This window comes from Microvirga rosea (assembly GCF_020595095.1).
Classification (GTDB): Bacteria; Pseudomonadota; Alphaproteobacteria; order Rhizobiales; family Beijerinckiaceae; genus Microvirga; species Microvirga rosea.
The window spans coordinates 1-451,430 of sequence record NZ_JAJDOP010000001.1; the positions used below are offsets into that span (position 1 = coordinate 1).

Genomic DNA, 451,430 nt, shown 5'->3' on the forward strand with positions numbered 1-451,430 from the left:
GACGCATCTTTACGCCAATGCCGGCAACTTCACGACCCATGTGGATCTCGTCGGCACCAAGCTCGCGCTCGCCGCAACCGACTTCATCCTGTAAGGCAATGACTCAAGGCAAGGGCCAAGCACTCGATAATTCCGCTTGGCCCTTGCCTGCACGACCGACATTGATTTCGCGGCGTACTACTGTCTTCGAAGTATGAACAGGGTTAGTTGCCTGCTGACAAAAAGCCCGAAAATGAGCGAAAAGCTCTTTACGCTAAAGTCCAAAAGCCTCCCATGCCTCCCTGGGATATAGTTTTGCAGAAGCTCCAATGCGGCTATAAGAACGACCAGCATTGTGAGGAACTGCAGCCAGTGCTTCGGATAGGCGAAATAGAACATACATCCGATAATTGAGAAGGCGGCACATCGTTCCAGAACGGCCGGGAGACCACTGACAGGTCGCGCCGAAATAGGCACAAGTGTACTTAGACAAACAACGACGATAAATACCCAAGCCAAGCTGCGCAGAATGCGCAGTTTCCTAAGCCCGGCGTAAGAACCAATCATGATTTGTGCTCGTCGGCCTTTAACATGCGGTAAACAAATTAAACTTCCAGTATACGGAACGTTATTGTTGAAACCTCAGAGCATCGACCGCCTCTAAGTCTGTTCGGACGAATCTTCCTTGTACACGAATGTCACAATGCTTGTGGCATACTCGCTCACATTGATGGCGCGACGTGCGCGAAGAAGTCCCCCTCCTGTATCCTCGTTATGTGTCGCGTAATCTACGTGTCCCATGACGAACTTTGCTTTCCCGTCCGTCCTGTTCCAGGCGCGCTGAAGCATCACCTTCTGCAGGTACCAAGCGATCCCGTTGTTGTTCGATTGAGAACCACCCGCAAGATAATAGGTATGGCTTCCAAACTCACATCCGGTAAAAGCTGCGAGCGGCCGTGTCCCGTCCGACGCAATCGCAGTGATACGATAGTCGGCTGCTATAAGGTGATCTACGACATAGCTCATCAGCGCGCGGAATTGGTGGAACTTGATCCCCTTCCGCTCATACATTGATGCTCGCAGACGAACGACCGCACCAAGGTGCAGGAGCCCTCTCGAGTTCGCACGTGTCACGATCTTGAAGCTGCCTGCCTCGGCGCGTTTAGCGTTTCGTCTTGTGTTGTTGCTCGTGTCCGCCCAATATTCCTCAAAACTCCGCCATTTCTGAAAGTCTACGGCATGAACCGTTATGGGCCGAGCGGTCTTGATCGTCACACCTGAGATCGCGCCAAGGATGTCTTCACGCGGGATCTCTAAATTCAGATTCCAGCCGTACTCATAGATACCTGGGCCTAGGTGCTTCAAAACTGCATGCATGCATGCGCCCCACAAGGCATCCGCCTCCGGAATCAGGATGAGCTTATCTAAAAAAACATTCTTATGATTTACGACGCCGACAGCGCATTGACCGATCTTCCTGCCGGAATGGTGAATTTGAAAGATATGAAGTCGGCCTCGGAATAGCGACTTCAAGTACCAAGCTCGCAGCCAGCCATACGAGGACCGAAATGACCCTCCGCATGCCTGAGCGAAGGCGTCCCACTCATGTCGAGCGCTTTCACGCAGTTTTACGGGAGTGATATCGATGGCGAGTAACTCGCTTCGGCCTGTCGGTGATGCGTCCAATCGATGAATGTTCGTGGGCTCCTTGGCTTGTCCTGAGGCCGAAATCGGTGAGGGTGTCGATTTCTGCAAGACGAACTCTGGTTCTTGGGGGCGCTCTTCAGACCTGTGTTTGATAGAAAGGAACATCTCGCATCACCATCAGGTTAAGCTGCAGTCAGATTTCGACGTGCCTGTGACGCGATAGGCTCCTCGCGAAGATACGCTCCGTCAGTTCAGACAAGCTTTCACCAATGAGCTACATGAGAGTTGATTCGCCTATCCTGCTCTATTTCATGAGGTCGGGACATCAAACCTGTCGCATCGACGACCACTTTATGCAGAAAGCGGTTGAACTCGAGCCGTTTGAACTGCTTATGAGCCACCAGGAAGGCGACAATATCCCCTTCCCGCCTTGCGGCGTCAGCGTCGACTAGGCTGATGTCCGAGCAAGTCGCTATTTCGGAAGGCAAACTCTTAACAAGAGGATCACAGACAAGAACGCGTATTCCTCCGCGCTCTATGAGTTTCTTTACGATCCGAAGTGAAGGGCTCTCCCGAAGGTCGCCGACATCCGCTTTGTAGGTAATTCCGAAGCAGGAAATCACGGGATTCTTAAATCGATCAGCGAGATCGATTAAGCGGTCGTATATATAATCAGGCTTGTGGTCGTTCACCTCTCGTGCGACGCGAATGAGCCGTGCTTCTTCTGGTGCGGAATCTACGATGAACCAAGGGTCGACCGCAATACAATGACCTCCGACTCCCGTACCGGGCTGCAGGATTGACACGCGTGGGTGCTTATTAGCGAGCTCAATGGCGTGCCAAACATCGACCCCGATGCGATCACACACCACAGACAGCTCATTTGCGAAGGCGATGTTAACATCGCGATATGCGTTTTCGATCAGCTTTACGAACTCCGCTGTGCGGCAATCTGTTGTAAAAATGCGGCCGGTAACAAAAGTTTCGTAGAGTTTACGCGCCCGCTCAGAACATGTTTCGGTCATACCGCCAATTATGCGATCATTTGATACCAACTCACGGAGCATATTGCCCGGCAGAATCCGCTCGGGGCAATGCGCGACAGCGATCTGTGCGTCCATGGACTCCTTATATTGAGGAAAAGTGAGATCGGGACGAGCAGACGCGAGTCTTGCCGTAATGATTTCGGTACTTCCGACGGGCGACGTTGACTCGAGAATAACTGTCGTTCCTGGCCGCAAGTATGGAGCAATGATGTCGCAAGCAGATTCGACATGCGACATGTCAGGCTTCTTACCGTCGTGAAACGGCGTGGGCACCGCTATAATAATGTAGTCCGCTTCCTCTGGGCTTGTCTGCGCAGTTAGTCGACCCGTATTGATCGCGGCGGAAAGCAGCATTTGGAGGTCCGGCTCGTGAAAGTGAGCCTTACCGGAATTGATGGATGCGACTGCTGCTTCGTTGATGTCGTACCCTACGACTTCAAAGCCACGGCTTGCCATCATGGCCGCGGTTGGCAGACCAATATATCCAAGCCCGACAATGCATACCTTCGTCATGATGCAAACGACTCCGCAATGATATTAGCGATCTGTATCGAGGCCGTTCCATCCCCATAAGGAAAGACTGGTTTTGCCCGCTCATTGTAACAAACTTCGTCGTCAAGAAGAGCTGAAACCTCGTTGTAGATACGATCTGGATCTGTTCCGATCAGACGGACGGTCCCTGTCGCGATCGCCTCTGGCCGCTCTGTCGTATTTCGCATAACAAGAACCGGCCGGCCCAACGCGGGCCCCTCCTCCTGTATCCCCCCGGAATCCGTGAGAATGACCTTCGCACGCTTCATCAACTTGACCATATCGAGGTAGGATACAGGATCAGTAAGATGAATGTTCGAGATGCTACCTAGCCTGGCTCGGACAACATCTCTCACAGCGGGATTGAGGTGCACGGGGTAGACGATTTGAACGTCGTCACGCTCTGCCAATTTCCTCAGTCCCTTGCAGATATCTTCAAATCCAGCTCCGAAGCTCTCACGGCGATGACCTGTGACGAGAATGAGCGATCGCTCGGAATCCAGTTCGATGACAGTTTCTGAGAGATTTGCGCCCATTGCCGTACTGGCATCGATCTGCTGCGCGACGTGAAGAAGAGCATCGATTCCGGTGTTACCCGTTACATAGATACGGCCTCGCCGGTTATACTCGCGATCAAGGTTTTCGGCTGCGCCCAATGTCGGAGCAAAGAGATAGTCGGCGAGAGAGTCTATCGCGACGCGATTGAACTCCTCTGGCCAGGGATGAGACAGATCATAGGACCGGAGACCTGCCTCGACGTGACCGATGGGAATCCGGCTGTAGAATGCCGCAATGGCTGTCGCCATGGCAGTCGTTGTATCACCGTGGACAAGCACCAGATCCGGACGCAGCTTGTCTAGAAGATCTGTCATTTGGCTGATGATCAAGCCCGTGATGTCTGACAGCTTTTGGTTGTGGGTCATAAGGTTCAGATCGATATCGGGCTTTTCTCCAAAGACCTCGAATACTTGATCGAGCATCTGGCGATGCTGCCCTGTAATCGCGACACTGACGCGGACGCCGCCGCATTTTCGCAGTGCCCTAACAACAGGAAGCATCTTGATTGCTTCAGGGCGAGTTCCGAACGCGAGAAGGACGTGCTGCATGCGTTAGTACCTACGGGCTGATGCTCATTCACCGGCACCAGAGAATTCATGCAGCCACAGTACACGACTTAAGTAATTGTCGACGTGCTCTTATGGAGTATTATTCAGACGAGGGTAGATCGATCCGTAGTTTTTACGGCGCGAATGATCTGCGATACTTGCAGATTTCACGCGTCGGCTATCGTTTGAGATCGAGAATTTCTTCTTTTAGAAGGTCATAAGCCAAGTGACCTTTCTCAAGAAGCTCCCAACGTCGCTCGCCTTTGATAGCCTTTTCGAGATGACGTCTTGCAGAGGCGCCGGTAAGTGCAGGCTCATGAATGAACGCACCAACACGCAAGAGATGCTGGTCTACATCGAGCAACTCATCTTGATATACGGAAATTGTAGGGATCCCAAGAACAGCCATCTCTCGCGTCATGGTTCCGCCGGCGCCGATAAAAAGATCGCAATCCTGAGCGATACTCTGGATACTTATCGCGCCTTCAATGACCTTAACCACAGAGAATCTGGCACTCCTATAATGGGCAGCTTGCGCTTCCCCACGGGGAAGCACGATAACGTTCGCGATACTGCTCAACTCCAGTATGACTTCGTCCAGAAATTTTGTGCGCCCATGGTAATATTGAGCCGTCCACGGCTCGGGACGGATGTATATAGATGGAAGTGATTTGCTCTCTTTCGACTGGAAGAGATCTAGCTGCTCCGACACCTTCCAGAGATATATCCCTTCTTTCACGCCAGGATATTGTCTGATCTTTTTTGGACTGGCCCCCTGCCTTATTACTTTCTCTACCGCGAGATACTCAGGGATCAGAATCTTCTTGGCCGCGAGGAAGGCCGGCATATTGCCAAGGGCATACTCATTGTCATTCATATAGATCGACGGAACCCGCAGGAGACGTGAGGTCACGGGGGAATGGAATGAGCTCTGCGAGATTGCGGCGTCGATCTCAAGCGACGCGAGGTATTTGTAGAGCTGCAGCACCCTGATGGGGAATCCCATTGACTTGCGGATCAGATTCTTTCCGTAGTGATTCCCAACAACTGTAAAATCTATCTGCTCAAGTTTCAGAAGATCGATAGTGTTCGCCAGTGGCCTACAAGTGATCACAGGCTGATGTCCGGAGCTATGTAGATCAGCCAAGAGGCCCGAGAACATATTAATATGCGGCGAATTCGAAATATCGAACCAAATTTTCATGCCGCCAATCCCCACGCTGCAGATAATTATTCGCTTCCCTCTTCATCCCTTCCGTCAGGAGCTGAACGCATCGATAAGACGCTTTGTCTCGAAGATGTTTTGACGAGTAGAAGCGCCGAAGACGATCGACTCGACTTTTGGGAGCCCGCAGACGTATTCAATAGCTTCCTTAGGCGAGATTGCTCCTGATGCAAGAACCGACATGGCAACCGGCCTGAACTCATGTTCTTTTAGAGCATTCTCATAGGCCGACAGACCGCCTGGCATTCGAAAGCCTGCCTTATTAATCGTGCTACAGATGATCGGATTTATAATCCCGACCTCTTTCAGTGCGACAAGCAACGCCGGCAGATTCATCGTTATGAAGCCAGCCTCTGCGTTGTACTTCGTCCTCACATGATCCGCGAACGTCCTGAACGCTTCATGGAAGCCTATCCCTAACAGAAGGTCGGTCACGACGTTCTGAAGGAATATAACCGGCGTTCTCAATCCATGGAACATATTCATCTCGGCGTCGATAAGAAGTTCCGCCAGGCCTTTGACATTCAGACCTGCCAGCGAGATGCCACCTTTTACGATCGCGCCCATCATACTCCCGTTGTTCGGAAGCAGCTGTCGCAATGCATCAACCGGTCCGTGCTCGGCCATCGCGTTCGCGTATTTGTGCGCATATGGCATACAGGGATAGAACTCGAGCTGTTTGTACTTTGCCGGGTTTTTACGAACGTGGTCCGTAATCTCGCCGATCTTCGTATGCGTGGTGCACATAAAAACTTTGATATCTGCCTCCATGGCGATATCCAGAACTCTTATGATCGACTCTGCATCTCTGAAATGAATTGACTGTGCTCTTGCCTTCTCCTCCGATGCATGATTGACGCCAAAAAACTGATTGTCCCCAAAAAGCACACGTTCCACGGCTGATTAGCTCCTCGCTGAAATTCGGTTGCTCAGAGCATGGAAGAAGGTACGGCTTGCCGCCGGAACTGCGGTCGTCTGTAGCTCGTCAGCGTGGCAGTTTCCCTGGGCATCTTCCACGATCATGTTGATGACGCTATCAGCGCTGGACGCCGTCATAAACGAAGACCGGCATTCAGCTTTCCCAGCTATGCACTGCACAAAGTGATCGATTTGAGCACTGTATTCCTCTCCTCTCAAGTAATAGCTCGTTGGCTCCGTGAGTTGAGTTATATTTTCAACGTGCCAACCCTCTCGGTACGTTCCGCAAGGGCTTTTCAAATGAAGCTGCAATTCTTGCCGATCTACCGATAGACGCCCATTACTACCCCATATCGTCAGACGCACCGACATCTTTCGGTGGCTGTCGTCGCTCCAGTTTGCTGCGAGTTGTCCTGTTGCTCCGGATGGGAATAGCAGTGTCGAATAGACCTCGTCTTCCACATCTCTTGAGAAGATGGATCGTTTGACTGTCCCGGATACTCTATCGGGAGTGTCATAGATGAAATTGACGAGATCAATCGCGTGCGAGGCATAGTCGTAGAGGCAGCCTCCGCCTTCGTGGCGTTGTGTTCGCCAGGTTTTCCCACGGGGCCTGAGAACAACAGGACCGTAAGCTTCCGCACGGATATGATTAATTCTCCCGAGGTGATTTGAACGCACAAGCTCGCGCGCCTTTTGAAAGGTCCCAACAAATCGAAAGTGGTACCCCACTTGGCCGACGAGGGACCGTGAGGCCATCTCTTTCGTCAGCGACATGCTGTCGGTTGGATCCAGGCAAAAAGGCTTCTCGCAGAAGACGTGAAGATTGTGATTGAGCGCTAGCTTCACGAGTTCGGCGTGTGAGCGAGATGGGGTTGCGATAATTATCGCCTCAAGACGCTCTGATGAAAGCATCTCCGAAAGGTTCTGATAGCAATGCAGGTCGGTATTCTTACGAAGAGCGCCGAGAAGAATGGGATTGCTGTCGCAAACGCCCGATATCTCGATCTCTGGATGACTGTTCGCAATCGCTAAATGAGATATCCCCATTTTTCCGAGACCGAGGAGTCCGGTGCGAATTTTCATGGAAAGTGTGTTCCTTCGCTTAGTATAGAAATTCATTACGCAATACTAGGGACACTTCTTGCATCTACTCAATGCTGAATTGGGGTTGCCTTTGACCCAAACGGATTAGAAGCCTGAAAGTAGAAACGCCGCATAAAAGTAGATCGGCACCTGCGGCGGAGGGAGAGATCGTGAGAAAGATCACATTCAAGGGCTACGTAGATGATCAATCTATCTCTCTGGAACGGAGCGCTCTCCGAGTTTTCTTCTATCAGTGCATTTAGTAGACATGAGCTTGATTCTTCAGAACGGTGATAGCGGTCAGGACGAGGATTTTGACATCCAACAGAAGAGACGCTTTGCGAATATACTCCAGATCCAACTGAAGACGCCTCTCCATGTGGGCTAGAGTTGGTGTCTCTCCCCGTGCGCCGTTAACTTGCGCAAGGCCGGTAATGCCTGGCAGTGCTGCGAAGCGTGATGCATATGTCGGTAGGACCGCCAGATATTTTTCGTCATGAACCAGGGCATGCGGCCGTGGGCCGACCAAGGACATCTCGCCCTTCAGGACGTTGATGAGCTGTGGCAGCTCGTCGATGCTTGTTTTCCGGAGGAAGCGTCCGATAGGAGTAACGCGCGGATCCTGCTGAGTAACCTGGCGAACTGAGGCATCCATGCAGCTCTCGACAGTCATGGATCGCAGTTTCAGGATCATGAAAGGAGTCTGCCGTACACCGTGACGCCTCTGCCGAAATATGATGCTGCCCGGGCTCGAGCATTTGATTGCTATTGCTGCCGTGATGACCAACGGCAGGAGCGCGATCAACATGATGAATGCAAGCACCAAATCAAGAATTCGCTTTGTCGAGGACGTGAGATATGGACTTACGTTCGAATTTACTCTAGCGACATCCCATTTACGCGGCAGCTTGTCGAGGATTAGCGCACTGCGTGTCGAGCGGATATCTACCGGCTCCGTTAGGAAATCTCGAGCGGCCATCGGCACCCCTTTCCAGACCTGAATAAGGTACTGTTAGGGTGGCGTTCTCATAGTCATGAATGCAACGAATTAAACAGATTATATACTCGCTGGCATATGCAGCCGTGCGCACTTAGACATATTCTCAATCATTGGTATCTTTTGTTTATGGCGTCTATAATGGGAATGCACCTACGCGCCTTGGGACATATTGGGAAAAAGATAGCTAGTCCCATGGAGGCACTTCGGAAGAGCTTTTTGAACCGCGGTAGCGCTGATACGAGGCTCGCGTTGAGGCAATCGCTTGGCTGTGGCGCCCGCGATAGCGCAACGAGTTTTCCTAGCCCAGGGCCGGCAAGTCAGCGTTCAGCGCTTTACCCAGTCACATATTCTCGAATGATGTCTAATAGCCGAACTCTTCCGGGCTAAAGTGGCATTTATTCAGAACCACGCCTAAGACATCGGTCTGTTGGGACAAACTCCTTTCGCAAATGTCGACTTCGTTAAATGTGCTTGATTCCGCCGCTGCCACGAGAATGACGCAATCGACGTTTGGCAGGAACGCCAGGACGTCGTCATTCACCAGCATGGGGGGAAGGTCGAATATCAGTACGTTTGGCCTGAGCTTGTCCTTCAGGTTCTTTATCGCAGTGGCGGCCTCTGAGCTTTGCAATAGCTCCGCCGCATAGGGGACAACACATGCATTGGCGCCAACTGCGAGATTTTCTCCGTAGCGAAGGAACACTTCCTCTATGGAGTTGTCGCCTTTCAAAAAGCCTTCCATAGACGAAGGCTTTTCGATCCCCAGTACGTTTCCCACTTGAGGGCGCCTGAGGTCGAGATCAACGAGTGCTGTCCGACACTCTTTAAGATTTGCGAAACTGAAAGCGAGATTCAATGCCAGGAGGGTCTTCCCACAGCCGGGCGTTGGAGATGTGATCGCGATGGAGGTCCAGTTCTTTTGGCGCAGAGTTCTGAGGATCTTTGTTCGGAGAATATCAAAGCGAAAGGTCGCGCCTTCCAGACGGTCAAGTGTCACGATGCGCCGTTGCGCAGCCCGCTTCTTGTCCAAACTGGCGCTTGCTAGTCTTCTCCATACGAGTTCGCTTGGTTGAGCTCCCGGTAGATTTGACACTCTGTCTTCGCGAAAGGCCACTAGCGCAATTTCGCGCTCCATTTTTTCAATGGTGGACTGGATGCTTTCCATCTTTGACTCTCTATACCCCAGCTGCGCGACGGATCATACCCGGGACAAGCTTCAGTCTAGTCGAATGCGCTTCGTCCTTCGATGGGATAAAAGGTATTGTCTCAAGCGGTTCGATCTCCAGCCTGGCGACAAGCTCAGAGGGCCGGCGAATCGTCTTGTTCATCAGCTCGAGCACTAGGATCAATCCAAAACCTGCCAGGATCGATGCAAGAACGCTCGCCACTGCGATTGCAAGACGCTTCGGCCCGATTGGGTATTGTGGTGGCATTGCGTAGTCGAGCACGGACAACCTTTCCCCCTTGGACCGCTGCTCAATGCGATCGCCGGTAGACGCCTCTGCTAAGCGCGAGGTGGCGGCATTATATTGGCTCTGTACACTTTGGTATTGTCGCTCCATAGCGCTGAGCGCAGCTTCGTTTCCAGGAGTTGCGGCGATCGCTTTATTCAGATTCGACAAAGTGCTTTCTGCGGCCGCCTTATCGTCTGCAATGAGACTTAGCCGCCGATCGAAGTCGGTTAGCTGCAGGTCGAGCTCGGGTGGGATCGTCTTGCCGTCGCGGGCTTTCGCGCTTTTCTCCCGCATGTCTTTAGTCAGCTTCTCGAGGGCCGCAATCTGAGTCTGCAAAGCCGTTATGGCAGGGCTTTTGTCCGAGAAGATCGTGCGCTGCTCGGCTAGGGTCTTGCGGAGATGATCTAACGTCTGCTGCTCCGGCGTCGAAGCAGCGTCGTTAGAAGCGCGGTCAGCGTTTTCATATGCCTGCAGCAGGCGAGCACGCCCATCACGCAGAGATGTCTCTTCTCGGCTTAGCTGCATAAGTCTCTCTTGGAGACTGAGCTGTTGGTTGTAGCGAAATCCTAAGCCGTCCGGCAACGCCTCTCGGTTCTCCCTCTTGAAATTCGATATTTGGCTTTCGATCTCGATCAGCTTCTTGCTAAGCTTCTCTGTCTCTTGCTGGAAAAACTCGAGGGTCTCGCCAGCCTGCACCGCACGCAGCTGCATGTTCTTTTGAATTAGTAATTTGACGAACTCGTTGACGATGTTTGCAGCCGATACGGGGTCCCTGGCCTTGTAAGATACATTGAAGGCGAGCGCAGCATCCCTACCGCGAGGTGTATCAAACTGGATTTGCTCGACGCTCATCCGGGACCGAATATCATCAGCAACGTCGCTTTCCGAGATATTCGGAATGTCCCGGTATAGTCCCAACCTATCAGCGAGCGCGATAAGATTTGCTCGGGTTGTCATTTGCAGTTCGACTGTCTGAATTTGTTTCAGAATTTCCGCGGGCACAGTCGAGCGCACAAGATCTGTTGAGATCTGCGGAGATTCGACCAATATCTTGGCGTTTGCTTGATATGTTGGGGGCAAAAGGCGCGCGATTGTTATCCCGACTCCCGATATCACCACCACAACGACGATGAAGTAATGAATTCTACGTAGGAAAAGCGATGCGTAAAAACGAAAATCGACATTATTCATTGCTCATCTACTCTGCTCAAGTTCTGAATAATTTTCTATTTTGAACTATCCTGTATACACGTTCGCATTTGTGATCGGATTGCATTCAGGACTTTATTTGACGCAATCTACCTGATCACCGAGATATGTCTTTGTCATTGTCAAAAAATCTACACTTATTTGGGTTTATAAGTCTAGTACAGCGATTGGCCCGAAAGTATTACCCGATACTTGCACGCCTCGCGCCCTTCCTACAAAACTGAAATATTGCCATGTATATGCGGTCAAAACATCCTTTAGGATTGCTGATAGATATGGCTCGAAAATACCAGATCGACAAGAAACTAAGAACTTCCATGTTGACGGTGTGGACCTTCGTCGTCGCCATTCTGTTGGTTGTCCCTGCCTTTGCAGAAACCCGCTCGCTTGTTCCTCAGACACGGCTTCGGGTGACGGTTATCCAATGGGTCCCTTCGAAAGGCGAGTATCAGCAATGGGGACCTGTCGGCGGAGAATTCACAGTGTCGGCAACCGGAACGATCTCCATGCCGATCGTCGGCACGGTCTCGGTTGACGAGATGGACAATGTTGAGCTGGCGGCAAAGATTGCCGAGCTGCTCAAGGAAAAGACGGGCCTTATTTCAGCCCCTACTACGAACGTCGAGATTCTGGATTACCCACCAATATACATTGTCGGAAGCGTCACCACGCCAGGTGAATATAAATTCAAGCCGGGAATGACGGTCCTCCAAGCGCTGGCCTTAAGCGGCGGCCGCTTTCGTACAAGCACTGAGGAAGGAGGAAAGGGCCAGATAAGCATGCTGGGAGAACTTCAAAGCTATCGGGAGGATATCCTACGCATGTTGGGACGAATCGCGCGGCTGCAGGCGGAGAGCAACGGCGCGAAGGATATCCAATTTCCCGCAGAGCTAACCTCCATCTCGAACGACAAAATCGCTTTTGATGTTATGTCCCAAGAGCGGATCGTTTTTGAGGCACGTAAGAACGAACTGAAACGTCAGCTTGAGAGCCTTGAGGAGCTCAAGAATCTCTTTGTCTCCGAGATCAGTCTACTGGAGAAGAAAACAGAAACGCTTGACAATCGAATCAAGCTCGTAAGCGATGAGCTTGCCGGCGTGAGGTCGCTGGTTGAGCGTGGCATTGCGACAGTCTCGAGGCGGTCTGAGCTTGAGCTCGCCGTATCCAACTTACAATCAAATCGTCTCGACGAGATAACTGCTACGATGCGAGCGCGGCAGAGCCTCAGCGAAACCACGCGCAATGCCCTGAGCCTGCGTGACAAACACCAGACTGATGTCTCTGTTGAGCTACAGGAAGCGCAAGCCAACTTGGAGAGGCTCAAAATCAAGGAAGACGTTGTGCGGAAGATCCTCGTCGTGAGTGACGCGCCTGCTTTTGGGAAGCGCTCCACAGACAACACATTAGAGCCGGAGATGAACTTCACAATTGTTCGTCATATCGACGACTCCATTCAAGAGTTGAGCGCATCTGAGCAGACTCTCCTGGAGCCTCGGGACGTGTTGAAGGTAGCGATCAGCGAACCAGTAAAGAGGCGCTCTGCGGACGCATCGGGGACCGGACGCGCTCCTTGATAGATAATACAGTCCCCGGAGTTAATTCAGATCTTCGCATCATCTGCCGAAAAAACTCCGGATATTGGGATAGGGCTTGTCGAAAAGGCGTACTTATAGAGCATGAATTCCTGGCCCAGTGGTGCGGAGCGCCACGATTCGCTGATGAGGACCGAAATCTACAGATGGATGCTCGATCTTATTTGGCTGGTGAATGTAGCAAAGATATGAGCGCTGAAGATAGCCAACCTGAAAAGACAAGTTATATCCAAGCCCTCAAAGCGACGGCGCAGATCGGCGGATCGTCGATTGTAAACATTGTCTTCGGCATCATACGAACGAAGGTCGTCGCAATTCTGCTTGGCCCATCAGGCGTTGGACTGATGAGCTTGTACAACATGATCATCGATCTCACACAGAGCTTTGCGTGTCTCGGTGTCCCGAACAGCGGAGTGCGCCAGATCGCGGAGGCAGCTGGGACCGGCGATGCGCGGAAAATTGCGTCGACGACGATCATTCTCCGCCGGATGTCTTTTGTTCTGGGGCTCTTAGGCGCTTTCCTGCTTGTCGTTCTGTCTCTGCCGATTTCCGAATTTACGTTCTCCGACGACCAGCAGGCACTTGGCGTCGCGTTGCTGGCGATCGCGGTCTTTTTTAGGATCGTGTCGGCTGGCCAAGCCACGCTGATACAGGGCATGCGACGGATTTCAGATCTCGCCCTCATGAACGTAATCTCAGCGTTTCTGGCAACAATCGTCAGCATTGCCATTATTATTTACTTTGGTGAGGCCGGTATCGTATTCGCATTGATAGGAATGGCTTTGGTATCGTGCCTCGTTTCCTGGTACTTCAGCCGCAAAGTCCTTCTGACGGAGTGCTCTTTGCCTCTGCGCGACATGCAGTCCGAGGCCGTGAAGCTACTCAGGTTGGGCTTGGCTTTCATGGCGAGCGGGCTCCTGACGCTCGGGGCAGCCTACGTCATTCGGATTATTATCGTGCGTACCTCGGGGGTCGACGCTGCAGGCCTTTATCAGGCGGCATGGGTTTTGGGCGGGTTATATACCGGCGTCGTCCTGCAAGCGATGGGAACGGACTTTTACCCGCGGCTGACCGCTGTCGCGGACGACAATGGGCAATGCAACCGCTTGGTTAATGATCAAGCACAAGTTAGCGTTCTGCTTGCAGGTCCGGGCGTGATTGCCACATTGACATTCGCGCCCCTTATCATGCGATTGTTCTATTCGGCCGAATTTTACCCTGCTGTCGACCTCCTACGCTGGATCTGTCTGGGTATGATGCTGAGAATCGTCGCTTGGCCGATGGGCTTTGTCGTCCTGGCGAAGAATGCTCAGAAAATATTCTTGTGGACTGAAGTGGCAGCAACAGCTGTGCATATTGGCGGCGCATGGCTGTTTATTGGTTACTTTGGCGTCGATGGCGCCGGTATCGCGTTTTTCGCCCTCTATGGATGGCACAGCGTTCTCATCTATTTCGTAACGCGCCGGCTGAGCGGCTTCCGTTGGTCGAGGCTGAACCTCAAGATCGGTTCGTGTTATCTCGCTATCGTAGCGATCGTATTTGGGGGCTTCGTCATCCTTCCGACCATAATTGCCACAACGCTCGGCGCACTCGCGATGATTTGTACGGGCCTCTTCTCGCTACGAGCTTTTCTAACTCTCTGTCCGCCCAAGCTCATTCCTGCTGTGATCCGCCCTTGGATACCCCGCTCCGTCTGATTGGGAGCCGACTGGAATTCCTAGACATTAGGGTTGCTGGCTGATCCTACCGAGAGCTGGCACATTCTTATGATGTCCAGAATAGCTAACTTTGCGGCACGTCAGTCGCTTGCGGGCGCTTTTTATTCAACGGATATTGGGAGGCCGTGGGGATAAAGCAAATGCCTGCTAGAAGCGTAGGCGAGCCATTACGAAAAGGACTTGCCGCACTTCCAACAGCAATGGGAGTGCTTTCACGATTGGTTGCTGAGCGCGTGATTGAAGCCGGTAGGGATGTTGAGTCTTTACTGAGAAGAGCTGGTCTATCGCCGGCGCTCCTAGACGACCCGAATTTGCGCGTTGGAGCTCGCAACCAACTTGAGTTTCTCAACATGGCTGCTACGGAACTGGGAGATGACCTTCTTGGGTTCCATATCGCACAGGCCTTTGACCTGCGCGAGCTTGGTTCATTTTACTATGTCATGGCTTCGTCAGAGAAGCTGGGTGACGCAATTTTACGTGAATCTCACTATAGCTCGGTCGTAAACGAAGGTCTTCGGATCTCCTGCCAAAAGGCTAGTATGTTTTCGGTTGATTTCGAGTATGTGGGCGTGGAGCGGCATCTTGATAGACATGAAATGGAGTTCTGGATTACCTGTAATCTTCGAAAGAGCCGTTTCTTCACGAACCGCTCTTTGGTTCCCACTTATGTCGGCTTTATACATCGACATGAGGGCGATCTGTCGGAAATGGAGCGCTACTTTGCTTGTAATATCAACTTTGGCGCATCGGCTGATAGAATCTCGTTCGAACTTCAGGCAGCCGATCTGCCGCTCATTACGGCCGACCCATACCTCAATAGGTTTTTAGTCGACGATTACGAAAGGGCGTTCGCGAGTCGCCAGTTTAGCCGGAATCCTCTCAGAACACGGGTTGAAAATGCAATTACGCCCCGCCTGCCGCATGGCGACGCGAACATCGGAAATATTGCCAGTGACCTGGGCATGAGCCCTCGAACCCTTTCGCGTCGCCTCGCGGAAGAAGGACATACCTTCAGCTCCATACTGGATGAGTTGAGAGAGGTGCTTGCAAAAAACTATCTAAAACATACGGAGCTTTCCATATCGCAAATCACCTGGCTTCTCGGCTATGCGGAAGCGAGTTCTTTCGTACATGCATTCCAGCGCTGGACAGGAATGTCTCCCAGCGACGCCCGCAGGCGGATCAGCCGAGCTGATCTAGACGAGTCTCATTCTGGCAAACACATTTCATAGAATGAGAGGCAAATATGTCGCGTTTCTATTATTCGATTAAAGATGACAGCAGTCTTGGCGACGCACCCTCATAGCCGGCCTGGATAGCACGACGTATTGCGCTATTCACCTTGATACCTGCCTGCTCCCAGTCTGCGGAACTGACGCTGAGAGCCGCTTGCTGCCTTAACTGTTGGGCATTTTGGGCGTTGATGAGAATCTCCAGCTCCGCCGCCAGCGCTTGGGGCGTCGGCTCAGCATAGCGGACAAATGGATTGTCCAATACGAGACGGTTTTGCTCGGCTTCATTGATTACAGGAATGCAACCGGCCGCTAGCATTTCATAGGGGACGAGCGAGACATTCGTTAGTGACAAGCTCAATCCTGCAAAACAGCGATTATAGATCTCGTTCAAACGCTCAGGAGTCGCCCATCCGTGATCTACATAGTCGAATGGCAAAGGTCCCGCTTTGTCTCCATAAAGATGGATTTCGACATTCGGACAGTGTTTTGAAAAGATCTCAAGAGCCATGATGCCGAGCTCGAAACCTCTGCGCGCATCGGAACGCCCGTAGTATACAACTCCCTTTCGCTCTACCCGTTCGTCATAGACGTATCGGGAGGTGTCGCATCCGAAGTCGAAGAAATCCGCGGTCATGCCGTACTCGGCCTGGAGTTTCGTGGCGAGCCAACGACCAGCGGTAATGCCATGGAAATTCATCCTATAGGTATTCTCAGCCAGGACGCTCGCGGTACTGACGGGATGAAAGAACGGCTCGTAGTCCTGCACAAAGTAAAAACGTTTACCCGTGCATGCGGAATTATACGCGGCGTAAGCTGTGGGCCAGCTTGTTGCCACAACACCATGTGCATCCCGCATCCCGTTGTCGACATTGTCGACAGGTCCTTGAAACTCATAGTAACGCCGCACGATATTTTCGTAGTATGAGTGATCGCTCTGGTGCGGGTCATAGAAATAGACGCGGTTACTGTATCCATTCTTCTCAAGATGCCGGATGATCCTGAATATTGTTGTATGACCGCCGGAGCCTGGCGCGGGGGGCGACATAATCCAATTCAGGACGATCAGCTTATCCGGAGCTGGCAAGCGCTTAAGATGGAATGTCGGTCGCGCCAAGTCCGCGGCGAGAACATCTGAACGTCGGACAGGCAAAGCAGCGCTCTTTGGCCTTATCTGTTCGGCCAGTCTGGATCGGATGCGATTACTTACGCCTCCTGCTCCCTCCGATTGAAAGATACGCTGAACCTGACGAAGGCGTCTCATAACGAGTGGGAATGTGTGCGCGGCCATGCCTTGCGTCTTCTCCGGTTTCGACGCACCTCAGCGTGGTGGCCCTCTATAAAGCCAATCATGCCTTTGGAAGATCAAGTTCTGATATTATGCATCATGTAAGCTTTCAGTAAACTGGTTTGACGATCTACAAAGCTGTATATTGCGTCTACCTTTCAGACTAAATGTATCCTCTTCCGAAGGGGCTATCGCTAGGCTTGTTTCTGTGTCCCGAGGTTGATCGCGTACAGATCAGGGCTGTTAATCGGTTATCGCCGGGGGCCTGCTGGCCTTTTTTGCCGGAGCGGAGATTGGTGTGCCACCGCTGTATTTATCAGGGGCCTGCGCCGGAGGAACACCATTGGCCACCATTATGTTGTTGCTTGAGGCCGGCTTGTGCCCCTGGCTGTCGGCGCGGATATACTCATACCCGTAGCCGCCCTTGACCACATAGTTGTCGTGCCAGCTCACACCCGTGATCGCCGCGCTGCTCTTGGTGCCGTCGAAGTACAGCGGAAAGCCGCCGCCCGAGAAGTAGTTGTCATGGATGTTGACGTTGCTGACCGCCCCGAAGGTGTTCGCCACGAAGATCGCCGAAACGCCGTTGGGCGATCCATCGTTGATGATGGTGTTGTGCACGACCTCGACATTGGCGTTGTCGCCGAAGATCTGAATGCCGTCGAAGTGCCCGCCTTCGTTGTTCAAGAAGTTATGGATGTAGTTTCCTTCGATTTTGGTGGCGACGTTGCCTTCGATGTTGATGCCGTTCTCGCAGCCGTAGATGTTGTTGCCGACAAAGGTGCCGGCGCCGCCGATGCCGTTGAGCACCTGGCCCTGGCCATCGATCTCGCAGTTCTTCACCGTCACGCCCTTCAGGCCGTGATCGATGCGCACCCCATAATAGTTGTCCGACGTGATCTTGCAGTTCTGGATCGTTACGTTCTCGGCCCGGACCCAGATCTGGCCGCGCACGTCGAGATTGCTAAGAACCGTACCGGCTTTGGTGACGATGATGTCCCCGGACGGCGTCAGCGTGACACCAGACGGCAAGCCCGTCGTCGATGCAGTGGGAAAAGCTCTGGGCCCCGGGCTTGATAGCGGGCCTGTCCCGACTTCACCGGCACCACTTGCTTCTCCTATGAGTCCGGCCGCCAGGAAGAGACATAGGACTACGGCAGCGACCCCATGGCCTCCGCCTGATATCGCCGCGCTTGGCACCGTACGTGACTTTGGCGACCAGAGGCAGCATGCGTACAGTCGCTTCAGTGTTGTTACCATACCTGCCTCTCGTGCTCAGACCGGATCGCATAGCTTTGCCTAAATCCAGTTCAGGGAGCTCCATGCGGTTCAGATGATTCCGAAACTTGTATTGGCTCTTGAGCGCCAACCGTGGCTAGGCTCTTGGAAATATATCTTCTCTGGAAGCAATATAAATTCGAGGTCCGAAGACCAAGTATTATCTGGCGCCGATATACAGATCACCGCAGGTTCAGCGCACAGAATTTATATCATAGGTCTGGACGACTTATGACGACCCGCATTCGTCAGTTGGCTTTAGGTATATCGCCCGGCGCACAAGAGAGGTACGCCCTAGTCGCAGATTTGATGCGTATCAGATTACGATATCGTCAGTTCATATAATTTTTATCTATATGCGGGGTGTGACCGGAAACGATAAAAAGCTCTATCAGGCATAGGCGTTCCGAATGGAAAAGATATCTATCATTATCGTAAACTATAGAACGGCAGATCTTACGGCAGAGTGCATCAAATCTGTACTGGCTGCAGACACCTCAACCGTGAACGTAGAAATCATCGTCTTGGACAACGCCTCGGGCGATGGATCATATGAAAAGCTTTTGACGCAATATCCAAATCTTCAGATTGTAAAACTGGAGAAAAACATTGGTTTTGCCGCGGCCAATAACCGTGGCGTCGATCTGGCGACGGGAGACTACATTCTCTTCCTAAATCCGGACACGGTTGTTCAAGAGGATTCCATCGAAGCCATTTATGCATTCGCGAAGCGTGCTCCTGCTGCTGGTGCTTGGGGTGGACAGACGCTCTTTGCCGATGGAACCCTGAATCCCACATCTGTCAGTTCTTTCATTACCCTGAAGAGCGTGTTTTATCGTGCTGTAGGTCTGTCCGCCGCATTCAGCAGGAGCCGGATCTTCAACCCTGAAACCTACCCCGATTGGAAGAGGAATACGGAGCGTAAAGTCGACGTGCTATTTTTTTGCTTCGTGCTGGTAAAGGCAGAAGTCTGGCGTCGCTTGGGAGGGTTTGACGAGAGATTCTTCATGTTCTGCGAGGATGACGATATCTGCTGGCGTATGCAAAAAGCAGGTTTGGATCGCCTCTTTACTCCCTCCGCACGTATTATTCATTATGGAGGCGCTTCAACTCCCCATCGTGCGAACCGCATTGCGATGCTCTTAGCCGCGCGCATGATGTGGTTGCAGCTCCATTGGAAGCCGCTTCCGGCACGCATGGCGAGGAGCATCATCCAGGCGGGCGTTTTCGGGCGAATGGTAGCCGGTAAGATAACAAAGTGGCGAGCCGACCCTGCTCAAGTCTGGAAACAGGTCTGGTCGGAGAGAGCCGTATGGGCGCGCTTTTCCGGTTACTGACCATGAGACCTTACGAGGCTGGAAATCATATGATCACGAGTTCGAATCTGAAGTCGGCCGTTTCCAAACACGTTCCTTACCCGCTCATCGAAATGTCGCGGCGCGTCGCGTACTTCGGGCTGACACATCAGTGTTATGTCTGCGGGGCGCGTGTTCGCAGATTGCTGCCACAAGGATACGGCTATCCGGTTCTGGAGCGTTTGCAAGTCGTCGGAGGAATGTACAAATCCGATGATCGCTGCCCTGTCTGCCACGCCGGGGAGCGGGATCGCCTCGTAAAATTCTATCTTGATCGTCATGTCCTGAACAGTCCAGATCGAAACTTCACTGTTGTTCATATTGCGCCCGAAAAAGGCCTTACGAAGTATTTTCGCAGCAAGCCTGGCATTCGGTACCGCCTCGGAGACATCGAGCCGCAGCGCTACCGCCATTCGACAGAAGTTCAGAAAATGAACCTTCTTGAGATTCCGCTTGAGAGCGGGTCCGTCGACGTCTTCATTTGCAATCATGTTCTGGAGCATATCGTTGATGATCTATCTGCCATGCGTGAGATCAACCGTGTGCTTGCTCCGAAGGGGATCGCCATCCTCCAGGTCCCGATTTCCTTGAGGCTCGAGGAAACAGCCGAAGGAGACGGTACGGAATCAGAGGATGAGAAGCTTCGCCGTTTCGGCCAACGCGATCATGTTCGTATCTATAATGAGGATGGTTATAGAGCTCGGCTCGAAACCGCTGGCTTTCAGATAGAGTACTATAATCCTTTCCTCGATGACGAGGTCGCTGCCGCGCAATGTCGACTGAATCCATTTGAGCTTCTCCATGTCTGCAGACGAGACGAAGGGCGCAAGCGGTGAGAGCGGGAACGGTAGTGCCTGAGGTTGCCATCATCATTCCGCATTACAAAGATGTGCTCCGACTGGAAAAGTGCCTTCAGGCCCTCGCGTTAATCTCTGAGCTTCAAAGATGCGAGGTGGTTGTTGTCGACAACAACTCGGAAATTGATTTGTCGCTCCTGCAACTGCGGCACCCGGCGGTCCGTTTTATCAACGAAGCAACACAAGGGGCGGCCGCGTCACGCAATCGTGGAGTTCGCGAGACGACCGCACCTCTCCTGTTCTTTTTGGACTCGGACTGCATCCCACGTGTCGACTGGATCCCTGCTGGGATAGTCGCCCTGACAAAAGCCGATATCGTCGGAGGAAGCATCGATCTGTTCGACGAGACGGACCCACCGCGAAACGGTACGCAGGTGTTTGAAAGCGTCTTCGCTTTCAAACAGAAGCAATACATCGAAAAGCAGCATTTCTCCGTAACGGCCAATCTGCTGACATGGCGCCGGGTCTTTGACGATGTCGGAGGATTTCGGAGCGGCGTATCCGAAGATGTGGATTGGTGCCACCGCGCAGTCCGAGAGGGATACACGCTCGTCTACGACGAGAATGTTCGGGTGGGGCACCCTACTCGCAACAACATGGGCGAACTAACGAGAAAATGGAAGAGAATGGTTCAGGAGAGGTTTGAGCTGCAGTCTCAGGAACCTTACGCTCGGGCCCGTTGGGCGCTTCGAGCCTTACTGGTACTTTTCTCTCCGATCGTTGATATACGCCGTATCGTTCTGAGCGATCGCGTCAATGGCCATCAGGAAATCTTGAGAGGTATTGGGGTCCTCTGTCATCTTCGCTTTCTGCGCTTCGTGTGGATGATGAAGCAGGTCTTTTCCATGGCTGCCATGAAACAACAGCTTCCCAGGGCGGAGGTACCTGTTTCAAGTCATGGCGCGAGCCTGAGTAGAAAATAGTGACATCAGAGATATGAGATCACGTGCCTCTGCAAGCGCCCTGTCACAGTCTCATCCTCGATCGGATGAGCAGCACGCCGTCCGCGGCCGACCTCATGGCCCCCAGTCATTGAGGCGGACTTCCAGACGCGAAGATGATCCTCAGGCAACGCCCGAGAGCTCTCCTAAAAAGAAACTGCCCTGGCCTGTCGTTCTGTTCCTGGTTTCCCTCATAATCCCGTGGATCATCACCGTCGGCACTGCCCGTTTGTCGGTTTATCGGCTGATCTTGCTGGCTATGCTGATTCCGAGCCTGTTCATGTGGATTACGGGCAAGGCCGGCAAGATCCGGACGCCCGATATCGCTCTGCTGTCGTATGCCATATGGTGTGCTTTGAGCCTGTTTGTCGTTCATGGATCCCAACTCGGAATCCAGTCGAACGCCGTTATATTTCTTGAGGCGACGACACCCTATTTTCTCGCCAGGTGTTACATCAGGAGCGCCGACGACTTTTACGCCTTAACCGCTCTCCTGTTCAAAATCTTCATTTTCATATTGCCCTTTGGGCTGATCGAAACAGTCACAGGGCACAACGTGTTCCTCGAACTGTTCAGAAAGGTCTATCCCTCTATTGCCGATAATTACTATGCTCCCCGGTGGGGATTGCGAAGGGTTCAGGCATTCGCAGAGCATCCCATCCTTTATGGAATCTGCGCCGGTAGTTTTTTTTCGCTGGTCTTTTTTGTCTTGGGTTATGGGAAAAGTGCGCTTCGTCGATACACTCAGTCTGCTCTTGCTCTCCTGACAGTATTTATTTCCTTGTCGGCAGGTCCCATTATGGCTGTCATGTTGCAGGTCCTGCTCATCGTCTGGGGCCGCACTTTCGGCGGCAGCAACTGGCATTGGAAGCTTGTGATAGGAACTATCCTTGGCGCCAATCTCGTTATTGCCCTCTTTCCCAATCAATCATTTGTCGCATTCTTTATCTCCAACTTCACATTCGATCAGTCGGCCGCATTCTTCCGAATTCTCATCTGGACATACGGGCTGGGATCAACCTTCAATCATCCGTTGTTTGGAGTTGGGTTTGGGGAATGGGATCGCCCCTCCTGGATGCCATCGAGCATCGATCTATTCTGGCTGGTTCCCGCTGTTCAATATGGAATTCCAGCGGCCTTATTGCTCCTGATCACTGTCTTTTCGGCCTTCTTCTCTGTCGCCCTCAAAAAGAATCTGAGTCCGAAGCTGGTCGAATATCGTACGGCGTACCTGCTGTGCCTGGCTGGCTACTACGTCGCAGGGTGGACCGTACATTACTGGAATGCGACTTACGTAATGTTTCTCTTCTTGCTGGGAAGCGGCATCTGGTTGCTCGATGCCGATGCCAGCACAACGTCCTCCGCCACAACATCAGGGCGTCCGCGTCTTCGTACATCGCCTCGCCATTTAGACGAAGCGGACACTAACGTCTCAAAACTGCCCGCTCGGAAAAGAAGAGCACATGTCTCTTAGGCTGCGACATCGGCACGGTCGCGTACCGGGACCCAGGTTGGCTCCGGTATTCAAATCACTGGTTAGGAAGCGCAGACAGTTCAGCTAAAGGTAACGCTTCGCATGTCGGCGTGGCAATGACCGCCAGAACGGGCTTCTTTTGCACATCGAGGCCGAAGCTCCGCTTCAACTTCCCCCAGTAATGATAGAAACGCGTTCTCAGGATAGGCTGGCCCGGATACGAGGCCCCGTCAAAAGTGTAATAAAGCCGGTTATCTTCTGCGATTTGCGTTATCAAGGACTGGTGCCAGCCTTGAGGTGAAACTTCGGAAACGCGGACGGTGCAGTCGCGTAAGTGACCGACAACCCAAGCCATGTCATCAGGAGGAGCAACGAGGTCTGCCCGATAGCCATGGCGCTCGAGCAAACTAGCGATCGAGGTAAGATTCGAATCGAGCTGAAGGCCCGCTTTCGCGCTGAGATGCGGGAGCTTGAAGAACAAGCTTAACGCTAGAAAAGCACCACAAGCCGCGCTATATACGGGCCGCGTCGCGATGACCATATCGTGTTCCCAGCAGGCAGATTCCCAGTGTGGCGCCAAGAATGAGCCAGCTGGCAACCGTCGCGCCAATCGGCCCATGCAAGATATCAAAGTATTGCGGGTAGAAGCCAATGAGGCTTATTCTCGTGACATTGATCCCAATGACTGACAAGCACGCGGCGAAAACCCAGAACAAGTCCCGCCGTGAAGCAGGATATCCAATGGTCTTCGTAACGGTGATCCAACAGAGAATTGCCAACGATACGTTGGCAAGCGATGAGCACCCGGGCGCGATCCATAGGTAACCGGAACCGTCCGCGAACTCGATCGCATTTCCAACGCGGGGCGTTCCCAAAAACCATCCAACGAGTGCAGCATCTCCTTGGAGAAGGGTGTCGCTCATGAGAGCGAAAAGCAGCTTCGACCAAAACATCGGCACCGTGAGCGCGAGAAGGATCCAGGCACCGCGATTTAAGAACTTTGCGTCGGGCGATGTCATGATGACGTATATGGCCAAGCCCGATAGCGCGAGCCAGCTGAGTTGGATGCTTGGCATGAGAAAAGCGATGGCTGCCAAAGTGGCCACCCACCAGTCATAGCGACGAAGAGGCTGCGCGGGTGAGCGTAAGACGAACCTGATGCTGAGAACGAGGGCCACCCAGACGATGGCGCTGATGTTGAACGTGTTCAGGAGCGCAACGACAGTCCCGCCTTCATGAAGCGCCGCGGCAATTTTTTCGCTTATGCCGTTGACGAAGCCAACAACGACGAGTCCCACAATCATCTCGCCGCGTGAAACAGGGACCTTTTTAACGTACGACCGGTTCGCGAGTGTCAGGACTTCGCCGTTGGAAGAGCCGCTGGTAGCTCTATTTTGCGACCAAGAAGAAGACCCTTTGTTGATGAATTCTGTCGTCACGGTTATTCCGCCTCACCACAGTTGCGGTAGCGTGGTAAGTATTTTCCTGCTCGGGCAGGGCTAGCTCGAAGACAGCCGTTTCCGGCAAGGCGACCTAGGACGGTCCTGTACAAGCCTGCACTGTCAAAAGCATGCTGCATTTCGGTTTATATGCTCAACTCCAATTCGGAGCGTCCAAAGTATGGCCAGCAAGTTGTTCCGCAGGAGCGCCCCAATCGGCTGAAAGAAAAACAAGAGCCGCCGACAGGGTGATTTTGCCACGATCCCATGAGATCCTCTGAAGAACTAAGAGCGGCCAGTGCCAGTTAAACCGAAACTCGGAGCCAAGAGCACCCCACCTACCCGAATGCACATATGTTTGCTTGTGGGGGTTACTCACTCCGAGACTGAAGCACGATACATTTCCCAATATGTTCTCAGATTATTCATCTTTCGTTGCAACAACAACACTTCCTGCGACTGCAAAGGCTATTTTGATCACGAGAGGTACTTATAGTAAGACGCCATCGCCGCCGTACGGCTCCTCTTTGATGTTTAAAACACGTCTATACTTGAATATGTATGTGCATCATCGTAAAACTGCTTGTCCGTCGCCGGTTAACTTCGCATCATTCATAAATGCCTCGCCGAAGCCAGCCTTGCCGTCTTTCACTTCTCGTGGCATCGCTAGCGCGACATGGAGGACCATAGCGCCGTGATTGAGGTTGAGCCCACTGAACTGCAGGATGTGAAGATCATATCAACAAAGACCTTCGCGGACGCGCGCGGCGTTTTTATTGAGACTTATAATCATAGCTCTTTTGCTGCAGCCGGTATTGGCGAGACCTTTGTCCAGGACAACTTTTCTCTGTCTATTCATAAGGGGACGGTCCGAGGATTGCATTTTCAGCTTCCACCGTTCGGCCAAGCCAAGCTTGTGAGGGTCGGACGCGGGCGCATTCTGGATGTCGTCGTCGATCTCAGACGTGGATCATCCACCTTTGGCAAGCACGTCGCGGTCGAGCTGTCGGCAGCCAATCGGTTGCAGATTTTCGTTCCCGTCGGGTTCGCCCATGGGTTTTGCACGTTGGAGCCTGACACGGAGGTTCACTATAAGGTGAGCGCCCCCTACTCGCCTGCCCATGATCGTGGCCTTGCTTGGGACGACCCGGCCCTCGCCATCGCGTGGCCGGTCGCGGCTGAACAGGCCATTCTTTCGGACAAGGATACCCGACATCCTCGACTTGCCGATCTTGCAACCACGGGCTTTGAGGTCTGAGCGTGCGCATTGTCGTTGTTGGCCAAGAGGGGCAGGTTGCCAAGTCATTGGGTGAACGCGCACCTCTTCATGGCATCGCAGTCACGCTGGTTGGACGTCCCATGCTTGATCTTGCGTCTCCGTCCAACGCCGCTGAGGTACTGGCCGAAGCGGGCGGCGATGTGATCGTCAATGCCGCAGCTTATACGGCTGTCGATCAGGCGGAGCGCGAGCCGGAGTTGGCAAATGCCATCAACGGGGATGGCGCCGGAGCAATCGCCAGAGCAGCGGCGGCGATGAACGTCCCGGTCGTCCAGCTTTCGACCGACTATGTTTTTGATGGGGCGGCTCCTGAGCCTTACCGAGAAGATTCACGTCCCCAGCCACTGAGCGTCTATGGGTCGTCCAAACTGCTGGGTGAGCAAGCGGTCGCCGATGCCACGGATAATCATGCCATCCTGCGCACGGCGTGGATCTACAGCCCCTTTGGAAAGAACTTCGTCAAGACGATGCTGCGGCTCGCGCATGATCGTGATGAGGTCGCCGTTGTCGCCGATCAGATCGGATCTCCCACAAGCGCGCTCGATCTTGCCGATGGCATCATCACGGTTTGTCGTCATCTCGTGCTCCATCCTGAAGATCCCGCGTTACGTGGAACCTTTCACATGACCGGGACCGGAAAAGCGAGCTGGGCGGACTTCGCCGCTGCGATTTTCGAACATTCGGCGCGCCTTGGTGGCCCTAGCGCCCGTGTGCGCCCGATCCCGACTTCCGAATACCCGACTCCGGCCCGCCGTCCTGCACAGTCACAATTGGATGGAAGCCGCCTTGCGGCCGTTCATGGCGTCACCCTGCCTTTCTGGCGCACATCTCTGGAGACCTGCGTGACCCGTCTCCTTACAGAAAATTTCGACAAGGAGCGTTCTTCATGAAGGGAATCATTCTGGCTGGAGGCTCAGGGACCCGGCTGCATCCGATGACCTACGTCACGTCGAAGCAGCTCCTGCCGATCTACGATAAACCGATGATCTATTATCCTCTCACGACGCTCATGCTGGCGGGTGTGCGTGACATTCTCATCATCTCGACGCCGGACGATCTGCCGAAGTTCAAACAGCTTCTGGGCGATGGCACTCGTTGGGGATTGCAGTTGTCCTATGAGGTGCAACCCAAACCGGAAGGTTTGGCGCAAGCCTACGTCATCGGCGCGGAATTCGTGGCCGGTGAGCCATCCGTTCTCATTCTCGGCGACAACCTGTATTTCGGCCACGGCCTGCCGGAGCTTCTTGCGGCTGCAAGACGACGCTCCACCGGCGCGTCCGTCTTCGCCTACCACGTCACCGACCCTGAACGGTATGGTGTGGTGGAATTCGACCGGGACGGGAAAGCGCTTTCAATCGAGGAAAAACCCAAGCAGCCGAAATCGAATTGGGCGGTCACCGGCCTCTATTTTTATGATGCCCAGGTCGTGGATATCGCCGCTGGCCTCAAACCCTCGGCGCGGGGGGAGCTGGAGATTACCGACGTCAACAGGGCCTATCTGGAAATGGGCCAACTGCAAGTGGAGCGCATGGGACGTGGCTTTGCATGGTTGGATACGGGTACGCCCGACGCTCTCGTGGAGGCGACGGAGTTCGTCAGGGCACTCAGCAACCGGCAGGGTTTCCGCATTGCATGTCCTGAGGAAATCGCCTTCAATCTCGGCTGGATCGATCGTGAGCAGCTGATGCGCTTGGGACGGGAACTCTCCAAGAGCAGCTATGGTCAGTACCTTCTCGGACTGGCGGCTGCCGACGCCTGACAATCGGCAGGTCGTCATCAAGACAACCCATTTCAGTCATGAAATAGAGGTTGCGTTCGTTATCCGAGAACGGAGGATCCGCCGATGGATCACCATCCAGCCATCACTCCCGGTCGAATTGCCGTCATCACGGGTGCGGCGAGCGGAATTGGTCTCGCGGCCGCCAAGCGCTTCGCTCGTCTCGGCATGAAGGTCTGCCTGGCGGATCTGGACAGCGACGCACTAGGACAGAGCGCGGCCGAAGTGGCCGCAATGGTCGAAGATCCGGACCAGGTGAGGACTGTTCCGGTGGATGTGAGTCGCAGGGAAGATATCGAGCAGCTCCGGCACCAAGCTTTCGCATGGGGCGACGTCGCCGTTCTGATGAATAATGCCGGAACTGAAGGTGGAGGTCAGATCTTCGGCGATGCCGAACGATGGAGAACGATTATCGAGACCAACCTTTGGGGCGTCATCAACGGCATACAGGTTTTCACCCCTGCAATGATGACCCAAGGCGTCCCTTGCGCCATCATCAATACCGGCTCGAAGCAAGGAATCACGACGCCGCCCGGCGATGCGGCCTACAATGTCTCCAAAGCTGGCGTACGCGTCGTGACCGAAGCCCTTGCTCATGAGCTGCGCGGCATAGCAGGATGTCAGACTACCGCTCACCTGCTGATCCCCGGTTTCGTCTTTACAGGTTTCACAAAAGCGCGCGGGGTGACCGAGAAGCCCGCGGGAGCATGGGAGCCTGACCAGGTCATAGAGTTCATGCTCCCGTCATTGGCCAGGGGTGATTTTTATATCCTGTGCCCGGACAACGAAACCACACGGGTTATGGATGAGAAGCGTATCCGTTGGTCGGCCGAAGATATCGTGCACGGTCGCCCTGCCCTTTCGCGCTGGCATCCTGATTTCAAGGAGGCTTTTGCGCACTTCATGACCGAGGATCAGTCTTGAGTTCGAATGCTTTGGAGCGATCCCGGGGACTGAGGAGCCCAAAACAAGATGGCGATGCCGGGGAGGCTCAAGCCTTGGATCAGCCCGTCGTCTAACTCCGCCAGAGAAAGTGCTCGCAGAGAGACGACGGATTTCGGCTCAAGGAACACCGACCGGGGCTTGGCGATTCACCACACAAGGAGGAGCCGCCACACATGCCCAACTTGCGCAGGAATCCCATCGAGATATTGGCCCGGCTGGGATACGGCGCGCGGGGCGTGGTCTATAGCCTCGTAGGTGGCCTCGCCCTTCTGGCGGCCATTGGCTCGGGCGGGCAGACGGGCGGCAGCCGCAGCGCCCTTCAGACGCTCTTGTCTCAGCCATTTGGTAAGATCTGGCTTGGGCTGATCGCCCTGGGCCTTCTCGGCTTCTGCCTCTGGCGGGCCATCGAGGCACTAACCGATGCAGATCATCATGGGACTGACGTGAAGGGCTGGGGCGTGAGAATCGCGCATCTTGTCAGCAGCGGCATCTATGCCGGTCTGGCGATTTCGGCCTTGAGGCTTGCCGCAGGCCGGGGCTCCGGAGGAGGCGGTGAAGATCGGGCCGCCCGGGATTGGACGGCCTGGCTCCTGGCGCAGCCTTTTGGGCAATGGCTCGTTGGGCTCATCGGGGTTGTGATTGTTGGCACCGGCCTTGCATTCGTGTGGAAGGCGTGGCGCGGCGACGTAATCCGACATCTCGCGCTTCCCGCCGACAAACGCGCTTGGATCGTCACCCTCGGACGCGCTGGCTTTGCGGCGCGGGGCGTCGTTTTCGTCCTGATCGGCGGCTTCTTGATCCTGGCAGCTGTGCACAGCAGTTCGTCGGAAGCGCATGGCCTTGGCGGCGCGTTGCAGTCGCTGCAGCGCCAACCCTACGGCTGGGCGCTCCTGGCGCTCACCGCGATCGGCCTCTTCGCCTTTGGCCTGTTCGGCTTCGTGCAAGCCTATTACCGGCACATCGACGCACCGGATCTCGATGATGCCAAAGCGGCGGTCGCCCGAATGGGTCAATAGGGAAATGTCGTTTGCGAAGTGGGGTGCCGAAACGTCTGGACTTTACGGCGAACAGGTTACCGCCAATGACGCGACACCAGCGGTCTCCTATGTGTCTGGTGGCGTGAGTGAGCGCCGCAGACCCATCGATATGATGCTCGGCAGAGGGAGACGCTAAGCTTGAAAGGGCAATCTTGCCGGCTGTCATCACGCGGCAACCGCAGCCTGACTTGCCCTTTGGAAAGGCTGGCGATCCCGGGAGGACTCGAACCTCCGACCAACGGTTTAGGAAACCGCTGCTCTGTCCTGCTGAGCTACGGGACCGCTTGGGGGATGAGTAGCACAATTCGCCCACAGGTAAACGGGGTGTTTGAGGCCTCATGGCAAGCCGAGGGATACCAGCCCGCCAGGTGAGGACTATGATCCTCTTGGATACAGTGAGATCCCATGCCTCGGTTCATCGTTCGGCTCAGCCTTACATCCATCCTCCTGGGGAGCGCTGTCGCCTCTCAGGCCCAGGCCGGTCCTTCGGACGCCGCGCCGAGGGCGGACGCTTGCCGGATCGCATGGGAACGGGATCGCCTCGTCAACTTGACCCCGGAAGGCGATCTCCTGCTCGCGTCCGGAACCCTCGCCAAGGTTGCGGAGATTCGTCTGCCCACGACATCCGCCGCTCGCAGCACGGCGCTTGCTCGAATGCGCACCCTGGTGGATCAGCCGGTTCTGGTTGCGAAGGGTGCAGACAGTGACCGTTGGGGCAGGCGGTCGGCCCGTATCCGCATAGATCGGACAGGAGGAGTGGATCTGGCGGAAAGCCTTGTCGAGGAGGGGCTTGGTCTGGTCGATCCAGGCACTGCGGAACAGCTCTGCCGGCCTGAATTATTGGCCTTCGAGGAAACGGCTCGCGAACGGAACCTTGGCCTTTGGGCAGATGATCTCTATAAACCCCTCGACGCGAGCAAGATGAACAGCCTGCAGGAGCGATTCGGCACTTTCGTCCTGGTCGAAGGACAGGTGAAAAGCATTGGCGAGCGCAAGCAGAGCGTCTACTTGAATTTCGGAGGACACTGGGCGGAGGATTTCACGATCATCATCCCGAGGCGGATTTGGCGGGTCATGGCGGAAAAAGGCGTGACGGCAACCACCCTGAAGGGACAGCGGATCAGAGCCCGAGGCATTTTGGAGCCTTGGCAAGGAGCCGCTCTTACCGTTGTAGTACCGCAGATGATCGAGCGCCTTGAAGGCAAGCCCCCGTCACGCTGAGCGAGCATGAACCGGACACTTCAAAGAACAGGAACGCGGGTCGCCGGGAGCATTCTGCTCATGGGATGGCTTGCAGGCTGCGCGGGGTTCGACAGCAATGTGTCGCTTCCCGCCGATGCACCGCGTGTCGTCGGGGCCGAGCGCCCGCGCGATCGTGATCACGAGCGTTTGGTCGCCGCCTTTGGCGGCGAGCTCCGGGCACCCGAGGCACAAAGGCTCCTGAACGACATCACGAAACGTCTGGTCGCGGCCAGCGACAGGCCTGATGAAGCGTATCAGGTCACGATCCTGAACTCTCCCGTCGTCAACGCATTCGCTTTGCCGAATGGGCGGCTGTACGTGACTCGCGGCCTTCTGGCTCTCGCGAACGACGAAGCGGAGATCGCAGCGGTCCTGTCCCATGAAATCGCCCATGTGACCTTGCGGCATGCGTCGCAGCGCAACGAGTTGCAGGCGCGCTCCACCTTGATCAAGCGTGTCACGGAAAATGTTCTGAACAATGCCGAAGAAGCGGCGCTCGTGCAGAATCAGGCCCGTTCGACCCTTGCGAGCTTCTCTCGTGCCCAGGAATTGGAAGCCGATCAGGCGGGTGTGAAGGTTCTGGCCCGTGCTGGGTTCGATCCTTATGGGGCTCCCCGGTTCCTCACGGCCCTCGGGCGCTCGGCGACCGGCGGCTCCGATGCCAGCGCCGACATGATGGCGAGCCATCCCAATACCCGGGATAGAATTGCTCTCGCGCTTCAGGCCGCCCGGCGGGCGAGCGCGCCCGGAATCGGCGATTCGGGGCGCCCGGACTACCTCTCCGCCATTGATGGTATTTCCTATGGGGACGATCCGGCGGATGGTGTCGTCCGGGGCCGGCGTTTCATCCATTCACGCTTGGGCGTTGCGTTCGAGGCTCCCGAGGGCTTCACGCTCGAAAATACCTCTCAGGCCGTTCTCGGTGCCTCGGCGGATGGCACCAGGCGCTTGTTGTTCGATGCGGCCGATACGCCCGCGGGCCAGAGCCTGGAAGAGGTCCTGCGCTCGACGTGGAACGACACCATCGAGCCGGGAAGCCTCTCGACGACCACCATCAATGGCCTTCCGGTCGCAACGGCGCTCTCCGTCGGCAAGGAATGGACCTTCCGTCTCTCGGCGATCCGGATCGGCAATACGACCTATCGCCTGATTATGGCATCGCGCAGCGGCAACAACGGCCTCGATGCGCAGTTCCAACGGACCTTGGACAGCGTCAGACAGGTACAACCGGATGAGGCGCGGATGATCAGACCGCTTCGGCTCAAGATCATCACCGCGCAGCCCGGAGATACGGCGCAGAGTCTTGCCGATCGCATGCCGGTCGACCGCCCGCTGGACCGTTTTCTTCAGCTCAATGGCCTGGACCGGAACGAAGCTCTGCGCGCGGGAGAGCGGTACAAGATCGCGGTCGAGTGAGACGCGGTTCCCGTCGGCTTTAGACAAAAGCTCCGGACGCCTGCGGATACTTCTCCATGAGAGCCCGCTTGAGCTTCTCCAAGGCCCGGTTTTCGATCTGGCGGACGCGCTCCTTGGAAATGCCGAGGCGGTCTCCCAGGAACTCGAGGGTCACCTGCTCGTCGTCGAGGCGCCTGGCGCGGAGGATACGCAGCTCCCGCTCGTTGAGAACTTCGAGCGCCTGCCGAAGCCAACGGACACGCCGCTCGCTGTCGATCACATCGCTGACGCTCTCGTCCGGTAGCGGACTTCCATCGACAAGAAACTCGACCCGCTCGGCCGAGTTCGACGCATCGGCATCGAGGACCGGTGCGTTCAAGGACGTATCGGGAGCCGAAAGCCTGGCATCCATAAGCGCGACATCGGCGCGCGAGACACCGATGGCTTCGGCGATCTTCTCGTGGATGTCGGAGGCAATGCGCTCCTCCCCGCCGCGGGTGAGACGGGCGCGGAGCCGGCGGAGATTGAAGAAAAGGGCTTTCTGGGCGGAACTTGTGCCACCGCGGACGATTGACCAGTTGCGAAGGATATAGTCCTGGATCGAGGCTCTGATCCACCAGGTTGCGTAAGTGGAAAAGCGAACCTCACGCTCCGGCTCAAAGCGCGCTGCGGCCTCGAGAAGACCCACATGCCCTTCCTGGACAAGATCCGCCATGGGAAGACCATAGTGGCGGAAGCGGGCGGCGAGAGCGATCACGAGCCGCATATGGGCCGCTGTCAGCTGATGAAGCGCAGTTTCATCGCGCTGGTCTTTCCAACGCACGGCAAGCAGATGCTCCTCCTCCCGTTCGAGGAATGGAGCATTCATAGCCGCACGGACGAACCGGCGACGAACCCCAGAGATTTCTCCCATTACGTCCTCCCTTGGCAAGGACACAACGAGCGAAGCTGGAAAAAGTTCAGCTCAAAACGGCTTAGTTTGTTGAAATAGGCAAAGAGGGCTCAAAGACAAGCACCGTGCCTAAGAAAAAGCCCGGCGCTTCGGCCGGGCTTTCGCAATAAATTAGGCAAAACCGAAAGGCGTTTAAGCGGCCTCTTCCTGAAGGTCGTCCCCTTCCGCCTCTCCTTCGGCCTCGGCTCCCTTGGCCGGACGGCGCGGCGACTTGGCGAGGCTTTGCTCGATGAGCTTCAGAGCTTCCGTATCGGTAATCTTGTTGACGGCGGCGATTTCCCGGACAACCCGGTCGAGAGCGGATTCATAGAGCTGGCGCTCGCTGTAGGATTGCTCGGGCTGCGCCTCGGAGCGATAAAGATCCCGCACGACTTCCGTGACGGCGATCAGATCGCCGGAATTGATCTTGGCTTCGTACTCCTGCGCACGGCGCGACCACATGGTCCGCTTGATACGCGCGCGGCCCGTCAGCACGTCCAGAGCCTTCTGGACCAGAGCCGGTTCCGCAAGCTTGCGCATGCCGACGCTCGCAGCCTTTGCTGTTGGGACGCGAAGGACCATCTTGTCCTTGTCGAAGGAGACCACGAACAGCTCCAGCTTGAAACCTGCGATTTCTTGCTCCTCAACAGCCGTGATGCGGCCGACGCCATGGGCGGGATAAACGATCGCTTCCCCGGTCTTGAAACCGAGACGCTGGGCGGACTTCTTGGCGGTGGTCATGCGAGAGAGGCCTCCTTGCATGCTTCCTCGCAAAGTTGCGAGGGCGCTGTCGTTTCGTCGGACAGGGCTCCGGCGGAACAAAAAATGACGAGCTGCGGAACTTGACTATTCCGCCCGTCTCCCTGAAGTACGTCAGTAGTCAGAACACGCCCGAACCCCTGAACCCAAGGCAGCAAGCTCCCTCAAGTCACGGGGTGTGCATTCCATCATTGCTTCATCTAGTGAGCCGCCGAACTGCGGAGTTGGCACACAATCGGGCGCAAGCGACTGCATTGACGAGACCCTATCACAGCCGCATCAAAAAAGCAAAAATATTTCATAAACTGCGTAAAGAGAATGCGAATATGCCTTAGCTTCCTCAATCCCCTTCGCCAGGATTGGGGGAGAAGAACTGTTCATATTTACCCGCAACGCCATCAAATTCCTTGGCATCAGAAGGAGGATCCTTCTTCTGGGTGATGTTGGGCCAGCTCTTTGCCAGGTCAGCGTTAAGCTTGAGCCATTGCTCGAGGCCCGGCTCGGCATCGCTCTTGATGGCTTCCGCCGGACATTCCGGCTCACAGACGCCACAATCGATACACTCGTCCGGATGAATGACGAGCATGTTTTCACCCTCGTAGAAACAATCGACCGGACAAACCTCCACGCAGTCCATGTATTTGCACTTGATGCAATTTTCAGTGACGACGTAGGTCATGAACGGTCCTCTGCGGGGTCGGCTCGAAGGTTGACGCAGGCGCTGATGCCGCTCTACCCGCTGTCGCCTTCGCTGACAAGCGTTCCGTTGTCAGGGCTGATATCCGCGTAAAGCTGCCTTGCCTCAGGAGCAGGCCCACGCCGCTGGCCGAGGCTTTCGACCCTGAGAACCAAAGTCGAACGGGCCAGTGCCAAGGTGACCACGTCTCCCACAGCGAGCGGCTTCGCCACATTCTCGACCCGCTGTCCATTGACCCGCACGAATCCGCTGGTCACGAGCTTCGCCGCGAGGGTCCGGGTTTTCGCAAAGCGGGCGAACCACAACCATTTATCGATCCGCTGCCGATCCTCACGCATGAACCGGGACGCCAAGGCGGACCAAAAGCCTCACTCCTCGCCGCCCAGGGCCGCGAGGCCCCGGGCGAAGATCAGGAGTGAAGCGCGGATAACTCACTTCTTGCTGTCCTCGAGCTGCGCTTTGAGCGCCATGAGCTTGGCAAAAGGCGAGTTCGGGTCGGGCTGCTTCTCGCGGCGCTCGGGGGCACCCTCCCGGCGTCCCTCGAACCGCTTATCGGGACGGGGTCCCGAACGACGCTCATCGGGACGGCCTGGGCCGCGAGGCGGACGGTTCTGCGGCCGTCCGCCTTCGGCAGCCTCACGACGTTCCGGACGGTGATCCGGCCTGCGGTCCGGGCGCGCCGGGCGTTCACCCGAGCGCTGCTCGCCGGAGCGCTCGCCCTGACGGGGGCGGCGGTCTCCGCGCTCCGGACGGCCGCGTCCTTGGCGGGCGTGGGATCCCTCATGGTGACGCCGGTGCTGGCGCCACACCTCGATCATCTCCGGCTCGGCCGGCGCTTCGACGACCACGGCGTCCTGAGATGCCGGAGGCTCGGAGGCTTCCGACGCGGCAGGGACGGTCTCCGGCACGAAGGCGGAGGCCTCGATGCTCTCAAGAGCAGCCGGTGTCGGCTCGCCGGCGTCGGCCTGAGCCTCCGCGGCGGCTTCCGCGGGTATCTCCGCTTCCGCCGTCTGGGGAGGCGCCTCACCCGTCACCACCTGCAGCGGTTCGGTCGGCTGAGCCGCGACCAGCGGAACGGTGATGGCCGGTCCAGGACGACGCTCCACCACGTAGCCCAGCGACTTGAGGATCGTGGCGAAATCCTCGCCGGCACACCCCACCAGCGACGTCATGGCGACGGTCGGGACGAACCCCTCGCCGTCTGCGGTCCCCGCCGGCGGCTCGCCGGGCGTGATTCCCGGCCGATAGGCGATAGCCGGCCTGATCAGGTCGGCCAAACGCTCCAGGATGTCGACGCGCACGGCCCGGTCGGCGCAAACGCGGAAGCCTGCGGCGCGATACAGCCCGGCGGCGATTTCCTTGTCCACGGGAATGGAGGTGCGGCCCGATTGGGCCAAGTGTGCGATCTCGTCGATGCCCTTTTGATCGAGGCCGCCGTTCTGCAAGGCCCAAAGCTGAGCCGCCAGGATACGGGGCGCCGGCTTCAAGAGGGCCGGCAGATAAAGATGATAGGCGCCGAACCGCACCCCTGCCTTGCGCAAGGCGCTGCGGGCGTCCTGGTCGAGGCTGCGAACCTCGTTGAGCACCTTGGCCCGTTCCAGCACACCGAGAGCCTCGACGATCTGGAAGGCGATGCCGCGGGCAAGACCGGCCAGCTCCTGAGACGCCTCGAGCTCCATGAGCGGGCCGAGGAGCCGGACGACATAAGCCTTCAGCCAGGCTTTCAGCCGATTGTCGACCTTATCCCGGGCAGGACCCGTCAGCTGCTCGTCCGACAGGATTCGCAGACGCGGCTCGAAGAGCTTGTCTCCCGTCTCCAGCTTCGCGACGGGATCGCCCATCCAGCGGATCGTACCGTCATTGGACAGGACGAGGGTGGTGTCCGGGGCCTCGGCAAACCGGTCCGCCCTGGCCTCGATCTCCCCGGCCAGCGCCTTGCTGGCCGCGTTGCGCAGGGTCTTGGCCTCCGATGTGTCGGCCTGGGGGTCCGGCACGAAATGAAAGCCGTGCAGGTGACCGATATGCTGACCCTCGACAGTGACATCGCCGGTGGTCGTGATTTCCGCTTCGAGCATCGTGTTCTCTCTCAAGCGCCGCATGAGAACGCTCGTGCGCCTGTCGATAAAGCGCTGGGCGAGACGTTCATGAAGCGCGTCCGATAGCTTGTCCTCTACCTGACGCGCAACACCCTGCCAATGCTCCGGATCCTTTAACCAGTCCGGACGGTTGGCGACGAAGGACCAGGTCCGGACCTGAGCGATGCGGTTTGAGAGGGTGTCAATATCGCCGTCGGTCCGATCCATTGCCAGAAGATGGCGGGAAAACCAATCCGCCGGCACGGATCCTTCCTTCATCAAAAATCGGTAGAGCTGCCCCACGAGATCCGCATGGGTCTGAGGAGAAACTTTCCGGTAATCAGGAACTTGGCACACCTGCCAGAGACGTTCCACTGCCACTTTCGACCGACCGAAGCTCTGGATGTCATCGTCTCGGGCCAAGATCTCGAGCGTCGCGACGTCTTCGCCGATTGGTGCCCGCACGAGACCGTGCTCCCGCGGCTGATCCGAAAGGCTGTCCCGCAGCCGCCCGAGAGAGGAAAAATCGAGATCCGGGTTCCGCCATTGAACGATTCGCACCGGATCGAAGGTATGATTCTCCAGGGCCTCGACCGTTTCCGCGTCGAACGGCGGACAACGTCCCGCCGTCCCGAAGGTGCCGTCCCGCATATGGCGACCGGCCCGGCCGGCGATCTGGGCCAGTTCCGCGGGATAGAGCTTACGGAAGCGGAAACCGTCGAACTTCCGGTCGGCCGCGAAGGCCACATGGTCTACATCGAGGTTGAGGCCCATGCCCACCGCGTCGGTGGCGACCAGATATTCCACATCCCCGGATTGATAGAGTTCGACCTGGGCATTCCGGGTCCGGGGAGAAAGGGCCCCCAGCACTACGGCGGCTCCGCCCCGCTGCCGGCGGATCAATTCCGCGATGGCGTAAACTTCCTCGGCGGAAAACGCCACGATGGCGGTGCGCCTGGGCAGGCGGGAAACCTTCTTCTCGCCCGCGAAGGTCAGCTGCGACAGGCGTGGACGACTGACCACGTGAACACCGGGGATCAGCGTCTCGATCAGCGGCCGCATGGTATTGGAGCCGATCAACAGCGTTTCTTCCCGCCCCCGCTGATTCAGGAGGCGGTCCGTGAACACATGGCCTCGGTCGAGGTCGGCCGCGAGCTGGATCTCGTCCACCGCCACGAAATCGAGATCAAGGTCCCGCGGCATCGCCTCGACGGTCGAGATCCAGTAGCGGGGACGGTCCGGCTTGATCTTTTCCTCACCCGTCACGAGGGCAACGTTATGAACGCCGGCCTTTTCCACGACGCGCTGATAAACCTCCCGTGCCAGAAGCCGCAGCGGGAGGCCGATCATGCCCGTGTTGTGGCCGAGCATCCGCTCGATGGCCAGATGGGTTTTGCCGGTATTGGTCGGCCCGAGCACGGCGGTCACGCCACGCGCGCGCACTTGCGGGGGAAGAGAACGGCGGGTCATGCCTGAAAGTGAGGTGATGGGGCTCGATCCCAAGTGAGATGATGAAGAAAGCCCCGGCTCGTTTCGGTCTGGCGCGGGGATCCTTCGCGATGCGCCCGGGTTCGGTCCCAGCCGCAGGTTCACCGTTCAATATGGGGGCGACTTCCGGATTTTGCCACTCCGTAACGCGTGGAAAGATAGGGCAAATTACGAGTCCCTGCCCTATCGGAAAGCCCCGGCCTTTGTGGCGCCGTCGGCCGAAATCGGCACAGCCTTGGCCGTATCCTCGAAATTCCAGCGGGATGCCTCTACGACGCTGACGCCGATCATCGTCCGGACCGAGACCCGCAGCGGGACAAGGAGCTTCTGCCGGTCCAGCGGAACGAGCCAAACCGACATGTCCTTGTTATCCTGCATGAATTTGGTCGATGGGCGAAGAGCGCGGTGCCCTGATATCGGCACATACCGGGCCTTGCAGACCAGAACGGGGCCCTGGTAGCCGGGCACATCCGCCTGCTTGGTCTCGCTGTAGCTGAGAACGATGTTGAACCGGGCCGCGCCGTCGAAGACGGGAATCGTGCGATTGCAATTCGCCGCGTCGGTCAGGTTGGCCGACCCGGCGGCCGGCATGAGAAGCGCGCTGATGGGATCCACGACACCCTTCTTGTCGGCATCCTTGACGGGCACCCGATCGGCCTTTTCCTCCAGGGGCGGATCGATCTCGACGGCATCGACATTGCCGGATGTCAGCCCCATGCGGACCGTGCGCTGATCGTCGGAGGACCGGGACGTGATGGCGAAGCTCGCGGGCTGCGGCTGGGCGCCTACGATGGCGCCGGTCGCCGTGGCCGCTCCCTTGCCGCCCGTCAGGAGCTTGGCAAGCCCGGACAGCTTGACGCCCGCCTGCATCTTGTATTTGGAGCCCTCGAAGGTGGAGGTGAGATCGGCTTTTCCGAGGGGTAGCCCGGCCAGGGTCACCTGATACTCGACCTGAAGGGTCTGAGCCTTTCCGGGCAAGGCCCATCCGGCAAAAACGAGGGCCAAGACAGCTGGCATGATCAAGCGCATAGGGAGTTTCCTGGCAGAATCCTCGAGGGCCATGATGTCCCCTCTCATGAAATTCAGAATAAATCGTGACCACGATATTACAAAAAATCTGCCTGCGGCACTGTGCTATTCTTGACGCGGGGAGCCGTTTCGGCCTATAGGCTCGCATCTTCCAAGGACTTTTGGCGTCCGGCAGCCGCGGGATCTGCGTTGAAGCAAACCCGCAGCGGATGAAGCCGTGACCCTCGTGAACGATAGGATTGAACCCATGTCGCGCCGTTGCGAACTGACCGGCAAGGCCGTGCTGAGTGGCCACCTGGTGAGCCACTCGAACCGCAAGACGAAGCGGAAGTTCCTGCCGAACCTCTGCAACGTCACGCTGCAATCCGACACGCTTCAGCGCTCCGTGCGCCTGCGCGTCTCCGCGAACGCTCTTCGCTCGGTCGAGCATCGTGGCGGCCTCGATGCCTTCCTCGCCAAGGCGAAGGAAGACGAGCTGTCGACGACCGCTCGCACCATCAAGCGCGAGATCGAGAAGAAGCTCGCCGCCGCGAGCTGATCTTCCGATCGTCAGCGCTCTTGCAGCGGGCGGCCTCCAGCCGCCCGTTTTGCGTTTCCTGACGCTGGAATGGATACCATGACCCGACTTGATCGCCGCGATTTCGGAATCGCCCTCGCTGCCATGACCGTGGTGGTGCTGTCGTCGAACATTCTCGTCCAGTATCCGTTCCATGCCTGGGGGCTGCAGGATTATTTCACCTGGGGCGCCTTCACCTACCCGTTCTCCTTCCTGGTAACCGAGCTCGCGAACCGGCGCTTCGGCCCCAAAGGCGCGCGGCGGGTGGTCTATGTGGGCTTTGCCTTCGCGGTCGGCCTGTCCGTGATCCTGGCGACGCCGCGAATTGCGATCGCATCGGGGAGCGCCTTCCTGACGGCGCAGCTTCTCGACATCTCCATCTTTTCGCGTCTACGCAACCGCGCCTGGTGGCTGCCGCCCTTCGCCTCGTCGACGATCTCGGCCGCCGTCGACACGATCATCTTCTTCTCCGTGGCATTCTATTGCGGCCCCATTCCGGGCACGACGCAGACGATCGACGGCCTGCTCGCCCATGCGGGCATCGCCAGCGAATGCTTCGCGCTTCCCTGGGTTACCCTCGCGATCGCCGATTACGGGGTGAAGCTGGCGCTTTCGGTCTTCTCGATCCTGCCCTACGGGCTCGTGTTGAAACTGATGCGGCCTGCTCTGATGCAAAGAAGCGCGGCTTAAGCGCTCTTCCCAGCCGCCAGGGAAAACTCCAGCAGAAGCGTCCGTTGCAGCGGGCTGAAATTGTTGTCCGAGATCAGGCTCAGAACGGTATCGCCCGCATCCTGATGGACGGCGAGCCCCTCCATGTTGTCGATCTCATGGGAGGCCTCGCTCTCGAAGATGACCGCGCCGTCAATCTCCGCATCGGGCCGCAGCACGTCCGCGGCCACCCTGCGCAGGCGGACGCGAAATCCCCGGAACAGGGAGAATTGGCGCTCCAGCAGCAGCATCTCCCCTGACGGCAGAAATGCCAGGTCGCTGATGTCGTAATCATCCGAGCGGCGCACGGAGAACTCTCCCACACGGGATCCGGTGACGATAAAGCCACGGGTGGGCTTGTCGTGCTTGCGCGCCCGTTCGGCAATCGCCACGAGAGCACCCGCCAGGGGGGAGCGGGGCGGCGCGACGCCGATCGCCTCGAGGCCCTGGTTATTGGGAAGATCCTTGATGTGCTCCCGGATGTCTTCCGGCAGCTTCACAGGGCTCGCCTTTGCCGCAACCCCGTCCGCCCCCCAGTCGAAGCGCATGATCGCGTGCTTGCGTTCGACGCCCACATAGGCGACGCCGTTGGCGATGGTCAGACTTTCCGTATCGTAATAGCGGGTTTCCCCAAGGGGCTTGCCGCTCCAGGCGAGGAGAGGCGCGAGCTTGGCGTCCGACAGGCCGGAGAGACGGCCATCCGCCGTCTCGACCCGGGCCGTCAACCATTGCGCATTATCGGCGACGGACACCAGACGCTGCCCATTGGCGGAGCGCCACAGGCTCGAAAATCCCCCGAAGCGGCTTTCCGACGAGCGCAGATCCAGCCCACCGCGAAACAGGAGATCTCCGAACCGGCTTTGCCCCTGCTCCGTCACGGACAGATGATCGATAGGCCTGGCCGTCAGGTCGATGGGGAGAACATTCGCCGCGGCGCGAGGCCGCGCGAAGGTCCGCTCGGCCAGGATCGTCGCAGCAGCGGTTGCGCCGCCCCCGATCAGGAAAAGACGGCGACTCAACCTCATGACCGCTCCCTCACGGCGATCACGCGAAGGCCCGGCGAGGGGCGCGCATCTGGGAAGATGAGTTCTCCTCGAACAACTCCGCCAGTTTCTCGGTCATGACGCCCCCGAGTTCCTCCGCATCGACGATGGTCACGGCCCGTCGATAATAGCGTGTGACGTCGTGGCCGATGCCGATGGCGATCAGCTCCACGGGCGAGCGGGTTTCGATATCCTCGATGATATAGCGCAGGTGCCGCTCCAGATAGTTCCCCGGATTGACGGACAGGGTCGAGTCGTCGACCGGAGCGCCATCCGAGATCACCATGAGGATACGGCGCTGCTCCGGGCGTCCGAGCAGACGCTTATGGGCCCAATCCAAGGCCTCGCCGTCGATGTTCTCCTTCAGGAGGCCCTCGCGCATCATGAGCCCGAGATTCTTGCGGGCCCGCCGCCAGGGCGCGTCCGCGGACTTGTAGATGATGTGCCTCAGGTCATTGAGCCGTCCGGGATTGGCGGGCTTGCCGCTTTGCAGCCAAGCCTCGCGGGATTGACCGCCTTTCCAGGCCCGGGTGGTGAAGCCCAGGATCTCGACCTTGACGCCGCAGCGCTCCAGCGTCCGCGCCAGGATATCGGCGCAGGTGGCCGCGACCGTGATCGGCCTTCCGCGCATGGAGCCCGAATTGTCCAGCAAGAGGGTCACGACCGTGTCGCGAAAGTTGGTGTCCTGCTCCTGCTTGAAGGTCAGAGGCTGGAACGGATCCATGACGACCCGCGGCAGCCGGGCCGGATCGAGAGTGCCCTCCTCCAGATCGAACTCCCAAGCTCTGTTCTGCTGCGCCAGAAGGCGCCGCTGCAGACGGTTCGCGAGGCGTCCGACAACCCCCTGGAGATGAGCCAACTGCTTGTCGAGATAGGCCCGCAGCCGGGTGAGCTCATCCGAGTCGCAGAGCTCTTCCGCATGAATGACCTCGTCGAAGCGGGCCATAAAAGCCTTGTAGTCAGGCCCCCGCGCCTCGTTGTGGCGGGATGGTGGCCGCCAGGACTCGGACGCGTTCTCGGAATCCGCCTCGTCGGCCTCGTCAGGCAGCTCGCCTGAAGGGCCGTCGGCGTCTTCGGCGGCGCCTTCCTCCATCTCGTCGCTGGAATCTTCGCTGACCTCGGCCTCGGCCCGGTCGCCCTGAGCTTCCTGTTCGCTTTCGCCCTCGCCCTGCTGCTGCTCCTGCTCGGACTCGTTTTCCTCCTCGTTCTCCTCATCCTCGGAATCGAGGGCAGCCTCGTCGGCCATGTCGAGGGAGGACAGAAGATCCCGGATGCCGCGGGCAAAGTCCCGCTGGCTCTCGATGTTCTTGAGCAATCCGTCGAGGTTGCGGCCGGCGCGATCCTCGATGAAATCGCGCCACAGATCGACGAGCTTCGCGGCGGAGGCGGGGGGGCGCTGTCCCGTGAGCCGCTCGCGCACCAGAAGGGCGACGGCATCCTCGAGCGGCGCGTCGGCGCGGTCCGTTATCTCTTCGTATTTGCCGCCGCGATGATACCGGTCCTCCAGCATCGCGGTAATGTTCGAGGCGACCCCGGACATACGCCGCGATCCGATCGATTCGACACGGGCCTGCTCGACCGCGTCGAACACAGCGCGCGCCGCCTGGCCTTCGGGGGCCAGCTTCCGGTGGAGAGCGGTGTCATGGCACGCAAGCCGGAGAGCCATGGAGTCCGAATAGCCTCGCAGGATGGAGACATCCTGCTGGGTGAGCCGCCGGGGAGGCTCGGGGAGGCGAACCTTGTCGCCCATCATGGCCGGGCGGTCGGACGCGAAGGTGACCTCCAGGTCCTGCTTGCGCGCGATGGCCTTCATGCATCCGGCAATGGAGCGCTTCAACGGCTCCGCCGGCGCTTCCTTCTTTTCACCAGGCTTGCGGTTCGAGATGGACATGGACTTCCCTTGCTCGTCGTCCCGGCTCCAACCTTCACGAAGAGCCGGGATCGTCGGAACCAGCAGGCTCCTGTTCACTCCGGGCCGCGCCGCGAGGGCGCAGGTCCGAACCGACGGCGACAGCCTATGATAGCGCCACGTTCACGGCGCTTTCCGGCAGTTCCTTGCCGAAGGAGCGCTGATAGAATTCCGCCACCAGGGGACGCTCGAGTTCATCGCACTTGTTGAGGAAGGTCACCCGGAAGGCAAATCCCGTATCGCCGAAAATATCGGCATTCTCGGCCCAGGTGATCACCGTGCGCGGGCTCATGACGGTGGAGAGATCGCCATTCATGAAGGCGCTGCGAGTGAGATCGGCGACGCGCACCATCTTGTTGACGATGTCACGGCCCTCCGAATTCTCCTGATAATGCTTTGCCTTAGAGAGGACGATGTCCACTTCCTTGTCGTGCGGCAGGTAGTTCAGGGTCGTGACGATCGACCAGCGGTCCATCTGACCCTGGTTGATCTGCTGCGTGCCATGGTAGAGGCCCGAGGTATCCCCCAGGCCGACCGTGTTGGCCGTGGCAAAGAGACGAAAGGCCGGATGGGGACGGATCACGCGCTTCTGGTCGAGCAGCGTGAGCTTGCCGGACTGCTCCAGCACGCGCTGGATGACGAACATCACGTCAGGGCGGCCAGCGTCGTATTCGTCGAACACCAGCGCCACGTTGTTCTGCAATGCCCAGGGCAGGATGCCGTCCTGGAAGGCCGTGACCTGCTTGCCCTCCTGGAGGACGATCGCGTCCTTTCCGACCAAATCGATGCGGGAGACGTGGCTGTCCAGGTTCACGCGCACGCAAGGCCAATTGAGGCGGGCCGCCACCTGCTCGATGTGGGTCGACTTGCCCGTGCCGTGATAGCCGGTGATCATCACGCGCCGATTGCGCGCAAAGCCAGCCAGAATGGCCAGAGTCGTCTCCCGATCGAAAAGGTAGTCCGGATCGAGATCCGGCACATGCTCCTCACCTTGGGAAAAAGCCGGGACCTCCAGATCGGAGTCGATACCGAAGACCTGACGAACGGAAACCTTCATGTCCGGCAAGAGGGGCGTTGTTTCGGTTGTCGCCATTATCAAGGGCCTTTCGGTCGGAAATGATCAAATCGTCACATGGGTCATGGGTTACTTAACAATCATGACCACAGGGCGCAAACGAGTTCGTTGCATGCAAGGGCTGTGCCGGGCGGCTTTTCCTCAGCACATTCCGGCGCTTTTGAGCGTGTCATGCGCCTTGATGATATCGCGCAGCCGCTCTTCGAAGGACCGGTCGCCGCCATTGGCATCGGGATGGAAGCGCTTCACGAGCGCCTTGTACTGAGCCTTGATGGCCGGACCATCGGCATTCTCGTCAAGGCCCAGCACATCCAGAGCGCGCCGGACCGGGCCCGTGCGGCGGGGCGGCTTCGGCTCGGCGGGAGCGCGGCTTTTGCGCCCCTGGCGGAAATCCTCGCCGCGAAGAATTCCAAGGGGATCCACATAGGCCCATTCACGGTCCTGGCTGCTTTGGGCCTTGGAATTGACCCCCATGGCCCAGGTCGGCCGATGGCCGATCACCGCATCCTTCTGGTAGGCGGCCACGGCATTGTCCGACATGCCCGCAAAGTAATTGTAGGAGGCGTTATATTCCCGCACATGGTTGAGGCAGAACCGCCAGTACTGCCCTTCATGGTCCCGCCCTTTGGGCGCACGGTACTCGCCCAGCGCCTTGCAGCCGGGATGCTCGCAGGAAGGCCCTTCAGCCTCGCGCGGCTCCTCGCTGGTCGCCTTGATGCGGATGCGGTCGAAAAGAGGTGAGTTGAGATCCATGACACAGTGATTATGAGTGGCTTCCGTTCAGGAGCCAAGGCCTCGACGCTTTTCGCCGCAGACCCGTTCAAAAAAGGTTGACCAAGAAGCATGACCCTCACCGACTGGATCACGCAGGAATTGCGGGAGCACCTGCATCCGACAGACCTCGTCGTCACGGACGAATCGGAGCAGCATCACGGTCACGCCGGCTGGCGCGAAGGCGGTGAGACGCATTTCCGTCTTTATATCGTGTCGGAAGCGTTCACGGGCAAGTCCCGGGTGGACCGCCACAGGATCGTCAACACAGTGCTCAAGGAGGCCTTCGCCCGAGGGCTGCACGCCCTTGCCGTCGAAGCCCGCGCGCCGGGGGAACCTGATCCGCGCGCGAGCCGCAAGGCTTGAGGTTTGCCCCTTACTTGATCCGTTCCAGGATGCTGACGTAATTCGCGACGGCCGCGCCGCCCATGTTGAAGATGCCTCCCAGCACGGGATTCTTCACCTGGATTCCGCCAGCTTCGCCGCAGAGCTGCATGGCGGACAGGGCATGCATGGACACGCCGGTCGCGCCGATCGGGTGTCCCTTGGCCTTGAGGCCGCCGGAGGGATTGACCGGCAGCTTGCCGTCCCGGTGGGTCCAGCCTTCCTTCACGGCTATCGCCCCCTGCCCCGGAGGTGTCAGCCCCATGGCCTCGTACTCGATGAGCTCCGCGATGGTGAAGCAGTCATGGGTCTCGACGAAGGACAGATCGGAGAGCTCGATGCCGGCCTGATCGAGCGCACGACGCCAAGCTTCCGCGCAGCCTTCGAACTGGATGATGTCCCGCTTCGACATGGGCAGGAAGTCCTGGGCATGGGCCGTGGCCCGGAAAGCCACCGCTCGCTTCATACGAAGAGCCGTCTCCGTATCGGCGATCACGAGAGCCGCCGCCCCATCCGACACAAGCGAGCAATCGGTGCGCTTCAGCGGGCCCGCCACGAAAGGATTCTTCTCGCTTTCCGTCCGGCAGAACTCATAGCCGAGGTCCTTGCGCATCTGGGCATAGGGATTGTCGACGCCGTTCTTGTGATTCTTCGCGGCAATCAGCGCCAGCGCATCGGATTGGTCGCCGTGGCGCTGAAAGTAAACGCCGGCGATTTTTCCGAACACCCCGGCAAAGCCACCCGGAGTTCCCCCGTCCTCGGGCAGGTAGGACGCCTTGAGCAGAATGTTCCCGATCTCGGGACCCGGCGTTGTGGTCATCTGCTCGACACCGACCACGAGCACCGTCTTGGCGCGCTTCGCCTCGATCGTCTTGATGGCCTGATGCACGGCGGCGGAACCGGTCGCACAGGCGTTCTCGATCCGGGTGGCGGGCTTGAACCGGAACCGATCGCTTGCCTGAAACACCAGGGACGCCGTGAATTCCTGCGGGGAGAAGCCGCCGTTGAAATGGCCGAGCACGACCTCGTCCACATCCTCGGGGCCGATCCCGGCATGGTCGAGGGCCTCGTTCACGACGCGGACGATCAGGCTTTCCACGGTTTCGGTATCGTGCTTGCCGAACGGGGTATGAGCCCAGCCAACGATGCAGGCTGTCATAGGGCGGTCTCCTCAAGAATGGTTGTCCTGAGAATGGGCTCCATCCGCCCGGACGGCAAGATCGTTATCAGCAGGAGACCTATGCCTTGTACGCCCCCACACCGTCGCCCAGGTGCGCATTGTTCTCCTCGCGGATTCGCGCCGCCGCCTCGTCATAGAGGAACGGAAGGAAAGCGAAGCGACGCCCTTGCGTGACGCGGGATACGGCATGGAGAAGCGAGCAGGAGAAGACGACGGCTCCACCGACCGGCGCCTTGTATCCGCGGGGGCCATATTCGGGAAAGCTGACCTCGCCCCCCTCAAATGCGTCATTGAGGTTGATCGATACGGCAAAACGCCGATGGGCCGTCCCGCGGGTCGTATTGTCCCGATGGGCCCTGAAATGTCCGCCGTCCTCGGCCGCATAGCAGGACACGATATAGCGCTCCATGCGTGTCGGCCGGAAATAGTGAACTTTCGCGATCTCGGGGTTGATCCGGCGAATCACCCGCTCCTGCAGCTGCCGGATCAGCGCCTCATCCTCGATCGTGTAATCCTTGCGGCGTTTGTGATTGGGGTTGTGGATCGCGACGGTTTTCCCCTCGATCTCGCGCATGAACCCCGATTCTTCTCCCCCGTGGTCCTCATAAAGGCCGATCAGGCGACGACAAAGAGCAGGCTCGAGGACGTCCGGCACCACAAGTACCGGAGCCGGAATTTCGAACCCTGAGAAGAGGGGTACCGGCGGGAGAGCCTTCAGATAGGCCAAGATATCCTGACGGTCGCTTCCATCCGCTTTGAAGGGAAAGATGGCCCGGACGCGCAAGGTGGGGTTGAGCACCATCCAGAACCGGCGCAGGGGAACGGAGGACGAAGGCTGAGCATCATGAGGCATCGCCCCGAACAGCCGGCTGACCTGACCATCGTAGTCCCAGAAGTGACGAATTCCCGGCAGGTTCTCCTGCGCCCGCCCCTCGGACGCGTCGGTCGGATCCACGCTGACCCCGAAGAAGGCGATCCGATCGTCGTCGAATAGGGATCGAAGCGGACCTTCAACCGCCGCAAGAGCTTGGAGTCCGGCCTCGTCGGAGGCGGTTCCGTAGAAGCACAGGACGATGTAGCGGCCCGCCGCCGTGTCGAACGCGTATGCCGGATTGCTGGTCGAGCTCTGGCGGAACCATGGGACTGGATCCCCGACCTGGGGAGTATGAAAGTGATGGGGCGTGGCCGTGTCGGTCATCGAAAACACTCAATGTCTCGATGTATCGTTATTTCGTTTGAGTCCTGCTCGCAAGTCAGTGCTGAGAAACGAGAAGAAGTCCGACCCCGACCAAGATCAGCGCCATGCCGGCAAGCTCGCGCCGGGTGGTCACCTGAGACAGGAGCCGGTGAGCGACCGCCTGCGCCATGAGCACTTCCACGAGGGCAAGCGTTCGGACGTTCGCTGCTGTCGTCAACGCAAATCCGATGAACCAGAACTGCGAGGCCAAGGCGCCGAGAAAGCCCGCGCCGAGGGATGGCCGCCACGCCCTGAAGCTCGACATCAGCGCCTTCCTGTCGAAGATCCCCATCCAGGCCAAGAGAATCGCGGTCTGCGTGCCCAGCCCCCAAACCAGGGTGGTGGTCGACCGCATCACGGAGGACCCTTCCGGCAATGCCAGGATGGCGCCCCGAAAGCCGATGGCCGCAAGGGCGAAGAAGGCGCCGGAGGAGATGCCGTAGATAACGGGGCGGAGGCCCGAGGATGCCAGATCCGCCCCTCGCTTCAGCGACATGAGGACGACGCCCAGCGTCGCGATGACGATGGCGATGGCCATGCCGGGAGTCAGAGGATCGCCAAGGATGATCAGGCCGAACAAAGCGACCTGGACCGGCTCGGTCTTGGTGTAGGCGGTGACAACAGACAGCGAGCGCTCCCGCATGGCCGAAAGCATCAGGGCCGTGGCGAGAATCTGGGTGGTGGCGCCGCCCAGCACATAGGCAAGGAATCCGGCGTTCGGTAGCGGCACCGGCTCCCCAAGGACAAGGCGAACGAGCCCCAGGGCCAGGAGGGCGAAGGGAAAACCGTAAAGGAACCGGACCTGGGTGGCCCCGACGGTTCCGATGGTCTTGGTAAGTTGGCGCTGGGTCGCATTACGGCCGGTTTGGGCCGCGGCCGCGGCGAGGGTCGCGGGAATCCAGAGGAGAGAAACGGTCATGTCGATCTTGAATCCGCGCGGCTCTTGCCATGCTCTTGCCACGGAATCCCTTAGAAAGGGTGGAGAGAAAAGGACTAATTGCCGGGCGGCCTAGCCAAAGCCGGGCTTCAGGCCTAAAAATAGTCCTCAATAATCATGTTTGGCACAACTCCCTTCTCGCGTCAGTTTCTCGGTGTTCGTTTTCTTCTGGAGCCGTTGCGTATGAACGTCAGCCGTGTTCTCCGTACGACAGCCCTTGCCATTGCGACATGTGTGAGCGGATCGGCCTTGGCGGGCGGCCCCGCCCTTGTCGTCGATGCCGACACGGGGCGCGTTCTTCATGCCGAGCGCGCGACCGATCCGTGGTTTCCGGCTTCGATCACCAAACTGATGACCACCTATGTGGCGCTTGACGCCGTTCGGTCCGGCCATGTGAAGATGGACACGCTGCTGACTGTCTCGGCGGATGCCGCAGCCCTTCCGCCGTCGAAGATGGGGTTCAAGCCCGGAACCCAGATCCGCCTCGACAACGCCCTGAAGATCATCATGGTCAAGTCGGCGAACGATATCGCCGCGACCATTGCGGAAAATCTGGGCGGATCCATCGAGAATTTTGCGGAACTCATGAACCAGAAGGCGCAGGCGCTCGGCATGCACGAGAGCCGTTTCGCCAATCCTCACGGGCTGCCCGACGAGCGGAACCAGACCTCGGCACGGGATATGGCGATCCTCGCGCGAGCCTTGTTTAACCAATTTCCCGAGTATCAGGGCCTGTTCGATATCGGTGCCATCCAGTACGGCCGCCGGATCATGCGCAATACGAACGGCCTCATCGGCCGGTATCCCGGCGCCGATGGCATGAAGACCGGTTTCATCTGCTCGGCCGGATTCAATGTGGTGGCGAGCGCCACCCGGAACGGCCGGCACTTGATCACCGTCATTCTCGGTGCACCTTCCGCCAACGAGCGGACCATGAAAGCCGCCGAGCTGTTCGATCGCGGTTTCAACAGTATGGCCGGCTCTTCCAATCCGACCCTGGCGGCTCTTCCGGCTGCCTCGACCCAGTCGCCCCCGGATATGCGCTCCGTGATCTGCGACCGCCGTGGCCCGATGCCGGGCGAAGAAGACAGCCAGACCACCATCGCCAATGGCGAGAATACGGGCGTTCCGAATTTCTTCTCGTCGGGTGTGATGGCTTTTGCCGGCGCGACACAGCCGACCCGGACGTCTCTCGGACCCCGCTCCGCCGTTCAACCGGAGCGGATCTGGATCGGCCTCAATCCTCCCTCTGAGGCGGAATTGGCTGCTCAGGCCGCGCAGGAAGATGCAGCGGACAAGGCCAAGAAAGCCACGAAGAAGACCGCCAAGAAGAACGGTGGATCGAAGACCGCGAAAGAGAAGAATAGCCAGGACACGGATACAGATACCGCTGCCGTTTCTCCGAAGGAAACGGCGAAGGACAAGGCGCGTGAGAGCATCAGCGTCAAGCCGGTGAGCGACCAAAAAAGCAAAGCGAAGCCTGCAAAAGGCAAGGACCAGGCGGCTGCGGAGACATCCGCAAAAGCAAAGAACTCCAAGAACTGACCGATCCCACGGTCACATGAGCCACAGCCGCTGCGAACCTGGTTCGCAGCGGCTTTTTTCTTTGAGGGCCGGCGCCTCGCGTCTGTGAGAAGAGTCCTTGCAATCCCGCACGAAGCAGGCGAACGGTATCGTCGAACCGTGATCGCCCCATGACTCCTCTCTCTTCCGCCAGTGGGCTTCTCCTCGCCCTCGGCTCGGCCGGCCTGTATGGCCTCAACATTGTCTATGCCCGTGTCGCCGCTCTGGAAGGGGTCTCGGGCCCGGCCGTCGTGGTTTATCGGGTGCTGCTCATGCTCGCCCTGGTTGGAGCGACGGCATTCCTGATGAGGCGGTCCTTGGCCATTGCGCGGGATGAACGCCTGACCATGGGCGTCTTAGGGATCTCCACCGCTCTCGTGGGGCTCTGTTATGTTTCTTGCGTGACGTTTATTCCCGTCACCGTTGCGGCAGTGTTGTTCTACGCCTACCCGACCTTCATCGTCCTGGCCTCTCCGTTCGTGGAAGGCACGAAGCTGACACCCGACCTCATCGGCGTCGTCATCGTCGCCCTTATCGGGATTTCCTTGGTAGTGGGTCCGGCCTTCGGAGATCTGGACTGGCGTGGGCTCGTGCTGGCCCTCGGGGCAGCGGCCGCCACGGCGACCCAGTTCTTCGCCGCAGCCCGCTGCCGCAAGACGACCCTGCCGGCGAAAATGTTCTGGATTCACGTGATCGTGCTGCCGACCGCAATCCTCGTCGGTTTTGCAACCGGGCAACTGACGTCACCGGCGGCCTTGACGCTGGCCCCCTTCGCCGTGGCGATGACAGTCGGCGGCTATGTTCTGGGTTTTTTGCTGCAGATCGTTGCCCTCGGGCGCATCTCGGCCGTTGCGGCAGGCATCGTCTACTGTGTCGAGCCCGTTGTCTCGACGGTGACGTCCACCCTTGTCCTCGGAGAGAGGGTCGGCCCGTTGCAGGCACTTGGAGGCGCTCTGGTGCTCGGAGCCATCGTCACCAATATTCTGCTGGAGCGGTCACGCACCGCGCCTGTCGTACCCACGGACTGATGTCATGACGGATCTCAACGCCGCTCGCCCCCTGCCGCCGATTCCCCTGACGGTCCTTACGGGCTTTCTCGGTTCAGGCAAGACGACCCTCCTGAACCGGCTCCTTCAGCATGAGGCGCTGCGGGATAGCGTCGTCATCATCAACGAGTTCGGCGAGATCGGCCTCGATCACCTCCTGGTCGAGAAGATCGACGACAACATGGTTCTCCTCTCCGCGGGCTGTCTGTGCTGCACGGTTCGCGGAGACCTCATCGCGACGCTCGAGGATCTGCTGCGCAAGCGCGACAACAACAGGATTGCCCCCTTTCAGCGCGTGATCATCGAGACAACGGGCTTGGCCGACCCTGCGCCAATTCTCCACGCGGTTCTTTATCACCCTTATCTGTCAATGCGTTACGGGGTCGAGGGCGTCGTCACGGTGATCGATGCCGTCAATGGCGCCGCCACTCTCGACAGGCACGTGGAAGCCGTCAAGCAAGCCGCCGTTGCAGAACGGCTCGTCATCAGCAAAGCCGATCTGGTGCAGGATCAAGGCATGCTGGATCGGCTTCGGGAGCGCCTTCGTCACCTCAATCCCGGCGCGTCGATTCTCCCTGCGGACGCTCCGGCCGAAGCCATCATCGCCGGAGGCTTGTTCGACCTGCAGGGCAAGATCGCCGATGTCGGCGAATGGTTGCAGACGGAGGCCGTGGAAGACGCCGAACGGCGCAGTCACGGTCATCAGCATGCTCATCATCACCATGACGCGAGCCACGACGGGCATAAACAGACCCACGGTCATCATGCCCACCACCACGACGTCAATCGGCACGACGAACGCATTCGGGCCTTTAGTCTGGTCAGCGATCAGCCGATCCGGCAAGGCACGCTCGACATGTTCCTCGATCTGCTTCGCTCAACGCAGGGAGCAAAGCTTCTGCGGGTGAAAGGTCTTGTTGGCTTAGCGGAGGATCCCGAGCATCCTGTCGTCATTCACGGTGTGCAACATGTGATCCATGTGCCGGCCGTGCTTCCCCGCTGGCCAAGCGACGACCGTCGAAGCAGGATCGTCTTCATCGTCGATGATTTGGAAAAGAGCGCCGTTGAAGCTTTGTGGAACGCCTTCCTCGGAAAACCCCAGATCGACCAGCCGGATGCGACGGCCCTCGCCGATAATCCGCTGTCGCTGAGGCGATAGGGCTCAGCGTTCGATCTTACGCTGATCGGCTGGAGGCAGGAAAGCGTCCGTAAAGACGGTCTCCGACTTGGGCTTTTCTTTATATTCCAAACTCGAGGAGATTTGATCGAGCGCTCTTACGAAGCGTTCCTGATCGATTCCGCCGACTCCGTGTTCCCGAACCCATGGGGTGAGGATGTTCTGTTCGAGGGCCATGCGAAGACGGTCGAGCTCCACATCCTTTTTGGCCAGGTCGTTGCGCGCCAGAACCGCATCGACGGCATTCGACGGATCTTTCGCCGCATCCTGCAATCCGCGCACGACGGCACGCAGCAGCCCCCTCACGGCATCGGGGTTCTCCTGAGCGAATTTCTTCGAAACGAGAATTGCGCTGCCATAAGCATCCAAGCCATGGTCGCTCATGAGGATCGTCACGATGTCCTCTGTCGGAACGCCTCGCGACTTGAGATTGATGAAGGAGGTTGTTGAAAGACCGAACACGGCATCGACTTCGCCCTGGGCAAGCATCGGCTCACGAACCGGGAGGCCCACGTTCTCGAACTTCATGCTCGAGTCGTCGATCTTGTTCACCGCCCTGAAGACAGGCCACATGGCGTAGGCGACGTCAGCCTGAGGTGCGCCGAAGGTTTTGCCTTGCAGACTTGAGAGATCCGTCGAAAGACCCCGGCTTTTGCGGCCGACAATGGCGAAGGCAGGCCGGTCATGAAGCATCATCACGGCGATCGCGTCCGCATCCGGTTTATCGTTCTGCAGGCGGACCAGACCATTCACATCCGCGATTCCGGCCTCGACAGCACCGGAAGCGATCCGCATCAGCGCTTCGCGCGACCCGGCCGCAGGCTCGATCGTCACGTCCAGCCCCTCGGCTTTGAAATACCCCTTCTCCTGGGCAACGGCGAAAGGTGCTGCCGTTCCCTCCCAGCGCCCATCGAGGCTGAAGCGCACGGCCGTTTGAGCCTGACCCTCAACCGAGGCGAGCAGCACGGCCATTCCGGAGAGAAGCGCTGCCGTGACTTGCCTCATCTTCGCGGACGGGATCCGTAACATTTCAGGTCTTCCTCCGGTCTTGCGGTTTTGCAGCAGAGCCTGGGGCCTTCGAGGCGCTCTCGCTCCAGCAATTTCTTTTAACGATTGCCTGATCATGCAAGCAGATCGGCTTATGGCGTCAAGCACTTCAGCGCTCTTTGGTTTCATATCCGATCATTTGCCGGGCCTTGATCCGGCGGAAGAGACTTCCCACCTATGGTGCGTCGGTGACCGGGCCCCTCTGGCGAGTGCGCGACGCGCTCGTGATGTCGGAACCGATAGGTTCAATACACGGGTTCGGTCATGCTTGAAGTCCTCCTTATCAGCTGGCTCGGCACGCCTCTTTGGCTGTGGCTTGCCTTCCTTGGCATTGTTGTTTTGCTCCTCGTGCTCGATCTGGGCGTGCTCCACCGCACGAACCGGGAAATCGGCGTGCGCGAGAGCCTGCTCATGAGCGCCTTCTATATCGCGCTCGGGCTCCTGTTCGGTGGCTTCGTCTGGTGGTATCTCGGGCCGGAGCCCGGCTTGAACTACCTGACGGGTTTCGCGGTGGAGAAAGCTCTGGCGATGGACAATGTGTTTGTCATCGCCATGATCTTCGGCTTCTTTGCCGTGCCGCGGCTTTACCAGCATCGGGTGCTCTTCTGGGGCATCCTCGGCGTTATCGTGCTGCGCGCCATCATGATCGGTTTCGGCGCCGCCGTGATCTCACAGTTCTCCTGGGTTCTTTACCTCTTCGCCCTGTTCCTGATCGCAACCGGCGTGAAGATGCTGATCTTCTCGGACACGGACTATGACATCGCGCGAAATCCGGTCCTGCGGTTCATGCGCAGACGGTTCAACGTCACGGACGAGCATCACGATGAACACTTCTTCGTGAGGAAGCCTCATCCGGTCAGCGGCAAGCTCGCCTGGTTCATGACGCCGCTGTTCCTGGCGCTCGTTCTGATCGAAATCGCCGACATCGTGTTCGCGGTCGACTCGGTGCCGGCCATCTTCGCCATCACCACCGATCCCTTTATCGTCTACACGTCGAACATCTTTGCCATTCTGGGCTTGCGGGCGCTTTACTTCGCACTGGCCGCCATGGTGCATCGCTTCCACTACCTGAAATACGCGCTGGCTTTCGTGCTGATCTTCATCGGCGCCAAGATTTTCCTTGCGGACGCCTTTGGCCTTGAGAAAATCCCGGCCGTCATCTCGCTCGGGATTACCTTCGGCATCCTGTCCCTTGGCGTTCTCTGGAGCCTCTGGAAAACCCGGAACGATCCGCCGGCCGTTGGGGGAAGCGCATAGCAAGGAGCGCGAGCCGGGACATGGTCTCACGCGAGTGAGCCCATCAAACGGGCAGCAATCCGTCGCTTTTGACTTCTTCCATCACCGCGTAGGTGCGGGTTTCCTTCACACCTGGGAGGGCCAAGAGGATTTCTCCCAGGAAGTGGCGATAAGCGGCCATGTCGGCAACGCGTGTCTTCACAAGATAGTCGAAGCCCCCGGCCACCATATGACACTCTAGAACTTCGGGGGCCCGGCGAACCGCTGCGGCGAATTTTTCAAAGACATCCGGAGTCGTCTTATCGAGAGAGACCTCGACGAAGACCAGCAGCTCGAGCCCAAGCCGATGCGGGTCGAGCCGCGCTCCGAACCCGGCGATGTAGCCGTCCCGCTGGAGGCGCTTCATACGCTCGCTCGTCGAAGTCGGCGAAAGACCAATCTTTTCCGCAAGCTCGACGGTCGCGATGCGGCCATCATCCTGCAGGTACTTCAAGATCTTTCGATCGATACGATCAATGTCCGTCATTTTCACGCCGAATGCTGCCTATTGCCGCATATTATAAGGCTCAACTTTCTAAATTGCTATCGAACCACGGCGCGGCGCCTCCTATGATCCGCCGTCTTCAGGGAGAACGCCATGACCCAAGCCTCAATCGCCCCTCTGCCTTTCAATCCACCCTACGCGGAGGATGACAAGGCGGTCGCCACCCGTCTCCTGGCGGATGCCCGGCTTGCACCGGAGCGCGAACGGCAGATCGATCGGAGGGCAACGCGCCTGATCGAGGCGATCCGCGCGAAGGGTGGTGGCCTCGGCGGCGTCGAGGAGATGCTGCGGGAATATGCGTTGTCCACGAAGGAGGGCCTCGCCCTGATGGTTCTCGCGGAGGCCCTGCTGCGGGTTCCCGATGCGGCAACGGCCGACCGGCTCATCGAGGACAAGCTTGGTCAGGCGGATTTCGCCGGTCATGAGGCAAAGTCGGACGCCTTTCTCGTTTCGGCTTCTGCCTGGGCGCTCGGAATCACGGCACGCATTATTCAGCCAGGAGAAACGCCGGAGGGCATCCTGCGTCAATTGACGAAACGTCTCGGGCTTCCAGCCGTCCGGACGGCGACCCGGCAGGCCATGCGGGTCATGGGCAGCCACTTCGTTCTTGGACAGACGATTGACGAAGCCTTGAAACGTGCCAGCTCCAGCAAGGGCAGGCTTTATCGCTATTCCTTCGACATGCTCGGCGAAGGCGCTCGCACGGCGGAGGATGCACGGCGGTATTTCGAGTCGTATGCGTCAGCCATCGAGGCGATCGGGCGTTCCGCCGGCAACGAGCCCCTGCCTAACCGGCCCGGCATCTCCGTGAAGCTCTCCGCCCTGCATCCTCGCTATGAGGCGACAAGCCGCGAGCGCGTCATGCGCGAACTCGTCCCTCTCGTGGTTGAGCTCGCCCAGAAAGCGAAATCCTATGAGCTCAACTTCACGGTCGACGCGGAGGAGGCGGACCGGCTCGAACTCTCGCTGGAAGTGATCGAGGCGGTTCTTGCCGATTCTTCCCTTGCGGGATGGAGCGGATTTGGGCTTGCGATCCAGGGATACCAGAAGCGTGCCGGGGCCGTTATCGACGCCATTGCGGCGATGGCCGAACGCCACGACCGGAGACTGATGGTACGCCTCGTCAAAGGCGCGTACTGGGACACGGAGGTGAAACGGGCGCAGGAGCGTGGCCTGGACGACTACCCTGTCTTCACCCGCAAGGCGATGACCGATCTCAATTACATAGCTTGTGCCGAAAAGCTCTTGCAGCTGCGGCCTCGCATCTATCCTCAGTTCGCGACGCATAATGCGTTGACAGTGGCGTCGATCATCGAACGGGCGGGTGGAAGGGACGGTTATGAGTTCCAGCGTCTTCACGGCATGGGAGAAGCGCTCTACGCGCGGCTTCTCGAGGATGAGCCCGGCCTCGCCTGCAGAACCTATGCGCCGGTCGGTGGCCACCGCGACCTTCTCGCCTATCTCGTTCGCCGCCTTCTGGAGAATGGAGCAAACTCCTCCTTCGTGTCCGTCGCGGCCGACGAGAACATTCCGGTTGAGGCGCTGCTGAAGCGCCCGGCGGACATCATCGTTTCGCCCGACAAGGCACGGCATCCGAAGCTTCCTCTGCCTCGTGATCTTTACGGTCCCGGTCGTGCCAATTCGAAAGGTGTCGAATTCGGCCATCGCGCTTCCCTGGACAGGCTCCTCGCGGAAATCGCCAAGGATGCTCGGACGTCCTTTGCGGCGGCGCCGATTATCGACGGACAGGTTGGCGGCGGAGAGAAACGGCCTGTCGTCAGTCCGATCGACGGCAAGACTGTTGTGGGAGAGGTCGCAGAGGCTTCGACCGAAGCCGCCGATAGAGCCATGACGGCTGCCGCCGCAGGCTTTGCATCCTGGAGCCGCACCAGTGCCGATATGCGTGCAAAAGCACTGATGCGCGCGGCCGATCTGCTTGAGGAGAGGCGAGGCGCGCTGTTGCATCTGCTCCAAGTCGAGGCCGGAAAGACCCTCGACGATGCGCTCTCGGAAGTCCGGGAAGCGGTCGATTTCTGCCGCTATTATGCAGTCCAGGGACAGGATCTCTTCGGCACTGGGGAAGGAATGCCGGGCCCCACGGGCGAGAGCAATGTGCTGCGCCTTCGCGGACGTGGCGTCTTCGTGGCGATTTCTCCCTGGAATTTCCCGCTCGCGATTTTCCTCGGCCAGGTAACCGCCGCCTTGATGGCAGGTAATGCCGTGGTGGCGAAACCCGCCGAGCAAACTCCCCTTATTGCCGGCATCGCGGTGCGGATCCTACATGAGGCCGGCACTCCCGTCTCCGCCCTACATCTCGTTCCCGGCGACGGACGCGTCGGGGCCCGGCTCGTGGAGCATCGACAGGTCGCAGGTGTCGTTTTCACCGGCTCGACCGATGTTGCTCGCATTATCAACCGGTCCCTCGCCGCCAAGGATGGCCCTATCGTTCCTCTGATCGCGGAGACAGGTGGCATCAACGCCATGATCGTCGATGCGACGGCTCTTCCGGAGCAGGTCGCGGACGACGTTGTCATGTCGGCCTTCCGCTCGGCTGGTCAGCGATGCTCGGCACTTCGCCTACTGTTCGTGCAGGAGGATGTGGCGAACAAGATGGTGGAAATGATCGCCGGAAGCGCGCGTGAATTGAAGGTCGGCGACCCCCGCGATGTTTCAACTCACATTGGTCCTGTGATCGACCAGGAGGCGAAAGACCGCCTTGATGCTCATGTTGCGGCGATGTCCCGCTCTGCGAAAGTTCGGTATGCGGGCGCAGCGGCCGGCGACGGAACCTACGTGGCTCCCCATATCTTCGAGCTCGACCGGCCTGAGGCCTTGGCCGAGGAGGTCTTCGGTCCAATCCTGCATGTCGTCCGCTATCGTTCGGGGCGTCTGGAGGACACGCTGCGAGCCATCGATGCGACAGGATACGGTTTGACCCTCGGTGTCCACTCGCGGATCGACGCGACCGTGAGCCGTGTCGTGGATCGACTGTCCGTCGGGAACGTCTATGTCAACCGCAACATGATTGGCGCGGTCGTCGGAGTTCAGCCCTTTGGTGGTCATGGGCTATCCGGAACGGGGCCAAAGGCGGGCGGACCGCATTATCTTCTGCGCTTTGCGACCGAGCAGACGGTCACGATCAACACCGCGGCCGCGGGTGGAAACGCCAATCTGATCGCGATGGGTGAATGACGGATGTGACCGGGGAGATGGATCTGAGGCATCTGGTAGCCACAATGACGCCGGAATTGCAGCCCGGCCGCTTTGTGTTTGCCACCGTCTCTGATCCTCACCCTGAGGTGTGGCGCCATGCTCTCATGACGTTCCGGGAGTCGGAAGGATTGACGGCGATCGTTGACGAGACGATCTCGGAGCGGTTGCGATTGACGACCACCTTCCGCTGCCGGTGCATCACGCTTTCCGTTCATTCGTCCTTGGATGCGGTCGGTTTTCTAGCCGTCGTGACGCGTGCTCTGGCGAGAGCGGGAATCGGCGTCAACCCGGTTTCCGCCTGTTTTCACGATCACTTGTTCGTTGCGGACGACAAGGCCGAGGCGGCCTTGTCGGTACTGCAGGGGCTTGCGGATTCAGGCAGCGATGGGGAGTCGCTGGAGTGCCTGTGGCCACCCGTCCCGTAGCGCTTACCTTGCGCTGAAGGGGAATTGGCGCAGTCGATCCCACGGCCCGCCGAGATACTTCCAGAGATTCAAGCCTGTGGCGGTGGCGGTGAAGGGCTGAAAATCGGCGGAGAGGTGTGCGAGCAGGTCTTTGGCAGTGTCCGGATCGACTTTGTTTTGAATGGTGATATGCGGCCGATGCCTTTGCCGATCTTGGGGCTGAAGCCAGGCGGCCCATCGGTGCGCGAGATATCCGCGGAGCCCGTCGAGTTCCGTTGAGGTCAGCTGATAGGCCACACCGCGCCCAAGGGATCGAAGGCCGGTGACGTCGAGGGAAAACGGCGCTTGGTTCTCGACCAGGTCCGCCAGGTCCCGTGAGATGGATCCGGTGTGATCCGCTGGGAGGCGGTGGAACAGCGTAAGATGGGCGGGGATGAAATTCCGATGCGCGGGGAAGTGGCGCTTGCGCTGGCTTTCGAAGAATGCGGAAGAGCGCTCGTCCAAGGCGAGCGTCAGGATCAGGGGCGCGTCCGATTCCACAATCAACAAAAAAACCCGGCCTGGAGCCGGGTTCCTGCGCTTAGTAGTTGAGGGCGGCCTTTGCTTCCCGGAGCTGTGCAACCGCCGCTTCGGCGGTGTGCTTCATCGTCAGGTCGTTGGTTGCGTCATATTGCATTTCGGCCTGGAGGATCTCTTGGTCGAGAATCTCCTGCGTCAACTCTTCGGCAGGCAGGGCGCGCTCGGCCAAAACCGTGAGCCCGGTCTGGCTGACGTCCGCAAAACCGCCGCGGATCAGGATGCGCTTACCGTTGCCGGGAGTGTCCGTCACCACGAGGAAACCTGTCTTGAGGGAGGTCATCATCGGCGCGTGGCCTGCCAGGACGGTCATGTCGCCTTCGGTTGCAGGCAACACAACGGCATCGACGGCGCCGGAAAACAGCACACGCTCGGGAGAGACGAGTTCGAAGGTGAAAGTCGCCATGTCTGCCCCTCGTCATCCGGCCGCAGCACGCGGAATTCCGGGAACGCTCTGGTAGTGAATGGTGGATGTCGCCCGGGCCGCGTGGACCGCAGCCCGGGCGCTGTAACGGTAACTTATGCCGCTTCGGCGGCGAGGCGCTGGGCCTTCTCGATGGCTTCGTCGATCGTGCCGACCATGTAGAACGCCGCCTCGGGGAGGTGGTCGTAGTCGCCGTTCACGAGGCCTTTGAAGCCCTTGATCGTGTCTTCAAGGGACACGAGCTTGCCGGGTGAGCCGGTGAAGACTTCCGCGACGTGGAAGGGCTGCGACAGGAAACGCTCGATCTTGCGGGCGCGGGCCACGGTGAGCTTGTCCTCTTCGGAAAGCTCGTCCATGCCCAGGATCGCGATGATGTCCTGAAGCGACTTGTAGCGCTGGAGAACCTGCTGGACCTGACGCGCCACGCTGTAGTGCTCCTCGCCGACGATGGCGGCCGAGAGCATACGCGAGGTCGAGTCGAGCGGGTCCACGGCCGGATAGATGCCCTTTTCGGCGATCGAACGCGACAGAACGGTCGTGGCGTCGAGGTGGGCGAAGGAGGTCGCGGGGGCCGGATCGGTCAGGTCGTCGGCGGGCACGTAGATGGCCTGCACCGAGGTGATCGAGCCCTTGGTGGTGGTGGTGATGCGCTCCTGGAGAGCACCCATGTCGGTGGCGAGCGTCGGCTGATAGCCCACCGCCGAAGGAATACGGCCGAGAAGCGCCGACACCTCGGAGCCCGCCTGGGTGAAGCGGAAGATGTTGTCCACGAAGAACAGCACGTCCTGGCCCTGGTCGCGGAAGTTCTCGGCGACGGTCAGGCCGGTGAGGGCGACGCGGGCGCGGGCTCCCGGAGGCTCGTTCATCTGGCCGTAGACGAGGGCGCACTTGGAGCCGGCAGCGGATCCGGCTTCGCGGGGATCCACGTTCACCTTCGACTCGATCATCTCGTGATAAAGGTCGTTGCCTTCACGGGTGCGCTCGCCGACGCCCGCGAACACGGAATAGCCGCCGTGTGCCTTCGCGACGTTGTTGATCAGCTCCATGATGAGCACGGTCTTGCCGACGCCTGCGCCGCCGAAGAGGCCGATCTTGCCGCCCTTGGCGTAGGGAGCCAGGAGGTCGACGACCTTGATGCCGGTGACGAGGATCTGCGCTTCCGTGGCCTGTTCGGCGTAGGAAGGCGCGGGCTGGTGGATGGCGCGGGAACCTTCACCAACGATCGGTCCGGCTTCGTCCACGGGCTCGCCGATCACGTTCATGATACGGCCGAGGGTCGCAGCGCCCACCGGCACCGAGATCGGAGCGCCGGTATCGACGACCGGCTGGCCGCGAACGAGGCCTTCGGAGGTGTCCATAGCAATGCAACGGACGGTGCTTTCACCGAGCTGCTGCGCCACCTCGAGGACGAGACGGTTGCCCTGGTTTTCGGTTTCGAGGGCATTCAGAATTTCCGGCAGGTGACCGTCGAACTGCACGTCGACGACGGCGCCGATGACCTGCGTGATCTGGCCGGTCGGCTTGCCGGCGGTGTTGGCGGTATTGGCCATGATTGGCTCCTCTCGGATGTCGTCAGAGCGCCTCGGCGCCCGAAATGATTTCGATCAGTTCCTTGGTGATCATTGCCTGGCGCGACCTGTTGTAGGTCATCGTCTGCTTCTTGATCATCTCGCCCGCGTTGCGGGTTGCGTTGTCCATGGCGCTCATCCGGGCACCTTGCTCGGAAGCGGCATTTTCCAGAAGCGCGCGGAAGATCTGAACGGTCAGATTGCGCGGCAGGAGCGTCGTCAGGATCTCGCCTTCATCGGGCTCGTAATCGTAGACGGCGTCCGTGGAGCTCGCCCCGGCTTCGATCTGGGCCGGGATGATCTGCTGTGCCGTAGGGACCTGAGCGATCACCGAGCGGAACTGCGAGTAGAACAATGTCGCCACGTCAAACTCGCCCTGATCGAACAGGCCGAGCACCTTCTGGGCGATCTGCTCGCCATGCTCGAAGCCGATCTGACGAACGGAACGCAGGTCGATCAGGTCGATGATCTGCTGGGCGAACTGACGACGCAGAATGTCGTAGCCCTTCTTGCCGACGCAGATGATCTTGACCGTCTTCCCTTCCGCCATGAGCCGATTGGCGTGATCACGCGCCAATCGGGCGATGGAGGAGTTGAACGCGCCGCAAAGGCCACGCTCGGCGGTGCAGACGATCAGGAGATGGACGCGATCGGAGCCGGTTCCGGCCAGAAGGCGCGGCGTCTCGGGCCCAACGGTAATGCCGGACGCAAGATTGCCGAGAACCACGGACATGCGCTCCGCGTAGGGGCGTGCGGCCTCCGCCGCGCTCTGCGCACGGCGGAGCTTGGCGGCGGCCACCATCTGCATGGCCTTGGTGATCTTCTGCGTCGCCTTCACGGAGGCGATGCGGTTACGAAGGTCTTTCAAGCTCGGCATCGAGCAGCCCTATCCTCTCCGGAGATCCTGTCGAACTTACGAGAACGACTTGGCGAAGGCCTGGACGACGTCCTTAAGCTTCGCTTCGGTGTCGCTCGACAGGTCCCTGCTGGCGCGGATCGATTCCAGGATGTCAGCATGCTTGCTGCGCAGCGTTCCCAGCAGACCGTCCTCGAAAGCCCGGACGCGGTTCAGCGGCAGGGCGTCGAGATAACCGTTCACGCCGGCGTAGATCACCGCCACCTGTTCTTCCATCTTCAGCGGCGAGAACTGCGGCTGCTTCAGGAGTTCGGTGAGGCGCGAGCCGCGGTTCAGGAGACGCTGGGTCGTGGCATCGAGGTCGGAGCCGAACTGCGCGAAGGCCGCCATTTCGCGGTACTGCGCCAGCTCGCCCTTGATCTTGCCGGCGACCTTCTTCATCGCCTTCGTCTGGGCCGAGGAACCGACGCGCGACACGGACAGACCGACGTTCACGGCAGGGCGGATACCCTGATAGAACAGATCCGTCTCGAGGAAGATCTGACCGTCCGTGATCGAGATCACGTTCGTCGGAATGTAGGCCGACACGTCGTTGGCCTGGGTCTCGATGACCGGCAGAGCCGTCAGCGAACCAGCACCCTGGGAGTCGTTGAGCTTCGCAGCGCGCTCCAGCAGACGGGAGTGGAGATAGAACACGTCGCCCGGATAAGCCTCGCGGCCCGGCGGGCGACGGAGCAGAAGGGACATCTGGCGGTACGCGACGGCCTGCTTGGACAGGTCGTCATAGGTGATCACCGCATGCATGCCGTTGTCACGGAAGAACTCGCCCATGGCGCAGCCGGCGAAAGGCGCCAGGAACTGCATCGGGGCCGGATCGGACGCGGTCGCCGCGACCACGATGGAATATTCCAGCGCGCCGTTCTCTTCCAGAACCTTCACGAACTGGGCGACGGTCGAGCGCTTCTGGCCGATCGCGACGTATACGCAGTACAGCTTCTGCGACTCGTCATTGCCCTGGTTGAGAGGCTTCTGGTTCAGGATCGTATCGAGGGCGATAGCGGTCTTGCCCGTCTGACGGTCGCCGATGATGAGCTCGCGCTGACCGCGACCGACGGGGATAAGGGCGTCGATGGCCTTGAGGCCCGTCGCCATCGGCTCGTGCACCGACTTGCGCGGAATGATGCCGGGAGCCTTCACGTCCACCCGGCGGCGCTCGGTCGCCTGGATCGGCCCCTTGCCGTCGATCGGGTTGCCGAGAGCATCGACAACGCGGCCCAGCAGGCCCTTGCCGACCGGCACGTCCACGATGGCGCCGGTGCGCTTCACGGTCTGGCCCTCGGCGATCTCGCGGTCGGAACCGAAGATCACGACGCCGACGTTGTCGGTTTCGAGATTGAGGGCCATGCCACGCACGCCGCTCTCGAATTCGACCATTTCGCCGGCCTGAACCTTGTCGAGACCATAGCAGCGGGCGATACCGTCACCGACGGACAGGACCTGACCGACTTCGGTAACTTCCGCTTCAGTGCCGAAGTTCTTGATCTGCTCTTTGAGGATCGCGGAGATCTCAGCGGCTCGAATGTCCATCAGCGGACCTCTTTCATCGCTAGACGAATGGAATTGAGTTTGGTGCGCACCGAGGCATCCACCATGCGGGAGCCGATCTTGACGATCAGTCCGCCGATGAGGCTCGGGTCGATTTTGACGTCGAGGGCAACGTCAGCCTTGGCGACGTCGCGCAGCGCCGCCTTGATATCGTTCATTACCTTGTCGGAAGGCGTCTCGGCCAAAGTCACCTGAGCCCGGACGATTCCCTTGGCATCAGCCACAAGGTCCCCATAGGCACGGATCATGTCCGGCAGGGCGAAGAGTCGCCGCTTGGCGGCAACGAGGCGAATAAAGTTTCCCGCAAGGCCGGACATGCCGGCCTTATCGAGAATGGCGCCGATGGCCCCGGCCTGCTCTTCTGCGGTGAAGACGGGGTTACGGATCAGGCGCTGCAAATCCGCGCTCTCTTGGATCAGCTGTCCGAAGCGGCCGAGGTCGCCGGAAACGGCATCCACGGCATTCGCCTCCTGAGCGAGTTCGAACAGCGCCGAGGCGTAGCGCAGTGCCACACCCGACAGGAGGGGTCCTTCATGCGAACCGCTTTGCGCCACGTAATCGTCTCTCTCAAGTCTTACGGGTTTCGAACCGGCCGAGCCTTTGAAGGCTCTCTCGGGAAACCCGTCAGGTCGGTGGAAATGAGCCCGCGGGGAAGTCACTCCGCCCATCAGGCAGCGGTGCACTAGCATGGGTTTTTCGCAGGCGCAAGGCGAGGCTCTGCAACAGCCCGGCATGAACGCGCCCCGGACCCAAGATGGGCCTTCGCCCCTTAGAGCTCAAGGGTCGCCACCTCACAGTTCCGAAGCTGCTGACCGGTGAGGTGATAAAAGAACGTTCCATGACCGACAACGGCAATGAGCTGCTCGGGCCGGGCGGCGAGCCAATCGCGGAACTGCTGAACCCGCGCGGTCAGGGTCGTGGCCGGCTCGACGACGAAACCCCGCTCATCCGGTTCGCCGTCATTATGCCACCAAACCTCGTCCAGGTGATCGAAGGTCAGATGGGGAAAATCCTGCGACAGAAGAGCCGGCATGCGACCAACGTCACAACTGCTCTCAAGAAACTCCCGGTGCAGGCACTCCACCAGAATCGGAGGTGCCGCCGGGTGCTCCCCGAAGAGGCAGAGCGTTGTTTGAATGGCCCGGGTCAAAGGGGATGTCACCACGAGCTCATAGGGATGCTGCCGCAGCTCGAGCGCGCGCTCCGTGGCCTGAGTGAGCCCGAGTTCGGTGAGACGTGCGTCAGGATGCATCGGATCGCATCCGGTCTCGGCAAAGTGGGCATTGAAGGTCGATTGACCGTGGCGGATACAGTGAACGACTTTAGGCATGTTGTCCTTGATTGATCATAAGAAGCTCTGAGGATCGACATCGATGGTGACGCGGGTGTTGCCCCTTACCTTTGGGCAACGGGTCATCCAGGCGCGCAGATACCCCTGAAGATCCACATCCCGTTCGGTCTTTACAAGCAGGCGGAACCGATACCGCCCTCTGATCAGGGCGAGGGGTGCTTCGGCAGGTCCCAGCACCGCGACTCCGGCAGGAGGATCCGCGACCTTGGCCATTTCCCGTGCATGCGCCTCGGCGGCATCTCGCTCGGTTGCAGAGATGATCAGGGACGCCAAGCGCCCGAAGGGGGGCAGCCCCGCCATCTCGCGAACCCTCGTCTCCTCCCGGTAGAATCTCTCCGCATCGCCCGAGACGAGGGCGGCGATCACCGGGTGATCAGGCTGCCAGGTCTGCACAAGGGCCCGGCCGGGCTTCTCGCCACGGCCTGCGCGGCCCGTCACCTGTTGGAGAAGCTGGAACGTGCGCTCGGCGGCCCGGGGGTCGCCGGAGGTCAGGCCGATATCCGCATCGAGCACGCCAACCAATGTCATAAGCGGAAAATTATGGCCCTTGGCGACGAGCTGGGTGCCGATGACGATATCGAACTCACCGGCCGCGATGGCCGCCAGCTCCCGGCGCAGCCGCTCCGTTCCCCCTGGAAAATCGCTGGACAGCACAATGCCCCGCTTGTCGGGAAACAGCTCCGCCACCTCTTCGGCGATCCGCTCCACACCGGGCCCGCAAGAGACCAGCGAATCGATGCTTCCGCAGGAAATGCAAGCCTGGGGGGTCCGCTCCACATGGCCGCAATGGTGGCATACGAGGGAGCGCCTGAACCGGTGCTCCACAAGCCAGGCAGAGCAATTGGGACACTCATAACGATGGGCGCAGGCGCGGCAGAGCGTCAGCGGGGCATATCCCCGGCGATTGAGGAAAAGCAGGACCTGCTCACCCCGCCCGAGGTTTTCCTCCATGGCCGCCATAAGGGTCGGCGAGAGCCACCGCCCCCGGGGAATCTGCTCCCGCCGGAGGTCGACGGCCCGGATCTGAGGCATCTGCCGCCCGCCGAAACGCTCCGGCAGATGGACGTGGCGATAGCGTCCGCGCTCCACGTTCACGCGGCTTTCGATGGACGGCGTCGCCGAAGCGAGGACAACCGGAGCGTTTTCGATCCGCCCTCTCACGACGGCCATGTCGCGAGCGTGATAATGGACGCCGTCGTCCTGCTTGTAGGCGGTTTCATGCTCCTCATCGATCACGATGAGGCCAAGCTGGGCATAGGGAAGGAAAAGGGCGGAGCGTGCCCCGGCGACCACTTTCACTTCGCCGGACGCAATGCCGGCATAAAGGCGCTCGCGCTTACGCCCGGAAACTCCCGAGTGCCAAGTGGCGGGTTTGACGCCGAAGCGGGCGGCGAAACGATCCAGGAACTGAGCCGTGAGGGCGATTTCCGGCATCAGGATCAGCGCTTGCCTTCCCTGTCGGACCGCTTCGGCGACGGCCTCGAAATAAACCTCTGTCTTGCCCGAGCCGGTCACGCCCTCAAGAAGGGTCACAGGCGCCGGATTCTCGGATAGAGAGGCGACGAGAGCCTCGGCAGCTTCCCGCTGAGCCGTGGAGAGCCGGGCCTCGATAAAACTTGGGTTGGGGACATCGGCAACGGGCTCGGCCAGCAGGGCCACTGCCTCCAGAATTCCCTCATCGATGAGGCCGTCGACGACTCCGACGCTGACCCCCGCTTCCTGAGCCAGATCACGCTTGAGGCGGACAAGCCCATCTTTTGCCACATCGATGAGGCGCTGACGCGCAGGCGTCAGCCGCTTGGGCAGGCCTCCCGCGAAACGGACGCCGATCCTCACGACCTCCGTTCGTTCCCCGTCGACAAGCTTGAGCCCCATGGCAAGCGCCGAGCCTTTGGGAGCAAGGGTGTACCAGGCGATCCAGTCGAGAAACTTGCGCATCTTCAGCGACAGGGCCGGAGCATCGATCACCCCTGTGACCGGCTTGAAATTGGCCCCTGACCCGTCACGCAAGCTCCAGACGACTCCGGCGACCTCACGGGTCGCGAGCGGAACCTGCACGACGTCCCCCTCCTTCAGGGAGAGCCCCTCGGGAACCGCGTAGCTATAGGCGGTATCCAGGGCAAGCGGGATGAGGACGTCGGCGATATGGCTCGTCATTCGGATCGGATTAACCTGTCCTTGCTAATTTGTCTGCCCTTGCACAAAGCATGACCATGTCAAGCAGCGATTCCAAGACGGCCCTCGACCTCGTTCTTCCAGGCGCGGCGGATACGCGCCGGGAAGCGATGCAGTGGCTTGCCGCCCTGGCGAAGGAAAGACGGCTCTCGGCGAAGACCGTCGAGGCCTATGCTCGCGATCTGAGGCAGTTTCTGACCTTCCTGACCGCTCACCTGGGCGAGCCCCCGACCGTCAAAGCGATTCTCGGTTTGAAGCCTCTGGACATCCGGTCGTTTCTGGCGGCGCGGCGGATGGCGACGGTTCAAAGCCGTTCCCTCATGCGCCAGCTGGCGGCCCTGCGCTCCTTCGCCCGCTATCTCGAACGGGAGGGGCACGGCACGGCCTCGGCTTTTGCGGCGATTCGCACCCCAAGGGTCGACAAGAATCTGCCTCGCCCTCTTTCTGCCGCTTCCGCCGTTGCCGTGACCGACACCGAATCCCGGGCCGGAGAGAATCGAAAACCCTGGATTTTGGCCCGGGATGCGGCCGTGCTGTCCCTGCTCTACGGGGCTGGTCTTCGCATCTCGGAAGCGCTCGGCCTCCAGCGGCGCGATGCCCCGATCCTTGGAATTGACGCCATCACGGTGACCGGCAAGGGCGGAAAGATGCGGAGCGTACCCATCATCCCGCCCATTCAGAAGGCGGTTGCGGAATATCTGCACCTTTGCCCCTACGCGATACCGCCGGAGGGTCCTCTCTTCGTTGGCGCGCGGGGAGGTCCCCTGTCTCCCCGGATCATCCAGATGGCCGTCGAGGAGCTTCGCGGCGCCTTAGGGCTTCCGGCGAGCGCGACACCGCATGCCCTCCGTCACTCATTCGCCACCCACCTCCTCGCGAAGGGGGGAGATCTGCGCGGGATCCAGGAGCTCCTGGGTCATGCGTCGCTGTCCACCACGCAACTTTACACCAAGGTCGACGCGACGCGCCTGCTCGATGCCTTTGACTCGGCCCATCCGCGGGCCAGAGTCAGGAACGGCTCCGAAAAAGTGTAACCCCCTCGACGAAGCGCCTGAGACAAGCAGCCTCAGGAACCTTGGCTTCAAGCGGAGAGTTGGTGTTCGGTCCAGCTGACCGGCTCGTCCCTGTCTTCGTCAGGCCAACATCGCGTAAGACAAAGCACCTGTCATCCTCAGACCCGTTTGGAAGGCGGCTTTCCTTCTTCTTGCCGGGAGACGCCATATGGCAAAAGATGATGCAACCGTCTCTTATGATGGACCCGCCGGCGGGTGGGGATCGGTCCGAGGAATCGCCAGCATCTTCGGGAAAGAATGGGCAACGCCCGCTGCTCTCGAAACGCTCGCGCAGCAGAACAAGCCCGGCGGCTTCGCCTGCGTCTCCTGCGCCTGGACCAAGCCGGCCCACTACCATCCGTTCGAATTCTGCGAGAACGGTGCGAAAGCGACCCTGTGGGAGCTGACCTCCCGGCGCTGCACGCCCGACTTCTTTGCCCGGCACACCGTCAAGGAACTGCGAACCTGGCGCGACCATGACCTCGAACAGCAGGGACGGCTCACGCATCCCATGCGCTACGATCCTGCTTTGGATCGCTATGTACCCTGCACATGGGAGGAAGCCTTCGCGGCGATCGGAGCAGAGCTCAAGGCCATCGATCCAAAGACAGCCGTCTTCTATGCATCGGGCCGCGCCAGTCTCGAAACGTCCTATTGCTATGCACTGTTCGCCCGTCTTTACGGACACAATAATCTGCCCGACAGCTCCAATATGTGCCACGAGACCACCTCGGTGGCCTTGAAATCGGTCATCGGAGCGCCAGTGGGCACGGTTGTGCTTGAAGATTTTTCCAAGTGCGACGCCATTTTCTTCTTCGGACAGAACACCGGCTCGAACAGTCCCCGCTTTCTGCACGACCTGCAGGATGCCGTGCGTCGGGGCTGCAGAATCGTGACGTTCAATCCCATTCGGGAAAAGGGGCTTCTGGCGTTCGTGAACCCGCAGAATCCGTCGGAGATGTTGACCGGCCGGGAAACGCAGATCTCCTGCCAGTATCATCAGGTTAAGGCGGGAGGCGACATCGCCGTGATGATGGGCCTGTGCAAGTATATTCTTGCACAGGACGACGAAGCACGGGCCCGCGGAGGCCATGTGCTCGACCGCGACTTCATTGAACAGCATACCGCCGGTTTTGAAGCTTTCGAGGCGCAGGTCCGTGCGTTGTCGTGGCAGGAGATCGAGCTGGCGTCAGGATTGCCGCGATCATCCATCGAGGAGGCCGGGCAGGTCTATGTCCAGGCGAAGAGCGTGATCGGCATCTACGGCATGGGTTTGACCCAGCACGTGCACGGCTTCGAGAACGTCGCGACTTACGTCAACCTGTTGCTCCTCAAGGGAAACATAGGACGCGAAGGCGCCGGAATTTCGCCGATCCGTGGCCATTCGAACGTTCAGGGACAGCGCACCGTAGGAATCTCCGAGAAGCCCGAACTCGTGCCCCTGGATAAGCTCGCTGAGCTTTTCGGCTTCGATCCTCCCCGCGACAAAGGAATGAACACCGTGGAGGCCTGCGAGGGTATCCTTGCAGGCCAAGTTCGGGCTTTCATCGGGCTCGGGGGCAATTTCCTCCGCGCCATTCCGGAACAGGCCCTTATGGAGGCGGCCTGGACGAAGATGCGTCTGACGGTGCAGATCGCCACGAAGCTCAACCGTTCCCACCTTTTCAACGGCGAGGTTGCGTACCTGCTCCCCTGCCTTGGCCGCAGCGAACAGGACGTCCAAACCGGCGGACCACAAGTCGTCACGATCGAGGATACCTTCAGCCGTATTCACGGTTCCGTCGGGAGGCGCCAGCCGGCAAGCGGAGAGCTGCGCTCCGAAATGGCGATCGTCGCCGGCATGGCCAAGGCCACGCTGGATCCTCGCCCGACGGTCGACTGGGACGCGTGGGTCGGAAATTATGGTCTGGTCAGGGACCTCATCGAGCAGACCTACCCGGACATGTTTACGGATTTCAACCAGCGCCTGTTCACCCCGGGCGGCTTTTACCGCGGGAACAGCGCCCGCGAACGCATCTGGAAGACCAAAAGCGGCAAGGCGGAATTCACGACACCGAAAACCTTGTCCGCGCACGGTTTCAAGGATGCCTCCGGACGTTATCGCCTGATCACCCTGCGCAGCAACGATCAGTTCAACACCACGATCTACGGCTACAGCGACAGGCTGCGCGGGATCGAAGGCACCCGGGACGTCGTCCTGATGAATCCTGACGAAATCCGACGGGCAGGTCTGGAACCCGGGCAGGTCGTTGCCCTGACAAGCGACGCGGACGACGGAGTGGAGCGCGAAGTCCGCGGCCTTGTCGTGACCCCCTTCGATTTACCCGATGGATGCATCGGAGCTTACTATCCCGAAGCCAACCCGTTGATCGCTCTTTCCCATCACGACGAGATGTCGAAGACGCCCGCAGCAAAAGCAGTGCCGGTTCGGATCCGTGCGTGAGGCGACAGAGCCGGCGATGGCGGCTCTGTGCAGCGGGCCGAAATCCTAAGTCATCCCTGGCGGGAACAGGAGCTTTCGGGCGGCGGCGCCGATCTCGCCCGCGAACCAATGAGGGCGGCAGACGGAGACGTATCGGCCTTCGCCTCCGATCTCCACGACTTCGCCCACCCGAACGGGTTCTCCGTTGCGGTCATACTTCAGGATCATCGTTGCTTTGCGGCCGCAATGGCAGAGTTGCTTGATCTCCTGGAAGTCGTCGGCCAATGCCATCAGCACAGCAATCGCTTCGCTGAACAGCGTGCCATAGACATTGTTCTTCAGCCCGTAGGCCATGACGGGAATCTTGAGGCTGTCGACGATCCAGGCAAGTTGCCGAACCTGATCGGCTTCCATGAACTGCACTTCGTCGATCAGGACGGCGGTGACGGGCCGCTCGGCGTTCTCCGCCGCCACGATCTTGCCGATGTCGTCCATTTTTCGCAAAGGCACCGCATCAGCCTCGAGGCCGATGCGTGACTTCACCTTTCCGATTCCGAACCTGTCGTCGATCAGGCTCGTGAACAGCAGGATGTGCCCGCCGTTCTCGATATAGTTGTGCCGGACCTGCAGGAGATGCGTGGTCTTCCCGGCGTTCATCACCGAGTAGAGAAAGTGCAGCTTCGCCATCGGCGCTTACATGTGAATAGCGCGTTTTTCGACAGCGAGGGCAGCTTCCTTGACAGCTTCCGCGAGGGTCGGGTGAGCGTGGCACGAGCGGGCGATGTCTTCCGACGATGCACCGAACTCCATGGCGATGACGGCCTCGTGGATCAGGTTACCGGCTTCCGCGCCGATAATGTGCACACCTAGGACTTTGTCGGTGGTTGCGTCGGCAAGGATTTTCACGAAACCGTCGGTGGTGCGGTTGACCTTAGCGCGTCCATTCGCCGTGAAGGGAAACTTGCCCACATTGTACGCGACACCGGCGGCCTTCAGCTCCTCTTCGGTCTTTCCAACGGAAGCGACCTCGGGCGACGTGTAAACGACGCTTGGGATCACGTCATAGTTCACATGCCCTGCTTTTCCGGCAAGGATTTCAGCAACAGCCACACCTTCATCCTCTGCCTTGTGGGCAAGCATGGGGCCAGCGATCACGTCGCCGATGGCGTAAATGCCGGTGACGTTTGTCGAGAAATGCGCATCCGTCAGAATGCGTCCACGGTTGTCCTTCTGGACGCCGAGCTCATCGAGCCCGAGGCCCTGCGTATAAGGGATACGCCCGACCGCGACGAGAACGACATCCGCCTCAAGACTCTCGGAACTGCCGCCGGCAGCGGGCTCGAACATGAGAGTCACGCCACTTTTGGTCTTTTCAGCTTTCGTGACCTTGGCGCCGAGCTTGAACTGGAACCCTTGCTTCGAGAGGATTCGCTGGAAGTTCTTCGCAACCTCGCCGTCCATGCCGGGCAGGATCCGGTCGAGATATTCCACCACGGTCACTTCCGAGCCCAGGCGACGCCAAACGGAGCCGAGTTCAAGACCGATGACTCCAGCGCCGATCACGACAAGGCGCTTGGGCACGGTATCCAGATCGAGGGCGCCGGTCGAGGATACGATCGTTTTTTCGTCGATTTCGATGCCGGGAAGGCGTGTGACGTCCGAACCCGTGGCGATGACGATGTTCTTCGTTTCGAGAATCTGATTCGAGCCGTCTTCGCCCGTCACTTCCACCTGGCCGGCGGCCGCGATCCGCGCTGTTCCCAGGAACGCATCGATCTTGTTCTTCTTGAGAAGAAACTCGACCCCCTTCGTGTTGCCGTCGACGCCCTCCTGCTTGAAAACCTGCATTTGCTTGAGGTCGAGGGTGGGAGGCGTGACGCCGATGCCGAGATGCGCGAAGTGCTCGCGAGTGTCCTCGAACATATGGGAGGCGTGCAGAAGAGCCTTGGACGGGATGCAGCCGACGTTGAGGCAGGTGCCGCCATGCGTTTTGCGCTTTTCGACGACTGCTGTCTTAAGGCCAAGCTGAGCCGCCCGAATAGCGCACACATAGCCCCCGGGGCCGGTTCCGATGACGACGAGATCGTAGGACATGATATTCGCCCCTTGGACGCGAAAGCCAGGAACGCTTTAAAGGATTGGCGCTCCGGCGAAGAATTTAAGGAAGCCCGGCTCTTGAGCCGGGCTGAAGGCTGGGAAATTCTCAGAGATCCAGAACGAGACGCGCCGGATCTTCCAGGGCCTCTTTCACGCGCACCAGGAAGGTCACGGCTTCCTTGCCGTCGACGATCCGGTGATCATAGGAAAGAGCGAGATACATCATCGGGCGGGCCACGATCTGTCCGTTGCGCACCACCGGCCGCTCTTCGATGCGGTGCATTCCGAGAATGCCGGATTGCGGGGCGTTGAGAATCGGGGTCGACATGAGCGAGCCATAAATGCCGCCGTTGGTGATCGTGAACGTGCCGCCCTGCATCTCGTCGATGGACAGCTTGCCGTCGCGGGCGCGCTTGCCGAAATCGGTGATCTTCTTCTCGATGCCGGCAACCGAGAGCAGATCGGCGTCGCGCACGACCGGAACCACAAGGCCCTTATCGGTGCCGACTGCGATACCGATGTGGTAGTAGTTCTTGTAGACGAGATCCTGACCGTCGATTTCCGCATTGACGGCCGGAACGTCCTTGAGCGCCTGAATAACGGCCTTCGTAAAGAAGCCCATGAAGCCCAGCTTCGTGCCGTGCTTCTTCTCGAAAACGTCCTTGTACTGGCTGCGCAGCTGCATCACGGCGCTCATATCCACGTCATTGAACGTGGTCAGCATGGCGGCGGTGTTCTGGGCGTCCTTGAGGCGGCGCGCGATCGTCTGGCGCAGCTTGGTCATGCGCACGCGCTCTTCACGGGTGGCATCATCCGGAGCGGATGGCGCACGCACCTGAACAGGAGCAGGCGCGGGGGCTGCGGCTCCGGCACCGCCTGTGGCGATGGCAGCCAACATGTCACCCTTGGTGACGCGGCCATCTTTTCCGGAACCGGCGACCTGCGAGGGATTGATTCCGCTCTCTGCCGCAATGCGGCCAACCGCGGGCCCCGATTCCTTGGCCGCTACGGACGCGGCCGGAGTCGCGGGTGCCGCCGCCGGCGCCGGGGCGGCCTTGGGGGCTTCGGCCTTCGGGGCGTCGGACTTGGCTGCGGGAGCGGTCGCAGCCGCTCCTCCTTCGACGATGGAGCCGAGCACGGCGCCCGGAGAGACCGTTTCGCCGTCTTTGGCGATGATGTCGCCGAGGGTGCCGCTTGCGGGCGCGTTAACCTCGAGCGTCACCTTGTCCGTCTCGAGTTCGAGAACGGGCTCGTCGGCCTTGACCGGATCGCCGGGCTTCTTGAACCAGCGGCCGATGGTGGCCTCTGAGACGGATTCACCGAGAGTGGGTACGCGGATTTCGGTTGCCATGTTCGTCTTGTCGCTTCAGGGCCAACGCCCGTTGGAAAGGGTTTGAGGTTCCTTCGCGGCATTAAGCCGCGAAAGCCTCGTCGAGGAAAGCCTGCAATTGTGCCAAGTGCTTGGACATGAGGCCGGTGGCGGTCGCGGCGGAAGCGGCGCGTCCGACGTAGCGGGGACGGTCGACCTTGGAACCTGCGGTCTTGAGGACCCACTCGAGGTAAGGTTCGACGAAGGTCCATGAACCCATGTTTTTGGGCTCTTCCTGGCACCAGACCACATCGGCCTTCTTGAAGCGGGCGAGTTCCGCCGCCAACGATTTGGCCGGGAACGGATAAAGCTGCTCGACACGCATCAGATACACGTCGTCGATACCACGCTTCTCCCGCTCTTCGAAGAGGTCATAATAGACCTTGCCGGTGCAGACCACGACGCGGCGGATCTTGTCGTCCTTGACGAGCTTGATCCCGTCGGAGGCGCGCTGCGCATCGTCCGCAAGAACCCGGTGGAAGGATGTTCCCTCCGCAATCGCGTCGAGCGATGAAACCGCACGCTTGTGCCGAAGCAGGGATTTCGGCGTCATCAGGATCAGCGGCTTGCGGAATTCGCGCTTCAGCTGGCGGCGCAGAATATGGAAGTAGTTGGAGGGGGTGGAGCAATAGGCGACTTGCATGTTGTCTTCGGCGCACATCTGGAGCCAACGCTCCAAGCGGGCGGAAGAGTGCTCCGGGCCCTGACCTTCGTAGCCGTGAGGCAGGAGGCAGACGAGACCGGACATGCGCAGCCATTTGCGCTCGCCCGAAGAGATGAACTGATCGAACACCACCTGCGCGCCGTTGGCGAAGTCGCCGAACTGTGCTTCCCAGAGGGTCAGAGCGTTCGGCTCGGACAGCGTGTAGCCATACTCGAACCCGAGAACAGCTTCCTCGGAGAGCATCGAGTTGATGACTTCGTACCGGGCCTGGCTCTCGCTGATGTGGTTGAGGGGGGTGTAACGCTCCTCGTTCTCCTGATCGACGAGCACGGAATGGCGCTGGGAGAAGGTGCCGCGTTCCACGTCCTGTCCTGACAGGCGGACCCGGTGGTTCTCCAGCAGGAGCGATCCGAACGCCAAGGCTTCGCCCATGGCCCAGTCGATGCCCTGCCCCGTCTCCATCATCTTCTTGCGGTTGTCGAGGAAGCGCTGGATCGTGCGATGGACCTGGAAACCTTCCGGCACCTTCGTGAGTGCGCTGGCGATTTCCTTCAGGGTTTCAACCGGAACACCGGTCTGACCGCGGCGGGGATCGTCCTGATCCTCGCGGACGGCCTTGAGGCCCGCCCAACGTCCGTCGAGCCAATCGGCTTTGTTCGGCTTATAGTTCTGGGCGATGTCGAACTCCGCCTCCAGCTTGGAGCGCCAGGTGTTCTTCATCTCGTCGATGTCGGCTTCGGTCACGGTGCCTTCAGCCAGAAGCTTCTTGGAATAGAGTTCCAGAATGCCCGGATGCGACCGGATCTTGCGGTACATCAGGGGCTGGGTGAAGGAGGGCTCGTCGCCTTCGTTGTGGCCGAAGCGGCGATAGCAGAACATGTCGATGACGACAGGCTTCTGGAATTTCTGCCGGTACTCGGTCGCAACCTTCGCGGCGAAAACCACGGCCTCCGGATCGTCGCCATTCACATGGAAGATCGGCGCTTCCACCATCTTGGCCACGTCCGACGGGTACGGCGAAGAGCGGGAGAAACGTGGATCGGTCGTGAAACCGATCTGGTTGTTGATGATGAAATGGATGGAGCCGCCGGTGCGATGGCCACGAAGGCCTGACAATCCGAGGCATTCCGCCACCACGCCCTGCCCGGCGAAAGCCGCGTCGCCATGGATCAGCAGCGGCATGACAGCGGTGCGGTTTTCAGGAGTGCAGCCGTGCTGGTCCTGCTTGGCGCGCACTTTGCCCAGGACAACCGGGTCGACGATCTCGAGATGCGACGGATTGGCGGTCAGGGACAGGTGGACGTTGTTGCCGTCGAAGGAACGATCGGAGGACGCTCCCAGGTGGTACTTCACGTCACCCGAGCCTTCCACGTCGTCGGGGGCGAAAGACCCCCCCTTGAACTCGTGGAACAGGGCCCGGTGGGGCTTGCCCATGACCTGGGTGAGCACGTTCAGGCGACCGCGATGGGCCATGCCGAACACGATTTCCTGCGTGCCGAGATTGCCGCCACGCTTGATGATCTGCTCCAGCGCCGGGATCAGCGACTCGCCGCCGTCGAGGCCAAAGCGTTTGGTGCCGGTGTACTTCAGGTCGAGGAACTTCTCGAAACCCTCAGCTTCGACGAGCTTGTTCAGGATGGCGCGCTTGCCTTCCCGGGTAAAAGTGATCTCTTTGTCCGGACCTTCGATGCGCTCCTGGATCCAGGCCTTTTCCGCCGGATCAGAGATGTGCATGAATTCGACGCCGAGGGTTTGGCAGTAGGTACGCTCCAGGATCGCGACGATTTCGCGGATCGTTGCGAATTCGAGCCCGAGCACATTGTCGAGGAAGATCTTGCGGTCCCAGTCGGCGTCCGTGAAGCCGTAGTGCGAGGGATGCAACTCCTGATCGTTCGGGCGCGGGTTGATCCCAAGGGGATCCAGGTTGGCGTGCAGGTGCCCGCGCACACGGTAGGCACGGATCAACATGATGGCGCGAACGGAGTCGCGTGTCGCCTGGAGCACTTGCTCCTGGCTCATCTCGCCGCCCTTCGCTTCCGCTTTCGCCTTGATCTTGTCGCCGACCGCTTTCTCGACCTGGGCCCAATTGCCGTCGAGAGCGGAAATCAGTTCGCCATTTGCGGCAAGCGGCCAGTTCGGCTTTTTCCAGGATGCGCCGCGCGCATTCTGAACGACGGCCTGCTTGTCGTCCTTCAAGGCTCCGAAGAACGCTTGCCACTCCGGATCGACCGATGCCGGATCGTTTTGGAAACGAGCATAAAGCTCTTCAATGTAGGGCGCATTGGCGCCGTAGAGAAAAGCGGTGTTGAGGAAAGTTTCGTTAGCGTCCTGGCGGGACATGATGGTTATTCCTTAAGCAACAGAGGATCGGCGGTCCTCGGAGCGGCGCCGGTAGAAACCTGTCATCACAGGCATCCAAGTGGCGCCGCCATCCCATGAATTTGCGATGGCGAGCTCGTATTCGTGAGCATTGCGGATAGCGAAGGTGTGACGCGCGAGGGCTCGAGGCGAACGCCGCAGGACCGTAAGCGTGTCTCCGTCCCAGGTCCCGCCAGCCGGCTCGGCAGGCGGAAACCCGAGATTGTCGAACCAAAAGAGCCTATACTCGTCGCGATCTGCATCGAACGTGAACAGGCCTTTCGCCCGGAAGGTTTCCTGCCCTTGTCGTTCTTGGCGATACTCCTGTTCCAGGACAAAGCCATCGAGCACCGCACGAGCCTCGACATGACCGACCGCAGTTCCGCCCTTCATCCAGGGGGTCTCCAAGAGCACTTCCTCACCGATCCAGAGCCCTGCCAGGGCTTGGAGGCGGAGATTTTCTGCTCCCGGTTGTCGCGTCATGTTCGTTCTCTTCGCCTCAGCGACCCTTCAGCACGTCGACAAGGGTCTTGCCGAGACGCGCAGGAGACGGAGAAACGCGGATGCCTGCAGCTTCCATGGCTGCGATCTTGTCTTCAGCGCCGCCTTTTCCGCCCGAAATGATGGCGCCCGCATGGCCCATGCGACGGCCGGGAGGAGCCGTGCGCCCCGCAATGAACCCGACCATCGGTTTCTTGCGGCCCTTTTTGGCTTCGCGCGCGATGAACTCTGCCGCCTCTTCCTCGGCCGAGCCGCCGATCTCGCCGATCATGACGATCGACTCGGTCTTCGGGTCGGAAAGGAACATGTCGAGGATTTCGATGAACTCGGTGCCTTTCACCGGATCGCCGCCGATCCCGACCGCCGTGGTCTGGCCGAGGCCTTCATTGGTGGTCTGGAACACGGCCTCATAGGTGAGCGTGCCGGAGCGGGACACGATACCGACGGAACCCGGCTTGAAGATGTTGGCGGGCATGATGCCGATCTTCGACTCGCCAGCGGTCACGATACCGGGGCAATTGGGCCCGATGAGACGCGACTTGGAGCCTTCGAGAGCACGCTTCACGCGCACCATGTCGAGCACCGGGATACCCTCGGTGATGCAAACGATCAGCGGGATCTCCGCGTCGATCGCCTCGCAGATCGCGTCCGCCGCGCCCGGGGGCGGCACATAGACAACCGACGCTTCGGCGCCGGTCTTCTCGCGCGCTTCCATGACCGTGTCGAACACGGGCAGGTTCAGGTGCGTGGATCCGCCTTTGCCGGGCGAGGTGCCGCCCACCATCTTGGTGCCGTAGGCGATGGCCTGCTCGGAATGGAAGGTCCCGTTCTTGCCGGTGAAGCCCTGGCAGATGACCTTGGTGTTCTTGTCGATGAGGATGGACATCAGCGCGTAACCTTACTTCCCGCCGCGCACGGCGTTCACGATTTTCTGGGCGGCATCGTCCAAGTCATCCGCCGGGATGACGTTGAGGCCGGACCCGCGAATGATCTGCTTGCCTTCCTCGACATTGGTCCCTTCGAGACGCACCACCAGCGGAACCTGCAGGCCAACCGCCTTTACGGCGGCAAGAACGCCGCGAGCGATGACGTCGCATTTCATGATGCCGCCGAAGATGTTGACGAGAATGCCCTTCACGTTCGGGTCGGCGGTGATGATCTTGAACGCGGCCGTGACCTTCTCTTCCGAGGCGCCGCCGCCCACATCGAGGAAGTTCGCCGGCTCTTCGCCGTAGAGCTTGATGATGTCCAGCGTCGCCATGGCAAGACCCGCGCCGTTCACCATGCAGCCGATGGTGCCGTCGAGGGCGATATAGGCAAGATCGTACTTGGACGCTTCGATCTCCTTCTCGTCCTCTTCCGTGAGGTCGCGGAGTTCCAGCACTTCCGGGTGGCGATAGAGAGCATTCGAATCGAAGGAAATCTTCGCGTCGAGGCACTTGAGGTGACCGTCCTTCGTGACGATCAGCGGATTGATCTCAAGCATCGACATGTCCTTCGCGACAAACCCCGCGTAGAGCTTTGTCACGAGGTCCGCGGCTTCCTTCGCGAGGGAGCCGGTCAAGCCGAGCGCCTTGGCGACCTTGCGGCCGTGAAAGGCCTGGACGCCTGTCGCCGGATCCACCGAGAAGGTGAGGATCTTCTCGGGCGTGTCATGAGCGACCTGTTCGATATCCATGCCGCCTTCCGTCGAGACGACGAAAGCCACACGTCCCGTGGCCCGATCGACCAGCATGGACAGATAGAACTCGGTTTCGATATCCGAGCCGTCCTCGATATAGAGGCGATTGACCTGCTTGCCGGCTTCGCCCGTCTGCACGGTCACGAGAGTGTTGCCGAGCATCTGCTTGGCGAATTCCTTCACCTCGTCGATGGACTTGGCAAGGCGCACGCCGCCTTTTTCGCCAGCGGCGGCTTCCTTGAATTTGCCCTTGCCGCGTCCACCGGCGTGAATCTGGGATTTCACCACCCAGAGCGGTCCGCCGAGCGCCTTGGCGGCGGCCTCGGCTTCGTCGGCGGAGAAAATGGCCCGGCCGTTGGAAACAGGCAGGCCGAATTCCTTCAGAATGGCTTTGCCTTGGTATTCATGGATATTCATACGATTCTCTCCGCATCATCCCCGGGCCGCGCCCGGGGACGGCATGTCGGTTCAGGTTTAGGCGAGAGCCGGATTGATCTGCTTGCAGGCATCCACCAAGCCCTGCACCGAGGCGACGGACTTCTCGAACATGCCCTTTTCATCGCCCGAGAATTCGACCTCGACGATACGCTCAACGCCGTTGGCCCCGATCACGATCGGAACGCCCACGAACATATCCTTCACGCCATACTGCCCATTCAGGTAGGCGGCGCAGGGCAGAACGCGCTTCTTGTCCTTGAGGTAGCTCTCGGCCATCGCGATCGCCGAGGCGGCCGGAGCATAGAAGGCGGAGCCGGTCTTGAGCAGGTTGACGATTTCACCGCCGCCCTTGCGGGTGCGCTCGACCATGGCGTCAAGCTTGGCCTGCGTCGTCCAGCCCATCTTCACGAGGTCGGGAAGCGGAACGCCGGCGACCGTCGAGTAGCGCACCAGCGGAACCATGTCGTCGCCGTGGCCGCCGAGCACGAAGGCCGTCACGTCCTTGACCGACACGTTGAACTCTTCGGCCAGGAAGTGGCGGAACCGAGCCGAGTCGAGAACGCCGGCCATGCCGACGATCTTCTCGGGCTTGAGGCCCGAGAATTTCTGCAATGCCCAGACCATGGCGTCGAGCGGGTTGGTGATGCAGATCACGAAGGCGTTCGGGGCATACTGCTTGATGCCGTTTCCGACGGCTTCCATGACCTTGAGGTTGATGCCCAGGAGGTCGTCACGGCTCATGCCGGGCTTGCGCGGAACGCCAGCCGTCACGATCACGACGTCGGCTCCTTCGATCGCCGCGTAGTCGTTGGCACCGAGGTACTTTGCGTCGAATCCATCCACAGGGGCCGATTCCGCGATATCGAGGCCTTTACCCTGAGGAACACCTTCTGCGATGTCGAACAGGACGACGTCGCCGAGTTCCTTCAAGCCGACCAGATGGGCGAGAGTGCCGCCGATCTGGCCAGCGCCGATAAGCGCGATCTTGGAGCGGGCCATGAAGAGATCCTTGGATGATAGAGAGGCGCGAGCCTTTTGAGGGTGGCGCTGTTTGACTCAGAAATAAGTCTTCTTCAAGCCAACAAAAGGTTAAACCGTAAGGGTTTGCGCGTTAACGTGCCGGCTAAGTAAATGTTTGGATGACAATATCTCAGTTATTTCAACGGATTGGCGCCTGATCTCGCGACCCGTTTTTCGTGTTACAAAAATTGAAATTTGTAACTGACCCTAGACGATGCTGAAGGATAGGGCCCGTAGGACGACCTTGGTGACGGCGGCCAGACGCTGGTCGAGGATCTCTTGCGGGATGTCGGCGTCCAACCTTACCGTCAGAGGATTGATGAATCGATAAGACGCGTCCGTAATGAGTCCCAGAGCGCGTTCCCGGTCCCGAGGATCGAATTTCCCCGTGGCGATCCCCTCGTCCAAGACCCGTTCCATGAGTTGGCGCATTCTCGTCCGATGCCGGCGGATGAGAGGCCGGGAGGTCTCGGTCGCCGCACAATAGACATCGAAGAGATGCCGATTTTCCTGAAGAAGCTTCCGATGGGTTCGGGCGGAGGCTTGGATCAGCCGTTCGAGTTTGTCGTCGGCCGGATCCGGCGCATCCGCAATATCGGCGATAAGGGTTTCAAGGGACCGCAGCCACTGCCCGGCAACCGCGTCGATGAGCGCGGCCTTCGAGGGGAAGTAGCGATACACGTTGGCGTGGGTCATTCCCGCTGCGTCGGCGATTTCAACCACGGTGATCTGGCGGGGTCCGAAGCGCTTCAGGTGGTCGGCTGCGATGGCGAGAAGGCGCGTATCGGCCGGAGCGGCGATCTCCATCGCGCGCGGGGATCCGCTCCGGGGGCGCCTCATGTCTCGACCAACCCGGTGGTCTGGCCGGAATCGACCGAGTCCGCGCGCCCATGCGGCAAGGACAGATATTCCTCCGAGCGCATTTCAATGAGCCGTGAGACGGTTCTGTCGAACTCGAAAGCCTCGCGCCCCGTGTCGGCCTGATAAAGCTCCGGCGCCTCGGCTTCCGCAGAGGCCAGGAGCTTCACATGGGCATCATAGAGGGCATCGATGAGCAGGATGAAGCGCTTGGCCTCGTTCCGACGCTCGAAGGTCATCCGCGGAATGTCTTCGAGGATCAGCGTGTGGAATTTTTCCGCGATCGCCAAGTAATCGGCCGCTGCGAGGGGCTGAGAGCATAGATCCGCGAATCTGGCTCTGGCCACACCTCCCGCCGCCTCCGGAATTTCGACCGGATGTCCTTTGACGGTCAGCGTGACGGGCGCACCTTTCTCCCGCCCGGAGAGACGCCGGAATGCCTGAGTCAGGGCCGTGTGGGATCCATCGTCGGCCGGCGCATAGAAAACCGGACTGCCGGCCAGCTTTTCCAAGCGAAAATCCGTCCGGGCCTCAAGCTTCAGAACGGTCATCCGCTCCTTGAGAAGCCCGATGAAGGGAAGAAACAGGGTGCGGTTAAGTCCCCCTTCGTAAAGGCGGTCGGGTTCGACATTGGACGTGGCGACCACGACCACCCCTTGTGCGAAAAGGGCCGTGAACAGACGCCCGAGAAGCATTGCGTCGGCGATGTCCGTAACGGCGAACTCGTCGAAACACAGAACCCACGCCTCCTTGGCCAAGTCTGCCGCCACGGGCGCAATCGGGTCGTCCCCCCTCGCCTCCCCCGTTTTCAGTTTCTGGCGGAAGGCATGGATGCGTTCGTGCACATCGGCCATGAAGGCATGGAAATGGACCCGGCGTTTGCGCCGAACCGCAACCGCCTCGAAGAAAAGGTCCATCAGCATCGTCTTGCCGCGTCCGACGGATCCCCAGACATAGAGACCTTTGGGCGGGGCGGGGTTCCGCTTGCCGAACAGCCAGCCGAGGGCGCTGTTCTTGCGCGCCAGCCGAAAGCCGCTCAGCTCCTCGGCCAAAGCGTCGAGGCGCCCGATGAGCTGGATTTGGGCAGGATCGCGCTCGATGGCCCCCGATCGGACGAGAGCATCGTAGCGGCTTGCCATGACTTTATGCGGGGAAGAACGATGGTCGGTCACGCGGGAGCGATATCCTCACGGTTCTTCAGGAGCAAAGATCTTATCGGGATAACGTCAGCGGAGCGCCGGACTTGGCCAGGACACCGCTCAAGCCCCCCGAAGACCCGCGAAGGCGAGCAGCGACGGCCCCACCGGTTTGGTAGAGATAAACCTCCCCATCACGGAAGTCCCAAGCATAAACCTTCGAAAGATCCTGGTTCGGGCACCCCGAGGCGGAGGCACGGTAAAGGTCGAGGGACGGCGAACTGCTCAGCTGAACGCGGCAGGTCCCGCCAGCGACGCTCGCGGTCCAGTTCCCGACCATGGCGGTCCGATTGCCGGGAGCCGGCGCCGGGGTTGCGGCAGGTGCGGGTGCAGAAGTGGGCGGAAGGCCCGCCACGTCCGTCCCCTCCGGGGGAACGCCTCCCGGCATGCCGGACATGGGCGCTCCGGCGACGGGAGGCAAAGGGGAACCTTCAAGCGGGGGCAGCGGCTCGGCCGTCACGGGCCCCGATGGCACAGCCTCGACCGGGGCCGGATTGACAGCGGGCGCTGCCGTGGCGCTGCGGATCGGCGACCCGCCAAGGCGCGCCGACGAACAGGCGCTCAGGGACAATGCGGAGCACAATGCCGCTGTCACAATCCAGAGGGAGCTCTTCATCATCGTCCTCATCATGCTTGGCCGTATCCGACAATGCGTACGGCCTCAGCCCGTTCCAGTCCATTCAAAGCCTTGGTGCCGACAGTATGGCGTCCCTTCTCGCGAAAAAAGGCGCTCTCGGCGCCTTTTTGAGAAAGTGTTGCAACTGCGCGTCACACCGCCCGGGCAATCATCATCTTCTTGACCTCGGCGATGGCCTTGGCGGGATTCAGACCCTTGGGGCAGGTATTGGCGCAGTTCATGATCGTGTGGCAGCGATAGAGTCGGAACGGATCGTGGAGATTGTTGAGACGATCCCCCGTGTTCTCGTCCCGGCTGTCGATCAGCCAGCGATAGGCCTGCAGGAGAGCGGCAGGCCCCAGGAACCGGTCGCCGTTCCACCAATAGCTTGGGCAGGATGTGGTGCAGCAGGCGCACAGGATGCACTCATAGAGCCCGTCGAGCTTCGAGCGCTCCTCGGGGGTCTGTCGCCACTCGGTTTCCGGCTCGGGCGTCTCGGTCTGAAGCCACGGCTCGATGGAAGCATGCTGGGCGAAGAAGCTCGTCAGATCCGGGACCAGGTCCTTCAGCACCGGCATGTGAGGCAGCGGATAGATCTTGATGCTGTCGGACTTGCAATCCTCGATGCCGAGCGTGCAGGCGAGCGTATTCTGCCCCATGATGTTCATGGCGCAGGAACCGCAGATGCCTTCGCGGCAGGATCGACGGAAGGTCAGGGTCGGATCGACCTTGTTCTTGATCCACAGCAGCGCGTCGAGCACCATCGGGCCGCAATCGTCGCGATCGACGTAATAGGTGTCGATCCGCGGATTCGCACCGTCATCCGGATTCCAGCGATAGATACGGAACTCCTGGACCTGGTTCGAATTGGCCGGCTTCGGCCACTGCTTGCCTTCGGTATATTGGGAGTTCTTGGGGAGAGAGAACTGGGCCATGGGCGACTTTCTCACTGATCCTTTCGATCACTCACAGGCGGATCGCATCAACGTCCGACAGGTGCGTGTCATAAACTTCGACCGATTGCGCGCCGGTCAGAAAACCCGTGGCGACAATCTTTGAAACCGTGTTCCGATAGCTGGGCGACGAATCGAGGGCGGCGATCGCCTCATCGCTGTCCCAAAACGTGATGACGAGGCGTTCCGGTCCGTCGCCCGCCATGATCACGCCGCGATACCCGGTTTGGGACTGGAACATGGGCAGGGACGTTTCCCGGGCGAACCGTTCATAGTCCTCGAACCGTCCGGGGATGACCTGAGTACGCCAGATTCGACACTTCATCCGACTTCTTCCGTGCGGGTCAGTACACCCGAGCCTTCGGCTCGATGTACTGGATCTCGTTTGACATGGTGTAGGTGTGGACCGGCCGGTAATCGATCGTCACCTTGTGCGAGGTGTCGTCAAGCCAGCTTAAGGTGTGCTTCATCCAGTCCTTGTCATTCCGATCCGGGAAATCCTCGCGAGCGTGCGCGCCACGGGATTCCGGCCGGTTGGCGGCGCTTTCCATCGTCACCACGGCCTGGCCGATCAGGTTGTCGAACTCGAGGGTCTCGATCAGGTCCGTATTCCAGATCAGCGACCGGTCGGTGACCTTGATGTCGGATGCGCCGTTCCAGACCTTGTGAATAAGCTGCTTGCCTTCTTCCAGCACCTCGCCGGTGCGGAACACCGCACAGTTGTTCTGCATGGTCTTCTGCATCTCGAGGCGCAGTTCGGCGGTGGGTGTCGAGCCGTTGGCGTAACGGAAACGGTCGAGGCGCGAAAGCGCCAGAGCGTCCGCATCCTTCGGCAGATCCGAGTGTTTCTCGTTGGGGGTGAGGATCTCGGCGCAACGCAAGCCCGCCGCGCGACCGAAGACCACGAGATCGATGAGGGAGTTGGAGCCGAGCCGGTTCGCCCCATGGACGGACACGCAGGCGGCTTCGCCCAGCGCCATGAGGCCCGGCACCACCGTGTCCGGGTTGCCGTTCTTCAGGGTGAGCACTTCCCCATGGTAGTTCGTCGGGATGCCGCCCATGTTGTAGTGGACGGTCGGGAGCACCGGGATCGGCTCCTTGGTCACATCGACGCCCGCGAAGATCTTGGCGCTTTCCGAGATGCCCGGCAGGCGCTCGTGCAGGATCTTCGGATCGAGATGATCGAGATGAAGATAGATGTGATCCTTGTTCTTGCCGACACCACGACCGGCGCGGATCTCCATGGTCATCGCACGGGAGACCACGTCGCGGGACGCGAGATCCTTCGCGGACGGGGCATAGCGCTCCATGAAGCGCTCGCCTTCGGAGTTGGTCAGGTACCCGCCCTCGCCGCGCGCACCCTCGGTAATGAGGCAGCCCGCGCCATAGATCCCGGTCGGATGGAACTGAACGAATTCCATGTCCTGTAGCGGAAGGCCCGCCCGGAGGACCATGGCGTTGCCGTCACCCGTGCAGGTATGGGCCGAGGTTGCGGAGAAATAGGCGCGTCCATAGCCGCCCGTGGCCAGGATCGTCATGTGCGCCCGGAACCGGTGGATCTCGCCGGTCGACTGATTCAGAGCCACGACGCCGATGCAGCGCCCCTCATCGTTCATCATCAGATCGAGAGCGAAATACTCGATGAAGAAGTTCGTCTGGTTCCTCACCGCCTGCCCGTAGAGAGTATGGAGGATGGCGTGCCCGGTGCGGTCCGCGGCCGCGCAGGTGCGCTGGGCGGTGCCTTTGCCGTAATTCGTCGTCATGCCGCCGAAGGGGCGCTGGTAGATCTTGCCTTCGTCGGTGCGGGAAAACGGCACGCCCCAGTGCTCGAGCTCGTAAACGGCGGCAGGCGCGTTCCGGCAAAGGTACTCGATGGCGTCCTGGTCGCCGAGCCAGTCCGATCCTTTGACGGTATCGTACATATGCCAGCGCCAGTCGTCCGGCCCCATATTGCCGAGCGAGGCGGAAATACCGCCCTGAGCCGCAACCGTATGGGAACGCGTCGGAAACACCTTGGTGATGCAGGCGGTCCGCAGGCCCGCCTGGGAACAGCCGACGGTCGCGCGAAGACCGGCACCGCCGGCGCCGACGATCACCACGTCGAAGGTATGGTCGACGATCGTGTAGGCGTTGCCGTTGATATTGGCTGCTTGGGCCATGGATGATCTCCTTAAATCAGGATCCGGCCGAGGCTGACCTTCAGGATCGCGTAAAGACATGCGACCGCGATGATCACGGCGTAGAAATTGTTCGCAATCACGGCGATGATCTTCAGACCTTTGTCGTGGACATAGTCTTCGATGACGATCTGCATCCCCAGCCGCATGTGGTTCGTCACCGAGATGACGGCGAGGATCAGGATGATCGCGATCAGCGGATGCGAGATGATGGCGATGGCCTCGTCATAGGTGCTGCCCGCCAGGGCCGCCACGATGATGACGAAGGAAATGATGAGCGGAATGTTCGACACCGCCGTCACGCGATGGATCCACCAATGCTCGACCCCATGCCCGGAGGCGCCGAGGCCCTTCACGCGGGCGAGAGGGGTCCGCATGGAAACGCGGGTGTCAGCCCTGTTATCGGCCATTGGTCCGGTCTCCTCGATTAGAATGCCAGAAAAGCGACGGCCCAGATCAGGACCGTCAGAACGATGGAGCCGATAAGGGTGAAGCGCGCCATGTTGATGCGCACGCCGGGCTCCATGCCATGACCAAAGTCCCACACCAGATGGCGGACGCCGCCGAGCATGTGGTGCATCAGCACCCAGGTATAGCCGAAAAGAACGAGAAGCCCGATGGGGGAGCCGAAGAACCATTGCACGGCATCGAAAGCGCGGGGTCCGGATGCCAAGGCAACGAGCCAGACCGCGAACAGCGCGATGCCGCCATAAAGGGCGACACCGGTAATGCGATGGAAGACGGACATGGCCATGGTCCAGGTCCAGCGATAGATCTGCAGATGCGGGGACAAGGGCCGCGGGGCCACCTTCACCTCAGCCATGCTTTCGCTCCTGATCGACGAAATGTCGGATTAGTTTGGAATGGTTCGTATCTGAAGCGCAGAACCATCGCAATGCATCTTCCCTACGATGGATAACTATTTACACACTTCGTCAGTCGCGAAGTTTGCTTTAAGCTCGCTCTTTGCACAATTTGTCATTATTCTAATCTACCTTCGCGAAACACGAAGGATCCCATGCAATTCGATCTGATCGATCTGAGTCTTTTCCGGCATGTCGTGGAAGCCGGGAGCATCACTCACGGAGCCGAGCGGGCCCATTTGGCCCTGGCGGCGGCAAGCACCCGTATCCGCAACATGGAAAAGTCCCTTGGTGCTCCCTTGCTGCTGCGCAACCGCCAAGGCGTGGTGCCGACGCCCGCCGGCCGGACACTGCTTCAGCATGCCCGTACCCTCCTGGCTCAGGCGGAGCGCCTCCGCGAGGACCTGGGCGTCTACATGGGCGGACTGACCGGGCAGATCCGGATCCTTTCCAACACCAATGCCCTGACGGAGTTCCTGCCGGAGGCGCTGAGCGCCTTTCTGGCCGAGCACCCGCAGGTCTCCATCGACCTGCAAGAGCGCCTCTCGGACGAGATCGTCGGGATGATCGCGGAGGGAGTGGGCGATATCGGAATCGTGGCCGGAACGGTCGACACGGGAAGGCTTGAGACCTTTCCGTTTCGAAGCGACCGCTTTGTGCTGGTCGTGGCCAATGGTCATGTGCTGGCCGGCAGCCGAAATCTCGCATTCGCCGAGGTCCTGGGTTTCGATTTCGTCGGCCTCGATCGCGCCAGCGCCCTTCAACGGTTCCTGGCCGACAAGGCCAGCCGGATCGGGCGGCCCCTGCGTCTGCGGGTTCAGCTGCGCAGCTTCGATGCCGTATGCCGCATGGTCGAGGCCGGTGTCGGCCTCGGCATCGTCCCGGAGACGACAGCCCAACGGGCTGCCCGCACCATGGGAATTGCGATCGTGGCTCTTGACGACCTCTGGGCAGCGCGTGACCTGACCTTGTGCATCCGCGCGATGGACGACCTCGCACCTTCGGCCCGGCAGCTGGCCGAGCATCTCAGAAAGAAGGCGTAGAAAAGGGCGCGGCTGCTCGAAGCCGGTCTTCACGGAGTTTTCAATCTGCCCGCCACAAGGTTCCGTGATAACATTTGGACGATCGTTCGCTTGCGGTGGCGAAGCGGGATCAATGAGAGGAAGAAGGAGGAAATGATGCGTGAAATTGGCGGCATTGGACTTGTGGTCTGCCTTGGCCTGATGATTCCGGCTCCCTTGAGTTCCGCCCAGGCACAAAGTCCGGGCAGTCCGGCGAACATGACATTCTTCGTCACCAGCATCGGATCGGGAAAGGGGGCCGATCTCGGCGGTCTCGAGGGCGCCGACCGCCATTGCCAGACCCTCGCTCAAGCTGCCGGAGCGGGCGGCAAGACGTGGCATGCCTATCTGTCGACCCAGGCCGCCGGGAGCGCTCCGGCCGTCAACGCGCGGGACCGGATCGGTCGCGGTCCATGGCAGAATGCCAAGGGCGTCGTCATCGCCAAGGATGTGGCAGAACTGCACGCCACCAACAACCTGACGAAGGAAACGGCGCTGACCGAGAAGGGCGAAGTCGTCAAAGGCCGGGGCGACACACCCAATACGCACGATATGCTGACCGGATCGCAGCCCGACGGCACGGCCTTCCCGGCAGGGGAAGACCGGACCTGCGGCAACTGGACGAAGAACGGCACGGAAGGAGCCGCGATGCTGGGCCATCACGACCGCATGGGCCTCGATGAACAGCCCCCCGCGAAATCCTGGAACTCGTCCCATTCTTCCCGTGGCGGCTGCAGCCAGGACGCCCTGAAGAGCACAGGGGGCGGCGGCCTCTTCTATTGCTTCGCGACGAACTGATCATCCCCGCACCAGCTGGCGACGCCCCTCCTCCGGTCAGTGAAGAGCCGGCATCGCCAGCCCGCGCCTCAGGCAGGCAGCCTCCAGGGTGTTGCGCAGGAGGCAGGCGATCGTCATGGGCCCGACCCCACCGGGCACCGGCGTGATGGCGGAGGCTACCTTGAAGGCCTCATCATAGGCGACATCGCCGACGACCTTGGTCTTGCCTTCACCCGCGGCCGGATTCGGCACTCTGTTGATGCCGACATCGATGACGATGGCTCCGGGCTTGATCCAGTCGCCTCGGACCATTTCCGGCCGACCGACCGCCGCCACCAGAATATCCGCCCGACGGCAAACTTCCCGAAGATCCCGGGTTTTGGAGTGCGCTGTCGTCACCGTGCAGCTCTGGGACAGCAGGAGCTGCGCCATCGGCTTCCCGACGATGTTCGAGCGCCCGACCACGACCGCGTCGAGACCGGCGAGGTCCCGGCGCACGGAACGGACCAGGAGCAGGCACCCAAGGGGTGTACAGGAGACGAAGCCCGGCACCCCTGTCATCAGGCGGCCGGCATTGATGGGATGGAAGCCATCGACATCCTTGGCGGGATCGATCGCCTCGATCACCTTTTGAGCATCGATCTGCCGCGGCAGGGGCAGCTGCACCAATATGCCGTCGACGGTCGGATCGCCGTTGAGCTTTGCGACCAACGCCAGGAGCTCGGCCTCGGTGGTGGAGGCAGGCAGCACGTGCTCGAAGGACGCCATGCCGACCTCGACTGTGAGCTTGGCCTTGTTGCGCACATAGATCTGGCTTGCCGGATCTTCACCGACGAGGATGACGGCGAGGCCCGGACGCACCCCGCGCTGTCCAAGATCTCTCACGGCATCGGTGATGCGGGACCGCAGGCCGGCCGCGTAGGCTTTTCCGTCGATGATCGTCGCACTCATCTCTTCTGTCCTGTCAAAGCAAAGAGGCGGGCAGCCAAAAGTTGGGCCTCGCCTTCTATGAAAAATGTCTTCAGCCGCGCCGTCGCGCCGGCCAGGATGCTGACGGATGACCCCGAAGCACCGAGGGCCTTGGCGAGGAGCTTTCGGACGGCTTCGTTCGCCGCCCCGCCCTCCGGAACCGCCCGGACGCGGACCTTCAGGACCTCGGTCCCGTCGGAAAGGGATTCGATTCCCTCGATGGCGTCCCTCCCACCGCGCGGCGTGACCCGGACCCGAACCTCGATTCCATCCTGACGGATCCGGCAGGGCATCGGTGGCCGCCTAGAGGAAGGTCGGCGGGATATATTGCTGCATCACCCGGGCGATGAGGTTTTGGAGGAAGATGATGAGAAGAATGAGGATGATCGGAGAAATATCGATCCCGCCCAGATTGGGGAGGATGCGGCGGATGGGCCTCAGAGCAGGCTCCGTCACCGCATCCAGAAAGCTCCAGATCGATCGCACCACATTGTTGCGGGTATTGACGACGTTGAAGGCTACCAGCCAGCTCAGGATCGCCGAAGCGATAATGAGGTAGGTATACAGCTGGAGGGCCAGAAGAATGACTTCAAGCAGGGATCGCATGGAATACTCGTCAAGGTCGGGCGATCGTCATGTAGCGTTCCTGGCTACGCTGAACAACCCAGGCAGTCGTTCTTGTCCAGATTTCCGCTCTCAAAAAGGCCCCTGTGAGGCCGCCGACCCCGATTGACAGAAGGAAGCCGTCGGGCCTAAAAGTCCGCCGCTTGGTCTGCCGACCGGACCGGGGCTGTAGCTCAGATGGGAGAGCGCTGCAATCGCACTGCAGAGGTCAGGGGTTCGAATCCCCTCAGCTCCACCAAGCCCTCGATGGTCCTTGGATATCCGTAAAACGACATGACGCCTTGAGGCGTATCCGGGTCCCCGAAGGACCGCCAGCGCAGCGTTGCCGTACGAGATCCGAATGACGGGCCAATGATCCGGCATCGGAAGGCGCCGTTCGTCGGTTCTTCAGCCCAATAGAAAGCGGTAGCCCGCGCCGATCGGTCAACGGACTACCGCTCATTACTTCGTGCACGAAATTAGCCGCAGCGACGAATACGCCGGGTAACCGTGTCACCCGCGTCGTTTTCTTCGCGGATCACGACAGTCCGGCAGCCTCGAACGCTGCCTGTCGAGAGACGATCTTCATCATAAACACGGCGACGCTCGATATAGCGCCGTTCATGGCGGTGTTCATCGGGCCCTACGCGAATACTTGGGCCGTCCGGGCTGATTCCAAGTTGAACTTGAGCCGACGAAGGCGTCGCAACAGCACTTGCGCCAATCAACGCAACCGCAGCAATCCAAATCGCCTTTCTCATCATGATACTCCTTGGCAATGACGTGTGGAGGCAACGGTTTACTTGAGTATAGGTTTCGCCAGTTATTGAAATTATCCTGCCGATTCAGGATGCGCAGGTCGAAGATTTGGACTGATCTGGGCAACTTGGTGAGTCGGAGGCCGGATTCCTTGGGATCGTGCGGACCGGGCCGCTCCACCTGAAACCGCAAAGGGTCGTGCCCGCGAGAATCTGTGATAAGCTCGAACGGAGCATGGAGGCTGTGCCTATGGTCGACGTCATTACCCTCCTCTTGGCCCCCGTTGCAGGCTTCTTCACGGCGCTGTGGCTCCTCCTGCTCTGGGTCGGCGATGGAGGGTCTGTCTCCGCGGGAGAAGACGACCTTGCCATGTTCTTGAGACATCCTGATCGGCTCGGCGCGGATGAGCCCGCGAGCGGTTTCGTGACGATGCCGAATCATCTGAGCACTGCGGACGAAATGGTCGATTGGCTGACGAAGGACCTTCCCAAGCTGACGGCGGGGATGTCCGGCTCCCGGGCATAGGCTTGCGGGAAAGGGCCTCGGATCGAGGCCGCTCGTCGTTATGGAACGGTCACGCTCCGAGCATTCCATCAACGATCGGGAGAAGTTCCGGCATCGTGTCGATCAAAGCGTCGGCTCCCAGCTCGGACGGGGGCTTGTGGCTATATCCGTAGGTCACGGCGACAACCGGAACGCCCGCAGCACGGGCCGCCTGCACGTCATGGTAATTATCCCCGACCATGAGCGCCTCCGATGGCTGGACCTGCAACTGCCGCAAAGCGAGCTGCAAGGGGGCCGGATGAGGCTTTCGCTGAGACAGGCTGTCGCCTCCGATGATGGACCGGAAAAGGTCAGCAAGCCCGAGGGCCTTGAGAATGTCGGTTGTTGCGACAAGCGGTTTGTTGGTCACGACACCAAGGCGCACGCCCTGCCGATGCAGGGTTCCGAGCACCTCCCCCACGTCGGAGTAAGCCTGGGTGTGACGGGTGGGATTAAGTTCGTAGATTTCCAGGAAACGGCCGACCAGGCTGTCCAGCCGTGAGACGTTTCCACCCGTCGCCAGCAAGGCGCGCTCCACCAGCTTGGCAACCCCGTCGCCGACCATGGCCTTGGTTTCGACGAGACTGACAGGCCTCAGTCCCTCCTCGCCGAGGAGAGCGTTGAGCGCATCCTGGAGGTCGCGGGCGCTGTCGACCAGCGTACCGTCGAGATCGAACAGAACGGCCTTCAGGGTCATTGGCAAAGCCACCATTGAACGAGCCGCAGCGGAACTGCGGCTCTCATTTCAATGAGCGTACTTGGTTTTCAAATACGAAAGATAGGGGAGTGGATCGAGCCCTCGGCCGGTTTCCCGAACAAGGAGCTCCTGACGGGAGAAGCGGCGGCCGTGCTCCCAGATCCCGGCTTGCAGCTTGTTCGCGAGGGCGGAATAGTCGCCGGCCTCGATGGCCCCTTTGAGAGTAGGGTCATTCGTAAGGAACGTGTCCATGAGCTGGGCGGCCATGACGTTGCCGATCGTGTAGGTCGGAAACGAGCCGATATAGCCGGTTGACCAATGGACGTCTTGCAGCACGCCCTGCGCATCGGAAGGAACGTCCAGATCGAGGTCTCGTTTGACGGCTGCGTTCCATGTCGACGGCAGGTCGGACACGGCGAGGGAGCCGTCCATGAGCGCGCATTCGATCTCGGTGCGCAGCATGATGTGAAAATCATAGGTCAGTTCATCCGCCTCGACGCGGATGAAACCGGGCTCGACCCGGGTGACGCCCTGATAGAACTCCTCCGCGGTCACGTCGCCCAATTGATCGGGGAATTGCGCCTGAAGCTCCGGGAAATGAAGGCGCCAGAAAGTCCGGCTCCGGACAATGTGGTTTTCCAGAAGGCGTGATTGAGATTCATGAGCGCCGAAGCTCGTGCCGCCGACCGCATAAAGCCCGATCAGGTCCGTCGCGAGCGTCGTTCGGGTATAGGCCGGATCAACGCCTTGCTCGTAGAGCCCGTGTCCCGTCTCATGGGCTGTGCCGAAGATGGAGGCAGGAAGATAGTTGCGATGATAACGGGTGGTGATGCGGACATCATTGCGCGTGAAGGAAACTTCGAACGGGTGAACGGTGGTATCGAGCCGGCCGCGACGGAGATCATAGCCGAGCTTTTGCGCCATGCTCAAACCGAAGGCCTTTTGCGCCTCTTCGGAAAAATCCCTGAACAGGAAATCCGACCTCGGAGCCGGCCGTGATCTGGCTGCTGCGAGGATCGGCAAGAGGCCCGAGCGAAGCGTTCCAAACAGGCTCTTGAGACTTTTTGCAGTCTCACCGGGTTCGTAGATCGACACCATGGCGTCGTAGGGATGCTCGCTCCAGCCGATGCAGTCCGCATAGGAGCGCGAGAGGGCGAGGGTTCTTTCAAGATAGGGTGAGAAAATCGAGAACTCGCTCTTGGCGCGCGCTTCTATCCATGCGGCTTGAGCCATGGTGCGCAAAGCGGCCCGATCCTGAATGAGGGAGGCGGGAACGCGGCGATGATGATCGACGGCCCGGCGGGTTTGCGTCACGAGGCGCCGTTCGGCGGATTCCTCGGGAAGGTCGTCGGTCGCTCTTTCCGCCGCCTCGAGAGCTTTCTCGGTTTCCGGAGCAAGCAATAGGTCCCGGGCGATCCCCGTGAGGGTGGCGATCTGATGGCCACGGGTCTCCGCGCCTCCCGCCGGCATCATCGTTCGCGAGTCCCAGGTCAGAACGGAGACCGCGTTCAATACGTCGTTGACGGCAGCGATGCGCTCGTTGAGCGCGGCGAGGGAGGCGTTGTGGTTCATGACAAACTTCTCAGTTCAGGCAGTGCCGCCTGTATTCAGATGACAAGCGGAAAACCGGCCGGAGCCGATAGCGGTAAGGGGAGGAGCTTCGGCCCTGCACCGCGGCCCGGCGAATGGGCATCGCGGATGGAAATGACACCCGTTCGGCGGATTCAACGGAGAGGGAATCTCACCCGCGATGGGATGAAAGTTCCTGCGCCCTACTCCTATGCGCGGTACGCTTTCAAACAGCGCTTTCGTATAAGGATGGTTAGGTGCCGCATAAAGATCCGCTGTCGGCGACAGCTCTACGATACGGCCGAGATACATGATCGCGACCCGGTCGGAGACGTGACGAACGACACCGAGATCGTGACTGATGAAGATCGCCGTCAGGTCGAGATCCCGCCGAAGGTCCATGAACAGATTGAGGACCTGAGCCTGGATGGACACGTCGAGCGACGCGACCGGCTCGTCCAGAACCAGAAGATCGGGTTTCATGGCGAGTGCGCGCGCAATGGCGATGCGTTGCCGCTGCCCGCCCGAGAACTGATGCGGGAAACGCCTGCGATAGCTCGGATCCAGCCCGACGCGCGCCAGCAGGTCGGCCACATACCCGTCCGCTTCCCGGGCCTTGACGATCCTGTGCGTGACAGGACCTTCCGCCACCGTATCGCCGATGCGCATCCGGGGATTCAAACTGGCGAAGGGATCCTGATGAACCATCTGGATCCGTGTCGTCAGCTTGCTGGTCCGCCGGCCCTGCTGCTTGGCGACGGGCTTCTGGTCAAACAGCACGTTGCCATCGCTCGGCGTATAGATGCCCGCTATGATGCGTCCCAGGGTCGACTTGCCACAGCCGGATTCACCCACAAGGCCGATGACCTCGCCCTTGTGGACGGAGAGGCTGACATCGCTCACGGCGCGCACGATCTCGGACTTGCGTCCCGCCCCAAGAACACTCGCGATGCGTTCTCCGAGACTTTTTTGCTTTACGAAGCGCTTCGATACGTGGTCGACGTCGAGGAGAGCGGCTGACATGAATTGGACTCGATCGGATAATGGCAAAGAGCAGTTCGCCCGTCCTCGAATTTCTGGATGGGCGGCGTGGTCGTGCAGGCGGGCCCTGCCTTGAAACAGCGTGGCGCAAAGGCACAACCGGGCGGCAGGTCGGAAAGCGACGGCGTTGATCCCGGGACCTGCGGCAAGCGCTCGCCTGGCTCGTGCTCGGCGGGAACGGAGGCCAAAAGGCCTGCCGTATAAGGATGCCGCGGAGACGCGATCACGTCTGCGGCCGCCCCCGTTTCCACAATTCGCCCGGCATACATGACGCAGATATCATCGGCGAGACTGGAGACGACCGCGAGATCGTGCGTCACCCATACGAACGCTGTCCCGGTTTCATCCGCCAGTCGCCGCACCTCGGCCAGGATTTGCCCCTGAATCGAGACGTCGAGGGCCGTTGTCGGTTCGTCTGCGATAATGACCGCAGGGCGGTGCAGAAGCGCAATGGCGATGGCGACACGCTGGCGCATGCCACCGGAAAGCTGATGCGGATAGGCATCGAGGCGTTCTTCAGGACTCGGTATCCCGACCTTCGCAAGGGCGTCCCGCGCCCGTTCCCAGGCCGTTCTCCGGGAAACCCTGTCGTGCGCACGAACCGCGGCGATCATCTGCGTTCCGATCTTGAGGACCGGATTGAGGGTCATCATCGGATCCTGGAAGACCATCGCGATCTGTGCGCCACGGACACGGCGGAGTTCGTCTCCCTTCAAACGCGTAATGTCACGCCCGTTGAGAAGGACTTCACCGCCGGCAATGAGGCCTGGGGGCTCGATCAATCCGAGAATCGAGTAACCGGTGACACTTTTGCCGGATCCCGATTCTCCGACGAGCCCGAGGATACGGCCCCGTCCGACCTCGAAGCTGACCCCATCCACGGCATTGAGCATGCCGGTGCGGGTCTTGAACTGGGTCCGCAGATCTTGGACGCTGAGAACAGCTTCACTCATCGGCTGCGCCTCGGATTGAGAATGGTGCGGACCTGATCCCCCACGAGGTTGATGGCAACCACTGTCAGCATGAGGGCGATGCCGGGATAGATCGAGATCCAGTAGCGGCCCGACAGCAGGAATTGGAACCCGTTGGAAATCAGGGAGCCGAGCGAGGGCTGCGTCAGAGGAAGACCGAGGCCGAGGAACGACAGGGTTGCCTCGAGAGCGATCGAGTTTGCGACCTGCACTGTCGCAACGACGATCAGGGGCGGCAACGCATTCGGCAGAAGATGGCGGAAGAGCACCTGCCGCGCCGGGATCGGGGTCGACAGGGCCGCCTCGATATAGTCCTTGCGGCGTTCGGCACTTGCCGCGCCGTGGGTCGTTCGCGCGAAATAGGCATACTGGGCCGTCACGAGAGCCGCCACGAGCTGCGGAAGACCCTGCCCGAGCATCGCCACGAGAACAAGCGCGAGCAGAATGGCCGGAAGCGACAGCTGAAGATCGATGACACGCATGATCAACGCCTCGATACGTCCTCCATAATAGGCGGCGATCAGCCCGACGACGCCTCCCAGCACCAGAGCAAAGGTTCCGGCCAGAACGCCCACGATGAGGCTCGTGCGCAATCCATAGAGGATGGCGGAAAACACGTCCCGTCCGGCCGCATCCGTTCCAAGCCAGTGAACATAGCCGCCGGAGCCGATCTCGCCCGGCTCCAATCGGGCGTCGAAGAGTTCGAGCGCTTCCTGATTATAAGGATCCTGGGGCGCCACGAGGGGAGCGAGGATCGCCATGAGGACAATGGTCGCAATGATGATGAGAGCCGCGACGGCAACAGGGCTTTGCCTGAAGTCCGACCAGAACTGAGACAGGCGGCTCCAACGGGTTTCGGCGGGAGCGCTCATGAGGATGCCTTGACGCGAATACGGGGGTCGAGCTGTCCGTAAATGAGATCGACCGCGAGGTTGATCAGGACGAAGAGGAACACGACCAGGATCAGGTATGCCACCATCACCGGCCGGTCGAGAACGGTAATGGAATCGATAATGAGCTTGCCCATGCCCGGCCAGTTGAAGACTGTTTCCGTGACGACGGCGAAAGCCAGGGTCGATCCAAGCTCGAGGCCGAAAACCGTCACGATGGGGATCGAGATGTTCTTGAGCACGTGCAATCCGACGACTTTGCCTTCCGAGAGACCTTGAGCACGGGCAAAGCGCACATAGTCGGAACTCATCACTTCGACCGTCCCGGCTCGGGTGAGCCGGATTAGAAGACCCAGCTTGAACAAGGCGAGATTCAAGGCCGGCAGAATGATGTAACTCAGGCCTTCGAGCGAGGTGACCGACAGGTTCATTCCAAGAACGTTCGCTGTCGGCCCGCGCCCGCCCGACGGCAGCCAGCCGAGCTCGACCGCAAAGGTCATGATCAGCAGCAAGCCGACCCAGAAGGTCGGCACGCTGAACCCGAGCACCGAAAACGCCATGATGGCCTTGGACGACAGGGCGTCCGGCTTGTAGCCGGCCCAAAGTCCAAGCGGAATGCCGAGGCATGTGGCGATCAACATGGCGCACAGAGCCAGTTCCAGCGTTGCCGGAAAACGGGAGAAGATCAGGCTCAGGACCGGCAGGCGATAGATGAACGACTCCCCCAAATCCCCATGCAGCATGTTGTTCATGAACACGAAGTACTGCTGGATGAGGGGCAGATCGAGACCGTAGCGATGGATCAAGGCTTCGCGCAATGCCTGATCCGACGCCGGATCGATCATCACGTCGATCGGATTTCCAATGGCGTACACGCCAAGGAACACGATGACCGACATCGCGACGATAACAAGAAGCGCTTGCAGAATACGCTGGATGAGAAAACCGATCATGCGGACTCGGACATCGGTGGAAAACGGTTCCGTAACAGGAAAGCGAAGCGGGTCTGGAAAAACCAGATCCGCCTCGAAGGTAAGCCGGCCGGTTGCACGGCCGGACGGTCCGGATCAGCTCTTAGGCTTGATCTCGTAAGCAAGCGTTTCCTGATCGACCCGCGGCGGAACGGTCATCATACCCTTCTTGGCGGCCCAGACCGTCTGGAGCTGCACCGTCGGGATCAGAGCGCGATCGTTCATCGAGATGTCCGTGACCTTTTCAAAGAGGGCGCGGCGCTTCGTGTCGTCCATCGTGCGCGCACCCTCTTCGAGGAGAGCGTCGACCTCAGGATTGGAGTAGCTCTGCTTGTTGAACGCGCCAAGGCCGGTCTTGGGGTCGGCCGTATGCACGAGCGAGCCATAGGTATAGCTGGCCTCGCCGGTCAGGGTGCCCCAACCGCTCATCCACATGGGAAACTCGCCCTTCTGCTGAGCCGGGAAGAACACGGTGCCGTTGAGGGCATTGGCGTTGATCTTCAGGCCGGCGCGAGCCCACATCTGGGACAGGGCCTCACAGACGGCGGCGTCACCCGGCAAGCGGTTGTTGGTGCAGAAGAAATCGAGCTCGAAACCCTTGGGATAGCCCGCAGCGGCCAGAAGCTCCTTGGCCTTCTGGACGTTATAGGGCCGCTCCGGCAGATTCTTGCTGCCGCCGAAGAAATTGGTCGGCATCAGCTGATTGGCAGGACGGCCGAGACCTTCCAGCACCACGCGCACCAGCGTCTTACGGTCGATCGCCAGGTCCAAAGCCTCACGGACCTTCGCATCACGCAACGGATTTTCGGTGATTTCCTTACCGTCGACCTTTGCGGGTTTCGGCAGGGCTTCCTTCACGTTGGGCGTGATGTTCATGAAGTAGACGGTATCGGCGATGAAAGTATCGACCGCCTTGTCCTTCTGCATGGCGGCGTAATCCGTCGCCGGGACATAGTTGACGAGATCGACCTGTCCGGACTTCAGCGCCGCCATACGGGCCGGATCGTTCGGGATTTCCTTGCGGACGACCTTCTGCCAATGGGGCTTCTCACCCCAATAGCCGTCGAAACGCTCGAGCACGAGATCGCCCTTGGGCTCCCAGGACACGAACTTGTAAGGTCCGGTGCCGATGGCTGCCTTACCGGAGTTGAACTGCTCGTTGCGAGCTTCCATTCCGACCGACTTCGACACGACGAAGAGGCGAACGAAATCGTTCGGTAGCGTCGGCGCTGGAGCCTTGGTGATCACATGCAGGGTGTACTTGTCGACGGCCTTCGTCTCTTTCACCTGCTTGGTGTAGATCGTCATGCTCATCGGGCCGGTTACGACCGGAATACGATCGATGGAGAACTTGACGTCTTCAGCCGTCAGCTCCGATCCATCGTGAAATTTGACGCCTTCACGGATCTTGAACTCCCAGGTGGTGTCGTCGACCGGCTTCCAGGACGTGGCCAGGCCCGGCTTCAGCTGAAGGTTCTCGTCAGCCATCACGACCGTATCGAAGATGTGGCGCAGCGCTTCGGCTTGGCTTCCCAGAGTCGACCAGTGCGGGTCGATCGAATCCGGACCGGCGCGCAGGCCCATCGTGAGTGTCTGGGCTGAAGCGGAATGGCCGAGCATTGTTCCCGCGAGGAGAGCTACCGCCAATGCCCCGCCAAGCTTGAAATTAAGTTTCACGTGATGTCCCCTCTTGCTAAGAACCCGACTTTTCGTCCAAGGTGTACTTATCGATTATGACGGTAGGTCGCCAACCTGCCCCAAGTCAACTAGAACGTATAAATGAGCCAGAATAGTTCCATTGTTGCACTTGGCGACCGTACCAGCCAGATAGAACGAAGCGCTCAGGAGCGTGTTCTGTCGGACCTTGCCAACGCCCTTGATCGGACCTTGCCTGTCCCTCTCGGAATTCAGCTGAGGGGACTGATCGAATTCGGCATCGGCCTCGGTGAATTGCTGCCGGGGCAAAAGCTCCCTTCCGTCCGTGAGCTGGCGGAACGGGCGGGAATCGCGCCGATGACCGTGGCGAACGTTTATCAGGAGCTTCGCAAGACCGGACTGATCGAAGCAAAGCCCGGCGCCGGAACCTATGTGAGCGATGGCCGCACCCGCGACGGTCTCCGATCCGACGCGATGCGGAGGATCCAACGCCGGATCGATGCTTTATTCAACGAGGCGGAAGAGTTGGGCCTTGCGCCGACGGTCGTTGCCTCACTGGTCAACGCGCGCGCGGCACGAGGGCGATCGCCGGTTCGATCCATGCAGATCGTGATCGTCGGCCATTTCCTCGATACCACGCAACAATATGCGGACCGCATTCGCGAGTTATTGGGTCCCCACGATTCTATCGCCGTCACGACACTTTCCGCCCTTCAGGCAGGGGAGGCCCTGCCGCAGCCGTGCGATCTGTGCGTCACGTTCCCCCATCGTCGCAACGATGTGGAAAGCCTTGTTCCGGCGAGTACTCCTATCGTCAACCTGAGCTTCATCCCGGCGGAGGAAACACGGGCGAAGCTTGCGATCATCGACCCGATGGCTCGGATTGGAATCGTCTCGATCTTTCCGGAATTCATGGCCTTGATGAAGCCGGGTGTTCTGCGCTTCACGCCGCATGTATCGGACGTCGAGGTTCGCCTGATTACCGAACCCGATCTTACCGAGTTCCTGAAGACGGTCGATGTTCTTGTCTACGCGAGCGGTGCCGAACCCATCCTGAAGGATTTTCCATCAGGCCGCCAAGCCATCGAATTCCGCTATGTTCCCGATCCCCATGCCGTCCGGCAGATCCTGATCCCCGAGATCGAGCGCTTGCGCTCCGCAGCCCTTGCGAAAGAGGAAAAGACCTTATGAAAATCAGCGAGATGAATTGGCTTCAGGTCGAACAGTACCTGAAGGCCGATGACCGCGCCATCGTACCGCTTGGCTGCACGGAGCAGCACGCCTACCTGAGCCTTTCCGTAGACAGCATCCTTGCGGAACGTGTGGCCGTCGACGCGGCAGAACCTCTTGGCGTACCGGTCTTTCCCGTTCAAGCCTATGGCATTACCCCGTATTTCATGGCCTATCCGGGAACGGTGTCGCTGAAGGCCGAAACCTACCTGCGGCTCATCACCGATGTGCTCGATTCTCTTCATCGCACCGGCTTCCGGCGCATTCTGTTCGTCAACGGTCACGGCGGCAACAGCCCGGCTCAGACGGCGTGCATCGAATGGATGAACCATCATTCCGATTGCCGCGTGCGCTTCCACAATTGGTGGAACGCGCCAAAGACCTTCGAGAAGGTGAAGGAAATCGATCCCGTTGCCTCGCACGCCTCCTGGATGGAGAACTTTCCCTGGACCCGGCTGCCCAACATTGCGCAGCCCGATCATCAGAAACCCATGGTCGACCTCGAGCGGATGCGCACCTTCGGGCCTGAAGGAGTCCGTGAGATCCTGGGCGACGGCAATTTCGGCGGGCGGTATCAACGCTCCGACGACGAAATGAATGCGATCTGGTCCATTGCGGTCGCCGAAACCCGCGCTTTGATCGAGACCTGGTAATGAGCCAAGACACCATTCTCATCTGGGGCGCCGGGGCCATCGGCGGTACGCTTGGCGCTTACCTTGCCCGTGCGGGCGAGGACGTCCTGCTCGTCGATATCGTCGAGCCTCACGTCCAGGCCATGAATCACGACGGCCTCGCGATCGAAGGTCCCGTGGAAACATTCCGGCAGCCGGTGCGAGCCGTGACGCCTGAGAACGTCCGTGGGCAGTTCAACCGCATCATCCTGGCGGTGAAGGCGCATCACACGCGCGATGCCGTGAAAGCCCTGAAGCCTCATCTTGCGGCCGCCGGCTCCGTTCTTTCCGCTCAGAACGGACTCAACGAGCTGATCATCGCGGAAGAGATCGGAGCCGAGCGCACGGTCGGCTGCTTCGTCAACTTCGGAGCAGATTGGCTCGAGCCGGGACGAATTCTGTTCGGCAACCGTGCGACCGTCGCCGTTGGCGAACTCGACGGCGGCAAGACACCCCGCGTCGAGGACTTCCATCGCCTCCTGTCGATTTTCGAGCCGAATGCCATCCTGACGGACAACATCTGGGGCTACCTGTGGGGAAAGCTGGGATATGGGGCGATGCTGTTCGCCACGGCCCTTACCCCCGCCTCCATGTCCGAAAACCTCGCTTCGGAGAAGCATTTTCCCGTGTTCCATCAGCTCGGCCGCGAGGTGATGGCCGTGGCTCTCGCACGCGGCGTAAAACCCCTGGGGTTCAATGGTTTCGATCCGGCCGCCTTCATGCGGGACGCATCTGAAGCCGCTGCGCGCACCTCGGTCGCCGCCATGGCCGAATTCAATCGCCACACCGCGAAAACCCATTCCGGAATTTGGCGGGACCTCGCGGTGCGCAGGCGCAAGACGGAGGTCGATGCTCAGATTGCGATCATTTCCCAGCTTGGAGCCGAAGCCGGCATTGCGACACCGACAATCGATAAGCTTGTTTCCCTGATCCACGATATCGAGGAGAATCGGCGAGAACAGTCCTGGGCAACGCTTGATCGGCTGCTTGCATCATGAAGCTTGATTTCACGAACCGCCGCGTTGTTGTGACCGGGGCCGCACAAGGCATCGGCCGCAGCATTGTTCAATCCTTTGCGGCGGAAGGAGCCACGGTTTGGGCCCTCGATCTGGATGAAGCGGGCCTTCAGGTGGCAGCAGAAACGGGAGCCGCGGCCACGCGCACGCTCGACCTGTCGGATCGTGCCGCCGTCGCAACGGTCATGCAGGAGATGGGAGAGCGCCTCGGCGGAATCGACATTCTCGTCAACTGCGCAGGCGGCGTCAGGGGGCAGATCGCGAAGCCCCTGGAAGAAGTAAGCGAGAAGGATTGGCTCGTTCTGTTCGAGGCCAATGTTCATGGCGCATTCTGGTGCTCGCAGAACGCAGCACCCTATATGAAACGGAACAAGTTCGGCCGGATCATCAATATCTCGTCCGGTGCCGGCCTCCGCCCCAGCCTGACGGGCATTCAGGGCTACACGGCCGCCAAGCACGCGCTCGTCGGTTTGACCAAGCAGCTCAGCTTCGAGCTTGGACCCTTTGGCGTAACCGTGAACAGCGTGGCCCCGGGCTTTGTCCTGTCCAATCCTGCGACCCAGCGCCAATGGGAAAGCTATGGCCCGGATGGACAGGCACGGCTCGTCGAGAGCATTCACACCCGCCGCCTCGGACGCCCTCAAGACATTGCGGACACGGTGCTGTTCCTGGCATCGGATACGGCAGAGTGGATTTCCGGCCAGATCATTTCCGTTGATGGCGGACGGTCCTGAAAACATAGAACAGCATCAGATCCGGAAGCCCTGGAACGAGGGCTTCCCCAATAAACGCTAAGCGAGGAAACTCATGGACGACATCACCACTCAACCCTGGGCTTGGCCCGAGGAAACCTGGCGCGGGAAGGTAGAGCATGTGCGCGCCGGCCGATCCATGAAGCCGGACCGGTGGAAGAACAGTGCCCGTTGCGCGGTAGCCTTCTCGTTCGATTCGGATCACGAAACGAACGAATTGCGCGATGGCGGAAAATCCATCGGGCGAATGTCGCAAGGGCAATATGGCAATCGCCAAGGCATTCCCCGCATTCTCAATGCCTTGAGAAAGTATGACGCCAAGGCCACCTTCTTCGTACCGGCCGTAGCCGCTCTCCTTTATGAGGACGAGCAGCGCCGCATCGTTGCAGAAGGCCATGAGATCGGGATCCATGGGTGGATTCACGAACTCAACAGCCAGCTTCCCTACGAAATCGAGAGAGATCTGGTTTTCCGTGCGGCCGATACTCTGGAGCGGATTACCGGAACACGGCCCGTCGGCCTGCGGACATGCTCCTGGGACTTTAGCCCTGATACCTTACGCATCGAGCGGGAACTCGGTCTCCTATACGATTCTTCCCTCATGGCTGACGACGATCCGTACGAGCTTGTCGAAAAGGGAGAACCGACGGGCATTGTCGAGCTGCCGGTCGAGTGGATTCGAGACGATGCCGTCTACTTCAATATGCATCGCTTCAACGGCCTTAGGCCCCATACCCCCCCTACGGCCGTCTATGACATTTTCTTCCGCGAATTCGAGCGCGCCTACGAGGAAGGCGGCCTCTTCCTGCTGACCATGCATCCGCACGTGACCGGCTACCGCTCGCGCATCTGGATCCTGGAGAGGCTCCTGGCCGAAATCGCGCAGCGTTCGGACGTTTGGATTGCCACCCACGCCGAGATCGCGGCCTATGTCAAAGCGGAATGCTCCGCATGAGCAAGCCAGTGCGGGCGCGCGACTTCGGCCTATCCTGCGGAAACCTCCAGCCAGGGTCCCGCAACAGCATCTGCGATGTGCCCGGCGTCCAGGTGGGCCATAAGACCCTTGTGACCGGCGATATCCGGACAGGCGTGACGGCGATCCTTCCGCATCCGGGCAATCTCTATCGTGATAAGCCTGTCGCCGCCGTGCATGTCATCAATGGCTTCGGCAAGAGCATCGGGTTCGTGCAGGTCGAGGAGCTGGGCGTCATCGAAACGCCCATCCTTCTTACGAATACTCTCTCTGTCGGCACGTGTGCCACCGCGCTGGTGCGGCATGCCATCACCGGAAACCCCGATATCGGCCGGGAAACGGCAACCGTGAATCCGGTGGTGCTGGAATGCAATGACGGTTGGTTGAACGACATTCAAGCCTTGGCGGTCTCAGAGGACGACGCTCGTGAGGCCCTGAAAAGTGCCGCGCCCGACTTTGCCGTCGGTGCCGTCGGCGCTGGATGCGGCATGAGTACTTTCGGCTTCAAAGGAGGCATCGGCACATCCTCCCGGCGGATCATGCTTGACGGCACAGAGTTCCATCTTGGAGCGCTCGTGCTGTCGAACTTTGGGCGCTCGGGTGATCTGCGCCTGCCCGACGGCCGTGTTGTCGAATCTCTGACACCTATCTCAACGCATCCTGAGAAGGGCTCGATTATCATCGTTGTCGCGACCGACATTCCCCTGAACGATCGTCAGCTCAAGCGCGTGATCAGGCGATCCGGAGTCGGATTGGCACGCCTTGGAGCATTTTGGGGACACGGAAGCGGCGATATCGCTCTTGGTTTCACGACGGCCAATAGGGTTCGCCACGACGAGGGGGCGAGCTTGATTAGTCAGCGTGCATTGAACGAGAACCGGATCGATGCCCTGTTTGAGCCGATGGCGGACATCACCCAGGAAGCGGTTCTCGATGCTCTCATCGCGGCGGACCCGACGACGGGCCGCGACGGACATTTCCGCCCAAGCCTGCGCGACGCGATCGACCGTTCCCCTCTTTCTTGAAGGCACGACATCATGAGCTCATCATCCCACAACGACTTCGTTCTTGCGGTTCATGGAGGCGCAGGAACAATCCTTCGCAACAAAATGACGCCCGAAAGGGAGGCCGCCTACCACCGAGGGCTGCGGGCAGCCCTGGAAGCTGGCCGCTCGGTGCTTGCTGACGGCGGGACCGCGCTCGACGCGGTCACGGCCGCCGTAATGGCGCTGGAAAACGAGCCCCTGTTCAACGCCGGACGCGGCGCCGTCTATACGTCCGCCGGCAAGCAGGAGATGGATGCCGCCGTCATGGACGGGCGAGATCGTGCTGCGGGAGCGGTGGCAGGCTTGTGCGGTCCTCGCAACCCCATCCTCGCCGCACGGGCCGTCATGGAGAAATCCGACCACGTCTTCTTGATCGGAGAAAGTGCTTTGGAGTTTTGCCGCGCGCAGGGGCTTGCATTCGAGGATCCGTCCTATTTTTTCACGGAGCAGCGTTGGAATGCTCTGCAGGAAACTTTGGCGATGCGAAAGGCAGGCGCCGACGATCAGGACGAATCGCGCAAGCACGGCACGGTCGGAGCTGTCGCACGCGACCGCCATGGCAGTCTGGCGGCAGCAACGTCCACGGGCGGCATGACGGCAAAATCGCCGGGCCGTGTGGGCGACAGTCCTGTGATCGGCGCCGGCACCTGGGCGGACAACGAGACGTGTGCGGTATCCGGAACCGGGCACGGCGAAATTTTCATCCGCTATGCGGCAGGTCATGAGATTGCGTCTCTCATGCGCTATGCAGGCCGCAGCCTCGATGAGGCTGCGAGAGCTGTCGTGATGGACATGCTGGCTCCAGCTGGCGGATCGGGTGGAGTCATCGCCGTGGGTCACGACGGCTCCGTCGCTTTGCCGTTCAACTGTTCTGGCATGTATCGCGGTGTCGTGCGGGGCGATGGGGTCCTCAGAACGGCGATCTACGATGAGCCGCTGATAGAATATAGAGCGAAGGCACAATCGGCCTGATCTCTTTGACTTCAGACACGGGATCAGGATGCGACACGCTCCTGGTCCCGATTGCCGCTGAGCTCCTCAAGTTCAGCCACGACACCAACGACCGGAAATGTGATGACGCATCGCACGCCGGTTGGCGCGAAGATGAGCTTGATATCGCCCCCGAGTTGCTGAGCCAGTCCTCGCTGAATGAGTTTTGACCCAAATCCTTGCCGTTTCGGTGGGACGACCGGTGGTCCGCCGGTTTCCACCCATTCCACGAGTAGGGACCTCGGACTATCGCCCTTTGTGACGGCCCACGTCACACGAATACGCCCTTCAGGGTGGGAGAGGCTGCCATACTTGGCGGCGTTCGTGGCAAGCTCATGCACGGCCAACCCCAATGCGAGCACCGCGCTGGCCTGGAGGCTGACCCGCGGTCCACGTAACCTGACGCGTCGCCCCAGCACATCCTGATAGGGGTCAAGCTCGTTGCTGAGCACATCTCTCAGATCGGCGCCGTTCCAGTTCGTCGCGGTCAGAAGATCATTCGTTTTGGCAAGGCCCTGGAGGCGTCCGAGAAAGGCGTCCCATATGGCCGGATCCTCGGCTTCGGCGGAGCGCCGGGTGAGCGAAGCGATCGACTGGACGGTCGCAAGGGTGTTCTTGACGCGATGATTGAGCTCGTGAAGCAGTAAGGCCTGACGCTCATCCGCCAATTTCCGGGCGGTAATATCCTGGCAAACGCCCACGAGGGTAACCTTGTCGCCGGCCTCTGTCCGAATGCGCCCGCTGACGCGCACCCAGTGAATGCTCAGGTCGGGCCAGATGATCCGATATTCGACGTGAAGGTCCTGGTGATGGGTCAGAGTCTCGCGAACAGCGGCTGCCTGCTTGGCGCGGTCATCCGGATAAATTGCGTCGAGAAGGTCCTGGTAAGTGAAAGGCTCGTCGACATCCCGACCGAAGACGACCCGGCATGTGCTCGAAGCATTGAACTCGTTGGTTCCGGGACTGTACTCCCACGAGCCGAGATCTCCGGCATTCAACGCAAGACGCAGGCGAACTTCGCTTTCCGCAATCGCCTCAAGAGCTTTCTGCCTATCGTTTTCCTGGCGCTCGATCGCCGAAGCCGCCTCGGCAAGAGCTTTCTGAATGGTATCGAACTCAAGCACGTGGGTGGGCGGCCCCACAACGCGTTCTCCTCTCCCCAGATTCCGGGCCGCGATAGCAAGACGGTCCACGGGACGGGCGATGGATCGTGAAAGCCAGGCCGCAAGGAGAAGCCCGGCCACGATGACGGCGCCGAGCGCCAGGAGCCATCCCAACGGCCGCCGCAGGGCGGCAGATACTTCGGCGGCCGGATAGCCGATGACGAAGGACCAGCCATAGCTCGAGGAGCGGGTGAAGTATGTCCGGACCGGAACCTCATCGAGAGACGTCGTCTCGATATTTCCCTCCGGCGCCTCGGCAATCGCGCGATAAAGCTCCGGCCGGATACTCTGTCCGATATAGACTTCCGGCGACCTCGAACGGGCGACGATCTTCCCGCCGCGATCGATGATCGCGGCGCGCCAGTTTTCTTGGATACGCTGATCGTTGATCAGTTCCTGAAACACCGCCGGGTCGATGGCCATCCCAAGAACATACGCGACCTTGTTGTCGATGATGATCGGCACATCGAGGGTCACGATCGATTGCCGGGTGAGTGGCCCGTACGTGAGATCCGACAACTCAGCTTTTCCGGTCCTGGCGACCCGCTGAAGGATTTCCGGACGCAAGCTGTCGGGAAGTTTCTCGCCATAAGGCGCGCGGCTCGTGACAAGAATGCGCCCACTCGGCTCGAATAAGGCAATCCATATGGCATTTTGCAGCGGCGCCTGGGCGAGCTGCTCATGGAATGACTCGAAATCGCCTTTCCTGATGAAAGGAGAATAGGCGAGGGTCCGAAGGGCCGACTCGGCCTTCTCGATTTCGAGGGTGAGCGACAAGGCCAAGGCGCGGGTTGTCTCACGCAGCCGCAGATCGGTGGCCTCCTGTTCGGCCCGATAAACAGAATAGAGGCCGGCACCTGCAACCGCGATCGTGGGAAGCGCGAGGGCGAGAACCAGCCCCCACAGCAACTGCCGCAGCGATGTCCCTGCTGCCCGGGTTGGCCTATCGTCATCGATCGGCGAGACTGATTTCTCCCGACTCATGGCCTTGGCGCCGGTTCATCGAGCGGCATGGCCACGCTCACGAGGATTTTGGGATCCTTCTCCGGCCAGGTCACGACGGCCTCGAGCTGCCGTCCAAGAGCTCTCAGGATCGTCCCGGCGCTGCTCATACGGGCAGCGCTCTTCTCCCGTGGTGAGAACGCATCATCGGCGATTGCAAAGGTGAGCTGCCCCGGATGCTTTCGAATTTCGAGCTTCAACTTACCTTTGCGGTGATCATAGGCATGAGCAAGGGCGTTGACGACAAGTTCGTTAAAGAGAAGTGCGATAGGCGCAGCTTTTGCGGCCTCGACTTCGACAGGGTCGAGATCGAACTCCGGCCTGATATCCATCGTCTCGTCCGTGGATGTCAGCTCCTCGCACAGATTCCGAGCGAAGGTCGTGACATCGAACAGTCGCATGCCCTTTCCGTCATAGAGATCGCGGTGAGCCGTCCCGAGCGCCTGCAACCGTGCTTTCGTCCGGCACAAAGTGCTTCGCACCTCCTCGGTTTCAGCTTCTCGAACTTCAATGCTCACGAGGGAAAGAAGCAATTGCAGATTGTTCTTCACGCGATGGTCGAGCTCATGCAGAAGAGCGGTTCTTTCTTCGAGAAGCCGGTGAAGAGCGGCTTGCGCCTGCCGCCTTTGTCTGCGTTCATAAGCCTCCGCCAGCGCACGAAGGACCGTTGCCGGCAGTCGTTCGAGACGCTGCTTGATCACGTAGTCGGTCGCACCATGCTTCATTGCCTCGACGGCAATCTCTTCACCGAGAGTCCCGGAGACGAAGATGAAGGGGGTGTCCGCACTGCGTTGGCGCGCAAGCGACAGGGCGCTCAGACCGTCGAATCCGGGCACGACATAGTCTGCCAGTATGACATCCCATTCGTCGCCGACCAGCGCCTCCCGAAATTCCGCCGCAGATACGGCCCGCGTGATGTCGGTTCTGCGCTCGATACCCGATAATGCCTCGATAACGAGCTCGGCATCGAGCGCGCTGTCCTCCAGAAGGAGGATGCGCAACGTGTGCTCCGATGGCGAGACCCGCGTGGTCGGCATTGTTATGGCCTCGTTCTATCGTTCCGCGGCGGGGGCTCGTTGAGGATTCCCCAGAAAACTCCCAGATCCTGAATGGCATCGAAGAACTCGCGAAAGCCGACCGGCTTGACGACGAACGCATTGACGCCGAGCTCATAGCTTTTGACCAGATCGCTTTCCTCTCGTGACGATGTGAGCATGACGATCGGCGTATGGCGCAGCTCAGGGTCTGCCTTGACCTTCGCCAGAACCTCAAGGCCGTCGACCTTAGGCAGCTTCAGATCCAGCAGCACGACGGCGGGGTCGCTGGTGTTCCGGCTTTCGTGAAAACCGCGGCGATAAAGGAAATCGAGAGCTTCGGCGCCATCGCGCACCACGACCACTTCGTTGGCGAGCTGGCTCTGCTCCAGCGCCGTCAATGTCAGCTCGACATCCTTGGGGTTATCCTCGACAAGAAGGATAGGCTTCAGTTCCGGCATTCACGCCGCTCCTTTGATATCTGGCAGTGAGAAATAGAAGGTGGCGCCTTGGTCGATGGCGCCCTCGGCCCAGGTCTGGCCCCCGTGTCGCTCCACGATGCGGCGGACATTGGCCAATCCGATTCCAGTTCCTTCAAACTCTTCCATGCGGTGTAGACGCTGGAAAACGCCGAAGAGCTTTCCAACATAGGCCATATCGAAACCGACGCCGTTGTCGCGCACGAAAAAGACCACATGGTCGTTTTCTTTGTACGAACCCAGTTCGATGACAGCTTCGTCTCGCGTGCGGGTGTACTTTACCGCATTTGCGAGAAGATTCTCAAACACAAGCCTGATCATGAAGGGGTCGGCGTGAATCGACGGGAGATCGCCGATCTTCCATCGAAGATGCCGATCCCCCACTTCAAGGGCGAGCCGCTGTCTGATCTCGCGGACGAGAGGCTCCGTCGGAATTTGGCGAGGCTTGAGCGAAGTCCTGCCCATTTGAGAAAAGTTCAGAAGGTTGTCGACCAATGTTCCGGCCGTAAAGGCGGACTCGATGATCGTGTCGACGTATCGCCTTCCGCGCTCCGTAATGTGCTCGCTTTCCTGCTTCTTCAAGAGTTCGGCGTAACCGACGATATGGCGGAAGGGAGCCCGCAGATCGTGAGAAACCGAATAGGAGAACGCTTCCAGCTCCTTGTTGCTGCGGCGGAGCTCCTCAGTCAGCGAGGCGAGCTCCTCAGCCCTGCGAAGCACAATCCCCACAATGGTATTGCGTAGTTCCTTGACGGCGTCGATCTCCCCCGGATCCCAAGGAAGTGAGCGTCCCCGAACCGTCTCCTTCCAGATCTCGAATGAAATGCGAGGATGCAGACGCGTCTCGCCCGGCGCGCCTTGAACAGGCTTTTGGGGATCCCCGCCCCAGTTGACCGTCTGGACGACCTCGGGGCGAAACCAGATGATATAGCTGGAGTGCACCTTCGAGATCGAAATGGACAGGAGCCCGCTCGCGATGGCCGCGTAGGCTTTCGCCGGAGGGTAATGCTCCGACAGCTTCTCCGTGACGAAGACATCCTCCGTCTGCTGGCCTGATAGCCATTCGAATAAGTCCTGCACCTGTGGCTTGTCCGGGGTTTGCCCAAGGCAATAGCACCGGTCACGGTCGATAATCGCGACCCCTTGTGCGCCCGCCAGATCCATGAGCTCGAAAGGATTGTTCACGAGACCATCGATGAACACATCCTCTGCCGCCATATGCCCGAGGAGCCGTGCCTGGATGGAACCGAGGCGCATCCGATTTTCGGCAGCGGAGGCCCGCTCGCGCGCTTCGAGTTGAAGCGAGAAAATTTGGGTGAGGAAATCACAGGCATTGCGAACCTGCAGCGGGACACGCCGTGGCTCCTTGCTGTGGCACGAGATCAGCCCCCACAAGACGCCGTTTCTCAGGATCGAGATCGACATCGACGCCATGGTTCCCATGTTGCGCATGTACTCCAGGTGCACGGGGGAAACGCTGCGCAAGATGGAATCGCTGAGATCGAGAGGATCCGCGCTTAAGGACTCGATGGGAATGGGCGCGTAATCGGCGTTGGAGATGATGCGAAGCCGGTTGCGGCGATAAAGCTCGCGAGCCTGAGCCGGAATATCGGAAGCAGGGAACCGTAAGCCCAGATACGAAGGCAGGACCTCGTTGCGATCTTCAGCGATGACATTGCCGTTCCAATCCGGATCGAAGCGATAGACCAGGACACGGTCGAAAGAGGTAATCCGGCGCACATCCTCCGCGGCGAGCCGGCATAATTCGTCCACCGATGTCGCAGCCTGCAACTGCTCGACGAACCGTCGCAAGGTCGGGTGCAGGGCGTCGAAGGTGGTTGCGGTGCCTTGCTGGATTTCCTCGAGTTCAAGGATCGCCTGCCCGGCCGTGTTGTGCACCACGGCGTCGAAGGTCTTCCGGCCATGCGCGGTGTCGAGGGTAATCGTCCGAAGAAAGCGCGTGTTGCCGCGCTCCTCGGGGGGAACGAGATCGGCTTCCAGCAATCCTGCCATCTCGGGCAGCGTCTCGCGGAAGACCCGCCCGAGGATCGAACTGTTTGTCAGGCCGAAAGTCGGAGCCGTGTTGGCGCTCGCATAGGTGACGGTCTGGTCCGATAAGTTCAGCGCCAGAAGCATCCCATACGGCTGAATGCTCCCGGGAATGTGGATCGGTTCCCGGTCACAGGCTGTCAGGTCAGGTTCACGCTCGTTTCTTTGAATGCTCATGGCGCCTCGCCCAACCAAACCCGCATGACATCGAATGTCCGTTGAGCCGACGCGACGATGAGATCGTCCGCGGTCGCGGACGATATCTCAAGGAGGCGCGCTCCAAACGACTTCCACATGAGCGACGTCTCCCGGCCATAGCTCCGAAAGTAGGCGCAGCCCGTCTCCGGGTTAAGGCCGAGACGCCGTTCGACCGTCTTGGCGATGATGGCGCCTCCCAACGTAGAGCCTTCGATCACATACATGCTTCCCAGCGCCGCAGCTTCTCCCGCAAGGGGCATCAAAGGGTGGCATCGTGGCAATTGCGCGATCTCGTCCCTCGTCATCCCAAGCTGTTGCAGATCCCTGGCGAGCAGGGCTGTTTTGCGGCGTTGGCGAAAGAACTCCCTGTCGGAAATCAGGGGCCCTGCGGCCTCCTCCCAAACGCTGTGGAACCCATAAAATCGTTTCAGAAGATGACGATAATCGGCAAGCGTAGCCGTATGTCGATCGAGATCGACGACCTTTTCGATTCGATCATGCGCCGATCGAGTTTCCACTTTCAGACGTTCGAGAAGATTCATGAATAATGTAACAAATTAGGGGGAAATGTTTGTTTTCTTTGCCTTGCCGACCGGATGCGGCCGCAGATACGTTACATGGATCAGCCCAAGCGGGCGGCAATGGTGCGTTCCAAAGCCATCAACCCATCGTGAAGCAGGATAGCCAGGACCGCAACCACCAACCCGCCTTGGAGGATGAAGGCCACGTTGTTGGACTGGAGACCGGCGATGATAACCTCGCCGAGCCCTTTGGCCGCAACGGTCGAGCCGATGGTGGCCGTGCCGAGACTGATGATGGCGGAGAGGCGGATCCCTGCCAGGATAACCGGCATCGCAAGCGGAAGCTCCACATTCAGGAGGCGCTGGCGCGGCGTCATGCCCATGCCTTTGGCTGCATCGAGAACCAGTGGCGGAACCTGAGTGAGGCCACTGATCGTGTTCTCGAAGATCGGGAGCAGTCCATAAAGAAACAAGGCGATCAGCGTTGGGGCCTGACCAAAGCCCACGAGCGGTACCGCAACAGCCAAGACGGCGACCGGAGGAAAAGTCTGGCCAATATTGACGATGCTCCGGGACAGGGGGAGGAACTCCAAACCCGAGGGCCGCGTGACGAAGATTCCGAGCAAGACGGCAACGACCGTACTGGCACTGACCGCTCCGAACACGGTTTGCAGATGGGCTATGGTCAGGGACAGAAGACTGCCCTGATCGTAAATGGCCGGGGCGCCATTTTCCGTGAACGGCTCAAACGCGAAGGCGAAGACGTGCGGCGCCGTGATGAACGTGACGAGCAGCGCAAAGGCTGCGATCCGCAGAAACACAGCCGGTCGTATCATGGGGCCTGCCGTCCATGGGCGAGAATGCCCCCGATGCTGACCCGGCCGAGCATCGCTCCCGACGAATCGAGAACCGGAAGCGCGTCGCGTCCCACCCAGACCATTCTGGCCAGGGCCTCGCGAAGGTCGATGGACGCATCGAGGGGTTCCCCATCCGCCGTGCCTGGTTCAACCACATCGCGGACTCTCGTGAGCGACAGGAGCCGGAACGGCCGCTCGGCGGTGCCGACCAGCCGCTCGACGAATCCTTCCGCGGGATGGGTCAGCAACTCGGCGGCCGTCCCATACTGCACCAGCCGAGCCTCATCCATGACGGCGATCTTGTCGCCAAGGCGAAAGGCTTCCTCCATATCGTGTGTCACGAGAACGACGGTCGTGCCCAGGCGGCGCTGAATGGCAAGGAGATCGTCCTGCGCCTTGCTCCGAATAACCGGATCAAGAGCTCCGAACGGCTCGTCCATCAGAAGGAGCGCGGGCCGGGCCGCCAAGGCCCGCGCGACGCCAACCCGCTGCTGTTGCCCACCTGACAGTTCGTGCGGGTACTTTCCGGCGAATTCGGCCGGATCGAGCTGGAACAATTGCAGCAGCTCGTCGACCCGCTGACCGATCCGCTTAGCCTCCCATCCCAGCAGACGAGGCACCGTGGCAATATTCCCGGCGACCGTTCGGTGAGGGAAAAGCCCATTTCCCTGAATCACGTAGCCGATCCGATGGCGCAGTTCGTCCTCGGGAACCGCCATCGTGTCCTGGCCGTCGATCAGAACCCGGCCGGAGCTCGGCTCGACAAGCCGGTTGATCATGCGCAGCAGGGTCGACTTGCCGGCGCCGGACGTGCCGACGATCACCGTGATGGATCCTTCCTCCATCCGCATGCTGACGTCGTCGACGACGATCGTATCGTCATAGCGCTTTGAAAGGTTCTGGATCTCGATCATGAGTGGGCTCTCCCGGCAAGTTCGATGATCGCATCGAGAATAACCGCCGCGGCGAACGACAGACCGACGGTCGGAATGGCGCCCAGCAGCACCAGATCCATGGCCGTCTGTCCTATTCCCTGGAACACGAAAGTGCCCAGGCCCCCTCCCCCGATGAGCGCCGCGACCGTCGCAAGACCCAGATTCTGAACCAGCACGATGCGGATGCCCGTCAGGATGACGGGCAGCGCCAGCGGAAACTTGACCTGGAACAGCCGCTGCCTGCGCGACATTCCCATGCCGCGCGCCGCATCCACGACGCTCGCCGGAACCTGATCAAGTCCCACGACCGTGTTGGCGACGATCGGGAGAAGCGCATAGAGAACAAGCGCCAAGAAGGCCGGGGCCGTGCCGATGCCGCGTATCCCGATCGCCGCCGCGAGAGGCACGTTCGCCGCAAGGTACCCCAGAGGGACCATCAGCATGCCGAACAGGGCGATGCTGGGGATCGTCTGCAGGATGTTGAGGACTTGGAGCATCGGGACGCGGACCACCCGCACCCGGTGGCACAGGATGCCGAGCGGCAAACCGATGATGACCGCAGCCAGGACCGATCCGAGGCTGAGAAGAACGTGATGTCGGGCCTCACGCCAGAAACTGTCTGTGCGAGTCGCATATTCCTTCAGGAGCGAAAGATCGTGCCAGGCGCCGGACAACAGGAGCAACGCGATGGCCCCGGCTGCGACCGCAAGAGCCGCGAGACGCGCCCAGGGGCCGAAGCGCAGGCGTGTCAGAGAATCGGCTGCCAGAAGACCGAATGCGAGGACCAGGAGCCAGAATCCGGAAGCGGGCGATACGCGGGCGAAGCTGTTGCCGGCCGGCGTCACGAACCCTGCCGACAGACCAACGGCTGGAGCGACGACGACGAGACCGACCGCGGCGGCGATCAATCGCACTGAAGGCCGGCGAATCAGAACAGCGACCCATGCGGCGCCGATCACCGCCGCCAGGACGATCACGATCATCGTCGTCGGAAGCGCGTGAAGCAGCAGGCGAGGTTCGCCGGACACGATCCGGTTGGCCCGATATGTCACAAACGGCAGAACGAATGCCGCAAAAAGCGCCAGAGCCGCAACGAGGCTCCCGAGGCGGTCGAATGCGATGCCCAGACGAGGCATGGATGCATCCCATCGGCTCGCCCGCGTGGAAGATGCGGTCACAGCGGGCTTTGTCCCCCTCGCATGAGAGCCTCGCTCCACAATCGCCCCATCCTGATCGCCTACTTTATGAAGCCCTTGGACTTCAGGTAGTCGGCCGCGACCGCCTTGGCCGCCTCGCCGCCGATCTGCACCCGCGCATTGAGCGTCTGCAAGGTGTTGAGATCAAGCGATTCGAAGACCGGCTTTAGCATGTCGGCGATCTTGGGGTTGTCCTTCAGGACGGCCTCGCGAATGATCGGCGCGGGCGCATAAACCGGTTGCACGCTCTTGTCGTCCGCCATGACCACGAGCCCGGACGGCACAATGCCCCCGTCCGTTCCATAGACCATGGCGGCGTTGGCCTTGTTCGTCTGCTCCGCTGCCGCCTTGATGGTCGCGGCCGTGTCGCCTCCGGACAGAACGATCAGCTGCTCCGGCTTCATCTTGAAGTCGTAAGCCTTCTGGAAGGCCGGAAGGGCCGCGGCGGAATTGACGAACTCGGCCGATGCGGCGAGCACCACGCTCCCTCCGCCGGCGACCCATTTCCCGAAATCCGACATGCTGGCCAACTTGTTGGAGCCCGCAACATCCTTACGGAGAGCGATCGCCCACGTGTTGTTGGCGGGAGACGGGGTGAGCCAGACGATCTTGTTGGCATCATAATCGAGCTGCTTGGCGGTCTCGTATCCCTTGGCCGCGTCCTTCCAGACCGGGTCATCGGCCTTGTTGAAGAAGAATCCCGCATTTCCCGTGTATTCCGGGTAGATGTCGATCTCGCCGGCCGTAATGGCTTTCCGCACCACGGGCGTGGCGCCGAGCTGAATGCGGTCCTGCGTCTTGATGCCGTTGGCGTTGAGCACCTGAAGGATAATATTGCCGAGGACCGAACCTTCGGTGTCGATCTTCGACGAAACCACCACGTCTGCGGCCTGCGCGGCCAGGGTGGACAGGCTCATGACGGCAGCCGAAGCCAGAGATATCAAAACGTTTTTCATCAGACGACCCCTGCGGAGGATCCGGTAATCCGGACCCCTGATGTAGGGCCTATTCTACACGCCGACAGATCTCTTGCTAAGATTCCGTCGCGTCTCTTCCGGTATGGTTGACGGCGAGATCCCGCATCCGGGGGGCGTGCGGATGCGGGATCGGGGCGCCTTCCGTTGCGGTATCAAGAACCGTCACGCGAAAAACGCGCCCTGCGGCTCCTGCGCGATGGTGAAGCGCACCTGCGCCTGGGGCCGGTGGTCCTCGGACAGGTATCGCCAGGTCCGCTCCGCATCGCTGCGGTGTTCAAAGGGGCCGACGACACGCTCCGTACCCTGAATCAGAGTTTCGAAATCCGTGGACGTGTATTCACCGCCCACGACCCAGTAGCGATTCTTCTGCATGGTCGTTCTCCATTGTTGGGGTTGAATTCGGGCTATTCGGCCGCCTGGAGCTTCGCCGATGGGCGGAACTGCGCCGTTTCCGTGGACTCGCTCATGGCGGTCGTCGACGACTGCCCACCGGTAATGGCGAGAGACACCTGGTCGAAGTAGCCGGTGCCGACCTCGCGCTGGTGGCGGGTTGCCGTATAGCCGTTCGCTTCGGCCGCGAATTCCTGGGTCTGAAGCTCCGAATAGGCGCCCATCCCGCGCTCCCGATACCCTCGCGCCAGATCGAACATCCCGAAATTGAGCTGATGGAAACCGGCGAGCGTGACGAACTGGAACTTGTAGCCCATGGCGCCCAATTCACGCTGGAAGGTCGCGATGGTCGCGTCGTCGAGCTTCTTCCTCCAGTTGAACGAGGGCGAGCAGTTATAGGCCAGGAGCTTACCCGGGAAACGCTTGTGTATCGCGTCCGCGAAGGTCCGTGCATCGTCCAGATCCGGGTGCGATGTCTCCCACCACAGAAGATCCGCATATTCCGCATAGGCAAGGCCGCGGGCGATGCAGTGATCGAGGCCCGTTCCTTCCTTCAGGCGATAGAAGCCTTCGGGAGTTCGGCTCTCGGGCTCGATGAACGGCCGGTCCCTTTCGTCCACGTCGGAGGTGATGAGCCGGGCGGATTCCGCGTCGGTTCGCGCCACCACGAGGGTCGTGGTGCCCATGACGTCCGCCGCGAGGCGCGCCGCGACGAGATTGCGCTCATGGGCCGAGGTCGGGATCAGCACCTTGCCGCCGAGGTGGCCGCATTTCTTCTCCGAAGCCAGCTGATCCTCGAAATGCACACCCGCAGCGCCGGCCTCGATATACGCCTTCATGATCTCGAAGGCATTGAGAGGACCACCGAAACCCGCTTCCGCATCCGCCACGATGGGCAGAAACCAATCCCGCTGCGCGCCGCCTTCCGCATGCTCGATCTGGTCGGCCCGCTGGAGCGTCCGGTTGATCCGCCGGCAGAGCTCGGGCCCGGAATTGGCCGGATAGAGCGATTGATCGGGATACATGGCGCCGGCCACATTGGCATCCGCCGCAACCTGCCAGCCGGAAAGATAGATCGCCTCGAGCCCCGCGCGAGCCATCTGCATCGCTTGGTTGCCGGTCATCGCTCCGAGCGAATGAACATAGGGGCGCTCCTGCAGGAGCTGCCAGAGGCGTTGGGCGCCGCGCTCGGCCAGCGTATGGGCAATCGGCAGGGAGCCGCGCAGACGCCGCACATCGTCAAGCGCATAAGGGCGGCGAATGCCGTCGAAGCGCCCGGCGGGCACGGCGGCGAAGAGCTCGTCGAAAGAACCCGGTTCGGCTGAGGCGTTCATTGTGCATCCTTCCGTTTACATTCATTGACAAATCCATCCTGCAATCCACAATCACGCGGAGAAACAGGCGGCTCTTCATCAGTAACGGCTAAGGAGGAGTTTCTTTCAACGCTTGATTTCCAAAGAAAAGTGACCGTGTAAATTCACGACAGGCCAACCTGCGTAAAGCTGTAAAGAAATTTACAATGGATGATGCCAAGAAGCTGTTCGTCGGCCCCCGTCTCAAGCGTCTGCGACGCGATCTCAACCTGAGCCAGGTCGGCATGGCGGAGGAGCTCGGCCTCTCGCCGAGCTACCTCAACCTGATGGAGCGCAACCAGCGTCCGATCACGGCGCAGGTCCTGATCCGCCTCGCCCATGCCTATTCCCTCGACCCGCGGGAATTCGCCACCGACGATACAGAGCGCGCGGCTTCCGAGCTGGAGGAGATCTTCACGGACCCCCTCTTCCGCAGCACACCGGTCCCACGCCTCGAATTGCGTGAGGCGATCGAAACGGCCCCGGGGCTGATCGATGCGGTGAGCCGCCTCTACCGGGCCTACGTGTCCTTACGCAGCGCGCGGGAGGCGCAGACGCCCGAGGTGAGCGATCGGGATCGGGCCGAGGACGCGCCGCAGGACAACCCCGTCGATCGCGTCCGGCAGCTGATCCAGAATGCCCGCAACTATTTCCCGGAGCTCGACGAGGCCGCCGAGGCGCTCGCATCCGACCTGCAGGTCACCGGGCACGAGCCCTTCTTCGCCATCGCCGAGCGCCTCAGAATCCATCATGGGATCCGAGTCAGAGTCATGCCGGTGGACATCATGTCCGACTCGCTTCGCCGCTATGACCACCATCGCCGTCAGCTGCTGATTTCCGAGATGGTGGATCCGCCGGGCAGGACCTTCCAGGCCGCCTACCAGCTGGCATTCGCGGAAATGCGGCAGGTGATCGACGACCTTTCGGTCCGTCTCGAACCCGCAGAAGGACCGGCCAGGCGCCTGCTGCGCGTGTCGCTCGCGAACTATTTCGCCGGCGCCCTCATGATGCCGTACGGAAAGTTTCACACGGCGGCGGAAAGCCTCGGCTACGACGTGGATGTGCTCGGTGCCCGCTTCGGGGCGAGTTTCGAGCAGGTCGCCCATCGCCTCACCACCCTCGCCCGGCCCGGAGCGCGCGGTATTCCGTTTTTCCTGGTCCGGGTCGATTCCGCCGGGAATGTTTCCAAGCGCTTCTCGTCGGGGCGCTTTCCGTTCTCGCAATACGGCGGCACCTGCCCGCTCTGGAACGTCCACGCCACCTTCAAGACGCCGGGGCAGATCGTCACCCAGATCATCGAGCTTCCCGACATGTCGCGCTGGTTCTCGGTGGCGCGCGCGGTCAAACGCGCCTCGACGGTCTGGGGAATGCCGGATCCGCATTTCGTGGTCGGCCTCGGCTGCGAGCTGAAATACGCGCACCGGCTGGTTTATGCCCGCGGTCTCGACCTCACCACCCCGGACCCGACTCCCATCGGCATCAATTGCCGCCTGTGCGAGCGGCCCGCCTGCCCTCAGCGCGCCGCGCCGCCTCTCATGCATGCGCTGATCGTGGATGAGATGAAGCGGGGAGTTTCGCCGTTCGAATTCGACCCGGCGTGAATTCCCGTCAGGCTGCGAGGTCCGCCTTGCCGGGCGCTTCGAGCCAATGATCGAGAAATTGATCGAGCCACAGCGATACCTGGGGGTCGTAGAGAAAACGTCCCTCGATCTGGCGGGCGCGATCCTGCGCGCCCGGCATGGCAAGCCGCTCCGCCGCCCGGACGGTCCAACGGCAGATCATGGCGTGCGTCACCTCGGGGTGGAATTGAAGGCCGTAGGCGGCTTGGCCCGCACGGATCGCCTGGGTCGGGAAATCGTCGCCGGTCGCAAGGATGTCGGCGCCGGACGGGCAGTCGAACCCCTCTCGATGCCAGTGATAAACGTGGGTCGGCCAGGGAACGCCCCAAAGACGGCTCAAGGCGGTGCCGGTTTCCGTCGGAACGAGGGGATAGTAACCGATTTCAGCCCGCCCTTCCGGATGCTCCCATACCTGGGCCCCAAGATGCTTGGCCAACATCTGCGCACCGAGGCAAAGGCCGAGATAGGGCTTGTTTTCCCGCAGCGGAACGCCGATCCAGTCGATCTCCGCCTTGACGAAATCGTCCGTGTCGTTGGCGCTCATGGGACCGCCGAAAATGATCGCGCCGGCATGGCCGGACAGCGTTTCCGGCAAGGGATCGCCATAGCGCGGTCGGCGAATGTCGAGGGAATATCCGCGCTCCTGCAGAAGACGGCCGACCCGGCCGGGAGTGGAATGCTCCTGGTGCAGGACGATCAAGATCGGCGCCCGAGCAATCCTCTCAGCCATGATCCGGGCCCGCTGCGCGAGGGTTCAGGGAATCCTGCTTGATGGCATGCAGCTCCGCATCCGATAGGCCCAGGAGCCGTCCCGTTCGCCAAATAAGATCGTCCTCGAACTCGTGAACGACCCCGTCCACCGCCGCCACCTGATAGGCCAGCGCCAGAAGGCGGGGCCGATCGGACGGGGGAATATCCTGCGCGATACGGTCGATCAGCGTCGTCGCTGGATCGAGCATATCCTTCTTGTCGCGGACGCGGGTGATCAGGCGCTCCGCCTGCCCTTCCGTCAATCCGAACCGGGATTGCATCAGGGACAGAAGAGCCTCCTCCTCGACTTTGAGGATGCGCCCGTCGGCGTGAGTCACAAGGGTCAGGAGGGCGGCGACGGTGAGCTGCTCACCATGATCGACCACACCTTCAGGTGCGGTCTCGGCACCGAGGATATCGCGGAAATAGGACACAAACGACATGCGCCGATTATTCAGGCGAGTTCTTCTGTTTCGCAAGAGGCCACGTTCGCCCGGTTGCCCGAGAGCGGCCTAGGTCCATCTGTCACACATGTTCCTTTACGTAACCCGCCGGCCTCACGAATTCATCCCGTCGAAGCACGGGGAAATGTGAACAAAGGTCTTGAAAAATCTATCGAATCCGCCATGACTTTAGGCACACGGCCAAGCTACCGGCGCGATGTGTCGGACCGACTCGCAGCCTCTCGCACGGGCTGAGGTCATCATGGTGCGACCTATGCGTCGGAAGCATGCTTTGGAGCTGACCGGGACGATGGTACATGTTACTGATTCCCGTTAATGCTTCAGGCATTCCGGCGGCAGGTTCTGGCACCATGCCTTTTGGGCACGGACCAATTTGTAAGAGAAAGTGAAGTTGTGACCGAAAGCTTGATGGGCAGCGGCGATCTGAACGGCTTACGCATCCTGGTTGTAGAGGACGAAGCCGCTATCTCCCTGTTGCTGGAGGACATGCTTCTCGACTTCGGCTGCGAGGTCATCGGCCCGGCAGCCCGTTTGTCCGCCGCCCTCGATGCGGTCGCACGGGAGCAGGTCGATCTGGCCATCCTTGACGTGAACGTCGCTGGCGAGCCGATCTATCCGGTCGCGGAAGCCCTGGCTCAACGCTCCATTCCGTTCGTGTTCTCGACCGGTTATGGCAGCGCGGGCATTCGGGATACGTTCCGGGATCGGCCGGTTCTCCAAAAGCCGTTCGCACAAAACGATCTCAAGCAAAAGCTGCTGATCGCGCGCGCCAACCGCACCTAAAAGATACACATTTCGCTATATTGTCACCGCATATTCATCATGTGCGGGAAAACACCGTCGGAGTGTTCTAAATCCGCTTTCAAGTTACGTTATCCCAGATTAAGCTCCGGCCTGAATCTGGGATATGTTGTAACCTTGTCAGCGAGCGCAGATGCCGCCTTCTTTACTTCGCCTTCTGACCGCAACAAGTGCCGTGGCACTTGGATTGACCGGTGCTTTTGCGCAGGTCCCCGTGCCGCGTCCGACGCCGGTGGCCGGATCCATCGTGGCCGCCAAGGGCGGCGAGGAATTACGATTCGTTCGCGAGAATCAGTGGCGCGCCGCCGAGATCCGCCAGGATGTGGTCGGAGGCGACGTCCTGCGCACCAACGCCATCGGCAATCTGGCGATTCTGTTCGCGGACCAAACGCAGATCCGCGTCGGCAAGAATTCCACCCTGATCGTCAATGACGTTGCCAGCAGCGCCAACGACAAGACGGATCTGACCCTTCAGGCCGGGACGATCTGGGCCCGCGCCGCCCGCGGCGGATCAGGCGTCGACGTGAAAACGCCGGCCGCGGTGGCGGCCATCCGAGGGACCGACTGGTCCCTTTCGGTGGATGGCTCGGGAAAGACGGCTCTGGTCGTCCTGGAAGGCGTGGTCGAACTGCGCAACGCGCAGGGATCCGTCACCGTTCGGCAGGGCGAGGGCGCCGTCGCGGCCCTCGGGCAGGCGCCGACCAAATACGTTCTGGTGAATTCCAACGATCGTGAGCAGATGCTCTTCTACATGACGCTGCGCGATGCGTTTTCGTCTCAAACGACCTCGGTCCTGACCGGGCCGGCCATGCGGGCGGAGCGCGCCCGGATCGAGGCGATCCCGCCGCAGGCCCGCCGGGCAGAGGACTGGCTCAGCTTTGCGGAAATCGCCCTTTATCTCGATGGGCGGGCTGCTGCGGAGCAGGCCCTTGCGGAAGCACGGAACCGCGGCCTGAACCAGTCGCAGCGCGCACGCGCCGACCTTGTCGAGGGCGTTCTCGCAAGTCTTCAGCGGCGGTGGCAGGATGCCGCCGTTCTCTACGGCCGGGCCGAGCGGGGCGTTGATGCCAAGCGCCGGGTGATCGCCTCGTATGGTCGCTACATCGCCCTGTCGCTCGCCAATCCGAAACAGGTCTACACGGAGCCCAAGGGTTCCCCGAACGATCCGCTTGCAGCCCTCGCCCATGCCTATGTGGTGGCATTCCGGCAGGATCTGACCGCCGCGGCCGAGGTCATCAAGGAAGCGGAGAAGCGCTTCCCCAACGATACACGCATTGCCGTGACGTCGGCGCAGATCGCCTTCGCGCTCAATCGCCGCGAGGAGATGCGCGCTTCGATCGCCAGGGCCAAGGCCATGGATCCGGATGATCCGGATGTGATCATCGCCGACAGCAGCATTCGCGGTCAGATCGACGGGGAATACAAGTCCGCCGTCGAGAATTTGCGCCGCGCCACGACCATCGCGCCGGGCCATTCCGATCTTTGGAACACGATCGGCCTGTTCGAATCCACCGGGGATTCCCCGATCGCGGCGGAACAAGCCCTTCGCCGGGCCATCGCGACCGATCCGGACAGCCCGGTCGCCTATGCCAATCTGGCCATCCTGCTGCTCGATCAGAGCAGGGTCGAGGAAGCCCGGGTCCTCATCGACAAGGCGCTCGCGATCGATCCGGCCTTCAGCACGGGCTATATCGCCCTTGGGCGTTACCTGCTCCAGACCGGGGAAACCGCGAAGGGCCTCGAGGCCATCCTGGCCGGTTCCACGGCCAATCCCGCCTATTCCCAAGGATTGCTCGCCACGGCGATCGCCTATTACCAGAATGGGGACGACGAGCTGGCCATCCAGGCCCTGGACAATGCCGACAGGCTCGATCCCAATGATCCGATCGTGTCGATCGCCCGCACGGCGGTCGCCCTCGATCAATACCGCGCCGACGAAGCCGTTCTGGCCGCGCGGGAATCCGTGCGCCGATTCCGCCAAAGAGGCGGCGACTTTGCCGGACTTGCGGTCAACAAGCAGGCGGGTTCGTACCCGGCCGCGGCCTATCGCTTTATCGACCTGAACGAGTGGGCGCGCTTTTATGGCGACCGGGTCTTCGACCCCTTCACCGCATCGAGCTATTTCGATCAGGCGGCCGCACGCCGACCCAATATTCTCACGACCCGGCCGAGCATCTCCTCCCTGGAGAACGACAGCACGGATCTGACCGCCTTCAACCTGACGGTCCAGGGGCTGTTCTTCGACCCGCTCGCGGTCTCGAGCCGCGTGCGCCGACAGGATCTGCTGCGTCGCCCGTTCGTGGATGCGGAAGTGGGCGGCAGCCTGTTCGTCAAGGACAACCGGGTAGGCTGGGGGGCGGACGCGACCGTCCAGGGTTTCTCGAACGAGCCTCTCCCGACCTCCTTCTCGCTCTCGGCCGGGCGAACCAAGATCGACGCGCGTGAAGCCATCGACAGGGAAGCCGCCGATACCGCGTCCCTCTTCCTCGGCATCGCTCCTTCCGCAGCGGATCGATTCCTGATCTTTGGTTCGGCGGCGAAAGTCGAGCCTCCGCTGATCCGCGTGGATCGGCCGACGCGCTTTTACACCAGCGATCAGGAGCTCACCTCCATGCAGGCTGGTGCCGGCTGGAGCCACAACTTCGCCGACCGGAATGTGCTGACGGCGGCCGTTTACGCCAATCGGGGCCTCGACCGGCGCAACTTCGAGTCCGTGAACGCCGAGATTCCTCCTCTGATCCTCGCCGAGCGGCAGTGGTCCAGCACCCGGACCGAGGGAGTCGTGGCAGCCGTCAACCATTCGGTCGCGTTCAACGACTTTACCCTCCGGTACGGCTATGAGGGCCAATTCGGGCGTACCTTCGCGGGCGTATTCGGACGCGGCGTGGTGATGAGCGCTCTCTCGCGAGAAAGCCAATCGGCCGATACCGCGGACCGGACCGAAGCCGATTTCAACGCCAACCGTCTCTACGCGGACCTGTTCTGGAGACCGTCCGACAAGTTCGAGGCGCAGGCCGGCGTGCAACGATCCTTCGTGGACGTGGAGCGGCAGCGCTCCGACACGCTGGTGTCCCCGCGCGTCGGTGTCGCTTTCTCGCCCGTGGAAGGACATTGGCTGCGTGCGGCCTACCGGCAGGACGGTATCCTTCCCCTGGCCTTTACCCTCTCGCCGATCACGACGGTCGGCCTCGTGCCGAATGCCCTGCCCCTTGGTATCAGCGGCCGGATGGACACCCTGGCGCTTCGGTGGGACGCGGAATGGTCGCCGCATGTCTTCACGGCGCTCGAGTATCAACGCCAGGACATACGCAACCTCGATCTTCCCTTGTCGAACACCTTCGACACCGTATCCGTCGGGAAGGCGCGAGTCGAGAGGCTCGCTGCGACCACCAACCTCTGGCTCGGGAATGGCATCGGCGTTTTCGGAACGGTCGGCGTGACCACGACCCAGGTCCGCTCGGAAGAGGCTCCCGGCCTCGACGTTCCGTTCATTGCCGGGCACTTCGCCCGCGCCGGCATCACATTCGTGCATCCGAGCCGGTTGAGGCTGACCTTGTCCGAGACCTTCGTGGGGGACCGCACCGGCGACCTGGTGGGTACGAAGCTGGACGATTACTGGAGCACGGATGCGTCCGTATCGTGGGAAACGCCGGACCGCCGCCTCCTGCTCGGTCTGACGGTGGTCAATCTGTTCGACCGCGACTACGAGGTCGCCCCGGGCGTCCCGGGTCTGGGACGGACCTTCGCGGCCACCATGAAGGCACGCTTCTAGGGTGAACAACGGCAAAGCGGCTCCGGCGGAGCAGGACTCGCAGACGACAGGGACATGGCGTCACTATGCCATCGCGCTCATCGTCGCCGCTTTGCTGATTCCATTTTCCTTCTTTTCGCCCTTCCGCCTCGTGGAGGATCGTCTCTTCGATCTTTTCTCCACTGTCGCCCCTCCCGTTCCGCCCCAGCCGGGGGTCGTCATCGTCGCCATCGACGAGCCTTCCTTCTCGGAGGTGGGCCAGCGCTGGCCCTGGCCCCGGGACCTGCATGGCCGCCTTATCGACAAGCTCCGGGCTGCCGGGGCCAAGGTCATCGGGCTCGACATCATCTTTGCCGAGCCGTCAACGGAAGAGGCCGATCGCAAACTTGCCGCCTCCCTCGGGCCGGACGTGGTTCTCGCCGCCGACGATGTGACGACGCCCCTGGAGCAAGGCACGCAGACGACCCGGGTCAATCCCATCGAGGATTTTCTCGATGCAGGGGCCCATGCGGGCGTGACGTCCGTTGATCTCGATGGCGATGCCTACCTGCGCCGCATGCCTCATGTCGAAGATGGATTTGCCGCAGCGGCTCTGAAGATGAGCGGGCACACGGTCGAAGCCCCTCCGGAAGGCGCGCTGATCCAGTACTTCGGACCGGCCCGGACATATCCGACCGTGTCTTATTATCAGGCTCTCGATCCGGACGAATTCCTGCCGCCGGGTCGCTTCAAGGATAAGGTCGTTTTCATCGGCCTGAGCCTCAAGGCCTCCACCTCGCCCGACAGTGGCGCGCCGGACGCCTTTGCAACGCCCTACACCCTTTTGAGCCAGGGGCTGACCGCCGGCGTGGAAGCCCAGGCGACCGTTCTGGATAACCTTCAGCACCGTCTCTACGTGGTGCCGGTATCGCGCCTCGTCATGGCGGGTCTTCTGTTGGCCGCCGCTGTTCTGGCAGCATTTCTTTGCCGAAACGGGGTCTCGTGGAGAACGGGGCTCCTGGCGCTCCTGACGCTGGCCCTGCTCATCGCTGGCGCCTGGGGCCTTTTGAAATGGGGACGGATTTGGGCTCCCCCGGCCCTGCCCGTTGCGGCCGCGCTGGGAGTGTTCGGCGCGCGTTTCGGTCTCGACTACGCCCGCGAGCGGCAAATGCGGCATGCGGTGTCAGAGGCTTTCTCGCGCTACCTTTCTCCCGATCTCGTGGCTCAGCTCGCCCGCAATCCCGGAGCGCTCAAACTCGGCGGGGAGCGGCGCAATCTGTCGATCCTGTTCTGCGACGTGCGCGGCTTCACAAGCCTTTCCGAACGCCTGAAGGACGAGCCCGAGCGGCTGACCGGCCTCATCAATCGTCTGCTCGATCCGCTCTCGGAGGCCGTGCTGGCCGAGAAAGGCACCATTGACAAGTACATGGGCGACTGCGTGATGGCCTTCTGGAATGCGCCGCTCCCGAGCCCGGATCATCCCTTGCAGGCCGTGAAGGCCGCGACACGCATGCTGGAAGCCGTCGGCCGGCTCAACGCCCAGCTGCGGGACGAGCAGGGGGACAATGCCCCTGTTTTCGCCATCGGCGTCGGCATCAACACGGGCGATTGCGTGGTCGGCAATGTCGGGTCCCGTTGGCGCTACGACTATTCCGTTCTTGGCGACACCGTCAATCTGGCCTCGCGGCTGGAAGGCCTGTCGAAGGAATATGGAGTGTCGCTGATCCTGGGGCCCGCCACGGCGAAGGCCGTCAAGGACCACTTCGCGCTGATCGAGCTGGACCGCATCGCCGTGCGAGGCCGCAGCACGGAATCGGCCATCTTCACGATCGTCAATCCGGACGCTCCCGTCTCCAGCATGGTGGACCTTCAGGAGCAGCATGAGCGCTTTCTGGTGGAGTTGAGAGCAGGACATCGCACACAGGCCATCGCGCTCGCGCATGCCTGCGCGGCCATCGCGCCTTCCCTGGCCCGATATTACGCCCGGATGAAAACGCGCCTGCCGGTTGAAGAATAAGGGTCAGGCTTTCGCATCCGAAGCATAGTGCAAGACGTGGCGCAAGACGTGCTCTTGCAAGCGATTTGCAAAGAGGAACAATGACTTGCGCCGGATGCCGGCCCGTCTATAAGACGTTCTGAAAATCCACCCTCTCCTGGTCTTTTGGCGCGATGGACAAGATTCAGAAACTTGCCATTGGCAGCATTTTTATCGGCGCAATCGTTTTCGCCTTGAAATTTGCTGCCTATTATCTCACCGGCAGCATCGCGCTTTATTCGGATGCTCTCGAGAGCATCATCAACGTGGTCACGGCAGTGGCGGCGCTGATGGCCATCCGCGTCAGTGCGCAGCCGGCCGACAAGAATCACCCCTATGGCCACCACAAGGTGGAATATTTCTCAGCCGTGCTCGAAGGCGTCCTGATCATCGTCGCCGCCCTGATGATCCTGCGGGAATCCTATTTTGGACTTCTCCATCCCCGGAACCTCGACATTCCGCTGGAAGGACTCGGAGTCAACGCCATCGCGAGTTTCATCAATGCGGGATGGTCCTGGCTTCTGATTCGCGAAGGTCGACGGATGCGTTCACCGGCTCTCGCCGCGGATGGGCGCCATCTCCTCACGGATGTCTATACATCCGTCGGCGTCCTGGCCGGGCTCCTCTTCGTGCCCTTGACCGGCTGGCATTGGCTCGATCCGGCCATGGCGGCATTGGTCGCCGTCAATATTCTTTGGTCGGGCTGGGGGCTGATGAAGGAAAGCATCGGCGGATTGATGGACGAGGCCGTGCCGGAGGAAACCCTCAGACGCGTCCGCGAGGTCATCGCCATCAATGCCGAGGGCGCCATCGAAGCCCACGACCTGCGGACCCGACATGCCGGCCGGATGACCTTCATCGACTTCCATCTGGTGGTACCCGGCGGCATGAGCGTGACGGATGCGCACGACATTTGCGACCGAATCGAGCGATCCCTCAAAGCTGAGATCGAAGACGCTCTCATCACGATCCACGTGGAGCCGGACGACAAGGCAAAGCACGCAGGCATCGTCGTTCTGTCCTGAGACCGATCCCCACTGAAATCAGCACGCGAGAGAGTGCTTGAACGGCGCATCACCGCGCGGAATCCAGGCCCACGTCCATGGACAGGGGCCTTCCATAACCGCAGGATCTAGAGAACGAACCAAGCCTTTGAAAGGGCCTTCACGTTCTTCAAGTGAAGAACAGCTTCGGCTGCCGCATCCTGATCGGTATTGAGATAGACATAGCTGTCCTTGCCGATCTTCTCGTACCGTGCCTGACCAGCCTTGGTGAACGCATGCGTGCCGATAAAAGCGAAGGCTTGATCACCCTTGATCTTGGTATTCGCATCGATGGCCTTCAGGTTGATCCTGTCACCCCGTACGCCCGAGAAATCGATGATGTGATCGGCCGCCTTTCGGGTGACACCTGTATCTTTGTTGTGGAACACGAAGATATCTCGCCCGCTGCCGCCGATAAGGATGTCCTGGCCCAAGCCGCCTTCGAGGCGATCATCTCCGCCTCCGCCGTTCAGGATGTCCTTGCCAACGCCGCCGGTGAGAACGTCATTGCCGCCCCCGCCCGAGAGCTTGTCCGAACCGACACCGCCAGAGATGATATCACCTCGATCCGTTCCTGAGATGATTTCGCTGGCGATGTCCTGAATGGCAACCTTGACGACTTTTTCGAGGCTGAGCCCAGTCTGATCGGTTGCACGAAGGATAATGCTCTCGCTGGAACTTTGCTCGTAATCGAGTAAGGCGCCCTTCGCAACGACGATCTTGTCGCCACTGAGGGCGAAACGGCCGTTTGCTCCATCAACCAGTTCATACTTGAACTTGCTGTCGGCATCCTCGTCTATGGCAGACACGGTGCCGACAACCGTTCCGTTCTGGCTGTTTTCAGCAATAGTTGCAGGAGATAGAAAGATATCGTTCGGACGCTCGCTTACATCTGTGACAGTGATTGTAAACTTCTTGTCGAACGTATGCCCGACAGCATCCCGTGTACGCACGACAACGTCATAGGATCCATTGGGCTCATGATTGAGCAGTGCGCTATTCCCGACAACGAGATGCTGGCCGGAGAGGGCGAAGCGCCCTCCGGCGCTATCGACGAGAGAATATGTGAAAGTGTCGCCCGTATCGGCATCTGTTGTGTCGAACGCCCCGATGACCACATCCTTCTGCGTGTTCTCCTCGACGGCCTTGTTATCGAGTGAGATATCCGTGGGAGCCTCACCCAGAAGCTCCGAGAGGGTGAAGGTTCCATCTTCAAACTTCAGGGATTCGATATTTGTGATCGCGTCGGAGCCGTCTATATCGCGGTTATCGGAAACAAGAATCACATGATTGTCTTCATCGCCGATGGTGATTTTGTAGTCCGAAAGCTTGCCGCTCCACTCTGCCAGATCCGCATTCCCGTCGCTGCCATCGATCAGATCATCTCCGGCGCCGCCAATCAGAATATCGTTTGTTTCGCTTCCATAGAGCACATCTTCGCCTGAGCCTCCGATTGCCTTCTCAATGATCGTTCCCACGTCGATGGCGAGATTATTTGTCATGCCTGCAACGCTACTGAACGTTCCAGGCTGAAGACTGATGAAGGAACCCTCGGAATAACCCGATAGGTCCAGCGTGTTATCAGTCCCTTGATCATAGAGAGTGACAACCGGATGCTGGTTGAGCGAAAAGTCGAAGAAACTTTTCAACGGGCCTGTGATGTTGCTGTTGAAGCCGAAGACTTGACCACCTGATAAAGGTGTGTCGACGGGAGCGCCATAGAGTTGCTGAATGGCTATGATGTCCAGCATCATGGGAGTGAGGGCCGCTTGCCGGGGAAAACCTTCGGCATCTGTCCCCCAATCCGTCCCCGGAGTCGGATAGCTGTCGTAGTATTTCGCATCGTCCCGCGACCAATCAATATACGACATGATCGTATATTGGCGGTTGTCATAGGCACTGAATTGCTGGGTCTGTGGATCGACGTCGCCGTTGTATGCGCCTCCATGCCCCAAGCCGAGCAAATGACCGACTTCGTGAATGACGGTTCCCATGCCATATCCGCCAAGCAGGTTCAGGTCGCCCGACAGATCGAAACCCATTTTGGTTGTATCGATCGAGATATAAGCCTGATCGATCGGAGTGCCCGGTGTCGTGCCCGAGCCCTCGGAGACGGGGCCGTCCTCGTAGGCGCTACCGTCCTGTCCGCGCACAAGGACGAAATCCGCATCGGGGCTGCCATCCTCCACGAACTGCACGTTGGCGACAGCGGACCACAACGCAAAGGCCTTTAGATAAGTGTTCTTTTCCGTCGGCGTAAAATCGGAGACTGGCTCGAAGCTGTACGAAATAACCGCTCCAGTGCCCGTGACGGGGTCGCCCCACTTTCGAGCGGTTTGATCGACGCTCCCCCAGTAACTCGTATTCGTAAGTACGCCATCCGCGTCCATCCCGTTGATGAATGCTATCTCGTCGTATGCGGACGGGCTGGTGGGACCGGCAAGGTGCGGAGCACTGGGAGTTTGTGGGGCCTTATGCGTCGGATCGAACGGCAGCATCCCGCCTTGGGAGTTTTCATGATCCGTTTGCCGCATCAGATTAGCGTGTTGGAATGAACCCCAAGCTTGATGCTGACCGGTCTGACCGCAGAAGAAACACATAACCTGATCCCCCTTGCCTACGCATTTAGGTAGGTCTTTTCATCAAGATAAGCACAGGTTCTTGATGATCCGATGGAGGGGTACCATGTGCAGTAATAAAGACAATGATATAATGTTATGAAAAACGTCTGACTTGTGCGGAATCGCACAGGCATCGAATCCCTCGTCATCGAGAAGGATTATTCTTATCTAACGGGAAGTCGAAAATGGTGCCGCAAGAGGGATTCGAACCCCCGACCCCCTCATTACGAATGAGGTGCTCTACCAGCTGAGCTATTGCGGCGTCGCGATCGCATGATCGAAGAGCGCGACCTCATACCCTCACCACGAACGCTTGGCAAGGGATGATGAGCGACGAAAAGCGAACCGGTCCTCGCTACCAGATGGAGAAGACGCTGCGGCGCGCCGGCGGCGCTTCCTCGGCGGGACGCGGGACATCCGGAGGCGTCGCTGGAAAGACGACCGGTTCAGGCTTCGGCGAATGAGTCTCAGCGTGCGCTGGCTCCGGGATCGGCAAAGCCGGTTCCGGCTCTCCGGTGGAAACCGTGACGCTCTGATCCTCGGAAGCCTCAGGCAGAACGGGCTCCTCCTCCCGGACCGGCAGCGCTTTCGGCGTATCGTCCAGATCGGCGGTCACATCGTCGCTCATTGCGATCTCCGGGGCGACGAGCACATCCGGAGGCGCTTCCCAGACAAATCCGTCAAGGCGTCCGGTCACGGGCGAAATCGGCGCCCAACGGTCCGAGACGACGCCGTCGGCGATCCAAGCCGGGTCTCGCGGGGCACGGGTGGCGCGCGCGAGCCATTCCCGGCCACGCCCGGTCGAGCCGTGTTCCGCCTGCTCGAGGTCCGACATGAACAGGCAGACGCGCATAGTGGGGCGATCGGCCAGAAGCGGCTCCAGAACGTCGCGGGCGCGGTCGAACTCGCGCGCTTCCAGGGCCGCCCGGGCGACCGCGAGCCGCCCTTCCGGAGCACCGCCCGAGAGCTTCACGAGCGTCTCCGCGCGCTTGAGGCGGTCCAGGGCGGAATCGCCCGGCCGCAGATTCAAGTAAACCTCCGCCAGATCCGGATGCGGCTGGCTGCGCCAAGCATTTTCCACCACCTTGGCGGCGCGGCGCAGGTCCCCGCGCTGGGACAGGATACGCCCAGCCAGAACGGCGGCCGGAATCAGCGTGGGGGCAAGTTTCAGGGCATCCTGGGCACTTCTCAGGGCGCCTTCCCGGTCATGCTCATCCCGGTCCAGGGCATCGGCGGTCAGGAGCACGGCCTTGTGACGCTTTGCGGTCGACTTATCGACAAGGCCAAGGGACGCCCGGCGCTCCACCGCCTCCAGGGCTCCACGCCAGTTTCGCTCGGCGCATCGGGCTTCCAAAATCGCATCGCTGGCCCAGGTCGCGGCGGGTGCAAGACGCACCGCCTCGGCCGCATATTCATGCGCGGCCGGAATATCGCCGCGCCGACGGGCCTCCACGAACAATCCACGCAGCCCGAGGACGCGCGTCTCGTCTTCCTCCATCATCTGGGTGAAAGCGGCCTCCGCGGCGTTGCGATTGCCGGAGACCTGAGCGGATTGGGCCTTCAGCAGCAGCGTCAGGGGCTCGCGGCCGAGAAGGCGCTCGGCTTCTCCCGCATAGCGCCTCGCCGCGATCGGATCACCGGCTCCGACGGCAACCATCCCCCGTGACACGGCCTGATAACCCCTCGCCCGGCGCCGGGCCCGCGACGCGAACGTGAGGCGGGATGGGAGCCGGAGAAGCGTTGTGATCGCCGCCCATAGGAGAGCCAGCCCCAATCCCAACCCCGCCAGGGCAACGGCGGCAACCGCCACCGAGGTCTGCATCTCGTAGCCGCCGAAGGTGACCAGGACGGTGCCGGGGCGATCCGCCAGCCAGACCGCGCCGAATGCCGCGACACAGAGAAGACCGATAAAGACAAGTGCACGCCACATGCTGGCCTGATCCTATTGTTGCGTCGCCGGAAGGGCGGAAAGAGCGCTGTCGGCGGCGGCCTGGGCAGCAGCTTCCGCCTCCGCGCGGGCCTGTGCTTGGCGCCCCCATTCGTCGGAGAGGCGGCGCGACGGTTCCGGCAGGCTCTGCCATGCCGCGGCCGCCTCCCTGACATTTCCTTGCTCAAGAGCCTGATCGATCCGGGCGACGAGGCCCGGCACGCCGGCGGAACCGGAATCGTTGACGGGTCGAATGGTCACGATCCGGTCGGTCATTCGCCAGAGCCGGTCGGTCCAGCTTCCTCCGGACGAAGCGCGATCGTCCCGCAGGATCGCGGTTCGAAGCGGCGCGAAGGATCGGGACAGGTCCGCGGCGGTGGGCGCGCCCTGCTGGGCGAAGGGCTCCATAGGTTTCAGGCGGCTGGAATCCTTTGAAACCTTCTGGAGGGCCGAAAGGGTTTCCGCGTAAGGCACCCCGCGCCGGAGGGCGTCGTTCAGACGCGCCGTCAGGGAAAGCCGAAGCGCCGCGAGGGTCGCCTCGTCGGGGCCTTGGGTGACCTTTTGAGACAAGGCGGCGAGCTGCTGGCCGTTCTCGTTCACCCGGTTGTCGAGGGACTGAACCGATTGCTGAAGCGCCTCCGCCGAGCCTCCGGCCTGCTGCGTGGCCTGGGCCTGCGCCTGCAGCTGGCTTTCAAGGGCGGCCAGGCGCTCTGTCACGCCCTGCAGGGCAGCCCTGTCCTGCGGACTTTGGGCTTCGGCGGCTGGCCGGTTCAAGGCTTCCCCGGCGCGGGCATCCGCCTGGCGCGCCGCGGCCTCGGCGGCCTGAAGGCGCCGGTCGAGGGCCGAGCGCGCGTCCTCCAGGGTCTTGAGGCGCGCTTCCAGGCTCTGGGTATTGGCTGGCTGCCCCAATGCGGCAACCCGTTGCTCCAGCTGGGTGAGCCGCTGCGGATCCTGCGAAACGGGCTCGCTCTTCAGAACCTGCAATCCGTAAACGAGCCCGGCTCCGACGAGGCCCCCGATGAGGCCGGCCCCCACGAGGGCGCCGGGCGACGTCCGTCGCTCCGGCGCGGGTGACGGCGCACCTGACGGGGGCGGGGGCAACGGATCGCTCGGGCCGGCCGGGTCCGGGTCGGCGAGAGCGTCGGGACCGGCTGCGGCTGCGATCGAATCGGTCCCGCTTCCGGAATCGAGGCTTGCCTCGGCCTCCGCCATGGCCTCGCTGACCAGCCGTTCGGTCTCGACATCGGAGATCGTGTCGTCCACGGGCCGGCGGTCATCGACGACCTTGGCCTCAAGGTCGATCGTTGCCGGTTCGCGCCGGGGCTTCTTGGAGGACGATTTGGGGGCCTTGGGGTCAAAAGAATCGGTCACGGGTCACTCTTGATGAACAAATAAGGCAAGCTTGAGCACGGCCTTTCGTTCCCTTTTCGCGAAGCAGGATCCTAAAGGAAGATGTCGCAGGCGTCACCGGAGCGTAGCCAGGAGCGCTTCCTCCTCAGGCCGCGCGGCGATGCGGACCGGCAATCCCAACGCTTCCAGGGACGCCGCCACATCCGCCGAAAGGCAGGCATGGTGAACGGACGACAGGGTCGGCAAGAGGTCAGCCTCCTTGGTCAGGCGCAGAAAAAGGTCGGCGCTCCGCCTGGAATAATGGAGCACGGCCTGCGCCTGACCAGACCGAAGAGCGTCAGCCGCGGGCGACGGCAAGGTCTCAAGGGCTCGGGCCTCATAGGCTTCCCACAGGGTGACATGCAGGCCCTGCGCCCGGAGCGAGGCGGCCGGCTCCTCCTTGTGATGCCGTGCCGTGACATGAAGAAGGCTCTGTCCGGAGGCGAATCGCTCCCGGACGAGCCTCGACAAGGACACGGCGTCCCCTTCCGCCACAAAGACGGACTCGAAGCCTGCCGCCCGCACGATGGTCGCCGTTCTGTCGCCGACGGCGAAAACGGGGATGGATTTGCCCATGACGGTCCGCAGGGCGCCTTCCGCATGGGCGCTGGTGACGATCAGCCCATCCCAGGCCCCTTTGGGCTGCGGCTCGTCCGTGGAGACGATTCGGGTGATCGGCGCCAGGATCGTCTCGTGGCCCAGGCTCTCGAGGCGGCTTGCCGTGCGCGCCGCGTCCTCCGCGGCGCGGGTGACGAGAACCCGCATTCAGAGCTCGAGGAAATCGAGCGGCATGCGTGAGCGCAGATCGAGTCCGGCTTCACGGCCGAGCGCCGCCGCATCGGCCGGCGCGCCGTGGCGCCGGACATCGAGACTTTCCGAGCCGTCCGGGCGCAGCACGAGGCCGCGCATGTCGAGCTCTCCGCCGACAATCCGGGCATGCCCGGCGATCGGTGTCCGGCAGGATCCGTCCATCACCGTCAGAAAGGCGCGCTCCGCCGCAAGGGCATAACCGGTCTCGGGATCGAGGATCGGCCGGATCGCCTGCTCCACCCGGTTATCGCCGGTCCGGATCGTGATCGCGATGGCGCCTTGGCCTACGGCGGGGAGAAAATCGTCCACGTCGAGAACGTCCGTCACGTGCTCGGTCAGGCCGAGGCGGCGCAGGCCGGCCATGGCCAGGAGCGTCGCATCCACTTCCCCGCGTTCGAGCTTTGCGAGCCGCGTTTCCACGTTTCCGCGCAGCAGCGTGACTTTCAGATCGGGCCGCAGACGGCGGATCTCGGCCTGGCGGCGCAAGGACGCGGAGCCGACGACGGCGCCTTCCGGCAGATCCTTCAGGCTCTTGGCCCGCAGGCTGATGAAGGCATCGCGCACATCTTCCCGGGGCAGATAGCCGGCAATCGCGATCCCTTCCGGCAGCGCCGTCGGCAGGTCCTTGGCCGAATGCACGGCCAGATCGATGGACCCTTCGAGAAGGGCGACGTCGAGTTCCTTGGTGAACAACCCTTTTCCGCCCGCCTCGGACAGCGCGCGGTCCTGAATGCGGTCACCCGTCGTCTTGATGATCTGCAAAAGCAACTGCTCGGGAGCAAGGCCATGCGCGTCCCCGAGCCGCCTCTGCGTCTCGTGGGCCTGAGCCAGCGCCAGCGGAGAGCCGCGCGTGCCGATGACGAAGGCGGATGAGGCGGGCATTCTGGGTGTCTTCTCCTCTAAGGTGAGATCGGTGTTTGATCTTGGATGGCGCGGCGGACTATAGGGGGAGGACAGGCGGGCCGTGAAGCCCGAAAGATCAGCTCCAACGAACCATAGCTTGCACGATCATGCGCATTCTCGGGATTGAGACGACCTGCGACGAAACAGCCGCCGCCGTGGTTGGCATCGGCTTCGACGGACGTGGGGAAATTCTCTCCAACGAGGTCCTGAGCCAAATCGCCGAGCATGCCCGCTACGGAGGCGTGGTTCCTGAAATCGCGGCGCGGGCCCATGTGGAAGTCATCGACCGGCTCGTGGCGCGCGCGCTCAAGAACGCCAATTGCACCATCAATGACATCGATGGGATCGCGGCGGCGGCGGGGCCGGGCCTGATCGGCGGCGTGCTGGTGGGCCTCACGACGGCCAAAGCCATTTCGCTCGTGACGCGCAAGCCCCTGATGGCGGTGAATCATCTGGAAGCTCACGCGCTCACCGCGCGGCTGACGGACGGCATCGGTTTCCCGTTCCTGCTTCTCCTGGCGTCCGGCGGGCACACGCAGCTCGTCGCCGTGCGGGGAATCGGCGATTACGTGCGGCTCGGAACCACGATCGACGATGCCATCGGCGAAGCCTTCGACAAGGTGGCGAAGCTCCTGGGCCTTCCCTATCCCGGCGGCCCTCATGTGGAGCAGGAAGCCACCCGCGGCAATCCGGAGCGTTTTGCGCTTCCCCGGCCCATGATGGGGCGGCCGGAACCGAACTTTTCCCTTTCCGGCCTCAAGACCGCCGTGCGAGTGGAGGCCGAGCGCATCGCCCCCCTGACGCAGAGCGATGTGGCCGATCTTTGCGCCAGCTTCCAGGCTGCGATCGTCGACACGGTGGTGGACCGCACCCGCACGGGTCTTCGGGCGTTCCGGGATATCGCCGGTCATCCGACCGCCCTCGTGGTGGCCGGAGGCGTCGCGGCGAACCAGGCGATGCGCCAGGCGTTGCAGCGGCTTGCGGTGGAAACGGGTCTGCGCCTCATCGCACCGCCTTTGTCCTTGTGCGGAGACAACGGCGCGATGATCGCCTGGGCCGGCCTGGAGCGCATGCGGCTCGGTCTCATCGACGACATCTCGGCCCCGGCCCGCGCGCGCTGGCCCCTCGATTCGAGCCGCGACGAGGCGGGAGCCAAAGCCTGATGCCGCCTTGCCCGGGGAAACTCGCGTCCGAGCGCCTGATCCTGCGCCGCTGGCGCCGGGAGGATTTTGCGCCCTACGCCGCCATGTGCGCCGATCCGGACGTCATGCGCTATTTTCCAAGCCTTCGCACGGCCGAGGAAAGCACCGTTGAGGCACGCAGCCATGACGCCTCCTTCGATGCGGAAGGATTTGGCCTTTGGGCGCTGGAGATCCCGGGAGAAGCCCGCTTCATCGGCTATACGGGCCTTCGGCGGATCCTGCGGCCGATGCCCTTCACGCCCTCCATCGAGATCGGCTGGAGATTGGGCAGCGCATGGTGGGGCAATGGATATGCCACGGAAGCCGCCCGCACGGCTCTGCGCGATTTCTTCGACCGCACCGAACATCCGGAAATCGTGTCGTTCACATCACGTCCTAACACTCCCTCCCGGCGGGTGATGGAACGTCTCGGCATGGTGCGAGATCTCGACGGGGATTTCGATCACCCGGCTCTCGCCGAGGGACATCCGCTTCGCCCTCACGTGCTGTATCGGCTGTCCCGCGAGCAATTCGAAAAAGCCGCGACGGCAGGACGCGCCGCATGAGTTCTGTACGGCGAATCGGGGTCGCGGGCGCCGGAGCCTGGGGAACGGCGCTCGCCAACGCAGCCGCCCTTGCGGGCAGCGAGGTCGTGCTGTGGATGCGAAATCCCGAACAGGCGGCGGCTCTTGCGGCAACGCGCACGAATGAGCGTTTCCTCCCCGGTATTCGCCTTCACGACCGGATCCGTCCGACCGCTGCCCTCGCCGATCTGGCGCGCATGTCGGCCGTTCTCCTGGTGACACCGGCGCAGACAACCCGGGACATGGGCGCGGCCCTTGCCGCCGTGCTGCCGTCCGATACGCCCCTGGTGCTCTGCGCCAAGGGGATCGAGCGCGAAACGGGCGCCTTCCTGTGCGATGTCGTCGAGGCCGTCCGGCCCGGCGGCCCCTTGGCGGTCCTGTCCGGTCCGAGCTTTGCGGACGACGTCGCCCGGGGCCTGCCGACCGCCGTGACCCTGGCCTGCCGGGATGCCGTGCTCGCGGAGGATATGGCGACCGCCCTGTCCGGCCCGACCTTCCGGGTTTACCACCGCACCGATATCCGCGGGGTCGAGATCGGCGGAGCGGCCAAGAACGTTCTGGCGATCGCCTGCGGAGCGGTGGCGGGCCGTGGCCTTGGCGAGAGCGCGAAGGCGGCTCTCATCGCACGCGGCTTCGCCGAACTCCTGCGCTTCGCCCGGGCTTACGGAGGCGAGGCGGAAACGCTGATGGGCCTTTCCGGCCTGGGAGATCTGGTTCTCACCTGCTCCACGGCGCATTCGCGCAACTTCGCCTTCGGCCAGCGTCTCGGTCAGGGTCTTTCACCGGAGGAAGCCGCCGGGGGCAAGCTGGTCGAGGGAGCCACCACGGCGCGCGCCCTTGTGGCCCTCGCCCGCGCCAAGGGGATCGACATGCCCATCGCGGAAGCCGTGGACCAGATCCTCAGCGGCGCCTGCACCATCGACCGGGCCGTCGACCTGCTGATGAACCGCCCGATCAAGTCCGAGCATTGAGGAAGCCCGCCATGGCCCATTGGCTCTACAAGTCCGAACCCTCCGTCTGGTCCTGGGACAGCCAGGTCGCACAAGGTGCCAAGGGCACCTTCTGGAACGGAGTAAGGAACCACGTCGCCAAGCAGAACCTGATGGCGATGCGCCTCGGCGAGCAGGGCTTCTTCTACCATTCCAACGAAGGCAAGGCGATTGTCGGCATCGTCGAGGTGATCAAGGAATACTACCCCGATCACACGGACCAGACGGGCAAGTTCGGCATGGTCGACATCAAGGCCCTGAAGCCGCTCAAGCGGCCGGTCACGCTCGAGGACATCAAGGCCGAACCGAAGCTCAAGGACATGATCCTGGTGAACAACTCCCGTTTATCCGTCCAGCCGGTGACCGACGCGGAATGGGCCTTGATCTGCAAGATGGGCGGGTTGTGAGAGCGCGGCTCAGTCGCCGTCCCATCGTTTCATGACAACGGAAGCATTGACGCCGCCAAAGCCGAAGCCATTGGAAAGCGCATACTCGATCGGCATGTGCCGCGCCTGCGGGCCGACAAGATCGAGCCCTTCCGCCGCCTCGTCCGGTTCGTGAAGATTGAGCGTCGGCGGCAGAATACCGTCGCGGAGGGCCAGCAGGGTGAAGATCGCCTCCAGGCCGCCCGCGGCGCCCAGAAGATGCCCCGTTGCCGACTTGGTCGCCGAAATGGCGGGTGACGTCTTGCCGAAGAGAGTCCGGATGGCGGCAAGCTCTCCACGATCGCCCACAGGCGTCGAGGTGGAATGGGCGTTGAGATGGCCGATCCGGTCCGGGCTCAACCCGGCATCCTGGAGAGCAAGGGCCATGGCCCGGCGGGCTCCATCCCCGTCCTCGGGCCCGGCGGTCATATGGTAGGCATCCGCCGAGGTGCCGTAGCCGACGATTTCCGCAAGGGGCACCGCGCCCCGTGCGAGGGCATGGCCGAGCTCCTCCAGAACCATGATGCCGGCCCCCTCTCCCATGACGAAGCCGTCCCGTGCCGTATCGAAGGGGCGCGAGGCTTCCTCAGGACGATCGTTGAACCCGGTGGAGAGCGCGCGCGCCGCCGCGAAGCCCGCCAGGCTGACGCGATCGATGCAGGCCTCGGCCCCACCGGCGATGGCCGCATCGGCCTCGCCCGTGCGGATCAGCCGCGCAGCGTCTCCCAGGGCCTGGACGCTCGCCGCGCAGGCGGTCGTCGGAGCGCCGAGCGGTCCCTTCAGGCCGTGTCGGATGGAGACCTGCCCGGCCGCAAGATTGGCGAGAAACGACGGGACCGTGAACGGAGAGAGCCGTCGCGGGCCTTTTTCACGCACGGTTGTGGCTGCATCCATCATGGCCGGAAAGCCTCCGACGCCGGATGCGATGATCGTGGCGGTCCGCTCGCCGCGTTGCTCGTCGGTCTCCCAGCCGGCCTGGAGAAGCGCCTCGTCGGCCGCCGCGAGGGCGAACTGGATGAAGCGATCCATTTTTTTCTGGTCCTTGGGCGGCAACACGCGGTTCGGATCAAACCCTGCTTCCGCATCCTCGTCCGATCCCGGCACCTGTCCGGCGATCTTCACCGGCAGGTCTCTCGCGGTTTCCTCGGGCAAGGCGCGAATGCCCGATCTGCCGGCCAGAAGACGCTTCCAGGCGGTCTCCGCTCCGACGCCCAACGGGGACACAACGCCCATCCCGGTGACCACAACCCGACGACGAATCATCTGCTACTCCTAAATAATGTATATACACTATTAGGAACACGAGTCTTTTGCTAGACTCGCCCGATGAACGACGAACGCCTCTTCACAGTCGCACGATCCTGCCTCGGCCGCCGCACCCGAAAGACGGCGGCGCTCTTGTCCCGGCACTATGCTGCCCAGCTGCGTCACACGGGCCTGTCGGGCACGGAATTCGTCCTTCTCGTCACCATCGCCCAGGAGCCCGATATCTCGGTGGTCGCCCTTGCGGACAAACTCGGCCTCGATCCGACGACCCTCGTCCGAAACGTGAAGCACGCCAGCGACCGCAGGCTCATCGCCGCCGCAGGCGGGCGCGGACGGGCCGGAAAGCGCCTGCGTCTCACCCTGGAGGGAGAAGAAGCGCTCAAGCGGGCGCTCGATGCCTGGGAAGAGGTCAACTCCGCTCTCGTCGCAAAGCTCGGTCCGGAGAAAGTCTCCGAAGGTTTGCGCTTCCTGCAAGCCTTGGAAGACCTCGTGAGGGCTTGAGGCCGGAAGCAGGGAAGCTGCTTCCCGGTGGGCCGCGACCAAAGTCCGAAGGAAGCGCCCTTGCGGGCCGCCGCGCTCTTTCCGTAAAGCTAGGATAAGAAGGTAGGAAGTTTGGGAGAAGCGCCATGCAAGAGAAGATCTACGACGTATCGCCTGAATGGAGCCGCCGCGCCTATCTGGACGATGCCGGCTACCAGGCCAAATACGCCGCCTCCATCAAGGACCCGACCGCCTTCTGGGCGGAAGAAGCCAAGCGCATCCATTGGTTCCGGGAACCGACCAGGATCAAGAACGTCAATTTCGGCCCCGGCGATGTTTCGATCCGCTGGTTCGAAGACGGCATCACCAATGTCGCCTACAACTGCGTCGACCGGCATCTCGACACCCGCGGCGACCAGATCGCGATCATCTGGGAAGGCGACGATCCGTCCGAATCGAAGACGATCACCTATCGCCAGCTGCATGACGAAGTCTGCCGGATGGCCAACGTCATGCGCAACCGGGGCGTCTCGAAGGGCGACCGGGTCACGATCTACATGCCGATGATCCCCGAGGCCGCCTATGCGATGCTGGCCTGCGCGCGGCTCGGCGCGGTTCACTCCGTGGTGTTCGGCGGCTTCTCCCCCGACTCGCTCGCCGGGCGCATCGAAGATGCGAAATCCGTCTTCGTGGTCACCGCGGACGAGGGCCTGCGCGGCGGCCGGAAGGTGCCGCTGAAGGAGAACGTGGACGCCGCCATCGCCCGCGTCGGCGGCGTCGAGCATGTGCTCGTGGTGCGCCGCACCGGCTCGCCCGTGAACATGGTCCCGGGCCGGGACGTCTATTACGACGAGGCGGCCCAGATGGTCACGGCCGATTGCCCCGTCGCGGAGATGAACGCGGAAGATCCGCTGTTCATCCTCTATACGTCCGGCTCCACCGGAAAGCCGAAGGGCGTGCTTCATACGACCGGCGGCTATCTGGTGTGGGCGGGGCTCACGCATCAATACGTGTTCGATTACCATGACGGCGACATCTACTGGTGCACGGCGGATGTGGGCTGGGTGACGGGCCACACCTACATCGTCTACGGGCCTCTTTCGAACGGGGCGACGACGCTCATGTTCGAGGGCGTGCCCACCTATCCGTCGATCTCCCGCTTCTGGGACGTGATCGACAAGCACAACGTCAACATCTTCTACACGGCGCCGACCGCCATCCGCGCCCTGATGCAAGCGGGCGAGGAGCCCGTGCGGAAGACCTCGCGCAAATCCCTGCGCCTTCTCGGCTCGGTGGGCGAGCCGATCAATCCGGAAGCCTGGGAATGGTATCACCGGGTGGTCGGAGACGGCCGCTGCCCGATCGTCGACACCTGGTGGCAGACCGAAACCGGCGGCATTCTCATCACGCCGCTTCCGGGCGCGACGAAACTCAAGCCCGGTTCCGCGACGCTTCCGTTCTTCGGCGTCGTGCCGCAGGTCGTCGATTCCGAAGGCAAGGTGCTGGAGGGCGCGACGGAAGGCAATCTGGTGATCGCCGAATCCTGGCCGGGCCAGATGCGTACGGTCTACGGCGACCATGAGCGCTTCGTGCAGACCTACTTCTCCACCTATCCGGGCAAGTACTTCACGGGCGACGGCTGCCGCCGCGACCAGGACGGCTATTACTGGATCACGGGACGCGTCGACGACGTGATCAACGTTTCCGGACATCGCATGGGAACGGCTGAAGTCGAATCCGCGCTCGTCGCTCATCCCAAGGTGTCGGAGGCGGCCGTGGTCGGTTATCCGCACGATATCAAGGGCCAGGGCATCTATGCCTATGTGACCCTCATGGCGGGCGAGCAGCCGTCGGAGGAGCTGCGCAAGGAGCTGGTCGCCTGGGTCCGCAAGGAGATCGGTCCCATCGCGTCGCCGGACCTGATCCAGTTCGCCCCGGGCCTGCCCAAGACCCGCTCGGGCAAGATCATGCGCCGGATCCTGCGCAAGATCGCCGAGGACGAATACGGCAACCTCGGCGACACCTCGACCCTCGCCGATCCGACCGTGGTCGACGATCTGGTGACGAACCGCCAGAACAAGCGCACGCAGGCCGCATAGCGCCGTGGTCGACGCCCTCTTCCCCCGGGGGAGAGGGCGTGGCGCTCGGTGTCATTCCGGGGCCGCGCAGCGGCGCCCGGAACCCATAACCACGACGAACTCCAAAAAGACGCAACGGCTGCCGTTGCTCCTTATCTCGAACCGTTAGCGGTTCTGGGTTCCGGACTTGCCTTGCGGCAATCCGGAATGACGGTGGTGCTCTGTCATTCCGGGGCGAGCATCAGCGAGAGCCCGGAACCCAGAACCGCTAACGTCCTCGGATGAAGAGCCATGGCAGCCGTTGCGTTCTCTTCTGGCACCCTCACCGTTTATGGATTCCGGGCCCGGCCTTCTGGGCCGCCCCCGAATGACGGTGTGGTGCGCGGTGCGCCTCAGTGCCGGAAATGCCGGTAGCCGGTGAAGACCATGGCGAGGCCGGCCTCGTCGGCGGCCCGGATGACCTCCTCATCGCGCATGGACCCGCCCGGCTGGATCACCGCGGTGGCTCCGGCCTCCGCGGCGGCCAGCAGGCCGTCGGCGAAGGGGAAGAACGCGTCCGACGCCACCACGGAACCCTTCGCGAGAGTTTCGGGCAGACCCGCGGCCTTCGCGGCCTCGGCGGCCTTCCACGCGGCGATACGGGAGGAATCGACCCGGCTCATCTGGCCCGCGCCGATGCCGACGGTCGCGCCGTCCTTGGCATACACGATGGCGTTCGACTTCACGTGCTTCGCGACCCGGAAGGCAAAGCGCATATCGGCGAGCTCGCGCTCCGTCGGCGCCCGCTTCGTCACCACCTTCAGGTCCATGGCCTCGACGACGGCGTTGTCCCGGTTCTGGGCCAGAAAGCCGCCCGCGACGGTACGCAGGGTCAAGCCTTCCTGGCGCGGATCGGGAAGGCTGCCGGCCAGCAGAAGCCGGAGATTTTTCTTGGCCGCCACGATGGCGATGGCCTCGTCCGAGGCATCCGGCGCAATGATGACCTCGGTGAAGATCTCGACGATGGCCTTGGCGGCGTCCGCATCGAGCGGCCGGTTCATGGCAACGATGCCGCCGAAAGCCGAGACCGGATCGCACCGCAGGGCCTTCTCGTAGGCGTCCCGCAGGGTCGTTCCCTCGGCAACGCCGCACGGATTGGCGTGCTTGACGATGACGATGGCGGCCGAGCGTTCGGGAGCGAACTCGGCGACGGCCTCATAGGCCGCGTCCGTATCGTTGATGTTGTTGTAGGAAAGCTGCTTGCCCTGAACCTGGCGAGCGGTGGCGACGCCCGGACGCGCCTCGGGCGTGCGGTAGAACGCCGCCGACTGATGCGGGTTCTCACCATAGCGCAGAACTTCCGCGATCGTGCCGCCCAGTGCCCGGTAGGGCGGCGTCTCCTCCGCCAGTTCGGTGGCGAACCAGTTGGAGATCGCCGCATCATAGGCTGCCGTCCTGGCATAGGCTTTCTGGGCGAGCCGGCGGCGCAGGGTGAGGGTCACCGTGCCGTCATGGGCCGCAAGATCGTCGAGCACGGCCTGATAATCGGCGCCATCGACCACCACGGCCACGTCCCCGTGATTCTTCGCGGCGGCGCGGATCATGGCCGGTCCGCCGATATCGATGTTCTCGATGCAATCGTCGTAAGGCTTGCCTGCCGCGACCGTCGCCTCGAACGGGTAGAGATTCACGACCAAGAGGTCGATGGGCTCGATGCCGTGAGCCAGCATGGCGGCCTGGTGCTCCGGGTTCTCACGGATCCCGAGAAGCCCGCCATGAACCGCCGGATGGAGGGTCTTCACGCGACCATCCATCATTTCCGGAAAGCCCGTGAGATCGCTCACGTCCTGAACCGCCAGGCCTGCTTCCTGCAGCGCCTTTTTCGTCCCGCCGGTGGAAACAAGCGCGATTCCGCGCGCCGCGAGAGCGCGGGCGAAATCCACAAGGCCGGTCTTGTCGGAAACGGACAGAAGTGCGCGGGTCACGCGCTTGAGATCGCTCGGCATGGACGGCCGCTCCATTCAGGCATTTTCGGGCGGCCGAGGCCTGGCTCACCGTATGAAAATGCGACCACGAAAAGGCGAGAGCCGGCTCCGCCCGGGGCAAGGCCAGCTCTGCCGGATTGTGCGGGCGCGATAGCACGAGCGGACCATGATGGAAACCGCAGGGCTGCTCGAATTTCAGGCCTGATCCGAGACAGGCTCGACCGTCGGCGGCGGTGCGGGATTGAAACTGCGGGCCAGACGCTCGAACCGCCAGCGGACGGACGGCGTCTCGCTCGGGCGGAAAGCCAGAACGATCTGCTCCGTCCGGCGCATGCCGTCGGGGACCGCGAGGAAAATGCTGTCCTCGACGAAGGCCTCTCCCGGACTGGCGGAAAACTGCCAGGCCTCCCGATTGGGGAGCACAAGCATGACCACCCGTCCGCCCTGGGCGCGGCTGGCCCTGATGCCGGGGGCGAGATGAAAGCGGATGATCGCCTCGCGGGATGCGGAACTTCCCTCTCCCCAGAACAGATCCTCGCCTTCCAACCGGTCGCCGGCAGGAAAAAGCTGCATCCTGCGTTCGTGGGTGAGCCCGAAACGGCGCAGGAAACCGTCATGGCTCGCGCTCAGCGTTTGCACGTGATCCCGCTCGCCGCGCTCGGCCACCACCCGCTGGGGACCGGTCACCACCACCGGGCCGATCCGGCGCAGGAGGAAGCTCGCGGCCGCCCGGTCGAGCCAGTTCCCACGAATGCCGGCGATCTGGCAGGACGAGGCATCGTCGATGGACGCGGTCGAATGGGCGACCGTTGAACGGGACGCCTGGAGGATCGCGTCATTGGCGATGCGCGGCGTTCCGCAATTGACCACGATGCGCTGCGAGCCGCTGGAGAACTCGAAGGACAGGCAGCCTGCGCAGGCCTGCGTCGACAAGGCCGGCGCCGGCGGTGCGCCTACGTCGGCGACGAGGAGGGTATGACCGGCCTCGAAGCGCTCGTAGCCGGACCGTGCCGCATGGTGGATCGGCTGGCTGCGCATGTCGTCATAGGTCAGAAGGGTCGCGAGATGGTCGGCGGCCGTCACGCCCATGCCGTTGAAATGGGACAGGGTGCCGTCGCCGTGCCGGAACAGGCGAACCATCGGCAGCATGCGATCGATGGCATGGAGCAGCGCTTCCGGCGTGTCCACCTCGCGGCTTGCGAACATCTGGCGCAGAGGCAGCAGGTCGAACAGGAGATCGACGAGGACGCGCGGATTGCGGCTGGCATGTCCCCCGTCCGCCAGCACCTGCCGGTCGAGTTCCCGCACGAGAAGGCGGGTTGCCCGGCGCAGGGTCTTGTCGAGACCCTCGCAACAGAGGCCCGCATAGCAAAGCGCGATGGCCGCCATGAGCTGCTGTTGCGGTAGAGCCCCGGCGCGCACATGACGCTCCAGGTCCCGCACGGCGGCGCCGATGATTTTGAGGAAGCGGTGATAGAAGCTGTGATCCGCCCCTTCGAGAATGAGCGGCGACTGGCTGATCAGGGAAATCAGCCGCCGGGCCATGACCTGGGTATCGCAGGCCACGCGCCTGTCTCCGACCCGGGACGACACGAACTCGTCCACCAGCGAACGGGCATTGGCCTGGGCGAGGGCAGTTCCGGCCGCCCGCAGATGCCGAAGCCAGCCGAAGCCGTAGAGGGCCTCGGCCCAGGCACGGCTCGGCGGCACGAAGCCGAAAGGCGAGCGTCCGCTCGTGGTGATGGCGCGCCCGGCAAACGCGAAGAAGCCGGAATAGATGTCCGTTGCGATCGTCGGATCGGCCGTGCGCAGGTCCTGGGGGGCGAAAAGAAGCCGCGTGGGCGTCGGCGCTCCGACCAGGATCTTGGATGTGCTCCAAACGAAGGCTTCGCGCATGGCGCGGCCTGCCTCGCGGACGGCAAGACCATAAAGACGCCAGCGGTCTGGCCCCCAATCCACGCGCGCCGCTCCTCTTGTTTAGGTCACGTTAACGATCGCCCAGGGAAGAAATGCTCGCCGTTAGGTTAATATCGAGTAACCAGCCACCATCGAATCGGTGGGTCTTTGGAGAGTGCGGGCGAATTTGAACGGCCGGCGGCCGGTTCCGTGACAATATCCTCAACGGCCCCTTAATAGGGACCGCCGAAACAGCCAGGGCTGTCGTTACGTCAGATTTGCCCCTGCTTCATGAAGCGCGCGGCGAAGAATCCGTCGAGACCGCCGCGGTCGCCGCCGGGATTCGCCAAATGGTACGGCAGGGTCCTCAGGTCGCCTTGTTCGGTCAGGCACTCGGCGAGGTTGCCGATTTCGGTGGCCTCGATCGGAACGCGAACGAAGTCCGGATGGCGGGCCAGGAACTCTTCCGCCTGCCGCTCTCCTTCCTCCGCTTCAAGGGAACAGGTGCAATACACCAGCCGCCCTTTTTCCTTCAGCAGCAAGGCCGCCTTGTCGAGAAGCCGCGTCTGCAGCCCGGTGAGCTTCGCAATGTCCTGTTCGGTCTTGGTCCAGGGAACATCCGGATGGCGGCGAATGGTGCCTGTCGCCGAGCAGGGAGCATCGAGCAGGATGGCATCGAAGGGGGGTGCTTCGAGCTTTTCGGCGTCCACGGCCAGAGTCTGCGCCCGCAGGCCGAGACGTTCGAGATTCTCCTCAAGCCGTTTCAGGCGCCGGGCCGAGCGGTCGACGGCCAGAACGTCCGCGCCGGCGGCGGCAAGCTGCGCCGTCTTGCCGCCGGGCGCGGCGCACAGATCAGCCACCCGCTCGCCGGGGGCGACCCGGAGCAGGCGAGCCGGCAGGGCCGCGGCCGCGTCCTGCACCCACCATTCCCCTTCCCCATAGCCAGGAAGGTCACGGATCGCGGTGCGATCCGTCAGCCGGACGCTCCCGGTGGGCAGAACCAGGCCTTCGACCTTTTCGGCCCACAGGGCTGGATCGCTCTTCACGGTCAGATCGACCGATGCGGTTGAGCGATGGGCTTCGGCGATGCGGGCCGCCGTCTCCTCGCCGTACTGGGCGGTCCATCGCCGTTCGAGCCAATCGGGCGTGTCGAGCCAGGGATCCTGTGCCGCCAGGATTGCGTCACGCTCGCGCGCCACCCGCCGCAGCACCGCATTGATCAGGCCACCGGCGTGCCGGAGACGGTGGTCGTCCTGGGCCAGTTGCACGGCCGTATCGACGGCCGCATGGTCCGGAACGTCGAGAAACAGGATCTGGGCAGCCCCGATCGCCAGAAGATGCAGCAGGCGCTCGTCCCGGGTGCCCTTCGCGAGCCTTTCGCGCAGGGCCCAGCCAAGGGTGCCGAGTCGCCGGAACGTCACGATGGCAATTGCGCGGGCAAGGGCCTCGTCCCGGGCCGAAAGACGCTCCTCCGGGGCCAGTTCCTCCAGGACGTCATCCAGGGGAACCCGGCGCTTCAAGGTCTCGGTCACGGCTTTCCAGGCGAGGCGACGGGAGCCCAGGCCCGATTGTTGGGTATCGGTCGAATCCACGTCGCTCATCCCCACGGCCCCCGGCGCGCGCCGGTATTCCATGGGCTCGACGAAGCCGTACGGGTGAAGCCTCCGGGCGTCGGTGCCGCGGTCGGCGGCACCGGTCCCATCTCCTGGGCGAGCGCCTGGAGAGCGGCGATGCGGTTCTCGGTTGCGGGGTGGGTCGAAAAGAGATTGTCCATGCCTCGGCCTGACAAGGGGTTGATGATGAAGAGGGGCGCGGTCGCCGGATGGCGCTCCGCATCCATGTTGGGAACCTGGGCGACGCCGCCGGCGATCTTCGCCAAGGCGGAAGCGAGCGCCATCGGCTGACCGACGATCAGTGCGCCCATGCGGTCGGCATCGTATTCGCGGGAGCGGCTGATGGCCATCTGCAGGATCATGGCCGCAAGGGGGGCGATCAGCGCCGTCAGCAGCATGACGATCGCGTTCGGCCGCTCATCTCCCCGCCCGCCGAACAGAAAGCCGAATTGCGCCAGGCTCGCGATGGCGCCCGCGACGGTGGCGCTCACGGTCATGATGAGCGTGTCGCGGTTCTTGATGTGGGCCAGCTCATGGGCGATCACGCCGGCCACCTCGTTCGGGGTCAGCATGTCGAGAAGGCCCGTGGTGGCGGCGACCGCCGCATTCTGCGGGTTGCGCCCGGTCGCGAAGGCGTTGGGCTGCGGATTCTGGATAACGTAGACCCGCGGCATGGGAAGCTCCGCCCGCTGGGCGAGATCACGGACCATGCGAACGAGATCGGGCGCCGTGCGCTCGTCGACCTCGATCGCCTGATGGGCCGACAGAGCAAGCCGGTCCGAATTCCAGTACGCGTAAAGATTCGTCGCCACCGCCAGCCCCAGAGCGATCAGCATGCCGGTCCCGCCGCCGAGCAGATAGCCGACGACGCCGAACAGGGCGGTCAACGCCGCCAGCAGCATTCCGGTCTTGACGGTATTCATCGCAGTCTCCACGTCCTCTGGAATGGGGCAAACCCCGGCGCATCTCCCTCACGGGTGCTATGTGGGGATGCGAGGAACCACACCCAAGGTCTCGCCGATCTTCCGCCGAACAGGTAAGAGCCTTCCATGAGCACGAATGACATCCCCGATACAAGCCGTGACGATCGTCCTGCAGGTGCGGCTCCCGGCAAACCCCTGTCCCCCGCGGCCGAACGGGCCCTTCGGGAGGCCGAGGAGCGGCGGCGGGAGATCGACGCGAAGGCGGCCGATCTGGCGAAGCAGAAGGAGCATCGCGGCCGTGGCGGTCTCGAGCCCGTTCGCTACGAGGATTGGGAAGTGAAGGGTCTCGCGACCGATTTTTAAAAAATTTTCGGTGGCCATGTCACATTCGGGGATGGTGTCTCGTCTTTGCTCCGTAAGCTTGAACTTCCAAGGAGAAGACGACGATGAAACCCCGGTTGAATCTCTTCAAGGTCGGCGCAGCCCCCATGAAGGCCATGCTCGATCTCTCGGACTATGTGCAGAATTGCGGCCTTGAGAAGAGCCTCATGGAGCTCGTGAAGATCCGCGCCTCCCAGATCAACGGCTGCGCCTTCTGCCTCCACATGCATACCCGGGATGCCCGCGCCAACGGAGAAACCGAGGAGCGCATCTATCTCCTCGATGCATGGCGGGAATCGCCCCTCTACAGCGACCGTGAGCGGGCGGCCCTGGCCTGGACCGAAGCCCTGACCTCGGTCGCCCAGTCCCGCGCGCCGGATGCGGATTACGGACGCCTCGCCGCTCATTTCACCGAGGAAGAGCAGGTCAAGCTGACCCTGGCCATCGCCACCATCAATGCCTGGAACCAGATCAATGTCGGTTTCAGGTCGATCCATCCGGTTCGGTCGAGCCGTGCCGCAGCATAACCCATCCCACGACGCGCAGGCGGATCCGTTCGAGGCCCAGCGGCCTCGGCTGATCCGCCTCGCCTATCGGATGCTCGGCTCCATGAGCGAGGCCGAGGACATCGTTCAGGAAGCCTATCTGCGCTGGCACGGCACCGACCGTACGGCCATCCGCGAGCCGGCCGCGTTCCTGTCCCGGATGGTGACGCGGCTTTGCCTCGATTTCCTGAAATCGGCACGGGTTCGGCGCGAGACCTATATCGGTCCGTGGCTTCCGGAGCCGGTGGTCGAGACGTCCGCCGACGAGACCGAGCAGGAGGACCTGTCCCTCACCCTGATGATGGCACTCGAACGGCTTTCTCCCCTCGAACGGGCCGCCTTTCTCCTGCACGACGTTTTCGGGATGGAGTTCGAGCAGATCGCCGCGACCCTCGACCGCGATCCGGCGGCCTGCCGTCAGCTGGCGGCGAGGGCCCGCAAGCACGTGCGCGATGCACGGCCGCGTTTTGCCGTCTCCCCCGATGAGGGCAGGCGCATGACGGATGCGTTCTTCATGGCATCGCGGACGGGCGATCTCGCATCGCTCCAGAACCTTCTGGCCGAAAACGTCATCGCCTATGCGGACGGGGGCGGCATCCGCAGAGCGGCTCTCAATCCTCTGGCCGGAGCTCGCAGGGTCGTAAATTTCTTCGCCGGCGTTTCGCGCAAGCTCGGCGGCGAGGTCCCGACCGTTGTCTATCGCGGCCTTATCGACGGCCTGCCCGGTCTCGTGACGCGAGAAAGCGACGGAGAATTGCAAAGCCTCGCCCTGCAGATCGAGAACGGCCGCATCACCGCCATCTATATCGTGCGCAATCCGGAAAAGCTCCGCCACCTGGCTGCAACCGCCAACCTCGCCTGAGAGCCTGGCACGCCGAAGGAACGATTGTCCGGCTCTTTCTCCCCCGTTACGGTGCAGGCTAAAACCGGGGAAGACAATGAGCGCAACCAAGCGGCTGGAGACGATCAGAAGCCTTCTGGCGGACGCACATCGGGCGCTTGGCCTGACGTTCGGATTCGAATTATGGGACGGTTCGACGGTGCCGTCGGACTTGCCCTCGTATGCCATGCGCCTCGTGATCGGCCATGAGAACGTGGTGGCCGCCCTGGTGCGCCGCCCGACCCTCGACACCCTCGTCAATGCTCATGTGGCGGGCCTTCTCGATCTGAAGAACGGCACGATCTTCGATCTGGCGGACCAGCGCCCCCAGGGCAAGCTGGGACGCCGGCTGAAGGGGATCAGCAAGATCAAGGCCCTTACGGCCGCCTATCGGTTCTGGCGCGCTCCGGCCGACATGCCCCGCCCTCTCGACGGCGTGAAGGAACAACCCAGCGCCCGCGACGGCCGCCCGGAAACGAACAAGGGCAACATCGCCTATCATTACGACGTGTCCAACGACTTCTACCGGCTCTTTCTCGATCCGGAGATGGTTTACACCTGCGCCTACTTCCAGCCGGACTGGCACGACGACCTTGCGAAAGCCCAGATCGACAAGCTCGACATGATCTGTCGCAAGCTGCGCCTGAAACCCGGCGAGCGCCTGCTCGATATCGGCTGCGGCTGGGGCGCCCTGATCTGCCATGCGGCGCAGCATTACGGCGTCAAGGCGACGGGCGTCACCCTGGCGGAAGAGCAGGCCGCTCTCGCACGGGAGAAGATCGCACGGCTCGGCCTCCAGGACCGCGTGGAGGTGATCCTCAAGGACTTCACCCAGATGGAAGGCGAGTTCGACAAGATCTCGTCGATCGGGATGTTCGAGCACGTGGGGATCGCCAACCATCCTGCCTATTATCGGACCGTGCACCGGCTGCTGAAGCCGCGCGGGCTCTATCTGCATCACTGCATCGCCCGCCGGGCCAAGCGCTCCGACCGCGCCTTCGGGCGCCTGAAGCCGGAAGCCAAGGCGATCATGCGTTACATCTTTCCCGGTGCCGAGCTCGATCATCTCGGCATGTCGGTCGCGAACCTCGAACGCTTCGGGTTCGAGGTCCACGACGTCGAGGCCTGGCGGGAGCACTACCAACGGACGACCCGCCTCTGGTGGGAAAACCTCAATGCCCGCCGGGCGGAAGCGGAAGCGGAAGTGGGCCCGGAGAAGACCCGCACCTGGCTGCTCTACTTAGCCGGCGTTTCCCTCGGATTCGGACGCGGCGTGATCGGCATCAACCAGACACTCGCCTCGAAACGGACCCGAGGACCGGCGGGCCTGCCGCCGACACGGGCCGATCTCTACGTGTCCTGAGGCATAAGCCAGCCGGTATAGCGAACGAGAGGGCCCACCAGAGGGAGCGTGATTGCCACGTCGAATCGATACCGGTCTTGCGAATCAACGGATGTCAGCGCGGACGCTTTAGGTGCAAAACTCAACGGCAGGCTCAAAAATCCCATGTGCCAGCCGGTAACGGTCAGCCCGAATCCATCGGGACAAGGCTCGATAGCGAGTTCGAAACGGAATGGGCCAAATCGTTCATAAAGGCAGCGCGGCTGCCCCTCTGACCAGAGCTTGCTGTGAAAGATGGTCTGCCCGAAGCGGCGGGTCCAGATTTCGAAGGAGCCTTTGGGCTTGAGACAAACTTCGGCAGGGAGATCGGAGCTCGTCCGAGGAAATCCGAACGCTCGTGCAAGGATACGCGCGATGGGATTGCGGGCTGCTTCAACCGAGGCTCGGCCTATCAGGCGGATCGGCTGGGATCCGTGGATCCGACGGATCAAGGCGGGCAGATGTTTCGTATCCGATCCGAGAGTCCTCCCCAGAAGAGAGGGCGCACAAGGCCAGCTTTCTGCCCGCAGCGTTCGAATTCGGAAACGTCGAAATTCCCTTTCGATCATGTCCAGGGTCACAAGGTCGCTCGCAATTCTTGCGCCCTCCTGCGTGACGGGCGTCTCAAGCCAGTGACGTATCAGGGCGAGGGCCGGCAGGACCGGAACATGAGGACCGTCGCCGGCCTCTGCGACCAAAGACCATTGCGCGGACACCGCTTGTCCGTCACGGTTCAGTCCCTGCGCGGCAACGAGCATGCCGCCCCGATCAGTGCCGAAACGCTCGAGCCATGAAGCAACCCGTTGCAGGAAAGGTGCGAGCGGACGAAGGGAGCGGATAAGCCCCCAGCGCACGGGCAGAGACAGGAACCAAAGTCCAAGGTGAAGGATGGGCAGTTCCAATCCAGCCCTGAATGTCACGGAACGCGCGAGGGGATAGCGAGTCGGGAGCAGGTCGAGATCCGGCGTCTCGCAGAGAGAAAGCCATCGGCGGCCGAGCCCCGGCATCTCTCGTCTAACGAGATCGCCCCAGCCCGGTTTTCGCGTCCAGCAAGCGTCTTTCCAAAGCCTGACGGGCTGACCCACATAGGCCAGGATCGCCTCGATCACGGACCGCCCCCGTGGAGCACGATTCCCGGGTGAAATGGCAATCTCGATGTCGTCGACCTGCGCCCATCCAGCCACCATGGCGGCCAGCGCCGCGCCGGACAAGGCTGGCGTCGAGCTCGCTCCCGTTACGGCAAGAACGCCGGACTTTCGGGCCAGTTCGTCCAATGCTGCAAAGGAAGCCACGAAATCGCGCGCGTCGGCGAGATCGAGGTAGCGGCATCCTGCAGCAATGGCTGCGCGAGCCAGACGGGGCTCGCCGCCCTGGAAAGGTCCCGCCGCATCGACGACGCAGAACGGCACAAGGCGGCGCAAAGTCTCGTCGGCGGCTTCCCGATCGACAATCGCCACCGAAACGCGCCTCATCCCGTATCGGCTTTGCCACTCCCGCACCAGCGGGTCGTTTGCGTCGACGGTGCGCCCGCCGACGATAACCTCAACGTCGGTTGTTGCGAGCAGACCCTCCACAAGCCTGCGTCCGAAGACACCTTTTCCGCCGACCACCAGAATTCGCGAGATCACGACATGGAACTCTCAGTCGGCTCGTCCATGATACGTCCGGCCAGAGCTGGCGACGGAAGAAGACAACGCTCGTCTTTTCCAAACAATGCATAGCGATTGCGTGCGACGCGATCGTAAAGCCAGTTCCGCACCGGTCGTGGGATGGCGCCGAGACATCTCGTCCATCCATAACCCTTGAGATGATGCAAGACTGCCAATGCGGCATCAGCCTTGAAATAGGCATTGCCGCCGACGATGACGACGTTGGTCTCCGGCTCGTCCGAATCGATCCCGAGCGCTGTCGCGAGCGCACGTCCCGAGGCGGATTGAATCCGCATGAAGCGGAAACGCGGTGATGTCTCATGCTCAAGGATGAAACGAACCCATGACGAGCACAGAATGCAGACGCCATCGAAAAGAATCAGGGAATCCGGCAACCCGGAGACGGGCCGAGGTGCCCAAGAGCCTGATCCCGCGCGCATACGAAGTTTCATTTCCAGTACTCTAGCGCAGGCTGAAGCACCGGCCAATGGCCAAGTCTACCGCTCGACGATGACCCTCGTTCCAACCGAGACGTGCTCGTAGAGATCGACGATATCCTCGTTGAGCATGCGGATGCAGCCATAGGAGGCGTAGGTCCCGATGGAGGACGGGCGGTTGGTGCCGTGAATGGCGTATTCGTCCCTGTCGAGGGTCAGGGCACGGGCGCCCATGGGGTTGCTGGGCGAACCGCCCGGAATGACTTGGGGCAGGCGAGGATTGTCGCGCTTCACCTCGTCCGGTGGCGACCAGGCGGGCTTGACGTATTTCCCGTCGATCCACGCCTCGCCGAACCATTGCTTGCCGGGCTTGCCGACCGCCACCCGGTAGCGCAGCGCCGTGCCGTCGCCGCGCACGTAGTAGAGCTGACGCTCGCCGGTCCGGATCAGGATGGTGCCGGGCGACACCGACCCGGGAAACGGCACGACGTCACGGGCGCTGGCGGTCGACCCGATACCCAGCGCTCCCACCATGGCGGCCACGATGGCCATGCTCCTTCCCATATCCCGATCCTCCCGCCGCAAGCTGCGCAGGAGTGAGACGCGGAAAGAACCGTGGCGGTTCCAGAATCGGAGCCGCGGCGCCCGTCAGATCACCGGGTCCCAGGCGAGCATGCGATCCCCGGCTCCATGCTGCGCCGGTCGGGGCGTGCGGTTCGTCATGCGGGCGTAGAGCTGCTTGACGACGCGGCTGGCCGTGGTCACGCACAGGAAGGGCAGAAAGGCGTGAACGAGGGCCGCCAGACCCGCTCCGAGAAGCGGCCAGGCGAAGCTGAGAGCAACGCCCATATGCTCGAAATAGGTTTCGCCGACCGAGTCGGGGTGCTCGGTGAACAGAGTCTTCAAGGACATGGATCGCCTCCTTCAACGGCCCCTATCGTAATGGCATGCATCCGCCGGCTCAAGCTTTCGAGGATTGCCGCTAAAGGACTACTCAGGCCCGCTTCACGCCGGCGACGAGGATTCCGCCGGCAAGGAAGAACAGGATCAGCACGGCGGGCCCCGCCGCCTGGGTCTGGAAGAGGCCCGTTGCGATCGCGACCATCAGAGGGGCCAGGAAGGACGTGACCTTCCCGGACAGCGCCAGCAGGCCGAAATAGCGGCCGGCTTCATGGGCCGGGACCAGACGGGCCAGAAGGCTGCGGGAGGATGCCTGAAGCGGGCCCGCGACGGCGCCGATCATCAGGCCGAGCGCCAGGAAGGCCTTTTCAGGGGCGCTGCCGTAAAGACCGTCATCGGGCTGCGCCGGGGCCGTCGCGATCACGAACAGCACGTGATCGGGACCGAGCGACAGCACACCGAGGCAGACGAGGCACAGAACCGCGATGGCGCCCAGGATCACCGGCTTTGCTCCGAACCGGTCGTCCAGGCGGCCGCCGATCAGCGCCCCCAGCGTCCCGGTGACGGTCAGCATGATGCCGAAGATGCCGAGCTCCGTCGCCTGCCAGCCGAACACGCCCGCTCCATAGATTCCCCCAAAGGCGAAAAGGGCTACGAGCGCGTCCTGGTACACCATGTTGGCAAGGAGAAAACGCCCGACGCTCTCGTGCCGTCGCGCATCGGCGATGGTGGTGCGGACCTGGGCGAGCCCCTTGGCGACCGCATCCTTCACGCTGAGGGACGAGCGGGCGATGTCGGGAGTGAAGAAGAAGAGCGGGAGGATGAACACCAGAAACCATAAGGCCGAGAACGGCCCCGTGATGCGGTCCCCCTCACGGGTCGCAGGATCCAGCCCGAACAGCGGCGCGGCGCCGATGATGGTTCTGCCCGTTTCCCCATTGGCCGCGAGGAAACCCAGCACGATGAGGAGGGAAACGAGCCCGCCCAGATAGCCGATGGCCCAACCGGTGCCCGACAGGCGCCCGAAACGCTCCGGCGGGACCAGATGGGGAATCATGGCATTGTTGAAGACGGCGGCCACCTCCACGGCGACCGTTCCGATCCCGAAGCCGACAAGGGCGATGGGGATCGCGTAGGATGCGCCCGGAACGGCGAACCAGAGAGCGAAAGACGACGCGAACAACACGCCGCCGCAGGCCGCGATCCAGGGTTTCTTCGGTCCCGTGGCATCGGCGATGGATCCGAGCACCGGCGACAACACCGCCAAGATGAGGCCCGCGCACGCGGTCGCGTAGCCCCAGAGGCTTTGTCCCGTGACGGGATCCGGCGCCAGAGCGGCGGCGAAAAAGGGTGCGAAGACGAACGTGGTGACGAGGGTGAAGAAGGGCTGGCACGCCCAATCGAACAGGAGCCAGCCGATGATGGCGGGTCGGGAAGCGAATCCGCCGGGCCTTTCGGCCTTGCTGGCCACGGGTGGCGGGCTCGCCGGCGGAAGGGATTCCAGGACATCGTGATGATCGGTCATGGAATCTCCTTAGAGCCTCTTGCCCCCGCCGCGCGAGGGCTTTCGCGCCAAGATCGGCCCTAGGCTCGCGCCAGATCGCCCAGAAGGCTTGCCGCCACGGTGACCTTCGACAGGGTCAGGCCCGACAGGACGATACTATCCACCGCATTGCGGATCCGCGTGACGTCGGCGCCCCGCTTCTCGCTCCAGACCTGAACCGCCTCCGGTCCCGAGATATCCTGCGCCGCCACCTCGGCCGTGAGATTGCGATGGGCCGACGCGATGCTGTCGACGGCCCGGTCCAGGGCCAGGCGATCGAAGTAATCGCTGACGCCGATCTCGCGCGCGGCGCCGATGAGCGAACCCAGACGAAACACGCCTTCGAGAGCAAAATGGGTCTTGGCGATATCCGTGACGGATTTCCCGGTCTTCTGAGCGGTCAGCACGATATCGGGCGCCGCAACCAGATCCGGCAGAGCCCCGAGGCGGCGCGCCAGATCCTCCGGGGTTCCCTGCTCCACGAGCGCCTGCGTGCGGGCATCCCACACATCCAGCGCTTCCTGGGAGAGGGTTTCGCGAAGGCCGCGCTCGATCTCGGCAATGCCGTCCGCATAGGTCCCGATCACGGCATCGAGGGAGGTGCTCGTGAAATCCACATTGCGGATGAACCACACGATCCGGCTCATGAGCAGGTCCTGCAATTCACCGTAAAGCCGCAGCTGCAGCGCGCCGGGAACCACCCCATCGAGAGCATCGATGGCCGCGTTGAGTTCGGTGAGGCCGAACGAGTCCCGCGTTGCCGCGTAGGCGGCCGCAATGGTCGGGGCGTCGGCGCCGGTCTGATCGACCAGGCGGGCGACCATGGTCGGACCGCCGCGGTTGATGATGGCGTTGGCGAGCTGCGTGGCAATGATTTCGCGGCGCAGGCGATGGGTTTCGATCGCATCGGGGAAACGCTCGCGCATCTCCACGGGGAAGTAGCGCTCGAGCTCCTTCCCCAGATACGGATCGTCCGGCACCGTGCTTTCGAGAAGCTCGTCGTGAAGCGAGAGTTTCGCATAGGCGAGAAGCACCGCGATCTCGGGCCGCGTGAGCCCTTCCCCGCGCCGTGCACGCTCCGTCAGCGTATTGTCGTCGGGAAGATACTCGACGTTGCGGTCGAGGCGGCCTTGCGCTTCGAGCATGTGCATGAGACGGCGCGCAAAACCCATGTCGCCGGCGCTGCGGCGCTCCGAAAGGGACAACGCCAGGGTCTGCAGGTAATTGTTGCGCAGCACCAGCTTGGCGACCTCGTCCGTCATATCGACGAGCAGCTCGTTGCGCGCCTCCGCGCTCAGGCGTCCGTCGCGCTCCGGAACGGTGAGCGCGATCTTGATGTTCACCTCCACGTCGGACGTGTTGACGCCCGCGGAATTGTCGATCGCATCCGTGTTGAGGCGAACGCCCGAGCGGGCCGCCTCGATGCGCCCGCGCTGGGTCATGCCGAGATTGGCGCCCTCCCCGATCACCTGCGCTCTGACTTCCGGGCCGGTGATGCGGATCGCGTCGTTGGCGCGGTCGCCCACCTGCTCGTCCGTTTCGGTCGAAGCGCGGATATAGGTGCCGATGCCGCCGAACCAGAGCAAGCCGACCGGAGCCCTCAGGATGGCGCTCATCACCTCGCTCGGGGCCGCCTGCGCCTTGTCGATGCCCAAAACGGCGCGGATCTCCTCCGACAGCGGAATCGACTTCGCGCTGCGCGGGAACACGCCGCCGCCCTTGGAGATCAGGCTCTTGTCGTAATCCTGCCAGCTCGACCGGGGCAGATTGAACAGGCGCTCGCGCTCCTTGAAGGAAACCTCCGGATCCGGGTCCGGATCGAGGAAGATGTCCCGGTGATCGAAGGCGGCAACCAGCTTGAGAGCCCGCGACAACAGCATCCCGTTGCCGAACACGTCACCCGACATGTCGCCGACGCCAGCCACCGTGACCGGCTGGGACTGGATGTCCACGTCCATCTCGCGGAAGTGGCGCTTGACCGCTTCCCAGGCGCCGCGCGCCGTAATGCCCATCTTCTTGTGGTCGTAGCCCTGGCTGCCGCCGGACGCGAAGGCATCGCCGAGCCAGTGATGCTTCTCGGCCGAAAGCTCGTTGGCCGTATCCGAGAAGGTCGCGGTGCCCTTGTCGGCGGCCACCACGAGATAGGGATCGTTCCCGTCATGCCGCACGGTCTCGGCCGGTGGGACCACGTGGTCGCCTTCGATGTTGTCGGTCAGCTGAAGCAGGGTGCGCACGAAGATGCGGTAGCTTTCCGTGCCTTCGGCGATCCAGGCCTGCCGGTCGCTCGCCGGCGGCAATTGCTTCGGCACGAAGCCGCCCTTCGCGCCGACCGGAACGATGACCGCATTCTTGACCTGCTGCGCCTTGACGAGGCCGAGGACTTCCGTCCGGAAATCCTGGGGCCGGTCCGACCAGCGAAGTCCGCCGCGCGCCACCTTGCCGAAGCGCAGATGCACGCCCTCGACCCGTGGCGAGTAAACGAAGATCTCGTAAAGCGGCTTGGGCAGGGGCAAGCCCTCGACCTTCGCGCACTCGAACTTGAGCGCGATGGTCTGCCGCGGAAGTCCGTTGCCTTCGAGCTGGAAGAAGTTGGTCCGAACCGCCGCCTCGACGAGATTGATGAAGCGACGCAGGATCCGGTCGTCGTCCAGGCTCGTGACGTTCTTGAGCAGCTCCTCGATTTCGGCGCGGAGATTCGTCTCGGCCGCGGCGCGTTCTTCCACACCCTCGATGCGCGGATCGAAGCGGGCATAGAACAGCTCGACCAGCTTCACGGCGATGGCGCTATGGCGCGCCAGGGTTTCGGCGAGATAATCCTGCGCATAGGGAATGCGGATCTGGCGCAGATACCGGCCGAGGGCCCGCACCATGGCGACATCGCGCCAGCCGAGCCCGGCCTCGAGCACGAGGCGGTTGAAAGCGTCGGATTCCGCAAGTCCGCGGAACAGGGCCAGCAGCGCCGCCTCGATGAGATCCTGGATCTCGTCGATGGCAATGGGGCCGCCGGACGCGCGCTCCAGGGTCATGTCATGGAGCCAGACGCGGTCCATGCCGCTGACGCCCGAGGCGATGACCCGGTAGGTCCTCTCGTTCACGACCCGGAAGCCGAGATTTTCGAGGAGCGGCACGCGTTCCGAGAGCGGCAGCGCGGTTGCCCGCGAAAAGACCTTGAGATGGACCCGGGTCTCCTCGTCACCCTCGCGGCGATAAAGATCGACCGCGCGCGGGCGTGCTTCCGAGAGCTGTTCCAGGATCGCGATGTCGGCAATGGCCTGTTCGGCCCCGAACGCCTCGCGGTACGCGGCGCTGAACGCATGGGCATAGCGTCCCGCAAGCCCGCGTGCCCGCGCGCCGCCGATCGTGTCGTCGAGCTGGTCGCGCAGCGCGTCGCTCCAGGTCCGCACGATCCCGGCAATGCCGGATTCGAGGATTTCACGGGAGACCTTCGGCGTCTCGCCCTCGTCACGGCCGATGATGTAGTGGGTGCGGGCGAGCGGACCTTCCGGATAGGCCGGATAGGAGGCGGACAGGCGCCCTTCGTAAACGCCGGCCAGGAACTCGCCGATGCGACGCCGGATATCCGTGTCGTAACGGTCCTTGGGAACATAGACCAGGACGGACACGAAGCGGTCGAACTGGTCGGGTCTCGCGAGGGCGCGAATGCGCGGCCGCTCGGACAGGCTCATGATGTCGAGGGCGAAGCGGTAGAGCGTGTCCTCGTCGATCTGGAAGAGCTCGTCGCGCGGATAGTTTTCCAAGACGTTCAGGAGCGAACGGCCCGAATAGCTCGACGGATCGAAACCGGCGCGCGCCGCGATCTTCGCCACCTTGTGGCGCAGATACGGCACTTCCCCTGTCGTGTTCGTGTAGGCGCTCGCGGTGAAGAGGCCGACGATCCGCAACTCGCCCTGCAGGCGCCCTGCTCCGTCGAAGAGCTTCACGCCGATGTAATCGAGATGCGCCCGGCGGTGGACGCGCGACTTGACGTTCGCCTTGGTGATGATGAGGGCCTTCGGCAGCGCCAGAAAGTCACGGATCTCGGGCGTCATGACCACGAGCTCCCGCCCCCGGCGCAACACCTTCACGGTCGGATCGCGCAGGAGACCGAGGCCGGATCCTTCAACGGGATCCGCCGCCGTATCGCCGGACGGCAGGCGGTACTCGCGTAGTCCCAGGAACGTGAAATTGTCTTGTGCGATCCAGTCCAGAAAAGCGACGGCTTCCTTCAGCTCGTCCTCGGGCAGCGGCGGCGGATGGAGCCGGTAGTTCTGAACGATCTCCGTCACCCGGGCACGCATGCCCGGCCAATCGTGAACCGCCAGGGCGACGTCCTTGAAGACCCGCCGCATGGCCTCGACCAGCCGCTCGCGCTCCTCCGCGCTGTCGATCCGGGGCAGGTGGATATGGATGAAGCTTTCCCGCTTCACGCCGAGTTGCGCCTGGGACGTCGCCTCGCCGAGAAGGCGAACGAGGGCTCCGTTCGCATCGCGCTCCACGGCCAGGATCGGATGGGCGACCAGGAGGGGCTCGTAGCCCTCGTCCACGAGGTCTGCCAAAGCCGAATCGAGCAGGAACGGCATGTTGTCGTTGACGATCTCGAGAATCGTCACGTCGCGGCGGCGTCCCTCGCGCTCGACCTCCAGGTCGATCAGCCGGACATCCGCCCCGGTTTCCGGACGAGGATCCTTGAGGTGCTCATAGGCCTCCACGGCCAGCTCGGCGAGCGCCTGGGGCGAATAGGACGCAAGGTCTTCCGGCGGCACCCGACCGAACAGCACATGCAGGAAAGTGGGGGGCACGTCCCTGTGCCCGGTCTCGAGCACGGCGACGGCTTGAGCCGTCAGGTCGCCTCCGCTGGTGGATGGATCCAGCTTCATGCGCGCATCCTCGCTTATGATCGTTGCGGCAGCGTTGCCACAGTCGCGCAGGGCGCGCAACTAAAGCCTGCCCTTCTGCACACGCAACCCGGCTCTTGCCGGCACAAACGACCGTTTAGGCTGCCTCGGCCGCCGGCAACGACCGATTCAGATTCGCATCGCCCCAGGCTTTCATCGCCATCAGAATCGGCTCAAGGCTGCGGCCGAGCTCCGAGAGATTGTACTCCACCCGGGGCGGGACCTGCGCATAGACCGTGCGGGTGATGAGACCGTCCGCCTCGAGCTCCCGCAACTGGTTCGTCAGCATCCTCTGCGTCACGCCCGGAAGCAGGCGCCGGATCTCGTTGAACCGCAGCGTTCCCTTCAGCAGCTTGTAAAGGATCACGATCTTCCATTTGCCGTCGATCAGGTTGAGCGTGGCTTCGACCGAACAGGGCATGCACGGAGCGTCCTTATGGGCGGGATCGGCCATCACGGTATCCTTTTCGACACTATGTGCACGGAATGTGCGTTCTTGCGCCAATGATGCGTATGGCACACCTTGGCTTATGCAAGCCAGGAGATCAACCATGCGTGCCGTTGCCTATCGTGAACCCCTTCCCATCGACGCCGAATCCTCCCTGATCGACCTCGACCTCCCGAAGCCGCAGGCGCAGGGCCGCGACCTCCTGGTGGAGATCAAGGCGGTATCGGTCAATCCCGTCGACATGAAGGTCCGCTCCAAGGTCGCGCCGGAGCCCGGCACGGCGCGGGTTCTCGGCTTCGACGCGGCGGGCATCGTGCGCGAAGTCGGATCGCACGTGAGCCACTTCAAGCCGGGGGACGAGGTGTTCTATGCCGGATCGATCGCCCGCCCCGGCACCAATTCCGAGTTCCATGTGGTGGATGAGAGACTGGTCGGCCATAAGCCGAAGACCGTCGGCTTTGCCCAGGCGGCCGCCCTTCCCCTCACCTCGCTGACGGCGTGGGAAACCCTCTTCGACCGGATCGACATCACGAAGCCCGTACCGGGCTCAGCCCCCGCCCTTCTGATCATCGGTGCTGCGGGCGGGGTCGGGTCCATCGCCATCCAGCTCGCGCGGCGGCTGACGGACGTGACCGTGATCGCCACCGCCTCACGGCCGGAAACCCAGGCCTGGGCCAAGGAGCTGGGGGCCCATCACGTGATCGATCACGCGCGCCCGCTTCCCGAGCAGATTCGCGACCTTGGGACGGGGGCCCCGGCTTTTGTGTTCGCGATTACCCAGACTGATCGTCATTTCCCGGCGATCGCCGACCTGATCGCCCCCCAGGGCCGGCTCGGCCTCATCGACGATCCGGAGCGGATCGACGTGACCCTGCTCAAGCGCAAGAGCGTGTCGCTGCACTGGGAATCCATGTTCACCCGTTCGGTGTTCCAGACGGCCGACATGGACCGCCAGCACACGATCCTCAACGAGGTGGCGCGGCTGGTGGACGCAGGCACGATCCGCACGACTCTCGCCGAGACCTTCGGGCCGATCAATGCGGCCAATCTCAAGCGCGCCCATGCGTTCATCGAAAGCGGCAAGGCGCGGGGCAAGATCGTTCTGGAAGGGTTCTGAGATCACGGCAGCAGGACGGCGCCGTCCCGCAAAAGAAAGCCGCCCTGAGCAGGCGGCTTTTTGCTCTCGATGTAAATGAGGCCCGGTCCACCGACTTCCCCGGGGGCTGGGGGGCTGACGTGTCCAGGGCGGCCGACGGACCGGGCCATCGAGGCAACAGCCTAGTTATCGTCCCCTACTAGGGCTGAGGCGCGGCACGAATGCGGCAAAAATAAGATTAGGTTGACGAAGCCGTGAGAGAAGCGGTCGCACCGGGGTTGCGCCTGCCGCCGGACGGACCCATCATCTGGCTAACGAACATCGTTTACCGGAGGATGTATGAGCGAGGGTGATTTCGCAGAGCCGCTTCGGGGCGGCCTGGCCTCTCCTTCGGGCCATGTACTGCCCTTTCCTGCCGCTTCCAAGAAAGTCTCGTTCGATCGCCGCGAATTACAGACCATTCTCAATCTCTACGGCCGCAAGGTCGCCGAGGGGGAGTGGCGCGACTATGCGATCGACTTTCTGAGCGACAAGGCCGTGTTTTCGGTCTTCCGCCGCACGTCCGAAATGCCTCTGTACCGGATCGAGAAGGCGCCGAAGCTGGCCCGCAAGCAGGGAGCCTATTCGGTGATCGTCTCCTCCGGCCTGATCCTGAAACGCGGGCATGAGCTTGCCGCGGTCCTGCGTGTTCTCGACAAGCCCCTCAAAATCGTCTCGTAGCGGCCCCCGCCGCGATCCCATCGCGCTAGAGTTCGTCGTCCCTCGGCAGGGCCAGGAGCCAGAGGCTCGACGCGATGACGCCGGCCACCGCGAAGCCGAGCACGGGCCTGATCCCGATCCGATCCGCCGCCAGTCCCGCGACCAGAGCCGCCACGAGCCCGAGTCCGCCTGTCAGGAGATGGAAGGTTCCACCCTCCCGTCCGCGCAAGGCATCCGGCGTGACTTTCTGGCGCAGAGCCGTGACGGTGGTGAAGAACACGACCGACAAACCGTCGCCGAGCAACTGCGGAATGCAGAGCAGCAGGACGGCCAGCCAGACAGGTCCCTGCGCCAGGGGAATGAAAGCAAGCACGAGGCCGTAGCCGAGAAGCGTCCCGATCAGAAGGCGGCGCAGGGGAATTCGCCTGGCCGCCGCCGATGCCATGTGTGCGCCCACGAGGGCGCTCATTCCCCCGAGGGCGACGACAAGGCCGAGAAGCCCCGGCGGCAGGCCGAGTTCCTGCACCGCATAAAGCACGTAGAGCGGAGCAAAGAACGACAGGAAGAACATCAGCGTCGCGAGGCATAAGGTGACGGGCCGAAGCACCGGATGGGCGAAAACGAAGCGCAGCCCCTCGGATGTCTCGCGCCAGAGATCAGGGGGCCTGTCTCCCGTCACGAGCGGTGGCTCCTTCCGGCGGATCGAGCCCAGAAGCGCAGCCGACCAAAGATAGGACACGGCATCGAAGAGCACGGCGATGGGAGCGGTCAGGAGCTGAATGAAGACACCCGCCATCGCAGGCCCGGCGATTTCCGCCACCGCGTCGGTGGTCGCGAGCTTCGCGTTCCCCTCAAGCAGATGTTCCTGATCGACCACTGTGGGCAGGTAGGCGTTGTCCGCCGTCTGGAAGAGCATCGAGAACAGGGCCACGACGGTCGCCACGGCGATGACCTGTCCGATCGTAACAGCGCCGAACCAGGCCGCCAGGGGCAGGGTTGCGAGGGCGACGGCGCGCACCAGATCCGCGAGGATGAGCACCCGCCGGCGGCGTGTCCGGTCGATCCAGGCTCCGGCGAAGGGACTGAGCAGAACGCCGGGCAGCATGCTCAAGGCGACCAGCAGGCCAAGGTCGAGTGCCGTCGCATGAAGAAGCAGGGCGGCGATCATCGGAAGCCCCTCCCGGGAAAACCGGGTGCCCACCGCGGAGAGGCTTTGGGCCGCCCACAGCTTCATGAAGTCGGGATTGTGGCGCAGTGGGCCGCCAAAGGCTCTCAGAAGACGGATCATGACGGCACTTAAGGAAGCGGGCGCGTCGGCGGCTCCGCCATGCCGGGGCCGAGCCTCCTCTGCATGAGCACGGTCGAGAGCCATCGCCCATGCTTGTATCCGATGCCCTTGAAGATGCCGGCCGGCTCGAAGCCGAGACTTGCATGGAGCCGGATCGACCCGTGCGACTCCTCATCCCCGATCACCGCCACCATGAGCCGGAAATCACGGGTCTCGCTCTCCGCGATCAAAGCCGACAGAAGCCGCCGACCGACGCCGATCCCCTGTGCGGCGGGCGCCACGTAGATCGAGTCTTCAACGGTGGAGCGATAGGCCGGCCGGGGACGGTAGGGGCCCGCATAGGCATAGCCGAGAATGTCTCCGTCCCGTTCGGCCACGAGATACGGATAATCATCCCCGACCAGCGCGGCACGCCGCCGCGTCATCTCCCGCTCGTCCGGCGGCGTCAGCTCGAAGGAGGCCGTGCCGTGCGTCACCGCATGAGCATAGATGGCCGTGATGGCCGGAAGATCCAGGGACAGGGAGGGACGGACCAGAATGCTCATCCATGCTGCGTATGACATTCGCGGCTCGTGGGGAACCGACTCGGCGCGGGAATCACGCTCATTTTCGGAGCATTTCGCCTCCCAAGGCGGCAAAAGCCTGCTCGAGATCGGCAATCAGATCGGACGGATCCTCGAGGCCGATGTTGAAGCGCACGAGGCGCCCGCCATAGGACCGGACCTGGCGCACCGCGTCGAAGTACGGGACCGCCAGGCTCGTGACGCCGCCCCAGCTGTAGCCGATCTTGAAGAGCCGGAGCCGGTCGATAAGGCCGATCAGGCTGTCCTTCGAAAGATGAGAAGCGAAAACAACCGAGAAGACGCTGGCCGATCCGGTGAAATCCCGCGCCCAGTTCTCATGGCCCGGACAGGACGGAAGCGCGGGATGCAGCACGGTCTGGATGTGCCGCTGCTCGCCGAGCCAGCGTGCGACGGCCAGGGTCCCGCGCTCGAGCTGGTCCAGCCGGACACCCAGGGTCTGAAGGCCCCGGAGAGCAAGGCTGCCATCGTCGGGGGAGACGGCCATCCCAAGGAGTTGATGGATCTTGCCGAGGGCCGTGTAGTGGCTTTCCTCCCGCACGCTGACCGAGCCCAGCAGCAGGTCGCTGTGCCCACCCACGTATTTCGTCAAAGCCTGCATCGATACGTCGACGCCATGAGCGAAGGCGTCAAACAGAATGCCCGCCGCATAGGTGTTGTCGAGCGCCACGACGATGCCGTGGCGACGCGCGACGGCCGCGATGGCCGGAACATCCTGCACCTCCATGGTGACGGATCCCGGACTTTCGCACCAGATGAGCCGCGTGTTCGGCCGCAGCAGCGCTTCGACGTCCTGGCCGATCAGGGGATCATAATAAGTGACATCGATTCCGAGCGAGGCGAGAAGCCCGTCCGCGAGGGCGCGGTTGGGCCCATAGATGCTGTCCGGCACCAGGACGTGATCGCCGCTCCGGGCGAACGCGAGATAGATCAGCGCGATGGCGGCCTGCCCGCCGGGTGTCAGCAGGGTATGACGGGCCCGCTCAAGTTCTCCGATGCGCGCGGCAAGCTCAAGAGTGGTCGGTGTCCCGTAGAGCCCATAGCTGTAGGCCAGTTCTTCCTGGCGCCATGTGTCCTGCACATCCGCAGCCGACCGGAACAGGGTCGTCGAGCCCCGATAGGTCGGGCTGACAAGCGAGTGAAAGCCCTCGGGCGCGGCGACCCCCGGGTGGATGAGCGTTGTTCTCCAGCTTGTCATGAAATCTCCCGCACGCGATGAAGGCGAGAAACGGACATAGATCCGAGGAGACGGAAGACGAGCCTAGTGCTGGCCTGCCCCGTGTCCTAGCATGCGGTCGAACGGGATGGGCGCGGGTGGAACAGACGGTTTCCGGCACGATCAGATCATCGAAGTCGTTCGTCGTGTGGAGCGCGATCCTCGCTTCCAGCATGGTGTTCGCCGACGGCGCGATCGTCACCGTCGCGATTCCGCGGATGCGCGAGAGCCTGCACGCGTCGCTGGCCGAGATGCAGTGGGTGACGAACGCCTATGCGCTGACCCTCTCGGCCTTTCTCCTGCTGGGCGGTGCGGCCGGGGATACGTACGGGCTGAAACGCATTTTCATGATCGGCATCGCGGTCTTCGGCGCTGCTTCGCTGGCGTGCGGCCTGTCGGGAACCGTCGAGATCCTGATCGTCGCGAGAGCAGTCCAGGGGATCGGCGGCGCGCTCCTCGTTCCGGGATCCCTTGCGTTGATCAGCGCTCATTTCTCGCAGGGCGAGCGCGGCCGGGCCATCGGCACCTGGGCGGCCGCTTCCGGCATCGCGGCTGCGCTGGGGCCGATCCTGGGAGGATGGCTCATCGATATCGGCCCCTGGCAGGCGATTTTCTGGATCAACCTGCCCCTGGCGGCGCTGGCGTTCTGGCTCTGCGCGACACGCGTTCCGGAGAGCCTTTCGGGGATCGATGCGCCCATGGATGTCGTGGGCTCGGTTCTGGCGGTGGCGGGCCTGGGTTGCCTGGCCTACGGCCTGACGGCGCTCGGCGAGGCGGGAGCCGACCGCGGCATCGCCGTCGCGAGCAGTCTCGCAGGGTTGGGCCTGCTGGCCGCTTTCATCATCCACGAATCCCGCGCCGCCGCCCCGATGATGCCCCTTGATCTGTTCCACGTGCGCGCCTTCGCGGGAGTGAACGTCCTGACCTTGCTGCTGTACTTCGCCATGAGCGGCGCCCTGTTCTTCTTGCCGACCGTCCTGATCGAGGCTCATGGCTATTCGGCCGCGAAGGCCGGATCGGTGTTTCTGCCGTTCACGATCGTCATGGCGGTTCTGTCCCGGCTTGGCGGCATGCTGGCCGACCGCTTCGGCGTCAGGATGCTTTTGACTGCGGGACCGGCAGTCACCGGCCTGAGCTTCGGACTCCTGGCGCCGGCGATGGCGAGTGGAGATTACTGGCTCGCCATCGTGCCGGTGATGATCCTGATGGGAACCGGCATGGGGATCACGGTGGCTCCCCTCTCGACCACGGTGATGAACGCCGTACCGGACGACCGCGTCGGCGTTGCCTCCGGCATCAACAATGCCGTCTCGCGCGTGGCCGGCCTGCTGGCGGTCGCGGGCCTGGGTGTCGTGGCGACCCTCGGCTTCCGGCAGAGCGCCGCCTCCGCCGGGCCTGCGGCGGCAGACCTCTTTGCCCAGGCGACCTTCGGAGCGCCGCCTTCCGGGCTCGATGACGTGGCCCCCGGTCTTTATGCCGAGGCCATGATCGGCGGCTTCAGGGCCGTGACGCTGATTTGTGCCGGCGCGGCCGTCCTGAGCGCCTGGTTCGGCTACCGGGCCACGGCGGCGAGCGGCCCACGGCGGACCCGATAAAGAAAAGCCCCGGCCTTTACGGGCCGGGGCTCCAAAGAACAGTTGTTCCGGGTGCTTAGTTGTTGCGGTTGCCCAGCAGCGCCAGCAGGAACTGGAACATGTTGATGAAGTCCAGGTAGAGCTGCAGCGCGCCGAACACCGAAACCTTCGCAGCCGCCTCGCTGTCGTAGTTGCCGTAGAGATACATCTCCTTCAGCTTCTGCGTATCGTAGGCGGTGAGGCCTGCGAAGATCAGGACGCCGATGAGGGAAATGCCGAACTGCAGCGCGCTCGATGCGAGAAACAGGTTCACCAGCGATGCGAGGAGCAGTCCGACCAGGCCCATGATCAGGAACGATCCCATGCCGGACAGGCTGCGGTTCGTGGTGTAGCCCCACAGGGACAGCGCGCCGAAGGCGGCCGCCGTGATGAAGAACACCTGCACGACGCTCGCCCCGGTGTACACGATGAGCAGCGTCGAGAGCGAAGCGCCCATCACCGCCGCGAAGGCGAAGAAGGTGCCGCGCGCGGCAGCTGCCGACATCCGGTCCATGCGGAACGAGAACAGGAAGATGAATGCCAGAGGCGCCAGCGCCACAACCCACTTGAGCGGCGAGCCGTACAGCACGCGGCCGAACTCGGTCACATAGACGCTGCCCATCCGGGCGGCAGCCATGGACGGGTCGCTCGTGGTGGCGAGCATGTTGATCCCAAGCGCGACCAGGGCCGAGATGGCAAGGCCCAGAATCATGTTGTTGTAGACGCCGAGCATGAAGGCGCGCAGGCCTTGGTCGACCTGTGCGGCCGTCCGGGCAAAGCCGGTGCCAGAGGCGTATTGGTTTTGCTCATACGGTTGCATCGGAGCCCTTTCTCACGGTGTCCCGTTGATGTTCCCTCGAAAGGCTGGGAAGTCAGCCCTCGGTCGCCGCATTCTCCGGCGACAGCCAGAATATGAGAGGTTGCCCCCGCTTCTGCAAGGGGCAACGTCAAGCTTCAACGCTTCGTGATGAAGAACAGTGAAGTTTAGCCGTCCAGGCTACACCCATGAGGCCCGTAAGCGTACTTTTATACCGGCACGGGACGTTAAAGATCTCTCAAGTATAGTGCAGGCTTTTGACTCAGGATCCGCCATGTCCCGAGCAGCCCTAGACATACACTCACCAAAACAGCCAGGAGAGATGCGAGAATCGCCCCTGAAAGATCGGGAACAAAGCTTAAATTCATCACGCGGGTGGTGATGAGGTAGGCCGCCAGGCTTCCGGCCAGCAACCCGAAAATTGCCGTCGCGGCGCCCAGAAATCCGTATTCCAGCGCATAGGCGAGGACGAGGCGTCCCCGGGTCGCCCCGAGGGTCTTTAGGACTACTGCATCGTAGAGCCTCGCCCGGTGCCCGGCCGCGAGGGCTCCGGCGAGAACCAGAAGGCTGGCGATGAGCGCGATGGAGCTTGCGCCCCGGATCGCCATCACGAGCTGCGACACCACATCGTCGACGGCCTCGAGCGCATCCTTCACCCGGATGCTGGTCACCATCGGATAGGTCAGCGCGGCGCTGCGGAGCAGGCGTGCATCGGTGGCCGCATCCGAGCCGTCGGGAAAGGTGACAGTCGCCAGATGCGTATGGGGCGCCCCCGCGAAGGTGTTGGGGGAAAACACCATGACGAAATTGATGCCGAGCGAACGCCATTCCACCTGCCGGAGGTTGGCGATGGTAGCGGTCAGGTTGCGCCCGAGGACATTGACCGTCACCTCGTCGCCGAGCTTGAGTCCGAGCCCCTCGGCGATCTTCGCATCGAAGGACACGAGAGGCTTGCCCCGATAGTCCTCCGGCCACCAGGATCCGGCCACCAGCTGCGACCCTTCGGGAGGCGTTCGGGCGTAGGTGATGCCCCGGTCGCCGTCGAGGACCCAGGAAACGTCTTCGCTGGCCTTGATCTCCGAAACCGGCACCCCGCGCAGGGTCACGAGCCGGCCGCGCATCATCGGCACCCGTTCCATGGAGGCATCCGGCGCCTGCTGCTTGAGGAAGCTCTCGAAGGCATCCGCCTGGGCGTTTGGAATGTCGAGGAAGAAGAAGCTCGGGGCATGTTCCGGCAAGGTCTGCCGGAGCTGGCGCGTGAGGTTCGAGTCGATGAGCGCAAGGGTCACCAGGAGGGTGATTCCGAGACCGAGGGACAGAACCAGGGACGGCGTCAGGGCGCCGGGGCGATGAATATTGGCAAGCGCCAGGCGCGGCGCGGTGCGATGCGGACGCGGCAAGCGGCGGGCAAGCGCCATGATCCCGAGAGCCACGAAGCGCAACAGGACGAAGGAAGCCGTGGCCGCCGCGATGAACATGAAGGCGATGCGCCGGTCGTAGGCTGCAATGACCGAAAGGCCCACGAGAGCCGCGAGAGCAATGCCGAGCGCCAGGATATAGCGGCGGCGGGGCCAGCGCCGCTCCGGCTCGATCTGGTCCCGGAACAGGCCCGAGACGGGAATGTCGTGCGCCCGACCGAGCGGCAGGAGCGCAAACACGAGCGCCGTGAGAATTCCATAGAGCAGGGCGATGCCGAGCTCGGTTCCCGCAAGGGTCGGCTGGATCGGGATCGGCAGGAGGTGGCCGAAAAGACCCGTGACCAGGAACGGCAGTGCGCCGCCGACCACGAGCCCGATCAGGATGCCGATCGCTGCGATCAGCAGCACCTGGGTAAGATAAAGAACAACCACCTGGCCGCCGGGGGCGCCAAGACTTTTCAGGGTGGCGATGGAGGCCCGCTTGCGGTCGATGAAGCCGCGGACCGCATTCGCCACACCGACCCCGCCGACCAGCAAGGCCGTGAGACCGACCAGGGTCAGGAACTGGGTGAAGCGCTCGATGTTGCGGGCAAAGCGCGGATCGGCGTTCACCCGGTCGCGAATGTCCCAGCCCGCCTCCGGCAGGACGCGCTTCGCATCCTCCGCGATGGCCGCCAAGCCCAGGTCGGTGGACTGGGCGGGAGGCACGATGACCCGATAGGTCCAGCGGACCAGGCTGCCGGGCTGGACGAGACCCGTGGCTTTCAGGGCGTCCTGCGACACCAGGAGCCTCGGCCCGAAACCGATGCCGTTGGCGATCTTGTCCGGTTCGGACACGAGGCTCGCGCGCAGATCGATGGCGGCCTCACCCACCTTGATGCGATCGCCGACCTTCAGGTCGAGGCGGGCCAGCAGGGCGGAATCCACCGCCGCCCCATAGGCGCCGTCGCGAAGGGCGAAGAGATCGGTCGTCGGCACGGGCGGATCGGTTTCGAGGCTGCCGACGGTGGGATAGGCCCCGTCCACGGCCTTCAGCTCCACCAGAGCCGAGCCCTTGTCGCCCGCGATGGCCATGGCCCGCATGGTGGCGACGGATGCGACGGAGCCCTTCGACATGAGGTAGGCCCGCTCCCGGTCGCTCGCTTCCCGCTGCAGAAGCGAGAAGGCCATGTCGCCACCGAGAATCCGGCGCCCCTCGCGGGAAATGCCCTCGGTCAGGGAGCGGGACAGGGACGACACGCCGGCGATGGCCGCAACGCCGAGCGCGATGCAGGCGAGAAAGATCCCGAAGCCGCGCAGGCCGGCCCGCAACTCGCGCAGGGCCAAGCGAAGGATCAAGGGCGGAAAGGCCGCGCCGCGAGGCTTCTTTCCGGGAGTGGACAGGGTGCCGTGCATGTGAGGCGCCCCTATGCCGCGACCGTATCGGCATCGATACGGCCCGAGCGCAGGCGCACGGTCCGGTCGCATAGGCCGGCCAGGTTGAGATCGTGCGTGACGAGCACCAGGGTCGCGCCCCGGTCCCGCTTCAGGGCGAACAGCAGGTCGATGATCGCCTGACCGGTATTCTCATCCAGATTGCCGGTCGGCTCATCGGCCACCAGAATGGCCGGATTGGGCACGATCGCCCGGGCGATCGCCACCCGCTGCTGCTCCCCGCCCGACAGCTGCGCCGGATAATGCTGGAGGCGATGGCCCAGGCCCACGGCCTTCAGCTCGGCCTCCGCCCGCGCGAAGGCGTCCGTCTCGCCGGCGAGTTCCAGGGGCAGCGCCACGTTCTCCAGCGCCGTCATGGTCGGGATCAGATGGAAGGACTGGAACACGATTCCGATCCGTCGCCCGCGAAAGCGCGCCAGCCCGTCCTCGTCGAGGGCCGCGAGATCGGTGCCGTCCACCAGCACCTTGCCGGAATCCGGCTGCTCGAGGCCCGCCATCGTCATCAAGAGGGTCGACTTTCCGGAGCCGGACGGGCCGACCAGACCCACCGCCTCGCCGCGGCCGATCTCCAGGGAAATGCCCTTGAGGATGTGGACCCGCGCGGCGCCGCGCCCCAGGCTCAAATCCACATCCTGCAGCGCAATGGCCTTGTCCTGCATGCCTGCTCACCCGATCTTTTGGGAAACACCACTGACGGACCCGGCCGGCAAAGGCCAGGTGCAATCCGATTCACGTCTGAACCATATGGGAAGCCGAACGATGAAGCGCCAACCCGGCCCGCTCATGGCGATCATTTTTGCGTGTGCCGCCGCCCTCGCCCTTGCCCTCGCTCTCGTGGCGCCCGCCAGCGCGCAGGCCCAGAACGCCCCCCAAAGCCATCCCAAGGGCGATCCGATCCGCCTGGTGGCCTTCGGGGACAGTCTCACGGCGGGATATGGCCTTCCGCAGGGAGCCGCCTTCCCGAACGCCCTGGAGCGCGCCCTGAAGGCCAAGGGCTACAACGTGCAGGTCGCCAATGCCGGGGTTTCGGGCGATACGGCGTCGGGCGGCCTCGACCGCCTCGACTGGTCCGTGCCGGACGGAACCGACGGCGTCATCGTGGAGCTCGGGGCCAACGACATGCTGCGCGGGCTCGATCCGGCCATTCCCCGAAAATCCATCGAAAGCATCGTCGAGCGCCTTCAGGCGCGCAACATTCCGGTGATGCTCGCCGGCATGTATGCCTCCCGCAACCTGGGGGCCGATTACGCTCAAAAATTCGATTCCCTTTATCCAGACATTGCGAAGAAGCACGGCCTTGTGCTCTATCCCTTCTTCCTGGACGGAGTCGCCGGCGACGCCAGCCTCAATCTCCAAGACGGCCTGCATCCCACGGCCAAGGGGATCGAGATCATCGTCGCGCGCATCCTGCCCACCGTCGAGAAATTTCTCGCCACCCTGCCCCAGCGCTGACCTCCGTCGGTGCCATTTCCCCGCCTGAACGCGGCAGTTCCTGCCGTGAGGAGCCTTGCCTATGCAATATCGCCGCCTCGGCCGCACGAATCTCGATGTCAGCCTCATCTGTCTCGGCACCATGACCTGGGGCCAGCAGAACACCGAAGCCGAAGGCCACGCCCAGATGGATTACGCGGTCGACCAGGGCATCAACTTCTTCGACACGGCGGAGCTGTATTCGATACCGCCGCGGCCGGAGACCCAAGGTTCCACCGAGCGGATCATCGGCTCCTGGTTCAAGTCCCGGGGAAAGCGCGACAAGGTCATCCTGGCGTCCAAGGTCGTCGGGCGTTCGGACAATACCTGGTTCCGTGATGGCGGCTCCAAGGCGGAGCTTTCCCGCGCCCAGATCGAGGAGGCGGTGAACAAGAGCCTCAAGCGGCTTCAGACGGATTATATCGACCTGTACCAGATCCATTGGCCGGATCGTCCCATGCCCTGGGGCTCCAATCCGACGGTCTACCGCCATCAGGACGGCGATTCCCACTCGATCGAGGAAACCGTGGCGATCATGGGCGACCTGGTGAAAGCCGGAAAGATCCGGCATTTCGGCCTCTCCAACGAGAGCGCATGGGGCACCATGACGTTTCTCAAGGCCGCCGATGCGCAGTCCGGCCTGCCGCGCGTGCAATCGGTCCAGAATGCCTACAACCTCCTGAACCGGACCTACGAGGTCGCCCTCGCGGAGGTGAGCCTGCGCGAGACCGTCAGCTTGCTCGCCTATTCGCCCCTGGCGCAAGGCTACCTGACCGGCAAGTATCTGGATGGGGCCCGCCCGGCGGGCGCGCGCACTACCCTGTTCAAGCGCGGGCAGCGCTACGAGACCCCGGGCGCCGAACCGGCGATCCGCAAATACATTGCGCTTGCCAAGGAATTCGGCCTCGATCCCGCGCAGATGGCGTTGGCCTTTGTGAACTCGCGTCCCTTCGTCACGTCGAACATCATCGGCGCGACGTCCATGGAGCAGCTCACAACCGATATCGCGTCCATCAACGTCGCGATCACACCGGAACTCGAACAGCGGATCGACGCGATCCATCTCGAGCATTGCAACCCTTGTCCCTAGGACGTGCGCATCTCAGCCGGCACGGATCCGCGGAACCAATGTCCCGGTTGATCGTCTGATTCTGGTCTTCCGCGAGGGCGGCTTCGGGCGCCCTCGCCTTCATGGCGGTTCTGTCAGGTCCGGGAGGTTTGTGATGCCCCGTCTGTTCACAGGCCTCGAAATTCCTTCCGAGATCGGCCAGACCCTTTCGACCTACCGGGGCGGGCTCCCGGGGGCGCGGTGGGTCGAGCCCGAGAACTACCACATCACCTTGCGGTTCATCGGCGACGTGGACGACCAAACCGCGCGGGATCTGTTTTCCGTCCTTGGCGAAAGCCGCCGACGCGAGCCGATCACCGTGACCATCGACGGCCTCGATACTTTCGGACGGGATCGCCCGCGGGTCGTCTTCGCCCGGGCAGCCGCGTCCCGCGACATGAGCGAGCTTCAATCGGAACAGGAACGGCTCGTGCGCCGCATCGGCATTCCGCCGGAAAAGCGCAAGTTCACCCCCCACGTCACCCTCGCTCGTCTGCGCGATGCGTCGCCCCTCGATGTGGCGGACTACTTCGCCGCCCGTGCGCCGTTCCCGAAGCTCACCTTCACGGCCTCACGCTTCGTCCTGTTCTCGTCGCGGGCTTCGGTGGGCGGGGGGCCTTATGTGGTGGAGGCGGCCTATCCGCTGGGATAGCGGCCGATCGGTCGCGGAGGCTCTGTCCGCGAACGCCGTCATCCCGCGCGAGACGGGAGATGTCATCCGAGTCCATGCGGAATGCTGCATTGACAGAACCCCTCCGATCGCTTTGCTTCAGTCCGCGACAGGTTTCCGCAACGACAAGGGGTCTGTATAAGGATCTGCGATGGCGTCAGGATAAGGATGCAAACCGTCATACACGTTTGATCGAACCGTGGAACGGTCTCCTCCGGACCACCAGCGCATTCTCCCTCCTTTGAATCTCTCCTGCGGACACGCACCCCACATGACGCAAACCTCGCTTATCTTCGTCACGCATCCCGAAGTGGTCATCGATCCGCAGGTGCCTGTTCCCGAATGGCCGTTGTCGACCATCGGGCGTGAGCGGATGGATGTTTTTGCGAAAGCGCTTGAGGGACGGCCTTTTTCGGCGATCTATGCCAGCGCGGAGCAGAAGGCGAAGGACGGCGCCGCGATTCTCGCATCGCGGCTCAACCTGCCGGTCGTGATCGATCCGGATCTGGGGGAGAACGATCGCTCCGCGACGGGATACATCGCGCCGCCGGAATTCTGGGAGGTGGTGGCCGAGTTCTTCGGACGTCCCCACGAGAGCATTCGCGGCTGGGAGCGCGCCATCGACGCGCAAGAACGCATCGTGAAGGCGGTACGACGCGCCGCGGCGGATGAAACGTCGGGCGACATCGTCATCGTGTCCCATGGCGGTGTCGGCAGTCTTCTGACCGACCATCTGCAGCACGTGGAGATCGGCCGGGGAAGTCGTCCGTCCCATCCGGGTGGCGGCTGTTATCTGGTGATCGACCGCAATTCTCTGACCCTGCGCCAGGACTGGCGCACCATCGAAGACGGCTTTCAGATCTGATGTTCCGGGTGTGCGGCCCGGTCGAGCAGCCGGTCGAAGGCGATCGTCGCGGGGCTCGGCTGCCGGTTCGGCAGGGAAAGGCGGGTCAAGGTGCGCTTCATGGAGAAATTCTCGATCACGAGGCGGCACAAGCGCCCTAGGGCGATCTGGTCGGCGACGACGGCGGACGATACGACGCCGATGCCGAGGCCGGCCGCCGCGACGCGCACGATCGCCTCGTTTCCGCTCACTTCGAGGATGCGCCGTGGCGTGAAACTGGCCCGCTGAAGCGCATGCCAGGCGATGTCGCGGGTTCCGGATCCCGGCTCGCGCATAACGAGAATGTCATCCCGCAGATCTTCGAGGCGCAAAGGCTGGGGAACGAGGGCGCGCGGATGCCCGGTCGCGGCGACGAAGACCAGCTCATCATCGCGCCAGGAGCGCACATGGATATCGGCGTCGTCGACGGGTCCTTCCACGAGGGCGATATCGAGTTCCCGCCGCAGGAGCAGATCGGCCACCGTGAATGTGTTGGCGCTGGTCAGGCGCAGGTCGATGTCCGGAGAGGCATGGTGGAAGGCGCCGAGAAGGGGAGGCAGAAAATAGGTCGCCACCGTCGTCGATGCGCCGATGCGCAAGGTTCCGCGGCGCAGGCCCCGGACCGCGTCCAGGGCATCCTCGGCCGCCTGCTCCGCGGAGAAGACCGCGCGCGCATGGATCAAGAGGATCCGCCCGGCCTCGGTCAGGCGGACACCGCCCGGCCCGCGCTCCAAGAGGGGATTGCCGAGCTGCGCTTCGAGCTCACGAACCCCTTTGGACACGGCAGGCTGGCTGATACGCAGGACCTCGGCGGCGCGCGAGAAGCTTTGATGCCGGGCAACGGCCTCGAAAAGCCGGAGAAGGTGCAGGTTCAGGGCCATAACTGAAAGTCATGCTTTTATGAAAACAATGTCTTTGAGTTATATCACGCCCACAGGCATGACGAACGGGATTTTCGCGTGGAGTTTCCGTCGTGGCCTCACAGGCTTTCACCCGCTATGCCCCCGGCGTCCTGCTCTGCGCCGCCATCGGGCTCGTCGCCTTCGGATTGCAGGTGGTGGAGGAGCATTGGACCGGCCGGGCCTGGCTTGAAGCCCTGGTCATCGCGATCCTGCTCGGAACGGCCATTCGCACCCTCTGGACCCCGCCGACCCGCTTCAACGCGGGGATCACCTTCAGCGGCAAGATGCTGCTGGAAATCGCCGTCATGCTCCTTGGCGCCTCGATCAGCTTCCAGGCCGTGGCGCAGGCCGGCTCCGGCCTGATCGGAGGGATCGCCCTGGTGGTGATCGTCGCCATCGCGGCGAGCTTCGGCCTGTGTCGGCTTTTGGGCCTGCCCTGGCGGATGGGAGTGCTCGTGGCCTGCGGCAATTCCATCTGCGGAAATTCCGCCATCGCGGCGGTTGCGCCGGTGATCGATGCCAAAAGCGAGGACGTCGCGTCCTCCATCGCCTTCACGGCGATCCTCGGGGTGATCGTGGTGCTGTCGCTGCCGCTCCTCGTGCCGCTGCTCGAATTGTCGGAAACCCAGTACGGCATCCTGGCGGGCCTGACGGTCTATGCGGTGCCTCAGGTTCTGGCGGCCACGATGCCGGTCGGGATGGTCAGCACCCAGCTCGGCACCCTCGTCAAGCTGGTGCGGGTTCTCATGCTGGGCCCTGTGGTGATCATGCTGTCTATCTTCGCCGGGACCCGGTCCGGGACCGCCAGCCTGTCCTTCAAGCGGCTGGTGCCCTGGTTCATCATCGGCTTCCTGGCCCTGGCGGCGCTCCGGTCGGCGGGCGCGATGCCCGATGCGGTTCTCCGCCTGGTGCTGCCGACCGCAACGGCCCTGACCATCGTGTCGATGGCGGCGCTCGGGCTCGGTGTGGATCTGCGGGTTCTCGGCCGTGTCGGCGGCCGGGTCACCCTCGCCGTGTGCCTGTCGCTCGTCGTGCTGCTCGGCATCAGTCTCGGCCTGATCCGCCTGCTTGGGGTCGCCTGAACGATCCGCCCTTGAAACCGGAGGCGGCGGCCCAATGATCATGGCCTGTTCATCCGTGAGTCGATCCGATCATGAAGCCGTTGTCTCAATCCGAGCGCGCCGACCTTTTGCCTGGCCTTGACGGCTGGAGCCTCGTGGAAGGGCGGGACGCCATTCGCAAGCAGTTCGTCTTCGACGATTTCGGCGCCGCCTTCGCGTGGATGAGCCGGGTCGCGCTGGCCGCCGAAAAGGCCAATCACCATCCGGAATGGTTCAACGTCTACAACAAGGTCGACGTGACCCTCTCGACCCATGACGCCAACGGGCTCACCCGCCGCGACATCGAGCTGGCGCAGCGCATGGACCTGTTCGCTTCCGGCCTCGCGAAGGCCTGACCATGAAGCCCGAACAGACAATCCATGCGGGCGGCTGCGCCTGCGGCCAGCTCACTTTCCGCGCATCGGGCGAGCCGCGCCGCGTGGGACTTTGCCATTGCATGACCTGCCGCAAGGTGAGCGGCAGCGCCTTCAACGCCTTTGCGGTTTTTTCCGCCGATCAGGTGGAGATCGACGGGCGTTTCGAGCGCTGGTCGGCGGGACAAACCGTCCGGTGCTTCTGCCCGGTCTGCGCCTCGCGGGCGTTTTCGCTGGAGGGAGACGAAATCGAAATCGGTCTCGGGGCGTTCGACGAGCCTAGCACCTTCCGGCCCACCTACGAGGCCTGGGTGCCGCGCCGGGAACATTGGCTGGCGACGGGCGGCCTCACCGCCTATCAGAAGAACCGGAGCGACGGCTGAAGCCGCCGCCCGGCGTTGTTGGCCAAGCGCTATTTCGGCTGCATGCGCAAGGCGCCGTCGAGGCGGATCGCCTCGCCGTTGAGCATGTCGTTCTCGATGATGCTGCGCACGAGCCGGGCATATTCCTCGGGGCGGCCGAGACGGGACGGGAACGGCACATTGGCCTCCAGCGCCTTGCGGTAATCCTCCGCGATGCCCTCGAAGAGCGGCGTATGGAACAGGCCCGGCATGATCGTCATGACCCGGATGCCGAAACCCGACAGGTCGCGGGCCACCGGCAGCGTCAGGCCGAGCACGCCGCCCTTCGAGGCCGCATAAGCCGCCTGGCCGATCTGTCCGTCCTGGGCGGCGACCGACGCGGTGCTGACGATCACGCCGCGGCCGCCATCCTCCGTCACGGGCTCGAGCCCAGCCATGGCGGCGGCGCATTTGGCGATCATCGCATAGGTGCCGATGAGGTTGATCTCGATCGCCCGGCGGAAACTCGCCACGTCGTGGGGGATGAGCTCGCCGGTCTCACGCTTTTTCGTCACCGTCCGCTTGCCCGGGGCGATTCCCGCGCAATTGACGAGAATCCGCTCGACTCCGTGGGCCGCGCGGGCCTTTGCCAGCGCCGCATCGATGGAGGCCTCGTCCGTCACGTCCGCTTCGCAGAACAAACCCCCGATCGCGCGGGCGTGTTCTTCGCCCCGCTCGACATCCCGGTCCAGGATCGCCACCTTAACGCCTTCGGCGGCCAGCATGCGCGCCGTGGCGCCGCCTAGGCCCGATGCGCCACCCGTGACGACGGCTGCCATCAATTTGTCGAGCTTCATGCGTTTCCTCCTGTGTTTCGCGGCGTGTCATAAGCCAAGATTCGCCAGGTTGGAATGAAGGTGTCGAAGGAGCATCAAGGAATGAGCGAGTTCACGAGGCCGTTCACCAAGGCCGAGATGGACGCGATCCGCCGGGAGACCGGCGGCGATGAGGGCGTGGCCCGGAAGTTCTGGGCGAAGCTGAAGCGCGTCGGCGGCAAGATCCCCTTCGCGGAGGATCTCGTGGCGGCATTTTATTGCGCCACCGATTCCGGGACGCCCAAGCGGGTCCGGCTCATCCTGATGGGGGCCATTGCCTATTTCATCCTGCCGACCGACGCGGTCTCCGACTTCCTGCCCCTCCTCGGCTTCGCCGACGATGCGGCGGTGCTGGCGGCCGCCATCACCCAGGTGGCGGGCTCGATCACCGAGGAGCACAGGGCCAAGGCGAGACAGGCCCTCGACATCGGGACCTGAAGGGGCCGCCGCGTTTCGACGCATCGCCAAGAGGCGACCAGAAGCTTAACGGAGATGGTCAAGAGTTCTTAACCATCTCTCCCTAAAGTTCGCCTCATGATTCTCGCATCTCTTCAGCGCGGCTTGGCCGCGGGCGTCATTTCCGCCGTTTTCGCCGTCGGACTCGGACCTGAAGCCATGGCTCAGGGCACCAAGAAACCGGCTCCTGCGACCCAGAGCAAGCCGGCCGCGAAGCCGGCTGCCAAAACAACCGCGCCCGTGGCAGGCAAGCCCAGCGCCGCGAAACCCGCCGCCGCCGCTGCTGGCGCCGCTGCCGGAGCAGCAGCCGCCAAGGGCGCGCAGGCTTCCACCGGCCCGGGCGGCGCGACGCTTCTGGCGTCCTACGGCGATTGGGGCGTCTATACCGCCAAGACCGGCAGATCCGAGATCTGCTACGCCTTGAGCCAGCCCAAGGACCGGCAGCCGAAAAACCTCAGCCGCGACCCGGCCTATCTGTTCGTCTCGTTCCGGCCCGCCGAGAACGTGAAGAACGAGGTGGCGGTGGTTCTGGGCTTTGCCGCAAAGGACAATGGCCCCGCCGAAGCGGTGATCGGCAAGACCTCCTACACGCTGCTCACGAAGGACACCAATGCCTGGCTGAAGAACCCCGCCGAGGAAGGCCAGGCCATCGGCACCATGGGCAAATCCCCGAGCGTGATCGTGAAGGCCCAGTCCGCCCGCGGCAACCAGCTGACGGACCGTTATTCCCTGAGCGGCTTCAGCCAGGCCCTCGATCGGGCCCGGAAGGAATGCTCGCCATAAGCGGGCCTCTTCGCTCGACGCCGAAAGCCCGCCCGGGACGGCGCATTTTTTCGGGTCCTGACACGAAATCGTCAGGACCCCTCACGTTTCCGACTCATTCATGCTATATGCCGCCTTCGATCCCATAAAACGAAGGCGTGATTTCCCATGGCGACGGCGCTCGACATCGCCAAGCATAACCCCAACGCGGCTCCCGTGGCGGTGACCGATTCCGCACGCGCAGCCGGCCAAGCTTCCCTTCCCCAGGCTTCCCTTGCTATCGAGAAGAAGGCCGATTTCACCGTCGTGGCCGCCGGCCAGTCCTCCCTCGTGGGTCTCACCCGCGACGAGTTGAAGGACAAGCTGGCGCAGATCGGCGTGCCGGAACGCGAGCAGAAGATGCGCGTCGCGCAGCTCTGGCACTGGATCTATTTCCGGGGCGCGAAGAACTTCGACGACATGACCAACGTGGGCAAGCCTCTGCGCGCGGCGCTGAAGGAAGCGTACACGCTGGAGCGCCCGCAGGTGGTGTCCGAGCAGGTGTCGAAGGACGGCACCCGCAAGTGGCTCATCCGCATGCCGTCCACCGGCCCGCTCGACAAGGGCGCGGAGATCGAGTGCGTCTATATCCCCGAGACCGACCGCGGCACCTTGTGCGTGTCGAGCCAGGTCGGCTGCACCTTGACCTGCTCGTTCTGCCACACGGGCACCCAGCGCCTGGTGCGCAACCTGACTTCCGCCGAAATCGTCGCCCAGCTCATCGTGGCCCGCGATTGCATCGGCGACTGGCCGGACGCGACACCGCCGGAGGGCGCGTTCGTGCCGAACGACGGCGGGCGCTTCGTGTCCAACATCGTGTTCATGGGCATGGGCGAGCCCCTCTACAACACCGACAACGTGATCGCCGCCATCGACGTCATGTCGGACGGCGAGGGCCTGACGCTCTCGCGCCGCCGTATCACCGTCTCCACCTCCGGGGTCGTGCCGCAGATGGAGCGCTTGGGCAGCGAAGCCAACACCATGCTGGCGATCTCGCTCCATGCGGTGCGCGACGAGCTGCGGGACGAGCTGGTGCCGATCAACCGCAAATACGACATCAAGCAGCTCCTCGACGCCTGCCGGGCCTATCCGGGCCTGTCGAACGCCCGCCGCATCACCTTCGAATACGTGATGCTGAAAGGCGTGAACGACTCCGATGCGGATGCCCGCGAACTGGTCCGGCTCCTGAAAGGCATTCCGGCGAAGATCAACCTGATCCCCTTCAACCCCTGGCCCGGCTCCAAGTACGAGTGCTCGGACTGGGAGCGGATCGAGCGCTTCTCGGAGATCGTCTACCGCGCAGGTTACGCCTCCCCCGTGCGCACCCCCCGCGGCCGCGACATCCTCGCCGCCTGCGGCCAGCTCAAGAGCGAGACCGAAAAGCTACGCGCCCGCGCCCGCATGATGGCCGAACAGGGCATCGGGGCCGAGGGCGTTTATGCGCTGGGGGACGGGGAGTAAGCGGCGGATCCCATCGGCCGATCGCCATAGGCGGACGGCGCGGCGCTCCTGTGGTATAGGGGGCGGATGATCCTCCGCTGGCTTCTCCTCATTCCCCTCGCCCTGCTCATCGCGATCGGCGCGAGCACGCTTTTCCTGTTCATCGCTTCCCTGGTCGATCCCGTCATGGGAACCCTGACGGGAGATACCCTCCTGGTCGGCTTTTGGACCTTCGTGGACGACGTGTTCTCCGTCGAGGATCCTGGGCCGATGATCGCGGAAGCGGCCTTCGCGGTCGGGCGCGTCGCCTTCGTACTGCTGGTCTTCCCGCCGCTTCTGGTGGCCGTGGTGAGCGAAGTGGTCCGGGCTCGCGGGGTGCTGTGGTACATGGGCGCCATGGCCGTGCTGACGGCCGCCATTCCGTGGGTGCTGCGCGGAAGCGCCCGCACCGCGACGCCGGGCGAACTCCATGTGAGCGCCGTGCTCGCCTTGACCGGCGCGGTGGCGGGCCTCGTCTACTGGGCCATCGCCGGCCATCGGGCCGGCGGCGAGAGGCCTGCCGCAAACCCACCCCTCCCCGGCGGAACCACCCCATAGCCGCCGTCATTCCGGGGCGAGAGCCTGGAACCGATATCCGCTTACGCTCCCGGAAAAGACGCGACGGCCGCCGCGCACTCACTTCGTAAAGCGTCGTGTTTATGGGTTCCGGACTTGCCTGACGGCAATCCGGAATGACGGTAACGCCCCGTCATTCCGGGGCGAGCGAAAGCGAGAGCCCGGAACCCAGAACTGCTGACGGTTCGAGACAAGGCACTACGGCAGCCGTTGCGTCTTTTCCGGGATCGTCGTGGTTCCGGGCGCCGCTGCGCGGCCCCGGAATGACAAGAGGGTCGCGCCTAGCGCGCCGATGTGGCCAGGATCTTGAGGGCGAAGGCGGAAAAAAGGCCCGCGAAGGAATAATCGATGCCCCGCATCACCTTCGGGCGGCTGCGCAGGAGGGCCAGGACCTTATCGGCGCCGAGAATCATCGCGGCGCCCATCGGGGCGGTCAATGCCACGACGTAGAGGCCGAGGAAGAGCAGCTTCTCCGGGGCATGCGGATCGGTCGCCTGGACGAATTGCGGCAGGAAGGTCACGAAAAACAGAACCACCTTCGGGTTCGTCAGGTTGATGCCGACGCCCATCATGAAGGTCTTCCAGACAGAAACCTCGCCCCTCCCCTCGTCCTTCACATGGAGGGCCGAACCGTTCCGGACCGCATCGAACGCCATCCACAGCAGGTACAGCGCCCCGACGACCTTGAGAATCGTGAAGGCCGTCACCGAGGCGGCGAGCAGGGCCGACAGCCCCAGGGCCGCCAGAACGGTGTGGACGCAGCAGCCCACCATGGCGCCGAGCATGGCCGCGAGGCCCGCCTTGCGGCCGCCGGCCATGGTTTTCGCCAGGAAAAGGCTCATGTCCGGCCCCGGCGTGATGAACAGGATGGTGCAGGCGAGCGAATAAGTGAGCAGGGTGCTCAGGTCCGGCAGAAAGGTCATGGGCGTCTCGAAACGAGAAATTGCGGGGGATTATGCCCCAAACCCTCCTCCGACGCCATGAGGAAGCGGCTTGTTGAAACGGCAGCGCTGCTCCATTTGTGAACCGTCGAGGAGGCTGACCGATTCGCGAGATGACATACATGACAGGTTTGCTGTTGCCGGCGCGGGTTCGTGTCGCCCTGGCCGTGATCGCCCTGGCCTTCGGGCTGTCCGCCTGCGGCATCAATAATGTGCCGACCCTTGAGGAGCAGGCCAAGTCCGCCTGGAGCGAGGTGCAGAACCAGTACCAGCGCCGGGCCGACCTGATCCCCAACCTGGTCGAGACCGTGAAGGGCTTCGCGAACCAGGAGCGGGAGGTCCTGACCCAGGTGGTCGAGGCCCGCGCCAAGGCGACCCAGGTCCAGGTCGATGCCTCGACGGTGAACGATCCGGACAAATTCCGGCAGTTCCAGGAGGCGCAGAACCAACTGTCCGGCGCCCTCGGGCGGCTTCTGGTGACGGTGGAGCGCTACCCGGAGCTCAAGTCGAATGCCAATTTCCTCGCCCTGCAATCCCAGCTCGAGGGAACCGAAAACCGGATCGCCGTGGCGCGGCGCGACTACATCGAGGCCGTGCGCGCCTACAACACGGAAATCCGCACCATTCCGGGCCGCTGGATCGCGGCGGTGCTCTATCCGGAAGCCAAGCCGATGGAGACGTTTACGGCGACGCCCAATTCCGATCGTCCTCCGGCGGTGAAGTTCTGACTCCATGCCGATGGGGCGCGCCCATTCGCCTCTGCCGCAGGCGAGCCCGGCATCCGCACGCTGGGCGGTGGTCTGTGCGGCGCTCGCCTTCTGCTGCGTCGCGGTTCTGGCCTCGTCGGTTCTGGCGCAGTCCTTTCCGGCGCTGACCGGGCGGATCGTCGACGCGGCGAACCTGCTCAAGCCCGAAGAGCGCGCGGCCCTCGACACCAAGCTCAAGGCGCATGAGGACAAGACGTCCGACCAGGTGGTGGTCGCAACGGTCCCGTCCCTCGACGGTCTGACGGTGGAGGACTACGCCAATCGCCTCTTCCGCCAATGGAAACTCGGGCAAAGCGGCAAGAACAACGGCGTTCTCCTTCTCGTCGCCCCCAAGGAGCGTAAGGTCCGGATCGAGGTGGGATACGGGCTCGAGGGAGCGCTGACCGACGCCCTCTCCAAGGTGATCATCACGACGGCGATCGCGCCGCAATTCCAAAAAGGCAATTTCTCGGGCGGGATCGATGCGGGCGTGGACGCCATGCTGTCGATCCTGACGGGCGACGCGGAAGAATGGCAGCGGCGCGCCCAGGTGCGCGAGGACGACAGCGGCTCCTTCGACCCCTGGGTGGCGATCTTCGTGATCGTCATGCTCTTCATCATCGTCTCCAGCATCATCCGCGATGCCCGGGCGCGCCCCTTGAGGGGCGGCCGCCATGGCGGGCCCTGGATCATCCCCACCGGCGGCGGATGGTCCGGAGGCTCGTCGGGAGGAGGCTGGTCGGGCGGAGGCGGCTTTTCGGGTGGGGGCGGCTCCTCCGGCGGCGGCGGCGCATCAGGGAGCTGGTAGATGATCTCGCCCGAGGACCATACGCGCCTGTCCCAGGCCATCCGCGACGCGGAGGATCTCACCACGGGAGAGATCATGGTGGTGGTCGCCGAACAGGCGAGCAGCTACCGGTCGATCCCGGTCCTTTGGGCGCTGCTGACGGCCCTGGTGGTCCCCTGGCCGCTCATCGCCATCACGACCCTTGGCCCGGCACGGATCTTCCTGATCCAGCTTCTGGTCGGGGTTTTCTTAAGCGTCTTCCTGTCATGGCCCTCGCGGCGGCACAGGCTCGTGCCGGGCTTCATCAAGCGGGCCCGGGCACGTGAGGCGGCAGCCCGGGAATTCTTGAGCCGCGGCCTGACCCGCACCCGGGAACGCACGGGCGTTCTCATCTATGTGGCCCTGGCCGAGCGCTATGCGGAGATTCTGGTGGATACCGGCATCGCCGACCGCGTCGAGAAGAGCGTCTGGCACGACATCATCGCGGACCTGACCGGGCAGATCCGGGAAGGACGCCTCACGGACGGCCTCGTGACGGCGATCCGGCGCTCGGGCGCGATTCTCGCCGAGCATGCGCCGCCCCGCTTCGACGACGTCGACGAGCTGCCGAACAAGGTGATCCTGATCTGACCCGGACCGGCGGCTACAAGCCGCCGCCCTTCGCGGCGCCCAGGATGGGACCGGGCTTTGCACCTTCGGCCGTTTGAACGAGAACGACGTAACCGTCCGCATCCCCTTGCGCGGTGCTGCGCGGAATTTCAAACCGGGCGGAACCGCCCTGCCATTCCCCGACCCGGGTCATGCCCCGGACCACATTGGCATAGGTGACCGTCTTGCCCCGGTTCTCCCCGCGGCCGATCGGGACGGTCTGTGCGCGCATCACCGGCAGAACCCAGACCTCGCCGCGCTTTTGCGTGGTGTGCGCCGTCTCCGCGACGGAGATGGTCACGACCCCGCTTTCCTCCTTGAGAGAGACGTCGACCGGCAGGGTCGCCCGTCCCTCGTTGGTGGCCTGGATCGACTTTTCGATGCGCGCCTGGTCGGAGCCGATGCAGGGCTTCATCCCGTTGACGACGATCTGCGGCGTATAAACCTGCCGGTCGCTGCGGGATTCCGCATACCCCTTCTGCCGCGCCGTGAAGAGGGGCTGCGCGAGGGTGTCCTTCCAGCCGAGATAATCCCAGTAATCCACCGGAAACGACAGGGCCACCAGATCGGACTGGCGCGCCAGACTCGCGAGGAGCGCGTCCGCCGGCGGGCAGGAGGAGCAGCCCTGGCTGGTGAAAAGTTCGATCACGGCGCGTGGCGGCTCCGCCAGGACCGGCTGCGCGAGAACGACGAGCCCGAGCATCGCCAGGGCCGTTTTGACACGGGAGCGTTTCAGACGTGACACCATGGTGCTCCTATGGAACACGAAACCGGCCTCAAGGGGAACTCACGTTAGCTTGAGCGCCCGCCGGAGCACGCCAGCGCCGGTGCATCCACAGCCACTGGTCGGGATTCTCCCGCACCCAGCCCTCGACGACCGAGGTCATGGCCTGCATGGCGCCCTGGACGTTGACCTGACCGTCGGGATCGCGCGGCAGATCGAGAGGCGGCGTCAGCTGGAGCCGGAAGCGGTGGTTGGGGAGGCGAATCACCCGCACCCCATGAACCGGACAATCGAACCGGCGCGCGAACTTGCCGAGGATCGGGTTCACCAGGGCCGGACGCCCGAGAAAATTCACGATGACGCCGCGGGTGAAATGCTGATCGATCAGCATGCCGAGGTGGCCGCCTTTTTCGAGGGCTCCCTGCATGGCGAAGGCCGCGCCCTGGCGCGCCGCTTCGAGCCCGCCCATGGTCTCGGAGCGGATCTCGTGCAGGACCCGGGCAATCGCCGGATCGTTGGGGGCCCGGAACACCGCCGTCGCGTCGAGGCCGAAGCGGGCGGCGCAGATGGCCGGCAGCTCCCAATTGGCCAGATGGGCGGAAAAGATGATGCCGGGCTTCTGATCGTCCCTCAGGTTGATGAAATGCTCGATGCCGTCGACCTCGGTCCGCCCCGGCGTCACCCGGTCGGGATCGTAGTCGAAGAGCGTCCCGAGGTGCGGATACTCACCGCCGACCCGGCCGAGATTGTCCCAGGCGGCCCGCGCCAGCGCCCTCACCTCGCTCTCGGGCTTTCCCGGATAAACCGCCCGGATGTTGGCAAGGGCCGTCTTGTGAGCCGGCAGGAACGGCCCGATGGCGCGCGAGAGGGCGGCCCCGACGGCTCCGGAGCGCTCGGGACCGAGGGCACGGGAAAGGGCGAAAACGCCCCGCACGAGTCCGACCATGGCCGTTTCGGTCATGCGCGACACGAGAGTGCGGGGGCGTTGGGACTTGTGAACCACGAATTCTCCTGAAAATGCCGTCGAGAAAAAAGGCGTCCGCCTCTTTCCTTGCCTGCCCGGCTCCGTCAAGTGCCGGAACGGCCGCGCGATAATTGGTCGTAGAGACCGACCAGCGTTTCCCGCTCTCGGTTCCAGCTGAGATCCGCCGCCGCGACGAGAGCCTGTTTCTTCATATGATCGAGGGTGGGACGGTCAAGGCCGTTGATGGCCTCGGTAACGGCCGCCGCCTCGTCGCGGGCGAGGCTGCCGCAGCCGTAGCGGCGCACGATCTCCGCCATGTCGGGAAGCGGCGAGGTGACGACCGCGAGACCCGCCGCCAGGTACTCGAAGAGCTTGTTGGGGAGGGCGAAGCGGTTGTGACGGCTGGAATCCGGCAGAATGCACAAGCCGATATCCGCCTCCGAGGCCCTTGAAACCACGTTCGCCGGGGTCACCGGCGGCTGAAAGCGGATGCGATGCGCGACGCCGCGCGTTTCGGCACGGGACGCAAGGGCCGCCAGATAAGCGGGCGCGGCCGGTCCGCGCAGGGTCAAATGAAATTCGTCGCGCCAGGCGGGCAGGGAATCGATGATGGCCTCGAGCCCGCGGTTGCTGCGCAAGAGCCCGTGGAACAGCACTTCGATCCTCGCGCCGACCGGGCGGAACGGCGCGCGTTCCGCATCCGGCACGTTGCGGATGACCGCCGGGCGGGCAAGTCCCGGATAAGCCTCCGTGAGCGCATCCGCGATGCCCGGGCTCACGGTGATCACCGCATCGGCAGCGCGGATCCCGCGCCCTTCGATGGTTCGCACATGGGAGAGGGCCGCCAACCGCCATTTGAGGCTGTGCTCGTACTCGGCGATGGCCATCTCGTGACTGTCATAGACGATGCGCGCGCCCAAGCGCGCCTTCGCGTCGACGGCCAGGGGAAGCGTGGTCCAGTCATTGGCATGCACGGCCTCGGGCCGGAATTCGCGCAGGATCGTGCGCGCCTTTCGCCGCCCTTCATGGAGCCAATAGAAGAGATGCGACGACGCCGGCAAGAGATTGGCCGGCGCCTGACGCAGGAGGATTCCGGCCCGGATCACGAAAGGGGATGGAAGATCGGGCAGCAGCGCCACGCGATACGGGACCCCCTGCGGCGCCGGTCCATACCCGACGAGCAGCACCTCGTGACCGGCCCGATGCAGCGTCTCGGCCGTTCGCAGCACCCGCGAATCGCTGGCAAGGGAATGAAAATCGACGACGGCAATGCGCATGAACGGTGAAAATCCTCGATCCGCGCGGATAGACTCCACGGACGAGGTTGTCCAGTAAGGGCCGCGAAACACGCGCGAGGTGCTGGCAAGATCCTTGCAAGATACTCGACGGTGCGGCGACGGCTTTGTACAAGGCCGCCATCTTGGCCCCTCATCCCGGAACCTGCGATCATTTCCCCGACCCCCGCAAAGCCCCGCATCCTGTATGTCTGCTGCGAGCGCATCGTCCCCGGCAGCGCCGCCGCGACCCATGTGCTCGAAATCTGCGAGGGTCTCGAACGGCGCGGCTATCCGGTGAGGCTCCAATCCGAACGGGGAGATTCCCGCAGCGGGCTCGGCGGGCAGCTGGGGCGTTATGCCCGCATCACCGTCGCGGCGCTCAAGGCGCTCCGGCAGGCCGACCTCGTCTATTTCCGGTCGCATTTCGCCGCTTTTCCCATAGCTCTTGCGGCAAAACTCCTGGGCAAGCCGACGATCCAGGAAATCAACGGCGTTTATGCCGAGGCCTTCGTGACCCATCCCCGGTTCCGGCGGCTGAAGGGCATTCTGTCCACGCTCCAGCGCTGGCAGTACAGGTGGGCGAGCGCCCTGATCGCCGTCACGCCGGAACTGGTCGCCTGGGGCTCGTCGGAAGCCGGACATGCCCGCGCCCATCACGTGGGAAATGGCGCCAACACGAAGGTTTTTACGCCCCATGGGCCGCGGGCGCAGCGCGACCGTCCCTATGCGTTCTTCTTCGGCGGCATGACGCGCTGGCACGGGGTCGAGGTCATGCTCCAGGCGGCGCGCTCTCCCGCCTGGCCGAAAGGGGTCGATCTGCTCATGGCCGGGCCGGTCGTCGACGAGAGCCTGAGATCCGCCTTGAGGGATGCGCTGCCGCCCGTCACCTGGCTCGACCGGGTGCCGCAGCCGGAATTGCCGGCCCTGATCCGCGGCTCGGTGGCGGCCCTGGTGCCGAGCGTCGATCCGAGCGGCATCACGGTCCATGGCATCACGCCGCTCAAGCTCTTCGAGATGCTGGCCTGCGGCCGGCCGGTCGTCGTCAGCGATTTCAGGGGCATGGCGGACCTGGTGCGAAGCGGGGCGTGCGGCCTCGTCGTGCCCTCCGGCGATCCGGAGGCGCTGGCCGGCGCCGTCGCCCGGCTGGCCGCCGATGCATCCGAGGCGCAGGCCATGGGCGAAGCCGGAGCACGGCTGATCGCCGCCTCGCATTCCTGGGATGTCCGCGCCGCCGAGACGGCCGCGGTGATCGATCAGGTGGTCGCTCAGCCGATCAGAAGGTAACGACCACCTTCCCGAACACCTTCCGGCTCTCCAGCCGTTCGAGCCCCTTCTGGAATTCATCGAGGGGAAATACCGAATCGATCACCGGCGTCATGCCGCCCGCCATCTTGGCCAGGGATTCGCCGATGTTGCGCATCGAACAGCCGAAGGAGCCGAAGATCCGGTATTGCTGCTGGAAAAGCTGCATCAGGTTCATGGTGGTCGAGACGCCGCTCGTGGAGCCGCAGGTCACGAGACGCCCGCCCCGCTTGAGGCAGAGCAGCGAGCCGTTCCATGTGTCCGCGCCCACATGCTCGAACACCACATCGACGCCTTTCCGCTTGGTCAGGCGGCGGACCTCGCCCTCGAACCGCTCCGTGCGGTAATTGACCACGTAATCGGCGCCGAGCGCCTTCGCCTTCTCGCCCTTCTCGTCATCGCCGACGGTGGTGTACACCGTGCAGCCGATGGCCTTCGCCATCTTGATGGCGGCGGTGCCGATGCCCGATCCGCCCGCATGAACCAGGATGGATTCGCCCGGCTCCAGCTTCGCATTGTCGAACAGCATGTGCTGGACGGTGCCGAAACCGATGGGCGCGCAGGCGGCCTGTTCGAAGGACACGCCCTGCGGCACCGGAATCACCAGGCGCTCGGGCCGGTTGATCAGCTCGCGGGCGAACCCGTCGATGTGGAAGCCCATGATGCCGGCGACGTTCTCGCAAAGGTTGTCGCGTCCTTCCCGGCAGGCCCGGCAATTGCCGCAGGTTTCGGCCCCGTACATGGTGACCGGATCCCCCGCCTTGAACCGGGTGACGCCCTCTCCGACGGCGGCAATCTCGCCCGAGGCCTCGACGCCGACGGCCTGCGGCATCTTGCGCTTGGCGAAGGCCATGCCGCGAAAGCCCCAGACATCGAGGTAGTTGAGGGCCAGCGCCTTGACGCGCACCTGGACCTCGCCGGGACCGGGAGGCGGAGGCGCATCCATCTCGGTCAAACGGAGATCGCGATCACCAAAGAGCTGAAGGGCACGCATGGGCTGGGTCCTTAACGTGTCTGGCCGGCCCGCGGGAACCTCCACGAGAGGCGCCTCGGAACTCGCCCGAGGATGACAATGAAACATTGGCTGAGGCGATTAAAGCGGAGACCGTCCGATGGCAAGGTCCGGACGTTTTAGCGAGCCGCGAGGTAACGTTCGACAAGCAGAATGGAGACGCAGGTCGGCGCATGGACGATGCGTGCAGCGACGACCTCCGCTACGGCATCCGACAAGGACATTTCGACCGGCTCGATGTCTTCACCTGGATCAGGATTACTCGTCGCTGGCGAAAGCCCCTCGGCGAGAAAAAGGTGGCTCGGTGAAGATACTCCGGCCGTAAATGGATGAACAAGTCCGAGTGGCGTCATCTTCTCGGCCTTGAGACCGATCTCTTCAATCAACTCCCGCTGGGCCGCTGCAATCGGTTGTTCGCCCGGCTCGATTGCTCCACTTACTGCCTCGACGCTATAATCACCCAACGCGTAGCGAAATTCTCTCGTCAGGATAACGGTGCCGGCTGCCGTCAAAGCGATGACGCTGATCCCCGGTGGCTTAACCACCACCGTATATTGCCCCTCATGCCCATTATCCCACCGGACGTCGTCCCGGACGACCCGGGTCCATGGGTCTTCATAAATCGTGCTCGACGACAGAGTTCGACACCGCATCAGACTTCCCCTACCGATGCACACCAATCATGGCCGTTAAACCGCCGTCGATGGGCAGCACCGTGCCGGTCATGTAGGCGGCGGGCTCGCTCATCAGGAAGGCCGAAAGGCCGGCGATCTCCTGGGCTTTCGCGAAACGGCCGGCGGGGATCTGCTTTTCCATGGACTCGCGATAGGCCGCATAGGGCGCCATCATGTCCGTGTCGATGAAGCCGGGGGCGATCACGTTGACGGTCAGGCCGCGCTTGGCCGTCTCGATGGCCAGGGTCCGGCAATAGGAAATCAGCGCGCCCTTGGACGCCGCATAGGCGGCATTGCCGGGATTTCCCTGCAGGGCCGCGACGGAGCCGATGGCGACGATCCGTCCGGCCCGCGCCCGGATCATGCCGCGCATGAGGGACTTGGCGATCCGCGTGAAGGACCAGAAATTCACCTGCATGGCCGCTTCGGCCTTGTCCTGCTGCATCATGGCCGCAAGCGCATCGTAGGGCTGGCCGGCATTGTGGACGAAGCCGAAGAAACTCTCCGATTCGAGGCGCGCGCAGTAATCGTCGAGCGCTTCCTTATGGGCAAGGTCGAGGGCATGGGCCTTGACCGTGCGCTCCGGATGGGCGGCCATCAATTCGTCCGCCAGGGCGAGCGCGGCATCCATGGAAGAGCGGTAGGTGAAATCCACGTCGTGGCCGGACGCGACCAGCGTCCGCACGATGGCGGCGCCGACCCCCTTGCCGCCACCCGTCACGAAGATCCGGCCCATGATTCAAGCCCCTTTCGGCTCCGCCCCGAAAACGAGGCAAGTGTTCTGGCCGCCGAACCCGAAGGAGTTCGACAGCACGTAGCGGACATTGGCGTCCCGTGCCTCGTTCGGAACCACATCGAGCGGAATCGTGGGATCCGGAACCTTGTAGTTGATCGTCGGCGGAATGCGTCCCTGAGCGAGCGTCAGAAGCGACATCACCGCCTCCACGGCACCGGCCGCGGTGAGCGTGTGGCCGATCATCGACTTGTTCGACGAGATCGGCAGGCGCGCCATCCGCTCGCCGAACACGGCGGTGCAGCTCATCGCCTCCATCTTGTCGTTCTCGGGAGTCGAGGTGCCGTGGGCGTTGATGTAATCGATATCGTCGGGCGCAAGGCCCGCATCGGACAGAGCCTCGCGGATGGCCATGATCGCCGGCATGCCGTCGGGCGACGAGCGCGTGCGGTGGAAGCCGTCGCCCTTTTCGCCGCAGCCGAGCACGTAGCCGAGGATCGTCGCCCCGCGCGCCTTCGCGGCATCGGCGTTTTCCAGCACCAGGGCGGCGCCGCCCTCGCCCATGACGAAGCCGTCCCGATTCTTGGAGAACGGCTTCGAGGCCCCCTCCGGGACGTCGTTCTGGGTCGAGAGAGCCGACAGAAGAGAAAAGCGGATCAGCGATTCAGGATTCACCGAACCGTCCGTGCCGATGCACAAAGCCGCATCCGTCTCGCCGCGCCGGATCGCCTCGACACCGAGCTGGATCGCCGTGGCGCCCGACGAACAGGCGGTGGAGAGCGAGATCGGCGACCCCTTGGTGCCGAACCGGTCGGCGACCCGGTCGGCCACGGTGCCGAAGATGAACAGGTCGTGCCAGGACCGGAACTGTCCCGTTTCCGCGGCCTTGAGCAGGTCCCGATACGTGACGTCGCCCTTCTCCTCGGAGGCTTCCGCGAGCGCCTCACGCTGCGGCCATTCCATTTCCACCGGCGGGACCGCCATGAACAGGGCCCCCGGGAAATCGCTGACGCTCAGCCCCGATTGGCCCACGGCCTCCTCGGCGGCCCGCATGGCGAGCTGCTCCGACAGCATGGGAGCGCAGAACGGCTCCGCGTTCACCGTGTCGATGGTGCCGGCGATGGTCGTGCGCAGCCCTTGCGTCGGGAAGCGTGAAATCCGGCGAATGCCGGAACGGCCGGCCGTCAGGGCGGCCCAGGTGTCGTCCTTGCCCTGGCCGAGGGATGTCATCACGCCCATGCCGGTCACGGCGACGAGCGGACGGCCTTGGTTGTCGCGTAGCGCCATGCCGGTCTCCCTTCTCAATTGGCCTTGATCAGGCGCACGGCCCCTTCGCCGCGCCAATGGCCGACGGAGGTGACGAGCGCCTCGTTGGATTGTTCTCGGGCGATCAGCGCCGCGGCCAGGGCGACCCCGGCCGGGGCCTGCCCTTCCATCAGGTGGCCGGTCACGTCGCTCGTCGCATGGATGGCCGCGTTGGGAAGCACGTCCAGCAGCACGCGCTGCTCCTCGTCGGTCAGGCCCTTGATGCCGGTCGCGCCCGAGATCACCACGTCCGGCTTGGCGCCGAGAGCGTCGATCTGCCGGCGAACCGCCTTCTCGATGGTGCCCGGCTCCCGCCGGCTGCGATCGGACACGATCCCGGCGATGCTCGCGAGAGGCTTGGCGCCCCGCGCTTGGGCGTGCTCGCGGGATTCCATCACCAGGAAAGCGGCGCCGCTTCCCAGGATCATGCCGCCGCCCTCCGCCGGGCGCTCCCACACGGGCCGGTGGGCTTTCTTCCAGAGAAAGCCGCCCATTTCATAGATCAGCAGCACATCGGGCCGCTCGGCGTTATAGGCCCCGCCCACGAGAAAGATGTCGTTCTGTCCGGAGGCGATCCGGGCATGGGCGATGCGGATCGCGTCGATCCCGCTCGATTCCTCGCCCATGAAGGTGCGCGATGCGCCCGTCACGCCGTGGACGATGGAGATGTTTCCGGCAAGAAGGTTCGAGAGCTGGGCGAGAAACAGCGTGGGGCGCAGGTCGCCCATGAGCCGCTCGTTCAGGAAGACACCGGAATTCTCGGCCTGGCGCAACCCGGTCAGGATCTGGCCGTCGACCGCATAATCGCGCTCGCCGCCGCCCGCCGCGACGATCAGGTGCATGCGGCTCTTGAGCTGCGCATCCTCCTTCACGCCGGCGGCATCGAGGGCAAGGCCCGCCGCGTAGCATCCGAGCTTCTGCCAGGCTTCCATCTGGCGCTGGTCGGATTTCTTCGGGATCTGCTTGTCGTAATCCGGCACCGCGACCGGGTGAACCGGATACGGCGCGAAGGTTTCCGTGTCGGTCCGCGGCGAACCGGCCGTCAGCGCATCGAGATGCACCTCGAGCCCCTCGCCGGCGGCCGAAATGATCCCGATCCCGGTGATAACCACGTCATGCATCAGGCAGCCTCCGCCAAGAGGCCGATGCGGCGCGCCTGGGCGCGCATCAGCTCGTCCATGCCCGCCGGGAACGGCATGATCCGGAAACGCAGCTCCGCGTCGCAGATCGGCTTGTTCTCGGCGTGAATCTTCGCTTTCGTCACCGCATAGCCCGAGCCTTCATGCTCCAGCTGCGCCGTGACGGTGAGCACCGTATCCGGGCCGACGAAGGTCCGGAAACGCGCCTTGTCGACCGCCATCAGGAACGGCATGTGGGTAAAGTTCATCAGGCCCAGCACCAGGTAGCCGGAGGCCTGGGCCATGGTCTCGGTCAGGAGGACGCCGGGAACCAGGGGATGGCCGGGGAAATGGCCTTCGAAGACCGGGCTTGCGGTCGGCACCGTGGAGGTGGCCTCGATCCGCCGCTCGGGACGGTCGAGCCGCGTCACCCGATCGATCATTTCAAAATATTCGAGACGCATCCGGGATCCGAACCATTCCTCTGTCGTCCCGGAGGGACCGTGGGAGAAGAACATGCCGGACTGAGCGTCTTCCCCATCGTCTGTCGGGCCGGATTCACGCCGGCCCGCCGGGATCTGGCGTCGTTGAAAGACGCTCGCGTTGCATTTCAGGCCGAAGCATCGCTCCGGGCCGAAGCGATACTTCAGGCCGACTTGGCGGCGATCAGCGCGTCGATATGCGCCACGAGGTTCTTCAGGACGAAGTACTCCTCGGCCGGAGCCTTGCCCTCGTTGACCTCCTGGGTCCACTGCTCGAGCGGCAACTTGATGCCGAAAGCCTTGTCGATGGCGAAGGCGATATCGAGGAACGCCAGCGAGTCGATCCCGAGATCGTCGATGGCGTGGCTTTCCGGCGTGATCTGCTCGCGCGGGATGTCGGCGGTCTCGGAAATGATGCCGGCGACGGTCTCGAAGGTGGACGACATGACGCCGCTCTCCTGAAGTGATGGGTCTCGACGATATGGCGCCTTCGGGCGGTGTGGGCCCGGTCCCGGCGGCCATGTTCGTCAAGGAGGGTTGTATCGAAACGCACCCCTTACACGACGGGGCGCGGGGCGGCAACAGATAGGATCGGCCTCACCCCCCTTGCGGGCCTGATTTGCGCGGCTCGCGCCGTCCTCTCGGCGGCCGTCCAGCCGGGGCCCGCCGGCGCAATTGATTAATGATCGGTGATCGCCGATAAGGCGGCCAGACCGCGAAGCCCCGTCAGGGGCGCGAAACAGCAACAATGGATCACCGTGATCAACAGGTTCCTCAAACCTGAAACCCGCTATGCGCGCCGCATGGCCCGGATCGCCCGATGGGACAAGCCCGTCGAGGGCGGATTTGGCCGCATGCGCGCCTGGGCCAACATGCTCCTCGTCGATCACGGGGTCTTCCGTCTGCTCTATCTCAACAAGCACCGGGTCTCGGAACGGCTCTGGCGCTCGGCGCAGCCGGCACCGCACCAGATCTCGCGCCTCAAGAACGAAGGCGTCCGCACCATCGTCAACCTGCGCGGCGGGCGTGAGCATGGCTCGTGGCAGCTGCAGAAGGACATCTGCGAGCGCCTCGGCATCCATCTCGTGGAGTTCATCGTGCGCTCCCGCGGCGCGCCGGACCGGGACACCCTGCTGACGGCAAGGGATTTCTTCGAGAGGATTGAATATCCGGCGGTCCTGCACTGCAAATCCGGCGCCGACCGGGCCGGCTTCGTGGCGGCCCTTTATCTCATCGTCCACGAAGGCCGCAGCGTCGACGAGGCCCTGCGTCAGCTCTCGGCCCGTTACGGCCACTTCCGCTTCTCCAAGACCGGAATCCTGGACGCCTTCTTCGAGCTTTATCGCAGCGAAGGCGAAGCAAAGGGCATCCCGTTCCTGACCTGGGTCGAGGAACATTACGACCCGGACGCCCTGGAGCGCAGCTTCCGTCCCGGGTTCTGGTCCAACGTGCTGGTCGACCGGATCATGCGGCGGGAATGAAGGCTAAGCGCCCTGCCCGCCGTTCCCCGTGAGAATCGTCAGTCGAGAACCTGGCAGTGCTTGCGCACGCCGGGAACCGGATCGCCGAAGGTCCCATTGTTACAGCCGACCCCGCTCCGGTAGACGCCCTCGGCGTAGCGGCCATGGGCGCCGTAGCGCACCCGCTTGCTGCCCCGGAAGCCGCAGAAGCCGTCCTCGTCGGCGCAGGTCCGCCAAGCCGCCGCGCGGTACTCCTCGTCTTCGTCCCAGCGCGGCCGGTCGCGATGCGGCCGCGGGCGCGGCTCTTCGAAGCCGCCGCCATAGCCACGGGCCACGTAGGCGCAGCGCTTCGGAATTCCGGGCGCCGGATCGCCGAAAGCCTCGTTGGAGCACGGGATGCCCCGTCCTCTCACATCGACCACCGCCTCCCGGCCTGGAACGCCGTAGACGACGCGTGTCGGATAGGGAACCTGGCAGAAACCGTGCTCCCGGGCGCAGGGCACCAGGCCTTGGGCGGACGCGCCTGTCGAACCGGTGAACGTGGCGGCAAGGATCAGGGCCAGGGCGGCGAAGACGGAACGGAGCATGAGTGTCGTCCTTGAAAAGCCGGGCCAGAGTAAGGCCGATCCGCTTAACAATGTAATAATATACCGATAAACGCGGATGCCGGCCGGTCAGGCGGCGGGGCTTGCGGGCTCCGCGTCGTTCGACAGCTGGAGGCGATGGAGGCGGGCATAGGTGCCGCCTTTTGCGATCAGGGCTTCGTGGGAGCCCATCTCGGCCACGCGTCCGGCTTCCATCACGACGATCTTGTCCGCGTCCCGCACCGTGGACAGGCGATGGGCGATCACCAGGGTGGTGCGGCCCTTCATCAGCTTGCGGATGGCCTCCTGCACCAGCTGCTCGGATTCCGAGTCGAGGGCGCTGGTCGCCTCGTCGAGAAGCAGGATCGGCGCGTCCTTCAGGAAGGCGCGGGCGAGGGACACGCGCTGGCGCTCACCCCCGGAGAGCCGTCCGCCGCCGGGGCCCACGATCGTGTCGTAGCCCTGGGGCATCCTCATGATGAAATCATGGGCGGCGGCGGCTTTGGCGGCCGCGACGATCTCGTCGTCCGAGGCTCCCGGGCGGCCGAAGGAGATGTTGGCCCGGACTGTGTCGTCGAACAGAACGACCTCCTGGCTCACCACCGCGATTGCCTTGCGCAGGGACCGGAGGGTCACGGCCCGCACATCCTGCCCGTCCACCAGCACGGCGCCGGAGGTGACGTCATAAAGGCGCGGCACGAGGGACAGAAGGGTCGACTTGCCCGATCCCGAACGTCCCACGAGGGCCGTGGTTCGCCCGGCCTCGGCGGTGACGTCCACGTGATGAACCGCCACCTGCTCCGCATTGTAGGAAAAACCGAGATCCTTGAAGCGGATCTCGCCGCCGGCGATGGCCAGCGGCTTGGCGCCGGGACGGTCGGTGATCCTCGGCTTCTCGTCCATGACCGCGAAGGTGCGCTGCAGGGCGGCTGCGGCCTCCTGCACGATGGCATTGAGGTTGCCGAGCGCGCGGATCGGCTGCGCCGCGAGGATCAGAGCACTGACGAAGCCGGTGAAATCGCCGACCGTGCTGCCGCCGGACACGATGCGCTGGCCGATCAGCACCAGAACCGCCGCAACCGCGAAGCCGCCCCCGGCCTCCAGCAGCGGATCCAGACGTCCCCGGGCATTGGCGGCCTTCATCTTCAGCTTGCGCACCTCGTCGAACGTGGAGGCGGCCCTGTTCTTCAGATATCCTTCGAGCGCGTAGGTCTTGGCGATGCGCGTGCCGGCGAGGCTTTCCGCGATCAGGCTCGCCATCTGTCCGGTCTGCTCCTGCGTGGAGATCGCGACGCGGCGCAGCTTCTTGCCGATCTTGCCGATGGGATGAGCGATGAACGGCACGGTGACGCCGGCCACGAGGGTCAGGACCGGATCGATCCACAGCATGGCGCCGATCAGCGCGATGATGGTGGTCACCTCGCGCAGGAACACGGTGGAGATGCGGGTCAATGCTTCCTTGATGAACAGGAAGTCGGTCGTGAACCGTTGCGTCAGGGCGGCGGGACTTTCCCGCCCGATCTGAGCGATGTCGGCTTCGATCATGTGGCCGTAAAGAGCCGTCTGCATGTCGGCTTCGATCTGCGTCACGACCTTGTTGGTCAGGATGGTGAGCGCCAGGAGCGAAAAGCCTTTGACCGAGGTGACCGCGATCACGAAGAGAGGCGCCAGCAGGATCGCCGTCTGATCCTTGGCGGTAAAGGCATCGAAGGCCGCCTTGATCAGAACCGGATAAAGCCCGGTGGCTCCGGACACGAGCGCCACGAGCAGGAGCACGAGCGCCAGCGTCCTGGCATGCGGACGCATCCAGTCGCGCCACAGGCGGCGGATCAGGGGAAGCGTATCGCCGCGCAGAAGCGGGTTTTTGCCAGCCATCGTCTCAAACTCTTCCTTGAACACGTGTCGCGTTAGCACGGGCGCGCAACCGGCGGCAAACCGCCCGCGGGATCGAAGCCCGAGGGCGAATGCCGCGCGCGGATCTTCCCTGACCGGACGCTCCTAGAGCGCATCCCCCCAATCGGACCGGCGCGCCCGCTTGAAATCGGCTCCGGAGCGCTTGGTGAAGAGGCGCTCCTCCGCCCGCCCTTCGCTCAGGCAGAGCTTCAGCCGGACCTGCCCGCTGCCGAGCCGGGGCGGCGCGATGACGCGGGCCGCAGGCTGCTGTCCGGGCAAGCGCGAAGCCGCCAGGTAGATGAATTTCTCGTCCTCCCACGGCACCTCCGCCCCCTTGGCCTGCCGATGCAGGCGCGAACGGGCGACCCGGCGCGAGAAATGACACCAGTCGGGCCGCACGAGGGGGCATGCGGCGGCATGCGGGCAAGGAGCGAGAAGCGTCGCGCCGGCCGCAATCAGCCGGCCGCGGGCCGCCAGGATCCGCTCCCACCCGGCCGGCGTTCCGGGCTCCACGATCAGCAGCGTGTCCCGTGTCAGACTCCAGAGCCGGTCGACAAGCGGCCCACGGGCGGGCTCGTCCAGCTCGTCGAGCACATAGGCCAGCGTGACCAGATCGCGAGGCTGCAGATCCGCGAGAGGCTCCGTCACGTTGCCCGCGCGCCATTCCGACGGGACAGGCGCATCCTGCGCGAGCCTTTCGCCCCACGTCCGGATGATGCCGCTTCCTTCCACCAGCAGGGCATGACCGAGATCCGGCCAGCAATCCATCGCGGCCCAGAAAGCGGAGCCGGGGCCGGATCCGAGATCGAGGAGGTCAACGGGAGTGAAATGGGGTCGGATGTCCGCGACGGCCGCCATGGCGGCGCGGATCGCCGCATAGGTCGCGGGCAACCGGGTCGCCAGATACGCGCGGGCCGCGATGTCGTCCGAGAGATGGAAGCGACCATCGCGGATCTCGGCCCGGTAGCGAGCCGACAGTGTTCCGGCGGCGCGGCCGAGATCGGCGAGGCTGACCCCGGCAAGCGCGGCATCCACGCCCTGTCGCAGGAGCGGCGGCAGTTCCATGCATTCCTTCCCTATCAGGAGCCGAGCACCCGGAGTGCCGACGGAAAGCAGGCTCCATAACACAGGCCTCGTGCCATCCCCAGAACCAATGGGGACCAAGTCTCGTGCGGGTTGTCGCGTCAAGCATCCGCCGCGCAAAGACGGCTTGTCCCGAATGCGCTTGGCTTGGCCGCCGGACGGCCTATCCTTGCGCGACCTTGAGACGGGCGAAGGAGAGGCCCCATGAGCTGGCTGCCAAGCGAAGATCCGATCCTGGGCGATGCGCAATCCTGCAACGCCCTGGAGCTGGTTGTCGTCCCCCGGGTCCGGGATCTCGGCGACGGGTTCTCCGTCCGGCGCGCCTTGCCGCACGGCAAGCGTCAGATGGTCGGGCCGTTCATTTTCTTCGATCATTTCGGCCCTGTGCAGTTCATCGCCGGACAGGGCATGGACGTGCGTCCGCATCCGCATATCGGCCTTGCGACCGTGACCTACCTGTTCGACGGGCGGATCACCCATCGGGACAGCAACGGCAACGTGCAGGACATTGCGCCCGGCGCCATGAACCTCATGACCGCCGGACGGGGAATCGCCCATTCCGAACGCTCGCCGGAAGCGGAGCGGCATGGGGGACGCATGCTGGGTCTGCAGAGCTGGATCGCGCTTCCGGCGGACAAGGAAGAAATCGCCCCCTCGTTCCAGCACTATGACGCGGCAAGCCTGCCGGTGGTGGCGGATACGGGCCTGCGGGCCCGGATCATCGCAGGCTCCGCCTTCGGAGCCACGGCGCCGGTGGAGCGGGTCTCCGATTGGTTTTACGTGGAGGTCGCCCTCGAGGCGGGCCATACGGCACCTCTCGACGCGGACCACGAGGAGCGGGCGATCTATGTGGCGGAGGGCGAGGTCGATATCGCCGGCGACCGCTTCGAGGCGCCGAGGCTTCTCGTGTTTCGTCCCGGCGACCGGATTACCGTGCGGGCCCTCAAGCCCACCCGCATGATGTTTCTCGGCGGCACCGCCCTCGAAGGCCCGCGCCATATCTGGTGGAACTTCGTGTCGTCGAGCCGCGAACGGATCGAGCAGGCGAAGGAAGACTGGAAGACCGGACGCTTCGGCCACGTGCCGGACGAAAGCGAATTCATTCCTCTGCCCGAATAACCCCATCCGTTCGAGGATTCTTCATGGCCACCGTTCACCTCGCAAGCGCCGCCGGCTTCCATCAGGACATCCGCGCCCGCACGCATACCTTCCCGGCGGACGAACCGGAAAATCTCGGCGGGACGGATACCGGCCCTTCTCCCTATGAGCTCGTCCTGGCGTCCCTGGCCGCCTGCACGTCCATCACCTTGAGAATGTATGCGGACCGCAAGGGCTGGGATCTCGGGCGCATTGAAGTGGACGCCCGCTTTGCGCGCGACGAGGCCGGCGCGGAATCGATCACCCGCGAGGTCCGCCTCGCGGCGGCGCTGAGCGCCGAACAGCAGGCCCGCCTGCTGGAGATCTGCGAAAAGACCCCCGTGACGAAAACGCTGAAGCGCGGCACGCCGATCGCCACGACCCTAAGCGCGTCCTAGTCTGGCTCTGCTCAGAAAAACAGAAAGTCCGATGCGGCCAGCGTCGTGCCCGGCTTGAAATCGGCGACCTTGACGGCCTCTGCCACACCGGTGCCGTCCTGATCGTAGGACAGTGCGCCGTTGGTTTTGTTGTAAATGAACCGATCCGTCTCGAGCTGCGCCGTTTCACCGAGGCGAAGCTGCGCGCTGGTGAGATGGCCGACCTTGAGATCGAGGCGCATGTCCATCTTGATGCCCGCGGGGCTCAGGTCCAGCGCTTGGAAGTATTTGTAAGCCAGAACGACCTTGTCCTTCTGGCTTCGGCTGAAATCCAACACCCGATCGACGTTGGTAGCGCTGGGCGCCCGGTCGAACACGAAATAGTCGGCTCCCTTGCCGCCCAGAAGCGTGTCTCGTCCGGCGCCGCCAACGAGGAGGTCATCACCACCGCGGCCATACAGCGTGTCGTTGCCGCCATTGCCGTAAAGTTCGTTGGGACCGTTTCCGGCAATGACCCGGTCGCTCGCTCCGTTGCTCACATAGCGTGCCGGTTCGTAGGTAAGCGAGTTGAGATCGTGTCCGCCGTAGCCGACGGTTCCGGATTTTCTGACCGACATGGAAGCCCGCAATGTTTTTATGTTGCATTGACCTGATAGAGAATATTCTCCCCTGCGTCCAGTCATAAACCTCCGCCCGCTTGCTCAACGGGCCAGCGCCGTGACACGGTTGGCTCAGGGTGCCTCAATGGCCGGGCTACGGCGACCGGGCGCTGTCGAGACAGGCTTCCGTCCAAGGTGCACGCAAGGGAGATGGCAACATGACATGGTCGATCGTGGCGCGGGACGGGGAAACGGGGCAGATCGGCATCGCGGTCTCGACCTGTGCGTTCGCCGTCGGGGCCCGGGTGCCTTTCGTCGCGCCGGGCGTCGGGGCGGTCGCGACCCAAGCGTTCGTCAATCCGTTCTACGGCTTCCGAGGTTTGGAGCTCCTGCGGGCAGGCGCCTGCGCCGAGGACGTGATCCGCATCGTCACCACGGCCGATGAAGGCCGGGGCCAGCGGCAAGTTCATGTGATGGACACGCAGGGAGGTCTTGCGGCCTATACGGGGGCCGATTGCGTTCCCTGGTGCGGCCATCTGATTCGCGGCACCTTCTCGGTCGCGGGCAACATGCTGGCCGGTCCGCAGGTGATCGAGGAAACGGCCCTGGTGTTCGAGAAATCGGCGGACCTGCCCCTGGCCCGGCGGTTCCTGGCAGCCTTGAGGGCGGGCGAAGCGGTGGGCGGCGACAAGCGCGGCAAGCAATCGGCGGCCATTCTCATCTGTGATGAGGAGGAATATCCGTATCTGGATATCCGGGTCGATGACCACCAGGATCCCCTCACGGAACTTGCGCGCCTCGAAGAGGTCAGCCGCAGCCGCTTTCTTCACTATCGCAAGTTCATGCCGTCGCGGGACAACCCGTCGGGAGTCATCGATCGCGAGGAGATCGAGCGGCGGATCGCGCAATCGATGGCAGCCGAGAACCGGGCCGGGTGAGCGGAGAATCGCCAAAAAGGCCGTGAATGCGCGAAAGGCCGCCCGGCGGCGACCTTTGTTCGACCCTGTCAGAAGATATGGAGAAATTTGGAGCGGGCGAAGGGATTCGAACCCTCGACCCCAACCTTGGCAAGGTTGTGCTCTACCCCTGAGCTACACCCGCACGCTCCCGGCTTGCGCCGTTTCGAGGCCGCTGATGTGCCTCAAAACGATTCATATTGCAAGGGGTCTTTTGGCAGGGATCTTTTGGAAAGGACCCGGGCCCGGCCGCAAACTTGCGCCCCTGCGGCTTGAGGCCGGACCCGCACCTCGCTAGAACCTCCCTTCGTTTGGAGCCTGTCGAAGCCGTGTCCCATCTCTCCCCCCGCGATCTTCTCGACCAACTGGCCGCCCTCGGCATCGCGGCGGAAACGGTCGAGCACGAGCCTGTTTTCACGGTGGCCGAGTCGCGCCCGGTGAAAGCGCGGATTCCCGGCGCGCATTCCAAGAACCTGTTCGTGAAGGACAAGAAGGGCCGGTTCTTTCTCATCACCGCCAAGGACGAGACCATGATCGATCTGAAGCGGGCTCACGAAGCCATCGGGGCGTCCGGGCGCCTGTCCTTCGGATCCGCCGATCAGTTGCGCGCCCTGCTCGGCGTCGAGCCGGGCTCGGTCACTCCGTTCGCCGTGGCGAACGACCGGGACCGTCAGGTGACGATGATCCTCGACGCCAACCTGATGGACCACGAGCGGGTCAACTTCCACCCTCTGGTCAATTCCATGACCACCGGCGTATCGCGGGACGATCTGCTCAAGTTCCTGCGCGCGACCGGTCATGAACCGCTGATTTTGCGGCTGCCCGAGCCGCCGGAATTGCCAGACGGCCCAGCCGTTCCCATCTGAAACACATATCCGAAGCGTTCAAGACCCCATTCGAGGATCGCATGCTCACCGACACTCCCCCCAACGGAAAACCAGCCGACGGACTGATCAAGGACACGACCACGGCAAACTTCCGTCAGGATGTCCTCGCCGAATCCATGCAGCAGCCGGTTCTGGTGGATTTCTGGGCGCCCTGGTGCGGGCCGTGCAAGCAGCTGACCCCGGTGCTGGAGAAGGTCGTCCGCGAGGCGGGCGGCAAGGTCAAGCTTGTCAAAATGAACATCGACGAGCATCCGCAGATCGCGGGCCAGCTTGGCGTTCAGTCCATCCCGGCGGTGTTCGCGTTCCAGCGCGGCCAACCGGTCGACGGCTTCATGGGTGCCCTGCCCGAAAGCCAGATCAAGACGTTCATCGAACGCCTCATCGGACCGCTCGGCCCGAGCGCCACGGAAGAAATCATGGCGGAAGCCGACCGGCTGGCCGCGGAGGGCGACGCGGCGGGCGCGGCCGAGCTTTATGCCGGCATCCTCACGCAGGATCCGACCCATGCTCCGGCGCTTGCGGCTCTCGCCAAGCTGCACGTGGAGCTTGGCGACATCGAAGGCGCCAAGCGCCTCCTCGACATGGCTCCGGCCGACAAGGCGAACGATCCGGCCATCGCGGGAGCCAGGGCGGCTTTGGAACTCGCCGAGCAGGCCGGTTCGCTCGGCGATGCCGCCGAACTCGAGCGGCGCGTCCAGGCCGATCCCCTCGACCATCAGGCCCGGTTCGATCTGGCGATCGCGCTCAATGCGCGCGGCAAGCGCGAAGAAGCTGTCGATCAACTCCTTGAAATCGTCCGCCGGGACCGCAATTGGAACGAGGACGGCGCACGCAAGCAGCTTGTTCAGTTCTTCGAGGCCTGGGGTCCCATGGACCCCGCAACGCTCGCGGGACGGCGGAGGCTTTCCTCGATCCTGTTTGCCTGACGCCACGGTCCACAAGCGGGAGATGGGAATGGGAATGAACGCGGTTTACCGGGGGCCTGAGGATTGCCCGTCGGTCATCCCCGTCTTTCCGCTCCCCGGCGCCCTCCTCCTGCCGAGAGGACAGATCCCGCTCAACATTTTCGAGCCGCGCTATCTGTCCATGGTGGACGATGCCCTCAAGGGCGATCGCATCATCGGCATGGTGCAGCCGGATGCGGACGGAGGCGGAACGCGGCTCAGTCCTCAGCTCTATCACGTGGGCTGCGCCGGAAGGCTGACGCAGTTCGCCGAAACGGGCGACGGCCGGTATCTGGTCACGCTCGTGGGAATCGCCCGCTTCCGCATTACGGAGGAAATGGCCACCACGACCCTCTACCGCCAATGCAAGGTCGACTTCGAGCCTTATCGGCCCGACTTCGTCGCCCGGGCGGGCGAGAACGAGGTGGACAGATCGGGCGTCGTGCGCGCCCTGCGCGATTTCGTGGAAGCCGCGGATGTGCGTGTGGACTGGAAGGGGATCGAGGAAGCGCCGAACGAGGCGCTGGTCAATGCCCTTTGCATGATGAGTCCCTTCGGAGTCCGCGAGAAGCAGGCGCTTCTCGAAGCGCAGGATCTCAAGACGCGCGCCGAGGTCCTGATCGCACTGACGGAGATCGAGCTTGCCCGCGGCAGCAACGGCTCCGAGACACCACTGCAATAGGAGATGAACGTGACCGAGACCAATTCGCAGCCCGTCGAGGCGACCCGCATCGACCCGAAGCTGCTCGAAATGCTGGTCTGCCCGTTGACGAAGGAATCCCTCGACTACGATCCCGCGCGCCAGGAGCTCATCAGCCGCCAGGCGAAACTCGCCTATCCGATCCGCGACGGCATTCCCATCATGCTGCCGGAAGAGGCGCGCCCACTGACGGATTGACGCGCCCGCGAAACGCCTGTTTCCGCCTTATGGGGAAGCGCGATGCGCGCTCCGTTTCTCGATGGCTTCGGCAAGGGCCAGAACCCGCCTGGCCATCTCGGCGTGCAGGCGTTCCACCATCCGTCCGTTGATGGCGATTGCGCCTTTCTGCGCGTTCTCCGGCTTGTCGAAAGCATCCGCCACGAGGCGCGCCGCATCCACCTCCTCGTCCGAGGGTGAGAAGATCGCATTGGCGATGGCGATCTGGTTCGGATGGATCAGCGTCTTGCCGTCGAAGCCGCAATCCCGCGCCTGTTCGCATTCGGCCCGCAATCCCTCTTCATTCGTCAGGTTGTTGTAGACGCCGTCGAGAATATCGATGCCGTTGGCGCGGGCTGCGGCCAGCGCCGTCATCATCCAGGGCAGCATGGGCGCCCGGCCGGCGATGAGCCGGGCGCGGGTTTCCCGCGCGAGATCGTTGAGCCCGAGGACGAAGCACGACAGGCGCGTGTCCACATCGTGCGCGGCGCTGGCGATCGCGTCCAGCCGGAGGGTCGCATGGGCGGTCTCGATCATCGCCCAGACCCGGATGGATTCCCGCGCCTTGTGCCGCCGCAGCCTGAGGCCCACGGCGGCCAGCGTCTCGGGCGAGGACACCTTGGGAATCAGGATCGCGTCGGGTCCGGCCGCGACCGCCGCCGCGAGATCCTCCTCGCCCCAAGGCGTTTCCAGCGCGTTGATGCGGATCACCACTTCTCGCGGCCCGAAGCCGCCCTCCGCGACGGCGGCGCAGACCTGCTCGCGGGCGCTTGCTTTCACATCCGGCGCGACCGCATCTTCGAGATCGAGAATCAGCACGTCCGCCGGCAAGGTCCTGGCCTTGTCGAGCGCGCGTGCGTTCGATCCTGGCATGTAGAGAGCGCTGCGGCGCGGGCGAATGTCGGTCATGAGGGTCTCCGGGCGGTGGCCCGACTTTAGCCGCCTCGGCATGCGCGGAAAACGGCAGAAGGCGGAGAGAATGTGGATCGCAGGGGTGGATGGCTGTCCGGCCGGGTGGATCGCGGTGCTGGCCCACCGGGACCGGCCCTCCGAGCCTGTCGTGCGGATCGTCGGGCATATCGCCGACCTTGTCGATGCCCCGGAGCGGCCGGCGGTGATCGCCGTCGACATGCCCATGGGTCTGCCCGACCGGATTCACGGCTCCGGACGCTCGCCCGAGCAGCTGATTCGCGGATTGCTCGGGGCCCGGCAATCTTCCGTCTTTGCCATCCCGTCGCGCCGTGCCGTCGAGGCGCGGGAATACCGGGTGGCCTGCGCGCTCGCCCTTGAGACCTCCGATCCGCCCCGCAAGGTGTCGAAACAGGGTTTCCATCTTTTTCCGAAGATTCGCGAGATCGATATCCTGCTGCGGCAGCGGCCCGAACTGGCCGGTCGCCTGTGGGAAGTTCACCCCGAGCTGGCTTTCTGGGCGATGAACGGCGATCGCGCGCTCACGGAACCGAAAAAGGTCAAGGGCACGCCCTATCCGCCGGGCCTCACCCTCCGGCGGGATCTCCTGGTGAAGGCGGGCCTGCCGCCGGACCTGGTGGCGGCGCGCCAGCCACGCGGGGCCGCGGCGGACGATCTGCTCGATGCCCTGGCGGGGTTGGCCGTGGCGCTCGACATCGCTAGAGGTGGAGGACGCTGCTTTCCCGATCCGCCCGAACGGGACGCCCATGGGCTTCCCGTTGCCATCTGGACCCTTTCATCTCAGGCTCCCATGTCCGAATCCGCCGCCCTGCCGATCACCCGCACCGCTATCGAACAGGCTCACGCCCGCATCGCTCCCCATGTCCGGCGCACGCCGGTCTGGTCCCTGCCCGGCGCCTTCGGCCATCAGGGACCGGTCAGCCTGAAGCTGGAATTCCTGCAGCATGCGGGCTCGTTCAAGTCGCGGGGCGCCTTCAACACCCTGTTGTCGAAACCGATTCCCGCCGCCGGAGTGGCCGCGGCGTCCGGAGGCAACCATGGGGCTGCCGTGGCCTACGCGGCCCGCCAGCTCGGGCTGAAAGCGCGCATCTTCGTCCCCGAAATATCGAGCCCCGCGAAGGTGGCGGTGATCCGCTCGCACGGTGCGGACGTGGTCATCGGCGGCGCCCGCTATGCGGACGCCCAGGCGGCCTGCGATGCCTATGTGGCGCAAACCGGAGCCTTGCGGGTCCACCCCTTCGATGCGGATACGACGATGGCCGGTCAGGGAACCGTCGGGCTGGAATGGGAACAGGATGGCCCTCCCCTCGACACGGTGCTGGTCGCCGTGGGCGGGGGCGGTCTCATCAGCGGCATCGCCAGCTGGTGGGCGGGCCGTGTGAAAGTGGTCGGCGTCGAGCCGGAGGGCTCGCGAGCCCTGCACGCGGCGCTCGAGGCCGGCCGCCCCGTCGACGTGGACGTCGATTCGGTCGCGGCCGATTCCCTGGGAGCCCGCAATACGGGGAATCTCGTCTACAGCATCTGCAGCCGGGCGGTGGATCACGTGGCGCTGGTGACGGACGCGGCCATCCGGGACGCCCAGGGGCTCCTCTGGCGCGACTGGCGTCTGGCGACCGAGCCCGGAGGCGCCGCGGCCCTCGCGGCCCTCGTCTCAGGCGCCTACAAGCCGCAACCGGGCGAGCGGATCGGCGTGCTCCTGTGCGGCGCGAATGTCGAGCTGACGAAGCTCGACGCGGTGGTGCAGCCGGTGGCCTGAAGCGCCTATTTCTTCGACTGAAAGGCCAGTTGCACCGCAAGGCCGCCGAGGACGGTTCCCATCAGCCAGCGCTGGGCCAGGACCCAGCCGGGATGACGCGCCAGGAACTTCGCGACGGAGCCGGCCGTCACGGCGATGAGGGCGTTGACCGAGACGCTGATCGCGATCTGCGTGGTTCCGAGCAACAGCAACTGTCCCAGCACGTTGCCCCGCGCCGGATCCACGAACTGGGGCAGCAGCGAGAGATAAAGCATCGCGGCTTTCGGATTCAGGAGATTGGTCACGAGCCCCATGGTGAAGAGCTTGCCGGCGCCGTCACGGGGAAGATCGCGAACCTGGAACGGCGATGTGCCACTCGGTTTCAACGCCTGCCATGCGAGATAAAGAAGATACGCCGCGCCCGTCAGGCGCAAGGCATCGTAGGCATAAGGCACGGCGAACACGAGGGACGTGATGCCGAGAGCGGCGCACAGCATGTAGAACAGAAATCCGAGGGCGACGCCGCCAAGCGAAATCAGGCCCGCCATGCGGCCCTGGCAGATCGATCGCGAGATCAGGTAGATCATGTTCGGGCCGGGGGTGAGCACCATGCCGAGCGCCACGAGGGCAAAGGCCAGAAGTGTTGTCGTGTCGACCATGATCGAATCCCCGCCGAGGCTGTACCAATGGCATGTCCCCCACGGAGGGAAAAGGGCGCCGGAGGTATAGGTGCCGCGCATTTCCTCATGTCAATATTGCCACCGGGAGCGGCTGGGACTAGGAAGCAGGCGCTTAAAAAGGGAGCTCGCCTGTGTTTCCGCAACGTTTGACCGATGGCTACCGCGCCTTTCTCGACGAACGCTTCTCTCACGAGAAAGGACGATATGAGGCTCTCGCCGAGCAGGGGCAATCGCCGGAGATCCTGATCATCGGTTGCTGCGACAGCCGGGTCTCGCCCGAAGTCATCTTCGACGCCAGTCCGGGCGAGCTCTTCGTGGTGCGCAACGTGGCCAATCTCGTGCCGCCCTACGAGACGGGCGGGGATTACCATGGCACTTCCGCCGCGCTCGAATTCGCCGTCCAGGCGCTGCGCGTGAAGCATATCGTGGTGCTCGGCCATGCACGGTGCGGCGGCATTCGGGCCTTCGCCGACGATACGGCACCTTTGTCGCCGGGCGATTTCATCGGCCGCTGGATGAACCTCATCGCCCCCGCCGGCGAGCGGGTCGGCCCGCGCGGCGAGACGGATTTCGCCGATTACCTGACCCGGCTCGAACTCGCGGCGATCGAGAACAGCCTCAACAATCTGATGACCTTCCCTTGCGTCCGCATCCTGGTGGAACGGGGCAAGCTGCAGCTCCATGGGGCATTTTTCGGCGTGGCGTCGGGCGTTCTCATGATCCGCGATCCGGAAACCGGAGAGTTCGTGCCGGCGGTGGACAAAATGCCCGGGCGCATATCGATGTTCAACGCACGCCGGGTGGACGCGCCCTGAGATCGCGGGGCCCGAAGCCGGCCATCTGCGTGCTCGACACCCCCGCCAAGGAGACCGGTATCTGGGACCGGTAACCTTGGCGGTTTATTCCTATACAGTTTAGTTGTTGACGGCCCTATGACATATAATAACATGTCATGACATTTTGGGGGCTGTCATGACGACTTTGTATATTTCCAATACCCGAACGAATTCCGTCCTTCTCGATCCGACTACCTTCTCCGATCTTCAGGTCACGGCGACCGGAACCCTGACCACCGTCAACGCAGCCGTCGAGGGGTATCCGGGCGCCACGGTGGCGGTCGACGGATCGATTTTCTCCCAGATGGACGCGATCAGCTTTGCCGGAATGGGCTGCGCCATCACGGTGGGGGCGACGGGCATCGTCCGTGGAAACAACAATGGCGTTTATCTGGGAGACGACGCGAATACCGTCATCAACAACGGCCAGATCTCCGGCTCGCTGAACATTCTCGGCACGGCCGCCGTCGTGCTGGACGGATCGGACAACTACATCTTCAACGCCGGGCTTTTCTCGGGCTATTACGGTATTCTCGGAACGGCGACCCAAGGGGACGGAAATCTCAATCACATCCTGAACGAAGGACGTATTCAGGCGACCGATACGGGAATTCTTCTCACCGCCATCAACGGCCTTGTTCCGTCGACGCGCGCGACGGTCGACAACCCCCTCGACTACGGTGTCTTCAACAGCGGAACCATCATCGCAGGCCTGACGGGCGTCGATATCCGTTTGGCCGGCAGCGTGACCAATACCGGCCTCATCAAGGCCAGCCTCGTCGGCATCACGTTCAACACGGGAGATACCTTCCTCAGGAATTCCGGCGAGATCATCGCCCAGACGGCGGTTTTCGGCTCCATCGATGGCGATACGCTCCTGAACAGCGGTCATCTTCAAGGCGCCATCCTGCTCAATGACGGCGCCGATCTCTACGACGGACGGGAAGGCACCGTCACCGACGCCATCAATCTCGGTGACGGCAACGACACCGCTTATGGCGGCGCCGGCGTCGAGACGTTGCTGGGCGGCGCTGGCCGCGATTCGCTTTTCGGTTACGGCGGAAGCGACGATCTCGATGGAGGAGACGGCGACGACGTGCTGGACGGCGGGACCGGGGCGGACCGCATGATCGGCGGATCCGGCGACGATACTTTCGTGGTCGACAACGCCGGCGACCTCGTCGTGGAAGCGGCGGGAGACATCGAGGGAATCGATACGGTCGAGGCTTCCATCTCCTATGCGCTCGGCGCGAATGTCGAGCACCTGACCCTCATCGGCGCCGCTCATATCAACGCAACCGGCAACGAGCTCGCCAACACGCTCACTGGGAATGACGGCGACAACGTTCTCGATGGCGGCGCGGAGGCCGATCAGATGGCCGGCGGCGCCGGCAACGACACCTATGTGGTCGACAACGCCGCCGATGTCGTTACGGAAAGATCCAACGAGGGCGTCGACACGGTGACGGCTTCCGTCGGCGTCGCCTTGGGCGCCCATGTGGAGAATCTCCTGCTCCTTGGCGCCGACGACATCGACGGCAGCGGCAATGACCTTGCGAACGTGATCACCGGCAATGCCGGAAACAACATCCTCGACGGCGGAACCGGCGCCGACCGGCTCGCGGGCGGCCTCGGCAACGATACCTACCTGGTGGATCACGCGGGCGACCGCGTGACGGAAGGAGCCGGGGAAGGAACCGACACGGTCAGATCGACCATCAGCTACGCGTTGGCCGACAACATCGAGCAACTGGTTCTCGTCGGAACCGGCAACCTCGACGGCATCGGGAATGGCTCGGCCAACACCATCACCGGCACGTCCGGCAACAACCTGCTGGACGGCGGCGCGGGTGCCGATCTTCTCACCGGCCGTGGGGGCGACGACACCTACATCGTCGACGATGCCGGGGACGTGGTGGCCGAACTCGCGGATGAAGGCTCCGACACGGTCCGCGCTTCGGTGTCCTATGGTCTTTCCCAAAATGTCGAGAACCTGATCCTCACCGGATCCGGCAATATCAACGGCAGCGGCAACGACGCGGCGAACGTGATCACCGGCAATGACGGGAACAACATCCTCGACGGCGGAGCGGAAGCCGACCACCTTGTCGGCGGGCTCGGCAACGACACCTATCTGGTCGACAATGCCGATGACATGGTCGTCGAGGCGGTGAACGAGGGGATCGACAGCGTCGTGTCCTCGGTCTCCTATTCCCTGAGGGCCAATGTGGAGAACCTGACCCTTAGCCAGAACAACAACATCGACGGGACCGGCAACAGCCTCGCCAACACCCTGACCGGCAACGCGGGACACAACGTTCTCGACGGCGGCGCAGGCGCCGACCTGCTGATCGGCGGACAAGGCAACGACACCTATGTGATCGACCAGGCGGGCGACACCGTTGTCGAGGCGAGCGACGAAGGGGACGATACGGTCAGAGCCTCGATCGGCTACAGCCTTGGGGCCAATCTCGAAAACCTCGTCCTGACGGGATCCGGCAGCATCGGCGGCACCGGGAACGATCTTGCCAACACCATCACCGGCAATATGGGCGACAACACGCTCGACGGCGGCGCGGGGGCGGACAACCTCGCGGGCGGACAGGGGAACGATACGTATCTCGTCGACAATGCCCAAGACACGGTCACCGAAGCGGCCGGCGAAGGCGTCGATACGGTTCGGGCCTCCATCACCTATGCTCTCGCAAATCATGTGGAACGCCTGATCCTCACTGGAGCGGCTCCCATCGACGGCACGGGCAATTCCCTCGACAACGTCCTTGTCGGAAACGATGGCGGCAACGTCCTCGACGGCGGCGCAGGCGCCGACGACCTGCGCGGCGGGCTCGGCAACGACACTTATCTGGTCGACAACGCCAAGGATCTCGTGAGCGAGGCGGCAGGCGAAGGCGTCGATACCGTTCGGGCGTCCGTCAGCTACACGCTGAGCGCCAATGTCGAGAACCTGGTTCTCTCCGGAGCCGGCAACATCAGCGGGATCGGCAACGAACTTGCCAACGATATCACCGGCAACGGCGGCGACAATGTCCTGGACGGCGGCGCGGGCGCGGACAGCCTCGCCGGCGGCGGCGGCAACGATACGTATATGGTCGACAACGCCAACGATCTGGTTCTGGAGGGAGCCGATCAGGGTGTGGATACGGTCAACGCCGCGATCTCCTATGCGCTGGGTCAGAATGTCGAGAACCTCACGCTCACGGGCAGCGGCGATCTGAGCGGGATCGGCAACGATCTTGCGAACACGATCACTGGAAACAACGGAAACAATGTCCTCCAGGGCAGCGGCGGCAACGACCTGATGGATGGCGGCGCGGGATCCGACAGGGCCGTGTATCTGGGCTCGAAAGCCGATTATGTCATTACCCGCAAGGCAGACGGCACCATCGAAATCCGGGATACCCAGGACGGGCGGGACGGAACCGACATTCTCAAGGGCATCGAAACCCTTCAATTCGTCGACGGAACGGTGACTCTCGCCTCCAACGCACCGTCTGCCCCGGTGGTTCAGGGATCGATCAACACGATCAACGAAAATGCGGCCTTCTACACCCCGGTCGCCAGCGTCCAATCGCCGAATGTTGCCGCGGCGTCGGTGGTCTATTCCCTGTCCACGAATCCCGGGGGCAAGTTCGCGATCGATCCCGCAAGCGGCATGATCGGCCTCGTGGGCGATATCGACTACGAAGCCTCGTCCACCGTCGACCCGGATCTCAAGACCGAGTTCAAGGACACGCCGCAGGAGCGCAAGTATTATCTCCTGGCGGTGACGGCCACCGACGCGACCACCAGCTGGTCGTCCACGCCGACGACGATCAAGGTCTACGTCAACAACGTGAACGAAGCGCCCACGGGACTGAGCTTCACGAACGGCACCACGAAGGCCACCATCGGCGAGAACGCTGCGGACGGCGCCGTGATCGGGGCCTTGCAGGCAGTGGATCCGGATGGCGACAGCCAGTTCGTCTATGCGTTCGACACCAGCGGCAACGGCGGCTCGAGCGGTGCCGGCAATGCGGGAGGCCGCTTCAAGATCGAGAACGGCCAGCTGAAGGTCGCGGCGCTCACGGACATTACGAAGCCGGAGACCTACACGGTCACGATCAAGGTGACCGACAAGAACGGCGGCCCTGGGGCCACCGCGACTTATAAGGACTTCCTGATCACCGTAAACCCGGCCACCGGCGGCAATGAGGAACCGGTCTTCGGTATCGAGGGCAATCCTGCAACACCGGCCACCGACACAGGTCCGGCCGTGAAACCGTTCATGGGCATCACGTTGTCGGACCAGGAAGACAACGATCTGACCCTTACGGTGTCGTTCACCAATGCGGAAGGCGTCCTCGACAATATCGGCTCTACCGCCACCGTGCAGGTCACGGACCCCGATCCCACCGCCACGACGCGCACCATCACCCTGAAGGGCAAGGCCGGGGACCTTCAAACCTTCCTCGACAACATCACCTTCGATCCGGCCAACAGCACGGCCAATTCCGGGCAGGTGACGACGCAGTTCTCCTTTACCCTGAAGGACGACAGCCACGAAGCGAGCAATCACCTCAATGCCGTTCGGGTGGTCACCACCATCGTGGACAAGTCGGAGAATGCCGCGCCGGTGATCGGCAATGCGGGCAGCGCCGCCGATCCGATCGTCAAGGAGATCCTGGATACGCAGACCACGAAGCCGTTCGACGGCGTGACGGTGACGGATGCCGACAGCACCACGGTCACCGCCACCATTGCGCTTGACGTCGACTCGAAGGGCGCCTTCCTGGCCTCCAGCCTGAACGGGTTCGCGTACAATGCCCAGACCCACACCTATTCCATGACGGGTACGGCGGAAACCGTCCAGAACGCCCTCCAAGGATTGGTGTTCGATCCTCGCGATCGCGCCACCAGCGCTGTCGGCGACAAGGAGACCACATCGTTCACCCTCACGATCGCCGATGGCGAGGGCGGGCAGGCGACCAGCAACTTCATCAAGGTCGAGGCAGCCGCTGCCAATCGCGGCCCTTCGGACATCACCCTCACAGGGGGCCTGGCCGCCGCGGAATATGCCGCAACGGGCACCCTGGTGGGCACCCTCGGCAATTCCGATCCGAATACGGGCGATCAGCACACCTATACCCTGACCGACAGCGCCGGCGGGCGTTTCAAGATCGTGGGCAATCAGCTTCTGGTCGACAACGGCTTCAAGCTCGACTTCGAGCAGGCCACCGCGCATGCGGTCACGGTTCACGTGAGCGATGCATCCGGTGCTTCCTATGACAAGAGCTTTACCGTCAGGGTCGACGATGTGGCCCGGGAGCTGACGGCGGGTAGCCCGGGAGACGACGTTTTCAAGGCCGGAAAATACAACGACGTCCTCGGGGGCGGTTTCGGCAACGATGTGCTGTGGGGTGGCGCGGGCAAGGACACGCTCACCGGCGGCAAAGGCAAGGATGTGTTCGTGTTCAACACCAAGCTGAACAAGAAGACCAACCTCGACAAGATCAAAGACTTCAACGTGAAGGACGACACGATCTGGCTCGACAACGCCATCTTCAAGAAGCTCGGCAAGGGCAGCGAGCTGAAGCCGGGCAAGCTCAACAAGGCGTTCTTCAGCATCGGCGATCACGCCAAGGACAAGAACGACTATCTGATCTACGACAACAAGAAGGGCGTGCTCTTCTATGATGCCGACGGCTCGGGCGCCGGCAAGGCGATGGAGATCGCCACCCTCTCCAAGAAGCTCAAGATGACCTACAAGGACTTCTTCGTCATCTAAATCGGCAAAATAAAGGGCGGGGTTCAACCCCGCCCTTGTTGTTTCAGGCCGCCTTCTTCTTCGACGGCAGGAGATTGCGGTTGGCCATAGCTTCCGCGATCTGAATCGCGTTGAGGGCCGCGCCCTTGCGCAGATTGTCGGACACGCACCAGAACGAGAGGCCGTTCTCGACCGTGATGTCCTCGCGGATGCGCGAAATGTAGGTCGCGTCCTCGCCGGCTGCCTCGTGGGGGGTGATGTAGCCGCCGGGTTCGCGCTTATCGATCACCACGACGCCGGGAGCGGAGCGGAGGATGTCGCGTGCCTCATCGGCCGTGATCGGCTTCTCGAACTCCACGTTCACGGCTTCCGAGTGGCTGATGAACACCGGAACACGCACGCAGGTGGCGGTGAGCTTGATCTTGGGATCGAGGATCTTCTTGGTCTCCACCATCATCTTCCACTCTTCCTTCGTGAACCCGTCCTCCATGAACACATCGATATGGGGGATCACGTTGAAGGCGATGCGCTTGGGAAACTTCTTTTCCTGCACGTCCTGGAGGGAATAGAGAGCCTTGGTCTGGCGATCGAGCTCGTCGATGCCGTCCTTGCCGGCGCCCGAGACCGACTGATAGGTCGCAACGACCACCCGCTTGATCGTGGCGTGATCGTGGAGCGGCTTGAGCGCCACGACGAGCTGCGCCGTCGAACAATTCGGATTGGCGATGATGTTCTTCTTCATCTCACGCACCGCTTCGGCGTTCACCTCCGGAACCACCAGCGGCACGTCGGCGTCGTAGCGCCAGGCGGAGGAGTTATCGATCACGACGGCGCCTTGCGCGGCGATCTTCGGCGACCATTCCTTGGAGACATCACCGCCGGCCGACATGAGGCAGAGATCCACATCGGAGAAGTCATAGGTGTCCAGGGCCTTGGTCTTCAGCGTCTTGTCGCCGTAGGACACCTCCGTTCCCTGGCTGCGGCGCGAGGCCAGCGCCACCACCTCATCGGCCTGAAAGGCCCGTTCGGCGAGAATGTTCAGCATCTCGCGGCCCACATTACCCGTCGCGCCGACGACAGCGACCTTGTATCCCATTGGACTTCTCCTGTTTTCGCTCTCCCCGGAGATTGTAACAACCCTTGTCGGGTATCGCCTCTCGCCCCGACGGGAGAGAGGACCGGGGACGACGAGGCTTAGGCGGCCGTCGTTTTCACGGCCGTCGTGACGGTTTTCGTTTTGCTCGTCGTTGTGAGCAGCGTCATAGCCATCGTCCATCGCAAGGCCCGAGCACCGGGCCGAAGATCCTTTCAGCAACACATCAAAGGCGAAGCCGCGTCAAGTCATTCTTGCGACGAGGGCGCCGAACCGTTCGGTTCGAGAAAGAAACGGTAGAAGACCTTGTCCTGTTTCACGCCGCCGAGCGCTTCGTAGAATTTTTGGGCCTCCACATTGCCCCGATCCGTCGTGAGATCGATCCGGGTGATCTGCCGCGCTCGGGCGTATTCGGCGAGCCACGCCATCAGGGCGGTTCCGACGGAGCGGCCCCGCGCCTCCTTCGCCACATAAAGCTCCTTCAGGAACAACAGGCCGCCGAGATTGAAGCCCGGCCGCAGCAGGGCAAAGCAGGCGAGGCCCACGGGGTTCCCTTCGTCGAAGGCGAGAGCATAGCGGGTGCCTTCCTGTTCCTCCATGGACGTTTGCACCGTGGCCTGGGTCTCGGCCGGATCGGAGCAGGCGTTGTCGGAGGCATAGTGCCGTTCGAGGGATCGGATGAGCGCTGCGATGATGGGCGCATCGTCGATTTCGGCAGTGCGCACGGTGATCGGGGACGGTGGAAAGGCTGTCGACATGGGCGGAATGGTAACCTTCGATTCACGATGCTGAACGAAAGCTTTCGAATAGGCGAGAACGCTACGGTAGAACAGTCGCTTAAGGATGGCCATCATCTGCGACGGGAGCATCATGCCGAGGGCGATCGACGCCGATTGGGACGAGGACGAGCTGGCGGACGAGCAGCCGCTGCGCGGTGCCCGTTCGCGTCTCCCGTGGCTCCGGATGGGCATCCTGTCCGGGCTGACCGTGGCGGTGCTCGTCCATTTCGCGCGGCAGGCCGAACCGCCGGGCCGCTCCCCGGCAGAGCCGAAGGATGTCCCGGTCTCCACCCTCATCGCCCCGCCGCCGTCCTGGCAGGCCCTGCCGCAGGCCAATGCCGCCTACGGCGTCGAAAAAGCCTTTGCGCCGGCCACCTTCACGGTCCGGCAGCATTCCTCGGGCGCGCGTGAAGAAACCTTGATGTTCGGCCGGTTCGGCGATCCCCGGCATGCCCGCATCAGCCTGGTGGAGGGTCCGGTCGAAGAGCAGAGGCGCAGTTTCTTCGTCGATCTGGTTCGCAAGGCCGCCGAGGCCGGGCTGTCCGTGACCCGCAATACGCAAAGTCAGCTCATCGCGACCAAGTTCGGCTCCGTCGAAATCGCCGAGGTGACCCTGGCCGGCGTCGGTGAACAGACGTGTCAGGCCTTCCGGTTTGCGGATTCCGAGACCGCCTTCGGTTTTCAAGGCTGGCTTTGCGGATCCGAGGCCCAGAATGTCGATGCGACGCAGGCCGCCTGCTTCATCGACCGGATCGCCCTCGCGGGGACCGACAGTCTCGTTCTCAAGGCCTTTTTCGCCCGGGCCGAGCGCAAGCGGACGGATGCGTGCGGACCGGCTGCCCGCACGGCGGCCGTTGCGGCTAAATCTCCCGGCCGACCGTAATCGCAACCCGGTGAACGGCGTTGCAGCCATAGCCGTTGGGGTTCCAGTTCTCTGCGACGAGGGGCTGTGTCCGCCCTGAGGAATCCGTGGCCCGCGCCCAGATCTCATAGGTGCCCTCGCCCGGGAGCGGGAGGGACGCGGACCAGCGCGCCCAGTCGTAACGGTTGCGCAAGGGCTCGAGGGCGGCATCGCTCCAGGTCGCCCCCCGGTCGATGGAGATTTGCACCCGCATCACCGCATCGTCGCCCGCCCAGGCGGCGCCGCGGATGGCGATATCCCGGGTGCCGGCCGCATAGGCCGTCCCGTCGGCCGGTGCCGTGACGATGCTGCGCACGGGCATCGATTCCAGGATGCGCAGGGCGACGCCCTCCCCGTTCGACCCGGGCGGAATCGGATCGACCGGCACCCGGTACGACAGCCCCGTCATGCCCGGGCCGTCATGTTCCCGATCGCGGATCCAGATCCGCGTCAGCCATTTCTGGCTCAGCGAGCCCGGCCAGCCCGGCACCACGAGGCGCAAGGGACCTCCATGCAGAAAGGGCAGTGGCGCGCCGTTCATGGCAAAGGCCAGAAGGGTATGCTCTTCGAGGGCTTTGTCGATCCGCATGCCGCGGGAGATGGACGGCGCATCGTAACGGCCGGACTTGTCCGGATCAGCCCCATAATGGGCGGTGTACACGGCGGAAGTCTTGAGACCGGCCGCCCGCAGCACGTCCGCCAGGGACACGCCGGTCCATTCGGCGCAGCCGACGCCGCCGTTCGTCCAGGGATTTCCCTCCGCGGCAGGCGAGAAGAACGAGCGTCCGTTGCCGCCGCATTCCAGCACCATGCGGTAGGTCTTTTGGACAAACCGGCTTTTCAGCTCGGCCACGGTCAGACGCAGCGGGGCCTCGACCTCGCCATCGATGACGAGCATCCATTCATCGGGACGCTCCGCCCTGGGCGGCAGGAGACCATTGTTTCTGACGAAGAAACGCGAGACCGGCGTCGTCGCGTCGTCCAGGCCCTCCTCCGGCGTTTCGGCCACAAGAGGAACATGGCCGAGAAGGGAAAGGGAATCCTTCCCTCGCAGTTCAGGAATGTCGTCGCGCCGATCCAATAGACTTCCTTTCCTTCACATTCCTCGCATGCCCCATCGGAGAGCGGAACAATTTAAGCGACGGCGCTATATTTCCAAGGGTTCGCCATTGGGGTTCGCCATTGGCGGGACCCACCGCGTGTTTCCGAGCAGGCGCCAGGTTGAGCACGATGGCGCGCCCTTGATCGATGGTTATGCTGGAGGCTTCAGATGCGCCGTTTCGTTACGATCAGCCTGGCATCCCTGGCTGCAATCACCGCCTTTTCCGTCACCGCCGAAGCCCAGAATCGGAATCGGCCTCTCACCTTCCGGGTCGCGCCACGCAGCTTCCTGGATCCCGGCAACGTGGTGGCTCCGAATTCGATCAGCCCAGGGGCGAGCGGCTACGGCCAGGCTCAGTCGTATATTCTCAGCCCGCCCTATGGACAGAGCGAGCGCTTCAGCGGCGGCGGGCGCCTGCCTGATCCGATCACCAACGGCCCGTTCGTCGGCTCGCGCAACCCGTTCGGGCCGCTCGATTTCAACCCGAACGTCGAATCGACGGGCTCGATCCGCTGAACGCGTCGCGAAACCCATGGGCCGACCGGAGTCGCCCCATGGGTGTTCTTCGTCTCAGGACAGCGCGCTCAGCTCCTTGACGATCGCGTCGCCCACATCCTGGGTGCCCACCGCATTGGCTCCCGGCGCGGCGATGTCCTTGGTGCGCGTGCCGGAGGCGAGCACGTTGGCGATCGCCTTTTCGAGCAGATCCGCGGCTTCGACGAGCCCGAAGGAATAGCGCAGAGCCATGCCGAACGAGCCGATCATGGCGATGGGATTCGCAAGTCCCTTGCCGGCGATGTCCGGCGCGGAGCCGTGAACCGGCTCATAGAGCGCCTTGCGGGTGCCGGATTTCGGATCCTCCGCGCCGAGGGAGGCCGAAGGAAGCATGCCCAGGGAGCCGGTCAGCATCGCGGCGATATCGGACAGGATGTCGCCGAAAAGGTTGTCGGTGACGATCACGTCGAACTGCTTGGGGTTGCGCACGAGCTGCATGGCGCAGTTGTCGGCCAGCACGTGCTCGAGCTGCAGGTCGGAGCCCTCGGCCTTGTGGAGCCGGGACACGATCTGGCGCCAGAGCACGCCCGACTTCATGACGTTGCTCTTCTCGGCGGACGAGACCTTGTTGCGGCGCTTGCGGGCGAGATCGAAGGCGACCCGCGTGATGCGCTCGATTTCGGCAGTGGTGTAGAGCTGCGTATCGACGGCGCGCTGCGAGCCGTCTTCCAGGGTGACGATTTCCTTGGGCTCTCCGAAATAAACGCCGCCGGTCAGCTCGCGGACGATCATGATGTCGAGGCCCTCGACCACCTCGCGCTTGAGCGAGGACGCATCGGCGAGCGCCGGATAGCAGATTGCCGGGCGGAGATTGGCGAAGAGCCCCAGATCCTTGCGCAGACGCAGGAGACCGGCCTCGGGCCTCACCGCATAGGGAACGCCGTCCCATTTCGGCCCGCCGACCGCGCCGAAGAGCACCGCATCCGCGTCTTGCGCGCGGACCATCGCGGCCTCCGAGATCGCAGCGCCGTGGGCATCATAGGCGGAGCCGCCGACGAGATCCGTTTCGGTCTCGAAACCGACGCCGTTCTTGGCGAACCAGCCCACGATCTTCTCGACCTCGCGCATGACTTCCGGACCGATGCCGTCGCCGGGGAGAAGGAGGAGCTTGTGCGTTGCCATGAGAAAATCCTGATCCGATGGCGTGTCGTCATGACCGGATCCGGTCATCCACCCTGTTCACGCCGTTTCAAAGGGGCGTGGATTCGCAAGCGAGGCTCGAGAATGACGGTCAGGGGTTTAGGCTTGCCGGCCTCGGTTTGGCAAGCATCCGCGTATCCTTCGTTAGACGAAGCTAGCGCAGGGACGGACACTGGGCCCGGAAGCGCGCCAGCGCGTCGCGGTTGCGTCGATTGAGGGGAACGGACAGGAATTTGTCGGCAACCTCGACATCGAGGCGCGTCCCTCGCGTCAAAAGTCGGACGAGGCCGGCCGAACGGGAAAGCTTCCCCATGGCCCGCATGTCGCCCGAGCGCTTGTCATGGACGATCCTGGCGGCGACAACCGCCCGCCCGCCCGGGCTTTCCAGGGTGATGGCCGTAGGATCCCCGGCCTTGAACCCTTTGATGGCCACCTCGGGGGATACGGAAATGTCGCCCGACGCGCGGTCGCAGGTGAAGCGCAGGCTGCCGGCATCGTCACCGGTCGCCGTCAAGATGAGGGTCGCGGCTCCCTGGTCGGCTCGCCGTGGCGCAGACCGTCGCTCGAGAGGCAAGTCCGCAGCCTGGGCCGCGCCCGCGACGGTCAGAGCGACCAGTACACCTGCACTGACACGGCGCATCGCTTCCCTCACTCTTCGACCCTTGAACCCACGCGGCCCCTATGGAACGCTACGGCGTAGCGTAACACTCACGTAAGGGAATGGAAGCTGCGCTTTGACGAATCGTTACGCTGGTTTGCGCGTAAAGGCCAGAGCGATGCCAAAGCCGATCATCATCGACCCGGACAGGCGGTTGAACCATGCCAGGGCCTTGCCCGTGCGAGCGAGGGAACCCAGGCGGCGCCCCAGCACGGCGTAGAGAAAGACCGCGACGATCTCGAGAACGAGGAACGTGAGGCCCATCACCGTAAAGCTCGCCGCATAAGCATGCAGGTCGAGAAACTGCGGAAAGAACGCCGTGAAGATCAGGATCGCCTTGGGATTGCCGAGGGCGGTCCAGAATTCCTGGGCCATGAGCGACGCAAGTGCGCGGCGTGGGAATGCGTCGGTCGTCTCCGCCGTTCCGCCCGCCGAGCGGAGCACCTTGATCCCGAGCCAGACGAGATAAGCCGCTCCCGTCCATTTGACGACAGAAAAGGCCGTCTCCGAGGCGGCCAGGAGGGCTCCGAGTCCGAAGGCCGTGAGGCCGATCATCAGCGCGAAGGCCGCCAACCGGCCGAAAGCCGCAACCGTCGCGACCCGCACGCCGCGACGCATCCCGTAGGTCAGGGACAGGAGGTTGTTCGGCCCGAAGGCGAGGTTCAGGGCGAAGCAGGCCGGAACGAAGAGCAGGAACGTGTTCCAGGCCATGGCAAAACCTATCCGCGCAAGGCCTGAAGAACCTTGCCGCCGGGGCGGCCACGCTGCTCGAGGCCGATCTGGCGCTCCACATCCTTGATGGCGTCGCGGGTCTTCTGGCCGATCTTGCCGTCCGGCTCCCCGACATCGTAGCCGCGGGCGGTCAGGAGCCGTTGCAGCTCACGCCGTTGGGCCCGGGACAGGGGCGGATCGTCCGTGGGCCATGCGGTGCGGATGCCCGGCTGACCCTTGAGCCGGTCGCCCAGGAGAGCGATGGCGAGCCCGTAGGATTCCGCGGCGTTGTAGGAATACACCGCGTCGAAATTCTTGGTCACGATGAAGGCCGGACCGTTCGCCCCGGCCGGGATGATCACGCCCGCCGCATAGCTGCCGGAAAGCGGGCGGCCGTCCACATGGGTCACGCCCATGTTGGCCCAGGCGGAGAGCGGGCGCTTGTTCTTGCGGCCGGCGAGCCCGGCATTGAACCCGGCCGGAAGGCGGACCTCGTAACCCCAGGGCAGACCGCTCGACCAGCCGGCCTTCTTGAGGAAATTCGCCGTGGACGCGACCGCATCGGGCACCGACATCATGATGTCGCGGTGACCGTCGCCGTCGCCGTCGACCGCCAGCCTCTGGAAGGTGGAGGGCATGAACTGGGTATGGCCGAAGGCCCCGGCCCAGGAACCGCGCAGGTTCGCCGGATCGATATCGCCGTCCTGGACGATCTTCAGGGTCGCCATCAGCTCGCCGGTGAAATATTCGCGGCGGCGCGGCGCATAGCAGGCCAGGGTCGCGAGAGACTGCACCAGGGGGCGCCCGCCGATATCCTTGCCGAAATTGGATTCCACGCCCCAGACGCCGGCGATCACGTGACGGTCGACCCCGTAGCGCGCCTCGGCGGCGGCCAGCGCCTGGCCCCACTGGCGCATGGCGGCCTTGCCGTCCTGCACCCGCTCATCGTCCACGAGCGCCGCGAGATAATCCCAGATCGGCGTCTTGAACTCGGGCTGGTTGTCCATCAGCGCCAGGATGCTCAGATCAGGCTCGACGCCGCTGACCGCCCTGTCGAAGGCTTGCGAGGAAATGCCCTTGGCGGAAGCTTGGCCGCGCAGGGACGACAGACACGAACGGAAATCTCCCTGGGCCATGGCCGGCGTCGCGACGGCGAGTCCAAGGAGCGCGAGAATCGTAGGGGCTGAAATACGAGTCATGCCCCCCAATGTGCGGGCAATTTGGTTAATATTTGACAACCGGCGGGATTGCGCCCGCCGGATGCTTCGCCATGTCCGTAAGGACGACGGTGATGGCTCAGGCCCAGGCGCGCTCGGCCAGCTTCTTCTCGAACGTATCGATGGTGCCGGCCTTTTCCATCGTCAGGCCGATGCCGTCGAGGCCGTTGAGCAGGCAATGCTTCCGGAAGGGATCGATGTCGAACGTGACCGCTCCCCCGTCGGGACCCCGGATTTCCTGCTTCTCGAGATCGACCGTCAAGGTCGCATTGGCGCCGCGTTCCGCATCGTCGAACAGCTTCTCCAGGTCCTCCGGGCTCACGACGATCGGCAGAATCCCGTTCTGGAAGCAGTTGTTGTAGAAGATATCCGCGAAGCTCGTGGAGATCACGCAGCGGATGCCGAAATCGAGTAGCGCCCAGGGGGCGTGCTCCCGGGACGAGCCGCAGCCGAAATTGTCGCCCGCCACGAGGATCTGCGCCTTGCGGTAAGCCGGCTGGTTGAGGACGAAATCCGGGTTCTCCGTACCGTCTTCGCGATAGCGCATTTCGGAGAAGAGACCCGTTCCAAGCCCCGTGCGCTTGATCGTCTTCAGGTACTGCTTGGGAATGATCATGTCCGTATCGACATTGATGATCCGCAGCGGTGCCGCGACGCTTTCCAGCACAGTAAACTTATCCATGGTCCATTCCGTCCTTGAGCGGCAGCGGGCCTGCCGGAGAAGCGTCATATCAAAGGCGCCGCCACAGGACTAGGCCCATCACGGTCGCGGCCCCCTTGCGATCGGCGCAGGGACCGCAGCCGACGGACCCGTTCGCCGGAGTGTCGCGTCGCGCCCGTGGATCGACACGCGCGAGATGGAGGACAACGCCGACAACAACCGCCGCGCGCCAAAGTTTTCGATTCGAAGACGACAATACTTTGAATTTCGAAGCAATTCGTGACGTCTTTATATCTAAATAATAATTCTCCAATTTATTAATTAATACTTGTCGGGAAGATATCGAATTCTTAGTACGTCTGCTCTCAACGCGCAGCAGAAGGGTGTCATGCCATGGCGGAGACGATGGTTTCAGGTCGGCCGAGCGAACAGGAAAAGCTGGCCCGCAAGCCCGCCCCAAAGCCCTTGCGCGTCGCGATTCTCTGGAAGACGCCGTCCCTGGGTCTTTATTCCAACGCACCCTTCGATGAACTCTACAGCGGCATCGGGCACAACAACGGAAATCTTGCCTTCGTGTACGCGGTGGCCAGCCAGATCACCAATCCGGTCAAGTTCTATCCCTGGGGCGTATCCGCGAAAACGCTGCAGGACAACGCGGATCTGGTCGTCATTCCGTGTGCGAACCAGCTCGGCCGCCACACCGATTACGGCCGCATGGCGTCCAATCTCGAAGAGGCCGGCCTTCCCATCGTGGCCATCGGCCTCGGCGCGCAGGCCGACAGCTACGATCACGACATCGAGCTCAACGCGGGCACGCTGCGCTGGGCGCAGGTCATTGCCGCGTCGAACCCGTCTTCCGCGTCGGCCAACATTTATACGCGCGGCGCCTATACGACCTCACAGCTGGACAAGCTGGGTCTCAAAGGATCGCTTCCCGGCGGCTGCCCGTCCTATTTCATCAACCGGGAGCCCGGACTGGGGCGCAAGATCGGCGCGCGCTGGAAACAGACCGAATGGCCCCGGTCCATCTCGGTGACGGCAGGCCACCAATCCTGGCTCAAGACCCGGGACATCGAGCACCAGCTCATCGGGCTGATGTTGGATCCGGCCGCTCCCGGCCAGTATGTCGTCCAGTCCATGGGCGAGATGATCAAGGCATCGCGCGGGCTCTTCGACGGGATCGAGCCCCATACCCTCAAGGCCATCCAGGATCATACCGTTCCGCACTATTCCCTCGATGAGTTCAAGGCCTGGTGTCGCAACTACATGCGCTCCTACTATGATGTCCCGGCCTGGATGGACAGCTTGCGCCGCCACGATCTGACGATCGGCTGCCGGTATCACGGAGTGGCTCTCGCCCTTCAGGCGGAAGGGATGGGTCTGACGGTCACCATCGACTCCCGCACCCGCGAGCTTTGCGAAAATACCGGTGTGCCGCACGTGCAGGCCGGCGACCTTGTGGCGCCGCTCACGCGGGCTCGTCTCAAGAAGCTCGTGACATTCGACCCCGAGGCTTACGACAGGCATCGTGCGCAAGCGGCCGGACGCTACCGGGACTTTCTCGTCGCCAACCGCCTTCAACCGGCAGCTTTTCTGGAGCAGATCGCGAAAGGCGCATAAGGGTCGGCGCAGGTCACGGCACGATGCCGGCGAGCGCTACTCCGCTGCCGCCTCGATGGCCTCCATGTCCTCGTCGGACAGGCCGAAATGATGGCCGATCTCGTGGACCAGCACGTGGGTGACGATGTCGCCCAGGGTTTCCTCGTGCTCGGCCCAGTAATCGAGGATCGGACGGCGATACAGCCACACCATGTTGGGAAACTGCCCCGTCTCCAGAACGGCGCTTCCTTGCGCGAGACCGACGCCGCGGAAAAGGCCCAGAAGATCGAACGGGCTTTCGCAGCCCATGTCGCGCAAGGTGTCGTCGTCGGGAAAATCGTCGATGCGGATCACCACGCCGTCGCATAAACGGCGGAACGCCTCCGGCAGGCGGGCGAACGCCTCGTGCGCCAGAGCTTCGAAATCCGCGACGGACGGGGCCTGCAGGGAAGCGAGCGGGTTCATCGTGAGGACCGTCAGACCAGCTTGAGCTGCACGGCCAGCCAATAGGTGAGGACGATCACGCCGATCACGGAAAGCGTGCGCCCGATACGACGTCCCCACAGCTCGATGGGGTCGGTTCCGCCTCCCTCGGCCTCCCCGATGGCGTCGCGGCCGGTAAAATGATCCGTCATGCGCCGGAGAGAGGACGAACCGAAGGTCTCCGAATCGCGCTGCACCCGGTCGAGAATATCCCGGGATTCCTCGTCCTTCTTGCCCATCATCTGCTCCTGTGGAAGCCCGCCGAACGGCGGAAGCCGCGAAACCCAAAGATTCCTAAAGGGAACGTGTTGTCCAGCTTCACGTTGATCCGACCAGGTATCGTTTAGCAGAGATGAGGTTCTAATGCGTCACTTTCTCGGAATCCTGGCGACAGCCGGGCTGGTGGTTTTCGGCTCCGGCGTTGCGTCGGCACAAGGCCTGGACGTGCGGGTCGGCGTCGGCGACCGGGGCCCCGGCATGAGGGTCGTGCGGGATGAGTATCGCCCCGCCCACCGCCATCATGTCATCGAGCGCCGCGTGATCGAGCGTCCGGCTCGTTCGCGCACGGTGTGCCGCACGGTCGTGCGCGAACACGTCCGCCCGAGCGGCGTCGTGGTGCGCCGTCCGACGGAAGTGTGCCGCCAGGTGGTCGGTAGCCGCCGGGTCTATGTGGACTGAGAACCCGGTATTCCAAACGAAAAGCGGCGGCCTCAAAGGCCGCCGCTTTTTCATGAAACTCACCGACCGTGTCAGGCCCAGGTGCGGATATCCACAAACCGTCCTGCGATCGCCGCCGCTGCCGCCATGGCGGGCGACACGAGATGCGTCCGCCCCTTGAAGCCCTGGCGGCCCTCGAAGTTACGGTTCGACGTGGAAGCGCAGCGCTCCTGGGGAGCGAGGCGGTCCGCATTCATGGCCAGGCACATGGAGCAGCCGGGCTCGCGCCAATCAAAGCCCGCAGCCTTGAAGATCCGGTCGAGCCCTTCGGCCTCCGCCTGCATCTTCACGATGCCGGAGCCGGGAACGATCATGGCATTGACGCTCTCGGCGACGCGCTTTCCTTCCACGACCTTGGCGACAGCCCGCAGATCCTCGATGCGGCCGTTCGTGCAGGAGCCGATGAAGACCCGGTCGAGGGTGATGTCGGTGATCTTCTGGCCTGGCTTCAGACCCATGTAGTCGAGAGCCCGCCACTTGGAGAGGCGCTTGTTCTCATCCTGGATCTCGTCGGGGTCCGGCACCGCGCCCGTGACGGAAATCACATCCTCCGGGCTCGTGCCCCAGGTGACGATCGGCGGGAGGCTGGCGGCGTCGAGCCGGATCTCCGTATCGAAGAACGCTCCCTCGTCCGACCGCAGGGTGTCCCAGTAGCGCACGGCCGCGTCCCAAGCCTCGCCCTTCGGCGTCTTGGGGCGATCCTTCAGATACGCATAGGTCTTCTCGTCCGGCGCCACCATGCCGGCGCGGGCGCCGCCTTCGATGGACATGTTGCAGACCGTCATCCGGCCTTCCATGGACAGAGCCCGGATCGCCTCGCCGGCGTATTCGATCACGTGACCGGTGCCGCCCGCGGTGCCGATCTCGCCGATGATCGCCAGGACGATGTCCTTTGCGGTGACGCCGGCGGGCAGCTGCCCGTCCACGGTCACGCGCATGTTCTTGGCCTTCCTCTGGATCAGGGTCTGGGTGGCGAGCACGTGCTCCACCTCCGAGGTCCCGATGCCATGGGCAAGGGCCCCGAAGGCCCCGTGGGTCGAGGTGTGGCTGTCGCCGCACACGATCGTCATGCCGGGCAAGGTGAAGCCCTGCTCCGGACCGACCACGTGCACGATGCCCTGACGGGCGTCGCGCTCGTCGTAGTACTCGACGCCGAATTCCCTGGCGTTGTGAGCGAGGGTTTCCACCTGCATGGCGGATTCAGGATCGTCGATGCCCTTGGAGCGATCCGTGGTCGGCACGTTGTGGTCCACCACCGCCAAGGTCTTGGTGGGCTGACGGACCTTGCGGCCGGCCATGCGCAGCCCTTCGAAAGCCTGCGGGCTGGTCACCTCGTGAACGAGGTGGCGATCAATGTAGAGAAGGCACGTCCCATCATCCTGCCGGTCGACGACATGGTCGTCGAAGATCTTGTCATAGAGGGTGCGGGGGTCAGCCATGGTTCTCGATCCACGAAACAACGAAATGCGGTTTGGGTGTTTAGCCGGTCTCACCGATGACGGGAAGGCGTCCTAGGAGCGCACGGCCTTGAAATCAATGCATAGCCGGGAAGCTGCGGCGCGCAACAAAATTTTTCGTGCCTCAGGTTGTCCGGCAGGCTCAATGCAAAAAAGCGCGGCCTCGCAGCCGCGCCTTTCATCTGCCGCTTGCGCGAAAAAAGCCTTACTCGGCGGCGGCCGGTGCGGCGGCGCCCTTGTCCTGCCGGTCGGTGCGCTCGGCGATACGAGCCGACTTACCGCGACGGTCGCGCAGGTAGTACAGCTTGGCGCGGCGAACGGCGCCACGGCGCACGACCTTGATGGAATCGATCATCGGCGAGTAGATCGGGAAGACGCGCTCGACGCCCTCGCCGTAGGAAATCTTGCGGACGGTGAAGCTCTCGTGAAGGCCGCCACCGGAACGAGCGATGCAGACGCCCTCGTAGGCCTGAACGCGGGTACGCTCGCCTTCCTTCACCTTGACGTTGACGATCACGGTATCGCCGGGCTGGAAATCGGGAATGGTCTTGCCGAGCTTGGCGATCTGCTCTTGCTCGAGCTGCTGGATGAGGTTCATGATCTTAACTCCTGCCGTTACGAGGTCTCGAGAAACCCGAGCTCGTGGGATTTCGGCGTCCTGTTTTAAGTTGAGGCGGGCCCTATACAGGAATTTCCTGCCTGTGTCGAGACGGTGTGACGTTCACAGCGGCGGCAGCCGGCGCTTGACCGGGGTCGATTTGACGATCGACGTGCTGGTCTGTGCCCGCTGGGCGATCTTGTCGAGGATCGGATCGAGCTCGTCGATGCTGCGCAGGGCGTAGCGGGCGATATAGCAATCGTCCCCCGTGACCTTGTCGCACTCGATGACCTCCGGGCTTTCGACCAGGAGCTTCTCGACCAGATGCAGCTGCCCCGGCAAGGGGCCTGACTCGGACGATGGCCGTGAGCGTATAGCCCAGGGCTCGGGTGTCCAGATCGACCCGGTAGCCGCTGATCAGGCCGCCCTCCTCCAGCCGACGCAGCCGCTCGCCGACGCTTGGCGCCGAAAGACCGACCCTTCGGGCGAGATCCGCCAGCGACAGGCGCGCATTCTCCGTCAGGGCCTCGACCAGAGCACGGTCGGTGTCGTCGAGTGACGGACTTTCATTTCGAAGTTTCTTGACGCCATTCGCCATGTCTTCACGTCCACAAACTGCGCTTCTGCCTTTTGTTGCGAGGGTACGCCGCCCCACCGGCCTCGTAAAGTGTGAACCGCCATGAAGCAGGAGGGTCCCATGAGCGGAAGAGCAGCGCGCGGCGGCTGGCTGGAGATGGTCGGCGCGATGGCCATGTCGGGCACCATCGGCTACTTCGTGATCGAGTCCGGCCAATCGATCTGGAACGTCGTGTTCTTCCGGTGCCTGTTCGGCGCCTTGAGCTTGTCGGCCTATTGCGGCTGGCGCGGTCTTCTGGTGCCTTGGCGCTTCACCCGGACCACGTTTCTCCTGTCGCTCCTCGGGGGCGCGGCGATCGTCCTCAACTGGGTTCTGCTGTTCTCCGCCTATCGGCTGACTTCGATCTCGATCGCCACCGCGGTCTACAACATGCAGCCCTTCTTCCTGATCCTCCTGGGAATCGTGCTGTTCGGAGAAAGGCCGACCCGCGATGCGTGGGGATTCATCGCGCTCGCGTTCGTCGGGCTGTTGCTGGTGGTCAGGATCGATGCGTCGGGATTTTCCCTCACCGGCGGATATCTGGCGGGTCTCGGGCTCGCCCTCGGCGCGGCCGCCCTCTACGCGGTCGCTTCCGTCGTGGCCAAGCGCCTGAAGGAGATCCCGCCCCATCTGATCGCGCTGGTCCAGGCCGTTCTCGGCACCCTGATGCTGGGACCGTTCACCGATTTCGCGGCGCTGCCCGCACGGGCGACACAATGGGGTTATCTGGTGACCCTCGGGGTCGCCCATACGGGCATCATGTATATCCTGCTCTATTCCGCGCTCCAGAAACTGCCGACCGCGCGGGTGGCGGTTCTGTCCTTCGTCTATCCGGCGGTCGCGATCCTGGTGGATTATCTGGCCTATGGGCGGGAACTGTCGCCCGCTCAGTGGAGCGGGATCATCCTGATCCTTCTCGGAAGCGCGGGCGTGAATCTCAAGTGGCGCTTCGGTCTCGGCCGGCCGCTACGGCCGGTCGCCGTGCAGGACTAGCGCATCATGCGGAAAAAGCGGCTCCGGTCGTCCAGGCTAGGCGTCGCGCGCTTGCAGGAGATCTTGCAGGAGATCCGGCCGCCGCTCGCGGGTGATCCGTTCGGCTTCCGCCCGCCGCCATTTGTCGATGGCGGCATGGTTTCCGTTGAGCAGGACTTCCGGAATCGACCGCTCCTCCCATTCCCGGGGCCGGGTGTATTGGGGATATTCGAGGCGATTGCCCTCGAAGCTCTCCTCGTGGCCCGAGGCTTCCTTGCCCATGACGCCGGGCAGGAGCCGCACGCAGGCATCGAGCAGGACGAGAGCCGCGATTTCACCGCCGGACAGCACGTAATCGCCGATCGACACCTCTTCGAGCCGGCGACCTTCGATCACGCGCTCGTCGACGCCCTCGAACCGGCCGCAGACGATCACCGCCCCGGGCCCGGCCGCGAGCTCGCGCACGCGGCTTTGCGTCAGCGGCTTTCCGCGTGGGCTCATGAGCAGTTTCGGCCGGGGATCGTCCGGCCCGACAGCCGCATCGAGGGCGGCCGCCATCACGTCGCAGCGAAGCACCATGCCGACCCCGCCGCCGGCGGGCGTATCGTCCACGTTCCGGTGCCGTCCGATGCCGTGGTCGCGGATGTTGCGCGCCTCGAGCGTCCAGACCTGCCGCGCGAGAGCATCCCCCGACAGGGACAGGCCGAGAGGTCCCGGAAACATCTCGGGGTAAAGGGTCAGGACGGTCGCGGAAAACGTCACGCCTCGTCCTCGGGCTGGGGCCGCGCGGGCGCGAAGAAATCCTCCGGCAGGGCCGCGACGACGCGCTTTCCGGCGATGTCCACCACGGGCACGAAGGCTCTGGTGAAGGGCAGGAGCGCCGTTGCGCCGGTATTCGCCGAGCGGATGTCGAGCAGATCGCCGCCGCCGTAATTGGGCACGTCGACGATGGTGCCGATCACCGCTCCGGCCTCATCCTGCACCGACAGACCGATGAGATCGGCCAACAAAAATTCATCGTCTTCGCCGGGGGGCAAAAGCTTGCTGCGTTCCACATGCAGCTGGACGCGATTGAGCGCCTCGGCGGCTTCCCGCGTCGTGATGCCCGTCACTTGGGCGATCAGCATGTCGGGCGCCGCGCCACCGGCCGGACGGACCTTTTGAAGGGAAAACTTGCGGCCCTGGGCGTCGATCAGCGGAACGTATTCGGCAATCGCCGCAGGATCGCCGGTAAAGGATTTCAGCCGCACTTCGCCTCTCAGGCCATGGGCGCGGCCGAACTCCCCCACAAGGACGAGCTCGCCCTGCCGAAGCGGCGGCGAGCCCTGGTCGTCCTTGGGGCGGGTCCCCGGAGAGGACGGTGGAGACGCGCCCTGAAACGGGTCGGCGCCGACACCTCCACTCCCGTCTCTCCCCGGGGTCTTCCGGGTGCTCCCGGACCCCGGCGAGAGAGAAGAAGTGGAGCGCTGGTTGGAGCGCTCCTTCTTCATCATGCTTACGCAGCCTCGCCTTCGGCCGGAGCCGCGGACGCGGCGGCCTTGGCATCGGCGCGCTCCTGGGCCTTCTTGCCCGGAACGGCCTTCTGCGGGTTGTTGCGCGGAGCGCGCTTCAGGAGGCCGGCGGCGTCGAGGAAGCGCAGAACGCGGTCGGTCGGCTGGGCGCCCTTGGCGAGCCAGGCCTGAACCTTCTCGGTGTCGAGCACCACGCGGCCCGCGTCGTCCTTCGGCTTCATCGGGTCATAGGTGCCGACCTTCTCGATGAAGCGGCCATCGCGCGGGGAGCGCGAGTCGGCCACGACGATGCGGTAGTAGGGACGCTTCTTCGCACCACCACGGGTGAGACGGATCTTCAGGGACATGGGTAACTCCTTCTGGTGTCCTGTGATCAAACCTTTTCGATGTCATCCCCGCGAAGGCGGGGATCCATAACCGCTGACGGCGCCGGATCGAAAACCGGCAGTGGTTATGGATTCCGGGCTCCGCTGACGCGACCCCGGAATGACGCGAACTTCAAACCTTCACTTCTTCTTCCCGAACGGAAGGCCGCCGATTCCCGGAAGCCCGGGGATCTTCGGCCCGCCGAGACCCGGCAGGCCCGGTACGCCCTTCGGCATCGGCGGAAGAGCACCGCCCGGAAACTCGGGCAGCTTGCCGCCCATCTGCTTCTGCAGCGCCTCGATCTGCTCCGGCGTCGGCTGGGGCATGCCGCCCATGCCGGGCATGCCGCCGCCTCCGAGGCCGAACATCTTGCCGAGCGCGCCGGCCATGCCCTTGCCCTTGCCGCCGCCCATCATCTTCATGACGTCGGCCATCTGGCGGTGCATCTTGAGCAGCTTGTTGATGTCCTCGACCTTCATGCCGGAACCGGCGGCGATGCGCTTTTTCCGCGAGGCCTTGAGGATATCGGGATTGCGGCGCTCGGCCGGAGTCATGGAGTCGATGATGGCGCGCTGGCGCTTGATAACCTTGTCGTCGAGATTGGCGTTCTCGAGCTGCGCCTTCATCTTGGCGACGCCGGGCAACATGCCGAGCATGCCGCCGATGCCGCCGATCTTCTCCATCTGGGCGAGCTGGTCGCGCAGGTCCTCCAGGTCGAACTTGCCCTTGCGCATCTTCTGCGCGAGAGCCATCGCCTTTTCCTGGTCGATATTCTCCGCCGCCTTCTCCACGAGGGAGACGATGTCGCCCATCCCGAGAATGCGGTTGGCGACGCGGGAGGGATGAAACTCTTCCAGCGCATCGACCTTTTCGCCCGTACCGACGAGCTTGATCGGCTTGCCGGTGACCGCGCGCATGGACAGCGCCGCGCCGCCGCGGGCATCGCCGTCCATACGGGTCAGCACGATGCCGGTGACACCGAGACGCTGGTCGAAGGCGCGGGCGGTGTTGACCGCATCCTGGCCGGTGAGCGCGTCGGCGACGAGGAGAACCTCGTGCGGATTCGTGGCCGCCTTCACCTCGGCGGCCTCGGTCATCAGCGCCTCGTCCACCGTGACGCGGCCGGCGGTGTCGAGCATGACCACGTCGTAGCCACCGAGGCGCGCGGCCTCCATGGCCCGACGGGCAATCTGCACCGCCGATTGTCCGGCCACGATGGGAAGCGTGTCGACGCCGACCTGCTTGCCGAGAACCGCGAGCTGCTCCATGGCGGCGGGGCGGCGGGTGTCGAGGGAGGCCAGCAGCACCCGGCGCTTGTCGCGATCCGTCAGGCGCTTGGCGATCTTGGCGGTGGTGGTGGTTTTACCCGAGCCCTGAAGGCCGACCATCAGGATGCCGACCGGCGGGGCCGCATTGAGGTCGATGACCTCGGCTTCCGCACCCAGCATCTCCGCGAGCTGGTCATGGACGATCTTGACCACCTGCTGACCGGGCGAGACCGACTTGATCACTTCCGCGCCGACCGCGCGCGCCCGGACCTTGTCGGTGAAGGACCGCACCACCTCGAGGGCGACGTCGGCCTCCAACAGAGCCCGCCTGACTTCACGCAGGGCCGCGTTCACATCCTCCTCCGTCAACGCGCCCCGGCGCGTGAGGGAGTTCAGAATGTTGGAGAGTTTATCGGAAAGGCCTTCGAACATGATCAATCCATCTCTTTTGCGATGAGCGGTACATCGCGCTTCGCAAGGGCCTTTTCAAAGTGGTCGATCGCCGCCTTGAACTTGTCCCGGCAGCCCGGATTGCAGAAGCCGACGACCTCGCCGCGATAAAGGGTGAGCGAGTCCGCCGCGATCGGTTTTCCCGACCACGGACAGGTCTCGTTGACCGCGTCCTCGATGCGCAAGGTGTCATCCGACATCCGCTATCCCTTTCGGCGCGAAGCCCAAATGAGAACGCGCCCGAGGGCGCATCGCGCTGTCGGGCGTTGACCTCCAGCCTCTCGGGCTGGTCGGCGGCTCAAAGGGCTCGCTCTACAGATTTGAGGGCAGCACCTAAGGGTGAAACGAGGAAAAGTCAAGGAAAGACAACGCCCCGGGAGGTTCCGGCCTCACCGCCCCTCAGTGCGAACACCGTCTTGTCATTCCGGGGCGCCGCAGGCGAGCCCGGAAACCAGAACCGCTGAGGGTGCTGGAAACGAACGCAACGGATGCCATGGCTCTTCATCATGAACCGTTGTGTTTATGGGTTCCGGGCTCTCGCTTTTGCTCGCCCCGGAATGACAGGAGCACCGCCCGTCATTCCGGGGCGCCGCAGGCGAGCCCGGAACCCATATACGCTGAGCTTGACGAGAGGAGTTCACGGCCACCGCCGCTCCCTATTGCACCATGAGCGGTTCTGGGTTCCGGGCTCTCGCTCACGCTCGCCCCGGAATGACAGGGCGGCTCCGGGAATGACGGCGGGGAGTGTTCCTCTTGCGGAAATCCTGCGGTCTCCCCACGCTTAAGGCATGGCTTCTTCCTCGATCTCCCGATGAAACATCGCAAGCTCCCGGCGCGCCCGCGCAATCCTTATTATTCCGGTCCCGTCTCCGATCACTTCGACGGCACGCGCTTCTTTTTGCCGAGCCAGCCCCCGGACAAAGGTCTGGGCGAATTGTTGCGCTGGCGGTTGGGAAACAGGCGGACGGCGTGGCCGAAACGCTATCCGAGCCCCTTTCAGGACAAGCCGCCGGAGGCGGTGGCGGACCTGCGCATCACCTTGATCGGCCACGCCTCGTTCCTGATCCAGGTGGCCGGCCTGAACATCCTCACCGATCCCGTTTTCGCCGACCGGGCGAGTCCCTTCGCCTTTGCGGGACCCAAGCGCCTCAACCCGCCCGGCGTCGCGATGGCGGATCTGCCGCCGATCCACGCGGTGCTGATCACCCACAACCACTACGATCACCTCGATCTTTCGGCGATCGGCCGTCTCTGGCGGGAGCACCGACCGCGGCTTCTGGCGCCCCTCGGCAACGACGCCATCATTCGGGCCGCTCATCCCGACATTCCGGTCGAGACCCGGGACTGGGGCGAGTCCTTCGATCTGGGCCACGCGGTCACGGCCCATCTGACGCCCAGCTACCACTGGTCGGCCCGGGGCATGCGGGACCGGCGCATGGCGCTCTGGTGCGCCTATGTGCTCACGACGCCGGCGGGCACGATCTATCACGTGGGCGATACGGGCTTCGGCGACGGTCGGATCTTTCGCGACGTGCGCGCCCGTTTCGGTCCGCCCCGGGTGGCCCAGCTGCCCATCGGCGCCTACGAGCCGCGCTGGTTCATGAAGCCGCAGCACATGAATCCGGAGGATGCGGTGAGGGCCTTCGGGCTTCTCGGCGCCGAGCAGGCCCTCGGCCACCATTGGGGAACGTTCCGGCTCACCGACGAGGGCATCGATGCGCCCCCTCGGGCCCTGGCGGCCGCGCTGGCGGAAGCGGACGTGCCGGCGGAACGGTTCAGGCCCTTGCGGCCCGGACAGGCTTGGGTGCCGTAAGCTCCAGAACCGGCGCCGCGAGGTCGGCGGGCGCATCCACGAGCCGGACGACCCCTGCTTCGAGCAGCTCTTCCCGGGAGCCGTAGCCCCAGGTCACGCCGATGGCCGGGAGGCCGTTGGCGCGGGCCCCGATGGCATCATGCTCGCGATCCCCGATCATCACGGCGGTTCCGGGATCGAACCCTTCGAGATCCATGATGTGCCGGATCAGGTCCCGCTTGTCGGCGTTGCGGTTGTCCAGTTCGGAACCGTAAACCGCGGCGAAAGAGTCCAGAAGCCCGAAATGCGCAACGATCCGCCGCGCATAGACATGGGGCTTCGAGGTCGCGACCACGAGCCGAATTCCCTGCTCCTTGAGCTCGTCGAGCAGGGCCGGGATGCCCGCATAGACCTCATTCTCGAAAAGGCCGATCTCGCCGAAGCGCTCACGGTACAGCCGCACGGCCTCCGGCGCGTCCTCGGGTCCGCCGAGAAGCTTGGTGAAGCCCGCGATCAGCGGCGGACCGATCATCCACGTGAGAGCGTCGGTGTCTGGAACCGGGCGGCCCAGCCTCTCCAGGGCGTATTGCACGCTGCGGGTGATGCCGATCTTCGGATCGGTCAATGTTCCGTCAAGGTCGAAGAGGGCGATCATCGCGCGAGGCTATTCCTTGGGCTGGACGTAGATGTTGATCTCGAGATTGGTGTCGGACGCCTCGGTCATCTCGGAAACGTATTCCTCGATGAACGCGTCCTTCGCGACGATATCCTTCGCGTCCAGATAGGCCGTGATGGTCTCATACGTGCCGTCGATCTCGTCATACGCGTCCTTGTGCACGAAGCGGAAAGCCTTGCCTTCCGGCGTCTTGCCGAACTTGATCTCGGGTGTGAGCTCCAGACGGCCTTCCGGTGCCTGCGCGATCGGAATCATGGCCTCGTAGCGGAAGCCCTTGTCGTCGGTCTGGGCGAAAACCGTCAGGGGCTTGCCGGCCGGTGCGATGCCGGCGTTTTTGAGGGCTCCCTCGATCTTGGCGAACGCGGCCTTGAGGTTGCCGAAGGCATCTTCCCAGTTGCTGGTGCCGGTGATGAAAGCCGTCGGCTTTCCGGGCAGCACCACCTCCTCGACGCCCGTGGGATCGCCGGGGGTCGGAATCAGCGCGGGCCGCGCGGCCGCCGATGGCGACGGGGCCGGGCTCGCGGGACTGGCGGGCGCCGGTTGCGCGGGAGCGGGGTCCGGCGCGGGCTGAGCAGGAGTCGGAGTCGCTTGGGTCGGAGCCGGTTGGGCGGGAGCCTCGCCCTGAGCCGTGGGCGTCGGCTTGTCGGCCGGTGGCTGAGCGACCGGCGCAGGTGACGGGCTCGCCTCGCCGGCGGGCGGCGTTGGGGCTGCCGGGGACGGTGTCTGCGCGAAGGCCGGGCCCATCGAAAGGGAGGCCAGAAGGCAGAGGAGAGGGAAACGGAGCCGCATCACGGGTGCCACCCATCGAATCAAAATTATGGATTTCTCCAATGCACCATAGAGACCTTTCGGGAGCGCTGCGAGGCCGTGTCGCAGGGACAGACGCCTCGTTTCCGGGCACCCCTGCCGTGCGGTCTCGTTCCCTCTCGCGATTTTCCTGATTTTGGGCCATATAGCCCCCATGAGCCCCCTCGCGAACCATCGTTTTCTCAAGATGAACGGTCTCGGCAACGAGATCACCGTGCTGGACCTGCGCGGCACCCCGTTGCGCGTCGGCGCCGCGGAGGCGCGCGCGATTGCCGCAGATTCCCGATCGCGTTTCGATCAGCTGATGGTCCTGCACGATCCCGTCACCCCCGGAACGGACGCGTTCCTGCGCATCTACAACACAGACGGTTCGGAATCCGGTGCCTGCGGCAACGGCACCCGCTGCGTCGCCTGGGCCATGACGGCCGATCCGATCATGAACCGCCCGTCCGGTGACACGCTCGTGCTCGAAACCAAGGCCGGCCTCCTGCCGACCGAGCGGATCTCGGATCAGGTGTTCACGGTCGACATGGGCCCGCCGCGGTTCGGCTGGCAGGACATTCCCCTCGGTATCCCGTTTCCCGATACGCGGACCATCGACCTGCAGACCCGTCTGCCGGAGGCCCCCGAGCTTGTCCGCCCCTCGGCCGTCAGCATGGGCAATCCCCATGCGATCTTCTGGGTCGAGAATGCGGGGGCCTATGACCTGACGGCCCTCGGGCCGAAGCTGGAGCACGACCCGGTATTTCCGGAACGGGCGAACATTTCCCTGGCTCAGGTTCTCGCACCGGACCACATCGTCCTGCACGTCTGGGAACGGGGCGCCGGCCTCACGCGCGCCTGCGGGTCCGCGGCCTGCGCCACGCTCGTCGCGGCGGCCCGCAAGGATCTGACGGGCCGCAGGGCAACCGTCTCCCTGCCCGGCGGCGATCTCCTGATCGAGTGGCGGGAAGGCGACAACCATGTCCTCATGACCGGACCGACGGAACTGGAGCACGAGGGGACCTTTTCCCCGTCCCTCTTCGCGGGAGCCGCCTGATGGGCGTCGAGGTCGTCACCTTCGGCTGCCGGCTCAACACCTACGAGTCCGAGGCCATGCAGCGCCATGCGGAGGAGGCGGGCCTCGGCGAGGTGGTGATCGTCAACACCTGCGCGGTCACCGCGGAGGCGGCCCGTCAGGCCCGGCAGTCGATCCGCAGGATCGCCCGGGAGAAGCCCGGCGCGCGGATCGTCGTCACGGGCTGCGCCGCCCAGGTCGAGCCGGAAACCTTCGCGTCCATGCCGGAAGTCGCAAAGGTTCTCGGCAACCATGAGAAGATGAAGGCCGAGACCTGGGGGTCCTTGCGCGATTTCGGCGTGGCCCTGAGCGAAAAAGTTCTCGTGAACGACATCATGGCGGTGAAGGAAACCGCCGTTCATCTGATCGACGGCATGCGGGGACGGACCCGCGCCTTCGTGCAGGTCCAGAACGGCTGCGACCACCGCTGCACGTTCTGCATCATTCCCTTTGGCCGCGGCAATTCCCGCTCGGTGCCCATGGGGGCTGTGGTGGACCAGGTCCGCACCCTCGTGGAACACGGGTCCCGCGAAGTGGTGCTGACCGGCGTCGACATCACCAGCTACGGCAAGGACCTTCCGGGCGAGCCGAAGCTCGGCACCCTGGTGAAGGGCCTTTTACGCCACGTGCCGGAGCTGGAGCGGCTTCGCATTTCGTCCATCGATTCCGTCGAGGCGGATGACGACCTCCTCGACGTGATCGCCCATGAGAGCCGCATGATGCCGCACCTGCATCTCTCGCTCCAGGCGGGCGACGACTTGGTTCTCAAGCGCATGAAGCGCCGCCACCTGCGCGACGACGCGATCCGGTTCTGCGAGCAGGTGAAGCGGCTTCGCTCCGACATGGTGTTCGGCGCCGACATCATCGCGGGCTTTCCGACCGAAACCGAAGAGATGTTCGCCCGCTCCCTCGACATCGTCGAGGAATGCGGCCTGACCCATCTCCATGTCTTTCCCTTCTCGCCCCGGCCCGGCACCCCGGCGGCGCGCATGCCGCAGGTGGCCCGCGACGTGGTGAAGGATCGCGCGCGGCGTTTGCGCGAGAAAGGCGAGGCTGCGCTGCTCAGGCATCTGTCCGGGGAAGTCGGCGCGCGCCGCAACGTGCTGGTCGAGACCGGACAGCTCGGGCGCACGGAAGGATTCACCCTGGTGCGTTTTTCCAGGCCCGTCGCAGCGGGAGAGATTCTGCCCGTGACCATTGCCGGACATGACGGCAGGGATCTGCTGGCGGCGTAACCGCAGGGCCGCCCGCTGTCCAAAACCCGATCAGCCAGAACCTTCCGGCCGTCCGCCCTCTGATGAAGGCGTTTGACGGCCTTCATCAGGAGCGGTTCGCAAATACGGTTCGACCCTCTCCCGCATATGCTCCGGCACCGGCGCCTCGACCGTAATCGGCGGTTTTTTCGGGTAGAGCGGGACCGTGATGCTGCGGGCGTGGAGGTGCAGTCCAGGCCCGCCGAATCTGGGAGCCGTGCCGTAGATCGGATCGCCCAGAATGGGAAAGCCGGAAGCGGCGCAATGGACGCGCAGCTGATGGGTGCGGCCGGTGACGGGGCGCAGCTCGAGAAGGGCGAGGCCCTGGCCGCGTCCCAGGACCCGCCAGCGGGTCAGCGAGGGCTGGCCCTTCGGATCCGCCTTCATCCACCAGCCGCGATCCGGAGATTTCGGCGCGAGCGGCAGGTCGATCTCACCCTCGTCCCCGTCCGGCCCGCCTTCGACCACCGCCCAGTACACTTTGTCGACCTCGTTTTTGCGAAACAGCTCATTGAGCCGGGCGATCGCTTTCGGGTGACGGCCGAGCACGAGGCAGCCGGACGTGTCCTTGTCGAGCCGATGGGCCGCTTCCGGCCGGCGCGGCAAACCGAAGCGGAGCGCGTCGAGATGCTGAAACAAGGTCTCGCCGCCCTTCGGGCCCGGATGCACGGGCAGCCCCGCCGGCTTGTCGATCACGAGCATCAGGGCATCGCGATACAGGATCTTCGACACTATCTCTTCCGCATTCATGATGCCTCGGCTATCGAGACCCGAGCGTTAAGGCAAGCAGCAAAGCAGAAGGCGAAAGCAAAGACCCATGGCCGAATCGAAGCCCGACAAGCCCGGATTCCTTTCCCGTCTGTTCGGCCGCAAGGCCGAAGCGCCTTCCCCCGCCGCGCCCGGAACCCCGCAGGCGGAGGGGCGGCCCGAGGAGATGCCCTCGCCCCCGGCAAACGCGGCCGACGACCTTGTCCAGGCTCCCCCGACCGTCACGACCGCTTCGCCCGACACGCCGCAGGACAACAAGACCGCGCCGGAACTCGCGGGAGCCGACCTTCAGCCGGTGGAAGGACTTGAGCCCGAGGGCGGCGGGCCGAAGGAGCCGATTCCCCGCCCCGCTCCGGAGCCGACGCCCGAGCCCCGGACGGAAGCCGCGCCCCAGGTTGCGAGCCCGGCCGCCGTGCCGGAAAAGCAGGGCTGGTGGCAGCGTCTCGCGCTGGGCATGCGGCGCACGTCGAGCTCCCTGTCGGACAGCGTCACGGGCCTGTTCACGAAGCGCAAGCTCGATGCGGCGACCTTGGAGGAACTGGAGGACGCGCTTGTCCAGGCCGATCTCGGCGTCGCAACGGCCCTGCGCATCACGGAGGCGATCTCCGCCGGGCGCTACAACAAGGAAATCTCTCCGCTGGAGGTCAAGACGATCCTTGCCGGGGAGGTGGAAAAGGCCCTCGCGCCGGTGGCCCGGCCTCTCACCATCGCGCGGGATAAAAAACCCTTCGTGATCCTGATGATCGGGGTGAACGGGGCCGGCAAGACCACCACCATCGGCAAGCTGTCCCAGAAATTCCGCGCCCAGGGCCTGAAGGTCATGCTGGCCGCCGGAGACACCTTCCGGGCCGCCGCCATCGAACAGCTGAAGGTCTGGGGCGAGCGTGTCGGCGCACCGGTCATCGCCCGGGCTCAGGGATCGGACGCCGCAGGCCTCGCCTTCGATGCCCTGCAGGAGGCCAAGGCCACAGGCATGGACGTGGTCATGGTCGACACCGCCGGACGGTTGCAGAACAAGGCCGGACTCATGGCGGAACTGGAAAAGATCGTGCGCGTCATGAAGAAATTCGACGAGAGCGCCCCGCACGCCACGCTTCTCGTGCTCGACGCGACCGTGGGCCAGAATGCGATCAGCCAGGTCGAGCTGTTCCAGAAGGCCGCGGGCGTCACCGGCCTTGTCATGACGAAGCTCGACGGCACCGCCCGCGGCGGTATTCTGGTGGCGCTGGCCGCGAAGTTCGGCCTGCCCGTCCATTTCATCGGCGTCGGCGAGGGCGTCGAGGATCTGGAGCCTTTCGAAGCCCGGGATTTCGCCCGCGCCATTGCAGGATTGGAAGAAGCATGAGCGACGTGTTCGAGGCCAAGAGCGACGCCAAACGCCTGCCGCCCCTTCTCAAGCTCGTCCTGGAACTCGGGCCGCTGGCCCTGTTCTTCTTCGCCAATGCCTATGCGGATCGCTTCGGCTATGCGGAGAACCAGCGGATTTACGTGGCGACAGCCCTGTTCATCGTCGCGACCGTGGTGGCCCTGAGCATCAGCTACGCCCTCATCCGCAAGCTGCCGATCATGCCGCTCGTGTCGGGCGTCGTCGTGGTGGTGTTCGGCGGGCTGACCCTGTTCCTGCAGAACGACATGTTCATCAAGCTCAAGCCGACCATCGTCAACGCCATGTTCGGCCTCGTGCTTCTCGGCGGCCTGTATTTCCGCAAGCCCCTGCTCGAAATCGTGCTCGACAGCATGTTCGAGCTGACGGAAGAAGGCTGGCGCAAGCTCACCTTCCGCTGGGCGCTGTTCTTTTTCGTGCTCGCCATTCTCAACGAAGCCGTATGGCGTACGCAGACCACGGATTTCTGGGTTGCCTTCAAGGTGTTCGGCATCATGCCGCTCACCATCGCGTTCGCTCTTGCGCAGACGCCCCTTCTGCTCCGCTACGATTCCAGCAAGAAGCCGGAGGAAGCCTAGAGGGAGAAATCCTAGAGGGAGAAATCCTAGAACTTGGGCTTCATCAGCCGGATCGGCCGCGTGACGCCGGGCAGCGGCGGATGCTCGATGGCGATCCAGCCGTCGCTCTCGCCCGCCGCGCTGATGCACTGGGTCGACACGAGGAACGGGCAATCCACCACCTTGGTGGCCTGCTCGATCCGCGCCGCCGTATTCACCGTTTCGCCCAGCACCGTGAATTCGAGCCTGTCCTCGTCACCCACCACGCCGCAGAACACCTCGCCCGTGTGAATGCCGATGCCGATGCGGACCGGCGGATCGAAGCGGCGCTTGGCGTTCCAGCGGTCGATCAGATCGAAGAGGGTCCGGCCGCAGGCAAGAGCCCGGGCCGCGTCGGAGCCGGTTTCCGTCGGCACGCCGAACAGGATCAGGGCCCCGTCGCCCGTGAACTTGTCGATCACGCCGCCGTGCTTGGCCGCCGCGCGCATGACCCGGCGGCGGAAGGACGAGATGAACACCGCGAGCCGCGCCGGATCCATGGTTTCCCCGTAGGCCGAGGAGTCCCGCATGTCGACGAACAGGAGCGTGACCGGGATGCGCCGCCCGGCCCTGAGGGACGCGAAGGCGCGCTCGGACAGGATCGGCGCCAGCTCCCGGGGCAGATAACGCGTCAGGTTGAGGCGCATGGTGGTTTCCCGCACGGCCCGCTCCAGAAGAGCCCGCCCCTGTCGGGCCACCAGAATGAGAATCAGCGCGGCCGAGAGCACCATGGCGATGCGGATCATGTTCGCTTCCCAGCCGAATTGGCTGGCGAATTCCGACAAGCCGCGCTCGCGCTCCTGAAGGGTCGTGGACGAACCGGAAACGGCCAGGGATCCGAGGCCGACCACGTAAAGGGCCGCCACATAGGCCTGCAGGCGCGGGCTGTAATGGATGGCGCTCGCCGCCATCGTGATGGGGATCACCCAGATTCCGGGAAACACCGAGAAGAAGGTTCCCGGCACCCCGAGGACCCAGTGGCTGTAGCCGATATTGCTGAAGATCAACACCGCGTCGAGCGTTGCGGTCAGGCCCGGAAGCCAGGCGACGGCGAGGCGGCGGGATGCCAGCCATGCGCTGCCGAGGCCCACGAGCCCGAGGAGCGTCAGGGTCATTTCCGCAGCCCGGATCTGGTGCAGGACCAGCAGGGCATCGGGCGGGACGTCCCGTGTCGCGATGAGCACGGCGATCAGCAAAAGCCCGGAGACCACCACCCGTGCGAAACCCGCCCGGCGCACGGCCGCCACATCGGCCTCGCGCATCAGCCGATCTGTGGTATCGCTCAAGGCCCGCCGGACTCCGAGCTTGCGAATGGATGTCCAGGCGGAGGAGACGCGGCTTGTCATCGATTCAAGAACTTCCGTTGGATTGAGGCTCGGCTCCTGCGCCGCTCCGGACCTTCCGGAGCCGTAAGGCACAGCCCTCTGGCGGCACGGAAGATCTGTCGGACGATTCTGGCACAACAATGCCAAGCCTACCAAAGAAGCATGCCTACGAAAGAAGGTTGAAAGCATGAACCCCACCCCCGAGGCCATCGAAATCTATGTCGATGCCGATGCCTGTCCGGTCAAAGCGGAGATTTACCGGGTGGCGGAACGACACCGGGTGAAGGTTTTCGTGGTGGCGAACAGCTTTCTGATGGTGCCGCAGGGGCCGCTGTTCGAGCGCGTGGTGGTCGGTGACGGCTTCGATGCGGCGGACGATTGGATCGCCGACCATGTCCGGCGCGGCATGGTCGTCGTCACCGCCGACATTCCCTTGGCCCATCGCTGCGTGAAGGCCGGCGCCGACGTGATCGGGCCGACCGGCAAACCCTTCACGGAAGCCTCGGTCGGGATGGCGCTGGCAACCCGCAACCTCATGGAGGATCTGCGCGCCATGGGGGAGGTTTCGGGCGGCCCCAGGCCGTTCTCGGCAAAGGACCGCTCTGCCTTTCTGTCCGCGCTGGATCTTGCGATCGTGCGCCTCAAGCGGGCGGGATTTCGCGCAGGCGCGCCTTGAACTCCGTCATGTTCTCGGGCGTCAGCGGGCCGATCTGCTTGTAGCGGATGGTCCCGTCAGGGGCGACGATGAAGGTTTCCGGCACCCCATAGACGCCCCAATCGATGGAAGCGCGGCCATTGGGGTCGACGCCCACGGCGGAGAAAGGATTGCCCAACGTGCCGAGGAAGCGCCGCGCGTTGTCCGGATTGTCCTTCTGATTGATGCCGACCAGCCGGATCGCCGGATCCTTGGCCAGCTCCACGAGCAGCGGGTGCTCCTGGCGACAGGGAGCGCACCAGGACGCCCAGACATTCACCACCGTCACCTTGCCCTTGAGATCGGCGTTGGAGAAGCCCGGCACGGGCTTGCCGGCGGCCGTCAGCCCTTCGAGGGGCGCCAGGGTGAAGACCGGGGCCGGCTTTCCGATCAGCGCCGATGGAATCTTCGACGGGTCGCCGTCGCCGAGGCGGAAGACGAAGAGGGCCGCGAGCCCCAGGAAGACCAGGACCGGCAGGATAAAGAGAAGACGGGAACGCGGCGCGGCGGCCGCCGTCTCAGCCACGGCGCGACCTCCGGCCCGCGCCGCGGGCCTCGAGTTCGGCGAGGGCACGGCGCTGGATGCGGTGATCGACGACGGCGCGGACGATCAATCCCGCCACGACCACGGCCGTGATCACGTACGCGCTGGCGATGAAGGCGGCGTGGGAAGTCATGTCAGGCTGCCTGTGCGTCGAGGCGCTCGGCCTCCAGGATGGTGAGGGTGCGGACCCGTCGCCGCAGGATCTCGGTCCGCATGCCGGAAAGGTGCAGCGCAATTCCCAGAAGCGTGAATCCGACCGCCATCACGAGAAGCGGGATCAGCATGGAGGGATGAATCGTGGGACCGCCGAGGCGAAACACGGAAGCGGGCTGGTGCAGGGTGTTCCACCAATCCACCGAGAACTTGACGATCGGCACGTTCACGGCGCCGACCAGGGTGAGAATCGAGACGGCCCGCGCGGCCCGGGTCGGCTCCTCGATGGCCCGCCAAAGCGCCATGATGCCGAGATAGATCAGCAGCATCACCAGCATGGAGGTGAGCCGCGCGTCCCATTGCCAGTAGGTTCCCCACATGGGTTTTCCCCAAAGGGATCCGGTGACGAGGCAGATGAACGTGAAGGCGGCGCCGATCGGGGCCGCGGCCTTTTGCGAAACATCGGCCAGGGGATGGCGCCACACGAGGGTCCCCAGGGCGGACGACGCCATGATCATGTAGAAGAACAGGGACAGCCACGCGGTCGGGACATGGAGGTACATGATCCGGACCGTTTCTCCCTGCTGGTAATCGGCCGGAGCCGTAAACCACGTCATGTAGAGCCCTGCGCCGATCATCAGCGCCGTTAGCCCGGCAAGCCAGGGCAGAAGCGCACCGCTGAGGCGCATGAAGCGGGTCGGGTTGGCAAGATCGCGGATCATGAAGACCGATGTAGCGGGCGGAGGGCAGCGCTGCAACGAGAGGATTGCCGCAATCACGGCATCTTCAAATCGCCACATGTGATGTTTTAACATTTGTGGACCAACGATGGAGCCCCGATGCGATTGCCTGTCCTTTCCGCGACGACCCTTCTGGTTGCCGTTCCGGCGTTTGCCGAGCCGCCCTCCTTGCATTGGCCGGTCGCTTGCGAAATCGGGCGCGACTGCGTCATCCAGCATTACGTGGATCGGGACCCCTCGCCCGAAGCGCAGGATTATCACTGCGGAACCCTGACCTATGACGGGCACGACGGAACCGATATCCGCATCCCCACAATGGCGGCGCAGAAGGCCGGAGTGGCGGTGCTGGCCGCCGCCGACGGCACGGTTCTGCGAACGCGCGACGGCGTCGCGGATGTGTCGATCGCGGAAAAGGGCCGGGACAGCGTCAACGCCATGGAGTGCGGCAACGGCGTCGTGATCGATCATGGCGATGGCTGGGAAACCCAATACTGTCATATGGCGAAGGACAGTCTCCGGGTCCGTTCGGGGGACCGGATCAAGGCCGGCGACCCCATCGGCCTGGTCGGCCTGTCAGGCCTGACGGAGTTCCCGCATCTTCACTTCACGGTGCGCCGGGATGCGCAGGTCGTGGATCCCTTCGCCGATGGGGCGCAGGAAAAATCCTGCGCGGGCGGTCCGTCCCTGTGGAGGGACGATCTGCGCCGCGGCCTCGCCTATACGGACGGCGGCGTCCTCAACAAGGGCTTTTCGGGGGGCGCCGTGACGATGGAGGCCATCGAATCAGGAACGGCGGAGCGGGAGGTGCCGACCACGCAATCCCCTGCCCTTGTCGCCTTCGTGCGCGCCATCGGGTTGAAACAGGGCGACGAGCAAGTGCTGATCCTTGTCGATCCGGATGGGACGCCGGCGGCGCAAGGCAAGGCGCCACCTCTCGACCGCAACAAGGCGCAATGGATGATGTTCGCAGGTTTCAAGCAGCCGGCCGGCGGCTTCCGGCCCGGCCTCTACCGGGCGCTCTATCGGGTCATGCGGAACGGCAAACCTGCCATCGAGCAGGCTTTCGGGATCAACCTCCGGCCTTAAGGGAGCCGATAGGCTTCAATCTGCTGCATGCCATGGGCGCGGTAGAGCCGAAGAGCTCCGGAGGGGTTGTCCGAATCGACCTTTAGGTCGACGAAGGGCGCGCCCCGCTCCCGAAATCTCCGAAAGGCATGAAGCAGCAGGGCGGAGCCCAGACCCTGCCGCCGATGATCGGCACGAACCGCCAGATCCTTGATGAAGGCGCTGGTCCAGCACTGCGCCACCCCTGCGACGGCATTCCGGTCATCGACAGCCACGAAACACAGGGCGGCATCGTATTCCGCATCGCCCGTCAGGGCGGGCAGCCAAGCGTCATAGGGCGCGACCTCCCCTCCCCCTCGGGCATAGGCCGCGACGAGCAGGGCATGCACATCTCTCGCGTGATGATCGGGATCGAATGCCGCGAGCCGGATCCCGTCCGGCCAGGATGGCGCCGGAACCGGTGCGGTCAGCGAGCGGCGCATCCGCAAGACAAGACGCTCTGCCATCGCCCTACTCTCCCGACCTTAGGGCCGCCGCCGCTCCCACGGTCCCGACGACGGCGGCGATCAGGGACAGGGCCACCAGAATCAGGAACGGAGTCGCGAAGGGGATGGTGCCGCCCGTTGCGGCGTTGGCGGCGGAAACGCCGAAGATCAGGCTCGGGATCATGAAGGGCAGCACGAGGATGGCCAGGATCACTCCGCCCCGGCGGAGGGAGGCGGTGAGCGCCGCGCCGACGGCACCGATGAAGGTCAGAGCAGGGGTTCCGACCAGAAGGGTCGCCACCATCGCCAGCATGGCGTCCGGCGTCAGGGCGACCAGCAGCCCGAAAAAGGGTGCCGCCAGCGCGAGCGGCAGGCCCGTCACCAGCCAGTGCGCGGTGACCTTGGCGAGAACCACCATCTCGAGGGGCGCGGGCGACAGGCGCAGGAGATCGAGGGAGCCATCTTCCTGATCGGCCTGAAACAGCCGGTCGAGGCCGATGAGAGTGGCGAGAAGGGCCGCGATCCACAGGATGGCCGGCCCGATCCGCGACAGAAGGTTGAGGTCGGGCCCGAGAGCGAAGGGAATCAGGGTCACGATGGACAGGAAGAACACGAGGCCCATCAGGCCCGAGCCGCCGACGCGGGCGGCGAGCCTGAGATCCCGAATCAGAAGGGCACGGAAGGACCGCATCAGGCCGTCTCCCCTTCCGCCGGCGCGAGCCCGGCCGAATCGGACAGCGCGGGGCGCTCGATCCGGAGGGTTTTCGCATCAGTGAGACCCAAGGGCTGGTGCGTCGTCGCAATGACGATCCCGCCCTGATGCCGGTGATCGGCGATGAGCCGATGGAGAATGTCCTGGGAGGCCGTGTCGAGGGCGGCCGTCGGCTCGTCCAGGAGCCAGAGGGGCCGCCGGGCCACCAGAAGGCGGGCCAGCGCCACTCTCCGCCGCTGGCCGGCGGAAAGATAGGCGACGGGAAGCCCCGCCGCGTGCGCAAGGCCCAGAACCGCGAGCGCCTCGCGCGGCTTCAAGGCCGGGCTGCCGAGAAAGTCGCGGGCGAAGGTCAGGTTTTCCTCCGCCGTCAGGGCGGCCTTGAGGGCATCCCGGTGCCCCACATAATGGAGGCACTCGGTGAGAACGCCGTCATCCGCCTCCGTCAGGACAAGCGCGCCCCCGGCGGGCGCCAGCCTCCCGGCCAGAATATCGAGAAGGGAGGATTTCCCGGCCCCGTTCCGGCCGACCACCACAAGGGCGTCTCCCGGCCCGAGGGCAAAGGATACCCCCTCGAAGATCCGCCGCTCGCCCCTGCTGCAGGCCAAATTCTCACCACGAAGACGCAAAACCCTGCCGCCCCTGTCCGCAATCGTTTCCGACCGCTCCGATTGAAGATGATTTCCGAAAAGCGACCTCGCTTTCCGGAGCCATGCCCTGAATCCACCCCAGAATGGTTCTAAACCGTGTAGCGAGGTCGTTGGAAATGATCTATATCACCCTCGGCTGCGCCGCGCGCCATGGCGTCCAACCCGCTTCGCGCGCTTCTCCCCTGTCCGGGCACCCCCGGAGCGGCGCGCGCTTATCGCGCTTTCGGCCGAACAACCTGTTCGTAACCCAAATGCACGCGAGGATTCGCCGTGACGCTCTCCAATAGTTTCAATGCCCGCCAGACCCTTCAGGTGGGCGACAAGACCTACACCTATTATTCTCTCGCGGAAGCGGAGAAGAACGGACTCAAGGGCATTTCGCAGCTGCCCTTCTCCATGAAGGTCCTTCTCGAGAACCTGCTCCGCTACGAGGACGGCCGCACCGTCACCAAGGCCGACGTGGAGGCCGTGGCCGAATGGCTCGGCAACCGCGGCAAGGCGGAGAAGGAAATCGCCTACCGGCCGGCCCGCGTCCTGATGCAGGACTTCACGGGCGTTCCGGCGGTGGTGGACCTCGCGGCCATGCGCGATGCCATGAAGACCCTCGGCGGCGACCCGCGCAAGATCAACCCGCTCGTGCCGGTCGATCTCGTGATCGACCACTCGGTGATCGTCGACGAGTTCGGCACCCCGAAGGCTTTCGACCGCAACGTCGAGCTCGAATACCAGCGCAACGGCGAGCGCTACCGCTTCCTGAAGTGGGGCCAGACCGCCTTCGAGAACTTCTCCGTGGTTCCTCCCGGCACCGGCATCTGCCATCAGGTGAACCTCGAGTTCCTGTCGCAGACCGTGTGGACCCGCAAGGACGTGGCCGCCGGCGAGTTCGACGTGGCCTACCCGGACACCCTGGTCGGCACTGATTCGCACACCACCATGGTGAACGGTCTCGCGGTTCTGGGCTGGGGCGTCGGCGGCATCGAGGCGGAGGCCGCCATGCTCGGCCAGCCGATCTCCATGCTGATTCCGGAAGTCATCGGCTTCAAGCTCAACGGCAAGCTCCGCGAGGGCGTCACCGCCACCGACCTGGTGCTGACCGTGACGCAGATGCTGCGCAAGAAGGGCGTGGTCGGAAAGTTCGTGGAATTCTTCGGCCCCGGCCTCAACGACATGACGGTGGCCGACCGGGCAACCATCGGCAACATGGCTCCCGAATACGGCGCGACCTGCGGGTTCTTCCCCATCGATCAGCGCACCGTCGACTATCTCAGGACCACGAGCCGGACGGACGAGCGCATCGCCCTCGTCGAGGCCTATGCCAAGGCCCAGGGCATGTGGCGGACGGCGGAAACGCCTGATCCGGTCTTCACCGACACCCTCGAGCTCGACCTCAACGACGTGCAGCCCTCGCTGGCAGGCCCCAAGCGCCCGCAGGACCGGGTGACGCTCGACACCTCCAACGCCGAATTCCGCACCGCCATGGAAAAGGAATTCCGCAAGGCCGCCGAGATCGGCAAGCGGGTGAAGGTCGAGGACGCCAATTTCGACATCGGCCATGGGGACGTGGTGATCGCGGCGATCACCTCCTGCACCAACACCTCGAACCCGAGCGTGATGATCGGCGCTGGCCTTCTGGCCCGCAACGCGGTGCAGAAGGGCCTGAAGACCAAGCCGTGGGTGAAAACCTCTCTGGCCCCCGGATCGCAGATCGTCGCCGAGTATTTCGAGAAGGCGGGCCTGCAGAAGGATCTCGACGCGCTCGGCTTCAACCTCGTGGGCTTCGGCTGCACGACCTGCATCGGCAATTCCGGCCCGCTGCCGGAAAACGTCTCGAAGGCGATCAACGACAACGATCTCGTGGCCGTCTCGGTGCTCTCGGGCAACCGTAACTTCGAAGGCCGCGTGAACCCGGACGTGCGGGCGAACTACCTCGCCTCCCCGCCCCTGGTGGTCGCTTACGCCCTCGCCGGAACCATGCTGGTGGACCTGACGACGGAGCCGCTCGGCACGGGCTCGGATGGAAAGCCGGTGTTCCTCAAGGACATCTGGCCCTCCTCCGCCGAGGTGCAGGAGTTCATCGACCGCACGATCACGAGCGAGCTGTTCAAGAGCCGCTACGCGGACGTGTTCACGGGCGACGAGAACTGGAAGAAGGTCACGGTGGAGCCGGGTCTCACCTTCGAGTGGGACATCGGATCGACCTATGTTCAGAACCCGCCCTATTTTGAGAACATGACCAAGGAGCCGAAGCCCGTCACGGATATCGTGAACGCGCGTATCCTCGGCCTCTTCCTCGACTCGATCACCACGGACCACATCTCGCCCGCGGGCAACATCCGGGTGAACTCTCCGGCCGGAAAATACCTGCAGGAGCACCAGGTCGCGGTGGCCGACTTCAACCAGTACGGCACCCGGCGCGGCAACCACGAGATCATGATGCGCGGCACCTTCGCCAATATCCGCATCAAGAACCAGATGGTGAGGGACGAGACCGGCAACGTGGTGGAAGGCGGCTACACCATCCACCAGCCGTCCGGCGAGCGGATGTTCATCTATGACGCCGCCATGCGGTACCAGGAAGAAGGCGTGCCGCTCGTGGTTCTGGCCGGCAAGGAATACGGCACCGGCTCGTCCCGCGACTGGGCGGCCAAGGGCACGAACCTCCTCGGCGTCCGCGCCGTGATCGCCGAAAGCTTCGAGCGCATCCACCGCTCGAACCTCGTCGGCATGGGCGTGGTGCCGTTCGTGTTCGAGGGCGATACGTCGTGGGAGTCCCTGGGGCTCAAAGGCGACGAGACCGTCACCATCCACGGCCTCGCGGGCAACCTGAAGCCGCGCCAGCGCATGGAGGCTGAGATCACCTCCGCCGACGGCACGGTGAAGAAGGTTCCGCTGGTCTGCCGCATCGATACGCTGGACGAGCTGGAATACTTCCGCAACGGCGGCATCCTGCACTACGTGCTGCGCCAGCTGGCGGCATAACGCCAGGCGCCTTTGAAACGACGAAGCCCGCCTCTCGTGAGAGGGGCGGGCTTTTTATTGGTCTGTGCGGACGATCGGTTGCGGCCCGTTTGCGCGGGCCGCTCCCACATCACACGAACAGCAGCTCCTTGTAGGAGAAGTTCTTCAGGTCCTTGTTGTTGGTGAAGGTGGCAATCGCCACCCCAGCCTTGGAGCCCGAGCCGTCCGCATCGTAGTACAGCACCCGCTTGTGCGAGTCGTAGACAAAGAAGTCGTCCTTGTCCTTGGCCGTATCCAGGCTGAAGAACTTGCTCGCCATCTTCAGCGGCTTCTTCTCGGTGCCCTTCTTGGTCGCCGCGTACAGCGCCTTGTTGGCCTTGAACAGGGCATTGTCGAGCCAGATCGTGTCGTCCTTGACCGAGTAATCCTTGATCAGGTCCTTGTTCTTGGACTTGTTCAGCTTGGTGTCGAACACGAACGTGTCCTTGCCCTTGCCGCCGGTAAGCTGGTCGTTGCCGAGCCCGCCCCACAGCTTGTCGTTGCCAAGACCGCCCGCGAGCCGATCCGCCAGCGCACCGCCCTTGAACACGTCATTGGCCGTGCTGCCCGCCGTGACCTCGCGGGTGACATCGCCGACATTGATGGCGAAGGTCTGGGTGCTGAGCCCGCCCTTGCCGTCGGAGACCTGAACGGTGACGTTGTGGGCCTTGGCCTGCTCGAAATCGAGGCGGAAGCCGTCGGCGACCAGGATCTGGTTGCCGGCGATCTTGAAGCGGCCCTCGGCAGTGTTGGTCAGGCTGTAGCTGAGGCTGTCGCCGTTGGGATCGGTGGCCGCAAGGGTGCCGACCAGGGTGCCGGCGGTGGCGTATTCCGCCGCCGTGTTGCCGCTCAGAACCGGCGCCGACGGGCCTTGGTTCGTGGGCGTTTCATCGACGTTCTCGACGCTGATCTTGAAGGCTTGGGTGGCGCTCGTTCCGCCCGGCTTGCCGTCATTTGCCTTGAGATAGACCATGACGGATTTGCTGCCGTCGGCATTCAACGGAAGTGTCTCGTAGTCGAGCGGAGCCTTCAGCTTGAGCTGCTTCTGACCCGTTGTGGCATTGGTGACGATCTCGAAGCGGTCGTTGGCATGGCCGGCCACCGTGTTGTCGAAGCTCCAGCCGAGACTGGCGTCGTTGTCCTGGTCCTGCGCCGAGAGGGTGCCGGTGAAAGGGTCGTTTTCCTTGATCCTGAGCTCGGTAGCGCCGTTCAGCTTGAGGTTATTGGGGGCATGGTTGCCGTTGACCACATCCGCCACGGTGATGGTGAAGGTCTGGTAGGTGGCCAGAGAGCCTGCGCCGCCGTCCTTGTCGGAGACCTTGAGGGTGATGGTGAAGGTCTGGTTGCCTTCGGCCACGGGCAGTTTCTTGGCGACGGTCAAGTGACCTGTCGCATCGACGGCGAACAGGCCGTTGGCGTCGGCGGCATTGCCTTGGTCGTCCTTGAGCTCGAATTTGAGGCCCGTCGGACCGTCGTCCTGATCGTGCGCCGCGAAGGTGCCAATGGCGGCGCCGACATCGGAGCCCTCATCCACCTGCGCATTGGACAGGTTGTCGATGACGGGGGCCTTATTGACGTTCTTCACCTTGATGGAGACGACCTGCTCCGTCGCGCCACCCTGCCCGTCGGTGACCGCCACCCTCAGGTTAAAGATGGTATCGGCCGAGACTTCGGGGCCATTCATGGTGATCAGGCCGGTGGTCTCATTGATCGCGAAAATACCTTCCGGGTTGGTCTTCAGCTCATATTTAACCGTGCCGCCATCAGTATCATGAGCCGTTACTCTGGCGATGGTGTGCGTCCCGGTGTTTTCGTTGACCAAGATCTTCCCAGCATCGTCGCCGGATCCGGCAGTTCCAGAGCCCGCGGCTTCGACCTTATCGACCACGGGCGCCACGTTCACATGCGTGCTGGTGATGGTGAAATCCTTCACCAGCGAACCGCCATGGGGGTCCGACACCTTCACCTTCACGGTGTAGGTTCCGGCGTCTAGGATCCCGTAGGCGACGGCAAGCTGGTTGCCGTCGCGGATCATAAACCTGCCTTTGTTCGTATCGCTCTGGTCGATGCTGAAGGTCAGCTTATCGGCGGTGTCATCCGGATCCGTGGCCTTCAGGGTTCCGAGGATGGGGATCTGATCGTCGTCCTCGACGGTTTTGACGGTGGTGTTGTTGTCGAAGGACAGGGTGTTCGGGTTCTGACTTGTGCTCATGTCGGCGAGGGACACGGTCCTGTCGTCGAACTTGGCGTATTCTACGTCCTTCAGCAGGTCCGTGCCGTCCAGGCCGGTGACCGTGTAGGTGCCGTCCGCGTTCCTGGTGATGGTGTAGGCCTGCTGGTTGCCGGAGAAGACCGCCGTATCGTTGTCGGCTCCGCCATCGAGCTGATCCGAGCCGCCCCCGCCCTTGAGCACGTCGTCGCCTGTTCCGCCATAAAGCCGGTCGCCGCCGCCCTTACCGGTGAGAGTGTCCTTGCCGCCCATGCCGTAGAGTTCGACGCCGTTGCCGTTGCCCTTGTCGACACCGGTGATGATGTCACCCGCGTTGGTGCCTTGCACGACCTCGATGTCTTTCAAGGTATCGCCCGTCGCAGCGCCGCCTGTTGCGCCGGTGGTCATGTCGAGGACGATCCCGCCCTCGCTGGCAGGCGTGGCCAGATAAGTGACCATGTCCCAATTATCGCCACCATCGAGGAGGTCCGCGCCGCCGCCGCCGAACAGGATGTCGTCGCCAGCGCCACCATAAAGCCGGTCACCGCCGCCCTTGCCGGTGAGGGTGTCGATGCCGCCCATGCCGTAAAGTTCGACGCCGTTGCCGTTGCCCCGATCGATGCCGGTAAGAATATCGCCGGAATTGGTGCCCTGCACGACTTCGATATTGGTCAGCACATCGCCGGCCGCGTTGCCGGCGTTCTGATTGGTGGTGAGATCGACCGTGACACCACCCTTGTCTTCGGGGATGCCGAGATAGGAGACCATGTCCCAGCCGTCGCCGCCATCGAGCCGGTCGCTGCCGCTGCCGCCTTCGAGGATATCGTTCCCCACACCGCCGAACAGGGTGTCGTCGCTTGCGCCGCCGCGCATATGGTCCCCAAGCTTGGTGCCGGCATATTGTTGGCCGATATCGCTACCGGTCCAGTCGATAGCGCTTTCGCGGGGATCATAGATCCGAGCTTTGATGGCGCCCGCGTTGGGCCCGAAATTAAGCACCCATTCGACTATAAATCGTCCATCATTGAGAGTCTTAATCTGGGTGGAAGCTGCATAGTCGAAGGATAATTGTTTATGTTCAATAACCCCGTTCTTATAAGTCCCGATATGTATCCCCCCGGATGAAGTAGTATCCATATATGAGAAAGCCAAACCACCATTTAGAAGAGGTGTTATTGTTGGTTTAGACGAGAAACCGCCATAAACTTTAGCGAGCTCTTTGGTTTCTAAAATGCTTCCTTGAGGCGATAAAGTGATTAATTTAAAACTGCCATATTTTGTCTGGCTGTCATAATCTGCGTATACGACAGCAAAATTTCCATCGCTTAATGTGATAACACTAGAAAGTTTTGCTGTTTCTTCAATTGTGTTCGTTCTAAGAGGTATACGGCTCTGTAGAATGCCGTCACTTTTTGTTATTAACAAATATAAAGTTTTATCTTTTCCTGTATATTGTAGATTTATTAAGTTTCCTTGACTTGTGCTAGTTTCGGCTATGTTAATAGCAGTTACCTCTGGATCTATAGTTCCTGTAGAAGCAACTCCGTTACTATATTTGAAATACTTTATACCTGATTGATTATAGGTTATATGGAAAGAACCATCTGAATTCGAATATATAGCAGGATGGAATTCAATGTTCGAATTTACGAGTGGAGTCGAGTATATCGGGTTTGAATCTAACTTTCCGGTGAATACATCAAAAGTTTCTTGAACAACAGTATGCGTTTTTTGCTGCTGGTTTATTTTGCTGTAAACGACGACAAATCGTCCATCAGGCATGGCGGCGATAGATGGACGATCCTTACCAGCTTCTCCTGGTTCACTGATATTGAATGCTTCCCCATATAGACTTCCATCTGCATTGGCGACTTGGGCTTTTATCGTATTGGTTGTTACGTCTCGCCATGCCGTTACAATCCAACCATCTCTCAGAACTGCGGTGCTAACGACCTGGTCGTATCGATTGTATAGATGAGTATTTCCAAATTCGGTCTCTGAACCCCACTGTTCAGGAAAAGCCATTGTCGTGCTCCGTCGCGATATGAATGTGTTTGTGGTCTATGGTTTCGTCCTGGCCCGTCGTGCAGCCCCCATGGCTGAGACCTCACGGGCCGGATCACCGGCGGTTCGGGCGCCTTATCCTTAGAATCGGCAATTGTGCCTATTTATAACGTTGCAATAGTTCTATTCAAGATGGCGGGCAAAATCAACTCGCCGCTTCCGTAATGGAAGCCTTCCGCCGTCCGAAACGGCATCTCGACCCACCCCGACCGCTTGCGGCGTTTTGCCCATCCTCCAGGCGCCCACAATCCCTTATAAACCCAAGCTTCCGCAGCCGTTCAGGCGATCCTGTTAACGGCCCATTAACTCTGCCGGGCGGACACTTCATCCTGGCTTTCCTCTTGCCCCGACATCGTTCCATGAGCGACCTTCTCGTCAGTATCCGCCACGCCAAGCCCGCCGACGCGCAGGCTCTGTCCCACGTGTTCGAATCCGCGTGGCGGGAGGCATACCGGGGGATCATCCCGGGGCTGGCGCTGGAGAAGATGCTGACCCGGCGCGGTCCGCGCTGGTGGCGCTCCACGGTGACGCGCGGGCGGCCCCTCGTGGTGATCGATCTCGGCCAGGGCGTGGCGGGTTACATCTCCTACGGGCGCTGCCGCGACCGGTCGCTGCCGGCCGAGGGCGAGATCGACGAATTCTATCTGTTGCCCGAATACCAGGGCGTCGGCCTTGGACGCCGGCTGTTCCAGGCGGCGCGCAACGACCTGCGCGACCGGGGCATGGGCCGGGTCGCCGTGTGGGCGCTGGCCGACAACGAGCGCGCCTGCGCCTTCTACGAGGGCATGGGCGGGCGCCGCATCACCCGGGTCGAGGAGCGGATCGGCGGGGCGCCCCTCGCCAAGGTCGCGTTCCTGTTCGCCGACACCCGCGCGTCTTGAGGGCGCGGCGTTCGCCGTTCCGTTAAGATCGAAATCCCAGCCACCCCAGGAAAAAGCCACCGGCACCTTGTTGCCTGGGCCGTCACCGGGTAGGAAGCGTGCCCAACACGTTCCTTTCCGGAGAAATGCTTGATGCGCCTGGATGCGATCCCGATTGGCAAGAACCCGCCGGACGACCTGAATGTCGTCGTCGAAGTCCCCCTCGGCGGCGAGCCGATCAAATACGAGATGGACAAGGAGTCGGGTGCGCTCTTCGTGGACCGCTTCCTCTATACCGCCATGCGGTATCCGGGAAATTACGGCTTCATTCCGCACACCCTCTCGGGCGACGGCGATCCCTGCGACGTCCTGATCGCCAACACCCGCGCCATCGCGCCGGGCGCGGTCATGAACGTGCGTCCCGTGGGCGTTCTCGTGATGGAGGACGACGGCGGCCAGGATGAGAAGATCATCGCGGTTCCGTCCAGCAAGCTGACCCAGCGCTACGATCGGGTGCAGAACTATACCGACCTGCCCGAGATCACCCTGAAGCAGATCGAGCACTTCTTCGAGCACTACAAGGATCTCGAGCCCGGCAAATGGGCCAAGATCATCCGCTGGGGCGATGCGACCGAGGCCAAGCGCCTGATCGGCGAGGCCGTCGAGCGGGCGAAGAAGAAGGCCTGACGCCCGGTCTCAGCTCCTTGAAACGACCGCCATGGCCGGAGTCTCTCCGGCCATTTTTTCGTGCACCGGGTCACGCCTGCTCTTTCCCCGGCGCCGGAAACATGGATGCTTCGCCCGAGACAAAAATCCGCCCGGAGGGAACAGATGATCGTGCGCGCCTCGAAAACCATCATGGTGGCGGCCATCGCGTTCTTCGCCACCCTCGTGGCCTTCGGCAACATCACGGATTACGGCACCAACTTCGCGTTCGTGAATCATGTGCTCGACATGGACACCCTGTTTCCGGATACGACGATCCGCTATCGGGCCGTCACGAGCCCGTTTCTTCACCAGGCGGCCTACGCTCTGATCATTGGAGCAGAAGCCGCGACCGCCCTGTTGTGCTGGATCGGCGCCTTTCGGATGGGGTCCGCGATCCGGCGGGACGCAGCGGCCTTCCGGTCGTCCAAGGCCTTCGCGATCGCCGGCCTCACCCTGGGATTTCTCGTATGGCAAGTCGGTTTCATGTCGATCGGCGGCGAGTGGTTCGGCATGTGGATGTCGCAGCAATGGAACGGAGCGCCGTCCGCGTTCCGGTTCGTCGTGACGATCCTGGCGGTTCTCATCTACGTGGTGCTGCCGGACGAGGATTAGCGCCTTCGCTCTCCCGGCCGAAACCGGGAGAGCGGGGCGATCCCGTCACTCGCTGGAGCGGGTCTTCGGCGGCTCGCCGGTATTGCCGTCGAACGTATAGGCGGTCTTGACCGTCGTATAGAACTCGGCGGCGTAGCGCCCCTGCTCGCGCGGTCCGTAGGACGAGCCTTTGCGGCCGCCGAACGGCACGTGATAATCGACGCCCGCGGTCGGCAGGTTCACCATCACCATCCCGGCTTCCGCATTGCGCTTGAAATGCGACGCATGCTTCAGGCTCGTGGTGCAGATGCCGGAGGACAGGCCGAACGGCGTGTCGTTCGCCACCATCAGGGCCTCGTCGTAATCGCGCACCCGCGTGACCGTCGCGACCGGCCCGAAGATCTCCTCCCGGGCGATGCGCATGGCATTGTCCACATCCGTGAACAGGGCGGGCGCGAGGTAGAAGCCGGGATTGTCGCGGTTGAGCAATTCGCCGCCGCAGACGAGCTTGGCGCCCTCGTCCTGGCCGATCCGGATATAGGACAGGTCCTGATCGAGCTGGTTCTGGTCGACCACCGGGCCGATCTGGGTTCCGGCCTTCAGCGCATCGTCGATCACGAGGCCGCGCATCTTCTCCGTCAAGGCGTCGACGAACCGGTCATGCACGCCTTCCGTCACGATGAGGCGCGAGGAGGCGGTGCAACGCTGGCCCGTGGAAAAGAAGGCCCCGTTGACGGCGCAATCCACCGCCACGTTGAGATCCGCGTCGTCGAGCACGACCATCGGGTTCTTGCCGCCCATTTCCAGCTGCAGCTTCTTCATGGGATCGGCCGCGATACAGGTCGCCGCGACCCGCCGTCCCGTCGGCACCGAGCCCGTGAACGAGATGGCCGACACCTTGGGGCTGTTGAGAAGCGCCTCGCCCACGATCGAGCCGCGCCCCATCACCAGGTTGAACACCCCCGCCGGGACGCCGGCGCGCACGATGATCTCCGACAGCGCATGGGCGGATCCGGGAACGAGTTCGGCCGGCTTGAAGACCACCGTGTTGCCATAGGCCAGCGCGGGCGCGATCTTCCAGGCCGGAATGGCGATGGGGAAGTTCCAGGGCGTGATCAAGCCGACGACGCCCACCGGCTCGCGGGTGATCTCCACGTCCACATTGGGACGAACGGACGGAACCTTGTCGCCGGCCATGCGCAGGCATTCACCCGCGAAGAACTGGAAGATCTGGCCGGCGCGAACCACCTCGCCGACTCCTTCCGGCAGGGTCTTGCCTTCCTCCCGCGACAGCAGGCGGCCGAGCTCGTCCTTGCGGGCGATGATCTCGTCGCCGACAGCCTTCAGGATGTCATGGCGCTTCTGGATCGAGGAGCGCGACCAGGCCGGAAAAGCCCCGTAGGCCGCCGCGATGGCGCGCTCCGCGTCGGCGGCTTCGGCACGGGCGAACTCATCGATCACATCGTTGGTGTTCGACGGATTGACGTTGGGCGCCGCGTGCGTCGTATCGGCCCATTCTCCCGCAATGTAATTCGGCTTCATCTTGAGGCTCCATCCTTGTCTGGTGCGTCCATGAACGTCGTCGGCATCACGCTTTGTGATGAACTTTGATGTATTCGCGAAGGGACTTCCCCGCATTTTCGATATGCATCTTCAGCAACGCACAGGCCGCCGCAATCTTGCCTTCGGCGCAAAGCCTGACAAGCTCCGCATGCTCGGCTTCGGCACGCTCCATGCCGTCCGTCAGAGCCAGCTGCAACCGGGTATGGCGATCGCATTCCTGAAGCAGGTTGAAGACAATCCCCATGGTTCGGGGCTGTTCCGCGTGCCGGTAGAGCAGGCGGTGGAATTCCGTGTTCAGCTCGCCCCATCGACTCACGTGGTGCGCGCGCAGCTCGGCGCTGTATTCCTGCAGGATCGTATGGAGCTGACGATAATCCTCCCCGGTCAGGGATCGGGCGGAGGCCTTCAGCAGGCGCGGCTCCAAAAGGGCGCGCAGCTCGAAGAGTTCCTCGACCTCTTCGCTCGAGAGTTCCGAGACGATCGCGCCCCGGTGCGGATGGATCTTCACCAGCCCTTCCGCTTCCAGCTGCATGAGCGCTTCGCGAACCGGGATGCGGCTGACCCCAAATTCTGTCGCAAGGGCGTCCTGGCGGAGCTGGAAGCCCGCCTGGAAGTCACCGTCGATGATTCGGCGGCGCAGCTCTTCGGCGACGGCGGCGGAGATCGTCCGGTGCCGGATCGTCTTCTGAACGGGCTTTGCGGCGGGAGCGGCTCTGAGGGTCATTCCGGCGGGACACGGGTATGAGGGTTGAGGGGGATCATAGCATCTTCGGACCAGATTGGGTTGACAGAGTAGATTTTATACAATCTACATTATGCAATCTCAACCTCTTACAGGAGCAGGCCGCCATGGCGAAGCAAATCGGCTGGGAAGGCGTCTTTCCGGCGGTCACCACGCAGTTTCGGTCGGACTTCTCGGTCGATCTCGATGCGACCGCGAAGGTCCTGGACGGTTTGATCCGCGACGGCGTGTCCGGCCTGATCGTCTGCGGGACCGTCGGGGAAAACACCTCGCTGAGCCGCTCGGAGAAGGTCGCGCTCATGGAAACGGCGAAAGCCGTCTCCCGGGGACGCGTTCCGGTGATCGCGGGCGTCGCCGAATTCACCACGGCCTTCGCGTGCGAAACCGCCAAGGAGGCGGAGCGCGTCGGCCTCGACGGCATCATGGTCATGCCGGCCCTCGTCTATTCGTCGAAGCCGCACGAGACCGCCGCGCATTTCCGGGGCGTCGCCAAGGCAACCGACCTGCCGGTCATGGTCTACAACAACCCGCCGATCTACAAGAACGACGTGACGCCCGAAATCCTGGCCTCGCTCGCGGATTGCGACACCATCGTGTGCTTCAAGGATTCCTCCGGCGACACGCGGCGCTTCACCGACGTGAAGAACATGGTGGGCGACCGGTTCGTGATTTTCGCCGGGCTCGACGACGTGGTGGTGGAAAGCGTGATGCTCGGCGCGCAAGGCTGGATTTCCGGCATGTCGAACGCTTTTCCGCGGGAAGGCGAAACCCTCTTCCGTCTCGCGAAGGCCGGTCGCTATGAGGAGGCCATGCCGCTCTACGAGTGGTTCATGCCTCTGCTGCATCTCGATGCCCGCCCCGATCTCGTGCAATGCATCAAGCTGTGCGAGGAAATCATGGGCCGGGGATCCGCCATCACGCGGCCGCCCCGGCTTCCGCTCGGCCCCGAAGAGCGCGCCGTCGTGGAAGCGGTCATGGCCAAGGCGCTCAAGACACGTCCGGCCCTTCCCGAGGTCGGCCTCAAACCGGCAGCCTGATCCGGGCGACGATCATTCGGGACGGCGGTCGTCCGTTTCGGCTCGACCGCCGTCCCGCCCTTCGGATACGCTCGCAACGATCTCCAGTCAGAGAACCCTTCATGGCGCGGCACACTTTCTTCTGCATCGACGGACACACCTGCGGAAATCCGGTCCGCGTGGTGACCGGCGGCAGCATTCCGACCCTCAAGGGCGAGACCATGTTCGACCGCCGCCAGCACTTTCTGGCGGAGCACGACTGGATCCGCACCGGGCTGATGTTCGAGCCGCGTGGACATGACATGATGTCGGGCTCGATCCTCTATCCACCGACCCGGCCCGACTGCGACGTCGGCATTCTGTTCATCGAAACCTCCGGCTGTCTGCCCATGTGCGGGCACGGCACCATCGGGACGGTCACCATCGCCCTGGAAAACGGCCTGATTCATCCGAAGGTCCCGGGCCTCCTCAAGCTCGACACGCCCGCCGGCCTCGTGGAAGCCCGCTATGAGCAGAACGGGCCGTTCATCGAGAACGTCCGCATCACCAACGTCCCGTCGTTCCTTTACGGCACGGACTATGACGTCGAGGTCGAGGGCCTCGGCGCGCTCAAGGTCGACGTCGCCTATGGCGGCAACTTCTATGCCATTGTCGAGCCACAGGAAGGCTATGCGGATCTGTCCGCCGTCAATCCCTCGGATATCCTACGGTGGAGCCCGAAGCTGCGGGACGATTTCAATGCGCGTCATCGCATTGCCCACCCGGCGAATCCGGCCATCGATCGCCTCACCCATGTGATGTGGACCGGAAAGGCGCAGACGAACGAGGGAACGGCGCGCAACGCGGTTTTCTACGGCGACAAGGCCATCGACCGTTCGCCCTGCGGCACCGGCACGTCGGCCCGCATGGCGCAGCTTGCCGCACGCGGCGCACTCAAGGAAGGCGATGCCTTCGTGCATGAAAGCATCATCGGCTCCACCTTCACCGGACGCATCGAAGGGCGGGCCAAGGTCGGAGACCGGGATGCGATCATCCCGTCCATCGAGGGCTGGGCGCGGGTGACGGGGTTCAACACCATCGTGATCGACGACCGGGATCCGTTCGCTCACGGTTTTCAGGTGGTTGATCAAGCTCTTCGCGCCTGAGGCAAGCACAGATGAGGATCGCGATCGTCGGCGCCGGAATCATCGGAGTGACGGCAGCCCATGCTCTCCTCGACGCGGGGCATGAGGTCACGCTCATCGATCCTGAAGGCATGACGGGGCGGGCGACTGACGCCAATGCGGGCTGGATCGCCCATCTGGACATCATGCCCCTGGCGTCTCCCAAAGTGTGGCGCAACCTTCCGCGCTGGATGCTCGATCCGCTCGGCCCCTTGGCGATCCGGCCCGGCTACGTGCCGAGGCTGGCGCCATGGCTGCTGCGCTTTGTGCGCGCGTCCTCGCCTCGCGCCATCGCCACGAGCATCGAGGCGATCCGCGCGATCAACGGGCAGGCGCTTCCCGCCTGGACGGCGCTTCTCGACAAGCTCGCCCTCCGGTCCTTTCTGCGCCGGGAAGGCATCCTGTCGGTCTGGCGCGACGCGTCGGACTTCGCCCACGCCAAGGACATCCTTTCACGCCAGCGCGCCTATGGAATCGCCGTGGAGATTCTCGATCCCGTGGATGTGCGGCGGATCGAGCCGGCGCTCCAGGGCGTCGGCGCCGCGGTGCTTTACCCGGAAGGGTGCCACGTGACGGATCCAGCCTCTCTCGCAGAGGAGATCTTCCGCTGCGCGCGGGAACGGGGTGCCCGGCATATCCGCCAAAGGGTCGTGGCAATCGAAAGAAGCCCCAATGCCGTCGAGATCCGCACGGACGATGGTCATTCGACCGTCTACGATAAAATCGTCATCGCCACGGGAGCTTGGTCGACGACCCTGGCGAAGCAGGCGGGCGACTCGGTCCCGCTCGATACGGAGCGGGGCTACAACGCGACCTTTCCGAGTGGGACATTCGGCCTCGCGCGTCCGGTGATGTTTGAAGGCGAGGGCTTCGTGACCACGCCGCTCGGCATCGGCGACCGGGTCGGCGGCGCTGTGGAATTCGCGGGCCTCCAGGCTCCGCCGAACCATCGTCGGACGGACGCGATCGTCGAGCGCCTGAAGCGCTTTCTGCCGCATCTCGACACGGCCCAGCCCGCCCGGCGCTGGATGGGCTTTCGCCCTTCCGTGCCGGACTCGCTTCCGGTGATCGGCCCAGCCACGGCCGATGGGAGAATCATCTATGCGTTCGGGCATGCACATCACGGGCTGACGCAGGCGGCGATCACCGCCCAGATGGTGGCGGCTCTGGCCGACGGGCGGCAGAGTCCCGTCGACCTTAAGCCTTTCGCCGCGCAGCGCTTCCGACGCTGACGGGCGGCTGAGCCGCTCTTTCGTTTCACGGGACGCGGCTGGAACCAGCTCGTCCGGAAACCGCGGGCTTCCTAAATGACCACGAAATCGAGATGGGACATCTTGAGCTTGGTGGGCAGGACCGCAATCTGGATTGCCGCGGCCTTTCCGGTTCCGTCCGGATCGTAGAACAGCGCCCCGGTCTTCTTGTTGTAGACGATGCGGTCACTGGCATCGTGCACGTGATCGCCGGTCCAAAAGGCGCTTTTCGACAACGTGCCTTTCTTCGGCAGTTTCGAGAAGATCTTTCGCGACAGCTGGATCGTGTCGTCGACGGGCGCAAAGCCGTAGAGGGTGTCCACGTTCGTACGCACGTTGGGCTTCGTGTCGAACACGAACACATCCTTTCCGAGGCCCCCGATCAGTGCATCGTTGCCCGCGCCGCCGATCAGGGTGTCCCTGCCGGCCTCGCCCCACAGGGTGTCGTCGCCGCCGAGCCCCAGGATCCGATCATTGCCGCCTTCACCCACCAAGGCGTCCTTCGCGGCAGTTCCTCTCAGAGACAGCGGGGTCGTCTCGACGACGTTGCGCACGTTGATCGTGATCGTCTTGTAGAGCTCCTTTCCATAAGGATCGGCCGCCCTGACGGTGATGGCGTGTTGCTTCGCAGTTTCATAATCGAGCGTGCCGTTCAGGATCAGGTCCGACCCGTCGAGCCTGAACAGGCCGCCCGCGTTCGAAACGAGGGAGTAAGTCAGCGTATCGCCGTCGGGATCCGAGCCGAACAGGGTTCCGATCTCGGTGCCGGGACCGGCGGATTCCAGAACGCTGCTGCCTGCCAGAAGGATGCTCGTCGGAGCCCCGTTGACGAGCGCGACCGTCTTGTCGGCAAATTCCACGACACGGACATCCTTGAGAACATCCTCGCCGTCCGGTCCGACGATCTTGAAGGTCCCGCTCTCCGTTCCGGGAGTGATGGTATAGGCGCTGCTGTTGCCGGTATAGACGGCCCTGTCATCACCCGAGCCGCCATCCAGGAAATCGTTGCCGAGGCCGCCTTTGAGGGTATCGTTGCCGGCACCACCCATGAGGGTGTTGTTCAGGTCGTTGCCCGTCAGCTTGTCCGCACCCGTTCCGCCTTCGAGATTTTCGATACCGATCAGAGTGTCGCTGCCGTAGATGCCGGTGTCCTGCGGACCGTTCACCGCCAAGGTCACGGTGACGGGCGAGGAGCCTGAATACCGCGCGGTATCGAGACCCTCTCCGCCGTCGAGAATGTCGTTGCCGAAACCACCCTCCAGCGTATCGTTCTCGCCGAAACCCTCGAGCTTGTTGGCGCCGTCGCTTCCCGTCAGCTTGTCGGCATGGGCGCTGCCGGCGATGTTCTCGACGTTCAGAACCTGGTCGAACTGGAATCCCGTGTACTGGAGATTCGCATTGCCGAGGCTGAGGGAAACGCCCTGCGTGGCGAACGCGTAATCGACCGTGTCGACACCGGCGCCGCCATCGATGTAATTGCTGCCGCTGCCGCCGGAAATCCAATCCGCGCCCGTGCCGCCATAGGCCGTGTCGTCGCCGGTGCCGAGTTCGATGCGGCCGATCACGCTTCCTTGCGTGCCGTCATAGATGTCGCTTCCGGCGCCGAGATCGATAATGGTCCCCGCGAGATTCGTGGACGTGGTCTTGATCTCGCCCGCATTGGTGACGTGATCGGCGCCTATGCCGGCCAGAATCGCCAGTTCGGATGTCGCGATCGTGCCTGTGTTGTAGATCTCGAGCGTGTCGGCGGTGGTGAGGGCGGTGTCTTTGATGAGCTCGATGCCGTTCACGCCGGTGATGCTGCCGGCATTCATCAGGAACCCCAGGCCGCCGCCGGCAAACCGAATGGCCGTACCGGTATCGGACACTATGGCGCCTTCATTGAAGACGCTGCTGCCGTTGCCCTTTAGGGCGACCGCGAAGGTCTGACCCTGGACCTTGAAGCCCTCGGCGATGGTGATGCGCTGCTTGTTCTGCGCGAGGAGGGCCGCGCCAGTCGTCGTGACAACGTCGAGGCCGATGAAGGCTGTGCCGGAGTCCGGCAATTCGAGAAGGGCATTAGCGCCCTGCGGAAGGAGCGGATGCGCCGCATCGAAGAAATAATTGGTCATGGAAATCTCAGGCTGTTCAAGGAACGTGCCGAAATTCATACGATATTACGTTCTGCAAATAAAGCTTTCGCCGGAGCCCGTGCTGTCGCACGTCACGCATGGATGGCGACTGCCCTAGAGGGGCTCCCCCCTGAGAAGCCGCGGCGGCGTGCCTCCGGCCAGCCCGGCCGCCTCCTGCATGAAAAAGCGCTTCAGGCCGGGCATCCGGTCGACGAGGCCGAGCCCGAGATCCCGGATCAGGCGCAGCGGCAGGGCATCGTTGGAAAACAAACGGTTCAATCCGTCCGTCATCATTCCCATGGCCGTGATGTCGGCGCGCCGGGCCCGCTCATAATCATCGAGAACATCCGCGCTCCCAGGGTCGCGGCCCAGCCGCAGGGCCTCGACGACGATTTCCGCCAGAGCCGCCGCATCGTGCAGGCCGAGATTGAGCCCCTGCCCGGCAATCGGATGGATCACATGGGCCGCATCCCCCAACAGCGCCAGACGGTCCGCCGTGAAGCGGCGCGCCACGCCGAAGGACAAGGGAAAAGCCTGTGGTTTCGTGTCGAAGGAAATTTCCCCGAGTTCAAGGCCGAAGCGGCGCTCGAGCTCGGCCAGGAGATCCTCGGGATCCGCCTGAAGCAGATGGGGGACCTCGTCGCTGCGCTCGCTCCACACGATGGACGAGCGGTGCTGCAGGCGCCCGTCCGGCAAGGCCTCGGGCTTGAGCGGCAGGATCGCGAATGGACCGGCTGGCAGGAAATGCTCGACCGCCTTGCCCTCGTGGTCGCGGGCATGGCGAATGGTCGCGACGATGGCCGATTGACGGTAGGGCCAGGAAATCCAGCTGATCCCCGCCTGATCGCGCAGGCGCGAGCGCGCTCCGTCCGCCGCCACGAGCAGGGAGGCCCGAAGCGTGACGCCGCCATCGGTCACCACGTCGATCGCTCCCGGGTGCGCGGAGAAGCTCTCGACGCTCACAGGCATCAACGCGACCCCGGCGTTCCGGCACGCATCGACGAGGGCGCCGGTCAGATCGCCGCCGGCCACCATATGGGCAAGGGGTTCACCCTCCCTCACCTCCCCGGCGAAGGTGAGAAATGTCGGCCGCACCGGATCGTGCAGGCGGCTGTCCGTGATCACCATGTCGCGAATCGGCTGCGCCTTGTCGGCGACGAGGCCCCAGATCTGGAGCGCTTCGAGCATCCGGCGCGCCGCCGCCGCGATGGCGTAGGCCCGCTTGTCCCCATGAGGATCCCGTTTCAGGGCCGGATCGCACATGGCGACCTCGGCCGCATCGCCCAGCGCCTGTTTCAGCGCCAGCGCCAGCGACAACCCCGCCAAGCCGCCGCCGGCGATCGCGATACGTGGACGGTCTGCGCTCATGACGGTCTCCTGACGAACAGCCCTTGGAATCGCGGGCGGGATTGGGTGTCCGCGATGGATCGGCACGCGTCAAGCTTGACGTTCCTCGCCGGCTCTTCGATGGATGGATTTCCGTGAAAGGACCCAGTGCCCATGTCCAGTGCCGTTGCCAACCTGCTCAAGATCCTCGATCTGGAGGCCATCGAAGTAAATATGTTCCGCGGCCAGAGCCCGAAGGTCGGCTGGCAGCGCGTGTTCGGCGGCCAGGTGATCGGCCAGGCCCTCGTGGCGGCCACCCGCACCGTGGAGGGCCGCCAGCCCCATTCGCTCCATGGCTACTTCATGCTTCCCGGGGACCCCAAGGTTCCGATCATCTACGAGGTGGATCGGATCCGTGACGGCCGCAGCTTCACCACGCGGCGGGTGGTGGCGATCCAGCACGGCCAGGCGATCTTTTCCATGTCGGCGTCGTTCCAGCTCGCGGAAGACGGGTTCGAGCATCAGGCCCCGATGCCGGACGTTCCGGGCCCGGAGCAGCTTCCGAGCGAGACGGAAGTGAAGGCCGAACTGCTACAGAAGATGCCGGAACCCATGCGGACCTATTTCGAGCGCGAACGGCCGATCGAGATGCGTCCCGTCGAGATGCAGCGCTACACGTCGCAGGATCCGGGCGCGCCGCTGTTCCATGTCTGGATCCGCGCCACCGACCGCCTGCCGGACGATCCGGCGGTGCACCAGGCGGTGCTGGCTTATGCGTCCGACATGACGCTTCTCGATTCGTCCCTGATTCCCCATGGCCGGACCGTGTTCGATCCGACCATTCAGGGCGCCAGCCTCGACCATGCCCTGTGGTTCCATCGGCCCTTCAGGGCGGACGAATGGCTGCTTTATGCCCAGGACACGCCGAATGCCGGCGGCGCCCGTGGTTTTTCACGGGGGCTGATTTTCCGGCAGGACGGCACCCTAGTCGCGTCCGTGGCCCAGGAAGGCCTGATCCGCGACCGCAGCTGAGGCCGATGGGCTGCGCGTCAGACAGCGGGCGGGTTCACCCGGGCAAAGCCGGCCTGACGATACGAGGGCCAATAGGGATAAGCCGGGGTGACGGCGCTGGCCGCATCGAGGCGGGCGACCTGCTCGGCCGTCAGCGACCATCCGACCGCTCCCAGATTCTGCCGCAGCTGTTCCTCGTTGCGCGCTCCGACCACGACGGTGGAAACGGTCGGGCGCCGCAGCAGCCAGTTGAGGGCGATCTGCGGGACGGTCTTGCCTGTTTCCTCGGCCACGGCGTCGAGGGCATCGACCACGCGGAACAGATGCTCGTCGGATACCGGCGGACCGTACTCGGCCGTCTGATGCAGGCGGCTGGTTTCGGGCAACTCCTGGCCGCGGCGAATCTTACCGGTGAGCCGACCCCAGCCGAGGGGACTCCAGACCACCGCGCCGACGCCCTGGTCGCGGGCGAGTGGCATGAGCTCCCATTCGTAATCGCGCCCGATCAGCGAGTAATAGGCCTGATGGGCCACGTAGCGCGGGTAGCCGTGGCGATCCGCGACGGCGAGCGACTTCATGAGCTGCCAGCCGGCGAAGTTGGAGACCCCCACATAGCGGACCTTTCCGGCCCGAACGAGATCGTCGAGGGTCGACAGTACTTCCTCGACCGGGGTTCCGGCGTCGAAGGCGTGAAGCTGCAACAGGTCGATGTAATCGGTGCCGAGACGCCGCAGGGCCGCGTCCACCGCAGGGAGCAGCCGAGCCCGGGAGGTGCCCGCCTCGTTCGGGCCCTCCCCGGTCGGCAAACCGGTTTTCGTGGAGAGAAGCACCTTGTCGCGCCGGCCCTTGATGGCCTCGCCGAGCACGATCTCCGATGCGCCGTCGGAATACACGTCGGCCGTGTCGAACATCGTCACGCCGGCTTCGAGGCAGATGTCGATCAGCCGCCGGGCCTCCGCCGTGTCCGTCTCGCCCCAGGCTCCGAACAGAGGGCCTTTTCCGCCGAATGTGCCGGCCCCGAAGCTCAGCACCGGAACGTCCAGTCCCGAATGTCCCAATCGCCGATATTCCATGGTCAGATTCCCTGGTGAGAAAGAACGGAAGCGGGAGCCCGCCGGTCGAGCCATTGGCTGACGAGGGCGAGGGCCAGACCCGCAAGGGTGATGAGCGCGGCAACCCAGGTGACCGCGCCCAGTCCAGGGCCGCTGTCGATCACCACGCCGCCGATCCATGCGCCGAGGGCGTTGCCGAGGTTGAAGGCCGCGATGTTCAGGCTGGAGGCGAGTCCCTGACCGGCGCCCCCGGCCTTCTCGAGGACGCGCAGCTGAAGGGGTGCCACCGTCGCGAAGGCCGCGGCGCCGAGCAGTCCGACGAACGCCACGGCGGCGGTCTTTTCATGCACCGCGAAGGTCATGAGCGCGAGAACGAGCGCCAGAACCGCCAGGGTCCCGATCAGGGTCGGCATCAGGCGCTTGTCCGCCAGCCACCCGCCCCCGAGATTGCCGACCGCAAGGCCCGCCCCGAAGATCAGGAGGATCGGCGACACCGCCGCCTCGGAGAAGCCCGTGATCTGCGTGAGGATCGGCTGCACATAGGTGAAGACCGCGAACACGCCCGCATAGCCGAGAACCGTCATGGCGAGGCCGAGAAGAACCTGCAGGCGCATCAGCCCGGCGACCTCCTCGCGCAGCGACGAAGCATCCTCGCGACGGCCGTTGCCGGGAACGAAAGCCGCCAGCACGAGCGTGGCGATTGCTCCGATGGCCGCAACCGTCCAGAACGTGGCGCGCCATCCGAAGGCAAGGCCGATCCAGGCCCCGAGCGGCACACCGAGGAGCGTGGCTGCGGTCAGGCCCGTGAACATGATGGCGATGGCCGAGGCCTTGCGCTCCGGCGCCACAAGGGACGTCGCGACGACGGAGCCGACGCCGAAGAAGGTCCCGTGCGCCAGGGCCGTCACGATGCGGGCTCCCATCAGGGCTCCGTAGGTCGGAGCGATCGCACAGGCGATGTTGCCGATGGTGAAGATCACCATGAGGGCGACCAGAACCGTCTTGCGGGGCCAGCGGCGTGTCAGGATGGTCATCAGCGGCGCGCCGACCGTGACGCCGAGGGCATAGCCGGAGATCAGCAGGCCCGCGAGCGGAATGGAGACGCCGAGATCCCCGGCAACCTGCAACAGCAGGCCCATGATGACGAATTCCGTGGTGCCGATGGCGAAGGCCCCGGCGGTCAGGGTGTAAAGGGCAAGGGGCAAGAACAGGCTCCCGTAATGACCGGTTGTGAAGGTCACGCAAAACTAGGGGGTCGCCGGCTTTTGAATTAGAATGCTATTGGGAACATCATTTGTGAGATGAATTCACGATGGCACGGCTGGAGATCAATCGTTCGGGCGAGATGGAAGTTTTTGTCCGCGTCGTCGAACGCTCGGGCTTTTCGGCGGCCGCCCGTTCCCTGCGCATGACGCCCTCGGCCGTCAGCAAGCTCGTGGCCCGCCTGGAAGCCCGGCTCGGGGCGCGGTTGGTCCATCGCTCCACGCGCCGCCTGCAGCTGACCCCGGAGGGGATCGCTTTCTTCGAACGGGCAAAGCGCATCCTGGCCGAGATCGACGACGCCGAGCGCGAGGCATCATCGGGGGCGGCGCCGCGGGGCCGGGTGCGGGTCAACAGCAATGTCCCGTTCGGTCTCCATCATCTGCTGCCCCTCGTGCCGGGCTTTCTCGAACGCTATCCCGAGGTCCGGCTCGACATCGTCCTGACCGATCAGGTGATCGATCTGTTCGAGGAAAGGGCGGATGTGGCGATCCGGGTCGGCCCGTTGCGGACGTCGCAGCTCGTGGCGCGCAAGCTCGGATCGAGCCGAATGGTCGTGGTCGGGGCACCGCATTACCTGGCGCACCACGGAACGCCCCGGACCTTGGCGGAACTCGAAACCCATAACCGGATCGGCTTCAATTTCGCCCGCAGCTTCGACGAATGGCCGTTCGTGGAAGGCGGCGTCAACCGGACGCTGCCGGCGGTCGGCAATACCTTGTCCGGCGACGGCGAAACATCCCGCCGGCTGGCGCTGGCCGGCGTGGGGTTGGCCCGCCTCGCCTGGTTCCATATCGGTCCCGACATCGCGGCGGGCCGGCTCGTGCCGGTCCTGGAAGAGTTCAATCCCGGGGATTCGGAGGACATCCACGCGGTTTTCGTCGGCCAGGGCGGCCGCCTGCCCGCACGGGTGCGCGCCTTTATCGATTATCTGGCCGAAACCGTGACGCTGCCCAAGCGATAAGCCGCCGCATCAGCCGGTAAATTTCTTGACGAAGCGGTCGTCGAAGGTCGTGGCGAGATCGACCTTCGCGTCCTTCAGTTCCGGATCGAGGGTTTTCAGCATGTCCATCACGCTTGCCATGCCGTCCGGCGGCACGATGCCCGTGCGCGAATAGCTTTCGAGCGAGTTCTGCACCGCCTTGATGTAGAGGGCCTTGTCGCCGAGGTGATATTCCGCCGGAACCGCTTCCGCCACGTCGTCGGGTTTTGCCGTCTGCAACCATTTCAGGGATTTCATGAAGGCGTTGACGAGACGCTGCGCGGTGACGGGATTCGCGTCGATGAAATCCTTCTTCGTGTAGAGCGTCGCCGCAGGATTGGAGCCACCGAACAAGGCGCGCGTGCCGGCCTCCGTCCGGGTGTCGATGAGAATCGCGATGTCGCCGTCGGATTCGAGCTTGGCGATCACCGGATCGAGATGCGACAGCACGTCGATCTCGCCCTTCTGCATCGCCGCGACGGCGCTTGCCCCGGAGCCGACGCCGATGATGGCCGCGTCCGAGGGCTTCAGGCCCGCCTTCACCATGGCGTATTGGGCGGTCAGCGCCGTCGATGAGCCCGGCGCGGTGACGCCGATCTTGAGGCCCTTGAAATCGGCGGCGGATTTGATCTGCCCGGCCTTCTCTTTCTTGACCGCGATCACGATGGCGGGGAAGCGCCCGAGCTCCGTGATGGCGCGCACGTCCTGGCCTTTCGCCTGCATGCGGATCGTATGTTCATAGGCGCCCGTCACCACGTCCACCGAGCCGCCGATCAGCGCCTGGAGCGACTTGGCGCCTCCGCCGAAATCGTTGATCTCGACGTCGAGGCCCTCCTCCTTGAAGAAGCCTTTCCGTTCCGCGATGGTCAGCGGGAGATAATACAGAAGCGGCTTGCCGCCGACGCCGAGCGTCACCTTGGTCTTTTCCGGCTTTTCCTGCGCGAAGGCGGTACGGCTGAGACCGGCGGCGAGCGCCGCAGCGCCCGTTCCGATCAGAAATGTGCGGCGTTCCATGATCGTCTCCCTGAATGGTTTTGCTTCGTTGGACAAAGGATTGCTCAACCCCGGCCGCTTGTCGATGGCCCCGGACGCCACACGAGAAGACGCCGCTCGATGAGCGTCACGCAGGCATCGATGATGATCACGAAGATCGACAGGATGAGCATTCCGGCAAAGACGCCCGTCACGTCGAACACGCTTTCAGCTTCGTGGATCTTGTAGCCGAGGCCCGCGGAGGAACCGAGATATTCACCGACAACGGCGCCGACCAGCGCGAAGCCGACGGACGTGTGCAGCGACGAGAACACCCAGGTGAGAGCCGCTGGCCAGTACACATGCCGCAGGAGCTGGCGCTCGTTCATGCCGAGCATGCGCGCATTGGCGAGCACCACCGGGCTCACCTCGCGCACGCCCTGATAAACGTTGAAGAACACGATGAAGAACACGAGGGTGAATCCCAGCGCCACCTTCGACCAGATGCCGAGGCCGAACCATAAGGCGAAGATCGGCGCCAGCACGACGCGCGGCAGGGCATTCGCGGCCTTGATGTAAGGGTCGAACACCGCCGCCAGCAGCTCGCGCCGGGCGAACAGGAAACCGAAGAGGATTCCGCCGAGCGCTCCGAACGCGAAAGCCAGCACGGTTTCGAGCAGCGTGATGCCGAGGTGACGCCAGATTTCGCCGGTCGCGAATTCCTTGCCGGCGCGGATCAACACGTCGAACGGATTGGAAAAGAAGAACTGGGACTGCTTGACGGGCGCGAGAATCGGATAGGCGGTGAACACATGCCACACGAGCAGAAACAGAACGGCGACCAGGAGCTGCAGCCCGAGGAGTTTTGCGCGTTTCATGGTGTCGTTCCCTCCCCTTGCGCATAGGCTTTCTGCACTTCCGTGCGCAGGCTCGCCCAAATCTCCTTGTGGATATGGTGAAAGGCGGGTTCGAGCCGGATCTCGGAAATGTCCCGCGGCCGCGGCAGGGAAATGGGAAACTCGCCGATGATGCGGGCGGCGGGACCTGCGGACATGACCACCACGCGGTCCGCCAGGGCGATCGCCTCCTCGAGATCATGCGTGACGAACAGCACCGCCTTCCGGTCGGCCGCCCAGAGCTCCAGCAGCAGATTTCCCATGATCTGCCGGGTCTGTGCGTCGAGGGGACCGAAAGGCTCGTCCATGAGCAGGATTTCGGGATCGCGAATCAGCATCTGCGCCAGCGCCACGCGCTTGCGCTGGCCTCCGGAGAGCATGTGGGGATAGCGGTCCACGAAGGCCGCGAGGCCGACGCGGCGGAGCCAGTCCCGCGCCTTGTCGAGGGCTTGTCCGTGGGGCACGCCTTTCGGCTCCAGGGCGACGGCGACATTCTGAAGCGCGGTCTTCCAGGGCATCAGCGCGTCCTGCTGGAAGAGATATCCGGCGCGCCGGTTGAGGCCCTGAAGCGGCGCGCCGAAGATGGCGACATCGCCCTCGGACGGTTCGAGAAGACCCGCCGACGCATTCAGGAGCGTCGACTTTCCGCACCCGGTCGGCCCGACGATGGCGATGAATTCGCCCGGGCGAACCGCAAGATCGATCGCGGCGACGGCTGTATAGCCACCCTCCTTCGCACCGAAGGTGATGGCAAGATTGCGAAGTGAAACGGCGGAGGCTTGATCGGTCAGCGACATCGGATGGGACGTTTCCCGCGTCTGTGAGCGACGCTTGCCTTCACCGTAAAGCCTCGTTCCCCGATGGCAAGACCGAACCCGGCATCACCTTATGCCCAAGCTGCCGTAATCCGGGCGTGAAGGCGTGATGAGAAAGGCGCGAGAACATTAAAGCCGGTCGCTTCGAAAAGTTCCGGCACGAACAACAGCTTTTTGGGGGCCATCATGTCCATTTTCCGTATCTGCGCCGGCGGCGTTACCCTGGCGATGCTCATGGCCGTCCCGGCGGCGGCGAAACCTGCCGTGGGTGTGACCGTGACTGCTGAGCGCATGGCCGAACTCCAGCGCGTCAACACGTTCGTCAACAGCACCATCGTCGAGATGTCGGATATGGAGCAGTACGGGCGCGAGGATGTCTGGACCCTCCCGACCAGCGGAAAGGGCGACTGCGAAGATTTCGCGCTTTTGAAGCGCAAGCTCCTGCTGGAGAGAGGGTGGCCCTCCGCGGCCCTGTCGATTGCCGTCGGCGTGACGGCTCAGGGCGAAGCTCACGCGGTTCTGACCGTGGCGACCGCCGAGGGCTCCCTGGTGCTCGACAACCTGACCTCCACGATCCTGCCGTCCTCGCGGACGGGGCACACGTTCTACGCTCGCCAATCGGGGCGAGGATGGATCGCGGCGTCTGGGGAAAGGACACGGGAGCCGACGGTGGATCTTCCGGTCGCGGAGCGGATTGTCGCTGGAGCAAGCTCTCGACGCAGGCGCGGGTGAGATCGTCAAGAACAGCCAAGATTGAGTAAGAATTCCCATCAACGGGAGGGGCAGCGACGCAGGATAGCGAAGATGAACGGTTCCTGAATACATACATGAAGCGCATTAATGGCCAAGCTATGCTAATCGTTCCGTTGAATGTGTTGGAAAAGATAGATTAATACTGCCGAGCTGCAGTTATTCAATAACTTTTCTCTTGAAGAGTGGGAACCATGTCTTTGCTGCCGCGTCATTGAGACATTCGAGACAATTTAGTCTCAATTTCCAACGATCTCCTCTTCAGGTGAGTCCATGAAACGTTCGCACGTTCTCGCTGCGTCCAGCGCAGCCCTTTTGCTTGCTTCCGCGTTCCCGGCTTTGGCACAGGGCCTGCGTCCGGGAGGGCAATGTGTTCCGGCAGTCGCCAATCCGTCGATGTACAGCAACTGTCGTCTTCACATCGTCCAGGGTGAAGAGGTATGCCGCTGCGCCGTTCGTCCTCAGGCGTTGCGCCAGCTGAACAGATTGACGGACCGGGACGTCACGGCGACCGGATCGATCACGCAGCGCGCTCCGCTGGCGAGTGGCTCGGGCAGCACCCCTCTTTTCGGCTCGGGCGGATTTGCGAACCAGAACTTCTCGGCCCCTGGCGGTTCCGTCGCGCCTCTCTCCGGCCAACCCAATACGTTGAATGGCGGCGCCGTCAGCCCAGCCGGAGCCGCGCGCGGGAATGCCCTTGGCAGCAGCGCCCGTGGCGCTGCGGCCGGTCGTGGGGGTGAGGCAGCAGCCAGCGGGACGGGCGATGTCGCCTCGACCGGCAGCGTAGGCGCCGGAGCGCCCGGGGGCGCGGGTGCGGTTGGTGGCGGAGCAACTGCCGGCGGCGGAGCTACTGCTGGAGGTGGGACGACCGCCGGAAGCGGGACTGGGACCGGAGGCGGAGCCGTCGGATCAACGGGTGGCGGCTTGGGCAATCCAGGAAATGATCACAGCGTCGGTCACGCCGGCGAGAGCCCGAATGGGGGCGATTTTGGTGGCGGATCCCGGGGCCGCGGTGACGTGGGTGATCGAGGCGGTGATCGAGGAGGCGGCCGTGGAAACGGCAACAACGGTGAGCACAACGGCAACGATGGCGGCGGACACGGCAATAACGGCTTCGGGAATGGCGGCCGTGACGGGAGCCCCAACGGCAAGGACGACAGCGTCCGTTAAAACGCCTTCCTGACTTTTTCTGTGCAACCCCGGCTTGCCCAAGCCGGGGTTGTTTTTGTTTGCCGCCTCTTCTGCCTGCGTTTTGTGCAGACATGCCCAAACAGCCTCATTTGTGAGCGCTTCCGCGGTCAGGGCGGAACGGCCGAAGCAGCCCGCACGCGTTGGCATCATTTTTGCTTAAACCCCAGCGAGACCCGTCCGGACGGTCGGGTTCCGACGGCATTTTCTCGTGAGCGGGCGTCGAGACCGGCTCAGGAGAACCTTCAACAAGGGGGCTTCACCCATGAAAATCGTGATGGCGGTCATCAAACCGTTCAAGCTGGAGGAGGTCCGCGACGCGCTCACCTCCCTCGGCGTGCACGGCCTCACCGTGACCGAAGTGAAAGGCTACGGACGACAGAAGGGGCATACGGAGATCTATCGCGGCGCCGAATATGCGGTGAGCTTTCTGCCCAAGCTGAAGATCGAAGTCGCGGTGCCGACGGAGATCGTCCCGAAGGTCGTCGAGGGCATCACCCTGGCTGCCCGCACGGGCCAGATCGGCGACGGCAAGATCTTCGTCGTCCCCCTTGAGAAGGCCGTCCGCATCCGCACAGGCGAAGCCGATGCCGATGCTCTGTGATGCCCGTTTCCCTTTCCTCGTCCGGAGTCTGAATCCGATGAAACCTCGTTTGAATCTCGCAACGGCCCTTGCGGGCATCGGGCTCACGCTCATGGCGTTCGAGCCGGCGCTCGCCCAGGATGCCGCCGCTCCCACGGTCAACAAGGGCGACACCGCCTGGATGCTCGTGTCGACCATCCTGGTGATCCTGATGACGATCCCGGGCCTTGCCCTGTTCTACGGCGGCCTGGTGCGCACCAAGAACATGCTGTCCCTGCTGATGCAGGTCTTCTCCGTGTTCAGCCTGGTCGCGATCTTGTGGGTGTTCTACGGCTATTCCCTCGCTTTCACGTCGGGACCCGGCGGCATCGGCGCGTTCATCGGCGGCTTCTCCAAGGCCTTTCTGGCCGGCGTGACCACGGATTCCACCGCCGACACCTTCACCAAGGGCGTGGCGATCCCGGAATTCACGTTCCTGGCCTTCCAGCTGACCTTCGCGGCGATCACGCCGGCTCTCATCGTCGGCGCCTTCGCGGAGCGCATCAAGTTCAAGGCCGTGATGCTGTTCACGGCCCTGTGGCTGACCTTCATCTATCTGCCGATCGCCCACATGGTGTGGTTCTCGGAAGGCTATCTGTTCGGTCTGGGCGCCCTCGACTTCGCAGGCGGCACGGTCGTGCACATCAACTCGGGCGTGGCAGGTCTCATCGGCGCCCTCATGGTCGGCAAGCGGATCGGCTACGGCCGCGACCTGCTCGCGCCGCACTCCCTGACCCTTACCTTCGTCGGCGCATGCCTTCTGTGGGTGGGCTGGTTCGGCTTCAATGCCGGCTCGAACCTCGAGGCGACCGGCGGCGCCGCGCTGGCTCTTCTCAACACCATCCTGGCTCCCGCCGCCGCAGGCCTGGCGTGGACCACCGTGGAGGCTTTCGAGAAGGGCAAGGCCTCGCTGCTGGGCATCGCGTCGGGCGCGGTCGCGGGCCTCGTCGCCATCACGCCGGCCGCCGGCCTTGCCGGTCCGATGGGCTCCATCGTGCTCGGTCTCGTGGTGGGCGTGGTCTGCTATCTGGCCGTCACCACCATCAAGAACGCCCTCGGCTATGACGATGCCCTCGATGTGTTCGGCATCCACGGGGTCGGCGGCATCGTCGGCGCCATCGGCACCGGCATCGTCGCGGCACCTTCGCTCGGCGGCTACGGCGTCGGCGAATATTCGATCGGCGGACAGCTCTGGACGCAGCTCATCGCGGTGGTCGTGACCCTGCTGTGGACCGGAATCGGCTCGTTCATCCTCTACAAGATCGTCGATCTCACGGTGGGCCTGCGCGCCGCCTACGAGGCGGAGCGCGAAGGTCTCGACCTCGCGGACCACGGCGAGCGCGCCTACAATTACTGAGCTTTCCGACGACAAGACAAACCAACCAGAGGGTCGTCAAAGGAAAAGCCCCGGCATCACGGCCGGGGCTTTTCTGTTGTTGTCGTCCGGGATTGCGGCCGATGTCACATCACCCGTTCTTCACCAGGTTCTGCAGCTTCTGCCGCCGGGTTTCCTGCGGCTCCTGGAAATTGGAGGAGCCGTAGAAATCTCCCTTCGAGTCCATCAGGAAGATCGTGGCCGTGTGGTTCATGGTGTAGCCGGAATCGGTGGGGACCTTTTCGTAGAACACCTTGTAGGCCTTCGCGGTGGCGGCGATCTGATCGGGCGTGCCGGACAGGCCGATGATCCGCGGATCGAACGAGGACAGGTAGGTCTTCATCAAGTCCGGCGTGTCCTGTTCGGGATCGATGGTGACGAAGACCACGTTGAGCTTGTCCGCGTCCTTGCCCATCGTCGTGAGATCCTGCGTCAGGTCGTAGAGGGTCGTCGGACAGACTTCGGGACAATGGGTGAAGCCGAAGAAGATGGCGAACGGCTTGCCCTTCAGGCTGTCGCTCGAAAATGGCTTTCCCTCCTGCGACGTCAGCTGGAACGGGCCGCCGATGGGAACCCGCGAGGCGGACCCCGAGGGCTTGGGATCCGGCAGGACCAGGAGCAGGGTCGCGAGAAGAAAGATCGCCGCCGTCAGGAAGACCAGCAGCGGCAGAAGCAGAGATCGTCTGACAACCATCATGCCCTCCCGGTCAGTGCTTGTGTTGCATGGGCGCGGTCTCCTGGCCGCCCATCCCGCGCACCGTATAGGTCACCTCGACGGTTCCGGCTTTCTCGAACACGAGGGTGCCCTTCAGGCTCTGCCCGTCCTTCAACGGCTCCTTGAGATCCATGAACATGAGGTGATAGCCGCCGGGCTTGAGCTCGACGCTTGCGCCGGGAGCGATGTCCAGTCCGCCATCCACGGGCTTCATCCGCATGACGTTGTCGACCATGGACATCTCATGGATTTCGACCCTTTCGGCGAGCGGGAACGACCCGCCGACGAGGCGGTCCGGCTCCTTGCCGGTGTTGGTGATGCGCAGATAGCCGCCGCCCACCTTCGCGCCGCCGGGGGTCGCGCGGGACCAGGGCTGCTCGATGGTCAGATCACCGATCTTGACGGTGGCGGACGGGGACGGGAGGCCGGCGGCCTTCGCGGTTTCGAACGGGACGGGGGCAAGGGCCGACACGGCCATGAGAGTAAGGGCGGCGAGCGCGCCGGCGGAGAATGACAGCTTCATCGGAAGAAACCTGTAGTCGCGGTGAAAACGTGTTGTGACGGGAGACGTTCACACCGGACGCGGAGGCGCGCGCGAGCCGACCGGCAAAAAGCCGACGAGCCGGACCGGGTCGGCCCTGTCCGGCGAGAAGGAAATCGTGGCGGGCGTGAGGGCAAGGCGCGCAAGGCCGGCCTGAACCAGCGGCGGTCCGCCGAATGCGGCGGACAGATTGCACCCGAGGATGCAGCACAGGGCGTCGTGGGCCTGCGCCGGGCCATGAGGTTTCGAATGTTCGGAGGATTGCGCGCATATGACGCCTTCGGAAAGGCTCGCCTGCGCGTGAACGGCTCCGCCGAACGAGAACGAGAGCGCCTGAAGCGCCAGGGCATAGGCGATCACGGCCGTCAGCGCGGCCCGTTGCCAGCGTGTGAGAAATGCCCTGCCCGTCATGGCGCGGACACTGGTCCGTCCCGACCGCCGCGTCAACCGGTGATCGCGACGCTTAGGGTTAAAGGACCCTTAACCCCATCCGGCTAGTGTCTCCGTTCGATTTTGTTGGCGAGATTTCGACTCAGGGTTCTCGATGCGAACGGCACGACGCTCCTCCTCTTCCTATGATGGATTGTCCAGCGCTCTGCGGGCCTTCGTGGCCCGCCGTGCCCAGGAGATGATCGGCCTGTGCCTGCTCGTCCTGGCCGGCGCAGTGGCGGCGTCCCTCGCCACGTGGTCGGTGGACGATCCGAGCCTCAACAACGCCACCGATGCGCCGATACGCAACCTCCTCGGCTGGCCGGGAGCCATCGTGGCGGACCTGCTGATGCAGCTCCTGGGGCTCGGCTCGATCGCGGCCCTGCTGCCGCTCGCCCTGTGGGGCTGGCGGTTGATGAAGTCCGGCCATCTCGGCCGGGCGCAACTGCGGTTGGCTCTCTGGGTTCTGGGGGCCGGTGCGGCGACAGCCCTTGCCAGTGCGTTGCCGGCGACCGACCGCTGGCCCTTGCCCACGGGCCTGGGCGGCGTCGTGGGAGATGCGGTCCTGACGGCCGGAAAGGCCGTCACGGGGCTGTCCAGCGGCTCCGCCAGCGCCGTGCTCGGCCTCGTCTTTGCCGGCATCGCGATTTTGACGCTCAGCGCCGCCTGCGGCCTGGGATTGTCGGAGGAGCGGCACTATGCCGATCCGGACGAGGCGGACGAGCCCGTGGAGGCGAAGCGCCCGCGTCGGAAGGTGCCCGAGTGGGACGAGGCGGACGAGGCGACCGCAGACGAGCCCGGCTGGGGCATCGTGTCCCTCGGGGCCTTGGCCCATGGCGCCATGAGCCTGCGGGCCGCGGCCCGCCGCTGGGCCGAGCGCCGCGCCGCGCCCGACGAGGAATACGAGACGGCTCCGGCCGGTGCATCGCCCCGGCGCGGGGCGCCTGACGCGATCTGGACCCGCCGCGAGCCGATCCTGGACGATGCCGCGCCGCGCCGTGCGAGACCCGCGCCGGCCGCGGCCCCGCTCCACGACGAGGACGACGAGGGTTGGGACGAGGCCCCGTCCGGCGCTCCCGCCCGCGTTTCGATGCCCGAGCCCGCTCCGTCGCGGGTCGCCCCCGCGCCTGCCGCGCCCAAACCCGGCAAGCGCATGGTCCGCGAGGCGCAGCCCTCGTTCCTCGACGAGGGCAATTATCAGCTGCCGGCCCTCACCCTCCTGGCCGAGCCCAAGAAGCCGCAGGCCCCGACGGTTTCGGCGGACGCCCTGGAGCAGAACGCCGCGCTGCTCGAAGGAACGCTGGAGGATTTCGGCGTCAAGGGCGAGATCATCAATGTCCGGCCCGGCCCTGTCGTGACCCTTTACGAGCTGGAGCCCGCCCCGGGCACCAAATCCTCGCGGGTGATCTCGCTCGCGGACGACATCGCCCGCTCCATGAGTGCCGTCTCGGCCCGCGTGGCGGTGGTGCAGGGCCGCAACGCCATCGGCATCGAGCTGCCCAACCACAAGCGCGAGACCGTCTTCCTGCGCGAGCTCCTGGCGAGTCAGGATTTCGAATCGACCAAGCAGAAGCTCGCTCTGTGCCTCGGCAAGACGATCGGCGGCGAGCCGGTGATCGCGGATCTGGCACGCATGCCGCACCTCTTGGTCGCCGGCACCACCGGCTCGGGCAAGTCGGTCGCCATCAACACCATGATCCTGTCGCTCGTATACCGGCTCAAGCCGGAAGAATGCCGGCTGATCATGGTCGATCCGAAGATGCTCGAACTGTCCGTCTATGACGGTATCCCTCACCTGCTGACCCCCGTCGTCACCGATCCGAAAAAGGCCGTGGTGGCGCTCAAATGGGCGGTTCGGGAGATGGAGGACCGGTACAAGAAGATGTCGAAGCTGGGGGTGCGCAACATCGACGGCTTCAATGCCCGCGTGTCGGAAGCCAAGGCCAAGGGTGAGGTGATCACCCGCACGGTCCAGACCGGCTTTGACCGCGAAACCGGCCAGGCGGTGTACGAGGACGAGGTGATGGACCTCGAGCCGCTGCCGTACATCGTGGTGATCGTCGACGAGATGGCCGACCTGATGATGGTGGCCGGCAAGGAGATCGAAGGGGCGATCCAGCGCCTGGCGCAGATGGCGCGGGCGGCGGGCATTCACGTGATCCTGGCGACCCAGCGTCCGTCGGTGGATGTGATCACCGGCACGATCAAGGCGAACTTCCCGACGCGGATTTCGTTTCAGGTGACGTCGAAGATCGACAGCCGGACGATTTTGGGCGAGATGGGGGCGGAGCAGCTTCTGGGTCAGGGCGACATGCTGTACATGGCGGGCGGTGGTCGGATCACCCGCGTGCACGGGCCGTTCTGCTCCGACGAGGAGGTCGAGAAGGTCGTCGCTCATCTCAAGCGCCAGGGCCGCCCGCAATATCTCGAAGCCGTCACGGCGGACGAGGACAACGGCGGCGAAGGCGGCGACGCGCCTGTCTTCGATCAGGGCGAGTTCGGATCGGGCGGCGGCGATCTCTACGATCAGGCGATCGCGGTGATCCTGCGCGACAAGAAGGCGTCGACCTCGTATATCCAGCGGCGTCTGCAGATCGGCTACAACCGGGCGGCATCGCTGATGGAGCGGATGGAGAAGGAAGGCATCGTCGGCCCCGCCAACCATGCCGGCAAACGCGAAATCCTCATGGAAACACCGGATCTCGGCGAGGATTGATCGTGGATCGAATCGACGCATACGGAACCTCGGCCCTGGTGGTGGCGTCATCGATTAGCCACATGAGAAGGCTAGCGCAGCACCCTCTCTGACATGCAAGGATCGTTCCGGATGCGCCTTTCGAGCCTGATCTGCCTCGCATCACTCCTCGCCGCTGCGGCGGGTCTGGGTGCGATGCCGGCTGCCGCTCAGGTGCTTCCCTACGAGCTGTTCCGACCTCCGAAGGCGACCTCGCCGACCGCTCCCGCCGTGATCGCTTCCGCGGCTGAAGGCTTCACGCTCACGGTGGCTCCGCCGGCGACATCCAACTTCCATCCCCGCAAGCCTGCCGGGCCGAAACCGCCGGAGCCGAGCGCCGCTCCGGCCGTGGCGGCGGTGGAAGCCCCGAAGCCCGCCGAACCGGTGAAGGAGGCGACCGCCTTCCCGCAGGTCGCGCCCCTGCCTCCGCCCCCCGTTCGCCCGGTGGCCTTGAAGGAAACCCCCGCTCCGTCCGCGGCACCCGTGGACATCGCCCCGCGGCCGGTGGTTGCGGCCGTGACGCCCGCCGCCATGCCGAAGGTTCAGCAGCCCCTGTCGAACCGGGAGATCGTGGACCGGGCGAATGCCTATTTCACGGGTCTCAGCACCCTCGTGGCGGATTTCACGCAAGTCGGCGGCGATGGGCGCAGGCTCGGCGGCACTCTCTACCTCCAGCGCCCCGGCAAGCTGCGCTTCGAATTCGACCCCCCGGCCACCCTCGAGGTGATCGCGGACGGCACCTCGGTGGCGGTCCGCGACAAGAAGCTCAACACCCAGGACCTTTATTTCATCCAGCAGACGCCGTTGAAGTTCCTGCTGCGGGAGAAGGTCAATCTCGGACAGGATATCGCCGTGACGGGCATTTCCAGCGAGCCGAATTCCGTGCGCATCAACCTGGAAGACAGTTCGACCCTCGGCGGCACCTCGCGTATCGCCCTGTATTTCGACCCGGAGGTTCAGACCCTCACCCAGTGGCGCATCACCGACCCGCAGGGCTATCAGACCATCGTGACCCTCAACAAGATGAACCGGGGCCGCGCCATCGATCAGGGCTTGTTCCGGATCCCGAATGCACCGATCATCGGCAGTAACCGCTAAGCCGTATCGCCGGAAGGCACGCGGCACGCGCGCGATCGGCACCGGAGCCGCCTGCCATGACCGAACCGCCGAAGGTCCGCTGGGTCAGCGGAGAAACTTATGAATTCTACATGGGCCGCTGGAGCCGTCTGGCCGCCCGTGATTTTCTCGGATGGCTCGATGCGCCGGCCGGTCTCGACTGGCTCGATGTCGGTTGCGGAACCGGCGCCCTCACGGAGGCAGTGGCGACCTTCTGCGCGCCCGGCCGTGTGATGGGAATCGACCCCTCGGCCGGCTTCCTCGACATGGCCCGCGAACGGCTGAGCCGGACTGGCGCCACGCTGCATCAGGCCGATGCGCAGGAGATCCCCTATCCGGCAAACGCCTTCGACCGGGTGGTGTCGGGTTTGATGCTCAACTTCGTGCCAGACCAACCACGGGCCGCCGCCGAGATGGTCCGGGTCGTCCGTTCGGGCGGCGAGGTCGCCCTTTACGTTTGGGATTACGCGGGCCGGATGGAGCTGATGCGCCGCTTCTGGGACGCGGCCGTCGCGCTGAACCCCGGCGCCCGCGAAAAGGCCGAGGCCACGCACGCGCCGATCTGCCGACCGGACGCCCTGCAGGCGCTGTTCGACGGGGCGGGCCTTATCGACATCGAAACCCGTGCCCTCGACGTGCCGACCGTGTTTGGCGATTTCGACGATTACTGGTCCCCGTTCCTCGGCGGGCAATCTCCTGCCCCGGCCTATTGCATGTCCCTGGATGAGGATGCGCGCACGGCCTTGCGGGAGCACCTGCGGGAAACGCTCCCGACGCAGCCGGACGGCAGCATTCACCTCGTGTCGCGAGCCTGGGCCCTGCGCGGCCGCAAACCCTAGGAGCCTGGTCCGCTGCCGGAAGCGCAACGCGACCTTCGACGCCCTTCCCTTGCGGCCTGATCTGTCGTAGCCGAAGATATCTCCGAGCCGACAGGATGCTTGCGCCGTGAATCTCACCGTCTCCAGCTGGAACATCAATTCCGTCCGCCTGCGGATCGACCAGGTCCGCCGCTTTCTGGACGAGCGCCGCCCGGATGTCCTGTGCCTCCAGGAGACAAAGTGCCCGAACGACAAGTTCCCCCTCAAGGAGCTCCAGTCCTTCGGCTATCCGTTCGTGGTCCATATCGGACAGAAGGGCTATAACGGGGTCGCCATCCTGTCCCGCTATCCCTTTGCCGAAACTTCGACCATGGAAATGTGTGGGCGGCAGGACGCCCGCCACATCACCGTCACGCTAACACAGGCCAAGGCCGCTTCGGGCGTCACGATCCACAACTTCTATGTTCCGGCGGGCGGCGACATCCCCGACGCTGGCCTCAACGAGAAATTCCGCCACAAGCTGCAGTTCATGGAGGAGCTGAGAGCCTGGGGCGGCCGCTCGCGCCCCACCGCGGCGCCGGCGATCCTCGTGGGCGACCTCAACGTGGCGCCACTCGAGCATGATGTCTGGAGCCACAAGCAGCTCCTCGACGTGGTGAGCCACACGCCGGTGGAAACGCAGGCCCTGGAAGAGCTGCGCCAGGAAGCCGGCTGGACCGACGCCATGCGGCATCTGCGTCCGGAACCGGAAAAGATCTATTCCTGGTGGAGCTACCGCTCTCCGGACTGGGAAGCCGCCAACAAGGGCCGCCGCCTCGACCATATCTGGCTCTCGGGCGATCTCGCGGGCACACTGCGCGGCATCGACGTCACCAAGGAAACCCGGGGCTGGGAGCGCCCGTCCGACCACGCGCCGGTCACGGCGGTTCTGGAACTCTGACGGCCGACGATCACCCGCGAAGAAGCGGCAGGACTTCGTCGCGGGTGAGCGGCGCCAGGACGATATCCGGCGGACGCACGACATCGATCCATCGCAGTTCGTCGATCTCGGCGGAGACCGCCGGCTTGCCCGCGACATCCACCTCGTAGAGAGCGGCCTCCACCATGCGGCCCGGTTCGTTGGCCGCCGGAGCCGTGATGTTTTTCAAAAAGCGCAAGGAATCCTGCCGAACCCGGCAGCCAAGCTCCTCCCGCAGCTCGCGGGCGAGGGCTGTGGCATCGTCTTCGCCGGGCTCTCGCTTGCCGCCTGGTTGCATGAAAGCCTGCGTTCCGCGCTTGCGCACCAGCAGGACACGGCCGCGATCGTCCCTGATGACGGCCGCGACGATGCGGATGGGAAGAGCTGTCTCTGATGTTGTCATGAAGTGAATCGAGTTGGACGAAAGGAATTTGATCCTTATACATCATGTATTGCGACTTAAGCACTATCCCGACAACTGCGAAATCGGGCGGTTCCGTACAGGAATTCACCAGTTCTTAAAAACAATTTGCGACGGCTAAGTAATTCTTACGCAAGGTAATGTCCGTGTCCTTCTTCGCCCGTCGCAAACTCTCCCATCTCACCATGGCGGCCATGATCGCCTTCGTGGTGCTCACCGCCGCCGCCCTGTTCGCCGTGGTGTCGATTCAAACGCGCGCGGACGTGAAAGCGGACGCCCTGAAACAGCTTCAGGCGAATGTCCGCACCTTCGCGGGCATTCTTCAGGGATCCGTCGGCACCCTCACGACCCGAAAGGACGCGACGGGAGCCATCGTCGGGATCGTGGTGAACGACGACGCCGTGTTCTACAGCGACGACCTCGTGGACCGGATCGCCGAGGCGACCCAGGCTCCCGCGACGCTCTTCGTGAAGGACGGGAAGAGCGGCGACTTCATCCGCCGGGCCACGAACCTGCGCAATCCCAACGGCACCCGCGCGGTCGGCACCGCGATGGACCGCAACGGCGCCGTCTTCCCCGCCGTGTCGGTCGGCAAGGCCTATGTGGGCGAAGCCAAGGTGTTGGGCAAAGACTATCTCCTGAACAACTTCCCGGTTTTCGGCCAGAGCGGCCAGATCCTGGGCGTGCTCGGAACCGGGGTCGAGACGACGGATCTGGCGGCTGCGGCCGACCGCCTGATGTGGCGCATGGGTCTCGTGTCCCTGATCGCCGTGCTGGTTCTGGCTCTTGCGGCCATCGTCACGGCCCGCACGCTCTTCCGGCCGATTCCCCGCCTTGCCGAGGCGATGACGCGCCTGGCCCATGGCGATACGTCCCATGCGGTGCCCTATGCCGAGTGGAAGAACGAGGTGGGCGCCATGGCGCGCGCCGTGGAGGTGTTCCGTGACAACACGGCCGAGCGCCAGCGCCTGGCGGTCGAGCAGGCGGCCGAGAACGAGGCGAAGATGCACCGGGCCCTGCGGCTCGACGATCTGACCCGCCAGTTCGAAGCCAATGTGTCGGCCCTGACCCGCAGCCTCGCGGCGGCCGCTTCGGAGATGGAGGCGACCGCCCTGACCATGACGGCGACGGCCGAGCGGACCAACCAGGAATCGGTGAGCGTCGCGGCGGCGGCGGAGCAGACCTCCGGCAATGTTCAGACCGTGGCGGCCGCCACGGAGGAGATGTCGATCTCGATCCGGGAGATCGCCCGTCAGGTGACCCAATCGTCCCAGATTTCCTCCGAGGCCGTGGAAAGCGCCAAGCGCACCAACGAGATCGTCCACGCCCTGTCGAGCGGCGCCGAGCGGATCGGCAACGTCATCACCCTGATCAACGATCTCGCATCGCAGACGAACCTTCTGGCTCTCAACGCCACCATCGAGGCGGCCCGTGCCGGAGAGGCCGGAAAGGGCTTCGCGGTCGTGGCGTCCGAGGTGAAGAACCTCGCGACCCAGACCGCGAAGGCCACGGAGGAAATCGGGTCCCAGATCGCGCAGATTCAGGGCGCGACTCACGAGGCGGTCGGCGCGATCCAGGGCATCCGTTCGATCATCGATGAGATTTCGAACATCTCCACCGGCATCGCCGCCGCCATGGAGCAGCAGGGCGCGACGACCGGCGAGATCTCCCGCAGCGTCCAGGAAGCCGCCCGCGGCACCGGACAGGTGACGGAAAGCATCGAAAGCGTGAAGATGGGCGCAGGCGAGACCGGCGCAGCCGCAAGCCAGGTGCTGAGCGCCGCGCAGGAACTCGCCCGCTACGCCGAGAATCTCGGCCGCGAGGTCGAGGAGTTCCTCACGGACGTGAAGGCGGCCTGACGCCGATCCTTCAGCCTTTGGCGGCGGGGTCGTCCTCGCCGTCAATGGCGATCAACTGTTGACGGACCTGCTCCAGGCCATCCGTCAGCCGGATCAGTTCCTGCGTCATGGCGTCGTGCATCGCCACCGCGGCGGCCGGAAATTCCTCGAGCACCCGCCGCATCAGGCTCGGGCTCACGCGGATGACCGTCGACGGTTCGCGGGCGGTTGCGGTCGCCGGCCGCTCGATGCGGGTGAACAGGGCAGCCTGGCCGATCAGGGCTCCAGGCCCGGCGACGAAATCCGCCGCCGCGCCGTCTTCCCCGGCATCGAGCGCAACGGCGCCCCGGCTCACCACGTATCCTCCGTCCGAGCGATCCCCCTTCCGGAACAGGGTGTCGCCCTCGCGCAGGCTCCGGCTTTCGGCCGCGAAAGCCACCAGCCGCAAGGCATCCCGTTCGAGAAGGCTGAACAAGGGCGCGCTGGACAGGATGGCGATATCGTCTTCGAGCGCCATCTCAAGGAATCAACTTGTAGCCGCCGGGCTCGGTCACGAGAATGCGGGAATGGGACGGGTCGGTCTCGATCTTCTGGCGGAGCCGGTAGATGTGGGTTTCGAGGGTGTGGGTGGTCACGTTGGAATTGTATCCCCAGACCTCGGCCAGCAGGGTCTCGCGACCGACCACCGCCTGACCCGCGCGGTAGAGATAGCGCAGGATGGCGGTTTCCTTTTCGGTCAGCTTGAGCTTGGACCCTTTGTCGTTGGTGAGAAGCTTCGAGCCCGGGCGGAACGTGTAGGGACCGATCTGGAAAACCGCGTCCTCGCTGGCCTCGTACTGGCGAAGCTGCGCCCGGATGCGGGCGAGCAGCACGGCGAACTTGAACGGCTTGACCACGTAATCGTTGGCGCCCGCTTCGAGGCCCATCACGGTGTCGCTGTCGGACCCTTGCGCGGTGAGCATGATGATGGGGCTGCGAAAACCCTCCTGGCGCATGACCTTGACGGCTTCGCGCCCATCCATGTCGGGCAGTCCCACATCCATGATGACGAGGTCGATCCGGCCGGTTTTGGCCGCCTGCATGGCCTCGGTTGCGCTCGCCGCCGTCACGACGTGAAATTCATCATAGAGACCAAGCTGCTCGACAAGCGTGTCGCGCAGATCCTGATCGTCGTCGACGACGAGGAGACGGCTGGCATTCGACATGTCAAACCCTTTGGCGGATCACGCGACGGAAGGCACGTCCGCTTTTGCGGATGGTGAGCCTTGCCCTTAGACTAGTCATTCCCGACTTGACAACAAGGGGCAGGCCTGCCCCTTCCACTGCCCATGAAGCGCACCCGCGTCAACCTCATCGTCGTCCGCCGCTCACCCCTCGATCATCGCCGTGGGCGGTTGCAGGCCGGAAACCTGGTTCTTCCCTGCGCCCTCGGCCGGTCCGGAACCAGCCGGACGAAACGCGAAGGGGATGGCGCGTCGCCGGTTGGACGGTTCGCTCTCTTGCAAGGGTTTTACCGCGCCGATCACGGACCACGGCCCAGGTCGGGCCTGAAGCTGCGCCCCCTGCGGCGGCAGGACGGCTGGTCGGACGATCCCAGGGACCGGCGCTACAACCGGCTCGTCCCCCTTCCCTGCCCGACGAGCCACGAGAAGATGTGGCGCGAGGATCATCTTTACGACGTGGTTCTCGACATCGCCTGGAATCGGGGTCCGATCCGGCGCGGGCGCGGCAGCGCCATCTTTCTCCATCTCGCCCGTCCCGGCTTCACGCCCACGGAGGGCTGCGTGGCGGTTCACCCGAACATGATCCGCCGTCTTCTGGAACGCATCGGACCTCGCACGCGGATCGCGATCCGCGACTGAGGCCATGAGGCCTGGAGCGCCGTGAAGCCGAAACGTCTCTCCTGCCGCCCGGCACGATCTCGGCGCTTTGAAAGAAGGCTGGGCCGTTCCTATCTTCAGGAGGCATCCCATGAAAGGCTGAACCTGAATGCGCCTCCTGATTGCCTTGATCCTTCCCTGGCTGACCTTCTTCACCATCGGCCGGCCGTTCGCGGGACTGATCTGCCTGATCCTGCAAGTCACCATCATCGGCTGGCTTCCGGCGGCGTTTTGGGCGGTTTACGCGCTCAGCCAGTACAACACCGACAAGAAGATCGCCGCGGCTCTGCGGCAGGGCGGGCGCTAGAACCGTTTGACGGCCGCGCCCGCACCTCATGACGTCTACGCGGCCCCGAGAGCTGCGTAGAACTGGTTCGGAGACGAAATCTCCCTCGCCTTGCCGCCTTCGATCAGCAGGAAGCGCGTCCCGATGGTCTCGATGAACCGCCGATCGTGCGAGACCAGAAGACCGGTGGCGTTCGTCGCGAGGATCTCGTTCTCCAGCGCTTCCCGGCCGGGGATGTCCACGTGGTTCGTGGGTTCGTCCATCAGATAAACGTTGGGCTCCGTCAGGCGCAGGGCCAGGAGCCCGAGCCGCGCCCGCTGGCCCGGTGACATGACGCCGACCGGACGCTGCTGCTGCTCGATGGAAAAGCCCGCGCCCGCCAGCAGCGCCTTGCTGCGCTGATCTCCCAGCCGGAAAGCCGACAGGATGAAACCGAGCGGCGTTTCCTTCGCGGGAATCTGCGACAGGTCCTGGTCCGTATAGCCGAGAACGACGGTCGGGCTGACCCGAACGGCAGGATGCTTGTCGGGGTTGCGGACGGCCTCGTTCAACAGCCGCACGAACTGCGACTTGCCGACACCGTTGCGGCCGAGGATGACGATGCGATCCCCTTGCGCCACTTCGAGTTTGGGAACGACGAACAGGGGCTCGCCGCCGGGCTTCGTGACCGTGAGATTCGCAATCGTCAGAAGCACCCGCGCATGGGAGCCGCGCGTGGCGAGCTTCACCTCGCCGGGCCGGTCCTGATGCAGGCTCTGCAATCCTTCTTCCAGCGCATCGGCTCTCTTCTTGAGCTGCTTCGCCTTTGTGAGCGCCAGATCGCTGCCGCTGTTGATGCCCACGTTGCGCAGCTCGCCCGCATTGTCGCGCAGCCGCCTGATCTCCCGTTTGTCCTTTTCGTTCCGGTTCGCCTGCGCCGCATCCTGATCCGCAAGGAGCGGCCGGGCGCGACCGAACGGATGGGCGAACATGACCGAGGTTTCAGGGCGCAGAAACAGAGTCTTGGTGGTGCAGCCGTCGAGAAAGTCCCGGTCGTGACTGGCGATCACCACCGGAATCTGGCCCGCGGTTTCCCTGATCCAGCGTTCGAGAAGAAACAGCTTTTCAAGATCGAGATGATTGGTCGGCTCGTCCAGAAGCAGCGCGTCCGGTTCGCCGATCCAGGTGCGGGCGATCAGCGCCAGTCGTTGCCAGCCGCCGCTCAGGGCGCGGAGGGGCTGTTGACGCATGGCGTCCGGGGCTTCGAAATCGTCGAGGATGATGTCCGCACGCCATTCGTTGCCGTCACGATCGGCAGGCGCGAGGCCGCTCATGACGGCGTCGTGAAGCGTCATGTCGAGCAGAGTCTCCGGGACGTTTTGGGTCACGAAGCCGATTTTAAGTCCGCGCGAATGGACGATGTCGCCTTCCGTCGGTTCGGCGAGGCCTGCGAGGCAGCGAAGAAGGGTCGTTTTTCCCGATCCGTTGCCGGCCACGATACCGACGCGTTCGCGCTCGGTGATGGTGAGGGTCAGGTTGCGGAACAGGGGAGCCGGCGTGAGGACGGCAACATTGCGAAGGCTGATGGAGCCCATGATCGTATCTCATTTGAGTCGGCGCGGCGGCATGAGCCGGCGCGAAAGCATGAACGAAGCATTGGTCGCGCCGGCTTCGTTGAAAGCCTCGGGCGCGGAAAAAGCCGTTCAGAGCTGACCAGAATGAGCGGATGTCCTGGGACGCATGTCGGCGACATGCATGACGATCAAAAGTGTCCCGTCAGATCCGTGTCGTGGTCCGCCCTGCAACAAGCTGCTGCAGGGCCTGCCAGGGGCCGAACATGCGTAGATGCATCGCTTCACACATGCAGCCCTCCTGTGGTTGGTGTGGCGGATCGGCCGGACCTTAGCGGCTGGCCTGCGGATAGGCAAGTTCGTCACGACGGACGAAATGATGAAAGGGACGCGATGGGCTTTCCGCTCGGCGTGAGGTTCGTTGGGTCCGGCCAGGCAAGATCACGTTCGCTCATGCGCGAATAATCCTCTGCGGACAGCGCCGATCATGCCGACGGATTCTTTATCCATCATTCCGGAGCCATTGACGAACGAGGCGAGGATCGAGGCCGATGTCACGGATGAGGTGATCGCCGGCCGAAAGAAGTCGCTCCAGGTCCCGGCGCAGGCGCCGTTGCTTCCGGTCGGCTGCCCGGACTTCGTGAATATGGCGCCAGCGGGATCTCAGGACCGCCCATCCTCCAACCCGTTTCATACTGAACCTCCTGTTATCGGAGGTTATCCATTCTTCGCATGTTTACCGGAGCTTCAAACGGTTTATGCTCTCCTGTAGCTTGAGAAAAACTCATGTGATGCGATGTCCCGCCTTCCCTCCCTCAACGCCCTCAAGACCTTCGAGGCCGTCGCTCGCCTCGGCGGCATGAACGCGGCGGCGCGCGAGCTTTGCGTGACCGAAAGCGCCGTGAGCCGGCAGGTCCGGCTTCTGGAGACGGAGCTGGGCCTTCCCCTGTTCAGGCGCGTCCACCGGGGTCTGGTTCTCACCGCCAAAGGACAGGAGCTGGCGGCCACCTTGCGGGACGTGTTCGGGCTGCTGGCATCGGGAGTCGAGCGGCTGACCAGGCCGGCCGAGCGCCTGACGGTTCGCTCGCCGCCCACATTCGGCATCCGCTGGCTGATGCCGCGTCTTCCCCGCTTCGAGGCCCTTCATCCCGGCTGGAAAGTGGAAATCAACATCACGTGGCATGACATCCGACCCGATACCCTCACGCACGACGTCGGCATTCGCTGCGGCCCCGGTACCTGGCCGTCGAAGTGCATCACGCCTCTGATGGTCGAACGGCTGACGCCGGTCTGTTCTCCCCGGCTTCTCGAGACGTGGCCCCTGACACGATCGACAGCGGATCTCGGACGCGCGCCCCTCCTCCACTGCTCCTGCCCGGGAGGCGATTGGCTGCGGTGGGCGAGGGCATGGGGCGGCGAGCCTTTCAGCGTCGACCGGGGAGAAACCTTCGACATGCTCGATCTTGCCTTGCGTGCGGCGGAAGCCGGCCGCGGCATCGCCATGGCGGATCTGACGATGATCGAAGATGACTTGGCGCTCGGGCGCCTCGTGGCGCCCTTTGTCGATAGGGTCGTGCCCGGAGAGGCTTACGTCTTCGTCCAGCCCGACCCGGAGCGCGACTCGCCGCTGGCCCGTGCTTTTGGAGAGTGGCTGGCGGAGGAGGCAAGGAGGCCGCAGGCGGACATCCCGCGGAGCATTGCAGTTCCAGAAATGGCGATCTAGCCGGCCTCTCCGGATGAAGCAGCCGGCTTCGGACGCATCCCGAAAATCGCGCTGCCGACCCGAACATGGGTGGCGCCCATCTGGATCGCCGCATCGTAATCGGCGCTCATGCCCATGGAGAGCACTTTGAGATCGTTGCGCTTCGCGATGGCGTTGAGGAGCGCGAAATGCGGCGAGGGCGGGTCCTCGGCGGGCGGGATGCACATCAGGCCCTCAATGGTCAGGCCGTATTTCGTGCGGCAGGCCTCGATGAACGCGTCCACTTCTGCGGGTGCGACCCCGCCCTTCTGCGGCTCTTCCCCGGTGTTCACCTGGACCAGAAGGCGGGGAGTGCGTCCCTGCTTGGCGATTTCCTTCGCCAGGGCTTCGGCCAGGGACGGACGATCGACAGTATGGATCACGTCGAAGAGCTGAACCGCTTCCTTGGCCTTGTTGGATTGCAGCGGACCGATGAGGTGCAGTTCGGCATCCGGATAGGCCTCCCGCAATGCGGGCCACTTGGCCTTGGCTTCCTGAACGTAGTTCTCGCCGAAGATCCGCTGGCCTGCGGCCAGGACCGGCGCGATATCCTCGGCCGGAAAGGTCTTGGACACGGCCACGAGGGTCACCGAGGACGGATCACGGCCGTAATCGGCGGCGGCGCGGGCGATGTTCGCCCGGACCTCTTTCAAGTGCTCGACGGGGGTGGTGTCGCTCATATGAGTCCTCTGCACGGCATTCCCGCGCGCGAAGCCGTTGACCGCGCGGATGAGCTGTGTCCTAGTCCGCCCCAACCCTGCGGCGCAAGCCGCGTCTTTCATGAATGACGGTGTGACGAGAAAAATGAGGCCGGAGCGCTACAACGCCAAGGAAGCCGAACCGAAATGGCGGAAGGTCTGGAACGACCGCGATCTGTTCAGGACCCGGAACGAAGATCCGCGCCCGAAATACTACGTGCTCGAGATGTTCCCCTATCCGTCGGGGCGCATCCATATGGGCCACGTGCGCAACTATACGATGGGCGACGTGGTGGCCCGCTACAAGCGCGCCAGGGGCTTCAACGTTCTCCATCCCATGGGCTGGGACGCCTTCGGCATGCCGGCCGAGAACGCCGCCATGCAGAACAAGGTCCACCCCAAGGAATGGACCTACGCGAATATCGCCACCATGCGCGGCCAGCTGCAATCCATGGGCCTGTCCCTCGACTGGAGCCGCGAGATCGCGACCTGCGATCCGAGCTACTACAAGCACCAGCAGCGCATGTTCCTGGATTTCCTGGAAGCGGGCCTCGTCGATCGCAAGACCGCCAAGGTGAACTGGGATCCGGTGGATCACACGGTGCTCGCCAACGAGCAGGTGATCGACGGGCGCGGCTGGCGTTCGGGCGCCCTGGTCGAGCAGCGCGAGCTGACCCAGTGGTTCCTGAAGATCACCGATTTCGCCGAAGACCTGAACAGCCGGCTCGATACCCTCGACCGTTGGCCCGAAAAGGTGCGCCTGATGCAGCGCAACTGGATCGGTCGCTCGGAAGGGCTGCTGGTCCGCTTCGCCCTGCGTCCCGAAACGGCGCCGAACGGCGAAACGGAGCTCGAAATCTATACCACGCGTCCCGACACGCTCTTCGGCGCGAAGTTCATGGCGGTGGCGCCCGACCATCCGCTGGCGAAGGCCGCGGCCGATAAGAACCCGGAGCTCGCCGCCTTCATCGAGGAATGCAAGCATCTGGGCACCGCGCAGGAAGCGATCGACAAGGCCGAGAAGCTCGGCTTCGATACCGGGATCCGGGCGGAGCATCCGTTCGATCCGAGCTGGACCCTGCCGGTCTACGTGGCGAACTTCATCCTGATGGAATACGGCACGGGCGCCATCTTCGGCTGTCCCGCGCACGACCAGCGCGACCTGGATTTCGTCAACAAGTACGGCCTGGGCAACACGCCCGTGGTCTGTCCGCCCGATGTGGATCCGGAGAGCTTCGTCATCACCGATACGGCTTATGACGGCGACGGCCGGTTGATTCATTCCCGCTTCCTCGACGGAATGACCATTCCGGAAGCGAAGGAAGAAGTTGCCCGCCGGCTGGAAAGCCAGACACGCAACAACCGGCCGGTGGCCGAGCGCAAGGTGAATTTCCGCCTGCGCGACTGGGGCATCTCGCGCCAGCGCTATTGGGGCTGTCCCATTCCGGTGATCCATTGCGATGCCTGCGGCATCGTGCCGGTCCCGAAGAACCAGCTGCCGGTGACCTTGCCGGAGGACGTGTCCTTCGACGTGCCCGGCAATCCGCTCGACCGGCACCCCACATGGAAGCATGTGGATTGCCCGCAATGCGGCGGGAAGGGACGGCGCGAGACCGACACCATGGACACCTTCGTGGATTCGTCCTGGTACTTCGCGCGCTTCACCGATCCGACCCTGACGGATCGGCCGACCGACAAGGCGGTGGTCGATCGCTGGCTGCCGGTGGATCAGTATATCGGCGGCATCGAGCACGCGATCCTGCACCTGCTTTATTCGCGCTTCTTCACCCGCGCCATGTCGCGGACCGGCCATGCGGGGCTCGACGAGCCGTTTGACGGCCTGTTCACGCAAGGCATGGTGGTGCACGAGACCTATAAGGATCAGGCCGGCGCCTGGGTGCTGCCCAGCGACGTGCGCATCGAGAGCGAAGGCGGCACCCGCCGCGCCTTCGACGTGAATACCGGCGCACCGGTCGAGATCGGCTCCATCGAAAAGATGTCGAAGTCGAAGAAGAACACGGTGGATCCGGACGAGATCATCGCCTCCTACGGAGCCGACACCGCCCGCTGGTTCATGCTCTCGGATTCACCGCCGGAACGCGACGTGATCTGGACGGAAGAAGGCGTGCAGGGCGCCGCGCGTTTCGTTCAGCGCGTCTGGCGCCTGATCTCGGAACTGGCGGACCGGGCCGCGCCGGACGGAGCAGCCGCCGAAGGTCCCTTGGGGCAGGCGGTCCGCAAGGCCGCTCACAAGGCCTTGGCCGCGGTGGAAGAGGATGTGGAACGCCTGCGCTTCAACCGCTGCGTCGCCCATCTCTACGAGTTCGCCAACACCTTGCAGGATATGCTCACCCGGGCGAAAGCCGCCGAGGAACTGGGCCTGTCGGGAGCGTTCCGGGAAGCGGCCCGGATCTTCGTTCAGCTCCTGGCGCCGATGATGCCGCATCTGGCGGAGGAATGCTGGGCGACGCTGGGAGAAACCGGCCTCGTCGCAGAGGCTGCGTGGCCCGATGTGGAGCGTGCGCTTCTCGTCGAGGAAACGATCACCCTGCCGGTGCAGGTCAACGGCAAGAAGCGCGCCGACGTGACGATTGCGCGCGATGCCGATCAGGCCTCCATCGAAGCGGCCGTGCTCTCGCTCGACGCCGTGCAAAAGGCTATGGAGGGCAAGTCCGCCCGCAAGATCATCGTCGTCCCACAGAGGATCGTGAATGTCGTCGCTTAACCTGAAGGGCCTTGCCCGTCTCGCTGTCGTGGCAGGCCTGACTCTCGGCCTGTCCGCCTGTTTCCGTCCTCTCTATGGCCCGACAGCCTCGGGCGAATCGCTTCAGACCGTTCTCGCCTCCATCGAGGTGCCGGAGCTGAAATGGGCCGACCAGCAGGCCCGGGTGGGGCATTACCTGCGCAGCGAGATCATCTACGCCCTCAACGGCTCGGGACAGGATCTTCCGAAGCGTTATGTGCTGGCGCTGTCGCTCGGCCAGTCCATTCAGACGCCCATCGTCGACACCGTGACCGGACGGGCGCAGACGGCCACCATCGTGGGCAACCTGACCTACACGCTCACGACCAAGGACGGCTCGAAGACCCTGACGACCGGCACGGCCACGTCCTACGCCACCTATGAGCGCTTCCCGCAGCGCTTCGCCACCGTCCGCGCCGCGCGCGATGCGGAGATCAGGCTCGCGAAAGCGCTTGCGGATCAGGTCAAGACCAGACTCGCCATGGAGCTGGCGACGGCCAGCTGACGGCCATGGTGGCGATCAAGGCCGGCGATGTGGAGGGAGTTCTCCGGCGCCCCAATCCGGGCATCGGGGTCTTCCTGTTCTATGGCCCGGACGTGGGCCTCATCAACGAGCGGGCGCGCGCCTTGGCGGAGCGCTCGGTCGAGGATCCGGCCGATCCGTTTCAGCTCATCCGCCTCGACGGCGACGACATTGCCGCCGATCCGGCGCGCCTCGCGGACGAAGCCGGGACGATGGGGCTGTTCGGCGGCAAGCGGGCCCTCTGGATCAAGGCCACGTCGCGCAATCTTGCGCCTGCGGTGGATCTCGTCCTGAAAGGAAAGCCACAGGACACGGTCATCGTCATCGAAGGCGGCGATCTCGCCAAATCCGCCCCGTTGCGTACCCTTTGCGAGAAATCGCAGAACGCCCTTGCTCTGCCCTGCTATGCGGATTCGGGCCGCGACCTCGGAACGGTGGTGGACGATGCCCTGAAGAGCGGGGGCTTCACGATCGGCCGGGACGCCCGGACAGTTCTTCTGGCCAGCCTCGGCGGCGACCGGCTCGCCACCCGCGGCGAATTGGCGAAGCTGATGCTCTACGCCCACGGCAAGCGCGAGATCACCCTTGAGGACGTGGACGCGATCCTCAGCGACGTGTCGAGCCTCGCCATGGATGCGGTGGTGGATGCGGCTTTCGCCGGCCAGGGAACCGACCTGGAAACCGGCTCGCGGCGTCTGGCGGCGGAGGGCGTCAGCGCCTCGACCGTTCTCGGGGCGGCCCTGCGCCATGCCTTGATGCTTCTGACGGCCCGCCTGAGTATCGAGGACGGAAAACCGGCCAGCGCCGTGGTCGAAGGCATGCGCAGCCTGCATTTTCGCCGCAAGCCCCTGGTCGAGCGCCACCTGCAGCGCTGGACCTCGGAAAGCCTCAAGCAGGCGATTGCCCAGCTTCAGGCCGCTCTGCTGGATACCCGTCGCCTGTCCGGCCTCGACCATGTGGTGACCGCCAAGACTCTCCTCGATATCGCCCGGGCCGCGCGCCGCTGAGGCTTCGTTGCGGGCGCTCGGACACGGTCGGCGTCAGCCGCCCCTACCCGGCCGGATTGAGCCGGCGGCACAAACCATCGAGCTGCTCGAGGGTCTTGTAACGGATGCGCAGCTCGCCCCCTTGGCCCTTGTGATCGATGGCGACCGTGAGGCCGAGAACATCCTGCAAGGCGCGCTCGAGGGCGCGGGTGTCGGGATCCTTCTCGGGCTTGACCTTGGCGGTCTTCGTTTCGAGCTTCGCCGGCGTCGATTGATCGGTCTGCGCGATCTCCTCCACCTGCCGGACGCTCAAGCCCTGGTCCAGGATTTTCTTGGCGGTGGCGACCGGGTCCTTCACGGCCAGAAGAGCCCTGCCGTGGCCGGCGGTGATCTGGCGGCTGACCAGAAGCGTCTTCACCGGCTCCGGCAGATCGCTCAGCCGCATCATGTTGGCGATGTGGCTGCGGCTCTTGCCGATGACTTTGGACAACTTGTCCTGCGTGTACGAAAACTCGGCCATCAGGCGCGAATAGCCTTGTGCTTCTTCGATCGGGTTGAGATCGGCGCGCTGGACGTTTTCAAGAATCGCGTATTCCAGGGATGTCTTGTCGTCGATGTCGACCACGACCACCGGCACATCGTGAAGTCCCGCGACCTGGGCGGCGCGCCAGCGGCGCTCGCCGGCCACGATCTCATAGGCGTCGGGCGTCTTCGGAACGGCCCGGACCACGATGGGCTGGATGATGCCGCGATCCTTGATCGATTGCGACAACTCCTGAAGCTCGCTGTCCGCGAAATGCTTACGCGGGTTGCGCGGGTTGGGCCGCAGGAACGCAACCGGCACCTTACGCTGGCCACGCCCGCGTTCGACAACGCCGATCTCGTCCCCGACCTCGCCGATCAGGGCGGCAAGTCCTCGTCCCAAGCGCGGCTTCGTTTCTTCGGCCATGATGCCCTCTTCAGGTTCTTGGTTCAGGCGGCGCGCAGGGCGCGCTCGCGTTGGATGATTTCGGAAGCCAGGCGCAGATAGGCCTGCGAGCCAGCGCATTTGAGATCGTAGAGGAGGACCGGCTTCCCGTGGGACGGTGCTTCGGACACGCGCACGTTCCGTGGGATCATGGTTTCATAAACCTTGTTGCCCATGAACTGCCGCACGTCGGCCACGACCTGTCCCGACAGGTTGTTGCGCGGGTCGAACATGGTCAGCACGACCCCATGGATGGTCAGTTGCGGGTTGAGGGCGGAACGGACCTGCTCGACGGTCTTCAGAAGCTGGCTGAGGCCTTCCAGCGCGAAAAATTCGCATTGGAGCGGGACCAGAACGGCGTCAGCAGCCGTTAAGGCATTGATGGTCAGAAGATTAAGCGAAGGTGGGCAATCGATCAGCACATAGGTAAATGGATCGCTTACCTCAGACGTCATCAATGTTCTAATAGCACTGCGGAGCCGGTGCGCCCGGTCCCGCTCGCTCGCGATCTCCAATTCGACGCCCAGAAGGTCCAGGGTTGACGGCGCGACGAACAGACGAGGCACGACGGTCTCGGTGATGGCGCTCTCCAGGGACACTTCCCCCGTCAGCACGTGATAGGTCGAGACGCTCCGGCTCTTGCGGTCGATCCCCAAACCGGTCGAGGCATTACCCTGAGGGTCGAGATCGATGATCAGCACCTTCTCGCCGATCGCCGCGAGAGCGGTGCCGAGATTGATGGCGGTGGTCGTCTTGCCGACTCCACCCTTTTGATTGGCGAGGACCAAAACCCGTGGCTGGGCCGGTTGCGTTCCCAGGTCGGATCCGCTGCGGTCGCTGGTCATGACAGGCTCTCAATGGAGGAAATGCGAAGGATCCTGGCCTCGGAATCGGTTCGGCTGGGCAGGATATCCAGATCGAACTTCCATGATTTTCGTGCTTGGGTCAATTCAACCTCGACGTCCCGGCCCTTGGGGAAGAGGCCGATTGTCCCCGCTTTCAACAAAGGCGATGTCCAGTCCAAAAGCTGATCGAGGGCCGCGAGCGCCCGCGCCGACACCACATCGGTCTTGCCGACAAATGTGGGAACAACCGTTTCCAGCCGCGCCTCATGAACCTTGGCCTTGGCGCCGGACAGGCGGACGATATGCCGGAGGAAAGCGCATTTGCGGGAATTGCTCTCGACGAGATGGACCTCGAGGCCCTGTTCGATCCCGGCAATGGCCAGAACCAGACCCGGAAAGCCTGCCCCCGATCCGAGGTCGAGCCAGGTTCGGGCATGGGGCGCCAGGGACAGGAGTTGAAGCGAATCGACGATGTGCCTGTCCCAGATCCGGTCCAGGGTACCGGGCCCGACCAGGTTCTTGATCGCTTGCCAACGCCTCAGCTCGCTTTCCAGCATGGCGAGCTTGTCCGATGTTTCACGTGAAACATCGAAGAGCCTGAGAGCTTCCTGGGCGCCGGATGCGGTCACTGCCATGCCTCCGACTCCGCCATTGCGGCGCGGGCCGACGCCCGCTTGGCATGAGCCGCCAGGAGCGTCAGCGCCGCCGGCGTAACGCCCTCGATGCGCGCCGCCTGCCCCAGCGTCCGAGGCCGGACACGGGCGAGCTTGGCCTTGATCTCGTTGGACAACCCGGAGAGCGCCTGGAAGTCGAAACCGTCTTCCAGAACGATCCCTTCATCTCGGCGATAGGCCGCGATATCGGCCTTCTGCCGGTCGAGATAAACCGCATAGGTGGCATCGGTCTCAAGGCGTTCCCGAACCGTCGACGGCACGCAGGAGAGCTCCGGCCAGAGGGCGATCAGCTCCGACCACCCGATGAGCGGATAGGACAGGAGTTGAAAGGCGCTGCGCCGAATCCCGTCCTGGTTCAGCTCCAGCCCGCGACGGGCCGCCTCGACGGGCGTAATGCTCAATGCCTGAAGCTGCTCCGCCGTGCGCCGAAGCTCTTCACGACTCGCCCGGAAATGCTCCTCGCGGCGGCTGCCTACACACCCGATCTCCAGCCCCTTGCCGGTCAGCCGCTCGTCGGCATTGTCGATCCGCAGGCTGAGCCGATACTCGGAGCGGGACGTGAACATCCGGTAGGGCTCGCTCACCCCTCGGGTAATCAGATCGTCCACCAGGACGCCGATATAGGACTCCGCCCGGTCGAACACCACGGCGTCCTGCCCGGCAGCGCGCCGGGCCGCGTTGATGCCCGCCACCAGGCCTTGCGCGGCGGCTTCTTCATACCCGGTGGTGCCATTGATCTGTCCCGCCAGGAACAACCCTGCCACCGCCTTGGTCTCAAGTCCCGCATTCAGACTGCGCGGATCCACGTAATCGTACTCGATCGCGTAACCCGGCTGGAGCATCCGCACGCGCTCCAGACCGGGGATTGCCGCCAGGAGTCCGACCTGTACGTCCTCCGGCAAGGAGGTGGATATCCCGTTGGGATAAACAGTGATGTCGTCCAGGCCTTCCGGCTCGAGAAAAATCTGATGGCCGTCCCGGTCACCGAACCGCACGACCTTGTCCTCGATCGACGGGCAATAGCGCGGTCCCGTGCTCTGGATGTCGCCAGAATACATCGGCGCCCGGTGCAAATTCGCCCGGATCAGCGCATGGCCCGCCGCAGTCGTGCGGGTAATGCCGCATTCGATCTGCGGGGTGGTAATGCGGGTCGTCAGGGCCGAGAATGGAACCGGCTCGTCATCCGCGGCCTGCTTGTCCACCGAGGCCCAGTCGATGGTCCGACCATCGAGGCGCGGCGGCGTTCCGGTTTTCAAACGTCCCAGGGCAAAGCCCAGCCGGGCAAACGTCTTCGGTAATCCGAGGGACGGGCGCTCGCCCATACGACCGGCCGGGATCTTGCGTTCGCCGATATGGATCAACCCGGACAGGAACGTGCCGGTGGTCAGCACCACGGCCCCAGTGGCCAGAACCCGCCCGTCGGCGAGGGCGACGCTGGCCACGCGCCCTTCGACGATCAGAAGATCGTCCACCTCCCCTTCGACGATCGTCAGGTTCGGGGTCGCCAGGAGTTCCGCCTGCATGGCGCGGGCATAAAGCTTGCGGTCCGCCTGCGTCCGTGGCCCACGGACGGCCGGGCCCTTGCGGCGGTTCAGCAGACGGAACTGGATTCCGGCCCGATCGGCCACCCGGCCCATGACGCCGTCGAGGGCGTCGATCTCACGGACCAGATGACCTTTGCCGAGACCCCCGATGGCGGGGTTGCAGGACATCGCCCCGATTGTCGCCAGCTTATGCGTGACGAGAGCCGTCCGGGCACCCATGCGGGCAGCCGCAGCCGCGGCCTCCGCTCCTGCGTGGCCTCCGCCGACAACGATTACATCGAAAGGTCGAGTCATGTCCTTCTCCGGAGCTGGCCTGTAGGACGTTCGAAACCGAAGGTCAAAAGGGCAAATTGTTTCACGTGAAACATCGGCCGCCGTTCACAGCCGCTCACAGGCTACCCACAGGTTCTCAGACCAGTTTTCAGCCGATTCTCCAAGAGGTCTTTTGGACCACCGCACGACCACACATCATGGTTTCCAAGCGCTATTTTCCGATGCAGAAGCTCGAAAACAGCCGGTCGAGCACATCTTCCACATCGACCCGGCCGGTAATTTCCCCCAAGGCCCGCGCCGCCAGACGTACCTCTTCGGCTACCAGTTCCACCGGCCCACGGATTTTGAGCAAGCCGATCGCCGAACCGACACCCCGATGGGCCCGTTCCATGGCGCGCCGATGCCGCTCCCGCGTCAGAAGGGGATCCGCCTGGCCCATGCTGGCCTCCGCCGTCTCCGCGAGACGCGCGATCAGCTCCGCCATCCCCTCCCCGCTCGTCGCGGAAATCATGAGGTCGCAATCGTGACGGTTCCGATTCAAATCCGCCTTGGTCCCGACACGCAGCACCTGCCGCGCCGCCGGCGGCACCTCGGCACCCTCGGGCGGAACAAGCCAGAGCACCAGATCGGCCTTCTCGGCGCGGGCGCGGGCGCGGGACACACCCTCCTGCTCCACAAGATCGACGCTATCCCGCAATCCCGCCGTATCCACGATCACAACCGGAAGACCCTGAAGGTCGCAGTGAACCTCCAGAACGTCCCGGGTCGTTCCGGCGATCGGCGACACGATGGCCACGTCCCGCCGCGCCAGAGCATTGAGCAACGTGGACTTGCCCGCATTGGGCGGACCGGCCAGCACAACCGTCAAACCGTCCCGCAGCCGCTCGCCGCTCCGGTTGGCAAGGGTGGTCTCCAAGGACCGGTGGAGCGTCTCGAGCCGCTGCGCCACATCCCGCTCGAGATCCTCCGGAACATCGCCCTCGTCCGAGAAATCGAGGCTCGCCTCCAAAAGCGCGAGAGCCCGCAGAATATCCTCGCGCCAACCCTCGGCGGTTCGGCCGAGATGCCCCTCGAGCTGGGACAGCGCCTGCCGCCGTTGCGCCTCGGTTTCCGCGTCGATGAGATCGGCGAGTCCCTCCACCCGGCTCAGATCCATGCGCCCATTGAGAAAAGCGCGCCGGGTGAATTCTCCGGCCTCGGCCGCACGGGAATCCTTCATGGAGCCGAGGGCCTTGAGCACCGCCGCCCGGGTCGCCAGACCGCCATGGATATGAAGCTCCGCCTGATCCTCTCCGGTAAAACTCTCGGGGCCGGGCATCCAGGCGATCAGGGCCTCGTCCAAGGGCATGCCGTTCGCCGGGTCGCGCAGGGTCCGCAGCACCAGCCGCCGCGGCGCCGGCACACCGCCGGCCATCGTTTCGAGAATGAATCGACTTTGCGGACCGCTGATCCGGACCACGCTGATGGCGGCGCGTCCATAACCGGATGCCGGAGCAAAGATGGTATCGTCGGAACGCATGCGCATGAACCTTGGTGGACGCTAACGCTTTAAGTCTCGGGCTGCCGGTTTAAGCCAAACCGATCCTGGCCGCCCAAGATCCGTGGAGAGACCCTCATGAACCGCCTGAAAGACGCCAGCTCTCCCTATCTCCTCCAACACAAGGACAATCCTGTCCATTGGTGGGAATGGGGGCCGGAGGCTTTTGCGGAGGCGACCCGCCTCGGGCGACCCGTACTGATCTCCATCGGCTATGCCGCCTGCCACTGGTGCCACGTGATGGCGCATGAGAGCTTCGAGGACCCTGCGGTCGCTGCGGTCATGAACGAGCTTTTCATCAATATCAAGATCGACCGGGAAGAGCGGCCCGACGTCGACCACATCTACATGAGCGCCCTCCACCTTCTCGGCGAGCAGGGCGGCTGGCCGCTCACCATGTTCCTGACCCCGCAAGGCGAGCCTTTCTGGGGCGGCACCTATTTTCCGAAGGAGCCTCGCTTCGGTCGTCCCGGCTTCGTCCAGGTCATGCGGGAGATCGCCCGGATCTATCGGGCGGAGCCGGAGCGGGTGGCCAAGAACGCAACGGCCTTGAAGGAGCATCTGGCGCAGAGCGCGGAAGCCGGCGGGGAGGGACTGACCCTCGCCGATCTCGACCAGCTCGGATCCCGCCTCGTGGGCGTGATGGATCCGGTGAACGGCGGCCTTCAGGGGGCACCGAAATTCCCGAACCCGCCGATCCTCGAATATCTGCTGCGCTATGCCCACCGGAGCGGCAACCACCAAGCTCGGCACAGCTTTCATCTCTCTCTCGAACACATGGCGCTCGGGGGCATCCACGATCATCTCGGCGGCGGATTTGCCCGCTATGCGGTCGACGACCGCTGGCTCGTGCCGCATTTCGAGAAGATGCTCTACGACAACGCACAGCTTCTGGAGCTCTATGCCCTCGCCTATGCGGAAACCGGCCGGGCCCTTTTTCGGGACGCCGCGCACGGCATCGTCGCCTGGCTCGAGCGGGAGATGGTGACCCCGGACGGTGCCTTCGCCGCAAGTCTCGATGCGGATTCCGAGGGCGAGGAGGGCCGATTCTACGTCTGGACCCTGGACGAGATCCGGGAGGTGCTGGGCGACGATGCGGATCTTTTCGCCAAGGTCTATGACGCCACCGCCGAGGGGAACTGGGAAGGGCATGTGATCCTCAACCGCCTCGTGTCGGAGGAAGCGCCGCCCGCCGTCGAGGAACGGCTGGCTCCCCTGCGCGACAAGCTCCTCGAGCGCCGGGCAACCCGGGTTCGCCCGGGCCTCGACGACAAGGTGCTGGCCGACTGGAACGGGCTGATGATCGCGGCTCTTGTGCGGGCAGCCCCCCTCCTCGATCGGACGGATTGGCTGCAGCCGGCGCAGCGGGCCTACCGGTTCATCCGCGAGACCATGAGCCGCGACGGGCGCCTCGGCCATTCCTGGCGCGGTGGCTCCCTGATCTATCCCGGCTTCGCCCTCGACCACGCGGCCATGATGCGCGCGGCGCTGGCGCTGTTCGAGGCGACCGGTGAAAACACCTACCTCACCGATGCCGTCGGCTGGCGCGACATCCTGAGCGAGGAATTCATGGTACCGGAAACCGGCCGCTTGGCCATGACCGCCAAAGGGGCGGACCCCCTCGTGGTCAGGCCGCAGCCGAGCCATGACGACGCCGTGCCCAACGCCAACGGCGTCTTCGCGGAAGCGCTGGTCCGCCTGGCGCAGATCACGGGCACGAGCGCCGATCGGGACAGGGCGGAAGCGGTGCTGACGAGGCTGGCGGCAATCGCCCGGGAAGCCCCCCTCGGGCATACGTCGATCCTCAATGCCCTCGACCTTCATCTGCGCGGCTTGAGCATCCTGGTGACCGGCGAAGGATCGGAGGCCCTGCGGGAGGCCGCTCTTCGCCTGCCGTACCTGGAACGCAACATTCATGTGCTGCGCTCGGGCGAAGCCTTGGAACCCGATCATCCGGCGCAGGCCCTTGCGGCTTCCAGTGACGGTCCGCAGGCCCTGATCTGCGCTGGCATGCGCTGCTCGCTTCCGGTCCGGGACCCGGACGCCCTGGTTGCCGAGGCAAGGGAGTTCACCCTCCGGACCTGACGCAAGGCGGAGCCTTTGCGGATGTTCACCGGCCAGGACGGCCCGGTCCTATCGGTCCTCTCCATGGGGGGCACGAGAGTCGGGTGCTCGAGGATCGAATGATGTTCTTCTTTTTCTCGAACCGGCTCGGCTGCCTCGGATCCGTCCTGGTTTCCGCCGTCCTGACCGTTCTGCTGCTCTGGCTGATGGGCGTTCTGGGATCGTAAGGTCTCGACCATGAAAAACCCCACCCTCGTGTACCGAGGGCGGGGCATGGTCTTGGATGGGATGAAGCGCCGGGGATTCGATGACCGGGGTCCCCGGTCAGGTATTCATGGAATCGAAGAACTCGGCGTTCGACTTGGTCTGCCGCAGCTTGTCGAGCAGGAACTCGATCGCGTCCACGGTTCCCATCGGATTGAGGATGCGCCGGAGCACGTACATCTTCTTGAGGGTGTCGGCCGGAACCAGCAGCTCCTCCTTGCGGGTGCCGGAGCGGGTGATGTCGATGGCCGGGAAGGTGCGCTTGTCGGCGACCTTGCGGTCCAGAATGATTTCCGAGTTACCGGTGCCCTTGAACTCTTCGAAGATCACCTCGTCCATGCGCGAGCCGGTGTCGATCAGCGCCGTGGCGATAATGGTGAGCGAGCCGCCTTCCTCGATGTTGCGCGCGGCGCCGAAGAAGCGCTTCGGGCGCTGCAGGGCATTGGCGTCGACACCACCGGTGAGCACCTTGCCGGAGGACGGCACCACCGTGTTGTAGGCCCGGCCCAGGCGGGTGATCGAGTCGAGCAGGATTACCACGTCGCGGCCGTGCTCCACGAGGCGCTTCGCCTTCTCGATCACCATCTCGGCGACCTGCACGTGACGGGAGGCCGGCTCGTCGAAGGTGGAGGCGACGACCTCGCCCTTCACCGAGCGCTGCATGTCGGTCACCTCTTCGGGCCGCTCGTCGATGAGCAGCACGATCAGGTAGCATTCCGGATGGTTCGTGGTGATCGACTGCGCCACGTTCTGCATCAGCACGGTCTTACCCGTGCGGGGAGGCGCGACGATCAGGGCGCGCTGGCCCTTGCCGATCGGCGACACGATGTCGATGATACGGGAGGAAAAATCCTTGCGGGTCGGATCGTCGATCTCGAGCTTGAAGCGCTCGGACGGGAAGAGCGGCGTCAGGTTGTCGAAATGCACCTTGTGCCGGATCTTCTCGGGATCCTCGAAATTGATGGTGTTGACCTTGAGCAGCGCGAAATAACGCTCGCCTTCCTTGGGGCCGCGAATCGGGCCGTCCACCGTGTCGCCGGTGCGCAGGCCGAAACGGCGGATCTGGGACGGGGAGACGTAGATGTCGTCCGGGCCCGGCAGGTAATTGGAATCGGCGGAGCGAAGAAAGCCGAATCCGTCCTGCAGCACCTCGACGACACCGGCGCCGATGATCTCGACCTCACGGGCGGCAAGCTGCTTGAGGATGGCGAACATGAGCTCCTGCTTGCGCATCGTGCTCGCGTTCTCGACCTCAAGCTCCTCCGCGAAGGCGATCAGCTCGGTCGGGGTCTTGGATTTCAGATCTTGAAGTTTGATTTCCCTCATCGGGGAACACTCTCGGGGTAGGGTTCGCGGTCAGGTCACCTGAGCGCGTGGGGAGATTAAGGGGAACGTTCGACAGGGCCACCCAGTTCACGAACCGCGACTTGAAGAGCCTGAAGGCCCGGTGCAGCGCAACCTGTCTTGAAGGGGAAGAGAACTCTTATCTAACCTTTTTCCGTCTCCGCCTCAAGCCCCATGAGGGACTAAACCGGAAGATTTAGAACGGTTTCACGATCACCAGGATGACGATGCCGATCATCAGGACGGTCGGGATCTCGTTGATCATCCTGTAGAATTTGGCCGGGCGCTGATTTTGGTCCGCGGCGAAGATTTTTACCGTCTTCGACAGGAATCCGTGAACGCCCGACAAAATCAGCACGAGCAGGAATTTGGCGTGGAACCAGCCGGAGGTCATCCACCCCCCCTGCCAGACCAGGATGAGACCGAGGATCCAGGTGACGACCATCGCCGGATTGATGATCGCCTTCAGGAGACGGCGCTCCATGATCTTGAAGGTCTCGGATTGGATCGAGTCCTTGGGGACGTCGCAATGGTAGACGAACAACCGGGGCAGGTAGAGCATACCGGCCATCCAGCTGATGACGGCGATCACGTGAAACGCCTTGATCCACAGATAGGCCATGGTTGTCCCTGTCCTCTCAAGCGGCAGTGCCGCGCACGCGGGCAATCAGTTCGGCCACGTGGTCGATGGGTGTTTCGGGCAGGATCCCATGCCCGAGATTGAAGATATGCGGCCTGCCCCGCACGGATGACAGGATGTGATCCACCCCGCGCTGCAGCGGCTCGCCGCCCGCGATCAACGCCAACGGATCGAGGTTTCCTTGCGTTGCGACCTGCCCCGGCAGATGCGGCAGGATCATCGCCGGATCGAGCGTCCAGTCGAGCGCGAGCGCGTCGCCGACCCCGGCCGAGGCGAAACGGTGAAGATGGGCACCGCCGCCGCGGACGAAAACGATCGCCTTGGCTTGCGGCCGTGCCTCCTTCAGTCCGGACACCATGCGGCGGATCGGGTCGAGGGACAAGCGGTCGAACAGAGCCGGGGGAAGCGCCGCCCCGAAGCTCTCGAAAATCTGCACCGCCTCGGCGCCCGCGTCGATCTGGCGGATCAGATAGGCGGTCGAGGCCCGGACCAGGATATCGATGAGCCGGTCCATGAAGGCCGGATCGCGGTAGGCGGTCAGCCGGGCCGGCGCTTGGTCCGGCGTGCCCTTGCCGGCGATCATGTAGCTCGCCACCGTCCAGGGCGCCCCGCAGAAGCCCAGAAGGGTCGTCTCCGGCGGAAGGGACCGGGTGAGCCGGTCCAGGGTCTCGAAGACCGGCTCCAGCCGCGACAGCGGAAGGTCGTCAGCAAGCCGCGAAAGATCCGCCTCGGTGGTGATCGGGTCGAGCTTCGGGCCCTCGTTCTCGACGAACCTGACGTCCTGCCCGAGGGCATGGGGAATGACCAGGATGTCGGAGAACAGGATCGACGCATCGAAGCCGAAGCGGCGGATCGGCTGAAGGGTGACTTCCTCTGCAAGCCTCGGTGTGTAGCAAAGATCGAGAAACGACCCTGCCTGCTTCCGGGTCTCCCGGTATTCGGGAAGGTAGCGGCCCGCCTGACGCATGATCCAGATCGGCAAGGGCCAGACCGGTTCGCCTTCGAGAACACGCAGGATCGCTTTGGTAGGACGCTCGCTCACAAGGCCTCTCTTAAAATTAAATTCTTAGAATCGAGAATCTGTTGTTTCTCTTGGGCCGTGAATCGTAAAGCCGCAAGTCCGTCCACAGATGGTCCACATATCGCTTCGCGTTAACGATCCGTTTACGAGTAGGGCGGCCTCGCCACAATCGTTTCCGAATTCTTAAAGCTTAACAAATCCCTAACGGATTACCGCAGCCGGATCGGCCAGCCTCGCCAGGTGATTCGTGCCTGATTCTCCCAAAACCCCGACTGAAGACTCGCACACGGAAGAGGAATGTTGATGGGAAGAACCGTTACTCACAGGCCCCCGCCCTGGACCTTGTCCGCCGGGCGAACTATCCACATTCATCGACTCCTTCTCGGAGGCCCCTGTGGGACGCAGCTATTTCCACCTCCACCTCGTGTCCGACTCCACCGGCGAGACCCTGATCACCGTCGCCCGGGCGGCGGTGGCGCAATATGAAGGTATCGCGGCGATCGAGCATGTGTATCCGCTGGTCCGCTCCACGACCCAGCTCGAGCGGGTGCTGTCGGAAATCGAGGCCGCGCCCGGCATCGTTCTCTACACCCTGGTGGAACAGGACCTCGCGACGCGCCTCGAAGAGGTCTGCCGCACGACCGGATCCCCTCACCTCTCCGTTCTGGAGCCGGTCCATTCCCTGCTGTCGTCCTATCTGGGCGCGCATTCCACCGCCCGTCCGGGTGCTCAGCACATGCTCAATGCGGAATATTTCAAGCGCATCGACGCAATGAACTTCACCCTCCTCCATGACGACGGCCATTTGCCCCACGATCTGGAGGAGGCGGATGTCATTCTCCTCGGGGTCAGCCGCACGTCCAAGACGCCGACGGCGGTCTATCTGGCTAATCGCGGCATGAAGACCGCCAACATCCCGCTGGTTCCGGGCGTTCCCCCGCCGACCGTCCTGGAGGCAACCCGCAAGCCCCTCATCGTCGGCCTGGTGGCGACGCCCGAGCGCATCGTCCAGATTCGCCAGAACCGGCTTCTCAGCCTCAATGCCGACGACGACACGGCCTATGTGGACCGGGAAGCCGTGGCGGAGGAGATCGCTGCCTCGAGACGGTTGTTCGCCCGGCACAACTGGCCGGTGATCGACGTCACCCGGCGGTCCATCGAGGAAACGGCGGCCGCCATCCTCGATCTTTATCGCGACCATCGGTTGCGCTTCATCGCGGAATAGCCATGCCCTCCCTCTGGACAGCCGAAGCGCCTCTTCTCCTCGCCTCCACCAGCCGGACGCGACTGACCCTTCTGGTGAGCGCCGGATTGCCGGTCGAAACGCAAAGCCCGGACGTGGACGAGCGCGCGGTCGAGCGCGCCGCCGCCGCCGAGGCGCTGGTGCCCTCCGCCCTTGCCCTGCGGCTCGCCACGGAAAAGGCGCTGGCGGTCAGCCGACGCCATCCCGAGCGGCTGGTGATCGGCGCCGATCAGGTGCTCGCGTGCGGAGACGACGTCTTCCACAAGCCCGCCGACCGGGACGCCGCCCATGACCATCTCACGCGGCTCGCGGGCCGGACCCACGCGCTCCACTCCGCCGCCATCCTGGCCCAGGACGGCAAAGCCGTGGAGACGATGGTCGACACGGCCCATCTCACCATGCGGCCCTTGGACGAAACGGCCCTCGACAATTATCTCGACCTCGCGGGACCGGACGTGTGGTCGAGCGTCGGCGCCTATCAGCTGGAGGGCCTCGGGATTCACCTGTTCGACCGGGTCGAGGGAGATCACACGACAATCCTCGGACTGCCCCTCATGCCCGTCCTGGCGGCGCTGCGCCGCCGGCACGTCCTGTCGTTCTGAAGGACCGTTCATGACAAAGGCATTCATCGCCGGGCATCCGATCAAGCATTCGCGCTCGCCGCTGGTCCACGGGTACTGGCTGGAACGGTACGGGCTCGGCGGATCCTATGAGCGGCTGGACATCGCGCCCGCGGATTTCCCGGCTTTCGTGCGCGACTTCGCGGCCCGGGGCTTTGCCGGTGGAAATGTCACGATCCCCCACAAGGAAACCGCCTACCTGGCTGCCGACCGGAGAACCGAACGGGCCGAAAGGCTGAAGGCCGTCAATACCTTATGGGTCGAGAACGGTCTCGTGTGGGGCGATAACACGGATGTGCTCGGCTTCATGGCTCATCTCGACCAAAGCTTGGGGCAGGGCTGGGAACAGTCTGTGGATACCGTGCTGGTCATCGGGGCCGGGGGCGCGGCCCGCGCCGTCGTGGCGGGGCTCCAGGATCGTCCGGTGGGGCAAATCCTCGTGGCGAACCGCACGCCTGCCAAGGCCGACGAGTTGGCCCGGGACCTCGACAGGGGGCCGGGAACGGTCCGGTCCCTGCCCTGGGACACCATCGGAGAGGTTCTTCCGTCGGTCGATCTCATCGTCAACAGCACCTCCCTCGGCATGGCGGGCCAGCCGCCGCTCGACCTGGATCTGCGGGCGGCGCGGTCCCGAGCGATCGTCGCCGACATCGTCTATGTCCCGTTGAAGACCCCGCTTCTGGCCGCCGCCGAGGCCCAGGGCCTGCGGGTTGTCGACGGTCTCGGCATGCTGCTGCACCAGGCCGCTCCGGGCTTTGCCCGATGGTTCGGCGTCACCCCGGAGGTCACGCCGGATCTGCGGGCCCTGATCGTCTCCGACATCGAGAAGACCCCATGACCTTCGTGCTTGGGCTCACCGGCTCCATCGGCATGGGAAAATCGGCGACCGCCGGTCTCTTCCGGCGCCTCGGCGTACCCGTTCACGATGCGGACGCGGCCGTTCACGCCCTTTATGCCGGCCGCGCCGCGCCGTTGATCGAAAAGGCGTTTCCGGGAACCGTCATGGGCGGTGTCGTCGACCGCCCCCGCCTCGCAGCCACCGTTCTGGCCGATCCGGAGCGGATGAGGGCCCTCGAGGCCATCGTGCATCCCCTGGTGCGCGAGGAGGAACAAGCGTTCCTGCGCCGCGTGTCGCCCCTGGAGCCCCTGGCGGTTCTCGATATTCCGCTCCTGTTCGAAACCGGAGGCGAGACTCGCTGCGATGCCGTGCTGGTGGTGACAGCGCCGGAAACGGTCCAGCGGGCGCGGGTTCTTGCGAGACCCGGCATGACGCAGGATACGTTCAGGACGATCCTGGCCAAGCAGATGCCGGATTCAGAAAAGCGGGCAAAAGCCCATTTCCTTGTTGATACCGGCCGCGGATTTCCTTCGGCCGAAGCTCAGGTTCGGGGTATCGTGGCCTGTCTCGCGGGACGGCCCGGGCGCTTCAGCCTGAGACGGAGTGTTGAACAGCATGCGTGAAATCGTTCTCGATACCGAAACCACCGGCACCGAACATGCCAAGGGCGACCGGGTGGTCGAAATCGGCTGCGTCGAGCTCTTCAACCACATCCCGACGGGACGGTCGTACCACGTTTACATCAACCCCGAGCGCCCGATGTCCGAAGGCGCCTATGCGGTCCACGGGCTGAGCGATGAATTTCTGGCGGACAAACCCGTCTTCGCCGCCATCGTGCAGGATTTCATGGATTTCGTCGGTGACGGGCGTCTGGTGATCCACAACGCGGCCTTCGACGTGGGCTTCCTCAATGCGGAGCTTGCCCGGACCGGCCATAAGCCGTTTTCCCTCGCCGATGCGGTAGATACGCTGTCCCTCGCCCGCCGCAAGCATCCGGGCGCGGCCAACAACCTCGATGCCCTGTGCGCCCGCTACGGGATCGACAATTCGAAGCGGACCAAGCACGGGGCGCTTCTCGACGCGGAAATCCTGGCCGAGGTCTATATCGAGCTCATCGGCGGCAAGCAGGTCGGGTTCGATCTCGACATGCAGCCGGCCCGGGCCTTCGGGCGCGGGGCCGATAAGGGAGCGGCCGCACCCCGGGAGGCGCGGCCGCGTACGATGATCACCCGTTTGACCGATGCCGAGCGAGCCGCTCACGAGGCCTTTATCCAGACCCTGGGCGGCACGCCGCTCTGGCGGGACTATCTTGGCGAAACTCCCGCCGAATAGGCCAAAGACCTAAATCCTTTCCTTGGGAAAGGATTTAGTTTCCTCAGGAAAGAATTTGCCCGCTGCTGCCCTGGGCCGCCTGAACTTCGGCGGCGCGCTGGCGGTAGAGGGCCACGAAATCGATCGGATCGATGTAAAGGGGCGGGAAGCCACCGTTGCGCACGGCCTCGGCGACAATCTGCCGGGCGAACGGGAACAGCAGGCGCGGGCACTCGATCATCACGACGGGATGGATCTGGTCCTGCGGGATGTTCTGCACCCGGAACACACCCGAATAGGTGAGCTCGAAGGCGAACAGCACGTCCTTGCCGCCGACCTTGGCATCGCCTTCCAGGGTCAGATCGACCTCGAAATCGGCCTCTGCCAGCTGCTTGGCGTTGACGTTGACCTGCAGGTTGATCTGCGGACCCTCGTTCTGCGGCTGCAGGGAACGGGGGGCGTTCGGGTTCTCGAAGGAGAAGTCCTTGCAGTACTGGGCGAGCGCGTTCAGGGACGGCATGGTGCCTTCCTGCGCTCCGTTGTTTGCCGGATTGTCGGCCATGGTGTGATGCTCCCAAGAGAAGAGAAGGCGAATATGTCGGTGGGGCCCGCCGGTGCGCTTCTGCGAGGCGCGAAATCCAGCAACGCCGTGGATCTTCGCGCTACCATGCTTCACTCTCACGAACAAGTTTGCGCTGTTTCACATCGCTTGTCCCAGCGGGAGGTGGATGTTACGACCGGCGGACCCCATATGCGAAGGATCGCTCCTTCCTTGATGGGAGCAAAACCCCGGCCCCGAAAGCCGGACTCGACAAGTTTGGCAGGGCAGGCCGGTAACGGATCGACGATGCAGGATTCCTTCGACATCACGACCCTCATCTTTATTGTTTTGGCAGTTTTCGTCGTCTGGCGCCTCAGATCGGTGCTCGGGCAGAAAACCGGCAACGAGCAGCCGCCCTTTGATCCCCTGGCCCGCCGGGATGCCCCGCCCGTGAGGCCCGGCGCGCAGAAACCCGATCAGGACAACAACGTGGTCCGGCTCCCGGGAGCCAACGGCGCCCGTCCCGAGCCCGCGGTTCCTCCGGCGGAGCGCTGGAAGGATTACGCGGAGCCCGGCACGCCGATGGCCAACAGCCTCGACGAGATCGCACGGTCGGAACCTTCCTTCGAGGCCGGCTCCTTCCTCGAAGGCGCCAAGGCGGCCTATGAGATGATCGTCACGGCCTTTGCCCAGGGAGACCGCAAGACCCTCAAGGACCTGCTCTCCCGGGATGTCTACGAGGGCTTCGAGCGGGCCATCACCGAGCGGGAGCGCCGGGGCGAGAAGGTGGAGACCACCTTCGTGTCCATCGACAAGGCCGAAATGGCCGGGGCCGAGGTTCAGGGCCGGAACGCCCAGATCGTGGTCCGTTTCCTGTCCAAGCTCATCACCGCCACCCGCGACGCATCGGGAGCCGTCGTCGATGGAAGCCCCGATACGGTCGTCGACGTGACCGACGTGTGGACCTTCTCCCGCTCCCTCGGCAGCCGCGATCCCAACTGGCAGCTCATCGCCACCGAAGCGGGGCAATGAGGCATGCAGGACGCCTCGGCCTCGTCCTTTGGGTCCTGATCATGGCCGTTTCGGAGGCCCCGTCGGCCCTTGCCGGAAAGGCGCAGCTAGCGCCGGTCGGCTTCCGGGACCTTGTCGGTTGGACGGAGGACGACCACGCGGCGGCCTTCGCGGCCTTTCGCCGGACATGCCGGACGCTCGGCTCGAAGGGCGCGGAGCTTCGCCCGGCCCAGGGACCTGACGCGGCCCTTCTGGCGGTATGCCGGAAGGCTCTGGCGTCCGCCGCCCTGTCGAAGGCCGAGGCGCGCTCGTTCTTCGAGACCCATTTTCAACCTTTCGCCGTGACCCCGGCAACGGGCGAAGGCTTCCTCACCGGCTATTACGAACCCGAATTCCACGGGTCCCGCACCCGGGACGCGACCTACGGGATCCCCCTCCTCGACCGCCCCGACGACCTCGTGACCGTTCCCCAGGGCGAAACCCTGCCCGGTCTCGACGCGGGTCTCCAGGCCGCCCGAAAGACGCCCCGTGGCTACGAGGCCTACCCGGACCGGGCGGCCATCGAGGAGGGAGCGCTGGGCACCCTGGCTAAGCCGGTCGTTTACCTGCGCGAGCCCGGCGAGGCCTTCATCATCCATGTCCAGGGTTCGGCCCGCATCCGCCTGACCGATGGCTCGTCCATGCGGGTCGCTTATGCGGGCCGCAACGGCCGCCCCTACACGTCGATCGGCCGTCTGCTCGTGCAGCGGGGCGAGATGGACCTCGAAACCATGACCCTCGAAAAGCTGATGGGCTGGCTCAGGGACCATCCGGAGGCGGCGCGCGACCTGATGCGGCAGAACCGCTCCTACATCTTCTTTCGCGAGGCGCGGGAGCTCGCGGCGCACGAGGGGCCCATCGGCGGTGCCGGCGTGCCGCTGACGCCCGGCCGCAGCCTGGCGATCGACCGCTCTGTCTGGCCCTACGGGCTTCCCTTCTGGATCGACGGAACCCTGCCCTTCAGCCTCGACCGGACCGAACCTCTGCGGCGTCTCATGGTCGCCCAGGACACGGGATCGGCCATCGTGGGACCGGCCCGGGGCGACTTCTTCGCGGGGACCGGCGAGGCTGCCGGAAGCCAGGCGGGGCTGATGCGCCATCCCGTGCGGTTCACGGTCCTGAAGCCAAGAACCTCGCCAAATCCCTTGCCAAATCCCTTGCCATGACGCGTCGCCGCCGCTCCCGTCAGCTCAATACCGAGGAGCGACGGCTCTGGGCTCACGTGGTCCGGGGCGTGGCTCCCATGAAGGGGAAGGTTCTTCCCGAGTTCAATGAGGAAGCGGAGCCCTCCGGGCCCGCCAAGCCCAGCCTCCTGCCGCTTCCGAAACCTCCACCGTCGCCCTCCGCCAAGCCGACAATTCCTCCCCTCGCCCCCGTCGAACGCAAGACCCTCCAGGCCCTGCGCCGCGGCACCAAGGCCGTCGACGGGATCATCGATCTGCACGGGATGCGCCAGGACGAAGCTCACGGAGCCCTGCTGCGCTTCCTCCACCGCGCCCAGAATACCGGTCATTCTCTGGTCCTGGTCATCACCGGCAAGGGTGGGGCCGCAACGGGCGGAATGTTCGAGGAGCGGGGTGTGCTGCGGCGCATGGTGCCGCACTGGCTGCGGCTGCCCGACGTGAGATCTCTTGTGGTTGGCTTCGAGGAGGCCTCTCCCCAACATGGCGGATCCGGTGCACTCTACGTCCGGCTTCGTCGCAAGCGAGGCGCAGGATCGACGGATGACTCCTTTCGGTGAACGGGTGCGGCAGCTTCGCCGCCAGCGCGGATTGATGTTGAAGGACATGGCCGCGCATCTGGGTGTGTCGAGCGCCTATCTTTCGGCGCTCGAGCGCGGCGAGCGCGGCAAGCCGACCTGGACGCTGATCCAGGGCGTCCTGCAATATTTCAACATCATCTGGGACGAGGCCGACGAACTGGCCCGCCTCGCCGATCTGTCGGACCCCCGGGTGAAGCTCGACACGTCGGGCACGGATCCCAAGACCACCCTGCTGGCGAACCGCCTGGCACGGGAGATCAGGACCTTGTCGGAGCGGGACATCGAGACCATGCTCGGAATTCTCGATCAGGCGCAGGACCGGGCCCGACGGGCGCTGTCCCTCATCGAGCAGACGAAGGACCCGGCGGACCGCACGGTTGCGTCCGCATAAGGCTTGACCATCCCGGCGGCGAATGCGAAAGCGCCCCATTCTCAAGAGGCGCTCTGGTTTTTTCATGTCCCCATCCCGCATCGACGTGCTCACGCTCGGCAACGCCATCGTTGACGTGCTCGCCCATACCGACGAGGCCTTCCTCGTCCAGAAGAAGGTCCACAAGGGCGCCATGCAGCTCATCGACGAGGCGCGAGCGGAAGAGCTCTTCGGCGACATGGGTCCTGCCATCGTCGTGTCCGGAGGCTCCGCGGCCAACACCGCTGCGGGCGTTGCGTCCCTGGGGGTCAAGGCGGGCTTCATCGGCAAGGTGAAGAACGACGAGACCGGCCGCCATTTCGCACACGATCTCAAGGCCATCGACGTTCATTACGATGTGGCCTTCGCCGAGGACGGGCCGGCCACGGCCCGCAGCTTCATCCTGGTGACGCCGGACGGCGAGCGCACCATGAACACCTATCTGGGGGCCTGCCAGAACCTCACGCCCGACGATATCCGGCCCGAGACCGTCCAGGCCTCGTCCTACGTGTATCTCGAAGGTTACCTGTGGGATCCGCCGGCCGCGAAGGAAGCGTTCCGCAAGGCGGTGAAGGTCGCCCACAATGCCGGCAACAAGGTCGCCCTCACCCTTTCCGATGCGTTCTGCGTCGACCGCTACCGGGACGAGTTCCTCGGCCTCATGCGCGACGGCAGCCTCGACATCCTGTTCGCCAACATTCACGAGCTTCAAAGCCTTTACGGCACGTCCGACCCGAACAGCGCGCTGGCAGCCCTGCGCGAGGAGAAGGTTCTCGGCGTCGTGACCCGCTCCGCGGAGGGCGCTCTCGTGGTCAGCCGCGGCGAGACCCGCGCCGTGCCGGCCTTCCCGGTGGAGCGCGTGGTGGACACCACCGGCGCCGGCGATCTGTTCGCCGCCGGATTCCTGGCGGGCCTCGCCAAGGAGCTCGATCTCGTGGATTGCGCCCGCCTCGGCGGACTCGCGGCCGCCGAGATCATCAGCCATCTCGGCGCCCGGCCCCAGGCCAGCCTGCGCGACCTCGCCCGGCAGGAGGGGCTGTTCGCCTAGCGGTCGGCGGGTTCAACCTCCGGCCCGGCCGAACCACAGGCTCATGAGGGCCGCCGCGGCCACCAGCACCAGAAAGCCGTTCATGGCGACGAGCAGGAAGGGCGGGATGCGGCGGACGTCCGGGACGGGCGGAGGCGCGCCGACGAAGACCTGCCGCCACACGGCGGCGGCAAAGCAGAAGGCACTGAAGAGGACGAGCAGGCTCCCGGTGCTGACGACCATCCAGTCCGGCACCACGCCCTCCAGCAGCTTCTTGGCGCCGATGCCGGAGGCCAGGGCCGCAAGGCCGGTCCGCACCCACGCCGCATAGGTCCGCTCCGCCGCGAAAACGGTGCGGTCTGCCGCCAGCTCCGTGCGCCGGTCGGCGCTGTCCTTGAGCTGAACCGTCGCCTTTGCGGTTTTCCGTGCCGCGATTTCGGTGTTTTCCGCAGCTTCCTGCGTTTGCGCGGCCGCTTCTTCGGCCTGCTCGGCGCTGCGCTTGATCTCCGTTCCGACCGATTGCGTCATGGACCCTCCGCTTCACGCAGGACCAACGCATCGGGATCGGAAAGGTTTGGGTCGGGGAAAGGCCGATGCGCTCAGAGCCGGCGCAGGGCCACGGTTTCGATGCGGTGGCTGGCGCCCTTCTTGAGAATGAGGCTCGCCCGCTGGCGGGTGGGCACGATGTTCTCGCGCAGGTTCACGAGATTGATCCGGTTCCACAACCCGTCGGCGGTGGTGATGGCCTCCGCCTCGGGCAGCTCGGCGTAGCGGCGGAAATACGAGAGCGGATCCCGGAAGGCCGTATGGCGCAGGCGCAGGAAACGGTTCACGTACCAGCGATGCAGATCCTCTTCCTCCGCATCGATATAGACCGAGAAATCGAAGAAATCGGACACGAACGGAATCGCCGCGCCGTCCTTGGGCATGCGCGCCGGCTGGAGCACGTTGAGCCCTTCGACGATGAGGATGTCCGGCCGGTCGACGACGGTTTCCTCCCCGGGCACCACGTCGTAGACGAGGTGGGAATAGAGCGGCGCCCGGACGCTGCGCTTTCCGGCCTTGATGTCGGCGAGAAAGTGCAGGAGCGCGCCCGTATCGTAGCTTTCGGGAAAACCCTTGCGCTCCATCAGGCCGAGCCGGGTCAGCTCCGCGTTCGGCAGAAGAAAGCCGTCCGTCGTGACGAGATCGACCTTCGGCGTGTTGGGCCAGCGGGCCAGCAGGGCTTTCAGGACACGGGCCGTGGTGGACTTGCCCACCGCCACCGATCCTGCGACGCCGATGATGTAGGGGACCTTGGCGTCGTTCTCCGCGAGCAGGAAGCGCTGGGTCGCCTTGAACAACCCTTGCGTCGCCGCGACGTAGAGGGAGAGCAGCCGCGACAGGGGCAGATAGATCGCCGCGACCTCGTCGAGGGAGATCGGGTCGTTCAGGGATTGCAGCCGCATCACCTCTTCGGCCGTGAGGGTCATCGGCGCGTCGGCGCGCAGCTTCGCCCATTCGTCCCGGTTGAAGACCCGATACGGGGAAAGGTTGTCCTCGTCGAAGGACACCGCGTTGCGCTGATCCATGAATATCCCCTTTCGGGCGTTTAAGGCTTGCGCGCCGCCTTCTCGGCCAGCCCTGATTGCGCGGTGCGGCGCTCCAGTTCGGCCATCACGTCACTTAGCGGAATGTGTGCGCCCTGCAACACGACCAAAAGATGATACAGCACATCCGCGGCCTCGGCCGTGAGGTTCTGCCGGTCGCCCTGCACGGCCGCGATGGCCGCCTCCACCGCCTCTTCGCCGAGTTTCTTGGCCGCCTTGGCGGGGCCGTCCGCGAGCAGCTTGGCGGTGTAGGACTCCGTCGCCGGAGCCGCCGCGCGCTCGGCGACGATGCGGGCCAGATCGTCAAGGGAGAAGGGGGTCATGGGGCTGTCCTCCGGGCTCTCACGCGGCTTTGGCGCGGCTGGCCGCCGCAACAGCGGCGCTCAGTCCTGCGCCAGGACTGGTCAGAGCCTGTCCGGCGCGACACAGATCGGCCGCCGCCATCATCGAAGCCTGCGCCAGGGCCACACGATCGAAGCCTTCCCCGAAGGCGCGGTCCGCCGCTTCCGCGATCATTGCCTGATAGCCGTCCCGGTCGCCGGCCTTGAACAGGTCCCAGGCGCCGGGGACGAGCCTGACATCCACTTTCGCGCCGGTCGCCTGCGCGGCGGTTTCAAAAAGAACGCGGGTGGGTTCCAGTGTGGTGGGTGCCGCGCAGAGCACCGTGACCGACCGGCCGCTTTCGGTCGCGGCCCGCGCCAGAGCCTCGTCCACACGCAGAACCGGAATGCGGGTTTGCGCGGCTGCCGTGGCGGCGGCGGGACCGATGCTCGAACAGGTCAGGATGACCGCGTCGGCACCGGCGGCGAGTTCCAACAGCGCCGCCACCGTCTCCGCCTCCAGCAGCGGGGTGAAACCGCTCGTCTCGACCCTCGCCAGCAGATCAGGGCGAACGATGTGCATGAGATCGACAGGCGCGAACGCATCGCTCTTCGCGGCGTTCTCGAAGACCGCGATATTGCTCTCCGCAGTGTGTAGGCAGGCGATGCGCATTCGGTGATCCTTTGAGGTCGCTCAGGCGCGAGCACGCTCGTCCAGCCGCATCTTCAGTCCGGCCTTGGCCATATAGCCTTTCGCCTCGCCGATGGTGTGGGTGCCGAAATGGAAGATCGAGGCGGCGAGCACGGCGCTGGCATGGCCGTCGCGCACCCCGTCCACCAGATGGTCGAGATTGCCGACCCCGCCCGAGGCGATGACCGGCACCGGCACGGCATCCGCGATGGCGCGCACGAGGGCCAGATCATATCCGCCCTTGGTGCCGTCGCGATCCATGGACGTCACCAGGAGTTCGCCGGCGCCCAGATCCACCATCTTTTCGGCGAACGCGATGGCGTCGATGCCGGTGGCGCTGCGGCCCCCATGGGTGAAGATTTCCCAGCGCGGCGCCTCCCCCTCTGCCGACACCTTCTTGGCGTCGATGGCGACGACGATGCATTGGCTGCCGAACTTTTCCGCCGCCTCGCGCACGAAGTCCGGATTGTTGACGGCGGCGGTATTGATCGAGACCTTGTCGGCCCCGGCGAGCAGGAGCTTGCGGATATCCTCGACGCTGCGCACGCCGCCGCCCACGGTGAGCGGCATGAAGCAGGCCTCCGCCGTGCGCCGGACCACGTCGAGCAGGATGCCGCGGGCCTCGTGGCTCGCGGTGATGTCGAGAAAGCAGAGCTCGTCGGCCCCCGCGGCGTCATAGGCTTTCGCGGCCTCGACCGGATCGCCCGCGTCGCGCAGATCGACGAACTGGACGCCTTTCACCACGCGGCCATCCTTCACGTCGAGGCAGGGAATGAGGCGGACCTTCAGCATCAGGCGTTCTCCTTGCGCACCGTGCGCAGCAAAGCCAGCGCCTGGTCCGGATCGATGCGCCCGTCATAAAGGGCGCGGCCTGAAATCGCACCGCCCAGGATGGCGCAATCGGGCTGCGTCAGGCGCTCGATGTCGGCCATGGAGCCGAGCCCCCCGGAGGCGATCACCGGGATCTTCACCGCACGCGCCAGGGCCAGGGTCATAGGCATGTTCAGGCCCTTGAGGATCCCGTCACGGGAGATGTCCGTATAGATGATCGCCGCCACGCCGGCGTCCTCGAAGCGGCGTCCGAGTTCTTCCGCCGTCAGGGTCGATGTCTGGGCCCAGCCTTCCACCGCCACGAGGCCGTCCTTCGCGTCGATGCCCACGGCGACCTTGCCCGGATAAAGCCGCGCGGCCTCGCGCACGAAGGCCGGATCGCGCACGGCGGCGGTGCCGATGATGACGCGGGCGACGCCTTTGGCGAGCCAGCCCTCGACGGTCTTCATGTCACGGATGCCGCCGCCGAGCTGGACCGGAATGCGGATGCGCCGGAGGATGCCCTCGACGGCCGCCGCGTTCATGGGCTTGCCCGCGAAGGCTCCGTCGAGATCGACCACGTGCAGCCATTCGAAGCCCTGGGCCTCGAAGGCGGCGGCCTGAGCGGCCGGATCGTCGTTGAAGATCGTGGCCTGGTCCATGTCGCCCTGGATGAGGCGGACGCAGCGGCCTTCCTTCAGGTCGATGGCGGGAAAAAGGATCACGGGCGCCACCTCAGAAAATTGGCGATGAGCTTGAGGCCGAGAGTCTGGCTTTTCTCGGGGTGAAACTGCGTTCCGACAAGGTTGTCCTTCGCGACGATCGCCGTGACCGGGCCGCCGTAATCGACGGCGGCCACCACGTCGCCAGGCTCCGTCGGGGACAGGGCGTAGGAATGGACGAAATAGGCGTGCAGCCCGTCCGGCCCGGTCGGAATCCCTTCCAGGACCGGATGGCTCCGGCGCTGGTCGAGGGTGTTCCAGCCCATATGGGGGATCTTCAGCGACGGGTCGCTCGGGGTGATGGCCTTCACGTCGCCATGGATCCAGTCGAGCCCCGGCGAGGTCACATGTTCGAGGCCCCGGGTCGCCATGAGCTGCATGCCGACGCAGATTCCCAGGAAAGGCCGTCCGTCCTCGCGCACGCGGCGGTTCAGGGCCTCGACCATTCCCGGCACGCCGTCGAGGCCGCGGCGGCAATCGGCAAAGGCGCCGACGCCCGGCAGGACGATGCGGTCGGCCTGCGCCACCGCTTCCGGGTCGGAGGACACTGCGATCGGGTCGGATATCCCGGCTTCACGGGCGGCCCGCTCGAAGGCTTTCGCGGCCGAGTGAAGATTGCCGGACCCATAATCGACGATAACAACGCTCACCGGGGACGCTCCGCATCGGGAAAGAGACCGATCACCGGCTCGGTGCCCGGGCGGGCCCGCAGCGCCGAGGTCGGCGAGGATGATGAAACCGGGGACCGGGCCGCCGCCTGCGGCTGCAGCCAGCGCGCGAAGGCCTTGGCCTCCGCCTCGTCCCGGTCGGCCGCGGTGACCACGTCCACGCCCGGGCGCCCTCGCCGCTCATAGGTCCAGCGCCGAAGGCTGTTGGCCTCCAGGCCGATCAGGATCTGGAACAGCACGTCCGCCGCAAAGCGCGAGGCCGGATGGACATCGAGCAGAGTCAGCACCCCATGCAGCGCCACGACGGCGACGAGAACAAAAAGGCCCGCGAGCCACAGCCGGTGGAAGAAGAACCAGAAAAACGTGAAGACGAAGGCACCCCAGGAGAAGCCGTCCTTCACGATTTCCGCGTCGTCGAGGGCCGCCGGGTCGCCCGGCCGCGCATCGCGCGCGAGGTGCAGGGTATAGGTGGTCATGACACCATTCCTTGAGAAGCCTTGTCCGTGAACGGCTCGACTCCATGGGCCGGACGCGGCCATCTGCCGACGATCGCAGGAAGTCCCGTCCGGAACATCCAGATCTAGAGCGTTCCCTTGGTGGAGGGAATGCGTCCCCCTTCCCGGGGATCGACGGATACCGCATGCCGCAGGGTGCGGGCCACGCCCTTGAAGCAGCTTTCGGCGATATGGTGGCTGTTGACGCCGTAAAGGGTCTCGATATGGAGCGTCAGCCCGGCATTGACCGCGAAGGCCTGAAAGAACTCGCGCACCAGCTCCGTGTCGAAGGCGCCGATCTTCTCGGTTGGGAATGCGGTCCTGAAAACCAGGAACGGTCGTCCGGAAATGTCGAGCGCCACCCGGGTCAGGGTTTCGTCCATCGGCAGGTGAATGTCCGCGTAGCGCGCGATGCCCTTCTTGTCGCCGAGCGCCTGCAGGAGCGCCTGGCCGAGGGCGATGCCGGTGTCTTCCGTCGTATGATGCTGGTCCACATGCAGATCGCCCGCAACCTTCACGGTCAGGTCGACCAGGGCATGGCGGGCGAAGAGTTCGAGCATATGGTCGAGGAAGCCGACTCCGGTGGCGATCTCGGCCTTGCCGGTGCCATCGAGGGCGATCGACAGGGTGACATCGGTCTCGGCGGTGCGACGGCTGACGCTCGCGGCGCGCATCGTGAGGGATCCTTCGTGAAAGAAAGGGCGCGGTGAAGTGACGGCGCGTTCTATCAGCGTGGCGCAAGAAACGCTACCCGCGTTGCTTTTGGGAACAGGATGATTAAGTCAGTCCCATTCCCTCCGGAGTTTCGTTCCTTGTCCGACTCGACCCCTCCCAGCATGCATGCCACCACGATCCTCATGGTCCGCAAGGACGGACGCGTCGTCATCGGCGGCGACGGCCAGGTCAGCCTGGGCCAGACCATCGTCAAGGGCAACGCCCGCAAGGTGCGCCGCCTCGCCAAGGGCGGAGTGATCGGCGGCTTCGCGGGCTCGACGGCGGATGCCTTCACGCTGTTCGAGCGCCTGGAAGGGAAGCTCGAACAATATCCGGGGCAGCTCACCCGCGCCTGCGTCGAATTGACGAAGGACTGGCGCACCGACCGCTATCTGCGCCGCCTGGAAGCCATGATGCTGGTGGCCGACAAGGAGGTGGGGCTTCTGCTCTCGGGAGCGGGCGACGTGCTGGAGCCGGAAGGCGGCATCATGGCCATCGGATCTGGCGGAAACTATGCCCTCGCGGCCGCGCGGGCGCTGGCGGATTCGGGGCTCGACGCCGAGACCATGGTGCGGCGGTCCCTTTCGATTGCGGCCGACATTTGCGTTTACACCAATTCCAACATCGTCATCGAGACGCTGGACACCGAATGACCTCCTTTTCTCCCCGCGAAATCGTTTCCGAACTCGACCGTCACATCGTCGGCCAGTACGAGGCCAAGCGCGCGGTTGCCATCGCGCTGCGCAACCGCTGGCGCCGCCAGCAGCTGGAAGGATCCTTGCGCGAGGAAGTGGCGCCCAAGAACATCCTGATGATCGGGCCCACCGGCTGCGGTAAGACCGAGATTTCCCGCCGTCTGGCACGGCTCGCCAACGCGCCTTTCCTCAAGGTCGAAGCGACGAAATTCACCGAGGTCGGCTATGTGGGCCGCGACGTCGAGCAGATCGTGCGCGACCTGCTCGAGGTCGGTATCGGGCTGGTGCGCGAGGAACGTCGCAAGCAGGTTCAGGCCAAGGCCCATCTGGCCGCCGAGGAACGCGTGCTCGACGCCCTCGTGGGCACCACCGCCAGCGCCGCCACCCGCGACAGCTTCCGGCGCAAGCTCCGCAACAACGAACTCGACGACAAGGAGATCGAGATCGAAGTGCAGGGGGGCAACCCGCAAGGCATGCCGATGTTCGAAATCCCCGGCATGCCCGGCGCGTCCGTCGGCGCCATCAATCTCTCCGACATGTTCGGCAAGGCCTTCGGCGGCCGCGCCAAGATGCGGCGCGCAACCGTGCGCGAGGCGTACGAGCCGCTGGTGACGGAGGAATCCGACAAGCTCCTCGATCAGGACGCCATCGTGCAGGAAGCGATCCGGCAGGTGGAAAACAACGGCATCGTGTTTCTCGACGAGATCGACAAGATCTGCGCCCGGGAAGGTCGCGCCAGCGGCGATGTGTCCCGCGAAGGCGTTCAGCGCGACCTGCTGCCGCTGATCGAAGGCACCACGGTGGCGACGAAATACGGAGCCGTGAAGACGGATCACATTCTGTTCATCGCATCCGGCGCCTTCCATGTGTCGAAGCCCTCGGACCTGCTCCCCGAATTGCAGGGACGCCTGCCGATCCGCGTCGAGCTGTCGCCTCTGACCGTGGAGGATTTCAAGCGCATTCTCACGGAAACGGAAGCGAGCCTGATCAAGCAATCCGTCGCTCTCCTGAAGACGGAAGGCGTGAATCTCGTGTTCACGGACGATGCCATCGATGCCCTGGCGCAAGTGGCCGTGGAGGTGAACAACACCGTCGAGAATATCGGCGCACGCCGTCTGCAGACGGTGCTCGAACGGGTTCTCGACGACGTGTCTTTCACGGCACCCGACCGGTCCGGAGAAGCGGTGACCATCGATGCGGCCTATGTTCGCGGCGAAGTGGAAAGCCTCGCCAAGAACACGGATCTCAGCCGCTTCATCCTTTAAACGTCCCCTCCCCGTCGGTGATGATCGCCGACGATGGCCGGACCGATGCGCCGGCCATTTTCAGTCCGCGGCGGAACTGCGGACTCGCTTCGCGCTTTGCCTCGTCATGGAGTCTGACGCGCATGACCTCGAAGCGAAGGCCCTGGTCATTCATGAGCGCCTGTGCGCGGTCTATGGCTGCCCTGTCGCCTATCATCACGGGCTCGATCCTTTAAGCGAACTCATCTCCTCCCTCCTGTCGCACCGGACCCGCAACGCCGATTCGGGCCGCGCCTTTCGGGCCCTCAAGGCCCGCTATGCGGATTGGGGCGCCTTGCGCGATGCGCCGACGGACGAGGTCGAGGCCACCATCGAAGGGGTCACTTGGCCGGAGCAGAAGGCACCGCGCCTCCAGGCGGTGCTGCGGGCCATCACCGCCCGTAACGGCTCCCTCGATCTCGATTTCCTGAGGCCGATGCCGATCCGGGACGCCCGCGACTGGCTCGAGGCGCTTCCGGGCGTCGGACCGAAAACCAGTGCGGCGGTTCTGTCCTTCTCGCACTTGCGCCAAAGGGCCCTGCCGGTCGACAGCCATCACCATCGCGTTGCGGTTCGCACGGGCCTCATTCCGTCAAACCTCGATGTCGGTCCGTCCCATGCGGTTCTGGAGGCGCAGCTGCCGTCCGACTGGGATGCCCAGCAGGTTTATGACAACCATCAGGTGATGATGCGGCACGGGCAGCAATGCTGCTACTACCGAAATCCCGCCTGCCGCCGCTGCGTGATTCTTGCTCTTTGTCCAACAGGGCAAGCTTTGACGGGCTTCACAGGTCAAGAATTCACAACAGCCGAAGATGAGAGCCCCCTGCCCTCATGATCAAGCGCTCACGATGCTGCGATTTCCGGCACCAATCTGGAAAAATGCGGAACGAGTGCTTGCGCGGAACGTTCGTGAACCCAGGAAGGAGTTCAATCATGCGTCATCTCTACTTGACTGCTGCCGCCACACTGGCTTTGGGAATCGCTGCGGTTCCGGCTTCGGCGGCTCCGGTCTCGACCGATGCGAGCCGGGTCGCCGCGCCTCTGGCGGCGCTCGAAAAAGGCGATCTGCAGACGAACTACGCCCAATGGCGCGGCCGTTATTACGGTCGCCCGGGCGGCTATTACGGCCGTCCCTATTATGGCCGTCCCTATGGCTATTACGACCGTCCTTACTACCGGCGTGACTATGGCGGCGCGGCAGCGGCGGGGGCCATCGGCCTTGCGACCGGCGCCATCATCGGCGGCGCGCTGGCGCAACAGCAGCAGGCTGCCCCGGTCTATGCGGCTCCCAACGCCTCCGTGTCGTATTGCGCACAGCGCTTCAAGTCCTACGACCCGGCTTCGGGCACCTATCTGGGATATGACGGGTTGCGGCATCCCTGCCCGTAAATCGCCGACAGGTCACCTCGTGAAAGCGGGCCCTTCGGGGCCCGCCTTGCTGTCGGTCACTTCGCGGCGATGACGGCGATTTCCACCTTGAAGGCGGGGGTCGCGAGCTTCGCCTCGACGGTTGCGCGGGCCGGCGCATTGCCGGGCGCGACCCAGGCGTCCCACACGCCGTTCATTTCCTGGAACGTGCCCATGTCGGTCAGCCAGATATTGGCCATGAGGAGCTTCGACTTGTCGGTGCCGGCCTGCTCCAGGAGACCGTCGATCTTGGCGAGAATCTCTTTCGTCTGCTCGGCAACGCTCTGACCGGCCGACTTGTCCGCGACCTGTCCCGCCAGATAGACCGTGTTGCCGTGCACGACAGCCCCGCTCATGCGGGGACCTGGGTTGATTCGTTGGATCGTCATGGATCGTCCTTTGGAAAACGAAAAATGGAGATGGGCTTTTTCGGGGGGCTCGTGCCCGAGGTCAAGGTTGGATGCTCAATGGAGTGTCTGCTTCACCCGCTCCGGCAGCGCCTTGTCGTATGCCTCGCCGCCGGTTCGGCCCTCGCTCAAGGCCGCGAGGATCTGTCCGGCGCTCGGCAGTGCCTGGCGGGCCACGCGCTTGTCCGGATTCCACAGATCCGAGCGCACGAGGGCGCGGGAACACTGGAAGAAGACCTCCTCGACCGCAATCGACAGGACGGTTTTCGGAGCCTTGCCGTCCACCGAAAAGCTGCCCAGCAGGGCAGGGTCGGTCGAAATCTGCGCCCGGCCGTTGACGCGAAGCGTTTCGCCGACGCCGGGGATCAGGAAGAGCAGGGCGACATGCGGATCGCGCACGATGTTGCGCAGGGAATCGATTCGGTTATTGCCGCGCCGGTCCGGCAGCAACAGAGTCTTATCGTCGGCCACCCGCACGAAGCCCGGCTCGTCGCCGCGCGGCGAACAATCGAGACCCTCGGGCCCGCATGTGGCGAGGACAGCGAAGGGCGAGGCCTCGATCAGCGCCCGGTAGACCGGAACGATCCGGTCCGTTTCCTTGACGCGGGAAGCTTCGCCGACCTCGCCATACAGGGTTTCGAGGGCCGACAGGGTGGTGACGAGATGGGACATGATCAAAGACGTTCGGACAAGGCCGCAGCGGTTTGGCCGCTGGGAGCGACGGGGATGATCTCAAACTCGGCCAGATCGCACCATTCCGCAACCCATTGCTGAAGCAGGGTGACGTCGTCGCAGCGCATGAGCTGGAAGCAGCGGCCGAAATCGGCGGAAATCCAGCTGTCCACGTAATCGAGCCCCTCCGGCATCTGCCGGCCCTTCCGGTGGTACCGCCGATAGATTGCCTTCGGGTCCCGGCCGAATTTCTCGATCACCATGAACAGCATCGGGCTCTCCGGCAGGCTCCTGCAAAGGTTCATTTCAGACGAAGCGCGTGAGCTCCGCAATACGGCGCCTCGCGGCGGAGAGCGTTTTCCAAAGCCCGAGATGTTTTCCGGGTTCTGCGACAGTGTCGAAAGTTTTACCCGGGTGAAATTGACAGGAGGATATTACCCGGGTAAAACCCCGGCCGACATCAGGTGCCCCATGACACACCCTCACACCTACACGGCCTTCATCGGAAACCGACATCTCATCACCGGGCCGCAGCTCGCGGTCGCCCTCGCGGTCAAGGGGGCGCTTCAAGCGGACGACCCACCGACGATCCTGATCTTCGACGACGTCACGGGCGGCGAGGTCGATTTCGATCTTCGCGGCAGCGACGAGGAGATCGCGGCCCGGATCGCCGCACCGGACGATCAGCAGGGAGGGGCGAAACGTCAGGGTCGCCCGAAGCTCGGCGTCGTCGCCCGGGAGGTCACGCTTCTTCCGCGCCACTGGGACTGGCTCTCCCGGCAGCCCGGCGGCGCTTCCGTCACGCTCCGCAAGCTCGTCGACGCCGCCCGGCAAACCGGAGACGACCGGGCCGCCATCCGCCAGGCCCAGCAGGCGGCGGATCGGTTCATGCTGGCGATGCTCGGCAACCAGCCGGGCTACGAGGAGGCCGCGCGAGCCCTCTACGCCGGCGAGCGAAGCCGTTTCATGGCGCTCACCGAACCGTGGCCGGCGGACCTTCGCGATCACGCGCGGCGCCTCGCCGAACCCGCTCTCAAATCAACACCCGAACAACCGCAATGAGGGGCAGCATGCCGACGACCATCGAACACATGAAGCGCGAGGGCATCGTCCTCGCCAGAACCATGGAGGGAGGAGAACTTCCCGTCATCGACGTGACGCATCCACGCTTTGCCTTGTCCGAGGACGACGAGAGCCTTCGAAAACTGCATGAGGCGTTGATCCGGGAAGAACGGCGCAACGGCCGCGTTCCCAAATTCCTGATGCGGATGATGGTGAAGGCGGCTGTGAAAAAGTCGCGGCTGTTTCGCGCCATGTTCGGATCGGGCACTTCGTACCTGGACGGTCTCAGCACCTACGTGATGAAGCTCGGCCCGGACAACCTCGTGCCTCCCTACGATGCGCCGATGGACCGGAAGTTCGCCGCGGCGCCGCACGTCACCTTCATGCGCCTGCGCATGCAGCAGATGGCGGCTCTCATCGCCGATGGGCTCATGGGTGAGTTATCCGTTTCGGATCATCGTCCGCTGCATCTGATCAACATCGCGGGCGGACCTGCGATCGATACGCTCAATGCCTTGATCCTGCTGCTTCGCACATCGCCCGAGCGTCTGAAGCGGCCCATCACGATCCATGTCCTCGATCTCGACGAGGCCGGGCCCTTCTTCGGGCAAGAAGCCCTGTCCCGGATGAAGGCCGAAGGCGGACGGCTTCACGGGCTGGATGTCACGTTGGAGCGGCGGACATACGATTGGAACGACACGTCCATCCTGAAGCGGCTCGTCGACGACCTGATCGCGCAAGGTGCGATCATCGCCGCGATGTCCGAAGGCGGCCTGTTCGAATACGGGAGCGATACGGCAATCCTCGCCAATCTGAAGGCGCTTCGTGCCGACGGCAAAGGCGCATGTTGTGTGGTGGGTTCGGTGACGCGGACCGAGGAGGCGAGGGGGAAGCTGACCGGAGCCCGTCAGTTCAACCTCATCCCGCGTGGCCTCGAGGTCTTCGGTCCCCTGGCGGAGGAAGCGGGATTCAGGATCGGGAACGTCCGCCAGACGATCTGGAGCGATCAGGTGGAGCTTCGCGCCAGGTAAGGGACTTCCAAGGATCGGACTTCAAGCATCATCCCGCGCGAGCGATGCGCCCGGCGGGACGATTCAAAGAAAAAGGGGCGGCAAAGCCGCCCCTTATGTCTTACTCGCCGGCCTGCTGCTTTTGCGCATCGCGCTCAGCGCGCTCGGCGTCCTTTTCGGCCTTCAGCTTCTCGGTGATGTCCTCACCGGTCTCCTGATCGACGACCTTCATGGACAGGCGGACCTTGCCGCGCTCGTCGGTGCCGAGGAACTTCACCTTCACCTTGTCGCCTTCCTTCACCACGTCGGTCACCTTGCCGACCCGGTTCTTGGCGAGCTCCGAGATGTGCACGAGGCCATCGCGCGAACCGAAGAAGTTCACGAAGGCGCCGAACTCCATCACCTTCACGACCGTGCCCTCATAGATCATGTTGATCTCGGGCTCGGCCACGATGGAGCGGATCCAGTTGTAGGCCGCCTTGATCGACTTGCCGTCCGCCGAGGCGATCTTGATGAGGCCGTCGTCGTTGATGTCGATCTTCGCGCCGGTCTTCTCCACGATCTCGCGGATGACCTTGCCGCCCGAACCGATGACTTCGCGGATTTTGTCGACCGGGATCTGCATGGTCTCGATGCGCGGAGCATGCTCGCCGAGTTCGGCGCGCGGAGCCGTGAGGGCCTTGTTCATCTCACCCAGGATATGGGCGCGACCGTCCTTGGCCTGATCGAGCGCGACGCGCATGATCTCTTCGGTGATGCCGGCGATCTTGATGTCCATCTGGAGCGAGGTGATGCCCTCTTCCGTGCCGGCCACCTTGAAGTCCATGTCGCCGAGATGGTCCTCGTCGCCGAGGATGTCGGACAGAACCGCGAAACGCTCACCCTCGAGGATGAGGCCCATGGCGATACCGGCCACCGGACGGCGCAGGGGAACGCCCGCATCCATCAGCGCCAGCGAGGCGCCGCAGACCGTGGCCATGGAGGAGGAGCCGTTCGACTCCGTGATCTCCGACACGACACGAAGCGTGTAGGGGAACTCATGGGAGGCCGGCAGCATCGGGTGAATGGCGCGCCAGGCGAGCTTGCCGTGGCCGATCTCGCGACGGCCGGGCGAGCCCATGCGGCCCGTCTCGCCGACGGAGTAGGGCGGGAAGTTGTAGTGCAGCAGGAAGGTTTCCTTGCGGGTGCCTTCCAGCTCGTCCACGAACTGCTCGTCCTCGCCGGTGCCGAGGGTGGTCACCACGAGAGCCTGCGTTTCACCGCGGGTGAACAGGGCCGAACCATGGGCGCGCGGCAGGACGCCGACTTCGTTGACGATCGGGCGGACCGTCTTGAGGTCGCGGCCGTCGATACGCTTGCCCTCGTCGAGGATGTTCCAGCGCACGACCTTGGCCTGGGCTTCCTTGAAGACCGCCTTGACCTTCTCAGGCTCGAACTTCGCCTCGCCCTCGGCCGGGCAGAGCGTTTCCATCACCTTCGCCTTCACGGCGTCGACGGCAGCGTAACGGTCCTGCTTCTTGGTGAGCTTGTAAGCTTCGCGCAGGTCCTTCTCGGCGATGTCGAGAACGGCCTTTTCCACGTCCGACATGTCGGCGGGCTGGAAATCGCGCGGCTCCTTGGCGGCCTTCTCGGCCAGGCGGATGATGGCCTCGATCACTGGCTGGAAATGCTTGTGGCCGAACATCACGGCGCCGAGCATCACGTCCTCGGGCAGTTCCTTCGCCTCGGATTCGACCATCAGCACGGCTTCATTCGTGCCGGCGACCACGAGATCGAGGGAGGATTGCTCCATCTCCGGCAGCGGCGGGTTCAGCTTGTACTGGCCGCCGATATAGCCGACGCGGGCTGCGCCGACCGGACCCATGAACGGAACGCCGGAGATGGTGAGGGCCGCGGAAGCCGCCACCATGGCGACGATGTCGGGATCGTTTTCAAGGTCGTGGGACAGCACGGTCACGACGACCTGGGTGTCGTTCCGGTAGCCGTCGAGGAACAGGGGGCGGATCGGGCGGTCGATGAGGCGGGAGACCAGGGTCTCCTTCTCGGTCGGCCGGCCTTCGCGCTTGAAGTAGCCGCCCGGAATGCGGCCGGCGGCGTAGGTGCGCTCCTGGTAATTCACCGTGAGCGGGAAGAAGTCGATGCCGACCTTGGGCTCCTTGGCCGACACGACGGTCGCCAGAACGGTGGTCTCGCCATAGGAGGCCACCACGGCGCCGTCGGCCTGACGGGCCATCTTGCCGGTTTCGAGCACGAGCTTGCGCCCGGCCCAAATCAGTTCTTCGCGTTGAACGTCAAACATGGATCTGTCTTTCATGACACGGCGGCGCTCGATGCCATGAGCAAGACGGCAAGAAGCTCCGCGACGGACCGATCCGCCGGTGAGAAGCCTCTTGCGATCCTGCCATGGTCATCGCGTCATCCGCCTCTTGAGAAGGACGCAGGCTCATAGGGCTTCTGCGTCAAGAGGCCGTCCGGAGCCGGGCTCCGGACGGAACTTGTCCGAGCAGCTTAACGGCGAATGCCGAGCTTCTCGATAACGGTCTTGTAGCGACCCTCTTCCTTCTTCTTCAGATAGTCGAGAAGGGAGCGGCGCTGCGACACGAGCTTCAGGAGACCGCGGCGGGAATGGTTATCCTTCGCGTGAGACTTGAAGTGCTCGGTCAGGTTGGTGATCCGCTCGGTCAGGATTGCGATCTGCACCTCGGGGGAGCCCGTATCGCCTGCCTTCTGAGCGAATTCCTTAATGAGCGCGTTCTTGCGCTCGGCCGTGATCGACATCGTCAGTCCTTTCAGGTTGGCTTTGGAAAAAAGGACCTCGTCCATCAAGGACGAAAAGGTCCGTTCGCCGGAGGCGGCCGGGCCGGGATGTCGTCCAGCGCGGTCTGCCCTCAAGGCACGTCTCGCAGGCGAAACGCTTGCGGGAAGCGGTCGCACCATACACCAAATCGGCACAAGCGCCAGAGAAATCATTTCGTCTCTACGACAGAGCCAGGCCGGATTCGTCAAGCCTGGCAAGAACATATGCCGTATGGGCACAGACCCGGACGGGGAGGGCGGACGGAACAAGTCCTGAAAAGTCTGGTTGGTGAGTCAAAGTCACCGACATCAAGAGGAGTCAAGAGAATGGCGACCACTACTGCCGACCTGTCGTCTTCGGAAACCGTCCGCTCCATTTTCGTCACGGGCCTTCAGAACGCTCACGCCCTTGAAAAGGAAGCCGTCCAGCTCATGCAGCGCCAGCTGGAGCGGTTCGAGAACTACCCGGAAATGTCGCAGATTCTCCGGACCCACCTTCAGGAAACCGAGGGCCAGATCCGTCGTCTCGACGATATGCTGCATACCTTCGGCGAGGATCGCTCGCTCCTGAAAGACATGGCGACCCAGTTCATGGCCAACATGGCGGCGGCCGGACACATGCCCATGGCGGACGAGGTCCTCAAGAACACCTTCGCCAACCACGCTTTCGAGAACTTCGAGATCGCGTCCTATATGTCGCTGATCAGCATGGCCCAGGCGTCCGGCTATGACCGCTTCGTTCCGGCCCTGGAGGAAACCCTGCGCGAAGAGCAGAAGACCGCGCAGCTGATCCGCGATCAGATCCAGCCGATCACCCAAAAATACCTGATGCGCGAGGCGCAGGGCCTGAAGGCCGATCGCTGATCGATCGCTGGCGACGTTCATTCCGGAGCAAGAGCCCGGAACCCATAACCAGGACGGCTCAGGATAGAGAGCGATGGTTGCCGGCGATTTGTCCTGGATCGTCAGCGGCTCTGGGTTCCGGACTTGCCCGACGGCAATCCGGAATGACGGGTGGTGCTCCCGTCATTCCGGGGCGAGCTTAAGCGAGAGCCCGGAACCTATATCCGCTCATCGTTTGAGACAAGGCACGACGGCAGCCGTCGCGTCTTTTCCGGGATCCTCAGCGGCTCTGGGTTCCGGGCGCCGCTGCGCGGCCCCGGAATGACGGAGGAGCACACCCTCAAATCCCGAGATTGAACACCCGGTGCGGCACGAGTTCGCCGCGCTCCACATCGCCGACCGCCACGAGGACGCCACTGCAGGTGGCGTAAACCTTGCCGGAGACCGGCGCTTCACGCCCGCGCAAAATGATCGACTGGCCGCGCATCAGCCGGCCCGCCATATCCCGGCTCACGGGGACGGACGGAATGTCGCTCAAGGCGGCTTCCACCGGCCGCAGGGCGGCGGGATCGGTCGCGAGATCGTCGACCGTCACCGCGTCGCTTTCCGCAAACGGGCCGACTCGGGTCCGGCGCAGGGCCGCGATATGGCCGAGGCACCCGAGAGCGCGGCCGAGGTCGCGGGCGATGGCCCGCACATAGGTGCCCTTGCCGCAATCCGCTTCGAGCACAGACCGGTTGCCCTCGTGATGCACGAGCGACAGGCGGTCGATCTCGACGGTGCGCGCCTGCAGTTCCACCGCTTCGCCCTCGCGGGCGAGATCGTAGGCGCGCTCGCCCTGGATCTTGATGGCGGAAAACCGTGGCGGGACCTGTTCGACCGATCCGGTGAAACGCGGCAAAAGCGCCTCGATGGCGGACGGATCGGGCAACAGGTCGGTGCGGCCGACGATGTCGCCTTCCGCGTCGTCCGTGTTGGTTTCGGCGCCCCAGGCCACGGTGAACACATAGGATTTGCGGCCGTCCATGATGAACGGAACGGTCTTCGTGGCCTCCCCGAGAGCGATCGGCAGGATGCCCGAGGCGAGGGGATCGAGGGTTCCGGCATGTCCGGCCTTCTTGGCCAGGAGGCTGCGCTTGACCACGGCGACCGCGTGGGTCGAGGTCATGCCGACGCCCTTGTCCAGAATGATCCATCCGTTCACGTCGCGCTTCTTCGGGCGCTCCCCTTGCGGGCGTCGCTGCGGCTTCTCGTCGGTCATCAATCCTGCTCGTCGTTGTCGTCGGAGGCGTTGTCCGTGGGCTTCGCCGTATCGCGGGCCACGCGCTCGGAGCGCAGGAGCGCATCGATGCGGGCGGCCTCGTCGAAGCTCTCGTCGCGGCGGAAGCGGAGGTCGGGTGCGAATTTCAGGTTCACCCGACGGGCGACCTCCTGGCGCAGGAGCTTTTTGTTCTTCTCCAGCGCCTTGATGACCGTGTCCTCGTCCTTGCCGCCAAGGGGCATCACGTAGGCGGTGGCGAGCTTCAGATCCGGCGACATGCGCACTTCGGGGATCGTGATGACGTTTCGCGTGAGCGCCTCGTCCTGGAGGTCGCCGCGGGATAGAACCTCCGCCAGGGCGTGACGCACGAGTTCGGCGACGCGCTGCTGGCGCTGGGACGGTCCGGTTGTTTGTTCGAAGCGTTTGGCCATGGAAAACTTCCCGGGATTGAACCGGATCATTCAAAAAGAGGTCATGGCCGGGACGGGCCCGGCCATGACGATGAAGCGTTGGACAGTGACGAGGGGGAACGGCGCTTAAAGCGTCCGCTTCACCTCTTCCACGCGGTAGCATTCGATCAGGTCGCCGACGCGCATGTCCTGATAGTTCTCGAACGCCATGCCGCATTCCTGACCCGAGGTGACTTCGCGGGCATCGTCCTTGAAGCGCTTGAGCTGGGACAGCTTGCCTTCGTGGATCACCACGTTGTCGCGGATCAGGCGGACGTGAGCGCCGCGCTGGACCACGCCGTCGAGGACGCGGCAACCGGCGATCTTGCCGACCTTGGACACGTTGAACACTTCGAGGATCTGGGCTTCGCCGAGGCGCTCCTCGCGGAGCGTCGGTGCCAGCAGGCCCGACATGGCCGCCTTCACGTCATCCACGAGGTCGTAGATGATGTTGTAGTAGCGGATCTCGACGCCGGCCCGTTCGGCAGCCTCGCGGGCTTCCTTGTGGGCGCGTACGTTGAAGCCGAGCACGATAGCCCCGGAGGCTTCGGCGAGGGTGATGTCCGATTCCGAGATGCCGCCGACGCCGGCCTGAACCACGCGGGCTCCGACCTCCTCGGTTCCGAGCTTGTCGAGCGCTCCCACGATCGCTTCCGCCGAGCCCTGCACGTCCGCCCGGACCACGAGCGGGAATTCCTTGCGGCCCGCTCCGGCCTTCAGGTCGCGCATCATGTCCGCCAGGGTGCGGCCGGCAGCGCCCATGCGGGCCGCCTGACGCTCGCGCTTCTGGCGCGTCCGGTATTCGGTCACTTCGCGGGCACGGGCCTCGGACTCGACGACCGCCACGCGGTCGCCCGCTTCCGGAGTGCCGTTGAAGCCCAGGACCTCCACCGGAACGGAGGGACCAGCCTCCCTCACGGTGCTGCCGAGATCGTTGATCAGGGCGCGCACGCGACCCCATTCCGCGCCGGCCACGACGATGTCGCCGGTGTGCAGGGTGCCGCGCTGAACCAGAACCGTCGCCACCGGGCCACGGCCGCGATCGAGCTTCGCCTCGATGACGGTGCCTTCCGCCGAGCGGTCGGCATTCGCCTTCAGGTCGAGGATTTCGGCCTGGAGCTGGAGACCTTCGAGCAGGGTATCGAGGCCCTGGCCGGTCTTGGCCGAGACTTCGAACTCGAGGGTTTCGCCGCCCATCGATTCCACCACGATGGAGTGCTGGAGCAGCTCGGTGCGGACCCGCTGCGGGTTGGCGTCGGGCTTGTCGACCTTGTTGATCGCCACGATCAGCGGCACGCCCGCCGCCTGGGCGTGGGCGATGGCCTCGACCGTCTGCGGCATGACGCCGTCATCCGCCGCCACCACGAGCACCACGATGTCCGTCACCTTGGCGCCGCGGGCGCGCATGGCCGTGAAGGCCGCGTGACCGGGGGTGTCGATGAAGGTGATCTTGCCGCCGAGCGGCGAGGTCACCTGATAAGCGCCGATGTGCTGGGTGATGCCGCCGGCCTCGCCGGACACCACGTTGGTCTTGCGGATCGCGTCGAGGAGCGAGGTCTTGCCGTGGTCGACGTGGCCCATGATGGTCACGACCGGCGGCCGCGAATCCAGGTTCTCGTCCACGTCCGGCGTGTCGAACAGGCCTTCCTCGACGTCGGATTCGGCCACGCGCTTCACGGTGTGTCCGAGTTCCTCGGCGACGAGCTGCGCGGTGTCCGCATCGATCACGTCGGTGATCTTGTGCATCTGACCCTGCTTCATGAGCAGCTTGATCACGTCCACGGCGCGCTCCGACATGCGGTTGGCGAGCTCCTGGATGGTGATCGTTTCAGGAACCGTCACCTCGCGGGCGATCTTTTCCTTCTGCTCGATCTGCCGGTGACCCGTCAGGCGCTGGTTGCGGCGGCGGAACGACGCGACGGAGCGGGTCCGTTCATCGTCGGCCGACAGGGCGTTGGACAGGGTCAGGCGGCCACGGCGCTTTTCCTCGCCGGGGGCAGCCTTCGGCACCTTCGGCACGGCGACGGGCTTCGCCGCGGTGCCGGGACGCCGGATGGTCCGGGGATTCTCCTCGTCGTCGATCTCGACCGTGCGGGCCGCGACCGGCGGCGCCGTGCGGGCATTGGGCTTCGCGGTTGTCGGATCGGGCACGGCCGGTGCGGCCGGACGAGCCATGTGGTTGAGGCTCGGCGGACGGCCGCCGGTGGTGCCACCGCCGCTGCGGGGGCCGCCGAAACCGGACCGCGGACCCGAACCGCCGGGGCGGGGACCCGACGAGCGATCACCGCCGGCACGATCGCCGGAGGGACGCGGACGATCGCCGAAATTACGCTCCCGGTCGCCACCGGATCGCTCCGACGGGCCCCGGTCGCTGCGGGGACGCTCCTGGGGAGCTCCGGTGCTCTGGCGGGGGGCAGCAGCGGCAGCCGGTGCGGGCGCCGGCGCCTCGCCGAGGCGGCGGCGGGCCTGATCTTCGGCCACGCGCTTGCGTTCTTCTTCCTGACGACGGCGCTCTTCCTCCTCGCGCTTGCGCGCTTCGGCGGCCGCTCGCTCGCGGGCCTCGGAGGCTTCACGCTCGGCGCGGCGCGCGGCTTCGTCTTCCTGCCGCTTCCGGTCCTCTTCCTCGCGGCGGCGCGAATCGGCCAGCGCCAGGGCGCGGGCGTCGCGCTCCTGATCGGAGAGGGTGCGCAGCACCACGCCGGAGCGCGGTGCGTTGGAGGATGACGCGCCCGAACGCGGTCCGCGACCTTGCTGCGGCCGCGGGGGGGCGGCAGGAGCAGGTGTGGGCGCGGCCGGTGGTGCCGCCGCAGCCGGAGGCGGCGCGGCCTTCTGTTGTTCTGGCGCTCCGCCGGGACCGACGGGGCGACGCTTCACCGTCTCAACCACGACCGACTTGGACCGGCCATGGGAGAAGCTCTGGCGCACCACGCCTTGTTCGACGGGTCGCTTCAGTGAAAGCGTCTTGGACGACACATGGAGTGTCTTGTCGCCCGGGTTTTTCGTATCGCTCATTCCGCTCAATATCCTGCGGGTTTCAAAATCGTGGGTTCGCCGGTCTCGCTCTGGAGGCCAGCCTGATCGACATCGAGGCCGCAATATTCACGGTAACGATGCCAGCGGTTCAGAAAGCCGTCGCTCCCAGCGCCCGCGACGAGGGCAGCATGTATCACATGTGACCGGCCTAATGCCAAATCCAATTCGTCATTTGACAGTTCTTGGACGACCGGAAAGCTTGATATTGCGTCGCCGAGGCGTTTTCGCAACTGGTTCGCGATCTTTCGCCGCCCATCTTCGGCCGCTTCTGCGGCATGAATAAGGGCAACGAGAGGCTTTTCGGCGATCACCGACTCAACTTTGTGAAATCCGGTAACCACCGTGCCGGCCTTGTTCGCCAGCGAAAGACTTTGGCGCAGGTCCGTGCGGAGCGCCTGCCGGATATCGCCGGCCAGGGTTTCCGGCACCGTCACTTCCGCCTTGAAGGCACGGGGGAAGACGCGGCGACGAACCGCCTCCTCCACGACGTCGTGCCTGGCCGTGACCCAAACGCCCCGGCCGGGCAGCTTGTGCTTCAGATCAGGCACGACCTCCCGGTCGGGCCCAAGCACAAAGCGGATCAGCTCCGCCGACGGGTGGACCGTGCGGGTGACGATGCAGGTGCGCTCCGGTTCATGCCGCGGCACGGGTGCTGACCTCGCCTGACCATGGCCGGTTAGGAGGGTTGAGCCTCGGTCTCGGCTTCTTCCGCCGAGCCCTCGGTCTCCACCGGCTCCTCAGGAGCCTCGATCCAGCCGGCCTTGACGCGGGCCGCCATGACCATGGCTTCCGCTTCCGTGCGCGACAGGTCGAAGCCGTCGAGGGCGCCCGCATAGCGGGTCGCGTCCTGGCCGCGTCCCTCCGTCCAGCCGACGAGATCGTCGGTGGCGCAGCCGGCCAGGTCCTCGACCGTCTTGATGTCGTTCTCGCCCAAGGCCACGAGCATGGCCGTGTTGAGGCCTTCGATCTCCTTCAGTTCGTCGGCGACGCCGAGCTCCTGGCGGCGAGCTTCGTTCTCGCCTTCGATCCGGGCGAGGTATTCCTGGGCCCGGTTCTGGATTTCACCCGCCGTGTCCTCGTCGAAGCCTTCGATGGACGCCACTTCGGCCAGATCCACGTAGGCGATTTCGTCGACCGACCGGAAGCCCTCGGAAGCCAGAAGCTGTCCGACGACTTCGTCCACGTCGAGAGCGTTCATGAACAGCTCGGTGCGTTCGGCGAATTCCTTCTGGCGCCGCTCGGACTCTTCCGCCTCGGTGAGGATGTCGATGTCCCAGCCGGTGAGCTGCGAGGCAAGACGCACGTTCTGGCCGCGGCGCCCGATGGCGAGCGACAGCTGGTCGTCCGGCACCACCACCTCGATGCGGTCGGCCTCCTCGTCGAGCACCACCTTGACCACTTCCGCGGGCTGCAGGGCGTTGACGATGAAGGTCGCCTGATCCGGGGACCAGGGAATGATGTCGATCTTCTCGCCCTGAAGCTCGCCGACCACCGCCTGGACGCGGGAGCCGCGCATGCCGACGCAGGCGCCGACCGGATCGATGGACGAATCCCGTGAGGTCACGGCGATCTTGGCGCGGGAGCCCGGATCGCGGGCGACGGCCTGGACGGACACGATGCCGTCGTAGATTTCCGGCACTTCCTGGGTGAAGAGCTTCGCCATGAACTGCGGATGGGTCCGCGACAGGAAGATCTGCGGCCCGCGGGCTTCGCGACGGACGTCGAACAGATAAGCGCGGATCCGGTCGCCGGGGCGGAAGGTTTCGCGCGGGATGAGCTCGTCCCGGCGCACGATGGCCTCGCCGCGGCCGAGATCGGCGATCACGTTGCCGTACTCGACGCGCTTCACGACACCGTTCACGACCTCGCCGATCCGGTCCTTGTATTCCTGGTACTGACGATCGCGCTCGGCGTCGCGCACCTTCTGGACGATCACCTGCTTGGCCGACTGCGCGGCGATACGGCCGAAATCGAACGGCGGCAGGGTCTCGGCGATGCTGTCGCCCACCTGGGCGGCCGGGTTGTGACGGCTGCGGGCTTCCGAAAGGGTGATCTCGCGGGAATCGTTCTCGAGGGCGCCGTCGTCCACCACCAGGAGATGCCGCGACAGGCGCAGCTCGCCGGTCTTCGGGTTGATCTCCGCATGGATGTCGGTTTCGGCGCCATAGCGGGAGCGCGCAGCCTTCGCGATGGCGTCCGCCATGGCGTCCAGCACGATCTGCTTGTCGATCACCTTCTCACGCGCGACCGCATCGGCGATCTGCAAGAGTTCAAGCCTGTTGGCGCTTACAGCCATCGAGGTCACTCCTTGTTCGATTTCTTTGTCTGCGGGCTGCGCGGCTCAGGCGCGGATCCCGCAGAGTTGTCTTCTGAAACGTCCTGATCCGCATCCTCCGCGGGAGGCGCCGATCCGCGGCGTAAGGATTCCCGGATCAGCTCGTCGGTGAGGACGAGATGGGCTTCGCCCAGGTCGACCAGCCGCAGATGCACGATCCGCTCTTCGCCCTCTTTGACGTCCGGCAGTTCCACCGCCGCCATTCCGTCTTCGACGCCCCGGAGAAAGCCCCGGAAGCGCTTGCGGCCCTCGACGGGCACGGCCATCTCGATTTTCGCCTCGTAGCCCGTCCACCGCTCGAAATCGCTGACGCGCACGAGGGGACGATCGATCCCGGGCGAGGATATTTCGAGATAATACTCCCGATCGATGGGATCTTCGAGATCCAGGACCGGCGAAATCGCCCGGCTGATCGTCTCGCACTCGTCCACCGACATGGTGCCGTCAGGCCGCTCGGCCATGATCTGCACCGTGCAGCCATTGGTGCCGGTCACGCGGACCCGCACCAGATTGAAGCCCAGATCCTCGATCACCGGCTCGACAATCGCCGTGACCCGGGCAGCCACGCCGGATTCCGTCACCAGACGCTTGTCGCGATCATTCGCCATGCGCGTTCTGCAATCTCTCTCGAATTCCCGAAGCTCCGATCGCAACCAATAAAAAAGAGCGGACCCGGCGGGGCCCACTCCCGAACAGCAGTTCACACTGCAACCAGAGCTGACAGGGGAGATATACTGATTCCTGCCGGGAAACGCAAGGTTTACATCGGTCCCGGTCGCGCCGCCGTCATTCCGGGGCCACGCAGCGGCGCCCGGAACCCAGAGCCGCTGAGGATCCCGGAAAAGACGCAGCCGCTGCCGTAGTGCCCTATCTCGAACCGTTAGCGGTTATGGGTTCCGGGCTCTCGCTGTGCTCGCCCCGGAATGACAGAAGCGCCGCCACCGTCATTCCGGATTGCCGTCAGGCAAGTCCGGAACCCAGAGCCGCTGAGGATCCAAGGCAGATCGCCGGCAGCCATGGCTCTTTATCCTGAACTGCTAGCGTTTATGGGTTCCGGGCTCTTGCTCTGCTCGACCCGGAATGACAGGGAGAATTCATGGGGCGCGTGTTCAGAGGCGCGCGATTCTCAGATAGGACGGCACGCGGCCTTCCCGGATCGCCTTGGCCTCGTAGCGGGTGCCGGGCCAGTCTTCGTAGGGCTTGCGCCAATCGTCGGGCCCCGCCGCGATCCAGCGAAAATCCGTGGAGCGCAGGACGCGGGCCAGAACCCAGCCGATATAGTTGTCGATGTCGCTGGCGAACCGCAGCTCCGCGCCCGGTTTCATGACGCGGGCCAGCGTCTTCAGCATCTCGTCGGAGACCAGGCGGCGCTTGCGCTGCCGGCGCTTCGGCCAGGGATCCGGGTAGAGAATATAAACCCGGTCGAGGCAGGCGTCCGGCATGTGCGGCAGAAGGTCCGTGACGTCCTCGTCCCAGACACGCACATTGGCGAGCTTTTCGTGCTCGATCACGGCGAGGAGCTTGGCCATGCCGTTCACGAAAGGCTCGCAGCCGATGATGTTGATGTCGGGGTGGGCCCGGGCCTGCGCGGCGAGGTGCTCGCCGCCGCCGAAGCCGATCTCAAGCCAGGTTTCGCGGGCCGGCTCCGGGAAGACCGCGTCCGGCGCGGCGCCCGGCGTGAACCGCAGGGCGGGCAGGAGAGTGCGGACCAGATCGTCCTGGCCGGCACGCAGCCTCTTTCCTTTCCGGCGCCCGAAAAAGGCGCCGGCTCGTTCGGAGGCGTCGCTCATCGGATTCAGGCGAGGGACGTCTTGAGCGCGTCGGCGAGGTCGGTCCGCTCCCAGGAGAAGCCGCCGTCGCTGTCGGGCTTGCGGCCGAAATGGCCATAGGCGGAGGTGCGGGCATAGATCGGCTTGTTGAGGCCGAGATGGGTCCGGATGCCGCGGGGCGAAAGATCCATCGCATCCATGAGAACCGCCTCGAGCTTGCTCTCGTCCACCTTGCCGGTTCCGTGCAGGTCCACATAGATCGACAAGGGTTTGGCGACGCCGATGGCGTAGGAGAGCTGCAGGGTGCAGCGATCGGCAAGGCCTGCCGCCACCACGTTCTTGGCGAGATAGCGGGCCGCATAGGCGGCGGAGCGGTCGACCTTGGTCGGATCCTTGCCCGAGAAGGCGCCGCCGCCATGGGGAGCTGCGCCGCCGTAGGTGTCGACGATGATCTTGCGGCCGGTGAGGCCGCAATCGCCGTCCGGGCCGCCGATCACGAACTTGCCGGTCGGGTTCACGTGCCAGACGGTGTCGGCGGATACCCAGCCGGCCGGAAGGGTCTTGCGGATGTAGGGCTCGACGATTTCCCGCACGTCGTCCGAGGAAAGCTTCTCGTCCAGGTGCTGGGTCGACAGCACGATCTGGGTCACCCCGACCGGCTTGCCGTTCTCGTACTTCACGGTGACCTGGCTCTTGGCATCGGGGCCGAGAACCGCGGCGCCGTTGGCCTTGGCCTTGCGGGCCTGCGTCAGGTCTTCGAGGATCTTGTGAGCGTAGAAGATCGGCGCCGGCATGAGCTCGGGCGTCTCGTTGCAGGCGTAACCGAACATGATGCCCTGGTCGCCCGCGCCTTCGTCCTTGTTGCCGGCGGCGTCGACGCCCTGAGCGATATGGGCCGACTGAGCATGGAGATACACGGAGACTTCCGCGTTCTTCCAGTGGAAGCCTTCCTGCTCGTAGCCGATGTCCTTGATGGCGTCCCGGGCCAGCTCGATCACCCGGTCCTTGGTGATGGACTCGGGGCCGCGCACTTCACCGGCGATCACGACCCGGTTGGTGGTTGCCAATGTCTCGCAGGCGACCCGGGCTTCGGGCTCGGCGGCCAGATAGGCGTCAACCACGGAATCCGAGATCCGATCGCAGACCTTGTCCGGATGACCTTCGGAAACCGACTCGCTGGTGAAAAGATAGCTTGACCGCCGCACGACTATCGCCCCTTTGCGGAAAACAGAAAATGGCCTGCATTTGCAGGCCTTCGGGCATCGTCATGCCGCAGACATGCGGAAAGGTCAAGCGAACGCGTTCGTTAAGACGAACGTTCCTCGGTCTCGTCCTGAGAAGCCAGAACGGAGACAAGCTGGACGATGCTTCGCCGAATCTTGGGGTTCTTGATCGCCGTGAAGGTGCGGATCAGCTGCAGACCTTCGGGAGTCGACATGACCTCGGAGATATACGGAGAGCCTGCCTCTTCGGCGAAGCCCGATCCCGCCTTGCCGCTCCGGATGCCGTTGAAGAAGAAATCGATGTCGACGCCGAGGATCTTGGCAATATCGACGAGGCGGCCGACACTGATGCGATTGGTGCCCTTCTCGTATTTCTGGACCTGCTGGAAGGTCAGGCCAAGCATGTCGCCGAGCTTTTCCTGGCTCATGCCGACCGAAATGCGGCGCATGCGGACTCTGCTTCCGATTTCCTTATCGATGGAGCCGGTCGACTTCTTCATCAGAACACGCGTCCTCGCCAGATACCTTTAGGGCAATGGAGGCGAATCAAACCGGCGCAACACGCCGTCGATGCGCCATCGACGCCATTAAGCAGATCAGAAGCATGACAGTCAAAACAAACATATTGGAACGGGCCGCGAATGGCGCCGCGATCGCAACCGGCAAATCCACATCCAGAACGCCTTCCGCGCCAAGCTCCATGCGCGCGACCACACGGCCGTAGGGATCGACCACGGCAGATATTCCCGTATTGGCGTCGCGCACCAGAGGAAGACCTTCCTCGACCGTGCGCAGACGCGCCTGCGCGAAGTGCTGATAAGGGCCGGGCGTGCTGCCGAACCACGCATCGTTGGTCACGTTGAGAATAAGTTGCGGACGTTCTCCGTCTGGCAGAATCTCGCCGGGAAAAATCGCCTCATAGCAGATTGTCGCAGCAACCGGCGGAAGCCCCGGGACGCTCAGGACACCGCGCCGGGGACTCGGTTCGAAGCCGCCGGGAATATGAACGAACTGGCGAAGCCCGGCAGCCCTGATCAAAGCGTCGAGAAGTTTCGGCACGTATTCGCCGAAAGGCACGAGATGCACCTTGTCGTAGGAACCGACGATCGTTCCCCGGTCGTCGACGACCTGAATGGCGTTGAAGAACTTTCCGACTTCCTCGCCCGGAAGCGGTTCGTCCATGCGGGCGGCGCCGGTGACCAGATGGGTTCCGGGCGGGAGGAGCGTCGCGATCTGGTTGAGCTGGGCGGGACTGCGATGCAGCAGGAACGGAAAGGCGGATTCCGGCCAGATCACATGCGTCGGACTCTTTCCCTCCGGCGGAGCGGCGCTCAAGGTCAGGTAGCGCCGCATGATCACCTCCCGGTTGCCCGGGTGGAACTTGGCGTCCTGCGGCAGATTGGGCTGCATCAGGCGAAGGCGCACATCCGCAACGCTCGCCACCGGGGCAGCCGGCACGCGCCAAAAGCCGAAGCCCGCCATCGCGGCGAGAAGACCGAGAGCAAGGATCGGGGCTGTCCAGCGCCCGGATCGCGTGCGGCCCGGTCCGAGAAGGGCCGGGGAGGCGCCGATGCCGATCGCCAGGACGGTCAATCCGTATAGACCCACGAGGGATGCGCTCTGCATCAGCCAGATGTTCTGGCCGAGTGCCATGCCGAGCGTATTCCAGGGGAACCCGGTGAAGAGATGCCCTCGCAGCCACTCGCTCACCGCAAGGCCGAACGTGAAGGCGAAGATCCTTCCGGCGCCCGGCGACCACAAAAGACGCGCCGCCGCAAAGCCGAAGGCCGGAAAGAAGGCCAGGAGGGCCGGAAGGCCGAAAACCCCGAAGGGGAGAGCCCAGGCGAACTGATCCGCCTCGACCAGAAACGCCGCGCCGAGCCACCAGAGGCCTGCGACGAAGTAGCCGAAGCCCCAGAACCAGCCGTCGAGGGCCGCGGCCCTCAGCGTTTGCGGCCGCGTCCCGCGGGCGGTTCCATCCAGCAGCCAGACTGCCGGCGTCAGGGACAGGGCGAGGGCCGGAACAAAGCCGAACGGGGGCATCGCGAGCGCCCCGACAGCTCCCGCCCCGACAGCCAGAAGGCCACGCCGCCATCCCCGGGCGAGCGCGACGCGCTGTGTCAGGATTTTCATTCGGCGGCGGTACTTTCGGGCGGCAGGAATCCGTTGGCCGCGTCCAGGGCCGCCGGGGTGGTGCGGCGGTAGATGCGCAGGCGCTTCACCCGGCGCGGATCGGCATCGAGCACCTCGAATTCCAGGTTCTCCGGCCCCTCGATCACCTCGTTGCGGGACGGGACCCGTCCGGCGAGGGTGACGATGAAGCCGCCGATCGTGTCGATGTCCTCCGCGCCCTCTTCCTCGGTCAGGTCGACGCCCAGCGTCTCCTTGACCTCGTCGAGGCTGGCCCGGGCATCCGCGATGAAGGTGCCGTCGGAACTGGCCACCACGGCGACGGAGGCCGCATCGTCATGCTCGTCCTCGATGTCGCCGACCACCATTTCGACCAGGTCCTCGATGGACACGAGGCCATCGGTTCCGCCGTACTCGTCGATCACCAGAGCCATGTGGGTGCGGGTCGCCTGCATGCGCACCAGAAGATCGATGGCCGGCATGGAGCGCGGCACGAACAGAACCGGGCGCAGGATCTGGGCGGAGGCCAGGGTCATGGAAAAGTCGACCTGTCCCAGGCTCGGGCCGGGAGGCGGATTGCCGTCCTCGTCCTCCTGCGGACGCCCGTTGCCGGTATCGGCCCGCATGGCGATGAAATCGAGGAAGTCGCGGATGTGGACCATCCCCTTCGGGTCGTCGAGGGTTTCCCCATAGACCGGCAGGCGGGAATGGCCGGCCGTCCGGAACAGGCTGAGGAGGTCGCCGAGGCTCGTATCGGCGGACACCGCCACGATGTCGGCCCGCGGCACCATCACGTCATCGACGCGGATCCGGTGGAAGCCGAGGACATTCTTGAGCATCGCCCGTTCCTGGGGCGAAAAGTCCGTGTCCTCGACGGTTTCCGCGAGCGCATCCTCAAGATCGTGGCGGATGGAATCGCGGGATTTCAGTCCGAGACGGGTCAGAACCCGGTCGTACCAGTGCTCACGCAAACCCTCGTTGTCCGGAAGGATCCGGACGGGGCGGTCGTGACGACTTCGATCTTCGTTCATGTCTTTCTGAGTTCAGCCGAACCTGCAGGTGTTCAGGCTGCCATATCGCGATAAGGATCGGCGATGCCAAGGGTGGCGAGCGCTTTCACCTCAAGGGCCTCCATGACCTCCGCCTCCGCCTCGACCTCGTGATCATAGCCGAGGAGATGGAGGATGCCGTGGACAACCAGATGAGCAAAATGGTCCGCGAGGGTCTTGGATTCCTCCTCCGCCTCACGAACCAGCGTCTCATAAGCTAATGCAATATCCCCGAGATGGCGAGGGCCTTCGAAGCCCGGTTGCTCCGGCGCCGGAAAGGACAGGACGTTGGTGGCCTTGTCCTTGCCCCGCCATTGCCGGTTCAGCTCGCGGATGCTGGCGTCATCCGTCAGCATGACGCTGACCTCCGCGTCCTCGTCGGCGGCGTCCGCAACCGCCGCGGCCGCATTCGCGGCCCGCTGGGCCAGGCCTTCCGGATCCTCGAGGCCCGTCCAGTCGCCAGCCTCCACCATGGTGTCCAGGGCGATCACGACCGGCGATCCTGCTCCCGACGCGTATCCGCATCGTAGGCGGTGACGATCCGGCGCACGAGGTCATGGCGCACCACGTCCTGCTCCTTGAAGGTGACGCGGCCGATGCCCTCGACGCCGTTGAGGATCCGAACCGCTTCCACAAGACCGGACTTCTGGCCCGGAGGCAGGTCGATCTGGGTCGGGTCGCCGGTGATGATCATCCGCGAGCCCTCGCCGAGACGGGTCAGGAACATCTTCATCTGCATGGTGGTGGTGTTCTGCGCCTCGTCGAGGAGCACCACCGCGTTGGTGAGCGTGCGTCCGCGCATGAACGCGAGGGGCGCGATCTCGATCATGCCGGTCTGAAGACCCCGGTCCACATGCCGCGCCTCCATGAAGTCGTAGAGGGCGTCGTAGATCGGCCTGAGATAGGGATCGACCTTTTCCCGCATGTCGCCGGGGAGAAAGCCCAGACGCTCGCCCGCCTCGACGGCGGGACGGGAGAGAATCAGGCGATCCGCCTGCCCTTGCTCGAGCAGGGACACCGCGTAGCCGACGGCGAGCCATGTCTTGCCGGTGCCGGCGGGCCCTTCGGCGAAGACCATCTCGTGCTGCTTGAGCGCCTTGATATAGGCGTTCTGGGCCGCGTTGCGGGCCCTGACGGGGCCGCGCTTGCGGGTGGCGATCTGATCGAAGGCGGTCACGCCGGGCAGGGGCGGCTCCTCCTCGGCGGGAAACAGACTGCCCTGAAGGGTGCTTTCCTCGATGGTGCCGTCCACGTCTCCGGGGGCGAGAGGCATGCCCTGGCGGGCGCGCTCGTAAAGGCTCTCCAGAACGCGGCGGGCCAGTTCGGAGCCCTCGGGCGTCCCCTTGACGGTGACCCGGTTTCCGTTGGCGATGGCCACCACGTTCAGGCGTCGCTCCAGGTGGGCGAGGTTCTGATCGTATTGTCCGAAGACGAGACTGGCGAGGCGATTGTCTTCGAAGGTGAGGATGATTTCGGCTTCTTCCTCGACGCCGGGATGCAGGTGGCTGGGATTGCGGCCCTTCTGCGCTCGTGCGGTCACGTTGTCCGCTTGCCTCAAATGGCGTCTCCTCAGGTTGTTTAAGCCGCGACCCGGTCGCCGGCCTTGACCCATTCCCCGAACAAGCTGTTCGAGCCTGCCCGCACGATCCGAACCGTCACGACTTCACCGATCCGATGCGCATCGCTTTCGAAGTGCACCGGCTGCAGATAGGGCGACTTGCCGGCCATTTGCCCCGGATGACGTCCGGGTTTCTCCAACAGAACGTCCAGAGTCTGGCCTACGGTTCCGTGATTGAAAGCCTGTCTTTGGGTTTCCAACAGGTTTTGCAGGCGCGCCAAGCGCTCCGCCTTCACGGCTTCCGGCACCTGCTCGGCGATGTCCGCCGCGGGCGTTCCCGGACGGGGGCTGTATTTGAACGAGAACGAGCTCGTAAAGCCCACATCGGCCACGAGCCGCATGGTGTCCTCGAAATCGGCCTCCGTCTCCCCCGGGAAGCCGACGATGAAGTCGGACGACAGGGCGAGATTCGGCCGCACCGCGCGGATGCGCTCGATCAGGCGGCGGTACTCGTCGCCCGTGTGCCTGCGGTTCATGGCATCGAGAATGCGGTCGGAGCCCGATTGCACCGGCAGATGCAGATAGGGCATCAGCGCCGGAAGGTCGCCATGGGCGGCGATCAGCTCCTCGTCCATGTCGCGCGGATGGCTGGTGGTGTAGCGCAGGCGCACGATGCCCGGCACCTCCGCGAGGCGGCGCAGAAGACGCCCCAGGGACCAGACCAAGCCGTCCGGCCCCTCCCCGTGATAGGCGTTCACGTTCTGGCCGATGAGGGTCAGCTCTCGTACGCCGGCATCGGCGAGGCGCATGGCCTCGTCCAGGATCTTGGCCACGGGACGGGACACCTCGGCGCCGCGGGTATAGGGTACCACGCAGAACGTGCAGAATTTGTCGCAGCCTTCCTGGATCGTCAGAAACGCCGACACGCCCCGGCTCAGGGTCTTCTGGCGGCTCGGCTGGGGAAGGTGGTCGAACTTGTCCTCGATGGGGAATTCCGTGTCGACCACCCGCTCGGTCTGCGCCTTGCGCAGAAGCTCGGGCAGATGGTGATAGCTTTGCGGGCCCACCACCACGTCCACGACGGACGCGCGGTGGAGGATCTCCCGGCCCTCGGCCTGAGCCACGCAGCCGGCGACGATGACCTTCGTGTCCTGTCCCTGATGCGCTCGCTCCTGCTTCAGCTCCCGGACGCGCCCGAGCTCGGAATAGACCTTCTCGGCGGCCTTCTCGCGGATGTGGCAGGTGTTGAGGATGACGAGATCCGCATCCTCCATCGCGGCTGTTTCGCTGTACCCTTCGGTCGCGAGAACGTCCGCCATGCGCTCGGCGTCATAGACGTTCATCTGGCAGCCATAGGATTTGACGAAGACTTTTTTCACGCTCGGCGGACCTGTGCTGGGGATCGGGAAAACGAAACGGAGCGCCCTTTTAAAGCTTTTGGCCCGACAAGAGAATAGCGGCTCTTTCGCGCCCCTCGTCCGATCTGAGCGCCTGCCGGACCGCCGCCTCGGCGGAAGCCGTCGCTTCCTTGCGGTTGCCGTTGAACGGAATCGGCTCGCCCCACGTGACGATCACGTCGAGAGGGCGGCCTTCAAGGAAGACCTTCAGGTGCGGCGCAAGCTCCATGTCGCCGTACCAGGCGATGAAGGGCCGCTCGCGCCGGGTCACGGGCAGGCCGTCCCGGCGGATGTAGGCGATGGCGAGCGGCTGGAGAAAGACCTGTTCCACGCCGTCCTGCATCAGGGCCGCCTGCGCGGCTCCCACAAGGGAGGAGCGGAACGGCAGAAGCCGGTTGCCGTCGCCCGTCGTGCCCTCGGCGAACAGCACGATCGTCTCGCCCTTCACGAGCCGGTGCGCCAAGGCGTCATTCACCTCCGCGGTCGCTTTCTTGCGCTGCCGGTCGATGAACACCGACCGCTGCAGCCGGGCGAACAGCCCGACCACCGGCCAGCCTTCGATTTCGGATTTGGCGATAAACGAGACGGGATGCAGCGATCCGATCACCGGAATGTCGAGCCACGACACGTGATTCGCGACCACCAGGGTCGCCGCATCGCCCGGAGGCCGCCCGCGTTCGATGACCCGGACATTGAAAAGGCGCACGAGAACCGTGTGGAACCAGACCGGAAGCACGTGAAGGATCCGCCAGTTCAGGCGAATCGCCAGCATCTGCAGGGGCACGAGGCACAGGCCGACCAGCGCAAGGCACAGAAGGCGCAAAAACACGGCGATTCGCGTCACGCTTCATCCTTGTCGAGCGGAACGGCATAAAGCTCCAGCCGGTGATACACGACCTTGTAGCCGAGCCTCCTGGCGATTTCCGTCTGGAGGGCCTCGATCTCGTCCGAGTGGAACTCGATCACGTCCCCGGTTTCGAGATTGATCAGATGATCGTGGTGTTCCCGCGCCGCCTGCTCGTAGCGGGAGCGGCCGTCGCGGAAATCGAGCCGCTCGATGATTCCCTGGGTTTCGAGGAGCTTCACGGTCCGGTACACGGTGGACAGGGAAATGCGCTCGTCCACCGCGGCGGCGCGGCGATGGAGCTCGACCACGTCCGGATGATCGGCGGCATCGTCGAGGATACGGGCGATGATCCGGCGCTGACCGGTCATGCGCAGGCCCTTCTCGCGGCAGGCGCGCTCGATCGCGTCGGACCGCCGGATCCGTGCCGATTTGCTGTTCCGTTCCGCCAAGATTGCCACTCCTGGAGATGCTTATAGGTGACGCGCCCCGCCGCGGCTATAGGTCGAGCGCCATCGTCAGGGCGGTGGCCCGCGTCCCGTCGTCCTTCAGATAATACCCCGGACGGCGGCCGGTCTCACGGAATCCGCGCCGCCGGTACAGGGCAAGCGCCGGGCCGTTGCCGTCTTCCACCTCCAGATGCACCTGGCGCACGCCCTGGCCCGACAAGGCATGGAGATGGGCGTCGAGGAGCCGGCCCGAATGGCCCTTGCCCCGCTCCGCCGGAGCAATCGCGACGGTGAGGATTTCCGCCTCATCGAGCACGACCCGGGACAGGATGAACCCCATGGGCTGCGCCGCGCGGCCGATGAACAAGCCGTCCGCCACATGGCCCCGTTCTCCCAGCAGTCGGGCGAAATCGTGGCTGCTCCAGGCGCGCGCGAAGGCGCTTGCGTGAATGGCCGCCAGACGGGCCGCCGCTTCGGTCCCAATGGGGGCGATCCGGATCCCCGGAGGGCGAAGAAATCGATCAAGAACGCTCATGGCCGACGATGCTCATCGCCGGGCGATGCGGGCCCCGTCCTGCGGCTTGGCGTCGGGCTCGCGGAGATAAAGAGGCTTGGGCAGCGCCTGTGCCGGGTCGGCCATGGCTCCGAGCCGGGCAACCCAGGCGATGTCGGGTCCGGGCGCATCGTCGCTGATCGCCACCTCGATCCCCTGCGCCCGCGCCTCGGCCGTCAGGGTGTTCGCCGCGGTTCCGGCCACCAGGAGCGGACCGGATCCGAGCAGGCGAAGCGCCTCCCGATAGCCCATGAGGCTCGGCGGGATGACGGCGCGTCCCCCGGCTCCGATCGCCTGCACGTAGATCTGGCCATGCTTGGCGTCGATGGCGGCGGTGAACAGGCCGCGCCGCTCGCCGGTCATGAGGGGGGCCAGAAACGCCGAGAGGGTCGCGACCCCGACCACCGGAATGCCGGCCGCAAGACCGATGGCCCGGGCGGCCGAGATGCCGACCCGCAGGCCCGTATAGCTGCCGGGGCCGACGGTGACCGCGACGCGGCTCAGGGTGCCGAATCCGCCATCCACCTGCGACGTCACTCGGTCGATGAGGGGCAGCAGGGCCTCCGCATGGCCCCGCTCCATCGGGATCGTTTCACGGGCCAGGGGCTCGGGCGCTCCCGATTCCCAGAGGCAGGCCGAGCAGGCGCTCAGCGCGGTATCGATGGCGAGGATGCGCAACCTTGAACTCCGTTCGATCCTGTTTCTTTAGAGCAAGTTCGGGACAGGAGGGAATGGGGTTTCTCATCACGCCGCCCGCAAAAGCGCGTCCGGCGCGCCCGAAGGCCGAAACCGTCATGCGATCCGGCAGAACGCGTCGAACGCGAAGCGGGGCTGGCGGGGATGGAGTTTCTCGCGCACGCCGTAGCCGAGGTTGATCAGGAAATTCGACTTGATCTTGCCGTCCGGAAAGAAGGCTTCGTCGACCCCCTTGCGGCTGAAGCCCGACATGGGCCCGCAATCGACCCCGAGCGCGCGCGCGGCCATCATCAGATAGGCTCCCTGCAGGCTCGAATTGCGGAAGGCCGTTTCCTCGATCACCGCCGGCTTGCCGGCAAACCAGCTGCGGGCGTCGGGGCTGTGGGGAGCGAGATAGCCGAGCTTTTCGTAGAACTCGGTGTCGTAGGCAACGATGGCCGTCGCCGGAGCGCTCATAGTCTGGCGGACATTGCCCTCGTCGAGATGCGGGCGAAGCTTGTCCTTGGCTTCCGGTGACACCACGAACACGAAGCGCGCCGGGGAGCAGTTGGCGCTGGTCGGCCCCAGCTTCGCCAGGTCGGCGATGGCCTGCAGGGTTTCCGGCGTCAGAGGCGTGCCGTCCCACCAGCGGAAGGTGCGGGCATCGCGAAAGATCTGATCGAGAGCATCGTCGGACAGGGCAGCCAAGGAGACCTCCAAAGAAAAAGCGCGGCTTTGGGCCGCGCTGACATTCTAGGGCAGGTCCGGGCGAAAGGGACAGGCGGATCAGACCGCCTGCACTTCACGGACATCCGGCAGGAAGTGCCGCAGCAGGTTCTGGATGCCATGCCGCAGGGTCGCCGTGGACGAGGGGCAGCCGGAGCAGGCCCCCTTCATGACGAGATAAACGGTTCCGTCCTTGTAGCCCCGGAAGGTGATGTCGCCGCCGTCGCCCGCAACGGCCGGACGGATGCGGGTTTCCAGCAATTCCTTGATGGTCGCGACGGTGGGCGCGTCGTCCTCGTCGAAGAATTCCTCGCCGTCTTCCTCGCTCATGCCCATCCCGTCCCGGAACAGGGGGGCGCCGGTCATGAAATGCTCCATGATCGCCCCGAGGATGGCGGGCTTCAGGTGCTGCCATTCGCCATCGGCCTTGGTGACGGTGATGAAGTCGTAGCCGAAGAAGACACCGGTGACGCCCGGCACGGAAAACAGTCTCCCGGCCAGGGGCGAGGCGTCGGCGGCATCGAGCGTCCGGGCTTCGAAGGTGCCCTCCGGCATGACGACGCGGCCGGGCAGGAACTTCAAGGTCGCGGGATTGGGAGTCGCTTCAGTCTGAATGAACATCGGTCTTTCCTCTGCGCCGGTTCAAGGCCGGCCGAGCGTGAAGAGCCCGGAATGGGCTTGGAATCGTTCTAACAGGTTCTGCGGAAGATGTGGAATGGGGAGAGGAGGATTCCAAGGGTGAAATCCCCGCATCCCCGTCATGCCGACCTCCCGTCATTCCGGGGCGCCGCAGGCGAGCCCGGAACCCATACACGCCGAGGGTGCCGGAAAAGACGCGACGGCCACCATAGCGCTCTCTCCTGTGACGTTAGCGGTTCTGGGGTCCGGGCTCCGCTGCGCGGCCCCGGAATGACAGGAGCGCCACCCCGTCATTCCGGATTGCCGTCAGGCAAGTCCGGAACCCATAACCGCTGAGCTTTGCGAGGGGGGCTGTCGTTGCGTCCCATTCTGCGCCGTTAGCGGATATGGGTTCCGGGCTCTCGCATCCGCTCGCCCCGGAATGACGGGAGGGTCCGGCGTGGGAGAATCACCCCGCCAGGGCGTCGATTTCCTCATCGGTGAGGCTGCCCGGAACGATGACGATCGGAACCGGAAAAGTGGACGCGGCCCGCCCGGCCAGGGTGGAGACGAGGGGCCCGGGGCCCTCCTTGCCGGTTCCGGCCGCGAGCACCAGGAACGAGATGTCCTCGTCCTCGTGAATGAGGCGGATGATCTCGTCGGCGCGGGGGCCGACCCGGATCGCCAGCTCCGGCTCGACACCGGCGGCGCTGCGGGCCTCGCCGGCCGCCTCTTCCAAAAGCTTGCGCGCCTCGTCCTGCGCTTCTTCGATCATGGCCTCGCCGACGCCGATCCATTCGAAATTATCCGGAGGATCGACCACGGCCAGCATGATCATGCTGGCGCCCGTGCGGGCCGTGCGCCGCGCTGCGAAGTGGACGGCGCGGGCACATTCGGCGGTCGCGTCGACCACCACCATGAATTTCGGCCGGTGGCCGGCCTCATAGGATTGGCGCTTGCCGCTCAAAGCCTGTCTCCCGGTTCAGGCCGCCGCATCATCGCGACGGCCGGAGAGGAACCTAGCGCGCCCGCACGAAGCCGACGATATCCTTCACCGCATCCATGGTCTGCGCGGCGAGGACCCTGGCCTTGTCGGAACCCTCCGCCAAGATCGCGTCGATATGGCCCGGGTCGGCCATTAGGCGGCGCATCTCGCCGGCGACCGGCGAGAGTTTCGCCACCGCCACGTCCACCAGGGCGGCCTTGAAGCCGGAGAACTGCGCGCCGCCATGTTCGCGCAGCACGTCGGCGGGGTTCGTGTCCGTGAGGGCCGCATAGATCGCCACCAGATTGTCCGCCTCGGGCCGCGTCTTCAGACCCTCGACCTCCGACGGCAGCGGCTCCGGATCGGTCTTCGCCTTGCGGATCTTCTGGGCGATGGTGTCGGCATCGTCCGTCAGGTTGATGCGCGAATAGTCGGACGGATCCGATTTCGACATCTTCTTCGAGCCGTCGCGCAGGGACATGACGCGGGTCGCCGGACCTGCGATGAGCGGCTCGGTGAGCGGGAAGAACGCGTCCCCGAAGCCGTGCTCCGCGATCGACTCGCTGAAATCGTTGTTGAATTTCTGCGCGACGTCGCGGGTCAGCTCGAGGTGCTGCTTCTGATCCTCGCCCACGGGGACATGCGTCGCCCGGTAGACCAGGATGTCGGCCGCCATGAGCATCGGATAGGCGAAGAGGCCCACGGAGGCGTTCTCCCGGTCCTTGCCGGCCTTTTCCTTGAACTGGGTCATGCGGCTCGCCCAGCCCATGCGGGCGATGCAATTGAACACCCAGGCGAGCTCGGCGTGCTGGGACACCTGGCTTTGGTTGAACACGATGTGCCTGGACGGATCGATGCCGGCGGCCAGAAACGCCGCGGTCACTTCCCGAATCTGCCGTTTGAGTTCCTTGGGGTCCTGCCAGACGGTGATCGCATGCATGTCGACGACGCAGTAGATGCAGTCGTGAGTCTCCTGCATGGCCACGAAGCGCTTGATGGCGCCGAGATAATTGCCGAGATGGAGATTGCCCGTCGGCTGAACGCCCGAAAACACGAGCTCCTTGAATTGCGCCATCCTGATCGACTCCCACGCTTGTCGCGGCGGCGGTTATGACAGGGCCGGTCCGCGATGCAAGCGCTCCTTAAGGCTTTTTCGTCAGGAGCGCGAGATCCCGCCCTGTCACGGCGCCGAACAGCCATGCGGCTGCCGCATAAAACGCAAGGCCGCCCAGACAAAGGACAGCCAGGCCGGGAATCCGCGGCTCCGGCATCAGGTAGCGCAGACCGGCGAGGAAAAGCCCCATCGCGATCGTCGCAAGGCCGATTCCGGCGATCTTGCCCATGATCTCGCGGTCCAGCCGCCAGAGCCCGGCGCGACGCAGGAGAAATACCATCGCGCCGGCATGCGCGAGGCAGCCGAGGCTGATCCCGAGGGCGATCCCGCCCATGCCGAACAGAACGCCAAGGAGCGCAGCCCCGCCGATCGTCACCACGATGCCGGCCACGGCCGCAAGAAGCGTTCCGCGCAGGGAGCCCCGCGCGAACAGGGTCTGGCTGAGAACTTTCCCGGCCGTCGCAAACGGGAGGCCCGCGCTCAGGCCCATGAGCACGAGCGCCGTACCGCGGGCATCCTGCGGATCGAAAGCGCCGCGCTGGAACAGAACCGTGCTGATGGGCTCGGCCAGGATGACGAGGGCGGCGGCGGCGGGCAGGGCCAGAAACAGCGCGAGCGCGAGGGCGCGGTTCTGCGCCACCACCACCGCATCGGTCCCGCCGTCCCGGTGGCGGGAGGCGAGTTCCGGCAGGAGGACGCTGGCGGCCAGGGCCGCCATCAGCCCGAGGGGAAGCTGCATCACCCGTTCCGCGTAATAGAGCCAGGACACGCCGGAGGGCCAGAACGAGGCCACCTGGGTGCCGGCCAGGACGAAGAGCTGGACGGCACCGCTTGCCACGAGGGCCGGCAGTCCCGCCAGGAGCAGGCTCTTCAAGGCCGGAGACCAGACGGGACGGCGAAAGCGCACGGGCTTGTCCTCTCCCGAGGCAAGAGCCGCGGCGATCAGCCCGAGCTGCAGGAGCCCGGCGACGCTCGACGCAACGGAGAGCCAGGCCGCCTGCCGTTCCGGCGCGAGGGCCAGACCCTGGCTGATCGCCACGAGCGCGAGAATCAGGCCGCCATTGACCACGAGCGGCGCGAAGGTCGCGGCCAGATAGCGGCGGCGGACGTTGAGAAAGGCGGCTCCGATCGACGCGAGCGTCACCCCGAATACCGCCGGAAAGGCGAGGCGGGTGTAAAGCGCGACCAGTTCGGGCACGCCGTCCTGTGACGCGAGGCCCGGCGCCACCAGAAGGCCGATCGCGCCCGCCCCGACCTCCACCACCGCCACGATTCCCAGAAGCAGGCATCCGAACACGAGGGTGACGTTGCCCGCCATCGTGGCCGCCTCGTCCGGCTCCAGGCGCGTGAGGCTGGGGACCAGGGCGGGATTGAGGCCGCCTTCGGCGACGACCCGGCGCACCAGGTTCGGCAACCGGAAGGCCGCCAGAAAGGCATCCGCCACGGGGCCCGCCCCGAGCACCTGCGCAAACAGGATATCCCGGACGAAGCCGAGAATCCGCGACGCGACAGCGCCGACGCCGACCAGGAGTGAGGAGCGCAAAAGCGACATGGACGCCGCGCTTAGCCGTTCCTGGAGAAATTGTCTAAGCGCGATTGGGGAAATTCCGAGCCCGCCCCGGAGATGCGCCCCGGAATGACAGCGGCGCTTCCGTCATTCCGGGGCGCCGAAGGCGAACCCGGAACCCATAGCCACTGGCGATGCAGGAGAAGGCGCACCGATTGCCGCCCGAGTCCTTGTGGACGGTTCCTTTTGGGCCTCGGCGGCGTTGTCCGTTCGGGTCAACCCGGACAGGACCGCTTCCATGCGCGCAACAGACAAGCAGGTGATTTCCGCCCACGGTGGAGACTTGGGGCGCCGGGCTCCGGATGCCGGAACCCGGCGGATCGCGCGGCATATCGGTGCCGTCCTTCTGTGTCTGCTCGCCTTGTGGACGTTGCGGTCCTATCTGGCGGCCCTCGGATGGGCGGTGATCATCGCCCTGAGCGTCTGGCCGGTCTATGACCTGATGCGGATGCGCATCGGTGGCGGGCGTGTCGCCGCGCCGCTGCTCGCCACCTGCGGGCTCGCCGTGATTCTCGCGGTCCCGTTCGTCCTCGCCATGGTGTCGTTCGGCCGGGAGGCACAGACCCTCCTGCAATGGATCACCCATGCGCAGCAGAACGGGATCCCGGTGCCCGAATGGGTCCGCCATCTTCCGGTTCTCGGCCAGAACCTCGACACGTGGTGGCAGGCGCATTTGAGCCAGCCGCAATCCGCCGGGCAATGGCTGAACGGGCTCGACCCTGAGACGCTGACCGGATGGTCCAGGACTCTCGGCGGCGCCGCCCTGGCGCACCTGCTCCATGCGCTCATCTGCTTCATGGCCCTGTTTCTCCTGCTGCGCGACGGAGACCGGATCGGCGCACAGGTTCTCGACTTGACGGACCGGTGGCTGGGAACGCCCGGCGAGCGCCTCGCCGAGAAGATGACGGTCGCGGTGCGGGGAACGGTGAACGGGACGGTTCTGGTCGCGGTCGGCGAGGGCATCCTCATCGGAATCGGCTTCGTGCTGGCCGGGGTTCCGCATGCGGTGCTCTTCGCCATCCTGACGATGGCTTTCGCCATGCTGCCGATGGGAGCCTGGTTCGCGTTCGGGGTCGCGGCCGCCGTGCTCCTGATGGCCGGTGGATCGATCATCGCCGCCGCCGCCGTTTTCGGCTGGGGGGCGCTGGTCATGCTGGTGGGGGACAACGTGGTCCAGCCGGGCCTGATCGGCGGCGCCGCCCGGCTGCCGTTTCTCTGGGCCCTGGTCGGGATCCTGGGGGGCCTTGAAACCTTCGGGCTCATCGGCCTGTTTCTCGGACCGGTGATCATGGCGGCGCTCCTGACGATCTGGCGCAGCCAGGTCGGAACGCCGCGGGAGGCCGGGCTCTCCGTCGGGTCGGATTAAGCGCGGGCTCGAACGATGGCGGCCCGCTTCTGGGCAAGGCTCATGCCGCCCACATAGCTCTCGGGCCCCACGAGATAGGACGGGGTTGCGACGAGGCCGAGGGAGTTGCCCAAGGTCAGGGCCTGCTTCATCCACCCGATGGTCCGCTCGCTGTTCGCCGTCTCGGTCAGGCGGTCCCGGTCGCCGCCGAGGCGCTCCGCTTCCCCGAGGGCCCGGTTGCCGTCCACCGGCCCGCGAAGCCCGAACAGGGCCAGATGAAGAGGCAGATAACGTTCCGGCCCATACACCTGAAGATAGGCCAGGGCCGCCTTGGTGGCGGTCACGGACGGCAATCCCAGCACCGCGTAATTGACGAGGTAATAGGTCAGATCGGGCTCGGCCTTGAGCAGTTCCGGAAGATCCTGGGCGGACCGTTTGCAATAGGGGCAGTTGTAATCGAAATACTCGATCATGATCACGTCCCCATGGGCATGACCCAGACGGACCGCGGAGGGGAGATCGAGACTGTCCTCGAAAAGCTCCACCGGAATGCGTTCCGGCTCCGGTGCCTTCTGGGCCAGCGCGGGCGAGGCGAGGCCGGACAGGGAAAGGCCGGCGAGAAGGGAACGGCGGGACAGAATCATGGCGGGCAAAGCTTTCGAATCGAGGCAGGCCGTCGTGCCGTCCGATGATGTCCGGAGCAAGGCCAAGCTCGCACGTCTCACGGGGTCGTGAACCCGAGCGGCAACGTCGGATGCGAGCATTTCAGGACGCGGCGGGTTTGGGCGGACGCGTGAAGATTCACACATTCTCACACAACAATCTGTTATATCGTGTGATAACTGTTGAAGGAGTCCGTCGTTGCCGCTTTCTGTTCTTCGAAAAGCAATCTTTGTCGTCTTTCTGAGCACGACGTCCATGGTCGCACAGGCAGGTACCGTTCCGCTTCTGCCGAGGGCGCAAAAGGTCTTCAAGAAGGCAGGTCCGACGGCACTGGCCGAAATCAAGAAAAACGGCATCGCAGGTCTCAACGGAACGCTGCAGGACTGCTACGGCCGCGCGGCGAAGCAACCGGATCTGAAAGCCGTTCAATATTGTTTCGCGATGCATGTGGCGGCCATGCGGTACGACATGGCAGTCATTCAATCCCTTGGAGGGCAGGGATCGTCCTCCGGCATGGACGTCTCCGATGCCGTCGAGATGGCGAGCCCGGCGTTTCACCATGTCGGTTACGCGGATGCGGGAGAAATTCTGTCGATTCTGGAAAGCTGGATCGATGCTTTCCTCAAGGAGTGATCGTCTGAGAGACTAATGCATCCCCTGAAAGATTCCTCCGCTTCTGAACGGGAAACCCGCGACCGCATTGTCGAAGATAAGCAGATGCAGTCGTGGGATTTGCCAAGGGGTTTGCCATGAGCGGCAAGAAGCAGGAAGACGATCTGGTCGATGCGGGCTCGGATTACTCGTTTCCGGCGAGCGATCCGCCCTCCTACATGGGCGGAACCGCCGTGGCGGGCCCGCCGCCCCACGATGGAACGGCCCGCGAACCCGTAAGCCACGAACTCACCCGTTCCGACGACGAAAAACCGGCCGAGAAAGCCCCTTAGGGCGTGGGACGGTGGAAGCGCCCGAAGAGGCTTGGGTTCAAGCCTCTTCTCCTGTCACGCCCGCGGCGTCCTGCGCCTTCAGGACATCCGGACGCGGCATCGAGATGATGTTGTAGCCGGAATCCACGTAGTGGATTTCACCGGTGACGCCGGTCGACAGGTCGGACAGGAGATAAAGCGCGGAGCCGCCGATCTCCTCGATGGTCACGGTCCGGCGCAAGGGGGCATGCGCTTTCTGGTAGGTGAACATCAGCCGGGCGTCGGAGATGCCCGCGCCCGCGAGGGTTCGCACGGGACCCGCCGAGATGGCGTTGCACCGGATGCCCTTGGGGCCGAGATCGGCTGCGATATACCGCACGCTCGCCTCGAGGGCCGCCTTCGCCACGCCCATCACGTTGTAGTTGGGCATCACGCGGGTCGAGCCGCCATAGGTGAGGGTGAGAAGCGAACCGCCGTTCGTCATGCGCTTGGCGGCTCGCTGGGCGATCTCCGTGAAGGAGAAGCAGGAGATCACCATGGTGCGGGAGAAGTTTTCCCGGGTGGTGACGTCCACATAGGAGCCCTTGAGCTGGGACTTGTCCGAGAAGCCGATGGCGTGAACCACGAAATCGATGCCGTTCCAGCGCGCATCCAGGGTGTCGAACGCCTTGTCGACGGAGCCGACGTCTTCCACGTCGCAGGACAGCACCAGATCGGAGCCGAGGGACTGGGCCAGCGGCGTCACGCGCTTGCCGAGCGCTTCGCCCTGATAGGTGAAGGCGAGGTCCGCCCCATGGGACGCCAGTGTCTTGGCAATGCCCCAGGCAATGGAATGATCGTTCGCGACGCCCATGATGAGGCCCCGCTTTCCTTGCATCAGACCGGTCACTCGGGTCCCCCTGTGCGTCGGCTCTAGGGTGCGATGCCGATCATCAAGGAACCGTGCATCGCGAGCCGTGATGGCCATACGGTTGAGCATATCCATGAGGGGTCCCGATTATTTGCCGGGTTTGGGACCTCGCACGGACATGTCTCAGTGGTGTGACGCTTGTTTAAGCGTTGTAGCGGCTGAACACCAGAGTCGCGTTGGTGCCGCCGAACCCGAAGGAATTGGACAGCACGGTGTCGATCTTGGCGTTGTCGATCCGGTTGCGCACGATCGGCATGTCGGCGAAGGCGGGATCGAGCTCTTCGATATGGGCGCTTTCGCAGATGAAGCCGTTGTTCATCATCAGGAGGGAATAGATCGCCTCCTGCACCCCCGTCGCGCCGAGGGAGTGCCCGGTGAGCGACTTGGTGGCCGAGATCGGCGGGCACTTGTCGCCGGTGCCGAAAACTTCCCGAATCGCTTCGATTTCCTTGAGGTCGCCGACCGGGGTCGAAGTGGCGTGCGGGTTGATGTAGTCGACCGGGCCCTTCACTCCCTGAAGCGCCATGCGCATGCAGCGGACCGCGCCCTCGCCCGAGGGAGCCACCATGTCGTAGCCGTCGGACGTCGCGCCGTAGCCCACCACTTCGCCGTAGATGCGCGCGCCGCGCGCCTTGGCGCGCTCGAGCTCCTCGAGCACCAGAACGCCCGCGCCGCCGGCGATCACGAAACCGTCCCGGTTGATGTCATAGGCCCGGGAAGCCGTGGCCGGGGTGCCGTTGTACTTGGTCGACATGGCGCCCATGGCGTCGAAGAGGGATGAGAGCGACCAGTCGAGATCCTCGCAGCCGCCCGCGAACATCACGTCCTGCTTGCCCATCTGGATCAGCTCATAGGCGTTGCCAATGCAGTGATTCGAGGTCGCGCAGGCCGAGGAGATGGAATAATTGACGCCCTTGATCTTGAACCAGGTGGCGAGCGTCGCGGACGCCGTGGAGGACATGGCCTTCGGCACCGCGAACGGTCCGATTCGCTTCGGGCCCTTGTCCCTTGTGATGTCGGCCGCTTCCACGATGGTGCGAGTGGACGGGCCGCCGGAGCCCATGACGATCCCGGTGCGCTCGTTTGAAATGTCGCCGTCCTCGAGCCCGGCATCGCGGATCGCCTGGTCCATGGCCACGTGGTTCCAGGCGGTTCCCTTGCCGTGGAAGCGCATGGCGCGCCGGTCGACGATCTCCTCGGGGTTCAGCGTCGGAGCGCCGTGGACCTGACACCGGAAGCCGTACTTCTCGTAGTCCTCGGCCTTGGCGATGCCGGATTTCGCTTCCCGCAAAGAGGCCAGCACCTCCTGCGTGGTGTTGCCGATGGACGAAACGATGCCCATTCCGGTGACGACGACGCGCCTCATAGCTACCTCTTCCAAAGAAAAGCCGGATCGAGTCCGATGGACCACAGGTAAGGTTGACCTTGCCGGTTCACAACCGTGGCCGGTGACCGGCTAGCCGCCGGCCGGCTCGGCCTGGAACAGCCCGACCCGGAGGTCCTTGGCCTCATAGATGCGGCGCCCGTCCGCTTCCAGCCATCCGTCGGCGATGCCGAGAACGAGCTTGGACCGGAAAACGCGCTTCAGGTCGACCCCGTAGACCACTTTCTTGACGGTCGGAAGGACCTGGTCGGAGAATTTCACCTCACCGACGCCAAGGGCCCGGCCGCGGCCTGCCGATCCGGACCAGCCGAGAAAGAAGCCGACCATCTGCCACAGGGCATCGAGACCCAGGCAGCCCGGCATGACCGGATCGCCCTTGAAGTGGCACGGGAAAAACCAGAGATCGGGCCTGACATCCAGCTCGGCCCGCACATGGCCTTTGCCATGCTCGCCGCCGTCCTCGCCGATGGAGGTGATGCGATCGAACATGAGCATCGGCGGCAGAGGCAGCTGCGCATTGCCAGGGCCGAACATTTCTCCACGCCCACAGGCGAGAAGTTCCTCGTAATTAAAGCTCGACGGGCGGTCCATGCCGGATGCCGATCCTTTCATCCCATGCCAAAGGTGGCCCCGCGACAGACCGGAGCCATGAAACGGGGCTCTGGTAGCACAGGCTTGGGCGTCCATCAAAGGGACCTGAGCCGCAAGGGCAAAAACTTTACCTTGCAACCCCGGTCCTCGGCAGCCAGCCTTGCAGCCAGGGCCTCGCTTCCTTATGATTATCAGGATAGAAGCATCATTTCTTGCAATCAGTTCCGAAGATGACCGATCCGTTATCCGCCTATATCGAGTCCACCACCGCTCCCGCGCACCGGCGAGGCTGTCCGCTGTCCGAGCTGCGCGACAAGCTGCGGCGCGTGGGCCTGCGTCCCACCCGCCAGCGGGTGTCGCTGGGCTGGCTCCTGTTCGGAAAAGGCGATCGTCACATCACGGCCGAGGTGCTTTTCGAAGAGGCGACCCGGGCCCGGGTGCCGGTCTCCCTCGCCACCGTCTACAATACGCTGCACCAGTTCACCCAGGCCGGCCTCCTGCGCCAGCTCGCGGTCGACGGGGCCAAATCCTATTTCGACACCAATCCGACCGAGCATCACCATTTCTTCCTTGAGGACGAGGGCGAGCTGGTCGACATGCCGTCGACCGGGGTGAGCGTGGGCGATCTGCCGGCCCCGCCTCCCGGCATGGAGGTCGCCGGGGTCGAAGTGATCGTGCGCCTTCGCCGCAAAGCCGCCTAAAGACTTTTTCGCGCCGGATCGGAGCGGCCCTTCAGGTTTCCCCACATGCCGCTCGTCCACGTGTTTCTGGCCCTGATCGTCACCGTCATCTGGGGCCTCAGCTTCGTCGTCATCAAGCTCGGCGTCGGCACGACGCCGCCCCTGCTCCTGGCGTCCCTCCGGTTTTTCTTCGCGGCCCTGCCGGCGGTGTTCTTCATTCCGCGCCCCCAGACCAGCTGGCGGATCCTGGCCGGTTACGGGTTCTTCCTGGGAGTGGCGCAGTTCGGATTGCTGTTTGCCGCCATCGCGCTCGGCATGCCCGCCAGCCTCGCCTCCGTGGTGATGCAGGCCCAGGTCTTCTTCACGATCCTGTTCGCCGCGATCGCCATGGGCGAGAGGCCCGGCCCGCACCAGATCGTCGGTGGCCTGGTCGCGTGTTTCGGCCTCGTGCTCATCGCTTGGCCCCGTTTGTCGGGAGGCGGCGCGGGACCCTTCCTGATGACCGTCGCGGCGGCCGCGGCCTGGGGCGTCGCCAACATCGTGTCCAAGAAAGCCGGACGCGTGGACATGCTCGGCTTCGTGGTATGGGCGAGCCTGATTCCGCCATTGCCGCTTCTGGCCTTTTCCCTCATGCTCGATGGGCCCGACCGGGTCATGGCAGCCCTGTCGCACGTGAACGGCGGCACGGTGGGCGCCGTCGCCTATCTGGCCTATCCGACGACCATCTTCGCCTTCGCGGTGTGGAGCTTTCTCCTGTCGCGTTACCCGGCCGCAACGGTCACGCCCTTCGCGCTTCTGGTGCCGGTGGCGGGAATTCTCGGCTCGGCGCTCATCCTGGGGGAGACCATGCACCCGATCGAGGCGATCGGCGGCGCCGTCATCGTGCTGGGCCTGGCGGTCAATGTCTTCGGAATTCGCGTGATGCGCAGGCTGCGCGCCGTCTGAGGAACACCGGTTCTCGCCAAGGTGAAGATCATGACGAATTTGGAAGCCTGGATCATCGAGCAGGGACTGAGCGGATCGAGCATCGCGACGCTCCTCACCGGGATCGTCGAGCGCCTGGCGGCCGACGGCATTCCCCTCGCGCGGGCCTATATCGCCCTGCCGACCGTCAATCCGACGATCCGCGTCTTCAACCATACCTGGACACACCAGGGCGGCACCGTCGTCGAGGGTATTTCGCACGAGCGCAATCAGGAAGCCTTCGAGATCAGCCCCTTCGGCTACATGCTGCGGGAAGGCTTGAGCGAGCAGCATTGGCGCTTTCACGAGAATCACCCGATCCGGTTCGATCTCTTCGACGACATCCGGCGGGACGGCGGCACGGATTACCTGGCCCACCTCGTCAGGTTCGAAAACGCCGGGGCGCCGGACCTGCGCGGCATCGCGGTCTCGTTTTCGAGCTTGCGCGACGGCGGCTTCAGCCAGGAGGAGGTTGTCCGCATCGGGGCGATCATGCCCCTGCTCAGTCTGTCGGCCTATCGGATCGGTCTCTTCGACCTGACGGTGGGAATGCTCGATACCTATGTGGGTTTGTCCGCCGGGCGGAGGGTCTTGAGCGGCGAGATCCGGCGCGGGGCCGGCGCCACCATCACGGCCGCCCTGCTTTTCGCGGACCTGCGGGGGTTCACGGCGCTGGCCGATCAGGTCGGCGCCCCTGTGATCGGCCGCCTCGACGAGCACCTGGAAGCGATGGCCGCGCCGATCGTCGCCGAAGGCGGGGAGGTGCTCAAATTCCTCGGCGATGGTCTTCTGGCGGCCTTTCCGATCACGGAAGACCAACCTCCGGAAGCGGCCGGCGCGGCGGCGATCCGGGCCGCGCTGTCCGCCTTTGCGCTGAACGATGCCGTCAACGAGACCCATCCGGATGCGATGCCGCTCCATCTCGATATCGCCCTTCACAGCGGCGACGTCTTCTATGGCAATATCGGCGCCGCCAGCCGTCTCGACTTCACGGTGATCGGTCCGGCCGTCAACGAGGTCAGCCGCATGGAGGCGCTCTGCAGTGGGCTCGATTGCCATCTGGTCATGTCGGCGGCCGTCGCGCAGGCCAGTCCGCTGCCCGTCCGGTCCCTGGGCCTGCACCGGCTCCGCGGCGTGCCGACGGAGCGGGAATTGTTCACGCTGGCCTAGCGCCGGGATTGGCCCCCCGTCGACCGCATGCGGACGGGAGGCAGGCCGACCTTAAACGAGATTGACCTTTCCGGTGGCAAGATCGTAGACGCCGCCGACCACGAGGAGCTTCTTTTCCGCCACGCGCTCGCTCAGGATCGGTGTGGCTTTCCGGAGACGCTCGACATTGAGCTTCACGTTCGCGACCGTCGCCGCGGCAGGAAGATCGGACGGCTTGTCCTTCCGGGCCACTTCCACCGCCGGCTTCAGGGCACCGATCAGTTCGGGAAGGTGACCGGGCAGCTTCAGTCCCTCGTCCAGGACTTTGACGGCTGCCGACACCGCGCCGCAGCTGGTGTGTCCCAGCACCAGAATCAGCGGAGCGCCGAGGAACTGGGTCCCGAATTCGAGGCTCGCCAACCCGTCGTCATTCACGAAATTGCCCGCAACCCGAACCACGAAAAGGTCGCCCGGCGACTGATCGAAGGCGTATTCGGGTGCGACGCGGGAATCGGAGCAGCTGACGATCGCGGCGATCGGATGCTGGGATTGGGCGCGTGCGGCCCGGCCAGCCGAAAAATCCTTCTGCTCCGGCGCATTCGCCACATAACGGGCATTTCCGTCCATGATGCGCTTGAGTGCGTCCTCGCCGCTGATGGCATTCTGCGGCGAGGCCTGCGCGAAGGCGCTGCCGGACTTCAAGGCAAGGCCGGACGCCATCGCCATCCCCGCACCGGCCATCAGAAGGCCTCGGCGGGAGAGATGGGGCGCTGTTCCGGCGGAACACTTGTCACACATGATTCGACCTCTCGATGGGAAAAGGCGGCAAAGAGCCGGTTCGCTGGGAACGGGGGCACAGGTTCCCTTGCGGCATGTGCACTTTCGGGGGTACTTCCTTAGGAGCAAAGTCCAAAACTTGCAGGGGTTGCGGATCGCATTCCCGCTCAGTCTCCGGACGCCGGAAGGGGTTTTACGCCATGGGTCAGATGATCCCGCAAACCGACGCCGTGGCGGCTGATTCGCCGTACGAAGACGCCATCCGGTTTTGTGTCGATGCCATCCTGCGGATGCATTGGGGCGAGAAGCTGATCAACAAGATCTTCGGCCGCGCGACGCAGTCCCACGCGGCGGGGCTTGCGATCATCATGCATTACGAGGCCCTCGAGGGTCGCGGAGGCCGGCCGACGCTGTCCCAGGTTCAGGCCCAGATGGGAAAAGCCCGGACGCTCGCGGCATTCTTCGGGCTCCTGCGGCTTGCGGGCATGATCCGCATCGAGGTCGACCCGGCGGACCGGCGTCAGCAATATCTGGTGCCGGCCACGCCCCTGATCGAAGGCCTGAAAGGCTGGATTCTCCACCATGTGCGCTGCTGCGAGATCATGGGATTCGTCGCGCCCGGCTTTGCGGCGCGCATCGGCGAGGACGAGGCCCTGTTCGCGGCCTTCATCGGCCGGACACGTCCCGTTCTGGAGCGCACCCGCACGCCTCCCGAAGCCGCGGCCGGATGGACCTGGATCGACAGTCTCGATTGCGGCGACCGAATCGGGCTTCTGCTCCTACGGGGCCACTACGCGGCGGCGGCTGCCGGTGAGACCTGGTTTTCGTTCAACAGCCGGCAGGTCGCCGAGAATCTCGGCATTTCCCATTCCCATGTCCGCAACGTCCTCAACCGGGCCGAGGAAAAGGGACTGCTGACGCAGGATCGCCGTGGCAACGGCATTGCCCTTTCGGCCCATTTCGTCGGGGAGGCGAGGGCGTGGTTCACGGCCTTCTGGGGATGGGTCGCTCTGGCCGCGGAGGCGGCGCAGAACGCCGTCATGGGAGGCGAGGATCCTCATCGAGAGACCCGGCTGACGGTCGATCCGAACCGGTTTCAACCGACGTGGGCGGCCGGGCGGACCGAGCCCCTGCATTGAGGCCCGGCGCCCGGATCCGTCAGCGAATCAGCCCAAAGCCGACAACCGCGTAGGCGATCAGGAAGATCGCCACGAAGACGTTGAGAAAGCGGGGCGCCACGATCGACGCGACGCCGAGGATCAGGGCCAGGAGGGGCAGGATGTTCTTGAGGCTGAAGGACAGGGTCATGGAATCTCCGGTTGATGGTGGCGCGACGGGCTGACTACTCGACCTTCTCGTTCGGGTAGACGCCCCAGAGCTTGTCCTGACGGACATAGCCGTCGACGTCGCGGGCCCGCTCCATGACGATCACGACCCGGCACCAGGTGCCGTCGCAGCCCTTGATGTTGGTGATCACGCCGGGCTGCAGCTGAGCGACGACGCCGCTTTTGTCACTCGGGCCGTCGAGAATGGGGATCGGCGGAACCGCTCCCTTGGCCCAGGGCATCACGAGCGCCGTGCGCCGCCCGGACAGGAGAGAGTGCAGCACCCAGCCTTCCGTCCCTTCCGAATCGCGGATCCGCCGCCAGGTCTCGTATTCGGCGATGATCTCGACCGGCAGGCCGGCTCGCTGAAAGACCCAGGCGGTGCGATGATCCTTGGACGGGCCCTCCCGCAGGTTCACCCGGTCCGTCTTGAGGCTCACATAGCGCGGAACCGGAAGGCCGGTGCCGAGGCGCCCGCCGGGAGGCTGCTGCGCGAGAGCGGGCGGGACGCTGAAGACCATGAGGGCAAGAAGGAGCAGGATCCTGCGCATGTTTCCTCGTGTCGGGTTTGTCTCGGGTCGCGCCTCTGGTAGAGAAGCTTGGCGAGGGCCGCCACGCGGCGGCTCGTCGCCTTAGTGGCTGAAACAGGGTTAAGGGAGCGTGAAAACGCGCCCGGATCCGGCGATTTTTCGAGCGCGGGGGCTTTGCAGGCCGATGAAAAAGAGACCAGTCGTCGTCGTCACCCGCCGGTTGCCCGACGTGATCGAGACGCGGATGCGCGAACTCTTCGACACCCGGCTCAATCTCGAGGACGAGCCCCTGTCCCGCGAGGCCCTCGCGGAAGCGATGGCAAGCGCGGACGTCCTGGTGCCGACCGTGACGGACGAGATCGACGCGGCCCTGCTCGACCGGGCCGGTCCCAACCTCAAGCTCATCGCGAATTTCGGCAACGGTGTCGACAACATCGACGTTCAGGCCGCGGTCGCGAAGGGGATGACCGTCACCAACACGCCGGGCGTTCTCACGGAGGACACCGCCGACATGACCATGGCGCTGATCCTCGCGGTGGCCCGGCGTATTCCCGAAGGAGCGCGGGTCATTCCGGAGGGCAAGTGGGAAGGCTGGTCCCCCACGTGGATGCTCGGGCGCCGGATCACGGGAAAGCGCCTGGGGATCGTCGGCATGGGCCGAATCGGGCAGGCCCTGGCGCGCCGGGCCAAGGCCTTCGGGTTGTCGATCCATTATCACAACCGCCGGCACGTGGCCCCCAAGATCGAGGCGGAACTCGAGGCGACCTACTGGGAATCCCTCGATCAGATGCTGGCCCGCATGGACATCGTGTCGGTCAATTGCCCGCACACCCCGGCCACCTATCACCTCCTGTCCGCCCGCCGCCTCAAGCTGATGCGGCCCGACGCGATCCTGGTGAACACGGCGCGCGGCGAGGTCATCGACGAAGGGGCGCTCACCCGCCTCATCGAGGCCGGCGCGATCGCGGGGGCGGGCCTCGACGTGTTCGAGGAGGAGCCGGCGGTCAATCCACGCCTCGTCCGCCTCGCCAAGCAGGGCAAAGTCGTGCTGATGCCCCATATGGGCTCGGCGACCCACGAGGGGCGCATCGCGATGGGCGAGAAGGTCATCGTCAACATCCGGTCCTTCATCGACGGCCACAAGCCGCCGGACCGGGTGCTCCCGAGCATGCTGTAAGGCGCCCTCAGGCAAAGCGGGAGGCAATCTCCTTCGCGGCCCGGTCTCCTTCTTCCCACGCGCCGCCGACCGTTCCCCATTGGGCCCGGGACAGGGCTTCGCCGGCAAACCAGATCCGCCCATCGACCGGCTCCTTGAGCCGGTCCCGGATCGACACGAGTCCCGGCGGCACCACGGCCCACGATGCACGCGACCACGGATCGTGCCGCCAAGCGGTGCTGCGGCAGACGCTCAGGCGGCTTAAGGCGCGATGCCCGAAATGCGCCGCCAGAACCGCCCGCGCATACCGGCCCGGCGCGTCGGGATCGCGGTTGTCGAACCGGGAGGCGGTCGGCAGGTCGAGCTCGAAGAGGTGAAAGGGAGTGTCGTCGACCCGGGTCAGAAGGCCGGGCGGCTCTTCCCGTTCGCCGAGGAGGCCCGCCAGCCGGTCCGGACCGCGAAAGGGAGCATCGGGCCAATGCAGGACCACATGCTCGTACACGCCCTGCGTAAAGCCATGGATCGCCTCCCGCACGGGGACAGGCAGGTCCGGGGTGAAGCGCACATCCTCCCGCTGCAGCACGAGCATCGGCACGGTCAGGATCACGGCCCTGGCGCGCAGGACCCCCGCCTCCGTGTCGAGCCGTACGCCTTGTCCCGACCAATCGACCGCACGGACGGGAGTGCGCAGCCGGATCGGCAAATCGGCTCCGAGCCGTGACACATAGGCACCGAGGCCGCCATGGATGAAAAAATTGTCCCCATAGGCCATGTCCGGAACATCGTGCAGACTCACCTCGTCGAAGGGTCTTCCCGAGACGAGACCTTCCGTTGCAACGACGCGGCGCCCGAAAGGCCCCATGGGTGGAAGCACGCTTGCCGCGGGCCGATCCGGCCCCTTCATGGCGCGCGCGATGGCCGCGTCCGAGAGGGCGAAGGCGCGGCTCGAGGAGTCCCGCTCCGCTCGCGTCGCCGCTCGCCCATGGATGATGAGATGACGCTCCCCCGGCGCCTGGCGCAGGCGCTCGCCCCTCGCACGCCCGAGACGCACGAGCGGATTGATTGGTCCGTTATGCAGCCAATGGGCTCCAAGATCGACAGGATGTCCCCGGAGCGGCACCGTGTAGGCCCGTCCGCCGATCCGGCCGCGGGCCTCCAGGACCGCAACGCTCAACCCCGCCCCGATCAGCCGCCGCGCGGCTCCGATGCCCGCGGCGCCGGCCCCCACAACCGCCACATCGACCTCTGCGGCGGGTTCACTGACATTGCTGGCACGCCCTGACGGCATCGTTTCCTCCACCCCTCGTCTTGCGAAGGGTCCGTTCATAAGTAAAGTCCGCCCCGCCTTTCAGGAGAGTTCATGACCGATCCGCTTGCTGTTCTGCCGCCCCGGACGACCGTCTCATGCTGACGTCTTCGGTTCTTGCCGCCGCCCGCGACGTGTTCTCGCCGCCGCTGCGGCGCATTCTGTGGAAATCCCTGGCGCTGACGGTCCTGCTCCTGGCCCTCGTCTGGGCCGGCCTGACATCCCTGATCGGCCTGGTGCTTCAGGACCATCCCCTGAGCACCGATTATCCGATCATCGACGGCATCGCGTCGTTTCTCGCGGGGGCGGGAATCTTCATCGGGCTGGCCTACCTGCTGCCACCGGTATCCGCGATCGTCGCAGGTTATTTTCTCGACGATGTGGCCGAGGTGGTGGAGTCCCGATCCTATCCGGCCGATCGACCGGGCCAGGCCCTTCCCCTGGGAAAGGCTCTCCTTTACGGCCTTCGCTTCGCCGGCCTCTCGCTCCTTGTGAACCTGATCGCCCTGCTGCTGTTTTTCATCCCGGGGCCGAACATCATCGTGTTCTTCGCCGTCAACGCCTATCTGCTCGGGCGCGAATATTTCGAACTCGCGGCCGGACGCTTCTGGCCGCCGGAGGACGTCGCCCGTATCCGGGTGTCGCACCGGATGACGGTGCTGGCGGGCGGCGCCGTTCTCGCCGCCCTTGTTCTGGTGCCGGTGGTGAACCTTCTCATCCCGATCTTCGGGGCTGCGATGATGGTTCACCTGCACAAGCGCTTAATGGTTCGGCGTCTCGCCGCGGGACACGGGGCCGAGCGTCTGGACGCCGGGAGCCGGCCCTTCTGATTCGGCGCGCAGGAGATCCGGCGCGGGGGCCGGCACCGTGTTGCGCTGGAGGTCGAACTGGCCGGTCTTGCGGAAGCGCACGAGATAGGACGGCACGATCGCCTCGAAGGAGGCCGGAAGAATTCCGATATCCTCGAGCGTACGGCCTTCACGCCGGGCCGCCTCGGAGACCACGTTGTCGGTTTCGAGCAGGATGGCCTGATCGCGGGTCATCGCGAAAGCTTCCGGCAACAGGCCGAGGGAGACCCAGTCGAGGAAGCCGAGGACCGTTCCCTGCGCCCGGGCCACGGGCGCGGGCAGGGGCAGGATGAGGCTCTTGCGCTCGGTGACATCCAGCACGTACTGGACGAGCTCCCGGAACGTGCGGGTTTCCGGTCCGGCGCATTCATAGATCTTGCCGCCTTCGACCTTGCCGTCCACCGCGCGGGCGATGGCTTCCGCAACGTCCGCCGCATAAACCGGCTGCATGCGGGTATCGGCTCCGGCCAGGGGCAGCACGGGGAGCATGCGGGCGAGTCCTGCGAAACGGGTGAAGAATCCGTCGCCGGGGCCGAACATCAGCGATGGCCGGAAGATCACCGCATGGGGCCGTGCCTGGAGCAGGGCCGCCTCCCCGGCGGCCTTGGAGCGCGCATAGGCCGATTCGGAGTTCGCATCGGCCCCGAGAGCCGACACATGAACGATGTTGGCGTTGGCCGGCGCGAGCTCGGCGATCAGCCTTGGGCCTTCTGTCTGGATCAGGTCGAAGCGCTGGCGGCTGTCTTCCTTGAGGATTCCCACCAGGTTGATGACGTGATCCGCCCCCGCCAGCGCATGGGCGACCGAGTCGCGATGCCGCAGGTTGGCCTGGACGGCATGGATCTGACCGACCATGCCCTGAGGCAGGAAATTCGCCCGATTCGGCTGGCGGGTTGCGATCCTGATGCGATAGCCGCGCTTGGCCAGCGCGCTGACCACGTAACGGCCGAGAAATCCGGAGCCGCCGAAAATCGTCACGAGCTGCTGCGCAGGCGTACGAAGCGGGCCGATCATGGAAAGCCTCCTGTCCTCATGGACGTGGAAGAGGGCCTGCCGGCTCTTGCACGAGCTGGGCCGACGGACCGCGGAATGGAACCTGGCAACGTCTCTAGTCAAACCCCGGACCCCTGTGAAGAGGCGCGGAGCACCCGAATGCAAAAAGGATGCCTTTGGGCGATTGACGCGCCGCCCGCATGGCCTTAAACGAGGCTCGCCGTTAAGGCATGCCCAGGTGGCGGAATTGGTAGACGCACTGCTTTCAGGTAGCAGCGGGTAACACCGTGGAGGTTCGAGTCCTCTCCTGGGCACCAAACCACTCTTAAGTGGTTGATCCGCAAACGAATCCAGGTAAATCAAGGCTGGGAGACTGCCCGAGTGGTACAAACGGGTGGTACAAATGGCCCTTTCGATGTCGCGTCCCTGGAAGCATCCCAAGACCGGAATCTACTGGCTTCGCAGAGGCGTCCCTGACGACCTCCGAGCCATCATCGGCAAGCGGGAAATCAAACTCAGTCTCAAGACCAAAGATCCTGAGAAGGCGAAGCAGGAGCACCTCAAAGCTCTGACCGAGCTGGAGGAGCAGTGGAAGAACCTGCGCGCCGGCTCCAAATCCCTTTCCGAGCGGGAGGCTCATGAGCTGGCCTGGGCGGTTCACGATACTTGGCTGACTGCCTACCGGGACAATCCGAGCCAGCAGACCTCTTGCAACACCGACATCGGCGGCGACCTCTGGAAGCCCTCATCCTTTGACCTCGGTACGCCCCTCGAAGTGCGCCTGATGGGCGACCCAGCACGGGGCGCGCACCGCGCCCATGAGTTTCTGTGCCGGGAAGAAGCCAGCGCCCTTGCTCAAGCACGAGGCCTGATCCTGGATGAGCAGAGCCAGGAGCGTTTGGCGAAGGCCATCGGTGCGGCCATCCAGAGGCCCTGCCTCACGCTCGCGCAGTTCGCCAAGGGCGACTACGGGCAGGGCGCTTTCGTTCCTGCATCGAATGTGCCGATCATCATTCCCTCGGCATCGCCTCGTGGCGCCCATAAGCTCGTCAGCTTCGATGACCTCGTGAAAGGCCGGTCCGCCGAAAAGCGCCCTGCCGAAAAGACCGTCTATGAATGGAAGCGGGTGCTCAAGGAGTTGAAGGCGTTCCTCAAGCATAACGATGCTACCCGGATCACCGCGCAGGATCTGGTGATCTGGAAGAACACCCTCATCGCGGCGAACCTTCGACCCAAGACGATCCGGGACGCGAAGCTCGCACCCGTGCGATTGCTATGGGGATCGCTTCGGTTTCAGGGAATGAACACGGAGCGGACGCAACCGTCTTCCTTGTGCTTGAACATGGCGTAGCCATGCGGTGCATCTTCGAGCGAGAAACGATGCGTCGCCAGGAACGACGGGTTCAGCTCTCCCTTCTGAGCATGGTCGAGCAGGCGGTCCATGTAGGCTTGCCCATGCTGCTGAGCCGTGCGCACCGTCAGGCCCTTGTTCATGATGGCTCCGATTGGAAACTTGTCCATCACGCCGTAGACGCCCAGGATCGAAAGTGTTCCCCCCTTGCGACAGGCCAGGATTGCCTCGCTTAGCGCCTGGCCGCGATCCGTGTGCATGTACATGAGCTGCTTGGCACGATCGTAGGCGTATTGCAGACCGGTGCCGTGCGCCTCCATGCCGACGGCGTCGATGCAGGCGTCAGGGCCCCGGCCGCCTGTCATTTCCTTGAGCATCTCCAGGACACTGTCGACCTCCTCGTAGTTGATGGTTTCGGAGCCGACATGCTCGCGCGCCATCTGCAACCGCTCAGGCAAGCGGTCGATGCCAATCACCCGCTCGGCCCCCATCAGGAAGGCGCTCTTCTGGGCCATCAGGCCGACGCCGCCGGGCTGAATGTTGCAGAAATCCGCCCCCATGTAGCCGGTCGGAGCGGCATCGGAGAGAAACAGCACCTGCTCGTCCGGCAGACCATCCGGCACCTTGAAGCAATCGTTGTCGGCAAACGGCACACGCACATATTGGGCGTGCGCTCCGGCATAGCCGCCGAACGCGTGGGTATAGCCGTAGATGCCGGCGGTCGGATAGCCGAAGATGGGCTCCTGCAGCTCGGGCTTGGGATGGGTGTTGTCGCACAGCGAATAAAGTTTGTTCTTGCAGTACCAGCACTGGCCGCAGGTGATGAAGGACGGCACCACCACCCGATCCCCCTTCTTGACCTTCTTCACCTCAGGTCCGACGTCCTCGACCACGCCCATGAACTCGTGACCGATCACGTCACCGGCCTTCATGGTCGGGATGTAGCCGTCGATGAAGTGCAGGTCCGAGCCGCAGGTGGTCGACATGGTGACCCGCAGGATGCAGTCACGCGGATTGACGATCTCGGGATCCTTGACGGTCTCGACACGCAGGTCGTTGACGCCGTTCCAGATGAGCGCACGCATGAGAAGCCTCCTCGTCAGCGAGGGTCGGGCCGAGCCGCCGGCTGGCGCTCGGTGGTCGGGATCTCGCCGGTCTGGACGAGGGCCTTGAAGTAGTGCAGCGACTTGCTCGCAAGCGCGGCCGGTACCGTATTGCCCAGCATCTGGGTGGCGATCCGGCCGAGCATGCCACCGGGCGGATCGAGGCTGGCCCGCAGGACCACCACCGTGCCGCGGTTGCCGGCAGCAGGGCGGAAGCGCACGGACGCTTCCCGGATCAGAGCGCGCTCGCCTTGTGCCTCCCAGCGCATGAACTCGCCCGGCTGGTCATCGGCCAAGCGCATGTCCCAAGAGCCAAGATCGGGTCCGGCGCTCCAGCGTGTCTGCCCGTCACCCGTGGGCTGGACATCGGCAAAGGGCGCCATGATCCGCCGCAAGGTTTCCGGATCGCGCCAGCGGCGGTAAAGTTCGTCCGCGGGCACGTCCTCAATCGTGATCGAGCGCTCGACCTCCGGCTCGTGCTCGGCGGCCGACCGTCGGTTCGGACCTGTCCTGGTCCGGCTCCCGGCACCGCGCATTTGGGCGTCGATCAGACCGATGGCGGCCACACCGGCAGCGGCCGCGAGGGCAAGGCCGACCATGCCAAGGCCAGATCGGTGCCCGCGAGCATCCTGTCGCCCCTGCCGTTGACCCGGCCGGGACTGCGCGGCTCCCGTTGCTCGAGGACGCGCCGGACCATCGTTGCGGAACCGTCGGGGCCGTCCATCGTGTTGGTCCGCCATGGCACAACTCAGGGGCGTTGAGGGACTTCAGCGGCGCCCCGCCTGATGAGATCGGATTGCTGATGCAAACGATCGGCGTTCCGCGCGCCTCGTGGAGGTTAACGGTTGCAGGAGCCCATACGCATAGCGGTCGATTCCTGAGGGAAGGTACGTGGCTGCCACCGGTCCTGGTTCGGACGGATCGGCGCGCCCCTCCGCCGGATGGCCTTCCCATCGTGGCTGCCCGCTGATCGCTCCATCGCGGCAGTCCAGCAGGCGGGAGCCCTGGGGCATCGTCCGGGCTCAAGCAGCAGACTGTCCGGGCGCCAGGAGACTCGGATCCCGGAGACTCGGATCAATGCCGTCAACGGCGGCTGCGGGTTCCCGGGACGTAATTGTGCAGGCAGGGCTGGTCGGGAGGGCACGTAGCCGTAGTTCCTTTTGGCAAGCCGCCCTCACAACCGTAAAGATGTGTCGGGAGGCTGCTCATGATGGGTTTCCAAGGAGAATGAAATGAGCACGGCGGAAGCCTTTCCCGACGGCGGCATCATGGGTGAACGCATGCGGACCCACGACTGGGCTGCCACGCCCCTCGGGCCAGCCGACACTTGGCCGCAGTCGCTCCGCACCGCCTTAAGCATCATGCTGAGCTCCGCCTTTCCCACCTACCTGGCCTGGGGGCCGGAACTGACGAGCTTTTACAACGATGCCTACATTCCGATCATGGGTGACAAGCCGAACAGTCTCGGGCGGCCGTTCCCTGAGGTCTGGCCGGAGGTGTGGGACACCATCGGCACGATCACCGAGCGGGCCATGCACGGCGAAGCCAGCTACTTCGAGGATCTGCCGCTGACGCTCATGCGCAAAGGTTACCCTGAGCAGACCTGGTTCTCCTTCTCGTACAGCCCCATCCGTGAGGAAACCGGGGCAGTCGGCGGGGTGCTGTGCACTGTCCACGAGACCACCGAGCGCGTCCGGGTCGAGGCAGCCCTGCGCGAAAGCGAGAACAAGCTTGCGGCCATTCTGGAGCAATTGCCGGTTGGTGTGGGCCTCGTCGACCCGGAGGGAAACATCGTCCTGAGCAACCAGGTCCTCCAGCAGTACGCTCTTGAAAAAATCCCGTCCAGAGATCCCATGCAAGGCGAGCACTGGCGGAGCTACACCCCTGAGGGCCAGCGTCTCAGCCCCTCCGACTATCCGAGCGCGCGGGCGCTGCGGGGTGAAACGGTTGTTCCAGGTGTCGACTTCCTCGTCACACTCCCCAATGGCCAGGAGATCTGGACGCGGGTGAGCGCTGCGCCCTTCCGCAAGACCGCTCAGGAGGGTCTGGGCGCAGTCTTCGTGGTGCAGGTCGTGGAGCGGGAGAAGCGGATAGAGCAGGCGTTGCGCGAAAGCCAGGTGCGGCTCCAGGCTGCCATCGACCTCGTCGGTCTATCGCCATACACCTGGAATCCGGTGACGGGCGCTCTGGACTGGGACGCTCGGCTCAAGGCGATGTGGGGGCTGCCCCCCGATGCTCGGGTTGACGAGGAGGTGTTTCTGTCCGGCATGCATCCCGAGGATCGCCCGCGCGTCGAGGCCGCGATCGCCCAGTGCAGCGATCCTGCGGGTCCTGGGACCTACGCCATTGAATACCGCGTCATCGGCATTGGGGATGGGGTCGAGCGCTGGGTCTCCACCCAGGGCCAGACCACTTTCGAGCATGGCCGTCCCGTTGCGTTCATTGGGGCCGCCTTGGACATCACGGAACGCAAGCGAGCCGAAGCCGCTCTGCGTGAGAGCGAGGAGCGCTTCCGGCAGTTCGCCGAGAACTCCAGCAGCACCCTTTGGATCCTGAACTTCGAGACGATGAACCTCGAATACCTGAGCCCCGCTTTCGAACCCGTTTGGGGCGAGCCGCGGGAGGGAGTGCTCGGCGATCCCAGCCGTTGGAACCGCTTCCTCTATCCGGAGGATCGAGAACGCGCGCGAGGCGCGCTCGAACGCGTCAGACTGGGCGAAATCAGCACCGAGGAGTTTCGCATCATCCGGCAGGATGGAGTCGTGCGTTGGATCCGCAACACCTTTTTCCCCATTCGCGACGCCCAGGGCCAGATCCGTCGAGCCGGCGGCATTGCCCAGGACATCACCCGACAGGATGGGCGTTTCGTCTATGTGGTCGATGGCGAAGAGGCCATCCACCGAGGTCTCTCCCGTTTCCTTCGCGATGCCGGTTACAGGGTCAGAGTCTTTTCGTCCGGCAAATCCTTCCTGGAGGCGGCCCCGGCTCTCGCGGCCGGGTGCATCGTTCTCGACATTTGCCGGGATGGTGCTGGTGGTCTGGTCATTCCGAGGGAGCTCAAGGCCCGGCGCATCGGCCTGCCGGTCGTTGTTCTGGGGGACGCCAAAGGCGACGTGTCCTTCGGGGTGCAGGTGATGAAAGCTGGAGCCGTGGACTTCCTGCCGGTCCCCTATACTCCGGATGAGCTGCTGGCCGCAGTGGCGTCGGCCCTGGCCAGCACCCATGAAGAGGATGAGCACAACCAGGAGGCCGAGCGGGGACGGCGTGGGATTGCCGAAATGTCGGAACGGGAGCGCGAGGTCCTGGCGGGCTTGTTGGCCGGCAAGACCAACAAGGAAATCGGACGGGACATCGGACTCAGCCCCCGGACGGTCGAGACCCATCGGGCCCACGTCATGCAGCGGCTTGGCGTGCAGACCCTGTCACAAGCCGTGCTGGTCGCGACCTCCGCGGGATTCCAGTCGCCCAGCCCCGGGCCGAATGTGCCTCAAGGGGTAGACACCTCCGAAACATGACCGCCTGGCAGGAACCTCCCGTTCAAGTTGCTGTTCTGGCTAGAGGTCGGCTGAGCGGGAGATCCGCGCTGTAGTAATCTGCATCAAAGCAGAGCGGGATGCCCCTCAGGGATCATCCGCAGCACTTCCCCTCGGCGCGGACGTTCATGAGCCACGAGCCCTGACGACCATCCCCGCGACGCCATCGGCAAGGTGACGAGTTGCGCCTATCGGGCATGCGGCTTCCGGTTGGGAGAATACGATGAGAGCAGTTGTCTATAACGGGCCGCGCGATGTTGCGGTACAGGACGTGCCCGACGCGCGCATCGAGCGGCCGACCGATGTTCTGGTACGGATCATGAGCACCAACATCTGTGGCTCCGACCTGCACATGTATGAGGGCCGGACCGACTTCCCGCGCGGCGGCGTGTTCGGGCATGAGAACCTCGGTCAGGTGGCAGAAGTGGGCGACGCGGTCGATCGGGTGAAGGTTGGGGACTGGGTCGCCATCCCCTTCAACATCGGCTGCGGGTTCTGCAAGAACTGCGAGCGCGGCTTGAGCGCGTTCTGCCTGACCACGGCGGATCGAAGCGTCGTGCCGAACATGGCCGGCGCCGCCTACGGCTTCGCCGATATGGGACCGTATCGGGGCGGCCAAGCCGACCTTCTTCGCGTCCCCTACGGCGACTACAATTGCCTGAAGCTGCCACCGGACGCGGAGGAACGACAAAACGACTATGTGATGCTGGCCGACATCTTCCCAACCGGTTGGCACGTCACCGAACTTGCAGGATTGCGTCCCGGCGAGTCGGTCGTCATTTACGGGGCCGGGCCGGTCGGCCTCATGGCTGCCCACTCCGCGATGATCAAGGGCGCCTGCATGGTCATGGTCGTCGACCGCCATCCCGACCGCCTGCGCCTCGCAGGCTCGATCGGGGCCTTGCCCATCGACGACTCCAAGGGGTCGCCGGTGGACCAAGTCCTTGCTTTGACGAACGGCATCGGCGCCGACCGCGGCTGCGAATGCGTCGGCTACCAGGCTCACGACCCGGAGGGCCACGAGCATCCCAACATGATCATGAACGACTTGGTAAAGTCAGTGAAATTCACCGGCGGCATCGGCGTGGTCGGCGTCTATGTGCCCCAGGATCCGGCTCCCCAGGAGCCACTCTACAAGCAGGGCGAGATCGTTTTCGATTACGGTCTCTTCTGGTTCAAGGGTCAGACGATCGGCACCGGCCAGTGCAACGTGAAGGCGTATAACCGGCAGCTGCGGGACTTGATTTCGACTGGCCGCGCGAAGCCGTCCTTCATCGTCTCGCATGAGCTGCCGCTGGGCGAGGCACCGAACGCCTACCAGCACTTTGACGCGCGTGACGATGGCTGGACCAAGGTGGTTCTCAAGCCCGCCGCGTGACAGGACGGGACGGGCAGGAGTCACGTGCTCGGCCTGTGGACCATCTCGCCGAACGAGCTCGAACGTGAGGACGCCATGCCGATCTACGACTACGAGTGCCAAGGGTGCGGGCCGTTCACGGCGATGCAGCCCATGGCGCGGTTCCAGGACGCATGCGTGTGCCCGAAATGCGGGGCTGAAGCATCACGAGCATTTCTCAGCGCACCAGCCATCGCCCGCATCAACCGGGGTGGTCGCATTGCCCACGAAACAACCCGGCAGAGCGCGACTTACCCGCGGCCTTCTTCGACGGCGCATCCAGCCGGCTGTGGCTGTTGCGTGCGCCGATTGCCGCTGCCGAGCGCCCTGTCCGCGAGCGGACGGGTCTTCACGTCGCACAGGCCAATTCGGTGTAGCGGGTAGTGGCGGCAGCAGCGTAAGCAGGCCTGTTGGCCGACAAGACCAACAAGGACATCGGACTCAGCCCCCGGACGGTCGAGACCCATCGGGCCCACGTCATGCAGCGGCTTGGCGTGCAGATCCTGCCACAAGCCGTGCTGGTCGCGACCTCCGCGGGATTCCCGTCGCCCAGCCCGGGGCCGAAGGTGCCTCAGGGGCAGACACCTCCGAAACCTGACCCCCCCTTGGCAGGAATGTCCTGCTCAAGTTGCCATTCTGGCTAGAGGTCGGCTGAGCGGGAGATCCCTGCTGGATCAAAGCAGAGCGGAATGTCCCTCAGGGATCATCCGCAGCACTTCCCCTCGGCGCAGACGTTCATGAGCCACGAGCCCTGACGACCATCCCCGCAGAGATCTGCCCGCGCCGCAACGAGTTCCGGACGCGGAAGCCTCTGCATCTTCGTTGGACAAGAGGAGGAGAAAGGCATGCGAGCCCTCGTTTGGCACGGCAAGGAAGATATCCGCTGCGACACCGTCACTGACCCTGAGATCGAGCAGCCACGCGACGCCATCGTCAAGGTGACAAGCTGCGCCATCTGCGGCTCGGACCTGCATCTGTTCCACAACTTTATTCCAGCCATGCTGCCCGGCGACGTCATGGGGCACGAGATGATGGGAGAGGTCGTCGAGGTCGGGTCCGAAGCGAGGGGCAAGCTCAAGAAGGGCGACCGCGTCGTTGTCCCGTTCACGATCATCTGCGGCGAGTGCGATCAGTGCAAGCGCGGCAACTTCTCTGTGTGTCAGACCACCAACCGCAAGAAGTATCTTGCTGACAAGGTCTTCGGCCACGCGACCGCAGGCCTGTTCGGCTACACGCATCTGACCGGCGGCTATCCTGGCGGTCAGGCCGAATATCTCCGTGTTCCCTTTGCCGATGCGACGCACATCAAGGTGCCGGATGGGATCCCGGACGAGCAGGTTCTCTTCCTCGGTGACATCTTCCCAACCGGCTGGCAGGCCGCTGTCCAATGCGACATCCAACCGACGGACACGGTGGCGATCTGGGGCTGCGGTCCCGTCGGCCAGATGGCGATCCGCAGCGCCATTCTGCTTGGTGCCAAGCAGGTGGTCGCCATCGATCACCTGCCGGAGCGCCTGGAAATGGCGGAAGCCGGTGGCGCCATCACGATCAACTTCGATGAAGAGAGCGTGGTCGAGCGTTTGAACGAGCTCACCGGCGGCGAGGGCCCGGAGAAGTGCATCGACGCCATCGGGATGGAAGCCCATGTCTCGCCCTCCATGCCGGATACGGTCTATGACCGCACCAAGCAGATGCTGGGAGCCGAAAGCGACCGGCCGCACGTCCTTCGTGAGATGATCTACGTCTGTCGCCCGGCCGGGGTGATTTCGATCCCCGGTGTCTATGGCGGGTTGGTCGACAAGATCCCGATGGGTCAGCTGATGAACAAGGGGCTGACCATCCGGACGGGCCAGACGCACGTCAACCGTTGGACCGATGATCTTCTGCGTCGCATCGAGGAGGGGCAGATCGACCCATCGTTTGTCATCACCCACACCGTGAGCCTCGATGAGGGGCCCGAGATGTACAAGGTGTTCCGCGACAAGCAGGACAGCTGCATCAAGGTGGTTTTGAAGCCGTAACGACCGGGGAGAGAAGACATGGCCTATTACATCTCGAACATCGCCCGGTCCAAGGGCGACCCGAAGGTCCTCCGCTCCGGCCCCAGCTCGCTGGGGGGCGCGGATCGCATGGCCAAAGCGTTGGGTTGGTTCAGCATCGGCCTGGGCATAGCGGAGCTGGTCGCGCCAGAGCGCTTCACCCGGGCGCTTGGCATGGAAGGCAAGGAGGCCCTTGTGCGGACCTACGGCATCCGCGAACTCGGGCACGGCATCGTCTCGCTCTCGCCGGACAAGCACATCGGATTGTGGAGCCGGGTGGCCGGAGACGGGCTCGACATCGCCACCCTGATGACGGCCATGCGGCATGACAATCCGAAGCGCGATAATGTCAAGTTTGCTCTTGCGGCGGTGCTGGGGGTGACGCTGCTCGACATCATTGGCGCGCAGGGGGTCACGGCCCGCCACAGCCGCCCCCGTGGCCGGCCACGCTCCTACCGAGATCGGACAGGCTTCCCGCAGGGTGTCCAGGCAGCGCGGGGCGCCGCCAAGGACTTCCAGGTGCCGCCGGACATGCGAGCCGCGCCAACCCTGGCGGCGGTGTCCGATAGGGCTCCGCAGGAGAGGGCACGGCCTCACTGACCTAGCGACGATACGGCTGCACGCGAGCGGCGTTCACGCTGCGAGCGGCAGCCGTATCCCACACGATCATTGCCCCGCGATGGAGGTGACCATGCTCAGGCTCGCACCAGTGACTCTCCTCTTCGGAACGCTCCTTGCCACCACATCCATGGCGCAGCAGAGTGCGGCACCCTCTCAGGGTCCGGCGCAACTGCAGCAGGTCGCCAGCTTTGAGCATCAGGTCACCGGAGTGACCGTTTCGAAGGATGGGCGCATCTTCGTCAACTTCCCGCGGTGGACGGAGGATGCACCGATCTCGGTGGCCGAAGTGACGCGCGACGGCCAGATCAAACCCTACCCGGATGACGAGTGGAATTCCTGGCGCAATGCCAAGAAGAACCAGATGTCAGCCGGGGATCACTTCGTGTGCGTCCAGAGCGTCGTGGCCGATGCGCACGGCAATCTCTGGGTCGTCGATCCGGCCGCGCCCGCCACAGCCCCTGTTGTGCAGGGTGGGCCCAAGCTCGTCAGAGTCGACCTGAAGGCCAACAAAGTGGCGCAGGTGATCCGCTTCGACGAGACGGTCGCGCCTCAAGGCAGCTACCTGAACGATGTGCGTTTTTCGCCGGATGGGCGGCACGCCTACCTGACCGATGCCGGGGCCAAGGGTGCTCTCGTCGTTGTGGATCTACAGAACGGCAAGGCTCGACGCGTCCTTGACGGCCACCCGAGCACGCAGCCGGAAAAGGATGTGGTAGTGAAGACCGATGGGCAGGAGTTGCGCCGGCCCGACGGGCGCGGGGTCGAATTTGCCGCCGACAGCATCGCGCTCTCTCCCGATGGGCGCACCCTCTCCTGGAAAGCCCTGACCGGCCGGACGCTCTATCGCATTCCGACGGATGCCTTGGAGAACTCACGTCTGTCTGAGAAAGACCTCGAAGCTCGGGTGGAGCGTGTCGCCGAAACCGAGCCGACGGACGGGCTTTGGATCGATGGGCGCGGGCGGCTCTATCTGAGCGCGATTGAGCAGGATGCCGTGAAGGTCCGCGATGGGGATCGCATCACCACCCTCGTCCAGGACAAGCGGCTGCGCTGGCCCGATACCTTCTCGCAGGGACCCGACGGGACGATCTACGTCACAAGCTCCCGCATCCAGGACATGAGCTGGTTCAAGCCCGAGAACGGCCCGCGCCTCGAGACGCAGCTGTGGCGCATCGAGCCTGCGCAGAGCGGAGAGGCAACCGGCTCGACCGGGCAGCCCCAGCGACCCTGACGGAGCAGTCGGGATAACAGGAGGCCTGCCATGATGGGGCGTTTGGAGCAGGGCCTTGGGATACTGCTGATCCTGATCATCTTGCTCGATATCTTTCTGACCGTGCTCTACGCCCGGATCGGCACCAGCATCATCGGCTCCAGGGTCGGGCGGCTGGTCTGGGCCTCCTCCGTCAAAGCCTCGATGGTTTTCGGCTCCAGACAGGGAGCCGTTCTGTCCTTCTGCGGCCCGGTCATCCTCGTGCTGCTGGTTGGGGTCTGGGCTCTCGGGCTGACGCTCGGGGCGGCGTTGATCATGCATCCGGAACTCGGCACGTCCATCCGGGCCAGCAACGGCGAGACGCCCACCGACTTCGTCACCGCGATGTATGCCGGTGGTACCAGCATGGCCATCGTCGGCGCGAGCGACTTCACCCCGCATACGAGCCCGATGCGGCTGCTCTTCCTGTTCAACTCGCTGATCGGCATGTCGGTGATGTCGCTGACGCTCACCTATCTGATGCAGGTCTATACCGCGCTCCAGCGGCGCAACGTGCTGGCCATGAACATCCATTTCCTCTCAGGGTGCACGGGCGATGCCGCCGAACTGCTGGCACGTCTCGGACCTCAGGGGCAGTTCAGTGGCGGTTACACGAACCTGTCGGAACTCGCCGTTGAGATGACCCAAACCAAGGAGGCGCACCACTTCTACCCGGTGCTGTTCTATTTCCGCTTCAGCGACCCACACCACTCGGTGTCCCGTTCCACGCTGGTCGCCTTGGACACGGTGAGCCTGATCAAGAGCGCCCTGGATGAGCAGAAGGACGGCTGGCTGAAGGAGGCAGGAGCCGTCGCGCAGCTGTGGGAAGCATCGATGATGCTGCTCATCACGCTGGAGAACACCTTCCTTCCCCATGGCGCGCCGGACCGGCAGGCCCAACCGGATCAGCAGACCCGAGACCGCTGGCGGGCACGCTACCGCGCCGCGCTGTTCCGGCTTCAGCAGGCAGGGATCGAGACCACGGCTGACGGGCCGGCGGGTGCCGAAGCCTACATCTCCTGCCGAATGCAGTGGGACCACCACATCGCGAACCTGGCCCCCTCGATGGCTTACAATATGGAGGAGATCGATGCTGCAATGAGCCGTTTAAGATCGAATGACAGCCCAAACGATCCCAAGCTACGCCTATATGTGGCCGAATAGCGGGAGCTGATCCGATGGAGGCGGGAATACAGTTCAGCGAGACGGCTTGCGCGATTCTCGCGTTCTTTCGTGAAAACCACCGAAAACCTGGCGCCGCGGACGTTGATCTCACGTTTGGTATATTCGTGCGGTGAGGGGATTGGCGCTACCCTGTGGCGGCGCCCGCCACGCGCCAGCGCTCATCTCCCGGCCATCTTCCCCTTGTTTGGAATGCCGGGATCAGACGACAGGGACTGTTCCGCCATCGATTGTGTACTCGGCACCATGGATCGATGCCGCCCGATCGGAGAGAAGAAAGGCTGCCAATTCTGCAACCTCTTCCCGGCCGGCCGGGTCGACCGATAGGGATTCCCCCGAGTGATTGCATCAGCCCTTCGCGAGCATCGTTCTCGTCTGTGCCATGCTGCTTGGCCAGTCGCTGAATCAGCGCCGTCGCAGCTCTCGTTTCGATAAAGCCAGGGGAAATCGTGTTCACGCAGATGCCTTTCGGTCCAACCTCTTTCGATAAGCCCTTGCTGTAGGTCGTCAGGGCAGCTTTCGCAGCAGCATAGGCCAAAGTTGCCTCATGCAACGGAAGGCGCCGCTGGATCGAGGAAACATGAATGATGACGCCGTACCCTGCCGGATCATACCAGGCAGCAGCGCACGGTCGAAGCGCACCGCAGGGTACAGATTCCGTTCAAGCTCCGCCTGCCAGTCATGATCGGTCAGCCCAGCAAAGCCTCCACCTGGCGCATTCGAGCCGCCGACGACATTCACGAGTAGGTCGACGCCGCCCATCTGCTCGTCGATCTTGGCAACAACCGCATCAACGCCGCCGGCCGTGGTGATGTCGGCCTGAACGAACAGATCGGCGGGCGATCCCTCTTGCATGGGCGAGCGGGCCGTTGTGGCGACCGTTGCACCGCTCGCCACAGGCCGGCGGACGATGGCCTCGCCCATGCCTTTCGTGCCCCCTGTCACTAGAGCACGCTTGCCGGCGAATTCTCGGGGATCAATGGAGAATGAGGATGCGGCGATCATCATGCGATCTCCAGCCGCGCAATCCTGGACCCCGAAAGAGTAAACGCATAGCGCAGCATTGCAGGAGAACCGGGAAAGTCGCCAGAGACCAGCCCTGAGACGATCAGGCGGCCGTCGATCGTATCGATTTGTTTGACCTCAACGGTGACACGGTACTTGCTTGTTGTGTGCTCCATCCAGGAGCGGATAGCGGTCGTGCCATGATGCTCCTGGCGCTCGTCCTTGACGACTGCATCTTCGGCAAAGGGTGCCAGCATGCCCTCGATGTCGTGCTGGTTCTTAGCCTCGTAATAGGCGGCCAGCGAGGAAGGCAGTTGTCTGCTCATAATCTGTTCTCCAAGAGGGGCCAGACGTCTGAAATGTGTCTGGCTCCGTAGCGACAAACGGAACTTGGCGGTACGCTAACCGAAGGACAAGAACGCACGAAAAAGTAAGGTACTCACCCATGAGTAAGGAAGAAGCACTGACCCCCAGTTCCGCCGCCGACCGGGTTGAACAGGCGCTCAAGTTCCTCGAAGGCCGTTGGAAGCTGGTGATCCTGTTCCGGCTGTTTGGCGGCAAGGTGCTGCGTTTCTCGGACCTGGAGAGGGCTATTCCGGCCATTTCGCAGAAGATGCTCATCCAGCAACTCCGCCAGATGGAGGCGGACGGCATCGTTCGCCGGATCGTTCATCATCAGGTGCCGCCGAAGGTGGAATATTGCCTCACCGATTGGGGACAGGCTTTATGCCCGGCGCTCGATGCCCTGCTGCAATGGGCATCCGCTCGGGTGCTTGTCGGTGAAACGGATGCTAAAGCGCCGTCGGTCCATCCTCAGGCTTGATTCCACCGAACGCGAAATGCCGGCTCTGTGGAGAAGCGCATTCGCTTACGCGAAGCTTTAACAGGCCAGATCGAGCACCTGCTCGAGACGTCTCAGATTATCCTTCTCCTTTGAACCCAATGGATGGCCCTTGTTATTGTTCACAAGAAGACCTATATCGGTCTTATCGAATTTTGGCCGGACAATCGGGTCGTTTCGCTTTTGGTACTGCCAGGCGCACGTTCGGACTTTCTTACCATTACATCGACGAACCGAGACAAGGCCACGCTTTGGCGTGCCTTTGCTCACGTGCATCTGCATCAATCGCGAAAGGTTATCCCAATGGTTATGGGCACTGTAAAATTCTATAACGACATGAAGGGCTTTGGCTTCATTCAACCAGACGACGGCAGCAAGGATGTGTTCGTCCATGCCACCGCTCTCGAGCGCGCCGGCATGCGCAATCTGGTCGAGGGTCAGAAGGTTTCCTTCGACACCGCCGAAGATCGCCGCTCCGGCAAGATCGCTGTCAACAACATCCAGACGGCGTAACCATCAATGGGTGCCTAAATTAGGCCCCAGATATGAAGCCGCTCCCAGGTGGAGCGGCTTTTTCTTTGGTGACTTGCCTTGCCGATGCTCAAACTCAAGCAAGCGGTTCAAGAGTAGGTCAAATTACGATCTGAGAGGATGAATGGAATGAAGAATAAAGATTTTGGCGACCGTCTCAGTGCCGCTAAGAGTGCAAAGCAGGCCATGACAGCCAAGTTCCTTCAGAGGCCTGGATACGACGATCCGGCTGTTGCCGATCGGCGGGCAGCCAGAGCCGCTGTGAGTGCTGCACGCGATGCTCGCCTGGCTGAACGCGAGGCGGCGCGCCGCGCCGAGAACGAGCGCCTTACAGCTGAACGCGAGTTTCTTGCGATAGAACAAGAGGCGCAGGCAAAGCACGCAGCCGCTGAAAAGCAAGAGAGCCAAGCTAGGCTTGAAATTGAACGCAAGGCAGCCCGCGATGCCCGGTATGCAGCCCGCAAGGCGCGGAAGTAGGCGATCTCGTTAGGCTTCATTTCAGGTCAACCGGCCCAGCAAGGAAGCCTCTGACTCTTCTGAGACTGACTATTCAGCCTTGGATGAGAATGTCAGGGTTCGAGGGCAGCTGCATCGTCATGACCCTGCCGCGCCCTCACTGACATCGTCGCCGCGTATTGGGCTTATGCCACCTCAAAAAAGTCATCGAGAGCATTGATGTTCAAGCCACCTAACAGAACACGAACGACCAACGATCCGCGGCAAGCCGCTGAAGCGGCCTTCAAGAAGGCAACTACCAAAATTGCAGAGCCGGTGCCTAAGAAACCCATCGTTCCTGGTGCGAAAGAGATGGTGACCTTGCGCATCGATCGGGACATCCTCGATCATTTTCAGGAAGCCGGCCCAGGTTGGCAGGACAGAATCAACGAGGCTTTGAGAAAAGCTGTCGGGCAATAATCTTGCCCAACAGAACAGGTACATATCGCGTGGGGACAAAGCGGAGCTTGTTTCCCGTGACGCATATCTGACAGGTTAGAGCCGCAAGCTTCGGTGATTTTTGTAGTCGTCTGTTGCCCTAAGGTTCAGCCACGAACTCTGTGAAAGCCTCAAGGCTGGCATAGGGCAGCGTGAATTTCTCGCCCCGGAATAGCATCGGCACGTCCTGGCCGCCGGCAAAGCCGGAGGTCATCATAGAGCGAACCGTGAAGCTCTCGCCTGCTTCGACATGCCCCAGGGCTCATCAAGATGATCGATCACGCCGAGTTCACTCAATTTGGCTTCCATAGTCTGCGTTCTGGCATGCGAAGGCATCTGGCGCAGGGCACTCGCGATATCGTCACGCATCGTGGCATAGGCTGGATTGCGCACCTTGTAGCGAAGCTCCACATGCAGCATCGCCTTCGATAAGGCATCCGCCGGTTCACGGACGCCGTTATTCTCTCGCTATTCCGGCAGGTCCAGCCGTTCCAGCACCGTTTCCGTGATCCGAGCGCAGCGTGCACCGCCGAACGGAAAGACATCCGCCAGCGTGGACGACAGGGTTTTGTCGAGAGATTGTCTCAAAAGCCGCCGGGCGCGATGAAGTCTGGTCTTTACGGTTTCAGGACGCAGGCCCAGGTGAGAGGCCGTTTCCTCGATGCTCAACTCCTCGATATCCCGGAGCACGAACACCATGCGGAACGGATCGGGCAGCTGATCCACGGCCCGTTCGAGCAAACGTCGCACCTCGGCCCTGGCGGCGGCGGCTTCCGGATCGCCGTCCTGGCGGCTCGATGACAGGAAGATCACCCGCGTCTCCCCTTGATCGCTGATGGAATCGATGGCCGCGAGATCAACCGACGGCCGTCGCTGCCGCAGCCGGCCCAGCGCCTCGTTCAAGGTGATGCGCGTCAGCCAAGTCGAGAGTCTCGCCTCGCCTCGAAACTGATCGAGATGGGCAAAGGCGCGCGCATACGCCTCCTGAACGACATCTTCCGCCTCGCTGTCGTCTCGCAGAACGCTGCGCGCAACGCGATAGAGCTGGCGGTTGTGTCTTTGCATGATCTGACGGAAGGCGGCCCGCTCTCGCCCGCGGGCAAGCTCGACCAGGGCCTTGTCATCGAGATCTTCCACTCGCACCGCAACCGCTTGGGACTGCATGGTCAAGCTCCTGTGCCTGGCGATGAGATGGACGAAAACCATAAAGGTTCCCGGGGCCTTTCGCATCCTCAGGAATTACGCCGCACGACGCCTTGGCGCATGATCTCATCGACGGATGGAAACGCGTGGAGCGCCGCATCCGAGATGGGCTCTGCGCCCCGCGCAGCGGCTGCGGCCTGGCGATGATCCTCCGGCTGGCCGACAATGATGCGGCCAACCATCCCGGCATGCTCGTGGGGGATGCAGAAGAAGTCGTAGGTTCCCTCCACCGTCAGCGTGACCGAGAAGCTCTCGTTCGGCAGCAGATAATCCGAATTCCATGGCTGTGCGCTTTCGGGAATGCGCAAGGGATGCCCGAGATTCGTCGGATGATAGGCCGTTGCCGTGTGCGAGTTTCCAGGATCGAGGTTGAGCCAGCGCACGGTCCGGCCGGGCGCGATGCGAAGACCGATGGGGTTGAACCAGACATGAGAGCCATCGGCATTGCCCTGCATCCGGATCTCCACCGGCTCATCGGCCAGAGGAAACCGAGGCCATGCAAGACCGGCGAGGAGTCCCCGCCGATCCGCAAGACCTGTCTGCGCGACGCGATCACTTTCCGGCCACCCGTGTCTCGTCGGCTTTCGAAACATGCCAGAGAACGATATGCGCGTGGGGCTTCTCGACGCCGGGATGGCCCGCATTGAAATAGACATCCACATGGTCGACCTTGCCGCCCGGCGCGGCGAGATCGTCGAAACGCTTGTCCTTGTCGGACAGATCCTCGATGGGAAGCATGTAGACCGTGCTGACGAGGCGGCCATCCCGGTCATAGGCCAGGAAAGGACCCGCCGGCAGTGTCGCGGGATCGACATAGAGCTGTCCCAGCCCTGGCAGGAAATCAGGCAGCTTGACCAGGGTGCTGACCTTTTTATAGGCGCCCGCCGGCGGGGCCTTCTCGACCTGGTCCGCCGCCAGGGCCGGGAAGCTGAAGGCGACGGCAAGAGCAAGCGTCGCGAAAGCGGTCCTCATGGCATCCTCCGTTGATGCGCCGGGCCTGCTTTCGGCCCGCACATGCCCATTGGATGGGAGGCGCCGCGAAAGGTTCCCGGATTTCAGCGCTTCGCCAGGAGCGCCAGGTATGACAGGAGGCCCGCGGCAACCAGCAGGACTGCACTGGCGCCGAAGGTGCTCTGGTATCCGCTCCCGTCGAACAGGATGCCACCCACGGTCGCGCCCAAGGTGATCGCCAGTTGGATGGCCGCGACCATCAGCCCGCCGCCGGCCTCGGCATCCTCCGGCAGGACCCGCGTGAGCCATGTATTCCACGCCACAGGTGCCGGGGTGCCGATCAGGCCCCACATTCCGAGCAGGAAGGCGGTTCCGGCAAGCCCGTTTCCAAAGACGATCAAACCGACCGCAATGGCCGCCATGCTCAGCGGAATGGCAATCATGGCGCCATAGACGTTCGACCTCAGGAAGGATCCGATGAGGAACGTTCCCAGGAGGCCGGTCACGCCCAGGAGCAGCAGGACGAGCGACAAGGTCGCGACATCGACGCCGGTAACGTTTTCGAGGAACGGCCGCAGATAGGTGAACAGCGCGAACTGCCCCATGAAGAACAGCGTCACCGCCGCCATGCCGTAGGCGACCACCGGCCGGCGGAGCAACCTGAAGACGTTGCCCGAGCCCCTCCGCCCTCCGGAAGGCATGGACGGAAAGCTCATGAGCAGCCAGGCCAGAGCAATCGCCGCCAGAGGCACCACGCAGAAGAAGGCGCCGCGCCATCCCACATACCCGCCGACAAAGCTTCCCAGCGGCGCGGCAACGGTTGCGGCCAGGGCGGTTCCGCCCTGCAGGATCGCCAGCGCGCGTGGCACACGATCCTCAGGCACGAGGCGCATCACCGCCGCCGTCGACATGGACCAGAACCCGCCGATGGCCATGCCGAGAACCGCTCGCCCCGCCATGAGAGCCGCGTAATTCGGCGCGAGGGCGACGACTGAACCCGAGACGATCATCAGAAGGGTCAGGGCCGCCAGGACGGTCCGCCGGTCACGGCCCGTCGTCAGGCCCGAGACGAACAGGCTCGTGAGCACGGCAAAAACGCCCGAGATCGAGATGGCCTGCCCGGCTTGGCCTTCCGTCAGGTGGAGATCGGAAGCGATCGGCGTCAGAAGGCTGACGGGCATGAACTCGGAAGCGACGAGCACCATGCAGCACAACGCCATCGCGAAAACCGCGCCCCAGGCCGGAGAACGGTCGTATGCCAGATCACGTGAAGAAGCGGTTCCTGCTGTCATCAAAAGCCCCACGAATGCGATCGGGTGCCTCGGAGAGCACCCGGATTTGTGTAAAAGGAGAAAGGTCGCGCCCACGGAATCCCGCGTCGGGGGTCGACATGTCATGGCGCGACGGGCCAGAACCTAATCCATCCCACTCGGATCGATTAGATGCTAAGACATGGATGAACTTATGAGCGGGGCTCATGAATCATGCGTGAGAACATCAGCGACCTGATCGCTTTCCTCATGGTCGCCAGGGAGCGCAGTTTCACACGGGCCGCGGCGCAGCTCGGCGTCTCCCAATCGGCTCTGAGCCACACCGTGCGCGGCCTCGAGGAGCGGCTCGGCGTGCGGCTCCTGACCCGCACCACCCGCAGCGTGGCGCCGACGCAGGCGGGAGAGCGCCTGCTTCGGACGGCGGGCCCGCGGCTGGACGAAATCGAGGCTGAACTCGAGGGATTGAGCGAGTTCCGCGAGAAGCCGGCCGGCACGATCCGGATCACCGCCGGCGACCATGTCACCGAGACGGTCCTCTGGCCGAAGCTGGCGAGGTTCCTGCCCGACTTTCCCGACATCAAGGTTGAGATCGCCCTCGATCAGGCCCTGACGAACATCGTCGAGCAGCGGTTCGACGCGGGGGTACGGCTCGGCGAGCAGGTCGCCAAGGACATGATCGCCGTGCGGATTAGCTCCGACGTTCGGTTTGCCGTCGTCGGAGCGCCATCCTACTTCGCGAACCGACCGTTCCCCACGACGCCCCAGGATCTCGTCGGCCATTCCTGCATCAACCTGCGCCTTCAAACCTTAGGCGGGCTTTATGCTTGGGAATTCGAGCGTGACGGACGCGAGATGGCCGTGCGCGTGGATGGCCAGCTCGTATTCAACGGCATCTTCCAGGTCCTGAACGCGGCGCTTGACGGGTTTGGGCTCGCCCATGTGCCGCAGGACATCGCGCAGTCCCACATTGCCGCCGGGCGTCTCATCCGTGTGCTCGAGGATTGGTGCCCGCCGTGGTCCGGGTATCATCTTTACTATCCGAGCCGCCGGCAATCTTCGGCTGCTTTCAAGCTGATCGTCGAGGCTCTGCGCCACCAGGATCGAGGGGTCCCGGGGCCTCAGGCCAATTCATGAATCCTGCTCATAGGGTCATATCATAATCAGGCTCTAGTGCTATGCAGCGCGGCCGCTATCTCAGAACCAACGATCACGCTACCTTCCCAGCATCCTCCTGTCCCACCCTCAGATAAGGATCTTCCGCATGGCCATCAAAGCCTACGGCGCCTATGCCGGCGACAAGCCGCTGGAGCCCATCGATATCGCGCGGCGCCAGCCCGGCCCCAACGATGTTCAAATCGACATTGCGTATTGCGGCGTCTGCCATTCCGACCTTCACCAGGTTCGTTCGGAATGGGGCGGCACCATCTATCCTTGCGTACCGGGCCACGAGATCGTCGGCCATGTGACGGCAGTCGGCAGCGAGGTCACCAAATTCAAGGTTGGCGATACGGTCGGCGTCGGCTGCATGGTGGACAGCTGCCAGCGGTGCATCTCCTGCGATGATGGAGAGGAGCAGTATTGCGAGCACGGCTTTACCGGCACCTATAACTCCCCGACACCGGATGCCCCGGGCCATACCCTCGGCGGGTACTCGCAGCGGATCGTCGTCAAGGACAGGTTCGTTCTGAAGATCAACCACCCGCAGGAGCAGCTCGCCGCGGTCGCGCCGCTGCTGTGCGCCGGCATCACGACCTATTCACCGCTGCGCCACTGGAAAGCGGGCCCGGGCAAGAAGGTCGGGATCGTGGGAATCGGCGGCCTCGGCCACATGGGCATCAAGCTCGCTCATGCCATGGGAGCACACACCGTCGCCTTCACCACATCCGACTCCAAGCGCAAGGATGCCCGGGCACTGGGCGCCGACGAGGTGATCGTGTCGCGAAATGCCGAGGAGATGGAGGCGCACGCGGGCAGCTTCGATTTCATCCTCAACACGGTCGCGGCCAGCCACGATCTCGACGCCTATACCCGTCTGCTGAAGCGGGATGGAACGATGACTCTTGTGGGCGTTCCGGAGAATCCGCATCCCTCGCCCGATATCTCCACGCTGATCTTCAAGCGTCGGTCCATCGCCGGCTCGTTGATCGGCGGCATTGCCGAAACCCAGGAGATGCTGGATTTCTGTGCCGAAAGAGGCATCGTGGCGGATATCGAGATGATCCCCGTGCAGAAGATCGACGAAGCCTACGACCGCATGCAGAAGAGCGACGTCCGGTACCGCTTCGTGATCGACAGCGCTTCGCTCGCTGCCTGAAGGCTGCCTGCGCGTCCAGGCTCGTCAATGGAGCCCGGAACTGCAAAAGGCCCAGACGGAACAGAAACTTCGTCTGGGCACGACGATTCTCGGCGCGACGGCCGCGTGTGCGGCCGTCCTTTGGCGCATCAGGCTTCCGGCACCTTTGTGACGCAAGCCTGAGAGGGGGCTATCTCGCCGCTCCAGGGGCCGACGGCGCCGCACCGGGACGCCCGCCTCGCCCCGGACCGCGGGCATCTCTGGCAGGCCGCTTGGGTGCTGCGATCAATCCATCGCGAATGCCCTGCTTGCGTGCGAGCTTACGCGCCCGGCGAACGGCTTCGGCCTTTTCACGGGTCTTGCGCTCCGAGGGCTTTTCATAGGCCTTTCGCGCTTTCATCTCACGGAAGATGCCCTCTCGCTGCATCTTCTTCTTGAGCGCTCTCAGAGCTTGATCGACGTTGTTGTCCCTGACGAAAACCTGCAATGGATGTCCTATCTTTAAGGGTGGGTGTGTGCACTCGCCATCCGTTTTCTTGGGAGGCGAGCGGGGAAGGGCTCAGGCGCCGCGAATTTCGCTCTCTCGAACCGCTCTCTCGATCATGCCGGATTTGATCCTGTACGAGAGTTCTCCCGTCTGATCGGCGGGCATCAACCGAACGATCTCGTAAACGCTCGCGGAGTCCATCCGGTTGTCTGAAATGCCCGGCTGCTTCAGCCGGACCATCTGTTTGATTTTGAACTTGTAAGACATTGGAATCTTTTTTGAATGGGAAAGGTCGAGATCGTGCATGGGACAGTCGCGTTCGCTGCCCACCTAATCTTACCGGACACGCTTGATGCTGGTGATGGTGCCTTCAGGCAGAGAGCCTTTTTCCTGTTGGGCACGGGCGATCAAGCTGACCGCGCGGTTGTCGCTGGCCTTTGCAGGATTGTCGATCCACAAATAAGCCGTGCGGGCGTCGTCATAGTTCACGGCGAAGATGACCGACTTGGCAGGGCTGCTTTTCCGGAACATGCTCATGCGAACCTCCTTGTTGTGGTTATTGGCGATAGAATTTCATGAAAAAACCGCTCCGTCGGGGAGCGGCCTGATGATGATGCGCCGGTTCATGTTTAGATCGTCTCGATGTTATGAGCGGCCATCATGCCCGACCGACGGTCCCTGACGGTTTCGAAGGAAACCCGCTGTCCCTCGACGAGGTCGCACAGACCGGCACGCTGGATCGCAATTCCATTGACGAGAACAGCCTGGCCGCCATGATCGGGCTGAATCAGACCCAACCCCTCCGCTTCATCGTAGGATTTCACTTTTCCGATGATCATCCGAAATTCCTTTCAGGGTTTCAGGGGCACATGCACAGATCCTCGCGATGAAGCGAGCTGCGTTGCTCTCGAAGTTCGAAGAGAGGAGCGCGCGCCTGAAAAGAAAGGCGAAAAGGGCCACATGTCCGGCCGATATCGATATCGGAAGATAAGCCGAGTAGAGGTCTATTTCAAGTCGGCGATCCAATAAAGGCGGGATGAGTTTTGTGACTCTTGCAGCTCTGCCAGTTATTTAGACGCGGGACATCAGTTGACTGGGCCCTGAGTGGGCCTCAAAGCTTCGTTCAAGTCCGGAAATATCGGTGTATAGAGGCAGGAGGAGCCGGCAAAGGGCTCCACGAGGAACTTTCATTGAAAATTTTTATTGTTGCCGCCGCATTGGGTTTATTGGCCCTGCCACAATCCGGGCATTCAGAGGAAAAGGCTAGAGCCGAGGCAGGCGATCCCAGACCTGTGAAGGTTTCTCCCACTGATCCGGCGGCTCGGTCCAACGCGATTGCCAGAGAGGCCCGTGACAAGGCTGAGGCCTTGGAGCGTGCCCGGGACCGCAAAATGAGACAGATCACGAAAGGCATCTGCACCGGATGCTGATTTCCGCCTGAGACGTAAATCACCAGAAGCCGATCTGTGCGCCCTATGCTCGACGCCCAGGACGGGTTTGGAGAACAGACGGCCTGGGTTCGTGCGCTTTTGAAAATGGCCGACCAGACATTAGCCTGCTTGCGCTGTCAGAAGCTCCAGTGGCCGGGACCGTTTGCCAATGTCGTCGACCCAGGAAAAACCCGCTGCCAGTATCAGCTCGGCGTTATCCTGATCATTGGAAGCGTCCATGTTCGATGACGCAAAGTCGGGAAGATGCGCCCATCCCCTTGCATCAGAGATTGTCTCCTCGGGATTTTAATCTCTTATCTGAACATTGTGAACGAGGTAGTGAGCTGGTTCTCATATGCGACACGGCTATAAACCTCGCCGATGCTCTTGATCTCATAGCGCGGAGCTTCATCGCCCGAAGGCAGATGCTTGATGATCACGAAGTCACCGCTCCAAGATGGTCCTAAGCATCGCTTATCGGTAAAAGTCACGCTTTGTCCGCACGGATAGAGATGCGCTGACATGATGTGGTCCTTTTGTGGTCTTTAAGGGCAAGATGCGCCGAAAGAGCTGTCACCAGGCAAACAGCACAATGAACAGAATGAACGAGAAAACGGCAGCCATGCTGGCTGTTGAAAGCCATGTTTGCTGAAGTCTATCGGTAAACGGAGAAGCGCTGGGCATGGAGCTCTGTCCCTCCGGACTGCCGAAACCATGGCGCGAGAGGGCGTTCAGCGGAAGGTTTGAGATTCAGATTGGCTGGCTGCAGGCAGGACAGGGCTTCGGTCAATTGTTCTCCGGATTGCTGGACCGCTGGACGGGGCTGCGGTGTCCGGCAAAGTTCATGTTCGCCTGCCATGCGAATCTCGTGACGATGAACCGAAGCAATCCTGTACTGTGGCTCGGACGCTTTCGTTTCCATGCAGGAAACGATTGTATACGGAGCTTTCCACATGAAGTGGGAATGCCGTTTCTCTGCATAAAGGACGATTTCCCCAACCGCGAACCGATGGGTTTCCATGGCGCATTCCTTCCTTGTCAGGCTCATGCAGGCCGCTATGCACAAGCAAGGGAGCACCGATGCGGTCAATAAAAGCTTTCGGCTTAAGAGTAGGATCTCAGGGGAAACGCGTCTCGGGACCGCTGAGATGGCCGGATCAACCTCATGAGGCCAATCGAAGTCAAAATAAGTCCTCCAAGGTAAAGAGCCAGTGGCGGGAGAAGTTCCATCCATCGGGATGAAGACACCATTGATGGCTGCGTGGCTGACGTCCCGGAACGGTTGTGTTCAAGCCAATTCCCGGCTCTCGTTGCGCAAAATAAAAAAAAGCCGCTCGGGAAGAGCGGCTTTCAAGAGGCGCAGCGAACCACGCCAGTCGTCAGGACCAGAGACTTAGGCGGTCTGGATGTTGTTGACGGCAACCTTGCCGCTGCGGCGGTCTTCAGCGGTGTCGAAAGTCACCTTCTGGCCTTCGCGAAGGCCACGGATGCCGGCGCGCTCAAGAGCGGTCGCGTGGACGAACACGTCCTTGTCGCCGTTGTCCGGCTGAATGAAGCCAAAGCCTTTTTGGTCGTTATAGAACTTAACGGTGCCCGAGTTCATGGGAATATCCTTGGTATGTCTGTGTCAGTGCACGTGAGCACGAGAATGCGCGAAAGCAGGCCTCGTACTCGGGTTCGTCGATGTTTGGGGAGAGCGTCTGAACGTGCGCCTAGCATGCCAAGGCGAAACGGCCCGATTGTCCGGCCAAATGTCGATGAACGCAATTTAGTGCGCTCATGCGGCAAATACAAGGCAGGCTCGCAGAAGAAGTTTTGCAGGCCGGTCGGCCGCTATTTTCCAGGGTCTGACGAATTATTCCGGATTTAGCCAGTTTTCCCTTGTGAAACTAGGCTCACTGATCCATATAGCACTTATCCAACCGACATGTTCGGCCTGCTCTCCTTAGCTCCGATTGAGCGCCGAGCCTGCTTTCCGTTCCCATCGATTGTCATTTCATGGTCCGCTCGGACAGGCCAAAGCCTGTCGATGAACCGTAGCCATGGCTCCAAACACAACAATTGCCGCTCGATCTCCCATCGAGGCGGCGAAAGGATTTTTATGTCGACGTCTATTCAAACGAAAACTGCTGAAAAGAAGCACTCGCTTGCAAAGAGCGCCCCCCAGGTCAAGCTCGCGCCAAAGCCCCAGCCCACAGGTCTTTCCCGAGAGGAAATCCGCCAGATCGTCCTGGAGATGATCGGCTAGTCTCACGGCCGGAGCAAATAAGCCAGGCCTTCGGGGAACAGCCCGGAGCCTGGCGCCATACTGGTTTGTTCATTCAACCGTACTTGCCTGCCCGGCTGGTTCAGGTCGCGGCCTGAATGGTCTCGATGGCGTGGCTTTTCTGAACGTCCAGCATCTCGGCCGGGCGGCGCTTGGCGACATTGAAGGCGTCGCCCGCGCTCAGCACATGCAGGCGGAGATCGTACATGGACAGCGAACGTTCCGGCTCGGCTTCGGCAATGTTGGAATGCGTCACGCCCGCGCCGTCCACCACGTAGACGCAGCCGCTGCCGATTACCTCGAAATGATCGTCCTTGAACACAAGGGCGGTATCCTCGTCGATGCCGATCCCGAGTTCACGCGGGTTATGAGCGACGGCGCCGAAAAGGCGCCCGAACCGCCCCCGCTCCGCAAAGTGCTGATCGATGATCATGTTGCGGACAAATCCCAGCCCCGGCGCCATGTGCAGATCGCCGATTTTGTAGGATTCGCCGCTGGTGCCCTTCACCAGCATCGTCTCGCTCATGACCGAGGCACCGGCGGAAGTGCCCGCCAGGAGCCCGCCCCGCTCGTGGATCTCACGCACCCGCTGCTCAATGGGCGTGTCGCCGATCTGGCTCGAGATCCGTAACTGGTCGCCGCCGGAAAAGAACACCCCGGCGGCGCCGTCGAACATGCCGAGCTTGTCCGGATCGAGAGTCTCGGCGCGATCCTTCACATAGAGTTCGACGAGATCCGTGATGCCCAGATCGGCGAAAGCACGCTCATAGGCCTCGAAATAGCCTTCGGGTTCATGGGATGCGACGGTGGCGATGACGAGCCTGCCGCCATCGAGGTGCTTGGCGACCTCCCGCAGGATCGTCCTCTCCCCCTCCTTGTCCTCGCCGCCACCGATAATGACGAGAGGCCCTCGGGCTCCTTTTCTCGCGCGTTCCGCCATGATCTTCGTACTTTCCTGGGCGTTGCCGGGATGGACGTCAGGATAGATGGGGCGCAAGTCGCGGTTAGCCCAGCGTGAGGGCGCTCCTCGGCTTGCGCAGGGTTGAAATCACGCGCTCTTGCGCCAGGAATCTTCCTGCTCGTCGGTTCGTTCGACCTCGACGTCGAAGCGAGTACCGGACCGGTAGGTGAGAACCTGCTGCCACATGGCCTCGACGTCCGTGGGCGTGAGCACCACGAGATCGCCCGGCTGCGCCATTCCCAGGCAAATATCCGCAGCCTCGTCCTCCTCAAGGATGCGCTTGATTCGCTCTTCGGGAAAACCGGCAGCCAGAGCGCCTTCCGCCAGAAGGGCCACGATCTCGCCGGGCCTGCGGCCGCGCCGGGCGGGATCCTCCCGGAAGATGATCTCGTCGAAATAACGCGTGGCCAAGGCTCCCATTTCGCGCATGTCGTCATCCCGGCGGTCGCCGGGGATGTTGATCATGCCGATCACCCGCCGATGGCGTGAGCGCATCTTGAGGATCAGGTCGCCGAGAGCCTGCAATCCGGCCGGGTTGTGGGCATAATCGAGAATGACGCGGAAGCCGTGCCCATCAAACACGTTGAGGCGTCCGGGGCTGTGCTCGAAGGAGTTCGTATAGGTGGACAGGGCCATGCGGATGACGTTGACCGGGACGCCCTGTGCATAGGCCATGGCCACGGCCCCCATGGCGTTCTGCACGTTGAACTCCGCCAATCCGCCGAGGGTGGCCGGAATCTCGGCGGCGCGCATCACATGGATGCTGTCGCCGTCATCGTGGATCACGATCTCGCCCCCCGGGGAGCGCCCGGCCTCGCGAACCACGGCAAGGCCGCCATCCTCGATATGCTGGCGCAGGATGTCCGGCATCTCGGCCCCGCCGGCGAAGGGAAAAGTAGCCGATCCGTCCGCCGGCGCGGCGACGCATGCCGACGGTCAGCGGATCATCGGCGTTGAGAATGCTCGTGCCGTTGCGGTGCACGGCCTCGACGACAACAGATTTCACCCAGGCGAGATCCTCGACCGAGTCGATGCCCTTCAGACCCAGATGGTCGGGCTGGATATTGGTGACGAGGCCCACATCGCAGGCGGAGAAGCCGAGCCCCTCACGCAGGATCCCGCCTCGGGCGGCTTCCAGAACCGCCACGTCCACGGTCGGATCACGCAGCACCACGCGCGTGCTCCAGGGGCCGGATGCATCCGTCTCCTTCACGCGATCATGGTTCACATAGATGCCCGTGGTCGAGGTCATGCCCACATTCAACCCGTGCGCCCGCAGGATGTGGCCGATCATGCGGCAGGTCGTGGACTTGCCGTTGGTTCCCGTGACGGCGAGGATCGGTATGCGCGTGGGCGCGCCGCGCGGGAAGAGCATGTCGATCACCGGCCGTGCCACGTTGCGCGGGCGTCCCTCGGAGGGTTGCAGATGCATGCGAAATCCCGGCGCGGCATTGACCTCGATGATCCCGCCGCCGGTTTCATGAACGGACCGGGCGATGTCGGGCGCAATGAAGTCGATGCCCGCGACATCGAGGCCGACGGCCTGGGCCACCCGTCGGGCAATCAGCGCATTGTCCGGATGAATCTCATCCGTGCGATCGATCGACGTTCCACCCGTCGAGAGATTGGCCGTGTCGCAGAGATACACGATGCGGTCTGCGTCGGGAACGCTCTCCGAGGTCAGCCCCGATTTCGCCAGCACACCGAGCACATGATCGTTCAACGTGATCCGGGTCATGACGTTTTCGTGGCCGTCGCCGCGACGGGGGTCGCGGTTCACCTCTTCCACGAGTTCCGCGATGCTCTGCCGACCGTCTCCCACCACGTGGGCGGGAACGCGCTCGGCGACCGCCACCACCTCGCCACTGACCACGAGAATGCGATGATCGCGCCCTTTGAAACAGCTCTCGACGATCACGCGGCGGGAATGTCGCGCCGCTTCCGCGAAGGCTGACGCGACTTCCTCGGGGGTCGAGAGGTCGATGCTGACCCCCCGTCCGTGGTTGCCGTCGAGGGGCTTCACCACAACGGGATAGCCGATCCATTCCGCCGCGCTTACCGCAGCCTCGACGCTGCGCACCACGTCGCCGCGCGGCACGGGCAGGCCCGAATCGGAAAGGAGCGTTTTCGTCAAATCCTTGTCGCTCGCCGCATCCGTGGCGATCGACGAGGTCAAGCTCGTGACGCTGGCGCGGATGCGCTTCTGGTGGCGCCCGGTGCCAAGTTGCACGAGACTCTGGTCGTCAAGGCGCATGACCGGAATGTCCCGGCGTTCGGCCTCGTGAACGAGGGACTGCGTCGTCGGACCCAGTGCTTTGCGACGCTGCACATACCTCAGAGCGTTGAGGGCGGCGTCCAGAGCGAAGCTTTCCTGGAGAGCAGGCTCATCCGCGTCATCGTAGATGCGTCCCAGACCTTGCACGCCCCGCAACGCGGCGGGCAGGAGAGAATCCACGAGCTGGAGCGCCAAGCGACCTGCGAGAAGGCCGGTCTCTTCCTCCTCATAAGCATACATGTCGTTGTACACGCCGGGCTCTCCGCGTACCGAACGGGTTTTGCTGCGCGTGACGCGCGCACCGATCAGCGATTGCAGCTCAATGGCCACATGTTCGGTCACGTGGCCGAGCCATGTGCCCTCCTCAAGGCGCCTGACGAAGCCGCCAGGCTCATGAAAGCTGCAACCGTGCTGATGAAGTCCCGGCAATACGGCGACGAGCCGCTCGGTGAAATCGACAAGGAGGTTCGAGGGGTGGTGCTCAAGCGACCCGAGGTCGAGCTTGATACGGATCATCGGGGTGAGGCTGTAAAGATGCGGCCCGCGATAAACGCCCTTCTCGATCACGCGCATGGGCTTGAGGTCCCGATCCGGTGCCTGCGCCTTCGGGGGATCTTGTTTTTCCTGCAGATGCACGACGTCCGCGGATGTTGCTTTCAGCTGAAACTCCTCGCCCACGCTCGGACTCCTATCGGGGACATGTCGAACGGCCGCGCTGCATGCAACGCGACTTTGCTTTGATTGGATTCTTGGTGATCAAGAGCGTTCAAAAAGAATCTTGGGGCTGCTTAATCCCCAAGCGCTAGTCCTTGTTCCAGGATCCGGCGGAGATTTTTTGATGTTATTTCGTTGAGAAATTAACCTGAGTTATTTCCTGATTGTGCACCGCATGCTTCGGCCTCAAAGCCTGGCTGGGGCTCTGGCCGAATCTCCATCTCAGGTCCGAGAACTACAGCCAGCCTTAACCGGCCCGACAATGCCTTGCTGCTCCGTGAACCATGCAATTTCCCGAAATGGATGCGAGCACGCGCATGCAAGAACGACTTTCATTACAGCCTCGTAACCTGGCTGTAATGCAGAGGGCATTCTGCCGAGCCTACGGTAGTGCCGCTTCCGCTTAGTCCCTTTGCCGGTCTGTCGGCTCACACGAAGGATCAGCCATGACATCTCATCGGAACAATGAGAGCCGGAAAGCCACAACATTGTCTCCCGTGGATTTGAAGCAGATCAAGGATGCAGTCGTGATGCTGCGGGCGTCCCACGCGAAGAGCATTCTGGCCGATCTGGTCGAAGAGAAGATCCGGGCCCTCGAAAACGATTCCGCGATGCCGCGCTCGGGCCCTGTCTCCACGCCTGTCAGGCGGATCTTCTAAGGCAGGCAATACAGGACAGGAAAGACACTTCAGGGGCTTGCGATCATCCATGGATGAGGCGGCAGACCGGTGCCCGTGAGGGCAACGCCGAAAACCTCCGTCAGGCACGCGGGCGTCAGCACGGCATGGGGCTTCCCATGCGTAACGAGGCGACCGTTTTGAAGAAGAACGACCTCATCGGCGATCCCGGCGGCGAGCTGAAGATCGTGCAGCACCGCAACGACGGTCAGGCCTTCTCTGGCAAGGTCCTGCGCCTTCGCGAGCACCGCGAGCTGATGCTTCAGATCCAGGCTCGCGATCGGCTCGTCGAGGAACAGCACCTGCCGGGTTTCCACCGTCCGTCCCGCAGCAAGCTGCGCAAGCACGCGGGCGAACTGAACCCGCTGGCGCTCCCCTCCCGAGAGGGTCTGGTAATTGCGGCCGGCAAGATGGGCCACATCGGCATGTTCGAGGGCGGTGCGCGCAAGACGGTGCCGGTCGGCCCGCGACAAACCCCGCCCGAGGCCCTCGACACCGAGGCCGGCGACCTCGAAGGCCGTGAACGGAAAGGTCAGGTCCGACGCTTGCGGCATGACGGCCCGCTTATGGGCCAGCAGCCACGCAGGAATGCTTGCGAGCGTATCGCCGTTCAGGACGACCCGTCCCCGGGTCGGGGCGAGCTCGCCGCATAACATCCGCACCAGGGTCGACTTGCCGGCTCCGTTGGGGCCCAGAACGACCGTAAGGCTGCCTTCTCTTACGGCAAGATCGACGCCGTCGAGCAGGGTGCGCCCGCTTCTCGTGTAGGACAGGTCTCTTGCTTCCAGGATCACGCTCACAGGGCGATCCCTCCCTGACGACGCAGCAGGAGCCAGAGGAAGAAGGGTGCGCCGAGAGTTGCCGTCAGAATACCGATCGGCAGTTCCGCCGGCGCCGCGATCGTGCGCGCAACCGTATCGGCGGCAACGAGAAGCACAGCCCCGAGGAGTGCGGAGGCCGGAAGCAGCATCCGGTGGTCCGGTCCCGCGATGAGCCGGAGCATATGCGGCACCACGATGCCGACAAAGCCGATCATGCCCGCCGCGGCGACCGAGGCTCCGACCGTGATGGCGACGATCAGGATCGCCAGAGCCTTGACCCGCTGCACCGGGACACCGAGATGAAAAGCCTCGGCCTCGCCGAGCGCCAAGGCGTTCAGCCCACGGGCCAGAAACGGCATCGCGACGATGCTCGGCAGGATCAAGGGCAGGATCGCGATGATCTTCGTCCAGGTCGCGCCGCTCAAGGAGCCGAGGGACCAGAACGACAGATCGCGCAATTGCCGGTCGTCGCTGAGATATGAGAAGAGGCCCATGACGGCGCCGGACAATGCGCCGAATGCGACGCCCGCCAGCAGCATGGTGGCGATTGAGGTTCGTCCGCCGCGCGTTGCCACGAGATAAAGGCCGAGCGTCGTCAGCAATCCACCCGCGAAGGCACCGATGGGAAGCGCCCCGAAGGGAAGCGGCCCCATGAGCGGCGCAAGCAGCGCATCGCCGAGGGTGATCGTCGCAGCTGCCGCTACGGCAGCTCCGGCCGAAACCCCAACGAGTCCGGGATCCGCCAGCGGATTCCGGAACAACCCCTGCATGAGGGCACCCGACGAGGCAAGGCCCGCACCCACCAGCATCCCGAGCAGCAGGCGCGGCAATCTCACCTGCAGAACGATGAGCGTTTCACCGCCTCCGGTTCCTGTTTGTCCAACGAACATGTCCGCCAGAATCGAGAAGACCCGCGACGCCGGAACCCCCGTTGCGCCCAAACTCAGGGCCACGAGGCCGACGAGAAGGAGCAGGATCGCCAGACACGCGAATACCAGCCCGGGGCGTTCCCGCAATGAGCGCCGCTCTCCGGCACCGTCGGTCCCCGTTCTCATGGCGCCTGCCGTCATGGCCGGGCGGGTCCGAGCTGGTCCGGATGGAGCGCGCGCATCAGATCGCGCGCGGCGTCCGGTGTGCGGGGTCCGAACCCGAGAAGATAGACGCCGTCCATGACCACCAGACGCCGCTGCGCCGCGGCCGGCGTCGCCGCGAAAGCGGGCAGGCCGAACGGGTTCGGCGCATTGCCGCCGGGTCCGTTCTGCATCATGACGATAGCCTCGGGGGCGGCGGCAATCAGTCCTTCGTCCGAAAGCGGCTTCCATCCGGTCAGGGAGGAGGCGACGTTGGACGCTCCCGCCAAGGACAGCATGGCGTCGGCGGTCGTGCCTTTTCCGCCAACCAGGGGGCGCCCGTTCTGGAGCGACAACACGAACAAGGTTCGGGTCGGCCGCTTGACGCGCGTCCTCTCCTCGGTCAGCCGTTCAAAGCCCTCGTTGATGGATTTCGCCAGAGCCACCCCGCGGTCTTCGGCATCGACCGCTTGTGCGATCACCTCGACCCGCCTGAGAATACCCGCCGGGCTCGGTTCGTCGGGAACGCGGATGATCGGAACGCCCGCCTGCTCAATCAGGCGCAGCGCATCGGGCGGGCCTGCTCCCTCGGCGGCGAGCACCAGGGTTGGGCTTAAGGACAGAACGCCTTCGGCACCGAGCGCCCGAACGTAGCCCACATTGGCCTTCGTCTTCAGGGCGTCCGCCGGATATTGGCTCGTGGAGTCGACCCCCACGATCTGGGCCTCATGCTCGAGGCGATAGAGGATTTCCGTCACGGCGCCGCCGATACTGACGATCCGGCGTGCGGGGGCAGCGCCGGCGCGCGATGCGCCCAGCAGCATCGTCGATGCGAAGAGGAATGTGCGGCGGGAGAGCGTCGTCATCGGATGGAGGCCTTATTTGGTGAGGATCAGTTTACCGTTTGCCGTGACCCGCAGGCGGTATCGCTCGCCCCGGTGAAGCAGCACGACCTCGCGTTCGCTGCCGATCAGGCTCGCGACCTCGATTTCCTTGGCTTCTCGTGTCCTGTCGCCCTTGGGTCGCGACGGCGGGTTCTGCACGGCTCTCTCCAGTTTTGATGCGTTCTAAATTAAGTAACGTTTTAAGACTTTATGTATTCGCAGTTTAGAACAACGTAAAACTACGAACTCACGAGCGTCTATTGACGGCGTTACTTGATTTGGATAACGAATGCAAACCTTCTCAGAGCACGAGAGAAGGCCGATAGCCAGCCAGCGTGAACCTGTTCTCCGCGAGCCAGCCAGTCACCGAGAAAAACATCGTTAAAAGACTGGAATCGTCAGGATGATTACCTTCCTGCGCGAAGGACTTCGCGCGTCCACATCCCATGGGGCTCTTCTTCTTCTCGCGCCGCTGGCCGGTGCGCCTTTGATGGGGGCTGCCCACGCGCAGACCGCTGCCGTGCCGAATGACGGCAACGCGGTGCTTCTCGATACGATCACGGTCACCTCCGGTAAAACCGAGAACAAGGTGATCAACGATCTCGCCGGGTCGAGCGTCGTCACGCGGGAGCAGATCGATCTGTTTCAATCCTCGCGCATCTCGGACGTGCTTCAGGGCGTCCCCGGTGTGACGGTTCTGGAAACCGGGACGGACCCGGGGCAGGCCATCAACATTCGCGGCCTCCAGGATTTCGGCCGCGTGAACGTGCTCGTGGACGGCGCGCGCCAGGATTATCAGGTGAGCGGCCACGGCGCGAACGGCACCTTCTATCTCGATCCCGAACTGATCGGGCAGGTCGACGTGACGCGCGGGCCGGTGTCCAACGTCTACGGCTCGGGCGCGATCGGCGGCGTGGTTTCCTTCCGCACACGGACCATCGACGACATTCTCAATCCCGATGAGAAATACGGCGCAACCCAAAAGTTCGGCTATGGCACGAACGGCGCGGGTATCCTGACGAACAGCATGGTCGGGGCGCGGATCGGAACGGCCGCGGACGTGTTCGGCCAGTTCCTTTATCGCAATACGGGCAATTACCGCGACGGCGACAACAACAAGATCCGGGATTCCGACTCCGAGCTGACCTCGGGGCTGTTCAAGTTCAACCTGTATCCGGCGGATGGGCACACGGTCAGCGGCTCTGCGCTGCTGCAGAACTACGATTTCACCAATAACGGCGACACGGGCGCCGGAACCCGGTTCAAGAACGACGTCACGGCGAACACGTTCACCCTCGGCTATCGCTTCAACCGGCCCGATATACCCTGGCTCGATCTGAGCCTGAAGGCCTACTACACCACCACGGAAGACCGGAAGCGCGTCATCACGCCGACCTCGACCTACGGCGCCCTCGGGGTCCGGCCCGGCGCGCCGCTGAACTACAGCATGGATACGGCCGGGTTCGACTTCAACAACACGGCCCGGTTCGAGACGCATGGTCTCGCGCATGCGCTGACGGTCGGCGTCGACGGCGCGCAGGACATAGGCCGCACGCGCGACCGCGCAGGTGGTTATGGATCCGCTTTCACACCTTCGGGCGATCGCACGCTCATCGGCGCCTTCGTCCAGGACGAGGTGCGCTTCACGCCGTGGCTGCGTGCCATCGGGGCCCTGCGGTTCGACAGCTACGAGCTAAGCAGCGTGCGCACCAGCTCGGACGGTTCGCGTGTCTCGCCGAAGCTCACGATCGGCGTCGAGCCGATCAAAGGGATCGAATTCTACGGGACATACGCGGAAGGCTACCGCGCGCCGTCCATTACGGAAACCCTGATCCAGGGCTCCCATCCGTTCCCGATCTTCAACATCCTGCCGAATCCCAATCTTCGTCCCGAAGTGGCCCACAATCTCGAGGGCGGGGTCAATATCCAATACGACAGCGTCCTGACGGCCGGCGACCGTTTCCGCGCCAAGGCATCGGTCTTCCGCAACGAGATCGACGACTACATCGACACGGTCGCGGTCGGGCCCGTCTACAATGTCCCGGTCGTTCCCGGCATGCCGGCGAGCGTCTGCCGGTTCGTGCCCCGGCTGTGCCTCATCGGCATTCAGGACCAGCAGTACCAGAACATCGCCGAGGCCCGCCTTCAGGGTGCGGAACTGGAAGCCGCCTATGATTGGGGCCAGGGATTCGTCACTGTGGCGGGCACCATCGTGAACGGCAGGAACGAGATCACGAACGCCCCGCTCAACTCGGTGGCGCCCAACCGCTTCAGCACCACGATCGGTTTCCGGTTCCTGGATGACAAGCTCACGGTCGGAACCCGGTTGACCTTCGTGGACGACACCAAACGAACCGTCACCAACCCGGAGAAGGGATACGGTCTCGTCGATCTGTTCGCGTCCTATCGCTACAACGAGAACATCAGCGGCGACGTGACCATCCAGAACGTCTTCGACCGGCAGTACACTCAATATCAGAACAGCAATCCAAGTCCCGGCCTTACGGCCAAATTCGGCCTGACGGTGAAATTTGCCAGCCGCTGAGCCGAGAGACGCCAGAACATCGCGCCTCGGTGCCGAACCGGCGCGCGGTGAAAACACGAGAAAAAAACCGGACAGCGCAGGACATGGGCTTCCGGCATCCCATATCCAGATTTGGAATGCGGCGCCCGCGCCACATCCTCGCCGAGCTTTGACATCCGACAGAAGGAAATCGCCATGTTTATCGCCATGAACCGCTTCAAGGTCCTCAAGGATGCGGCGGACGCTTTTGAGCAGCGCTGGCTCTCGCGGGAAAGCTATCTCCACGAACTCGAAGGCTTTCTGGAATTCCACATGCTGCGTGGTCCGGAGCGCGAGGACCATATCCTCTATTCCTCCCATACGCTGTGGGCATCGAAAGCCAATTTCGAGGCCTGGACACGCTCGGAGCAGTTTCGCTCGTCACATACCCGCGCCAGCACCGGCGACAACAAGCCCATGACCCTCGGCCATCCCGAATTCGAAGGTTTCGAGGTCATTCAAACCATCGGTCCCGCTCTCAAGGCGGCGGAATGACGATGACGGTCGGTTCCGCCGAAGACCTGATCCGGCAGGATCTCGCCGCAAAGCCTGACGGCGTTCTCGAATCCGTCGCGGATGCCCACGGGGTTCCGTTGCAGATCGTGCTGGATTGCCTCCCGGAAGGCGCAGCCGTGCCGGTTCCGGGAACCCTGTTCGAGGAGATCTGGCGAGATCTCACCGGATGGGGCGAAATTACCTTCATCGTGCATACGCGCGACGGCGTCTTCGAATGCAAGGGCCGCGTGCCGCCGGGAACCTTCGGACGCGGGAGCTTCAATATTCATGGCGACAGCCCGATCGGCGGGCATTTGCGTGCGGACCGTTGCCGCTTCATTTATTTCGTCGACAGGCCGTTCTTCGGAAAGCGTTCCTGCTCCGTGCAGTTCGTCAATGAGGATGGGGGCGTCATGTTCAAGATTTTCGTCGGACGCAATGAGGATCGGAGCCTGAAGACAGATCAGTTGGAACGCTTCGAGGCGCTTCGTGCAAAACACGGCGGGCGGTCTTGAAAGCCGGTCGGGATTGAGGGATGAGAGCACCATGACGAAAGACCCGATGCTGCCGGTTGATGACGAGGCTCGCCTGTTGGCGAAGCGGCTGATGCGCACGGCCCGGTCCGGCGCGCTGGCAACGTATGACGGCGCGGCCGGACTACCTTTTGCCAGCCTCGTGCAGGTCGGAACCGATCTTGACGGGTCGCCGCTCATCCTGACATCGGAGCTTTCGGCCCACACCCGCCTGCTCGCCGCCGACCCGCGCTGTTCGGTTCTTTTATCGGCCATCGGCAAGGGCGATCCTCTGGCCCATCCACGCCTGACCCTCCTGGCCGAGGCCGAAAGACTGGAGCGCGATGCCCCCCGGACGCAACACATCCGGCGGCGCTATCTCGCGCAGCACCCCAAGGCCGCGCTTTACGTGGATTTTCCGGATTTCTCGTTCTGGCGGCTCAATCTGACCTGGGGGAGCCTCAACGGCGGCTTCGGCCGGGCTTATCGGCTGGAACGGACCGATCTTCTGGCCGACCTGTCCGCTTTTCCTGATTTCTACGAGGGTGAAGCCGGAGCCGTCGAGCACATGAACACGGACCATCGCGAGGCTGTGGGCCTTTATGCGACGAAACTCCTGGGAGCGCAGGAGGGAGCATGGCGGCTTGTCGGAATCGATCCGGAAGGGCTTCAGCTGGCGCTCGGCGATGAAATCCTTCGCCTCACGTTTCCAAAGGCCCTCGAGAATGTCGGCGACCTACGCCGGATGCTCGTGGACCTGGCGCAACAGGCCCGGGGTACATCGGCGTGAGGTCACTTAAGGAAAAGGGGCGTTCGGTCGAACGCCCCTTCGCCCATCAATAATCGTAATAATAATCTTCCTGGTAATAGCGGCGCGGCGGCTCGTAAGCAGGCCTGCGATAGGCAGGCTGCGTTGCGGCGCTCAGAGCGCCACCGATAATCGCGCCCGTCACGCCCGCGGCGATGGCGGCGTTGTTGGAGCGGCGGTAATAGCGTGGCGCATAGTAGCCCCGCGGAGCGCCGTAGGCATAACCGCCGTGATGTTTGTAATGTCCGTAGGCATGGCCGCGTCCGGGGCGGGCCTCGGCCGATCCGGCGAAAGTCGATGCGGCTATCACCACAGTACTCAACGCAACAAGAAGCGTCTTCATGTCGTGTCTCCTTCGGGTCTCTCGTCTTAAAGAAAGATCATCGCCGCACAACGTTCCCTCATCAGGGAATCATCTTGCCGATTCCGGCCTTTGACTTCGCTTGATGCGGCAACGGAAAACGGCTGCGAAGAGATGCTTCGCAGCCGCTGGAACCAAAAGAGGCAGAGGCCTTAACCCTGGCGCTCGATCACCGTCACGATCTTGCGGGTCTTGGGTTCGACGATCACGATCTGGTCGCGGATGACCACGTAGCGGCATTCGGGCAAGCCATGAAGGATACGCACCACGTCGCTCGGGCAGGTATGAAGCGTAGTGACCGTCGTGGGGACGACGGAGCCGACGCTGACCGTGAAATTCACGTTGTTGAGAGGCTCCACGCGAACGGACCTGAAGGCATGGCTGATTTCCGTGCGCTGCTCCGTGGACACCGAGACGCTGGTTGTCGTGCTGCCTGTCGCGTTCGGAGCATCTCGGGTCTGCGTCGCGGCCGTACCCGACGTCGGGGCGTTGTTCGGCGCGCCGGTGGAAGCGTTGCCTGTCGGGGATGGGGCGCTGGTGTTCGTGCCTGATCCTGTATTGCTGGCCGCGCCGCCGGTTCCCGTTGCGGGATTCGCGGTGCCGCTCGATGTTCCGTCAGAAGGCCTCAAGGTCGTGCCGCTCCCGCCGGATGCGTCGCCGGACATTCCTCCGGAAGCTGCGCCGGGGGAACCGCTGGAAACACCCCCTGAAGTTCCTCCTGTCGTACCGCCCGACGCGCCTCCCGAGCTTCCTCCGCTCGTCTGGGCAATTGCCGCAACGCTCAAGGATAAGACTGCCGCGGCGACCGTTGTGAGAAGGGTGATGCGCATGACTTCGTCTCCCTAACGTGACGCGATAAGGAACGTCAGGTCGTTTTAACGACGATCCAGGGGCCCCGTTCCATTCCCTGGCGGAATAGGCGCGCGCTTCGCCGAGCGGCTTGCCGGGGGCCGGCCAGGAGGTTGCGCGTTGATGCCGCCGGGGGAAAAGGCTAGAGGCTCACGTCCGCCTTTTTTCAAACCGAGATCCTTCATGACCACGCGCTTCCACCGCGGCGATCTGCCCGCCGATTACCGGCCCGGCCCGGCCATTGCGATCGATACCGAGACGCTCGGCCTCAATCCCCATCGGGACCGGCTCTGCGTCGTGCAGATCTCGACCGGCGACGGCAGCGCCGACGTCGTGCAGATTCTGAAGGATGCCCCCGCCCCGAAGAACCTGATCCGCGTCCTGGGCGACGAGAGCGTCCTCAAGATCTTCCATTACGCCCGGTTTGATCTCGCGGTGCTGTTTCATGCCTTCGGGGTGATGCCCCGCCCGGTCTATTGCACCAAGATCGCGTCCCGGCTCGTGCGCACCTATACGGATCGCCACGGCCTGAAGGACCTGTCACGGGAGTTGCTGGGGGTCGAGCTGTCCAAGCAGCAGCAATCGTCCGACTGGGGGGCCGATACGCTGACCCAGGCCCAGCTCGACTATGCGGCTTCGGACGTTCTGCATCTCCACGCCCTCAAGGAGAAGCTCGACGGGATGCTGGAACGGGAAAACCGCCTCGGAATCGCCCATCAGTGCTTCTCGTTCCTGCCCACCCGGGCTCAGCTCGATCTTCTCGGCTGGCCGGAGACGGACATTTTCGCGCATAGTTGACGGGCCCTTAAACTTTTGAGGATATAACCTCATATCCCGTCATAACTTCGCCACGGCCATCGGCCATGGCGCATCGCCTCATTGGCGGAAAGAGGATCTCAGGGGTGGCCGGAGCAAAGGGAATCATGACGGGAAACGGTTCGGCCGCGCGGTCGAGCTCGCGCCTGCGCGATTTTTCCAGGGCCCGCCGCCATTCCCGCTGGGTTCGTTTCGCCAAGATCGCCATCCCGCTCGGGTCCGTCCTGGCGCTGGGAATCGTGGTCCTGCTCGCGTACTTCAACCCCTTTCGCAATATCCAGGGCCTATCGGTCGGTGCGATCGGCGTCAGCGGAACTCAGGTCACCATGCAGAGCCCCAAGCTCACGGGTTTCCGCAACGATAATCGGCCCTATGAAGTGACGGCCAGCGAGGCTGTGCAGGATGTCCGTAAGCCCAATTTCGTCGAACTCAAAGAGCTTCGCGCCCGGATCGTGACCGACGACAAGGGCAGTGCGGCTCGGCTTCAGGCCGCCTTCGGGGTGCTCGACACCCAGAAGGAGCAGATGAACCTCCGCGACAGCGTCCGGGTCCACACGGATGCGGGCCAGCAGGTGGATCTCCGTTCCGCTTTCGTGGATTTCAAGGCCGGCCGGGTTTTGTCCGAGGAGCCCGTCACCGTGACTCTCAGCAACGGCCTCATCGAGGCGACGGGCCTGGAAGTGACGGAGAACGGCAAAAACATGCATTTCAAGGGCCGCGTCCGCACCACGTTCGCTAACGATGCCGCCTCTTCCTCTCCCCCTGCCGCGGGCCAGCCCGAGCTGCCGGCGCAACCGACAAGTCTCCGCCCATGACGATGTTTCACCACATGGCGCTCCTGAGCGCGCTCGCTCTCTCGGCCCCGGCCGCCATTCAGACCGCCGCCGCGCAGCCGTCTCAGCCGGCGGGGAAGGAGCGGGCTGCCGGGTTCGGCAATTTCGGCGCCAGCAAGGAGCCGATCAAGATCGATGCCGACCAGCTCGACGTCTATGACAAGGAAGGCCGCGCGGTCTTTACCGGCAACGTGGTGGCCGTGCAGGGCGACAGCACCATGAACTGCACCCTGATGACGGTGCTGTACGAGCAGAAGCGCGACGGTCAGAACAGCGGTCCCGCAGCGCCGGGCGCCGACGACAGCGCGATCAAGAAGATCGATTGCAAGGGGCCGGTCACCATCGTGTCGAAGACCCAGGTCGCGACGGGCGACAACGCATCCTTCGATCGGGTGGCCAACAAGATCTATCTGATCGGCAACGCAGCCCTCAGCGACGGCCCCAACGTCACACGCGGAGAACGGGTGGTTTACGACCTGAACACGGGCGTTGCCAATGTCGAGACCAAGCCTGGCGGGCGCGTTCGCGCGCTCTTTGTTCCCGGGAGCGGTACCGAGGGCAAGCCCGCTGCCCCGGGAGGAGCCGCCGCCCCGGCCGCCAAGCCCAAGCCGCAGAAGCCGGCGACGAACTGACGTCGCTGGTCTGTCCCGGTTTCATATTTCGTAGCGGTTCATTCCCTTGAAAACCCTTTTCAATCGTTCTCGCGCCCCCTCGTCCAAGGGGCCCTTCATGAGCGTTCCGACGGATCAACATCTGCCGGTTTTCGATCCGCAGGGCGGTCAGGCGACCTTCGGCGGACCGGGCACCCTGGCGGTGAAGGGCCTCCAGAAGAGCTATCGGGGCCGCACCGTCGTGCACGACGCTGCCCTCAACGTCCGCGCCGGTGAGGCGGTGGGCCTGCTTGGTCCCAACGGGGCGGGTAAGACCACGATCTTCTACATGATTACCGGCCTCGTTTCGGCCGACCGGGGTCTCATCAGCCTCGACGGGCACGATGTGACCAACCTGCCCATGTACCGGCGGGCCCGCTTGGGGATCGGTTATCTTCCGCAGGAGGCCTCGATTTTCCGCGGCCTCAACGTGGAGGACAACATTCGGGCCGTGCTCGAGATCGTCGAGCCCAGCCGCAAGGAGCGGGAGCGCAAGCTCGACGCTTTGCTGGACGAGTTCAACATCACGCGGCTGCGCAAGGCTCCTTCGATCGCGCTGTCGGGCGGTGAGCGGCGGCGCTGCGAAATCGCCCGCGCGCTCGCGGGCGAGCCGACCTTCATGCTTCTGGACGAGCCGTTCGCGGGCATCGACCCGATCGCGGTCGGCGACATTCAGAACCTCGTGCGCCATCTGACCCGCCGCGGCATCGGCGTGCTGATCACCGACCACAACGTCCGCGAGACTCTCGGGCTGATCGACCGGGCCTATATCATCCATTCCGGACGCGTGCTGACGGAAGGCCACCCCGATGCGATCGTGGCCAACGAGGATGTCCGTCGCCTCTATCTGGGTGAGGATTTCCGTCTCTGATGCTGCGGCTTCGCCTTTGACGGGGCCGGAATGGCGCGATAGATCTTGAAGCCGCATGAGCAATCATACGGCCGCGCTTCCGGGATGAGGTCATGACGTCAACGCAACGGTTGGAACTGCGTCAGGGGCAATCCCTGACCCTGACCCCGCAGTTGCTTCAGTCGATCAAGCTCCTGCAGCTGTCCCATCTTGAGCTGTGCGCCTTCGTGGAAGCGGAGCTTGAGCGAAATCCTCTGCTCCAGACGATCGAGGCCGACTCGGCCGCTCACCCCCTGCCGCTTTCGCCAGCCGCCCGGAAGACCCGGGAAGCGTCCCTCGTCGGACGGATCTTTCCCTCTCTCCCGGCCAGCCGTCGCCAGGCCGCCATGGCGAAGGGAGCCGGCCTTTCCGGGGGCTCGTCGGCGCCGAGCGAGCACGCTTCCGAAGGGGAGGGCGGTTCGGCCCAGCATGTGAGCCTCGCGCAGCATCTCGAAGCGCAGCTCGATCTCGCGACCACGGACCCGCTTCTGCGCCTGGTCGGCCGGGATCTCATCCATAGCCTCGACGAGGCAGGTTATCTCCGGGACGAGGTTGGCGAGATCGCGGATCGCCTCGGCCGCACGCCGGTCGAGGTGGAAGCCGCCCTCGCCGTCGTCCAGAGCCTCGATCCGACCGGGGTCGGAGCACGCGATCTCGTGGAGTGCCTTTCGCTGCAGCTGCGCGAGCGCGGCCTTCTCGACGATCCGATGCAACGTCTGCTGACCCGTCTCGATCTGGCGGCGAAACGCGACCTTGCCGGACTGGAGCGCCTTTGCGGCCTGGGGGAGGAGCAGGTCAAGGATCTGCTGGGGCGGCTTCGCCGCCTCGATCCGAAACCGGGCTTGGCCTTTTCATCCGCGGCGATCGACCTTTTGGTGCCGGATGTCCTCGTGCGTCAGGATCCCGCCGGCGGCTTCCTGGTTGAGTTGAACCCTGAAACGCTCCCGAGGGTCCTGCTCGACAGATCCTATTACGCCCGGGTGGTCCCGTCCGCTCGCAGCGAAACCGATAAAGCCTTCCTGACCGATTGCCTGCAGACCGCTCACTGGCTGACCCGCAGCCTCGACCAGCGGGCCACGACGATCCTCAAGGTCGCAACGGCGATCGTGCGGCACCAGGAGGCTTTTTTCCGGCAGGGCATCCCCGGCCTGCGACCCTTGACGTTACGGGACGTCGCGGAGGAGACGGGTCTGCACGAATCAACCATCTCCCGGGTCACCGCCAACAAGGCTTTCGGGACGATTCGCGGGACGCTTCCCATGAAATTCTTCTTCGGAAGCGCGCTCCAGGGAGAGGCGGGCGCAGAGCATGCGGCCCGTTCCGTCCAGCACCGGATCCGCCAGCTCGTGATGGCGGAAGATCCCGAAAAAGTGCTGTCGGACGATGCAATTGCCCAAAAATTGAAGGCGGATGGCATCTCTATCGCCAGACGGACCGTGGCCAAGTATCGGGAAGCTTTGCGCATTCCGTCCTCGACCGAGCGCCGCGCACGGGGGAGGCATCGTCATGCGTCCTAATGAGCGCCGTCAAGTCTTGTATTGAGCGCAGGAAGCGTCATCATCCGTCTGTCGCCCATCAGAACGCGGCGTGCCGCAGAACAACGAGGGATGAAATGATGCTACGGGTATCCGGTAAGAATCTCGATATCGGAGAGGCTTTGAGATCCCAGGTTCAAGCCCGGATGGCGACGGCGCTGACCAAGTATTTCGACGGAGACTACAAGGGACATGTCACCGTCACCCGGGACGGCGGCGGCTTTCGGACAGATTGCGTGCTCCATCTGCCCACCGGCATGACCCTGGAAGCCTCCGGCGCTGCCGTCGACGCCTATGCGAGCTTCGATCAGACCGCCGAGCGAATCGAGAAGCGCCTGCGCCGCTACAAGCAGCGGCTCAAGGAGCACCCGGTGACCCGCAACGGGCGCGATACGGCCGTCGAGGCCCCTTACGCGGTGTTCGAGCCGCCGACCGACGAAACCGTCCAGGAAGAGGCATACCACCCCGTGGTCATTGCGGAGACCACGAAGCCGTTGCATCGTTTCTCCGTCAGCGATGCCGTCATGCAGCTCGACCTGACGGGAGTCCCAGCACTTGTCTTCATCCATGCTAGCACCGGCCGCGTGAACGTCGTATACCGCCGCAGCGACGGGGCGATCGGCTGGGTCGATCCGCCGCTAGGCCAATCTTAAGGTCGCCTTCCATTTTGGCCCGAGATTTGCTTGGAAGGGCGCGAGGCCGTGTCGGCTTCACAACGGATGTAGCTTGATCGATGCCTTTGCTGGATTTTCTTGATCCCCAGGCTGTTCTGCCTGCCCTGCGCGTCAGCGGCAAGAAGCAGGCCCTGCAGGAGATCTCCGCTCACGCGGCCAAGCTGGTCGGCCTGAGCGAGAACACCATCTATGAGGCCCTGCTGCAGCGGGAGCGCCTGGGCTCCACAGGCATCGGCGAGGGAATCGCCATTCCTCACGGCAAGTTGGCGGGCCTTGACCGGATCTTCGGCCTGATGGCCCGGCTCGACAAACCGATCGACTTCGAGGCTCTCGATGGCCAGCAGGTCGATGTGCTGTTCCTGCTGCTCGCTCCCGAGGGCGCCGGCGCAGACCATCTCAAGGCCCTCGCCCGGGTCGCCCGCGTCCTGCGCGAGCCCGGTCTGGTGGAGCGGATTCGCGCCACCCGCGACGCGAGCGCCCTTTATGCGATCATGACCGAGCTGCCGAAGGCGGCCTGAGGGATTTCGCGCAGGGACGGAGCCCCTTGTGCCTCCGCTCCGCTACGGGCCGCCCCCAGGATCGGCGATGCGGCCTTACGGTTTCGGCGCGATCTCCCACACCATCTGAATGGTGGACGTGTAGCGCAGGGTGTTGGGCGGCACGATCGGGATTTCCTCGGCCTGGACGTCCGCTTTCATCGCCCGCATGCGCAGGCCCCCCTGCGGGGCCTCGTAGGGCTGTGCCGAGCCGTCACGGATCTCAAGGATCCGGCCGAGCGTCACGCCGGCCGCCTGAGCATAGAGCTCGGCTTGCCGTTTGGCGTCCCGGACAGCCGCCCGGCGAGCCTCGTCGCCCCCCTCTTCCTGCTTGTCGAGGCCGAAGATCACCGACTGGAAGAGCATGTTGGGGCTGGCCAGGATCTCACCGGCAAGGCGGCCGACACCTTCCAGATCCCGGGTGGTGATCCGCAGGCGGTGGTTGGCGGTGAACTTCGGAGTCTTGATCTCCTTGCCGAGGTTGTCGACCCGGGCCGGCGTCTGGAACACCTGGAAATTCTCGGTCCGGATATCCTCTTTCTTGATCCCGAGGCTTTGGAGCCGGGACAGAACCTCGTCGGAGGAGACGCGATTCGCCTCGACCACCTTGCCGACCGTGTCGCCCTGCGTCTCCACGGCGACGACCAGCCGGGCGAAGTCAGGCTTCAATTGCGCCTCGCCGGTCCCCAGGACGCTGACGGTGGCGGTGGGCGGATGTGTCGAGTCCTCTGCAAGGGCAGGGGTCGCGGCGAGGAACGTGGCGACGATCGCCAGGGTGGCAAGGCGCATGATCAGGGCACTCCGTCATGAAAAATGCTCCGCCTTGAGGGCGGAGCACCAAAGCTGGCCGGCAGAATGGCGGCGCCATTCTGAGCGGCGGATTAACGCCCGGTCTTCACGCGGGTCCACAGACGGGTGACGGTCCGCTGGGAGCGCTCGTCATAGGCGGTGTTGGTGAACAGCCGCTTGAACGTCGCCTCGTCCGGATAAATGCCCGGATCGTTGAGAATCTCGGGCTTCACGAAGCTCTTCGCGGCGAGATTGCCGGACGCATAGGACACGAAATTGGTGTTCATGGCCGCGATTTCGGGTTTGAGCATGAAATTGATGAATTCATGCGCCTCGGCCACGTTCTTGGCATCCGCGGGCACCGCGAAGTTGTCGAACCACATGAGAGCGCCCTCGCGGGGAATCACATAGGCCACCTCGACGCCGTTCTTGGCTTCCTCGGCGCGCTTCCTCGCCTGGATCATGTCGCCGGAATAGCCCACCGCGACGCAGATATCGCCGTTGGCAAGAGCGTTGATGTATTCCGAGGAATGGAATTTCTGGATGTTCCCGCGGACGCGGAACAGGGCATCGCCCGCCTTCGTCAGATCCTCGTTGCGCTTGGAATCGGGGTTCAGGCCGAGATAGGCGAGCACGCCCGGAAACAGGTCCTCGGGGCTGTCCAGCATGTAGATGCCGCACGCCTTGAGCTTGGAGGCGATGTCCGGCTTCATCACCAGGTCCCAGGTGTTGAGCGGCATGTCGTTGCCGAGAATCTCACGCACCTTCTTCACGTTGATGCCGAGCCCCGTCGTGCCCCACATGTAGTTGACGGCGAATTGGTTGCCTGGGTCGAACACGGCGAGACGCTGGGTGATGTCCGGCCATTGATGGGACAGGTTCGGAAGCTTCGCCTTGTCGAGCTTCTGGAAGATCTTGGCGCCGATCAGCCGCTGCAGGAACGGGCCGGACGGGACGACGATGTCGTAACCGGACTTGCCCGCGAGCAGCTTGGTCTCGACGATCTCGTTGTTGTCGTAGGTGTCGTAGACGACCTTGATGCCGGTCGTCTTCGTGAACTCGTCCAAAGCCTTCGGGTCGATATAGTCGGACCAGTTGTAGACGTTGACGACGCGCTCCTGAGCGGCCGCCGCGGTCGCGAGGCCGAGGGCCATGACCAGCGAAACGAAAAGACGGATCATCGAGGGTGGGACTCCTTGTGGTTGAGCCGCGAAACAGGATCGCGGATCGGGGATCGCAGGCTATGAGGTTCCGGCGGCGGACACAACGCCGGAAAAAGGCAATGTTCTTCGTTCTTTAGGCGGCCTTGCGGGCTGCTTCGGCCAGGCGCTCCAGGCCGGCATCGAGGGTCGCATCCTTCTTGGCGAAACAGAACCGCACCACGTTCCTCACGGCGCCCTGCGCATAGAATGCCGAGACCGGAATCGCCGCAACCCCATGCTCCGTGACGAGACGGCGGCAGAAGGCGACGTCGTCCGTCTCGCCCAAGGGCGCGATGTCAATGTTGAGAAAATACGTCCCCTGGCTCGGAATGACGTCGAACCCGAGGGTGTTCAGGCCCGCTGCGAAACGGTCGCGGCTGCGGGCGAAGTCCCGGCGCATGGTTTCGAAATAGCCGTCCTCCTTGGCAAGTCCGTACGCCACCGCGACCTGGAGGTTGGGCGGCGTCGTGAACGTGAGGAATTGATGGGATTTGGCCAGGACCTTGAGGATGTGCGGCGCGGCGCACACGAAGCCGACCTTCCAGCCCGTGAGGCTGAAGATCTTGCCCGCCGAGCCGATCTTCACCGCCCGGTCCCGCATGCCGTCGAGGCCCAGCACCGGCTGATGCCGGCGACCGTCGAAGACCACGTGCTCCCAGACCTCGTCGGAAATCACGATCGCGTCGTGACGGCGGCAAAATTCGGCCAGGAGAGCCAGGTCCTCGGCCGAGAAGATCGTCGCCGTGGGGTTGAGGGGATTGTTGAACACCACCGCCTTGGTCTTGGGCGAAAACGCCTTCGCCAGCGCTTCCTCGGTCAGGCGGAAGTGGGGCGGCTGCAAGGTGACGAACCGGGGAATTCCGCCGGCGAGGCGCACGAGCGGCAGGTAGGCGTCGTACATGGGCTCGAACAGCACCACTTCGTCGCCCGGCTCGACGAGCCCCAGGATCGCGCCGGCCAGGGCTTCCGTTGCGCCGGAGGTGACCATGACCTCGGTGTTCGGGTCGAGATCGAGACCTTGCCAGTGCTTGTAATGGGCCGCGATGGCGCTGCGCAGCTCGGGAAGGCCCATCATCGACGGGTATTGGTTATAGCCGTTCAGGACGGCATCCGCTGCCTTGCTGCGCACGTCCTCCGGTCCCGGATCGTCCGGAAATCCCTGCCCCAGATTGATGGCGCCCGTCTCCCGCGCCAGGCTCGACATCACCTCGAACACGGTTGTGGGGAGATTGGCGAAGATCGGGTTCATACGGCGCTCTCATTCATGGTGACGCAAGGTGGTGTCCGTTCGTAGCATGGACTGGGACGGTGTCGAAGCGGGTTTAGGCTCATGATTCGTGGCGACCGCGCGAGGCGGGAATCGCGGGTGGGCGCAATGAACGGATGACACTGCCCTTCGCTGTTGCTATCGCCACGGGGCGTAACGAAACAGCCGCCATGCCCTCGTCCCGGACGTTGCTCGTCCTCACCCTCCTTGTCGTCGCCGCGATTCTCGGGATCGCCTCGCTGGCCATCGGCCCGGCGCCGATCTCGCCTGTCATGGCCATGAAGGCGCTCGTCTCGGACCAGGGCAGCGCCAGCATCGTGGTGCGCGACATCCGCCTGCCGCGAACCTTGCTGAGCCTCCTGATCGGCTGGATCTTCGGGCTCATCGGAGCGGGCCTGCAGGGCCTCCTGCGCAACCCCCTGGCCGACACCGCGGTCTTCGGCGCCCCCCAGGCGGCGGCCCTCGGGGCCGTGATCGTCCTGTATTTCGGCCTTGCGGGTGCGTTGTCCTGGGCGTTGCCGATCGCGGCGATCCTCGGAGCGCTCGTGTCGATCGGCCTCGTCGTGACCGTGGCCGGCCGGAGCGCCACGGTGGTGGTGCTGGTCCTGGCGGGGCTGGCGGTCGGCAGCCTGGCCGGCGCCGGCACCTCCCTCGCCATCAGCCTCTCGCCCAATCCTTTCGCCGTCACGGAAATCGTCTTCTGGCTCCTCGGCTCGTTCGAGGATCGCTCCATGGCCCATGTGGGGCTCGCCGCGCCGTTCGTGCTGATCGCAACCCTCGCGATCCTGGCGGCCGCCCCTGGATTGCGGGCCCTGGCCCTGGGCGAGGAGACCGCGAAAAGCCTCGGCATCGACGTTGCCCGGCTGCGCCTCCTCATCGTCGGCGGAGCGGCGATCGGCACCGGTGCCTCGGTGGCGGTCGCGGGCTCCATCGGGTTCGTCGGCCTCGTGGCGCCTCATCTGATTCGGCCTTTCGTGGGCTACGATCCTGCCCGGACGCTCGTCCCGGCAGGCCTTGCGGGCGCCGTCCTGCTTCTCGCGGCCGATTGCGCCGTGCGCCTCATCCCGTCGAACGTCGAGGTGAAAATCGGCGTCCTGACGGCGATCCTGGGCGTGCCGTTCTTTCTGTGGGTCATCGCTCGCCGGAAAGCCGAACTCTCGGAGACGCCCGCATGAGCGCCCTCGCCGCCCGCTCCCTGTCGGTTCGGCTCGGGCGCAACCAGGCCCTCTCCGGCATCGACCTGACGCTCCCGCCCGGCCGGCTGACGGTTGTCGTCGGACCGAACGGGGCCGGGAAATCGACGCTCTTGCGGACTCTCGCCGGGCTCATGGCGCCTTCGGAAGGCAGCGCCACCCTCGGCGGCGTGTCGATCTGGACGATGCGCGCCGCCGAACGGGCGCGAACCATCGCCTATCTGCCGCAGGGCGGGCAGGTGGCTTGGCCCTTGTCGGTGGCAAGCGTCGTGGCCCTTGGGCGCCTTCCCCATGGCGAGGCCCCGGACGCCCTTCCGCCCGACGGCCGCGAGGCGGTGGCGGCGGCCATCGCGGCGGTCGGTCTCCAGGGATATGAGGACCGGCCCGCAACGGAATTGTCGGGGGGCGAGCGTGCCAGGGCGCTCCTCGCACGGGCCTTGGCCACCAGGGCGCCCGTGCTGCTGGTGGACGAGCCGATCGCCGCCCTCGACCCCCGGCACGAACTCGTGGTGCTGGAGGTACTCAAGGCCCATGCCCGGGCGGGCGCCCTGGTGGTCGCCATCATGCACAACCTGACCCTCGCGGCCCGCTTCGCCGACGAGATCGTGCTCCTCGACCGCGGCCGTCTGCAGGCGCACGACACGCCATCGGCCGTGCTGACGGAAGAGCGCCTGGCCCGAAGTTTCGGGATCGCGGCCCATATCGCCCATGAGACCGGTGGGTTCGTGGTCGTGGCCGACCGGCCTCTGCCGCAGACCTGAGGGTTCTTCCGCCGGAGCCGAACGGTCGGAGAAACAGCCTTACATTGACAAAGCCCCGGCCCCGGCGGATACCGCCTTGCTCCACGTGACAAGAGCCCATGACCAGGCAGGATTTCAAGAAAGTACTTATTGTCGTGCATGATCTCGTGATGACGGCGATCGCCGTTCTCGCGACGTTTTTCGTGCGCTTCGACGGCATTCTTCTCGACGAGCGCTTGCGCCTGCTGCCTGTCTTCCTGCCACCCTTCGTGGCCTTCGCGGGTGTCGTATACTGGTTCTTCCAGCTCTACCGGTCCAAGTGGCGCTTCGCGTCCCTGCCCGATCTGTTCAACATCTTCCGGGCCACGACCGTCCTGGCCCTGACGCTCCTCGTCATCGATTACGTGCTGGTGTCGCCGCAGCTGCTCGGCGCCTTCTTCTTCGGCAAGATCACCATCGCCCTCTACTGGCTGATCCAGATGTTCCTGCTGGGCGGTCCGCGCCTCGCCTTCCGGTATGTGAAGTACGCGCGCTCCCGCAACACCATCGAGCGCGACGCCAACACGCCGACCCTGCTGCTCGGCCGCGGCAGCGACACGGAAGTGGTGCTGCGGGCGATCGAGTCCGGCGCGGTCAAGCGGCTGCAGCCGAAAGGCGTCCTGTCCTATCGGTCGGATGAGCTCGGCCAGTCGATCCGCGGCGTTCCGGTTCTCGGCACCTTTGCCGATCTGGATCAGGTGATTCAGGACTTCCAGGAGCGCGGCGTTCCGATCCGCCGCCTCGTCGCCACCCCGAGCGCCTTGGCGCCGGAAGCCCATCCGGACATGCTTCTCGCCCGCGCCCGCCGCCTCGGTCTGCCCCTGGTGCGCGTCACCAGCCTGGGCGAGGGCATGCGCGATGCGGAACTGGCGCCCCTCGAGATCGAGGATCTGCTCCTGCGTCCCACGGTTCAGATCGACCGGGGACGCCTGGAGAATTTCATTCGCGGCAAGCGCGTGCTGGTGACGGGAGGCGGCGGCTCCATCGGATCCGAGATCTGCACCCGCGTCGTCGCTTTTGGGGCCAGCCACCTGCTCATCGTCGAGAGTTCCGAGCCGTCCCTGCACAACATCCTGGAAAACCCCACGCTCCTGTCCAGCGACACGGACGTGGACGGTGTCCTGGCGGATGTGCGCGACCGCGAGCGTATTCGCGAGATCATGGCCGGCTTCCGCCCGGATGTGGTTTTCCACGCCGCCGCCCTCAAGCATGTTCCGTATCTCGAGCGGAACTGGACCGAGGGGATCAAGACAAACGTGTTCGGCTCCGTGAACGTCGCGGATGCGGCGGTGGAGGTCGAGGCCAGCGCCATCGTGATCATTTCCACCGACAAGGCCATCGATCCCGTGTCGATGCTCGGCGCCACCAAGCGCATCGCCGAAATGTACGGGCAGGCCCTGGACGCCGAATTCATGGACCGGAACCGGGCGACCCGCCTCATCGCCGTGCGTTTCGGAAACGTGCTCGGCTCCGTCGGGTCCGTGGTGCCGAAGTTCAAGGCTCAGATTGCCCGCGGCGGTCCGGTGACCGTGACCCACCCAGACATGGTGCGATACTTTATGACCACCCGCGAGGCCGCGGACCTGGTGCTCACCTCCGCGTCCCATGCGGATGCGGAAGGACGGCGGCTGACGGAAGGCGCCAGGAGCGACGATCGCACGTCGATCTACGTGCTGAAGATGGGTCAGCCGGTTCGGATATACGAGCTGGCGGAACGGATGATCCGCCTCGCGGGCTACGAGCCCGGCGAGGAGATCGAAATCTCGGTGACCGGCACCCGGCCGGGCGAGCGCCTGCACGAGATCCTCTTCGCCCGGGAGGAGCCCCGCGCCGAGATCGGCGTTGACGGCGTCATGGCGGCGCGGCCGATCTTCGCCGACCGCGAACGGGTCCAGGTCTGGCTCGAACGACTGGCAAAGGCCGTGAAGGCCGGAGACCGGGCGGCCGCCGAGGAGGTGTTTGAAGAGGCGATTCCGGAATTCACCCGGCGGACGAAGACGCCTGAGCTGCCAGCCGCGCCAGCCCGTCTCGCGTCGCAATAACCGGTTCCCAGCCGATCTGTCTCAAGGCGGCCGGACTGGCCACGAGGGAGCCGGCCAGCCGTTCATAGGCCTCGTGACGTCCGGCCAGTGACGCGGCGGCTTTCAGGAGCATGGCCGGAACCGGAATGAGACCCGGCCCGCGATTGAGCCCGGCCCGCAAGGCCGTGACGATGTCCGGGACGGATACGGGCTCCGGGTCCGCCACGATGAACGGCCGCCGCAACGTGCCCTCGACCTTGAGAATCGCGTCCACCGCCGCCGTCAGGTTGTCGAGGGACAGAAGAGAGCGCCGGGCCCGCAAGCCGCCGAGCGGCAAGGGCCAGGGCGACTGGGCCAGGGACAGGAGCGCCGCCATGTTGCCCTTCACGCCCGGACCATAGACCAGGACCGGCCGCAGGGCCGCCCAATCGATTCCGAGATCCGCAAGGCCCCGTTCGGCCTCGAGCTTCGAGCGCCCGTAGGGGTCTGTCGGCTCCGGCGGGAGATCCTCCGTCAGCACGCCCGCCGCCACGGGTCCGCTTTGGGCCCGGATGGAGGACAGGAAAACGAAGCGCTTCACGCCGGCCCGCTCGGCGGCCTGGGCCAGCCTGATCGTTCCTTGCGTGTTGATGGCGCGATAATCGTCCTCCGGCAGGCCCGACATGGCATGGGCGAGGCCTGCGGAGTGGATTACGGCGTCCACATCGCGCAGAGCCGCCGCCATGTTGAAGGGCTGCGCAATGTCGCCGATCACGGCGCTCGCGGCGCCGGCCGGGACGTCGGCGGGACGGCGGAGAAGGACGCGGACCCGATAGCCGCGCTTCGGCAGCTCCGTGAGCAGATGGCGGCCGATAAAGCCGGTCGCGCCGGTCAGGGCGATCAGCGGGGTATTCATCGGGCAAACTCCGGACGCGGACGGGAAAAGTGCCTGAGCATCAGGCCGACCAGGATCAGCCCTGCGGCCAGGGCCGGAAGCTGAACCGCCGGTGCGGGCCAGACAAGGGTTATGGCGGCCAGTCCCGCGAGGACAAGGTTCAGACAGAACACATGCGCGCTCACGGCCAGGGCCGAGAACCCGTTGTCGGTGGCCTTCTGGTAGAAATGGCTGCGATGGGCCTCCCACACCTTCTCTCCGCGGGCAAGCCGCCGCAGGAGCGTGATGGTGGCGTCCATCAGGTAGTAGAGCGGCAGCAGGAGGCCGGCCGCGAACGCGCCGTTCCGCGCGAGCATCAGGAGCAGCCATCCCACCATGAGGCCGATGGGCAGCGAGCCGACATCGCCCAGGAAGAGCCGGGCCACGGGCTTGTTGAAGACGGCAAAGCCGAGCAGCGCTCCGCAAAGGGCGCTCGCGAGCAGCGGGCCGGAACCCAGGGTGAAAATCGCGAACGGCCCGTCGACATGGAGACCCAGGAAGGTCAGGAACGCCGTGATCGGGACCATCTCGGCGACGGTGATCCAGTCGAGCCCGTCCATGAAGTTGACGAGGTTCACGAACCAGACACCGCCGACGATCAGGATCGTGGTTTCAAGCCAGAACGGCACGATGTCCGGCAAAAGCCGGACCTTCGCGGCCATAACAACCAGGAAGACCGCGAGGAACTGCAGGATCAGCCTCGGAACCGCCGGAAGGGGACGAATATCGTCGCAGGCTCCGACCAGGGCCAGCAGGGTCGCGGCTCCCAGCACCACGACCACCGGGTCCCGGCTCAGATGGAATGACAGCAGCCCGCGCAGACCCATGTCGGCGCAGGCGCATTCGGGAGCCCAGGGGGAGAATACGGCGCCGGCGATCACCACGATCAGCACCGCAGCCATGATGGCGATGCCCCCGCCCTGCGGGGTCGGCGTCTTGTGGCTGGAGCGCGCGTTGGGGCGCGCCAGGGCATAGCGAACGAGCAGCGGCCTCAGCACAAGGATCAGGATCACCGTCAGCAGGGCCGCCGCCGGAATGCCCAGGAGGGAGTGATCAGCCAGCATGATAGTCCCTGTACCAGGCCACGAACCGGCGAACGCCCTCCTCCAGGGAGGTCGCGGGCGCAAAGCCCACGTCGCGGCGCAGATCAGAGACATCGGCACGGGTTTCCAGCACGTCTCCCGGGGGCAGGGGCTTGTCGACCCGGATCGCTTTCCGGCCGAGAGCATCCTCGATCAGCGCAATCAGCCGATTCACCTCTTCCGGATGGTCGTTGCCGATGTTGTAGACCCGGTGCGGCGCGCTGCTGGTGGCCGGATCGGGGTCGATCGCGTTCCAGGAAGGATCGCCGCTCGCCCGGCGGTCGACGAGGCGCACGATGCCTTCCACGATATCGTCCACGTAGGTGAAGTCGCGCCAGACCTTTCCGGCATTCGCCACCTGGATTTCCCGGCCCTCCGCGATGGCGCGGGTGAAGGTGTAGACCGCCATGTCAGGACGCCCCCAGGGGCCGTAGACCGTGAAGAAGCGCAGGCCCGTGGCCGGCAGGCCGAAGAGGTGGGCATAGGAATGCGCCAGCATCTCGTTGGCCCGTTTCGTGGCGGCATAGACGCTGATCGGGTGGTCCGCCATGTCGTGCTCGGAAAAGGGCAGCTTGCGATTGGCGCCGTAGACCGAACTCGACGAGGCATAGACCAGGTGCTGGACGCCCGCGTGCCGGCAAGCCTCCAGCATGTTCACGAAGGCGACAAGGTTCGATCTCGCATAGGGCGTCACGTCGACGAAGCGGACGCCGGGCTGGGCCGCCAGATGGATGACCCGTTCAAAGCGGTGGCGTCGGAAAAGGTCCTGCGTGGCGCCCTGATCGGCAAGGTCGACCCGTTCCGGCACGAAGGCGTTGTGCGGCGTGAGCTTGGCGAAACGCGCTTCCTTCAGGCTCACGTCGTAATAGGGCGTGAAACTATCCACGCCGACGACCTGGTGGCCGTCCCTCAGAAGCCTTTCGGCCACGTGAAAGCCGATGAAGCCGGCAGCGCCGGTCACGAGAATGGGTGCTGACATCGAGGATTAAGGCCCGCTGTGTGGTCGATCCGCGTTGCTGGAGAGAAAGGGGGGCCCGTTCTCTCCTGCTCTAAACGGCCGGCACCTTAGCGGCGTTTGCTTCTTTCGCAACCGTCTCGCCGGTCGCGGGGGCGAAAGAAACGGTCTGGCGCTCGCGCGCCACGAAGGAGGACGGCATCACCTTCTGCATGTCGGCCTCGGCCGCCTTCAGGAAGGCGTCGTCATGCCCGGGATAGAGGTGGAAGATCGCCAGGGTCTTCACGTGGGCGGCCTGCGCCAGCTCCACCCCCTTCTGCCAGGTGGAATGGCCCCAGCCCCTGCAATGGGGATATTCCACGTCGGAGAACATCCCGTCGTAGATCAGCAGGTCGGTGTCCCGGATGAACGCGGCAAGGTCCGGGTCGGGCCACGGGTCGCTGTGCTCGAGATCGCTGATGTAGCAGACGCTGCGTCCGGCATGTTCGAACCGATATCCGGTGGCGCCGCCGGGGTGATTGAGCCGATGGGTGGCGACGGTGGTGCCGTCCGCAAAGGCGAGGGTTTCGCCGGCCTTGAAGCCGTGGTGCTCGAAATTCGCCGGAAGCTGGTCGAGGCGGACCGGGAACAGCGGGGGCGCATAAAGGCGCTCCAGGGCCGCCTGCGCGCTTTCTCCGTCGAGATTGCCGCAATAGGTCCTGATTGTCCGATCGCTGCTCAAAAGGACCGGTTTGAAGAAGGGCATCCCGCAGATATGGTCGAGATGCAGATGGCTGAAGAGAAGGTCGATCTCGTTCGGAGCGTTGGCGCCGAGTTCGGCCCCGAGGGCCGCGATGCCGCTTCCCGCATCGACCACGAAAAGGCGATCGCCGCACCGGATCTCCACGCAGGCGGTGTGAGAGCCGAACTCCACGAAATTGGGACCTGACGCGCAGGTCGAGCCCCGAGTCCCCCAGAAACGAATCCGGAGCGGTTCGGAGGATGCGGCACGCCTGACCATGTCAAGACAATCGCTGATCTGGAACACGGCGCATGTGCGCTAACGCACATGATCGAGCAGATCGGGGGGTGGTCGCCAACTTGCTCATGCGGTCAAAGCCTCCGGCTGCTGCGTACGCGTATCTTCCACGGGTTCGCCCCTTTCGAAACGGATAACCGAATCGAAGGGCGGATGATCCATCGCGGGGGTAATTTCCGGCGTGACCAGAATGAGGCCCCGGCCGATCATGGCCCGGCGCAGGTCCGCCACGAGCCGGTCGGCCGCAGGGCCGGGCAGGCCGTCGAGGGCGCGCTGGACGACGAGGATATCCGGCCGGCGGACCAGGCATCTTACCACGTCGATGGCGGCGATCTCGCTCAAGGTCAGGTCGGACCCCTGCACGTCGATGGGCATGGTGAGGCCGATGCGGGAGATGTCGCCGTCCAGCCCCCGGTCCGTCAGGACCCGGCGGATGACTCTCTGCACCGATTCCGCGGCGCCGGCCTGATCGGCGGCGATCCTGCCGAAGAGAAGGTTGTCCTGGACGCTGGCCGCGGTGCACAGGCGGCTCTCGTCGTAGAATTCGATGGCGGGCTGAAGGCTGACCGGCAGCATGCGGGTGAAATCCGCCCGCGCGGCGACGATCCGCGCTTCCATGCCGGAATCGAGCAATCCGAGGCGATGGCGGCTCTCGTTGTACAAAAGCGCAAGGCCGATCAGCCTTTCCTGGTCGCGTCCGGTTTGAATCCCGCGTCGGTTTTCCTTCCGCCGCTCCACCAGGTCCTCGAAATAGGTGCGGTCCGAGGCCGAGAAGAACGAGAACCGCTCGAACAGGGGGTGCCCGTCCGGAATATCGGCGAAGATCTCGATCATGCTCGTCGCGATGGACAAACCGATGCGCGCGAGCGGCTTCGTCAGGTCCTCGGCCTCCAGGATGGCCCGCACGAAGGGATGACCCGCGAGACGGTCCTCCCGGAACGTGTCGCCGATCGCCTTGCCGAACAGGAGGTTCTCGCCGATGGTCGCATACCGGTTGTAGCGCTCGGCGTTGAACGGATCGACGAACCGGTCGAGCCCTTCCTGGGCCAGGGCTTTTCGCACGTCCCGCCTGGTTTCGACGAGTGCCGCCGCGGTCTGCGGCTCGTGCTTCGGATCGACGGTTCCCGAAAGCCCCCTGGCGTGGATCAGGCGATCGAGGCCGGCGGTCACGATGGCGTCGGAAAGGCGTCTGTCGAGTTCGGCCGCGGGCGCGGTCGCCCCATAGATCAGGTTGTCCCGCATGGATCCGGGGATCAGCACCGTATCTCCCGCCAGGGCGATCCGGTGGGCACGGGATACGGGATCCGCGGTGTTCAGATCGACGCCCCCATAGGTCAGCTGTCCGGTGGACGGCGCCAGCTGGCCGCCGATCAGGGCCGCGAGAACCCGGGGTCCCGCATCTCCATCGCCGACCAGGGCCACATGGGACGGGAAGGTGAGGTGGAGGTCGACGCCCGTGACCCGAGCGCCGCTGGCCGGATCGTAGGCCGAAATCCCCTGTGCCACGAGAGCCCCGTTCTGCGGCAGCGGCGTGGCGGCGGGCAGCCGGTCCCGCGGTTGCAGGGACGACAGGCTCTGCACCAGTTCGGACAGCAGCAGGCGGGTCCGGTCCACGATCTGCTGCCATTGCACAAGCTCACGGATCCCGAAGGCCGCCAGCGAGGCCGCCAGGGCCGAGGCCGCCAGGGCGCCTGCGGTCAGCGGTTGCGCCGGCAACAGCCATGTGCCGACCGAGAGAACCGCGAGAGGCGCCAGGAGAAGCGCGGCGGCCGCGAAGGAATCGGCGAGGGCGAGACGGCGCTCCCGGGAAACCACGGGGCGGTGGCGCTGCTTGAGAACCTTGCCGATCCGTTCCCGCTCGAAGGTGGCCGTGCCGTGGGCCCGCAGGGCGGGCAGGCGGTGAACGAGGTCGGACCAGGCGGTTTCGATCCTCTCCCCTTCGCGGCGCCGGACATTGGCGGTCTCGGCCCTTTGAACCATCCGGCGGGCGTTGAGAACGCCGCCGAGGCCGAGCATCACGGCCAGGGTGAGGCCCAGCCGCCAGTCCACCACGAGCACGTACGCGAAGCACAGGCCGATCATGCCGCCCTGGCGGACGGAGGAGATGAGGGCCGAGCCGAGGATTCCGCTTTCCCGCGACAGGGTTTCGCTCGCCAGCTGGGTCGCTGCCGCGATGTCGGCGCCGGCGGCCGGGGATGCCTTGAGGACGATGTCCAGCATCCGCGACAGGATCCGCTCCAGGGTCTGCGACCGGATGCCCACCGTGATCCAGTTGAGAAGCGTCAGGCTGATGGCGATCAAGACCGGAACCAGAACCGCGGCCCCGATGGCGGCCCGGATATGGGCGTCCGGGCTCAAGGCGAAGCCTGAAAAGACCACGACGGATTCCCGTCCGACCATGGCCGGGAGGTTGAAGACGATCGGCAGAAACGGGGCGGACGGATTTGTCGCACCGACCGCCAGGTCGACGACGGTACGGATCAGATGAAAGCCCAAGACGAGCAGAATCCCGGTGATCGCCAGCACCAGGAAACCCAGCAGGTGGCGGGCGGGATTGGTCTTCCAGGCAAGGCGCAGCGGATCGCGCTCCATGACAGCTCCAGGACGTCGTCGTCTGGTGCGACGTTAGCCAAGCCGTGCGGCGAGGACCAGAGGGGTCGGGCCAGGATCTGGATAAAGTTCGTCGCAAACCCCTCGCCGCTTTCGGCGACCTCCCTATGTGTCACACCACGCCGGATTTCGCGGCCGGAGATCGTCGACAGCCGCCATGACATTGCCCACAACCTCTTCCATGTCCCTCGATCACGTCTTCGGACTTGTTCTCGAGCTGCCGTCCCGCAGGCCCGCGCCCGGGGTCCCGGCCCGGCTCGAGCGTCTGTTTTGCGAATTGTCCCAATCCGAAGGCGTTCGGCCGCCGGAAGATGTCGAGGACATGATCTGGGCGATCTGGGCCTCTCATGAGGACGAAGCCGCCGAAGAGGCCATGGGAGCGGCGATCGAGGCCTTGGCCTCCGGCGCCTTGAAAAAAGCCCGTCCGCTGCTCGACGACCTCATCGCGCGCCATCCCGACTGGCCCGAAGCCTGGAACAAGCGCGCGACCTTGAGCTTCATCGAGAAGCGGGACACGGACAGTCTCAACGATATCGCCCAGACCCTGGAGCTCGAACCTCGCCATTTCGGCGCGATCTCCGGGTTCGGCCAGATCTGCCTCCGCCATGGCCGCCTCAACGAGGCGCGCGCGGCTTTCCAGATCGCCCTGTCCATCAACCCGCATCTCACCGATCTGCGGGAGATCCTGGACGACCTCGCGCCGCAGAACCTGATGCTGCACTGAAGGTCCGGGTTTCGGCGCCGCGACAACGGCACCGTTGCGGACGGCGCGCGGGCCGCTAGGCTTGAAGCATGTCCGATTCGCTCGCCCGCTCCTCATCCCAACCCGTTCTGCCGCCGGACGGCCGCCAATCCCTGGTGGCGGCCGGCGTCCAGCGAGGCGTCCGCCGTCTTTTCGCGCAGCTCGGCCATGTGACGATTCCTGAGTTCTCTCTGGCGAACGGACGACGGGCCGACATCATGGCCCTGGCGCCCGACGGCGCGCTCACCATCATCGAGATCAAGTCGAGCGTGGCCGATTTTCGGGCCGACCGGAAATGGCCGGATTACGAGGATTTCTGCGACCGGTTTTACTTCGCGGTGCCGGAAACGGTGCCGTTCGACATTCTGCCGGAGGACCGGGGCCTCATCGTCGCCGACAGCTTCGGCGCCGCCATCCTGCGGGACGCCCGGCGCCATGCCCTCGCGGGCGCCCGCCGAAAAGCCGTCACACTCCGCTTCGCGCAAGCCGCCGCCCTCGCCCTCCATACCCTGGCGGATCCGGACGTGATCTACGACGGACGGCTTTGAGGCCGCGGAACGGTGCTGGTTCAGCGGGGCGCGCGCTTGGCGAGGATCCGCTGCAATGTCCGGCGGTGCATGTTGAGGCGGCGGGCGGTTTCCGAGACGTTTCGGCCGCACAATTCGTAGACCCGCTGGATATGCTCCCAGCGGACCCGGTCCGCCGACATGGGGTTTTCCGGCGGCATCGCCCGTTCGCCCGGGCTCGCCATGAGGGCGGCATGAATTTCGTCCGCGTCGGCGGGTTTCGCCAGATAGTCGAAAGCACCCATCTTCACGGCCGTCACGGCGGTCGCGATGTTGCCGTAGCCGGTGAGGATCACCCCCCGGGCATCGGGGCGGCGGGTCTTCAGCCGTTCGATTACGTCGAGGCCGTTGCCGTCGCCGAGGCGCATGTCGATCACCGCGAAGGCGGGGGCGTCGTTCTCGATGGCCGCCAGGCCTTCAGCCACGCTTTCGGCCACACGCACCTGATAGCCGCGGCTTTCCATAGCGCGGGCGAGACGAGTCGAGAAAGGACGGTCGTCGTCCACGATCAAGAGGCTCTTGTCGGCTCGATCTTCAAACGCCATGGGCGCGTCGGCCATCAGAACATCTCCTTGCATCCGAGAAGGCTCCTTGGGAAAAACGAGCCCGCTGCGGCTCGCCTTCATATATGGGAATTGTTCCCCTGTTTCGTGAGGTTCTCTCCCTTCCCCGGCTGCGGCAATATTGCCGCACCCTGATCAAACGCATGACGGGGCCAAACGATCCGCGCGATGGCGCCGTGCCCAGGGGAAACGGCGTTCGTGAGGGTCAGCTGCGCTCCCGAGCGCTCGATCAGGGTCTTGGCGATGAACAGGCCGAGCCCGAGGCCCGACCCGCCCTCCTCGTCGCCGTTTTCCACCCGCTTGACGGCGCTTCGCGTGGTCACATAGGGCTCGCCGACCCGAAGGAGAATATCCGGCGCATAGCCGGGGCCGTCGTCTCGGATCTCGATCGAAACGTCCTGGGTCGTCCAGCTCGCTTCCACCGTCACGGCGCTTTCCGCGAAATCCGCCGCGTTGTCGAGGATGTTCGACAGGCCGTAAACCACACCCGGATTGCGGCGCACCACGGGCTCCGGCCCTTCGCCATGGCAATGGACGTCGATCCTGAGATCGAGCGCCCGCTGCGGCTCGACGAGCTCCTGCACCAGGTGCTTCAGGGAAATGGTCTCGAGAAAATCGCCTTCCTCCTGCCCCATGGAGGTGAGTTTGGTCAGAATGGTCCGGCAGCGCTCCACCTGGTCGCGCAGAAGCTTCAGATCCTCGGCGATGGGGCTTTCGGGCGGAGTGGCGTGGTCGAGTTCCTTGGCCACGAGGGCGATGGTGGCGAGCGGCGTGCCCAGCTCGTGAGCGGCGGCGGCCGCGAGACCGTCGAGCTGGGACAGGTGCTGTTCGCGGGCAAGAACCAGCTCCGTCGCCGCCAGCGCCTGGCCGAGCTGGCGCGCTTCCTCGGCGACCCGCCAGGCATAGATGCCGATGAATACTGTTCCCAGCAGGATCGCCGTCCAGATGCCGGTGACATAAAGGAAAGGCAGGGCGAAGGGCTGCCCCGGAAACCACGGCAACGGCCTGTGGGCAAGGGTCAGCAATGTGGCGAGCCCGACGGCCAGAAGGCCGAGGCACAACGTCCGCTCCGGCGTGAGGGCCGTGGCCGAGATCAGCACCGGCGCCAGGAACAGGATCGCAAAGGGATTCTCCAGCCCGCCCGTCAGATAGAGCAGGGCGGCCAGCTGCAGGGTGTCGAACGCCAGCAGGATCGTCGCGGCGTTGTCCCCGAGCCGGTGGCTCGCCGGATACTCGATGCGGAGGATCAGGTTGACGATGACCGAGGCGGCGATCACCCCGAAGCAGAGGCCGAACGGCAGGTTGAAACCGAGGCCGAATCGGACCACCGCAACCGCCGTCGCCTGTCCGGCGATCGCAAGCCAGCGCAGGCGCACCAAGGTGTCGAGACGCAACTGCCGGGCGCTCAGGTTCACAGAAAGAGGTTTGATATCCATCATCAACCAACAGGATAGGGCCGCCGCGGCATTCGCCAAGAAATGGCCTTTGCGTAAACTTTCCTGTTTTTCCGTGACTTAGGATCACGGTATCGGGTTAAATTCCCAAGAAGTTCCATAAGACTTATGGAGCCTTGCTTTTAGCCACAGGAACTTTCATCTTAATGCCATGGTTGAGGATAAGTCCGGCTCAGGTTTTCGAGGAGAACAGGACACCCGGCCATGTGGGGATTTTTAGATGAATTTTTCCTATTATTGGTACGAGACCGCCCATTGGCTGCTCGGTCCTGCTCGTGCTGCGTCTGACGTTACGAAGTGTATCTTTGAGAACCCGGACAATCCTTTGACGAACACGGCCTATGGCCGCACCGTCACCGCCGCGTGCGAAATGTTCGAGCGCACCACGCGGCGCTACGAGAAACCCTCCTTCGGCCTCCACACCACCCGGATCGACGGCAAGGACGTGGCCATCACCGAGCGGATCGTGTGGGAGAGGCCTTTCTGCGACGTCATTTCGTTCGAGCGGAATTTCGCCGGCTCCAAGGCCCAGCCGCGCCTGTTGATCGTCGCTCCCATGTCGGGGCATTACGCAACGCTGCTGCGCGGCACGGTGGAAACCTTCCTGCCGACCCATCAGGTCATGATCACCGACTGGGTCGACGCCCGCATGGTGCCTCTGGCCGAGGGCAGCTTCGATCTCGACGACTATATCGACTACGTGATCGCCATGTTCCGGTCCTTCGGGCCCGACCTGCACGTGATGGCGGTTTGCCAGCCGGCGGTGCCGGTGATGGCCGCCATCGCCCGCATGGAGGCCGAGAAGGATCCTTGCACGCCGCGCTCCATGATTCTCATGGGTGGCCCCATCGATACCCGCCGCTCGCCGACTGCCGTCAACCAGCTGGCGGAAGAGCGGGGCATCGAGTGGTTCAAGCGGCATTGCATTACCACGGTGCCGCCGTCCCATCCGGGCTTCTGGCGCAGCGTTTATCCGGGTTTCCTGCAGCTCTCCGGCTTCATGGCGATGAATTTCGACCGTCACATGAGCGCCCATTGGGACATGTTCGACCATCTGGTGGAAGGTGACGGGGATTCGGCCGAGAAGCACCGGGAATTCTACGACGAGTACCTTGCGGTCATGGATCTGACGGCGGAGTTCTACCTCCAGACCGTCGACAAGGTCTTCGTCCGGCACGAGCTGCCGAAGGGCGAAATGCTGCACCGGGGCAAGCCGGTGGACCTCATGTCGATCCGCCGCTGCGCCATCATGGCGATCGAGGGCGAGCGGGACGATATTTCCGGCATCGGCCAGACCAAGGCGGCCCTCGAACTCACGCCCAATCTGCCGGCGGACAAGAAGCTCTACCACCTGCAGAAGGGGGTCGGCCATTATGGCGTCTTCAACGGCTCTCGGTTCCGGGCTGAAATCGCTCCTCGAATCGTTGAATTCATTCAGAATCACGCTGGAGGAACAGCGCGACCGGAGCCGTCAACCCCCTAATTCCGTTCTGGATCGGTTCTCGGCAGCGGCAAACGGCTGCGCTGACAAAAACACCCCGGCGGGGCAGATTGCGGACATGAGATTCGCCCTGTTCCGCCGCGTTCCAGCGGACCCACTCCATCTCAAAGTTTCCCATGAGGGCCAAGCCTTTAAGGTGGCCCTGAAGCGCCGTCCCACGGCCAAGCGGATCACCCTGCGCGTGTCCAATGCGACCGGCGAAGTGGTGATGACGATTCCGGAGCGGACCGACCTGGGAATCGCCCAGCGCTTCGCCGACAGCCACGGCGGCTGGATCGCCGCGCGCCTGGCCAAGGTGCCCATGCGGGTCCCGTTCGAGCCCGGCTCCCTGGTGCCCCTGCGCGGGGTCCCGCACAGGATTGTTCATTGGTCGAACATTAGGGGAACAACGCAGGCCACGCGGGCCAGCGACGGCGCCCCGATCCTGGCCGTTTCCGGCGAGCTGCCGCATGTGGCGCGCCGGGTGCAGGACTTTCTGGAGGCCGAGGCCAAGCGCGATTTCGCGGAAGCCGTGAAGCGCCACACGGCCGCGCTCGGGGTCAAGGCCAAGCGCATCACCGTCCGGGATACGAAAAGCCGCTGGGGATCGTGCTCTGCGACCGGGGCCCTGAACTTCTCCTGGCGGCTGATCATGGCGCCGCCTTTCGTGCTCGATTATCTCGCCGCCCATGAGGTGGCGCATCTGCGCGAGCTGAACCATTCCCACCGGTTCTGGAAGCTCACGCACGATCTGTGCCCGCGTACGGAAGAAGCGGAGGCCTGGCTGAAAACCTACGGCAGCGCCCTGCACCGGTTCGGTTAGGAATGGGCCGGTGAGGCCTCTTCGAGGGGGCGCGTCAGGGCCGTCATGCCCGTTTCCCTAAGCAGCAGCAGGGCCGGTCCGGCCAGCAGCCCATAGCACAGCGCTCCAACCCGGAGCGTGGTGTCGATCCCGAACTCGATGCTCACCAGAACCGCGACGCTCGCGGCGAGGACGCCCGCCGCGCCGTTGATCCCCCAGAACCACGGCGTCGGCCTGTCGTCCACCTGCGAGACGAGCCGCATGCCGGTGGGGAACCCGAAGCCCATGAGAAAGCCCGCCGGGGCCAGAACCAGGACGGCCAATCCGGCCCGGAGCAGCAGGCCGGAGCTTTCGAGCCGCACCAGAATGTCGGGGAGCCAGAAGGGCAGGGCGGCCAGGTACAGGCCCGTCAGAAGGGGCCAGAGCACGAGCTTGAGGCGGGTGTCGAGGGGCACCCTCTCGGAGACCAGGCTACCGATCCCGGTCGACAGGATCAGGCTGAAGAGAACGACGCTGAGCGAGTAAACCGGGTGACCGAGGAAAACGCTCATGCGCTGGAGCAGCGCGATCTCGGCCATCATGAAGCCGATCCCGATCAGCGCGAAATAGGCCGTTCCGGCCACCGTCAGCGACGCGGAAGCGGTCGTGACCGTGGAGCGTAGGGGGATCACGATGGTGGCCACGACCAGGGCGGCCGAAATGAGGATCAGGATGGCGAGCGTCAGGGTGGCGCTCAGGTTGCCCCCATAGACGCCGGGCCGCGAGGCCAGCGATAGGAGATCCTGATCCGGCAGGCGGTCCAGGCGCAGCTGGTTGAAGAAGAACGGCCGCGCATCGGTCGGCGCGCTGAGATCCAGGTAGGAATCGGCGGTGGCTTGCTGCAGGGCGGCGCGGTCGGGCGCGGTCACGATGCGTTCGAGCAGGGGGGACGCGGCCGGTCTTCCCGGGTCCAGCAGCACGGGAAACGCAAGGGTCGACGCGGCCTGCCTCAAGGCCTCCAGGGCTCCGTCCGAGAGGGGGGCGCGCGACATCACGAGGGTCGCGATGCTGCCGGAAGCTCCCATGAACAGATGCCGCTTCGGGTCGGCGACGCCGAGATCCTGAAGGGTCGCCACGGCGAGGCTGACCATGCGGCCGGTCTCGTTGACCTCTCCGGGAGCGTACCAGCGGCTGACCGTGAACACGCCCTCGGGGGTCAGCCGGTCGAGAAAGATCCGCCAGGCCTCGACCGTGTAGAGCCCGTTCTCCGAGAGCGTGAAGGCTCCGGCTCCCGTGGCGGCCCAGGTGTCGATCAGGCTCATCTGGATCACGTCGAAGGATCGGTCCGTCCGGGCGAACCAGCTTCTGGCTTCGTCGACCTGAAAGGAGATGCCCGGCAGGCGGCCGATGGCGGTCTCATCGGCGAGGCGGCGGGTCAGAAGATCCACGAAAATCGGGTTGATCTCGACGCCGATCACATTCGGAACGCCGAACACGCGGGCGGACAAGAGGTCCCGGCCGCCGCCGACGCCGATCACGGCTCCCGTTTTGTGTCCGGGGATCGCATGCGCCAGATTCGTCACGTCGTAGCGGAGAAATCCCATCTCCTCGAGATTCCCGGAAAAGCGGTAGACGGCCGTGGCCGCGCCGCCGTCGATATGCATCCATCGCTCCTCGATCAGCGGGGGCACGAAACGCGGCGACGGGCCCCAGAGCACGGGCTGGGTCATGCGGCTCTGCCCGATGGTGATGCGCGAGAACGAATTCCACTTCTCGTAGGCGATCGAGCCCGGCTGCTCGATATTGTCCTTCACGATGGTGGGGCGGACGCCTTCCCGCACGCTGTTCGCGGCGGCGAGGGCGATCAGGACGGCCAGGATGGGGGTCCGGTAGCGAAAAAGTCCGGCGCCGATCGGCGGGCGGGAAGGCGCCTCCGCCGGTTTTCCTTGCGCAAAGCACAGGGCGCCTGCGGCCACCAGGGCCGCGATCCACAGGACCGCCGAAGGACCGCTGACCAGATTGAGGAGAACCAGGGCGCCGAGGCAGCCCAAGGCCGCGCCGAGCAGGTCCGCCCCGTAGACGATGCCGATCGGATAGGGGCTGCGGGTCAGCGCGAAGCTGACCACGATCCCCGAGAAAAAGAACGGAAGCGCGAGGGCGATCGCGAACTCGGTCCAGACGACGAGCGACATGACCGAGGCCGGCAGGCTCGTGACGATGGTCAGCTGGACGAGGAGGGCGAAGACCGTCGCAAGGGCAAAGCAGAGGGACGCGACGGCGAGATGATAGGAGAAATGCTCCGCCCGATAGGTGTCAGGGCGAAGATAGACCCAGACCGCGCCTGCGGTGAGCCCGAACATCGCGATGCTGATGACGAAGAACGCCAGATGATACCAGGAGGTGACGGAGACGATCCGGGTCTCGACGATCTGCAGCATCAGCGTGGCTGCGGTCACGAGACCGAGGCCGAGATAGAAGGGTAGCCGGTCCGCAAGCCTGTGCAATCCTCGCCTCCCCTGGCTCGGCATCGACTGGTTCCGGTGCCGCTCAGCCGGTTTGAGGGTCCGTCGGACCCCTGACGGGCTCATCGGCGCGAGATCCGATGCTGAAGGACATTGCCGGAACACTGTCCCATAAATCAGCCGCGCTGTCAGCTTGGCGGAAGCGGGCCTCTTGTGTGTTCCCGAATCCGGGCTCTCCCGGCCCTCAGCCAATGCGTGACAGACCGGCATTTTGCACTTAGGGCAGCATCTCCCGTTCATCTGCGCGGCCCCGCCATGCTCAAGCCCGACACCCTCGCCCTGACCGTTCTCCTTGCGCTGCTGACATCGCTCGGACCGCTCTCGACGGACATGTATCTTCCGGCCCTGCCGTCGATCGCTTCCGAATTCGGCGCGAGTACCGGTCAGGCCCAGCTCACCCTGTCAGCGTTTCTGCTGGGATTCGCGGTCGGCCAGTTCTTCTACGGGCCGATCTCGGACCGGGTCGGGCGCAAGCCCATGCTGCTCTTCGGGCTCGGGCTTTTCACCCTGGCAAGTCTCGTCTGCGCGATCGCGCCCTCCATCGAAACCCTGATCGCGGCGCGCTTCGTGCAGGCTCTCGGGGCCTCGGGACCGATCGTGCTGGCGCGCGCCATCGTGCGGGACTTCTACGAAGGCCCCCGGGCCGGACGCGAACTCTCCCGCATGGGAACCATCATGGGGGTCGTTCCCGCCCTGGCCCCGGTCATCGGCGGCCTCGTTTCGCAGGCCGGCGGCTGGCGGATGAACTTCATCGTCACCATCCTGGGCGGCGGCGTGCTCGCGGCGGCGGTGGCGTGGCGATTGCCGGAGCCGATCCGCCGGAAATCGGCGGTTCCGGTGTCGTTTGCGTCCATTCTCCGGGGCTTCCGCAGCCTGCTCGGCCACCCGGGGTACCGGGTTTATGTGGGCCTCGCGATGCTCACCTACGGGGGCCTTTTCGCCTTTATCTCCGGCTCGTCCTTCGTGCTGCAGGGGATCTACGGCCTCGGCCAGCTCCCTTACGCCTTCTCGTTCGGCTTCATGGTGATCGGCTATATCGCCGGCACGTTCCTGGCTCAGCGCCTGGTCGGCCCGCGCGGGCTCGACGGCACCATTCGCATCGGCGTCACGTGTCTCGCCACAGGGGGGCTCCTCATGCTGCTTCTCGTGGTGACCGGCACCGGGTCGTTCATGGCCATCACCGGCCCCATGGCGATCTACGCTCTGGGCGTGGGCCTGACCATGCCGCAGGCCATGGCGTCGGCCCTCATGCCTTTTCCCGAACGCGCCGGCGCGGCGTCGTCCCTGCTGGGGATCTGCCAGATGACTTTCGCGGCGATCCTAGGCATCGTGCTCGGCCAGAACCTGGGCGCCTCCGCGCTCCCGCTGCCCTTCGCCATCGCCTGCACGGGCACGCTCGCCCTGGCGCTGTTCTCCCTCACGGCCCGGGCACGCCGGAGTGGCGCGGAGTCCTGATCTTTCCGTTCGCCAACGGTTTTGGGAAACTCGCACCATGCCGCACACCAAGCGTCCCGCTTTCATCCGGCATTATCGGGACATCCAGAACGACGATACGGCACGGCTGCGCGGAACGGACGAGCCGCGGAGCATCGGCTCGCCGTTCTCGCCGGCCTTGGGCCTGACCCGTCTCGGGATCCATCATGAGCTTCTGCCGCCGGGCCGCCGGACATCGTTCCCGCACGCGGAGAGTGCGGAGGAAGAGTTCGTTTACGTGATCGAAGGAACACCAGACGTCTGGATCGACGGCGAGCTCTTTCGGCTCGCACCGGGCGACGGCGTCGGCTTTCCGGCCGGAACCGGGATCGCCCACAGCTTCCTCAACAACACGGACCAGCCGGTGCGCCTTCTGGTCGTGGGGGAGGCCAACAAGCCGGAAAACCGGATCGTCTATCCGGTCAATCCCGAGCTTCGCGCCTTGCGGACGGATTGGTGGGAGGATGCGCCGGCGCGGCCCCTCGGCCCCCACGACGGCAAGGCGCGTCCGCCGGAATAGGCGTTCCGGCGGATTCTCCCGTCAAAGCCCGAACAGCTTCTCGAAGAAGTTCTTGTCGCGGGAGGTGGTGCGCGCCGGTTGGGGCTGCGGCTGAATCCAGCCGCTCTCCGGCACGCCCGCATCCGGAACCTCGCCGGCGCTCGCAACAGGAGTATCGGCCGGGATCTGCCGGAAGTACTCGCTGCCCGGCAGGGGCACGGGCTTCTGATCCTTGAGCACCACATTCATGAAGTTGTGCCAGACCTCGGTCGGAAGATTGCCGCCGGTCACCCGCTTCGTCAGGGTACCGTCGTCGTTGCCGAGCCAGACGCCCGCCACGAGCGAGCCGGTGAAACCGACGAACCACGCATCCTTGTAGTCGTTCGTGGTGCCGGTCTTGCCCGCCATGACCCAGCCCGGAACCTGGGCGCGCCGCGCCGTTCCGATCACGAAGGTGTTGTGCATCATCTCGTTCATCATGGCGAGGGCGCCCGGATCCATGACGCGGCCAAGGCCGCCTCCGGCCGGGCGTTTGTACACGACCTTGCCGCCCGTCGTCTTGACCTGGGTGATGACGTAAGGAATGACGCCGGTCCCGCCATTGGCGAAGGCCGCATAGGCGCTCACCAGCTCCAGCGGCGTGACTTCAGACGTGCCGAGGGCCAGGGACGGATTCGCCTGCAGGGGCGAGGTGATCCCGAGCCGCTGCGCCGTCTGAACGACCGCCTTCGGGCCGACCTCCAGGTTCAGCTTGACGGCAATCGTGTTGAGGGAGAGGGCCAGGGCATCCCGCAGGGTCACGGGCCCGCGGAATTTCCGGTCGTAGTTCTCCGGCGTCCATCCCTTGTAGTTGACGGGGGAGTCGTCCCGCACGTCGTTGGGCGTCCGTCCCTGCTCCACGGCCGTCAGATAGATGAACGGCTTGAAGGACGAGCCCGGCTGGCGCCGGGCCGCGGTGGCGCGGTTGAACTGGCTGGCTTCGTAGTCCCGCCCGCCGACGAGGGCCTTCAAGGCCCCATCAGGCTGGAGCGCCACGAAGGCGCCCTGGCTGACGTTGAATTTCTGACCTTTGGCGTTGAGCTCATCCACCAGGGCGCGCTCGGCCGCAGCCTGCATGGACGGGTCGATGGTCGTCGACACGACGATATCCGACTCGATGGTGCCGACGAAATCGTCCAGCACGTCCATGACGTAGTCGGCCGCATAGTTCATCGACCCCGCGCCCTTCGGCCGGACCGGCTGCGCCGGCGCTCCGAGGGCCGTCTTGGTCATGCCCGGCGTGATGAAGCCGAGGTCGTTCATGGCGGCGATCACGAGCTCGGCGCGGGCCTGCGCGGCGGCCGGATTGCGGTTCGGCGCAAGACGGGACGGCGCCTGGACGAGGCCCGCGAGCACGGCGGCCTCCGACAGCGAGACGTTCCGGGCCGACTTGCCGTAATAGCGCTGGGCCGCCGCCTCGACCCCGTAGGCGCCGGCGCCGAAATAGACCCGGTTGAGGTAGAGCTCCAGAATCTGGTCCTTGGTGTAGTTGCGCTCCAGCCAGAGGGCCAGGATCGCTTCCTGGATCTTGCGCGACGCGGTGCGTTCCTGGGTCAGGAACAGGTTCTTGGCCAGCTGCTGGGTCAGGGTCGAACCGCCCTGGGAAACCCCGCCCCGGTGGAGATTGCGAAACACCGCGCGGGCGATGCCCATCGGATCGACGCCGAAGTGATCGTAGAACCGCCTGTCCTCGATCGCCACGAAAGCTTTCGGCAGATAAGGCGGAAGTTCCTTCAGGGCGACCGTCTGACCGCCGGTTTCGCCGCGATTGGCAATGAGCGAACCGTCGCTGGCCATGATGGCGATGTTCGGCGGCCGCTTGGGCACGGTGAGCTGATCGATCGGAGGAAGCTGGGCCGCGTAATAGGCCACGATCGCGCCGACCGCGATAATGCCCCAGAGGCACAGAACCACGCCGCTATAGACGAGCTTCCTGAGAAAGGAGCCGCCCCGCTTGCGCTTCGCTTTCTTGGGACGCGTCGTGCGGCGCGGTGACGGGCTCCCGCCACCTCCCTGAGAAGACCGCTTCTGCGCCATTCTGCCCCCTGCCCGATCCTCAGGCGAAAGGCGGAAATCCATCGCCCCCGCATCGGTCGCCGGCGTCTCGAAGGACGGCTCTCGCCGGTCACGTCCGTTCGCCACGTCTTACCCCGTTTTCATGCGGCCGCTTCGTGCGGCCTTATCGCATGCTCTGGAGCACGGTAATTGTGGCAGTTTAAGGGGCGGTTAAACGTCTGTTGCGGAATTCGGCACGCTTGCGCCGGTTCTGCCACAGGGTTCATGCGCATACCGATACGGAAGTTCTACGGAACTGCCGAGCTTGCGTGGCGTTTGCTGCCTTATGGACCCTTATGTTGTTGTCCTGACAGGCTTCGGGGTGGTGGTCCTGCTCACCGCCTGGCTGCCGATGGTTCTGAAGGAACTGCCGCTGACGCTGCCGATCTTCTGCGTCGGACTTGGTGCGGCGATCTTCGCCATTCCGGACGTGCCCGGCGTCATGCCTCATCCGGGAGAGCGGATCGCCATTGTCGAGCGTCTGAGCGAACTCGTCGTGGTGATCGCGCTCCTGGGCGCGGGTCTGAAGATCGACCGTCCCTTCGCGTGGCGGCGGTGGCGGATGACGTGGCGGCTCCTCGGCATCGCCATGCCCCTGACCATCGCGGCCCTGGCGGTCCTGGGGCATCTGCTGCTGGGCCTTGGCCTGGCCACCGCATTGCTGCTCGCCGCATCGCTGGCTCCAACGGATCCGGTTCTGGCGAGCGACGTCCAAGTCGGGCCGCCGGGGAGCGGCGAGGAGGATGAAGTCCGTTTCTCCCTGACCTCGGAGGCCGGCCTCAATGACGGGCTGGCCTTTCCGTTCGTGCTGCTCGCAATCCTCTTCGCCCACGAGATCAGTTCGCAGACTTTTACCGAATGGCTCGTCTATGCGGTGGTTTGGAAGATCGTCGCCGGCGTCGGCATCGGATATCTGGCGGGGCGAACTCTCGGTTGGCTCACCTTTCATCTGCCCAATCGCGCCCGTCTGTCCCGCACGGGTGTCGGCTTCGTCTCCCTCGGCATCACCTGCTTGGTCTATGGTCTGTGCGAGATGGCCAAAGGCTACGGTTTCCTCGGGGTTTTCGTTGCCGCCTTCGCTCTGCGCTCAACCAAGCGCGAGCACGACTACCATCGTCGCCTGCACGATTTCGCCGAGGAGCTTGAGCGGCTGCTCATGATGATGCTCCTGGTGCTGTTCGGCGGCGCCATCACGGGGGCGGGGCTGTTCGACGCGCTCACCTGGCCGGCCGTCCTGTTTGCCGTGATGGCGATCTTTCTGGTGCGCCCCCTGACGGGCTGGATCAGCCTGATCGGAATCGACCGGCCGGCGGACGAGAAGATGGCGATCAGCTTCTTCGGCATCCGGGGAATCGGCTCGGTTTATTATCTCGCCTATGCGCTGCAGGAAGGATCGTTCGAGCAGCCGAACCTTCTCTGGAGCACGGCGGGCCTCATCATCCTCGTTTCCATTCTCCTGCACGGGATGACGGTGACGCCCGCGATGAAGCGCCTGGATCGCCATCGCCGTGTCCGCACCCGCAAGGAAGAAGTCCCCGCTATTCGGCCGCGAGAGGAAGTTCACCCGTCTTGAGATCGGCCTTGGCCAGATCGCGGATGTGAGAGAGATCCGCCACGAAGGCCTCGTAGGCCTGCCGCTTTGTGTCCTCGTCGGGCAGGCGCAGCAGGTAGGACGGATGGACCGTGATATAGCCGTTCACGTCCCCGAACATCGCCCGTCCCCGGGAGCGGGAGATCGGCGTCTGCTTGCCGGTCAAAGCCAGCACCGCCGTGGCGCCCAGCGCCACGATGAGCTTCGGCCGGATCAGCGCGAGTTCCTTCATCAGCCAGGGTCGGTAATGCTTCACCTCGCCCGCTGTCGGCTTGGAATGAATGCGGCGATGCCCCCGCTGCTCGAACTTGAAGTGCTTCACGGCGTTCGTGAGATAGACCTTGTCCCGGTCGATCCCCGCTTCCTTGAGGGCTTTGGTCAACAGCTTGCCGGCGGGGCCCACGAAGGGACGGCCCTGGAGATCCTCCTGGTCGCCCGGCTGCTCACCGACAAAGACGATGTCCGCATGGGCCGGACCCTCGCCGAACACGGCCTGCGTGGCGCCGGGCACCAGGGGGCCCGCTTCGGCAATCACGGCGTTGAGGGCGCTCAAGGACTTGGGTTCCTGATCCCACATGGCGTCGAGCGCGCGTTCCGGTTTGCGCTTGGTCGGCATGGTGCTCTCCTGCTCAATCATCTGTTCAACGCGCTGAGGGGCGGTTTGGATCAGGCCGGCGATGGCGGCGGATTCGGGCAGGTTGCGCCAGTATTTTTTCGGCATCTCGGCCCGCATGGCTTTCGGGTTCACCCGCGCCGGATTGAAGACGCTTTCGTAATAGCCGAGCCAGCCTGCTTCGAAACCGTCCTCGGTCGGCGCATCCTCCCGGCACGCGGATGGTCCCAGAACGAGGGTTTCCCGGTCCCAGTGCAGGGACCCGAGGGGTGTCAGGATGGACCATTCGATGGAGCGGAACCGGTCGACGAAGAACGGAGCGGCCGCCTCCAGGATGAAATGCTCCGGTTCGAACCAGGCGACGAACCGTTCGAGATGCTCTCCGCCGACCCGGCGAAAGCGCAGGAAGGCATGCATCTTGTGCAGATCGCGCCGAACCGCCCGGGCCATGAGATCCAGGCGGTGCACGAGCGGATCGCTCGGAATGTCGAGGAGCTCGCGTTCCCCGTTCAGAACACGCCAGACGAGCTGATAGAGCAGGGCGTAACGCTCCGGATTCCGATGGCAGACCACGAGGCCGATCATGTCGCCCAGCGCGCGCGGCAGGGAAACGGGCGGCGCCTCGCCCTCCGATTCGTGGCCGAACAGGTCCGGCTCGTCGGTGATGGTGAAGATGACATGCTGGGGCGCGAGTTCATCGGCGATCAGGCGCCGCACGGCGCGGCGGAAGCCGTCGAGATCGGCGCCATCATTGAGAGTGATGCGATGCAGGGTCATGCGAAAAGCCTCAACTGCTCGGGTTTTTCGATGAGGCGCCGACGCAGGTCCTCGCGGTCGAGGCGCTTTTGCGGATGGTGGTCGGCCGCAACGAGAAAGGGACGGGCTCGCTTCAGGCCGGAGGTCAGGCGCGCGACGTCGTCCAGGCGCAGGGTCGTATGCCGGCGCGCCTGGACGATCCGGTCCACCGCCCGCGCTCCCAGCCCCGGAACCCGCAGCAGCATTTCCCGCTCCGCGCGGTTCACGTCGACGGGAAAGAGGTGACGGTTCTTGAGGGCCCAGGCGAGCTTCGGGTCCACCTCGAGATCGAGCATGCCGTTTTCACCGCCGGATGCGATCTCTTCCACCTGGAAGCCGTAATAGCGCAGCAGCCAATCCGCCTGATACAGCCGGCTTTCCCGCAGCAGGGGCGGGGCCTTGAGAGGCAGGACCGTGCTCGCATCCGGGATCGGACTGAAGGCGGAGTAATAAACGCGCTTCAGGTCGTAGTCCCGATAAAGCGTCGCGCTGGCGTTCAGCACCTGCGCGTCGGTCGTCGCGTCCGCCCCGACGATCATCTGGGTCGACTGGCCCGCGGGCGAGAAACGGCGCTTTTCCTCCCGCGCTTCCGCGATGCGGTCATGCATCTGCCCCATGGCGTCCCGGATCGAGGCGGCGTCCTTTTCGGGCGCGAGCTGTTCCAGGCTCTTCTCGGTCGGCAGTTCGAGATTGATCGACAGCCTGTCGGCCCACAGGCCCGCCTGCTCGATGAGCCAGGGGCTCGCCTCCGGGATGGTCTTGAGGTGAATGTACCCCCGGAAACCGTGGTCGCGACGAAGCGCCTTCACAACCCGCAGCATCAGTTCCATCGTGTAGTCCGGGGAGCGGATGATGCCGGAGGACAGGAACAG

At 63.5% G+C, this 451,430-nt stretch carries 436 protein-coding genes, 5 tRNA genes and 3 pseudogenes (1 of these 444 running past the window's edge); 184 read left to right on the top strand and 260 right to left on the bottom strand.

Going from position 1 to position 451,430, the window contains the following annotated elements; genetic code table 11:
• Positions 1-639: 639 nt before the first annotated feature.
• The 9 genes from LJD17_RS00005 to LJD17_RS00045 form a co-directional block, all read right to left on the bottom strand.
• Entirely contained in the window at positions 640-1,512 is an 873-nt protein-coding gene (locus LJD17_RS00005) for a hypothetical protein (RefSeq protein ID WP_227381679.1), read from the bottom strand.
• A 377-nt stretch (positions 1,513-1,889) separates the two neighbouring features.
• Entirely contained in the window at positions 1,890-3,185 is a 1,296-nt protein-coding gene (gene wecC / locus LJD17_RS00010; RefSeq protein WP_264478215.1) for a UDP-N-acetyl-D-mannosamine dehydrogenase, read from the bottom strand.
• On the bottom strand, positions 3,182-4,309 hold the full coding sequence (gene wecB / locus LJD17_RS00015; RefSeq protein ID WP_227381681.1) for a non-hydrolyzing UDP-N-acetylglucosamine 2-epimerase: 1,128 nt from the start codon (positions 4,307-4,309) through the stop codon (positions 3,182-3,184). Before wecB ends, wecC begins: the two co-directional genes overlap by 4 nt.
• Before the next feature lie 178 nt (positions 4,310-4,487).
• Positions 4,488-5,513 (bottom strand): DUF354 domain-containing protein, encoded by a 1,026-nt coding sequence (locus LJD17_RS00020; protein WP_227381683.1) that lies wholly within the window; start codon positions 5,511-5,513, stop codon positions 4,488-4,490.
• A 54-nt stretch (positions 5,514-5,567) separates the two neighbouring features.
• Positions 5,568-6,431, bottom strand: coding sequence for a hypothetical protein (locus tag LJD17_RS00025; protein ID WP_227381685.1), 864 nt, complete (start codon positions 6,429-6,431; stop codon positions 5,568-5,570).
• Positions 6,432-6,437: 6 nt separating this feature from the next.
• Positions 6,438-7,538 carry a Gfo/Idh/MocA family protein gene (locus LJD17_RS00030; RefSeq protein ID WP_227381687.1) on the bottom strand — a complete coding sequence of 367 codons (1,101 nt, stop codon included), beginning with the start codon at positions 7,536-7,538 and terminating at the stop codon, positions 6,438-6,440.
• A gap of 259 nt (positions 7,539-7,797) precedes the next feature.
• Positions 7,798-8,517, bottom strand: a complete 720-nt coding sequence (locus LJD17_RS00035; protein WP_227381689.1) for a sugar transferase — start codon at positions 8,515-8,517, stop codon at positions 7,798-7,800.
• 382 nt (positions 8,518-8,899) lie between these two features.
• Positions 8,900-9,703, bottom strand: a complete 804-nt coding sequence (locus tag LJD17_RS00040) for a CpsD/CapB family tyrosine-protein kinase (protein WP_227381691.1) — start codon at positions 9,701-9,703, stop codon at positions 8,900-8,902.
• A gap of 10 nt (positions 9,704-9,713) precedes the next feature.
• On the bottom strand, positions 9,714-11,183 hold the full coding sequence (locus tag LJD17_RS00045) for a GumC family protein (protein WP_227381693.1): 1,470 nt from the start codon (positions 11,181-11,183) through the stop codon (positions 9,714-9,716).
• A 251-nt stretch (positions 11,184-11,434) separates the two neighbouring features.
• Between LJD17_RS00045 and LJD17_RS00050 the strand changes: the two genes are divergently transcribed.
• The 3 genes from LJD17_RS00050 to LJD17_RS00060 all read left to right on the top strand — a co-directional run bounded on the left by LJD17_RS00050 (position 11,435) and on the right by LJD17_RS00060 (position 15,743).
• The gene (locus LJD17_RS00050) at positions 11,435-12,775 is read left to right on the top strand and encodes a polysaccharide biosynthesis/export family protein (RefSeq protein ID WP_227381695.1); all 1,341 of its coding nucleotides are present in this window, start codon (positions 11,435-11,437) and stop codon (positions 12,773-12,775) included.
• 206 nt (positions 12,776-12,981) lie between these two features.
• Positions 12,982-14,490, top strand: a complete 1,509-nt coding sequence (locus tag LJD17_RS00055; protein WP_227382878.1) for an O-antigen translocase — start codon at positions 12,982-12,984, stop codon at positions 14,488-14,490.
• Positions 14,491-14,651: 161 nt separating this feature from the next.
• Positions 14,652-15,743, top strand: a complete 1,092-nt coding sequence (locus tag LJD17_RS00060) for an AraC family transcriptional regulator (protein ID WP_227381697.1) — start codon at positions 14,652-14,654, stop codon at positions 15,741-15,743.
• 28 nt (positions 15,744-15,771) lie between these two features.
• Here LJD17_RS00060 and LJD17_RS00065 read toward each other — a convergent pair whose 3' ends face one another.
• Together LJD17_RS00065 and LJD17_RS00070 are read right to left on the bottom strand one after the other, a co-directional pair.
• Positions 15,772-17,034 carry a rhamnosyltransferase WsaF family glycosyltransferase gene (locus LJD17_RS00065; RefSeq protein ID WP_227381699.1) on the bottom strand — a complete coding sequence of 421 codons (1,263 nt, stop codon included), beginning with the start codon at positions 17,032-17,034 and terminating at the stop codon, positions 15,772-15,774.
• 240 nt (positions 17,035-17,274) lie between these two features.
• Complete coding sequence (locus LJD17_RS00070; protein ID WP_227381701.1) at positions 17,275-18,063, bottom strand: right-handed parallel beta-helix repeat-containing protein; 789 nt, start codon at positions 18,061-18,063, stop codon at positions 17,275-17,277.
• Between the two features lie 656 nt (positions 18,064-18,719).
• On the opposite strand from LJD17_RS00070, the gene LJD17_RS00075 reads away from it, so the two are divergent.
• The 4 genes from LJD17_RS00075 (at position 18,720) to LJD17_RS00090 (ending at position 22,936) form a co-directional block, all read left to right on the top strand.
• Positions 18,720-19,646 carry a glycosyltransferase family 2 protein gene (locus LJD17_RS00075; protein WP_227381703.1) on the top strand — a complete coding sequence of 309 codons (927 nt, stop codon included), beginning with the start codon at positions 18,720-18,722 and terminating at the stop codon, positions 19,644-19,646.
• Positions 19,647-19,675: 29 nt separating this feature from the next.
• Positions 19,676-20,500: a class I SAM-dependent methyltransferase gene (locus tag LJD17_RS00080; RefSeq protein ID WP_227381704.1), complete on the top strand. Its 825-nt coding sequence runs from the start codon at positions 19,676-19,678 to the stop codon at positions 20,498-20,500.
• A 14-nt stretch (positions 20,501-20,514) separates the two neighbouring features.
• Positions 20,515-21,444: a glycosyltransferase family 2 protein gene (locus LJD17_RS00085; protein ID WP_227381706.1), complete on the top strand. Its 930-nt coding sequence runs from the start codon at positions 20,515-20,517 to the stop codon at positions 21,442-21,444.
• Positions 21,445-21,553: 109 nt separating this feature from the next.
• Positions 21,554-22,936, top strand: a complete 1,383-nt coding sequence (locus LJD17_RS00090) for an O-antigen ligase family protein (RefSeq protein ID WP_227381708.1) — start codon at positions 21,554-21,556, stop codon at positions 22,934-22,936.
• 55 nt (positions 22,937-22,991) lie between these two features.
• Here the strand turns inward: LJD17_RS00090 and LJD17_RS00095 are convergent, their stop codons facing one another.
• Together LJD17_RS00095 and LJD17_RS00100 are read right to left on the bottom strand one after the other, a co-directional pair.
• Positions 22,992-23,477, bottom strand: coding sequence for a hypothetical protein (locus LJD17_RS00095; RefSeq protein ID WP_227381710.1), 486 nt, complete (start codon positions 23,475-23,477; stop codon positions 22,992-22,994).
• A complete protein-coding gene (locus LJD17_RS00100) occupies positions 23,449-24,375 on the bottom strand; it encodes a hypothetical protein (protein WP_227381712.1) in 927 nt (308 codons plus the stop codon). The genes LJD17_RS00095 and LJD17_RS00100 overlap by 29 nt, the downstream gene beginning before the upstream one ends.
• 676 nt (positions 24,376-25,051) lie before the next feature.
• Between LJD17_RS00100 and rfbC the strand changes: the two genes are divergently transcribed.
• From rfbC to LJD17_RS00125, 5 genes are all read left to right on the top strand, one after another.
• On the top strand, positions 25,052-25,633 hold the full coding sequence (gene rfbC, locus LJD17_RS00105; protein WP_264478216.1) for a dTDP-4-dehydrorhamnose 3,5-epimerase: 582 nt from the start codon (positions 25,052-25,054) through the stop codon (positions 25,631-25,633).
• A 2-nt stretch (positions 25,634-25,635) separates the two neighbouring features.
• A complete protein-coding gene (gene rfbD, locus LJD17_RS00110) occupies positions 25,636-26,544 on the top strand; it encodes a dTDP-4-dehydrorhamnose reductase (RefSeq protein ID WP_227381716.1) in 909 nt (302 codons plus the stop codon).
• Positions 26,541-27,413: a glucose-1-phosphate thymidylyltransferase RfbA gene (gene rfbA, locus LJD17_RS00115; RefSeq protein ID WP_227381718.1), complete on the top strand. Its 873-nt coding sequence runs from the start codon at positions 26,541-26,543 to the stop codon at positions 27,411-27,413. Before rfbD ends, rfbA begins: the two co-directional genes overlap by 4 nt.
• Before the next feature lie 84 nt (positions 27,414-27,497).
• Positions 27,498-28,355, top strand: coding sequence for an SDR family NAD(P)-dependent oxidoreductase (locus tag LJD17_RS00120; protein ID WP_227381719.1), 858 nt, complete (start codon positions 27,498-27,500; stop codon positions 28,353-28,355).
• A 194-nt stretch (positions 28,356-28,549) separates the two neighbouring features.
• Positions 28,550-29,392, top strand: coding sequence for a DUF1206 domain-containing protein (locus LJD17_RS00125; protein WP_227381720.1), 843 nt, complete (start codon positions 28,550-28,552; stop codon positions 29,390-29,392).
• A 226-nt stretch (positions 29,393-29,618) separates the two neighbouring features.
• Here the strand turns inward: LJD17_RS00125 and LJD17_RS00130 are convergent.
• Positions 29,619-29,695 (bottom strand) — tRNA-Arg (locus LJD17_RS00130).
• Positions 29,696-29,818: 123 nt separating this feature from the next.
• On the opposite strand from LJD17_RS00130, the gene LJD17_RS00135 reads away from it, so the two are divergent.
• Complete coding sequence (locus LJD17_RS00135) at positions 29,819-30,634, top strand: thermonuclease family protein (protein ID WP_227381721.1); 816 nt, start codon at positions 29,819-29,821, stop codon at positions 30,632-30,634.
• A 6-nt stretch (positions 30,635-30,640) separates the two neighbouring features.
• Positions 30,641-32,071 (top strand): M48 family metalloprotease, encoded by a 1,431-nt coding sequence (locus LJD17_RS00140; RefSeq protein WP_227381722.1) that lies wholly within the window; start codon positions 30,641-30,643, stop codon positions 32,069-32,071.
• A gap of 19 nt (positions 32,072-32,090) precedes the next feature.
• On the opposite strand, the gene LJD17_RS00145 is transcribed toward LJD17_RS00140, so the two are convergent.
• From LJD17_RS00145 to LJD17_RS00170, 6 genes are all read right to left on the bottom strand, one after another.
• Positions 32,091-32,963, bottom strand: coding sequence for an RNA polymerase factor sigma-32 (locus LJD17_RS00145; RefSeq protein WP_227381723.1), 873 nt, complete (start codon positions 32,961-32,963; stop codon positions 32,091-32,093).
• A 171-nt stretch (positions 32,964-33,134) separates the two neighbouring features.
• Positions 33,135-33,722: a CarD family transcriptional regulator gene (locus LJD17_RS00150; protein ID WP_227381724.1), complete on the bottom strand. Its 588-nt coding sequence runs from the start codon at positions 33,720-33,722 to the stop codon at positions 33,135-33,137.
• A gap of 358 nt (positions 33,723-34,080) precedes the next feature.
• A complete protein-coding gene (gene fdxA / locus LJD17_RS00155; protein WP_227381725.1) occupies positions 34,081-34,419 on the bottom strand; it encodes a ferredoxin FdxA in 339 nt (112 codons plus the stop codon).
• Between the two features lie 53 nt (positions 34,420-34,472).
• Positions 34,473-34,775, bottom strand: a complete 303-nt coding sequence (locus LJD17_RS00160; protein ID WP_227381726.1) for an RNA-binding S4 domain-containing protein — start codon at positions 34,773-34,775, stop codon at positions 34,473-34,475.
• A gap of 93 nt (positions 34,776-34,868) precedes the next feature.
• Complete coding sequence (locus LJD17_RS00165) at positions 34,869-37,982, bottom strand: helicase-related protein (RefSeq protein WP_227381727.1); 3,114 nt, start codon at positions 37,980-37,982, stop codon at positions 34,869-34,871.
• Positions 37,983-38,183: 201 nt separating this feature from the next.
• Complete coding sequence (locus LJD17_RS00170) at positions 38,184-39,029, bottom strand: DUF3108 domain-containing protein (RefSeq protein ID WP_227381729.1); 846 nt, start codon at positions 39,027-39,029, stop codon at positions 38,184-38,186.
• Between the two features lie 247 nt (positions 39,030-39,276).
• Between LJD17_RS00170 and rpmB the strand changes: the two genes are divergently transcribed.
• Positions 39,277-39,567: a 50S ribosomal protein L28 gene (gene rpmB / locus LJD17_RS00175; RefSeq protein ID WP_227381731.1), complete on the top strand. Its 291-nt coding sequence runs from the start codon at positions 39,277-39,279 to the stop codon at positions 39,565-39,567.
• A gap of 78 nt (positions 39,568-39,645) precedes the next feature.
• On the top strand, positions 39,646-40,275 hold the full coding sequence (locus LJD17_RS00180; RefSeq protein ID WP_227381733.1) for a queuosine precursor transporter: 630 nt from the start codon (positions 39,646-39,648) through the stop codon (positions 40,273-40,275).
• Here LJD17_RS00180 and LJD17_RS00185 read toward each other — a convergent pair.
• The 4 genes from LJD17_RS00185 to LJD17_RS00200 form a co-directional block, all read right to left on the bottom strand.
• Positions 40,272-41,318, bottom strand: a complete 1,047-nt coding sequence (locus LJD17_RS00185) for an esterase-like activity of phytase family protein (RefSeq protein WP_227381735.1) — start codon at positions 41,316-41,318, stop codon at positions 40,272-40,274. The two genes, LJD17_RS00180 and LJD17_RS00185, sit on opposite strands and share 4 nt — an antisense overlap.
• Before the next feature lie 19 nt (positions 41,319-41,337).
• Positions 41,338-43,227 carry a cobaltochelatase subunit CobT gene (gene cobT / locus LJD17_RS00190; protein WP_227381737.1) on the bottom strand — a complete coding sequence of 630 codons (1,890 nt, stop codon included), beginning with the start codon at positions 43,225-43,227 and terminating at the stop codon, positions 41,338-41,340.
• Positions 43,228-43,351: 124 nt separating this feature from the next.
• Positions 43,352-44,338: a cobaltochelatase subunit CobS gene (gene cobS / locus LJD17_RS00195; protein ID WP_227381740.1), complete on the bottom strand. Its 987-nt coding sequence runs from the start codon at positions 44,336-44,338 to the stop codon at positions 43,352-43,354.
• Between the two features lie 123 nt (positions 44,339-44,461).
• Positions 44,462-45,073, bottom strand: coding sequence for a J domain-containing protein (locus LJD17_RS00200; RefSeq protein WP_227381742.1), 612 nt, complete (start codon positions 45,071-45,073; stop codon positions 44,462-44,464).
• A 90-nt stretch (positions 45,074-45,163) separates the two neighbouring features.
• Here LJD17_RS00200 and LJD17_RS00205 point away from each other — a divergent pair, with 90 nt between their 5' ends.
• A complete protein-coding gene (locus LJD17_RS00205) occupies positions 45,164-45,457 on the top strand; it encodes a BolA family protein (protein WP_227381744.1) in 294 nt (97 codons plus the stop codon).
• Between the two features lie 10 nt (positions 45,458-45,467).
• Here LJD17_RS00205 and LJD17_RS00210 read toward each other — a convergent pair whose 3' ends face one another.
• The 3 genes from LJD17_RS00210 to LJD17_RS00220 form a co-directional block, all read right to left on the bottom strand.
• Positions 45,468-46,634: an acetyl-CoA acetyltransferase gene (locus tag LJD17_RS00210; protein WP_227381746.1), complete on the bottom strand. Its 1,167-nt coding sequence runs from the start codon at positions 46,632-46,634 to the stop codon at positions 45,468-45,470.
• Positions 46,635-46,713: 79 nt separating this feature from the next.
• Positions 46,714-47,853, bottom strand: a complete 1,140-nt coding sequence (locus tag LJD17_RS00215; protein WP_227381748.1) for a 2OG-Fe(II) oxygenase — start codon at positions 47,851-47,853, stop codon at positions 46,714-46,716.
• Positions 47,854-47,908: 55 nt separating this feature from the next.
• A complete protein-coding gene (locus tag LJD17_RS00220) occupies positions 47,909-48,811 on the bottom strand; it encodes a DMT family transporter (protein WP_227381750.1) in 903 nt (300 codons plus the stop codon).
• A 201-nt stretch (positions 48,812-49,012) separates the two neighbouring features.
• Here LJD17_RS00220 and LJD17_RS00225 point away from each other — a divergent pair, with 201 nt between their 5' ends.
• The 3 genes from LJD17_RS00225 to LJD17_RS00235 all read left to right on the top strand — a co-directional run bounded on the left by LJD17_RS00225 (position 49,013) and on the right by LJD17_RS00235 (position 52,597).
• The gene (locus tag LJD17_RS00225; RefSeq protein WP_227381752.1) at positions 49,013-50,374 is read left to right on the top strand and encodes a D-alanyl-D-alanine carboxypeptidase family protein; all 1,362 of its coding nucleotides are present in this window, start codon (positions 49,013-49,015) and stop codon (positions 50,372-50,374) included.
• Positions 50,375-50,523: 149 nt separating this feature from the next.
• Positions 50,524-51,420 carry a DMT family transporter gene (locus LJD17_RS00230; protein ID WP_227381753.1) on the top strand — a complete coding sequence of 299 codons (897 nt, stop codon included), beginning with the start codon at positions 50,524-50,526 and terminating at the stop codon, positions 51,418-51,420.
• Positions 51,421-51,424: 4 nt separating this feature from the next.
• Complete coding sequence (locus LJD17_RS00235; protein WP_227381755.1) at positions 51,425-52,597, top strand: CobW family GTP-binding protein; 1,173 nt, start codon at positions 51,425-51,427, stop codon at positions 52,595-52,597.
• Between the two features lie 3 nt (positions 52,598-52,600).
• Here the strand turns inward: LJD17_RS00235 and LJD17_RS00240 are convergent, their stop codons facing one another.
• A complete protein-coding gene (locus tag LJD17_RS00240) occupies positions 52,601-53,644 on the bottom strand; it encodes an ABC transporter substrate-binding protein (protein WP_227381757.1) in 1,044 nt (347 codons plus the stop codon).
• 282 nt (positions 53,645-53,926) lie between these two features.
• On the opposite strand from LJD17_RS00240, the gene LJD17_RS00245 reads away from it, so the two are divergent.
• Positions 53,927-54,919 carry a TerC family protein gene (locus LJD17_RS00245; protein ID WP_227381759.1) on the top strand — a complete coding sequence of 331 codons (993 nt, stop codon included), beginning with the start codon at positions 53,927-53,929 and terminating at the stop codon, positions 54,917-54,919.
• Positions 54,920-54,962: 43 nt separating this feature from the next.
• On the opposite strand, the gene LJD17_RS00250 is transcribed toward LJD17_RS00245, so the two are convergent.
• Complete coding sequence (locus tag LJD17_RS00250; protein ID WP_227381761.1) at positions 54,963-55,424, bottom strand: Lrp/AsnC ligand binding domain-containing protein; 462 nt, start codon at positions 55,422-55,424, stop codon at positions 54,963-54,965.
• Positions 55,425-55,535: 111 nt separating this feature from the next.
• Between LJD17_RS00250 and putA the strand changes: the two genes are divergently transcribed.
• Together putA and LJD17_RS00260 are read left to right on the top strand one after the other, a co-directional pair.
• Positions 55,536-58,634, top strand: coding sequence for a bifunctional proline dehydrogenase/L-glutamate gamma-semialdehyde dehydrogenase PutA (gene putA / locus LJD17_RS00255; RefSeq protein WP_227381763.1), 3,099 nt, complete (start codon positions 55,536-55,538; stop codon positions 58,632-58,634).
• Entirely contained in the window at positions 58,631-59,080 is a 450-nt protein-coding gene (locus tag LJD17_RS00260) for an ACT domain-containing protein (protein ID WP_264478217.1), read from the top strand. Before putA ends, LJD17_RS00260 begins: the two co-directional genes overlap by 4 nt.
• Before the next feature lie 3 nt (positions 59,081-59,083).
• Here LJD17_RS00260 and LJD17_RS00265 read toward each other — a convergent pair whose 3' ends face one another.
• From LJD17_RS00265 to LJD17_RS00300, 8 genes are all read right to left on the bottom strand, one after another.
• Positions 59,084-59,599, bottom strand: a complete 516-nt coding sequence (locus tag LJD17_RS00265) for a 2'-5' RNA ligase family protein (RefSeq protein ID WP_319799672.1) — start codon at positions 59,597-59,599, stop codon at positions 59,084-59,086.
• Positions 59,600-59,639: 40 nt separating this feature from the next.
• Entirely contained in the window at positions 59,640-60,041 is a 402-nt protein-coding gene (locus LJD17_RS00270) for a F0F1 ATP synthase subunit epsilon (RefSeq protein WP_227381765.1), read from the bottom strand.
• Between the two features lie 113 nt (positions 60,042-60,154).
• Positions 60,155-61,609: a F0F1 ATP synthase subunit beta gene (atpD, locus tag LJD17_RS00275; RefSeq protein ID WP_227381767.1), complete on the bottom strand. Its 1,455-nt coding sequence runs from the start codon at positions 61,607-61,609 to the stop codon at positions 60,155-60,157.
• Between the two features lie 22 nt (positions 61,610-61,631).
• On the bottom strand, positions 61,632-62,504 hold the full coding sequence (locus tag LJD17_RS00280) for a F0F1 ATP synthase subunit gamma (RefSeq protein ID WP_227381769.1): 873 nt from the start codon (positions 62,502-62,504) through the stop codon (positions 61,632-61,634).
• Positions 62,505-62,540: 36 nt separating this feature from the next.
• Positions 62,541-64,070 carry a F0F1 ATP synthase subunit alpha gene (atpA, locus tag LJD17_RS00285; protein WP_227381771.1) on the bottom strand — a complete coding sequence of 510 codons (1,530 nt, stop codon included), beginning with the start codon at positions 64,068-64,070 and terminating at the stop codon, positions 62,541-62,543.
• Positions 64,070-64,642, bottom strand: coding sequence for a F0F1 ATP synthase subunit delta (locus LJD17_RS00290; RefSeq protein ID WP_227381773.1), 573 nt, complete (start codon positions 64,640-64,642; stop codon positions 64,070-64,072). The genes atpA and LJD17_RS00290 overlap by 1 nt, the downstream gene beginning before the upstream one ends.
• Before the next feature lie 215 nt (positions 64,643-64,857).
• Complete coding sequence (locus LJD17_RS00295) at positions 64,858-65,418, bottom strand: histidine phosphatase family protein (RefSeq protein ID WP_227381775.1); 561 nt, start codon at positions 65,416-65,418, stop codon at positions 64,858-64,860.
• Positions 65,419-65,433: 15 nt separating this feature from the next.
• The gene (locus LJD17_RS00300; RefSeq protein WP_227381777.1) at positions 65,434-67,596 is read right to left on the bottom strand and encodes a primosomal protein N'; all 2,163 of its coding nucleotides are present in this window, start codon (positions 67,594-67,596) and stop codon (positions 65,434-65,436) included.
• A 56-nt stretch (positions 67,597-67,652) separates the two neighbouring features.
• Here LJD17_RS00300 and LJD17_RS00305 point away from each other — a divergent pair, with 56 nt between their 5' ends.
• Complete coding sequence (locus tag LJD17_RS00305; protein ID WP_227381779.1) at positions 67,653-68,648, top strand: tyrosine recombinase XerC; 996 nt, start codon at positions 67,653-67,655, stop codon at positions 68,646-68,648.
• Positions 68,649-68,835: 187 nt separating this feature from the next.
• The gene (locus LJD17_RS00310; RefSeq protein ID WP_227381780.1) at positions 68,836-71,109 is read left to right on the top strand and encodes an FdhF/YdeP family oxidoreductase; all 2,274 of its coding nucleotides are present in this window, start codon (positions 68,836-68,838) and stop codon (positions 71,107-71,109) included.
• Positions 71,110-71,154: 45 nt separating this feature from the next.
• Here LJD17_RS00310 and LJD17_RS00315 read toward each other — a convergent pair whose 3' ends face one another.
• The 16 genes from LJD17_RS00315 to sdhC form a co-directional block, all read right to left on the bottom strand.
• Positions 71,155-71,775, bottom strand: coding sequence for a thymidine kinase (locus tag LJD17_RS00315; protein ID WP_227381781.1), 621 nt, complete (start codon positions 71,773-71,775; stop codon positions 71,155-71,157).
• Between the two features lie 6 nt (positions 71,776-71,781).
• Positions 71,782-73,182 carry a dihydrolipoyl dehydrogenase gene (gene lpdA, locus LJD17_RS00320; protein ID WP_227381782.1) on the bottom strand — a complete coding sequence of 467 codons (1,401 nt, stop codon included), beginning with the start codon at positions 73,180-73,182 and terminating at the stop codon, positions 71,782-71,784.
• 109 nt (positions 73,183-73,291) lie between these two features.
• Entirely contained in the window at positions 73,292-74,536 is a 1,245-nt protein-coding gene (gene odhB / locus LJD17_RS00325) for a 2-oxoglutarate dehydrogenase complex dihydrolipoyllysine-residue succinyltransferase (RefSeq protein ID WP_227381783.1), read from the bottom strand.
• A 61-nt stretch (positions 74,537-74,597) separates the two neighbouring features.
• Positions 74,598-77,558, bottom strand: coding sequence for a 2-oxoglutarate dehydrogenase E1 component (locus LJD17_RS00330; RefSeq protein WP_227381784.1), 2,961 nt, complete (start codon positions 77,556-77,558; stop codon positions 74,598-74,600).
• 12 nt (positions 77,559-77,570) lie between these two features.
• Positions 77,571-78,059, bottom strand: coding sequence for a DUF1579 family protein (locus LJD17_RS00335; protein ID WP_227381785.1), 489 nt, complete (start codon positions 78,057-78,059; stop codon positions 77,571-77,573).
• 16 nt (positions 78,060-78,075) lie between these two features.
• Positions 78,076-78,963: a succinate--CoA ligase subunit alpha gene (sucD, locus tag LJD17_RS00340; protein WP_227381786.1), complete on the bottom strand. Its 888-nt coding sequence runs from the start codon at positions 78,961-78,963 to the stop codon at positions 78,076-78,078.
• Positions 78,964-78,975: 12 nt separating this feature from the next.
• Positions 78,976-80,175, bottom strand: coding sequence for an ADP-forming succinate--CoA ligase subunit beta (sucC, locus tag LJD17_RS00345; RefSeq protein ID WP_227381787.1), 1,200 nt, complete (start codon positions 80,173-80,175; stop codon positions 78,976-78,978).
• A 57-nt stretch (positions 80,176-80,232) separates the two neighbouring features.
• Positions 80,233-81,195, bottom strand: coding sequence for a malate dehydrogenase (gene mdh / locus LJD17_RS00350; RefSeq protein WP_227381789.1), 963 nt, complete (start codon positions 81,193-81,195; stop codon positions 80,233-80,235).
• Positions 81,196-81,423: 228 nt separating this feature from the next.
• Positions 81,424-82,056 (bottom strand): TetR/AcrR family transcriptional regulator, encoded by a 633-nt coding sequence (locus LJD17_RS00355; protein ID WP_227381791.1) that lies wholly within the window; start codon positions 82,054-82,056, stop codon positions 81,424-81,426.
• Entirely contained in the window at positions 82,053-83,213 is a 1,161-nt protein-coding gene (gene zapE, locus LJD17_RS00360; protein ID WP_227382881.1) for a cell division protein ZapE, read from the bottom strand. The genes LJD17_RS00355 and zapE overlap by 4 nt, the downstream gene beginning before the upstream one ends.
• 73 nt (positions 83,214-83,286) lie before the next feature.
• On the bottom strand, positions 83,287-83,889 hold the full coding sequence (locus LJD17_RS00365) for an AprI/Inh family metalloprotease inhibitor (RefSeq protein WP_227381793.1): 603 nt from the start codon (positions 83,887-83,889) through the stop codon (positions 83,287-83,289).
• A gap of 149 nt (positions 83,890-84,038) precedes the next feature.
• Positions 84,039-84,821: a succinate dehydrogenase iron-sulfur subunit gene (locus LJD17_RS00370; RefSeq protein WP_227381796.1), complete on the bottom strand. Its 783-nt coding sequence runs from the start codon at positions 84,819-84,821 to the stop codon at positions 84,039-84,041.
• 31 nt (positions 84,822-84,852) lie between these two features.
• The gene (locus tag LJD17_RS00375; RefSeq protein ID WP_227381798.1) at positions 84,853-85,164 is read right to left on the bottom strand and encodes an antibiotic biosynthesis monooxygenase family protein; all 312 of its coding nucleotides are present in this window, start codon (positions 85,162-85,164) and stop codon (positions 84,853-84,855) included.
• A 19-nt stretch (positions 85,165-85,183) separates the two neighbouring features.
• On the bottom strand, positions 85,184-86,998 hold the full coding sequence (gene sdhA / locus LJD17_RS00380; RefSeq protein WP_227381800.1) for a succinate dehydrogenase flavoprotein subunit: 1,815 nt from the start codon (positions 86,996-86,998) through the stop codon (positions 85,184-85,186).
• Between the two features lie 11 nt (positions 86,999-87,009).
• Entirely contained in the window at positions 87,010-87,426 is a 417-nt protein-coding gene (gene sdhD, locus LJD17_RS00385; protein WP_227381802.1) for a succinate dehydrogenase, hydrophobic membrane anchor protein, read from the bottom strand.
• 17 nt (positions 87,427-87,443) lie between these two features.
• A complete protein-coding gene (sdhC, locus tag LJD17_RS00390; protein ID WP_227381804.1) occupies positions 87,444-87,839 on the bottom strand; it encodes a succinate dehydrogenase, cytochrome b556 subunit in 396 nt (131 codons plus the stop codon).
• A gap of 195 nt (positions 87,840-88,034) precedes the next feature.
• Here sdhC and LJD17_RS00395 point away from each other — a divergent pair, with 195 nt between their 5' ends.
• Positions 88,035-88,922 (top strand): LysR family transcriptional regulator, encoded by an 888-nt coding sequence (locus LJD17_RS00395; RefSeq protein ID WP_227381806.1) that lies wholly within the window; start codon positions 88,035-88,037, stop codon positions 88,920-88,922.
• Positions 88,923-89,102: 180 nt separating this feature from the next.
• Complete coding sequence (locus LJD17_RS00400; protein WP_406600752.1) at positions 89,103-89,738, top strand: hypothetical protein; 636 nt, start codon at positions 89,103-89,105, stop codon at positions 89,736-89,738.
• Positions 89,739-89,774: 36 nt separating this feature from the next.
• Here the strand turns inward: LJD17_RS00400 and folD are convergent, their stop codons facing one another.
• Genes folD through LJD17_RS00415 form a run of 3 tightly spaced genes read right to left on the bottom strand, consistent with a single transcriptional unit; the run spans position 89,775 to position 91,292 of the window.
• On the bottom strand, positions 89,775-90,668 hold the full coding sequence (gene folD, locus LJD17_RS00405; RefSeq protein WP_227381808.1) for a bifunctional methylenetetrahydrofolate dehydrogenase/methenyltetrahydrofolate cyclohydrolase FolD: 894 nt from the start codon (positions 90,666-90,668) through the stop codon (positions 89,775-89,777).
• Positions 90,665-90,979: a DUF167 family protein gene (locus LJD17_RS00410; protein WP_227381810.1), complete on the bottom strand. Its 315-nt coding sequence runs from the start codon at positions 90,977-90,979 to the stop codon at positions 90,665-90,667. The genes folD and LJD17_RS00410 overlap by 4 nt, the downstream gene beginning before the upstream one ends.
• Positions 90,980-90,989: 10 nt before the next feature.
• Positions 90,990-91,292 carry a YggT family protein gene (locus LJD17_RS00415; RefSeq protein WP_227381812.1) on the bottom strand — a complete coding sequence of 101 codons (303 nt, stop codon included), beginning with the start codon at positions 91,290-91,292 and terminating at the stop codon, positions 90,990-90,992.
• Between the two features lie 180 nt (positions 91,293-91,472).
• Between LJD17_RS00415 and LJD17_RS00420 the strand changes: the two genes are divergently transcribed.
• Positions 91,473-91,548: transfer RNA gene (locus tag LJD17_RS00420), tRNA-Ala, on the top strand.
• 220 nt (positions 91,549-91,768) lie between these two features.
• On the opposite strand, the gene LJD17_RS00425 is transcribed toward LJD17_RS00420, so the two are convergent.
• Positions 91,769-92,053, bottom strand: a complete 285-nt coding sequence (locus tag LJD17_RS00425) for a hypothetical protein (protein WP_227381814.1) — start codon at positions 92,051-92,053, stop codon at positions 91,769-91,771.
• 244 nt (positions 92,054-92,297) lie between these two features.
• Here LJD17_RS00425 and LJD17_RS00430 point away from each other — a divergent pair, with 244 nt between their 5' ends.
• Positions 92,298-92,573, top strand: coding sequence for a hypothetical protein (locus tag LJD17_RS00430; protein ID WP_227381816.1), 276 nt, complete (start codon positions 92,298-92,300; stop codon positions 92,571-92,573).
• Positions 92,574-92,622: 49 nt separating this feature from the next.
• Here LJD17_RS00430 and gph read toward each other — a convergent pair whose 3' ends face one another.
• From gph to LJD17_RS00465, 7 genes are all read right to left on the bottom strand, one after another.
• The gene (gene gph, locus LJD17_RS00435; RefSeq protein WP_227381818.1) at positions 92,623-93,288 is read right to left on the bottom strand and encodes a phosphoglycolate phosphatase; all 666 of its coding nucleotides are present in this window, start codon (positions 93,286-93,288) and stop codon (positions 92,623-92,625) included.
• Positions 93,289-93,336: 48 nt separating this feature from the next.
• Positions 93,337-94,860 carry a carboxypeptidase M32 gene (locus LJD17_RS00440; RefSeq protein ID WP_227381820.1) on the bottom strand — a complete coding sequence of 508 codons (1,524 nt, stop codon included), beginning with the start codon at positions 94,858-94,860 and terminating at the stop codon, positions 93,337-93,339.
• A 15-nt stretch (positions 94,861-94,875) separates the two neighbouring features.
• Entirely contained in the window at positions 94,876-95,880 is a 1,005-nt protein-coding gene (locus tag LJD17_RS00445; RefSeq protein WP_227381822.1) for an ABC transporter ATP-binding protein, read from the bottom strand.
• Positions 95,832-96,851: an ABC transporter ATP-binding protein gene (locus LJD17_RS00450; protein WP_227381824.1), complete on the bottom strand. Its 1,020-nt coding sequence runs from the start codon at positions 96,849-96,851 to the stop codon at positions 95,832-95,834. Before LJD17_RS00450 ends, LJD17_RS00445 begins: the two co-directional genes overlap by 49 nt.
• Positions 96,848-97,741: an ABC transporter permease gene (locus LJD17_RS00455; protein WP_227381826.1), complete on the bottom strand. Its 894-nt coding sequence runs from the start codon at positions 97,739-97,741 to the stop codon at positions 96,848-96,850. The genes LJD17_RS00450 and LJD17_RS00455 overlap by 4 nt, the downstream gene beginning before the upstream one ends.
• Positions 97,738-98,712: an ABC transporter permease gene (locus LJD17_RS00460; RefSeq protein ID WP_227381828.1), complete on the bottom strand. Its 975-nt coding sequence runs from the start codon at positions 98,710-98,712 to the stop codon at positions 97,738-97,740. Before LJD17_RS00460 ends, LJD17_RS00455 begins: the two co-directional genes overlap by 4 nt.
• 114 nt (positions 98,713-98,826) lie before the next feature.
• Positions 98,827-100,407 carry an ABC transporter substrate-binding protein gene (locus LJD17_RS00465; RefSeq protein ID WP_227381830.1) on the bottom strand — a complete coding sequence of 527 codons (1,581 nt, stop codon included), beginning with the start codon at positions 100,405-100,407 and terminating at the stop codon, positions 98,827-98,829.
• A 102-nt stretch (positions 100,408-100,509) separates the two neighbouring features.
• On the opposite strand from LJD17_RS00465, the gene LJD17_RS00470 reads away from it, so the two are divergent.
• The 7 genes from LJD17_RS00470 to LJD17_RS00500 all read left to right on the top strand — a co-directional run bounded on the left by LJD17_RS00470 (position 100,510) and on the right by LJD17_RS00500 (position 107,046).
• Entirely contained in the window at positions 100,510-101,577 is a 1,068-nt protein-coding gene (locus tag LJD17_RS00470; RefSeq protein WP_227381832.1) for a GntR family transcriptional regulator, read from the top strand.
• Positions 101,574-102,269, top strand: coding sequence for a creatininase family protein (locus tag LJD17_RS00475; protein WP_227381834.1), 696 nt, complete (start codon positions 101,574-101,576; stop codon positions 102,267-102,269). Before LJD17_RS00470 ends, LJD17_RS00475 begins: the two co-directional genes overlap by 4 nt.
• The gene (locus LJD17_RS00480) at positions 102,269-103,285 is read left to right on the top strand and encodes a ketopantoate reductase family protein (RefSeq protein WP_227381835.1); all 1,017 of its coding nucleotides are present in this window, start codon (positions 102,269-102,271) and stop codon (positions 103,283-103,285) included. Before LJD17_RS00475 ends, LJD17_RS00480 begins: the two co-directional genes overlap by 1 nt.
• On the top strand, positions 103,282-104,037 hold the full coding sequence (locus LJD17_RS00485; protein ID WP_227381837.1) for an SDR family NAD(P)-dependent oxidoreductase: 756 nt from the start codon (positions 103,282-103,284) through the stop codon (positions 104,035-104,037). The genes LJD17_RS00480 and LJD17_RS00485 overlap by 4 nt, the downstream gene beginning before the upstream one ends.
• Before the next feature lie 73 nt (positions 104,038-104,110).
• A complete protein-coding gene (locus LJD17_RS00490) occupies positions 104,111-105,010 on the top strand; it encodes a polysaccharide deacetylase family protein (protein WP_227381839.1) in 900 nt (299 codons plus the stop codon).
• Complete coding sequence (locus LJD17_RS00495; RefSeq protein WP_227381840.1) at positions 105,007-106,053, top strand: DmpA family aminopeptidase; 1,047 nt, start codon at positions 105,007-105,009, stop codon at positions 106,051-106,053. Before LJD17_RS00490 ends, LJD17_RS00495 begins: the two co-directional genes overlap by 4 nt.
• Positions 106,054-106,065: 12 nt before the next feature.
• The gene (locus tag LJD17_RS00500) at positions 106,066-107,046 is read left to right on the top strand and encodes an isoaspartyl peptidase/L-asparaginase family protein (protein ID WP_227381841.1); all 981 of its coding nucleotides are present in this window, start codon (positions 106,066-106,068) and stop codon (positions 107,044-107,046) included.
• Between the two features lie 23 nt (positions 107,047-107,069).
• Here the strand turns inward: LJD17_RS00500 and LJD17_RS00505 are convergent, their stop codons facing one another.
• From LJD17_RS00505 to aceA, 11 genes are all read right to left on the bottom strand, one after another.
• Positions 107,070-109,211 (bottom strand): sensor histidine kinase, encoded by a 2,142-nt coding sequence (locus tag LJD17_RS00505; RefSeq protein ID WP_227381842.1) that lies wholly within the window; start codon positions 109,209-109,211, stop codon positions 107,070-107,072.
• Entirely contained in the window at positions 109,208-110,266 is a 1,059-nt protein-coding gene (locus LJD17_RS00510; protein ID WP_227381843.1) for a sensor histidine kinase, read from the bottom strand. The genes LJD17_RS00505 and LJD17_RS00510 overlap by 4 nt, the downstream gene beginning before the upstream one ends.
• Before the next feature lie 2 nt (positions 110,267-110,268).
• Complete coding sequence (locus tag LJD17_RS00515; protein WP_227381844.1) at positions 110,269-110,724, bottom strand: response regulator; 456 nt, start codon at positions 110,722-110,724, stop codon at positions 110,269-110,271.
• Positions 110,725-112,968, bottom strand: coding sequence for an ATP-binding protein (locus tag LJD17_RS00520; RefSeq protein ID WP_227381845.1), 2,244 nt, complete (start codon positions 112,966-112,968; stop codon positions 110,725-110,727). It lies immediately after the preceding gene.
• On the bottom strand, positions 112,965-113,531 hold the full coding sequence (locus tag LJD17_RS00525; protein WP_227381846.1) for a biliverdin-producing heme oxygenase: 567 nt from the start codon (positions 113,529-113,531) through the stop codon (positions 112,965-112,967). The genes LJD17_RS00520 and LJD17_RS00525 overlap by 4 nt, the downstream gene beginning before the upstream one ends.
• Before the next feature lie 80 nt (positions 113,532-113,611).
• Positions 113,612-114,346: an ABC transporter permease gene (locus LJD17_RS00530; protein ID WP_227381847.1), complete on the bottom strand. Its 735-nt coding sequence runs from the start codon at positions 114,344-114,346 to the stop codon at positions 113,612-113,614.
• Entirely contained in the window at positions 114,343-115,281 is a 939-nt protein-coding gene (locus LJD17_RS00535; RefSeq protein WP_227381849.1) for an ABC transporter ATP-binding protein, read from the bottom strand. The genes LJD17_RS00530 and LJD17_RS00535 overlap by 4 nt, the downstream gene beginning before the upstream one ends.
• The gene (locus LJD17_RS00540) at positions 115,278-116,438 is read right to left on the bottom strand and encodes an ABC transporter permease (RefSeq protein WP_227381852.1); all 1,161 of its coding nucleotides are present in this window, start codon (positions 116,436-116,438) and stop codon (positions 115,278-115,280) included. Before LJD17_RS00540 ends, LJD17_RS00535 begins: the two co-directional genes overlap by 4 nt.
• Before the next feature lie 101 nt (positions 116,439-116,539).
• Positions 116,540-117,454, bottom strand: a complete 915-nt coding sequence (gene osmF, locus LJD17_RS00545; protein ID WP_227381853.1) for a glycine betaine ABC transporter substrate-binding protein OsmF — start codon at positions 117,452-117,454, stop codon at positions 116,540-116,542.
• Between the two features lie 183 nt (positions 117,455-117,637).
• Complete coding sequence (locus LJD17_RS00550; protein ID WP_227381855.1) at positions 117,638-117,847, bottom strand: DUF4170 domain-containing protein; 210 nt, start codon at positions 117,845-117,847, stop codon at positions 117,638-117,640.
• Between the two features lie 32 nt (positions 117,848-117,879).
• Positions 117,880-119,199, bottom strand: coding sequence for an isocitrate lyase (gene aceA / locus LJD17_RS00555; protein WP_227381857.1), 1,320 nt, complete (start codon positions 119,197-119,199; stop codon positions 117,880-117,882).
• A 185-nt stretch (positions 119,200-119,384) separates the two neighbouring features.
• Here aceA and LJD17_RS00560 point away from each other — a divergent pair, with 185 nt between their 5' ends.
• On the top strand, positions 119,385-120,818 hold the full coding sequence (locus tag LJD17_RS00560; RefSeq protein ID WP_227381859.1) for a helix-turn-helix domain-containing protein: 1,434 nt from the start codon (positions 119,385-119,387) through the stop codon (positions 120,816-120,818).
• A 7-nt stretch (positions 120,819-120,825) separates the two neighbouring features.
• Here the strand turns inward: LJD17_RS00560 and LJD17_RS00565 are convergent, their stop codons facing one another.
• Together LJD17_RS00565 and LJD17_RS00570 are read right to left on the bottom strand one after the other, a co-directional pair.
• A complete protein-coding gene (locus LJD17_RS00565; RefSeq protein ID WP_227381861.1) occupies positions 120,826-121,566 on the bottom strand; it encodes a glutamine amidotransferase in 741 nt (246 codons plus the stop codon).
• A complete protein-coding gene (locus tag LJD17_RS00570) occupies positions 121,559-122,029 on the bottom strand; it encodes a tellurite resistance TerB family protein (protein ID WP_227381863.1) in 471 nt (156 codons plus the stop codon). The genes LJD17_RS00565 and LJD17_RS00570 overlap by 8 nt, the downstream gene beginning before the upstream one ends.
• A gap of 429 nt (positions 122,030-122,458) precedes the next feature.
• Between LJD17_RS00570 and LJD17_RS00575 the strand changes: the two genes are divergently transcribed.
• The 4 genes from LJD17_RS00575 to LJD17_RS00590 all read left to right on the top strand — a co-directional run bounded on the left by LJD17_RS00575 (position 122,459) and on the right by LJD17_RS00590 (position 129,641).
• On the top strand, positions 122,459-122,833 hold the full coding sequence (locus LJD17_RS00575; RefSeq protein ID WP_227382883.1) for a response regulator: 375 nt from the start codon (positions 122,459-122,461) through the stop codon (positions 122,831-122,833).
• A gap of 151 nt (positions 122,834-122,984) precedes the next feature.
• The gene (locus LJD17_RS00580; RefSeq protein WP_227381865.1) at positions 122,985-126,623 is read left to right on the top strand and encodes a tetratricopeptide repeat protein; all 3,639 of its coding nucleotides are present in this window, start codon (positions 122,985-122,987) and stop codon (positions 126,621-126,623) included.
• 1 nt (position 126,624) lies between these two features.
• On the top strand, positions 126,625-128,598 hold the full coding sequence (locus LJD17_RS00585; protein ID WP_227381867.1) for a CHASE2 domain-containing protein: 1,974 nt from the start codon (positions 126,625-126,627) through the stop codon (positions 128,596-128,598).
• A 152-nt stretch (positions 128,599-128,750) separates the two neighbouring features.
• The gene (locus tag LJD17_RS00590) at positions 128,751-129,641 is read left to right on the top strand and encodes a cation diffusion facilitator family transporter (RefSeq protein WP_227381869.1); all 891 of its coding nucleotides are present in this window, start codon (positions 128,751-128,753) and stop codon (positions 129,639-129,641) included.
• A gap of 107 nt (positions 129,642-129,748) precedes the next feature.
• Here the strand turns inward: LJD17_RS00590 and LJD17_RS24175 are convergent, their stop codons facing one another.
• The 6 genes and pseudogenes from LJD17_RS24175 to hemC form a co-directional block, all read right to left on the bottom strand.
• Positions 129,749-132,193: a M10 family metallopeptidase C-terminal domain-containing protein gene (locus LJD17_RS24175; RefSeq protein ID WP_319799658.1), complete on the bottom strand. Its 2,445-nt coding sequence runs from the start codon at positions 132,191-132,193 to the stop codon at positions 129,749-129,751.
• 273 nt (positions 132,194-132,466) lie between these two features.
• Positions 132,467-132,542 (bottom strand) — tRNA-Thr (locus LJD17_RS00605).
• Positions 132,543-132,635: 93 nt separating this feature from the next.
• Positions 132,636-134,210: a heme biosynthesis HemY N-terminal domain-containing protein gene (locus tag LJD17_RS00610; protein ID WP_227381871.1), complete on the bottom strand. Its 1,575-nt coding sequence runs from the start codon at positions 134,208-134,210 to the stop codon at positions 132,636-132,638.
• Positions 134,211-134,222: 12 nt separating this feature from the next.
• The gene (locus LJD17_RS00615; RefSeq protein ID WP_227381873.1) at positions 134,223-135,578 is read right to left on the bottom strand and encodes a COG4223 family protein; all 1,356 of its coding nucleotides are present in this window, start codon (positions 135,576-135,578) and stop codon (positions 134,223-134,225) included.
• Positions 135,579-135,746: 168 nt separating this feature from the next.
• Positions 135,747-136,361, bottom strand: a pseudogene (locus LJD17_RS00620) (uroporphyrinogen-III synthase); the annotation flags it as partial.
• Complete coding sequence (gene hemC, locus LJD17_RS00625; RefSeq protein ID WP_227381879.1) at positions 136,362-137,288, bottom strand: hydroxymethylbilane synthase; 927 nt, start codon at positions 137,286-137,288, stop codon at positions 136,362-136,364.
• Positions 137,289-137,416: 128 nt separating this feature from the next.
• On the opposite strand from hemC, the gene tsaD reads away from it, so the two are divergent.
• Genes tsaD through LJD17_RS00645 form a run of 4 tightly spaced genes read left to right on the top strand, consistent with a single transcriptional unit; the run spans position 137,417 to position 140,470 of the window.
• Positions 137,417-138,472: a tRNA (adenosine(37)-N6)-threonylcarbamoyltransferase complex transferase subunit TsaD gene (tsaD, locus tag LJD17_RS00630; protein WP_227381881.1), complete on the top strand. Its 1,056-nt coding sequence runs from the start codon at positions 137,417-137,419 to the stop codon at positions 138,470-138,472.
• Entirely contained in the window at positions 138,472-139,056 is a 585-nt protein-coding gene (locus LJD17_RS00635) for a GNAT family N-acetyltransferase (protein WP_227381883.1), read from the top strand. The genes tsaD and LJD17_RS00635 overlap by 1 nt, the downstream gene beginning before the upstream one ends.
• The gene (locus tag LJD17_RS00640; protein ID WP_227381887.1) at positions 139,053-140,045 is read left to right on the top strand and encodes an NAD(P)H-dependent glycerol-3-phosphate dehydrogenase; all 993 of its coding nucleotides are present in this window, start codon (positions 139,053-139,055) and stop codon (positions 140,043-140,045) included. Before LJD17_RS00635 ends, LJD17_RS00640 begins: the two co-directional genes overlap by 4 nt.
• 11 nt (positions 140,046-140,056) lie before the next feature.
• Positions 140,057-140,470, top strand: coding sequence for an EVE domain-containing protein (locus LJD17_RS00645; RefSeq protein WP_227381889.1), 414 nt, complete (start codon positions 140,057-140,059; stop codon positions 140,468-140,470).
• A gap of 9 nt (positions 140,471-140,479) precedes the next feature.
• Here the strand turns inward: LJD17_RS00645 and fabF are convergent, their stop codons facing one another.
• Positions 140,480-141,751 carry a beta-ketoacyl-ACP synthase II gene (gene fabF, locus LJD17_RS00650; RefSeq protein ID WP_227381891.1) on the bottom strand — a complete coding sequence of 424 codons (1,272 nt, stop codon included), beginning with the start codon at positions 141,749-141,751 and terminating at the stop codon, positions 140,480-140,482.
• 63 nt (positions 141,752-141,814) lie between these two features.
• Between fabF and LJD17_RS00655 the strand changes: the two genes are divergently transcribed.
• Together LJD17_RS00655 and acs are read left to right on the top strand one after the other, a co-directional pair.
• Entirely contained in the window at positions 141,815-142,255 is a 441-nt protein-coding gene (locus tag LJD17_RS00655; RefSeq protein WP_227381893.1) for a MarR family winged helix-turn-helix transcriptional regulator, read from the top strand.
• A gap of 125 nt (positions 142,256-142,380) precedes the next feature.
• On the top strand, positions 142,381-144,333 hold the full coding sequence (acs, locus tag LJD17_RS00660; protein ID WP_227381895.1) for an acetate--CoA ligase: 1,953 nt from the start codon (positions 142,381-142,383) through the stop codon (positions 144,331-144,333).
• Positions 144,334-144,704: 371 nt separating this feature from the next.
• On the opposite strand, the gene purH is transcribed toward acs, so the two are convergent.
• The 4 genes from purH to htpX all read right to left on the bottom strand — a co-directional run bounded on the left by purH (position 144,705) and on the right by htpX (position 150,708).
• Positions 144,705-146,297, bottom strand: a complete 1,593-nt coding sequence (gene purH / locus LJD17_RS00665) for a bifunctional phosphoribosylaminoimidazolecarboxamide formyltransferase/IMP cyclohydrolase (protein WP_227381898.1) — start codon at positions 146,295-146,297, stop codon at positions 144,705-144,707.
• Positions 146,298-146,471: 174 nt separating this feature from the next.
• On the bottom strand, positions 146,472-148,235 hold the full coding sequence (locus LJD17_RS00670; protein WP_227381900.1) for a heparinase II/III family protein: 1,764 nt from the start codon (positions 148,233-148,235) through the stop codon (positions 146,472-146,474).
• Positions 148,236-148,444: 209 nt separating this feature from the next.
• The gene (gene rsmB / locus LJD17_RS00675; protein ID WP_227381901.1) at positions 148,445-149,773 is read right to left on the bottom strand and encodes a 16S rRNA (cytosine(967)-C(5))-methyltransferase RsmB; all 1,329 of its coding nucleotides are present in this window, start codon (positions 149,771-149,773) and stop codon (positions 148,445-148,447) included.
• A complete protein-coding gene (gene htpX, locus LJD17_RS00680; RefSeq protein ID WP_227381903.1) occupies positions 149,770-150,708 on the bottom strand; it encodes a zinc metalloprotease HtpX in 939 nt (312 codons plus the stop codon). Before htpX ends, rsmB begins: the two co-directional genes overlap by 4 nt.
• 126 nt (positions 150,709-150,834) lie before the next feature.
• Between htpX and LJD17_RS00685 the strand changes: the two genes are divergently transcribed.
• The 4 genes from LJD17_RS00685 (at position 150,835) to LJD17_RS00700 (ending at position 153,877) form a co-directional block, all read left to right on the top strand.
• A complete protein-coding gene (locus tag LJD17_RS00685) occupies positions 150,835-151,071 on the top strand; it encodes a DUF1674 domain-containing protein (protein ID WP_227381905.1) in 237 nt (78 codons plus the stop codon).
• Between the two features lie 83 nt (positions 151,072-151,154).
• Positions 151,155-151,616, top strand: a complete 462-nt coding sequence (locus LJD17_RS00690; protein WP_227381907.1) for a carboxymuconolactone decarboxylase family protein — start codon at positions 151,155-151,157, stop codon at positions 151,614-151,616.
• Complete coding sequence (locus LJD17_RS00695; RefSeq protein WP_227381909.1) at positions 151,564-152,496, top strand: sigma-70 family RNA polymerase sigma factor; 933 nt, start codon at positions 151,564-151,566, stop codon at positions 152,494-152,496. The genes LJD17_RS00690 and LJD17_RS00695 overlap by 53 nt, the downstream gene beginning before the upstream one ends.
• A gap of 76 nt (positions 152,497-152,572) precedes the next feature.
• A complete protein-coding gene (locus tag LJD17_RS00700; protein ID WP_227381911.1) occupies positions 152,573-153,877 on the top strand; it encodes a class I SAM-dependent methyltransferase in 1,305 nt (434 codons plus the stop codon).
• Here the strand turns inward: LJD17_RS00700 and LJD17_RS00705 are convergent.
• From LJD17_RS00705 to LJD17_RS00735, 7 genes are all read right to left on the bottom strand, one after another.
• Complete coding sequence (locus LJD17_RS00705) at positions 153,865-155,523, bottom strand: DUF4166 domain-containing protein (RefSeq protein WP_227381913.1); 1,659 nt, start codon at positions 155,521-155,523, stop codon at positions 153,865-153,867. The two genes, LJD17_RS00700 and LJD17_RS00705, sit on opposite strands and share 13 nt — an antisense overlap.
• A complete protein-coding gene (locus LJD17_RS00710) occupies positions 155,520-155,996 on the bottom strand; it encodes a thiol-disulfide oxidoreductase DCC family protein (protein WP_227381915.1) in 477 nt (158 codons plus the stop codon). The genes LJD17_RS00705 and LJD17_RS00710 overlap by 4 nt, the downstream gene beginning before the upstream one ends.
• A gap of 45 nt (positions 155,997-156,041) precedes the next feature.
• Complete coding sequence (locus LJD17_RS00715) at positions 156,042-156,533, bottom strand: L,D-transpeptidase (RefSeq protein WP_406600741.1); 492 nt, start codon at positions 156,531-156,533, stop codon at positions 156,042-156,044.
• Between the two features lie 96 nt (positions 156,534-156,629).
• Positions 156,630-156,893, bottom strand: coding sequence for a DUF6356 family protein (locus LJD17_RS00720; RefSeq protein WP_227381919.1), 264 nt, complete (start codon positions 156,891-156,893; stop codon positions 156,630-156,632).
• Positions 156,894-156,975: 82 nt separating this feature from the next.
• Positions 156,976-158,406 carry an MFS transporter gene (locus tag LJD17_RS00725; protein ID WP_227381921.1) on the bottom strand — a complete coding sequence of 477 codons (1,431 nt, stop codon included), beginning with the start codon at positions 158,404-158,406 and terminating at the stop codon, positions 156,976-156,978.
• Positions 158,407-158,465: 59 nt separating this feature from the next.
• Complete coding sequence (locus LJD17_RS00730; RefSeq protein WP_227381923.1) at positions 158,466-163,301, bottom strand: NAD-glutamate dehydrogenase; 4,836 nt, start codon at positions 163,299-163,301, stop codon at positions 158,466-158,468.
• A gap of 115 nt (positions 163,302-163,416) precedes the next feature.
• A complete protein-coding gene (locus tag LJD17_RS00735; RefSeq protein WP_227381925.1) occupies positions 163,417-163,773 on the bottom strand; it encodes a winged helix-turn-helix transcriptional regulator in 357 nt (118 codons plus the stop codon).
• Between the two features lie 97 nt (positions 163,774-163,870).
• Here LJD17_RS00735 and LJD17_RS00740 point away from each other — a divergent pair, with 97 nt between their 5' ends.
• Both LJD17_RS00740 and LJD17_RS00745 read left to right on the top strand, forming a co-directional pair.
• Positions 163,871-164,884: a zinc-binding alcohol dehydrogenase family protein gene (locus tag LJD17_RS00740; protein ID WP_227381927.1), complete on the top strand. Its 1,014-nt coding sequence runs from the start codon at positions 163,871-163,873 to the stop codon at positions 164,882-164,884.
• A gap of 318 nt (positions 164,885-165,202) precedes the next feature.
• A complete protein-coding gene (locus LJD17_RS00745) occupies positions 165,203-165,583 on the top strand; it encodes a DUF2794 domain-containing protein (RefSeq protein WP_227381929.1) in 381 nt (126 codons plus the stop codon).
• Between the two features lie 25 nt (positions 165,584-165,608).
• Here LJD17_RS00745 and LJD17_RS00750 read toward each other — a convergent pair whose 3' ends face one another.
• The 3 genes from LJD17_RS00750 to LJD17_RS00760 are packed head-to-tail and all read right to left on the bottom strand — an operon-like array spanning position 165,609 to position 168,629.
• A complete protein-coding gene (locus LJD17_RS00750) occupies positions 165,609-166,850 on the bottom strand; it encodes an MFS transporter (RefSeq protein ID WP_227381931.1) in 1,242 nt (413 codons plus the stop codon).
• Between the two features lie 8 nt (positions 166,851-166,858).
• The gene (locus tag LJD17_RS00755) at positions 166,859-167,413 is read right to left on the bottom strand and encodes a GNAT family N-acetyltransferase (RefSeq protein ID WP_406600742.1); all 555 of its coding nucleotides are present in this window, start codon (positions 167,411-167,413) and stop codon (positions 166,859-166,861) included.
• Positions 167,414-167,453: 40 nt separating this feature from the next.
• Complete coding sequence (locus tag LJD17_RS00760; RefSeq protein WP_227381933.1) at positions 167,454-168,629, bottom strand: cystathionine beta-lyase; 1,176 nt, start codon at positions 168,627-168,629, stop codon at positions 167,454-167,456.
• A 116-nt stretch (positions 168,630-168,745) separates the two neighbouring features.
• On the opposite strand from LJD17_RS00760, the gene LJD17_RS00765 reads away from it, so the two are divergent.
• Complete coding sequence (locus tag LJD17_RS00765; protein ID WP_227381935.1) at positions 168,746-170,242, top strand: MFS transporter; 1,497 nt, start codon at positions 168,746-168,748, stop codon at positions 170,240-170,242.
• A gap of 55 nt (positions 170,243-170,297) precedes the next feature.
• On the opposite strand, the gene LJD17_RS00770 is transcribed toward LJD17_RS00765, so the two are convergent.
• The 3 genes from LJD17_RS00770 to LJD17_RS00780 all read right to left on the bottom strand — a co-directional run bounded on the left by LJD17_RS00770 (position 170,298) and on the right by LJD17_RS00780 (position 174,588).
• Positions 170,298-171,080 (bottom strand): Bax inhibitor-1/YccA family protein, encoded by a 783-nt coding sequence (locus LJD17_RS00770; RefSeq protein ID WP_227381937.1) that lies wholly within the window; start codon positions 171,078-171,080, stop codon positions 170,298-170,300.
• A 224-nt stretch (positions 171,081-171,304) separates the two neighbouring features.
• Positions 171,305-173,890, bottom strand: a complete 2,586-nt coding sequence (locus tag LJD17_RS00775; RefSeq protein ID WP_227381940.1) for an ABC transporter permease — start codon at positions 173,888-173,890, stop codon at positions 171,305-171,307.
• 11 nt (positions 173,891-173,901) lie between these two features.
• A complete protein-coding gene (locus LJD17_RS00780; RefSeq protein ID WP_227381941.1) occupies positions 173,902-174,588 on the bottom strand; it encodes an ABC transporter ATP-binding protein in 687 nt (228 codons plus the stop codon).
• Between the two features lie 100 nt (positions 174,589-174,688).
• Here LJD17_RS00780 and LJD17_RS00785 point away from each other — a divergent pair, with 100 nt between their 5' ends.
• The 4 genes from LJD17_RS00785 to LJD17_RS00800 all read left to right on the top strand — a co-directional run bounded on the left by LJD17_RS00785 (position 174,689) and on the right by LJD17_RS00800 (position 178,042).
• Positions 174,689-175,381: an arylesterase gene (locus tag LJD17_RS00785; protein ID WP_227381943.1), complete on the top strand. Its 693-nt coding sequence runs from the start codon at positions 174,689-174,691 to the stop codon at positions 175,379-175,381.
• A 61-nt stretch (positions 175,382-175,442) separates the two neighbouring features.
• On the top strand, positions 175,443-176,489 hold the full coding sequence (locus LJD17_RS00790; RefSeq protein ID WP_227381945.1) for an aldo/keto reductase: 1,047 nt from the start codon (positions 175,443-175,445) through the stop codon (positions 176,487-176,489).
• Positions 176,490-176,622: 133 nt separating this feature from the next.
• Positions 176,623-177,159, top strand: coding sequence for an RNA 2',3'-cyclic phosphodiesterase (gene thpR, locus LJD17_RS00795; protein ID WP_227381947.1), 537 nt, complete (start codon positions 176,623-176,625; stop codon positions 177,157-177,159).
• 289 nt (positions 177,160-177,448) lie between these two features.
• Positions 177,449-178,042 carry a histidine phosphatase family protein gene (locus tag LJD17_RS00800; protein ID WP_227381948.1) on the top strand — a complete coding sequence of 198 codons (594 nt, stop codon included), beginning with the start codon at positions 177,449-177,451 and terminating at the stop codon, positions 178,040-178,042.
• Here LJD17_RS00800 and LJD17_RS00805 read toward each other — a convergent pair.
• Positions 178,033-178,941 carry a LysR substrate-binding domain-containing protein gene (locus tag LJD17_RS00805; protein ID WP_227381949.1) on the bottom strand — a complete coding sequence of 303 codons (909 nt, stop codon included), beginning with the start codon at positions 178,939-178,941 and terminating at the stop codon, positions 178,033-178,035. The genes LJD17_RS00800 and LJD17_RS00805 overlap by 10 nt on opposite strands.
• A 92-nt stretch (positions 178,942-179,033) precedes the next feature.
• Here LJD17_RS00805 and LJD17_RS00810 point away from each other — a divergent pair, with 92 nt between their 5' ends.
• From LJD17_RS00810 to LJD17_RS00820, 3 genes are all read left to right on the top strand, one after another.
• A complete protein-coding gene (locus LJD17_RS00810; protein ID WP_406600743.1) occupies positions 179,034-180,044 on the top strand; it encodes a YeiH family protein in 1,011 nt (336 codons plus the stop codon).
• Between the two features lie 71 nt (positions 180,045-180,115).
• Complete coding sequence (locus tag LJD17_RS00815) at positions 180,116-180,418, top strand: 4a-hydroxytetrahydrobiopterin dehydratase (protein WP_227381950.1); 303 nt, start codon at positions 180,116-180,118, stop codon at positions 180,416-180,418.
• A gap of 2 nt (positions 180,419-180,420) precedes the next feature.
• Positions 180,421-180,819 carry a GFA family protein gene (locus LJD17_RS00820; RefSeq protein ID WP_227381951.1) on the top strand — a complete coding sequence of 133 codons (399 nt, stop codon included), beginning with the start codon at positions 180,421-180,423 and terminating at the stop codon, positions 180,817-180,819.
• A gap of 29 nt (positions 180,820-180,848) precedes the next feature.
• Here LJD17_RS00820 and LJD17_RS00825 read toward each other — a convergent pair whose 3' ends face one another.
• Positions 180,849-181,634 carry an SDR family NAD(P)-dependent oxidoreductase gene (locus LJD17_RS00825; protein WP_227381952.1) on the bottom strand — a complete coding sequence of 262 codons (786 nt, stop codon included), beginning with the start codon at positions 181,632-181,634 and terminating at the stop codon, positions 180,849-180,851.
• Positions 181,635-181,751: 117 nt separating this feature from the next.
• Between LJD17_RS00825 and LJD17_RS00830 the strand changes: the two genes are divergently transcribed.
• The 4 genes from LJD17_RS00830 to LJD17_RS00845 all read left to right on the top strand — a co-directional run bounded on the left by LJD17_RS00830 (position 181,752) and on the right by LJD17_RS00845 (position 184,946).
• A complete protein-coding gene (locus LJD17_RS00830; RefSeq protein WP_227382886.1) occupies positions 181,752-182,090 on the top strand; it encodes a YkvA family protein in 339 nt (112 codons plus the stop codon).
• 96 nt (positions 182,091-182,186) lie between these two features.
• Positions 182,187-182,891 (top strand): invasion associated locus B family protein, encoded by a 705-nt coding sequence (locus tag LJD17_RS00835; protein WP_227381953.1) that lies wholly within the window; start codon positions 182,187-182,189, stop codon positions 182,889-182,891.
• Positions 182,892-183,038: 147 nt separating this feature from the next.
• Positions 183,039-184,370 carry a 23S rRNA (adenine(2503)-C(2))-methyltransferase RlmN gene (rlmN, locus tag LJD17_RS00840; RefSeq protein WP_227381954.1) on the top strand — a complete coding sequence of 444 codons (1,332 nt, stop codon included), beginning with the start codon at positions 183,039-183,041 and terminating at the stop codon, positions 184,368-184,370.
• Positions 184,371-184,436: 66 nt separating this feature from the next.
• Entirely contained in the window at positions 184,437-184,946 is a 510-nt protein-coding gene (locus tag LJD17_RS00845; protein WP_227381955.1) for a hypothetical protein, read from the top strand.
• 299 nt (positions 184,947-185,245) lie between these two features.
• Here LJD17_RS00845 and LJD17_RS00850 read toward each other — a convergent pair whose 3' ends face one another.
• On the bottom strand, positions 185,246-185,887 hold the full coding sequence (locus tag LJD17_RS00850; RefSeq protein WP_227381957.1) for a LysE family translocator: 642 nt from the start codon (positions 185,885-185,887) through the stop codon (positions 185,246-185,248).
• A 140-nt stretch (positions 185,888-186,027) separates the two neighbouring features.
• Between LJD17_RS00850 and LJD17_RS00855 the strand changes: the two genes are divergently transcribed.
• Genes LJD17_RS00855 through LJD17_RS00865 form a run of 3 tightly spaced genes read left to right on the top strand, consistent with a single transcriptional unit; the run spans position 186,028 to position 188,068 of the window.
• Positions 186,028-186,633 (top strand): LemA family protein, encoded by a 606-nt coding sequence (locus tag LJD17_RS00855; protein WP_227381959.1) that lies wholly within the window; start codon positions 186,028-186,030, stop codon positions 186,631-186,633.
• A gap of 10 nt (positions 186,634-186,643) precedes the next feature.
• Complete coding sequence (locus LJD17_RS00860; protein ID WP_406600753.1) at positions 186,644-187,459, top strand: TPM domain-containing protein; 816 nt, start codon at positions 186,644-186,646, stop codon at positions 187,457-187,459.
• Positions 187,460-188,068 (top strand): TPM domain-containing protein, encoded by a 609-nt coding sequence (locus tag LJD17_RS00865; RefSeq protein WP_227381964.1) that lies wholly within the window; start codon positions 187,460-187,462, stop codon positions 188,066-188,068.
• Positions 188,069-188,081: 13 nt separating this feature from the next.
• Here LJD17_RS00865 and LJD17_RS00870 read toward each other — a convergent pair whose 3' ends face one another.
• The 3 genes from LJD17_RS00870 to LJD17_RS00880 form a co-directional block, all read right to left on the bottom strand.
• Positions 188,082-188,834: a DUF1223 domain-containing protein gene (locus LJD17_RS00870; protein ID WP_227381966.1), complete on the bottom strand. Its 753-nt coding sequence runs from the start codon at positions 188,832-188,834 to the stop codon at positions 188,082-188,084.
• 28 nt (positions 188,835-188,862) lie between these two features.
• Complete coding sequence (locus LJD17_RS00875; protein ID WP_227381968.1) at positions 188,863-189,813, bottom strand: lipid A biosynthesis lauroyl acyltransferase; 951 nt, start codon at positions 189,811-189,813, stop codon at positions 188,863-188,865.
• Between the two features lie 65 nt (positions 189,814-189,878).
• The gene (locus LJD17_RS00880) at positions 189,879-191,051 is read right to left on the bottom strand and encodes a glycosyltransferase (RefSeq protein WP_227381970.1); all 1,173 of its coding nucleotides are present in this window, start codon (positions 191,049-191,051) and stop codon (positions 189,879-189,881) included.
• A 111-nt stretch (positions 191,052-191,162) separates the two neighbouring features.
• Between LJD17_RS00880 and LJD17_RS00885 the strand changes: the two genes are divergently transcribed.
• Positions 191,163-192,335 carry a glycosyltransferase family 4 protein gene (locus LJD17_RS00885; RefSeq protein WP_227381972.1) on the top strand — a complete coding sequence of 391 codons (1,173 nt, stop codon included), beginning with the start codon at positions 191,163-191,165 and terminating at the stop codon, positions 192,333-192,335.
• On the opposite strand, the gene LJD17_RS00890 is transcribed toward LJD17_RS00885, so the two are convergent.
• The 7 genes from LJD17_RS00890 to LJD17_RS00920 form a co-directional block, all read right to left on the bottom strand.
• Positions 192,325-193,347: a zinc-binding dehydrogenase gene (locus tag LJD17_RS00890; RefSeq protein WP_227381974.1), complete on the bottom strand. Its 1,023-nt coding sequence runs from the start codon at positions 193,345-193,347 to the stop codon at positions 192,325-192,327. The two genes, LJD17_RS00885 and LJD17_RS00890, sit on opposite strands and share 11 nt — an antisense overlap.
• Positions 193,348-193,484: 137 nt before the next feature.
• Positions 193,485-194,018 (bottom strand): NUDIX hydrolase, encoded by a 534-nt coding sequence (locus LJD17_RS00895; RefSeq protein WP_227381976.1) that lies wholly within the window; start codon positions 194,016-194,018, stop codon positions 193,485-193,487.
• A 10-nt stretch (positions 194,019-194,028) separates the two neighbouring features.
• Positions 194,029-194,775, bottom strand: a complete 747-nt coding sequence (locus tag LJD17_RS00900) for an SDR family oxidoreductase (protein WP_227381978.1) — start codon at positions 194,773-194,775, stop codon at positions 194,029-194,031.
• Positions 194,776-194,778: 3 nt separating this feature from the next.
• A complete protein-coding gene (locus LJD17_RS00905) occupies positions 194,779-196,059 on the bottom strand; it encodes a beta-ketoacyl-ACP synthase (RefSeq protein ID WP_227381979.1) in 1,281 nt (426 codons plus the stop codon).
• A gap of 14 nt (positions 196,060-196,073) precedes the next feature.
• A complete protein-coding gene (locus tag LJD17_RS00910) occupies positions 196,074-197,198 on the bottom strand; it encodes a beta-ketoacyl-ACP synthase (RefSeq protein WP_227381981.1) in 1,125 nt (374 codons plus the stop codon).
• Positions 197,198-197,659, bottom strand: a complete 462-nt coding sequence (locus LJD17_RS00915; protein WP_227381983.1) for a 3-hydroxyacyl-ACP dehydratase FabZ family protein — start codon at positions 197,657-197,659, stop codon at positions 197,198-197,200. Before LJD17_RS00915 ends, LJD17_RS00910 begins: the two co-directional genes overlap by 1 nt.
• A gap of 182 nt (positions 197,660-197,841) precedes the next feature.
• Positions 197,842-198,123, bottom strand: a complete 282-nt coding sequence (locus LJD17_RS00920; protein ID WP_227381985.1) for an acyl carrier protein — start codon at positions 198,121-198,123, stop codon at positions 197,842-197,844.
• Positions 198,124-198,435: 312 nt separating this feature from the next.
• On the opposite strand from LJD17_RS00920, the gene LJD17_RS00925 reads away from it, so the two are divergent.
• On the top strand, positions 198,436-199,158 hold the full coding sequence (locus tag LJD17_RS00925; protein WP_227381987.1) for a fused DSP-PTPase phosphatase/NAD kinase-like protein: 723 nt from the start codon (positions 198,436-198,438) through the stop codon (positions 199,156-199,158).
• A 38-nt stretch (positions 199,159-199,196) separates the two neighbouring features.
• On the opposite strand, the gene LJD17_RS00930 is transcribed toward LJD17_RS00925, so the two are convergent.
• The 3 genes from LJD17_RS00930 to LJD17_RS00940 form a co-directional block, all read right to left on the bottom strand.
• The gene (locus LJD17_RS00930; RefSeq protein WP_227381988.1) at positions 199,197-199,724 is read right to left on the bottom strand and encodes a hypothetical protein; all 528 of its coding nucleotides are present in this window, start codon (positions 199,722-199,724) and stop codon (positions 199,197-199,199) included.
• A gap of 87 nt (positions 199,725-199,811) precedes the next feature.
• Positions 199,812-201,596, bottom strand: a complete 1,785-nt coding sequence (locus LJD17_RS00935; protein ID WP_227381990.1) for an ABC transporter ATP-binding protein — start codon at positions 201,594-201,596, stop codon at positions 199,812-199,814.
• A 123-nt stretch (positions 201,597-201,719) separates the two neighbouring features.
• A complete protein-coding gene (locus LJD17_RS00940) occupies positions 201,720-202,679 on the bottom strand; it encodes a small ribosomal subunit Rsm22 family protein (RefSeq protein WP_227381992.1) in 960 nt (319 codons plus the stop codon).
• A 222-nt stretch (positions 202,680-202,901) separates the two neighbouring features.
• Between LJD17_RS00940 and LJD17_RS00945 the strand changes: the two genes are divergently transcribed.
• Both LJD17_RS00945 and LJD17_RS00950 read left to right on the top strand, forming a co-directional pair.
• Complete coding sequence (locus LJD17_RS00945) at positions 202,902-203,816, top strand: pirin family protein (protein WP_227381994.1); 915 nt, start codon at positions 202,902-202,904, stop codon at positions 203,814-203,816.
• A 23-nt stretch (positions 203,817-203,839) separates the two neighbouring features.
• On the top strand, positions 203,840-204,232 hold the full coding sequence (locus tag LJD17_RS00950; RefSeq protein ID WP_227381996.1) for an OsmC family protein: 393 nt from the start codon (positions 203,840-203,842) through the stop codon (positions 204,230-204,232).
• An 11-nt stretch (positions 204,233-204,243) separates the two neighbouring features.
• On the opposite strand, the gene LJD17_RS23945 is transcribed toward LJD17_RS00950, so the two are convergent.
• Positions 204,244-204,828 (bottom strand): calcium-binding protein, encoded by a 585-nt coding sequence (locus tag LJD17_RS23945; RefSeq protein ID WP_264478220.1) that lies wholly within the window; start codon positions 204,826-204,828, stop codon positions 204,244-204,246.
• Positions 204,829-205,028: 200 nt separating this feature from the next.
• On the opposite strand from LJD17_RS23945, the gene LJD17_RS00960 reads away from it, so the two are divergent.
• Positions 205,029-205,748 carry a DUF1028 domain-containing protein gene (locus LJD17_RS00960; RefSeq protein ID WP_227381998.1) on the top strand — a complete coding sequence of 240 codons (720 nt, stop codon included), beginning with the start codon at positions 205,029-205,031 and terminating at the stop codon, positions 205,746-205,748.
• 88 nt (positions 205,749-205,836) lie between these two features.
• On the opposite strand, the gene LJD17_RS00965 is transcribed toward LJD17_RS00960, so the two are convergent.
• Positions 205,837-205,911, bottom strand: a tRNA-Gly gene (locus LJD17_RS00965).
• Positions 205,912-206,095: 184 nt separating this feature from the next.
• Here LJD17_RS00965 and LJD17_RS00970 point away from each other — a divergent pair.
• From LJD17_RS00970 to LJD17_RS00985, 4 genes are read left to right on the top strand one after another with little or no spacing between them, the layout of a single operon-like run.
• Entirely contained in the window at positions 206,096-206,632 is a 537-nt protein-coding gene (locus LJD17_RS00970) for a prolyl-tRNA synthetase associated domain-containing protein (RefSeq protein WP_227382000.1), read from the top strand.
• A gap of 41 nt (positions 206,633-206,673) precedes the next feature.
• The gene (gene trxA / locus LJD17_RS00975) at positions 206,674-207,579 is read left to right on the top strand and encodes a thioredoxin (RefSeq protein WP_227382002.1); all 906 of its coding nucleotides are present in this window, start codon (positions 206,674-206,676) and stop codon (positions 207,577-207,579) included.
• Between the two features lie 28 nt (positions 207,580-207,607).
• The gene (locus LJD17_RS00980) at positions 207,608-208,279 is read left to right on the top strand and encodes an LON peptidase substrate-binding domain-containing protein (protein ID WP_227382004.1); all 672 of its coding nucleotides are present in this window, start codon (positions 207,608-207,610) and stop codon (positions 208,277-208,279) included.
• A gap of 9 nt (positions 208,280-208,288) precedes the next feature.
• Positions 208,289-208,495: a Trm112 family protein gene (locus tag LJD17_RS00985; RefSeq protein ID WP_406600744.1), complete on the top strand. Its 207-nt coding sequence runs from the start codon at positions 208,289-208,291 to the stop codon at positions 208,493-208,495.
• 27 nt (positions 208,496-208,522) lie between these two features.
• On the opposite strand, the gene LJD17_RS00990 is transcribed toward LJD17_RS00985, so the two are convergent.
• The gene (locus LJD17_RS00990; RefSeq protein WP_227382008.1) at positions 208,523-209,422 is read right to left on the bottom strand and encodes an HpcH/HpaI aldolase/citrate lyase family protein; all 900 of its coding nucleotides are present in this window, start codon (positions 209,420-209,422) and stop codon (positions 208,523-208,525) included.
• A 70-nt stretch (positions 209,423-209,492) separates the two neighbouring features.
• On the opposite strand from LJD17_RS00990, the gene LJD17_RS24180 reads away from it, so the two are divergent.
• Positions 209,493-211,199, top strand: a complete 1,707-nt coding sequence (locus LJD17_RS24180) for a serine/threonine dehydratase (protein ID WP_319799659.1) — start codon at positions 209,493-209,495, stop codon at positions 211,197-211,199.
• Positions 211,200-211,204: 5 nt separating this feature from the next.
• On the opposite strand, the gene LJD17_RS01005 is transcribed toward LJD17_RS24180, so the two are convergent.
• Positions 211,205-211,837, bottom strand: a complete 633-nt coding sequence (locus tag LJD17_RS01005; protein WP_227382010.1) for a LysE family translocator — start codon at positions 211,835-211,837, stop codon at positions 211,205-211,207.
• 152 nt (positions 211,838-211,989) lie between these two features.
• Here LJD17_RS01005 and LJD17_RS01010 point away from each other — a divergent pair, with 152 nt between their 5' ends.
• Positions 211,990-212,673 carry a carbonic anhydrase gene (locus LJD17_RS01010; protein ID WP_227382012.1) on the top strand — a complete coding sequence of 228 codons (684 nt, stop codon included), beginning with the start codon at positions 211,990-211,992 and terminating at the stop codon, positions 212,671-212,673.
• Between the two features lie 157 nt (positions 212,674-212,830).
• Complete coding sequence (locus LJD17_RS01015) at positions 212,831-218,479, top strand: hypothetical protein (RefSeq protein WP_227382015.1); 5,649 nt, start codon at positions 212,831-212,833, stop codon at positions 218,477-218,479.
• A 43-nt stretch (positions 218,480-218,522) separates the two neighbouring features.
• Here LJD17_RS01015 and LJD17_RS01020 read toward each other — a convergent pair whose 3' ends face one another.
• Positions 218,523-219,554, bottom strand: a complete 1,032-nt coding sequence (locus LJD17_RS01020; protein ID WP_227382017.1) for an aspartate-semialdehyde dehydrogenase — start codon at positions 219,552-219,554, stop codon at positions 218,523-218,525.
• Between the two features lie 245 nt (positions 219,555-219,799).
• On the bottom strand, positions 219,800-220,405 hold the full coding sequence (locus LJD17_RS01025; protein ID WP_227382019.1) for a GNAT family N-acetyltransferase: 606 nt from the start codon (positions 220,403-220,405) through the stop codon (positions 219,800-219,802).
• Between the two features lie 16 nt (positions 220,406-220,421).
• Between LJD17_RS01025 and LJD17_RS01030 the strand changes: the two genes are divergently transcribed.
• Positions 220,422-221,213, top strand: a complete 792-nt coding sequence (locus LJD17_RS01030) for a hypothetical protein (RefSeq protein ID WP_227382021.1) — start codon at positions 220,422-220,424, stop codon at positions 221,211-221,213.
• Here the strand turns inward: LJD17_RS01030 and LJD17_RS01035 are convergent.
• A complete protein-coding gene (locus LJD17_RS01035; RefSeq protein WP_227382023.1) occupies positions 221,191-222,312 on the bottom strand; it encodes a sulfite oxidase in 1,122 nt (373 codons plus the stop codon). The two genes, LJD17_RS01030 and LJD17_RS01035, sit on opposite strands and share 23 nt — an antisense overlap.
• A 189-nt stretch (positions 222,313-222,501) precedes the next feature.
• Between LJD17_RS01035 and LJD17_RS01040 the strand changes: the two genes are divergently transcribed.
• The gene (locus LJD17_RS01040; protein WP_227382024.1) at positions 222,502-222,849 is read left to right on the top strand and encodes a hypothetical protein; all 348 of its coding nucleotides are present in this window, start codon (positions 222,502-222,504) and stop codon (positions 222,847-222,849) included.
• 54 nt (positions 222,850-222,903) lie between these two features.
• On the opposite strand, the gene leuB is transcribed toward LJD17_RS01040, so the two are convergent.
• From leuB to leuD, 5 genes are all read right to left on the bottom strand, one after another.
• Positions 222,904-224,010 (bottom strand): 3-isopropylmalate dehydrogenase, encoded by a 1,107-nt coding sequence (gene leuB, locus LJD17_RS01045; RefSeq protein ID WP_227382026.1) that lies wholly within the window; start codon positions 224,008-224,010, stop codon positions 222,904-222,906.
• Positions 224,011-224,182: 172 nt separating this feature from the next.
• Positions 224,183-224,668, bottom strand: a complete 486-nt coding sequence (locus LJD17_RS01050) for a hypothetical protein (protein WP_227382027.1) — start codon at positions 224,666-224,668, stop codon at positions 224,183-224,185.
• 105 nt (positions 224,669-224,773) lie between these two features.
• Positions 224,774-225,397 carry a LysE family translocator gene (locus tag LJD17_RS01055; protein ID WP_227382028.1) on the bottom strand — a complete coding sequence of 208 codons (624 nt, stop codon included), beginning with the start codon at positions 225,395-225,397 and terminating at the stop codon, positions 224,774-224,776.
• Positions 225,398-225,405: 8 nt separating this feature from the next.
• Positions 225,406-226,596 carry a lytic murein transglycosylase gene (locus tag LJD17_RS01060; RefSeq protein ID WP_227382029.1) on the bottom strand — a complete coding sequence of 397 codons (1,191 nt, stop codon included), beginning with the start codon at positions 226,594-226,596 and terminating at the stop codon, positions 225,406-225,408.
• Positions 226,597-226,693: 97 nt separating this feature from the next.
• Positions 226,694-227,296 carry a 3-isopropylmalate dehydratase small subunit gene (gene leuD / locus LJD17_RS01065; RefSeq protein WP_227382030.1) on the bottom strand — a complete coding sequence of 201 codons (603 nt, stop codon included), beginning with the start codon at positions 227,294-227,296 and terminating at the stop codon, positions 226,694-226,696.
• Between the two features lie 372 nt (positions 227,297-227,668).
• On the opposite strand from leuD, the gene LJD17_RS01070 reads away from it, so the two are divergent.
• Positions 227,669-228,895, top strand: coding sequence for a polysaccharide pyruvyl transferase family protein (locus LJD17_RS01070; RefSeq protein WP_227382031.1), 1,227 nt, complete (start codon positions 227,669-227,671; stop codon positions 228,893-228,895).
• A gap of 36 nt (positions 228,896-228,931) precedes the next feature.
• Here LJD17_RS01070 and LJD17_RS01075 read toward each other — a convergent pair whose 3' ends face one another.
• Both LJD17_RS01075 and LJD17_RS01080 read right to left on the bottom strand, forming a co-directional pair.
• On the bottom strand, positions 228,932-229,339 hold the full coding sequence (locus tag LJD17_RS01075) for a metallopeptidase family protein (protein ID WP_227382032.1): 408 nt from the start codon (positions 229,337-229,339) through the stop codon (positions 228,932-228,934).
• Positions 229,340-229,350: 11 nt separating this feature from the next.
• Positions 229,351-229,599: a hypothetical protein gene (locus LJD17_RS01080; protein ID WP_227382033.1), complete on the bottom strand. Its 249-nt coding sequence runs from the start codon at positions 229,597-229,599 to the stop codon at positions 229,351-229,353.
• Positions 229,600-229,720: 121 nt separating this feature from the next.
• Between LJD17_RS01080 and LJD17_RS01085 the strand changes: the two genes are divergently transcribed.
• Positions 229,721-230,035 carry a hypothetical protein gene (locus LJD17_RS01085; protein ID WP_227382034.1) on the top strand — a complete coding sequence of 105 codons (315 nt, stop codon included), beginning with the start codon at positions 229,721-229,723 and terminating at the stop codon, positions 230,033-230,035.
• A 71-nt stretch (positions 230,036-230,106) separates the two neighbouring features.
• Here the strand turns inward: LJD17_RS01085 and leuC are convergent, their stop codons facing one another.
• From leuC to LJD17_RS01100, 3 genes and pseudogenes are all read right to left on the bottom strand, one after another.
• Positions 230,107-231,513 carry a 3-isopropylmalate dehydratase large subunit gene (gene leuC / locus LJD17_RS01090; protein ID WP_227382037.1) on the bottom strand — a complete coding sequence of 469 codons (1,407 nt, stop codon included), beginning with the start codon at positions 231,511-231,513 and terminating at the stop codon, positions 230,107-230,109.
• A gap of 223 nt (positions 231,514-231,736) precedes the next feature.
• The gene (rplS, locus tag LJD17_RS01095; RefSeq protein ID WP_227382038.1) at positions 231,737-232,129 is read right to left on the bottom strand and encodes a 50S ribosomal protein L19; all 393 of its coding nucleotides are present in this window, start codon (positions 232,127-232,129) and stop codon (positions 231,737-231,739) included.
• A gap of 123 nt (positions 232,130-232,252) precedes the next feature.
• A pseudogene (locus tag LJD17_RS01100) lies at positions 232,253-232,727 on the bottom strand (Lrp/AsnC family transcriptional regulator).
• A 99-nt stretch (positions 232,728-232,826) separates the two neighbouring features.
• On the opposite strand from LJD17_RS01100, the gene LJD17_RS01105 reads away from it, so the two are divergent.
• A complete protein-coding gene (locus LJD17_RS01105; RefSeq protein WP_227382040.1) occupies positions 232,827-233,738 on the top strand; it encodes a DMT family transporter in 912 nt (303 codons plus the stop codon).
• A 36-nt stretch (positions 233,739-233,774) separates the two neighbouring features.
• On the opposite strand, the gene trmD is transcribed toward LJD17_RS01105, so the two are convergent.
• From trmD to LJD17_RS01130, 5 genes are all read right to left on the bottom strand, one after another.
• Positions 233,775-234,479: a tRNA (guanosine(37)-N1)-methyltransferase TrmD gene (trmD, locus tag LJD17_RS01110; protein ID WP_227382042.1), complete on the bottom strand. Its 705-nt coding sequence runs from the start codon at positions 234,477-234,479 to the stop codon at positions 233,775-233,777.
• The gene (gene rimM, locus LJD17_RS01115) at positions 234,476-235,207 is read right to left on the bottom strand and encodes a ribosome maturation factor RimM (protein WP_406600754.1); all 732 of its coding nucleotides are present in this window, start codon (positions 235,205-235,207) and stop codon (positions 234,476-234,478) included. Before rimM ends, trmD begins: the two co-directional genes overlap by 4 nt.
• 5 nt (positions 235,208-235,212) lie before the next feature.
• Positions 235,213-235,575: a 30S ribosomal protein S16 gene (rpsP, locus tag LJD17_RS01120; protein ID WP_227382044.1), complete on the bottom strand. Its 363-nt coding sequence runs from the start codon at positions 235,573-235,575 to the stop codon at positions 235,213-235,215.
• 159 nt (positions 235,576-235,734) lie between these two features.
• Positions 235,735-237,294, bottom strand: a complete 1,560-nt coding sequence (ffh, locus tag LJD17_RS01125) for a signal recognition particle protein (RefSeq protein WP_227382046.1) — start codon at positions 237,292-237,294, stop codon at positions 235,735-235,737.
• A gap of 2 nt (positions 237,295-237,296) precedes the next feature.
• Positions 237,297-237,512, bottom strand: coding sequence for an eL24 family ribosomal protein (locus LJD17_RS01130; protein WP_227382048.1), 216 nt, complete (start codon positions 237,510-237,512; stop codon positions 237,297-237,299).
• A 611-nt stretch (positions 237,513-238,123) separates the two neighbouring features.
• On the opposite strand from LJD17_RS01130, the gene LJD17_RS01135 reads away from it, so the two are divergent.
• Complete coding sequence (locus LJD17_RS01135) at positions 238,124-239,125, top strand: MBL fold metallo-hydrolase (protein ID WP_227382049.1); 1,002 nt, start codon at positions 238,124-238,126, stop codon at positions 239,123-239,125.
• Here LJD17_RS01135 and LJD17_RS01140 read toward each other — a convergent pair.
• Together LJD17_RS01140 and LJD17_RS01145 are read right to left on the bottom strand one after the other, a co-directional pair.
• Positions 239,088-239,759, bottom strand: coding sequence for an HAD family hydrolase (locus LJD17_RS01140; protein WP_227382050.1), 672 nt, complete (start codon positions 239,757-239,759; stop codon positions 239,088-239,090). The genes LJD17_RS01135 and LJD17_RS01140 overlap by 38 nt on opposite strands.
• A gap of 9 nt (positions 239,760-239,768) precedes the next feature.
• Positions 239,769-240,569, bottom strand: a complete 801-nt coding sequence (locus LJD17_RS01145) for a GyrI-like domain-containing protein (RefSeq protein WP_227382051.1) — start codon at positions 240,567-240,569, stop codon at positions 239,769-239,771.
• 172 nt (positions 240,570-240,741) lie between these two features.
• Between LJD17_RS01145 and dapF the strand changes: the two genes are divergently transcribed.
• Both dapF and mtaB read left to right on the top strand, forming a co-directional pair.
• Entirely contained in the window at positions 240,742-241,626 is an 885-nt protein-coding gene (dapF, locus tag LJD17_RS01150; RefSeq protein ID WP_227382052.1) for a diaminopimelate epimerase, read from the top strand.
• The gene (mtaB, locus tag LJD17_RS01155; protein WP_227382053.1) at positions 241,626-242,879 is read left to right on the top strand and encodes a tRNA (N(6)-L-threonylcarbamoyladenosine(37)-C(2))-methylthiotransferase MtaB; all 1,254 of its coding nucleotides are present in this window, start codon (positions 241,626-241,628) and stop codon (positions 242,877-242,879) included. The genes dapF and mtaB overlap by 1 nt, the downstream gene beginning before the upstream one ends.
• 30 nt (positions 242,880-242,909) lie before the next feature.
• Here mtaB and LJD17_RS01160 read toward each other — a convergent pair whose 3' ends face one another.
• A complete protein-coding gene (locus tag LJD17_RS01160; protein WP_227382054.1) occupies positions 242,910-243,647 on the bottom strand; it encodes an RluA family pseudouridine synthase in 738 nt (245 codons plus the stop codon).
• 67 nt (positions 243,648-243,714) lie between these two features.
• On the opposite strand from LJD17_RS01160, the gene ftsY reads away from it, so the two are divergent.
• A complete protein-coding gene (gene ftsY, locus LJD17_RS01165) occupies positions 243,715-245,010 on the top strand; it encodes a signal recognition particle-docking protein FtsY (RefSeq protein WP_227382055.1) in 1,296 nt (431 codons plus the stop codon).
• Entirely contained in the window at positions 245,007-245,627 is a 621-nt protein-coding gene (locus LJD17_RS01170; protein ID WP_227382056.1) for a septation protein A, read from the top strand. The genes ftsY and LJD17_RS01170 overlap by 4 nt, the downstream gene beginning before the upstream one ends.
• Positions 245,628-245,653: 26 nt before the next feature.
• Here LJD17_RS01170 and LJD17_RS01175 read toward each other — a convergent pair whose 3' ends face one another.
• Entirely contained in the window at positions 245,654-246,991 is a 1,338-nt protein-coding gene (locus tag LJD17_RS01175) for an adenylate/guanylate cyclase domain-containing protein (protein ID WP_227382057.1), read from the bottom strand.
• Positions 246,992-247,157: 166 nt separating this feature from the next.
• On the opposite strand from LJD17_RS01175, the gene LJD17_RS01180 reads away from it, so the two are divergent.
• Positions 247,158-247,646, top strand: a complete 489-nt coding sequence (locus LJD17_RS01180) for a YaiI/YqxD family protein (protein ID WP_227382059.1) — start codon at positions 247,158-247,160, stop codon at positions 247,644-247,646.
• Here the strand turns inward: LJD17_RS01180 and LJD17_RS01185 are convergent.
• Genes LJD17_RS01185 through LJD17_RS01195 form a run of 3 tightly spaced genes read right to left on the bottom strand, consistent with a single transcriptional unit; the run spans position 247,612 to position 249,083 of the window.
• Positions 247,612-248,190, bottom strand: a complete 579-nt coding sequence (locus LJD17_RS01185) for a DsbE family thiol:disulfide interchange protein (RefSeq protein ID WP_227382061.1) — start codon at positions 248,188-248,190, stop codon at positions 247,612-247,614. The genes LJD17_RS01180 and LJD17_RS01185 overlap by 35 nt on opposite strands.
• On the bottom strand, positions 248,183-248,341 hold the full coding sequence (gene ccmD / locus LJD17_RS01190) for a heme exporter protein CcmD (protein WP_227382063.1): 159 nt from the start codon (positions 248,339-248,341) through the stop codon (positions 248,183-248,185). The genes LJD17_RS01185 and ccmD overlap by 8 nt, the downstream gene beginning before the upstream one ends.
• Position 248,342: 1 nt before the next feature.
• Positions 248,343-249,083: a heme ABC transporter permease gene (locus LJD17_RS01195; protein WP_227382888.1), complete on the bottom strand. Its 741-nt coding sequence runs from the start codon at positions 249,081-249,083 to the stop codon at positions 248,343-248,345.
• A gap of 117 nt (positions 249,084-249,200) precedes the next feature.
• Between LJD17_RS01195 and LJD17_RS01200 the strand changes: the two genes are divergently transcribed.
• Positions 249,201-250,187, top strand: coding sequence for a M23 family metallopeptidase (locus LJD17_RS01200; protein WP_227382064.1), 987 nt, complete (start codon positions 249,201-249,203; stop codon positions 250,185-250,187).
• Here LJD17_RS01200 and LJD17_RS01205 read toward each other — a convergent pair.
• The 3 genes from LJD17_RS01205 to ccmA are packed head-to-tail and all read right to left on the bottom strand — an operon-like array spanning position 250,184 to position 251,989.
• Positions 250,184-250,672, bottom strand: coding sequence for a GNAT family N-acetyltransferase (locus LJD17_RS01205; protein WP_227382065.1), 489 nt, complete (start codon positions 250,670-250,672; stop codon positions 250,184-250,186). The genes LJD17_RS01200 and LJD17_RS01205 overlap by 4 nt on opposite strands.
• Positions 250,673-250,676: 4 nt before the next feature.
• Positions 250,677-251,342, bottom strand: coding sequence for a heme exporter protein CcmB (ccmB, locus tag LJD17_RS01210; RefSeq protein ID WP_406600745.1), 666 nt, complete (start codon positions 251,340-251,342; stop codon positions 250,677-250,679).
• A complete protein-coding gene (ccmA, locus tag LJD17_RS01215) occupies positions 251,342-251,989 on the bottom strand; it encodes a heme ABC exporter ATP-binding protein CcmA (protein ID WP_227382066.1) in 648 nt (215 codons plus the stop codon). Before ccmA ends, ccmB begins: the two co-directional genes overlap by 1 nt.
• Before the next feature lie 291 nt (positions 251,990-252,280).
• On the opposite strand from ccmA, the gene acnA reads away from it, so the two are divergent.
• A complete protein-coding gene (acnA, locus tag LJD17_RS01220) occupies positions 252,281-254,989 on the top strand; it encodes an aconitate hydratase AcnA (RefSeq protein ID WP_227382067.1) in 2,709 nt (902 codons plus the stop codon).
• Positions 254,990-255,098: 109 nt separating this feature from the next.
• Here acnA and LJD17_RS01225 read toward each other — a convergent pair whose 3' ends face one another.
• Positions 255,099-259,241, bottom strand: coding sequence for a calcium-binding protein (locus LJD17_RS01225; RefSeq protein WP_227382068.1), 4,143 nt, complete (start codon positions 259,239-259,241; stop codon positions 255,099-255,101).
• Between the two features lie 398 nt (positions 259,242-259,639).
• Between LJD17_RS01225 and LJD17_RS01230 the strand changes: the two genes are divergently transcribed.
• The 3 genes from LJD17_RS01230 (at position 259,640) to LJD17_RS01240 (ending at position 261,460) form a co-directional block, all read left to right on the top strand.
• A complete protein-coding gene (locus LJD17_RS01230; protein ID WP_227382069.1) occupies positions 259,640-260,161 on the top strand; it encodes a GNAT family N-acetyltransferase in 522 nt (173 codons plus the stop codon).
• 132 nt (positions 260,162-260,293) lie between these two features.
• Positions 260,294-260,827 (top strand): inorganic diphosphatase, encoded by a 534-nt coding sequence (ppa, locus tag LJD17_RS01235; RefSeq protein ID WP_227382890.1) that lies wholly within the window; start codon positions 260,294-260,296, stop codon positions 260,825-260,827.
• Positions 260,828-260,971: 144 nt separating this feature from the next.
• The gene (locus LJD17_RS01240) at positions 260,972-261,460 is read left to right on the top strand and encodes a DUF2165 family protein (RefSeq protein ID WP_227382070.1); all 489 of its coding nucleotides are present in this window, start codon (positions 260,972-260,974) and stop codon (positions 261,458-261,460) included.
• 45 nt (positions 261,461-261,505) lie between these two features.
• Here LJD17_RS01240 and LJD17_RS01245 read toward each other — a convergent pair whose 3' ends face one another.
• Positions 261,506-262,981, bottom strand: a complete 1,476-nt coding sequence (locus tag LJD17_RS01245) for an aldehyde dehydrogenase family protein (protein ID WP_227382071.1) — start codon at positions 262,979-262,981, stop codon at positions 261,506-261,508.
• Positions 262,982-263,027: 46 nt separating this feature from the next.
• Complete coding sequence (locus LJD17_RS01250; protein ID WP_227382073.1) at positions 263,028-263,726, bottom strand: GntR family transcriptional regulator; 699 nt, start codon at positions 263,724-263,726, stop codon at positions 263,028-263,030.
• Between the two features lie 125 nt (positions 263,727-263,851).
• Between LJD17_RS01250 and LJD17_RS01255 the strand changes: the two genes are divergently transcribed.
• The 3 genes from LJD17_RS01255 to LJD17_RS01265 all read left to right on the top strand — a co-directional run bounded on the left by LJD17_RS01255 (position 263,852) and on the right by LJD17_RS01265 (position 267,155).
• Positions 263,852-264,781 carry a dihydrodipicolinate synthase family protein gene (locus LJD17_RS01255; RefSeq protein WP_227382075.1) on the top strand — a complete coding sequence of 310 codons (930 nt, stop codon included), beginning with the start codon at positions 263,852-263,854 and terminating at the stop codon, positions 264,779-264,781.
• 101 nt (positions 264,782-264,882) lie between these two features.
• The gene (locus LJD17_RS01260) at positions 264,883-265,905 is read left to right on the top strand and encodes a 4-hydroxyproline epimerase (RefSeq protein ID WP_227382077.1); all 1,023 of its coding nucleotides are present in this window, start codon (positions 264,883-264,885) and stop codon (positions 265,903-265,905) included.
• Between the two features lie 11 nt (positions 265,906-265,916).
• A complete protein-coding gene (locus tag LJD17_RS01265; protein WP_227382079.1) occupies positions 265,917-267,155 on the top strand; it encodes an NAD(P)/FAD-dependent oxidoreductase in 1,239 nt (412 codons plus the stop codon).
• A 71-nt stretch (positions 267,156-267,226) separates the two neighbouring features.
• Here the strand turns inward: LJD17_RS01265 and LJD17_RS01270 are convergent, their stop codons facing one another.
• A complete protein-coding gene (locus LJD17_RS01270; RefSeq protein ID WP_227382081.1) occupies positions 267,227-269,284 on the bottom strand; it encodes a cadherin domain-containing protein in 2,058 nt (685 codons plus the stop codon).
• 114 nt (positions 269,285-269,398) lie between these two features.
• A complete protein-coding gene (locus LJD17_RS01275) occupies positions 269,399-270,652 on the bottom strand; it encodes a ubiquinone biosynthesis hydroxylase (RefSeq protein WP_227382083.1) in 1,254 nt (417 codons plus the stop codon).
• Positions 270,653-270,784: 132 nt separating this feature from the next.
• Between LJD17_RS01275 and tesB the strand changes: the two genes are divergently transcribed.
• A complete protein-coding gene (gene tesB, locus LJD17_RS01280) occupies positions 270,785-271,642 on the top strand; it encodes an acyl-CoA thioesterase II (RefSeq protein ID WP_227382084.1) in 858 nt (285 codons plus the stop codon).
• A 17-nt stretch (positions 271,643-271,659) separates the two neighbouring features.
• Here tesB and LJD17_RS01285 read toward each other — a convergent pair whose 3' ends face one another.
• A complete protein-coding gene (locus LJD17_RS01285) occupies positions 271,660-272,694 on the bottom strand; it encodes an aldo/keto reductase (RefSeq protein ID WP_227382086.1) in 1,035 nt (344 codons plus the stop codon).
• A 2-nt stretch (positions 272,695-272,696) separates the two neighbouring features.
• On the bottom strand, positions 272,697-273,878 hold the full coding sequence (locus tag LJD17_RS01290) for an MFS transporter (protein WP_227382088.1): 1,182 nt from the start codon (positions 273,876-273,878) through the stop codon (positions 272,697-272,699).
• 107 nt (positions 273,879-273,985) lie between these two features.
• On the opposite strand from LJD17_RS01290, the gene LJD17_RS01295 reads away from it, so the two are divergent.
• Complete coding sequence (locus LJD17_RS01295; RefSeq protein ID WP_227382090.1) at positions 273,986-274,897, top strand: LysR family transcriptional regulator; 912 nt, start codon at positions 273,986-273,988, stop codon at positions 274,895-274,897.
• 9 nt (positions 274,898-274,906) lie between these two features.
• Here the strand turns inward: LJD17_RS01295 and LJD17_RS01300 are convergent, their stop codons facing one another.
• From LJD17_RS01300 to LJD17_RS01310, 3 genes are read right to left on the bottom strand one after another with little or no spacing between them, the layout of a single operon-like run.
• On the bottom strand, positions 274,907-275,929 hold the full coding sequence (locus LJD17_RS01300) for an ABC transporter substrate-binding protein (RefSeq protein ID WP_227382092.1): 1,023 nt from the start codon (positions 275,927-275,929) through the stop codon (positions 274,907-274,909).
• Between the two features lie 44 nt (positions 275,930-275,973).
• Positions 275,974-276,765 carry an ABC transporter permease gene (locus tag LJD17_RS01305; RefSeq protein WP_227382094.1) on the bottom strand — a complete coding sequence of 264 codons (792 nt, stop codon included), beginning with the start codon at positions 276,763-276,765 and terminating at the stop codon, positions 275,974-275,976.
• Entirely contained in the window at positions 276,762-277,580 is an 819-nt protein-coding gene (locus tag LJD17_RS01310) for an ABC transporter ATP-binding protein (RefSeq protein WP_227382096.1), read from the bottom strand. Before LJD17_RS01310 ends, LJD17_RS01305 begins: the two co-directional genes overlap by 4 nt.
• A 204-nt stretch (positions 277,581-277,784) precedes the next feature.
• Here LJD17_RS01310 and LJD17_RS01315 point away from each other — a divergent pair, with 204 nt between their 5' ends.
• From LJD17_RS01315 to LJD17_RS01330, 4 genes are all read left to right on the top strand, one after another.
• Positions 277,785-278,330, top strand: a complete 546-nt coding sequence (locus LJD17_RS01315; RefSeq protein WP_227382098.1) for a transglutaminase-like cysteine peptidase — start codon at positions 277,785-277,787, stop codon at positions 278,328-278,330.
• Between the two features lie 291 nt (positions 278,331-278,621).
• Positions 278,622-279,518 (top strand): hypothetical protein, encoded by an 897-nt coding sequence (locus LJD17_RS01320; RefSeq protein WP_227382099.1) that lies wholly within the window; start codon positions 278,622-278,624, stop codon positions 279,516-279,518.
• Positions 279,519-279,801: 283 nt separating this feature from the next.
• The gene (locus LJD17_RS01325) at positions 279,802-280,140 is read left to right on the top strand and encodes a P-II family nitrogen regulator (RefSeq protein WP_227382101.1); all 339 of its coding nucleotides are present in this window, start codon (positions 279,802-279,804) and stop codon (positions 280,138-280,140) included.
• Between the two features lie 37 nt (positions 280,141-280,177).
• Positions 280,178-281,515 (top strand): ammonium transporter, encoded by a 1,338-nt coding sequence (locus tag LJD17_RS01330; RefSeq protein WP_227382103.1) that lies wholly within the window; start codon positions 280,178-280,180, stop codon positions 281,513-281,515.
• Between the two features lie 109 nt (positions 281,516-281,624).
• Here the strand turns inward: LJD17_RS01330 and LJD17_RS01335 are convergent, their stop codons facing one another.
• Genes LJD17_RS01335 through LJD17_RS01345 form a run of 3 tightly spaced genes read right to left on the bottom strand, consistent with a single transcriptional unit; the run spans position 281,625 to position 283,236 of the window.
• Positions 281,625-282,230, bottom strand: coding sequence for an SCO family protein (locus LJD17_RS01335; protein WP_227382105.1), 606 nt, complete (start codon positions 282,228-282,230; stop codon positions 281,625-281,627).
• A 10-nt stretch (positions 282,231-282,240) separates the two neighbouring features.
• Positions 282,241-282,771 (bottom strand): copper chaperone PCu(A)C, encoded by a 531-nt coding sequence (locus LJD17_RS01340; protein WP_406600746.1) that lies wholly within the window; start codon positions 282,769-282,771, stop codon positions 282,241-282,243.
• Between the two features lie 48 nt (positions 282,772-282,819).
• Positions 282,820-283,236: a DUF2946 family protein gene (locus LJD17_RS01345; RefSeq protein ID WP_227382107.1), complete on the bottom strand. Its 417-nt coding sequence runs from the start codon at positions 283,234-283,236 to the stop codon at positions 282,820-282,822.
• Positions 283,237-283,333: 97 nt separating this feature from the next.
• On the opposite strand from LJD17_RS01345, the gene LJD17_RS01350 reads away from it, so the two are divergent.
• The 4 genes from LJD17_RS01350 (at position 283,334) to xth (ending at position 288,826) form a co-directional block, all read left to right on the top strand.
• The gene (locus LJD17_RS01350) at positions 283,334-285,934 is read left to right on the top strand and encodes a DNA translocase FtsK (RefSeq protein WP_227382109.1); all 2,601 of its coding nucleotides are present in this window, start codon (positions 283,334-283,336) and stop codon (positions 285,932-285,934) included.
• A gap of 111 nt (positions 285,935-286,045) precedes the next feature.
• Entirely contained in the window at positions 286,046-287,050 is a 1,005-nt protein-coding gene (locus LJD17_RS01355; RefSeq protein ID WP_227382112.1) for an outer-membrane lipoprotein carrier protein LolA, read from the top strand.
• 56 nt (positions 287,051-287,106) lie between these two features.
• A complete protein-coding gene (locus LJD17_RS01360) occupies positions 287,107-287,907 on the top strand; it encodes a class I SAM-dependent methyltransferase (RefSeq protein WP_227382114.1) in 801 nt (266 codons plus the stop codon).
• A gap of 106 nt (positions 287,908-288,013) precedes the next feature.
• Positions 288,014-288,826 carry an exodeoxyribonuclease III gene (gene xth, locus LJD17_RS01365; RefSeq protein WP_227382116.1) on the top strand — a complete coding sequence of 271 codons (813 nt, stop codon included), beginning with the start codon at positions 288,014-288,016 and terminating at the stop codon, positions 288,824-288,826.
• A gap of 10 nt (positions 288,827-288,836) precedes the next feature.
• Here xth and LJD17_RS01370 read toward each other — a convergent pair whose 3' ends face one another.
• Positions 288,837-289,247 (bottom strand): NUDIX hydrolase, encoded by a 411-nt coding sequence (locus tag LJD17_RS01370; RefSeq protein ID WP_227382118.1) that lies wholly within the window; start codon positions 289,245-289,247, stop codon positions 288,837-288,839.
• 164 nt (positions 289,248-289,411) lie between these two features.
• On the opposite strand from LJD17_RS01370, the gene LJD17_RS01375 reads away from it, so the two are divergent.
• Positions 289,412-291,124 (top strand): methyl-accepting chemotaxis protein, encoded by a 1,713-nt coding sequence (locus LJD17_RS01375; RefSeq protein WP_227382120.1) that lies wholly within the window; start codon positions 289,412-289,414, stop codon positions 291,122-291,124.
• A gap of 10 nt (positions 291,125-291,134) precedes the next feature.
• Here the strand turns inward: LJD17_RS01375 and LJD17_RS01380 are convergent, their stop codons facing one another.
• Together LJD17_RS01380 and LJD17_RS01385 are read right to left on the bottom strand one after the other, a co-directional pair.
• Positions 291,135-291,620, bottom strand: a complete 486-nt coding sequence (locus LJD17_RS01380; RefSeq protein WP_227382122.1) for a cyclic nucleotide-binding domain-containing protein — start codon at positions 291,618-291,620, stop codon at positions 291,135-291,137.
• A gap of 1 nt (position 291,621) precedes the next feature.
• Positions 291,622-292,308, bottom strand: coding sequence for a response regulator transcription factor (locus LJD17_RS01385; protein ID WP_227382124.1), 687 nt, complete (start codon positions 292,306-292,308; stop codon positions 291,622-291,624).
• 123 nt (positions 292,309-292,431) lie between these two features.
• Here LJD17_RS01385 and LJD17_RS01390 point away from each other — a divergent pair, with 123 nt between their 5' ends.
• A complete protein-coding gene (locus LJD17_RS01390) occupies positions 292,432-292,965 on the top strand; it encodes a L,D-transpeptidase family protein (RefSeq protein WP_227382126.1) in 534 nt (177 codons plus the stop codon).
• 127 nt (positions 292,966-293,092) lie between these two features.
• Positions 293,093-293,290 (top strand): YqaE/Pmp3 family membrane protein, encoded by a 198-nt coding sequence (locus LJD17_RS01395; protein WP_227382129.1) that lies wholly within the window; start codon positions 293,093-293,095, stop codon positions 293,288-293,290.
• A 35-nt stretch (positions 293,291-293,325) separates the two neighbouring features.
• On the opposite strand, the gene LJD17_RS01400 is transcribed toward LJD17_RS01395, so the two are convergent.
• Together LJD17_RS01400 and LJD17_RS01405 are read right to left on the bottom strand one after the other, a co-directional pair.
• Positions 293,326-294,843 carry an ABC-F family ATP-binding cassette domain-containing protein gene (locus LJD17_RS01400; RefSeq protein ID WP_227382131.1) on the bottom strand — a complete coding sequence of 506 codons (1,518 nt, stop codon included), beginning with the start codon at positions 294,841-294,843 and terminating at the stop codon, positions 293,326-293,328.
• Between the two features lie 478 nt (positions 294,844-295,321).
• On the bottom strand, positions 295,322-295,513 hold the full coding sequence (locus LJD17_RS01405) for a hypothetical protein (protein ID WP_227382133.1): 192 nt from the start codon (positions 295,511-295,513) through the stop codon (positions 295,322-295,324).
• Positions 295,514-295,615: 102 nt separating this feature from the next.
• Between LJD17_RS01405 and LJD17_RS01410 the strand changes: the two genes are divergently transcribed.
• On the top strand, positions 295,616-296,542 hold the full coding sequence (locus LJD17_RS01410; protein WP_227382135.1) for a LysR substrate-binding domain-containing protein: 927 nt from the start codon (positions 295,616-295,618) through the stop codon (positions 296,540-296,542).
• Here the strand turns inward: LJD17_RS01410 and LJD17_RS01415 are convergent.
• Complete coding sequence (locus LJD17_RS01415; protein WP_227382137.1) at positions 296,539-297,240, bottom strand: YggS family pyridoxal phosphate-dependent enzyme; 702 nt, start codon at positions 297,238-297,240, stop codon at positions 296,539-296,541. The genes LJD17_RS01410 and LJD17_RS01415 overlap by 4 nt on opposite strands.
• 124 nt (positions 297,241-297,364) lie before the next feature.
• Here LJD17_RS01415 and leuS point away from each other — a divergent pair, with 124 nt between their 5' ends.
• Genes leuS through holA form a run of 3 tightly spaced genes read left to right on the top strand, consistent with a single transcriptional unit; the run spans position 297,365 to position 301,531 of the window.
• Positions 297,365-299,983, top strand: coding sequence for a leucine--tRNA ligase (gene leuS, locus LJD17_RS01420; RefSeq protein ID WP_227382891.1), 2,619 nt, complete (start codon positions 297,365-297,367; stop codon positions 299,981-299,983).
• The gene (gene lptE, locus LJD17_RS01425) at positions 299,970-300,506 is read left to right on the top strand and encodes an LPS assembly lipoprotein LptE (protein WP_227382139.1); all 537 of its coding nucleotides are present in this window, start codon (positions 299,970-299,972) and stop codon (positions 300,504-300,506) included. Before leuS ends, lptE begins: the two co-directional genes overlap by 14 nt.
• A gap of 5 nt (positions 300,507-300,511) precedes the next feature.
• Positions 300,512-301,531, top strand: coding sequence for a DNA polymerase III subunit delta (gene holA / locus LJD17_RS01430; RefSeq protein WP_227382141.1), 1,020 nt, complete (start codon positions 300,512-300,514; stop codon positions 301,529-301,531).
• A 43-nt stretch (positions 301,532-301,574) separates the two neighbouring features.
• Here holA and LJD17_RS01435 read toward each other — a convergent pair whose 3' ends face one another.
• The 5 genes from LJD17_RS01435 to mnmE all read right to left on the bottom strand — a co-directional run bounded on the left by LJD17_RS01435 (position 301,575) and on the right by mnmE (position 307,332).
• Positions 301,575-302,459, bottom strand: coding sequence for a ParB/RepB/Spo0J family partition protein (locus LJD17_RS01435; RefSeq protein WP_227382143.1), 885 nt, complete (start codon positions 302,457-302,459; stop codon positions 301,575-301,577).
• A 23-nt stretch (positions 302,460-302,482) separates the two neighbouring features.
• Positions 302,483-303,322 carry a ParA family protein gene (locus LJD17_RS01440; protein ID WP_227382145.1) on the bottom strand — a complete coding sequence of 280 codons (840 nt, stop codon included), beginning with the start codon at positions 303,320-303,322 and terminating at the stop codon, positions 302,483-302,485.
• The gene (rsmG, locus tag LJD17_RS01445; protein ID WP_227382147.1) at positions 303,319-303,957 is read right to left on the bottom strand and encodes a 16S rRNA (guanine(527)-N(7))-methyltransferase RsmG; all 639 of its coding nucleotides are present in this window, start codon (positions 303,955-303,957) and stop codon (positions 303,319-303,321) included. Before rsmG ends, LJD17_RS01440 begins: the two co-directional genes overlap by 4 nt.
• Positions 303,948-305,834, bottom strand: a complete 1,887-nt coding sequence (gene mnmG, locus LJD17_RS01450; RefSeq protein ID WP_227382149.1) for a tRNA uridine-5-carboxymethylaminomethyl(34) synthesis enzyme MnmG — start codon at positions 305,832-305,834, stop codon at positions 303,948-303,950. The genes rsmG and mnmG overlap by 10 nt, the downstream gene beginning before the upstream one ends.
• A gap of 190 nt (positions 305,835-306,024) precedes the next feature.
• On the bottom strand, positions 306,025-307,332 hold the full coding sequence (gene mnmE / locus LJD17_RS01455) for a tRNA uridine-5-carboxymethylaminomethyl(34) synthesis GTPase MnmE (RefSeq protein ID WP_227382151.1): 1,308 nt from the start codon (positions 307,330-307,332) through the stop codon (positions 306,025-306,027).
• Between the two features lie 96 nt (positions 307,333-307,428).
• Here mnmE and LJD17_RS01460 point away from each other — a divergent pair, with 96 nt between their 5' ends.
• Entirely contained in the window at positions 307,429-309,435 is a 2,007-nt protein-coding gene (locus LJD17_RS01460) for a thioredoxin domain-containing protein (RefSeq protein ID WP_227382153.1), read from the top strand.
• Between the two features lie 83 nt (positions 309,436-309,518).
• Positions 309,519-309,641 (top strand): hypothetical protein, encoded by a 123-nt coding sequence (locus LJD17_RS23950; protein WP_264478270.1) that lies wholly within the window; start codon positions 309,519-309,521, stop codon positions 309,639-309,641.
• 97 nt (positions 309,642-309,738) lie between these two features.
• Here LJD17_RS23950 and rho read toward each other — a convergent pair whose 3' ends face one another.
• The 3 genes from rho to hemE form a co-directional block, all read right to left on the bottom strand.
• Entirely contained in the window at positions 309,739-311,004 is a 1,266-nt protein-coding gene (rho, locus tag LJD17_RS01465; RefSeq protein ID WP_227382156.1) for a transcription termination factor Rho, read from the bottom strand.
• A gap of 214 nt (positions 311,005-311,218) precedes the next feature.
• On the bottom strand, positions 311,219-311,644 hold the full coding sequence (gene hemJ, locus LJD17_RS01470; RefSeq protein WP_227382158.1) for a protoporphyrinogen oxidase HemJ: 426 nt from the start codon (positions 311,642-311,644) through the stop codon (positions 311,219-311,221).
• A 16-nt stretch (positions 311,645-311,660) separates the two neighbouring features.
• Positions 311,661-312,704, bottom strand: coding sequence for a uroporphyrinogen decarboxylase (hemE, locus tag LJD17_RS01475; RefSeq protein ID WP_227382160.1), 1,044 nt, complete (start codon positions 312,702-312,704; stop codon positions 311,661-311,663).
• Positions 312,705-313,077: 373 nt separating this feature from the next.
• On the opposite strand from hemE, the gene LJD17_RS01480 reads away from it, so the two are divergent.
• Genes LJD17_RS01480 through dnaQ form a run of 5 tightly spaced genes read left to right on the top strand, consistent with a single transcriptional unit; the run spans position 313,078 to position 316,716 of the window.
• Positions 313,078-313,908, top strand: coding sequence for a pyruvate, water dikinase regulatory protein (locus LJD17_RS01480; protein WP_227382163.1), 831 nt, complete (start codon positions 313,078-313,080; stop codon positions 313,906-313,908).
• Positions 313,909-313,910: 2 nt separating this feature from the next.
• Entirely contained in the window at positions 313,911-314,528 is a 618-nt protein-coding gene (locus LJD17_RS01485; protein WP_227382165.1) for a Maf family protein, read from the top strand.
• Positions 314,529-314,538: 10 nt separating this feature from the next.
• Positions 314,539-315,384, top strand: coding sequence for a shikimate dehydrogenase (locus LJD17_RS01490; protein ID WP_227382167.1), 846 nt, complete (start codon positions 314,539-314,541; stop codon positions 315,382-315,384).
• Positions 315,381-316,007: a dephospho-CoA kinase gene (coaE, locus tag LJD17_RS01495; protein WP_227382169.1), complete on the top strand. Its 627-nt coding sequence runs from the start codon at positions 315,381-315,383 to the stop codon at positions 316,005-316,007. The genes LJD17_RS01490 and coaE overlap by 4 nt, the downstream gene beginning before the upstream one ends.
• Complete coding sequence (gene dnaQ, locus LJD17_RS01500; protein ID WP_227382171.1) at positions 316,000-316,716, top strand: DNA polymerase III subunit epsilon; 717 nt, start codon at positions 316,000-316,002, stop codon at positions 316,714-316,716. Before coaE ends, dnaQ begins: the two co-directional genes overlap by 8 nt.
• Before the next feature lie 43 nt (positions 316,717-316,759).
• On the opposite strand, the gene secB is transcribed toward dnaQ, so the two are convergent.
• Entirely contained in the window at positions 316,760-317,257 is a 498-nt protein-coding gene (secB, locus tag LJD17_RS01505; RefSeq protein ID WP_227382173.1) for a protein-export chaperone SecB, read from the bottom strand.
• A 285-nt stretch (positions 317,258-317,542) separates the two neighbouring features.
• Between secB and LJD17_RS01510 the strand changes: the two genes are divergently transcribed.
• The 5 genes from LJD17_RS01510 to LJD17_RS01530 all read left to right on the top strand — a co-directional run bounded on the left by LJD17_RS01510 (position 317,543) and on the right by LJD17_RS01530 (position 321,505).
• Positions 317,543-318,268 carry a Tim44/TimA family putative adaptor protein gene (locus tag LJD17_RS01510; protein WP_227382175.1) on the top strand — a complete coding sequence of 242 codons (726 nt, stop codon included), beginning with the start codon at positions 317,543-317,545 and terminating at the stop codon, positions 318,266-318,268.
• The gene (mltA, locus tag LJD17_RS01515) at positions 318,265-319,452 is read left to right on the top strand and encodes a murein transglycosylase A (RefSeq protein ID WP_227382177.1); all 1,188 of its coding nucleotides are present in this window, start codon (positions 318,265-318,267) and stop codon (positions 319,450-319,452) included. The genes LJD17_RS01510 and mltA overlap by 4 nt, the downstream gene beginning before the upstream one ends.
• The gene (locus tag LJD17_RS01520; RefSeq protein WP_227382179.1) at positions 319,449-320,027 is read left to right on the top strand and encodes a Smr/MutS family protein; all 579 of its coding nucleotides are present in this window, start codon (positions 319,449-319,451) and stop codon (positions 320,025-320,027) included. The genes mltA and LJD17_RS01520 overlap by 4 nt, the downstream gene beginning before the upstream one ends.
• Positions 320,011-320,439 (top strand): helix-turn-helix domain-containing protein, encoded by a 429-nt coding sequence (locus tag LJD17_RS01525; protein ID WP_227382181.1) that lies wholly within the window; start codon positions 320,011-320,013, stop codon positions 320,437-320,439. The genes LJD17_RS01520 and LJD17_RS01525 overlap by 17 nt, the downstream gene beginning before the upstream one ends.
• A 64-nt stretch (positions 320,440-320,503) precedes the next feature.
• The gene (locus LJD17_RS01530; RefSeq protein ID WP_227382183.1) at positions 320,504-321,505 is read left to right on the top strand and encodes an adenosine kinase; all 1,002 of its coding nucleotides are present in this window, start codon (positions 320,504-320,506) and stop codon (positions 321,503-321,505) included.
• Between the two features lie 12 nt (positions 321,506-321,517).
• On the opposite strand, the gene LJD17_RS01535 is transcribed toward LJD17_RS01530, so the two are convergent.
• From LJD17_RS01535 to hisB, 9 genes are all read right to left on the bottom strand, one after another.
• On the bottom strand, positions 321,518-322,012 hold the full coding sequence (locus LJD17_RS01535) for a YidH family protein (protein WP_227382185.1): 495 nt from the start codon (positions 322,010-322,012) through the stop codon (positions 321,518-321,520).
• Between the two features lie 71 nt (positions 322,013-322,083).
• Entirely contained in the window at positions 322,084-323,055 is a 972-nt protein-coding gene (coaA, locus tag LJD17_RS01540; protein WP_227382187.1) for a type I pantothenate kinase, read from the bottom strand.
• 20 nt (positions 323,056-323,075) lie between these two features.
• Entirely contained in the window at positions 323,076-323,396 is a 321-nt protein-coding gene (locus LJD17_RS01545) for a phosphoribosyl-ATP diphosphatase (RefSeq protein WP_227382189.1), read from the bottom strand.
• A 19-nt stretch (positions 323,397-323,415) separates the two neighbouring features.
• Positions 323,416-324,066 carry an aspartate/glutamate racemase family protein gene (locus LJD17_RS01550; RefSeq protein WP_227382191.1) on the bottom strand — a complete coding sequence of 217 codons (651 nt, stop codon included), beginning with the start codon at positions 324,064-324,066 and terminating at the stop codon, positions 323,416-323,418.
• 21 nt (positions 324,067-324,087) lie between these two features.
• The gene (gene hisF / locus LJD17_RS01555; protein ID WP_227382193.1) at positions 324,088-324,876 is read right to left on the bottom strand and encodes an imidazole glycerol phosphate synthase subunit HisF; all 789 of its coding nucleotides are present in this window, start codon (positions 324,874-324,876) and stop codon (positions 324,088-324,090) included.
• Positions 324,876-325,628: a 1-(5-phosphoribosyl)-5-[(5-phosphoribosylamino)methylideneamino]imidazole-4-carboxamide isomerase gene (gene hisA, locus LJD17_RS01560; RefSeq protein WP_227382195.1), complete on the bottom strand. Its 753-nt coding sequence runs from the start codon at positions 325,626-325,628 to the stop codon at positions 324,876-324,878. Before hisA ends, hisF begins: the two co-directional genes overlap by 1 nt.
• Positions 325,616-326,266 carry an imidazole glycerol phosphate synthase subunit HisH gene (hisH, locus tag LJD17_RS01565; protein ID WP_227382197.1) on the bottom strand — a complete coding sequence of 217 codons (651 nt, stop codon included), beginning with the start codon at positions 326,264-326,266 and terminating at the stop codon, positions 325,616-325,618. The genes hisA and hisH overlap by 13 nt, the downstream gene beginning before the upstream one ends.
• A complete protein-coding gene (locus tag LJD17_RS01570; RefSeq protein ID WP_227382199.1) occupies positions 326,263-326,760 on the bottom strand; it encodes a DUF2628 domain-containing protein in 498 nt (165 codons plus the stop codon). The genes hisH and LJD17_RS01570 overlap by 4 nt, the downstream gene beginning before the upstream one ends.
• 104 nt (positions 326,761-326,864) lie before the next feature.
• Positions 326,865-327,452: an imidazoleglycerol-phosphate dehydratase HisB gene (gene hisB, locus LJD17_RS01575; protein WP_227382201.1), complete on the bottom strand. Its 588-nt coding sequence runs from the start codon at positions 327,450-327,452 to the stop codon at positions 326,865-326,867.
• Positions 327,453-327,614: 162 nt separating this feature from the next.
• Here hisB and hslV point away from each other — a divergent pair, with 162 nt between their 5' ends.
• From hslV to LJD17_RS01595, 4 genes are all read left to right on the top strand, one after another.
• Positions 327,615-328,145 (top strand): ATP-dependent protease subunit HslV, encoded by a 531-nt coding sequence (gene hslV / locus LJD17_RS01580; protein WP_227382892.1) that lies wholly within the window; start codon positions 327,615-327,617, stop codon positions 328,143-328,145.
• Positions 328,142-329,452 carry an ATP-dependent protease ATPase subunit HslU gene (gene hslU / locus LJD17_RS01585; RefSeq protein ID WP_227382203.1) on the top strand — a complete coding sequence of 437 codons (1,311 nt, stop codon included), beginning with the start codon at positions 328,142-328,144 and terminating at the stop codon, positions 329,450-329,452. The genes hslV and hslU overlap by 4 nt, the downstream gene beginning before the upstream one ends.
• A gap of 106 nt (positions 329,453-329,558) precedes the next feature.
• On the top strand, positions 329,559-330,308 hold the full coding sequence (locus LJD17_RS01590) for an endonuclease III domain-containing protein (protein ID WP_227382205.1): 750 nt from the start codon (positions 329,559-329,561) through the stop codon (positions 330,306-330,308).
• A 98-nt stretch (positions 330,309-330,406) separates the two neighbouring features.
• Entirely contained in the window at positions 330,407-330,862 is a 456-nt protein-coding gene (locus LJD17_RS01595) for a BA14K family protein (RefSeq protein WP_227382207.1), read from the top strand.
• Between the two features lie 56 nt (positions 330,863-330,918).
• Here LJD17_RS01595 and LJD17_RS01600 read toward each other — a convergent pair whose 3' ends face one another.
• The 3 genes from LJD17_RS01600 to LJD17_RS01610 all read right to left on the bottom strand — a co-directional run bounded on the left by LJD17_RS01600 (position 330,919) and on the right by LJD17_RS01610 (position 332,231).
• Positions 330,919-331,269: a RidA family protein gene (locus tag LJD17_RS01600; protein WP_227382209.1), complete on the bottom strand. Its 351-nt coding sequence runs from the start codon at positions 331,267-331,269 to the stop codon at positions 330,919-330,921.
• A gap of 75 nt (positions 331,270-331,344) precedes the next feature.
• Positions 331,345-331,959 carry a pyridoxamine 5'-phosphate oxidase family protein gene (locus tag LJD17_RS01605; RefSeq protein ID WP_227382211.1) on the bottom strand — a complete coding sequence of 205 codons (615 nt, stop codon included), beginning with the start codon at positions 331,957-331,959 and terminating at the stop codon, positions 331,345-331,347.
• A 2-nt stretch (positions 331,960-331,961) separates the two neighbouring features.
• Positions 331,962-332,231: a DUF3303 domain-containing protein gene (locus LJD17_RS01610; RefSeq protein ID WP_227382212.1), complete on the bottom strand. Its 270-nt coding sequence runs from the start codon at positions 332,229-332,231 to the stop codon at positions 331,962-331,964.
• 199 nt (positions 332,232-332,430) lie between these two features.
• Between LJD17_RS01610 and LJD17_RS01615 the strand changes: the two genes are divergently transcribed.
• Both LJD17_RS01615 and LJD17_RS01620 read left to right on the top strand, forming a co-directional pair.
• Entirely contained in the window at positions 332,431-333,021 is a 591-nt protein-coding gene (locus LJD17_RS01615) for a DUF2239 family protein (RefSeq protein WP_227382214.1), read from the top strand.
• Between the two features lie 8 nt (positions 333,022-333,029).
• Positions 333,030-334,052 carry a hypothetical protein gene (locus LJD17_RS01620; protein WP_227382217.1) on the top strand — a complete coding sequence of 341 codons (1,023 nt, stop codon included), beginning with the start codon at positions 333,030-333,032 and terminating at the stop codon, positions 334,050-334,052.
• Positions 334,053-334,152: 100 nt separating this feature from the next.
• Here the strand turns inward: LJD17_RS01620 and pnp are convergent, their stop codons facing one another.
• Both pnp and rpsO read right to left on the bottom strand, forming a co-directional pair.
• Positions 334,153-336,330, bottom strand: coding sequence for a polyribonucleotide nucleotidyltransferase (gene pnp, locus LJD17_RS01625; protein WP_227382218.1), 2,178 nt, complete (start codon positions 336,328-336,330; stop codon positions 334,153-334,155).
• A gap of 209 nt (positions 336,331-336,539) precedes the next feature.
• On the bottom strand, positions 336,540-336,809 hold the full coding sequence (rpsO, locus tag LJD17_RS01630; RefSeq protein WP_227382893.1) for a 30S ribosomal protein S15: 270 nt from the start codon (positions 336,807-336,809) through the stop codon (positions 336,540-336,542).
• 345 nt (positions 336,810-337,154) lie between these two features.
• On the opposite strand from rpsO, the gene LJD17_RS01635 reads away from it, so the two are divergent.
• Positions 337,155-337,691 carry a ferritin-like domain-containing protein gene (locus LJD17_RS01635; protein ID WP_227382219.1) on the top strand — a complete coding sequence of 179 codons (537 nt, stop codon included), beginning with the start codon at positions 337,155-337,157 and terminating at the stop codon, positions 337,689-337,691.
• Between the two features lie 319 nt (positions 337,692-338,010).
• Here the strand turns inward: LJD17_RS01635 and truB are convergent, their stop codons facing one another.
• The 23 genes from truB to murJ all read right to left on the bottom strand — a co-directional run bounded on the left by truB (position 338,011) and on the right by murJ (position 361,390).
• On the bottom strand, positions 338,011-338,931 hold the full coding sequence (truB, locus tag LJD17_RS01640) for a tRNA pseudouridine(55) synthase TruB (protein WP_227382220.1): 921 nt from the start codon (positions 338,929-338,931) through the stop codon (positions 338,011-338,013).
• Positions 338,931-339,362, bottom strand: coding sequence for a 30S ribosome-binding factor RbfA (rbfA, locus tag LJD17_RS01645; RefSeq protein ID WP_227382221.1), 432 nt, complete (start codon positions 339,360-339,362; stop codon positions 338,931-338,933). The genes truB and rbfA overlap by 1 nt, the downstream gene beginning before the upstream one ends.
• Positions 339,363-339,467: 105 nt before the next feature.
• Positions 339,468-342,392, bottom strand: a complete 2,925-nt coding sequence (gene infB, locus LJD17_RS01650) for a translation initiation factor IF-2 (protein WP_227382222.1) — start codon at positions 342,390-342,392, stop codon at positions 339,468-339,470.
• Between the two features lie 5 nt (positions 342,393-342,397).
• Entirely contained in the window at positions 342,398-343,060 is a 663-nt protein-coding gene (locus LJD17_RS01655; protein ID WP_227382223.1) for an RNA-binding protein, read from the bottom strand.
• Between the two features lie 29 nt (positions 343,061-343,089).
• Positions 343,090-344,709, bottom strand: coding sequence for a transcription termination factor NusA (gene nusA, locus LJD17_RS01660; protein ID WP_227382224.1), 1,620 nt, complete (start codon positions 344,707-344,709; stop codon positions 343,090-343,092).
• Positions 344,710-344,714: 5 nt separating this feature from the next.
• Positions 344,715-345,356, bottom strand: a complete 642-nt coding sequence (rimP, locus tag LJD17_RS01665) for a ribosome maturation factor RimP (protein ID WP_227382225.1) — start codon at positions 345,354-345,356, stop codon at positions 344,715-344,717.
• A 501-nt stretch (positions 345,357-345,857) separates the two neighbouring features.
• On the bottom strand, positions 345,858-346,538 hold the full coding sequence (trmB, locus tag LJD17_RS01670) for a tRNA (guanine(46)-N(7))-methyltransferase TrmB (protein ID WP_227382226.1): 681 nt from the start codon (positions 346,536-346,538) through the stop codon (positions 345,858-345,860).
• 5 nt (positions 346,539-346,543) lie between these two features.
• Positions 346,544-347,722 (bottom strand): methionine adenosyltransferase, encoded by a 1,179-nt coding sequence (gene metK, locus LJD17_RS01675; RefSeq protein WP_227382227.1) that lies wholly within the window; start codon positions 347,720-347,722, stop codon positions 346,544-346,546.
• Between the two features lie 101 nt (positions 347,723-347,823).
• Entirely contained in the window at positions 347,824-348,240 is a 417-nt protein-coding gene (locus tag LJD17_RS01680; RefSeq protein WP_227382228.1) for a helix-turn-helix domain-containing protein, read from the bottom strand.
• Positions 348,241-348,286: 46 nt separating this feature from the next.
• Complete coding sequence (lnt, locus tag LJD17_RS01685; protein ID WP_227382229.1) at positions 348,287-349,873, bottom strand: apolipoprotein N-acyltransferase; 1,587 nt, start codon at positions 349,871-349,873, stop codon at positions 348,287-348,289.
• Positions 349,870-350,901 carry a hemolysin family protein gene (locus LJD17_RS01690; RefSeq protein ID WP_227382230.1) on the bottom strand — a complete coding sequence of 344 codons (1,032 nt, stop codon included), beginning with the start codon at positions 350,899-350,901 and terminating at the stop codon, positions 349,870-349,872. The genes lnt and LJD17_RS01690 overlap by 4 nt, the downstream gene beginning before the upstream one ends.
• Before the next feature lie 32 nt (positions 350,902-350,933).
• Entirely contained in the window at positions 350,934-351,392 is a 459-nt protein-coding gene (gene ybeY / locus LJD17_RS01695) for an rRNA maturation RNase YbeY (RefSeq protein ID WP_264478246.1), read from the bottom strand.
• Positions 351,393-351,406: 14 nt separating this feature from the next.
• The gene (locus tag LJD17_RS01700) at positions 351,407-352,420 is read right to left on the bottom strand and encodes a PhoH family protein (protein WP_406600755.1); all 1,014 of its coding nucleotides are present in this window, start codon (positions 352,418-352,420) and stop codon (positions 351,407-351,409) included.
• A 77-nt stretch (positions 352,421-352,497) separates the two neighbouring features.
• On the bottom strand, positions 352,498-353,856 hold the full coding sequence (gene miaB / locus LJD17_RS01705) for a tRNA (N6-isopentenyl adenosine(37)-C2)-methylthiotransferase MiaB (protein WP_227382233.1): 1,359 nt from the start codon (positions 353,854-353,856) through the stop codon (positions 352,498-352,500).
• A 49-nt stretch (positions 353,857-353,905) separates the two neighbouring features.
• Positions 353,906-354,718, bottom strand: a complete 813-nt coding sequence (locus LJD17_RS01710; protein ID WP_227382234.1) for a lysophospholipid acyltransferase family protein — start codon at positions 354,716-354,718, stop codon at positions 353,906-353,908.
• On the bottom strand, positions 354,715-355,170 hold the full coding sequence (locus LJD17_RS01715) for a Fur family transcriptional regulator (RefSeq protein ID WP_264478221.1): 456 nt from the start codon (positions 355,168-355,170) through the stop codon (positions 354,715-354,717). Before LJD17_RS01715 ends, LJD17_RS01710 begins: the two co-directional genes overlap by 4 nt.
• Before the next feature lie 46 nt (positions 355,171-355,216).
• Positions 355,217-355,702 carry a GNAT family N-acetyltransferase gene (locus tag LJD17_RS01720; protein WP_227382235.1) on the bottom strand — a complete coding sequence of 162 codons (486 nt, stop codon included), beginning with the start codon at positions 355,700-355,702 and terminating at the stop codon, positions 355,217-355,219.
• Between the two features lie 12 nt (positions 355,703-355,714).
• The gene (gene tsaB, locus LJD17_RS01725) at positions 355,715-356,398 is read right to left on the bottom strand and encodes a tRNA (adenosine(37)-N6)-threonylcarbamoyltransferase complex dimerization subunit type 1 TsaB (RefSeq protein ID WP_227382236.1); all 684 of its coding nucleotides are present in this window, start codon (positions 356,396-356,398) and stop codon (positions 355,715-355,717) included.
• A gap of 114 nt (positions 356,399-356,512) precedes the next feature.
• Complete coding sequence (locus LJD17_RS01730; RefSeq protein WP_227382238.1) at positions 356,513-357,103, bottom strand: malonic semialdehyde reductase; 591 nt, start codon at positions 357,101-357,103, stop codon at positions 356,513-356,515.
• A gap of 78 nt (positions 357,104-357,181) precedes the next feature.
• Positions 357,182-357,742, bottom strand: a complete 561-nt coding sequence (locus tag LJD17_RS01735; protein ID WP_227382240.1) for a NifU family protein — start codon at positions 357,740-357,742, stop codon at positions 357,182-357,184.
• Between the two features lie 466 nt (positions 357,743-358,208).
• Positions 358,209-358,706 carry a universal stress protein gene (locus LJD17_RS01740; RefSeq protein ID WP_227382242.1) on the bottom strand — a complete coding sequence of 166 codons (498 nt, stop codon included), beginning with the start codon at positions 358,704-358,706 and terminating at the stop codon, positions 358,209-358,211.
• A gap of 52 nt (positions 358,707-358,758) precedes the next feature.
• Positions 358,759-359,799 carry a tryptophan--tRNA ligase gene (gene trpS / locus LJD17_RS01745; protein WP_227382244.1) on the bottom strand — a complete coding sequence of 347 codons (1,041 nt, stop codon included), beginning with the start codon at positions 359,797-359,799 and terminating at the stop codon, positions 358,759-358,761.
• 67 nt (positions 359,800-359,866) lie between these two features.
• The gene (gene murJ, locus LJD17_RS01750; RefSeq protein WP_227382246.1) at positions 359,867-361,390 is read right to left on the bottom strand and encodes a murein biosynthesis integral membrane protein MurJ; all 1,524 of its coding nucleotides are present in this window, start codon (positions 361,388-361,390) and stop codon (positions 359,867-359,869) included.
• 253 nt (positions 361,391-361,643) lie between these two features.
• On the opposite strand from murJ, the gene LJD17_RS01755 reads away from it, so the two are divergent.
• Positions 361,644-362,771: an AI-2E family transporter gene (locus tag LJD17_RS01755; protein WP_227382248.1), complete on the top strand. Its 1,128-nt coding sequence runs from the start codon at positions 361,644-361,646 to the stop codon at positions 362,769-362,771.
• Here the strand turns inward: LJD17_RS01755 and LJD17_RS01760 are convergent.
• Positions 362,768-363,454, bottom strand: coding sequence for a thioredoxin domain-containing protein (locus LJD17_RS01760; RefSeq protein WP_227382250.1), 687 nt, complete (start codon positions 363,452-363,454; stop codon positions 362,768-362,770). The two genes, LJD17_RS01755 and LJD17_RS01760, sit on opposite strands and share 4 nt — an antisense overlap.
• Positions 363,455-363,611: 157 nt before the next feature.
• On the opposite strand from LJD17_RS01760, the gene LJD17_RS01765 reads away from it, so the two are divergent.
• Both LJD17_RS01765 and LJD17_RS01770 read left to right on the top strand, forming a co-directional pair.
• Complete coding sequence (locus LJD17_RS01765) at positions 363,612-364,046, top strand: hypothetical protein (RefSeq protein WP_227382252.1); 435 nt, start codon at positions 363,612-363,614, stop codon at positions 364,044-364,046.
• A 116-nt stretch (positions 364,047-364,162) separates the two neighbouring features.
• Positions 364,163-364,357, top strand: a complete 195-nt coding sequence (locus LJD17_RS01770) for a hypothetical protein (protein WP_227382254.1) — start codon at positions 364,163-364,165, stop codon at positions 364,355-364,357.
• Between the two features lie 37 nt (positions 364,358-364,394).
• On the opposite strand, the gene fabI is transcribed toward LJD17_RS01770, so the two are convergent.
• From fabI to fabA, 3 genes are all read right to left on the bottom strand, one after another.
• Entirely contained in the window at positions 364,395-365,225 is an 831-nt protein-coding gene (fabI, locus tag LJD17_RS01775; protein ID WP_319799660.1) for an enoyl-ACP reductase FabI, read from the bottom strand.
• A 163-nt stretch (positions 365,226-365,388) separates the two neighbouring features.
• Positions 365,389-366,612 carry a beta-ketoacyl-ACP synthase I gene (gene fabB, locus LJD17_RS01780; protein WP_227382256.1) on the bottom strand — a complete coding sequence of 408 codons (1,224 nt, stop codon included), beginning with the start codon at positions 366,610-366,612 and terminating at the stop codon, positions 365,389-365,391.
• 90 nt (positions 366,613-366,702) lie between these two features.
• On the bottom strand, positions 366,703-367,221 hold the full coding sequence (gene fabA / locus LJD17_RS01785; RefSeq protein WP_227382258.1) for a 3-hydroxyacyl-[acyl-carrier-protein] dehydratase FabA: 519 nt from the start codon (positions 367,219-367,221) through the stop codon (positions 366,703-366,705).
• Between the two features lie 230 nt (positions 367,222-367,451).
• On the opposite strand from fabA, the gene irrA reads away from it, so the two are divergent.
• From irrA to LJD17_RS01800, 3 genes are read left to right on the top strand one after another with little or no spacing between them, the layout of a single operon-like run.
• Positions 367,452-367,922 (top strand): iron response transcriptional regulator IrrA, encoded by a 471-nt coding sequence (gene irrA / locus LJD17_RS01790; RefSeq protein WP_227382259.1) that lies wholly within the window; start codon positions 367,452-367,454, stop codon positions 367,920-367,922.
• 45 nt (positions 367,923-367,967) lie between these two features.
• Entirely contained in the window at positions 367,968-368,846 is an 879-nt protein-coding gene (locus tag LJD17_RS01795; RefSeq protein WP_227382261.1) for an EamA family transporter, read from the top strand.
• Positions 368,847-368,876: 30 nt separating this feature from the next.
• Complete coding sequence (locus tag LJD17_RS01800; RefSeq protein ID WP_227382263.1) at positions 368,877-370,034, top strand: adenylate/guanylate cyclase domain-containing protein; 1,158 nt, start codon at positions 368,877-368,879, stop codon at positions 370,032-370,034.
• A 51-nt stretch (positions 370,035-370,085) separates the two neighbouring features.
• Here LJD17_RS01800 and LJD17_RS01805 read toward each other — a convergent pair whose 3' ends face one another.
• The gene (locus LJD17_RS01805; RefSeq protein ID WP_227382265.1) at positions 370,086-370,811 is read right to left on the bottom strand and encodes a carbonic anhydrase; all 726 of its coding nucleotides are present in this window, start codon (positions 370,809-370,811) and stop codon (positions 370,086-370,088) included.
• 179 nt (positions 370,812-370,990) lie between these two features.
• Here LJD17_RS01805 and LJD17_RS01810 point away from each other — a divergent pair, with 179 nt between their 5' ends.
• A complete protein-coding gene (locus tag LJD17_RS01810) occupies positions 370,991-371,929 on the top strand; it encodes a hypothetical protein (protein WP_227382267.1) in 939 nt (312 codons plus the stop codon).
• Positions 371,930-371,948: 19 nt separating this feature from the next.
• Here LJD17_RS01810 and LJD17_RS01815 read toward each other — a convergent pair whose 3' ends face one another.
• Positions 371,949-372,098, bottom strand: coding sequence for a DUF3096 domain-containing protein (locus tag LJD17_RS01815; RefSeq protein ID WP_227382268.1), 150 nt, complete (start codon positions 372,096-372,098; stop codon positions 371,949-371,951).
• A 34-nt stretch (positions 372,099-372,132) separates the two neighbouring features.
• Positions 372,133-372,666 (bottom strand): SH3 domain-containing protein, encoded by a 534-nt coding sequence (locus LJD17_RS01820; RefSeq protein ID WP_227382271.1) that lies wholly within the window; start codon positions 372,664-372,666, stop codon positions 372,133-372,135.
• Between the two features lie 163 nt (positions 372,667-372,829).
• Between LJD17_RS01820 and LJD17_RS01825 the strand changes: the two genes are divergently transcribed.
• Positions 372,830-373,822 (top strand): 2-hydroxyacid dehydrogenase, encoded by a 993-nt coding sequence (locus LJD17_RS01825; protein ID WP_227382273.1) that lies wholly within the window; start codon positions 372,830-372,832, stop codon positions 373,820-373,822.
• Positions 373,823-373,829: 7 nt separating this feature from the next.
• Here the strand turns inward: LJD17_RS01825 and LJD17_RS01830 are convergent, their stop codons facing one another.
• Positions 373,830-375,089, bottom strand: a complete 1,260-nt coding sequence (locus tag LJD17_RS01830) for a flavin monoamine oxidase family protein (RefSeq protein WP_227382275.1) — start codon at positions 375,087-375,089, stop codon at positions 373,830-373,832.
• Positions 375,090-375,205: 116 nt separating this feature from the next.
• Here LJD17_RS01830 and LJD17_RS01835 point away from each other — a divergent pair, with 116 nt between their 5' ends.
• Positions 375,206-375,937 (top strand): sulfate transporter family protein, encoded by a 732-nt coding sequence (locus LJD17_RS01835; protein WP_227382277.1) that lies wholly within the window; start codon positions 375,206-375,208, stop codon positions 375,935-375,937.
• Here LJD17_RS01835 and LJD17_RS01840 read toward each other — a convergent pair.
• Complete coding sequence (locus tag LJD17_RS01840) at positions 375,869-376,969, bottom strand: complex I NDUFA9 subunit family protein (RefSeq protein ID WP_227382279.1); 1,101 nt, start codon at positions 376,967-376,969, stop codon at positions 375,869-375,871. The two genes, LJD17_RS01835 and LJD17_RS01840, sit on opposite strands and share 69 nt — an antisense overlap.
• Before the next feature lie 211 nt (positions 376,970-377,180).
• On the opposite strand from LJD17_RS01840, the gene LJD17_RS01845 reads away from it, so the two are divergent.
• Positions 377,181-377,265 (top strand) — tRNA-Leu (locus LJD17_RS01845).
• An 86-nt stretch (positions 377,266-377,351) separates the two neighbouring features.
• Complete coding sequence (locus tag LJD17_RS01850) at positions 377,352-378,299, top strand: DUF6538 domain-containing protein (RefSeq protein ID WP_227382281.1); 948 nt, start codon at positions 377,352-377,354, stop codon at positions 378,297-378,299.
• Here LJD17_RS01850 and LJD17_RS01855 read toward each other — a convergent pair.
• Both LJD17_RS01855 and LJD17_RS01860 read right to left on the bottom strand, forming a co-directional pair.
• Complete coding sequence (locus tag LJD17_RS01855) at positions 378,242-379,384, bottom strand: zinc-dependent alcohol dehydrogenase (protein WP_227382283.1); 1,143 nt, start codon at positions 379,382-379,384, stop codon at positions 378,242-378,244. The two genes, LJD17_RS01850 and LJD17_RS01855, sit on opposite strands and share 58 nt — an antisense overlap.
• Before the next feature lie 14 nt (positions 379,385-379,398).
• Positions 379,399-380,001, bottom strand: a complete 603-nt coding sequence (locus LJD17_RS01860; protein ID WP_227382285.1) for an SRPBCC family protein — start codon at positions 379,999-380,001, stop codon at positions 379,399-379,401.
• Between the two features lie 633 nt (positions 380,002-380,634).
• Here LJD17_RS01860 and LJD17_RS01865 point away from each other — a divergent pair.
• From LJD17_RS01865 to LJD17_RS01900, 8 genes are all read left to right on the top strand, one after another.
• The gene (locus tag LJD17_RS01865) at positions 380,635-382,917 is read left to right on the top strand and encodes a PAS domain S-box protein (RefSeq protein WP_227382287.1); all 2,283 of its coding nucleotides are present in this window, start codon (positions 380,635-380,637) and stop codon (positions 382,915-382,917) included.
• A gap of 241 nt (positions 382,918-383,158) precedes the next feature.
• Positions 383,159-384,313, top strand: coding sequence for a glutathione-independent formaldehyde dehydrogenase (locus LJD17_RS01870; protein WP_227382289.1), 1,155 nt, complete (start codon positions 383,159-383,161; stop codon positions 384,311-384,313).
• A gap of 75 nt (positions 384,314-384,388) precedes the next feature.
• Positions 384,389-384,715: an FmdB family zinc ribbon protein gene (locus LJD17_RS01875; protein ID WP_227382896.1), complete on the top strand. Its 327-nt coding sequence runs from the start codon at positions 384,389-384,391 to the stop codon at positions 384,713-384,715.
• Between the two features lie 26 nt (positions 384,716-384,741).
• A complete protein-coding gene (locus LJD17_RS01880) occupies positions 384,742-384,975 on the top strand; it encodes a LuxR C-terminal-related transcriptional regulator (RefSeq protein WP_227382291.1) in 234 nt (77 codons plus the stop codon).
• A 201-nt stretch (positions 384,976-385,176) separates the two neighbouring features.
• A complete protein-coding gene (locus LJD17_RS01885) occupies positions 385,177-386,352 on the top strand; it encodes a zinc-dependent alcohol dehydrogenase (protein ID WP_227382293.1) in 1,176 nt (391 codons plus the stop codon).
• A gap of 18 nt (positions 386,353-386,370) precedes the next feature.
• Entirely contained in the window at positions 386,371-386,970 is a 600-nt protein-coding gene (locus LJD17_RS01890) for a hypothetical protein (RefSeq protein WP_227382294.1), read from the top strand.
• Between the two features lie 91 nt (positions 386,971-387,061).
• On the top strand, positions 387,062-388,222 hold the full coding sequence (locus LJD17_RS01895) for an SMP-30/gluconolactonase/LRE family protein (RefSeq protein WP_227382296.1): 1,161 nt from the start codon (positions 387,062-387,064) through the stop codon (positions 388,220-388,222).
• A 30-nt stretch (positions 388,223-388,252) separates the two neighbouring features.
• Positions 388,253-389,404, top strand: coding sequence for a potassium channel family protein (locus LJD17_RS01900; RefSeq protein ID WP_227382298.1), 1,152 nt, complete (start codon positions 388,253-388,255; stop codon positions 389,402-389,404).
• A gap of 219 nt (positions 389,405-389,623) precedes the next feature.
• Here the strand turns inward: LJD17_RS01900 and LJD17_RS24315 are convergent.
• Positions 389,624-390,427, bottom strand: a pseudogene (locus LJD17_RS24315) (SDR family oxidoreductase).
• Complete coding sequence (locus LJD17_RS01910; protein WP_227382300.1) at positions 390,427-390,753, bottom strand: nuclear transport factor 2 family protein; 327 nt, start codon at positions 390,751-390,753, stop codon at positions 390,427-390,429. Before LJD17_RS01910 ends, LJD17_RS24315 begins: the two are co-directional and overlap by 1 nt.
• 137 nt (positions 390,754-390,890) lie before the next feature.
• Between LJD17_RS01910 and LJD17_RS01915 the strand changes: the two genes are divergently transcribed.
• From LJD17_RS01915 to LJD17_RS01930, 4 genes are all read left to right on the top strand, one after another.
• The gene (locus LJD17_RS01915; protein WP_227382897.1) at positions 390,891-391,250 is read left to right on the top strand and encodes a winged helix-turn-helix transcriptional regulator; all 360 of its coding nucleotides are present in this window, start codon (positions 390,891-390,893) and stop codon (positions 391,248-391,250) included.
• Between the two features lie 321 nt (positions 391,251-391,571).
• Positions 391,572-391,781, top strand: coding sequence for a cold-shock protein (locus LJD17_RS01920; protein ID WP_227382301.1), 210 nt, complete (start codon positions 391,572-391,574; stop codon positions 391,779-391,781).
• Between the two features lie 138 nt (positions 391,782-391,919).
• Entirely contained in the window at positions 391,920-392,276 is a 357-nt protein-coding gene (locus LJD17_RS01925) for a DUF6481 family protein (protein ID WP_227382302.1), read from the top strand.
• Between the two features lie 198 nt (positions 392,277-392,474).
• Complete coding sequence (locus LJD17_RS01930; protein WP_227382303.1) at positions 392,475-392,714, top strand: BrnA antitoxin family protein; 240 nt, start codon at positions 392,475-392,477, stop codon at positions 392,712-392,714.
• A gap of 231 nt (positions 392,715-392,945) precedes the next feature.
• Here the strand turns inward: LJD17_RS01930 and LJD17_RS01935 are convergent, their stop codons facing one another.
• The 5 genes from LJD17_RS01935 to LJD17_RS01955 form a co-directional block, all read right to left on the bottom strand.
• The gene (locus LJD17_RS01935) at positions 392,946-393,143 is read right to left on the bottom strand and encodes a hypothetical protein (RefSeq protein ID WP_227382304.1); all 198 of its coding nucleotides are present in this window, start codon (positions 393,141-393,143) and stop codon (positions 392,946-392,948) included.
• Positions 393,144-393,200: 57 nt separating this feature from the next.
• Positions 393,201-393,896, bottom strand: a complete 696-nt coding sequence (locus LJD17_RS01940) for an RNA polymerase sigma factor (protein WP_227382305.1) — start codon at positions 393,894-393,896, stop codon at positions 393,201-393,203.
• A gap of 68 nt (positions 393,897-393,964) precedes the next feature.
• Entirely contained in the window at positions 393,965-394,390 is a 426-nt protein-coding gene (locus LJD17_RS01945) for a plastocyanin/azurin family copper-binding protein (protein ID WP_227382306.1), read from the bottom strand.
• Between the two features lie 97 nt (positions 394,391-394,487).
• Positions 394,488-394,907, bottom strand: coding sequence for a DUF5602 domain-containing protein (locus LJD17_RS01950; protein ID WP_227382307.1), 420 nt, complete (start codon positions 394,905-394,907; stop codon positions 394,488-394,490).
• A gap of 83 nt (positions 394,908-394,990) precedes the next feature.
• Positions 394,991-396,178 carry an MFS transporter gene (locus LJD17_RS01955; protein WP_227382308.1) on the bottom strand — a complete coding sequence of 396 codons (1,188 nt, stop codon included), beginning with the start codon at positions 396,176-396,178 and terminating at the stop codon, positions 394,991-394,993.
• 192 nt (positions 396,179-396,370) lie between these two features.
• Here LJD17_RS01955 and LJD17_RS01960 point away from each other — a divergent pair, with 192 nt between their 5' ends.
• Together LJD17_RS01960 and LJD17_RS01965 are read left to right on the top strand one after the other, a co-directional pair.
• Positions 396,371-397,291, top strand: a complete 921-nt coding sequence (locus LJD17_RS01960) for a LysR family transcriptional regulator (protein WP_264478222.1) — start codon at positions 396,371-396,373, stop codon at positions 397,289-397,291.
• Positions 397,292-397,418: 127 nt separating this feature from the next.
• Entirely contained in the window at positions 397,419-398,471 is a 1,053-nt protein-coding gene (locus LJD17_RS01965) for an NAD(P)-dependent alcohol dehydrogenase (protein ID WP_227382310.1), read from the top strand.
• 169 nt (positions 398,472-398,640) lie between these two features.
• Here the strand turns inward: LJD17_RS01965 and rpsU are convergent, their stop codons facing one another.
• From rpsU to LJD17_RS01985, 4 genes are all read right to left on the bottom strand, one after another.
• Positions 398,641-398,937, bottom strand: a complete 297-nt coding sequence (gene rpsU / locus LJD17_RS01970; protein WP_227382312.1) for a 30S ribosomal protein S21 — start codon at positions 398,935-398,937, stop codon at positions 398,641-398,643.
• Positions 398,938-399,009: 72 nt separating this feature from the next.
• Complete coding sequence (locus LJD17_RS01975) at positions 399,010-399,204, bottom strand: hypothetical protein (protein ID WP_227382899.1); 195 nt, start codon at positions 399,202-399,204, stop codon at positions 399,010-399,012.
• A 69-nt stretch (positions 399,205-399,273) separates the two neighbouring features.
• Positions 399,274-399,474 (bottom strand): hypothetical protein, encoded by a 201-nt coding sequence (locus tag LJD17_RS01980; RefSeq protein ID WP_227382314.1) that lies wholly within the window; start codon positions 399,472-399,474, stop codon positions 399,274-399,276.
• Between the two features lie 92 nt (positions 399,475-399,566).
• A complete protein-coding gene (locus LJD17_RS01985) occupies positions 399,567-399,776 on the bottom strand; it encodes a cold-shock protein (RefSeq protein ID WP_227382315.1) in 210 nt (69 codons plus the stop codon).
• A 636-nt stretch (positions 399,777-400,412) separates the two neighbouring features.
• Between LJD17_RS01985 and LJD17_RS01990 the strand changes: the two genes are divergently transcribed.
• The gene (locus tag LJD17_RS01990) at positions 400,413-400,616 is read left to right on the top strand and encodes a hypothetical protein (RefSeq protein WP_227382318.1); all 204 of its coding nucleotides are present in this window, start codon (positions 400,413-400,415) and stop codon (positions 400,614-400,616) included.
• Between the two features lie 1,144 nt (positions 400,617-401,760).
• On the opposite strand, the gene LJD17_RS01995 is transcribed toward LJD17_RS01990, so the two are convergent.
• From LJD17_RS01995 to cphA, 4 genes are all read right to left on the bottom strand, one after another.
• Positions 401,761-401,970, bottom strand: a complete 210-nt coding sequence (locus tag LJD17_RS01995; RefSeq protein ID WP_227382320.1) for a cold-shock protein — start codon at positions 401,968-401,970, stop codon at positions 401,761-401,763.
• Between the two features lie 745 nt (positions 401,971-402,715).
• Complete coding sequence (locus LJD17_RS02000) at positions 402,716-403,573, bottom strand: cyanophycinase (protein ID WP_227382322.1); 858 nt, start codon at positions 403,571-403,573, stop codon at positions 402,716-402,718.
• A 108-nt stretch (positions 403,574-403,681) separates the two neighbouring features.
• On the bottom strand, positions 403,682-404,464 hold the full coding sequence (locus LJD17_RS02005) for a glutamate ligase domain-containing protein (RefSeq protein ID WP_227382323.1): 783 nt from the start codon (positions 404,462-404,464) through the stop codon (positions 403,682-403,684).
• Positions 404,367-406,547 (bottom strand): cyanophycin synthetase, encoded by a 2,181-nt coding sequence (cphA, locus tag LJD17_RS02010; RefSeq protein ID WP_227382324.1) that lies wholly within the window; start codon positions 406,545-406,547, stop codon positions 404,367-404,369. The genes LJD17_RS02005 and cphA overlap by 98 nt, the downstream gene beginning before the upstream one ends.
• A gap of 482 nt (positions 406,548-407,029) precedes the next feature.
• Here cphA and LJD17_RS02015 point away from each other — a divergent pair, with 482 nt between their 5' ends.
• Positions 407,030-407,242: a hypothetical protein gene (locus tag LJD17_RS02015; protein ID WP_227382325.1), complete on the top strand. Its 213-nt coding sequence runs from the start codon at positions 407,030-407,032 to the stop codon at positions 407,240-407,242.
• 29 nt (positions 407,243-407,271) lie between these two features.
• On the opposite strand, the gene LJD17_RS02020 is transcribed toward LJD17_RS02015, so the two are convergent.
• From LJD17_RS02020 to hemP, 4 genes are read right to left on the bottom strand one after another with little or no spacing between them, the layout of a single operon-like run.
• On the bottom strand, positions 407,272-408,060 hold the full coding sequence (locus LJD17_RS02020) for a heme ABC transporter ATP-binding protein (protein WP_227382326.1): 789 nt from the start codon (positions 408,058-408,060) through the stop codon (positions 407,272-407,274).
• The gene (locus tag LJD17_RS02025) at positions 408,057-409,136 is read right to left on the bottom strand and encodes a FecCD family ABC transporter permease (RefSeq protein ID WP_227382327.1); all 1,080 of its coding nucleotides are present in this window, start codon (positions 409,134-409,136) and stop codon (positions 408,057-408,059) included. The genes LJD17_RS02020 and LJD17_RS02025 overlap by 4 nt, the downstream gene beginning before the upstream one ends.
• 11 nt (positions 409,137-409,147) lie before the next feature.
• Complete coding sequence (locus tag LJD17_RS02030; protein ID WP_227382328.1) at positions 409,148-410,017, bottom strand: heme/hemin ABC transporter substrate-binding protein; 870 nt, start codon at positions 410,015-410,017, stop codon at positions 409,148-409,150.
• 12 nt (positions 410,018-410,029) lie between these two features.
• Positions 410,030-410,194 carry a hemin uptake protein HemP gene (gene hemP / locus LJD17_RS02035; protein WP_227382329.1) on the bottom strand — a complete coding sequence of 55 codons (165 nt, stop codon included), beginning with the start codon at positions 410,192-410,194 and terminating at the stop codon, positions 410,030-410,032.
• A 244-nt stretch (positions 410,195-410,438) separates the two neighbouring features.
• On the opposite strand from hemP, the gene LJD17_RS02040 reads away from it, so the two are divergent.
• The 4 genes from LJD17_RS02040 to LJD17_RS02055 all read left to right on the top strand — a co-directional run bounded on the left by LJD17_RS02040 (position 410,439) and on the right by LJD17_RS02055 (position 414,395).
• Positions 410,439-412,580, top strand: a complete 2,142-nt coding sequence (locus tag LJD17_RS02040; protein WP_227382330.1) for a TonB-dependent hemoglobin/transferrin/lactoferrin family receptor — start codon at positions 410,439-410,441, stop codon at positions 412,578-412,580.
• A 174-nt stretch (positions 412,581-412,754) separates the two neighbouring features.
• Positions 412,755-413,093: an antibiotic biosynthesis monooxygenase family protein gene (locus tag LJD17_RS02045; protein WP_227382331.1), complete on the top strand. Its 339-nt coding sequence runs from the start codon at positions 412,755-412,757 to the stop codon at positions 413,091-413,093.
• On the top strand, positions 413,090-413,608 hold the full coding sequence (gene hutX, locus LJD17_RS02050) for a heme utilization cystosolic carrier protein HutX (protein ID WP_227382333.1): 519 nt from the start codon (positions 413,090-413,092) through the stop codon (positions 413,606-413,608). Before LJD17_RS02045 ends, hutX begins: the two co-directional genes overlap by 4 nt.
• Before the next feature lie 31 nt (positions 413,609-413,639).
• Entirely contained in the window at positions 413,640-414,395 is a 756-nt protein-coding gene (locus LJD17_RS02055; protein ID WP_227382335.1) for a HugZ family pyridoxamine 5'-phosphate oxidase, read from the top strand.
• Between the two features lie 46 nt (positions 414,396-414,441).
• Here LJD17_RS02055 and LJD17_RS02060 read toward each other — a convergent pair whose 3' ends face one another.
• Both LJD17_RS02060 and LJD17_RS24185 read right to left on the bottom strand, forming a co-directional pair.
• A complete protein-coding gene (locus LJD17_RS02060) occupies positions 414,442-414,756 on the bottom strand; it encodes a hypothetical protein (protein ID WP_227382336.1) in 315 nt (104 codons plus the stop codon).
• A 170-nt stretch (positions 414,757-414,926) separates the two neighbouring features.
• Entirely contained in the window at positions 414,927-415,115 is a 189-nt protein-coding gene (locus LJD17_RS24185) for a DUF1236 domain-containing protein (RefSeq protein WP_319799662.1), read from the bottom strand.
• On the opposite strand from LJD17_RS24185, the gene LJD17_RS24190 reads away from it, so the two are divergent.
• The 8 genes from LJD17_RS24190 (at position 415,105) to ptsN (ending at position 421,538) form a co-directional block, all read left to right on the top strand.
• Positions 415,105-415,620 (top strand): hypothetical protein, encoded by a 516-nt coding sequence (locus LJD17_RS24190; RefSeq protein ID WP_227382922.1) that lies wholly within the window; start codon positions 415,105-415,107, stop codon positions 415,618-415,620. The genes LJD17_RS24185 and LJD17_RS24190 overlap by 11 nt on opposite strands.
• 186 nt (positions 415,621-415,806) lie before the next feature.
• Positions 415,807-416,421, top strand: coding sequence for a ribonuclease D (locus tag LJD17_RS02075; RefSeq protein WP_227382340.1), 615 nt, complete (start codon positions 415,807-415,809; stop codon positions 416,419-416,421).
• A gap of 125 nt (positions 416,422-416,546) precedes the next feature.
• Positions 416,547-417,254 (top strand): LPS export ABC transporter periplasmic protein LptC, encoded by a 708-nt coding sequence (gene lptC, locus LJD17_RS02080; RefSeq protein ID WP_227382342.1) that lies wholly within the window; start codon positions 416,547-416,549, stop codon positions 417,252-417,254.
• Positions 417,251-417,904, top strand: coding sequence for an LptA/OstA family protein (locus tag LJD17_RS02085; protein WP_227382344.1), 654 nt, complete (start codon positions 417,251-417,253; stop codon positions 417,902-417,904). The genes lptC and LJD17_RS02085 overlap by 4 nt, the downstream gene beginning before the upstream one ends.
• A 97-nt stretch (positions 417,905-418,001) precedes the next feature.
• Positions 418,002-418,793 (top strand): LPS export ABC transporter ATP-binding protein, encoded by a 792-nt coding sequence (gene lptB / locus LJD17_RS02090; protein WP_227382346.1) that lies wholly within the window; start codon positions 418,002-418,004, stop codon positions 418,791-418,793.
• A 92-nt stretch (positions 418,794-418,885) separates the two neighbouring features.
• Complete coding sequence (gene rpoN / locus LJD17_RS02095) at positions 418,886-420,328, top strand: RNA polymerase factor sigma-54 (RefSeq protein ID WP_227382347.1); 1,443 nt, start codon at positions 418,886-418,888, stop codon at positions 420,326-420,328.
• Positions 420,329-420,423: 95 nt separating this feature from the next.
• Positions 420,424-420,999 (top strand): ribosome hibernation-promoting factor, HPF/YfiA family, encoded by a 576-nt coding sequence (gene hpf / locus LJD17_RS02100; RefSeq protein ID WP_227382348.1) that lies wholly within the window; start codon positions 420,424-420,426, stop codon positions 420,997-420,999.
• A gap of 80 nt (positions 421,000-421,079) precedes the next feature.
• On the top strand, positions 421,080-421,538 hold the full coding sequence (ptsN, locus tag LJD17_RS02105) for a PTS IIA-like nitrogen regulatory protein PtsN (RefSeq protein ID WP_227382349.1): 459 nt from the start codon (positions 421,080-421,082) through the stop codon (positions 421,536-421,538).
• A 75-nt stretch (positions 421,539-421,613) separates the two neighbouring features.
• Here ptsN and LJD17_RS02110 read toward each other — a convergent pair whose 3' ends face one another.
• From LJD17_RS02110 to LJD17_RS02120, 3 genes are all read right to left on the bottom strand, one after another.
• Positions 421,614-422,345, bottom strand: a complete 732-nt coding sequence (locus LJD17_RS02110) for an SIMPL domain-containing protein (RefSeq protein WP_227382350.1) — start codon at positions 422,343-422,345, stop codon at positions 421,614-421,616.
• A gap of 92 nt (positions 422,346-422,437) precedes the next feature.
• Positions 422,438-423,526 (bottom strand): polyamine ABC transporter substrate-binding protein, encoded by a 1,089-nt coding sequence (locus LJD17_RS02115; protein ID WP_227382351.1) that lies wholly within the window; start codon positions 423,524-423,526, stop codon positions 422,438-422,440.
• 115 nt (positions 423,527-423,641) lie between these two features.
• On the bottom strand, positions 423,642-424,796 hold the full coding sequence (locus LJD17_RS02120) for an aminotransferase (protein WP_227382352.1): 1,155 nt from the start codon (positions 424,794-424,796) through the stop codon (positions 423,642-423,644).
• A gap of 134 nt (positions 424,797-424,930) precedes the next feature.
• Between LJD17_RS02120 and LJD17_RS02125 the strand changes: the two genes are divergently transcribed.
• The 3 genes from LJD17_RS02125 to LJD17_RS02135 all read left to right on the top strand — a co-directional run bounded on the left by LJD17_RS02125 (position 424,931) and on the right by LJD17_RS02135 (position 428,828).
• Positions 424,931-425,989, top strand: a complete 1,059-nt coding sequence (locus tag LJD17_RS02125) for a FecCD family ABC transporter permease (RefSeq protein WP_406600747.1) — start codon at positions 424,931-424,933, stop codon at positions 425,987-425,989.
• The gene (locus LJD17_RS02130) at positions 425,986-426,768 is read left to right on the top strand and encodes an ABC transporter ATP-binding protein (protein WP_227382353.1); all 783 of its coding nucleotides are present in this window, start codon (positions 425,986-425,988) and stop codon (positions 426,766-426,768) included. The genes LJD17_RS02125 and LJD17_RS02130 overlap by 4 nt, the downstream gene beginning before the upstream one ends.
• Before the next feature lie 98 nt (positions 426,769-426,866).
• Positions 426,867-428,828, top strand: a complete 1,962-nt coding sequence (locus LJD17_RS02135) for a nucleoside-diphosphate sugar epimerase/dehydratase (RefSeq protein WP_227382354.1) — start codon at positions 426,867-426,869, stop codon at positions 428,826-428,828.
• Here the strand turns inward: LJD17_RS02135 and LJD17_RS02140 are convergent.
• The 5 genes from LJD17_RS02140 to LJD17_RS02160 all read right to left on the bottom strand — a co-directional run bounded on the left by LJD17_RS02140 (position 428,767) and on the right by LJD17_RS02160 (position 435,367).
• Positions 428,767-429,702, bottom strand: coding sequence for an NAD-dependent epimerase/dehydratase family protein (locus tag LJD17_RS02140; protein ID WP_227382355.1), 936 nt, complete (start codon positions 429,700-429,702; stop codon positions 428,767-428,769). The two genes, LJD17_RS02135 and LJD17_RS02140, sit on opposite strands and share 62 nt — an antisense overlap.
• Positions 429,699-430,784, bottom strand: coding sequence for an MraY family glycosyltransferase (locus LJD17_RS02145; protein WP_227382356.1), 1,086 nt, complete (start codon positions 430,782-430,784; stop codon positions 429,699-429,701). Before LJD17_RS02145 ends, LJD17_RS02140 begins: the two co-directional genes overlap by 4 nt.
• Positions 430,774-431,781, bottom strand: coding sequence for an NAD-dependent epimerase/dehydratase family protein (locus LJD17_RS02150; RefSeq protein ID WP_227382357.1), 1,008 nt, complete (start codon positions 431,779-431,781; stop codon positions 430,774-430,776). Before LJD17_RS02150 ends, LJD17_RS02145 begins: the two co-directional genes overlap by 11 nt.
• Positions 431,782-431,851: 70 nt before the next feature.
• The gene (locus LJD17_RS02155) at positions 431,852-432,757 is read right to left on the bottom strand and encodes an MBL fold metallo-hydrolase (RefSeq protein WP_227382358.1); all 906 of its coding nucleotides are present in this window, start codon (positions 432,755-432,757) and stop codon (positions 431,852-431,854) included.
• A gap of 84 nt (positions 432,758-432,841) precedes the next feature.
• Positions 432,842-435,367, bottom strand: coding sequence for an ABC transporter ATP-binding protein (locus LJD17_RS02160; protein WP_227382359.1), 2,526 nt, complete (start codon positions 435,365-435,367; stop codon positions 432,842-432,844).
• 175 nt (positions 435,368-435,542) lie between these two features.
• Between LJD17_RS02160 and LJD17_RS02165 the strand changes: the two genes are divergently transcribed.
• Together LJD17_RS02165 and LJD17_RS02170 are read left to right on the top strand one after the other, a co-directional pair.
• Positions 435,543-436,109 carry a tetratricopeptide repeat protein gene (locus LJD17_RS02165; protein ID WP_227382360.1) on the top strand — a complete coding sequence of 189 codons (567 nt, stop codon included), beginning with the start codon at positions 435,543-435,545 and terminating at the stop codon, positions 436,107-436,109.
• Positions 436,110-436,177: 68 nt separating this feature from the next.
• Positions 436,178-436,675, top strand: coding sequence for an MmcB family DNA repair protein (locus LJD17_RS02170; RefSeq protein WP_227382361.1), 498 nt, complete (start codon positions 436,178-436,180; stop codon positions 436,673-436,675).
• Positions 436,676-436,695: 20 nt separating this feature from the next.
• Here the strand turns inward: LJD17_RS02170 and LJD17_RS02175 are convergent, their stop codons facing one another.
• Together LJD17_RS02175 and LJD17_RS02180 are read right to left on the bottom strand one after the other, a co-directional pair.
• Positions 436,696-437,253, bottom strand: a complete 558-nt coding sequence (locus LJD17_RS02175; protein WP_227382362.1) for an ActR/PrrA/RegA family redox response regulator transcription factor — start codon at positions 437,251-437,253, stop codon at positions 436,696-436,698.
• A 62-nt stretch (positions 437,254-437,315) separates the two neighbouring features.
• Entirely contained in the window at positions 437,316-438,695 is a 1,380-nt protein-coding gene (locus LJD17_RS02180) for an ActS/PrrB/RegB family redox-sensitive histidine kinase (RefSeq protein WP_227382363.1), read from the bottom strand.
• A gap of 235 nt (positions 438,696-438,930) precedes the next feature.
• Here LJD17_RS02180 and LJD17_RS02185 point away from each other — a divergent pair, with 235 nt between their 5' ends.
• Positions 438,931-440,193 carry a polyhydroxyalkanoate depolymerase gene (locus LJD17_RS02185; protein ID WP_227382364.1) on the top strand — a complete coding sequence of 421 codons (1,263 nt, stop codon included), beginning with the start codon at positions 438,931-438,933 and terminating at the stop codon, positions 440,191-440,193.
• A 76-nt stretch (positions 440,194-440,269) separates the two neighbouring features.
• The gene (locus LJD17_RS02190; protein WP_227382365.1) at positions 440,270-441,013 is read left to right on the top strand and encodes a M48 family metallopeptidase; all 744 of its coding nucleotides are present in this window, start codon (positions 440,270-440,272) and stop codon (positions 441,011-441,013) included.
• On the opposite strand, the gene LJD17_RS02195 is transcribed toward LJD17_RS02190, so the two are convergent.
• On the bottom strand, positions 441,010-443,475 hold the full coding sequence (locus LJD17_RS02195; protein ID WP_227382366.1) for a spermidine synthase family protein: 2,466 nt from the start codon (positions 443,473-443,475) through the stop codon (positions 441,010-441,012). The genes LJD17_RS02190 and LJD17_RS02195 overlap by 4 nt on opposite strands.
• Positions 443,476-443,748: 273 nt before the next feature.
• Between LJD17_RS02195 and LJD17_RS02200 the strand changes: the two genes are divergently transcribed.
• A complete protein-coding gene (locus LJD17_RS02200) occupies positions 443,749-444,948 on the top strand; it encodes a multidrug effflux MFS transporter (protein WP_227382367.1) in 1,200 nt (399 codons plus the stop codon).
• 37 nt (positions 444,949-444,985) lie between these two features.
• Positions 444,986-445,486: a cupin domain-containing protein gene (locus LJD17_RS02205; RefSeq protein ID WP_227382368.1), complete on the top strand. Its 501-nt coding sequence runs from the start codon at positions 444,986-444,988 to the stop codon at positions 445,484-445,486.
• 21 nt (positions 445,487-445,507) lie between these two features.
• Here the strand turns inward: LJD17_RS02205 and LJD17_RS02210 are convergent, their stop codons facing one another.
• Entirely contained in the window at positions 445,508-447,646 is a 2,139-nt protein-coding gene (locus LJD17_RS02210; RefSeq protein ID WP_227382369.1) for a transglycosylase domain-containing protein, read from the bottom strand.
• A 199-nt stretch (positions 447,647-447,845) separates the two neighbouring features.
• Here LJD17_RS02210 and LJD17_RS02215 point away from each other — a divergent pair, with 199 nt between their 5' ends.
• Entirely contained in the window at positions 447,846-449,132 is a 1,287-nt protein-coding gene (locus tag LJD17_RS02215; protein ID WP_227382370.1) for a cation:proton antiporter, read from the top strand.
• Here LJD17_RS02215 and LJD17_RS02220 read toward each other — a convergent pair.
• On the bottom strand, positions 449,098-450,540 hold the full coding sequence (locus LJD17_RS02220; RefSeq protein WP_227382371.1) for a UdgX family uracil-DNA binding protein: 1,443 nt from the start codon (positions 450,538-450,540) through the stop codon (positions 449,098-449,100). The genes LJD17_RS02215 and LJD17_RS02220 overlap by 35 nt on opposite strands.
• Positions 450,537-451,430, bottom strand: the 3' portion of a protein-coding gene (locus LJD17_RS02225; RefSeq protein ID WP_227382372.1) for a putative DNA modification/repair radical SAM protein. The gene runs 321 nt beyond the window's last position; only the last 894 of its 1,215 coding nucleotides appear in the window; its start codon lies beyond the right edge, outside the window; its stop codon occupies positions 450,537-450,539. Before LJD17_RS02225 ends, LJD17_RS02220 begins: the two co-directional genes overlap by 4 nt.

Coding starts and splice junctions, on each gene's coding strand:
- wecC (WP_264478215.1), bottom strand. CDS start 3,185: ATGACGAAGGTATGCATTGTCGGGCTTGGATATATTGGTCTGCCAACC.
- wecB (WP_227381681.1), bottom strand. CDS start 4,309: ATGCAGCACGTCCTTCTCGCGTTCGGAACTCGCCCTGAAGCAATCAAG.
- LJD17_RS00020 (WP_227381683.1), bottom strand. CDS start 5,513: ATGAAAATTTGGTTCGATATTTCGAATTCGCCGCATATTAATATGTTC.
- LJD17_RS00030 (WP_227381687.1), bottom strand. CDS start 7,538: ATGAAAATTCGCACCGGACTCCTCGGTCTCGGAAAAATGGGGATATCT.
- LJD17_RS00035 (WP_227381689.1), bottom strand. CDS start 8,517: ATGGCCGCTCGAGATTTCCTAACGGAGCCGGTAGATATCCGCTCGACA.
- LJD17_RS00040 (WP_227381691.1), bottom strand. CDS start 9,703: ATGGAAAGCATCCAGTCCACCATTGAAAAAATGGAGCGCGAAATTGCG.
- LJD17_RS00045 (WP_227381693.1), bottom strand. CDS start 11,183: ATGAATAATGTCGATTTTCGTTTTTACGCATCGCTTTTCCTACGTAGA.
- LJD17_RS00050 (WP_227381695.1), top strand. CDS start 11,435: ATGTATATGCGGTCAAAACATCCTTTAGGATTGCTGATAGATATGGCT.
- LJD17_RS00055 (WP_227382878.1), top strand. CDS start 12,982: ATGAGCGCTGAAGATAGCCAACCTGAAAAGACAAGTTATATCCAAGCC.
- LJD17_RS00060 (WP_227381697.1), top strand. CDS start 14,652: ATGCCTGCTAGAAGCGTAGGCGAGCCATTACGAAAAGGACTTGCCGCA.
- LJD17_RS00065 (WP_227381699.1), bottom strand. CDS start 17,034: ATGGCCGCGCACACATTCCCACTCGTTATGAGACGCCTTCGTCAGGTT.
- LJD17_RS00075 (WP_227381703.1), top strand. CDS start 18,720: ATGGAAAAGATATCTATCATTATCGTAAACTATAGAACGGCAGATCTT.
- LJD17_RS00080 (WP_227381704.1), top strand. CDS start 19,676: ATGATCACGAGTTCGAATCTGAAGTCGGCCGTTTCCAAACACGTTCCT.
- LJD17_RS00095 (WP_227381710.1), bottom strand. CDS start 23,477: ATGGTCATCGCGACGCGGCCCGTATATAGCGCGGCTTGTGGTGCTTTT.
- rfbC (WP_264478216.1), top strand. CDS start 25,052: ATGGAGGACCATAGCGCCGTGATTGAGGTTGAGCCCACTGAACTGCAG.
- rfbA (WP_227381718.1), top strand. CDS start 26,541: ATGAAGGGAATCATTCTGGCTGGAGGCTCAGGGACCCGGCTGCATCCG.
- LJD17_RS00120 (WP_227381719.1), top strand. CDS start 27,498: ATGGATCACCATCCAGCCATCACTCCCGGTCGAATTGCCGTCATCACG.
- LJD17_RS00125 (WP_227381720.1), top strand. CDS start 28,550: ATGCCCAACTTGCGCAGGAATCCCATCGAGATATTGGCCCGGCTGGGA.
- LJD17_RS00135 (WP_227381721.1), top strand. CDS start 29,819: ATGCCTCGGTTCATCGTTCGGCTCAGCCTTACATCCATCCTCCTGGGG.
- LJD17_RS00140 (WP_227381722.1), top strand. CDS start 30,641: ATGAACCGGACACTTCAAAGAACAGGAACGCGGGTCGCCGGGAGCATT.
- LJD17_RS00145 (WP_227381723.1), bottom strand. CDS start 32,963: ATGGGAGAAATCTCTGGGGTTCGTCGCCGGTTCGTCCGTGCGGCTATG.
- LJD17_RS00150 (WP_227381724.1), bottom strand. CDS start 33,722: ATGACCACCGCCAAGAAGTCCGCCCAGCGTCTCGGTTTCAAGACCGGG.
- fdxA (WP_227381725.1), bottom strand. CDS start 34,419: ATGACCTACGTCGTCACTGAAAATTGCATCAAGTGCAAATACATGGAC.
- LJD17_RS00160 (WP_227381726.1), bottom strand. CDS start 34,775: ATGCGTGAGGATCGGCAGCGGATCGATAAATGGTTGTGGTTCGCCCGC.
- LJD17_RS00165 (WP_227381727.1), bottom strand. CDS start 37,982: ATGACCCGCCGTTCTCTTCCCCCGCAAGTGCGCGCGCGTGGCGTGACC.
- LJD17_RS00170 (WP_227381729.1), bottom strand. CDS start 39,029: ATGCGCTTGATCATGCCAGCTGTCTTGGCCCTCGTTTTTGCCGGATGG.
- rpmB (WP_227381731.1), top strand. CDS start 39,277: ATGTCGCGCCGTTGCGAACTGACCGGCAAGGCCGTGCTGAGTGGCCAC.
- LJD17_RS00180 (WP_227381733.1), top strand. CDS start 39,646: ATGACCCGACTTGATCGCCGCGATTTCGGAATCGCCCTCGCTGCCATG.
- LJD17_RS00185 (WP_227381735.1), bottom strand. CDS start 41,318: ATGAGGTTGAGTCGCCGTCTTTTCCTGATCGGGGGCGGCGCAACCGCT.
- cobT (WP_227381737.1), bottom strand. CDS start 43,227: ATGTCCATCTCGAACCGCAAGCCTGGTGAAAAGAAGGAAGCGCCGGCG.
- cobS (WP_227381740.1), bottom strand. CDS start 44,338: ATGGCGACAACCGAAACAACGCCCCTCTTGCCGGACATGAAGGTTTCC.
- LJD17_RS00200 (WP_227381742.1), bottom strand. CDS start 45,073: ATGGATCTCAACTCACCTCTTTTCGACCGCATCCGCATCAAGGCGACC.
- LJD17_RS00205 (WP_227381744.1), top strand. CDS start 45,164: ATGACCCTCACCGACTGGATCACGCAGGAATTGCGGGAGCACCTGCAT.
- LJD17_RS00210 (WP_227381746.1), bottom strand. CDS start 46,634: ATGACAGCCTGCATCGTTGGCTGGGCTCATACCCCGTTCGGCAAGCAC.
- LJD17_RS00215 (WP_227381748.1), bottom strand. CDS start 47,853: ATGACCGACACGGCCACGCCCCATCACTTTCATACTCCCCAGGTCGGG.
- LJD17_RS00220 (WP_227381750.1), bottom strand. CDS start 48,811: ATGACCGTTTCTCTCCTCTGGATTCCCGCGACCCTCGCCGCGGCCGCG.
- LJD17_RS00225 (WP_227381752.1), top strand. CDS start 49,013: ATGAACGTCAGCCGTGTTCTCCGTACGACAGCCCTTGCCATTGCGACA.
- LJD17_RS00230 (WP_227381753.1), top strand. CDS start 50,524: ATGACTCCTCTCTCTTCCGCCAGTGGGCTTCTCCTCGCCCTCGGCTCG.
- LJD17_RS00235 (WP_227381755.1), top strand. CDS start 51,425: ATGACGGATCTCAACGCCGCTCGCCCCCTGCCGCCGATTCCCCTGACG.
- LJD17_RS00240 (WP_227381757.1), bottom strand. CDS start 53,644: ATGTTACGGATCCCGTCCGCGAAGATGAGGCAAGTCACGGCAGCGCTT.
- LJD17_RS00245 (WP_227381759.1), top strand. CDS start 53,927: ATGCTTGAAGTCCTCCTTATCAGCTGGCTCGGCACGCCTCTTTGGCTG.
- LJD17_RS00250 (WP_227381761.1), bottom strand. CDS start 55,424: ATGACGGACATTGATCGTATCGATCGAAAGATCTTGAAGTACCTGCAG.
- putA (WP_227381763.1), top strand. CDS start 55,536: ATGACCCAAGCCTCAATCGCCCCTCTGCCTTTCAATCCACCCTACGCG.
- LJD17_RS00260 (WP_264478217.1), top strand. CDS start 58,631: ATGACGGATGTGACCGGGGAGATGGATCTGAGGCATCTGGTAGCCACA.
- LJD17_RS00270 (WP_227381765.1), bottom strand. CDS start 60,041: ATGGCGACTTTCACCTTCGAACTCGTCTCTCCCGAGCGTGTGCTGTTT.
- atpD (WP_227381767.1), bottom strand. CDS start 61,609: ATGGCCAATACCGCCAACACCGCCGGCAAGCCGACCGGCCAGATCACG.
- LJD17_RS00280 (WP_227381769.1), bottom strand. CDS start 62,504: ATGCCGAGCTTGAAAGACCTTCGTAACCGCATCGCCTCCGTGAAGGCG.
- atpA (WP_227381771.1), bottom strand. CDS start 64,070: ATGGACATTCGAGCCGCTGAGATCTCCGCGATCCTCAAAGAGCAGATC.
- LJD17_RS00295 (WP_227381775.1), bottom strand. CDS start 65,418: ATGCCTAAAGTCGTTCACTGTATCCGCCACGGTCAATCGACCTTCAAT.
- LJD17_RS00300 (WP_227381777.1), bottom strand. CDS start 67,596: ATGACGAGCCATATCGCCGACGTCCTCATCCCGCTTGCCCTGGATACC.
- LJD17_RS00305 (WP_227381779.1), top strand. CDS start 67,653: ATGTCAAGCAGCGATTCCAAGACGGCCCTCGACCTCGTTCTTCCAGGC.
- LJD17_RS00310 (WP_227381780.1), top strand. CDS start 68,836: ATGGCAAAAGATGATGCAACCGTCTCTTATGATGGACCCGCCGGCGGG.
- LJD17_RS00315 (WP_227381781.1), bottom strand. CDS start 71,775: ATGGCGAAGCTGCACTTTCTCTACTCGGTGATGAACGCCGGGAAGACC.
- lpdA (WP_227381782.1), bottom strand. CDS start 73,182: ATGTCCTACGATCTCGTCGTCATCGGAACCGGCCCCGGGGGCTATGTG.
- odhB (WP_227381783.1), bottom strand. CDS start 74,536: ATGGCAACCGAAATCCGCGTACCCACTCTCGGTGAATCCGTCTCAGAG.
- LJD17_RS00330 (WP_227381784.1), bottom strand. CDS start 77,558: ATGTCCCGCCAGGACGCTAACGAAACTTTCCTCAACACCGCTTTTCTC.
- LJD17_RS00335 (WP_227381785.1), bottom strand. CDS start 78,059: ATGACGCGACAACCGGGAGCAGAAAATCTCCGCCTCCAAGCCCTGGCA.
- sucD (WP_227381786.1), bottom strand. CDS start 78,963: ATGTCCATCCTCATCGACAAGAACACCAAGGTCATCTGCCAGGGCTTC.
- sucC (WP_227381787.1), bottom strand. CDS start 80,175: ATGAATATCCATGAATACCAAGGCAAAGCCATTCTGAAGGAATTCGGC.
- mdh (WP_227381789.1), bottom strand. CDS start 81,195: ATGGCCCGCTCCAAGATCGCGCTTATCGGCGCTGGCCAGATCGGCGGC.
- LJD17_RS00355 (WP_227381791.1), bottom strand. CDS start 82,056: ATGAGGCGCCCCCGGAGCGGATCCCCGCGCGCGATGGAGATCGCCGCT.
- zapE (WP_227382881.1), bottom strand. CDS start 83,213: ATGGCAAGCCGCTACGATGCTCTCGTCCGATCGGGGGCCATCGAGCGC.
- LJD17_RS00365 (WP_227381793.1), bottom strand. CDS start 83,889: ATGATGAAGAGCTCCCTCTGGATTGTGACAGCGGCATTGTGCTCCGCA.
- LJD17_RS00370 (WP_227381796.1), bottom strand. CDS start 84,821: ATGGCCCAGTTCTCTCTCCCCAAGAACTCCCAATATACCGAAGGCAAG.
- LJD17_RS00375 (WP_227381798.1), bottom strand. CDS start 85,164: ATGAAGTGTCGAATCTGGCGTACTCAGGTCATCCCCGGACGGTTCGAG.
- sdhA (WP_227381800.1), bottom strand. CDS start 86,998: ATGGCCCAAGCAGCCAATATCAACGGCAACGCCTACACGATCGTCGAC.
- sdhD (WP_227381802.1), bottom strand. CDS start 87,426: ATGGCCGATAACAGGGCTGACACCCGCGTTTCCATGCGGACCCCTCTC.
- sdhC (WP_227381804.1), bottom strand. CDS start 87,839: ATGGCTGAGGTGAAGGTGGCCCCGCGGCCCTTGTCCCCGCATCTGCAG.
- LJD17_RS00395 (WP_227381806.1), top strand. CDS start 88,035: ATGCAATTCGATCTGATCGATCTGAGTCTTTTCCGGCATGTCGTGGAA.
- LJD17_RS00400 (WP_406600752.1), top strand. CDS start 89,103: ATGATTCCGGCTCCCTTGAGTTCCGCCCAGGCACAAAGTCCGGGCAGT.
- folD (WP_227381808.1), bottom strand. CDS start 90,668: ATGAGTGCGACGATCATCGACGGAAAAGCCTACGCGGCCGGCCTGCGG.
- LJD17_RS00410 (WP_227381810.1), bottom strand. CDS start 90,979: ATGCCCTGCCGGATCCGTCAGGATGGAATCGAGGTTCGGGTCCGGGTC.
- LJD17_RS00415 (WP_227381812.1), bottom strand. CDS start 91,292: ATGCGATCCCTGCTTGAAGTCATTCTTCTGGCCCTCCAGCTGTATACC.
- LJD17_RS00425 (WP_227381814.1), bottom strand. CDS start 92,053: ATGATGAGAAAGGCGATTTGGATTGCTGCGGTTGCGTTGATTGGCGCA.
- LJD17_RS00430 (WP_227381816.1), top strand. CDS start 92,298: ATGGTCGACGTCATTACCCTCCTCTTGGCCCCCGTTGCAGGCTTCTTC.
- gph (WP_227381818.1), bottom strand. CDS start 93,288: ATGACCCTGAAGGCCGTTCTGTTCGATCTCGACGGTACGCTGGTCGAC.
- LJD17_RS00440 (WP_227381820.1), bottom strand. CDS start 94,860: ATGAACCACAACGCCTCCCTCGCCGCGCTCAACGAGCGCATCGCTGCC.
- LJD17_RS00445 (WP_227381822.1), bottom strand. CDS start 95,880: ATGTCAGCCGCTCTCCTCGACGTCGACCACGTATCGAAGCGCTTCGTA.
- LJD17_RS00450 (WP_227381824.1), bottom strand. CDS start 96,851: ATGAGTGAAGCTGTTCTCAGCGTCCAAGATCTGCGGACCCAGTTCAAG.
- LJD17_RS00455 (WP_227381826.1), bottom strand. CDS start 97,741: ATGAGCGCTCCCGCCGAAACCCGTTGGAGCCGCCTGTCTCAGTTCTGG.
- LJD17_RS00460 (WP_227381828.1), bottom strand. CDS start 98,712: ATGATCGGTTTTCTCATCCAGCGTATTCTGCAAGCGCTTCTTGTTATC.
- LJD17_RS00470 (WP_227381832.1), top strand. CDS start 100,510: ATGAGCCAGAATAGTTCCATTGTTGCACTTGGCGACCGTACCAGCCAG.
- LJD17_RS00475 (WP_227381834.1), top strand. CDS start 101,574: ATGAAAATCAGCGAGATGAATTGGCTTCAGGTCGAACAGTACCTGAAG.
- LJD17_RS00480 (WP_227381835.1), top strand. CDS start 102,269: ATGAGCCAAGACACCATTCTCATCTGGGGCGCCGGGGCCATCGGCGGT.
- LJD17_RS00485 (WP_227381837.1), top strand. CDS start 103,282: ATGAAGCTTGATTTCACGAACCGCCGCGTTGTTGTGACCGGGGCCGCA.
- LJD17_RS00490 (WP_227381839.1), top strand. CDS start 104,111: ATGGACGACATCACCACTCAACCCTGGGCTTGGCCCGAGGAAACCTGG.
- LJD17_RS00495 (WP_227381840.1), top strand. CDS start 105,007: ATGAGCAAGCCAGTGCGGGCGCGCGACTTCGGCCTATCCTGCGGAAAC.
- LJD17_RS00500 (WP_227381841.1), top strand. CDS start 106,066: ATGAGCTCATCATCCCACAACGACTTCGTTCTTGCGGTTCATGGAGGC.
- LJD17_RS00505 (WP_227381842.1), bottom strand. CDS start 109,211: ATGAGTCGGGAGAAATCAGTCTCGCCGATCGATGACGATAGGCCAACC.
- LJD17_RS00510 (WP_227381843.1), bottom strand. CDS start 110,266: ATGCCGACCACGCGGGTCTCGCCATCGGAGCACACGTTGCGCATCCTC.
- LJD17_RS00515 (WP_227381844.1), bottom strand. CDS start 110,724: ATGCCGGAACTGAAGCCTATCCTTCTTGTCGAGGATAACCCCAAGGAT.
- LJD17_RS00520 (WP_227381845.1), bottom strand. CDS start 112,968: ATGAGCATTCAAAGAAACGAGCGTGAACCTGACCTGACAGCCTGTGAC.
- LJD17_RS00525 (WP_227381846.1), bottom strand. CDS start 113,531: ATGAATCTTCTCGAACGTCTGAAAGTGGAAACTCGATCGGCGCATGAT.
- LJD17_RS00530 (WP_227381847.1), bottom strand. CDS start 114,346: ATGATACGACCGGCTGTGTTTCTGCGGATCGCAGCCTTTGCGCTGCTC.
- LJD17_RS00535 (WP_227381849.1), bottom strand. CDS start 115,281: ATGATCGAGATCCAGAACCTTTCAAAGCGCTATGACGATACGATCGTC.
- LJD17_RS00540 (WP_227381852.1), bottom strand. CDS start 116,438: ATGCCTCGTCTGGGCATCGCATTCGACCGCCTCGGGAGCCTCGTTGCG.
- osmF (WP_227381853.1), bottom strand. CDS start 117,454: ATGAAAAACGTTTTGATATCTCTGGCTTCGGCTGCCGTCATGAGCCTG.
- LJD17_RS00550 (WP_227381855.1), bottom strand. CDS start 117,847: ATGCAGAAGAATCGCTACTGGGTCGTGGGCGGTGAATACACGTCCACG.
- aceA (WP_227381857.1), bottom strand. CDS start 119,199: ATGAACGCCTCAGCCGAACCGGGTTCTTTCGACGAGCTCTTCGCCGCC.
- LJD17_RS00560 (WP_227381859.1), top strand. CDS start 119,385: ATGGATGATGCCAAGAAGCTGTTCGTCGGCCCCCGTCTCAAGCGTCTG.
- LJD17_RS00565 (WP_227381861.1), bottom strand. CDS start 121,566: ATGGCTGAGAGGATTGCTCGGGCGCCGATCTTGATCGTCCTGCACCAG.
- LJD17_RS00570 (WP_227381863.1), bottom strand. CDS start 122,029: ATGTCGTTTGTGTCCTATTTCCGCGATATCCTCGGTGCCGAGACCGCA.
- LJD17_RS00575 (WP_227382883.1), top strand. CDS start 122,459: ATGGGCAGCGGCGATCTGAACGGCTTACGCATCCTGGTTGTAGAGGAC.
- LJD17_RS00580 (WP_227381865.1), top strand. CDS start 122,985: ATGCCGCCTTCTTTACTTCGCCTTCTGACCGCAACAAGTGCCGTGGCA.
- LJD17_RS00590 (WP_227381869.1), top strand. CDS start 128,751: ATGGACAAGATTCAGAAACTTGCCATTGGCAGCATTTTTATCGGCGCA.
- LJD17_RS24175 (WP_319799658.1), bottom strand. CDS start 132,193: ATGCGGCAAACGGATCATGAAAACTCCCAAGGCGGGATGCTGCCGTTC.
- LJD17_RS00610 (WP_227381871.1), bottom strand. CDS start 134,210: ATGTGGCGTGCACTTGTCTTTATCGGTCTTCTCTGTGTCGCGGCATTC.
- hemC (WP_227381879.1), bottom strand. CDS start 137,288: ATGCCCGCCTCATCCGCCTTCGTCATCGGCACGCGCGGCTCTCCGCTG.
- tsaD (WP_227381881.1), top strand. CDS start 137,417: ATGCGCATTCTCGGGATTGAGACGACCTGCGACGAAACAGCCGCCGCC.
- LJD17_RS00635 (WP_227381883.1), top strand. CDS start 138,472: ATGCCGCCTTGCCCGGGGAAACTCGCGTCCGAGCGCCTGATCCTGCGC.
- LJD17_RS00640 (WP_227381887.1), top strand. CDS start 139,053: ATGAGTTCTGTACGGCGAATCGGGGTCGCGGGCGCCGGAGCCTGGGGA.
- LJD17_RS00645 (WP_227381889.1), top strand. CDS start 140,057: ATGGCCCATTGGCTCTACAAGTCCGAACCCTCCGTCTGGTCCTGGGAC.
- fabF (WP_227381891.1), bottom strand. CDS start 141,751: ATGATTCGTCGTCGGGTTGTGGTCACCGGGATGGGCGTTGTGTCCCCG.
- LJD17_RS00655 (WP_227381893.1), top strand. CDS start 141,815: ATGAACGACGAACGCCTCTTCACAGTCGCACGATCCTGCCTCGGCCGC.
- acs (WP_227381895.1), top strand. CDS start 142,381: ATGCAAGAGAAGATCTACGACGTATCGCCTGAATGGAGCCGCCGCGCC.
- purH (WP_227381898.1), bottom strand. CDS start 146,297: ATGCCGAGCGATCTCAAGCGCGTGACCCGCGCACTTCTGTCCGTTTCC.
- rsmB (WP_227381901.1), bottom strand. CDS start 149,773: ATGAGCGACGTGGATTCGACCGATACCCAACAATCGGGCCTGGGCTCC.
- htpX (WP_227381903.1), bottom strand. CDS start 150,708: ATGAATACCGTCAAGACCGGAATGCTGCTGGCGGCGTTGACCGCCCTG.
- LJD17_RS00685 (WP_227381905.1), top strand. CDS start 150,835: ATGAGCACGAATGACATCCCCGATACAAGCCGTGACGATCGTCCTGCA.
- LJD17_RS00690 (WP_227381907.1), top strand. CDS start 151,155: ATGAAACCCCGGTTGAATCTCTTCAAGGTCGGCGCAGCCCCCATGAAG.
- LJD17_RS00695 (WP_227381909.1), top strand. CDS start 151,564: ATGTCGGTTTCAGGTCGATCCATCCGGTTCGGTCGAGCCGTGCCGCAG.
- LJD17_RS00700 (WP_227381911.1), top strand. CDS start 152,573: ATGAGCGCAACCAAGCGGCTGGAGACGATCAGAAGCCTTCTGGCGGAC.
- LJD17_RS00710 (WP_227381915.1), bottom strand. CDS start 155,996: ATGAAACTTCGTATGCGCGCGGGATCAGGCTCTTGGGCACCTCGGCCC.
- LJD17_RS00715 (WP_406600741.1), bottom strand. CDS start 156,533: ATGGCCATCGTGGCCGCCATGGTGGGAGCGCTGGGTATCGGGTCGACC.
- LJD17_RS00720 (WP_227381919.1), bottom strand. CDS start 156,893: ATGTCCTTGAAGACTCTGTTCACCGAGCACCCCGACTCGGTCGGCGAA.
- LJD17_RS00725 (WP_227381921.1), bottom strand. CDS start 158,406: ATGACCGATCATCACGATGTCCTGGAATCCCTTCCGCCGGCGAGCCCG.
- LJD17_RS00730 (WP_227381923.1), bottom strand. CDS start 163,301: ATGAAGCTGGATCCATCCACCAGCGGAGGCGACCTGACGGCTCAAGCC.
- LJD17_RS00735 (WP_227381925.1), bottom strand. CDS start 163,773: ATGGCCGATCCCGCCCATAAGGACGCTCCGTGCATGCCCTGTTCGGTC.
- LJD17_RS00740 (WP_227381927.1), top strand. CDS start 163,871: ATGCGTGCCGTTGCCTATCGTGAACCCCTTCCCATCGACGCCGAATCC.
- LJD17_RS00745 (WP_227381929.1), top strand. CDS start 165,203: ATGAGCGAGGGTGATTTCGCAGAGCCGCTTCGGGGCGGCCTGGCCTCT.
- LJD17_RS00750 (WP_227381931.1), bottom strand. CDS start 166,850: ATGATCCGTCTTCTGAGAGCCTTTGGCGGCCCACTGCGCCACAATCCC.
- LJD17_RS00755 (WP_406600742.1), bottom strand. CDS start 167,413: ATGTCATACGCAGCATGGATGAGCATTCTGGTCCGTCCCTCCCTGTCC.
- LJD17_RS00760 (WP_227381933.1), bottom strand. CDS start 168,629: ATGACAAGCTGGAGAACAACGCTCATCCACCCGGGGGTCGCCGCGCCC.
- LJD17_RS00770 (WP_227381937.1), bottom strand. CDS start 171,080: ATGCAACCGTATGAGCAAAACCAATACGCCTCTGGCACCGGCTTTGCC.
- LJD17_RS00775 (WP_227381940.1), bottom strand. CDS start 173,890: ATGCACGGCACCCTGTCCACTCCCGGAAAGAAGCCTCGCGGCGCGGCC.
- LJD17_RS00780 (WP_227381941.1), bottom strand. CDS start 174,588: ATGCAGGACAAGGCCATTGCGCTGCAGGATGTGGATTTGAGCCTGGGG.
- LJD17_RS00785 (WP_227381943.1), top strand. CDS start 174,689: ATGAAGCGCCAACCCGGCCCGCTCATGGCGATCATTTTTGCGTGTGCC.
- LJD17_RS00790 (WP_227381945.1), top strand. CDS start 175,443: ATGCAATATCGCCGCCTCGGCCGCACGAATCTCGATGTCAGCCTCATC.
- thpR (WP_227381947.1), top strand. CDS start 176,623: ATGCCCCGTCTGTTCACAGGCCTCGAAATTCCTTCCGAGATCGGCCAG.
- LJD17_RS00800 (WP_227381948.1), top strand. CDS start 177,449: ATGACGCAAACCTCGCTTATCTTCGTCACGCATCCCGAAGTGGTCATC.
- LJD17_RS00805 (WP_227381949.1), bottom strand. CDS start 178,941: ATGGCCCTGAACCTGCACCTTCTCCGGCTTTTCGAGGCCGTTGCCCGG.
- LJD17_RS00815 (WP_227381950.1), top strand. CDS start 180,116: ATGAAGCCGTTGTCTCAATCCGAGCGCGCCGACCTTTTGCCTGGCCTT.
- LJD17_RS00820 (WP_227381951.1), top strand. CDS start 180,421: ATGAAGCCCGAACAGACAATCCATGCGGGCGGCTGCGCCTGCGGCCAG.
- LJD17_RS00825 (WP_227381952.1), bottom strand. CDS start 181,634: ATGAAGCTCGACAAATTGATGGCAGCCGTCGTCACGGGTGGCGCATCG.
- LJD17_RS00830 (WP_227382886.1), top strand. CDS start 181,752: ATGGACGCGATCCGCCGGGAGACCGGCGGCGATGAGGGCGTGGCCCGG.
- LJD17_RS00835 (WP_227381953.1), top strand. CDS start 182,187: ATGATTCTCGCATCTCTTCAGCGCGGCTTGGCCGCGGGCGTCATTTCC.
- rlmN (WP_227381954.1), top strand. CDS start 183,039: ATGGCGACGGCGCTCGACATCGCCAAGCATAACCCCAACGCGGCTCCC.
- LJD17_RS00845 (WP_227381955.1), top strand. CDS start 184,437: ATGATCCTCCGCTGGCTTCTCCTCATTCCCCTCGCCCTGCTCATCGCG.
- LJD17_RS00850 (WP_227381957.1), bottom strand. CDS start 185,887: ATGACCTTTCTGCCGGACCTGAGCACCCTGCTCACTTATTCGCTCGCC.
- LJD17_RS00855 (WP_227381959.1), top strand. CDS start 186,028: ATGACAGGTTTGCTGTTGCCGGCGCGGGTTCGTGTCGCCCTGGCCGTG.
- LJD17_RS00860 (WP_406600753.1), top strand. CDS start 186,644: ATGGGGCGCGCCCATTCGCCTCTGCCGCAGGCGAGCCCGGCATCCGCA.
- LJD17_RS00865 (WP_227381964.1), top strand. CDS start 187,460: ATGATCTCGCCCGAGGACCATACGCGCCTGTCCCAGGCCATCCGCGAC.
- LJD17_RS00870 (WP_227381966.1), bottom strand. CDS start 188,834: ATGGTGTCACGTCTGAAACGCTCCCGTGTCAAAACGGCCCTGGCGATG.
- LJD17_RS00880 (WP_227381970.1), bottom strand. CDS start 191,051: ATGCGCATTGCCGTCGTCGATTTTCATTCCCTTGCCAGCGATTCGCGG.
- LJD17_RS00890 (WP_227381974.1), bottom strand. CDS start 193,347: ATGCGTGCCCTTCAGCTCTTTGGTGATCGCGATCTCCGTTTGACCGAG.
- LJD17_RS00895 (WP_227381976.1), bottom strand. CDS start 194,018: ATGCGGTGTCGAACTCTGTCGTCGAGCACGATTTATGAAGACCCATGG.
- LJD17_RS00900 (WP_227381978.1), bottom strand. CDS start 194,775: ATGGGCCGGATCTTCGTGACGGGTGGCGGCAAGGGGGTCGGCGCCGCC.
- LJD17_RS00905 (WP_227381979.1), bottom strand. CDS start 196,059: ATGGCGCTACGCGACAACCAAGGCCGTCCGCTCGTCGCCGTGACCGGC.
- LJD17_RS00910 (WP_227381981.1), bottom strand. CDS start 197,198: ATGCATGACGTGGTTATCACCGGGATCGGGATCATTTCGGCCGCCGGC.
- LJD17_RS00915 (WP_227381983.1), bottom strand. CDS start 197,659: ATGCGTCTCGAATATTTTGAAATGATCGATCGGGTGACGCGGCTCGAC.
- LJD17_RS00920 (WP_227381985.1), bottom strand. CDS start 198,123: ATGTCGTCCACCTTCGAGACCGTCGCCGGCATCATTTCCGAGACCGCC.
- LJD17_RS00930 (WP_227381988.1), bottom strand. CDS start 199,724: ATGCTCCGTTCCGTCTTCGCCGCCCTGGCCCTGATCCTTGCCGCCACG.
- LJD17_RS00935 (WP_227381990.1), bottom strand. CDS start 201,596: ATGGCTGGCAAAAACCCGCTTCTGCGCGGCGATACGCTTCCCCTGATC.
- LJD17_RS00940 (WP_227381992.1), bottom strand. CDS start 202,679: ATGGAACTGCCGCCGCTCCTGCGACAGGGCGTGGATGCCGCGCTTGCC.
- LJD17_RS00945 (WP_227381994.1), top strand. CDS start 202,902: ATGAGCTGGCTGCCAAGCGAAGATCCGATCCTGGGCGATGCGCAATCC.
- LJD17_RS00950 (WP_227381996.1), top strand. CDS start 203,840: ATGGCCACCGTTCACCTCGCAAGCGCCGCCGGCTTCCATCAGGACATC.
- LJD17_RS23945 (WP_264478220.1), bottom strand. CDS start 204,828: ATGTCGGTCAGAAAATCCGGAACCGTCGGCTACGGCGGACACGATCTC.
- LJD17_RS00960 (WP_227381998.1), top strand. CDS start 205,029: ATGACATGGTCGATCGTGGCGCGGGACGGGGAAACGGGGCAGATCGGC.
- trxA (WP_227382002.1), top strand. CDS start 206,674: ATGCTCACCGACACTCCCCCCAACGGAAAACCAGCCGACGGACTGATC.
- LJD17_RS00980 (WP_227382004.1), top strand. CDS start 207,608: ATGGGAATGAACGCGGTTTACCGGGGGCCTGAGGATTGCCCGTCGGTC.
- LJD17_RS00990 (WP_227382008.1), bottom strand. CDS start 209,422: ATGACCGACATTCGCCCGCGCCGCAGCGCTCTCTACATGCCAGGATCG.
- LJD17_RS24180 (WP_319799659.1), top strand. CDS start 209,493: ATGTGGATCGCAGGGGTGGATGGCTGTCCGGCCGGGTGGATCGCGGTG.
- LJD17_RS01005 (WP_227382010.1), bottom strand. CDS start 211,837: ATGGTCGACACGACAACACTTCTGGCCTTTGCCCTCGTGGCGCTCGGC.
- LJD17_RS01015 (WP_227382015.1), top strand. CDS start 212,831: ATGACGACTTTGTATATTTCCAATACCCGAACGAATTCCGTCCTTCTC.
- LJD17_RS01020 (WP_227382017.1), bottom strand. CDS start 219,554: ATGGGATACAAGGTCGCTGTCGTCGGCGCGACGGGTAATGTGGGCCGC.
- LJD17_RS01025 (WP_227382019.1), bottom strand. CDS start 220,405: ATGATGGCCATCCTTAAGCGACTGTTCTACCGTAGCGTTCTCGCCTAT.
- LJD17_RS01030 (WP_227382021.1), top strand. CDS start 220,422: ATGCCGAGGGCGATCGACGCCGATTGGGACGAGGACGAGCTGGCGGAC.
- LJD17_RS01040 (WP_227382024.1), top strand. CDS start 222,502: ATGCGCCGTTTCGTTACGATCAGCCTGGCATCCCTGGCTGCAATCACC.
- leuB (WP_227382026.1), bottom strand. CDS start 224,010: ATGGCAACGCACAAGCTCCTCCTTCTCCCCGGCGACGGCATCGGTCCG.
- LJD17_RS01050 (WP_227382027.1), bottom strand. CDS start 224,668: ATGCGCCGTGTCAGTGCAGGTGTACTGGTCGCTCTGACCGTCGCGGGC.
- LJD17_RS01055 (WP_227382028.1), bottom strand. CDS start 225,397: ATGGCCTGGAACACGTTCCTGCTCTTCGTTCCGGCCTGCTTCGCCCTG.
- LJD17_RS01060 (WP_227382029.1), bottom strand. CDS start 226,596: ATGACTCGTATTTCAGCCCCTACGATTCTCGCGCTCCTTGGACTCGCC.
- leuD (WP_227382030.1), bottom strand. CDS start 227,296: ATGGATAAGTTTACTGTGCTGGAAAGCGTCGCGGCACCGCTGCGGATC.
- LJD17_RS01070 (WP_227382031.1), top strand. CDS start 227,669: ATGGCGGAGACGATGGTTTCAGGTCGGCCGAGCGAACAGGAAAAGCTG.
- LJD17_RS01075 (WP_227382032.1), bottom strand. CDS start 229,339: ATGAACCCGCTCGCTTCCCTGCAGGCCCCGTCCGTCGCGGATTTCGAA.
- LJD17_RS01080 (WP_227382033.1), bottom strand. CDS start 229,599: ATGATGGGCAAGAAGGACGAGGAATCCCGGGATATTCTCGACCGGGTG.
- LJD17_RS01085 (WP_227382034.1), top strand. CDS start 229,721: ATGCGTCACTTTCTCGGAATCCTGGCGACAGCCGGGCTGGTGGTTTTC.
- leuC (WP_227382037.1), bottom strand. CDS start 231,513: ATGGCTGACCCCCGCACCCTCTATGACAAGATCTTCGACGACCATGTC.
- rplS (WP_227382038.1), bottom strand. CDS start 232,129: ATGAACCTCATCCAGCAGCTCGAGCAAGAGCAGATCGCCAAGCTCGGC.
- LJD17_RS01105 (WP_227382040.1), top strand. CDS start 232,827: ATGAGCGGAAGAGCAGCGCGCGGCGGCTGGCTGGAGATGGTCGGCGCG.
- rimM (WP_406600754.1), bottom strand. CDS start 235,207: ATGAAGAAGGAGCGCTCCAACCAGCGCTCCACTTCTTCTCTCTCGCCG.
- rpsP (WP_227382044.1), bottom strand. CDS start 235,575: ATGTCCCTGAAGATCCGTCTCACCCGTGGTGGTGCGAAGAAGCGTCCC.
- ffh (WP_227382046.1), bottom strand. CDS start 237,294: ATGTTCGAAGGCCTTTCCGATAAACTCTCCAACATTCTGAACTCCCTC.
- LJD17_RS01130 (WP_227382048.1), bottom strand. CDS start 237,512: ATGTCGGATGACACCTTGCGCATCGAGGACGCGGTCAACGAGACCTGT.
- LJD17_RS01135 (WP_227382049.1), top strand. CDS start 238,124: ATGAAACATCGCAAGCTCCCGGCGCGCCCGCGCAATCCTTATTATTCC.
- LJD17_RS01140 (WP_227382050.1), bottom strand. CDS start 239,759: ATGATCGCCCTCTTCGACCTTGACGGAACATTGACCGATCCGAAGATC.
- LJD17_RS01145 (WP_227382051.1), bottom strand. CDS start 240,569: ATGCGGCTCCGTTTCCCTCTCCTCTGCCTTCTGGCCTCCCTTTCGATG.
- dapF (WP_227382052.1), top strand. CDS start 240,742: ATGAGCCCCCTCGCGAACCATCGTTTTCTCAAGATGAACGGTCTCGGC.
- mtaB (WP_227382053.1), top strand. CDS start 241,626: ATGGGCGTCGAGGTCGTCACCTTCGGCTGCCGGCTCAACACCTACGAG.
- LJD17_RS01160 (WP_227382054.1), bottom strand. CDS start 243,647: ATGAATGCGGAAGAGATAGTGTCGAAGATCCTGTATCGCGATGCCCTG.
- ftsY (WP_227382055.1), top strand. CDS start 243,715: ATGGCCGAATCGAAGCCCGACAAGCCCGGATTCCTTTCCCGTCTGTTC.
- LJD17_RS01170 (WP_227382056.1), top strand. CDS start 245,007: ATGAGCGACGTGTTCGAGGCCAAGAGCGACGCCAAACGCCTGCCGCCC.
- LJD17_RS01175 (WP_227382057.1), bottom strand. CDS start 246,991: ATGACAAGCCGCGTCTCCTCCGCCTGGACATCCATTCGCAAGCTCGGA.
- LJD17_RS01180 (WP_227382059.1), top strand. CDS start 247,158: ATGAACCCCACCCCCGAGGCCATCGAAATCTATGTCGATGCCGATGCC.
- ccmD (WP_227382063.1), bottom strand. CDS start 248,341: ATGACTTCCCACGCCGCCTTCATCGCCAGCGCGTACGTGATCACGGCC.
- LJD17_RS01195 (WP_227382888.1), bottom strand. CDS start 249,083: ATGATCCGCGATCTTGCCAACCCGACCCGCTTCATGCGCCTCAGCGGT.
- LJD17_RS01200 (WP_227382064.1), top strand. CDS start 249,201: ATGCGATTGCCTGTCCTTTCCGCGACGACCCTTCTGGTTGCCGTTCCG.
- LJD17_RS01205 (WP_227382065.1), bottom strand. CDS start 250,672: ATGGCAGAGCGTCTTGTCTTGCGGATGCGCCGCTCGCTGACCGCACCG.
- ccmB (WP_406600745.1), bottom strand. CDS start 251,342: ATGCGGTCCTTCCGTGCCCTTCTGATTCGGGATCTCAGGCTCGCCGCC.
- LJD17_RS01225 (WP_227382068.1), bottom strand. CDS start 259,241: ATGGCTTTTCCTGAACAGTGGGGTTCAGAGACCGAATTTGGAAATACT.
- LJD17_RS01230 (WP_227382069.1), top strand. CDS start 259,640: ATGAGCGACCTTCTCGTCAGTATCCGCCACGCCAAGCCCGCCGACGCG.
- ppa (WP_227382890.1), top strand. CDS start 260,294: ATGCGCCTGGATGCGATCCCGATTGGCAAGAACCCGCCGGACGACCTG.
- LJD17_RS01240 (WP_227382070.1), top strand. CDS start 260,972: ATGATCGTGCGCGCCTCGAAAACCATCATGGTGGCGGCCATCGCGTTC.
- LJD17_RS01245 (WP_227382071.1), bottom strand. CDS start 262,981: ATGAAGCCGAATTACATTGCGGGAGAATGGGCCGATACGACGCACGCG.
- LJD17_RS01250 (WP_227382073.1), bottom strand. CDS start 263,726: ATGACCCTCAGAGCCGCTCCCGCCGCAAAGCCCGTTCAGAAGACGATC.
- LJD17_RS01255 (WP_227382075.1), top strand. CDS start 263,852: ATGGCGAAGCAAATCGGCTGGGAAGGCGTCTTTCCGGCGGTCACCACG.
- LJD17_RS01260 (WP_227382077.1), top strand. CDS start 264,883: ATGGCGCGGCACACTTTCTTCTGCATCGACGGACACACCTGCGGAAAT.
- LJD17_RS01265 (WP_227382079.1), top strand. CDS start 265,917: ATGAGGATCGCGATCGTCGGCGCCGGAATCATCGGAGTGACGGCAGCC.
- LJD17_RS01270 (WP_227382081.1), bottom strand. CDS start 269,284: ATGACCAATTATTTCTTCGATGCGGCGCATCCGCTCCTTCCGCAGGGC.
- LJD17_RS01275 (WP_227382083.1), bottom strand. CDS start 270,652: ATGAGCGCAGACCGTCCACGTATCGCGATCGCCGGCGGCGGCTTGGCG.
- tesB (WP_227382084.1), top strand. CDS start 270,785: ATGTCCAGTGCCGTTGCCAACCTGCTCAAGATCCTCGATCTGGAGGCC.
- LJD17_RS01285 (WP_227382086.1), bottom strand. CDS start 272,694: ATGGAATATCGGCGATTGGGACATTCGGGACTGGACGTTCCGGTGCTG.
- LJD17_RS01295 (WP_227382090.1), top strand. CDS start 273,986: ATGGCACGGCTGGAGATCAATCGTTCGGGCGAGATGGAAGTTTTTGTC.
- LJD17_RS01300 (WP_227382092.1), bottom strand. CDS start 275,929: ATGGAACGCCGCACATTTCTGATCGGAACGGGCGCTGCGGCGCTCGCC.
- LJD17_RS01305 (WP_227382094.1), bottom strand. CDS start 276,765: ATGAAACGCGCAAAACTCCTCGGGCTGCAGCTCCTGGTCGCCGTTCTG.
- LJD17_RS01310 (WP_227382096.1), bottom strand. CDS start 277,580: ATGTCGCTGACCGATCAAGCCTCCGCCGTTTCACTTCGCAATCTTGCC.
- LJD17_RS01315 (WP_227382098.1), top strand. CDS start 277,785: ATGTCCATTTTCCGTATCTGCGCCGGCGGCGTTACCCTGGCGATGCTC.
- LJD17_RS01320 (WP_227382099.1), top strand. CDS start 278,622: ATGAAACGTTCGCACGTTCTCGCTGCGTCCAGCGCAGCCCTTTTGCTT.
- LJD17_RS01325 (WP_227382101.1), top strand. CDS start 279,802: ATGAAAATCGTGATGGCGGTCATCAAACCGTTCAAGCTGGAGGAGGTC.
- LJD17_RS01330 (WP_227382103.1), top strand. CDS start 280,178: ATGAAACCTCGTTTGAATCTCGCAACGGCCCTTGCGGGCATCGGGCTC.
- LJD17_RS01335 (WP_227382105.1), bottom strand. CDS start 282,230: ATGATGGTTGTCAGACGATCTCTGCTTCTGCCGCTGCTGGTCTTCCTG.
- LJD17_RS01340 (WP_406600746.1), bottom strand. CDS start 282,771: ATGAAGCTGTCATTCTCCGCCGGCGCGCTCGCCGCCCTTACTCTCATG.
- LJD17_RS01350 (WP_227382109.1), top strand. CDS start 283,334: ATGCGAACGGCACGACGCTCCTCCTCTTCCTATGATGGATTGTCCAGC.
- LJD17_RS01355 (WP_227382112.1), top strand. CDS start 286,046: ATGCGCCTTTCGAGCCTGATCTGCCTCGCATCACTCCTCGCCGCTGCG.
- LJD17_RS01360 (WP_227382114.1), top strand. CDS start 287,107: ATGACCGAACCGCCGAAGGTCCGCTGGGTCAGCGGAGAAACTTATGAA.
- LJD17_RS01370 (WP_227382118.1), bottom strand. CDS start 289,247: ATGACAACATCAGAGACAGCTCTTCCCATCCGCATCGTCGCGGCCGTC.
- LJD17_RS01380 (WP_227382122.1), bottom strand. CDS start 291,620: ATGGCGCTCGAAGACGATATCGCCATCCTGTCCAGCGCGCCCTTGTTC.
- LJD17_RS01385 (WP_227382124.1), bottom strand. CDS start 292,308: ATGTCGAATGCCAGCCGTCTCCTCGTCGTCGACGACGATCAGGATCTG.
- LJD17_RS01390 (WP_227382126.1), top strand. CDS start 292,432: ATGAAGCGCACCCGCGTCAACCTCATCGTCGTCCGCCGCTCACCCCTC.
- LJD17_RS01395 (WP_227382129.1), top strand. CDS start 293,093: ATGCGCCTCCTGATTGCCTTGATCCTTCCCTGGCTGACCTTCTTCACC.
- LJD17_RS01400 (WP_227382131.1), bottom strand. CDS start 294,843: ATGGGCTCCATCAGCCTTCGCAATGTTGCCGTCCTCACGCCGGCTCCC.
- LJD17_RS01405 (WP_227382133.1), bottom strand. CDS start 295,513: ATGAAACGGGTTGGAGGATGGGCGGTCCTGAGATCCCGCTGGCGCCAT.
- LJD17_RS01410 (WP_227382135.1), top strand. CDS start 295,616: ATGTCCCGCCTTCCCTCCCTCAACGCCCTCAAGACCTTCGAGGCCGTC.
- LJD17_RS01415 (WP_227382137.1), bottom strand. CDS start 297,240: ATGAGCGACACCACCCCCGTCGAGCACTTGAAAGAGGTCCGGGCGAAC.
- leuS (WP_227382891.1), top strand. CDS start 297,365: ATGAGGCCGGAGCGCTACAACGCCAAGGAAGCCGAACCGAAATGGCGG.
- lptE (WP_227382139.1), top strand. CDS start 299,970: ATGTCGTCGCTTAACCTGAAGGGCCTTGCCCGTCTCGCTGTCGTGGCA.
- holA (WP_227382141.1), top strand. CDS start 300,512: ATGGTGGCGATCAAGGCCGGCGATGTGGAGGGAGTTCTCCGGCGCCCC.
- LJD17_RS01435 (WP_227382143.1), bottom strand. CDS start 302,459: ATGGCCGAAGAAACGAAGCCGCGCTTGGGACGAGGACTTGCCGCCCTG.
- LJD17_RS01440 (WP_227382145.1), bottom strand. CDS start 303,322: ATGACCAGCGACCGCAGCGGATCCGACCTGGGAACGCAACCGGCCCAG.
- rsmG (WP_227382147.1), bottom strand. CDS start 303,957: ATGGCAGTGACCGCATCCGGCGCCCAGGAAGCTCTCAGGCTCTTCGAT.
- mnmG (WP_227382149.1), bottom strand. CDS start 305,834: ATGACTCGACCTTTCGATGTAATCGTTGTCGGCGGAGGCCACGCAGGA.
- mnmE (WP_227382151.1), bottom strand. CDS start 307,332: ATGCGTTCCGACGATACCATCTTTGCTCCGGCATCCGGTTATGGACGC.
- LJD17_RS01460 (WP_227382153.1), top strand. CDS start 307,429: ATGAACCGCCTGAAAGACGCCAGCTCTCCCTATCTCCTCCAACACAAG.
- rho (WP_227382156.1), bottom strand. CDS start 311,004: ATGAGGGAAATCAAACTTCAAGATCTGAAATCCAAGACCCCGACCGAG.
- hemJ (WP_227382158.1), bottom strand. CDS start 311,644: ATGGCCTATCTGTGGATCAAGGCGTTTCACGTGATCGCCGTCATCAGC.
- LJD17_RS01485 (WP_227382165.1), top strand. CDS start 313,911: ATGCCCTCCCTCTGGACAGCCGAAGCGCCTCTTCTCCTCGCCTCCACC.
- LJD17_RS01490 (WP_227382167.1), top strand. CDS start 314,539: ATGACAAAGGCATTCATCGCCGGGCATCCGATCAAGCATTCGCGCTCG.
- coaE (WP_227382169.1), top strand. CDS start 315,381: ATGACCTTCGTGCTTGGGCTCACCGGCTCCATCGGCATGGGAAAATCG.
- dnaQ (WP_227382171.1), top strand. CDS start 316,000: ATGCGTGAAATCGTTCTCGATACCGAAACCACCGGCACCGAACATGCC.
- secB (WP_227382173.1), bottom strand. CDS start 317,257: ATGGCCGACAATCCGGCAAACAACGGAGCGCAGGAAGGCACCATGCCG.
- LJD17_RS01510 (WP_227382175.1), top strand. CDS start 317,543: ATGCAGGATTCCTTCGACATCACGACCCTCATCTTTATTGTTTTGGCA.
- mltA (WP_227382177.1), top strand. CDS start 318,265: ATGAGGCATGCAGGACGCCTCGGCCTCGTCCTTTGGGTCCTGATCATG.
- LJD17_RS01520 (WP_227382179.1), top strand. CDS start 319,449: ATGACGCGTCGCCGCCGCTCCCGTCAGCTCAATACCGAGGAGCGACGG.
- LJD17_RS01525 (WP_227382181.1), top strand. CDS start 320,011: ATGACTCCTTTCGGTGAACGGGTGCGGCAGCTTCGCCGCCAGCGCGGA.
- LJD17_RS01530 (WP_227382183.1), top strand. CDS start 320,504: ATGTCCCCATCCCGCATCGACGTGCTCACGCTCGGCAACGCCATCGTT.
- LJD17_RS01535 (WP_227382185.1), bottom strand. CDS start 322,012: ATGACGCAATCGGTCGGAACGGAGATCAAGCGCAGCGCCGAGCAGGCC.
- coaA (WP_227382187.1), bottom strand. CDS start 323,055: ATGGATCAGCGCAACGCGGTGTCCTTCGACGAGGACAACCTTTCCCCG.
- LJD17_RS01545 (WP_227382189.1), bottom strand. CDS start 323,396: ATGACCCCCTTCTCCCTTGACGATCTGGCCCGCATCGTCGCCGAGCGC.
- LJD17_RS01550 (WP_227382191.1), bottom strand. CDS start 324,066: ATGCGCATCGCCTGCCTACACACTGCGGAGAGCAATATCGCGGTCTTC.
- hisF (WP_227382193.1), bottom strand. CDS start 324,876: ATGCTGAAGGTCCGCCTCATTCCCTGCCTCGACGTGAAGGATGGCCGC.
- LJD17_RS01570 (WP_227382199.1), bottom strand. CDS start 326,760: ATGACCACCTATACCCTGCACCTCGCGCGCGATGCGCGGCCGGGCGAC.
- hisB (WP_227382201.1), bottom strand. CDS start 327,452: ATGCGCGCCGCGAGCGTCAGCCGTCGCACCGCCGAGACCGATGTCACC.
- hslV (WP_227382892.1), top strand. CDS start 327,615: ATGCATGCCACCACGATCCTCATGGTCCGCAAGGACGGACGCGTCGTC.
- hslU (WP_227382203.1), top strand. CDS start 328,142: ATGACCTCCTTTTCTCCCCGCGAAATCGTTTCCGAACTCGACCGTCAC.
- LJD17_RS01590 (WP_227382205.1), top strand. CDS start 329,559: ATGGAGTCTGACGCGCATGACCTCGAAGCGAAGGCCCTGGTCATTCAT.
- LJD17_RS01595 (WP_227382207.1), top strand. CDS start 330,407: ATGCGTCATCTCTACTTGACTGCTGCCGCCACACTGGCTTTGGGAATC.
- LJD17_RS01600 (WP_227382209.1), bottom strand. CDS start 331,269: ATGACGATCCAACGAATCAACCCAGGTCCCCGCATGAGCGGGGCTGTC.
- LJD17_RS01605 (WP_227382211.1), bottom strand. CDS start 331,959: ATGTCCCATCTCGTCACCACCCTGTCGGCCCTCGAAACCCTGTATGGC.
- LJD17_RS01610 (WP_227382212.1), bottom strand. CDS start 332,231: ATGCTGTTCATGGTGATCGAGAAATTCGGCCGGGACCCGAAGGCAATC.
- LJD17_RS01615 (WP_227382214.1), top strand. CDS start 332,431: ATGACACACCCTCACACCTACACGGCCTTCATCGGAAACCGACATCTC.
- LJD17_RS01620 (WP_227382217.1), top strand. CDS start 333,030: ATGCCGACGACCATCGAACACATGAAGCGCGAGGGCATCGTCCTCGCC.
- pnp (WP_227382218.1), bottom strand. CDS start 336,330: ATGTTTGACGTTCAACGCGAAGAACTGATTTGGGCCGGGCGCAAGCTC.
- rpsO (WP_227382893.1), bottom strand. CDS start 336,809: ATGTCGATCACGGCCGAGCGCAAGAACGCGCTCATTAAGGAATTCGCT.
- LJD17_RS01635 (WP_227382219.1), top strand. CDS start 337,155: ATGGCGACCACTACTGCCGACCTGTCGTCTTCGGAAACCGTCCGCTCC.
- truB (WP_227382220.1), bottom strand. CDS start 338,931: ATGACCGACGAGAAGCCGCAGCGACGCCCGCAAGGGGAGCGCCCGAAG.
- rbfA (WP_227382221.1), bottom strand. CDS start 339,362: ATGGCCAAACGCTTCGAACAAACAACCGGACCGTCCCAGCGCCAGCAG.
- infB (WP_227382222.1), bottom strand. CDS start 342,392: ATGAGCGATACGAAAAACCCGGGCGACAAGACACTCCATGTGTCGTCC.
- nusA (WP_227382224.1), bottom strand. CDS start 344,709: ATGGCTGTAAGCGCCAACAGGCTTGAACTCTTGCAGATCGCCGATGCG.
- rimP (WP_227382225.1), bottom strand. CDS start 345,356: ATGGCGAATGATCGCGACAAGCGTCTGGTGACGGAATCCGGCGTGGCT.
- trmB (WP_227382226.1), bottom strand. CDS start 346,538: ATGAGCGACGCCTCCGAACGAGCCGGCGCCTTTTTCGGGCGCCGGAAA.
- LJD17_RS01680 (WP_227382228.1), bottom strand. CDS start 348,240: ATGAAGAAGTCGACCGGCTCCATCGATAAGGAAATCGGAAGCAGAGTC.
- lnt (WP_227382229.1), bottom strand. CDS start 349,873: ATGAAAATCCTGACACAGCGCGTCGCGCTCGCCCGGGGATGGCGGCGT.
- LJD17_RS01690 (WP_227382230.1), bottom strand. CDS start 350,901: ATGAACGAAGATCGAAGTCGTCACGACCGCCCCGTCCGGATCCTTCCG.
- ybeY (WP_264478246.1), bottom strand. CDS start 351,392: ATGGTGGAGGCTGGCGACTGGACGGGCCTCGAGGATCCGGAAGGCCTG.
- LJD17_RS01720 (WP_227382235.1), bottom strand. CDS start 355,702: ATGAGCGTTCTTGATCGATTTCTTCGCCCTCCGGGGATCCGGATCGCC.
- LJD17_RS01735 (WP_227382240.1), bottom strand. CDS start 357,742: ATGTTCATTCAGACTGAAGCGACTCCCAATCCCGCGACCTTGAAGTTC.
- trpS (WP_227382244.1), bottom strand. CDS start 359,799: ATGGCGCAATTCAAGGAGCTCGTGTTTTCGGGCGTTCAGCCGACGGGC.
- murJ (WP_227382246.1), bottom strand. CDS start 361,390: ATGTCGCTTTTGCGCTCCTCACTCCTGGTCGGCGTCGGCGCTGTCGCG.
- LJD17_RS01755 (WP_227382248.1), top strand. CDS start 361,644: ATGCGCGCAACAGACAAGCAGGTGATTTCCGCCCACGGTGGAGACTTG.
- LJD17_RS01770 (WP_227382254.1), top strand. CDS start 364,163: ATGAGCGGCAAGAAGCAGGAAGACGATCTGGTCGATGCGGGCTCGGAT.
- fabB (WP_227382256.1), bottom strand. CDS start 366,612: ATGAGGCGCGTCGTCGTCACCGGAATGGGCATCGTTTCGTCCATCGGC.
- fabA (WP_227382258.1), bottom strand. CDS start 367,221: ATGGACCGCCCGTCGAGCTTTAATTACGAGGAACTTCTCGCCTGTGGG.
- irrA (WP_227382259.1), top strand. CDS start 367,452: ATGACCGATCCGTTATCCGCCTATATCGAGTCCACCACCGCTCCCGCG.
- LJD17_RS01795 (WP_227382261.1), top strand. CDS start 367,968: ATGCCGCTCGTCCACGTGTTTCTGGCCCTGATCGTCACCGTCATCTGG.
- LJD17_RS01800 (WP_227382263.1), top strand. CDS start 368,877: ATGACGAATTTGGAAGCCTGGATCATCGAGCAGGGACTGAGCGGATCG.
- LJD17_RS01805 (WP_227382265.1), bottom strand. CDS start 370,811: ATGTGTGACAAGTGTTCCGCCGGAACAGCGCCCCATCTCTCCCGCCGA.
- LJD17_RS01810 (WP_227382267.1), top strand. CDS start 370,991: ATGGGTCAGATGATCCCGCAAACCGACGCCGTGGCGGCTGATTCGCCG.
- LJD17_RS01815 (WP_227382268.1), bottom strand. CDS start 372,098: ATGACCCTGTCCTTCAGCCTCAAGAACATCCTGCCCCTCCTGGCCCTG.
- LJD17_RS01820 (WP_227382271.1), bottom strand. CDS start 372,666: ATGCGCAGGATCCTGCTCCTTCTTGCCCTCATGGTCTTCAGCGTCCCG.
- LJD17_RS01825 (WP_227382273.1), top strand. CDS start 372,830: ATGAAAAAGAGACCAGTCGTCGTCGTCACCCGCCGGTTGCCCGACGTG.
- LJD17_RS01830 (WP_227382275.1), bottom strand. CDS start 375,089: ATGCCGTCAGGGCGTGCCAGCAATGTCAGTGAACCCGCCGCAGAGGTC.
- LJD17_RS01835 (WP_227382277.1), top strand. CDS start 375,206: ATGCTGACGTCTTCGGTTCTTGCCGCCGCCCGCGACGTGTTCTCGCCG.
- LJD17_RS01840 (WP_227382279.1), bottom strand. CDS start 376,969: ATGATCGGCCCGCTTCGTACGCCTGCGCAGCAGCTCGTGACGATTTTC.
- LJD17_RS01850 (WP_227382281.1), top strand. CDS start 377,352: ATGGCCCTTTCGATGTCGCGTCCCTGGAAGCATCCCAAGACCGGAATC.
- LJD17_RS01855 (WP_227382283.1), bottom strand. CDS start 379,384: ATGCGTGCGCTCATCTGGAACGGCGTCAACGACCTGCGTGTCGAGACC.
- LJD17_RS01860 (WP_227382285.1), bottom strand. CDS start 380,001: ATGGTCGGCCTTGCCCTCGCGGCCGCTGCCGGTGTGGCCGCCATCGGT.
- LJD17_RS01865 (WP_227382287.1), top strand. CDS start 380,635: ATGAGCACGGCGGAAGCCTTTCCCGACGGCGGCATCATGGGTGAACGC.
- LJD17_RS01870 (WP_227382289.1), top strand. CDS start 383,159: ATGAGAGCAGTTGTCTATAACGGGCCGCGCGATGTTGCGGTACAGGAC.
- LJD17_RS01875 (WP_227382896.1), top strand. CDS start 384,389: ATGCCGATCTACGACTACGAGTGCCAAGGGTGCGGGCCGTTCACGGCG.
- LJD17_RS01885 (WP_227382293.1), top strand. CDS start 385,177: ATGCGAGCCCTCGTTTGGCACGGCAAGGAAGATATCCGCTGCGACACC.
- LJD17_RS01890 (WP_227382294.1), top strand. CDS start 386,371: ATGGCCTATTACATCTCGAACATCGCCCGGTCCAAGGGCGACCCGAAG.
- LJD17_RS01895 (WP_227382296.1), top strand. CDS start 387,062: ATGCTCAGGCTCGCACCAGTGACTCTCCTCTTCGGAACGCTCCTTGCC.
- LJD17_RS01900 (WP_227382298.1), top strand. CDS start 388,253: ATGATGGGGCGTTTGGAGCAGGGCCTTGGGATACTGCTGATCCTGATC.
- LJD17_RS01910 (WP_227382300.1), bottom strand. CDS start 390,753: ATGAGCAGACAACTGCCTTCCTCGCTGGCCGCCTATTACGAGGCTAAG.
- LJD17_RS01920 (WP_227382301.1), top strand. CDS start 391,572: ATGGTTATGGGCACTGTAAAATTCTATAACGACATGAAGGGCTTTGGC.
- LJD17_RS01925 (WP_227382302.1), top strand. CDS start 391,920: ATGAATGGAATGAAGAATAAAGATTTTGGCGACCGTCTCAGTGCCGCT.
- LJD17_RS01930 (WP_227382303.1), top strand. CDS start 392,475: ATGTTCAAGCCACCTAACAGAACACGAACGACCAACGATCCGCGGCAA.
- LJD17_RS01940 (WP_227382305.1), bottom strand. CDS start 393,896: ATGCAGTCCCAAGCGGTTGCGGTGCGAGTGGAAGATCTCGATGACAAG.
- LJD17_RS01945 (WP_227382306.1), bottom strand. CDS start 394,390: ATGCAGGGCAATGCCGATGGCTCTCATGTCTGGTTCAACCCCATCGGT.
- LJD17_RS01950 (WP_227382307.1), bottom strand. CDS start 394,907: ATGAGGACCGCTTTCGCGACGCTTGCTCTTGCCGTCGCCTTCAGCTTC.
- LJD17_RS01955 (WP_227382308.1), bottom strand. CDS start 396,178: ATGACAGCAGGAACCGCTTCTTCACGTGATCTGGCATACGACCGTTCT.
- LJD17_RS01960 (WP_264478222.1), top strand. CDS start 396,371: ATGCGTGAGAACATCAGCGACCTGATCGCTTTCCTCATGGTCGCCAGG.
- LJD17_RS01965 (WP_227382310.1), top strand. CDS start 397,419: ATGGCCATCAAAGCCTACGGCGCCTATGCCGGCGACAAGCCGCTGGAG.
- LJD17_RS01975 (WP_227382899.1), bottom strand. CDS start 399,204: ATGTCTTACAAGTTCAAAATCAAACAGATGGTCCGGCTGAAGCAGCCG.
- LJD17_RS01980 (WP_227382314.1), bottom strand. CDS start 399,474: ATGAGCATGTTCCGGAAAAGCAGCCCTGCCAAGTCGGTCATCTTCGCC.
- LJD17_RS01985 (WP_227382315.1), bottom strand. CDS start 399,776: ATGATCATCGGAAAAGTGAAATCCTACGATGAAGCGGAGGGGTTGGGT.
- LJD17_RS01990 (WP_227382318.1), top strand. CDS start 400,413: ATGCTCGACGCCCAGGACGGGTTTGGAGAACAGACGGCCTGGGTTCGT.
- LJD17_RS01995 (WP_227382320.1), bottom strand. CDS start 401,970: ATGAACTCGGGCACCGTTAAGTTCTATAACGACCAAAAAGGCTTTGGC.
- LJD17_RS02000 (WP_227382322.1), bottom strand. CDS start 403,573: ATGGCGGAACGCGCGAGAAAAGGAGCCCGAGGGCCTCTCGTCATTATC.
- LJD17_RS02005 (WP_227382323.1), bottom strand. CDS start 404,464: ATGCCGGACATCCTGCGCCAGCATATCGAGGATGGCGGCCTTGCCGTG.
- LJD17_RS02015 (WP_227382325.1), top strand. CDS start 407,030: ATGACATCTCATCGGAACAATGAGAGCCGGAAAGCCACAACATTGTCT.
- LJD17_RS02025 (WP_227382327.1), bottom strand. CDS start 409,136: ATGAGAACGGGGACCGACGGTGCCGGAGAGCGGCGCTCATTGCGGGAA.
- LJD17_RS02030 (WP_227382328.1), bottom strand. CDS start 410,017: ATGACGACGCTCTCCCGCCGCACATTCCTCTTCGCATCGACGATGCTG.
- LJD17_RS02040 (WP_227382330.1), top strand. CDS start 410,439: ATGATTACCTTCCTGCGCGAAGGACTTCGCGCGTCCACATCCCATGGG.
- LJD17_RS02045 (WP_227382331.1), top strand. CDS start 412,755: ATGTTTATCGCCATGAACCGCTTCAAGGTCCTCAAGGATGCGGCGGAC.
- hutX (WP_227382333.1), top strand. CDS start 413,090: ATGACGATGACGGTCGGTTCCGCCGAAGACCTGATCCGGCAGGATCTC.
- LJD17_RS02055 (WP_227382335.1), top strand. CDS start 413,640: ATGACGAAAGACCCGATGCTGCCGGTTGATGACGAGGCTCGCCTGTTG.
- LJD17_RS02060 (WP_227382336.1), bottom strand. CDS start 414,756: ATGAAGACGCTTCTTGTTGCGTTGAGTACTGTGGTGATAGCCGCATCG.
- LJD17_RS02075 (WP_227382340.1), top strand. CDS start 415,807: ATGACCACGCGCTTCCACCGCGGCGATCTGCCCGCCGATTACCGGCCC.
- lptC (WP_227382342.1), top strand. CDS start 416,547: ATGACGGGAAACGGTTCGGCCGCGCGGTCGAGCTCGCGCCTGCGCGAT.
- LJD17_RS02085 (WP_227382344.1), top strand. CDS start 417,251: ATGACGATGTTTCACCACATGGCGCTCCTGAGCGCGCTCGCTCTCTCG.
- lptB (WP_227382346.1), top strand. CDS start 418,002: ATGAGCGTTCCGACGGATCAACATCTGCCGGTTTTCGATCCGCAGGGC.
- rpoN (WP_227382347.1), top strand. CDS start 418,886: ATGACGTCAACGCAACGGTTGGAACTGCGTCAGGGGCAATCCCTGACC.
- hpf (WP_227382348.1), top strand. CDS start 420,424: ATGATGCTACGGGTATCCGGTAAGAATCTCGATATCGGAGAGGCTTTG.
- ptsN (WP_227382349.1), top strand. CDS start 421,080: ATGCCTTTGCTGGATTTTCTTGATCCCCAGGCTGTTCTGCCTGCCCTG.
- LJD17_RS02110 (WP_227382350.1), bottom strand. CDS start 422,345: ATGCGCCTTGCCACCCTGGCGATCGTCGCCACGTTCCTCGCCGCGACC.
- LJD17_RS02115 (WP_227382351.1), bottom strand. CDS start 423,526: ATGATCCGTCTTTTCGTTTCGCTGGTCATGGCCCTCGGCCTCGCGACC.
- LJD17_RS02120 (WP_227382352.1), bottom strand. CDS start 424,796: ATGAACCCGATCTTCGCCAATCTCCCCACAACCGTGTTCGAGGTGATG.
- LJD17_RS02125 (WP_406600747.1), top strand. CDS start 424,931: ATGACACTGCCCTTCGCTGTTGCTATCGCCACGGGGCGTAACGAAACA.
- LJD17_RS02130 (WP_227382353.1), top strand. CDS start 425,986: ATGAGCGCCCTCGCCGCCCGCTCCCTGTCGGTTCGGCTCGGGCGCAAC.
- LJD17_RS02135 (WP_227382354.1), top strand. CDS start 426,867: ATGACCAGGCAGGATTTCAAGAAAGTACTTATTGTCGTGCATGATCTC.
- LJD17_RS02140 (WP_227382355.1), bottom strand. CDS start 429,702: ATGAATACCCCGCTGATCGCCCTGACCGGCGCGACCGGCTTTATCGGC.
- LJD17_RS02145 (WP_227382356.1), bottom strand. CDS start 430,784: ATGCTGGCTGATCACTCCCTCCTGGGCATTCCGGCGGCGGCCCTGCTG.
- LJD17_RS02150 (WP_227382357.1), bottom strand. CDS start 431,781: ATGTCAGCACCCATTCTCGTGACCGGCGCTGCCGGCTTCATCGGCTTT.
- LJD17_RS02155 (WP_227382358.1), bottom strand. CDS start 432,757: ATGGTCAGGCGTGCCGCATCCTCCGAACCGCTCCGGATTCGTTTCTGG.
- LJD17_RS02160 (WP_227382359.1), bottom strand. CDS start 435,367: ATGGAGCGCGATCCGCTGCGCCTTGCCTGGAAGACCAATCCCGCCCGC.
- LJD17_RS02165 (WP_227382360.1), top strand. CDS start 435,543: ATGACATTGCCCACAACCTCTTCCATGTCCCTCGATCACGTCTTCGGA.
- LJD17_RS02170 (WP_227382361.1), top strand. CDS start 436,178: ATGTCCGATTCGCTCGCCCGCTCCTCATCCCAACCCGTTCTGCCGCCG.
- LJD17_RS02175 (WP_227382362.1), bottom strand. CDS start 437,253: ATGGCCGACGCGCCCATGGCGTTTGAAGATCGAGCCGACAAGAGCCTC.
- LJD17_RS02180 (WP_227382363.1), bottom strand. CDS start 438,695: ATGATGGATATCAAACCTCTTTCTGTGAACCTGAGCGCCCGGCAGTTG.
- LJD17_RS02185 (WP_227382364.1), top strand. CDS start 438,931: ATGAATTTTTCCTATTATTGGTACGAGACCGCCCATTGGCTGCTCGGT.
- LJD17_RS02190 (WP_227382365.1), top strand. CDS start 440,270: ATGAGATTCGCCCTGTTCCGCCGCGTTCCAGCGGACCCACTCCATCTC.
- LJD17_RS02200 (WP_227382367.1), top strand. CDS start 443,749: ATGCTCAAGCCCGACACCCTCGCCCTGACCGTTCTCCTTGCGCTGCTG.
- LJD17_RS02205 (WP_227382368.1), top strand. CDS start 444,986: ATGCCGCACACCAAGCGTCCCGCTTTCATCCGGCATTATCGGGACATC.
- LJD17_RS02215 (WP_227382370.1), top strand. CDS start 447,846: ATGGACCCTTATGTTGTTGTCCTGACAGGCTTCGGGGTGGTGGTCCTG.
- LJD17_RS02220 (WP_227382371.1), bottom strand. CDS start 450,540: ATGACCCTGCATCGCATCACTCTCAATGATGGCGCCGATCTCGACGGC.